Source organism: Kosakonia sp. MUSA4, from assembly GCF_013085925.1.
Lineage (GTDB): Bacteria > Pseudomonadota > Gammaproteobacteria > Enterobacterales > Enterobacteriaceae > Kosakonia > Kosakonia sacchari_B.
The window spans coordinates 3,970,021-4,431,393 of record NZ_CP025697.1; the positions used below are offsets into that span (position 1 = coordinate 3,970,021).

Sequence of the window (461,373 nt, forward strand, 5' to 3'; positions counted from 1 at the left end):
CTCGTCACCCGAGAGCAAGCTCTCTGTGCTACCGTCCGACTTGCATGTGTTAGGCCTGCCGCCAGCGTTCAATCTGAGCCATGATCAAACTCTTCAATTTAAAGTTTGATGCTCATCGAATTAAACTTCGTAATGAATTACGTGTTCACCCGTGAGACTTGGTATTCATTTTTTGTCCGAAGACATCAAGAATCCATGTCACCTGAGTGCCCACACAGATTGTCTGATAAATTGTTAAAGAGCAGTGCCGCTGTGTTTTCGCCGCGGCGCGGGGTGTGCATATTACGCCTTCCCGCCGTGAAGTCAACTGATTATTTTCAGATTTCTTCACCTGACAGGCCGGTGTGTTTGCCGTTGTGTCGTGTCAGTGGAGGCGCATTATAGGGAGTTAATTCTGGCTGACAAGCATAAAATTCAAAAAAGTTATCGTTTGATTACTTTCCAGGCAAACCGACCTTTGAATGGTAATTTTTGCCTGGTTTTTATACAAAACGAGCCCCTGAGGGCTCGTTTTCTTTATTTTGTGACTTACTGCACTGCCACAATACGATCGTCTTTTACGACAAGCTGTACCGTTTTGCCTGGAATCAGCTCACCAGACAATATCTGCTGCGCCAGCGGGTTTTCGATCTGCTGTTGGATAGCGCGTTTCAACGGACGCGCGCCATACACCGGATCGTAACCATTCGCGCTCAACAGCTTCAGGGCTTCATCAGAGATAGTCACCGCATAGCCACGCTCTTCCAGACGTTTGTACAGGCGCTGCAACTGGATCTGCGCAATAGAAGCAATATGCTTTTCACCAAGCGGATGGAAGACCACCACTTCATCAATACGGTTAATAAACTCCGGACGGAAGTTCTGGCTCACCACGCCCAATACCAGTTCCTTCATATGACCATAATCCAGATCGCCAAAACGTTCCTGGATCAGATCAGAACCGAGGTTCGACGTCATGATGACAACAGTATTACGGAAATCCACCGTCCTGCCCTGACCATCCGTCAGACGACCATCGTCAAGCACCTGCAACAGGATGTTGAATACATCCGGATGCGCTTTTTCCACTTCATCCAGCAGGATGACGGAATAGGGGCGACGACGAACCGCTTCTGTCAGATAGCCGCCTTCTTCATAACCGACATATCCCGGAGGTGCGCCCACCAGCCGAGAAACGGAGTGTTTTTCCATAAACTCAGACATGTCGATACGCACCATTGCATCGTCGCTATCGAACATAAAGTTCGCCAGCGCTTTACACAGCTCGGTTTTCCCTACCCCGGTTGGCCCAAGGAACAGGAACGAACCGATCGGGCGATTCGGATCCGACAGCCCCGCACGGCTGCGGCGAATGGCGTTAGATACCGCTTCTACCGCTTCGTCCTGGCCAATCACGCGATGATGCAGGTCATGCTCCATACGCAGCAGTTTTTCACGTTCACCTTCCATCATCCGCGACACCGGAATACCGGTCCAGCGCGCCAGCACTTCGGCAATCTCAATATCCGTCACGCGGTTACGCAACAGACGCATCGTTTTGCCTTCAGCCTGGGTTGCCGCTTCCAGTTGTTTTTCCAGTTCAGGGATTTTCCCGTACTGCAACTCCGACATCCGTCCAAGATCGCCATTACGCCGCGCCTGTTCCATCGCGATTTTCGCCTGTTCCAGTTCAGCCTTAATGGTCTGGGTGCCGGAAAGAGAAGCTTTCTCCGCTTTCCACTCTTCTTCTAATGTCGAATACTGGCGCTCTTTATCTTCCAGCTCTTCGTTAAGCATTTCGAGGCGTTTTTTACTCGCTTCGTCAGACTCTTTCATCAGCGCGCGCTGTTCCAGCTTGAGCTGGATAATGCGGCGATCGAGACGGTCAAGTTCTTCCGGTTTAGAGTCAATCTGCATACGAATGCTGGATGCAGCTTCATCGATCAGGTCGATAGCTTTATCCGGCAACTGGCGATCGGAAATATAGCGATGCGACAACGTTGCCGCCGCAACGATCGCCGGGTCGGTAATCTGCACATGGTGGTGCAGCTCATAACGTTCTTTCAGGCCACGCAGAATCGCAATGGTGTCTTCCACTGTCGGCTCAGCAACAAACACTTTCTGGAAACGACGTTCCAGCGCAGCGTCTTTCTCTATATATTGACGATACTCATCCAACGTAGTGGCACCGACACAGTGCAGTTCGCCACGCGCCAGCGCTGGCTTCAGCATATTACCCGCATCCATCGCGCCATCGGCTTTCCCGGCGCCCACCATGGTATGCAGCTCGTCGATAAACAGAATGACATTGCCTTCCTGTTTAGAGAGATCGTTCAGCACACCTTTCAGACGCTCTTCAAACTCGCCGCGGTATTTCGCCCCGGCCACCAGCGCGCCCATGTCCAGCGCCAGAACGCGCCGACCTTTCAGCCCTTCCGGCACTTCACCATTAACAATGCGCTGCGCCAGTCCTTCAACGATAGCGGTTTTACCCACCCCCGGTTCACCAATCAGCACCGGGTTGTTTTTAGTCCGGCGTTGCAGTACCTGAATGGTACGACGGATCTCTTCGTCACGACCGATAACCGGATCGAGCTTGCCTTGCTCGGCACGCTCGGTCAGATCGACGGTGAATTTCTTCAAGGCCTGACGTTGATCTTCAGCCCCTTGATCGTTCACGTTTTCACCCCCACGCATTTGTTCAATAGCCTGAGTCACCTTCGCGGTGGTTGCGCCCGCCGATTTCAGTAAATCGGTTAGCGTACCGTGAGACTCCAGCGCTGCCAGAACGAAAAGTTCTGACGAAATAAAGTTGTCACCCCGTTTTTGCGCCAGCTTGTCGCAAAGATTGAGCACACGCACTAAATCCTGAGAAGGCTGCACATCGCCGCCGGTGCCTTCCACCTGCGGTAAACGGCTCAATGCCTGTTCAACGGCTGTACGTAGCGAGCCAGCGTTAACGCCGGCAGAGGTTAATAAAGGAAAAACCGAACCGCCTTCCTGCTTCAGCAGGGCGCTCATTAAATGAAGAGGTTCGATAAATTGGTTGTCGTGCCCCAGTGCGAGCGACTGGGCATCGGCAAGAGCAAGCTGGAATTTATTGGTAAGACGATCCAGACGCATAACTCCTCCCATAACAGGTCAAAATTGCTACTGGAGATTAAATGAGGTCATCCCTCAATTATTCAAGGTGAATGACCTGAATTATGCAAAAGAAAGTATATGCGAACTGGATCGTCTTGATTCTTTAGGTTATATCAGCCAAATAAAACTTGCCATACGGCCGGTTATCTTGTCCCGGCGGTATGAGAAAAAATCATCCTTTTGACTGAAGGTGCAGTGCTCACCGCCGAAGACTTGCTGGACGCCCACCGACGCCAGACGCTGGCGCGCGAGCTGGTAGATATCAGCGAAATATTTCTCGCCGTGCGGACGAAAAGCCCGATCGGCCTCAACATCATGCGCCATAAATGCCTCGCGCACTTCTGCGCCAACTTCAAACGCCTGCTGCCCGATCGCCGGCCCTAACCAGGCGAGCAGGTTTTCCGGCTTATCGGTAAAACAGGCAACCGTCTTTTCCAGCACACCCGCACACAACCCTCGCCAACCAGCATGAGCAGCAGCGACTTCGGTTCCATCACGATTGCAAAACAGCACCGGCAGGCAGTCGGCGGTCATCACTGCGCAAACCGTACCGGGCGTGTTGCTGTATGACGCATCCGCCCGTTTAGAGGTATAAGGCCCGCCGTCGAGCAGCAGCACGTCGGTACCGTGTACCTGCTCAAGCCATACCGGTTTTGAAGGCAGCCCTCCCTCGGCAAACATACGTTTGCGATTCTCTTCCACATGCTCAGCATCGTCGCCACAGTGGGCACCGAGGTTTAGCGAGTGATAGGGCGACAAGCTCACACCGCCGATACGGGTTGAACTGCATGACGCCACACCTTTCGGCTGCGGCCACTCAGGGAGGATCAGTTTGGTCATAACCAGGCGACATCGTCCTTATGGGTTTCAAAATCCGCGCGCATGGCAGCAATCAAATCCACCATATCCTGCGGAATAGGCGCGTGCCACTCCATCTCAATGCCGCTAATGGGGTGGTAAAGACGCAACATCGTGGCGTGCAGAGCCTGACGATCAAACTTGCGCAGCGCATCGATAAATTCGTCGGAAGCGCCTTTTGGCGGACGCGGACGGCCACCATACAGCTGATCGCCCACCAGCGGATGAGTGATATGCGCCATATGCACGCGGATCTGGTGGGTGCGGCCGGTTTCCAGACGCAGACGCAGACGCGTGTGCACACGGAAGTGCTCCATGATGCGGTAGTGCGTTACCGCCGGTTTACCCATCGGGTGCACCGACATATGAGTACGCTTGGTCGGGTGGCGGCTGATGGGTTCTTCAACCGTACCACCGGACGTCATATGCCCAATCGCTACCGCTTCGTATTCACGCGTAATTTCGCGCAGCTGCAACGACTCGACCAGCCGCGTTTGCGCCGGGATCGTTTTCGCTACCACCATCAAGCCGGTGGTATCTTTGTCCAGACGGTGCACAATCCCCGCGCGCGGAACATCGGCAATCGGCGGATAATAGTGCAGCAATGCATTCAGCACCGTACCGTCCGGGTTGCCTGCGCCCGGGTGAACGACGAGGTCACGCGGTTTATTGATCACGATAATGTCATCATCTTCGTAGACGATGTTTAGCGGGATGTCCTGCGGTTCGAAGCGCGCTTCTTCTTCAATTTCCACATCAATAGTGATGCGTTCTCCACCCAACACTTTCTCTTTCGGTTTGTCGCAAATACTGCCGTTGACCTGCACGTGCTGGTCGAGGATCCATTCTTTTATTCGCGAACGTGAATAATCCGGGAACAATTCGGCCAAAGCCTGATCTAAGCGTTGACCGAGTTGTTTTTCGGACACCGTTGCGGTGAGTTGTACTCGTTGTGCCATATACAGCTTCTTCGTTAACGTTGGGTTTTACGGCTTCGCCGTTTAATATAGTGTGCTATTGTAGCTGGTCTTAGTCGGGAGCAGGAATAAAGAATCTCCCGCATAAACATTCTGAGGAAAGTCTAAACGTCATGACGCGCTTGAAATATCTGGTGGCAGCCGCCACGTTGAGTCTGGCTTTGGCGGGTTGCTCCGGTTCAAAGGAAGAGGTGCCTGATAATCCACCAAATGAAATCTACGCGACTGCCCAGCAAAAACTGCAAGACGGTAACTGGAAGGCGGCAATAACGCAACTGGAAGCACTGGATAACCGTTATCCGTTTGGTCCGTACTCACAGCAAGTACAGCTGGATCTGATTTACGCCTACTACAAAAACGCCGATTTACCGCTGGCGCAAGCCGCGATTGACCGTTTTATTCGTCTGAACCCAACCCATCCGAACATCGATTATGTGATGTATATGCGTGGGTTGACCAACATGGCGCTGGACGATAGCGCTCTGCAAGGGTTCTTTGGCGTGGATCGCAGCGATCGTGACCCGGCTCATGCGCGTGAGGCGTTCAATGACTTCAGTAAACTGGTACGCGGCTATCCGCAGAGCCAGTACATCACCGATGCCACCAAACGTCTGGTGTTCCTGAAAGATCGTCTGTCGAAATATGAGCTGTCGGTAGTGGACTACTACACCGATCGCGGTGCCTGGGTTGCGGTTGTCAACCGCGTAGAAGGCATGCTGCGTGATTATCCGGATACGCAGGCGACGCGTGATGCGCTGCCGAAAATGGAGAAAGCCTACCGCGAGATGCAAATGAACGCGCAGGCAGACAAGGTTGCGAAAATTATCGCGGCCAACAGCAGCAATACATAAGTCTCTGAAACACAAAACGGCAGCCAGTGGCTGCCGTTTTTTTATTCATTTTACCAATAGCTGAAGCGGTTTAGCCACAATGCATCCTATCAACTATGACCGTTAATGGAGAGTTCCACAAGGTAATTTTCCCCTCTTCCTGTCCTGCCTCACAAAACCTTTCCTTTGACAAAAACCGACAAAATAATGTGATTTAAATCACGCTTTTTGACATTAGGCACGGTATGCTGAAATCACCAAGACGGAAAGACAAGAGGTAAAATTTATGACAATGAACATTACCAGTAAACAAATGGAAATTACTCCGGCAATCCGCCAGCATGTCGCAGACCGTCTCGCCAAACTGGATAAATGGCAAACACATCTGATTAATCCACATATCATTCTCTCCAAAGAGCCGCAGGGCTTTATCGCTGATGCCACTATCAACACACCGAATGGACATCTGGTGGCCAGCGCACGGCATGAAGATATGTACACCGCTATCAACGAATTGATTAACAAGCTGGAACGGCAGCTCAATAAAGTGCAGCACAAAGGTGAAGCACGTCGCGCCGCAACATCGGTGAAAGACACAAGCTTCGTTGAGGAAGAAGAAGAGTAGTCTCTACATTGAGTCCCTATCCAACGCGCCTGCGGGCGCGTTTTTTATTGACAGAGCGAAAACAGTGCGGGTACTGTACTTCGGTCGCTCAAAGGAAATTTACATGAAACTTGTGCCGTTCTTCTTCGCATTCTTTTTTACCTTCCCCAAATAGGGAGGCGATTCGTTTTGTGATAAAGAATGCGAAGACGAACAATAAGGCCTCCCGCTCCGGGAGGCTTTTTTTTTAATAATAAAAGGCAACAACATGACGGCTGAAAACCCCTTACTGGATTTACGCGTAAAGATCAGTGCACTGGATGAGCAGTTGCTGACCCTGCTGGCCGAGCGCCGCCAGCTCTCCGTTGAGGTCGGCAAAGCCAAGCTCGACTCACACCGCCCGGTGCGCGATATCGACCGCGAGCGGGATTTACTGGAGCGCCTGATCCAACTGGGCAAAGCGCATCACCTCGATGCATATTACATCACCCGCCTGTTCCAGCTGATCATTGAAGATTCCGTCCTGACTCAGCAAGCCCTGCTCCAGCAGCACCTCAACAAGATCAATCCGCACTCCGCGCGCATCGCTTTTCTGGGGCCAAAAGGCTCTTACTCGCACCTCGCGGCGCGTCAGTACGCCGCGCGCCATTTTGAGCAATTTATCGAGAGCGGTTGCCTGAAGTTTCACGATATTTTTAACCAGGTCGAAACCGGCCAGGCGGATTACGCCGTGGTACCGCTGGAAAATACCAGCTCTGGTGCTATCAACGACGTGTACGATTTACTTCAGCACACCAGCTTATCGATTGTTGGCGAGCTGACGGTGCCGATCGATCACTGTGTGCTAGTTTCCGGCTCGACGGATCTGGAGCAGATCCAGACGGTTTACAGCCACCCGCAACCTTTCCAGCAGTGCAGCCAGTTCCTGAACCGCTACCCGCAGTGGAAAATCGAATATTGCGAAAGCACCTCAGCCGCGATGGAGAAAGTGGCGCAGGCGAACTCACCGCATGCTGCTGCGCTGGGCAGCGAAGCGGGCGGCGCACTGTACGGTTTACAGGTGCTGGAACGTAACCTGGCGAACCAGACGCAGAATATCACCCGTTTTATCGTACTGGCGCGTAAAGCCATTGATGTATCAGAGCAGGTTCCGGCGAAAACCACGCTACTGATAGCGACAGGCCAACAGGCCGGTGCGCTGGTTGAAGCGCTGCTGGTGCTGCGCAATCACAATCTGATCATGACCAAACTGGAGTCGCGCCCGATCCACGGCAATCCGTGGGAAGAGATGTTCTACCTTGATGTGCAGGCCAATCTCCACTCGGCAGAAATGCAAAAAGCGCTGCGCGAACTGGGCGATATCACCCGTTCGCTGAAAGTGCTTGGCTGCTATCCCAGCGAAAACGTGGTGCCGGTCGATCCGGTTTAACACTCTCTGAACAGCGGTTTCTTCATCCCTGCCACGCTCACTGGCAGGGTGAAGATAGCGCCAGAAAGCGGATAACGCGCCAGCTCTTCCTCTTCCATATTTTCCCGCGTGGTGGTGATAAACAGCGTTTTCATGTCATCGCCGCCAAAGCAGACCATCGTCGGGCAACGTACCGGTAGACGGTACTCCGCAAGCTGTTCGCCCTGCGGTGAGAAACGTGCCACACGCCAACCGTCGAACATCGCGCTCCAGTAGCAGCCTTCCACATCCATTGCCGCACCATCCGGGATCCCATCCCCGGCAGTAAACCGGCGGAACACTTCCCGACGCCCCGGTTCGCCCTGCGCATCCAGCGGCGTACGATAAATCACACCGTTGGGCGTGTCGGAGGTAAACATCCATTGCTGATCCTGGCTGAACGCCAGACCATTCGCACCGTGAATATCGCACTGCACCACTTTTGGCATCAGATCGTTATCCACGCGCAGCAACAAAGCGCCGTTGTAATCGCCCGGCCCCCAGAACGTCCCGGCGTAAAAGCGTCCCCGGTGATCGGTGCCACCATCGTTAAAGCGCGCCAGTTGCGGGTTCGATGGGTTATCGCATACTTTCTGTCGCAGCAGGCCGCGCGCATCCGTCAGCCAGATGGCGTTACGCATTGCCACGATAAATCCGCCTTTCTCGCGCAGCGCAAAACAGCCGACCTCTTCCGGGAAGGAGAGCACCCGGTGTTCGCCAGATGCCAGATGGTAACGATGAATTTCACCTTCCAGAATATCCGCCCAGTAAAGCGCCTGTTCAGCTTCGCTCCAGGTCGGACATTCCGGCAGGTGGCCGGTGTAATCAAACAGCTGCTGTAACTCCGCCATTGCGCGTCCCTTAAATGAAAAAAGCCAGCGGTAAGCACTGGCTTTTCAGTATAAACGGCTTTTCTTTTACTGGCGGCTGTCGTTCGCCTGGCGCAGTAATACGCGGCTTTCGTTCTGAAAACGCTGCGCGTAATCGCCAAACCAGTGCTCCACTTTGCGGAAGCTGTCGATAAAGGCCTGCTTGTCGCCCTGCTCCAGTAAACCGATAGCTTCGCCAAAACGCTGGTAGTAACGCTTGATCAGCGCCAGGTTGTTCGACGACGACATAATAATGTCTGCGTAAAGCTGCGGATCCTGGGCAAACAGGCGCCCAACCATTGCCAGCTCCAGACGATAAATCGGCGATGAGAGCGCCAGCAACTGCTCAAGCTGCACATTCTCTTCGGCCAGATGCAGCCCGTAAGCGAACGTTGCGAAGTGGCGCAGTGCCTGAATAAACGCCATATTCTGGTCGTGTTCGACAGCGCTGATGCGATGCAAACGCGCGCCCCAGACCTGAATCTGTTCAAGGAACCACTGGTAAGCCTCTGGCTGACGTCCGTCGCACCAGACCACCACCTGCTTGGCAAGGCTGCCGCTGTCCGGCCCAAACATGGGATGCAGACCAAGCACCGGGCCTTTATGCGCCGACAACATCGCCTGCAACGGACCGCTTTTCACCGACGCCAGATCGACCAGAATACAGTCATCCGGTAGCGGCGGCAGTTGGCCTATCACCTGTTCGGTCACGTGGATCGGCACACTGACAATCACCATACCGGCATCGGCCAGCAGCTCGCCCGCCTGCGCCCAGTCTTCTTTTTCCAGAATGCGCACCTGATAACCCGACAGCGTCAACATTTTGGCAAACAGTTGCCCCATCTGGCCCGCGCCGCCGACAATCACCACCGGCCGCATTTCAGGACACAGGGTTTTAAAACCTTTGTCATTTTCGCTGGAGTAGGATTCGCGCATCACGCGGCGCAGCACATCTTCAATCAGATCCGGCGGAACGCCGAGCAGTTCGGCCTCTTTGCGGCGGGAAGCCAGCATTGTGGCTTCACGTTCCGGCACGTAGATCGGCAAGCCATATTTGCTTTTTACTTCACCAACTTCGGCTACCAGCTCCAGACGGCGCGCCAGCAGCCCCAGCAGCGCCTTATCCACTTCATCAATTTGATCGCGCAGCGCGGTCAATTCAGCAACCATAACAACCTCTTAAGCGAAACGCGCCGCCAGACTATTGCGCAGATCTTTATCGATCTCACGCAGCAGCGCTTCGGTCGATTCCCAGCTAATGCAAGCATCCGTCACGGAAACACCGTACTTCATGGCGCTGCGCGGCTGCTCAGAAGATTGATTGCCTTCATGAATATTGCTTTCAATCATCAGACCGGTAATCGAGCGGTTGCCATCTTTGATCTGTGCCACCACAGATTCGGCAACGGCAGGCTGGCGACGGTAATCTTTGTTGGAATTACCATGGCTGCAATCTACCATCAGCGACGGTTTCAGTCCCGCCTGTTCCATCTCTTTTTCACACTGCGCGACATCCGCCGGGCTGTAGTTCGGCGCTTTGCCGCCGCGCAGGATCACATGCCCGTCCGGGTTACCCTGGGTTTGCAGCAGGCAAACCTGACCGGCCTGGTTGATACCGACAAAGCGATGCGGCATTGCCGCCGCGCGCATGGCATTGATTGCCGTAGCCAGACTGCCGTCGGTGCCGTTTTTGAAACCGACCGGCATCGACAGGCCGGACGCCATTTCGCGGTGCGTCTGGGATTCGGTGGTGCGCGCACCAATTGCCGACCAGCTAAACAAGTCGCCAAGGAACTGCGGGCTGTTCGGATCCAGCGCTTCGGTCGCCAGCGGCAGGCCCATACTCACCAGTTCCACCAGCAGACGACGCGCAATCTTCAGGCCAGCTTCCACATCAAACGAGCCATCCATGTGCGGATCGTTAATCAGCCCCTTCCAGCCAACGGTGGTACGGGGTTTTTCAAAATAGACGCGCATCACCAGATAGAGGCTATCGCTGACCTCTGCGGCAAGGGCTTTAAATCGACGAGCATATTCAATCGCGGCTTCAGGATCGTGAATCGAGCAAGGGCCACACACCACCAGCAGGCGCGGATCTTTTCCGGCAATGATGTTGGAGATGGTCTGGCGGGACTGCGCGATTTGCGCTTCCTGCTCAATGGTCAGCGGGAAAGCCGCTTTCAATTGTTCCGGGGTGATCAAAACCTGTTCGTCGGTGATATGTACGTTGTTCAGCGCGTCTTTTTGCATGATGGCGATCCTGTATGACTCGTTTTGCGATAAGGGTTCCTCCGTAGAGGATGGCGTAACCATACCATATACGGTAAAGATTTCAATCCACAAAACGTACCGATTTCTTTACATATGCAATTTATTCCGCCTGATTATGGCGCTGGGTGTAATTATAAATTTACACTCAGCGCATTTTGCTTATGCCTGCGCGCTGGCTGAACGCTGCGCGGCACGTTTCCAGCGCAGTGCATCAATCAGTATAAACAGCAGCAGGCTGCCGCCCATCACCGGCAACATGAGCCCCAGCAACAGCGCGATGACCAGCGTGCCAAAACGCCCTGCCCGGCTTAAACTCAGCCAGCAAGAAAGCAAGGTTGCAGCCGGATTCACCGCAGCGCCTGCCGGTCGGCGAATCCACCACAAGCGGTAGCCAACCACGATCATCACGCACAGCGCAGCGCCAAAGAGGATCAGTAATAACTGGTTTGCAAGGCCGAACAACACGCCCATATGAAAATCGACGCCCCAGCGCGTCAGTTTCGCCATCAGCGGGAAGTCGGCAAACCGCGTGCGGTCAACCACCGCCAGCGTGCTGCCATTAATCGCTACCGCATCGACCTGCGTTGGCCAGCCGCGATCGATTTCTGTCACCGTCCACGCTTTATCCATGCTGCGCGGCGGGCGGATCTCCAGCTTGCTGGCAGCAATTCCGGCCCGCCGGGCAGCCCGCAACACATCATCGAATTGCACCCAATCCAGCGCCATTTCCGGCATGTTCATGCCCGCATGATGTTGATGATGTTCCGCATGCGGATCGGTCGCCATCGCTGCGCCATCAAGCTGCGTGTTGACCTGCGGCGTCATCCAGCCGAAAGCCGCCCGCAGGCTATCGACATTGCCGCCCGCCCACTGCGACCACGTCAGGCCGGTGGCGGAAAACAGCAGCATACCGGCCAGCAGGCTCCAGCCGAGCAGCACATGCAGGCGGCGATGATTTTGCACCGCGTTATTTATCCGCCGTTTCGGGCGCGTGAAAAACCACAGTGCAATACCGCCCAGTGCCGCCACCCACATCCATGAAGCGGCAAGCTCGCTGTAGAGGCGGCCTGCATCGCCCAACAGCAGCGAGCGGTGAAAATAGTCGATCCACTGGCGCAGCGGCAAAATACCGCTGGTGCCGTACACCGTCATATCGCCCTTCACCTGTAAGGTCACGGGATCGATAAAGATGGCGCGGTTTTCCGACACGCCAAGTTGCGGATCGGCAAACATCACGCGCGTAGTGGCGTTGTCGGCAAGGCCTGGCCGCACAGCATGCAGACGCAGGTGGCCGCCGCTCACCTGCTCAGCAACAGCAATCTGCTCAGCCAGCGGCTGGCGCGTACCGGAGGACACACCGTACAGCGCATCGCTGTAGAGAACATTTTCCAGTTGTGGCGTCGCCACATACAGCGTGCCGCTCAGGGCCGCAATGAAGATAAAAGGCCCGACAAACAGGCCAATATAAAAGTGCAGGCGTCGCAGCAAATTCAGCCACGCCGCACGCGGGGTGCAGGAAGTCATACTTTTCCTCAGGAATAGTCAACGCGTGCCGTTACGCAGGGGCGAACGGCCTTTTATACATGTCAGGAAAAGCAGAAAAGCGGCGGCGCGCGGGTGTCAGGGTACAGCCAGGGGAAGAAGTGCCACTGTCTGATCAGCGGGCGAGCGGGCTTCAGGCGAATGCGCAATGCACGCCCCATCAGCAGCAGCGCAACCAGCAGGATCAAGCCAGGCACATGTGCCAGCAAGACGCAGTAGCCACAGGCTTCAGCGTGATCAACAGGCAGGGAAGTTGGCGGGTGCGTTTCCGGCTGAGATGACATCTCATGATGCATCGGCATGCTCATCTCGTGATGCATACCCGGCATAGCACTCATCGGATCTTGTTGCAGGGAGACGGAAATCAGCGGGGCGACGACAATCAGCAGGATCGCAAACAGCGCCAGCCATGTGGCTGAGCATTTTGCTGCCCATTGATGAAAAGCGTTCTTCACCGCATCTCCTCCCGATCGAGGCGGCATTGTAAATTAATCATCACCGGCAGGTTAAATTATTTCGAAAAAGAAAAGGTAAAGGCAGCAAAAAAGTTAGTTAAACCGCTTTTGCCGCCACTCGCCGCATTCAACGATTTACCCTTCTTTATCAGCGTGTAAAACCCTTTTTCATGCAGCGAATTGCAGCGTTATGCAACATCCGCCGCCATTTTGCCGCCATTAAGCTGCGACAGCGGGTTGAGCATCACCGCCTCTTCAAGATGATCGGGCGCAAAGTGGGCGTAGCGCATGGTTTCACGGATATTGGCATGGCCAAGAATACGTTGCAGCACGAGAATATTGCCGCCATTGGTCATAAAGTGTGCGGCGAAAGTGTGGCGCAATACGTGGGTTTTCTGCCCTTCGGCCAGCGCGATATCAGTGGTGGCCAGCATTTTGCTGAATTCCCCGTAGCACGGCTGGAACATCTGCCCCTGCAGCGGCGACAGCTCGTCAAAAAGCCACGGCGGGATCGGCACCGTCCGGTTGCGCCCGCCTTTGGTTTTGATAAAGGTGATTTTATTCGCCACAAGCTGCGCACGATTGAGGTTTTCCGCCTCGCGCCAGCGCGCGCCGGTGGCGAGGCAAATTTTCACCACCCGCGTTAAATCGGCATGCCCGTAGCGTTCGCAGGCCGCCAGCAGGGTGATGATTTGCGGCTGCGTCAGCCATGTCATTTCCCGCTCTTTTTCGCGAAAAATACGCACGTTTTCAATCGGGTTCGGCAGCGACCATTCACCCAGCCGCCGCAGTTCGTTAAACACCGCGCTCAGATATTGCTGCTCGCGGTTGACCGTGACCGGTTTCACCTTCCACTTTGCTTTGTCCGGCGTGTAACCGTTATCGATTTCGCCGCTCAGACGCTGGTCGCGATAGTGCGCCCAGGCTTTGGCGGTCAGGCGCGAAGCGACCGGATCGCCCAGCCCGCGACAGACAATCTCCAGCTTCGCCATCCGCGACTTGCCCGCCGCCAGCGACTGGCCATGCAGCTTAAACCACAGCGCAACCAGCTCGCTTAAACGCCGGCGATCCTCTTTCTCGCCCAGCCACGGCTTCTCCTGCGCCTCCTGTTTCGCCCAGGATTCAAACGCTTCGGCCTCGCCTTTGGTATTAAACTGCCGACGAATGCGCCGCCCTTCCCGCCCCTGCGGGTAGAGTTCACACAGCCACTTGCCGTTTTTCTGTTTGCTGACCGTCATTGCCGCTTACACATGTTTTTCCAGCGTAAAAACCACCACGCCGAACGGCGCAATCTCTGTCACGCCGCACTCGAAATCGACCGCGTTATTCGTCAGGCGGACTTTGCCGCCCGGCAGACGCACCACATCAAACACATCCAGCGCATCGTCGATACTGATAAACCAGCGCCCGTTGCCAATTTTCTGCGCCGAGGTATCCACCAGCCAGGCCGCATTCAGCCCCTCGACAAAATTCAGCCCCTCTGTCGATGACGGCGCAAGGCTGCGATCCAGCGCCCAGACGCCCGCCTCTTTCAGCTCGCCGGATTCCAGACGGAATTTCGGAATGCTCAGCACCGCATCGCTTTGCGCTGCAGGAGCGGGAGCCGGGTACATTTCGCCTTTCCCGGTCGCCAGCCAGTTCAGCGAGACGCCGGTATCCAGCGCGCAGGTCACCACCACGTCGCCGGGAAAAAACTCACGCCGCACCCAGGTGCTGATGGTCCCGGAGGAGATATCGAGCAGGTCGCCGAGATCTTTTTGCATCTGGAAACCATACGCATCGAGGATGCGACGCAGCACCGGGCGCCCGCCGGTCGATAAAATCTCATCGTACAGCGCCTTGCCTTTCGGCAGCGGCTTATCCGCTGATTTTGCATTTGCAAATTCACCGTTTACCAGCCAGTGCAAATCTGCGCCGGTATCCAGCGCGCATTTGACCACCGCCTTATAGGGCACGCTGTCGCGCTGGATCCAGCTACTGATATTGTTCGCCGGGACATCCAGTGCTTCGGCGAGCGCTTTCTGGCTGGAGACAGAATAGGACGCAGCAATACGCTCGATCACATCCTGAACACTCATTTTGTTATCACTCATGTTCACCAACATCAAAAAAGCGATTTACACAATCGCATTTGCGATTTATATTGCTATGCATCGACCAAAATGCACAGCAGTGCAGTACATTTCAAACAACAGGAGATAATGCGATATGTCAGATGCAAAATCAACGCCGTCGCATCCGTTATCTGGCTCTCAAATACAATCCAGGAATTTCACCCATGGGCAGATGGATGAACTGGTCTGCGCCCTTCTCCCGACATTGCAAACCCTGATCCGCTCGGCGATGTCCGATGCCATGACAGTGCGGGATTTCGCCGCCATGCGCGGTATCAGCGAGCGTCTGGTCTGGCAATGGCTCGACGAAGGCATTCTGCTGAAGGCTCCGACCCGCGACTATTCGAGCGCGGAAAACGCCGGTAAACGCAGCCGCACGCTGATCAATGTGCAGGCCTGGCGCGACAAATTAACCCAGCAGGCGATCGACTGTCGTTATCTCGACCGTCGTTCCGGCACCTCGTTTAGCTGAATTTGCTTTTGCAAACTCAGAATCAAACAGGAGGCAATATGGCGATCACCTCACCCACCGCAACGCTTCCGCTCAACGCCGGAGAACGCCTGAGCGGGCTGAACCATATCGCGGAAATCCGCGGCCGCTACTGGGGCGATAGCTGGCGCGAGGTGGCGCGCTTTATCGACGAGCTGCGCGACAAGCGGGATGAACACTTTGAAGAGAACAGCCGGGCGCTGGCGGCGATCTTCTTTCTCGCCAGAGTACCCACGGCGCGTCAGGCGCTTCATCCGGATGCGCTGACGCTCGAGGAGAAGCGGGCGCTGATTGCCGCAATGAACCATTTCCGCGCGGTAGTAAGCCTGTTTCCGAAACGGCTCACCATGCCGCTGTAACCCCTTTTTTCATACCTATGACGTCAACCCGTCGGGCCTCCCTTTGCCCGAATTTCAGGAGAAATACCATGCGAAAAAATATTAACCCCCCTGCAGAACGCAGCCATGAAGAGATCGCGCTGCTGCTGTCAGAAGCCCGCAACAACGAACGTCTGCGCTGCGCAGGCGTTATTTCCGGGCGGCTGGAGGCGCTGGCAGCGTTTATCGCCACTCAGCGTCTTGAGTGGTGCGACGCCGCCGAGCTGCTGCGCCAGGAAGCCAGCCATATCGATAACCAGGCACAGGAGCTGCACTGATGGCCGATGAAATGGATCTCGTTCAGCAGCGTGAGCTGGACGATCGCGAGCGCTATATCCGCCAGGCGCGTAACCGCCTGCTGTTGCCCTCACGCCTCACCTGCGAATGCTGCGATGCGCCGATTCCCCAGGCCCGGCGGATGGCATTGCCCGGCGTGACCTGCTGCGTCAGTTGCCAGCAACTCGCCGAACTGAAAGATAAACATTACCGGAGGCGCTAATTGGCGATCTCGTGGGCTTATCCGTGGAACGCGCCGCGTTCAGCGATCGCCAGCCCGTATCCCACCCACGCGGAACTGCACCGCCGCAACCGACATTTTGCGGCGGTGCAGCAGGCGCGCCACGCGCTGGCGCTGCAACCGGAGTGCATCCGCTTTCCGGTCACCCGCCGTATCGATGCGCTGGAACAGGCGCACGGCGCGGCGCGGGCCAACGCCTTTCTCTGCCACTTCTTTCACCGCGCTATCCCACGGCTAAACGCGGTGGCGCAGCGCTACCAACACAAACCGTTTAGCCCGCGCCTCTCCAGAGCCGTGTTCAATGGCCATTTTGATACCGCCATCCAGCAGGATCTGGCGAGCCGTCTGCTGGCGCTGCTGGCCCGCTACAACCAATTGCCGGACCTGGCGAAAAGCGCGATTGACCGGCTGGCGACCGATATAGCGCATTTTATTCGCGGCGAACTGGCAAACATCGACAGCGCGGACGCGGCAGAGCTGAAAACCCTGCACCGCTGGTATCTGCACGCCGGAATGATTGCGCTGCAATTTAACGTCACGCCGCCGCACTGGCAGCGGGTTACCCGTAAAGTGGCCTGCGCTGATGAGATTGCCCCGGCGGTGATCCGTCTGTTCAGCGAAGTCTGGTGGCGCGGCCATCTGCGTCGCATCGCCGCTCAGTGGCGCGAACATTTACAGATTGCGCTCGGTAACGTCAGCAAGAAAAAACGGCCCTACGCCAGCGATGATTGCGTCAGCGCCTGGCGCGAGCAGAAGCGCCGTAACCGCGAGTTTCTCAGCAGCATGGAACTGGAAGATGAAGAAGGGAACCGCATCAGCCTGATTGATAAGCATGACGGCTCGGTCGCCAACCCGGCGATTCGCCGCTGCGAGCTGATGACGCGCATTCGCGGCTTTGAAACGATTTGTCAGTCGCTCGGTTATGTCGGCGAATTTTATACCCTGACCGCGCCGTCAGCCTTTCACGCCACCACCCGCGCCGGTTACCGCAATCATAAGTGGAACGGCGCCAGCCCGGCGCAGACGCAGGGCTATTTCACCCGGCTGTGGGCGCGGATCCGTGCCAGGCTGCATCGTAACGGACTGCGCATTTTCGGCATTCGCGTGGCTGAACCGCATCACGATGGCACGCCGCACTGGCATCTGCTGCTGTTTATGCAACCGCAGGATGTCCGCCACGTGCGCGAAATTCTCGGCGACTATGCCCGCGAAGAGGACAACCACGAGTTGCGCAGCGATAAGGCGAAGCGCGCGCGCTTTCACGCCGAGGCGATCGATGCGCAAAAAGGCAGCGCCACCGGCTATGTGGCGAAGTATATCGCCAAGAATATCGACGGTTATGCGCTGGAAGGCGAGCGCGATAACGAGAGCGGTTCACCGTTACAGGAGACGGCCTGCGCCGTTTCCGCCTGGGCGGCGCGCTGGCGTATCCGCCAGTTTCAGTTTGTTGGCGGCGCGCCGGTGACGGTGTATCGCGAGCTGAGAAAAATGGCCGATGGCGAAACAGCACGCGGCTTAAGCGTGGAATTCGCACTGGTTCACGATGCCGCCGATGCCGGGGACTGGGCTGGTTACGTCAATGCGCAGGGCGGGCCGTTTGTTCGTCGCGATGATTTGCAGGTGCGCACGCTGTATGCGCCGGATGAAGAATTTAACCGGTACGGCGAAACCACAGTACGTATTCGCGGGGTGTATGACACGCAGGTCGGTGCCGGTTCGCCGGTGCTGACGCGGCTGAAAAAATGGAAAATTGTGCCGAAGCGAACGGAGGTTGACCTTCAGGGCGCGCCTGCGCCCTCTTGGAGTTCTGTCAATAACTGTACGCGCTGGCCCGCCAGCCGCTGTAGCGATCCACCGCCCGACAACCCGGCATTGCCAGGAAAACCCGTGCCCAACGCGTGGGTGAAGCAGAATAATGGTTTTCTTTTTCAGCAACATAGTGATGCGGTGAAATAATTTTCGCTTCCCATTAATAAACGGCCTATGATACTGTACAAATATACAGTAAAGAACTCATGAGGGGATTCATGGTGTCTGAACGGAATGAACGCGCTCAGCGGAAATGGGCGTGTGTAAGGTTTATTGCCGAGTTGTCTCTGCTCCACCATTGCAAAAAGGAAGAGCTGGAAATGGCGCTGTGGCTGATTGCTGACATGGCGGAAAGCGAAAGCGCGACCGCGCAGGAAAGAGACATCTTTTACCAGGCAGAATAGCGGCCGGAAACTCGCCGGTAACGGCGGCCTGCGCGCCAGATCATACCTGCACTGTTTCAGGCCGCCCCCTCCCCACTTCACACTGCTTTCGCCCTGTTGTGCCAGCGTGCAGCCAGCGGCGACAGATAGCGTCCGCCTGCTCCGGTCTGGAGACTTAACGGTGGGAAAAATCCTTCCCGACGGTAAGAGACGCGAAAACGATGAATGTAATCACACAACAGGGCGACACGCTCGATCTCCTTTGCCTGCGCTATTACGGCTACACCCAGGGTGTGGTTGAAACGGTGCTGGCGGCCAATCCCGGCCTTGCCGATCTGGGCGTGATTTTGCCTTACGGTACTGCGGTAAACCTGCCGGAAGTGCAGGCGCCGACGCAGACAGAAACGGTGAATCTATGGGCCTGACTATCGAAAAAGTCACCTCGTCGCTGGCCTACTGGATAAGCGTCGCGCTGACCTTTTTCGGCGCGATGACGCCGCAGGATTTCGCCGCCTGGTTCGGCGCGCTGGGCGTTGCCGTCACCGTCGCCGTGAACTGGTATTACCGCCGCAAAAGCTATCTGTTCCTGAAATCCTGCGCCGTGAGCCAGGAGGTGATGAATGGGCTTACCCGTTAAACGTTGTAGCGCTGCGGCGGTGCTGGCGCTGGCGGTGCTGGTGCCGGATTTTCGTTTGCTGCATACCTCACAGCAGGGGCTGGCGCTGATTGCCGATCTGGAAGGCTGTCGTCTGCGCCCGTACCAGTGCAGTGCTGGCGTCTGGACATCCGGCATTGGCCACACCGCTGGCGTTGCGCCAACGCGGGATATCAGCGAAAAAGAGGCGGCGGTGAATCTGGTCGCCGATGTACTGCACGTTGAACGACGGCTGGCAGCCTGCGCGCCGGTCGCCATGCAGTCACAGGTCTATGACGCGGTAGTCAGTTTCGCCTTTAACGTTGGCGCCGCTGCCGCCTGCCGTTCGACGCTGGTGTGGTTTATCAACCACAAACAGTGGCAACAGGCCTGCGATCAGCTGCCGCGCTGGGTGTTTATCAACGGCGCTCGCAATCGCGGGCTGGAAAACCGCCGCGAGCGCGAGCGCACCTGGTGCCTGAAGGGGGTGAAATGACCGCCCGGCTGATTGCCCTGCTGCTCGCCGTGCTAGGCGTAATATGGCTGGTGCAGCAAAACCACGCGCTACGTAGCGCGCTTTCGCAATCCACCTGGCTTACGCACGAGCAGAGCAACACCATCGCGCAACTGAAAGCGCAGCGCGACGCCGCTGATGCGCTGGCGGCCAATAACGAGCAGGCGCAGGTGGCACTGCGTCAGCAGCTCAATGTCGCCAGCGAACAGGCCGTGCGCCGCGAACAAACCATCACAAGGTTACTCCATGAAAATGACGCCTTTCGCCGCTGGTATAACACTCAGTTGCCTGATGCTGTGCGCCGGGTGCACCAGCGCCCCGCCTGCCCCTCTGCCGGTCACTGTTTACAACCGTTGCCCGCAGGTCAGCCTGTGTCCGATGCCGGGCAGCGATCCGCAAACTAATGGCGATTTAAGCGCCGATATCCGTCAACTTGAGCGCGCACTGGAGAATTGCGCGCTGCAAGTTGAAACCGTTAAACACTGCCAGGATGAGATAAATGCTAAAACCCGACACGCTGCGCAAAGCCCTGACTGATGCTGTCCCGGCGCTGCACGACAACCCCGATACGCTGCGGCTGTGGGTGGACAAAGGCAGCAATACCGCCACGTTCGCCTCTTCGCTGTCGTTTGAAAAACAGTTCAACCTCAATGTCGCCGTCAGCGCTTTTTCCGGCGATATCGATACGATTTTTGTGCCGATCATGGCCTGGCTGCGCGACAACCAGCCGGACATTCTCACCGTCGACGCGGGCCAGCGCGGCTGCTTTAGCTGGTCACTGACGACCAACAGCGACGGTACGCAGGATCTGCTGATTATCCTGCAACTGACCGAGCGCACCAAAGTGACGGAAGTCGATGGCGCGCTGCACGCTGAGACGCTGCCGGAGCCGCTGCCGCCGGCGCTGGTTACCCGCCCGGTTGAGCTTTATATCAACGGCGAACTGGTGAGCCGCTGGGCTTCATAACGCCCGCAAATGCGCCCCGCGTTGTGCCAAAAGCCGGACAGCCTTGTCCGTTTTTCAAAGCCGGGGCCGCATAGCATCATTTCCGCTATGAACACACAACTCTCGCTCCAGGAAATGGCCCGCGCGCTGCGCAATATGATCCGTACCGGGATTATCGTCGACATCGACCTGACTTCCGGGCGTTGTCGAGTGCAGACAGGCGGCATCGTCACTCAGTGGTTGCAGTGGTTAACCCACCGCGCCGGACATTCACGTACGTGGTGGGCGCCCTCGGTCGGCGAGCAGGTTTTACTGCTGGCGGTCGGCGGCGAGCTCGACACCGCCTTTGTGCTACCGGGCATTTTTTCTGACGACAACCCGGCGCCTTCCGCTTCGGCGGACGCCTGGCATGTCGCCTTCCCCGATGGCGCGGTGTTCGAATACGAACCACAAAACAGCGCGTTGAAAGTCAGCGGCATTAAAACCGCCGATATCACCGCCTCCCAATCCGTAACCGTCAGTGTGCCGGAAGTGAAGGTTGTCGCCTCCACCCGCATCACCCTTGATACCCCGGAAGTGGTCTGTACCAACAAGCTCATCACCAGCACGCTGGAGGTGCAAAAAGGCGGCACGATGAGCGGCAATATCTCGCACAGCGGCGGTTCGTTGTCCTCTAACGGCAAAGTACTGCATACCCATCAACACCCCGGCGACAGCGGCGGTACCACAGGAGCGCCTCTATGACAGTGCAATACAGCGGTTTTGACCGCACCACCGGCCAGCGCCTGACCGACACCGAACATATCCGCCAGAGCATCAGCGATATTCTGCGCACGCCTGTTGGCTCACGGGTCATGCGCCGCGATTACGGTTCACTGCTGTTTGAGATGATCGACCAGCCGCAAACCCCGGCGCTGGCGCTGCAAATTCAGGCCGCCTGCTATATGGCGCTGCTGAAATGGGAACCGCGCATCACGCTGAACGCAGTGACAACCGAACGGCAGTTCGACGGTAAGATGATTGTCAATCTGACCGGCCAGCTCGCCAGCACCGGCGAATCCCTTTCGTTAACCCTTCCAGTGAGTTAAAACCATGCCGATTATCGATCTGAGCCAGTTGCCCGCGCCCAATGTGGTTGAGGAACTTGATTACGAGGGTCTTCTTGCCGAACGCAAGGCGACGCTCATTTCCCTGTTTCCTGCCGACGAGCAGGAGGCCATCGCCCGTACGCTGGCGCTGGAATCCGAGCCGCTGACCAAGTTTCTTGAAGAGAACGCTTACCGCGAAGTGCTGTGGCGCCAGCGCGTTAATGAAGCCGCCCGCGCGGTGATGCTGGCGTACGCCGCCGGTAACGATCTTGATGTGATTGCCGCTAACAGCAATACCGCGCGGCTGGTGATCACCCCTGCCGATGACAGCACCATCCCACCGACGGCTGCGGTGATGGAGTCTGATAAAGACCTGCGACTACGAGCGCAACAGGCCTTTGAAGGCTTAAGCGTGGCCGGGCCGGAAGGCGCTTATGAATATCACGGCCGCAGCGCCGATGGCCGGGTTGCCGATATCTCGGTGATCAGCCCGAACCCGGCGTATATCACCATCTCTGTGCTCTCACGCGAAGGCGACGGCAGTGCCAGCGACGAACTGATCACCATCGTTGAAAAGGCGCTGAACGCAGAAGATGTCCGCCCGGTTGGCGACCGCGTAACGGTACAAAGCGCGGAAATTGTGCCGTACCAGATTGACGCCACGCTCTATTTTTACCCGGGGCCGGAATCGGAACCGATTCGTCAGGCCGCCGAACAGCAACTCAAGACCTATATCTCCGCACAGCGCCGACTGGGCCGCGATATCCGCCAGTCGGCCATTTACGCTGCGCTGCACGTTGAAGGTGTACAACGCGTGGAGCTGAGCGCGCCGCAAAGCGATCTGGTGCTGGAGAAAAACCAGGCCTCGTACTGCACCGCCTGGAGCATTAATACAGGAGGCACCGATGAGTGATGACCGCCTGTTGCCCGTTGGCTCCTCGGTTCTGGAGGTGGCAACGGCAGAGGCAGCGGCACAAATCGAACGCGTACCGGTGCCGCTGCGCACATTATGGGATCCACAAACCTGCCCGGCAGAGCTGCTGCCTTACCTGGCGTGGGCGCTCTCCGTCGATCGCTGGGATTACAGTTGGCCTGAAGCCACCAAACGTAAAATTATCGCCTCCGCTTTTTTTGTTCATCAACACAAGGGAACCATTAGCTCATTACGGCGCGTGGTTGAACCGCTCGGCTACCTGATTGAGCTACGTGAATGGTGGCAGGAGAACGCCGAACCCGGCACGTTCCGGCTGGTGATTGGCGTGCAGGATAATGGCATTACCGAGCAGATGTACCAGGAGCTGGAGCGGCTGATCAACGATGCCAAACCAGCGAGCCGCCATCTGTCGGAACTGAACATTAGCCTGAGCACCAGCGGCGAGTTTTATGTTGGCGCCGGTTGTTACCTCGGCGAAGAGCTGACGGTTTATCCTTACATGCCGGAAGAGATTGTGGTCGGCGGCGAGTATTACCCCGCTTCTGCCATCCATCTTATTGATGATGTTTATATCTCATAACCCGCCACACTGCTGAAACGGGCTGCGGCCCGTTTTATTTTATCTCCCTCGTTGTATCAGCAGACCAACAACGCCGCTGATTAGCGTCTGCCTGTGGCTGAACGGAAAATAATCCCACCGTTCACCCTTCAACAACCAGAGAGCATACGCATGACTGCCAAATATTTTGCCATTCTGACCAATCAGGGCGCTGCGAGGCTGGCAAACGCCGCGTCGCTCGGCACAAAACTTAATCTCACGCAGATGGCGGTTGGCGATGCCAACGGCGTACTACCGATGCCAGACCCGGCGCAAACAAAACTGATTAACCAGCAGCGTATTGCGCCGCTGAACCGACTGTCGGTCGATCCTAATAACACCAGCCAGATTATTGCCGAGCAGGTTATTCCGGAGACGGAAGGCGGTTTCTGGATCCGCGAAATTGGCCTCTATGATGACGAGGGCGTACTGATTGCGCTCGCCAACTGCCCGGAAACGTACAAACCGCAAATGCAGGAAGGGAGCGGGCGCACGCAGACCATCCGCATGGTGCTCACCGTCTCATCAACGGCTGCCGTCACGTTGAAAATCGACCCGTCGGTGGTGCTGGCGACGCGGCAGTACGCCGATGACCTGATGAACAATCATGTTAAAGCCGCTAACCCGCATGCGCAGTACGCACCGCTGGCCAGCCCGGTGTTTATCGGCACGCCGACGGTGCCGGATACGCATATCGGCAACTACGGACAGCAGATCGCCAACACCAAATATGTGCGCGATGTTATTGCTGACTACGACGGCATTTTGCCGGTGGGTTCACCTGTCGCCTGGCCGCAAGCAACCCCGCCTGGCGGCTGGTTTAAATGCAACGGCGCGTCTTTTGATAAAACCCAGTTTCCGCGGCTGGCAGCCGCCTACCCGGCTGGCGTTCTGCCGGATCTGCGCGGTGAGTTTATTCGCGGTCTGGATGATGGGCGCGGGCTGGACGCCGGGCGAGCGCTGCTTTCAGCGCAGTCTGATGAGTTGAGATCGCATAACCACCGATTTATTAATGAATACGGCACGCCCACCGGGAAAATTATCGCCTTTACCGATGAAAACAGTGAAAAAGTGGATCTCACCGGGCAAACAGGTAACCGCTGCCATACCTATATCTACATGGAAAACACCGGTGGCGCGGAAACCCGTCCACATAACATTGCATTTAACTACATCGTGAGGGCTCAATAATGTTGACCGCAATTCTGGATGAAAACCGCTTAGCCACCAGCGCCGGGGAAGTGACCGTTTACAATTATGACGCGACCAGCCGCGAATACCTCTCCACATCCGTTGAGTATCTCGCGGTGGGTGTCGGTATCCCGGCGAACGCAGCGCTTGATGCGCCGCTTTCGGCGAAAACGGGGTTTGCCGTATGCCGCAACGCTGCCGGGCAGGCGTGGGAATATATTCACGACGCACGTGGTGAAACGGTATATGACACCGCCAGCGGCGAACAAAAACAGATAACCGAACTGGGCAATTACCCGGCGACTGCCACCACGCTTGCTCCGGCTACGCCTTATGACGTCTGGAATGGTAGCGCGTGGGTCATCGATGAAAGTGCGCAAAAAACAGCGCTGATAGCGGAAGCTGAACAGAACAAAACGCAGCGGCTGAAGACCGCGAAAGAGAGCATCAGCGTGTGGCAGACCGAACTGCAGCTCGGTATTATCAGCGACGACGACAAAGCGAGCCTGGTGAAATGGCTGGAGTACATCAAGCGCGTGCAGGCTGTCGATACCGCAAACGCACCGGATATCAGCTGGCCTGAACAGCCGCAATAAGACCAACGGGCCGCGGCCCGTTTTTTGTCGGGTAACGCTGCGTTTACCCGACTTACCATTCCCCCCGGCCAACCTCCAGCAGACCATTAGGGTTGTATCGCCCGGCAACCAACCCTAACTAATAGGCCCCGCCCCGATGTGCCCCGGACAATACCGTTTACTCAATCGATAACCTGAGAGTGAACGCATGACTGTAAAATATTTTGCCATCCTGACCAATCAGGGCGCGGCGAAGCTGGCGAACGCCACCGCGCTGGGCACCCAAATCCATATTACGCAAATGGCCGTTGGCGATGGCAACGGCAGCCTGCCCACGCCCGACCCGGCACAAACCCGGCTGGTTAACCAAAAACGCATCGGCGCAGTAAACACACTGACTGTCGATGCAGAGGATGCCAATCAAATTATCGCCGAGCAGGTGATCCCGGAAAACGAAGGGGGATACTGGATCCGCGAACTAGGTCTCTTCGATGACGATGGCGTACTGGTTGCCGTCGCCAACTGCCCGGAAACCTACAAACCGCTGTTAGGCGAAGGCAGCGGGCGCACGCAGACGATTCGTATGGCGCTGATTGTTTCCTCTACCGCAGCTGTCACGCTAAAAATTGATCCGTCAGTGGTGCTGGCGACGCGCAAGTATGTCGATGACAAGGTTATCGAGGTAAAGGCCTGGGCCGATAACCTGCTGAGCCAGCATATTGCAGCCAGCAACCCGCATACTCAGTATGCGCCGATTGCCAGTCCCACATTGACCGGAACACCAAAAGCCCCCACCGCGGGACAAACGGCAAATGATACGCAACTGGCCACCACCGAATTTGTTAAAACGGCAATATCAGCGCTGAACCTGGGTGACGGTTCGGCGTTGCCGGTTGGCGTGCCCATTCCCTGGTCATCGGCGACACCGCCGACAGGTTGGCTGAAATGTAACGGCGCGGCGTTCACCGCAGCGCAATACCCGAAACTGGCTGTGGCTTATCCAAACCTTGTATTACCTGATTTACGAGGGGAATTTATTCGTGGCTGGGATGATGGACGCGGGGTTGATGCAAGCAGAACTTTACTTAGCGCACAGAGCGATGCTATTCGAAACATCACAGGCCAGATAAACGATATCTACGGCGGCGGTCTCATGCCGGGCTCAAAAGCAGGAGCTTTATCGACCTCGAGCGTATCTGTTCCTGCCGCGTATTACTTAACAAGCAGCTCATCTGGATTCGAGCGAACCGTGCTAGGACTGGTATTTAACGCCTCCAGTATGGTACCAACAGCATCAGAAAACCGTCCCGTGAACATCGCCTTTAACTACATTGTGAGGGCTGCATAATGACATCAGCAGTATTGGATAAAGCAAAAATCGCCACCACCGCAGGAAATATCACTGTTTACGGCTTTTCTGCGCAAACCGGCGAATTTACCGGTTCCAGCGAAGAGTTTTTAGCGATCGGCGTCGGTCTTCCCGCCGGTTCAACAGACGTTGCTCCCGGTGCCGTTGCTGAGGGGTATGTGGTTGTCTTTACGGGAAGCGCGTGGGAGCAGAAAGAAGATCATCGCGGGCAAACCGTCTATTCCACGGCCGATCTTAGCGCCTCAACGGTGGATTATATCGGCCCGCTTAAAGACGGATTTGTTGCCATTGAGCCCGCAACGCCCTATGACAAGTGGAATGGAAGTGCATGGATTACGGACGCCGAAGCGCAACACGTCGCTGCGGTTAAGGATGCGCAGGCGCTTCGCCAACAACATATCGATACGGCAATGTCATCCATCAGCGTTATCCAGCTTAAGTTGCAGGCGGGCAGGACGCTGAATGACGAGGAAAAAAACCGGCTCGATCAGGTTCTGGATTATATCGATACCATCAACGCCATTGACCTCTCCAGCGCGCCCAACATCACCTGGCCCACTCAGCCAGCATAATGCAACGGGCTACGGCCCGTTTTTTGCCGCCCGCCTGTTGTTTCATCCTCGCCCCAACCCCGATAAATAGCGCTGCGCCGCTGCGGCCTGGAGAATAGCACTCACCCCAACACCACGGAGTTAAACGGATGAGTGACTATCATCATGGCGTTCAGGTCGTCGAAATCAACGACGGCACGCGCGTCATTTCCACTGTCTCGACCGCCATTGTCGGCATGGTATGTACTGCCAGCGATGCCGATGCGGCAACCTTTCCACTGAATGAACCGGTGCTTGTCACCAGCGTGCAAAGCGCCATCGCCAAAGCGGGCACCAAAGGTACGCTGGCCTCTTCGCTGCAAGCCATTGCCGACCAGGCGAAACCGGTTATCGTCGTTGTGCGCGTCGCTGAAGGCAGCGGCGATGATGCGCAGGCGCAGACGATTTCCAACATCATCGGCACCACCGACGAAAACGGCAAATACACCGGCCTGAAAGCGCTGCTGACCGCCGAAGCCGTCACCGGCGTGAAACCGCGTATTCTGGGCGTTCCGGGTTATGACACCCTGGAAGTCGCCACCGCGCTGGCGCCAGTCTGCCAGAAGCTGCGCGCCTTCGGTTATGTCAGCGCCTGGGGCTGCAAAACCATTTCCGATGCGATTAAGTATCGCGAGAACTTCAGCCAGCGCGAGCTGATGGTGATTTGGCCGGATTTTCTCGCCTGGGATACCGTGGCGAACGCGACGGCAACCGCCTACGCTACCGCCCGCGCACTTGGCCTGCGTGCGTATATCGACCAGTCCGTCGGCTGGCACAAAACGCTGTCCAACGTTGGCGTGAATGGCGTCACCGGCATCAGCACCCCGGTTTTCTGGGATTTGCAGGAATCCGGCACTGATGCCGACCTGCTGAACGAAGCGGGTGTGACCACGCTGATTCGCAAAGATGGCTTCCGCTTCTGGGGCAACCGTACCTGCTCCGACGATCCGCTGTTCCTGTTTGAAAACTACACCCGCACCGCGCAGGTTATCGCCGACACCATGGCCGACGCGCATATGTGGGCGGTCGACAAACCGATTACCGCAACGCTTATCCGCGACATCATCGACGGTATCAACGCCAAGTTCCGCGAACTGAAAAGCAACGGTTACATCGTTGATGCCACCTGCTGGTTCGACGAGAGCGCCAATGACGCCGAGACCCTGAAAGCCGGGAAACTGTATATCGATTACGACTATACGCCGGTGCCGCCACTGGAAAACCTGACCTTACGCCAGCGCATCACCGATAAATATCTGGCGAATCTGGTCTCCTCGGTCAACAGCAATTAAGGAGCCTGATAAATGGCAATGCCGCGAAAACTGAAATATATGAACGTGTTCCTCAATGGCTATAGCTATCAGGGGATCGCAAAATCCATCACGCTGCCGAAACTGACCCGCAAGCTGGAGAACTACCGTGGCGCAGGCATGAACGGTATCGCGCCGATTGATATGGGTCTTGATGACGACGCCATGGCAATGGAGTGGTCGCTGGGCGGCTTCCCGGATGAGGCTATCTGGGAACTGTATGGCGCAACCAGCGCCGATGCGGTGCCGATCCGCTTTGCCGGTTCCTACCAGCGCGATGACACCGGCGAAACGGTCGCCGTTGAAGTGGTGATGCGCGGTCGTCAGAAAGAGATCGACACCGGCGAGAACAAGCCGGGCGAAGACACCGAGTCCAAAATCTCCGTCGTCTGTACTTATTTCAAACTGACGATGGACGGCAAGGAACTGGTGGAAATCGACACCATCAACATGATCGAAAAAGTGAACGGCGTCGATCGTCTCGAACAGCACCGCCGCAATATCGGCCTGTAACCCCTGCCCGGTCAGCCTGGCTGGCCGGGACTTCCCTCCGCTAACGCAATCACGAGGATTTTATGAGCAACGAAACTGATAACGTCGTTACCCTGGAAACGCCGATCAAACGCGGCGAACAGCTTATCAACGCCGTTACCCTGATGAAACCGAACGCCGGCAGCCTGCGCGGTCTGAGCCTGGCGGCAGTAGCGAATGCTGAAGTGGATACGCTGATTAAAGTGCTGCCGCGTATCACCTCGCCTTCCCTGACCGAACAGGAAGTGGCGGCGCTGGATCTGGCGGATATGGTCGCGCTGGCAGGCAAGGTGGTCGGTTTTTTGTCGCCGGTTTCGGCACAGTAAGTTTTCCGGCCAACCTGTCGGTTGACGATTTGATGGCGGATATCGCGGTGATTTTTCACTGGCCGCCATCAGAACTCTACCCCCTGAGTCTGACCGAACTCATCACATGGCGCGAAAAGGCGCTTCAGCGAAGCGGGAACACACATGAGTAACAGCACAAATATTGACGCACTGCTCACGGCTGTTGACCAGGCGACGCGCCCGTTTAAAAACCTGCAAACGGCGAATGTTTCGCTTGCTGCCGGTATCAAAGAGACGGAGAAAACTCTGCGTGGGTTGTATGACCAGGTTGCGCAGATTGACGGGTTAACCCGGACGCAAAACGCGCTCACGGAGGTCAGCCAGCAACTGAAAGTGGCGAAAGAGAGCACGCGTGCACTGGCTTCCGAGCTGAAAAAAATCGATCAGCCAACCCAGCGACAGATAACCGCGCTGGATAAAGCCCGCGACAGCGTAAGCGCCTTACAGCAAAAACATGACAACCTGCGCCAGTCGGTAAAAGGCCAGCGACAGGTTCTGCAGCAGGCGGGAATCAGTACGCACGCACCCGCAACGGCAAAACAACGCCTGCAAAGCAGCATTAGCGACAATACCGGGCAACTCAACGCGCAGCGGGCTGCGTTGGCGCAGGAGAACCGGCAAAAACGCGCAGAAAAAATCCAGGCGAGCCAGCAAACGATTCAGGGCATCGCCGGGAAAGTCTCTGCGGTGGGCAAAACCGGGATGTCCGTCGCCACTTCTGGCTTCAACATCGGCAAAAAACTGCTGCAGCCGGGCTATGAACAATCGCTGAAAAATAGCGTGCCGGCTCAGTCTGGCAGCGAAGTGAGTCACCCGGCAAGTGCGCAGGCGGGCAATCTCGGTACCGATTTACAGGCGCTGCAAAGTGCTTATCAGTCGCTGAGTGTGGATATTTTCAGTACGCAAGAATCCTCCCTGCGTCAGCTGGTGCAAACCGCAACGGTTTATCTGGGGCAACTGCAACAGTGGGTGCAGAACAACCAGGGGCTGGTGCAAACCTTCGGCCTGATTGCCACCGTCGTGGTCGGCGTCGCCGGCGCAATTGGCACCGTGGCGGGCGTTATCGCGCCGGTCTTTACGGGCATCAGCACGCTGATCACCATTGCAACCACTTTTGGCAGCGTCTTTACCACCGTCTGCGGCGGGATTATGGCGGTGCTCGGTTCGCTCACGCTGCCGATTGTCGGCGTGATTGCCATTGTTGCCGCCGCTGCGCTGGCCATTTACACCTGGTGGGAGCCAATCAGCGCTTTCTTTAGTGGTGTAATGGCCGGGATTAGCGCCGCATTCGCCCCGCTCGCCGGACTGTTTGCGCCGCTGCAACCGCTGTTCGATGTCATCAGCAGCAGCTTACAAAACATCAAACAGCTGTTCAGCGACCTGATTACCCCCGTTCAGGCCAGCCAGGAAACGCTGAACCAGTGCGCAACAGCGGGTTTCTATTTCGGCCAGATGCTCTCTGGCTCCATCGCGCTGGTGATTGAGGGCGTAAAAATATTGGGCAGCAGCCTGAGTTGGGTACTGGAAAAGCTCGGGATTATCGATAAAAAACCGGTGCTCGAAGTACCGAAACCGCCGACAGATGCCAGCGGCAGCCAGAGCTACATTCAGCCAACCAGCGCCATGCCAGGCTTTAACAATTATCAGGCGGCGAAACCCGCAGGCGGCGGCTCCTACGTTGACCAGAGCAGAACGGATATCAACGTGACGCTACAGGGTGATGTGTCACCGGGCAGCGATAACAGCCGCCACCTGATGGAACTACTCGAGCAGCACGAAAGCAATAAGCGCGACAATGCGCTCTCGCAATTCAACGCGTTAGGAGGTTATGCACCATGATGCTGGCGCTGGGACTTTTTGTATTTATGCGGCAGACACTGCCCTATACCGCCATGAACCGCACGTCCGGATATAACTGGGCCTCCAATAGCCGCGTCGGTAAACGCGCGGCATTTCAGTACCTTGGCCCAGGCGAAGAGACCATCGATCTTGGCGGTGAACTCTATCCGGAGCTGACCGGCGGCCCGCAGTCGCTGGAGGTCGTGCGCGCGATGGCCGAACAGGGGAAAGCGTGGCCGCTGATTGACGGAACGGGAACCATTTACGGCATGTTTGTTATCGAAAGCCTGAAAGACAACGGCTCCGAGTACTACAGCGACGGTTCGCCACGCAAAATCGGCTTCACCCTGAGCTTAAAGCGGGTGGATGAGTCGCTGGCCGCCATGTTTGGCGATATTCGCCAGCAGGGCGAAACGCTCTATTCCGAGGCAAGAAAAACGCTGGGGATCGCCTTATGATCGATGCGCTGACCAATGGGCTGGCGCAGGTCAGCAGCCCTGCTTATTCACTGACGCTGGACGGTAAAGATATCACCGAAAATATCGCTCCCCGGCTTATCAGCCTGACAGTCGAAGATAACCGTGGTTTCACCGCTGATACGCTGACACTGGTGCTGGATGATGCCGATGGCGATATTCAGTTGCCGCAGCGCAAAACAAAAATCCGCGTGTTTATCGGCGAAAAAGGCTATGCGCTGGTCGGGCTGGGTGAGTTTGTTATCGATCAGGTTAAGCATGATGGTGCACCGGATAAGGTGACGGTGATCGGACGCAGTGCGGATTTCAACGGCAAACTCAACAAAGAACATGAGCAGTCGTGGCATGACACCACGCTGGGCGCCATTGTCGAGGAGATTGCTAAACGCTGTGATCTCGAAGCCAGTATCGCCGAATCGCTGAAGGGGATTAAGATTGCGCATATTGACCAGTCGATGGAATCTGACGCCAGTTTCCTGCACCGCCTGGCGCTGCGTAACGGCGCCGAACTGACGGTGAAATGGAGCAAACTGATGCTGATTAAACCGGGACGGGGGTTAAATGCAAAGGGCGAAGCGTTCCCGCAGGTCGTCATTCAGCGCAGCGACGGTGATAAACACAGTTTTAATATTGCCGACCGCTCAAGCTACACCGGCGTGACGGCGCGCTGGCTTGATACCAAAACGCCAAAAAATCAGACGCAAAAGGTGCTGTTACAGCGTAAAACCACTACGCAAACCACTGCCAGCACAGGACATCCCCAGGCGACGACAGCCCCGACAGCGCAAAGCAAAGAGCAGGTTTACGTCGCGGGGAGTGCCGATAACGTCTATGGCATGTTGACCGTCTATGCCAGCGAAGAGGAAGCGAAAAGGGCTGCCGATGGGCTGTGGAATAACATTCAGCGCAATACGGCCACCTTTTCCCTCACTCTGGCGCGGGGACGTACCGACATCACCCCGGAAACGCCTGTGCGGGTTTCCGGCTTTAAGCAGGTCATTGACGATACGACATGGACGATTAAAAAAGTGACGCACAGCCTGGATAACAGTGGGTTTGTCAGCAAGCTTGATCTGGAAGTCAAAATCGAGGAAGGACAATATGATGTGCAGAACAAATAGCAAATGCGATTTATAATTTGCATTTGCAAGTTATAAGTTTATTATTGCAGCATGTTAACGAGGGAGAACCCACCATGATGCATTGCCCGGTATGCCAGCAAGCGGCGCATGCGCGCTCAAGCCGCTACCTGAGTTCCGAAACCAAAGAGCGCTACCATCAGTGTCAGAATATCCAGTGTGGCTGCACATTTGTCACCCACGAGTCGCTGGCGCGTTACATTGTCCGACCGCCGCTGACAGAAGCCGCTCCCCATTCAACACGATAATTGCTTTCCCTCAGCCTGCGCCAGCAGGCTTTTTTTTGCCTGCCACCACGGCAATCCGCTGCCGCCATTCTGCCGCCATCACCAATAAAAAAGGGGTTAGCATTACGCTAACCCCTTGTTCTATAACACGCTTTGGATGTAGCGTGTGCGTTTTATCAGTTAAGACGCTCTTTAATACGAGCAGACTTACCGGTACGCTCACGCAGGTAGTACAGTTTAGCTTTACGTACAGCACCACGACGTTTAACAGCAATGCTGTCAACTACCGGAGAGTGAGTCTGGAAGACACGCTCAACGCCTTCGCCGTTGGAAATTTTACGAACAGTGAATGCAGAGTGCAGACCGCGGTTACGAATAGCGATAACCACGCCCTCGAATGCCTGCAGACGTTTTTTGGAACCTTCAACAACCCATACTTTCACTTCCACGGTATCACCCGGACGGAAGGAAGGTACGTCCTGCTTCATCTGCTCTTGTTCAAGTTGCTTAATAATGTTGCTCATAATTTAATCTCTTATCCTGGGTAAACTGATATTCGGGGGTGTGTTACACCAGCCCATCATGTTTGTGTTGCTGTTGCGCGTGCTCTCGTTGGAACTCCGCCAGCAACCTTGCTTGCTCTTCAGTCAGAGCCAGGTTTTCCAGAAGTTCAGGTCTTCTAAGCCAGGTACGGCCCAGCGACTGCTTCAAACGCCAGCGACGTATCTCAGCATGGTTCCCCGACAGTAATACCGCCGGTACTTCCATCCCTTCTAACACTTCAGGTCGGGTGTAGTGTGGACAATCCAGCAACCCGTCAGCAAAGGAATCTTCCGTTGCCGATGCTTCGTGCCCCAGTACCCCCGGAATAAACCGGGAAACCGAGTCAATCAGCGTCATTGCTGGTAGCTCACCACCGCTGAGAACGTAATCGCCGATAGACCATTCTTCGTCAATCTCGGTTTGAATTACGCGCTCATCTATCCCTTCGTAGCGACCACACACCAGAATCAACTTCTGATTGGTAGCCAGCTCGCTAACGCCCGCTTGATCAAGCTTGCGTCCCTGAGGCGACAGATAAATCACTTTGGCGCCTTCGCCCGCCGCGGCTTTTGCTGCATGAATGGCGTCCCGCAACGGGTTCACCATCATTAACATCCCCGGTCCGCCGCCGTAAGGACGATCGTCCACGGTACGGTGCCGGTCATGAGCGAAATCACGCGGACTCCAGCTCTGGATGCTCAGCAGGCCATTTTTTACTGCCCGGCCAGTTACCCCGTAGTCGGTAATCGCGCGGAACATTTCAGGAAACAGGCTAATTATGCCAATCCACATAGCGCCGTCTTTTACCGTATATCCGGAGGTTTAAAAACCAGGATCCCAATCTACTTCAATGGTTTGAGTAGCGAGATCGACTTTCTTGATAACCTGCCCATCGAGGAACGGAACCAACCGCTCCTTGATACCAAATGCATCTTTCAGGTTTGCCTTGATGACGAGAACGTCATTAGACCCGGTTTCCATCATATCGACGACTTTACCGAGGCTGTAACCTTCAGTAGTCACTACCTGGCAGCCCATCAGGTCTTTCCAGTAGTAGTCACCCTCTTCCAGTTCCGGCAACTGCGAGGAATCCACGACGATTTCGCAATTCGTCAGCAGATTCGCTGCATCTCTGTCATCAATACCTTTCAGTTTGATGACGATGTCCTGATTGTGGTAGCGCCAGCTTTCCAGCTCAATGCTCTGCCACTGACCCGCCTTCTGGATAAACCAGGGCTGATAGTCAAAAATGCTTTCGGCGTCTTCGGTAGAGGAAAACACTCTGAGCCAACCACGAATTCCGTAAGAAGACCCCAGTTTGCCGACAGTAATTGGCTCAGCAGGGACCGCTGCGGTTTGTTGCTTGCTCATCATGACCACCGTGACAGATTAAGCTGCTTTCTGTGCTTCTTTGATCAGCGCGGAAACGCGATCGGAAACGGTAGCGCCCTGGCCAACCCAGTGCTGAATACGATCCAGATCCAGGCGGGTGCCTTCTTCTTTCTCGGAAGCGAGTGGGTTGAAGAAGCCAACGCGCTCGATGAAGCGACCGTTGCGTGCATTACGGCTGTCAGTCACAACAACCTGGTAGAACGGACGCTTTTTAGCGCCGTGACGTGCTAAACGAATAGTTACCATAACATCCTCTTGTGTGAATAAAACACCAGGCCCCATCGAGGAACGGAGCCCGGCGTCATATTAAAAGCCCGAAAATTTTACTCATTTTTTGCTAAAAAGCAATCGACACGTGCGAATCTGTGAGGTGTGAGGCCGTCGGCGTTGCCGTCAGTTTGGTGCCGGCGTGCGCGCAGTCACCGGAGCGTACACGCAGTACGTGAGGATGACGAGCACACCCCGGTGCCAAAATGGCAAAAAAGCCAGGCCGTTTATTCGCGTTATTAGCGCCCAGGGAAACCGGGCGGCATCATCCCCTTCATCCCGCGCATCATCTTCGCCATCCCGCCCTTCTTCATCTTCTTCATCATGCGCTGCATGTCGTCGAATTGTTTAAGCAGACGGTTCACATCCTGCACCTGCATACCACAGCCTGCTGCGATGCGGCGTTTACGGGAGCCTTTGATAATGTCCGGGTTGGCGCGCTCTTTCAGCGTCATCGAGTTAATGATCGCCTCCATCCGCACCAGCACTTTGTCATCCATTTGCGCTTTGACGTTGTCCGGGATCTGCCCCATGCCCGGCAGCTTGCCCATCAGGCTTGCCATACCGCCCATGTTTTTCATCTGGCGCAGTTGTTCAAGGAAATCGGTCAGATCGAAGCCGTCGCCTTTTTTCAGCTTGTTCGCCAGCTTCTCGGCCTGTGCGCGGTCAACCTTGCTCTCGATATCTTCAATCAGCGACAGCACATCGCCCATACCGAGAATGCGCGAGGCAATACGATCCGGATGGAACGGCTCCAGCGCTTCGGTTTTCTCGCCGACGCCGAGGAACTTAATCGGTTTGCCGGTGATGTGACGAATCGACAGCGCCGCACCGCCGCGGGCGTCGCCGTCCACTTTGGTCAGCACGACGCCGGTAAGCGGCAGCGCTTCATTAAAGGCTTTCGCCGTGTTCGCCGCATCCTGGCCGGTCATAGCATCGACAACAAACAGCGTTTCCACCGGGTTAATCGCGGCATGAACCTGTTTGATTTCGTCCATCATCGCTTCATCAACGTGCAGACGACCAGCGGTATCCACCAGCAGCACGTCGTAGAATTTCAGCTTCGCGTCTTTCAGCGCCGCGTTAACGATATCGACCGGTTTTTGCGCGACGTCAGAGGGGAAGAAATCGACTTCAACCTGCTGCGCCAGCGTTTCCAGCTGTTTGATCGCCGCCGGGCGATAAACGTCCGCAGAAACGACCAGCACTTTCTTCTTGTGCTTTTCGCGCAGGAACTTACCAAGCTTACCGACGCTGGTGGTTTTACCCGCCCCCTGCAAACCCGCCATCAGCACCACCGCTGGCGGCTGCGCGGCGAGGTTCAGGCTCTGGTTCTCTTCACCCATCGCCGCAACCAGTTCGTTACGGACGATTTTGACGAATTCCTGGCCCGGCGTCAGGCTTTTGTTAACTTCATGACCAACCGCCTTCTCTTTTACGCGGTTGATAAAGTCACGCACTACCGGCAGCGCAACGTCCGCTTCCAGCAGCGCCATACGCACTTCGCGCAGGGTATCTTTGATGTTGTCTTCGGTGAGGCGTCCACGGCCACTGATATTGCGCAGCGTGCGCGACAAACGATCGGTTAAATTATCAAACATTGTCTCTCGCCTGAGGTGATACGGTTGGCCGCCAGGGCGACGCATTACAGAAATTTGCCGGAGTATAACATGAAGACATTGCTCCTGTATGTGATGCAACTGTTGGAGCCAACGTCGCCTGACGTTATACTGCTTTTCTTTCTTCTTCAGTCAACTGCCGACATCCCTATGCCCGTTTTTGCTCTGATCGCTCTTGTTGCCTACTCAATCAGCATCGCGCTGATCGTTCCCGGTTTGCTGCAGAAAAACAGCGGCTGGCGGAAAATGGCTATTCTTTCGGCGGTGATCGCGCTTATTTTCCACGGTTTCGGCCTGAAAGAACGGCTGTTTCCGGACGACGGCGGGCAAAACCTCAGCTTGCTGAATGTCGGTTCGCTGGTCAGTCTGATGATCTGTACGGTGATGACGATTGTCGCCTCGAAAAATCGCGGCTGGCTGCTGCTGCCGATTGTCTATACCTTCGCGCTGATCAACCTCGCCTTCGCGATTTTCGTGCCGAACGAGTACATCACACACCTGGAAGCGACGCCCGGCATGCTGGTGCATATCGGCCTGTCGCTCTTCTCTTATGCCACACTGATTATTGCAGCAATGTATGCCCTGCAACTGGCCTGGATCGACTATCAGTTGAAAAACAAACGGCTGGCTTTCAGTAGTGAAATGCCACCGTTGATGGTCATTGAGCGCAAGATGTTCCACATCACCCAGGTCGGCGTGGTGCTGCTGACGCTGACGCTCTGTACCGGCCTGTTCTATATGAAGAACCTGTTCAGCATGGAGAATATCGACAAAGCCGTGCTCTCTATTATTGCCTGGTTTGTCTATATCGTCCTGCTGTGGGGCCATTACCATGAAGGCTGGCGCGGTCGCCGGGTTGTCTGGTTCAACGTTGCGGGCGCGGGTATTTTAACGCTGGCCTACTTTGGCAGCCGCATCCTGCAGCAGTTTGTGAGTTAACGCCAAAAGGAGTTCCCCCTGGAACACATCTCTACCACGACGCTGATCGTTACCCTGATTATCATGGTCGTGGTTTCAGCCTATTTCTCCGGTTCTGAAACCGGGATGATGACGCTGAACCGCTATCGTCTGCGTCACCTGGCCAAGCAGGGCAACCGCGCGGCCAGACGCGTCGAAAAACTGCTGCGCAAGCCCGATCGCCTGATTAGCCTGGTGCTGATCGGCAACAACCTCGTCAATATTCTCGCCTCGGCGATAGGTACTATCGTCGGGATGCGCCTGTACGGTAACGCCGGTGTGGCGATTGCCACCGGCGTACTAACATTTGTGGTACTGGTGTTCGCCGAAGTCTTGCCGAAAACCATTGCCGCACTCTACCCGGAAAAAGTCGCCTTCCCCAGCAGCTTTCTGCTGGCGCCATTGCAGGTGATCATGCTGCCGCTGGTGTGGCTGCTTAACGGCGTCACCCGCGTGTTGATGCGCATGATTGGCATCAAAGCCGATGTGGTAGTCAGCGGCGCGCTCAGCAAAGATGAATTACGCACTATTGTTAACGAATCGCGCTCGAAAATCTCGCGCCGTAACCAGGACATGCTGCTGTCGATTCTCGATCTGGAAAAGGTGAGCGTTGATGACATCATGGTGCCGCGCAACGAAATTGTCGGTATCGATATCAACGACGACTGGAAAGCGATTGTTCGCCAGCTCACTCACTCACCGCACGGCCGCATTGTGCTGTACCGCGATTCGCTGGATGACGCCATCAGCATGTTGCGCGTGCGCGAAGCCTACCGCCTGATGACCGAAAAGAACGAGTTCACCAAAGAGGTGATGCTGCGCGCTGCCGATGAAATCTACTATGTGCCTGAAGGAACGCCGCTCAGCGTTCAACTGGTGAAATTCCAGCGCAATAAAAAGAAAGTCGGGCTGGTAGTCGATGAGTATGGCGATATTCAGGGGCTGGTGACGGTAGAAGATATTCTTGAAGAGATTGTTGGCGATTTCACCACCTCCATGTCGCCTGCGCTGGCCGATGAAGCCACGCCGCAAAACGACGGTTCAGTGATAATCGACGGCAGCGCCAATGTGCGCGAACTGAATAAAGCCTTTAACTGGCACTTGCCGGAAGATGAAGCCCGCACCATTAACGGTATGCTGCTGGAAGAGCTGGAAGAGATCCCGGCCGTTGGCACGCGCGTGCGCATTGAGCAGTACGACATCGATATTCTCGATGTGCAGGACAACATGATTAAGCAGGTAAAAGTGATCCCGGTGAAAACGCTGCGGGAAAGCGTGGCCGAATAAAATGAAAAACCCTCTCCGGGCGGAGAGGGTTTCAGACCGGGATTAACCCTTCGCTTTGGCGACGGTAACCATGGCTGCGCGAATAGTACGACCGTTTAAGGTATACCCTTTCTGCATCACGCCCAGCACGTTGCCAGCGGCGATCTCGTCGGATTCCACCATCGCAATCGCCTGATGGACGTTCGGATCCAGCGGAACGCCGGTATCAGCAATCACTTCAACGCCGAATTTCTTCACCACATCCAGCATGGATTTCAGCGTCAGTTCGATACCCTCAACCATCGGCGCCATTTCGGCATTGTTTCTGTCTGCGACTTCGAGCGCGCGATCCAGGCTATCCACCACCGGCAGCAGTTCGTTGATGAATTTTTCCAGCGCGAACTTATGCGCTTTTTCAACGTCCTGTTCGGTGCGGCGACGCAGGTTTTCCATTTCCGCTTTCATACGCAGGACAGTTTCACGCTCGCGGTTTTGCGCTTCGGTTAACTGCGCTTCAAGGTTCGCAATTTTCTCATCGCGCGGATCCACCTGCTCAGCAGAATCGTCAGACTCAACAACTGCCTCAACTTCGTCGTGCTGTTCCATGATAATTTCTTCCGGGGCTTGCCCGTCAGGCGTTTTCTGTTCTTTACTACTCATGAATTTCTCCGCGTTTTTTTGCATTCATCTCGCTAACCTGGCTTATTATGGGGATCAGTTTCCGGGATTCAAGGGAACGTGACAGATTGTCATCATTCATTCGCCACAAGGACCACCAGAACATGACCCTCCATTTCAAGTGTATTGGTATTGTCGGGCATCCACGGCACCCTACCGCGCTGACCACACATGAAATGCTCTACCGCTGGCTTCACGAAAAAGGTTATGACGTCATTGTCGAACAACAGATTGCCCAGGAATTGCAGCTCACGAATGTGAGGACCGGCACACTGGCGGACATTGGTCAGCAGGCCGACCTGGCGGTGGTGGTCGGCGGCGACGGCAACATGCTGGGCGCGGCGCGTACGCTGGCGCGCTATGATATTCAGGTGATCGGCATCAACCGCGGCAATCTCGGTTTTCTTACCGATCTCGATCCGGACAACGCCCAACAGCAGTTGGCCGATGTACTGGAAGGGCATTATATCGCCGAAAAACGCTTCTTGCTGGAAGTTCAGGTCTGCCAGCAGAGTTCCCTGCCAGAGTGCCAAAAACGGATCAGCACCGCCATCAACGAAGTGGTACTGCACCCGGGCAAAGTTGCGCATATGATTGAATTCGAAGTGTATATTGATGAAGTCTTCGCGTTCTCTCAGCGTTCCGACGGGCTAATCATCTCCACCCCCACCGGATCGACCGCTTATTCGCTCTCTGCCGGCGGGCCGATTCTGACGCCGTCGCTGGATGCGATTACGCTGGTGCCCATGTTCCCGCATACCTTGTCGGCCCGTCCGCTGGTGATTAACAGCAGCAGTACCATCCGCTTGCGCTTTTCCAACCGTCGCAGCGACCTGGAGATCAGTTGCGACAGCCAAATTGCGCTGCCGATCCAGGATGGCGAAGATGTGCTGATCCGCCGCAGCGACTATTACCTGAATCTGGTTCACCCTAAAGATTACAGTTATTTCAATACATTAAGCTCAAAACTTGGCTGGTCGAAAAAATTGTTCTGAAATTCGCCGTCAGGGCTTTACTGTATATAAAACCAGTTTATACTGTATGAAAACACAGTTATGGTTTTTCATACAGGAAAGCAACCATGTTGGCACAACTGACCATCAGTAATTTTGCTATCGTTCGTGAGCTTGAGATCGATTTTCACAGCGGGATGACGGCTATTACCGGCGAAACCGGGGCGGGTAAATCCATTGCCATTGACGCGCTCGGGCTGTGCCTCGGCGGCCGTGCTGAAGCCGACATGGTGCGCGCAGGCGCTCCGCGCGCCGACCTGTGCGCCCGCTTCGCGCTGAAAGACACGCCCGCCGCGCAGCGCTGGCTGGAAGAGAATCAACTGGAAGATGGACGTGAGTGTTTACTTCGCCGCGTCATCAGCAGCGACGGGCGCTCCCGTGGTTTTATCAACGGAACGGCGGTGCCGCTTTCTCAACTCCGCGAGCTTGGCCAACTGCTCATCCAGATTCACGGTCAGCACGCGCACCAGTTGTTAACCAAATCAGAACACCAGAAAAGCCTGCTCGACGGTTATGCCGGTGAGTATGCACTCACTCAGCAAATGGCCGAACACTACCGTACCTGGCACCAGAGCTGCCGTGAACTGGCTCAGCACCAGCAACAAAGTCAGGAACGCGCCGCCCGCGCCGAACTGCTGCACTACCAGTTGAAAGAGCTGAACGAATTCCACCCGCAGCCGGGTGAATTTGAGCAGATCGACGAAGAATACAAACGTCTCGCCAACAGCGGTCAACTGCTTTCCACCAGCCAGCATGCGCTGAACGTGCTGGCCGATGGCGAAGAGGTCAACCTGCAAAGTCAGCTCTATACCGCCCGCCAGCTTTTAACGGAGCTGGCAGGTATGGATTCGCGCCTTTCCGGCGTGCTGGATATGCTGGAAGAAGCGGCCATTCAAATCAGTGAGGCCAGCGATGAGCTGCGCCATTACTGCGACCGCTTAGATCTCGATCCCAATCGTCTGTACGAGCTGGAACAGCGCATCTCCCGGCAGATCTCGCTGGCGCGCAAGCACCATATCTCCCCGGAAGAGCTGCCGCAGTTCCACCAGTCTCTGCTTGATGAACAACAGTTACTGGACGATCAGGCTGACTCCCAGGAGACGCTGGCGATGGCGGTAACGCAGCACCATCAACTGGCGCTGTCCAGTGCGCAGGCGTTGCATACCCAGCGCGTGAAATATGCGCAGGAACTGAGCGAGCTGATCACCGAGAGCATGCACGCACTTTCCATGCCGCACGGCGTGTTTGTCATTGATGTCGATTTTGACGATCGTTCGCTGACGGCGGAAGGCGCAGATCGTATTGAATTTCGCGTCACGACTAACCCCGGCCAGCCGCTGCAGCCAATCGCTAAAGTCGCCTCCGGCGGCGAGCTGTCGCGCATTGCGTTGGCGATTCAGGTGATCACCGCACGGAAAATGGAAACCCCGGCGCTGATCTTCGATGAAGTGGATGTCGGTATCAGCGGACCAACGGCGGCCGTGGTCGGCAAGCTGTTGCGTCAACTGGGCGAATCGACTCAGGTGATGTGCGTTACGCACCTGCCGCAGGTTGCCGGTTGCGGCCATCATCACTTCTTTGTCAGCAAAGAAACCGACGGCGCGATGACCGAAACACATATGCAACCGCTGGATAAACGCGCTCGTCTGCAAGAACTGGCCCGTCTGCTCGGCGGCAGCGAAGTGACGCGCAATGCGCTGGCAAATGCCAAAGAGCTGCTGGCGGCGTAAACTTTTCGGTAATATGACGGTCTCAGTTCTCGACAAAATCGACAACAGACCAGCCCGCAGAGGTTTTAAACTGGCTAAAGGTCTATTATCATCGGCATATTACATATGAGCCACGTATTGTTCGGGCCCGAAAAGGAATCAAATCACTATGCGCTGTAAAATGCTGACTGCTGCCGCAGCGGTTCTCCTGATGTTGACCGCTGGTTGCTCTACCTTAGAACGCGTGGTTTACCGCCCTGATATCAATCAGGGGAACTACCTGACACCAAACGATGTTTCCAAAATCCGCGTAGGTATGACGCAACAGCAGGTTGCTTATGCACTGGGTACGCCAATGATGAAAGACCCGTTTGGCACCAATACCTGGTTCTATGTGTTCCGCCAGCAGCCGGGCCACGAAGATGTCACGCAGCAGACGCTGACGCTGACCTTCAACAGCAATGGCGTGTTAACCAATATGGATAACAAACCTGCTCTGACCAAAAGTTAAGGTAGCAGAAACGCAAAAAGGTGCTCAGTGAGCACTTTTTTGTTTCCGCTAACAGCGCATTACGACTTGTTCGCCGCTTTTTCTGCCCTCTGGCGACGCAGCTCTTTTGGATCGGCAATCAGTGGACGGTAAATCTCCACGCGGTCGCCCTCATGCACCACATCATGCAGTTTTGCCGGACGGCTGTAGATGCCGACTTTATTGACCTTCAGATCGATATCGCTGCGTAACTCCAGCAGACCCGATTGGCGAATCGCCTGCTCAACGGTCGCGCCCTCTTCCAGCATCACCCGTTGCAGATACTGCTTTTCTGGCAGTGCATAAGCCACTTCGACGGCAATTTTACCCGACACGGTAAACCTCTTTCGCGCGAAGAGTAAACGCCTGCACCATATTGGCCGCCAGCTCTTTAAAGATGCGGCCAAACGCCAGCTCAATCAGCTTATTGGTAAATTCAAAATCAAGCTGAAACTCAATGCGACAGGCATCGGCGCTGAGCGGCGTAAATTTCCAACCCCCCATCAACGATTTAAAAGGTCCATCGACCAGATGCATCAAAATGCTTTGGTTAGCAGCCAGCGTATTGCGCGTGGTAAACGTTTTGCTGATCCCGGCTTTGGAAACATCGACCGCCGCCGTCATCTGCGTCGGCCCGGCTTCCAGCACCCGGCTGCCGGTGCAGCCAGGCAAAAACTGAGGATAGGACTTCACATCGTTCACTAACTGATACATCTGCTCCGCGCTGTAAGGCACCAGCGCAGTACGGCTAATCTGAGGCATAAGGTTTTCCGCATTCACACAATCGTCAAATAATACCATTTCCGTCGGATGAAAGGAAAACGCTAAGCCGGAACTCATGCTAAGATAACGCGTTAAACCTCACAGGACGCAATGAGGTCAGTTTCAGATATCAGATTACCGGATGGCTTCACGACATTATGACGAAGAAAAAAGCACATAAACCAGGTTCAGCCACCATTGCGCTGAATAAGCGCGCCCGCCATGAATACTTTATCGAAGAAGAATTTGAGGCCGGGCTGTCACTGCAAGGCTGGGAAGTAAAATCCTTACGCGCAGGTAAAGCGAACATTGGCGACAGCTACGTTATTCTGAAAGACGGCGAGGCGTTTCTGTTTGGCGCGAACTTCACGCCATTAACCGTTGCCTCCAGCCACTATGTTTGCGACCCCACGCGTACCCGTAAGTTACTGCTGAATCAGCGCGAACTGGATTCCCTCTACGGCCGCATCAATCGCGAAGGCTACACCGTCGTCGCGCTGTCGTTGTACTGGAAAAACGCCTGGTGCAAAGTAAAAATTGGCGTAGCGAAAGGTAAAAAACAGCACGATAAACGCTCCGATCTGAAAGAGCGCGAATGGCAGTTGGATAAAGCCCGCATCATGAAAAACGCCGGGCGCTAACCACACAGCCCTCTCACACAGGGAGAGGGCAACGCGCTTTCCGGCTTCCCTCCTTTACCCCGCAAAAGTTTTGTTCACAAATGACGCTTCGATAGAACAAATGCCGCTCAGAATATCCTCAACTCGCATTATCAGGCCGTTTGCCGCGATATGGACTGGTATGCTGCGTCATAAATCTGTTATACTCAGCGAACACTTTTGGGGCTGATTCTGGATTCGACGGGATTTGCGAAACCCAAGGTGCATGCCGAGGGGCGGTTGGCCTCGTAAAAAGCCGCAAAAAATAGTCGCAAACGACGAAAACTACGCTTTAGCAGCTTAATAACCTGCTGAGAGCCCTCTCTCCCTAGCCTCCGCTCTTAGGACGGGGATCAAGAGAGGTCAAACCCAAAAGAGATCGCGTGGATGCCCTGCCTGGGGTTGAAGCGTTAAATCTAATCAGGCTAGTTTGTTAGTGGCGTGTCCGTCCGCAGCTGGCAAGCGAATGTAAAGACTGGACTAAGCATGTAGTACCGAGGATGTAGGAATTTCGGACGCGGGTTCAACTCCCGCCAGCTCCACCAAAATTCTCCATCGGTGATTACCAGAGTCATCCGATGAAGTCCTAAGAGCCCGCACGGCGCAAGCCCTGCGGGCTTTTTTGTGCCTTGAATTTGTCCCGCAATGTCTGATGCCAACTAATTAAATCTGAACCTCTTAGGCACCTCATAAAGCTTTATTGTTTTTGAGGTACCTAAACTATGGAAACCCGGCAATGGCAATGACCTGCTCCCCGTTGATTAATACACCCACAATTAGTAATGTCGATTTGTTTACTGTTTAATTGTCCGTTTCGCCACCGCGCTGCAAACTCTGATGGCATCTAATAATCCAGTGCTGAATGTGGACGACACTCGTTATAATCCAGCCGCCAGTCATTAATGATTTTCCTGGCATGAAAGATATCGCTGAACCAATGCTCATTCAGACATTCATCGCAAAAGCGACCGTTAAAGTTCTCAATAAATCCGTTCTGTGTTGGCTTGCCCGGTTGGATTAAGCACAATTCCACACCAGCGTGGCGGCGATTGTCGAACGCGCAGGGCTGACAGCGAGCGCATTCTTGCGCTACTTCGCCGACAAACGCGAGGTGCTTTTCAAGGGTGCCGAACACCTTCAGGCAACGATGCTTGCCGCGCTGAACCAGGCCGACCGCCTTGAGCCGTGCCGGAGAGGGATTCAATGACGACCGCCGCCTGTTCGCAAGGCGGCGCTGCATGGTGATCGCGGCCAGGTGACCGCTTTATTCGCTGTACCGCCTTAGGCGGGCATGTGGGGCTGGCTATGCCACGGCTTGCTGCGGAGGGAGGCAGAAAAGCAGTACGGGCAAGGCCGTTTTGCCCAAGCCAGGCTGACGAGGCGGGCTTCCGTTATCAGCCATGCCTTGTTCCTGCGCAGTAATCCATCACCAGGATTTCCCCCGCAGCCCATCAGGCAATGGAGCGCAACACGCCGCCATCCACGCGCAAGGCCGCGCCAGTCGTCGCCGAGGCTTGTTCCGAAGCGACATAGACCACCATGTTGGCGACTTCCTCTGTGGTGGCGAAGCGCTGGATCAGCGTGGTCGGGCGCATCGTTTTCAGGAAGTTCTGCTCGGCCTGCGCTGGCGTGATGCCTTGTTCCTGCGCGGTGGACTTCATCCAGTTGGACAGGATTTCCGAATCGGTCGGGCCGGGCAGTATCGCGTTGACGGTGATGCCGCTGCCGGCGACGAGTTCGGCCAGCCCGCGCGACACCGCGAGCAACGCGGCTTTGGTTACGCCGTAGTCGATCATTTCCCTGGGAATGTTCAGCGCCGACTCGCTGCTGATGAACACCACGCGACCCCAGCCACGCGTTGTCATCTCAGGAATGTAGTGGCGCGCCAGGCGCACGCCGCTCAACACGTTGAGCTGGAGCAGGTCCAGCCATTCAGAATCGACCTGATCGAAGAAATTGTTCGGGCGCGCGGTGCCGGCGTTGTTGACCAGGATGTCGGCGCCCGGCGCATGCGCGATCAACGCCGCGCAACCATCCGGCGTGGCGACGTCGGCGGCGATGCCGTCCAGTTCGGCGAGCGGCAACAGCGCGCGCATTTCGCGCAGCACGGCGTCCACGCGCGCCTGCGTGCGGCCATTAATCACCACCGCCGCGCCGGAGCGCGCCAGTCCTTCAGCAATCGCGCGACCAATACCGGCGGTGGAGCCGGTGACGATGGCCTTGCGGCCCTTCAGTCCGATGTGCATGGATTTTTCTCCGTTCGAATGTTGAAAATGTCAGTCTGCTTTCTTCGCCACTTCGGCTTCAGCCGCATGTGCGAGGCGTTCGACCCAATCCTGGTGATAGCGATACAGCGCGCCGGGATATTGGCGGCCAATCACATCGAGGAAGAATTCGCCTTGCTGTGTCTCTTCGGTCAGCACATGGCAGCCTTCGGCCGTCGGCGTGATGACCCAGCCGTGGTAAGCGCTGGAATCCGTTTCGTCACCATCGACGGTGGTCGCCCATGCCAGCCGACGGTTCGGCACGCACTCGGTCACCGTCAGTGACATCGGGTAGCCGACCGTCACCCGGTGGTAGCGCGTGCCCAACTGCAATTCCGGTTCGCCGGACAGGATCTCCACCTGGTCTTCGGCAGGGAAATAGCGTGACCAATGCGTGGCATCAACCAGCAGTTTCCACACCGCTTCCGGCGGGGCCTTCACGTCGATATCGTTGAGCGCGTAAAGGGATGAAACGCCCGGGTGATAGCCTTCGGGCCAGATGACTTTGTCGATCATGCGTAATCCTCGATGTTGTCGGAAGGCTCAGGCGAACTTGACCAGGTCCTGGAAAATCAGTGGTGCCCATGTATTGCCTCGCGCCTGTACCAGCGCGCCGCCTTCGGCGAGCTTGCCCAGCCATACCGGCGCGAAGCCGAGGCGTTCGGCCAGCGCCGCGACCGGTGGCACCGCGTTATCGTCGTCGCTGGACAGGAACACCACGCGGTGCCCGCCTTCGATATTCGGATCGGCGGCCAGTAAACCGGCGGGCAGATGATTGAAGCCCTTCACGACATTCGCACCGGCAAACGCCCTGGCGATGACGCTGGAAGAGGGCAGGCCGCCGAGTTCTTCGACGGGCACGCCGTACGCATTGGTCACGTCGATGATCGTCTTGCCTTGCCAGTTCGCCAGCGACCTGGCGACGGTCGCGTGTTCCGCGAATGGCACGGCGAGGAAGATGACGTCTGCCTGCGAGGCGTCCTGCAACGTCCTGGGTAAAACGGCCGAACCGATTGCGTGTGCCTGCGGTGCCAGTACTTCAGGTGCGCGTCGGCTGGCGACGGTGACTTCAATGTTCTGACGGGCGAAGGCGCGGGCAAGTGCCTGCCCCACAGCGCCAAAACCGATGATCGAATACGACATGAAATTTCTCCTGACACGAATGTTTGTGTGAAGAGGATGCTAATTTAATTTCTTTTTGATGATAATATGCACATTCTTCATAAAACTTATTCCGGAAAAGAATGGATAGATTTCAGGAATTAACTGCCTTCATCGCCGTTGTCGAGACCGGCGGCTTCTCTGCGGCAGCACGTAAGACGGGTGATTCGCAATCGGGGATCAGCAAGGCGGTGAATGCGCTGGAGAAACGTCTTGGCGTGGCGCTGCTCCATCGCAGTACGCGCAAGGTGACGCTGACCGAGCAGGGGCAGAAGTACTACGAACGCACCAAGCCGTTGCTCGACGAAATCCAGGTGGCCGATGGCGAATTGACCAGTAGCGTGCAGACCGTGTCCGGCCTGATTCGCATTGCCGCGCCTTCAACGTTCGGACGGCTGCATGTGCTGCCGCTGATCCCCGAACTGCTGTCACAGCATCCCGGCTTGCGCGTCGATCTGGTGCTGTCCGATGCGTTGCGCGACATGATCGAAGACCGGATCGATCTGGCCATCCGCGTCAGCCAGATCAATGATCCGGATTCCGTGGTGCGACGCGTGACGGGCACTTCACTGGTTTGCGCCGGCTCCCGCCGCTACTTCGAGCAGCACGGCATTCCCGGGACACCCGCCGATCTGACCGATCACAACTGCCTGATCTACGGCGAAATGACCGAATGGCCGTTCACCGGGCCGGAAGGGCGTTTCAGTGTTCCGGTACGCGGCAATCTCTCGTCCAACAGTGTCGAAACCATCCTGGCTGGCGTGGTGGCTGGCGTCGGTATCGGCCTGTTCCATCGCGCATCGCTGGTCGGCGAGTTCCAGCATTCGGATGTCATCACCGTGCTGGATGAATTCATGCACGAGCCACGCGACGTCAGCCTTGTCTGGCCGAAGCGTCGGTTTGTGCCAACGCGCGTGCGCCGTGCGACGGACTTTCTTGCTTCGGCGCTCTCGAAACGTATCCTGGCGGTGGTCTGATCCGGACCTGTTCGCAGCCCGGATCAGACCACCGCCACAAAAGAGAAAAGCGCCCGGGTATAATATTGCTTTACTGTCATCATAAAATAAGCCAAACAACAACGGGATCGCTGAAAAATTGCGTACTAAAAAACAGGCGCATACTTAAAAAACAACGAATATATTTCGTTTACTTTAGCGTTACCTTATAAAATTGACTTTCGCCACCGTAGTCATTAACGATTTTCCACCCGACGGTTTTAGGTATTTCCGTTGAAGGCAGCGAAAATTCCCGCAATGAAAAAGGTGAAACATATTTGACATCATGTATTGCGTAGCCATTAATATTTAGTGCGCTAATATCGATATAAAATGGAGAAGCATTAATAGCGACCAGCCTATTTCCTTTGCGTTGCCATTTCAGATGGCTATCCGAATCGTCAGGCTGTTTTTTGATACCGTCAGGCCGAATAAGCAATTTGATACAGTTATTAATCGATAACTGAAGATTCAGGGAAACCGATCCTCCCTTTCCACCTTTTTTCGCCCACTGGTCGCCTGCTTTTGGCGGAATGCCTTTGACGCATAACCATTGCAACGTCTCACGATCATTACTGAAATTGCCGCCGGTACGGACAATACGTAATCGGCTGGATTGCTGCCCGTCCAGGCGCATCAGCGGCGGCGTAACAACAAATGGCGCGTTATCCTTCCTGTTTTCCGCCAGCACCTGAGACTGAATTAAAATAGGGTAATTCTGCGGGTTGGTTACCGTCAGGGTTGCGCCATGAGAATCAGGATCATAAATCAGGCGAGGAGCGCCCAGCCTGACTGAAAACATCCGGCTGGAGGTTTCAGGACTGGAAGGCATTGCTAAAACACTATCTGTAAAAAAATAAACAGATGCGATAATGAGTGAAAATGCTGAAATCCTTTTCTTCACGTGACACCCTGTATAAAAATCGAAGAGAAAACGCTAAATCATTGCTTCCGGCACGCTCTCAACCTGAGGGGGATTACCGGTTTAATTTCCAGGCAGAAAAAGTGAGCCCATCGAAATGAACAATACCGATCACCACCGTCATTATTTATGCAGCAATAGCATCATATTATAAATAACGGCAACCCATGCTCTGGCACACGATAACAACAACGCCAACAAGAAGAATTTTTTCCATGTAGTTATTTAGCGATTTTATAAAATACAAAAACGTTATTTTTGAACTACAACCATCATTACATTAAAATCGCGCCCAGCAATAATGGATGTAAAAAAGCATGACATAAATAATAACAAAAGAAAATCAGTCAAATTCATTGGGGGGAATTTAATAAAAGTAAAAACTTATTCACATTAAGATTAATTATTGATGATAGGATTTTTAAAATCATTACAATACAAACACCTAACAGGTTGCACCAATAAATATGACACCTCACTTTTCTGTCAGGGGAAAAGAAAAGTCGTCACCCTCAGCCAGCCCATTCTTAATTTAGAAAAATATTCCAGATTATTCTTTTCCCCAGGCCGGATAAACCTGGCCCACATTTTACGCGTTTGTTCATCGCCTAACCGAAGTCCGTCTGGCGCCATAAAATAAAAACCCCGACAGACCTGAACCCGCCGGGGTTTGCATCCAACCTGTGCCCGCTAAATGACAGAGCGCAGCAGTTTCTACTTCACGCTACTTTCGCGCCATTCACCCCCATAAACTGGCGGATGCGCTGCAGCGCCGGTGTCGCTTCGCCGTGGCGGATATTTTCCGGCGTGGTATCGGCCTGAATAGTGCCGTTATCCATCAGCACCACGCGGTCGGAAATCGCCAGCGCAAAATCCATTTCGTGGGTCACAATCACCATTGTCATCCCTTCCCGCGCGAGGTCGCTTATCACTTTCAGTACTTCGCCGACGCGTTCCGGATCCAGTGCCGAGGTCGGTTCGTCGAACAGCATAATGTCCGGCGACAGCGCCAGCGCGCGGGCAATTGCCACCCGCTGCTGCTGCCCGCCGGAAAGCTGGTGCGGATATTTATTCATATGCGCCAGCAGGCCGACTTTATCCAGCAGCCACAGCGCCTGCGCACGCCGTGCGGACTCCTGCTCCGGCTGCTGGTGATAACGCTGCGCCAGCATCACGTTCTGCAAAATGGTGTAATGCGGGAACAGATTAAAACCCTGAAAAACCATGCCGATGCGGCGAATGCCCTGCTTACGTAAGCGGGAGTGGCGGTTGTCGCCAGCCTGAATAAAACTCTCACCGAACAGCACAATCTCACCGCTGTCCAGCGTTTCCAGACCGTTGATACTGCGAATAAGCGTGGTTTTCCCGGAACCGGAAGGCCCGATCACGCTGACCACTTCGCCGGGCGCAACCCGCAAATCAATATCCTTAAACACCGGGTTTTGCCCCCAGGTTTTCTGGATCTGTTTCATCAACAGCGCGTCGGGTGCGCCGTGCTGTTCTCCGGCCTGACGTTTGGTCAGCGGCACGGCCTGCTGGCGCAGCGCGTCAAGCTGGTTATCATGCAGGGTTTGCGGGGTTTTCACCTGCACGTTCGCCCAGCGCTCCAGCACCTGGAACAGCAAACTGAAGACGGAAACGATCAGCACGTAATAGACCGCCACGGCCGCCAGCGTCTCCATCACCAGAAAGTTTTCCGCGTAGAGCCGCTGCCCGGTCATCAGCAGCTCCGGCAGAGAAATTACCGACACCAGCGAAGTCTGTTTAACAATGGTAATAAACTCATTCACCAGCGCCGGTAACGCAATGCGCAGCGCCTGCGGGATCACCACCTTGCGCTGAATGCCGAGGTAGCTGAAACCCAGCGCATGACCAGCCTCATGCTGGCCTTTCGCCACCGAGATCAGGCCGCCACGGTGGATCTCCGCCATATAAGCCACTTCAACCAGAATGGTGGCGAGAAGCCCGGCAAAAAAAGCATTGCCGAGCACCGCACCGCTGGCCGGAAACATCTGCGGCAGGTTATAAACAAACACCACCAGCACCAGCAACGGCACGCTGCGAAACAACCAGATGTAGACCTGGCAAACGCTTTTCAGCCAGAGAGGGCCGGATAACCTGGCGCTGGCGACCACAAACCCCAGCACCAGTCCCGCGCACCAGGCAAGCACGCTGAGTTCCACTACGGTGACGCTGGCTTGCCAGAATGCCGCCATCGAAAACAGTGAAAAGAAGTAGTCCCAGTTAAATGTCATGCGTGCCGCTCCCTTATCTGGTGAGGCCAGGCGCTATCAGCGCGCCTGGGTTTCGGTGATGCCATAACGGGCGTATTTCTGCAGCAGCGCAGCGTATTTGCCGTTTTCACGCAGGGCGTTCAGCGCGGCGGTGATTTCGGTTTTCAGCGCGGTGTTGCCTTTCTTCACATAAATCCCCAGCGTCTGCGGATAAATGGTCTGCGGCGAGGTGATTTTGACGCGGCCATTGCTGCGCTCGGCGAACATACTCACCGCCCCGGCAATATCCACCTGCGCCTGCACATTGCCGGAAAGCAGAGCCTGCAACGTTTCCGGCGCGGTGGGGAACTCTTTCACGGTGATACGTTCTTTGCCGTTTGCTTTGCAGTAACTTTCCGACAGGTCACGCAGCTTGGTCACCCATGAAGTGCCCTGCTGCAAACCGACGGTTAAGCCGCACAGATCCTGTTCGGTTTTTGGCGCGACCTTGCTGTCGCTGCGCACCATAATGTAGGCCCCGGTATCGGCATAAGGAATGGCGTCGGCCTGCGCGGTGCGCCCTTCGGTGATGTACAGCGCAGAAATCACCGTGTCGTGACGATTGGCGTTCAGCCCGAGGATCAACCCGGCGAATTTGGTGTCGGCCAGTTGCAGTTTCAGGCCCATTTGATCGCTAAGGAGCTGTGCAAGCTCAGCATCAAAACCAACAATTTTATTATCCTGCCAGGATTCAAACGGCGGATAGGCCACTTCCAGCCCGACTTTCAGCTCACCGGGCGTCAGAATGCCGTCTGCGGCGCTGGCCGCCGACATGCCCGCCATCAGCGCCGCTGCGGCGCAAAGCCCACGTAACATTTTCATTTTTTTCATTCCCCTGCTCCTGTAGAAAGCCGCCGCCGATGATGCGCATCCGCAAGCTGGCAAAGTAGTTCAAACATCATGGTGGCGCCGGTCAGGCTGGTCAGATGGCCCTGATCGAACGGCGGCGAGACTTCCACCACATCGGCCCCTACCAGATTTAACCCCTGTAATAAACGGATCCCTTGCTGCCCCTGTAGCGAGGTCAGCCCGCCGATTTCCGGCGTTCCGGTGCCCGGCGCGTACACCGGGTCCAGCACATCAATATCAAAACTCACATAGGTCGGCTGCTGGCCCACAATGGCTCTGGCCCGCGCCATGACAGCCGCCATGCCCTCTTCGGCCACCTGCTCCATGCGGATCACCGTGATGCCGTTGGCCTCAGCCCAACCATGATCTTTTTCACTGAACAACGCGCCGCGAATGCCAATCTGCACGGTGCGTTTCGGATCCAGCACGCCCTCTTCCACCGCGCGACGAAACGGTGTGCCGTGGGTAAAACGCTCGCCGCCGAAATAGGTGTCGTTGGTATCGGAATGTGCATCAAAATGGATCATTCCCAGCGGCTGCTCACGCCCTAACGCCCGCAAAATGGGTAACGTCGTCAGGTGATCGCCACCGGCAGTCAACGGCATCACCTTTTGCTCATGCAGCGCGCGATACCAGGCTTCGATCAGCGCCAGCGTGTCCTGTACATCCACCGGGTTGACCGGCACATCCCCCAAATCACCGACGCGGGCCAGGTCATACGGTGACTGAAAGGTCACCGGATGCACCCGCCGTACCAGGCTGGAGGCATTGCGTAATTCACGCGGGCCGTGCCGGGTTCCCGCCCGGTTGGTGGTGCCGCCGTCCCACGGCACGCCGACCACGCCAATATCGAGCGATGCAATTTGCGCGCCAAACGGCAGGCGAAAAAAGGTAGGCAGCCCGCTGTAGCGCGGAATTTCGCCGCTTTGCGGCTGCGGGTAATCCACTGGCGTTGAATGATTCACTGACGTTTTTCCCCCTGATAATGAACACCGGGCAACACACACAACATTTCATACAGCAGGTTGGCGCCAAGCTGCGCCGTGATGCCGCTGATATCGTAAGGCGGAGAGACCTCCACCAAATCGCCGCCAATCAGGTTCAACCCGCGGCAGCCACGCACAATCTCCAGCGCCTGAATCGCGCTCAGCCCGCCGACTTCCGGCGTGCCGGTGCCCGGCGCCCAGGCGGGATCGATGCTGTCAATGTCATAGGAGAGGTAGACCGGCCCGTCGCCGAGCATTTCGCGGATCTCCGCCATCAGCGGCGTCAGGCTTTTGTGCCAGCACGCTTCCACCGGGATCAGGCGAAATCCCTGATCCACGCCCCACTGAAAATCGCCGCTGGCATAGCCCTGCGCGCGTTGGCCAATCTGTATCACGCGTTTGCAGTCCAGCAGCCCCTCTTCCACCGCCCGGCGGAAGGTGGTGCCGTGGGCAATCTTCTCGCCAAACATCTCGTCATTGGTGTCGGTGTGGGCATCCACATGAATCAGCCCGACCGGGCCATGTTTTTTGGCAAGCGCGCGCAGGATCGGTAACGTCAGCGTGTGATCGCCGCCGAGCGTCAGCGGGATCACCGGCCACGCATTGAGTTCGCTATAAAACGCTTCGATAAGATCGACAGACTTCAGCAGGCTGTAGGTATTGATCGGCACATCGCCAATGTCGCCCACCTGCAATGACTCAAACGGCGCAGCGCCGGTCGCCATGTTGTACGGGCGAATCATCACCGATTCGCTGCGGATGTGGCGCGGGCCATAGCGGGTACCGGCTCGCTGCGACGTACCGACATCCAGCGGAATGCCGACAAACGCCACATCCAGCCCGGCCGGGCTATCGCAGTACGGCAAACGCATCATGGTGCTGCGCCCGGCGAAACGGGGCATGTCGTTACCGCTCTGCGGCTGGTGAAAAAGAGTTTCCATGCGGACTCGCTCCTCGCAATACAGGGTATGTTGCGAAGATAGTGCCCGGGGGGAAACGGCGAAAAAATAGCAAAATACAAAAAATTAGTTTAGAAAAGTGAAAACTAATAGAGCGCAAAAAAGAGGGCAATCGACTGTCATGGCTGCAAAATTTCCCAATCTGCGGTTAATGCATATTTTCGTCACCGTGGCGAAACATCAGGGCTTTGCCAGCGCGCAACAGGATCTCAACCTGACGGTATCAGCCATCAGTAATTACATGAGCGAGCTGGAAGAGAAGCTGGGTTTTGTGCTGTGCCGCCGGGGCCGGGGAGGTTTTGCGCTCACGCCGAAAGGCGAAGCGTATTTGCAGCAAAGCATGACGCTGCTGAATACGCTGGAAAACTTTGAGCGCTATACCGCCTCGCTGCGCGGCGAACAGGGCGGAACGCTCAACCTTGGCGTCATCGACTCGACCATTACCGACCCGATGCTGCCGATCACCGATGCGATTGGGCAGTTCAGCGATCTCTTTCCGCTTGTGCATCTGAATCTGCAAATCAAAAACCCGAACGCCCTGCTGCACGGCATTTTAAATAACGAGCTGGATATCGCTGTCGGCACCTTTTCATTACAGGGAAACAGCGTGGTTTCGCACCCGCTGTACCGCGAGCAGCACTGGTTATATTGCAGCGATCAGCACGAATTATTCGGCGTGCGCCATCCGACCGTCGCGCATATTTCGCAGATGCGCATGGTAACCCGCAGCTACTGGAGCGCGGCAGATTTGGGTAAAAAAGGTTTTAAACAGAGCGTGGCCAGCGTGGAGAGTATGGAAGCACAGTTGATGCTGATCCTGTCCGGGAAATACATTGGTTATTTACCGGAACACTACGCGCTGCCGTGGGTGCAGCAGCAACGCCTGCGCGCCCTGCTGCCGACCGATTACGGCTATCAGGCGCCGTTTTCCTTGATCTTCCGCCGCGGGCGCAGCAAAGAGATCCTGATCCGCACGCTGCGCGATTTGCTGCGCAGCGCATCAAAATCGTGGAAAACCCGGCGTTAACAATCGCAGTTTTACCGCAAGCTGCCGATAACGGGTCACCAGCAGTGAATTTCTGTGCTGGCGAAAGAGCCAGCCATAAACCATGTATTCAGAGTTCAATGGGTTATTGAGATAAAGGACCAACAATGATGAATGAAGAGACTAACCCACCACAAAACAACGCTATTGAAGATGATGCCGCCTACTACAAGCGAAATTACCATTTAGATATCAGGAACATTGCCACCGAATTGCATCGGACGGATAAATTCATTATCTATTTAAACCCCAGGGATGAATTATCATGGTTTATAAACCATATACCGGATCATGCAAAAAAATCGCATGCAGAGTTTTGTCGATTAAACAGTCTGATATCGATTAACCTGACCAAACACAATGCTATAAATGCTTACAGACTTATCGCCAGTGCCTTGAACAGTAGCCTAAGAGCGCAGGAAGAACAAAATATTGCTCAACTCTACAAAGATGCATATGAATATTACGAAAGAAACAAAGGCGAGATAAAAAGAATAGTTATAAGAAGCGCACAATATTGTATCTACATCACACGAAAAAACACCGTTACCTGGTGGCACTGTCGTACCCCCTCAGAAAATGTAAAACTCGCGCAGGCTGAATTGGAGAATACAAATTCCATGGCGGAACAATGCCTTAATGAAAACTACAGCGAAGCTATTGCCAGTAAGCTCGGGGCAGCATTGTCTATGGCCTTCTCAAAAGATAATCCACAGGAAATCAAAGCCTGTTTTGATGAGGTGAGAACCTTTGTCGCTGCGAAGGTACAATCACATCTGAAACTGTGGCTGTTTATCACCAATGCCAGCGTAAGCGCGATCTTTATCGCTACTGCTTTTTTCCTCTCCTGGTGGCTTCCGGAACTGACAAAATATTTTTTGTGTGCCGGCGCAGGCGTCGTTGGCTCAATGGTGTCGAGCTTACAACGGAATAAAACAGTAGAGACCGACGGCTATATCAGCAACTACGGCTTATATTGCGAAAGTATTTCTCGTTTAATTATTGGTGCCTCTTTCGGCGTACTGGTTTTACTTGGCGTAATGTCCGATCTTTTTCTTCCCTTAATTAAAGGAAATATACAGGCCATTATCTGCATGTCTTTTATCGCTGGTTTTTCTGAACGCTTTGTGCCGGACTTAATTGATAACGTGGCAAAAAAACAAAAAGAGTGATCTTTTAGCTTTACCATCCGTATCTCATCTAAAAAAGGCGCATCCTGCGCCTTTTGTTCGTTGATTACCGCATCCCCGGCCCCTGATACATACCACCACCACCGCCGTGACCGCCACCGCCAGGGCCACCACCGCCGGGTCCCCACGGTCCCCAGGGGCCAATACAACCGGTCAGCGCACAGGCGCTGGCTAACATCAGCACTGCAAAAACCACTTTTTTCATATCCACTCCTCAGGGACATCACGGGTAAAACAAAACATTATTCGGACGGGCTGGCATGCCAGCCGCCGCCGAGCGCGGCAATCAGTTCGACGCTCGCCACCCACTGCGTACTCTGTAGCGACAGCAGGCTCTGCTGCTCACTCAGGCTGCTGTTTTCGGTAGTGGCTACGTCGAGGTAATCAATCATCCCGGCTTCATACTGGTTGCGGGTCACGCGCGCGGATTCCTGCGCGGCATCGGAAGCGCGCTGCTGCGCGGCAATTTCCCCTTGCAGGGTATTCAGTTCCACCAGCTCGTCTTCCACTTCCTGCAACGCTTCCAGCACCGTTTGCCGGTAGGTCGCGACTTTGCTGTCATACGCCGCGCGCGCCTGATCAACTTCCGCAGACGTCGCGCCGAAATCGAGCAGCGTCCCGCTCAGCGACGGCCCCAACGACCAGACGCGGTTCGGCAGCGAGAACAGGTTCCGAATAGCAGAAGCGCTGACGCCGCCGCTGGCGCTTAAGCTCAGGTCCGGGTAGTAACCGGCCACCGCCACGCCAATCGCCGCATTGGCCGCGGCGACGTTACGCTCGGCTTCGGCAATGTCCGGTCGGCGCTGCAACAACCCGGCGGGCAAGGTTTGCGGAATGGCAGGCATCGTGGCGTTAAGTTTTGCCACCGGCAGGCTGAAATCGGCAGGCGCTTTACCCAGCAGAATGGCGATGGCGTGCTCCAGTTGCGCGCGTTGCCACTGGTAGTCCTGCGCGGTCGAGCGGGCGCTTTCCAGCTGCATTTGCGCCTGCGCCAGCGTGCCGCGCGATTCGCTTCCTGCCTGATATTTGTTGTTGATGACCGTCAGATAGCGTTCATAAGCGGCAACGCTGCGCTGGTAGAGGGCGATTTTTTCGTCCATCACCCGCAGTTCGAAATAGTCCTGCGCCAGTTCGGATTGCGCGCTCAGCGTCATGTTTGCCAGCTCAGCCGCGCTGGCTTCGGCGCTGGCGCGGTTCTCTTCCAGCGTACGCCGCTGTTTCCCCCACAGATCCAGTTCCCAGCTGGCGCTGAGCTCCGCCTGGTGCGCATTGCCGGTGCTGCGCTGCCCGTTGCTCTGGCTGCTGCTGCGGGTGGTGCTGGCGTCATAACTGACAGAAGGGAATAGCCCGGCGCGCGACTGCGCCGCCAGCGCTAACGCCTGGCGATACAGCGCGGCGTAACTGGCGACGTTCTGGTTGGAGAGGCTCACCTGGCGCAGCAGCGCGTCGAGTTGCGGATCGCGGTAAACCGCCCACCACTCGCCTTTACGGGCAGCATCCTGCGGCGTTGCCTGCTGCCAACCGCGCGCCTCTTTGTAGTGAACCGGCAGCGCCATTGACGGGCGCTGATAGTCCGGGCCGACGGTACAGCCGCCAAGCAGCAATAAGATGACCGGAGTCAAACGTAACGACATTTTCATCAATCAGGATCCTGCATGGCGCAGACGACGCCACTGACGGCGGGTCGCGCGGCTAAGCGTATCGAGCCAGAGGTAAACCACCGGCGTCGTAAACAGCGTCAGTAGCTGGCTGAGCGCCAGACCACCGGCAATTGCCAGCCCCAGCGGGCTGCGTAAATCGGCATCGCCGCCGCTGCCCAGCGCCAGCGGCAAGGCGCCAAAAAAGGCGGCAAGAGTGGTCATCATGATCGGGCGAAAGCGCATCAGGCAGGCCTGCACGATCGCCTGCTGCGGCGTCATTCCCAGCCGCCGTTCGGCATCCAGCGCGAAGTCGATCATCATGATGGCGTTCTTCTTGACGATGCCAATCAGCAGGATGATGCCGATCAGGGCGATCACCGTCAGTTGGGTATTGCTGAGCAGTAACAGCAGCAGCGCGCCAACGCCCGCCGATGGCAGCGTGGAGAGGATCGTCAGCGGGTGAATGTAGCTCTCATACAGCACGCCCAGCACGATATAGATCGCCGCCAGCGCAGCGACGATCAGCCACGGCATAGTGGCCGCCAGCTCCTCATAGGCTTTCGCCGTGCCCTGGAACCCGGCCTGAATCGACGCGGGTAAACCGATTTTCGCCATCGCGGTTTTAATCAGGCTCTGCGCCTGCTCCAGCGAGACGCCATCGTTGAGGTTAAAGGCGACCGTGCTGGTCGCCGACTGCCCCTGGTGCGCCACCGACAGCGGCGCGTTCCCGCTGACAATCGAGACAAACGCCGCCAGCGGCACGCGGTCGCCATCGTCATTAATCACAAACAGTTCCTGCAATATCGCCGGATCGCGGGTGTAGTTATCGGCGAGCGTCATCACCACGTGGTACTGGTTCAGCGTGTGATAGAGGGTGGCGATCTGCCGCTGGCTGAACGCATTATTCAGCAGGGTATCAAGCATGCTGACGTTGACGCCGAGGCGGCTGGCGCGATCGCGATCGATCTGCAACACCACTTCCTGGCCGCCGGTTTGCGAGTCGGAATCCACGCTGTTCAGTTGCGGGATCGCCGCCAGCGCCGCCTGAACTTTTGGCGTCCACTGGCGCAGCAAATCGAGATCGTCAGCTTGCAGGCTGTATTGATAACTGGCGTTGGCGCTGCGCCCGCCAATGTGCAGATCCTGCGCCGCCATCAGGAACATTTGCGCACCGGGCACGTGGCTGGTTTGCCTGCTCAGCCGGTTGGCAATTTCAGTCGCGGTGGCGTCGCGCTGGCTAAAATCCTTCAGCCGGACAAAGAAGTTAGCGCTGTTGCGCGAACCGAACATGCCGCTGCCCATCGATGACATCACGCTGTCCACCGCCGGATCGGCCTCGATCAGTTTGGTGAACATCTGCACTTTCGGCTCCATCGCCTGGAAGGAGATATTCTGATCGGCACGTACCGCGCCCATCAGCAGCCCGGTATCCTGATCGGGGAAGAAACCTTTCTGCACCACGCTGTAGAGAAACACGTTGAGAATGACGGTGAGCAGCAGGCTTAACATCACCACTTTCTGGTGCGCCATCACCCACGTCAGCCGCCGCGAGTAGGCCGCCAGCAGGCGGTTGAGCTGCTTTTCAATCCACTGGTACAGCGGATGACGGCGTTCACTAACGGCGGGTTTGGCTTTCAGCAGCCGCGAGCACAACATTGGCGTCAGGCTGAGGGAGACGAACATCGAAATCAGCAGCGCCACGCTAAGCGTCACGGCGAATTCGCGGAACAGCCTGCCGATAATGCCGCCCATCAGCAGGATAGGAATAAACACCGCCACCAGCGAAACGGTCATCGACAGTACGGTGAAACTGACCTCGCGCGCGCCGCGCAGGGCCGCGTGTAACGGGCTTAGCCCCTCTTCGATATGGCGGGCAATGTTCTCCAGCACCACAATCGCGTCATCAACAACAAAGCCGGTGGAGATAATCAGCGCCATCAACGAGAGGTTATCGAGGCTGTAACCGAGCAGATACATCACCGCGCAGGTGCCAATCAGCGACACCGGCAGCGCCAGCGCCGGGATCAGCACCGCCTGTGCATTGCGCAGAAAGACAAACACCACCGCGATCACCAGCAGCACGGCGATCAGCAATGTCTCTTCGGTGTCATACAGCGATTCGCGCACCGTACCTGAACGATCGACCACCACTTTGAGCTGCGTATCCGCTGGCAGCTCTTTCTCAAGCTGCGGAAGCTGCGCTTTCACCGCATCGATGGTCTCCAGCATATTGGCACCCGCCTGGCGCTTGATACCCAGCATCACTGACGGGCTGCCATTGAGGAAACCGGCCTGGTATTTATCTTCGATCGAGTCATAGACGTTGGCGACATCGCTCAGGCGCAGCGCTTTGCCATTCTGATAGGTAATGACAAGTGAGCGGTACTGCGCAGCTTTGTCGAGCTGGCCGTTGCCATCCACCACCCAGGATTGCGTGTCGCCCTGCAACATGCCTTTCGGCAGATTGGTGGTGCTGTTGGCGACAGCCTTGCGCACGGTGTCGAGTGAAATGCCGTACTGCGTCAGGCGCTGCGGTTGCAGATCGATACGCACCGCGGGCAAGGCGCTGCCCATCAATGACACTTCCCCAACACCTTTCACCTGCCCGATGGCCTGCTCAATTTTGCTTTCCGCCAGATCGTAGAGTTCACCCGGCGAGCGCGTCGAAGAGGTCAGCGCCAGCATCACGATCGGCGCATCGGACGGGTTGGCTTTGCGGTACGTCGGCAGCGACTCCATGCTGCTCGGCAGCAGGCTACGCGCGGCATTAATGGCCGCCTGCACGTCGCGGGCGGCGCCGTTGATGTCGCGGTCGAGATCGAACTGCAAAACAATGCTTGCCGATCCCTGTGAACTGCTGGAGGTCATCTCGGTAATACCGGCGATTTGCCCCAGCGAGCGCTCCAGCGGCGTGGCAACGGTGGCCGCCATGGTTTCCGGGCTGGCACCGGCAAGGCTGGCGCTGACCATAATGGTCGGGAAATCCACCTGCGGCAGCGGTGCGACCGGCAACAGCCGGTATCCGAGGCTACCCAGCAGCAGGATAGCCAGCGTGATCAGCAGCGTGGCAACCGGGCGGAAGATAAACAGACGCGTCAGGTTCATGATTTCGCCTGCTGCCGACGTTTTATCCAGCGGTTACCGCGCGTGGCGAGAGCGTCAAACCACAAATAAATCACCGGCGTGGTGAACAGCGTCAGCATCTGGCTGACCACCAGCCCGCCGACAATCACCAGCCCCAGCGGCTGGCGCAGTTCCGCGCCCGAACCGGAAGCCAGCATCAGCGGCAGCGCGCCAAGCAGCGCCGCCATCGTGGTCATCATGATCGGTCGAAAACGTAATAAACACGCCTGATGAATCGCCTCACGCGGGCTGAGCCGCTGCTTGTATTCGGCCTCCAGCGCAAAGTCGATCATCATAATGGCGTTCTTTTTCACGATGCCGATCAGCAGGATCACGCCGATCAGCGCAATCAGGCTGAAATCGGATCCGGCCAGCATCAGCGACAGCAAACCGCCCACCGCCGCCGATGGCAGCGTGGAGAGGATGGTCACCGGATGGATAAAACTTTCATACAGGATGCCGAGCACCACATACATGGTGAGCAGCGCCGCGAGGATCAGCCACAGCGTATTGCTGGTGGCGCTCTGGAAGGCGTCGGTTTCGCCCTGGTAGCGCAGGGTCATGCTGGACGGCAACGGCAACTGCTCGCTTACCGCAGCAATCGCTTTTTGCCCGTCCTCCAGCGAATAGCCATCGTTCAGGTTGAACGAGATCATCGCCGCCGGGAACTGATTCAGGCGCATATGCATCAGCGAACCGGTGCGCTGGTGGATGGTGGCAATCGAGGTCAGCCGGACCATGCCGCTGGTGCTGCTTGAGGTCGTACTGGTCGAACTGCTGCTGGTTGAGCTGGTGGACGACGAAGTACTGGTCGAGCTGCTGTCTGATGACGAAGAGGAACTGCTGGTTGACGGTTGCAGCCAGACATCATCAAAAGAGGCCGGTGATTGCTGATACTGCGGCGCGACTTCCAGCACCACGCGATACTGGTTCGACTGGGTAAAAATGGTCGAAACCAGCCGCTGACCAAAAGCGTTATACAGCGCCGTATCCACATCGGAAGCGGTAATGCCAAAGCGGGCGGCTTTATCGCGATCCAGCGAAACATACGCCACGCGCCCCTGCGATTGCAGGTTGCTGACCACGCCGTTAAATTCCGGGCGCTTTTGCAACGCTGCCACCATCTTCGGCGCCCAGGTGAGCAGATTTTCGCTGTCGGCATCATCAAGGGTGAACTGATACTGACTGGGCGTCACCTGGTCGTTGACCGTCAGATCCTGCGCCTGTTGCAGATAGAGCTGAATGCCCACCACCTGCTGCGCCGCCTGCTGCAACTGTTTGATCACCACCGGCGCTTTATCGCTGCGCTCAGCGAACGGTTTCAGGTTGATCTGCAACCGTCCGCTGTTGAGGCTGGTATTGTTGCCATCAATCCCGATGGTTGACGAGAGGCTCTCTACCGATGGATTCTGCAAAATCACTTTCGCCAGCGCCTGCTGACGCTTCGCCATTTCATTGAACGACACGTCCTGCGAGGCGATGGTCACCCCCTGAATCAGCCCGGTATCCTGCACCGGGAAGAAGCTTTTCGGAATGGCGATATAGAGCACGGCGGTCAGCGCAAAGGTTGCCAGCGCCACCAGCAACGTTAACGTGCGGTGGTTAAGCACCACCGTCAGCAGACGGTCATAGTAATGAATTAACCGGTCAAACAGTTCCCCGCCCTTGCGGGAAAAACGCGACTGCTGTTCCGGCGGAATATGCCGCAGCAGGTAAGCGCAGAGCATCGGCGTCAGAGTCAGCGACACCAGCATCGAAACAAGGATCGAGACCGCCAGCGTAATGGCGAATTCACGGAACAACCGCCCAACCACATCGCCCATAAACAGCAGCGGGATCAGCACCGCAATCAGCGAAAAAGTCAGCGAGATGATGGTAAAGCCAATCTGCTGCGAGCCTTTCAGCGCCGCCTGCATCGGCGTTTCGCCCTCCTCCAGCCGACGGGAAATGTTCTCCACCACCACAATCGCATCGTCAATAACGAAACCGGTGGCGATGGTCAGCGCCATCAGCGACAGGTTATTGAGGCTGAAACCGGCGAGGTACATCACGCCAAACGTGCCCACCAGCGACAGCGGCACCGCGATGCTCGGAATGAGCGTTGCCGCCACGCTGCGCAGGAACAGGAAGGTCACCATCACCACCAGCGCGATCGACAGCATCAACTCAAACTGCACATCGCTGATGGAGTCGCGAATGGTCTGCGTGCGATCCGAAAGAATGCTCATCTTCACGCCATCCGGCAGCGCCGCCTGAAGCTGCGGCAGCCGCGCTTTGATGCTGTCCACCACCTGAATCACATTCGCGCCGGGCTGGCGCTGCACACTGATGACAATCGCCGGGCTGTTATTGGCCCACGCCGACTGGAAGCTGTTTTCCGGCCCCTGCTCAATATGGGCAATGTCCTTCAGACGCAGCGCGGCACCGTTCTGATACGTCAGAATCAGATTGCCGTACTCCTGCGCCGTGCGCAGTTGGTCGTTGGCATCGATGGTGACCGAATGGGACTGGCCGTCAAAGCCGCCTTTCGAGCCGTTGACGTTGCTGTCTCCGATCAGCGTATTGACGTCTTCCAGCGTCAGGCCGTGCGCCGCCAGCGCTTTCGGGTCCATCTGCACGCGAATCGCCGGTTGATGGCCGCCCGCCAGCGTCACCATACCGACGCCGGAAATCTGTGACAGTTTCAGCGCCACGCGGGTGTTGACCAGATCCTGCACGCTGGTCAGCGGTAAAGTGTCCGAGCTGGCCGCCAGCGTAATGACGGCGTTATCCGCCGGGTTCACCTTTTTGTAGGTCGGCGGATTCGGCAGGTCGCTGGGCAGCAAATTGTTGGCGGCGTTGATGGCCGCCTGCACTTCCTGCTCGGCAACGTCCAGCGACAAATCAAGCGAGAATTTCAGGGTGATGATCGACGAACCGCCGGAACTGGAGGAGGTCATCTGGCTGAGCCCCGCCATCTGCCCAAGCTGGCGCTCCAGCGGCGAAGTGACGGACGAGGCCATCACATCCGGGCTGGCGCCAGGGTACAGCGTAGTTACCTGAATCGTCGGGTAATCAACCTGCGGCAGCGCCGAAGTCGAGAGAAAACGGTAAGCAAAAATGCCGCTGATCAGCACGCCGACCATCAGCAGAATGGTGGCGACCGGACGTTGAATAAACAGACGGGACGGGTTCATTTCGCGCTGGCCGTTGCCGTTTTCGCCGGGCTTTCATCCACGACCGACACTTTGCTGCCCGCGCTGAGACGATCGATCCCTTCGGTTACCAGCCTGTCGCCCGGCGCAACGCCTGTAAGCACCACCTGCTGGTTATCCTGCCAGGCCGGGCCGGTCGTCACCACTTTGCGGGTAACGGTGTTGTCTTTGTTGATCAGCCAGACAAAGGTGCCATCGCTGCTCAGTTGCAGCGCCTGCGACGGCACCACCGTGGCCTGTTTCAGCACGCGGGTCTGCAAGCGCAGATTGACAAACTGGTTGGCGTACAGCGCTTCATTCTGATTGGGGAACAGGGCTTTCAGGGTCACCGTACCGGTGCTGGTGTCGATCTGGTTGCTGATGAATTTCACCGCGCCCTCGTCCAGCACGCTGTTGTTGTCGGCATCGAAAGCGGTCGCCGGTAACGTCTGGCCGCCGTGCAGCGTTTTCGTCAGTTCAGGAATATAGCTTTGCGGCACGCTGAAGGTCACCGCCGCAGGCTGCATCTGGGTAATGATCACAAGCCCGGTGGTGCTGGAGCTTTGCACCATATTGCCCGGATCGACCAGCCGCAGGCCGACGCGCCCGCTGACCGGCGCGGTAATGCGCGCGTACTCAATGTTCAGTTGCGCGCTGGCGATCTGCGCCTCGTCGGACGCCACTGCACCGCGATACTGGCCAACGGTAGCGATTTGCGAATCGAGATCCTGGCGCGCCAGCGAGTCCTGCGCATACAGCTTGCGATAGCGCGCCAGCGTCAACTCTGCGCTTTGCAGCAACGCTTTGTTTTCGCTTAATTCGCCCTGGTACTGTTTCAGCGTCGCCTGGTAAGTGCGCGGATCGATCTGCGCCAGCAACTGCCCGGCTGCCACTTTTTGCCCTTCGGTGAAGAACACTTTTTCCAGTTGCCCGTCCACCCGGCTGGTGACGGTAACCGACGCGTTGGGGACCACGGTGCCAAGCGCATTCAGGTAGACCGGCACATCCGCCGCGCTTGCTGTACCGCTATGCACCAGCGTGGTTCCGCCCCCCCTTTTCGCCATCGGCCCGCCCGGACCTCCTGGACCGCCACCCGGAGGGAAATCGCCGCCCGGCCCTTTCCCCATCGGCAGCAGACGCCACACCACACCGGCTGCAATCAACACCAAAATCAACACTATTAGCCATTTGAGCCAGCGGGAGCCATTGCTCGGGGATATGTTCGTTTTCATTGAATTCTTCTGGTGGACGGGAAAAAAGTCGCTGCTATCCGGCCAGGGGAAAACCTGCCGCCGGTTATGCCCGGTTAAGCTCACATGAAATTATGAAGATAATTGCTTTGGCGATATTTCAATTTATTTCAATATAATTCAAATCAATAATATAAAGAAAATTAATCAACTTTAATAATATTAAACAGTTCTTTCCCTGCTGTAACAAAAATACAGAATGCTCTGACAGACAAATAAAAATATCTCAGCCGGGCCGCCAGTTTCTTTATCAGCAGCTCCATAACCCTACCATTATCGAAGCTATTTCCCATATTCAGGCGCTTATCCCCCCCGAATAATACTCCCGCATCGGGAAAACATAATTTATGGACAATTGAAACAATGAAAATTAAATCATTGGCGTTACTGATATGCGCAGTACTCCCCTCTTTCTCTGCGCTGGCGGAAAATATTCCGGTTATTCAGATCGCGTGGAAAGGCAATGCTTACCCGGCCATTATGGTCAAAATGAAGGCCGCCTCCGGCCTCACTCGTCAGCAACTGCCCGCGCTGTTAGCACTCGACGATTCGTCTCTTAGCGTTAACGCGGCATTTAAGCACGCCACCGCGCGCGGGACAGAAATAAGCGAGTTGCAGGCGCTGGATGCGAAGTACGGTTTTGACCGCTACCTGCGCATTGCTATTCCGGACGAACGCAAACGTGATATCGCCTATATCAACGGCATCGTCGAAGAGCTGAAACAAAATGCCAACGTCGAAGTGGTTTATCCGGAAGCGGAACTGGTGCCGCACGACACTGTAAAAACAGGGCGCAACGCGAAGCAACTGAAGGTTATCGATTATCGCTCGTTGCAGTATTACACCAAAGGGCCGCATGACTCTTCCCCCTCCTACAGCCTCGGCGGCGTGAACCGCGACAGCGTAAATCAGTTTGAAGGGCATGACGGTTCCAACGTCACGATTTTGTCCCATGAACTGGGCATGTGGAACCAGAACCATATCAACCTGCCCAAAGCGGCCTTTATTCTGGGTACACCGCCTGACAACCTGAATATGACAGACCATGACACCGCTTCGGTGGGCATCATGGCGGCGACAGATATCGGTGCGGGCGTGAAGGGCCTGGCCTGGAATACGCGCATGGCATACGCCGCAGCGGGCAGCGACCAACTTTATAACGCTATTCCGCGTCTGCAAGCCGGGGACGTGGTGCAGATTGGCTTTGAGATCGCCGGTGGCCAGCAGGTCGGTTGTGTCGATGCATGTGCTCTGCCGCTCGAAAGCCAGCAGGCGTACTTCGATGTGCTGAAAGCGCTGACCGACAAAGGCGTACACGTGATTGAGGCCGCCGCCAACGGCAATGTTGACCTCGATAACAGCGCCTTCGGCGGCCTGTTCGATCTCAAAAAACGCGATTCCGGCGCCATTCTTGCGGGCGCAATCAACCCGGTAGACAGCATGCGCGCCAGCTTCAGTAACTACGGCAGCCGCGTCACCAGCGCAAGCTGGGGTTTATATGTCACCAGTACTGGCTATGGCGATCTCGCCAGACCGAATGCCAACGAAACTTACACCTGGCAGTTCAGCGGCACCTCGTCGGCAAACCCGATTATCGCCGGGGCCGTCGCCAGCCTCTCCAGTATCGCCAAAGCGCACGGCAAAACGGTTACGCCGCGCCAGATGCGCGACATCATTCATGACACGGGCACTCCGCTTGCGGGCACTACCTCCACGCTTATCGGCACCCAGCCGGATATGGGCAGAGCGGTAGAGAAGATCCTTGAGCTGGACGGCGAAGTCATCTCCGGTGAAGCGCCGGTTATCAGCGTCGATCGCCCCACCATCAATACCGTTGCCACCAGCACGAGCTGGAGCTATCCGGTGACCGCCAGCAGCGATCAGGCCAACGTCTCCTGGGAGTGGAAATTCATTTCCGGCGACAGCAGCATCCGCCTGAGCAATACCAGCAGCGACAGCACCACAATTATCGTCCCGGCCAACGTGGGCGATACCCAGGCGCGTTTCCAGGTGACGGCGACCAACGGCAGCGGTAAATCCTCCACCACCGACGTCGCGATCGTTGTTACGCAGCCGACGGTGGTTATCGTTGGCGTGGACAGCATGGACACCAACAGCCCGGCCAGAATGTTCGCTCAGGCAAACTTTGAGCAGGCGAGCTACGCCTGGCAGTTGCTGAAAAATGGCCAGCCGGTGACTGGCGGCATCGATCAGAACGGCCAGATCAAAGCCGGTCTGCCTGCGGGCAACTATGTGGCGGAAGTGACGGCCACCAATACCACGCAGGGCACGCGCACGGCCACTACCCGCCACAATATTAACGTGACCGGTGAAGCGGTACAGAACAACGATGCTGCCTTCATTCAGGCCTTGCAGATGGCGATTTCCGCCACCGATAACGAACGCAGCGTGACCTTCAACGGCAACGTCACTTCCGCACAAGCGGCGACCAGCACGCCGTCTTATCACTGGGCGCTGCCAGCGGGCGCACAGGGCAGCACTGATGGCCTGCCTTCCCAGCGTTTTACCATCAATAAAACCAGCCAGCCGCAAACGCTGACGGTGAACGTCACGGTAAACGCCGGTACTGAATCCCGCGTGCTGACCAGGACGCTTACCGTTCCGGCGTTGACCAGCAACGGCGGCGAAAACGACAAAGCACCGGTCCTTAACGTCGATCGTCGCATTATCAACACCGTTGCCAGCAATATGGCCTGGAGCTACCCGGTTGTTGCCAGCAGCGATCAGACCAACGTCGCCTGGGAATGGAAATTCATTTCCGGTAACAGCAACATTCGCCTCAGCGGCAGCACCAGCGACCGAACCCTCATCTCTGTACCGGCGAATGCGGGCGACACGCAGGCACGCTTCCAGGTAACGGCCACCAACAGCAATGGCAAAGCCACCTCCACCGAGGTTTCCATCGTGGTAGCGAAACCGACAGTTGTCATTGCCGGGGTGAATAGCATGGATACCGCCAGCCCGGCGAAACTGTATACCCAGGCGAACTTCGAGCAGGCAGGCTATGCCTGGCGTCTGCTGAAGGGCGGCCAGGTGGTCAGCAACGGCATCGACCAGAACGGCCAGATCCAGTCCGGTCTGACGGCCGGTGACTATGTGGCTGAAGTAACCGCCACCAACACTGCGCAGGGCACCCGTACCGCCACCGCGACACACGCGATCAAAGTGACCGGTGAAACCGTGCAGAATAACGACGCCGCGTTTATTAACGCGCTGCAAATGCCGTTCTCCACGACCGATAACGGCGACAGCGTGACCTTCAACGGCTACGTCACCTCCGCGACCGAGGCAACCAGCGCGCCGACCTTTAGCTGGGCGCTGCCAGCAGGCGCGCAGGGCGGCAGCAACGGCCAGGCGTCCCAGCGCTTTACCGTCGCCAAAACCAGCCAGCCGCAAACCCTGGCAGTGAATGTCACGGTGCAAGCCGGAACGCAATCCCGCGTGCTGACGAAAACCATCACCGTTCCGGCGAAAGAAGTGCTGAACACCGACGCCGCGTTTATCAACGCACTGAAAATGGCGCTCTCTTCCACCGACAACGGCAACAGCGTGACCTTCAATGGCAACGTCACTTCCGCACAGGCCGCAACCAGCGCACCGACCTACACCTGGTCGCTGCCTGCGGGCGCGCAGGGCGGCAGCAACGGCCAGGCGTCCCAGCGCTTTACCGTCGCCAAAACCAGCCAGCCGCAAACCCTGGCAGTGAATGTCACGGTACAAGCCGGAACGCAATCCCGCGTGCTGACGAAAACCATCACCGTTCCGGCGAAAGAAGTGCTGAACACCGACGCCGCGTTTATCAACGCGCTGCAAATGTCACTCTCTTCCACCGATAACGGCAACAGCGTGACCTTCAACGGCAACGTCACTTCCGCACAAGCCGCCACCAGCGCACCGACCTATACCTGGGTGCTGCCGGCAGGCGCACAGGGCAGCAACAGCGGGGTTGCTTCCCAGCACTTTACCATCGCCAAAACCAGCCAGTCGCAAACCCTGGCAGTGAATGTCACGGTGAAAGCCGGAACGCAATCCCGCGTACTGACAAAGACCATCACCGTTGCGGCGCAGGCCAGCAATGATGACGGCGGCTACCCGCAGTGGGCCTTCGGCACCACGTATAAAGCCGGTGATGTGGTAACGCACAAAGGCAAAAACTTTGAGTGCGTTGTTGCAGGCTGGTGTTCTCAGGCCGGTGAGTTTTCTCAGATGCATTACGAGCCGGGCGTCGGTCTGAACTGGAGCATGGCATGGAAAAACCATAACTGACCTGTTTTAACCCTGGGGCGGCGCATTTGCCGCCCCTTTTTTCCCCCGGACATCATTAAACGGAATTAACGCAATGAAAATGACATCCCTGGCGCTGATGATTTGCGCCAGCCTCTCCTCTTCTGTGGTATGTGCAGAAAACCAGCCGCAGAGGAATACCGCCTGGGAAGGCAATGCCTATCCCGCTATCGTGGTCAAAATGAAAGCCGCGTCGAGCCTTACCCGCCAGCAACTTCCCACGTTGCTGAACCTGAATGATGAGTCGCTTGATGTCAGCGCGCAATTCCAGCACAAAGCCACGCGTGGCGCGGAGCTGAGCGAATTGCAGGCGCTGGATGCGAAATACGGTTTTGACCGCTATCTGCGCATCGCCATTCCACAGGATAAAATGCGCAATGTGGCGTATATCAACGACATCGTGAATTCGCTGAAAGAGAACCCGCATGTTGAAGTGGCTTATGCCGAACCGGAACCTGTCGCCTTTGACGAAGGTACGGCAACGCGCAGCACCGCCGCCGCTGTAGGTGATTTTCGCGATCAGCAGTATTACGCGAAAGCGCCGAATGAGTTTGGCCCCAACCGCCGCCTGGGCGGCGTAAACCGCGACAGCGTCAATCAATATGCCGGGAACGACGGCGCGAACGTGACGCTGGTCTCCCATGAAATTGGTCTGTGGAATCAGAACCATATCAACCTGCCAAAAGCGGTCTTTACCGTAGGCTCTGCCACCACAACCGGCAGCGCGATGGATCATGACACCTCCTCCGCTGGGGTGATGGCAGCCACCGATATCGGCGCGGGCGTAAAAGGGCTGGCGTATAAGGTGCGGATGGCGCACGCCGCCTCCGGCAGCGGAAACCTCTACAGTGCGATCCCGAAATTACAGGCCGGGGACGTTGTGCAGGTCGGTATTCAAATCAGCGGCGGCGAAGTTACCGGCTGCCAGTACGAATGCTGGCTCCCGATGGAGTACTACCAGGATTACTTCGATGTGATCAAAGCGCTGACTGACAAAGGCGTACACGTTATCGAAGCGGCGGCGAATGGCACGATCAACCTCGATCACGGCGCGCTGGGCGGCAAGTTTAATCTGAATGTTCGCGACTCCGGCGCAATCCTGGTCGGCGCGGCCAACCCGGTTTATGCCACGCGCGCGAGTTACAGCGGATACGGCAGCCGCGTGGACAGCAATAGCTGGGGCTACTATGTCACCACCACCGGCTACGGCGACCTCGCTTACGCACCGAACGCGAACTATACCAATACCTACAGCGGCACCTCTTCCGCTAACCCGATTGTTGCCGGTGTCGTCGCCAGCCTGTCGAGCATTGCGAAAGCGCACGGCAAAACGGTTACCCCACGTCAAATGCGCCAGATCCTGCGCGAAACCGGTACTGAACTTGCGGGCGGTGCCGCCAACCAAATTGGCACCCAGCCGGATATGGGCAGATCGGTAGTGAAGATCCTCGAACTGGACGGTGAAAACAACGTCGAAACAGCGCCGACGATCACCCTCGATCACAGCACAATTAATACCGTTGGCAGCAGCCTGGCCTGGAGTTACCCGGTTGTCGCCACCAGCGATCAATCCGGTGTGAGCTGGGAGTGGAAATTCGTCTCCGGCAACAGCAATATCCGCCTGAGCAGCACCATCAGCGACCGCACCATTATTACGGTGCCGGGAAATCTCGGCGATACGCAGGCGACATTCCAGGTGACCGCCACCAACAGCAGCGGTAAATCCAGCCGCTCGAATGTCACCATCAACGTCGCGAAACCGAGCGTCACCGTCACTGGCGCAACCAGCATGCTCGCCCACCAGCCGGTGAAATTGCAGGCGCAGGCGAATTTTGAGCAGGCGAGCTACAACTGGCGGCTACTGAAGAGCGGTCAGGTTGTCAGCAATGGCATCGATCAGACGGGCATGATGAAAACCGGCCTGCCAGCAGGCGACTATGTTGCGGAAGTGACGGCGACCAGCTACGTGCAGGGTACACGCACGGCCACCACCGCTCATCACATTAAGGTGACCAGCGAAGCGCAAAACACCGATGCCGCGTTTATTAACGCGCTGCAAATGACGCTCTCCTCTACGGATAACGGCGACAGCGTAACCTTTAACGGCAGCGTGACCTCCGGCGCAGCGGCAACCAGCACGCCGTCTTACCACTGGCTGCTGCCAGCGGGCGCGCAGGGCAGCGGCAACGGCCTCTCTTCCCAGCGCTTTACCATCGCCAAAACCAGCCAGCCGCAAACGCTGTCTGTGAACGTCACGGTGCAAGCCGGAACGCAATCCCGCGTGCTGACGAAGAGCATCACCGTTGCGGCGCAGGCCAGCAATGATGACGGCGGCTACCCGCAGTGGGCGTTTGGTACTGCGTATAAAGCCGGAGATGTGGTGACGCATAAAGGCAAAAACTTTACCTGCGTTGTTGCAGGCTGGTGTTCTCAGGCCGGTGAGTTTTCTCAGCTGCATTATGAGCCGGGAGTCGGTCTGAATTGGGGCATGGCGTGGAAACTCGCTAATTAAGCCATCCAGTTATCAAAGGCGATGATATCAGTCATCGCCTTTTTTATGCATTTTGTTAATACCGCGCAACATCTGATTTTATATTCCGCTAATAAATAACAGCCTATTAAAACTCATTAACATTCTTCCTGTAACTTCATTTACGCAAACACATCAAATAGATAAGAATGTATTTCCTTATCATTTAGCGCCGCTAAATTAGTGATACCAGGAATATTCACCAAATAAATGCATCCCGTTGAAACAGCGGAGAAAACCGCCTCAACCCTCAATTTAAACTGACGAAATGCCTACTTTTTTACTTTCAATTGTATTGTTAGCCATCATTCTTTTGTGTATCCTTATTTTCGTCTTAAGAATACTCCCTTAAGAAACTACTCAATAAGCGCACTATGATGCGCCGTAGTATGAAGTTTATTTATTATTAAATTGTTATTTATTTTTTTATTATCGAAATAAGTGGTTGCTCGCTTTTATTAAATTAAGAAAAACATCGTTAACAGATTGTTGAGATGTTGTTCTCAGGAGCAAACACATGCACGAACAAAAAATGAATGAGCAAATGCAGTCTATTGAGGATCTGAACCTGTCCTATCTGTTACTGGCACAGCGTCTGATTCGCGAAGATAACATTGCGGCAGGTTTTCACCTCGGGTTGAACGAAACCACGATGGAAACCATCAAGGGCTTATCGCTTCCGCAGCTCATTAAATTGTCATCAACCGGTCAGTTGATTAGCCGACTGCGTATTGATGATGAAGCACTGATTGCGTGTTTGACAAAAGAATCCCGTATCGATGCGCTTCAGCGTTATCATACTGGCATTATTTTATCGAGCAATTTGCTTTCTGAAGACAACGAAAGTAAAGCCGCATGAGGGATGACATGATGTGTGATAAAAGCATTATGTCTGAAATCAGGGACGCGCAAATCGCCATTGAGTTAATTACTTTTGGCGCCAGAATGCAGGTTCTGGAGAGCGAAACTGGCCTCAGTCGTCGCAAGCTGTTGAAACTTTATAAAGAACTGAAAGGCTGTTCACCATCAAAAGGTATGTTGCCGTTCTCTGCGGACTGGTATATGGCCTGGGAACAGAATATTCATTCTTCTATTTTTTATAATATTTATTGTTTTATCAAAAAATCTGTTTCTGGTCGCCCGGTAGAACTGATGCTGAAAGCATACCGTATTTATCTGGCGCAAGGTTTAGCGGATGCAGAGGAAAAACCGGTACTGGATCTCACGCGGGCGTGGACACTCTTACGGTTTATTGATAACGGCATGATAAAACAGACCGAATGCAGCGAATGCAAAGGGAAATTTATCACCACGCCAGAACATATGTTTAACGGTTTTACCTGTAGCTTATGTGTCCCACCATCGCGGGCCATGAAAAAAAGCGACAGATTAAATCAGTCAGCTTCTGCGTGAGTTTGTCGGGATAGATATTAATACAGTGCTTGAAACGTTTTCGGCGGCCTCGCATATTCAGGAAGTTCCTGAAAATGCGAGGCCGTCGCGTTTTATGATTATTCGGTAAACATACCGCGATAATAGGTAGGACAAATATTCAGGCGCATCAGAATATCACGTCGGTGAACATAAGCCGTTTTCAGGCTGATCCCCAGAGAGTCCGAAACCTGCTGCGCGCTGGCGCCACAGGCCAGCATACGAAGCACTTCACGCTGACGCAGCGTAAGCAGCGGCGTAGTGGTTCGGCGCTGAGGAAGTCTGTTTTTTCTCGCCAGGTTGCTTGCCAGAAACTCAAAGATTTCCGTCATTGACGCATGCAGTCCCATTACCGGAATCTCCGGAAATAATGCGGACAAGAGTGAATTACCGCTATCGCCTAATAATACACAGGGTAAATCTGCATTTTCCTTGCGCATATTATCAAACAGATGCGACATATCCCCGACGTTGGTTGCATCTGTCGCAATCCCCACCACCAGCCGTAGTCTGTTATTTTTCACCTGGCGCATCTCCTCCGCGCGGCGAATATGGTAGACCTTCAAACTGGGTCGATAGAGTTTAATTAACTTGATTAGACCTGATGCAGCAAAAATATCCCCACTGTGAACCAACACATGTGCGGCTGCTAATGATAATTTTCCGTTCATAGCCCCCGGGCCTGTTTTTTACGTCACCTCATGTGAACGCAGGTTGTCAAAAAAACGCAGGGCTTATTGTCCCTGCGTGTGTTAACCGAACCCTTTCAGGATGATGAAAAGGGTGTCGAAAATGCCCGCCATCATGTTTTCAAAGAAGGGGGCAAGCGTGTACATCACCAGCGACATGGCGACCATGCCGACAGTCAGCGAGACGGGAAAACCGACGATAAAAATAGAAAGTTGCGGTGTCAGACGGTTCAGCAACCCCAGCGTGAGGTTGAGGCACAGCAGCAACGTAATGACCGGCAGACCGAGCATAAAACCGTACTGAAATATCATGCGGCCCGCGCGGACGATCTCCATCATCCCCGTGGCACCCATCGGCGCGGCGCTGACCGGGAAGGCGTTGAAGCTGCTCGCCACCACTTCCAGCAGATAAAGGTGACCATTAAAAACGAGGAACAGCAGCGTCACGCACAGGTTCAGCAGGCGGGCCACCACCGGCATATTGGTACCGCCGCTCGGGTCGTAGACCATCGCCATCGACAGCCCCATTTGCATGCCGACTAACTCACCGGCATGGCGTACCGCGACAAAAATTAACTGTACAGAGAGGCCAATCGCGATGCCGATGATCAGCTGCTGGCAACCAGCCATCAGGCCATCCAGCGACGCAATCGCAATGCCTGCGTCGGGTAACTGCGGCGCAATTAAGAAGGTTGAAACCAGCGCCAGCGCAATTTTGATGCGCGCATTGACCTGTTTTTCACTGAAAATCGGCGCGGTGCCCAGTAGCGCGAGAATGCGCAGGCACGGCCAAAAGTAATGATTTACATACGGATACAGGCTGGCCAGAGAGAGCGTAAGCATGGTTAACGAAGGCTGGCAAGCGAGCTAAACAAACCGTGCATATAATCCACCAGCGTCGCCAGCATCCACGGCCCACAGGCAATCAGCACCACAATAATCGTCAGGATCTTGGGGATAAACGACAGGGTCATTTCGTTGATCTGCGTTGACGCCTGCAAAATACTGACAATCAGGCCCGCAGCCAGTGCGGCTAACAATAAAGGCGCAGCAATCAGCAGCCCAACTTTGGTGGCCTGAAACGCCAACGACATTACACTTTCCGGAGTCATTCTCTTCTCTCACTTAGCGGAAAAAACTGTCTGCCAGCGAACCGATGATCAGTTGCCACCCATCCACCAGCACAAACAACATCAGCTTGAACGGCAGAGAAATTGTCGCCGGGGGAACCATCATCATCCCCAGCGCCATCAAAATACTTGCCACCACCAGATCGATAATCAGGAACGGGATGAACATTGTGAAACCAATCTGGAAGCCGGTTTTCAGTTCGCTGGTCACGAACGCGGGCACCAGAATGCTCATCGGAACATCCTCTGGCGTATTAAATTCAGCGGCTTTCGCAATACGGGAAAAGAGCGCTAAATCCTTTTCGCGGGTCTGTTTGAGCATAAAGGCGCGCAGCGGCTGCGATCCTTTCTGCAACGCCACTTCCATGGAGATTTTGTCCTGCGACAGCGGCAGCCAGGCTTCGTCATAGATGCGGTTAGCCACCGGCGACATGACGAAAAAAGTCAGGAACAGCGCCAGCCCCAGCAGCACCTGGTTAGGCGGCGTACTGGCAGTGCCGAGCGCGTTGCGCAGCAGACCGAGTACGATCACGATGCGGGTGAACCCGGTCATCATCAGCAGCGCCGCAGGCAAAAACGTCAGCGAGGTCATTAACACCAGCGTTTGCACCGGCAGCGACCAGCTTTCGCCATTCGCGGAATGGGTAAGCATGATGTCGTTATTTGCCGCCCAGGCGAAATGGGCTGGCAGCAGGATCCCTGCCAGCACCGCACCGAGGCCAATCACTCTGGATGTCAGACGAGAGGCGTTTTTCATGACTGGCTCCTGCTGGCGCGCTGTTTAAAACACCGAAGCAAAGAGGCCTGAAAGTCAGAAATCACCGGCATGGCCGTGCTGCTCTCTTGCTTTTCCATCGTCATCAGAGGCGTGATGCTTTGTTGCGTCACCCCCAGCAACAGCCATTTATCATCAACCTCAACCACCACCAGCCGCTCACGCGAACCGATGCTCTGGCTGTGTTTCACTGCCAGCAGGTTATGGCCTTTAGCGACGCGGGAAGCCACGCCTGTGCGACGGAGAACCCATGCAACCGCCACAATCATCACCAGCACCAGCGCCAGTGAACCAACGATATTTCCCATGGAAATCGGGAAGGTCGCCGCTTCTGTGGTATGCGGCGCAACAGTATTCAGCGTCTCAGTATTCATTAGCGGCTCAGGCGATGCATGCGCTCAGAAGGAGTAATAATGTCGGTAATACGAATTCCGAATTTATCGGAAACGACAACCACCTCGCCCTGAGCAATTAAATAACCATTAATCAAAATATCGAGCGGTTCGCCCGCCAGGCCTTCCAGAGAAACAACGGAACCTGGGCTAAGTCTTAACAGCTCTTTAATTGTCATTTTCGTGCGCCCGAGTTCCACGGTCATTTTCACCGGGATATCAAGCACCAGATTTAAATCGTCAGTAAAATTCACCACTACATCTTCTTTTTCTGCAGATTGCATGGCCGTACCGTTTTCGGCGGTCAACTGTTCACTCATCGCGTCGCCCCAAAGATCGTCAAGCGATGATTTTTTTGCACCAGCAGATTGTTCAATATCGCTCATGTGACGATCACTCCTTCTTAAACGCTGATAATGTTGAATCCATCAGAGTTTCGACCCGGATGGCATATTGATTATTGGCAAAGCCATATTTACCTGACATAACAGGGACATCATTAACAAAACCACCGACATCTTCTGGTTTATCCAGAGGAATAATATCTTGTGGTTTCAGACTCATAATCCTGGAAAGACGAGTCGAAATTTCGGCGAATTTAACCACCAGCTCCAGCTCGGTATCCCGCACCTGCGTAGCCAGCGAACTGCGCCACTGATTATTTTCCTGCTGCGAGTTTTCCAGCGGCGGGTTAGTTAATAATTCACGCAGCGGTTCAATAATGCTGAACGGCATACAAATTTGTAATTCACCGCTGTGCGAACCAATATCAACGTGGAAAGGCGTGGTAACGACAATATCGTTCGGTGAAGAGGTAATATTGGTAAACTTCACCTGCAATTCTGAACGCACATATTCCGTTTTGATTTTGTAAATCGAACGCCAGGCGTAATCGTACGCTTCCTGAGCCATCGCCAGCATGCGCTGGATAATGCGCTGTTCTGTCGGCGTAAACTCGCGGCCATCGGCTTTGGTCGGGAAACGGCCATCGCCACCAAACAGGTTATCCACCGCCATAAACACGAGGTTCGGCGAGAAGACAAACAGTGCCGTACCGCGCAGCGGATGCATGTTCATCAGATTCAGGTTGGTCATTACCGGTAAATTACGTGCAAACTCATGGTAAGGCTGAATCTTGATATTACCGACGGTGACATCCGGGCCACGACGGAGGATGTTAAATAACCCGATACGAAACTGGCGGGCAAATCGTTCGTTAATAATCTCTAATGAGTGCAGACGTTCACGAATAACGCGGCGCTGCGTATTAGGATCATAAGGTTTAATATTATCGGCTGTGGTTAATGATGACATAGCCTCGATGCTACTGTTGCCAGCATTAGGGCCACCATTCAGCAGGTTATCAATTTCATCCTGAGATAAAAGGCTATCAGACATAATCACTACCGTAAGATAAATGCATTAAACAATACGCTTTTTACCATCACGCGCTTTTTTCCTGACAGTGGTTCACTCACCACAGCCATTATTTTTTCAGAAAGTTTTTTCTTTGCGTCATCGCTAATAAGATCTTCGGCTGACTGCTGAGAAAAAAGCACCAGCAAACGACTACGTACATCCGGAAGATTTTCAACGAGAATGGCTTTCGATTTATCGTCCTGCAAGCGCAAGGTCAAACCAATATACAGAACCCGATCGTCGCCGTGGCTGTCTGGTTTCAGGCTGACGGTAAACGCTTCGAGATCTTCATAGACCGGAACAATATTCTCTTCGTGTACCGCTGATTCATTTGGGCCTTTTATATTGGCGATCTGTGAATTCAGCTTTTTAATTTCAAAATAAGAATATGTCGCAACCGCACAGATACCAACGGCAATTAATAAGATGAGCAAAGTCAGCAGCGGAGAACGCTTCCCGCTATTAGCAGATAATTTCTTTTTCGACATTTAATAATTAGCTCTGTAAAAAATAAATCAAGATTCAGCAAGTTGCCGGACTTGATGGGATGCGAATATAGTAATACAGCACCCACCAAGTACAATTCATTGATAAGCTGAAATTATTGCCAGTAACTTACTATTTAAGGCAATAATATCAGGCAAAAGTATTGATTCCGCTGGAATATATCAGCGTACGCGGTGTTGAAATGCGCTCTTCCGCCGCAGAAACGGCCATTTCGGACGACTCTTTCTCAGACTTTCCTTGCCCGGAACGCTCACCCGATGGCGCATCGCCGGTCGAGGAGAAGCTTTCGGCGCCAACGCTGCTCTGCCCAAGCTGGATGCCGGATTCCTGCAGTTGCGTGCGCAAATGCGGCATGGCGGACTCCAGCGCGGCGCGTACCTGATGATCACCGGTGACAAAGTGCAACTGCGCCTGATCGTTATTTAAACGCAGGCTAATCTGCAACGATCCCAGATCCTCAGGATGCAGGCGCAGCTCCGCATGATGAACACCATCACGGGTGAATACCGCAATCTGCTGGCCCAGCGATTGCTGCCAGGCGGGCGTTCCTACTTCGGCTTGCAGCGTGCCGGTGACCACTTTGTCACCCGGCACCGTCGTCACTGGCTGGCTGACAGGCGTACTGACGTGGGCGGGATGCGCGTACTGGATCGGCTCAGCCGTGATGGCAGCGTGCGGTTTCGCGGCGGTATTTTCGCTGGTGACAACCGGCTGTGCGGCAGCCTCAGCGGTTTTCGCCGCCTCTGTACTCTCCGCTGTGACCGGTTTCGCAATCGGCACCTCTGCCGTTTTGGCGGCTGCTGGTTTGGCGATGTGCAACGTCGTCGCCAGCGGCGACACGCCGCTATCCTGCGCCGGAAGTTTCGGCTGGGTGTCGTTCAGCAACGTAGCAGCGCTCTGCGGGATGCCCGCCGACATCTCGCCGCTCAGCTCACTGCCCGGTACGGCGGCGACCAGCGCAGCAGGATCCTGCACGTCTGAAATCGCCTGCTGGCCCGCTTGCAGGGCAGGCTCCTGAGGCAACAGTTCCTGCGGCAGCGTCATAGCTGGCGTTAACGGCAGCGCGTTATCCGGGGCGATCGCGGCCGGTAATGGGTTCAGTTGCGCGGCGTCGCCCTGCAAATCCGCCAGCTGCAACTCTTTTGTGCCGGGCTTCTTTTTGATCCCCTGCGGCAGAGGATCTTTTTCATCTATCTGCTGCGGTTTGTCAGCGGAGAGCTTCTTTTTCAGTTCCGTCGAAAAGCGATCATCCTGCGGGGCAGAAATCGACGCCGATTGTTGTCCGTTATTCCCGCTGGTTGAGGTAACAGGTTGTTGAATAATCATTTTATAACTGCCTCTGGCTGGCTGCCCGGCGAGCAAATTCATCCATCATTTTTTGCTCCAGCCGGTTCTCTTTTAATAATTGCTGCTCGTCGGCACGATCTTTCAGTGTCTGGAACGCATTCAAACGCCGCTTATCCTGTTTCCAGGCATCTTTCTCACTGTCGACCTTGTGCTGACTGACGGAAACGCGTCTCACCTGCTGCGCGACGACGCCATCCAGCGAAGCGAGAAAATTCTGCTGCGTCTGCAGGCTGAGAATCGAAACACTGCGGGTGCGGACAGAATCCTGCAACTGCTGACGGTACTCGTGCGCGTAGGTGTGAAGCTGCTCCAGGCGAGAGGTTTCCTGTACGAAGCTCTGCTGCGCGCTGCCCAGCCTGATTGCCGTGTCATTCAGCTTTTTTTCTGCTAACTCGCGAAGGTGATCCATCGGACCCGGTTTTGCCATTAGTTCCTGCCTTATTCCGGAAAGAGCGTAGAGAGCGCGTTATATGACGCCTCATATTCACTGGACTCATGTATCCCCTGGCAGAGGAAATCCTGCATTTTGGGGTACTGCACAATCGCCTGATCCAGCAGCGGATCGCTGCCTGCGGCATAAGCGCCCACGCTGATCAGATCGCGGTTGCGCTGATAAGCAGAGAGCATCTGTTTGAAACGTTGCACTTTTTTATAGTGTCCCGGTTCAATCAATTCGGTCATCGCACGGCTGATGGAGGCTTCAATATCAATCGCCGGATAGTGGCCCGATTCCGCCAGACGGCGCGACAGCACTACGTGGCCATCGAGGATCGCACGGGCAGAGTCGGCAATCGGATCCTGCTGATCGTCGCCTTCGGTTAATACTGTATAGAACGCGGTGATCGAGCCGCCGCCCTGCGTGCCGTTCCCGGCGCGTTCCACCAGCGCCGGTAATTTCGCAAAGACAGAAGGCGGATAACCTTTGGTGGCGGGCGGTTCACCGATGGCGAGGGCAATCTCACGCTGCGCCATCGCGTAGCGGGTGAGTGAATCCATAATCAGCAGCACATCCAGTCCGCGATCGCGAAAATCCTCCGCAATACGCGTTGCGTACACTGCGCCCTGCATACGCAGGATCGGCGAGACATCCGCTGGCGCAGCGATAACAACCGAGCGCTTAAGCCCCTCTTTACCAAGGATATTTTCGATGAAGTCTTTGACTTCGCGGCCACGCTCGCCAATCAGCCCGACCACAATGACATCCGCTTTGGTAAAGCGCGCCATCATGCCGAGCAGCACGCTCTTCCCTACCCCGGAACCGGCAAACAGCCCCATACGCTGGCCGCGACCAACGGTCAGCAGGCCGTTGATCGCCCGCACGCCGACATCCAGCACGGTTTTAATCGGATCGCGTTGCAGCGGGTTAAACGGCGCGGTAAACAGCGGGCCTCTTTCGGAAGAGCCCGGCGTGGGCAAGCCATCCAGCGGACGAGCGCTGGCATCCAGCACGCGGCCGAGCAGCTCCGGCCCCAGCGGTAAAAGCTTGCCTTTGGTATCGCCGCCGTGCGCATAGACGCGCGCGCCCGGCAGTACGCCTTCCACGTTTTCCAGCGGCATCAGATAGAGCACGTTGCCGCTAAAACCAACCACTTCACTCTCGACGCGCTGCACGCCCTCTTCGCTGTCACGTTCGACAATGCACAACGTACCGATGGGCAGCTTTAACCCAACCGCTTCCATCACCAGCCCGGTAGCCCGCGTCAGACGGCCATACTGGCGATACGGCGGCAGCGCTGACATTCGCTGTTCAGCGCGCGCAATGCCATCCAGCCACGTTTTCAGCCGCGCCGTCATAAGGAGAACTCCTCGCGGCTCAGGGTACAGAGCGTATTCCAGCGGGTTTCCACACTGGCATCGAGATCGCCGCTGTCGGTTGAAATCCGGCAGCCGCCAGGCAGCATCTGCGCATCGAGACAGAGTTCCCAGCCGCGCGGCTCAACGAGGGTTTTCAGTTGCTGCAACACGCTTTCCGGTTCTTTATCGCTGACCCACAGCTTCACACTGCCCTGCTGTAAGCTATCTGTATTCAGCAGTTGCTGAATACGCGTCATCAGCCACTGGTGCGCATTCGCCGTGAGCGCGCTTTCACCCAGCATGCTGCGCGTCGCCATTAAGGCCACCTGTACCAGCCGCGAGGTCATCACACTGTCGAGGCTATCGAGGGTAATATTAAAATTATCAATCAGTTGCGTAAGCTGCGCCAACTGCTCCTGCTGACGCTGTTGCTGTTCGACCAGCCCCTGCGCAATGCCCTCTTGCAGACCCTGCTGGAACCCTTCGTCATAGCCCTGCGCTTTGCCCTCTTCAATACCGCGCGTCTGGCCCTGGGCATACCCTTTCTTCTCGGCCTGCTGGCGAAGACGGGACAACTCAACCTGCATGGCGGCTTCTGTTGCCGGATCCGTTGCGGCGCTTGTCGGGCGGAATTCAGGCTCTACGCTGCTCTCATCGTGCAGGAGGTTTTCCGGTTTCCACGCCAGCCATTGCGTATTAGACATAGGCATCGTCGCCTCCACCGATCACGATCTCGCCACTCTCGGCAAGACGACGAACCACCAGCAGAATGTTTTTCTGTTCCGTTTCGACCTGCGACATACGCACCGGCCCGCGGGAAGCCAGATCGTCGCGCATGATATCGGCCTGACGTTTCGACATATTGCGGAAGAACTTGTCGCGCAGTTCATCGTCAACGCCTTTCAGCGCCACAATCAGCGATTCACCATCGATATCCTGCAAGATGCGCTGAATACTGCGGTCTTCCATCTCGACGAGATTTTCGAACAGGAACATTTCGTCGATAATTTTCTGCGCCAGCTCCTGGTCGAATTCGCGCACGGCGGCAATGGCCGCATCTTCCTGGTGCGATTTCATCAGGTTGAGGATCTCCGCCGCAGGACGAACACCACCCATCTTGTTGCGCTTGATATGCTGACCGTGCAGCAACGAGTTGAGCACTTCGGTCAGTTCCTGCAACGCAACCGGCTGTACGCCGCCAAACGTGGCGATACGCAGCATAATGTCGTTACGTTCACGCTCATCGAAGTTCGCCAGTACATCGGCAGCCTGGCCGCGTTTCAGATGAACAAGGATGGTGGCGATGATCTGCGGATGCTCATCACGGATGAGATCGAAGACCATCTGCGGTTCCATAAAGTTGAGCGTCTCAATCCCGTTGCTGCCATCTGACGAATCGAGCAGATCTTCCAGCAGCGCGTTGGCACGCTCCTCGCCCAGCGCTTTCACCAGCACGCTACGCAGATATTCATTGGTGTTGACATCCAGCGCAGCATACTCGCCGGAGTCGCGGCGGAAATCGCGCACCACGGACGAAAGCTGTTCATGCGTGAAGCTGCCCATGGAGACCATGGCGCTACTGATCATCGTCACTTCGTGGGTGTTAAGGTGCTTAAAGACTTCCGCAGCCCGCTCGTCACCGAGCGTTAGCATGAGGACAGCGCTTTTCTCGGCGGCATTCATGATGATTTCTTTTCCTTATTCAGCCACTGGCGAATAACCAGCGCGATAATCTGCGGCTCCTGCTCGGCGATCTTACGCAGGTGCTGGGTTTCCTGTTCGGTCTCCATGCGCTGCTGTGCTTTTGCAGTTTCGTGGTGCTGTTTCTGACGTTGCTGTGCCTCCATCTCCGCCTGACGGGCTTCTTTTTCCAGCTCCAGACGATGCAGCAGCAGCTCCTGATGCTTGATCCAGAACGGTTGAACCGCTTTGCGCCACAGGATCCAGGCAATCAGCGCCACGAAGAGGTAACGCGCGCCGGAGAACAGCAACTTAATGAAGTCAGGTTGTTTCCACAGCGGTACAGGGGCTTCCGTATCTGCATCGGTGAACGGGGTATTGACGACGTTGAGGGTATCGCCACGTTTGTCGGAGTAACCCATCACCTCTTTGACCAGACCATTCACCTGATCAAGCTGCGCTTTGGTCAACGCGGTCGTTTTACCTTTGCCATCCGCCACATAATTCACCACCACCGCGACAGAGAGGCGCTGCACCGTGCCGGTATTACGCTTGATGTGCGTCAGCGTTTTATCCAGCTCGTAGTTGGTGGTTTCATCGTTCTGCTTGTTGTAAGGCGTAGTGGTGGTCGTTGTCCCGCCCTGGCCATTGGCTGGCTGGTCAATCGGCGCGGTAACCGCCGCAGGCGGCTCGTTGCTTAACGCCCCCGGAACGCCGCCGACGCTGTTTTTACCGCCCTGCTCCGCGTTGCTGCTCTGACGGCTGCGGATGGCCATGTTCTCAGGCCGACTGTTAGGCTGGTACTGCTCGGCAGTTTGCTCATGCTGAGTAAAATCAATCTGCGCCGTGACCTGCGTTCTGACATTCTGCGCGCCGACAATCGGCGCAAGGATCGCCTGAATACGGTTCTCATATTCGGATTCCACTTTGCGGGTATATTTCAGCTGCGTGGTTTGCGTGGCCTGTTCGCCACTCTGCGTCATCAGATGTCCGCTTTGATCGACGATAGTGACGCGATCGGCGCTCAGCCCCGGCACCGCGCTGGAGATCATGAAGGTGATCGCGCTGACCTGTCCGGCATCCAGCTTACGGCCATTGAGCAGATTCAACGTTACGGACGCCGACGGCTGTTTTTTATCGTGCACAAACAGCGATGGCTTCGGCATGGCCAGATGAACGCGCGCGGTACGCACCGGACCTAACGTCTCGATAGTGCGTGACAGCTCGCCCTCCAGCGCGCGCTGGAAGTTAACCTGTTCGTTAAACTGGCTGATACCAAACTTTTCCTGATCCAGCAGTTCAAAGCCAACAGAACCGCCTTTCGGCAGCCCCTGCTGCGCCAGCTTCAGGCGCACCTCATAGACTTTGTCCGCCGGGATCTGAATAGAACCGTCATGCTCGGCAAAACGATAAGGTATCTGCATCTGCGTCAGTTGGGTGACGATCTCGCCGCCGTCCTGCTCGCTGATGTTGTTGTATAAGATGCGGAAGTCCGGCTCTTTCGCCCAGAACATCAATGCAATCACAACAGAAATAGCCGCCGCAGCAGCGATGAAAAAAATGATTCTGGGATTACGCCAGATATTTTCAAGCATCGTCTTAATATCATCGATGCCTTTCTTTTTATTACCGTTGTTAGTGGCAAGCATGCCAATTTCCTGTGACAGTGAAAGGAGGCTATATAAATGAAACCCTATAGCGGCTCAGCGTTTCGCGTATGTAATAAAGTCGTAAATCGTTATTCCGCAGGATATTTCCTGGTTGCGTATTATCTACAAAATGCGATGTTTCTTAAGTGGTGATAAGCTGAAACTTGTGTCGGCTTTTCACATTATGTTGTTGTCTGACCACATGTTAGGATTGCCGCAATTAATAGAAAGGTGTTTGTTATGTCAATAAATATGAGCAGCAGCATACTGGAGCAGATGCAGAGCCAGACCCGTCAAATTACCGGCGCGTCTTCGCTGAATCCATTTGCTTCTGCTAAATCCACTGAGAATAATCCATCCTTCTCAGATATTTTATTTAACAGCGTAAATTCAATTAGCCAGATGCAAAACCATGCCAAAACCCAGGCGGAAGGCTATCTGTCAGGCGTCGAAGGCATTGGTTTGAACGATGTCATGGTTTCCATGCAGGAATCTTCGCTGGCATTAAATATTGGGGTGCAGGCAAGAAATAAACTTGTTAATGCCTATCAGGAAATAATGAACATGCCGGTTTAATACCGGCCATTATCTTAATAACCACGAAATGAATTAACCATTTCGTTTCATCTTATTAATAACTGATTATTTTGCTGCGTACCTGAGCATCGCTGAAAACCCGGCAGGGGTACTACCGCTTATTATGATAAATAACTGGAACATTATGAACCCCGCAACCGAATCCAATCAGTCTGGTCAGAAACAACTTACGCACAATGAAATAGAAAGAATTAGCGCGCTGATATATCAACGTGCAGGCATTGTTCTTACTCCGCAAAAACGCGACATGGTTTATAACCGCCTGTCACGACGCATCCGCGTGCTGGAACTGAAGGGATTTACCGATTACATCAATCTGCTGGTCGCCAATCCGGAGAGCGATGAATGGCAAGTCTTTATTAATGCATTGACCACCAATCTGACCTCTTTTTTTCGCGAGGCTTACCACTTTCCGATCCTGGCGCGCCACGCGCAGGCCAGAGGCGGTATGTACAACGTATGGTGTGCGGCCGCCTCAACCGGTGAAGAACCGTGGTCCATCGCCATGACGCTGGAAGAGACGCTGGGCCGCAGCATTACCGGCCCGCGCGTGCTGGCAACCGACATTGATACCGATGTGCTGGAAAAGGCCGGCCAGGGCGTTTACCGCCTGGCGGATATCGACAGCCTCAGCGAACAGCAGAAGAAAACCCATTTCTTGCGCGGCACCGGCGCGCAGAAAGAGCTGGTGAAAATCAAAGATGGATTACGCCATGCCGTTCAGTTCCGCCAGCTAAACCTGATTGATCCGCAGTGGGACATCCAGGGCAATTTTGACGCCATTTTCTGCCGTAACGTGATGATTTATTTCGATCATAAAACGCAGGAAAAACTGGTCATGCGCTTCGCAAAAATGCTCAAACCCGATGGTTTGTTGTTTCTGGGGCACTCGGAACATGTTAACAGCGCTAACAGCCCATTCCGTCTGCTTGGGCAATCTGTCTACCGCATCGCAGAGTAAAAATTATGAACAAGATTAAGGTGTTGTGCATTGATGATTCGTCTCTGATGCGCAGGATACTGACGCAGATGGTCAATGAGCAACCGGATATGGAGATGGTCGCGGCTGCGCCGGACCCGATTATCGCCCGCGATCTGATCAAGCAACACAACCCGGATGTACTGACGCTGGATGTCGAAATGCCGCGCATGGACGGGCTGGAGTTTCTTGATCGTCTGATGCGCCTGCGTCCGATGCCGGTGGTGATGCTTTCATCATTAACCAGCAAAGGCTCCGATATTACGCTGAACGCGCTGGAACTGGGGGCGGTGGATTTTATTACCAAGCCGTCGATGGGGCTGCATGACGGAATGGGGCAATACAGCGAGATGATTGCCGACAAAATTCGTATGGCGGCCAAAGCGCAGGTTCGCCGCCGCGAAGGACAACCGACCGCACCGCGAGTGATTCAGGCGCCGCGCGCAGGCAATGATAAGATCATTGCGATTGGCTCATCAACCGGCGGAACCGAAGCGCTGCGCCAGATCCTGATGTCGATGCCGCAGGGTTGCCCGGGCATTGTTATCGCACAACACATGCCGCCGGGATTTACCCGCTCATTCGCCGATCGCCTGAATAACTTGTGCCAGATTTCCGTGAGTGAAGCGACCGAAGGCGAGCGCGTGCAGCCAGGCCATGCGTACATTGCGCCGGGCGGATTTCACATGGAGCTGAAGCGCAGCGGCGCAAGCTACCAGATTGCGCTGAACAACGGCCAGCCCATTAACCGCCACCGACCGTCGGTGGATGCGTTGTTCCACTCTGTCGCCCGCTGCGCCGGTAAAAATGCCCTTGGCGCCATCCTCACCGGTATGGGCCACGATGGCGCCGCAGGGTTACTGGCGATGCGCCAGACTGGCGCGTGGACCGTCGCCCAGAGCGAGCGAACCTGCGTGGTATTCGGCATGCCGCGAGAAGCGATTGCCCTCGGCGGCGCCTGCGATATCGCCGACCTCGACCAGATTAGCCAGCAACTTCTCAACCATGCTGTCTGTGTGGCTCGCAGAGTCTGAGCCCTGGTTTCTCTCACCGTTCAATGACTTAACCTGGAAATAAAAAATTATGGCAGATACCAATTTGCGCTTTTTAGTGGTCGATGATTTCTCCACGATGCGCCGTATTGTTCGCAACCTGTTGAAAGATTTGGGGTTCAATAATGTTGAAGAGGCAGAAGATGGCCTGGATGCGCTGAACAAACTGCGCGCCTCCACCTTCGATTTCGTCATCAGCGACTGGAATATGCCCAACATGGATGGCTTACAACTGCTGACGGAAATTCGTAACGATGCCGCTTTCAGCAAAATGCCGGTGTTAATGGTCACCGCTGAAGCCAAGAAAGAAAACATTATTGCCGCCGCCCAGGCGGGTGCCAGCGGCTATGTCGTGAAACCTTTCACGGCGGCGACGCTGGAAGAGAAGCTCAACAAAATTTTTGAAAAGCTTGGGTGGTAATCGATGGACAAGATGGCACAAACACAATCGACTGACGATTTTAAAAATCTCTTTTCGCGCGTTGGCCACCTGGCCCGTCTGTTACGCGACAGCCTGGTAGACCTTGGGCTGGATCGCACCATTGCCGATGCGGCAGAAGCTATCCCGGATGCGCGTGAACGTCTGGATTATGTCGTCGGTAAAACCGCCGAGGCCGCCGAGCGCGCACTGACCAGCGTCGAGCAGGCGCGTCCTTTACAGGACGAACTGGCCGAACGCGCGGAGCAGTTGTCCGCTCGCTGGGACGGCTGGTTTGCCGCGCCGGTAGAGTTAGCCGATGCGCGCGAACTGGTGGCGGATACCCGCAGCTTCCTCGCCAAAACGCCGGGTCTTGCGCGTAATACCAATGACCAACTGATGGAAATCATGATGGCGCAGGATTTCCAGGATCTTACCGGCCAGGTGATTCGCGGCATGATGTCGCTTATCGAAAGCGTCGAGAAAGAGCTGATTCTGGTGCTGCTGGAGTACCTCCCGGAGGAGGTCACCGGTCTGAAAGAGGTCGATACGACGCTGATGAACGGCCCGCAAATCGACCAGAACAAAACCGGCGTCGTCGCCAGCCAGGATCAGGTCGATGACCTGCTCGATAGTCTGGGTTTCTGATGACCGCCTCGCCCGCCGGGATGAGGCACTAACGGAGGCCAGCGGCAGAGAATATGTCCGAAGAAAGTGATGTAGAAAAAACCGAAGAACCCACACCCCACCGAAAACAAAAAGCGCGTGAAGAGGGGCAAATTCCGCGTTCGAAGGAGCTGAGTTCGCTGCTGATGTTGTTGGCCGGGTGGGCGCTGCTGTTATCCGGCGGGCAACATTTTGCCCATAACCTGATGCAGATCCTGCACAACGGTCTGATGCTGAACAGGCTGCCGGTGACGGATCCCCGCTCCATGCTTCAGCAGGCCAGTTACCTGTTCTCGATGATGGCCAGCGGGCTGCTGCCGATTTTGCTGGGGTTATTCATCACCGGGCTGCTCTCTCCCATGCTGCTGGGCGGCGTTAACTTCAGCGGCAAGTCGCTGAAAGTGGATCTTGCGCGCATGTCGCCGATGAAAGGGCTGCAACGCCTGTTCTCGGCGCAGGTGCTGTCAGAGATGTTGAAAGGTTGCCTGAAAGTGGCGCTGGCCGGTTGCGGGTTTACGTTGTATGTCTACAACAACCGACCGCACTTTATTCAACTGGTTAACGCCTCATTCCCGACCGCAGTGAGCGGCGCCATCGGCATGATTTTTGACTGCCTGCTGATGGTGATTTTCTTCCTGCTGCCGGTAATGGGTTACGACGTGTTTTACCAGATCACCAGCAACCTGAAAAAACTGCGCATGAGCCGTCAGGAGATCCGCGACGAGTTCAAACAGCAGGAAGGCGACCCGCACGTTAAGGGCCGCATTAAGCAGATGCAACGCGCTGCTGCCCGTAATCGCATGATGACGGACGTACCGAAAGCCGATGTCATCGTCAACAACCCGACGCACTACTCCGTCGCGCTCTCTTATAAAGAAGGCGGGATGAGTGCGCCAACGGTTCTGGCGAAAGGCGCGGGCGAAGTTGCACTGAAAATTCGTGAACTGGGCGCTGCGCATCGCATTCCGATGCTTGAAGCGCCGCCGCTTGCCCGCGCCCTGTATCGCCACTGTGAGATTGGCGAACAGATCCCCGGCGAGCTTTATAGCGCTGTCGCAGAAGTTCTCGCCTGGGTCTACGGCCTGCGGCGGTGGCGCGCCTCTGGCGGAGTTCCGCCTGTACAGCCCAGGGATCTTCCGGTTCCTGAGTCGATGGATTTTGCAAATGAGAGAAACTAATGGCCAGTATCGCCAGTAAATTACGTTTACCCGCATTTAAAGAGACACAGTGGCAAATTCTGGCCGGCCCGGTACTGATCATGCTGATTCTGGCGATGATGGTACTGCCGCTGCCGGCATTCCTGCTGGATACGCTGTTTACCTTCAATATCGTGCTGTCACTGATGATTTTGTTGGTGGCGATGTTTACGCAGAAAACCCTCGAATTTTCTGCGTTTCCGACCGTGTTGCTGTTCTCCACCCTGCTACGCCTGGCGCTGAACATCGCCTCCACGCGTATCATTTTGATGGAAGGACACACCGGCGCTGCCGCTGCCGGACGCGTGGTGGAAGCGTTCGGCCACTTCCTGGTGGGCGGTAACTTTGCCATCGGTATCGTGGTCTTCGCCATTCTGATCATCATTAACTTTATGGTTATCACCAAAGGTGCCGGGCGTATCGCCGAAGTGGGCGCGCGCTTTGTGCTGGATGGTATGCCGGGCAAACAGATGGCAATTGATGCCGATCTCAACGCCGGGCTGATTGGTGAAGCCGAAGCGAAGCGCCGTCGTAGCGAAGTGACGCAGGAGTCCGATTTCTACGGTTCAATGGACGGTGCCAGTAAATTCGTGCGCGGGGATGCCATCGCCGGGCTGCTGATTATGGCGATTAACGTCATCGGCGGGCTGGCTATCGGCGTGCTTCAGCATGGGTTGAGCGTCGGCGAAGCCGGTGAAACCTATACCCTGTTGACTATCGGTGACGGCCTTGTTGCCCAGATCCCGGCGCTGATTATCTCTACCGCCGCAGGCGTGATTGTTACCCGCGTGTCCAATGAGCAGGATATCGGCGAGCAGATGGTCGGGCAGTTGTTTAACAACCCGAAAGTGATGCTGCTTTCCGCTGCGGTGATTGGTCTGCTGGGGCTTATCCCGGGGATGCCGAACTTTGTCTTCCTGCTGTTTACCGCCGTTCTGCTGGGGCTGGCATGGTGGATGCGCGGTCGTCAGATGAAAGCGCCCGCCCGTAACGTCACGCGTGAAGATAATGATAAAGCCGCGCAGGCTGCCAACGATCAGGCCTCTGCGGAAGCCTCGTGGGCCGATGTGGAAATGGAAGATGTGCTGGGGCTGGAAGTCGGTTATCGCCTGATCCCGCTGGTGGACAGCGCGCAGGATGGTCAGTTGCTGATCCGCGTGCGCGGTATCCGTAAGAAATTTGCCCAGGATATGGGTTTCCTGCCGCCGCCGATCCATATTCGCGACAACCTCGATCTGGCGCCAGGCGAGTACCGTATCCTGCTGAAAGGCGTTGAGATTGGCCGCGGCGAGATCGAACCGGAACGCTGGATGGCGATTAACCCTGGCTACGCCGAAGGGGAATTGCCGGGTACGCCGTGCGAAGATCCGGCGTTTGGTCTGCCAGCGTGCTGGATCGACGAAGTCTTCCGCGAGCAGGCGCAGATTCAGGGATATACCGTGGTCGATCCGGGTTCCGTTATCGCCACGCATCTTAACCACGTGATCTCGCTGAATACGGAAGAGCTGTTCAGCCGCCAGGAGACGCAGCAACTGCTGGAGCGCATTAATAAAGAGATGCCGAAGCTGGTTGAAGATCTGATCCCGGGCGTGATCTCCCTGACGCTGTTCCACAAAGTGTTGCAGAATCTGCTGGCCGAGCGCGTCTCTATCCGCGATATGCGCACCATTATCGATACGCTGGCCGAATATGTTCCGCTACAAAACGATCCGGACGAACTGACTGCGCAGGTGCGCATCCGTTTGGGCCGCGCCATTACGGCACAGTGGTTCCGCACGGATAACGACATCAAGGTGATTGGTCTGGATACCACGCTGGAAAAACTGTTGATTCAGGCTCGCCAGAACGGCAGCGCGATCGAACCGGGTATTGCCGACAATCTGATGAAGCAGGCCGAACGCGCCATCACCGACCAGCAAGCGATGGGCATTTCGCCGGTACTGCTGGTGAATCCGGGGCTGCGCCTGATGGTTTCACGCTTCCTGCGCCGCGCTTTCCCGCAGCTGGCCGTGATGTCAACGCTGGAAATCAGCAGCAACAAAACGGTGCAAATGACCACTGTGATCGGTACGCATTCATGATACCTGCCGCTGCTATTTTGGGCATGGCGCTGGTATTGCCAGCGCATGCCGCACCTTCCGGCGGTGCCTGGAGCGATACGGCAGCGGGTGGCAGCACCCGCACCGGCAAGCAGATCGTACGCGGGCGAGCGTTAAGCTCGCCTTCTGCGATCCCGGCATCGGCAAAGGTTACCCGTGTTTCATGGCGTATTACGCTGCTGGCTCCGCCGCCGCCAGGGCTGGAAATCAAGCTGTGCCGTCGCGATCGCTGCTTACGGCTGCCTTCCCTGGCCGGGCAACGCAGCATCACTTTTCCGCTCTCCGCAACGGGTGAATTTCGCTTTATTTATACGGTGAATAAGCGCGGCCCGTTACGACCCGCTCTGAATGTTGTCAACCAACAGCTAATCGTTAACTACCGCTAAAAAAATAAGGCCATCAGTAAGTTAATTACTGGGCCTTATTTGTTTAATGTATTGAAGAGGTTTGCTGACTGGAGTAGAGCTTACTGAACGTGGTTCCACGATGTATTGAAGACAGATTCTGTTTTAGAACATGAAGACGCGCCTGCAATTTCCGGGTTATTTCCCCCTCGTTTTCCACCATCTGCTTTAATACCTTTTTCAGGTTTTCTCTTTCCGCAACAGATAGATCATCGGCGCTGACTTCCATAATGTCCTGCTTTTTCAGCATATAGCCAGCGGCCATTTCGACAAGCAGGTCCCATTCTTCTTTCGCTGCCATATCCAGCAGCGTTAAATTCATCTGGTATAATTCAACGATAATTTTTGGCAGCACCTCATCCATAATTCACCCGACGCTGTGTTGGTTCGATCTCTTTCCATGTCATGGCCAGTTTCATTAACAGCGCATCGATGTGCTTTAATTTCTCCGGCTCGTTACGCAGATTCGCCTCTAATAATGTCCGCGACATATATTCGTACATTTGCTCCAGTTCTGCGGCAATATGTACGCCTTTCTCGTGATCGAGCGCGGCGCGTAAACCATTATCAATAATATTGATCGCTTTAGAGATCATCTTGCCACGCTGGGCGACGTTGCCATTCTCAAAATAGATATTGGCTTGCAGAATGGCGCTGTGCGCGCCGTCGAACAGCATAGAAATTAACTGGTGCGGCGTGGCGCCAGAGAGCTTACTTTGAAGACCCACCTGCGCATACGCCTGGCTCCCCTGTGCTGCATACATGTTTGTCACTCCTGTTGGCAGGCCGCGACGGGCCTGCGCCATGAAAAATTAGAGGGTTGAAAGCAATGACGTTAACTGACTGCTCATGTTGTTCAGATTCGACATCATGGTGTCGAGGTTCTGGAACTGCACACGGTAACGTTCGACCTGTGCGTCAATCAGCTTCTGCGTCTTGTCGATCTGGGTTTGCGCAATTTTGGTTTGCGACTCCAGGCTGTCGGTGGTGGTTTTAATCAAACCGTCCGTTTTGGTCTTCGAATCGCCAACGTAGCTGGTGATGATGGAATCCAGCGTCGAGGAGAGCCCTTCGCTGTCGCCACGGCCGGAGAACATCAGGCTGATTTGTTCCGGATTATCGGCAATCGCTTCATCCAGCGTGTCTTCATCCAGCGTCATCTGGCCGGTTGCCGCATCAATCTTGATGCCTAAATCTGCCAGCGAGCCGTAATCTGCCCCGGCATCGCCGTATACGCCATTGACAGTGGAACGCACCTGGCTGACCAGGCTGCGCAGCGTGGAATCCCCCACCAGCGAGCCGCTGCCGGAGTTTTGCGTCGCCACTTCTTCATCGCCCAGGCTGGAGGTATCCGCCGCGACATATTTGCTGTCAGCGGTAGTCTCGGTAAGCAGCGCATTGTATTGCTTAACAAAATCCTGAAGGCTGGTTTTGATGGCCGAGGTATCCGAGGTCAGCGTCAACTGTTCAGCGTCGCCGTTTTCCGACACTTTTTTCAGGTTCAGCGTCACGCCGTCAATGATGTCGCTGATGTTGTTGCTGGAGCGCGTATAGTCAGAGCCATCGACGCGCAGTTTGGCGTCCAGGGCATCGGAAACGGCGATCATATTGTCGTTTGCGCCGCCATCGGGAGCGACGGAGCCGTCAGCATTGACATGCTGGCCGCCGCCGGAGGTGTTCAGCACGCCTGCCAGCGTATTATCACCGTCAACGCTGACGGTCATTTCGCCATCGGAACCGGTCTTTTTCGAACTCAGTACCAGCTGATAGCCGTCATCGGTACGCTGTACGGAAGCCGTCACATCGCCTTTCTGTTTATTGATCGCTTTGGCAATCTGGTTCAGCGAGGTTTCATCATCCGCCAGCTCCACTTCCATGGTCTTGCCGTCATTCTGCGTGATGGTCACGGTACGGCTGCCGCCGGTGGTTTCGCCCAACATGTCATCCGCGCTGGCTTCCGGCTGCGTTTTCAATTTATGTGCCGTCGCGAGCTGTGAAATGGTCACCGAATGGCTGTCCGCCTGCGCGCCGCTGCCTGCAACGGCAGTAAAGGCTTCATTGGCGCTGACGTTCATTTTATTAAATGCATCAGAGCCCATGGTGGTAACGCTTTTTTGCAGATTCGACAGCAGGCTGGAGATCTTACCCCATGCTGAAATCTGCGACTTATAGCTGTTCTGTAAATTGGTATAAGGTGTTAAACGTGATTGCTCGCCGGCCTTCAGCTGTTCCAGCATTGATGCCGTATCGATCCCGCCAGTACCTACACCTAATGATGATATTCCCATGTCGTCTCCGGTCGGAAAGGTCATTTTGTTGAGTGAATTCTATTAACCAATCGGCCTGGGAAATAAAAAGATGAATATTTAATAAAGGAACTATATAGAAGAAAGAAAAAACTCAGCGCTGCAGGGAAAATTCACTAAATCGAAAAGGGAATATAACGTCAGTTGTGCGCGCAATTCATATCTTCAATATCAGAATCGGCTTAAATAGCAGCTAAAAAATAGCTAAGTCATTGTTTCCTGAAATTCCACCCTGGTACTCAACAAATCTTTCCGCAGCAAAAAATTTCAGTCCTTTTTTAAAGGGCCGATTTATTTAGTATGCGAGACAACTTACGCATAACCATAATCCATGTGAACTATAGAGTATTAAGGAATAAACATGTCCCAGGTTATTAACACTAACGCCCTCAGCCTCGTTGCACAGAACAACCTGAATAAATCTCAGAGCTCTCTGGGTACCGCTATTGAGCGTCTGTCTTCTGGTCTGCGTATTAACAGCGCGAAAGACGATGCAGCAGGTCAGGCAATCTCTAACCGCTTCACCGCGAACATCAACGGTCTGAGCCAGGCTTCCCGTAACGCAAACGACGGTATCTCTATCGCACAGACGACTGAAGGCGCGCTGAACGAAATCAACGATAACCTGCAGAACATCCGTCGTCTGTCTGTACAGGCTCAGAACGGCACCAACTCTGATTCTGACCGTCAGTCCATCCAGGACGAAATCAACGCACGTCTGGACGAGATCAACCGTATCTCTGAACAGACTGAGTTCAACGGCGTGAAAGTACTGAGCAAAGATCAGAAACTGTCTATCCAGGTAGGTTCTAACGACGGCCAGAATATCGATATCCAGCTGAACCAGATGAACTCTGACACTCTGGGCATGGCAGGCTTCACCATTGCCAGCGGCGTGGATGCAAGCTCTCTGACCGATACCACCACTATCAGCGTTGACGTTGATGTTGCTGCTGACATGAGCAACGTGGCTGACACCAGCGGTACTCCGGCATCTGTTGATGATGTTGTTCAGGGTAACGACGGTAAAGTGTACGTTAAATCCGGTTCTAACTACTACGAAGCAAAAGCGAACACCGCTGGCGATGGCCTGGAGTTCGACTCTTCTACCCCTGCAACCACCGGTGTTAGCATGGGCGCAAGCTTAGCGGGCGAAAGCGCTTCCGTTGAGCAGACTGCAGACCTGGCTGGCGTGGCTGGTAGCACCCTGAAAACCGACGGTGAAGGTAACTACTACCTGGCCGACGCTAACGGTAACCTGACTGAAGCGACTGCTGATGCAGCAGGTGCTGTAACTTCCGGCGCGGCTGTTGATACCACTGTAGCAACTGCCGATCCGCTGACCAAAATCGACGAAGCGCTGTCTCAGGTTGACGAACTGCGTTCTGGTCTGGGTGCGGTACAGAACCGTTTCGATTCTGTTATCAGCAACCTGAACAACACCGTTAACAACCTGTCTGAATCTCGTTCACGTATCCTGGATGCTGACTTCGCTTCTGAAGTTTCTGAAATGAGCCGTGCGAACATTCTGCAGTCTGCAGGTACTTCTGTACTGGCACAGGCTAACCAGGTTCCGCAGAACGTACTGTCTCTGCTGCGTTAATTCGCGCTGTTCAGTGGGGCAACCCGCCGAATGCAAAGACCGCCCTCTCCGGGCGGTTTTTTTTTGCCCTTTCACATGCCCCTTTTGTTGATAAGAACAGGGGGAAATTCAAACTTGCGTTGCGTTATCGCTAAGCGTTTGATGGCGAACGCATCGCAACCGGATAAGCGCCCGCAATAACTGCGGGCCTGTGATTCAGACGAGCCAGCTTAATAACAAGGTGGCAAGAATGACCGTTGAAGCACCACCAATGCGGGTGGCGATTTGCGCGAAGGGCATCAATGCCATTCTGTTGGATGCCGAGAGGATCGCCACATCCCCCGTACCGCCCAGGCCGCTATGACAGCTGGTCACTATCGCGGCTTCCACCGGATACATATTCAGCCATGTGGCAATGAAATAACCACTTAACGCCATGGCAATCACCACTGAGCCACACACCACCACGTAGCCCATTGAGAACACCGCGACCACGCTTTCCAGCGGCACATAAAGCATGCCGAGGCCAATCATCAGCGGCCAGACAAGTGCTGCGGAAACAAACTTATAGCAACTGTGCGCGCCCTGCTCCATGGATTTTGGGATCACCTGTGCGTACTTGCACAGCACGGCAATCAGGATCATCAGCACCGGACCAGGAATATGCACCAGTTTTTCAAACAACCCGCCGACGATAAAAAAGGCGCATATCATCAACAGCCCACCGCCCATCAGTTGAAAATCGGTCTGCTGCGCCTCCTGCGTCTGCGCGAAAACGCGGTTATCCTCATCACTGCGGATCAACATACCGTTGCCGGTCAGGGAAGGACGGCGCATCCCTATCCGCGACAGCACGCCAGCGCAGATAATGGCAAAGATATTGCCCACCACTGCCGCGGGTGCCAGTTGAGCAACATACACATCCGGGGTTTGCCCGAGAATGGCGGAATAGGCCAGTGACAGCGGTAATATGCCTTCGCCGATGCCACCGCCGATAATGGGCACGATGATAAAGAAAAAGGTGTGATACGGCGTGTAGCCAAATACTGTTCCTACCAGCAGCCCGGAGAGCACCGCGACCACCGTACCGGCCACCAGCGGTACAAACATGCGGATCATCCCCTGGATCAGGATCACCCGGTTCATGCCGAGAATGCTGCCAACAACCAGACAGGCAATGACAAAATAAAGCAGGTTGGCTTCTTTCATCAGCAGATGGACGGTGGCTAAGGTATGCGCTTCAAACAGGCCAAAATAAACCAGTACCGAGGGCACCATCAGGCACAATATTGCTGGCCCACCGACGTCCTTCAGCACCGGCAACATCCGGCCTATTTTGGCAAAGGCAAAACCAAGCGTCATGATCACCGCCAGGCCGCCAATCATGTTTTTCGGCAATAAACCTGCGGTAGCTGAGATGGCGACAATCGAAGCGATACCGATAAAGAGCAGCAAGGGTACGGCGCCGACTTCAAGTCCATGCAGCCGCGAAAGTTGTGCACCCGCAGGGGATGCGTCAACAGAGGAAGAGAGAGGATTATCTTTCATTATTTTCACCTGATTCGCTATTAATAATTAACAGTGGGTCAGGAATAACCGCTGGGTTATTCGTAATAGGATAAAATGCTTGAAAAAATAAGGCCAACAAAATAAAGATTGCTACCAGGAAGTTATGATTGAATAAATAACATAATCTTCGGTCTGTAAAGTGAGCAACGGTTACTGCTTATTGAATTTGTGAGTGCCGTAGTAATTCACATTTAAATAACTTAAACAGGCCATTCGTAAATAAAATAATCGCGCGGATACATGCATTAGATACTTCTAATAAAAATATAAACTTAGCACCTCAACATTTTCATTTAATTAAAGTATTCTTTTTGAAACTAATTAAAACATACGAAGTGTGATTCTAATCACCTTTGGCAGTAAATACGATAGATAGAGTTCTGCCTGAAAACTATTTAATTAAAACAAAAACAGGACATTTTATGCCTTCACTACTCTTACAATCTTTATTTCCTTTAGTATTTATCATGTTACTAGGGTGGTTAAGCGGAAAATTAGGGTATACGCACCGTAAGGATGCCACTGTATTAGCAACAGTGGTGATTCGCTTTGCATTACCCTTTCATCTCTTTATCGGAGCACTGAACACCAACCCGGACAAAATCAAAAACTTCTCGTTTATGGCTGTGCTGGTGATTGGTCTGATGGGCTCTTATTTACTGACGCTGCTCCTGTCGCGTTACGTTTTTCGTCATGATATCAAGACCAGTGCAATACAGTCTTTGGTTTGCGCTTTTCCTGATATGGCCTATTTTGGCGCGCCGGTACTGGCCGTGCTGATTGGGCCGGAAGGCTTTTTAGGCGTGCTAATTGGCAACTTAGTCACCAGCGTATTAATGATTCCGTTGACCATTATCTTAATCCGCATGGGCGATAAAGATGCCGATATTGAAACGCTACATCCGGGCAAACTGATTATGCAGAATTTACTGCGGGCGGTGCGTAACCCGATTGTCTGGATCCCCGTCTCCGGTGTCGTGCTGAGCCTGGCCGGTGTGCAGTTACCGCATCTGTTGAGCGCGCCGATTGAGATGGTTGGCAAAATTGCCGGTGGTCTGTCGCTGTTTGCCCTCGGTCTGCTGTTTTACGGTGAGCGCCCGTCGCTGAATCTCCAGACCTTTACCAATATCAGCATCAAAAATCTGATCCAACCCGCCATGATGGCAGTAGCCGGGCTGGCATTTGGCCTGAGCCACACCTTAATGCAGCAGGTCGTGATTATTGGTGCAACACCTTCTGCTATCGCTGCGGGCATGTTCGCCCTGCGCAGCGACACTTATATCGAATCCGCATCCTCTTCCATTCTTATTGGCACTGCGATCGGCGTATTAACTGAGGGCGTGATGATCTATTTGATTTCTTGAGCCTCTTTTCTGTTATCCCCGAGACATCGGCAGCCGTGCCGTTATTATTTAGTCAGGAGCAGCAATAATGTTACGCAAAGAAACGCTTTATACGCCTTATAATGGCGCTGTGTTACTGGAAAACCCATTACTTAATAAAGGGCTGGCATTCACCGATGATGAACGTCTGGCCTTTAATCTGCATGGATTATTACCGCATAACGTCGAAACCATTGAAGAACAAACAGAACGCGCATGGAAACAATTTTGTCATTTTAAAAAAGACATCTCCCGCCATGTTTACTTACGCAATATTCAGGACACCAACGAGACGCTGTTTTATAACCTTCTGCGCTGTCATATGCAGGAAACGTTGCCGATTATTTACACCCCAACGGTGGGCGAAGCCTGTGAGCATTTTTCTGAGATTTATCGCCGCGCCAGGGGATTGTTTATCTCATGGCCGGACCGGCATCGCATCGATGAAATGCTGCAAAGTTTTTCACGGAATGATATTCGCGTGATTGTGGTTACCGATGGGGAACGCATTCTCGGTCTTGGCGATCAGGGCATCGGCGGAATGGGGATCCCGATTGGAAAACTCTCGTTATATACCGCTTGCGGCGGAATTGACCCGGCATCCACGCTGCCTATCATGCTGGATGTCGGCACCAATAACAGCCAGCATCTCGAAAACCCGCTGTATATGGGGTGGCGTCATCCGCGAATCAGTGACGAAGATTATATCGAATTTATGGATATGTTCATTGAGGCCATCAAAGCGCGCTGGCCAAATGTCCTCCTGCAATTTGAAGATTTTGCCCAGAAAAATGCGACCAAACTTCTGAACCGTTACAGCCACCAGTTGTGCTGTTTTAATGATGATATTCAGGGAACGGCAGCGGTCACCACCGGTACGCTGATTGCCGCTTCGCAGGCTGCGGGAATGCGCTTACGCGATCTGCGCGTGGTTTTCCTCGGCAGCGGCTCCGCCGGCTGCGGCATCGCGGAGAAAATCATTGCCTTAATGGTCGATGATGGCCTGACCCCGGATGAAGCCCGCAACAACATTTTCATGATCGATCGCTTTGGTCTGTTGACAGACGACATGCCTAATTTACTGGATTTCCAGCAAAAACTGGTCACGCCGCGTCGTCTTATTGCCGACTGGGATACCGATTCCGAGAATATGTCTCTGCTGGACGTGGTACGTAATGTCCATCCCAACGTATTGATTGGCGTTTCCGGGCAACCCGGTCTTTTCAGCGAAGAAATCGTGAAAGAGATGCATCGTCACTGTTCCCGTCCCATTATTATGCCGTTGTCAAATCCGACCTCGCGCGCTGAAGCACAGCCCCGGGACTTGATTGAATGGACGCAGGGGGCCGCGCTTATTGCAACGGGAAGCCCTTTCGAGCCGGTCTTTTATCAGGACGAATCGTACGAAATCGCCCAGTGCAACAATGCGTATATTTTCCCGGGGCTGGGTCTGGGCATACTGGCCGGTAAGTTAACTCGCGTCACCGACACCATGCTGAGCGTGGCCAGCAAAACCCTTTCCGCGTTCTCCCCATTGGCGAATACAGAGAAAGGGGGGCTTCTGCCGCCAGTCGAGATCATTGAAGCCGTATCGAAAGCTATCGCCCTCAAGGTGGCTCATGCGGGTCAGCAGGAGGGCGTCGGCCCAATGATGAGTGAAGAGGAATTAACAACACGCCTCGATAATATTTACTGGGATGCACGCTATAAGGCGTACAAACGCGCATCCTTCTGATAATCAGCACGGCAGAGCGAACAACACTCTGCCGTGCGTTACTCAGGAAGAGTTGTATTTAAAACAGATGCGTTGAGGAGAAAAAGCCATTACGCCCGGAATATTTTGCATGATAAAGCGCATCATCAGCGAATTCGATAAGCGTTGTCTCCTTGCCTTTCACTGCCGGACCGGGGCCAGAAGCAATACCAATACTGACGGTTACTATTCCGAATGGGCTATATTCATGAGGGATATTTTCCTGACAAATAGTTTGAATGATTTTTTTGGCTTTCTTTTCTGCCGCGATCAAATCTGTTGCCGGAAGAATAACGACAAACTCTTCTCCGCCGTAGCGGGCAACCAGCGCAGAGCTGCCTTTGATTGTTTTTTTCAGGGTTGTTGCAACCTGGCGTAAACAGTCATCGCCAGCTAAATGGCCGTAATTATCGTTATATTTCTTAAAGTGATCTATATCAATAAGCATCAAAGATATTGCATGATTATTTACGGCGCATTGTAATACTTCGCGGGGCAGCGCCTCATCGAATTTTCGACGGTTCGCCAGCCCGGTTAAACTGTCTTCAGCCGCCATAGCCTTTAATTTCTTGTTTGCAGTCATGAGTGATTCAGTGGTTTTTGACAGCTCACGACTGGTGCGTACCCGCCTGTGGATATCCCGCAGAAGAAAATAACCTGAAGTTATAACGCCGCCCATCAGGAAGATAACAACCACAATCAGAATTTCTGATTGTTTTTTCCAGGACAACATTCCTTCGTCGATACTCACGGCGACAGTGGTGACTAAACCATATCGTTTGTTTTTTTGAAATGCATACATCCGTTGTATATTGTCAAAACGAGAGACACTTCTTGCGGTGCCGGAATTACTGTTTTTCAGGTATGTGGTAAAAAGCGGCGAATCGGAAATAACCCGACCAATATATTTTTCATCAAAAGGGTAACGTATCAGCAATATTCCGGACTCGCTTGTTAATGCAATAGCGCCAGAATGGCCAATATCGATCTTGCCAAACGTTTCAAGGAAATTTTCAATATTAAGCGTGAGAACGGCGACACCGGCAAACAGGCCCTGGCGATCTTCCAGCCTGCGACTGAGGGTTATCACCCATTTCCCGTTCGTCCGGCTGACGACCGGAGGGCCAATAAAAACTTTTTTAGACGTATTGTTCTGATGGTAGACAAAGAAAAAACGGTCTGCGCTATTGATGCGGCCAGAAAACCTTTCGTGTAATGCCATGAACTTATTGCCAGTAGCATCATAAATAACGACATTATTGAGTTGTTCCAGTAATTCATCCTGACCCGCCAGAATTTTCTTTATATTGATAACCTGATTTTTATCTTTACCATAAATTTCCGTTATGTCCGAAAGATTCTCTATGAGCATCTCACCTTGCCGGATAACGCCCTCAGAATAAAGATTGAGAGTATGGCTTAAATTCGAAACATTGGTATTAAGATCGTTGATGGTCTGTGTACGGGTAATCCAGATATGGAAGGATAAAATTATCGACATCACGAAGAAGACAACAGCAAGAATTGTCAACCCAATAAAAAGCTCTCTCTTCATTATGATTTACCACCAGCCCAAATCACGTCTTAAATACCTGCATTACTGAGAACCTTTATCATTAAAAATATAAACCCTGGCTGAAATCGTTGTGATCAGCAGGCAAATACATTTTCTTATTCAACGTTAAAGATTAACACCTGCAGCATAGCTGTGCTTTGCTTATTAATAAAGTGTTATATGAAAGATTCATAAAGTTATCTTATTACTATTAAAGCAAGAATGAGCGTATTTTCTTACAGTCTGGAATTAGCACAGCAGCGCAATGGAAAAATATTCCGTTATGTGTCGTCTAATTTGCTGAATCGTAAGGTGATTAAAAGGATTCGCACCCGCCAGTCGGCATTAACGCTATAAACGGCGAAACGACATCGCCAATATACTTTCCTGTGCAAAACCAGCCCCTTCCAGCCCAACACCATGACGTTCGTCCCTTTGACCGCCACGGTGTTGAAGCAAGTTCATTGCCTGGCTTCACTCATCCACGTTTTCAGGGTAAGAGAGTAAAGCCGACCTGGGGCGCAGTACGTTACTTAAACAGTTTCTGCACAAACTCCGCATACGCCGGACGCCAGACATCCATTTCATGGTTCAGACCGGGGTACACTTTGTAATCAAACTTAATCCCCTGTTTCTCCAGCTCGCTCTTCAGCCCGGCGATGTCTTTCCCGGTGACAGAGTCCTTTTCACCGACAACAACGGTGAAATTATGCAGTTGCTGATTAATTAACGCCGGTTTACTGAACTGCGCACTAACGCCCGCGTCAGGTACCGTTGTGGTGGTGACACCGCTAAAAGTCGCCAGCCAGCCGAAGCTTTCAAGGTGGTTCATCCCGGAAACCAGCGCCTGATATCCCCCTTGCGACAAGCCTGCCAGCGCGCGTCCGCTTGCGTCTTTGCGGGCGTTAAACCGCGTATCGACCAGCGGAATAATATCGTGCATCAGTTCGCGATCTGCCGCTTTGGCATTGAGGGGATAAAATGTTTTGCGGCGATCTTTCGGCGGAAAATTCTCCGGGATCGCCTGCACAATGTCGGTTTCGGTATCCGGCACCACGACCAGCATCGGTTTGATTTTCCCTTCGGCCAGCAGGTTATCCATGATCTGCGGCAGACGTCCCTGATCGATTGCGGAAAGGCCGGTATCGCCAAAACCGTGGTAGAAATAGAGCACCGGCAGCGGTTCGCCTTTTCCGTTATAACCTGGCGGCGTCCAGATATAGACCCGCCGCTCGGAGCCCAACGCTTTCGAGTGGTAAGTCACCGTCAACAGATCGCCATGAGGAACAGCGCGATCGTCGAGAATACTGCCCGGCACCAGAATCAGACTGGTATTCACCTGGCGCTGCGGCTTCGGAAAACGGCTTCCCGTATCCACCGAGCGGAACCCATCGACATCGAAATAGTACTCATAGAGGTTCGGCGCCAGCGCCGCGCTTTTCCAGGACCAGACGCCGCTGGCGTCTTTGCTCATATCATGCGAAACATAGCTGTCCGGGGTGGCACCCGTGATCACCGAGACCCGTTTGGCGCCCGGCGCGAAAAGGCGAAAGGTGATGCTCTTATCCGCGTTAACCTGCGTCACATACTGGCTGACCGGCACCGACAAATCAGGCGTCACCGGAAAGGGTGCAGCAAAAGCCGGAACAGCCGCGCTGCCCAGCAGAGCGGTAATGGCCAGCGTCAGACAAGCGATGTTTCTTTTCATATCACTCCCTCGTTTTTCACATTTATGCAGATTTATCGACCAGGCATTACCACCAGACCTTAGCCTGAACACCTGCGGCAAATAGTTTGTTTTTCTCGAAAGCCGCCGTTGAGATTACCCTGTTCGCTGCCCGGTGAATAAATGGCGGTATCACAAAAAAGCATTTCCGTATGGAATTCAAGCATTCAGACGTTTCTTATCGACGTATTTGGCAAATTTTTTCAGGGAAGTGGAAATACGTACTCAAAGCGGGGTTATAACGAATGATCGCTGGAAGCCATAGCGAGACACGCTGCATTTTTTACTGCGCCTTTCAGACTCAGGCCCATTTTTACATCAATAAGCCTCCACAAAAAAAGCCTCTCCGTTGACCGGAAAGGCTTGTGAAATAAAAACGCAGAAAGAATTAATTGAAGCCGTTATCGGCCACTTTATCGATCAGTTCCATCTCATCACTGTTCAACAGTTTTTCGATATCCACCAGAATCAGCATCCGCTCGCCCATCGAACCAAGGCCCAGCAAATATTGCGTGGAAAGCGCCACAGTATATTCCGGCGCAGGTTTAATCTGCGCGGCGTCCAGCGACAGCACATCGGAAACACCATCAACGACAATACCCACCACGCGGCTGCTGTTCAGGCTGAGGACAATCACAATGGTATTGTCATCAAAATTGGCCGACTCAAGCGCGAATTTCACCCGTAGATCGACAATCGGCACAATCACGCCGCGCAGATTGGTCACGCCGGCGATAAAGTCCGGCGTATTAGCAATACGCGTCACGCGATCGTAGCCACGGATCTCCTGCACTTTCAGGATCTCAATGCCGTACTCTTCATTACCCAGACGGAAGGCGAGGAATTCATGCCCCGCGTCATCCTTCAATTGCTTTTCTGTATCAGTTAAGTTCATTTAATAACCTTCCAACCTGTAATTCAGGCACCATTGTCAGCGCATCTCTTTTTTTGGCTAATGTCGTTAACACAGCGACATCCAGTATTAACGCCACGCTGCCGTCCCCCAGAATGGTGGCGGCAGAAATGCCCGGTATTTTGCGGTAGTTCTGCTCAAGGTTTTTCACTACCACCTGATGCTGACCGATCAGTTGATCCACCAGCAGGGCATAACGATTGCCCGCGCTCTGTACAATCACGGCAATCCCCTCGCTGATGTCGTAATCCACTTCGTGAATGCCAAAGAGTTGTCCCAGTTCGACAAGCTGCAAATACTCATCGCGCACCTGCAACATCCGCTCGCCGCCGGTCATACGGTGCATCTTCGTTTCAGAAAGCATTAACGATTCCATCATGCTGCCGAGCGGCAACACATAGATCTCAGAACCAATGCGAACCGACATGCCATCAAGGATTGCCAGCGTCAGCGGCAAAATAATGCGGATGGTCGAGCCTTTACCCTGCTCAGAATGGAGGGTGATATGACCGCCCATCTCCTGGATATTACGGCGTACAACGTCCATACCCACGCCGCGACCGGAGATATCCGTCACTTTTTCTGCGGTGGAGAACCCGGCGGCGAAAATCAACATCCACACATCTTCATCGCTGATGTTTTCGCTGATCGACATGCCCTGAGCCTGCGCCCGCGCGAGAATTTTTTCGCGGTTCAACCCGGCGCCGTCATCGCTCACTTCAATAATAATGTTGCCACCATGATGTTCCGCAGAGAGCACCAGATTGCCCTTATCCGGCTTGCCGTTAGCGCGACGCACATCAACCGGTTCAATTCCGTGATCGAGGCTGTTACGCACCAGATGCGTCAGCGGATCGACGATCTGTTCGATCAGCCGTTTGTCCAGCTCAGCGGAGCCGCCTACCAGCGTCAGCTCTACCTCTTTATTCAGTTTCGCCGCCAGATCGTGAACCAGACGCGGGAAGCGGCTAAAGACGTAATCCATCGGCATCATGCGGATAGACATCACCGATTCCTGAAGGTCGCGGGCATTACGCTCAAGCTGAACAATGGTATTGAGCAGGGTATCGTGGCTTGATGCATCGAGGGTGCCGGAAAGCTGCGACAGCATCGCCTGCGTGATGATCAGTTCGCCAACCTGGTTGATGATCTGATCCACTTTTTCCACCGCGACGCGGATGCTGCTCGCTTCCGCCGCCTGCGGGCGGTTGCGTGAAGATTCCGGTCGCGAAGGACGCGGCTGTGCTGAGGCGCCAGTAACAGGCTGCGCAACCGCGCTGCTTTCTGCCACTTCCGGCACGGCAGCCTCCTCAACGGTAACCGGAGTGGCGGCTTTGGCCGGCGCCGGGGCGATGGTTATCTGCTCCGGTTCCAGAATAAAGCACAGCACCGCCTGGATATCGTCGGCGTTGGTGGTGGTTTGCAATACCAGTTGCAGAGCGCCGTTTTCGCGCTGCACATCGCTGATGCTCCCGAGATTCGCCAGCTCTTCCAGCAGCGGTTCCTGATCCTCATCTTTCACCTTTTGCAGCACGATAAGCAGGCGCGGTTCGCCCTCTTCGGCTTCCTCCGGCACCGCGACGGCCGCGGCCGTCACTGGCGCGACGATAGCCGCCGGGACAACCGCCGCAACGGGCGGCTGTGCTGCGTGGTCGCTAGCAATTTGCCGTAGCGCTTCGCAAATATACTGATAGGCCTCCTGATCCGGTTCAGAGGAGGATTTGTAGGCGTCCAGTTGATCCTGCATGATGTCCTTACCTTCCAAAAACAAACTTCGAATCTCTTCGGTAATCCGCAACTTGTCGCTACGAACATCGTCGAGGAGATTTTCCAGAATATGCATCGTTTGCTGTAGCGCAGAAAAACCAAACGTACCGGCTCCCCCTTTTATCGAGTGGGCGGCGCGAAAAATGGCATTCAATACTTCTCTGTCTGGCGACAGCAGATCGAGGTCAAGCAGGTGCTTTTCCATGTCGGCCAACAGCTCGTCAGCCTCATCAAAAAAAGCCTGATAAAAGTCGCTGATATCCACTTAGTTATTCTCCATGGCCGTTTTAACGGTTGATTCAGTTGCAGGCGCGGCTGCGCCCTGCTCCGCTTTTTTACTGTCATCCAACAGAGAGACAGGGTCACGTAGCAGCACATCTTCCTGCAGGATTTGTTTGGCGCGCTCCTGGCTGAGCACCAGGATACTGATACGCCGGTTGATCGGGTCATCAGCGCTCGTTCCTGACTGCGCCATAGTGTCGGCGGTACCAATCACCCGGATAAATTTGTTACTGCCAAGCCCGGCGCTGACCAGAATGCGACGCGATGCGTTGGCGCGATCGGAGGAGAGCTCCCAGTTGCTGTAACCCGCTTCACCGTTGGCATAGGGCAGCGCATCGGTATGACCGGTCATAATGATGCGGTTAGGCAATTCATTCAGCACCGGAACCAGAGCCTGGAGGATATTCACCATATAACTCTCCGGCACCGGGCTGCCGACTTTAAACATCGGGCGATCGGCGCTGTCGGTGATCTGAATGAGCAGACCATCATCGGTCAGCGAAAGCCGTAAATTCGAGGTGAAATTGTTCAGACGTGGATCGGTTTGAATCAGGCTTTGCAGCTTGTTTCTCGCGCGTTTCAGATTCGCTTCACGCTTTTTCTCATCAATTTTATTCAACGTCTTTTTGAAGACTTCCCCGTCGTTTTTCACGGGATCGTCCCCGCCGCCGGGGATCATACTGTCGCTCAGGCTGGCTTTATTGCCGTTCGCCAGCGTGTTTTTCAGCGGGACTTTGAAATATTCAGCGATCTGCATGCGCTGCTCCGGAGAAGAGGATGAGAGCAGCCACATCACCAGGAAAAAAGCCATCATCGCGGTCATAAAGTCCGCGTAGGCGATTTTCCATGAGCCGCCGTGCGACTCATGTTTTTTTCGGTTGAATTTGCGGACAACAATGGTTGCGGCTGACTTTTTCTTCACGTTGCCTCTCCCGTCGGTGCGGAAGATGAAGAGGAGCGGACTTCGCGAACGTGCTCATCAAGTTCAGCAAAACTCGGGCGCTCAGTCGAATAGAGCGTTTTACGGCCGAATTCGACGGCGATCTGCGGCGCATAACCATGAATGCTGCACAGCAGCGTGGTTTTAATGCACTCCAGCATTTTCAAATGTTCGGCGCTACGCTGACGCAACAACGTTGCCAGCGGCAGAACCATGCCGTAAGCAATCAGGATGCCGAGGAAGGTACCTACCATCGCATGGGCAATCAGTTCACCCAGCTCCGCTGCCGGGCGATCCGCCGCCGCCAGCGCATTGACCACGCCCATCACCGCCGCAACGATACCAAATGCAGGCAGCGCATCGCCCACAGCATTGATACTGTTCGCCGGAACGTCATGTTCGTGTTCGCAGGTTTCGATCTCCTCATCCATCAGCGCTTCCATTTCAAAGGCATTCATATTGCCGCTGATCATCAGACGCAGATAATCGACAAGGAAATTCATGATTTCGGAATCCGCCAGCAGGCGCGGATAGGCGGAAAAGATGGCGCTGTTTTGCGGATCTTCGATGTCGTTCTCCAGCGCAACAACCCCACTCTGACGGCTTTTGGACAACAGCAGATACATCAGCGCCATTAAATCCATGTATAACGCTTTGGTGTAATACGAACCCCGAAATAAACGAGGAAAAGATTTCATGGTCGCGCGGATCGCTTTGCCGTTATTCCCCACCAGAAAAGCACCCAGGCCGGCGCCACCGATGATTAATAATTCAGTCGGCTGAAAGAGTGCGCCGAGATTACCGCCACTGATAGCAAAGCCACCAAATACGGCTGCAAATACCACGACATAGCCAATAATGACTAACACGTTAACTCCTTAATAATCTAAACGTCCGTTTATCATCTTTATTCCATGCATATAAGCGCGTAGCCAGGCACGCATCGCTGCCATTATTCACGGGGTGGTGTGTACATAGCAGGAGACCGATATTTACCGGTACCGATCCATTAAAAAAACTTCCGGGCTGACACGTTTAATTGCTCGCGAAGGCGGAAAACACAAACTGCAAGTGTATATAGCATCGGGGTTCTCCTGTGTGGTAACAAACGAACCACCACAAGAGCAACATTCCGTATGCCTGATCATGCCGCAATCAACAAATCGTAATAACGTCCATGCGCGAGTAATACCGAGCACAGGTTTTTTATCTTTGCCGTTAAGACTATTCTCAAGATACAGACGATAACCTTTCAGCATTGTTTCAACAGGACGGCCACCTTCGGTTTTTTCCAGATAACGATAAATATTATAGAAAATCGATGAGTGAATATTCTGTTCCCAGGACATATACCAGTCAGCGGAAAACGGTAACATCCCCTTCGGTGGTGAACATCCTTTAATCTCTTTATAGAGTTTTAAAAGCCTGCGGCGACTTAAACTTGTTTCGTTCTCGAGGACTTGCATCCGTGCACCAAAGGAAATCAATTCCACGGCGATTTGCGCATCCTTTATTTCAGAGATGATGCTTTTTTCACACATAGATATTTCCCTGTCAGGCCGCCGGACGTTCTTCCTCGGCAAGAGAATTAAGTAACTCTGTAGACAAAATGATTCCGGTATGAATGTTTTGTAAAGCATCAATACGCGAATCTTTCGTCAGACAGTCGATAACCATATCGCTGTCAATGCGCAAACGGCATATTAGCTGGCCTGTTGATGAAAGTTTAATAAGCTGTGAAAGCGATAAATCTTTCAACATATCAATTGTTGATTCATTCAGCCCAAGGCGAAATGTAGCGGATAATTTGTCTTCCATAATTAACCGCTGCGCCAGCAGCAGGTAAGAAAGATTGATATCACGGATACATTGCAGTGGCTCGTCAAACGCTGTCACATTCATGGTAAACGTACCCTAATTATTCCCACCCGCGATCTTCCAGGCGGGCCCGTAACCGTTTAATGGTTTGGCTGTGCAGTTGGCTCACGCGTGTTTCCGTAATACCCAGCAGCACGCCAACCTCTTTCATATTCAAATCTTGTTGATAATAAAGATTCAGCAGAGTTTGCTCTCTTTCCGGCAACGCTTTGATCTCATTGCTGACTTGCTTTGTCAGATCGCCTAACAGCGCATCATGCAACGGGTCTAAGTGATCCTGTTCCATCTCTTCCAGTTCAAGACCATCTGCCAGCAACTCCTGGAGTTCATCCAGCGAGCAGAGCATGCTGGTGTTCGTATCTGCCAGCGTCTGCTGATACTCCTGCAGCGACATTCCCATTTCCACTGCAACATCCGCTTCCGAAGCCGCACCACCGGTGCTCTGTTCCACCCGCATAATCGCGGCAGAGACTTCGCGGGATTTACGGCGAACGCGGCGAGGAACCCAGTCATGTTCGCGTAATTCATCCATAAATGCCCAGCGAAGGCGTTGTGCAATATAGACACTCATCTTGACCCCTTTCGTCGGGTCAAACTGTTCTACTGCATCCAGAAGCGCAATGGCGCCAGCCTGAATTAAATCGTCAATATCAACGCTTGATGATAATTTGGATTGTAATTTCAGTGCTTCGTAGCGGACTAAATAACCATATTTAGGCCATAGTTGTTCTTTCTGAATTGTGCCGTCAGAGCTATAAATCCCATTCACTATAACCATTCCCGAAGTGCTATTAATATATTTAAATTATTATTAATAATCGCCAAATCAAATAGCCCGATAAGCGAACGGAAAGTGAAACATACTCCTTATTTACGCTGAGGCGGCACAACCGAAATTAAAAGGTTTCCCATTCACCTTCTGTTTTTTGCGCAGGTGTGAACTCCCGAATAGCCGGAGAATTAACCACGCGGGGAATTTCAACCTTATTTCGCTCACGGGCTACAGCCGAAACATGATGCTCATTCACCGTAAACTCCGCGACAATCTGATCGAGATTGCGGGCGTGCTGTTCGACATTCGTGGCCGTGCCTGCCGCCTGCTCAACCATCGTGGCGTTCTGCTGCGTGACGAGATCCATTTCATTTACCGCCTGGGCAATCTGGTTGATGCCGGTGCTTTGCTCTTCAGAAGCAGAAGCGATTTCCGCCATAATATCAGTCACCTGGATAACAGACTTCACGATCTCCTGCATTGATGTACCGGCCAGTTGCACTTCCTGCGAACCGGTATTCATATTCGCCACGCAAGTGTTGATCAGCTGACGGATCTCTTTGGCAGCATCGGCACTGCGTTTTGCCAGGTTACGTACTTCGCCTGCGACCACGGCAAAGCCACGACCCTGTTCCCCGGCGCGGGCCGCTTCCACTGCCGCGTTAAGCGCCAGGATGTTGGTCTGGTTAGCAATGCTGTCAATAACGCTGTTGATGTCGGCAATTTGACGGGAGTTAACCGTAATTTCTTCCATGATGCGCTCAAGATTGCCCATCACTTCACCACCACTTTGCGCGCTGCTGCTGGCGCTTTCTGCCAGTTGTTTCGCGCTGTGGGCGTTGTCGGCGTTCTGACGCACGGTGATTTTCAGCTCTTCCATGCTGGCTGCGGTTTGTTGCAGTGCGGAAGCCTGCTCTTCGGTACGTGAAGAGAGATCGTTGTTGCTGTTGGCGATTTCCTGCGCATTACCATAAATATGCTTCACGCCGTTACGAATGCCGTAGACGGTATCTGTCAGCGACAGGCGCATCTTTTCGACTTCAATCAGCATCTCGCCAATTTCATTTTTTGCACCAATATCAATCGTTTCGCTCAGGTTTCCGGTCGCAATCAACTGGAAAGAGTGCTTCACCTGCTCCAGACGGCGGAACAGCGTTCTCTTAAGCCACTGGCGAGAAAGGAAGGCACACAGCAGAGCCACAACCAGCGCGGCGACCGTGAAAATAATCATTTTCTGAATGTGCCCGTGCGAGGTTTCACCGTACTGCTTGAGCAGGCGATTCGAGTAATCTACGTATTCAGAAACGCGATCCTGCAAGGCAATACGTTGATTGGATTCCGCCAACAGGTTACCGTGATAGTTGCCTGGATTGGTGATAAATTCCTTTTTATTCAGTGTAGTAGCAATAACTGCTTCAAAGCTCTGCTGAATGCCATGGCCGATTTTTTTCTCGGTTTCATCATCGAAAGGCGTGGTGCCGAAGGTATTCACCTTTTTTTGTGCATTAGCCAGCGTGGCACCGATCTCAGTGATATCTTCTTGTTTTATTTCCTGATGAAGCATGACGGCCAGCATCATGGCATTCACACGGGAAACGCTACTGTTGACGCTGATTAATGCGTCATTAAGCGTATCAATTTTTTTATTCGCCGCGACAGTGGCATCGAAATTATCCGCCGCAGTCAGTGCATTACTCATTCCATAAGATGAAACAAAAATAATACAGACAACAATAACACCGAGAACAATGCTGATCCCGGTTGAAATTTTTAACTCTTTAAACATAGAGAGACCTTTGAAGTAAAGGAGCGCCACAAAATATCCTTTAACGATATTTTTTCCGTGTGGTTTTAATTTCGCTCCTGCCGATAAACGATAAAAAAAGTACCGCGAGGGTTAACCAACGATGTTGAAGATATTCAGTTGTTGCATCGACTGAAAAACTGTCATCGATGAATTCAGCGCGAACTCAGACATTTTTGACTGTGACAGCAGCGTGATCATCGAATCCCAGTCGGAACCTAACGTCTCTTGCAGATGACTTTGGGTGTCAATCCCCAGCGCATCCGCGCTGAAACCGAGCGTTTCCAGTTGCTGTAAGTTGGTGCCGACGACGGCGCGCACTTTACCGAGGTTATCGATGTTGCTCTTGATGCTGCGGTTGGTGCTGTCCAGCGTATCCTGCAATGCCTGACGATCGGCATCGTTAGTTACCGGCTGCTGTAACGCTGAAATGGCCGCATCCAGCGAGGCAAACAGATCATCCGCCGTACCGCTCATAAAGACATCGCTGCCGGTATGACCGACCTGCATTTCGGTGCTGTCGGAAACCACTTGCGTCATCGCCGTGTCGCCGCCAACGTAAGTGCCATCATCCTGGAAAGGCGCGGAACCGGTTTTGTAACCGCCGAAGATATAGCGGCCATCGCTGTTTTTGGTATTCGCCAGATCCAGTAAGTTGTCGCGGATCCCCTGCAATTCTGTCGCCAGCGCCTGACGATCTTCATCAGAATAAGCGCCATTCCCTGCGGCGACGATTTTTTCGCTCAGATCTTCAGACAGCAGATTGGAAATCGAGCCGAGAGTATTATCTTCCTGGCCCAGCGCGTCCTGCGCGTAGGTACGCGCCATATCGAACTGGCTCATTCTCGACAGCGCGCTTTGCAGCGTTACCGCCTGTGAAGCGCCGGTCGGATCGTCAGACGGCGTCAACAGCGTTTGCCCGGCAGACAAGCGGCTGGAGAGATCGTTATAACCGGTCATCGCCTTCGACAGGCTGTCAATCCGGCTCTGAAACATAAACTGTGTGCTAAGACGCATCATTTATCCCTGTAGAGTGGATAGCGTGGGCCAGCCAGGCTGGCCGCATGCTTAACGGATACTTAAAATGGTGTCGAAAATGGTGGTCGCCGTTTGTAATACCTGCGCATTCGCCTGGTAGTACTGAGAGAACATCTGCATATTGACGTACTCTTCATTCATATCGACGCCGGAGACCGACTGCTGCTGCAGCGACCACTGATCGTAGACTTTGGCGGAGGTGGTAATGTCGCCCTTCAGCGCGCTCACCGATGAACCGACGGAGCTGACCAGGCTGGCATACGCGCCCGACAACGTCATCTCACCTACCACTTTTTCATCTTTAATGCCGATTAACGCGAGGATGTTTTCGTTGTTACTTTCCTCTGTCGGATCCGCTGACGAAGAGGCCGCAATTTCATCGCCATCGGTAATGGCAACGGCGATGCGGTCGGCGGCGCCATCGGTCGGGTTAAGCGTAAAGCTGTCGCCCGGCTGCGGCGTACCGCCTGGCATAATGGAAATACCCTCGAATTCCAGTTCGCCATTGCCGCCAATGGTCGGCGTGATGGTGCGTCCGTCACGGGTGGTTACCGTCCAGTCAGTGCTGCCCGGCCCGTTATAGACCAGCTGGTAATCTTGCGATTCCACTGCTGTGATATCGGTAAAAGAGACATCCAGCGAGCCGCTGCCCGCATTGTCGGTATTGCCTACCGCCTGCGGGTTGCCGATGGAGAAAATATCGCCGCCCGCGTTGCCGTTCAGATCGTAACCGTTACCGTTCACTTCGTTGAACTTGTTCGCCATTTGCAGCGCCAGCTGGTTTAACTGATCGCGCGCGGAAACCAGATCTTCATTACGGAATTTAAACAGCCCACCCAGCTTGCCGGAGGTCGCATTTTCATCCAGCGCCAGCGCATTGCCGGAAGCATCGACATAGGAGACCACCGTCTGTGCCGGGTTTTCTGCGGAAGTGCTGGCCTGCAACTGGTACGACTTACCGCCGCTGACCAGCGCCATCCCGTTCCCCATCGAAACATCGACGGTACCGGTCTCTTTATTCTCGCTGACTTTAATACCGATATTCTGGCTCAACTGGTTTAATAACTGGTCGCGCTGATCGAGTAAATCGGATGGCATACCACCGGTCTGCCCATGAATCTTCTCAATCTGTTGATTCAGTTCGGCGAGTTGTTTGGTATAGGCATTAATATCCGTCACGGTCTGATCAATTTGTGTATTCGTACTTTTCTCAAGACCGTTTAATGTTGAGCTGTTTGAACGATATTGGTTAGCAATGGCATTAAATTGCGCCAGTACGCCCTGACGTGCCGCGGGATCAACCGGATCTTTACTCACGGATTCCATGGCTTCAAACAGACCATCCATGCTGGTTGAAATATTATTGGTACTGTCGCCCAACATATTATCAATTTGGCTAACTTGTTCGTAACGACCCGTTAATGACATATATTGGGTGGCTGCGCCGCGTACCTGATTGCTAATAAAACCATCATAGGCGCGCTGCACGTCGCCTGTTTTTACGCCGTAGCCGAAGAAGCCGTAATTTGTGGATTTACCACCCGCTTCTCCCAGAATAATATTCTGTCGGCTATAGCCTGATGTCGTCGCATTGCTCAGGTTATTACCGACGACATTCAATGCGTTTTGCGCAGCACTCAGCCCACTTTGGGCAAGATTGAATAAATTCATAAATTATCGACCATGATCGGAAGAGGAGATCCATTATCTCCGGTAAAAATAGGCTCTATATATTTAATCGGCCCGCTAAGAATTCACTAAAGCCCGTGACTTAAAATAACGAAGAAAAATCTGACGACCACGCATCTACCGCCTGATTCACATGCTGCCTGACCTGCTGAACAATATTAATGAGTTTATTCGCATACGCCGGATCGGTCGCGTAACCTGCGGATTGCAGTGCTTTCGCGGCTATTTCCGGAGAATCTGAATTAACAACATTTCTATAACGCGGATTACTACTTATTAACGATGTATAATCGGCCAGCGCGTCAGCATAAGAGTCATAAACTTTAAATTTCGCTTTTACTTTTTGCGCGACGCCATTTTCATATTCTGTGGTGGTAATTTCCGTGGTTTCCCCCTGCCAGTTACTTGTCGCTTTGACACCAAACAGGTTATGGCTGGGTTTACCGTCATTGGTCATAATTTCCCGGCGTCCCCAGCCCGATTCCAGCGCGGCCTGCGCAATAATCAACTGGTGTGGGATCCCGCTCATCCGCGCCACTTTCATCGCTGGTGCCATCAGGCGTGAAATAAACCCTTCCCCGGAAACGGCTGCCGTTTTAGGCGGTACCTCTGCTTCCGGTTCTGGCGTATTTTCCACGTCGGCGTTCACCGCAGGTAGCCCAGAATGCAGCGGCGCGACAAGCATTTGCGCCGGGCTGATACTCAGCGGCACTTCCTGCGTTGTCGTCACGTTGCCCGCACTCGCGGCTTTACCGGTCATCTGCTGGACCATCAGATCCGCAAAGCCCATTCGCCCTTTATCAGCGATGTTCTGCGCCACCTGTTGATCGTACATCGAGGTGAACATCTCAGACTGCTGGGTGTTGAACAGGCCATCTTTGAACGAGGCCTGGCGCATGCTTTTCAGCATCATCTGCACAAACAGCCCTTCCATCTGTTTCGCCGCCGCTTTAAGTCCGTCTGGCGAGTCATCCTTGACCGCCAGTTTCAGCTTATCAAGCGTACGCGCATCAAATGCCGCCCCCTGCGAGACGCTTGCGCTATTCATTAGTTGATCTCCAGACGCGCCCGCAAGCAGCCTGCGGCTTTCATCGATTGCAGAATCGCCATCAAATCGTTCGGCGTCGCGCCCAGACTGTTCAGCGCTCTGACCACATTGTTCAGATCGGTGCTGGTGTTAACCCGTTGCAGGGAGCCATTTTGCTCGCGCACCGACAACTGCGTATTCGGCGTCACCACGGTTTGTCCACCCGCCAGCGGCGTGTTCGGCTGGTTGACCTGGTTGGTTCGGTTCACTTCTACCGCCAGATCGCCCTGCGCAACGGCACAGGAATCCAGCGCCACGCGACCGTTGATCACCACCGAACCGGTACGAGAGTTGATAATGATCCGCGCATCGCCTGCATCAACACGCAGTGGAATGTCCTGCACTTCGGCAAGAAAACGTACGCGTGACGCGCTGTCAGACGGCGCACGCAGGCTCACCGTACGGGAATCCTGCGCGCTGGCGCTGCCAGGGTAGCGTCGGTTGATAGCGTCGCTGATCTGCTGCGCGACGGTAAAATCTTCATTATTCAGTTGCAGCATCAACGTGTTCTGCCCGGCAAAACCTGACGGGACGCTACGCTCTACCGTCGCACCGCCGCTGATGCGGGCGCCGTTAAGCTGATTGACCTGCACCCGGCTGCCGCCTGCCTGCGCACCCGCGCCGGAGACCAGCAGGTTCCCCTGCGCCAGCGCATAAATCTGGCTGTCGGCCCCTTTCAGCGGCGTCATCAGCAGCGTGCCGCCGCGCAGGCTTTTCGCGTTACCCATCGAGGAAACCACGACGTCAATTTTCGCGCCTGGCTGGGCAAAAGGCGGCAATTCGGCAGTCACCATCACCGCCGCCACGTTTTTCAACTGCATGTTGACGCCTGCGGGCACCGTAATGCCCAGTTGCGACAGCATGTTGTTCAGGCTTTGCGTGGTGAAAGGCGTTTGCATGGTCTGGTCGCCGGTACCGTCCAGCCCAACCACCAGGCCGTAGCCCATCAGTGAGTTACTGCGAACGCCTTCTACCGTCGTCAGATCGCGGATACGTTCTGCGCTGGCTGTTGCCGGCAACAGCAGGCAAAGCAGCGCCATAAAGCAGGTTAAAAAAGCAGTTTTCATCATCAATTACATCGGAGAAAGGTTAAGGAACAGCCGCTGCAACCAGCCCATTTGTTGTGCTTCGTTGATGTAGCCATTGCCCACATATTCAATGCGCGCATCAGCCACCTGGGTGGAAACAACCGTATTGCTGCCGCTGATGGTGCGTGGGTTCACGATGCCGGAAAAACGTATAAATTCAGTACCCTGGTTGATGGCGATCTGTTTTTCGCCCACCACCGCCAGGTTGCCGTTTTCCAGCACCTGTTTCACCGTGACGGTGATGGTGCCGCTGAAGGTATTTTTCGCCGCCGCGCCGCCTTTACCGGCAAAATCGTTGCTACCGCTGAACGAGGCGTCCGCCTTCCCGCGCCCGACCAGCCCGGACATAAAGCCAGGCACAGCCGTAACGCCGACATCCGTCGAGCCATCACGCGAAGCATTGGCGGAAGAGCTCTTGCTGGCGCTGACATTCTCTTGCAGCACGATGGTCAGCGTGTCGCCGATGTTTCGCGGACGGCGGTCTTCAAACAGCGGTTGATACCCATAGTTCATCGCCTGCCCCGACTGGAAAATCGAGCCATTGACCGCCGCCGCCGCAACGGGTGCGGGTGCCGCGCTGGTTTCGCCATCCACCAGCGGCTTTTGCGGGATATACGCGCAGCCCGCGATCACAAACGGCAGAATGAGGGTCGTTGCCAGACGACGGAGCACAGGCAGAGAGCAAAGGTGATAAGTCATCTCAGTCACTAAAAGAAAAGCAGCCGCGAGTGGATCCCGCGGCTAAAGATCAAAGTTGAGTCAGGCGTTGCAGCATCTGATCAGAGGTTGAAACCGCTTTACTGTTGATTTCGTAAGCGCGCTGGGTCTGGATCATGTTGACCAGCTCTTCCGCGACGTTAACGTTGGAGGTTTCCACGTAGCCCTGTTTCAGGGTGCCGGCACCGTTCAGACCTGGGGTCGATTCATTCGGTGCGCCGGAGGATTGCGTCTCGCGGTATAAGTTTTCGCCAATGCTTTCCAGGCCGGAATCATTGATAAATGACGACAGCGTCAGCTGCCCTACCTGCTGCGGCGCAGTCTGCCCGGCGACCGTGACGCTGACCGTGCCATCGCTGCCGATAGTCAGGCTTTGCGCTTCCTGCGGAATGGTGATGGCAGGCTGCACCTGATAGCCGCTGGAAGTCACCAGTTGACCATTCTGATCGAACTGGAACGAGCCATCGCGGGTGTAGGCGGTAGTACCGTCCGGCAACAGCACCTGGAAGAAACCGCTGCCTTCAATCGCCACGTCCTTGGTGTTATTGGTCTGCGTCAGGCTGCCCTGGCTGTGAATACGCTCGGTCGCCACCGGACGAACACCGGTCCCTAACTGCAAACCAGAAGGAATGGTGGTCTGTTCGGAAGACTGCGCCCCCGGCTGGCGCAATGTCTGGTAAATCAAATCTTCAAACACAGCGCGCTGGCGTTTAAAGCCGTTGGTGCTGACGTTCGCCAGGTTGTTGGAAATTACATCCATATTGGTTTGCTGAGCTTCAAGGCCCGTTTTTGCAATCCACAGGGAACGGATCATTCTTTTTCTCCTCGCCGGGGTTAACCGGCGCTCAGTAACTGGTTGGCGCTTTTTTCGTTGTCATCCACGGTGGTAATGACTTTCATGTTCATGTCAAAACCACGGGCCGTTGCGATCATCTCCACCATTGATTTCATCGGGCTGGCGTTGCTGCCTTCCAGCATGCCGGGCATCAATTTGAGATTCGCGTCGGCGGGAAGCGTCGCCGGGGTAGTCGGATCGGCAACGTGAAACAGACCGTCATCGCCGTTTTTCAGCAGCGCCGGAGAGGCATTCACCATCTTCAGCCGCCCAACCTGCGCAACCGCTGTCGGTTCATCGCCCGCACCCAGCGCGGTGATCGTGCCGTCCGGCGCAATGGTCAATTTGGCTTGCGGCGGCACGGCTACCGGGCCGCCATCGCCCATCAGCGGCATACCGCGAACCCGCAGCGTGCCTTCAGCATCCACTTCAATGTTGCCGTCTTTGGTATAGCCTTCGCTGCCATCCGGCAGTTGTACCGCCAGCCAGCCGTTCTGCGGCAGCGCAACATCCAGATCGCGCCCGGTCGGATTAATGGCCCCCATGGTGTCATCGCTCCACGGCGTGGAGGCCGCCACCATCGTGCGGGTTTCAACCGACGGGCCGTGCACCGGAATAGCGCGATAAGCCGCTATCTGGGCGCGAAAGCCGTTGGTTGAGGTGTTGGCCATATTGTTTGCGGTTACCGCCTGGCGATTAAGCGCCGCATTTGCGGCGCCCATCGCGGTATATATCGCGCGATCCATAAGACGTTACCCTTAACCCAGGTTAACCAGCGTTTGCAGGATGTCAGACTGGGTTTTGATGGTCTGAGAGTTGGACTGATAGTTGCGCTGGTAGACGATCAGGTTGACCATCTCCTGGCTCAGATCCACGTTGGAGGCTTCCAGCATGTTGCCGTTCAGCGAACCCAGGTTGCCCGTATCGGCGATACCGATCACCGGCTGGCCCGACTCCGGCGTTTCCGCCCAGCAGTTGTTACCCTGAGAAGAGAGACCGCCCGGGTTAGTGAAGTTGGAGAGCACCACCTGGCCCAGCAACTGGTTCTTACCGTTGCTGTAGGTTGCAATGATCTGGCCGTTATCACCCACGGTATAACCGTTCATCATCCCCGGCTCATAACCGGTAGTACTTGGCGGATCCATGGAGTTTTCGGAAGCCTGCTGAGTAAGGCCCGAGAGATCGATGTCGAAGTTCAGCGCCTCGCCGCCCTTATAGGCCGCGCCCTGCACGTTCAGATCCGCCGGGTTAGTCACCAGCTTGCCGGAGGTATCAAATTCCAGATCAACCTGGCCCGGCGTCGCGCCCGGTGCGGTAGAGTCAACGGAGTAAGCCGTCCACTTGTTATCAGCGGTTTTAACGTAATAGACGTTAATGGCATGCTCGTTGCCCAGGCTGTCGTAAGCGTTAACCTGGGTGGAATAGGTGTAGCTATCGCCATCTTCCGGATCGAACGGCGTGGTGGTTACAACGTCGTTGCCGGAGTCGAGGTTACCGCTGATCGAGCCAGCATCAGAGGCGCGAGCCGGCATCTGACCGGTAGGGATCTGAATCGGCCCGACCGGTGAACCCTGCTGAATTGCAGGCGGGGTGCCAGTGGCCATATATCCCGTCAGACGCATGCCCTGGCTATTAACAACATAACCATTCTGGTCGGTTTCAAACTGACCGTTACGGCTGTAAAACACGTTGCCCGCCTCGGTGACCATGCGGAAGAAACCGTTGCCCTGGATACCCATATCCAACTGGCTGCTGCCTGCGCCCAGAACACCATCGCTGAAGTTCTGGTTGACACCGGCAACCTGAACGCCCATGCCGATCTGCGAGCCGGCAAAAACGTCTGCAAACGCAATCGCGCCTGATTTAAACCCTACGGTTTGGGAGTTAGCAATGTTGTTACCAACAACATCGAGTGCCTGCGAAGCGGCATTCAGGCCACTAAGACCTTGAGAAAAACCCATTTGATAAATTCCCTGTACAGTGATTGCACAAAACTAGAGGTGAAAATTATTCGATGAGGAACACATCGCTCAGTGAGGCTGTACCATCGATACCCAATTGCAGTTCCGCACCGCTGGCGGTGAACGCAACGCTCTGCACTTTTGCAGGCTTCAGCGCTTCAACTTCAGGCGTATTTCCATCGGCATTCGTCGCGGAGAAAGAGACGGTGAACGTGGTATCGCTCAGCGCGCGCGGATCGGCAGGCTGGAAATCGCCCAAATCGTCCAGCGTGTACTGATGAACACCCGCTTTCACGTCCTGCATTGTGGTGGTGTACGCATTACCGGCGGAGTCGGTCAGCGTGACGGTGATTTCATCCGCATCGCTGCCAAGGTTGAGGCCCATTTTCTGGTTGCCGCCCTCGGCAGTGGAGACCACCGGGTCACCTTTGATCATGATGTCGCGCCCAACCCAGTCCGCTGAGTTCATCTGCTGCATACCGGCAACCAGCACGCCCATGTTGTTCATGGTGCTGTTGAGCTGCTCGACGCCTGCGGCTGTGTTGAACTGCGCCAACTGCGAGGTCAACTGGTTGTTGTCCATTGGCGATGTCGGATCCTGGTTCTGCATCTGCGCGACCAGCAACGTCATAAAGTTATCCAGCAGCTCATTGGCGGTGGAGTTGGTGCTGACGCCGCCAGAGCCGGACGACTCAGAGGCAGCGCGAGTTTTCGCGGTCGTCGCGGTCGTTGTGCTCTGGTTATTCATTACGGGTGAAACAGACATAACAATCCTTATTGGCCTAAGGTCAGCGTTTTCAGCATTAACGTTTTTGCCGAATTCATGACTTCAACGTTCGCCTGATAACTGCGGGAAGCCGAAATGGTATTCACCATTTCACCAACGACATCGACGTTCGGCATATGTACGTAACCTTTGTCATCCGCTAATGGATTCGCAGGTTCATACACCAGACGATCCGGATCGTTAGACTCGGTAATACCGCTAACTTTTACGCCGCCAATATTCTGACCGACAGCATTATCGACATTAAATACAACCTGTTTGGCGCGGTAAGGTTTACCATCCGGCCCGGCTATACTGTCGGCATTCGCCATATTACTGGCACTTACGTTAAGTCTTTTTGACTGAGCGGACATGGCTGAGCCAGAGATATTGAAAATACTAAACAGCGACATGAGAATGATTAACCCTGATTAATGACACTCATCATATTTTTAATCTGAGTGCTGAGAATGGTTAAACTCGACTGATATTTCACATTATTATCAGCAAAATTAACGCGTTCACGATCCATATCCACCGTATTACCATCCGCGCTTGGCTGATCAGGAATACGGTAGAGCAGTTGCCGATCGTCCATTTTCGGCACAGCGCCAGGAATATGTTTCCCGGACGTTAATGATAATGACAATGGGCCATTATGTTGTGTTTCCTGACGCATCGCATTTTTCAATTGCTTAGAGAAATCAATATCTCGCGCCTGATATCCTGGCGTATCGGCATTCGCAATATTAGAAGCCAGAATATCTTGCCGACGGGACATCAAACTCAATGCCTGCTGCTGGAAACGTAATTCATTATCAAGTTTGTCAAACATGAAACGACTCGCCCTCGTTCGGGAAATGATTATGGGCATAGTCTAAGAGACAAGCAGATAATTCTAAACTTTAAAAACCCGTCAGAAGTAAGCGCATTTGGATACTTCAAAAAAAGAAGGATGACAAAAAGATAACGTAGATATAGGCGGCAACATTAATAGCGGGAATTGCCAGCAAAAGTGTCAGCATTTTACTCAGCAATAAAAGACGGACTCCATTACAATCAAATAACTATATCCGACATTATTCATATTATCACCAGGGCCGTGTTTGTTATGCCTATTTCATTAAGTAAACTCTCATGCACTTTATTAATGTGCTGGGGGTTATCTCTGTCCCCGGCGCAGGCAGCGACCAGCGAACTGCAAAACCGAATCGCCAGTCTGTTGGCTGCTAATAATGAAGGGCAAAGCCAGCCGACGTTTCATATCACCATTTTGACGCCCGAAACGAGACTCGCGAAGCTATGCCCTGAGCCGGATTTGCGCCTTATCGGGCATCCGGCGCGGCTGACCGGAAACCGCAGCGTGGCGGCCCGCTGCGGGAATAAGCAGCAATTTATTCAGATAAAGGTAAATGCCATCGGCAAATACTGGGTCGTTGCACGCCCGCTCACCGCCGGCCAGGTCATCACTGCGCAGGATATTCGCCCGATGGAGGGTGAACTGGCCAACTTACCCGCCGGTCTGTTGTTCGACGCAGAAAAAATTATCGGCTCCACCCCTACGCGAACGCTGCATCCGGGGCAACCGCTGGCGGCCAACCAGTTGCGCCATCGCTGGGCGGTACTGGCGACCCAGGAAGTGGATATCACCGCGCCGGGTGAGGGTTTTATGATCCACGCCAGGGGGAAAGCGCTGAATAACGGCGGGCTGGACGATCGCGTCCGGGTACAGATGCGTAATGGGCAGATTGTGACTGCCGTTGTCACTGGCGACGAGAGGGTAAGTATGAACATGGACAATTGATTTCAGTTTTATTGCCTGCGTGCCGACTTATGTATTAAAGGCCCACGCAACGCATTAAAACCAGGAACAGTATGAACATAGAACGCACCCGGCAGGCGAAGCCTGTCCAGGCAACCAGCATGCAATCTCATTCTGAGATACGCGACAAAAACGCTCAGGCTTCTCAAGCGCGTAAAGACGCCGCCGGAGAATCCAGCACCCAGGTCAAACTCAGTCAACTGACCCAACAGTTCAAATCGGATACCAGCCGGGATATCGATACCGCACGCGTTGCTGAGATCAAGGCCAAAATGGATGCCGGTGAACTGACCCTCGACAGCGACAAAATCGCCAGCGCGCTGGTGCGCGACATCTTCAATTTCTCTTAATACAGAGTCTGATGTAACGATGGAAAATTTTACCGTTATTTTGCACAACATGGTGAAGCGGCTGGACGAACTGGACAGCACGCTCGCCGAAGAGAACCGCCAGTTAAGTCAGGCGCAAATCAATCCGGTCTCGCTCCAGGTGATCTCGGATAACAAGAGCCGACTGTTAGCGGCGATCAACTTTTATGATGAACAACGCCGTCAGGAAGAGACGCAGTTGCGGATCGCACCTCCCTTTATGCGTCATCGCGAACCTGCCGCTCTGTGGGAGCGTATTACCCGCGTGGTGAAAAAGTGTAATGAGCAGAACCAGCAGAGCTATCAACTGCTGGAGATGCACATGAAACGGGTGAGCGACGTGAAGAAGCTGGTAAGCCAGGTAGCCTCTTCACCGATGTACGGCGCAAGCGGCGGCAGCGGCCAGCAGGATGCAGGCACGATGTACCGCATTTCGGTGTGATGCGCTGTCTCTATTGATGGTACAAACAGCGGGAAAGTGTTTCCAGATGTTTCAACCGGTTTGATAACCTTACGACACCGGGTCGCATTAAAGCGCAAAACCGCTTTTTTTGATCCTTTTTTTCCGGTTAAAAATTCTGATTCAGCATAATTGAGCAACATTAAATAAAAAGGCACGGTAAATAAGGGGATATTCTGTGCTTTTTAACGCTCTTTGCAGAGAGAAGTTGCTTAAAAATAATGTTTACGCGCAGCATAAAAATAGCGAAAATATCCCTGTCGCGAAAATTCTGATACCGCGCCCGCGTATTAGTTTAGTAGTAGTTGCGATTATCCATTCTTATCATGCGATATAAACCACTTCTTTCGATTTGCCACCATTTGGTGGCAATTTTTTTGCCTATCAATAGCTTACGATAGAAAACAAAAACACATCATTATAAAGTCGAATAAAAACAGCGGTATTTATTTAATTACAAACGAGGGAGGAAATGACAGGATATATATAAAAATGCAAACACCAAAAGATGCCATTAAGGCACCCATTTGTTTGTCATAGAATATATTTATGAGAACGTGAAAATTGGTTAATTTAATAATTAACAGAACACGTGGCACGTATTTTATGTGCAGAATGCGTTGCCGTCCACTCGAACTTATAGCGATTCAATACAGCGTAACGCATTGTTTTAATACAACATAAAAGCAAAAATGCACATTACAACTCCAAACCAGTAGCGGAAAGTATCGCTGAGCAGCGATCTCCCGCCAAATAACCGATTTTAAAAACCACAAGAAAGCATATCAGCGAGATATAACACTATCATGGCGCGTCTGTAGCAACATCTTCCTCTGTATCAGGTTCATCGGTCCACAGGCGAGTAAAATCCGGCCAGCTCTGTGAGTAACAGCTAATCCCCTGAATTGAGGGCGGCGCCATCAGCCGGTAACGTTGCAGGAACTGGGGCACGATCAGGCTACGGCGAATCATAAAACGTAGCAGGCGCTGAATGCGCTGGTGATAAGCCGCCGCAGGCCCGGCATTGAGCATATCCAGCGTGCCGATCGCACGCTGCCACTGTTCCGTTCCCCAGAACCAGCGCCAAATCACGCTGTGACGAAAGCGCTCCTCCATTGAAAACTCCGGGTAGTGGCCAAAGCGCATAAACGCGAAGCAGATATCCTGCTCTTCCCAGATATTATCCTGCAACAACCAGTGAGTGACGTTCACCGGTGTGACGTTGAGCCGACACCCGCGATAGCTCAGGCTCTTCTCCAGCGCACCGACCAGCCTCGTCATTTTCGGCGAACGGAAATAGATCAGATTAAGGGTGGCAGGGAGCTTCGTTTCGACGTAGCTCTCCTCTTCTTCTCGCATCCACTCCGGCAGCGGGGCTGCATTTTTCTCATTCTCGATAAAGGCTGCGCTAATCGAACGCGTGAGAACACGGATCGTCTTCTGCTGCTCCGGGCTCAACCTGGCACGCAGCATATTAAAGAAGAGATAGTAAAAAGCATCGGCGCTCTGCTGGCAGGTCACGGCGTCCGGCGTCAGCAGCGAGCGGGGAGTATCCAGATGAACTTCGAACGGCAGCGGCAGGCTGTTCAGCGGCGTATTGAATGTCACTTCCGCCGCCTGCGGTGTTTCGCCGTACCAGTTGGCGGCGCGCAAGAGAACCATCCGGGTATTGTTGTGCTCACTAACACGAAACGGCCCCAGCCCTATCGAGCCATTCTCAGGGTGCGGCAAAGCATAAACCGGGTTAGCCAGCCGCCAGGGCAGCATGATATCCGGCTGGCGCAGCGTCAGCGTCAGTACATGACCGCGCAGCGTCGCCGACACCACATGCGGCAGACCCGGCCCACCGACATAGCGCTGCAGCACAGCTAACAGTTGCTCCGGGGCAACCGGCTCGCCGTTATGCCACACCAGCCCGCGCCGCAGCATAAAACGCCAGCACAAACCATCGTCACTGACGCGTACCGTATGCGCCAGCCCGGGAACCGGCTCGCGCTGTTCTGGCAGGTGGCGCATTAATCCATCGTGCACCATCTGCAAAACATGACGTCCGGCCCTGTCGACATGCACCGAAGGAACCGGCGTCAGCAGCGGGCGATAAAAAGAGATGACATAACGGTAACCATCTTCAGAAGCCCGCGTTTCAACCGTCGCAGGGGCATTTTTCGTCTCCGCCGCCGGATACTCTCCGGCGAGCAAAGTTTGCAGCGCCGCCGTGTTCATCCGGCACTGCAAAACGCCCAGCGCGCCGCGTCCCGGCCGGGAACTCCAGGCAAGCCAGCCCTCTTCCTGCATCTCATTCAGCAGCGAGCGCGCATAACGTGACGTGCAGGCCAGGGTTTCAGCAATCTGCGCCAGTGATAATTCGTTAGGATAAGTGCTGTACTTATTAAGCAGACGGTTATATCGGCGCAGCAAACTACCTTTTTTGGCGGCGGAATTAAAAATCATTGACTTTTACCATAATGACGCGACACAACCAGAGGAAATCAGCGCTTCTGAAAGGAAACAATTTTAATTATAGCCTATTTTTCGCACATTAAGACTATTCTCAATTGAAGCAATGAATAGCTTCCATATTAATTATTCATAATAGCCAACAGCATGAATTAAAGGCATTTTTTAACAAAGTAATTTTCAGTACAAGAAAAGGATTTTAACGCAAGCGGAACACCTTAACGAGCGGGATTACTGACAGCATAGCGTTTTTCTTTTTTGCCGGTTAATTGATTAGGAATTATCACATCATAAATGCCTTACTTATATTTAGCAGCCATGAAATACACTCGATGAATAAATGAAAGCCCGTGCGGCACAACCAGGATGGAGAAAATTTTCTGCCCGGCGAAACCTTTCCCTCTGTACCGACGAACTGTCTATGAGCGTTAACGTTCTTCACACTTATGGAGCGCAACATGACCCCGATAAAAAAACTCGTGCTTAGCTTTACTGCCGCAGCCCTGCTTAACATCGCCAATGCCCACGCCGCCCTGCCCGCCGGAGCACAAGCGCCGGATTTTCAACTGCAAGGTGCGCTGGCCGGGAAACCACTGACCTTCTCCTTGCAGCAGGCGCTGAAAAAAGGGCCGGTGGTGCTCTACTTCTTCCCGGCGGCGTTCAGTAAAGGCTGTACCATTGAAGCGCATGACTTTGCCGAAGCCACTGACGATTTCAAAAAGCTCGGCGCCACGGTAATTGGCGTTACCGCCGGAAATACCGATCAGGTGGACGAGTTCTCGAAGCTGGAGTGCCGCAATAAATTCGCCGTCACCGCCGATCCGGGAGCGAAAGTGGCCGCCCAGTACGAGACGCTGATGCAGATGAACGGCAAAACCCTTTCCGATCGCACCTCGTTTGTCATCGCCCCGGATGGCAAGATCCTGCTGAGCTACACTGACAGAAATCCGGAAACGCATATTCAGAAAACAATGGAAGCGGTGAAACAGTACGCCAATGCGCATTCCTGATGCGCTGTAACCCTCCGACTTGCAGAGAATCGCTATGTTGACCGCTATGCTCGCCGCCTTCGCAGGCGGCATTATTCTCAACTTTATGCCCTGCGTGTTTCCGATAATCTCACTGAAAGCGCTGGGCCTAATTCGTCACACCGGAGGCCCGGCACAAACCCGTCAGGAAGGTTTCGGCTTTCTGCTCGGCACCGTGGTGACGATGATGATACTGGCCGGGGTTTTGCTGGCATTACGCGCGGGCGGCACGGCGGTCGGCTGGGGTTTTCAGCTCCAGTCGCCGCTGGTGATCGCCTTCCTGGCACTGGTGATCCTCGGCGCGGCGCTGAATTTGCTCGGCGTATTTGAGGTGGGCCTCAGCCTGCAACGCGCCGGAGAGATTGAGGTTGAACGCGGTGCATTTATCCGCGCGGCGCTGACCGGGGCACTGGCGATCATTGTCGCGACGCCTTGCGCCGCGCCGTTTATGGCGGGCGCGATTGGTTATGCGTTAGTGCAGCCGCCCGCCGTTGCGCTGGCGGTATTTTTCGCGCTGGCGCTCGGGTTTGCCGCGCCGTTCAGCCTGATTTCGCTGTTTCCGTCGCTCGGCAAATGGCTGCCGCGCCCCGGCGCGTGGATGAATACACTCAAACGCGGGCTGGCGTTTCCGATGTTCGGCGCTTTCGGCTGGTTGGTGTGGGTGCTGGCGCAGCAGGCGGGGACGACCGCGCTGGCGGCGATTCTTGCCGCATCTGTGGTGGCGAGTTTTGCCGCCTGGCTGTACGGTATGGCGCAACAGCGCCGCTTTGCCGGACGCGGGCATAAAGTGTTGTATGCCACCACGGCGGTGCTGCTGCTTGCCGCGATTGTGCCGCTGCCATCGGTGGTGAAAAGCGGTAGCGCGCTGCCCGCAGCGCAAGTTGCCGAGGTGAAATGGTCACCGCAAACGGTGGCGGAGAACCGCGGGCATGGCAAAGCCATCTTTGTCAATTTCACCGCCTCGTGGTGCATTACCTGCCAGGTGAATGAGCGCACGTCGCTCTCCACTCAGGCAGTGAAAACCGCGCTGGCGCAGACCGGTACGCTCTATATGGTGGCCGACTCCACGAAATTTAATGCGGATATTGATGACGCGCTTAACGACCTGGGCCAGGGCAGCCTGCCGCTCTATGTGGTCTACCCGGCAGACGGCAGCGCGCCGAAGATCCTGCCGCAAGTGCTGACGCCCTCGATCGTGGTGAATGCGCTGAATCAGGCGAGCGGGAAAAAAACCTAAAGGCGGATTATGCAAAAAAGTGAAGCCGCGCGTGACGAATGGCCACGCCTGATGGCGCTTGCGCAGGCAGGCGACCAGCAGGCTTACACGCGGCTGCTGAAAGCGCTGGTGCCGGTGATCCGCACGCTTGCCCGCAGGCAGATTGCCGACGAGGTGCTGGTGGATGATGTCATTCAGGATGTGCTGCTCACCGTGCACCGGGTGCGTCATACCTACGATCCCGGCGCCCCTTTCCTGCCGTGGCTGATGGCGATTGCCCATGCCCGCACCGTTGATGCACTGCGCAAGCGCGGTCGCCACTGGCAGCGGGAAGTGGAAAGCGAGGACGATTCACTGCTGATTGCCAGCAGCGAGCCGTCGCAGGCACCGGAAGAGCTATCGGCGCTGCTGAATCAGCTACCGGACCGCCAGCGGCAAGTGATTGAGCATGTTCATCTGCGGGAGATGAGCCTTGCGGAAACCGCGACGCGCAATAACCTGACGGTCTCCGCCGTGAAGTCATTGCTGCATCGCGCCCTGAATAATCTTCGTCGGTTGGGAGCACATCATGGCCGATCATGACCTGTTAATTGAGAAGTTAAGCCGCTCTATCGCGCCGGTAAAACGCCCCTGGCAACCCGGCTGGCGCGTGATGGCCTGGCTGGCGACGGCGTTACCGTGCGGTATTGCCGCCAGCTTATTGCTGAACAGAACCCTGACCGACTGGTCGCAGAGCGACGCGGCGTGGGTTATCGTGCAGTTGCTGTTGACCTTTGTCGCCGGAACGCTGGCGATTCGTAATGCTTTTTTGCTGAGCATTGCCGGGCAGCAGCCGCTTGGCTGGAAGTGGTTTGCGCCGCTGTTCAGCATCTGGTTCGCCAGCACGCTGAGGAATCTGTATTTGCACTACTCGTCGCTGGCGCCCACCGGTAGCGTTGAAGGGCCGAATTGCTATCTGTTTATGCTGGTGGTCAGCGCGCCGATGATGGCGATTGTGATTGGTTATCTGCACCGCACCCGATCGCTGTTCCCGGCACAAAGTCTGGCGGCGGCGGGCGCGGGCGTGGCCTGTATGGCGCTGACGCTGCTGGCGTTTTGCCATCCGGCGCACATCAGCGCGCCGGATCTGTTAATGCATTTTGCCGCCATTTTCACCATTATCGCCGGCACCATTGCGCTGGGTTACCGCTGGGTGGCGTTACCCTGGTGAACCGCTTTTCGGGAAGATCCATAGCTGTTCGGCGGGCAGCACCAGGCGGTAATTTTGCTCGCTGCGCGGCTGAGTACCGTAAACGCGCAGCACAAAATCATCCCCCTGCGTGCGGAACAGATATTCCCAGCGGTCGCCAAGGTACATGCTGGTGAGCATCGGCAGCTCCATCGAGTTGTCCTGCGGTTGATCGCTTAACCGCAGGCTTTCCACGCGGATCACTGCCGTCGCTGGTTGGCCCACCTCGACGCCCGGACCGGCCACGCCCCACAGCGCCCAGCGCGCGCCTTCAATTCGCGCCTTGCCGTTCACCACCTCGGTAACGTTGCCATGCAGGCGGTTATTGCTGCCCATAAATTCAGCGGTAAACAGCGTCGATGGCGTGCTGTACATCTCTTGCGGTGTGCCCTGCTGTTCGATAACGCCATTGTTCAGCAGCAGGATGCGGTCAGAAATCGCCATCGCTTCATTCTGATCGTGCGTCACCATCAGCGCCGATAAACCGAGTTTGACGATCAGCTCGCGCAGGAATACCCGCGCCTCTTCGCGCAGCTTGGCGTCAAGGTTTGACAGCGGCTCATCCAGCAAAATGACCGGCGGGTTATAGACCAGCGCCCGGCCAATCGCCACGCGCTGCTGCTGGCCGCCGGAGAGTTGATGCGGATGGCGTTTGCCAAGCGTTCCCAGCCCGAGTTGATCCAGCACCGTTTGCACCCGCTGGGCGATCTCCGCCGACGCTACTTTGCGCAGTTTCAGCGGATAAGCCACATTCTCGAATACCGTTTTATGCGGCCACAAGGCGTAGGACTGGAACACCAGCCCCAGATTGCGCTCCTCGGCAGGCACTTCACTGCGCGGATTGCCGTCGTACACCACATTGCTGCCAATGGTGATGCGCCCCTGGCTCGGTTTTTCCAGCCCGGCGACGGCGCGCAGCAGCGTGGTTTTACCGCTGCCGGAAGGGCCAAGCAGTGAAACGACTTCGCCCCGTTTCAGTTGCATGGAGACGCCTTTCAGTACCGGATTGTCGCCATAGGTCAGATGCAGATTATCTACAGCCAGCTCAATCATGTAATTTCACTCCAAAGCGCAGGGCCACGCCAAGACCGATGACCACCAGCAGAATATTGATAAACGACAGGGCAGCGACGATATCAATCGCGCCCGCCGCCCACAGCGACACCAGCATCGAGCCGATGGTTTCCGTCCCCGGAGAAAGCAGGTAAACGCCGGTTGAGTATTCACGCTCAAAAATCAGGAACATCAGTAGCCAGGAGCCGATCAAACCGTAGCGCGACAGCGGCACCGTAACGTGACGGGTTACCTGCCCGCGCGACGCGCCGGTACTGCGCGCCGCCTCTTCCAGTTCCGGCCCAACCTGCAACAGCGTGGAGGAGATCAAGCGCAGACCGTAGGCCATCCACACCACGGTATAAGCCAGCCAGACGCTGAAGATGGTGGTGCGCAATGAACGCAGCCAGACGATCAGGTTGTCGCGCAGCCACTGCGCCACCGGCAGCCCGGAGAGCCAGCCGTTTTTCAGCGACTGATCCAGCCACATCGGCAGGAAAAGGAACACCCATAAGAACGCCAGACCGGCCAGCAGCCCAGGTACGGCGCGCGGCACCAGCACGCTATAGTCGAGAAAGCGCGTGACGTTATCCTGCTTGCGGTGCATCGCAATGCCGACGAACAGATAGCAGACCACCGCCAGCGCACCGCCAATTACGCCAATGGCCATCGAGTTGACGATGGCGCGCAACAGGTTCGGCTGCTGCCAGATACTGCGGAAGGTATCGAGCGACAACTCATCCCACAGCGACACGCCGACGCCCCAGTTGGCGATAAACGCCCGCAGCACCACGCCTATCAATGGCACGCCAATGGTCACGGTAAGCCACGCCACCACCACCATTCCCGCCACCCAGCGCCATTTGCCGAGCGGCAGTGCGCGCGCCTGCGAGGCTTTGCCTTTCATGGTGACGAAACGGCTGGCGGTACGCATCAACCTGCGCTGCAACATCACCAGCGGAATGGTGATACAAATCAGCACCACCGCCACCGCCGCCATCAGGTGATACGACGGCGTACCCAGTTTGTTGGTCAACTTATACAGATACGTTGCCAGCACCATGTTGCCTTCGGGATCGCCAAGCACCAGCATCAGGCCGAACACTTCCAGACCGAGGAAAAAGAGCAGCACGCAGGCATACAGAATCGAGGGGCGAACCATCGGCAGGCTGACGGAAGTCATCACCTGCAGCGGCGATGCGCCGACGGTACGCGCCGCCTCTTCGACATCCGAGCCGACGCTGCGCAATGCCGACGAAATATAGAGATAAGCGTGCGGCACATGGGTTAAACCGGCAATCACCACAATGCTGAACATCGAGTAGATGTTCCACGGCACAAAACCGATGAGCTCCTCCGCCCAGCGCGAGAAAAAGCCCACCGGCCCGGCGGCGACCACATAGCCAAAGCCGAGCACCATCGGTGAGACAAAAATCGGCACCAGAATCAACGGCTCGATAAACCGGCGGCCCGGCAAATCAGTGCGCACCATCAAAAAGGCGAGAATGCCGCCGAGTGGAATCGCAATAATCACCAGCCCGAAAGCCAGAATAAAGCCGGATTTCAGCGCCAGATAAAAATCAGGATCGGTAAAAATAAAGGCAAAGGATTCAAGGCTGAACTCTTTGCTGCGGGCGAAAAAGGGTGCGGAGAGGAAGCTCTGCACCACAATAAATAACAGCGGGATATAAATAACCAGTGCGGTAATTAATACGGTTACGCCACGCGGCAACCCCTGCCATTTTCTGCGCACGATATTCATAAATCATCCCTTTACGCTCTGCTACGCAAAGCAAAACGTTGTGCATCGCAGCGACGCACAACGGTGATGGAGGTTATTTGGCGGCGGCTTCGCGCCACTGTTTAATAAATTCCAGACGTTTTTTCGGCTCCAGATATTCCAGCAATGATTCATCCACCGGGATCGGCTTCAGCGCCTGCCCCAGCAGTTTGGTCATGCCATCAATATCGTTTTTGCCTTCAATATCCTGGCGCAGGGAAGGAATATCCGCCTGGTTGGCGAGAATGCTCTGCCCTTTTTCCGACAGCACATAGTCAAACCACAGTTTCGCCGCGTTGCTGTGTTCCGCTTCCGCACTGATAAACGACACGCGCGACAGCACCAGCACATAATCTTTCGGGTAAGAGATACCGAGCGATTTATCCCCTTTGATGCGCGCTTCGGCGTACGAGCCAAGAATGTTGTAACCAATCAGGTTTTCACCCGACGAGACGCGCTCCATCATGGTGCCGGTGGAGGATTGCACCGTCAGGCCGCCTTTGGCGATATCACCCAAATGCGCGAAATAATCTTTGTCGCTTTTCTTGTCCTGCACGGCGAGCATAAAACCGAGGCCGGACTTTTCAATATCGTAGGTGGTGACTTTATTTTTGAATTTATCGCTCTGTGCGGCGATTAATTTCGCCAGCGCGCTGTGGGAATCGGGAACATCGCCTGCGGGGATCAGCCGTTTATTATAAATAAACACCACCGGTTCATAGGTGGTGCCATAGGCTTTTTGCTGCCACACCGCCCACTTGGGTAATTTCTCTTTTTCCGGGGAAGCATATTCGGCGGCATAATCCGTCGCCAGCTTCAGGGCGGTATCCATCGATGAACTCCAGACCACATCGCCGCTGCCGCTGCCGGAGGCCTGCTCGCTGAGATAGCGGTTATACAGCTCGGTGCTGTTCATATCGTTATATTCGACTTTAATTCCCGGATATTGCTCCTCAAAGCCTTTAATCAGCGGGCCTGCGGCTTTGGTATCCGTTGTCGAATAGATAACGACTTTGCCCTCTTTCGTCCCGGCATCGACGATTTTCTGATACTCCGCCGGATAGCCCGCAGGCACCGCCGCCAGCGCAGAGCCAGCAAATACGGTGGCCAGAACGGCGGCCAGCGTTGCAATCTTCCCTTCCATACAACCCCCAGGTATTGTTTTTGAAACACAAAATTAACATATAGACCGTGCACCAACCGATGCAATAAAGTTGCTTGTTTTTTCTGACTTTTGTGACGGTGGCGTGATTTAAATATATGCTGTTTCCGCGCGGAAAATAGCAGGCAGAGAAACGGTAAATATCCGCGTAATATCATGCTGTGGCCGCCTTCCCGCGCAGGAAAATAGCCAAACGATGTCGGGCGAAATATCGCAAAAAAGCGCCTGTTTCCGTTGTTTATTCTGTTTATCTTTCCCGGCAGGATGAATCGCTTGTGCTGTCCGATTACTGCAAACTCAGCCTGCACTCACCGCCCTGACCCTAAGCGAAACCTTCGCGTTCATTATTTGTTCGCCTGTTCGTCATAAAACGATCATCTGTTGTGCCGTTAATGGTCGCCAGTTGAATGACAAAAACCGGAAGACTTATGAACAGCGCGTTGGCAGAACTTTCTGAACACCCCTATTCGCCTCTGCATCAATTAAACACCGTGCCGAAACAAAAGGTGCTGAGCGTCAGGAACTTGCGCAAATCGTATAACCAGCACCAGACCGTGCTGGACGATATCAGTTTCGATCTGCACAGCGGCGAAATGGTCGGCGTGATTGGCCGTTCCGGCGCGGGTAAATCAACGCTATTACATGTACTGAATGGCACGCACAGCGCCAGCGCGGGCGAGATCTTAAGTTTCTCCGATGATGAGGGCGAGCCGCGTGATGTCTCGCGTCTGAAAGGCCGTGCGCTCAATCAGTGGCGCAGCCAGTGCGGCATGATTTTCCAGGATTTTTGCCTCGTTCCGCGCCTGGATGTGCTCACCAACGTGCTGCTTGGCCGTCTGAGCCAGACCTCAACGCTAAAATCGCTGTTTAAAGTTTTCACCGATGAAGACCGCGCGAAAGCCATCGCCCTGCTCGAATGGCTGAATATGCTGCCGCATGCGTTACAGCGTGCAGAGACGCTCTCCGGCGGGCAGATGCAGCGCGTGGCGATTTGCCGGGCGCTGATCCAAAATCCTTCGTTATTACTGGCGGACGAACCTGTCGCTTCGCTGGACCCGAAAAATACCCAGCGCATCATGGACGTGCTGCGCGAAGTGAGCCAGCAGGGCATCAGCGTAATGGTCAACCTGCACTCTGTTGAGCTGGTGAAAGAGTACTGCACGCGGGTTATCGGCGTGGCGCAGGGACGCATTATTTTCGATGACCACCCTTCCCGGCTGACACAGGATGTTCTGCAGGTGCTGTACGGCGATGAAATCAGCCAATTGCATTAATTATTCCTTCCAATGAGACAACACAGGCAATGACAATGAAAAACACTATTTCTGGTGCATTACGTTTATCTGCATTGATGACAGCTCTTCTGTTGGCATGGCAGGCTTCTGCCGCTGAGCAGCCGAAGGAATTGAATCTGGGGATTCTGGGCGGGCAGAACGCGACCCAGCAAATCGGCGATAACCAGTGTGTGAAAGAGTTTCTCGATAAAGAGCTGAACGTCGATACCAAACTGCGCAACTCCTCTGACTACTCCGGCGTGATCCAGGGGCTGCTGGGCGGGAAAGTTGACGTGGTACTGAGCATGTCGCCTTCCTCTTACGCCTCGGTGTATATCAACAACCCGAAAGCAGTCGATATCGTGGGTATCGCCGTTGACGATAAAGATCAATCGCGCGGTTACCACTCCGTGGTGATCGTGAAAGCCGACAGCCCGTACAAAAAGCTGGAAGATCTGAAAGGCAAAGCGTTCGGCTTTGCGGACCCGGATTCCACCTCCGGCTACCTGATCCCGAACTACGCGTTCAAACAGAAGTTCGGCGGCAATGCCGACAACAAATACAACAACTACTTCTCCAGCGTCACCTTCTCTGGCGGTCATGAGCAGGACATTCTCGGCGTGCTGAACGGCCAGTTCGCGGGCGCGGTCACCTGGACGTCAATGGTGGGTGATTACAATACTGGCTACAGTACGGGCGCCTTTAACCGCCTGATCCGTATGGATCACCCGAATCTGATGAAAGAGATCCGCATCATCTGGGAATCGACGCTGATCCCGAACGGCCCGATCCTGGTGAGCAACAGCCTGCCGGCGGATTTCAAAGCCAAAGTCATTACCGCCGTGAAGAAACTGGATACCGATAATCACGCCTGCTTCGTGAAAGCAATGGGCGGTACACAGCATATCGGCCCGGGCAGCGTGGATGATTTCAAACAGATTATCGAGATGAAACGCGAGCTGGTGACTGCACGCTAATCGGCACGCCATGAAATAAGCCCCTGCGTCGAACCAGGGGCTTTTATTCGATTGTCATACAGGACGCGATTGCAACGCATGAACACGTCGAATACGCAGTTTGAGCACTATTACCAGCAGGTCAGAGCGCGCCAGAAGCGCGACACGGTGGCCGGGTCGTTACTGCTGCTGGCGCTCTGGCTTGCCGCCGGGAACGCCGCCGAATTTAATATTTTTACCATCTGGCACTCGCTGCCCAACTTCCTCGATTACATGCTGGAAACCGTGCCGACGCTGCACTGGTCTGTGCTTTTTGCCGACAACCACACCAAAGGCTCGCTGGCGTATTGGGGTTATCGCCTGCCGATTCAGTTACCGCTGATTTGGGAAACCCTGCAACTGGCGCTGGCCTCAACGCTATTCTCTTTTGTCATCGCTGGCGTGCTGGCTTTTCTGGCGGCGGGCAACACCTGGTCGCCGCCGCCGCTACGTTTTGCCATTCGCGCGCTGGTGGCGTTTTTGCGCACCATGCCGGAGCTGGCGTGGGCGGTCATTTTCGTGATGGCGTTTGGCATTGGCGCGATTCCCGGTTTCCTCGCGCTGGCGCTGCACACCGTCGGCAGCCTGACCAAGCTGTTTTATGAAGCGGTGGAAAGCACGCAGGATCGCCCGGTACGCGGGCTGGCCGCCTGCGGCGCCACGCATCTGCAACGCATCCGCTTCGCGCTGTGGCCGCAGGTCAAACCGATTTTTCTCTCCTACGGCTTTATGCGCCTGGAGATTAACTTCCGCTCCTCCACCATTCTCGGTCTGGTTGGCGCAGGCGGCATCGGCCAGGAGCTGATGACCAATATCAAACTCGACCGCTACGATCAGGTCAGCATTACGCTGCTGCTGATCATCATTGTGGTTTCGGCGCTCGATACCCTCTCTGGCCGTTTGCGCCAGTGGGTGCTGGAGGGGAAAAAATGACAAGCTGGCAAGCCGTACCGAATGTGACCTTAAGCCGTAAACTGCACAGTGATTTGTTCAAAGCGCAGGGGCGCTATCTGCGCCGTCTCGGCCTGATCGCGCTGGCCGCTGCGCTCTACTACCTGTGGTTTTTTATGCAGTTCGGCATTCCGCTCGATCAGGCGCTTAACGGCATACAGCAGATTGGCCGCTATCTGCTGCGCATGTTTGTCTGGCACGATTTCCTCAACTGGCCGTTTGGCTACTACTTCTCGCAGATTGGCATCACGCTGGCGATTGTTTTTGCCGGTACGCTCACCGCCACTATGCTGGCGCTGCTGCTCTCCTTCCTTGCCGCACGCAACATCATGCGCGGCGGGTTTCTCGGCGCGGTGGCGTTTTGTATGCGTCGCCTGTTCGACATTCTGCGCGGCATCGATATGGCGATCTGGGGGCTGATTTTTGTGCGCGCCGTTGGCCTCGGGCCGCTGGCCGGGGTACTGGCGATCATCATGCAGGATACCGGCCTGCTTGGCCGTCTGTATGCGGAAAGCCATGAAGCGGTGGATCGTTCGCCGGGGCGCGGTATGACTGCCGTCGGCGCGAGCGGCCTGCAAAAGCACCGTTTCAGCACCTTTACCCAGTCATTCCCGACCTTCCTCGCGCTGAGCCTCTATCAGATCGAGTCCAACACCCGTTCGGCGGCGGTGCTGGGGTTTGTCGGCGCGGGCGGTATCGGCCTGATTTATGCCGAAAACATGCGGCTGTGGAACTGGGATGTGGTGATGTTTATCACGGTGATTCTGGTCGCGGTGGTCATGCTGATGGATATGGCATCGGCCTGGCTGCGCCGACGCTATATCATCGGTAAAGCGGTGCCACTGTTTAAGCCAGAGTAAGCTGCCAGTTAAGTTGCGGCCAGCGGCGCAGTTCTCCTTGCGCCGCCAGCTGCGGGCAGGGATTCACCATAAACACGTGGTTGGCGTATTCACAAAGCGGCAAATCGTTAATCGAGTCGGTATAAAACGTCACCGCCCCACGATGTTGCGGGTGATGAACAAGGAAGTTTTCAAGGCAGGTAATTTTGCCCTGCTGATAGCTCGGCGTCCCGTCGATGACCCCCGTGTAGCGCCCGTTATCGGTTTTCACTTCTACGCCAATCGCGTGCGCAATGCCCAGCACCGGCGCAATCGCCTTCACCAGTAAACTGACCGACGCAGAGATAATCAGCATCGGCTGGTTGCTGGCCTGCAATTCCCTGATTAACGCCCGCGCCTGCGGGTAGATGCGCGGCACAATCTCCGTTTCCACACACAGCGCCACCATGCGCTCCACCTGCGCCACCGGGAAATCGCGCAACGGCGACATGGTCAGCGCCACATACTCGTGCAGATTCATTTCGCCGCGCGCGTAATCCTGCATCATCCGCTCTTCATGGCGCAAATAGTCCACGCCATCGGCAAACCCTTCGCGCACCAGGTAGCGGCTCCACAGCGTACTACTGTCACCGGAAATCAAGGTGTTATCGAGATCGAAAACGTACAGCGGTTGCGGCATTGTCGCGTCCAGAGTAAGGAAACCCGCCCTGCACCTTAGCAAAAAAAGATGACAACTTAACGATGCAGTTGATTTGCTAAACCGGTTTAGTTAAGTTTTATCGATTATTTTAAAGCGGGAGAGAGTTATGTCAGCACGAGTCTGGTGTCTGGGCGATGCCGTGGTGGATTTACTGCCGGAAGGCGCGGGGCGCTTGTTGCAGTGCCCCGGCGGCGCACCCGCGAATGTGGCGGTCGGCATTGCGCGTTTGCAGGGAAACAGCGGTTTTATCGGCCGCGTCGGTGACGATCCTTTTGGCCGCTTTATGCGTCAAACCCTCGACGCCGAACAGGTGAATACCGCGTTTATGTCCGCTGACCCGGCGCAGCGCACCTCCACGGTGGTGGTTGCGCTCGATGAAGTGGGTGAGCGCTCATTTACCTTTATGGTACGACCGAGCGCCGATCTGTTTCTTGCGGAGGATGACTTACCGCCCTTTCAGCGCGGCGAATGGCTGCACTGCTGCTCGATTGCGCTCTCTGCTGAACCGTCGCGCAGCACCACGTTTACGGCGATGACGCGCATCCGCAGCGCCGGGGGATTTGTCAGCTTCGACCCGAATATCCGCCACGATTTGTGGGCCGATCCAGAGCAGTTACATGATGCGCTGAGCCAGGCCTTCACGCTGGCCGACGTGGTGAAACTCTCGGAAGAAGAGCTGGCCTTTTTTAGCGGCCAGGCGGATATCGACGCCAGCATGCAGCAATTGGCCGAACGTTTCGCCATCCCGCTGTTGCTGGTGACGCAGGGTAAAGCGGGCGTCAAAGCCTGCCTGCGCGGCGCGCTCAGCGCCTGGTCAACGCAGCCGGTTATCAGCGTCGATACCACCGGCGCGGGAGATGCGTTTGTTGCCGGGTTGCTGTGGGAACTGGCGCAGCACGGGCTACCGGATAACCAGGCGCAACTTGGCGTACGTCTTGCCACCGCGCAGCGCTGCGGGGCGCTCGCCACCACGGCGAAAGGCGCGATGACCGCCTTGCCCTATCGTCATCAACTGGAGGAATAACCCGCCTGAGTGCCGCTTCGTTTTGCGAGCTGTCTCACAATCACTAAACCGGTTTAGCAAATTTGATTGCGTGAAGAAATTAGCCGTGCGTATGATTCATCACCTAAACCGGTTTAGCAAAAAAACAATCCTGTGATGATAGCTCTTCCTTAGGGATGCAAAATGATGAAAAAAAGCACGCTTGCCGTAACCCTTGGTTTGATATTCAGCTCTGGCTCTGCACTGGCTGCCGATCCCAGCATGAGCAGCATAGAAGCCCGTCTTGCCGCGCTGGAACAGCGTTTACAGGCGGCAGAACAACGCGCAAATGCCGCAGAAACCCGCGCCAAAGTGGCGGAAAAACAGGCGCAACAACTGGCCGCCGCGCAGCAGCAGACGCAAACCACCACCAGCCAGGTTGAGCAGCGCACCGCCAAACTGGAGCAAAAAGCCACCGATGAAGGCGGGTTTGAATTCCACGGCTACGCCCGTTCCGGGCTGCTGATGAATAACTCCGCCGCCAAAACGCAGGGCGGGCCAACGGTGACCCCGGCGGGTGAAACCGGCGGTCATGTTGGTCGCCTCGGTAACGAACCGGATACCTATGTCGAGATGAACCTCGAACATAAACAGACGCTGGCAAACGGCGCGACCACGCGCTTTAAGGTGATGCTGGCCGACGGGCAAAAAACCTATAACGACTGGACCGCCTCCAGCAGCGATCTCAACCTGCGCCAGGCGTTTAGCGAAATCGGCCATCTGCCGAGCTTCACCGGCGCATTTAAAGACTCCACCGTCTGGGCCGGTAAACGTTTCGACCGCGATAACTTCGATATCCACTGGATCGACTCCGATGTGGTGTTCCTCGCCGGGACCGGCGCCGGGATCTACGACATGAAGTGGAACGATGACACACACAGCAACCTTTCAATTTACGGCCGCACCTTCGGCGACATTGAGAACAGTGAAAACACGGCGCAGAACTATATTCTGTCGCTGAACAACTTCTACGGCCCGCTGCAACTGATGGTCAGCGGCATGCGCGCCAAAGATAACGACGATCGTGTCGATCTCGACGGCAATAAAGTGAAGGGCGATGCCGCGAATACCGGCGTGCATGCGCTTCTTGGCCTGCATAACGACAGCTTCTATGGGCTGCGGGAAGGCTCAGCGAAAACCGCCCTGCTCTACGGCCACGGGCTGGGCGCAGAGGTGAAATCGATCGGTTCCGACGGCGCGCTGCTGCCGGAAGCGAACACCTGGCGCCTCGCCAGCTACGGCATTACGCCGCTGGGCGGCGGCTGGCATATTGCACCGGCCGTACTGGCGCAAAGCAGTAAAGATCGCTACGTCAAAGGCGACAGCTACCAGTGGGCGACCGCCAACTTGCGCCTGATTCAGGGGATCACCGAAAACTTCGAAATGCAGTACGAAGGCAGCTACCAGTACATGGATCTGCGCCCGGAAGGCTACAACAGCCGTAACGCGGTGAGCGGTAGCTTCTATAAACTGACCGTCGCCCCGACGCTGAAAGCCAGCGACGTCGGCGAATTCCTCAAACGCCCGGAAATCCGCCTGTTCGCCACCTGGATGGACTGGGATCACCGACTGGATAACTACGCCAGCGATGATGCCTTTGGCAGCAACGGCTTTAAATCCGGCGGCGAGTGGAACTTCGGCGTCCAAATGGAGACCTGGTTCTAATGAGTTCGGCCCCTGCGGGGTGCGGGGGTCGTCTCAACCGGGTTAACACCACAATAACGAGAACACAGAGGTTGCTATGGATTTTGCACAAATTGCCCGCGCGCTGCTGCCGCTGCTGGGCGGTAAGGATAATATCGCCAGCGCCGCGCACTGCGCCACGCGCCTGCGCTTAGTGCTGGTGGAAGACGCGAAAGCCGATACCGCAGCGATCGGTAAAATTGACGGCGTGAAAGGCTGTTTTCGTAACGCCGGGCAGTTGCAGATTATTTTCGGTACCGGCGTGGTGAATAAAGTCTACGCCGCGTTTATCGCCGAGGCCGGGATCAACGAATCGAGCAAGTCAGAAGCCGCCGATATTGCCGCGCGCAAGCTCAATCCGTTCCAGCGCATTGCCCGCCTGCTGTCGAACATTTTCGTGCCGATTATCCCGGCGATTGTCGCCTCCGGCTTGCTGATGGGGCTGCTGGGAATGGTGAAAACCTACGGCTGGGTGAACCCGGACAACGCCCTGTACATCATGCTCGACATGTTCAGTTCAGCGGCATTTATCATTCTGCCAATCCTGATTGGCTTTACCGCCGCCCGCGAGTTTGGCGGTAACCCCTATCTTGGCGCGACGCTCGGCGGCATTCTGACGCACCCGGCACTGACCAACGCCTGGGGCGTGGCGGCGGGCTTCCATACCATGAACTTTTTCGGTATCGAAGTGGCAATGATCGGCTACCAGGGCACCGTTTTCCCGGTGCTGCTGGCGGTATGGTTTATGAGCCTGCTGGAGAAGCAACTGCGCCGGGTGATCCCGGATGCGCTGGATCTGATCCTGACGCCGTTCCTGACGGTGATTATCTCTGGTTTTATCGCCATGCTGGTTATCGGCCCGGCGGGTCGCGCACTCGGCGACGGCATCTCTTTTGTCCTCAGCACCTTGATTAGCCATGCAGGCTGGCTGGCCGGTATGCTGTTCGGCGGGTTCTATTCAGTGATTGTGATTACCGGCGTGCATCACAGTTTTCACGCGATTGAAGCCGGGCTGCTGGGCAATCCGTCGATCGGCGTCAACTTCCTGCTGCCGATCTGGGCGATGGCGAACGTTGCGCAGGGCGGTGCCTGTCTGGCGGTGTGGTTTAAAACGAAAGATGCGAAGATCAAAGCCATTGCCCTGCCTTCGGCGTTCTCGGCGCTGCTCGGCATTACCGAGGCGGCGATTTTCGGTATCAACCTGCGCTTTGTAAAACCCTTTATCGCCGCGCTTATCGGCGGCGCGGCAGGCGGCGCATGGGTGGTTTCGGTGCATGTTTATATGACGGCGGTCGGCCTGACGGGCATCCCGGGTATGGCGATTGTGCAGGCCAGCTCGCTGCTCAACTATGTTATCGGAATGGTGATTGCATTTAGCGCCGCGTTTGTTATCTCTTACCTGCTGAAATACAAAACGGACTCCGAATAATGGCTTCAACAACCCTGCTGCCTGCCATGTTGCAGGCAGTGATGAAAGGCCAGCCGAAAGCGCTGGCCGACCCGCACTACCCCGCCTGGCATCTTGCGCCGGTGACCGGGCTGCTTAACGATCCGAACGGTTTTATCCAGTTCGCCGGGCGTTATCATCTGTTCTACCAGTGGAATGCGCTGGGGTGTCAGCACCTGCACAAATGCTGGGCACACTGGAGTTCGGCGGATTTAGTCCACTGGCAGCATGAACCCATCGCGCTGATGCCCGACGAAGAGTATGACCGCAACGGGTGCTACTCCGGCAGCGCCATCGATAACAATGGCGAGCTGACGCTGTGCTACACCGGCAACGTGAAGTTTGACGACGGTTCCCGCACCGCGTGGCAGTGCCTGGCGGTACAAAACAGCGACGGCGGTTTCGACAAACTCGGCCCGGCCATTCCTTTGCCGCACGGCTACACCGGCCATGTGCGCGACCCGAAAGTGTGGCGGCACGACGGGCAGTGGTACATGGTGCTGGGCGCGCAGGATTTACAGTTGCAGGGCAAGGTGCTGCTGCTGCGCTCAGAGAATTTGTGGAACTGGCAAAACCTCGGTGAAATCGCCGGTAGCGGCCTGAACGGGCTGGGCGATGCGGGCTATATGTGGGAGTGCCCCGACATGTTCACCCTTGGCGAATGCACCTTTCTGATCTGCTGCCCGCAGGGGGTGGCGCGCGAGGAGAAACGCTACCTCAATACCTACCCAAGCGCCTATCTCAGCGGCACGCTGGACTACGCCAGCGCGCAGTATCAGCACGGCGAGTTTGCCGAACTGGATGCCGGGTTTGAGTTTTACGCCCCGCAAACCACCCTCGCCGATGATGGCCGCCGCCTGCTGGTCGGCTGGATGGGCGTACCGGACGGCGAAGAGATGTTGCAGCCAACCGTGGCGAATGGCTGGATCCACCAGATGACCTGCCTGCGGGAACTGACTGAACATAACGGTAAGCTGTATCAGCAGCCGGTGGCTGAGCTACAGGCGCTGCGCGGTGAAGAACAGCGCTATAAAGGTGTGGCAGAAGCAATGCCAGCGCTGGAGGCAGAGCAACTTGAGCTGGTGCTGGAAAGCGCGGGCGAGGTCACGCTGAATTTCGCCGATACGCTGATTCTGGAGTGGCACAACGATGAACTGCGTCTTGCTCGCCGCAGCCTGCAAACCGGCGAATGGCTGTACCGTTACTGGCGCGGCAGTGCGCAGAAGTTGCAGATCCTCTGCGATCGCTCAAGCGTGGAGATCTTTATCAACGCGGGCGAAGGGGTGATGAGCAGCCGCTATTTCCCGACGCATCCGGCGCAATTAACCCTGCGCGGAGGCGCAGAAGTACAGGCCCACTACTGGTCGTTACGTTCTTGCATGGTAGAATAAGTGCTTGTTTCCTTAAACGATGCAAAACCGTGCGAAAAACAAAACGCGTTACCATCAGTGATATCGCTGCGCTGGCGGGGGTGTCGAAAGCCACTGCCAGCCTGGTGCTTAACGGCCGCGGCAAAGAGCTGCGCGTGGCGCAGGAGACGCGCGAACGCGTGCTGGCGATCGCCCAACAGCATCATTACCAGCCAAGCATTTATGCCCGTCTGCTGCGCGAAAACCGCAGCCACACGCTGGGGCTGGTGGTGCCGGAAATCACCAACTACGGTTTTGCTGTTTTTTCCCATGAGCTGGAAAACCTCTGCCGCGAAGCCGGTCTGCAACTGCTGATCGCCTGTACCGACGAAAATGCCAGCCAGGAGACCGTGGTAGTCAATAACCTGGTCGCGCGCCAGGTGGATGGCCTGATTGTCGCTTCCAGCATGCAGAGCGACAGCGACTACGTGAAGCTCAGCGAGCAGTTGCCGGTGGTGCTGTTTGACCGCCACATCAATGACACCCGGTTGCCGCTGGTGATCACCGATTCGCTGACGCCGACGGCGGATTTAGTCGAACGCCTGGCGCGGGCAAACCCCGATGAAATCTATTTTCTTGGCGGCCAGCCACGGCTTTCGCCCACCAAAGATCGGCTCGCCGGATTTATGCAGGGTCTGGAGCGTGCGGGCGTAACGCCGCGCCCGGAGTGGATTATTCACGGTAATTATCACCCGAGCAGCGGTTACGAGATGTTCGCCGCGCTGTGCGCCAGGCTGGGTCGCCCGCCGAAAGCGCTGTTTACCGCCGCCTGCGGGCTGCTTGAAGGGGTACTGCGCTATATGAGCCAGCATCACTTGCTGGAAAGCGAAATCCATATCGCCAGCTTTGACGACCATTACCTGTATGATTCGCTGTCGCTGCACATCGACACCGTCGAGCAGAACGTGCCGCGTCTGGCGCAGGATTGCTTCGAGATAATCACCCAAATGATTGAGGGCAACGAACCGGCAATGCCGCAGCGCGTACTGCCCGCGACACTGCGCTGGCGTCATGCACAGTAATGGCGGCCCGGAATTCAGATAGTTGGCCCGGTAACAGAACAAAAGCCCCGATGGGGCTGTTGTTTAATGGGCGGCAAGTTCACGAAAGAAATCGGGATTTGCCTGAATTGTTGCCAATACTTTGGCTGCCAGGCCTGTCGGGTTACGCCGTTTGGATTCCCAACTTTTAATGGTATCAACGCTGGTTCCCAGTGCCTTCGCCATCTCACTTTGTGAAACGTTGAGTTGCTCTCTAATCGCTTTTACATCAGCGATTTCATAGCGGGTGACATTTGCCGGCGCTTTAACCCCATTTTTGATGTCTACAGCCTCTTCCAGAGAGGTTTTTAGCTCGTCAAAAAAATGCATGTCACACCTCATCTTTCAGTAATTTTGCTTTATCTGCCGGGTAAACATCGACGTCTCAATAAACTCCAGTGCATGATCCAATAGCACACCTCCCTGTTCAGGTACATAGTACACCAGAAAGAGGTACTATGTACACCCACATGGGAAGAAGCTATCACGCTCATAACCTTGTGCGACTAATTAAACGCCACGCCCTTCGTGGGCTGCTGTAATTTCCCAGGCGGCTGCAACGAACCGCAGCTATTGGGCTGCGGGGCGTTTTCCATCACGCCGCGGACAAACTTCAGTTCATCGGCGAAAGCGACGTTGACGGTGCCGTTATGGGTAATGCCGGGATAGGTTTTCCACTCCACCGCATTGCCGCCTGCGCACAGCGCGGCCACTGCGGCGTATTGATGGTGCGGCGATAAGGTATGATCGGCGAGACCGGTGGCGGCAAACAGCGGCGCCGGGAAGGCTTTGACCGGCATATCGGTTACCGGCAGCAGCGCATGAGTAACCTGCGCGGAACCACCGATAAATGCCGCGCTACCGTCGAGTTTTTCGCGGCGCTCATAGCGGCCCAGCTCGCTCATACAGGCGGTTTTCGCCAAGGCCAGCAGCTTCGCCCCCTTTTCTGTTACCCATTTCTCAGCGCGCGGCGCGCCATCCGGCAGTGAGCCGCCAATCAATCGTAACATCGTAAAGCGTGACGGATCGCGATTGCCCGGACGCGCATTGCCGGGTTTCACCGGCCCATCCGGAAACGTGGCCACCACACCCGTGGCAAGGGTGGCGCGCAGTTTCAATTCCGGGGCATAATCCGGCGCAATCAGGCTGGCGCCAAGCGACGCGCCCGATCCCTGCGACTGGCCGCTGATCACCAGGTTATTCGCGAGCTGCTGCGGATACGCCTGTCGCGCCGCGCGTACGCTGTCGAGTACCGAACGTCCTTCCGCTTCCCAGTTCATATACGGATGAGGCCCCGGCCCGCCGAGCCCCTGATAATCGGTGGCGACAACCGCAAAGCCCTGCTGGAGCCACTGGTTAATATAGTGCGCATCCCGCGCTGTCGGGTTAGTCCACGACGGCGCACAACTATCGGCAACGCCCAGCGTACCGTGCGCCCAGGCGAGAACCGGCCAGCCTCCGGCCGGTGGATTGCCTTTCGGGAACCAAAGCGCGCCGCTGACCGGCACAATTCCGGCATTCCAGCGCTTATCGCGCGAGGTATACAGAATGCGTTGCGCCTTGCTGGCTGCGGTGATTTCCGGCTGTGCGGGCAGCGGCTCTTCACGCAGCATCATGCCAGGGTTTGCAGGCAAAGATCCGTCCCAGATATAAAAAGGTGAAAGCGATTGATCGCCTGCCGCAGACCCGACGGGCAAGACATTACTCCAGGCGCTCGCGCCATTAACCCAGACGCTGACAGCGCAGAGCGCATATTTCAAAACCTTCACATTCTTCTCCGGAAACATTGCCACACACTGCCCTCAGTAAACGAAGGTGTTGAGGAGAATTCAAACCAAAAGTGTTAAGGATTTATTCAGTGCTTGAATTCTTCCGCCCTTTATTTTAGATTTATCTAAATTTAGAAAAAACTAAACAGCCATGACCAAACCCGATATTCCGTTACTTCAGAAACAGGCAGAGCAGGCATCCGGCTTGCTGAAAGCGATGAGCAACCCGCACCGGCTGCTGATCCTCTGCATGCTGTGCGACGCGCCGGGCACCTCTGCGGGTGAACTGAGCGCCATTACTGGCCTTAGCCCTTCAGCGACGTCGCAACATCTGGCGCGGATGAAAGAGGAAGGTCTGGTTGAAAGCCTGCGCCAGGCGCAGCGGGTCAACTACTTCATTAAAGATGAAGCGGTTGGCAAAATTATCAGCACACTCAAGGGGCTGTACTGCCCACAGGAGTAACTATGTCTTATACCCGGATCTCTGCGGCTGACGCCCACGCACAGCAAGCGGCAGGCGCACTGCTTATCGATATTCGCCAGCCTGATGAGTTTCGCCGCGAACACCTGCCCGGTGCTATCTCACTGCCGCTGGAAGCGTTGCTGAAGGGTGCGCCGATTGCCACCGACTCGCCCACACAAACGGTGATTTTTCATTGCCAGTCCGGCAGACGTACGCAGGAAAATGCCGATGCGCTGGTACGTGCCGCAGGGCAAGCGCCGGTGGCCATTCTCGAAGGCGGGCTAAGTGCCTGGAAGCAGGCGCACCTGCCGACGGTGGAAGATAAACGCCAGCCGCGTCCGCTGATGCAGCAGGTGCAAATGGTGGCGGGCAGCCTGATCCTGCTCGGCGTGATACTCGGTTACGCGGCGCATCCGGGCTTTTTCCTGCTCTCCGGTTTCGTCGGCGCAGGCTTACTGTTCGCCGGAATCAGCGGCTGGTGCGGCATGGCGCTGCTGCTGGCGAAAATGCCATGGAACAAAGCGTGAAAATATGCGCATTTATCTGCCGATGAGGCGACGGTCAGCGCACGGCAAACCGGTGGTGCTCATCGTTGAAGCAGGACGGATGTACGCGCAAGGCTTTGTTTTCTATCAGGCCGATAACGGCGTGTGGTTGACGGAAAGCGTACCGGTTGCGTTTATCCGTCAATAACGGCTTGCCTGGCGTTTCTCCTCTGGGTCAAATGAGTGATATATTTCAGAGCGTCAATCCAAGGAGACGCCATGGCGGAATTTGATTCACTTGCGCAGGAACTGCTGGCGCAGGCAGAGACTGAACAACAGCGACAGCAGGAACGCGACCGGGCATTACTCGATCAGGTGCTTGAAATCTACGGACAAAAGTATGTGGCCGAGCAGTTGAAAAAGGCGGGCAAAGCGGAATGGAGCCGTGAATCGCTCAACCGTTGGATAAACGGTAAAGGCAGCGTAAAAACGCTGACCGCCGCCGAAGAGGCGCAACTGCGTGCGCTGCTCCCCTCGCCCCCCGCTCATCACCCCAACTATCGTTTCCGTTTTATCGATCTCTTTGCCGGTATTGGCGGTATTCGCAGCGGGTTTGAAGCTATCGGCGGGCAGTGCGTGTTCACCAGCGAATGGAACAAAAACGCGGTGCGCACCTATAAAGCCAATTGGTACAACGATAAGTCCACGCACACCTTTAATCAGGATATCCGCGAAGTGACGCTGAGCGGCAATCCTGCCATCTCTGAAGCCCAGGCTTACGCCCATATCAAACAGCAGATCCCCGAGCACGACGTGCTGCTGGCGGGCTTTCCCTGCCAGCCTTTTAGCCTCGCCGGGGTAAGTAAAAAGAATGCTCTTGGTCGCGCCCACGGTTTTGAGTGCGAAGCGCAGGGAACGCTGTTTTTCGACGTTGCGCGCATTATCAAAGCCCGCCGTCCGGCGATCTTCGTGCTGGAGAACGTCAAAAACCTTAAAAGCCACGACAAAGGCAAAACCTTCAGCGTGATCATGAATACGCTGGATGAACTGGGCTATGACGTGGCCGATGCCGATGCTTCCGGCAAAGACGATCCGAAAATCATTGATGGCCGCCACTTTTTACCGCAGCACCGCGAACGCATTGTGCTGGTCGGTTTTCGCCGCGATTTACAGCTCAGTGAAGGCTTCACCCTGCGCGATATCGACCGCTTCTACCCCACACAGCGCCCGACCTTCGGCCAACTGCTCGACCCGACGGTCGACAGCAAATATGTGCTGTCGCCAAAGCTCTGGGAGTACCTCTATCGCTATGCGCAAAAACATGCGGCAAAAGGGAATGGCTTCGGTTTCGGGCTGGTGGATCCTACCCATGCCGCAAGCGTGGCCCGCACGCTGTCGGCGCGCTATCACAAAGACGGTTCAGAGATCCTTGTCGATCGCGGCTGGGATAAAGCGCTGGGTGAAGCTGATTTCGGCAATGCAGAAAACCAGGCGCGCCGTCCGCGTCGCCTGACGCCGCGTGAATGCGCGCGTCTGATGGGGTTTGAAAAAGTCGGCGAACAGCCGTTTCGCATCCCGGTTTCCGACACGCAGGCTTACCGCCAGTTTGGCAACTCGGTAGTGGTGCCGGTATTCGCCGCCGTGGCGAAATTGCTGGAGCCGCGCATTGCGCTGGCAGTAAAAAAACACCGCAACAACCTGTAACGCACTTCCCGGCATGTGATATGCCGGGCACTTATTTAAGTCTTATTTAAGCGTTTAAAAAGCGATTATAAAGTTACCTTTGGCCAGGCCGATATTAACAGAGCAATCCCGACTCTCTCACGGACTATGGCCATGCTCAAAAATATACGGGTTATTACCGGCATCATTATTGCTCTTTCGGTATTTTGTCTTCTCCAGTTGGTCACCGGGGGACTTTTCTACTCTGCGGTCAATAATGACAGGCTGAACTTCCAGAACACCGGAGTTCTTAACGCGCAGCAAGAAAACTTAGGCGACAGTGTTAACACGCTGATCAAAACGCGCGTCACCGTCACTCGCGTGGCGATTCGCTTTTTGAAAAACCAACGCGATCCGGCCTCCCTTGCCAGCATCGATAAGCTCCTCACCACCGCAACCGACTCGCTCGGCAAAGCCGAAGGTTATTTTAATAACTACAAAAATACGCCGCGCGTGGCGGGCCAGGACAGCGCATTAGCCGACGAAGTTTCGCAGAACATCAGCAAAATGCATGACGTTTTGCAGCAGTCGATCACCTTCCTGCGGGCCAATAATTACGAGGCTTACGGCAACCTGGATGCGCAACAGGCGCAGGATGATATGGACGCCAGCTATACGAAGTGGCGGGCGGAAAACAACACCTTCCTGCAAGCGGCGGCACAGCAAAACCAGAACAGCTTCACCAGTATGCAATGGACGCTGGGCGTCATTTTGCTGGTGGTGATTGCGGTAATGGTCATGATTTGGCTGGGTCTGCAACATCTGCTGCTGCGACCGCTGCACAGCATTATGGGACATATTCGCGCCATTGCCGGGGGCGATCTGACGCAATCGATCGCTGCCGAAGGCCGCAACGAGATGAGCCAACTGGCAACCGGACTGCATGAGATGCAATCAGCGCTGGTGCAAACCGTCAGCGCGGTGCGTAACAGTTCTGATTCGATCTACACCGGCGCCAGCGAGATCTNCACCGGCAACAACGATCTCTCCTCCCGCACCGAGCAGCAGGCGGCTTCGCTGGAAGAGACCGCGGCCAGCATGGAACAACTCACCGCTACCGTGAAGCAAAACACCGATAACGCCCGCCAGGCATCGCTGCTGGCGAAAAATGCCTCCGATACGGCGGCTCGTGGCGGTGAAGTGGTCAGCAATGTGGTGCGTACCATGAGCGAGATCTCCGACAGCTCCCAGCAAATCGCGCATATCACCAGTGTGATTGACAGTATCGCCTTCCAGACCAATATTCTGGCGCTGAACGCTGCGGTGGAAGCCGCCCGCGCAGGCGAACAGGGACGCGGCTTTGCCGTGGTGGCCGGTGAGGTGCGTACGCTGGCAAGCCGCAGCGCACAGGCGGCAAAAGAGATTAAGACGCTGATTGAAAACTCGGTGAACCGCGTAAATTCTGGCACCACGCTGGTTGCCGAAGCGGGCGATACCATGAAGGAGATCGTCAACGCGGTGACGCGCGTGACCGACATTATGGGTGAAATCGCCTCCGCTTCCGATGAGCAGAGCAAAGGGATTGAGCAGGTCAGCCTTGCGGTATCACAGATGGACAGCGTTACGCAGCAGAACGCCTCGCTGGTGCAGGAATCCGCTGCGGCATCTGCGGCGCTGGAAGAGCAGGCCGAGCAGTTGCGTCAGGCAGTGGCGGTGTTCCGCGTGAAGGGTCACAGCGCGCTGCTGAGCAAAAAATCCGGTACGCCAAAACCGACAGCGCTGCGCCCGGCCACGCCGACGGCAGCCTCCGGGGACAGCAACTGGGAAACGTTCTGATAACCTCGAAAAGGCGCGATACTGGTTATCGCGCCGCTGCATTAATCGCGGGTCTGCACCCAGAAAGCGTGAATCAGGCCAGGAACGTAGCCCAGCAGGGTGAGCAGGATATTGATAATAAATGCCCAGCCAAAGCCTTTGCCAAGCAGCACGCCGAGCGGCGGAAGAATAATCGTCAGGACAATGCGCCAGAAACCCATGTTGCCTCCCGTGCAGAAAAATTTCAGGTAATTGAAATAAAAGACTTTCTCTTTAAGAGTAGACACTCTGCACTGTACCGCCACTTCCGCCACGCGCTTTTACCCTCTTTTACGCTGTACCCCCTACGGCCTCCAGGCTAAGGTTAGAGACACAACAAATGAGAAAGGAGGAAGCTATGTTTTCTGTTGGTGATATTGTGCAACCGCGCGTTGGCGGGCCAAAACTTAAAGTGCTTGAAGTTCATCAGGATCAAATCGTTGCGGTTCCCGTCCACGACGAGACGGCAGACAAAATTACGCTGAAAGCGGAAGATGTCTCGCCGTATAAAGAAGACGGCGATTTCGGCGTCTGCTAATCCCTCAGCGGTGGGCGTCCCCCCGCCGCTCCGGCTATCATTTATGCAAAATATAAGCATAAATAATCACACTTCATATCAGAACTAAACTCCACAAAAACACCTTTATCAGCATAAAAAATGCTGCTGGTTATTTTATCCGCACGCCGGAAGCAGAGTACGCTAAAACGCACCGTGTCTTTCCCCCTCAGCGTGCTGCATTTCTTCTCACATCATCCATAAGCGTTTGATATTTAATAAATTTAACAACCACTCCAGTTAAAATAATGAAATGAGCATAAAACGCGCAAACACAGAGCACTTTATCCAACAAAGAAAAGAAAATAAAAATTTATCGCTAGTTGTTAGTTTCAAACCAGATGGATACTCTATCCGCATTAATTCAGCCACTTCAAAACGCTAAAAGACCCATTCATTCGCCTTTTCGTTGATTCTCAAGGAGCAGCACCATGTTCTCTTCGCAGTCTCGCCTGCGTCACGCAGCAGCAGACACCTTTGCGATGGTTGTCTATTGTTCGGTAGTGAACATGCTGATTGAAATATTTCTCTCCGGAATGAGCTTCGAACAGTCACTTTCATCGCGCCTGGTCGCCATCCCGGTGAACATTATTATTGCCTGGCCTTATGGTTTGTACCGCGATGCTTTTATGCGTTATGCACGCCGTATTAGCCCTTCAGGCTGGATGAAAAATCTGGCGGATGTGCTGGCCTATGTCACCTTCCAGTCGCCGGTTTACGTGGCGATCCTCTGGTCGGTGGGTGCGGACTGGCATCAGATTGTTGCTGCGGTCAGTTCCAATATCGTGCTGTCGATGATGATGGGCGCCGTTTACGGCTACTTCCTCGATTACTGCCGCCGTCTGTTCCGGGTGAGCAGTTACCACCAGGCCAAAGCCTGATAGCGGATGGCAGGCAATGCCTGCCATCGTTTAGTGCTGTTCGCCAAATAATCCTTTCAGAAAACGTTCCAGCGCCACGCGCGAACTGAATCCGTGCGGAATGCCGTAATGCTCCTGGGAATCGCCGCCAAAATAGAGCGGGAAATTCTGGTAGTGATCGCACAACTTGATGTCCGAGGCGGGCTCCGCGAGCGACGAACTGCGTTCTTTCAGCGTGGGGTGGATCACCAGCGCCGTACGGCCCATTCGCGCTTCGCGATTCACATAAACATAATTTTCACCGCGGCGATAACCATAGGTTTTTGGCGTCGCCACATCCATTGTAAATCCCACGTTTTCCAGAACGCGTGCCACTTCATCGGGTCTTAAGTACATAGATTTTCCTCGTCATCTCTTTACAGCCTCGCCACCTTACATGACTCAGCATTGACCGTGATTCAGAAAATTCCACAAACGGGCGTGAAAGAGGTGATTGCCGCAAGGCCTGAAAAATTATGGTCTAAACTAAAATTCACATCAAAAACGAGGGAGGATCCTATGTTTAACAGACCGAATCGCCGTGATGTTGATGAAGGCGTCGAGGATATCAACAACGATGTCAGCCAATTAGCCGATAGCCTTGAAGAGGTGCTTAAATCATGGGGCAGCGACGCCAAAGATGAAGCGGAAAGCGCGCGTCGTAAAGCGCAGGCGCTGTTAAAAGAGACCCGCGCACGTCTGCATGGCCGCAACCGTGTGCAACAAGCTGCGAGCGACGTCGTGAGTTGCGCAGATACCTTTGTGAAAGACAAACCCTGGTGCAGCGTTGGTGCTGCCGCCGCCATCGGTATTTTCGTCGGCGCGCTACTCAGTTTGCGTCGCTAAACCCGCTCTTTTCGCAAAAACCCCTGCCCGGCTAGCCCGCGCAGGGGTTTTTATTTGCCCTCGCATCGCTGTATCCCTGTGTAAAATGTGTACAAATCACCCTTACCCATTGTGTCCATCCTTTGGGCAAAGCCTATGATAATTTCCTATATATTGTGTGGTTGCATCTTTCAATAACTACATCTAGTATTCTTCTCAGTAGCACACACACTAACTGACGCGAACCTTCGCGCCGTTCTTCCATTTTAAACGGAAACACGAATTATGCGCATTACCATTTACACTCGAAATGATTGTGTTCAGTGCCACGCCACGAAACGTGCCATGGAAAGCCGTGGCCTGGCGTTCGAAATGGTGAACGTTGACCATGTGCCCGAAGCAGCCGATGAGCTTCGCGCGATGGGCTTTCGTCAGTTACCGGTGGTTGTCGCCGGGGAAACGCGCTGGTCCGGCTTTCGCCCGGATATGATCAACCGCCTGCACAGCGCCCCCAATGTGGCCAGCGCATGAGTACCCTCGTCTACTTCTCCAGCAGCTCCGAAAATACGCAGCGCTTTATTACGCGTCTTGGGCTGCCGGCGGTACGCATTCCGCTCAATGAGCGGGAGCGCATCCAGGTAGACGAACCTTATATCCTTGTGGTGCCCAGTTATGGCGGCGGCGGAACGGCAGGCGCGGTTCCCCGCCAGGTGATCCGCTTTTTAAACGATCCGCACAACCGGTCGTTGATTCGCGGCGTGATCGCCTCCGGTAACCGGAATTTTGGCGAAGCGTACGGTCGTGCAGGCGATGTGGTCTCGCAGAAATGCGGCGTACCGTATCTCTACCGTTTTGAGCTGATGGGTACGCAGCAGGACATCGACAATGTGCGTAAAGGAGTGAGCGAATTTTGGCAACGACAACCGCAGAGCGCGTGAAACACGAAACGCTGGATTACCATGCGCTGAATGCGATGCTGAATCTTTATGATAAAGATGGCCGCATTCAGTTTGATAAAGACCGCGAGGCGGTTGACGCCTTTATGGCGAATCACGTGCGCCCCAATACGGTTACCTTCAGCAGCCAGGATGAACGGCTGAACTGGCTGGTGAGCGAAGGTTATTACGATGATACCGTGCTGGCGCGCTACGATCGTGCTTTCGTCGTCGATCTGATTGCGCACGCACACGCCAGCGGTTTTCGTTTTCAGACCTTCCTTGGCGCATGGAAGTTTTACACCAGCTACACGCTAAAAACCTTCGACGGCAAACGCTATCTTGAGCACTTTGAAGATCGCGCCTGCCTGGTCGCGCTGACGCTGGCGCAGGGCGACGAAGCGCTGGCGCGGCAGCTGGCGGAAGAGATCCTCTCCGGCCGTTTCCAGCCCGCAACGCCAACCTTCCTTAACTGCGGTAAACAGCAGCGCGGCGAACTGGTTTCCTGCTTCCTGCTACGCATTGAAGACAATATGGAATCGATTGGCCGCGCGGTGAACTCGGCGTTGCAGCTTTCCAAACGCGGCGGCGGCGTGGCGTTCCTGCTCTCCAACCTGCGCGAAGCCGGCGCGCCAATCAAGCGTATTGAAAACCAGTCTTCCGGCGTGATCCCGGTAATGAAGATGCTGGAAGATGCCTTTTCCTACGCCAACCAGCTTGGCGCGCGTCAGGGCGCGGGCGCGGTTTATCTGCATGCGCATCACCCGGACATTCTGCGTTTCCTCGATACCAAACGTGAAAACGCCGACGAGAAGATCCGCATCAAAACCCTGTCGCTGGGCGTGGTGATCCCGGATGTCACCTTCCGGCTGGCCAAAGAGAACGCGCAGATGGCGCTGTTCTCGCCTTATGATGTCGAGCGCCTGTACGGCAAACCGTTTGGCGATGTGGCGATTAGCGAGCTGTATGATGAACTGCTGGCCGACGATCGCGTGCGCAAAAGCTACATTAACGCCCGCGACTTCTTCCAGACGCTGGCGGAGATCCAGTTTGAGTCCGGCTATCCGTACATTATGTTTGAAGACACGGTCAACCGCGCGAACCCGATTGCCGGGCGCATCAATATGAGCAACCTGTGCTCGGAGATTTTGCAGGTCAACAGCGCTTCGACGTTTGATGAAAACCTCGATTACACCGCGACCGGCCACGATATCTCCTGCAACCTGGGTTCACTGAATATCGCGCACACCATGGATTCGCCGGACTTTGGCCGCACGGTGGAAACCGCCATTCGCGGGCTGACGGCAGTGTCCGATATGAGCCATATCCGCTCTGTACCGTCTGTTGAGACCGGCAATGCCGCCTCGCACGCCATTGGGCTGGGCCAGATGAACCTGCACGGTTATCTGGCGCGCGAAGGCATCGCCTATGGCAGCCCGGAAGGGCTCGATTTCACCAACTTCTATTTCTACACCATCACCTGGCATGCGCTGCATACCTCGATGATGATCGCCCGCGAGCGCGGCCAGCATTTTGCCGGTTTCCCGGCGTCGCGCTACGCCAGCGGCGAATACTTCAACCAGTACCTGGAAGGCGACTGGCAACCGAAAACGGAGAAAGTCCGTGCGCTGTTTGCCCATTCCGGCATCACCCTGCCCACGCGCGAGATGTGGCAGCAACTGCGTGAAGATGTGATGCGTTACGGCATTTATAACCAGAACTTACAGGCGGTTCCGCCGACCGGCTCCATCTCGTACATCAACCATGCGACATCGAGTATTCACCCGATTGTGTCGAAAATTGAGATCCGCAAGGAAGGCAAAACCGGGCGCGTTTACTACCCGGCGCCGTTTATGACCAATGAAAATCTGGCGCTGTACGAAGATGCGTATGAGATTGGCCCGGAGAAGATCATTGATACCTATGCCGAAGCCACGCGCCATGTCGATCAGGGGCTGTCGCTGACGCTGTTCTTCAAAGACACCGCCACCACGCGCGATATCAACAAAGCGCAGATCTACGCCTGGAAGAAAGGCATCAAGACGCTGTACTACATTCGCCTGCGCCAGCTTGCGCTGGAAGGCACTGAGATCCAGGGCTGCGTGTCCTGCGCGTTATAAGGAGAAAAGGATGAGCCAACTAACACGTATCAGCGCGGTGAACTGGAACAAAATCCAGGACGATAAAGATCTGGAAGTGTGGAACCGGCTGACCAGCAATTTTTGGCTGCCGGAAAAGGTGCCGCTGTCGAACGATATTCCCGCCTGGCAGACGTTAAGCCCGGCAGAGCAACAGCTTACCATCCGCGTTTTTACCGGCCTGACGCTGCTTGACACCATTCAGAATACCGTTGGCGCACCGGCGTTAATAAGCGACGCGCTGACACCGCATGAAGAGGCAGTTTTGTCGAACGTTAGCTTTATGGAAGCGGTACATGCCCGCTCCTACAGTTCGATTTTCTCCACGCTATGCCAGACCAAAGATGTCGATGCCGCGTATAGCTGGAGCGAAGAAAACCCGGCGTTGCAGCGCAAGGCGCAGATCATCCTGCAGCACTATCGCGCCGATGAGCCGCTGAAGAAGAAGATCGCCAGCGTGTTTCTGGAATCTTTCCTCTTCTATTCCGGTTTCTGGCTGCCGATGTACTGGTCAAGCCGCGGCAAACTGACCAACACCGCAGACCTGATTCGGTTGATCATTCGCGACGAAGCGGTACACGGTTATTACATTGGTTATAAGTATCAGAAAGGGCTGGAGAAAGTCAGCGCAGAAAAGCGCGAGGCGTTGAAGAATTTCGCGCTGGATCTGCTGATGGATCTCTACGATAACGAGCTGCAATACACTGAAGATGTGTACGCGGAGAGCGGCTGGACAGAAGAGGTGAAAGCGTTCCTCTGCTATAACGCCAACAAAGCGCTGATGAACCTCGGTTATGAAGCGCTCTTCCCGGCAGAAATGGCGGACGTGAACCCGGCAATTCTTGCCGCGCTTTCGCCGAATGCCGACGAAAACCACGACTTTTTCTCCGGCTCCGGCTCCTCATATGTGATGGGGAAAGCCGTCGAAACCGAAGACGAAGACTGGAATTTTTAACCGCCCGCGCCTCTCCCTTTCCGGGAGAGGAATATTCCCGCCAATATTCTTTTTAAAAAACCCGCCAGCGAAAAAGGTTATTGCTATTACGCGAATATCTGCGTATTTCTTCGGCATAATAATCAAACAGGCACTACACTGTAATGTCCTTGTCATTTTCACCTGAAGCACGCCATTTCAGGTGCGATTTCGTGATGAATACGAAAAAATTATCATCCGCCATCAGCCCTTATCTCATGGGAAATAGAGACGATTCTGCAAACGTCAAATTCCGCAGGCCCGGCAATTGAGGGTTGTCTCAGATTCTGAGTATGTTAGGGTATAGCCAGTCAATTATTCTCATCAGGTATTATATCGACAATAAATAACAGGAACTCTTTTATTGCATGGCAATTAAATTAGAAGTGAAGAATCTTTATAAAATATTTGGCGAGCATCCGCAGCGGGCTTTCAAATATATTGAGAAAGGACTTTCAAAAGAAACGATTCTGGAAAAAACGGGTCTGTCGCTTGGCGTTAAAGACGCCAGTCTGGCCATTGAAGAAGGCGAGATATTTGTCATCATGGGGTTATCCGGATCGGGTAAATCCACTATGGTACGCCTTCTCAATCGCCTGATTGAACCCACCCGCGGACAGGTGCTGATTGATGGCGTGGATATCGCCAGAATATCAGACGCCGAGTTACGCGAGGTGCGCAGGAAAAAGATTGCGATGGTCTTCCAGTCGTTTGCGTTAATGCCCCATATGACGGTGCTGGATAATACCGCATTTGGTATGGAATTAGCGGGAATGGCACCGCAGGCGCGACAGGAAAAAGCGCTCGACGCCCTGCGTCAGGTCGGGCTGGAAAATTATGCGCACGCGTATCCGGATGAACTCTCCGGCGGTATGCGCCAGCGTGTTGGTCTGGCGCGCGCATTAGCGATTAATCCGGACATTCTATTAATGGATGAAGCCTTCTCGGCGCTCGATCCATTAATTCGTACGGAAATGCAGGATGAGCTGGTAAAACTGCAAGCGAAACATCAGCGCACCATCGTATTTATTTCCCACGATCTGGATGAAGCCATGCGTATTGGCGACCGGATTGCCATTATGCAAAATGGCGAAGTGGTACAGGTCGGTACGCCGGATGAAATATTGAATAATCCGGCCAATGATTATGTGCGCACCTTCTTCCGCGGCGTGGATATTAGCCAGGTGTTTAGCGCGAAAGATATTGCGCGTCGAACACCGGTGGGTTTGATCCGTAAAACGCCAGGTTTTGGCCCGCGCTCAGCGCTGAAACTGTTGCAGGATGAAGACCGTGAATACGGTTATGTGATTGAACGCGGCAATAAATTTGTCGGCATTGTCTCCATCGACTCCCTGAAGGCGGCGCTCAGCCAGAACGCGGGGATCGAGGCGGCGTTAATTGACTCCCCGCTTGCGGTGGAGGCGGAAACGCCGCTCAGCGAATTGCTCTCCCATGTCGGACAGGCGCCCTGCGCCGTGCCGGTCGTCGGTGAAGAACAGCAATACGTGGGCATCATCTCGAAACGGATGCTGCTGCAGGCTTTAGATCGCGAGGGGGCAAACAATGGCTGATCAAAATAACCCGTGGGATAGCGCGCCAGCAACCGATAGCGCGGCGCAGTCCGCAGATGCCTGGGGCGGCGGTTCTGCCGCACCTGCCGACGGCAGCGGCGCCGACTGGCTGCACAGCGCGCCAGCACCCGCGCCGGAACATTTCAACATTATGGATCCGTTCCATAAAACGCTGATCCCGCTGGATAGCTGGGTAACGCAGGGGATCGACTGGGTAGTGATGCACTTCCGCCCGGTATTCCAGGGGATCCGCATCCCTATCGACTATATCCTCAGCACTTTCCAGCAACTGCTGCTGGGGATGCCCGCGCCGGTCGCGATTATCGTGTTCTCGCTGATCGCCTGGCAGATGAGTAGCGCCGGAATGGGGATTGCCACGCTGGTATCGCTGATTGCCATTGGCGCGATTGGTGCCTGGTCGCAGGCGATGGTCACGCTGGCGCTGGTGCTGACTGCGCTGCTGTTCTGCGTGGCGATCGGTTTGCCGCTGGGGATCTGGCTGGCGCGTAGCCCACGGGCGTCGAAAATCATTCGCCCGCTGCTGGATGCCATGCAGACCACGCCAGCGTTTGTTTACCTGGTACCGATTGTCATGCTGTTTGGTATCGGCAACGTGCCGGGCGTGGTGGTGACGATTATCTTCGCCCTGCCGCCGGTGGTGCGTCTGACCATCCTCGGTATTAACCAGGTTCCGGCGGATTTGATTGAAGCTTCACGCTCATTTGGCGCCAGCCCGCGTCAGATGTTGTTCAAAGTACAGTTACCACTGGCCATGCCTACCATTATGGCGGGAATTAACCAGACGCTGATGCTTGCCCTCTCCATGGTAGTGATCGCCTCGATGATCGCCGTTGGCGGGCTTGGCCAGATGGTACTGCGCGGTATTGGCCGCCTCGATATGGGGCTGGCGACCGTCGGCGGCGTTGGGATCGTAATCCTCGCCATCATCCTCGACCGCCTGACGCAGGCTGTCGGCCGCGATTCCCGCAGCCGTGGAAATCGTCGCTGGTATCAAACCGGCCCGCTGGGTCTGCTGACCCGTCCATTCGCAAAATAGACCTGTTTCCCGGCGCCCGGCGCCGGGTTAGCACGTCCCACCTGAACAATAAGGAACAACGATGCGACATAGCGTACTTTTTGCCACAGCGTTTGCCACCCTTGTCTCTACCGGCACATTTGCTGCAGACCTGCCTGGCAAAGGCATCACCGTACAGCCCTTCCAGAGCACCATTTCTGAAGAAACCTTCCAGACGCTGCTGGTCAGCCGCGGGCTGGAAAAACTCGGTTATACGGTGAATAAACCGAGCGAAGTGGATTACAACGTCGGTTACACCTCTCTTGCCGCTGGCGACGTCACCTTTACCGCCGTTAACTGGCAGCCGCTGCACGACGACATGTATGCCGCTGCGGGCGGTGACAGCAAATTCTATCGTTCCGGGGTGTTTGTCACCGGCGCGGCGCAGGGTTACCTGATCGATAAGAAAACCGCCGAGCAGTACCACATTAAAAGCATCGATCAGCTTAAAGATCCGAAAATCGCCAAACTGTTCGACACCAATGGCGACGGCAAAGCCGATCTGACCGGCTGCACGCCCGGCTGGGGCTGTGAAGCAGTAATCAATCACCAGATCGATGCTTACGGCCTGAGCAACACCGTGGTGCATAATCAGGGCAACTATGCGGCGATGATGGCGGACACCATTACCCGCTTCAAAGAGGGCAAACCGGTGCTCTATTACACCTGGACTCCCTACTGGGTGAGCGATGTGCTGAAACCGGGTAAAGATGTGGTCTGGTTGCAGGTACCGTTCTCTTCCCTGCCGGGCAAGCAGAAAGATATCGACACCAAACTGCCGAACGGCATGAATTATGGCTTCCCGGTGAACACCATGCACATTGTCGCCAACAAAGCCTGGGCGGAGAAAAACCCGGCCGCGGCGAAATTGTTCTCGGTGATGAAGTTGCCTATCGCCGACATCAATGCGCAGAACGCGATGATGCATGAAGGCAAAGCCTCTGAAGCGGATATTCAGGGTCATGTTGACGGCTGGATCAAAGCCCACCAGCAGCAGTTTGACGGCTGGATAAAAGACGCGCTGGCAGCGCAGAAGTAATCCCTCCTGATAAAGCGCCATTCGGTTTATGCCGGATGGCGCTTTCGCTTATCCGGCCTACGCGCCATATACCGCCAGAGGTGCAAATTCGGGCACATCCCGTAGGCCGGATAAGGCTGTGCCGCCATCCGGCAATCAAAGCGCCGTATGCCGCCTGAGGTGCAAATCCGGGCACATCCCGTAGGCCGGATAAGGCTGTGCCGCCATCCGGCAATCAAAGGCGCCATCGGCTTTTCCCCCGATAACTGCACAGATAACAACACGCCCTCTCAAGCAATTGACTATGATAGGTTGCTGAAAAAAACCTTACCTGACTACGCATTCCTATGACACAAGCAAACCACGGTCTTAGCCCGGCGCTGATTGCGCTGATGTCCGTCGCCACCGGCCTTGCGGTCGCCAGCAATTACTATGCGCAACCGCTGCTCGACACCATCGCTCATGCCTTTTCGCTGTCGCCTAATCAGGCGGGCTTTATTGTCACCGCCGCCCAGCTTGGCTATGCCGCTGGTCTGCTGTTTCTGGTGCCGCTCGGCGATATGTTTGAGCGGCGCACGCTCATTGTGGTGATGACGCTGCTGTCGGCGGGCGGCATGTTGATTACCGCCAGCAGTTCGTCGCTGAGCGTTATGATCCTCGGCACCGCGCTGACCGGGCTATTTTCCGTCGTCGCACAGATCCTCGTGCCGCTGGCCGCAACATTAGCCACGCCGGATAAACGCGGCAAAGTGGTCGGCACCATCATGAGCGGGCTGCTGCTGGGGATTTTACTGGCGCGCACCGTTGCCGGATTGCTCGCCAGTCTCGGCGGCTGGCGCACGGTGTATTGGGTCGCCAGCGTGCTGATGGTGCTGATGGCGCTGGCGCTGTGGCGCGGTCTGCCGAAGCTCAAACAGGAAACGCACCTCAATTACCCGCAACTACTCGGCTCTGTTTTTACGCTGTTCGCCGGTGATAAAGTGCTGCGCACTCGCGCCCTGCTCGGCTGTCTGAGTTTCGCCAACTTCAGTATTCTCTGGACGTCGATGGCGTTCCTGCTGGCCTCACCGCCGTTCAACTTCTCCGAAGCGGTCATCGGTTTATTCGGCCTGGTCGGCGCGGCGGGCGCATTAGGCGCGCGTCAGGCTGGCGGTCTGGCGGATCGCGGCAAATCGCACCTCACCACCACGGGCGGTCTGATATTACTGCTGCTTTCATGGCTGGCCATTTGGCTCGGTCACAGCTCGGTTATCGCGCTGATTGTTGGCATTATTGTGCTCGATCTCACCGTGCAGGGCGTGCATATCACCAACCAGACAGTGATTTACCGCATCAAACCGGATGCGCGTAATCGCCTGACCGCCGGTTACATGACCAGCTACTTTATTGGCGGCGCGGCAGGTTCGTTGATCTCGGCCTCCGCCTGGCAGCATGCGGGCTGGGCGGGCGTCTGCGCGGCGGGCAGTACGCTGGCGCTGTTGAATCTGCTGGTCTGGTGGCGAGGGTTTCACCGCCAGCAAGTGGCGAGGTAAGCAAGCGCTCACATTTACATCATTCCACTAAAAACCGGGTGTTAACGAGTCCCTCAGTCTGTTAAGGTTATAGGACTTGTTTATCCCGGTTATATTAACGTGGGTGATATATAACAAACACTATGGATAGTTTAGCAATACCTCCAGACGCCGAGCCAGTGAGAGTAGCCACGCTACAGGAAGGCATCAAAGACAGTCTTCCTATCGTTTTAAGCTACATCCCCGTTGCATTTGCCTTTGGTATGAATGCCAGCAAACTCGGTTTTTCTCCTCTCGAAAGCCTCTTCTTCTCCTGCATTATCTACGCAGGCGCCAGCCAGTTTGTGATTACCACCCTGCTTGCTGCGGGCAGCACCTTATGGGTTGCCGCGCTGACCGTCATGGCAATGGATGTTCGCCACGTGCTGTATGGCCCGTCGTTACGCAGCCGTATTCTGCAACCGCTTAAAAATCCGAAAACCGCGATCTGGGCCTTTGGCCTGACGGACGAAGTGTTTGCCGCCGCGACCGCCAAACTGGTGCGCGATAACCGTCGCTGGAGCGAAAACTGGATGATCGGCATCGCGTTATTCTCGTGGCTCTCCTGGGTTGCGGGGACGGTGCTGGGCGCATTTTCCGGCAGCGGCCTGCTGGAGGGATATCCGGCGGTAGAATCGGCGTTAGGTTTTATGTTGCCCGCCCTGTTTATGAGCTTCCTGCTGGCATCGTTCCAGCGTCGCCAGACGCCGAGCGTCACCGCCGCGCTGCTTGGCGCGCTGGCCGGTTTAACGCTGTTCTCTATCCCTGCGGCGATCCTCGCCGGGATCGGTTCTGGCTGCGTCGCCGCGCTGGTGCAGGCGTTTTATCAGGGTGTTCCCGATGAGGCATGAAATTTTATTGCTCGGTCTGCTGGTGGGCTGCGTTAACTTTTTATTTCGCTATCTTCCCCTGCGCGTTCGCGTCGGGCGGCCAAATCTGACAAAACGCGGGGTCGCTGGCATCCTGTTGGACACCATCGGCATCGCCTCTATTTGTTCATTGCTGGTGGTGTCATGCGTACCAGAAATTATTCATGACGGCCGCCGCCTGTTGCCAACGCTGATTGGCTTCGCGGTACTGGGCCTGAGTTTCTGGAAAACACGCAGCATTATTCTCCCCACGCTACTGAGCGCGCTTGCGTACGGAATCGCATGGAAACTGCTGACGGATGCATAGATGAGGCAAATTTATTAGCAGCAATAATACATTTACTTTATTTGTCACTGTCGTTACTATATCGACTGCAATTAATGAGGTCATACACAAATGGATAGTTCGTTTACGCCCATAGAGCAAATGCTTAAGTTTCGCGCCAGCCGCTATGAGGATTTCCCGTTTCAGGAGATTTTGCTCACCCGTCTTTGCATGCACATGCAGGGTAAGCTGCTGGAAAACCGCAACAAAATGCTGAAAGCGCAGGGTATTAACGAGACGTTGTTTATGGCATTGATCACGCTGGAGTCGCAGGAAAACCACAGCATTCAGCCGTCTGAATTGAGCAGCGCGCTGGGTTCTTCACGTACCAATGCCACACGTATTGCCGATGAACTGGAAAAACGCGGCTGGATCGAGCGTCGCGAAAGCGATAACGATCGCCGCTGCCTGCATCTGCAACTGACCGATAAAGGTCATGAATTCCTGCGTCAGGTTCTGCCCCCGCAGCACAACTGTCTGCATCAACTGTGGTCTTCCCTGAGCGAAGCGGAGAAGGACCAGCTTGAGCAGATCACACGCAAGTTACTTACGCGTCTCGACCAGATGGACGAAGACGGCGTCATTCTTGAGGCGCTGCGCTAACGCGACAAGCCGCTCGAATATCCAGGATATAAGAATATAAGGGCCAGCCTGATGCTGGCCTTTCTAACGGAAGGTCGGCTGTGCCGACATCAAAAAATAAGATCGTGGAGAAAAGCATGAGCGCAAATGCGGAGAGTCAAACCCCGCAGCAACCGGTCAAAAAGAAAGGCAAACGTAAAGGCGCCCTTCTGCTGCTGACCTTGCTCTTTGTTGTTATTGCCGTGGCATATGGGATTTATTGGTTTTTGGTACTGCGTCATTATGAAGAAACCGATGACGCTTATGTAGCAGGAAACCAGGTGCAAATCATGGCGCAGGTATCCGGCAGCGTGACGAAAGTCTGGGCTGACAATACCGATTTTGTAAAACAGGGAGATGTGCTGGTTACGCTGGATGCCACCGATGCGCAGCAGGCGTTTGAAAAAGCGCAGACAGCACTGGCAAGCAGCGTTCGTCAAACCCGCCAGTCGATGATCAACAGCAAGCAGTTGCTGGCGAGCATCGACGTGAAAAAAACCGCCCTCGCCCAGGCACAGAGCGATTTAAACCGTCGTATTCCACTCGGTACTGCCAATTTGATCGGCCGCGAAGAGCTGCAACACGCCCGTGATGCCGTGACCAGCGCGCAGGCCGATCTGGACGTTGCCATTCAGCAATACAACGCCAACCAGGCGATCGTGCTGGATACGCCGCTGGAAGATCAGCCAGCCGTTAAGCAGGCCGCGACGGAAGTCCGCAATAGCTGGCTGGCGCTGCAACGTACGAAAATCGTCAGCCCCATCACCGGCTACGTGTCGCGTCGCGCAGTACAGCCTGGCGCACAAATCAGCCCAACCACCGCATTAATGGCCGTCGTTCCGGCCACCAATTTGTGGGTGGACGCGAACTTCAAAGAGACGCAGCTTGCACATATGCGTATTGGCCAGACGGTAACCGTGGTCAGCGACATCTATGGTGATGAAGTGACCTACAGCGGGAAAGTGGTCGGCCTCGATATGGGCACCGGCAGCGCGTTCTCACTGTTGCCTGCGCAAAACGCGACCGGTAACTGGATCAAAGTAGTTCAGCGCCTGCCGGTTCGTATTGAGCTGGACGCCAAACAACTTGCCGATCATCCGCTGCGTATCGGTCTCTCTACGCTGGTGAAGGTCGATACCGCCGATCGTGAAGGTCAGGTACTGGCAAGCCAGGTGCGTAGCAGCCCGGCGTATGAAAGCAACGCCCGTGAGATTAGCCTTGAGCCGGTCAACACGCTGATCGAAAACATCGTGAAAGCCAACGCCGGTTAATCTGAGGTGAGTGCAATGCAACAGAAACCGCTGGAAGGCGCGCAGCTGGTCATTATGACCATTGCGCTGTCGCTTGCGACCTTCATGCAGGTGCTGGACTCCACCATCGCTAACGTGGCTATTCCCACGATTGCCGGTAACCTTGGTTCGTCGCTGAGCCAGGGGACATGGGTGATCACCTCTTTCGGGGTAGCGAATGCTATCTCGATTCCGATCACCGGCTGGCTGGCAAAGCGCGTCGGGGAAGTAAAGCTGTTCCTCTGGTCAACGGTGGCCTTCGCTATCGCCTCCTGGGCGTGCGGCGTCTCCAGCAGCCTGACGATGCTGATCTTCTTTCGCGTGATCCAGGGGATTGTCGCCGGGCCGTTGATCCCGCTCTCCCAGAGTTTGTTGCTGAGCAACTACCCGCCCGCCAAACGCTCCATCGCGCTGGCGCTGTGGTCAATGACGGTGATCGTCGCGCCGATTTGCGGGCCGATCCTCGGCGGTTATATCAGCGATAACTACCACTGGGGCTGGATCTTCTTTATCAACGTGCCGATCGGCGCGCTGGTGGTGGTGCTGACGCTGCAAAGCCTGCGCGGCCGTGAGACGCGAACCGAACAACGACGCATTGACGGTATTGGTCTGGCGCTGCTGATTATCGGTATCGGCAGTTTGCAGGTGATGCTCGATCAGGGCAAAGAGCTGGACTGGTTTAACTCGACGGAGATCATCGTGCTGACGATTGTCGCTGTGGTGTCGATCAGCTTCCTGGTGGTCTGGGAGTTGACCGATGAAAACCCGATAGTCGATCTGTCGCTGTTTAAGTCGCGCAACTTTACCATCGGCTGCCTCTGCATCAGCCTCGCCTATATGCTCTATTTCGGCGCGATTGTTTTGCTGCCGCAGCTGTTGCAGGAAGTCTATGGCTATACGGCAACGTGGGCGGGCCTGGCCTCCGCGCCTGTCGGAGTGATCCCGGTACTGCTGTCACCAATTATTGGCCGCTTCGCCCATAAGCTGGATATGCGCCGTCTGGTGACCTTCAGTTTTATTATGTATGCGGTGTGCTTCTACTGGCGTGCGTATACCTTCGAACCGGGAATGGATTTTGGCGCTTCTGCGTGGCCGCAGTTTATTCAGGGTTTCGCCGTGGCCTGTTTCTTTATGCCGCTCACCACCATTACGCTCTCCGGCCTGCCGCCTGAGCGACTGGCGGCGGCGTCGAGCCTGTCGAACTTTACTCGTACGCTGGCCGGTTCGATTGGGACATCGATCACCACCACGCTGTGGACTAACCGGGAATCGCTGCACCACGCGCAGCTCACCGAGTCGGTCAACCCGTACAACCCCAACGCGCAGGAGATGTATAACCAACTGCAAGGCATGGGGATGTCGCAACAGCAGGCGTCCGGCTGGATAGCGCAGCAGATCACCAATCAGGGGCTGATCATTTCCGCCAATGAGATTTTCTGGTTCTCGGCGGGCATATTCCTGATCCTGCTCAGTCTGGTGTGGTTTGCCAAACCCCCTTTCGGCGCCGGTGGCGGCGGAGGTGGCGCGCACTGATTTTTGCCGCGCCTTGTCCAGAACGCGACAGTGGTTGTCAGTCCCGATAAAGCAGCGCTCCTGAAATCGCTTCACGATGGTGAAAAGACAACAGGAGCGCATCACATGCTTAAAAATCCCGCAGAAAAATATTCCCCTTTCGTCCCCTTAACGTTGCCCGATCGCCGCTGGCCGGAACAGCGCATTAGCCATGCGCCGCGCTGGCTTTCCACCGATCTGCGCGATGGCAACCAGGCGCTGGCAGAACCGATGGACAGCGCACGCAAACTGCAATTCTGGGACCTGCTGCTGGCGTGCGGCTTTAAAGAGATTGAGGTGGCTTTCCCTTCGGCCTCGCAAACGGATTTCAACTTTGTTCGCCAGTTGATTGAAGAGCAGCGCATTCCCGACGATGTGACGATTCAGGTATTAACCCAGGCGCGGGAAGATTTAATTCACCGCACCTTTGCTTCACTGCACGGCGCCAGGCAGGCGACAATTCATTTGTACAACGCCACAGCGCCGTTGTTTCGCCGCCTGGTATTTGGCATGGAGAAAGCGCAGATTGTTGAGCTGGCGACGCGCTCCACGCAACTGATTCGCCAGCTGTGTGAAGAGAATCCGCAAACGCGCTGGCAGTATGAGTATTCGCCGGAGACGTTTTGCTTTACCGAAGCCGACTTCGCGCTGGAGATTTGCGAAGCGGTGGCCGATGTCTGGCAACCGTGCGCCGAACGCCCGATGATCATTAACCTGCCGGCGACCGTTGAAGTCAGTACGCCGAATGTGTATGCCGATCAGATTGAACATTTCTGCCGCCACTTCAGCCGCCGTAGCGAGGTGTGCATTAGCGTGCATCCGCATAACGATCGCGGCACCGGTGTTGCCTGCGCAGAGCTGGCGGTAATGGCCGGGGCCGATCGCGTTGAAGGCTGCCTGTTTGGTAACGGTGAGCGCACCGGTAATGTCTGCCTGGTAACGCTGGCGATGAATCTCTACAGCCAGGGGATCAGCCCGCAACTCGATTTCAGCGATATACAGCGCGTAGTGGAAGTGGTGGAAAGCTGTAACCAACTGCCGGTACACCCGCGTCATCCGTGGGCTGGCAGCCTGGCCTATACCGCGTTTTCCGGCTCGCACCAGGATGCGATCAAAAAAGGGTTCGATGCCCGTAAAGCTGGTAGCCGCTGGGAGATGCCCTACCTGCCGGTCGATCCGCAGGATATTGGCTGTAGTTATGAAGCGGTGATCCGTGTGAACAGCCAGTCCGGGAAAAGCGGTAGCGCCTGGCTGATTGAACAAAACCATGGCCTGAAACTGCCACGCGCCCTGCAACAGGATTTTAGCCAGCATGTGCAGCAGGAGACGGATAAACACGGCAAAGAGATGACGCAAAATGCGCTGTGGCAGCTGTTCCGCAATCGTTACGGTCTTATACCTTCGCCGCCGCTGGCACTGCAACGCTATCGCAGCGACAGCCAGCAGGATGGTCAGTTACGCCTGACGGCGACGGTTATGCGCGAAGGTAAAACGCGCGAACTGACCGGCAGCGGCAATGGCCTGCTTTCGGCGGCCGCCAACGCCATCACGCCGTGGCTGGGCAAACCGTTTGTCATCAAGGATTACCACGAGCATACGCTTGGCGCGCGCAGCGACAGCCGCTCGGTGGCGTATATTCGCTGCCTGTACCAGGATGGCAGCAGCCGCTGGGGCGTGGGGATTGATAATGATGTCGCGCGCGCCTCATTACAGGCGTTGCTGAACGCGGTGGGCTAAAGGGAAGGTTCGCGGAAGTAATCGCTGGGTGAGACGCCCATCACCCGGCGAAACATCGCCGTAAAGGCGCTGTGGCTGCCATATCCCAGATCCAGCGCCACGCGCAGTACCGATTGCCCTTGCGCCAGGCGCAGCAGCGCCGCCAATAAACGGGCGCGTCGCACCCATTCGCCATAACTTAGCCCTGTTTGCTGCTGAAAATGCCGGTTCAGCGTGCGCTCGCTCATGTTCGTCAGGCTGGCGGACTGCGCGCTGCTCCAGCTTACTCCCGGTTCGGCGCGGATCTGTTCGCAGAGCTGGCGCAACGCTGCGCTTTGCGGCTCCGGCAGGTGAAACGGCAGCACCGGCATGGCGCGGATTTCATCCAGAATCAGTTCATAGATGCGTTCATCGCGGCTGCCGGGCGCATACTCCGGGGCCAGATCGAACGCAGCGACGATGAGTTCGCGCAGCAGCGGCGTGATCTGCACGATTTGGCAGGACGCAGGCAGATCGGCGCGGGCCAGCGGATCGATAAACAGCGTGCGGGCTGCAACGCTGCCGGTAATGCGGATAGCATGCTGTGTTCCGGCGGGTAACCACACGCCGCGACCAGGCGGAACCACCCAACACCCGGCAGCGGTATCCACGCGCACCACGCCGCTCAGGCTATGCAATAGCTGCGCGCAATCGTGCTGATGCCACGGTTCGCTGTCGCCGTGCTGATAATCATGGGCGAAGGGATGCAGAGGACGGTGCGTAAAGGAGAAGGTTAAGGTGGTGGTCATCGGGTTGCCGCTGGGTGGCGAGAAAGCAGGCCCGGTAAGCGAGCTACCGGGCGCTACAATGACAGCACTAGATGTGCAGTTCCTGCAATTTTTCTTTCGGCAGGGCCAGCTCTTCGTTGCTGTTAACGCGGACATCGCGGTCGAGAATGTGACGGGCGATTTCCTGCGCTTCTTCCAGCGAGTGCATGGTATAGGTGCCGCACTGGTAGACGTTAAGTTCCGGGATCTGGCTCTGTTCTTTCACCTTCAGCACATCGGCCATCGCCGCTTTCCACGCATCCGCCACGCGCTGCTCATCCGGCGTGCCAATCAGGCTCATGTAGAAGCCCGTGCGACAACCCATCGGCGAAATATCGATGATCTCAACGCCGTTGCCGTTGAGGTGGTTACGCATGAAACCCGCAAACAGATGCTCAAGCGTGTGGATCCCTTTTTCCGGCATGACTTCTTTGTTAGGCACGCAGAAACGCAGGTCGAATACGGTGATGGTATCGCCATGCGGCGTGTCCATGGTCTTGGCTACACGGACAGCAGGGGCTTCCATACGGGTATGATCGACAGTGAAGCTATCCAACAATGGCATTTAGTCACCTCCGACAGTGATTTTTTTTAAATAAAAATGAACTCTTCTTTTTCATGCGAGTCTGAGTATATGAAAGACGCGCATTTGTTATCATCATCCCTGACTTTCAGAGATGAAATTTTGGCCACAGCAATGTGGCCTTTTTCTTTTCTGTCAGGCGTGACGCGCGAGCAACGCTTCAAATGACTCGGTATCCCCGGCTTCAATCTCTGCCTGACGCGCCAGCGATGCTTTGCACTCGGCGATAAAATCTTCCTCATGCAGGATTTCCAGCGGCTCTTCGCGAAGCTGTGAACGATACTGATCGCCCAGCGCTTTGCCGGTGCCGCCAATGCCGTTATCGATCATCGAACGCAGGATGCGCGCCGAGAAAGTGAGCTCCGGATCGTCGAAGCTGGCGACCAATTGTTCACACACCTGCTCGTATTCGTTGCCACCGTACACGCCATCGAGCGTCTGCGCCACTCGTTTCAAATCCCGGAACAGATCTTTGCCGACCTTCGCCAGCGGGAATTGCGCGGTTTCACAGCCAATACCCAGCGTCAGGCCCGGTTTACGCCCTTCCAGAATCACGCGATTCCAGTTTGTACGCGTACACAGCAGTTCGTCACTGCTCATCTCCGGCGCATCGGCCAGCACGCACCAGACCATAAACAGATCGAGGAAGCGAATCTGCTGCTCGTCAACACCAATCGCCGTGAAGGGGTTGATGTCCAGCGAGCGCACTTCAATATATTCAATGCCGCCGCGCAGCAGCGCATCCGACGGCGTTTCACCTCTGCGGGTCACGCGTTTCGGGCGAATCGGCGCATACAGCTCATTCTCGATCTGCAAAATATTGGTATTGATTTGCAGATACTTATCGTCTTTCTTCAGACCAATTTTAGCGTACTCTTCCGAAGGCGTTTTTATCGCCCGCTTCAGCGCCACCACATAATCGTGCAGATTATTAAAGGTGATGCCCAGGTTGTTCTGCGATTTATTGGTATAGCCCAGATCGCTTAAGCGCAGCGATGTGGCATACGGCAGGTAATACATACCGTTCGGCGTTTTCTCAAACGGCAGCGTGGTCGGTTTCCCTTGCAGGAACGACGGGCAGATCGCCGGAGACGCACCAAACAGATACGGGATCACCCAGCCAAAACGGTAATAGTTACGGATCAGGCGGAAATAGCCGTCGGATACCGTTTCTTTATCGGTACCGCCGCTTTTCGCTTCCCAGAATGCCATCGGCAACGAGAAGTTGTAATGCACGCCGGAAATGGTTTGCATCAGCGCGCCATAGCGGTTTTTCAACCCTTCGCGATAGAGCGTTTTCAGGCGACCAATGTTGGAGGTGCCGTACTGCGCCAGCTCAATCTGCTGGCCGTCTTTGATATAGCACGGCATACTCAGCGGCCACATCCGCTCGTCGCCAATCTGGCGCGCGGTGTAGCGATGAATATCGCGCATGATCGTCAACATATGGTCGATATCGCCATCGACCGGCGTAATAAACTCCAGAAGCGCTTCCGCAAAATCAGTAGTGATCCACTGATGAGTTAAGGCAGAGCCGAGCGTCGCCGCATGACCGGTGGTCGCCAGCGAGCCATCTGCGTTTACGCGCAGCGTCTCACGTTCAAGACCGCGTTGGATCCCCTTTACTGCCTGAGGATGTTTTTCCAGCCAGGACAACGCCTGTGATACGTCCGGGATCAAGTTGACCTCCCGCCTGTAATAATCATTTTATTAAGCATAATTGTAATGGTTGACGATTAAAGGTCACTCACTCAGTCCAATTAGTGCCACCACGTCATACCCTGTAGCGTTACCAGGGCTATCGCCACATAGCGTAACGCCTTGCCAAGGCATAAAAAAAACAGCACTGGTCCCCATGAAAGGCGCATCCAGCCCGCCAGCAGACACAGCACATCGCCTATAACAGGCATCCAGCTCAGAAGCAGCGCTGCCGCGCCGTAACGTCTGAGCCAGCGAGTCGCTTTTTCCTGCCAGCGCGATGTTTTACGCTGCGGAAAGAAACGCCCAAGAATAACGTTAGTCAGCCCTCCAAGGCTATTACCCATTGTTGCTATTACGACGAGCAGCCAGGGCTGACTGACACCAGAAAGCAGCATCGCAATCAGCACGACCTCAGAATTGCCGGGTAACAGCGTGGCGCTAAGGAAGCTACTGGCAAACAATGACAGGAGCGACAGGCTGTCACTCACAATAAGCGTACATCAACTGCATCCATACCGGCGGCCTGCGCGGCCTGGATACCGAAATCTGCATCTTCAAATACCACGCATTGCGCCGGTTCCACGCCCATTTGTTGGGCGCAAAGCAGGAAAGTATCCGGTGCAGGTTTGTGATTTTTAACATGATCGGCGGCAACAACCGCATTGAAATAGTGACGCAGTCCAAGGTGCGCCAACAGCGCTTCCGCAATAGCGCTTTCACTGCCGGTTCCCACCGACATGGGGCGACGGCCGTGCCACTCTTTTACAACGTCGATTAATGGCAAAGGGCGCACTGAATCCAGCAGCATCGCTTTAACCGCTGCGGTTTTCTCCTGCGCCAGCGCATGCGGATCGAGATCGCCCTGATTCGCTTCAATGATGAACTGCGCGATACGCCAGGTCGGTAAGCCATTTAGCCCGACCATGGACTGCTCGTCAAAACGCATCCCGTAACGCCCCAGCACTTCATGCCAGGCTTTACGGTGGGTCGGCTCGGTGTCCAGGATGGTGCCATCCATATCAAAAATCAGACCAGCGTAACGTTCGTACATCATGTTCTCACAAAGCGGATAACAAACAGTTACTTTAACGTAAACAACGTTTTTTGTCGCTGCTGGTAAGAGAAAGCTGAGATGCCTTTACTGGAAGAGGGTTCGCAGAATATGTTTTTGCAGAAGAGGTGGAGTTTGTAGAACATGAAGTGGAGATTTTGCAGAGATGGTGCATCCGGGAGGACGACTCGTCTTTCGACTCGCCCTGCGGGCCGTTGCTGATGCAACGTCATCCCCCTGGTGCAAGCGGTTTTATCCGCTGTCCCGGAAACGACAAACTTGCTGTCATTTCCTCAAAATATGGTGCATCCGGGAGGATTCGAACCTCCGACCGCTCGGTTCGTAGCCGAGTACTCTATCCAGCTGAGCTACGGATGCATCGGGATTACTGCTTTGACAATGAAACAACAGACTTGCTGTTATTCCATCGAAATATGGTGCATCCGGGAGGATGACTCGTCTTTCGACTCGCCCTGCGGGCCGTTGCTGATGCAACGTTATCCCCCCTGGTGCAAGCGGTTTTATCCGCCGTCCCGGAAACGACAAACTTGCTGTCATTTCCTCAAAATATGGTGCATCCGGGAGGATTCGAACCTCCGACCGCTCGGTTCGTAGCCGAGTACTCTATCCAGCTGAGCTACGGATGCATCGGGATTACTGCTTTGACAATGAAACAACAGACTTGCTGTTATTACATCGAAATATGGTGCATCCGGGAGGATTCGAACCTCCGACCGCTCGGTTCGTAGCCGAGTACTCTATCCAGCTGAGCTACGGATGCAAAATGGCGGTGAGGCGGGGATTCGAACCCCGGATGCAGCTTTTGACCGCATACTCCCTTAGCAGGGGAGCGCCTTCAGCCTCTCGGCCACCTCACCACACGCCTCTTTCGAGTGCTTTGAAGAACTTGTTGAGAGCTCATCGTCGCTGCGTGGCGCACATATTACTTTCTGGGACTTATAAGTCAAACAATTTTTCCAGCCCCTGAATCGTTTGCACACTTCGCAGTCAATTAGCCTGTAAAAAGGCCAAAAAGGATGTTTTCTCAGCAGAATTTCCGCCGCTTCGCTGAAGAAAGACAAAAACAAGCCTGCCACGAAAACAGGAGTCTGATACAAAAAATCAGCGGGGCTGAAATAAAAAGGAAACCTGGAGAGGAGAAAATCTGGAGGAGGTGTTGCGTCTCGCCGTACAACCGCGAGACGCATAATAGCATCAGTAGTTGGACTGCTGTGATTTTTCAGCCTGGATACGCTGGTAGATCTCTTCACGGTGAACAGATACTTCTTTCGGGGCATTAACGCCAATGCGTACCTGGTTACCCTTAACCCCTAAGACAGTCACAGTGACCTCATCCCCAATCATGAGGGTTTCACCAACTCGACGAGTCAGAATCAGCATTCTTTGCTCCTTGAAAGATTAAAAGAGTCGGGTCTCTCTGTATCCCGGCATTATCCATCATATAACGCCAAAAAGTAAGCGATGACAAACACGTAAAGTGTAAGCAGTCACGGCATCACATTCTGTTAAACGTAAGTTTAGCCGATATACACAACTTCAACCTGACTTTCTTGTTATCAACAGCGTAGTGGCAACAAGGCCATAATCGGTAAGATTATGGCCTGTGCATTCGCTTTGTAGTTATGACAGTTTTGCGCTTACCCAGTCTTTAACACTGGCAAGAGCAGCAGGAAGCGCAGCCGCATCGGTACCACCGGCTTGCGCCATGTCCGGACGTCCGCCCCCTTTGCCCCCAACCTGCTGGGCAACCATACCAACCAGATCCCCTGCTTTCACACGGTCAGTCACATCCTTCGAGACGCCCGCAATCAGAGAAACTTTCCCTTCAGCCACAGTGGCGAGAACAATAACAGAAGCGCCCAACTGGTTCTTCAGATCGTCCACCATGGTACGCAGCATCTTCGGCTCGACGCCTGCCAGTTCGCTGACCAGCAGTTTCACGCCGTTAAGGTCAATCGCTTTGCCGGACAGGTTAGCGCTCTCCTGCGCTGCCGCCTGCTCTTTAAGCTGCTGCAACTCTTTTTCCAGCTGACGCGTACGATCGATAACAGTACGCACTTTGTCACCGAGGTTCTGGCTATCGCCTTTCAGCAACTGTGCGATATCGTGCAGTTGGTCGCTCTGCGCATGCAGGCTGGCAAGCGCACCTTCACCGGTAACCGCTTCGATACGACGCACGCCAGCGGCAGTGCCGGATTCAGACACAATGCGGAACAGACCGATATCACCAGTGCGGGAAGCATGCGTACCGCCGCACAGTTCGGTAGAGAAATCGCCCATGCTCAGTACCCGCACGCGCTCATCGTATTTCTCGCCAAACAGCGCCATCGCGCCATTCGCTTTCGCGGCTTCCAGATCCATGATGTTGGTTTCGATCGGCAGGTTACGGCGAATCTGCGCGTTCACCAGATCTTCCACTGCACGGATCTCAGACGGCTTCATGGCTTCGAAATGAGAGAAGTCAAAGCGCAGCGCTTTGTCATTCACCAGCGAGCCTTTCTGCGCGACGTGGGTGCCAAGAACGGTACGCAACGCAGCGTGCATCAGGTGCGTTGCAGAGTGGTTCAGGCGGATGCGCGCGCGACGCGCTTCGTCGACTTCCGCTTTCACGCCGTCACCCACTTTCAGAGTCCCGGTTACCAGCTTGCCGATGTGGCCAATCGCCTGACCATATTTCTGCGTATCCTGCACGGCAAACGCAAAACCGTTGCCTTTCAGTTCACCTTTATCACCAACCTGACCGCCGGATTCTGCATAGAATGGCGTTTCATCAAGCACGACAACCGCTTCCTGGCCTGCAGCAATCGCGTTCACCGGTTTGCCATCGACAAACAGTGCAGTCACTTTACCGTTCAGTTCCAGGTGATCGTAGCCTTTAAATTCTGAGGCGCTATCCACGCGGATCATCGCGTTGTAGTCCGCGCCAAATCCGCTGGATTCGCGGGCGCGGCGGCGCTGCTCTTCCATGGCGGCTTCAAAACCGGCTTCATCAATTTTCAGGTTACGCTCGCGGCAAACGTCCGCTGTCAGATCCATCGGGAAACCGTAGGTATCGTACAGACGGAAGACCGTTTCGCCGTCCAGCGTATCTCCTTTCAGTTTTGCCAGCTCTTCGTCCAGCAGCGCCAGACCGCGCTCCAGAGTACGGGCAAACTGCTCTTCTTCGGTTTTCAGAACCTGTTCAACCTGCGCCTGCTGGCGTTGCAGATCTTCACCGGCAGAGCCCATCACAGCGATCAGCGGCGCAACCAGTTTATAGAAGAAGGTGTCCTTCGCGCCCAGCATGTTACCGTGGCGAATAGCACGACGGATGATACGACGCAGCACGTAGCCGCGGTTTTCGTTTGATGGGATTACGCCGTCAGCAATAAGGAATGCACAGGAGCGAATGTGGTCCGCGATAACGCGCAGGGATTTGTTGCTCAAATCCGTCGCGCCGGTCACTTTCGCTACGGCTTCGATCAGCTTAACGAACAGATCGATTTCATAGTTGGAATTCACATGTTGCAGTACGGCTGCCACACGCTCCAGGCCCATACCGGTGTCCACTGACGGTTTCGGCAGCGGTTCCATGGTGCCATCGGCCTGGCGGTTAAACTGCATAAAGACGATGTTCCAGATTTCGATGTAACGGTCGCCATCTTCTTCCGGACTGCCCGGAGGGCCGCCCCAGATATGGTCGCCGTGATCGTAGAAAATCTCGGTACACGGGCCGCACGGACCGGTATCGCCCATCTGCCAGAAGTTATCAGACGCGTAAGCGGCGCCTTTGTTATCACCGATGCGAATAATACGCTCACGCGGGATACCAACTTCTTTTTCCCAAATTTCGTAGGCTTCATCATCCGTTTCGTACACCGTCACCCACAGACGCTCTTTCGGCAGGTTGAACCAGTTTTCACCGGTCAGCAGTTCCCATGCATACTGAATAGCATCATGTTTGAAGTAATCGCCGAAGCTGAAGTTGCCCAGCATTTCAAAAAAGGTGTGATGACGTGCAGTGTAACCGACGTTTTCCAGGTCATTGTGTTTACCACCGGCACGGACACAACGCTGTGCCGTGGTGGCGCGGGAATAATTACGTTTGTCGAGCCCAAGGAACACATCCTTGAACTGGTTCATCCCTGCATTGGTAAACAGCAAAGTCGGGTCGTTATTTGGCACAAGGGAGCTGCTGGCAACTACCTGATGTCCTTTGCTATGGAAAAAATCGAGAAACGCCTGACGGATCTCAGCGGTGCTCTTGCTCATAATTATCCTGAAATCAAGCTAACGAAATATGGTAACCAGCCGCCGCCATGACATAGCAGACGCGCCAGTTACTGGAAAAAGTGGGAATAAGATAAGTTTTCTTTAGTGCGAAGTAAAATCCCGTATGCGCTCAGTCGGCAAAATTTCGCCATATCTCCTGAATATCTTCCTGCAAAAAGCCACGATAGAGTAAAAAGCGTTGCACCTTTACTTTCGCGACAAACTCCGTCGGCAGTGGTTCTCCATACTTGCGCAACGCCTGATCGCGGGCGCTGGCGACCCAGTCGACATCGCATTCACGCATCGTCTGCTCCGTCGTTTCCCGCGCGATCCCTTTTTGATTCAGTTCCTGGCGAATACGAACCGGCCCATAGCCTTTGCGCGCCCGGCTGGCGATAAACTGACGCACGAAACGGACATCATCGAGAAAATGGTGCTCAAGGCACCACTCCACAATCTGTTCCACCTCTTCTTCCGTACAGTCGAGCTCCTCCGGGCCGTTTTTTCCCATTACCGGCGCCGTCAGTTTGCGGCGAAACTCTTTTTCGCTGTGATCGCGCATCGCCAGAATCCGCATCGCCCGATCGCGCAAACGGGGAAGAGCAGAACGGCGGGGAGTATCATCAGACATGGCTCATTCCTGTGGTCGCAGAAAAGCAAAAGGGCTGCATCAGCAGCCCTCGATTGCGGTTCAGATTATCAGAAATCTTCGTTGGTTTCTTCAACGTCTTCGCCGTTGCTATCCACCGAGAATTCCGCAGCGGAATTCTGATTACTGAGCAGAATCTCGCGCACTTTTTTCTCGATCTCTTTCGCCGTTGCCGGGTTCTCTTTCAGCCAGGTTGTTGCATTCGCTTTACCCTGTCCGATTTTTTCACCGTTGTAGCTGTACCAGGCACCCGCTTTTTCGATCAGCTTCTCTTTCACGCCGAGGTCAACCAGCTCGCCGTAGAAGTTGATACCTTCACCATAAAGGATCTGGAATTCAGCCTGTTTGAACGGCGCAGCGATTTTGTTTTTCACCACTTTCACGCGGGTTTCGCTGCCGATAACGTTGTCACCCTCTTTTACCGCACCGATGCGACGGATATCCAGGCGCACAGAAGCGTAAAACTTCAGCGCGTTACCGCCGGTGGTGGTTTCCGGGTTACCGAACATCACGCCAATTTTCATACGGATCTGGTTGATAAAGATCAGCAGCGTGTTGGATTGTTTCAGGTTACCGGCCAGCTTACGCATCGCCTGGCTCATCATACGTGCCGCGAGGCCCATGTGAGAGTCGCCGATTTCGCCTTCGATTTCCGCTTTCGGCGTCAATGCCGCAACGGAGTCGACAACCAGCACGTCAACTGCGCCAGAACGCGCCAGCGCATCGCAGATCTCCAGCGCCTGCTCACCGGTGTCCGGCTGGGAGCACAGCAGGTTGTCGATATCAACGCCCAGCTTACGGGCATAGATAGGATCCAACGCGTGCTCCGCATCGATAAACGCACAGGTTTTACCTTCGCGCTGCGCTGCGGCAATCACCTGCAATGTCAGCGTGGTTTTACCGGATGATTCCGGCCCGTAGATTTCGACGATACGCCCCATCGGCAGACCGCCTGCGCCCAGCGCGATATCCAGCGAGAGCGAACCGGTGGAGATAGTTTCCACATCCATGGAGCGGTCTTCACCCAGACGCATGATGGAGCCTTTACCGAATTGCTTTTCGATCTGACCCAGTGCAGCTGCAAGCGCCTTTTGTTTGTTTTCGTCGATAGCCATTATTACTCCTGTCATGCAGAGTGAAGCGCGTTACGCCCCGCTGTGAATTACTGTTCTGTTGTCGCAATTATACTGTATGGTCATACAGTATCAAGTCTTTTGTAGAAAATGTTGCCAGAGGGTTTGCAGCGCATAAGCCGTCGCCTGCCTGCGTACGGATTCGCGGTCGCCAGGAAAGCATTCGCGCCGTGTAATCCCTTCCCCGCTGACGCTGGCAATACCAAACCAGACGGTGCCGACCGGCTTCTCCTCACTGCCGCCGTCCGGGCCAGCGATACCGCTGATCGAAATAGCATAATCGGCACGCGCGGCTTTCAGTGCACCAATCGCCATTTCCACCACCACCGGCTCGCTCACCGCGCCGTGCGCATCCAGCGTGTCGGGCTGCACGCCAATCATTTGCGCTTTTGCTTCATTACTGTAGGTAACAAAGCCACGTTCAAACCAGGCGGAACTGCCGGCAATGTCGGTGATGACCTTTGCAACCCAGCCGCCGGTGCAAGATTCCGCCGTCGTTAGCGTTGCGCTGCGCGCTTTTAACGCCTGTCCGATACGCTCACTCAGCTGCATTAATTCAGTGTCCGTCATGATGGCTCCCGTGCACAAAAAATCGTGGCGGAAAAGATACCACTTTCCGGACAAATGTGGGGATGGCTTAATGAATTTACGAGGAGGCTTCCGAAAAAAGCGCGGTAGAGGAAATGGCGGCCCGAAGCACAGGCCCGGCCGCCGGGTAATTCGCCGGATGGCGCTTGGCTTATCCGGCCTACTGGAGGTTATTTCATGCTGTTCGCGATAGTGTCAACGTTATGGCGAAACGCTTTCTGATAAGTATCCGCCACGCCGCCTTTCGCGCTCAGCGCTTCCGGATAGAGTTCACCGCCCGGCTGCGCGCCGGTCGCACTGGCAATCTGTTTCACCAGACGCGGATCGAGCTGGTTCTCCATAAACCAGACGTGAACACCATCGGCTTTGATCTGCTTAATCAGCGACGCCACCTGCGCTGCGCTGGCTTCGCTCTCCGAGGAGATCCCCTGCGGCGCCATAAACTCAACGTTGTAGGCACGAGCGAAATAGCCGAAGGCATCATGGCTGGTCAGCACTTTGCGTTTCGCCTGCGGGATAGCGCTGAAGCGCTCTTTCGCCCAGCTATCCATTTGTTTTAATTCGGCGATATAGCGCTGGCCGGACGCATTGAGCGCGGCTTCATCTTCCGGATCGGCTTTCACCAGCGCGGCCAGAATATTTTGTGCATACAGCGCACCATTGGCGGCGCTGTTCCAGGCGTGGGGATCGGTCACGGTTTTACCATCCTCTTCCAGCGTATGCGTGGATACGCCGGTTGAAGCCACTACCAGTTGGCCTTTAAAACCGGAAGCCTTCACCAGCCTGTCGAGCCAGCCTTCCAGCCCTAAACCATTCACCACCACCACATCGGCTTTATTCAGCAGCGCGCTGTCTTTCGCCGAAGGTTCAAAGGTGTGCGGATCGCCATCCGGCCCGACCAGCGTCGTCACCTTTACATGCTCGCCGCCCACTTCTTGTGTAATGTCGCCCAGAATCGAAAAACTGGTGACCACATTTAACGTTTTTGCCATCGCGCCCTGCGCCATCAAGCCCAGCGCAAGCGCCAGCATCACCCCTGTACGTTTCATCATTTCCCCTTGCTACGTTAAAAGCGCGCGCAGGCTTTGAGCCAGCCCGCTGCGCGTGCCAAATAAAACGGAAAAAAAGAACACCGCGCTGGCGGTCAGCACGATGGCAGGGCCAGCAGGCAGGCCCGCCATCCACGATAAACTTAAGCCCAGCCAGGCACAGAGCGCGCCGGTCACCGCCGCCAGCAACAGTAAGGCCGGTAGCGTGCGCACCCAACAGCGCGCCGCCACTGCGGGCAACATCATGACGCCCACCGCCATCAGCGTGCCGAGAACCTGAAACCCGGCGACCAGGTTTAATACCAGCAGCGCCAGAAACAGCCCGTGCAGCAACCCCGGCAAGCGGGATGCATTCACCTGCAAAAACGCACTGTCGAACGCTTCGCTGACCAGCCCGCGATAACCCACCGCCAGCACGATCAGCGTCAGGCTGGCGACACCCGCGACAAACAGCGCCGCATCACTATCCACCGCCAGAATCGAACCAAACAGCAGGTGCAACAGATCGACGTTCGAGCCACGTAACGATACCAGCGTGACGCCCAGCGCCAATGAGCCGAGATAAAAACCGGCAAAGCTGGCGTCCTCTTTCAGCGGCGTACGTCGGCTGACCCAGCCGGCGACCAGCGCCACGGTGATGCCCGCAACGAAGCCACCAATACTCATCGCCAGCAGCGACATGCCATTCAGCAAGTAACCGACCGCCACACCCGGCAGAATGGCGTGCGAGAGCGCATCGCCCATCAGGCTCATACGACGCAGCAGCAAAAAGACGCCCAGCGCAGTGGTGCTGACCGAAAGCGCCATGCAAACCACCAGCGCGCGGCGCATAAAACCAAATTCAATAAACGGCTGGAAAAAGAGATGCCAAATCATGCGCTACACACCTCAGCCGTCGCCTGAGACTGCGCGGATGCGCCCCACTGCGCGGCTTTTTCGCCAAGGCGCAGGGTTTGCGGAAAGTAACGTGCTACGCGTTCACTATCATGCAACACCGCCAGGATGGTCTGCCCTTCGCGATGCATATCAACGATTTGTTCCATCAATACCTGCGAAGTAATTTCATCAATGCCGGTGAAGGGTTCATCCAGCATGACCAGCGGCGCGTTTTGTACCCAGACGCGGGCAAATAACATGCGCTGGAATTGCCCGCCGGAGAGCGTATCAATGGTTTCACGCGCCATGGCCGTTAAGCCCACGCGTTCCAGCCCCTGCGCAACCCGTTTACGCGCGTCACGATTCAGGCCGCGAAACAGGGAGATACGCGGCCAACAGCCCATGCAAACCACATCCTGAACGGTGAGCGGAAACTGTGATTCCAGCGCGTGACGCTGCGCCAGCCAGCCAATTGTCGGGCGTGACGGTTGCCAGCGCAGCACGCCGCTCACCGGAGGTAAAAATCCGGCCAGCGTTTTTAATAATGTCGATTTGCCGCAGCCGTTAGCGCCGACAATAGCGGTCATACTTCCGCGCTCCAGCGTGCCGCAGAGTGCAGGGGTAATGGCCAGCCGGTCATATCCCGCCACTAAATGGTCAAGTTCAATCATGGCAACGTGACCGCCCAATCAGTCAGGAGCCAGAGCACCAGCAATAACGCGACGGCCAGCAGCAACCGGGTCGCACCAGACAGAGAAAACAGAGTTACGGGGATCATCGACATGCCTCAAATATGTTATAACGTAACAATAAACATTCACGGCGTTGATGTAAATGCAGAGGCGAAACGGGAGTGCGTCGAAATGTTTCAGATTCCTCTCCCGCAGGCTATCTCTTGATCAAATCTTCGCAAGAGCCATTGACGCTCATGTTTTTCCCATGGATGGGAAAAAGGTTCAAAAAAATCCCCGACGACCACATCAGGGATTTGAGTATCAGAAACAGAAAAGGGAAAGGGGGAAAAACGCGCTGTCCACATAAGATACCGTTCGTGTCACGTCACATTCAAACGATCATATTCTTTGCATAACAACCACTTCACGGGGACATCCTCCTCAATGGTCGGAAAACGCCCGCCAGGTTCGAGGAAATAGTTATCGCGCTTATCGTCATTCACCATCGAAATCTCCCAACCGAGAACAAGCGTTTTCTCGGCCCAGAAACGGTGATACAAACGCGGCGGCAGACACACCCCCTGCCCCGGTTTTAACACCAGCGTCTCGCCGGGCTTAAACGTACGTTGCCGCCCGTCCACGCTCACTTCAACCGTGCGCCGCTCGTCAAACAGCGCCTCATCCGTCGCCCAGCCGAGCTGCATACACAAATCGCCGCGGCCCTGGTTCAGAATGTCTTTCATCTTATGGGTATGAAAATGCCACGGCGTCTGCTGCTCCTGCTGAATTTGCAGCATCTTTTCGGCATACGGCTTTGGGTACGCTCTCGAATTCAGCGCGCCGTTACGCAACGTCAGCAGCGTCAGGCCAATCTTGCCGAAATCACTCCGGCCAAAATCGGTGATATCCCAGCCCAACTGCAGATCCAGCACTTCGCCCCACTCCCCCAGCGGCTGCTTGCGCCAGGCATCGGCGGTAAAAAATGCAAACTCCGGCAGGCACACCCCGAACGTCTCGGCGATGGCATGAGCTTTATCAATGGCATAGTTAATCTGTGAACGTTTCATTCTGTTCTCCTGGTTCGAATGGCAAGCCAGGCAGCGCCACGCATGCCGCTGCTGTCGCCGTGATGGGCTTTCACGATGGGGGTGGAGAAATGATCGGTAAAAACGAAGTGGGCCACTTCGGTGTCCAGGTTCGCGATAAGCAACGCCGCATTCGACAGCCCGCCGCCAATCACAATCACACCTGGATCGAGAAGATTCACTACCGTCGCCAGAGTGCGGGCAAGCTGCTGGCGAAACCGCGCTACCTGCCGCACGGCATCGGGCTCCCCCTGCTGCGCCAGCGCCATAATCGCATCGCCCGTAAGATGCTGCCCGTTAAGCCATTGATAGCGTTCGCTCAACCCCGTCCCGGAGACAAACGACTCCACGCAGTTATCTTTACCGCAGTAACAGCGCACTGGCGGCCCATCGAGTTGCTCGCTGTAGCCAGGCAGGGTGATATGTCCGCACTCGGCGGCATTCCCCCACGCGCCAACAAACGGCTGGCGGTGAATGGCTATCCCGCCACCGCAGCCGGTACCGAGCGTGATACCGAACACGACTTCATGCTGCTGCCCCGCACCGTCACAGGCTTCCGACAAAGCGAAACAGTTTCCGTCGTTTGCCATCACCATTGTCTGCCCCAGCAACTGCTGGAGATCCGTCTGCAACGCGCGACCATTAATCACCTGGATATTAGAGTTCTTAATCAGACCGCTCAGCGGCGAGACGCTGCCCGGCAGGGCAATCCCCGTCATCATCGGCAGTTGTATGTCATCGCTAATCTGGTCGATAAAGGCGACCACCGATTCCACAAACTGCGGATAACTCGCTTTCTGCGTCGGGCAACGGTAACGGGCTATTTCCTGCCCCTGTGCGTCCATCACCACCGCCGCAATCTTCGTGCCGCCGATATCCAGCCCCAGGTAGTACATATCTCTTTCCTTATTGCGAAAAAGGCGGGCGAACCCGCCTCAATGGCCTTAGTAGAGTGACGCTTTCCCGGTTGATCCAAACAGCTTCATTTTGTGGCGGATCACATCTCGCGCAGCGTTGATCGCATCCGGATAGATCACGTTTGGATCCCACCAGGTTTCTCTGGCAAGGATCTCACGCACTTTCTGGAAGTAGGCGTACTTCATGTCGCTGGAGATATTGATTTTGCCCACCCCCAAGGTCACGGACTCGGCGATTTCTACATCCGGGTTGGCCGAACCTCCGTGTAGCACCAGCGGAATATCCAGACGCCCGGCAATGTCGCGCAGAATGTTCATTTGCAGCTTCGGCTGCATCCCTTTCGGATAGATACCATGTGCCGTCCCGATCGCCACCGCCAGAGTATCTGCCCCGGTGCGGGCAATAAAATCCTCTGCCTGTGCCGGGTCGGTATAGGTCACTTCCGACACGCCGCCTTCCACAGACGTGCCCGTCTGGCCGATGGTGCCCAGTTCCCCTTCCACCGAAACGCCCACCGCATGCGCCAGACGCACCACTTCTTTGGTCAACGCCACGTTCTCCTCATAGGGCAGCAGCGAGCCGTCGATCATTACCGAGGTGAACCCGCACTGGATTGCCCGAAGCACATGCTCGACCGATGCGCCATGATCCAGGTGCAGGGTGAACGGCACCGGGCTGCGCATGGTGATATCGCGGACATAGGCGAAAAAGCTATCCCCGACAAAATCGTGTTCGCTGGGGTGGATAGAGATAATTGCAGGCGTGTTGGTGGCTTCCGCTTCTTCCACCACCGCGCGAATGAAGCAGCTGTCCGCCACGTTGAACGCACCAATGGCGAAACCGTGTTGGCGGGTGGGTTTCAGTAACTCTTTCATCGAAATTAACATGTTAATTCTCCAGTTTCAGGGTGTAGCAAGCCCTGCCGGTGCATCGTTGCAGAGGCATAGAAGGCGTGACAGAAAAATGAATCAGGCTTTGCCGATGGCGCCGCTGGCCTGCAGATACGGGATAATGGCTTCCTCACTGGCCTGCTCCATGGCCATCAGCACATCCACCAGTTCGCGAGAATTGTCATGACACAGGGTATGCAGCAGCGCGGCTTTCCCGGCTTCGAACACCGCAGCGCCGACGTTGATCTTGGCGACGCCAAAGGACGGACAGCGCTGCATCTGGTCAAACGGGGTTCCGCTGCCGCCGTGCAATGCCAGCGGCACCGTCGATTTGCGAGCCACCTCTTCCAGGCGCTGAAAATCGATGGCGGGCGTGATGCCGGGGGCGTACATGCCGTGCGCGGTTCCGACTGACACTGCCAGAAGGTCAATCCCAGTCTGCTGGATAAACGGCTCGACGTCGGCGGCCTGGGTCATCAGATCCGCATTGGTGGCGTGGTCGTAGCGCGGAGCATCGGCCAGATGGCCTAACTCCCCCTCCACACACAGCCCGACGCTGGCGGCCAGTTCAACCACCGCGCGGGTCTGACGGACGTTCTCTTCCAGCGGGAAGGCGGACGCATCAATCATCAGCCCGCTAAACCCGGCGCGAAACGCCTGGCGAATGCGCGCGGGATCTTTCCCGTGGTCCAGCGCCAGTGTGACCGGCACCGTGGCCTCCTCGGCCAACGCTTTTACCACCGCCACGGCAACCGGTGCCGGGAAATGGGCAAGATGCTCCTGATACAGGTTCAGGATGATCGGTGCGCGGTGTTTCTCGGCAACCCGAACCGCCGCACGGGCGCTTTCCAGGTTCATACAGTTGATAGCGAGCAGCGCATAGTGTTCACACCAGGCTTTGGTCACCATGCTTTTCATATCGGCAAACATAGGGTCTCCGTTTATTCCAGGGTGAAGGTGATCTCTTCGTCTTTCAGTTTCTTATCGCTGAGCTCGTCAAACTCTTCGTCGCGTTCGGTCACCGGTTTCTTCCACAGCGACAGCATCACGCCGCAGATAACCGTGCCGATCCCCAGCGCCAGGCAGAACAGCAGCGGATGGGTAAACAGCGGGACCACGAACATGCCACCGTGCGGCACCGGGCTTTCCACGCCCCACACCATGATCAGACCACCCGCAATAGCCGAGGCCACCACACAGGAGCCGACCACGCGCAGCAGGTCACGCGCCGCAATCGGAATAACCCCTTCGGTAATCATGCAGATCCCCATCGGGAAGGCGGCTTTCAGCGCTTCACGTTCAGCGCGGGTGTATTTGTGGCGTGTCAGCAGGAACGAGAGGGTGATGCCGAACGGCGGAATAATAGAGCCGACAAACTTCACCGCTTCCGGCCCGTACACACCACTCACCAGCAGCCCATCGGCGAACAGCGACATGGTTTTGTTCACCGGGCCGCCGAAGTCGAACGTCGCCATTGCACCGAGGATGGCCCCCATCAGGAAGCGTGAACCGCCCTGCATCGACTCCAGCATGTGGATCAGCGCTTCCTGCAGCCAGGCGATGGGTTTGCCGATCAGCGTCATCATCAGCAGGCCGCCGATAATGGTGCTCAGCACTGGCAGCACCATGATGGGCATCAGACCCTGCATTGATTTCGGCAGGCGAATATAGTGTTTAAGCAGCAGGACGGTGTAACCCACCAGGAAACCACCCAGCATCCCGCCAATAAACCCGGTATGAATCTGCCCGCAGACAAAGCCAACAATCAGGCCCGGCGCGAATCCGGGACGGTCAGCAATGGAGTAGGCAATGGCGGCGCTGATCAGGGGGACAATCAACCCCATTCCCCAGCCGCCAATCTGATTGAGCATCCAGGGGATGGTGCCCGTTTTTTCTCCAACGTTTGTGCCGCCGAGTACCTGGCCGAGGGCAATACAAATGCCCGCTGCCACAATTAACGGAATCATCCACGAGATGCCCGTCAAAAGATGTCTTTTTATTTCCTGCGAAACAGGAACTTTATTTTCACTCATGTGACCTCCAGATAAGGATCACGCATTAGCTAATGATTTCTCGACCTTTTCAAGAAACTGAACGGGTGATTTAATGACAATTTCGGTTTTAACTCGCACGATGCGTTTATTAATGAAGCGCTCTTCTCCTTTTATTTTGACATCGACCGCAAGAATAACGACGTCGGCTGCGGAAATATCTTCCGCCAGCAACTCATTTTCAGTACCGATAGTGCCCTGAGTTTCAACTTTAATATTATGCCCAAGCGCTTTCGCGCCTTTAATTAACTTCTCGCGGGCAATATACGTATGTGCAATTCCTGCCGTACAGGCAGCGACACAAACAATATTCATAACATACCCCACTTTTTATTTAGCAAACATCGGATTCAGCATATTGACTAAACAAGTCAATAATCTTTTGTGGACTGCTCTCTTCAAGTAATTGCTCGATGATGTCTTCATCCGCCAGTGCACCTGCCACCTGAGAAAGCAGGCGAATATGCGTCGTATTTTGATCTTCAAGCCGTACAGCAAATAAAATAATGCAGCGCACGTTACTGCCATCCAGTGTTTCCCAGGGAATATCGTGGTGTGTGCGTCCAATCGCCAGGGTGGTATTAACTACCGCCGAGGATTTACCATGGGGTATCGCGATATGATTTTCGAAGCCGGTCGACCCTTCTGATTCACGTTGCCAGACATCCTGAATAAACGTTTCCCGGCAACTAATCGCGCCATCTTTTTGTAAAAGATCGGTTAATTCCTCAATCGCCTCCGTTTTATTCGTAGCTTTCATATTTAAAATAACGCGATTCGTATTCAGGATTTTTGTTATGTCCATTAAACATACCTCATGGATTCAGATATTAATGTTCGACGACCAGAGACGTCGCACGATGCAATTTTTCCGTAATAACCGTTTCCGTCACGCGCTTAATATCGGCGTCATTAAAAAAAGCGGTGACGTATACCACTGGCAGAGCAATGGTCGGCAGATTGATCGTCGAGACAACCAGTTCAATATCTTCCGTTAGTACCGACGGCAAGCTCCCCGCAGAGACCACGCCAACGATGGTCCAGTCCGGGAAGGCGCGCAGAATGCGGCTTTTCAGCAGATGCGAGGTGCCGACACCCGTCGAACAGACCAGCAGTACGCGCTTACGGGCAATCTGTCGCTCCATCGCCGCCTGGAAATGCACGGTTAAATAGCCGACTTCATCTTCCGATACCGCCTGCTCGCCCCAGCCGCTGAACACCCGGTTCACCGCACACTGGGTCAGCCGCCAGACGTCCTGTAACTCGCCTTTGATATCGTCCAGCAGCGGGTTACGAATGCAAATCTGATAATTGAGACGGTTAATCAATGGTTTAATGTGAATCAGCAGTCCGTCGTACAGCGCGATATCCTGGCTAAAATCGCTGTCGACCATATCGGCAAAGGTTGCGATAAGCCGGCAGGTAATCAGCCGGGCCTCATCGCTGGAGTGCATATGGCCAATCACGCTGACGTCGTTATGCTCTTCGATGACCACGCCGGAAGAGATAATATATTGATAAATAAACCAGACTTCGTCTTCCGGCAGCGGATGGGCAATGCGTGTTTCGATACGCTGAATCATGCGGCTGGCAACGGAAAAGATGTTTTCATCGAAGACGCTGGCGTTATCGTCCTTTTTCGGCAGCGCATTGCCGCGCGTAATGCGGTACATCATGATCAGGATATGAGTAAAAATATTGACGTAATACGGCTCGCCCAGCGACCAGCAGAGATCGTTTTCCATCTCCTGTAATAATGACTGAACGAATAAAACGTCTTCTTCGCCAAAATAATTGACCAGCGCGTTATAACTTCCCGGGTCGAGGCGGGAATAGATCACGCTGCCCGGTTCGTTATGGTTAATGATGCCATTAATCAGCGATGCCATTGCCTGACGCACACTACTTTCGCTGCCTTCGATATGCGTTCCGCTCTGGCTACGAATCAACGTCAATCCCAGCGGAGTAATCCAGGATTCAATCACTTTCAGATCGTTAACGATTGAAGCATTGCTGATAAAATAACGTTCCGACAATTTGCTGATGGAGGTTTCATGTGGCGTTTCGCTTAATAATTGTGAGGCTATTTTCACTCGCCGGGAATTGTTCATCATGCCATCGGTATCGTCACCTTCCACACTAAGCAACTGCTCGAGATGCAACAGGTCCGTTATATTATCTGCGCTTAACATGACCCCGGCACCGGCACGTTTATTTATGCCAATACTCCACTCTGCTAGCCACGGCTCCAGTATTCGTAAATCGCGTTGAATGGTTTTTTCCGAAACATTTAAGTATTCAGCGATTTTTAACAAGGTAATAAATTCCCTTCGTGGAAGAAGGAATTTCAATAATCTGTTTTGTCGCGAGGTAATCATTTGCATTATTTACCCTTACGCAGATTAAAAATAATTAAGAAGCTCTGGACAGATAAGCTCCACTTGCAATCCGTGATGATAAATATAAAAGGGCATTGAAATAACGACAATACTAAATCGTGTCCTGCCTTCCGGACAGAGAATAAGACAAGAAGGGAAATCCAGGAGATATTTCCAGCGCAGATCACACTTTTCACGCTAATTAACGTGATAGCGCTCGCAAATATGGGGAGGATAAAAATTTTAAATCAGATAATTCTTTTGCGGATGTCCGGCGTTGCCCGTGTCAGGTTCAAAAAAATCCCCGACGACCACATCAGGGATTTGTGCATAAGAGACAGCCCGCAGGAGGGGAAAGGATCAGCGCACGCGCGCTAACGATACAGCCTGGCCGAGCTGCCAGACCGCCATCGCGTAGTGGGTGCTGTGGTTATAGCGGGTGATGGTGTAGAAGTTCGGCAACCCGTACCAGTATTCATAACCAGTACCAATATCCAGGCGCAGCAGGCTGGCCTGTTGATGATCGCCCAGCGGCTGCTGCGGTGTTAAACCTGCCGCTGCCAGTTGTCCGACGCTGTAGTTGGTTTTAAAGCCATTCTCCAGCCCCGGCGCCTGGCCGTTGGCCGGAACGGCCACCAGATCGCCTTTCACCCAGCCGTGCTGTTTGAAGTAGTTCGCCACGCTGCCGATGGCATCGACCGGATCCCACAGGTTGATGTGACCATCACCATTGAAATCAACGGCAAACTCTTTATAGGAGGAAGGCATAAACTGGCCGTAGCCCATCGCACCGGCGAAAGAGCCTTTCAGATCGAGCGGATCATCGCTCTCATCGCGCGCCATCAGCAGGAAGGTTTCCAGTTCGCTGGCAAAGTATTGCGCGCGGCGCGGATAAGCAAAGGCCAGCGTCGCCAGGCCATCCAGAATACGGGTTTTGCCCATCACACGGCCCCAGCGCGTTTCCACGCCAATAATACCGACGATGATTTCCGGCGGTACGCCATAGACCATCCACGCGCGGTTGAGCGCATCTTCATACTGGTTCCAGAACGCCACGCCGTTTTGCACGTTATCCGGGGTAATGAACTGTTTGCGATAGCGCAGCCAGGCGCCATTCGGCCCCGTCGGCCCGGTGTATATCGGCGCCTGTTTATCCATCAGGCGCAGCACGTAGTCCAGACGTTTCGCCTGCGACAGAATTTCGTGCAGTTGCTGGCGGTCAAAACCGTGTTTGCTCACCATCATATCGATGAACTGTTCAGCGGCCGGATTATTGGCGAAGTCGCCGCCGGTCATCACTACCGAATGCTGCGGCTCCAGCAGAAAACCGCCGGAAGGCTTAGGTGATACGGTTTGAGGGGTTTCGGCAAGCTGGGGTTTACTGCTACAGGCACAGAGCACAACAAACGCAGGCAGCAACGCTGCGTAATAACGCTTCAACATGGGACGTCCATTTTAAACGAATTCAGCCAGGAGCAAGTATGGTAAAGCATCTGGCTACCGACAAGGAAGCGACATCAAGCCTGCGCGCACGATCGCACCCCACTTTTTCTCTTCTCATTGCGCGTTCATTTAAAAGCGGCGCTCTTCGCATAATCTTTCACAATGATCATTTTTTCTTTCATAACGAGATCTAAATAACACATTTCAACCTTTCATCATGATTATGATAGCGCACAGTTAAACAACAAAACGACAACCCTACAGGAGAGAACAATGGAAACCATCACGCATGGTGCCGAATGGTTCATCGGGCTGTTTCAGAAAGGCGGAGAAGTTTTTACCGGCATGGTGACCGGTATTCTGCCGCTGCTGATAAGCCTGCTGGTGATCATGAATGCGCTGATTAACTTTATTGGTCAGCAGCGAATTGAAAAGCTCGCGCAGCGCTGCGCGGGCAATCCGCTGACCCGTTACCTGCTGCTGCCGTGCGTCGGCACTTTTGTCTTCTGCAACCCGATGACATTAAGCCTCGGGCGCTTTATGCCGGAGCGCTACAAACCCAGTTATTACGCTGCGGCGTCTTACAGTTGCCACTCAATGAACGGCCTGTTTCCGCACATTAACCCCGGCGAGCTGTTTGTCTATCTCGGCATCGCCAACGGCCTGACCACGCTCGGTTTACCGTTAGGCCCGCTGGCAGTGAGCTATCTGCTGGTTGGCCTGGTCACCAACTTCTTCCGTGGCTGGATTACCGATCTCACAACGGCCATTTTCGAGAAGAAAATGGGTATTCAACTTGAACAGGATGTCCAACTCGCCGGAGCAGCATCATGACCCGCATTGTGATTGAAAAAGGCGCTGGCGGCTGGGGCGGCCCGCTGGAAATCGACGCCAGCGTTGAGAAGAAAATCGTCTATATCACCGCCGGAACGCGTCCGGCCATCGTTGACAAGCTGGCGCAACTTACCGGCTGGCAGGCAGTGGACGGTTTTAAAGAGGGCGAACCGCCGGAAACGGAGATCGGCGTAGCGGTGATTGACTGCGGCGGCACGCTGCGCTGCGGCATCTACCCGAAACGGCGCATCCCGACGGTGAACATCCACGCAACGGGGAAATCCGGGCCGCTGGCGCAATACATCCTTGAAGATATCTATGTCTCTGGCGTGAAAGAGGAAAACATTCATCTGCAGGGCGAAGCGGCCACGGCCAAACCGGCCGCCCGGCGGGATTACGACAGCAGCAAAAAAATCACCGAGCAGAGCGACGGGCTGCTGGCAAAAGTCGGGATGGGCATGGGCTCGGCTGTGGCGGTGCTGTTCCAGGCCGGGCGCGACACCATCGATACGGTGCTGAAAACCATCCTGCCGTTTATGGCCTTCGTCTCGGCGTTAATCGGCATCATTATCGCCTCCGGCCTCGGCGACGGAATCGCCCACGGTCTGGCGCCGCTGGCCAGCCATCCGCTGGGTCTGGTGACGCTGGCGCTGATCTGCTCTTTCCCGCTGCTGTCACCGTTTCTCGGCCCTGGCGCCGTAATCGCGCAGGTGATTGGCGTGCTGATCGGCGTACAAATTGGTCAGGGGAATATTCCACCGCATCTCGCCCTGCCCGCGCTGTTTGCCATTAACGCGCAGGCGGCCTGCGACTTTATCCCGGTCGGTTTGTCGCTGGCGGAAGCCCGCCAGGACACGGTTCGCGTCGGTGTGCCCTCGGTGCTGGTCAGCCGCTTTTTGACCGGCGCGCCAACGGTGCTGATTGCCTGGTTTGTTTCCGGTTTCATTTATCAGTAAGGAGGTGACATGAGCGTTATTTATCAAACCACCATTACCCGCATTGGTGACAGCGCAGTGGATGCGCTCAGCGACAACATGCTGATTACCTTCAGGGAAGGCGCGCCCGCCGATGTCGCCGAGTTCTGTTTTATCCATAACCACGGTGCGCTGAGCGGCGCACTGTTACCCGGCGCGCAATTCGAGCTTGGCGAGCAACATTATCCGGTCACCGCCGTTGGCGATGTCGCCGAACAGAATTTGCGCGAGCTGGGCCATATCACCCTGCGTTTTGATGGGCAAACGCAGGCGGAATACCCCGGAACGGTACATGTCGCAGGCCCGGTGCCGGACACTATCGCCCCCGGCTGCATTTTGAAATTTGTCGCTTAAGTCGTAAGGAGAAGAGTATGAAACAGGTTGCCGTAGTCATTGGCGGAGGACAAACCCTTGGGGCGTTCCTGTGCCGTGGGCTTGCCGCAGAAGGATACCGCGTGGCGGTAGTGGATATTCAGAGTGATAAAGCGGCGAATGTCGCCCAGGAGATCAACAGCGAGTTTGGCGAAGGGATGGCCTATGGCTTTGGCGCGGACGCCACCAGCGAGCATAGCGTGCTGGCGCTGGCGCGCGGCGTGGACGAAATTTTTGGCCGAGCGGATCTGCTGGTCTACAGCGCCGGCATCGCCAAGGCTGCGTTCATCAGCGATTTTGCGCTGGGGGATTTTGACCGCTCGCTACAGGTCAACCTGGTCGGCTATTTCCTCTGCGCGCGCGAGTTCGCCAAATTGATGATTCGCGACGGTATTCAGGGGCGCATTATCCAGATCAACTCAAAGTCCGGCAAAGTGGGCAGCAAACATAATTCCGGCTACAGCGCGGCAAAATTCGGCGGCGTCGGCTTAACCCAGTCGCTGGCGCTGGATCTGGCGGAATATGGCATTACGGTGCATTCGCTGATGCTGGGCAACCTGTTGAAATCACCGATGTTCCAGTCGCTTATCCCGCAATACGCCAGCAAACTGGGCATTGCGGCTGGCGAGGTCGAGCAGTACTACATCGACAAAGTGCCGCTGAAACGCGGCTGCGATTACCAGGACGTGTTGAATGTGTTGATGTTTTACGCCAGCCCGAAAGCGTCTTATTGCACCGGGCAGTCGATTAATGTGACCGGCGGCCAGGTGATGTTCTGATAGTGCATGCGCCATCTATTGCCTGATGGCGCTTCGCTTATCAGGCCTACGCATACTGTCTGAGGACGGAATACCGCAGGCCGGATAAGGCGTTAGCCGCCATCCGGTGGCGTTCATTGCCTGAGGACGGAATACCGTAGGCCGGATAAGGCGTTAGCCGCCATCCGGCAATCACACTGACCTGGAGCAGCAACAAAGGAGAATAGGATGGTTTCAGCCCTGATCACCGTCGCCGCTATCGCCTGGCTCAGCCAGTTGGCGCTTGGCGGCTGGCAAATCCGCCAGTTCAACCGGGCGTTCGACGCACTATGCCAGCGCGGGCGCGTCGGCGTTGGCCGCTCCGGCGGGCGCTTTAAACCCCGCGTCGTTCTCGCCGTCGCGTTTGATAAACAGGACTGTGTTTGCGATACCCTGTTAATGCGCGGCATTACGGTTTTCGCCCGTCCGGCAAAAATCGACCATTTAATCGGTGTGAAAAGAGAGGAATTAGAGCCTGATGTGATCTTTCCCCATGATCCCGCCTGTCAGAATGCTCTATCATTAGCGCTTAAAATGAAACATTGATAATTTCGTTGTGAACGCTATTAGCTTGCGAAATTATCATTTCGCAACGTAACGCAGGATATCAGCGCCAATGAAACCACGTCAGCGTCAGGCGGCTATTCTTGAGCATCTGCAAAAGCAGGGAAAGTGTTCTCTTGAAGAGCTGGCAGCATACTTCGACACCACAGGGACGACCATACGTAAGGATTTGGTCGCGCTGGAGCATTCCGGCGCGGTGATCCGCACCTATGGCGGCGTGGTGCTAAATAAAGACGAAGCCGATCCCCCTATCGATCACAAAACGCTGATCAACACCGTACAAAAGGGGCTGATAGCCGAAAAAGCCGTCACCTATATTCATGACGGCGACTCGATCATCCTCGACGCGGGCAGCACCGTATTGCAGATGGTGCCGCTGCTCAGCCACTTCAATAACATCACGGTGATGACCAACAGCCTGCACATCGTCAATGCGTTATCGGAACTGGATAACGAGCAGACCATCCTGATGCCCGGCGGTACCTTCCGCAAAAAATCCGCCTCGTTTCACGGCCAACTGGCGGAAAACGCCTTTGACCATTTCAGCTTCGACAAGCTGTTTATGGGCACGGACGGTATCGATCTGAACGCAGGCGTCACCACGTTCAACGAGGTGTTCACCGTCAGCAAAGCGATGTGCAACGCCGCGCGGGAAGTGATTCTGATGGCCGACTCATCCAAGTTTGGCCGCAAAAGCCCGAACGTGGTGTGTAGTCTGGAAAGCGTCAATAAACTGATCACCGACGCCGGGATCCCGGCGGACGTTCGCGCCGCGCTGGAAGCCAAAGGCGTCGAGGTGATCATTGCCGGAGAAGATCATGAGTGAGTCGTTAATTAATGCCGGGCGTCAGACCCTGTTACTGGAACTTCAGGAAGCCAGCCGTCTGCCGGACAGGCTCGGCGAGGCTTTCGTCCGCGCCGCCGAAACGGTGCTGAAGTGCGAAGGTAAAGTGATTGTTTCCGGCATCGGCAAATCGGGGCATATCGGCAAAAAAATCGCCGCCACCTTTGCCAGCACCGGCACTCCAGCCTTTTTCGTGCATCCGGCGGAAGCGCTGCACGGCGATCTGGGCATGATTGAAAGCCGCGACGTGATGCTGTTTATCTCCTACTCCGGTTCGGCAAAAGAGTTGGATCTGATCCTGCCGCGGCTGGCGGAGAAATCCGTCGCCCTGCTGGCGATGACCGGCAAACCGCGCTCGCCGCTGGCGCTGGCCGCCGACGCAGTGCTGGATATCTCCGTTGAGCGTGAAGCCTGCCCGATGCATCTGGCACCGACCTCCAGTACCGTCACAACGCTGATGATGGGCGATGCGCTGGCGATGTCGGTGATGCAGGCGCGCGGCTTTGACGAAGAGGATTTTGCCCGCTCCCATCCGGCAGGCGCGCTTGGTGCGCGGCTGCTGAATAAAGTGCATCATCTGATGCGCAAAGAGGAGCAGATCCCGCAGGTACAACTGACGACCAGCGTGATGGAGGCGATGCTGGAGCTAAGCCGCACCGGTTTAGGTCTGGTGGCCGTTTGCGATGCGCAACGTCAGGTTAAAGGCGTCTTTACCGACGGCGATCTGCGCCGCTGGCTGGTGGCAGGCGGCGCATTAACCACCGCCGTCAGCGAAGCGATGACGCGCGGCGGCATCACCTTAGACGCCAACAGCCGCGCGGTGGATGCCAAAGAGCGCCTGATGCAGCGTAAAATCGCCGCCGCCCCGGTGGTGGATGACGCGGGAATTCTGGTGGGCGCCATCAACCTGCAGGATTTTTATCAGGCAGGCATTCTTTAACGCTTCAGCCCCAGACGTTTCGCCAGCCGGTGCAGGTTGGCGACGTCCAGTTCCAGCGCCCGGGCGCAGGCCGCCCAGTTCCCGCCGCGCTCTTCCAGCGTCCGGGCAATCATCGCCCGCTGGAAATCCTCCGTGGCATCGCGCAGATTCTGCCCTGCCAATAACACAGGCGCGGTGTGTACCACCGGCGTCTGTTCATCGCTGAGGGCAAAATGTCGCGCCTCCAGCACCACATCATCGCTGTTGCGCGTCCCGCGCGCCAGAATCACCGCACGGTGAATGGCATGTTCCAGCTCGCGCACATTGCCCGGCCAGCCGTAGCTGAGTAAATGCGCACGCGCGCCGGGGCTGAGCGCCACTCTGCCAAGCCCCAGACGCAAACGGCACTGTTCGCAGAAGTAACCCGCCAGCAGCACCACATCGTCGCCCCGTTCACGCAGCGGCGGCACCGATAACGGGAACACGCTGAGTCGATGATAGAGATCGGCGCGAAAACGCCCGGCCAGCACCTCTTCACGCAGATCGCGGTTGGTCGCCGCCAGCACGCGCACATCCACGCGCAAGCTGCGATCGTCGCCGACACGTTGCAGATCGCCATACTGCAATACCCGCAGCAGCTTGGCCTGCAATGAGAGGGACAATTCACCGATCTCATCAAGAAACAGCGTGCCGTTATCCGCCATCTCAAACTTGCCGCTGCGATTGCTGATGGCCCCGGTAAAGGCGCCTTTCACGTGGCCGAACAGTTCACTCTCGGCCACGCTTTCCGGCAACGCCGCGCAGTTGAGGTAAACCAGCGGGCTGGCTGCCCGCGCGGAACCTTCATGAATCGCCTTAGCCACCAGCTCTTTCCCGGTGCCGGTTTCGCCGCTGATCAGCACGTTAAGATCGGACGCGGCAACAATATCGATCTCTTTTTTCAACGCCACCATGCCCGGCGATAAGCCGATCATTTCGCTGCGCGCCACCGGCTCAAACGCGGCGGGTGCGCCGGGCAGCATATTCTGGCTCTCCAGTTGCTCAATCAGCAGCGCATTGTTCAACGCCCCTGCCGCCAGCGCCGCAATCAGCCGCAGCTCTTCGTCGCTAAAGCTGTCGAACTGATCCGGTGACATACCATCCAGCGTCAGCGCGCCAATCAGGTTCTGCCCGGCAAACAGCGGCAGCCCGACGCAGGCATGCACTTTCAGGCTCTCCTGGCCGGGGATCAGCCCGTCATAAGGATCGGGCAAACCGCTGTCGGCCGGAAAACGCACCACATCCCCCGCGCGGGCAATCGCCTCCAGCCGTGGGTGCCCCTCCAGCGTAAAACGCCTGCCGAGTACGTCCTGCGCCAGCCCGTCGATAGCCAGCGGAATAAATTGCCGTGCTTCATAACGCAGTAGCGCAGAGGCATCGCAGGCCAGCACCTGGCGCAGCGTGGCAATCAGCCGCTGGAAGCGATCCGCATGGCCGATACCGCTCTGCAATTCAATGGCGATTCCCGCCAGCACATTCAGCGAAAAACTCATGCTTACCTCACTGTCTTTTTGACAACGCATAGTGTCATATTGACTGTAAATATCATAGTCATAATGACATCTATTTTCTCATTAAAAACAATAAAAATATTAAAAATCAATAAAATAAAAAGTTGGCACGGCCTTTGATATTAGCCATACATCGAACTGAAAAAGTACAGGACATTTGATATGGCTATTCATGTAAAAAACAACATTCATTGGGTTGGGCAACGTGACTGGGAAGTGCGCGATTTTCACGGTACTGAATACAAAACGCTGAAAGGCAGCAGCTACAACAGCTATTTGATCCGCGAAGGCAAAAACGTGCTGATCGATACCGTCGATCACAAATTCAGCCGCGAGTTTGTGCAGAACCTGAGCGCGGAGATCGATCTGCAACGCATCGACTACATTGTGATTAACCACGCCGAAGAAGATCACGCCGGTGCGCTGACCGAGCTGATGTCGCACATCCCGCATACGCCGATCTACTGCACGGCGAATGCGATCGACTCGATCACCGGCCATCACCATCACCCGGAGTGGAACTTTAACGTCGTGAAAACCGGCGACACGCTGGACATCGGCAACGGCAAACAGTTGATCTTCGTTGAAACCCCAATGCTGCACTGGCCGGACAGCATGATGACCTACATGACCGGCGACGCCGTACTGTTCAGCAATGACGCTTTCGGCCAGCACTACTGCGACGAACGCCTGTTTAATGATGAAGTGGATCAGGCGGAACTGTTCGAACAGTGCCAGCGCTACTACGCAAATATCCTGACGCCGTTCAGCCGCCTGGTGACGCCGAAAATCACCGAAATCCTCGGCTTTAATCTGCCGGTAGATATGATTGCCACCTCGCACGGCGTGGTATGGCGCGATAACCCGACGCAAATTGTCGAGCTGTACCTGAAATGGGCGGCCGATTATCAGGAAGATCGCATCACCCTTTTCTACGACACCATGTCCAACAACACCCGCATGATGGCCGACGCCATTGCACAGGGCATTAACGAAGTTGACCCGCGCGTGGCGGTGAAAATCTTTAATGTCGCCCGCAGCGATAAAAACGATATTTTGACCAATGTGTTCCGCTCGAAAGGCGTGCTGGTTGGCACCTCGACCATGAATAACGTGATGATGCCGAAAATCGCCGGGCTGGTCGAAGAGATCACCGGCCTGCGTTTTCGCAACAAACGCGCCAGCGCCTTTGGCTCCCATGGCTGGAGCGGCGGCGCGGTAGATCGTCTCTCCACCCGCTTACAGGATGCCGGGTTTGAAATGTCCGTCAGCCTGAAAGCCAAATGGCGACCGGACATCGACGCGCTGGAAGTATGCCGCCAGCACGGGCGCGATATCGCCCGCCAGTGGGCGCTCTCTCCTTTGCCGGAAGCGGTAAAACCGGCCTCCACAACGGCTCAGGAAGCCTGCGCCTGTGCCGCAGCCGCCGCTGCGGAACTCGGCCCGCGCATGCAGTGCAGCGTCTGCCAGTGGATCTACGATCCAGCAAAAGGCGAGCCAATGCAGGATGTTGCGCCAGGTACGCCGTGGAGCGAGGTTCCGGATAATTTCCTCTGCCCGGAATGTTCCTTAGGCAAAGAGGTATTTGACGAACTGGCAACGGAGGCAAAATGAGCGCAGGTATTGTGATTATCGGATCGGGCTTCGCCGCCCGGTCGCTGGTGAAAAACATCCGTAAACTCGACAGCGCCGTACCGCTGACGTTAATTGCCGCCGACAGCATCGATGAGTACAACAAACCGGATCTCAGCCATGTCATCAGCGAAGCGCAAAGTGCCGATGATTTGCTGCGCCAACCGGCGGGAGAATTTGCCGAGCAGTTTAACCTGCGGCTGTTCCCGCACACGATCATCACCGCCATTGATGCTGAGGCGCAGGTGGTGAAAAGCGTCGATAAACAGTGGCAGTACGACAAACTGGTGCTGGCGACGGGGGCAAAAGCCTTCGTTCCGCCGCTGCCGGGGCGCGAGCACATGCTGACGCTCAACAGCCTGCAAGAGTATCGCGCCTGCGAAAACAGGCTGCGCGATGCCGCCAGCGTGCTGATTGTCGGTGCCGGGTTGATTGGCTGCGAGCTGGCAATGGATTTTCGCCGCACCGGGAAAACCGTCACCCTGCTGGATAACGCCGCCAGTATTCTGCCTTCGCTGATGCCGCCAGAAGTCAGCAGCCGTCTGCAACATAGCCTGACGTCGCTGGGCGTGCGCCTGCTGCTCTCCTCCCGTTTGCAACAACTGACGGCAAGCGCAAATGGCATTTGCGCACAGCTTGAGGACGAACGCTGCGTAGAAGCCGACGTGGTGATTGCCGCCACAGGCCTGTCGCCGGAAGTGTCGCTGGCACAAGCCGCCGGGGTGGAAACCCGCCGAGGCATCGTGGTTAATGCGGCGCTGCAAACCAGCAACCCGCAGATCTATGCGCTTGGCGACTGCGCCGAGATCAACGGCAGGGTGCTGCCTTTCCTGCAACCCGCCCAGCTCAGCGCCATTACGCTGGCGAAAAACCTGCTCGGCAACAGCGCGCAACTGGCGCTGCCTGCCATGCTGGTGAAGGTAAAAACGCCACTGATGCCGTTGCACCTGGCCGGAGAAACCGCCCGCCGCGACCTGAACTGGCAGATTACGACTCACCCCCAGGGCATGGTGGCGAAAGGGCTTGATGCTGATGAGAAACTGCGCGCCTTTGTGGTCAGCGAAGAGCGCATGAAAGAGGCTTTCGCGCTGCTTAAAGCGCTGGCGCTATAGTCCGCGCAGCGGCAACCAGCCCCTGGCCGAAGGCAATTCCGCCATCTCCGGCCGGGAGCTGGTGCGGGAAGAGCAAGGTGAAATCAGCAAGCCAGGCTTGCAGGCGCGCCTTCAGCAGGCGGTTATGCAGTACGCCGCCGCTGAATGCCAGCGTCTGAATACCGCGTCGCTCTGCCTGTTCGCGGGCAAGGCTTGCCAGCCCCTCCGCCAGCGCGTCGTGAAACGCCCACGCACGCTGCGCGGGTGATGCCTGCCAGCCCAGCCACTGCCGCCAGAAGGTGGCAAGATCAAACTGATTTCCGCATAGCGGCAGCGTGACGGGATGCTCAACCGCAGAGACGGACGCCGCCAGCGCTTCAAGCCGACAGGCGGCTTCGCCTTCATAACTCAGGTGCAGCGGCGCGCAGCCCAGCGCGCAGGCCACCGCATCAAATAAACGTCCGCAAGAAGAGGCCAGCGGCGCGTTGATGCCGCGCTCAATGGCGCGCGCCAGCAGCGGCCAGTTTTGCTGTCGGAGCACAGCGGTTTCCGGGTAATGTTGCCACTCAGGTACAAACGCCAGCATCTGCGCCAGCAGGTTGCGCCACGGCTGCCGCGCGGCCAGATCGCCGCCCGGTAAAGCCACCGCCGGTAAGCCGCCAAGGCGCTCGCATTCGCGATAATTGACGCGCAAACATTCGCCGCCCCACAGCGCGCCGCCCTCCCCCATGCCAATACCGTCCAGCGTCAGCGCAATCACATCGCCGCCATCAAGCGGCCAGCCATGTTCGCCGAGACACGCTGCGGCATGCGCATGGTGATGCAGCACCGTTTGCAGTGGCAATCCGCTGCAATGCGCCCACTGGCTGGTGCGATAAGCGGGATGCGCATCGATGACCAGTTGCTGCGGAGTGAAGTCGTAAATCGTCTGCATCAGGCGCAGCGCGTTGCGCCACTGCGTTTCCACACCTTCATCGCTGAGATCGCCAAAGTGCTGACCCGGCACTGCGGCTTCACCGCGCAGCAGACAAAAGGTGTTTTTCATATCCGCGCCAAGGCACAGCAGCGGCGGTATGGCGTTGAACCCTTCCGGCAGGCTCAGCGCATCCGGCACGTAGCCGCGCGAACGGCGCAGCATCTCGCCGTTTGCCCGCAACACGGAGTCATCCATGCGCTGCACAATGTCGCGATTGTGCAGTAAAAACCCACCGGCAATTCCCGCCAGATCAACCAGCGCCTGTTCATTCGTGAGGGCGGGCGGTTTGCCGCTGAGGTTGCCGGAAGTCATCACCAGCGGACGCTGCAAACCCTGCGCCAGCAGATGCTGCAACGGATTGGACGGCAGCATAACGCCCACTTCATCCAGGCCCGGCGCCACGGCATCGCATAAACCATCAACGGTGGATTTCGCCACCAGCACAATCGGCGCGGCTGGCGTGGCGAGTAAACGCTGTGCATCGGCGGGTAACCCAGCCGCATCCGGCAGCATCACCGCCAGCGGTTTTGCCGGGCGATGTTTACAGGCGCGCAGATGCTGCACCGCCGCCTGGTTATGGGCATCGCAGGCGAGGTGAAAACCGCCCACACCTTTGACAGCCACCACGCCACCGCTTTTCAGCAATGAAATCGCGGCCTGCAATGCCGCTTCGCCGGTGGTTTGCCAGACATCGCTGCGCCACTCAAGCTGCGGGCCGCACTGTGGGCAGGCGACAGGCTGAGCGTGGAAACGGCGATCGAAGGGACTGCGATACTCCGCTTCGCAGTCCGCACAGAGCGGGAACGCCGCCATCACCGTATAAGGCCGGTCATAAGGCATGGCGTTGATAATGGTAAAGCGCGGCCCGCAATGGGTGCAGTTGATAAACGGGTAACGGTAGCGGCGCTCGCGGGGATCGTTCATCTCCGCCAGGCAGGCGGGACACGTCGCCGCATCGGGAACAATTTGCGTATTCATGGCACCACCCGCGCTCTGGCGGATGGTGAAATCTTGTGGTGGCGATGGCCAGTGGAACGGGGCGCTGACGACGCGATCGATGCGCGCCAGCGGCGGGCAATGTTGCTGCAACAGGATGACGAAATCACCGGCATCGCCGAGCAGGCGAACTTCGACACCCTGTGCATCATTACAGACATCACCTTTGCAACGGTGCTGCTGCGCCAGTTGCCAGACAAAGGGGCGAAAACCCACCCCCTGAACTTTACCGTATACGCGTAAGCAAACACCGTTGCTGGTTGTCATCGCATCATTGCATCGCCGCGTTAAGCAAGCGATTCTTCATCTGTTGATAAGAGCTCTGAGTGTACTCCTCGGCCCAGCGCTGATCGTTGATCGCACTCACCCGAACGGCGCAGTATTTGGTTTCCGGCGTTTTGGAAATCGGATCCAGATTATCCTGCGTTAGTTCGTTACAGGCGCCAATCCACCACTGATACGTCATATAAACGCTGCCGTTGTTGATGCGTTCGTTGACATCCGCGCGGGTGATCACTTTGCCACGGCGTGATTCCACCCACACCAGTTGCCTGTCTTTCACGCCCAGCGCTTCGGCGTCGGCCGGGTTGATCTGCACAAAGCCCGGTTCGTCGGCAAGGGTTTGCAACGCGGCACAGTTGCCGGTCATCGAACGGCAAGAGTAGTGACCCACTTCACGCACGGTACAGAGCACCAGCGGGAATTCAGCATCCGGGCGCTCTGCCGGCGCGCGCCACGGCGCGGCAAAAAGATGGCCTTTGCCGTCCGGAGTATCGAACTTGTTGTTCTGATACAGGTACGGCGTACCCGGATGATCGAGGGTCGGACACGGCCACTGAACGTGTCCCATGTCGCCCATTTTCTCGTAGGTGACGCCGTAGAACAGCGGGCATAACTCGCGCAGTTCATCCCAGATCTGCTGGTTGTTGTCATAGTGCATCGGGTAGCCCATCTCGGTGGCGATCAGGCTGATGATCTCCCAGTCACGTTTGACGTTGTACTTCGGTTCAATGGCTTTTTCGAAACGCTGGAAGCCGCGATCGGCGCAGGTAAAGACGCCGCCGTGCTCGCCCCAGGAAGTGGCGGGCAGCAGCACATCGGCTTGTTCGGCGGTTTTGGTCATAAAGATATCCTGCACCACCACAAAATCGAGTGCTTCAAAACCTTTACGCACCAGCCCCAGATCCGCTTCGGTCTGCAACGGATCTTCGCCCATGATGTAATAGGCTTTCACCTTGCCTTCCAGCGCCAGATGCGGCACTTCGGTAATGCGGACGCCGACTTTGTCATCCATCACGGCCGGATCGATACCCCAGGCTTTGGCAAATTTGGCCCGCACCTCCGGGTTCACCACATCCTGATAGCCAGGGAACTGGTTGGGGATCACGCCCATATCGCACGCGCCCTGCACGTTGTTCTGGCCGCGCACCGGGCCGACGCCGACATTTTCACGCCCAAGATTCCCGGTCAGCAGCGCCAGGCTGGAGAGCCCTTTCACCACATCCACCGCCTGGCCGAACTGCGTCACGCCCATGCCCCACATAATGGTGGCGGACGGCGCTGCTGCGTAAGTGCGCATCGCCTGGCGAACCTGTTTCGCCGGTACGCCGGTCAGATGCTCCACCGCTTCCGGCGCATAGTCTTTGACCGTTTCACGATAGACATCCAGCCCGGTCGTAAAGCTGGCGACATAATCTTTGTCGTACAACTCTTCTTCCAGCAGCACGTAGCCGAAAGCGTTGACCAGCGCCATATTGCAGCCATTTTTGAGTTGCAGATGCTGATCGGCGATACGCGCGGTCTCAATGCGGCGCGGATCGCAAACAATAATTTTGGCCCCTTTCTGTTTGGCTTTGATCACCCGGCGCGCGACGATCGGGTGCGAATCGGCGCAGTTATAGCCAAATACCAGCAGACAACTGGAGTTTTCGATATCGCCGATAGAGTTACTCATCGCACCGTTGCCAAGCGTTTCCTGCAAACCGGCCACCGACGGGCCGTGGCAAACGCGGGCGCAACAGTCGACGTTATTGGTGTTGATCACGCCACGGGCGAATTTCTGCATCACATAGTTGGTTTCATTGCCCGTACCGCGTGATGAACCGGTGGTCATAATGGCGCGCGGGCCATATTTGGCTTTGATTTCACTGAGGCGCTTCGCGGTATAACGGATCGCTTCATCCCAACTGACGGGGGTCAATTTGCCGCCTTTTTCATAACGGATCATCGGCTGAGTAAGACGCGGCGTCAGCAGTTTGGTGTCGTTAAGGAAATCCCAGCCGTAGTAGCCTTTCAGGCAGAGTTCATTCTGGTTGGTGTGGCCATTGGCCGCTTCTGCGCGGATGATTTTTCCGTCGTCGACAACCAGTTTCAGTTTGCAGCCCGCGCCGCAGTATGGGCATACACTTGTGATTTTTTTCATCAGTAACAGACCTGTTAAAAGTGAAAGTCAGAGGGTTTAGAACACCAGAGAAACAGCGCTGTCCAGCGCGGCGCGACGACGTTTCTCCGCGCTCATCTGTTCCAGTAAATTACGATCGACACAGACCAGCGCTTTCGTCGGACACGCCTGCATACAGGCGGGACCGCTTTCGCTGTGGTGGCACAAATCGCATTTGTTGGCTTCGGCTTTTTCGGCGCGAACATTCAGCCCAGCGCCGCTATGGCGAATAACCGGACGCACAACCACTTCCATCGCGCCGTACGGGCAGGCCACGACGCAGGTTTTGCAGCCAATACAGCGTTCCTGCATCACATGCACAAACCCTTCGTCACGGCTGATGGCACCGTTCGGGCAGACGTTGGCGCACGGCGCGTCTTCGCACTGACGACAGAGTGTCGCTGTCGAGACGTTCACGCCTTTGACGACATGGATACGCGGTAAAAAGCTCTCAGGGGTGAGCGCCGCGCAGTCCTGGTTTTCCTGATGAGACACCACGCAGGCGACCTCGCAGGTGCGGCAGCCAATGCATTTTGCAGCGTCCGCCATGATAAATCGGTTCATTATCTTCTCCGGCAATGTGCTTTATCCCGCCGGAATATTCATAAAACGTGCCAGTTTTTAATTTACTGTTATTTAAGGAAATTTAAGGAAGCATTCGGTAAGAATGGCTGTCATCGACACTTCTGTCGATGACAGATGTCGAGGTCAGGCGTGCGGGCCGGAAATCAGTGAGTCACGTAACATTAATTCGCCGGGAAAGGTTTGCTGATAAGTAAAGTCGCCGCCATCAAGCATAAAGATTAAGCGGTTAATCGTCTCTTTGATCATTTCGGTGACCGGTATTTTCACGCTGGAAAGCGCCGGAACGGTAAATGGCGCCATCGCAATATCATCGAAGCCAATCACCGAGACCTGCTGTGGCACCGTTATTTTGCTGTCGTGTAACTGTTTAATTGCGCCAATCGCCATGTCGTCATTACTGGCCACCAGCGCGCTAAATTCAACGTTTCGCGATAAGAGTGTCTGTACGCCCTGCGCGCCACTAGCTGGCGTCCATTTCCCTTCAACAATCAATTCATTACGCAGCGCAATGCCCTGCTGTGCAAGCGCATCTTTATAACCGGATAAACGTTCAATACCGGTAGGAGAATCGAGCGAACCGGTAATAAATGCAATATCACGATGACCATGCGAAATTAATTGCGACACCGCGCTAAAACTTGAGGCTTTTTGATCGGAATAAACACAGTGGCTGCTGTTTTTACGTAAACGGCGGTTAAGCACCATTATTGGCTGCGAATGACTGTCGATAATTTTATCCATTTCATCGACGCTTAAAAAACGCGGATAAATAATGATCGCATCACAGCGTAAATCGAGCAGATATTGAATCGCCTGACGCTCTTCTTCCGCGCTGTGTTTTCCGTCGGCCAGCAGTAACTGGCGGCCTTTATCTTCGGTCATTCGGGCGGCGTGGAACAGCAATTCGCTAAAATAGACGCCGTGGTAGAGGGTGTTAGTAACCACCAGTCCCAGCGTCTGAGTTTTACTGCTCGCCAGGCTACGGGCCAGTAAATTCGGGCGATAGCCGCTCTCGGCAATGGCCTGAAACACGCGGTCTTTCGTCTCTTCGCTGACATATCCTTTGCCCGTCAGGACACGCGAAACGGTCGCTTTCGACACGCCTGCCCGCTTCGCCACCTCCAGCATTGTCGCCATCTTTTCCCCCTGAAAATGTTATGAGCCGAAGTGTACTTCAGGCGTTGCGTTTAATGGAACTCTTTACGCCGCACAACGATTTCACACCCCGCAATCTTATAAGTGATCGTTATCACGATTTCAAAAATTGACGCTTTTTAGGCCTTGTTAACCACAAATAAACTCTTCATGATTTTGTGGAACCGGTTACCTATTTCATGTTTCACAGCCGCCAAACGCGACTGTGAGCCAGTACCTTATTGATAAAACAGGATAATACCTCCATGGCAAAGAATTATGCGGCGCTGGCCCACTCGGTGGTCGATGCGCTGGGCGGCGCGGAAAATATCGCGGCCGTCACGCACTGCATGACGCGCCTGCGCTTTGTGGTGAAAGATGAGACGCGCGTGGACAGCCCGACGCTGAAAAACATCAGCGGCGTGATGGGCGTGGTGCGTAACGACAAACAGTGCCAGGTGATTATCGGCAATACTGTCTCCCAGGCCTTCCGCGAAGTGGTCAGCCTGCTGCCGCAAGACATGCAGCCAGCGGAAGAACCCTCCACGCAAAAACTGACGCTGAAGCGCATTGGCGCGGGCATTCTCGATGCGCTGATCGGTACTATGTCGCCGCTTATTCCGGCGATCATCGGCGGCTCGATGGTGAAACTGCTGGCCATGGTGCTGGAGATGACCGGCGCGCTGCCGAAAGGCTCCTCCACGTTGACCATTTTGACGGTGATCGGCGATGGCGCTTTCTTCTTCCTGCCGCTGATGGTTGCGGCCTCTGCGGCGGTGAAATTCAAAACCAATATGTCGCTGGCGATTGCCATTGCGGGCGTGCTGGTGCATCCGAGTTTTATTGAACTGATGGCGAAAGCCGCACAGGGCGAGCACGTTGAGTTCGCGCTGGTGCCGGTGACGGCGGTGAAATACACCTACACGGTGATTCCGGCGCTGGTGATGACCTGGTGCCTGTCGTATATCGAGCGCTGGGTCGATCGCATCACCCCGGCGGTAACGAAAAACTTCCTGAAACCGATGCTGATTGTGCTGATTGCCGCGCCGCTGGCGATTGTGCTGATTGGCCCACTGGGCATCTGGATCGGTAGTGCTATCTCCGCGCTGGTATACACCATTCACGGTTACCTCGGCTGGCTCTCCGTCGCCATCATGGGCGCGCTGTGGCCGCTGCTGGTGATGACCGGGATGCACCGCGTCTTTACGCCGACCATCATTCAGACCATTGCCGAAACCGGCAAAGAGGGCATGGTCATGCCGTCTGAAATTGGCGCGAACCTGTCGCTTGGCGGCTCTTCGCTCGCTGTGGCGTGGAAAACGAAAAACCCGGAACTGCGCCAGACTGCAATGGCGGCAGCGGCTTCCGCCATTCTGGCGGGGATTTCCGAACCGGCGCTCTATGGTGTCGCCGTTCGCCTGAAACGTCCGTTGATCGCCAGCCTGATTAGCGGCTTTATCTGCGGCGCGGTTGCCGGTATTGCCGGGCTGGCCAGCCACTCGATGGCCGCGCCGGGCTTATTTACCAGTGTGCAGTTCTTCGACCCGGCCAATCCAATGTCCATCGTCTGGGTGTTTGGGGTGATGGCGCTGGCCGTGGTGCTGTCGTTCGTGCTGACCTTACTGTTGGGTTTTGAAGATATTCCGGTGGAAACCGCGAGCAAACCGCAGGCAGCACAGCCAGTCAATGTTGAAGAAGCACGCGCCTGATTAACAAAAAAGAGGTTACGCATGTCAGTATTTCCGCAAGGATTTTTATGGGGCGGCGCACTTGCCGCCAACCAGTCGGAAGGGGGTTATCTGGAGGGCGGTAAGGGGCTGACCACCGTCGATATGATCCCGCACGGCGTCAACCGCCTGCCAGTGAAACTGGGCCAGGAAAAGCGCTTTCAGTTGCGTGACGATGAGTATTACCCGAGCCACCAGGCGATCGATTTTTACCATCGTTATAAAGAAGATATCGCGCTGATGGCAGAGATGGGCTTTACGGTATTCCGCACCTCTATCGCGTGGAGCCGTTTATACCCGAAAGGGGATGAACTGACGCCCAACCCGGAAGGCATCGCCTTCTATCGCGCGGTGTTTGAAGAGTGCAAAAAGTACAATATCGAGCCGCTGGTGACGCTTTGCCACTTTGATGTACCGATGCATCTGGTGATTGAGTATGGCTCCTGGCGCAACCGTAAAATGGTGGAGTTTTTCGCTCGCTACGCGCGCACCTGTTTTGAGGCGTTCGACGGGCTGGTGAAATACTGGCTGACCTTCAACGAGATCAACATTATGCTGCACAGCCCATTCTCCGGCGCGGGCCTGGTGTTCGAAGAGGGTGAAAATCAGGATCAGGTGAAGTATCAGGCCGCGCATCATGAGCTGATTGCCAGCGCGCTGGCGACCAAAATCGCTCATGAAGTGAACCCACAAAACCAGGTGGGCTGCATGCTGGCGGGCGGTAATTTCTACCCTTACTCCTGTAAACCGGCCGATGTGTGGACCGCGCTGGAAAAAGATCGCGAAAACCTGTTCTTTATTGATGTACAGGCGCGCGGCAGCTACCCGGCCTACTCTGCGCGTGTGTTCCGCGAAAAAGGCGTCAGCATTGTCAAAGAAGCGGGCGATGACGAAATTCTGAAGAATACCGTCGATTTCGTCTCCTTCAGCTACTACGCCTCACGCTGCGCCTCGGCGGATATGAATGCCAACAACACCAGCGCCGCCAATATCGTGAAATCCCTGCGTAACCCGCATATTGAAGTGAGCGAATGGGGTTGGGGTATCGATCCGCTGGGTCTGCGCATCACCATGAACATGATGTACGACCGTTATCAAAAACCGCTGTTCCTGGTGGAAAACGGCCTCGGCGCGAAAGATGAGTTTAATGCCGACGGCGAAATCGCCGACGATTACCGCATCAGCTATCTGCGCGAGCATATCCGCGCAATGGGCGACGCTATTGAAGACGGCATTCCGGTTATCGGTTACACCACCTGGGGTTGTATCGATCTGGTGGCGGCTTCCACCGGCGAGATGAGCAAGCGCTACGGTTTTGTCTATGTCGATCGTGACGATACAGGCAACGGCACGCTGGCGCGCAGCCGGAAAAAATCGTTCTGGTGGTATAAAAAAGTGATCGCCAGCAACGGCGAAGATCTCGATTAAAGGTGTGGCACTGATCTGGCCCACGTGGAGCAAAGTTTTATAGGCCAGTATAAGGCGTAGCCGCCATCCGGCAAAACTACCGGGGTGGCGTATGTTGAAGGGTTCCGTTCACCAGACGTTTGGCGGACACATAAGCGCCGTGGCACGTGAACGGGAGAAGGGAGGCTGCCGCGCCCCCCTTCTCAATCCCCGCGGCCCCGCGGGAAATCGGTGCTGCGCACTGCGCTCACCTCCCGCACATCTGCCTGCGGTCGGCTCGACTCGCCGTCGTGGCTCGTTTCGCCTCTGGCCGCCTTCCCTGGCGTCCAGACCTTGTCATCTGTGCTTTGGCTCGCCGATTTCGAGCGGGGACACAACCCCTCGCTGCAAGCCTGGCGTTACCAAAAACTATCTCATGGCTGAAATGCACGAGTGACTTCCTTATATCCCTGCGACGACTTCTCATGAGCGATCAGCCACGCTTTACGCGCAATGCCGCCGCCGTAGCCCGTCATTGAACCGTCTTTACCGATGATCCGGTGACAAGGGATCACGATCGCCACCCGGTTCGCGCCATTGGCCGCCGCGACGGCACGCACCGCGCCCGGTTTATCGATCTGTTCCGCCAGCGCCTGATAATGCGTGGTCTCGCCATACGGTACGGCCTGCAAACCTTGCCAGACGCGCTGCTGAAAATCACTGCCTGGCAGATCCAGCGCCAGCGAAAACTGCCGACGCTGCCCGGCAAAGTATTCGCTAATCTCTTTTTCCGCCTGCCGCGTGTGCGCATTTTCTCCGGTCATAATCCGCGCCTTCAGCAAACGCTGTAAGTCGCTGAATTCAGTCTCCAGCATGCGCCGATCGACAAACTCCAGCAGGCAGACGCCGCGCCCGGTAGCGCAGACAAACATCGGGCCTATCGGCGTGGTGAAACGGTGGATCATGATCACCTGCTGCCCGGCGCTCGGCGCGGCGCCGGTGAGTTTTTTACAGGTATAGCCAAAGCCGCTTAATGACTCATAACCGCTGTCAAACGCGACATCGGTGGCGCTGCGCCCGCCTTTTAACTCCTGCAACGCCACATTCACCCGCAGCATGCGCTGGAATGCCTGAAAGGTGATGCCGTGATGCTGTAAAAACCAGCGCCGCACGCGTTCCGGGCTGATGGTGCGCTCACGCAGTTGCGTGTCGCTGATGCGCGTTTTCAGGTTGCCGCGAACCAGTGAGACCGCCTGTTCGATAAAATCGGGAGCGGAACAGGCATTTTCCGTGGGGCGGCAGACTTTACAGGGGCGAAAACCGGCGTCCAGCGCCGATTTGAAATCGCGGTAAAACTCCACATTTTCCCGTTTCGGTTTGCGTGCCCGGCAGACAGAAATACAAAACACGCCCGTGGTTTTCACGCCGACATAAAACAGGCCGGTGTAGCCGGAATCACGATCGAGCAGCGCCTGATACCAGATGTCGCACTGGGCATTGTCAGTCACGTTCAGCACGGAAAACACCTCCAAAGGATTGTTGTGTCTGCACCGCCAACAGTAAATCGTTTAACCGGGTTTGTAACGCAGCATGGACAAAGTTGCCCATCGAAATGCGCCGCACACCCAGTTGCGCCAGATCTGCAAACGCCGCAAGTTCCGGCATACACATGACATTGAGCGGTAACGGAATTTGCCGGACGATGGCGGCAATATCCGCGCTATTCACCACGCAGGGCACAAACAGACCATTCGCCCCCTGTTCTGCGTATAACTGCCCGCGGAACAGCGTTTCCGCCAGTGCGTTTTCCACCTTCAGTAAGAACGTATCGGTGCGGATATTCAGAAACAACGCCTCGGGAACATTTGCGCGGATATCCCTCAGCCGTTCGGCAAATAGCCGGGCATCCTGCAATTGCCTTTCCCCTTTCACCACGCGGCTGTCTTCCAGATTGACACCGACGACGCCAAGCTGCGCCAGTTGCTGAAGGTTCGCGGTAATCTGCTGCGCCGTTTCACCGTATCCCGCTTCCATATCAACGCTCAGCGGTAAAGGGCAAACGGCGCGAATGCGCTTAACCACGAACAGCAGTTCGGCAAAGGTCATCTGTTCGCCGTCGTCGTAGCCAAGCATTGCAGCAATCGCCGCGCTGGAGGTGCCAAGCGCCTGATATCCCGCTTGCTGTGCCGCCCGCGCGCTGGCGGCATCCCAGACATTGGCCAGTAATAGCGGGGTGGATTGATGGTGAAGTGTTGTGAAATCCATGGTCGTCTCCGGTTGTGTTGTGCGATGAGTGTGGCGTTTGCCGCCTCTCCCTCACAACCGAAAATCGGACGACCATTTTTTACAGCCAAAGGCAGCATTACAGCCCGACAGCAAACAATCTTAAAAACGCCGCCTTGCCTTCCGCGGTAATGGTCACTTCACGGTAGCCGGGCGTTCTGCGCAGCCAGCCCTGCTGTTCGAAGGCGATAAGCAGCGCGGCACCCGCATCGCCGCCAAGATGGAAACGCCGCTCGCTCCAGTCCAGGCACGCGCTACAGGGTTTGCGGCGAGTATGCGGATCGAGCGTTACGCCGATCTTTTCCAGTTGCCGTTTACCGACATTCGTTACCGCGCTGCCATCGTCAGTGATCCAGCCTTCACGCTGCAAAAACGCGTAGATGTCCACCGCGATTTCACCGGCAAGATGATCGTAACAGGTGCGTGCCTGCCGCAGTTCCGGCGGCGTGCGGCTGGTCAGCGTGCGCCCTGCACGCATCGACACGCCCATCATATTTTCCAGCAGCGCAGCGACATCGCTGCCTGCCAGCCGGTAGTAGCGGTGTCGCCCCTGCGAAACGCAGACCAGCAGACCATGATTTAACAGCCGGTTCAGGTGAGCGCTGGCGGTCGAAGGGGCAATATCCGCCACGGTGCTCAGCTCCGTCGCCGTCCACGCACGCCCGTCCATCAGTGCGCAAAGCATCCGCGAGCGCGAAGGATCGGCCATCGCACTGGCGATACCGGCAAGCGCCTCTTCCAGCGCCAGCGTGTTGCCGTGCGCCGCAGGTAAACCGGGTAAACTCATGTCGCCATCTTCCAGGGTTGCGTGACCTCACGGGTCAGCGGATCGTTGTCGGTTAGCAGAATCAGGCGATTATCATGATCGCTGTACTGCACAAGAATAGTGATGCCATGTTGCGCGATCGTGCGGGCAATAGCGCCTAACTCACCGGGCTTTTCCTGCTTCAGTTTGCGGATCACCGGCTGCGCTACATTGCGCACGGTAAATCCGGCAGCCTCCAGAACCTGACGGGCACGTTCGCCGTCGGCCACCAGAAAATGGGCATGGCTTTCATTTCCTGTGCTAAAAACACCGCCACCTTCCAGACCAATGCCGTTTTTACCCAGCGTTTCACCCAGTTCTGCCAGCCCGCCGGGCGCGTTATTAAGCATAACGTGAATATCATACATGGTCGGTCTTCCCGGCTGCGGATGAATAGTCGCGAAAAACCTGTGCGACACGGATACGGTAATACGAGAAAATCGAGCGCTGCCCTTCCGCCTGCGCCGCCCGATGCAGGACGTTGCCCTTCCATGCCAGTACCGCCTCTTCATCTCGCCACCAGGATAATGACAAAATCTTCCCTTCCGTGCTCAGGCTCTGAAAGCGTTCAATGGCGATAAAACCCTCGATTTCTGCCAGTTGCGGCTTGAGTTCCGCCGCTAATTGCAGGTAGCGATCCTGCTTGCCAGCGGCGACATCGGCTTCAAACAGTACAGCGATCATAAGCGCTCTCCATCAGTGAATGTGCCGCCAGTTTACGCAGTGCGACACACCATGCTTCGACCTGCAACGAAATATGCGTGACGGAAGAGGAACGGATCAGTACGAAACGACGATGAGCGTGATGATGCCAGCCTGCGGATTTTGCAGACTGGCGCATCGAAATTGACGAAAGAGGGTTTGTTCAGATTTGAAACGCGATCTTTTTACCGCCCGGCAAAGTGACATCAATGCTCAGTTCGCCGCCTAAGGCCGCGACATAACGTTTAAGCGTCGATAAGCGCGGATCGTTGCCCGGTTGCTCAATTTTGGCAAGCGTAGGTTGCTTTACGCCCATTGCCGCTGCCAGTTCGGTCTGAGACAGATTCAATGCTTCGCGTAACTGGCTTAATACGATATCGCGGCGAAGTTCATCGACACGAGATTCAATGCGCGCAAGGCTCTCCGGGCTTCGTTTGGCTAGCATCTCATCTAAGGTTGCCATGTTAACTCCTTTTTCTTCAGGTGATGACTTAACTCGGTTTCGGCAAGTTTGATCATATATTGGTAAAACCGCTTCTGATTTTTTCCTGTTTTATCGCCTGCACATAACACAATGGCCTGGCGGTCTGGATCAAACGCAAAAAATGCGCGAACAGGATGGCCAGCAAATTGAATGCGTAATTCCTTTAAATTCAAATATGTTGATCCCTTCACCGTATCCACATACGGCCGGCCGAGATGGGGACCGTATTCACTCAATATTTTGAGAATCGCCAGGACTTCATCCTGTAAAGGTTCAGTTTGTTTGTTAAACCATGCATCAAAACGCTCCGTCGTTATTACGTTCCACATTGCCGTTCCCTCATAGCCTAAATGCTATGACACAATTTTATAGCCTTAAGGCTATGACCGCAAGAACGTATGCTTACTATCCAATGGGCCGCATCTTAATAGTTCTTTTTAATCCCGGCCTGTTAAGCCTCCTGCCCAATATTATGGCGTGATTTCCCTCCCAGTTTTCTATGAAACCGGTTGCGCGGCGACCTGACCAGGCTAGCATGAAACCGGTTTCACCCAGTTACACCTACTCAGTCACCGATAATAAAAGGTAAATAAAAATGGCCGTTATCAGGGATTACAATAAGTTAGCGAGTGATATTCTGCGGGAGGTGGGTGGCGAAGAGAACATCAGCAACTTCTCCCGCTGCGCGACCCGCCTGCGTCTGGTATTAAACGACACGCCCGCCACGGCGAAAGCCAGCATCCAGAGTCTGCCCGGCGTTATCGCCGTGGTGGAGAGCGGCGGTCAGTTCCAGGTGGTCATCGGCACCCATGTCGCCGGTGTGTTTAACGCTTTGAGCGGCATGGTGAAAGAGAAAGAGGGCGGTGCCGCGCAGCCGAAAACACGCTGGCTGGATGCGGTCATCGCCACCATGTCGGCGGTGTTTGCCCCGATTGTCTATATTCTTGCCGCCGCCGGGATTTTGCAGGGGCTACTGATTCTGCTGGGCCTCGCGGACGCGGATATCAAAACCACCGGCACCTTCGCCATTCTTAACTTTATGTCCTGGACGCCGTTTGCCTTTCTGCCGGTGTTTATCGCCATTACCGCGGCGCGCCATTTTAAATGTAATCCGTTTATTGCCGTGCTCTGCTGCTGTGCGCTGATCAACCCGGAGTGGACGGCACTGGCCGGGAAAATCGCCGCCGGTAGCGAAGTGAAGTTCCTCTTCTTCCCGCTGGCGGAAACGGTTTATACCTCATCGGTGCTGCCGCCGCTGTTCCTTGTCTGGGCGCTGTCCTGGTTTGAACGCCGCGTCGAAAAATGGCTGCCGGAAGTGATAAGCCCGCTGTTTACCCCGCTTCTCTGCTTTGTGGTGATCGTGCCGCTGACGCTGGTGGTGATTGGGCCGATCACCAGTTGGGCCGCGCTGGGCGTTGCTCATGGCTATAACACGCTGTTCCATGCCGCTCCGGCCGTTGCCGCTGCGATCATTGGCGGTGTGTGGCAGGTGATCGTCATTTTTGGCGTTCACTGGGGGATCACGCCGGTGATCATGGCGAACTTCGATACCCAGGGTTATGACTCATTCCAGGCTTATCAGACCATCGCGGTGATTGGTCAGATGGCTGCGGTGTTTGGCGTGTTTATCAAAAGCCGTAATAAAGCGCTCAAAGCCACCTCGCTTTCGGCGGGCGTTACCGCCATTTTCGGCATCACTGAACCCGCCATTTACGGCGTGACGCTGCGCTTTAAAAAACCGTTTATCTGCGGCTGTATCGGCGGAGCGATTGGCGCGGTGGTCGCCAGCCTGTTTGGCAGCCTCTACTACGCTTATGCGGCACTGCCCGGCCTGTTCACGCTGGTGAACGCAATTAGCCCGGATGCGCCAATGTCGTTTATTGGCGAACTGGTTGGCGCAGGCACCGCGATTGTGCTGACCATTGTGATGGTGCAGTTTGTCGGTTTTGAAGATCCGCAGGAAAGCGCTGAACCCGCGCCGCTGAAGGTCGGTTCATTACAGATGCTCAGCCCGATTAAAGGCGAAGTGATTGCACTGGAAAACGTGCCCGATGAAGCCTTCGCCGGAAAAGTGCTCGGCGACGGCGTGGCGATCGTTCCTCACGAAGGCAAGGTTGTCGCCCCGTGTGACGCGCAGGTTGCCACATTAATTGACACGCATCACGCTATCGGCCTGATATGTGATAATGGCGCAGAATTACTGATCCATGTTGGTCTGAATACCGTTAACCTTCAAGGTCAATACTTTACGCCGCTGGTGAAAGAGGGCGACAGAGTCACCGCTGGCACGCCGCTGCTGGAGTTCGATAAAGCGCGCATTGAGCAGGCGGGTTACGATCTGACCACGCCGGTGCTGGTGGTGAACAGTGATGAATTTACGCTGACTCGCCATCAGTCGCAGGGCGCCGTCAGCCCCGGCATGCCGCTGATGTCGCTGGAGACAGGAGCGCAGCCAGCATAATAACAAGAGTGAGGTCGAAAAATGGTAACGATACTGGATGTCGCCAGGCTGGCTGGCGTGTCGAAAGCGACGGTATCGCGCGCGCTAAATGGCAAAGTTTTTGTCCGTGAGGAAGTGAAGGAACGCATTTTCCAGGCCATTGCCGAGACGGGCTATCGCCCCAACCAGCTGGCGCGCAATCTTGCCAATAATAAGACCAACTCGGTGGGGCTGGTGATCACCAATGGGCTGTATAACGGCCCGTTTTTCGCCAGCCTGACTTACCACGCGGCGACGAATAGTGAAATGCATGGCCGACAACTGGTGCTGGCAGACGGTAAACACAGCGCGCAGGAAGAGCGCGACGCCATCGATCTGCTGATGTCGTTGCGCTGTGAAGCGATCATGATTTACCCCAAATACCTGACGGTCGATGAGCTGGACGCAATTATCGATAACAGCCAGACGCCCATCGTCGTCATCAACCGTGAACTCTCCCGCCACCGCAATCAGTGCGTGTTTGTCGATCATCAACAAAGCTGTGAAACGATGATGGCCCACCTGCTAGCGCAGGGGCATACGCGTATTGCTTTTGTTACCGGTGTTGAAGGTTCGCCAACCGGAGAAAAACGCCTGGCGGGCTACCAGCAGGCGCTGCGCCGCGCCGGTATTGAGCCAGACCCGCAACTGCTGGTACATGGCACATGGTCTACCGACAGCGGTTATGCCGCAGGGCGTGAACTGCTAGCGCGCAAGGTGCCGTTTACCTGCATCCTCGCGGGCAATGATGATATGGCGATTGGCGTGGCGAAAGCCTGTCTGGAAGCGGGGCTGCGCCTGCCGCAGGATGTGTCGCTGGCCGGGTTTGACGATTCGGTGCTCGGCAAGTATTACAACCCGTCACTCACCACCATTCATGTGCCGATGGAGGCGATGATCCGTCACGCCATCGACATCCTGTTGTCGCCAGGCGAGCACGTGGCCTGTTCACACGAAGGTGAACTGGTGCGCCGCGAGTCGGTGGCGCCCCCCAAATAATTGCTCTGTGGTGGCTGATTGCCGGATGGCGGCGATGCCTTATCCGGCCTACAAACCGATGACTTACCTGGCCTACCGGCGCGATCCCGTAGGCCTGATAAGCGCAGCGCCATCAGGCAGCCCATCCGGCGCAGAAGTTACGCGCCAATACCGTTAAGTTTTTCCAGCGCTTCCGGCGGCAGTACGAGGTTCGCGCTCGCCAGGTTTTCCTGTAAATGCTGCGGCGACGACGTGCCGGGGATCAGCAGGATATTCGGCGAACGCTGCAACAGCCACGCCAGCGCCACCTGCATCGGCGTTGCGTTAAGCGATTGCGCCACCTCGTTCAGCTCATCGGATTGCAACGGCGTGAAACCGCCCAGCGGGAAGAACGGCACGAACGCAATGCCCTGCGCGTTCAGGCTATCCACCAGCGCATCGTCGTGACGGTTAGCGACGTTATACAGATTCTGCACGCAGACAATCGGCGTCATTTTCTGCGCGTCGGCCACCTGCTTCGCCGTAACGTTGCTCAGCCCGATATGGCGGATCAGCCCGCGCTCTTTCAGTTTGATCAACGCCTCCAGCGGTGCTTCCAGCGGCCCCTCTTCCGGCCCGTGTACGCCAAACATCGAACGCAGGTTGACGACTTCTATCGTCTCCAGACCGAGATGACGCAGGTTATCTTCCACCGCACTGGTCAGCTCCTCGGCGCTGAATGCGGGCAGCCAGTTGGCTTTATCATCACGACGCGCGCCGACTTTGGTGACGATGCATAAGTCGTCCGGATAAGGATGCAGCGCCTGTTTAATCAATTTATTGGTGACATGCGGGCCATAAAAATCACTGGTGTCGATATGATTCACCCCGGCAGCAATGGCATCGCGCAATACCGCCAGCGCCTTTGCTTCGTCCGCAGGCGGACCAAACACGCCAGGACCAGCCAGTTGCATCGCACCGTAACCCAGACGACCAACCTGACGATCGCCAAGACGATAAGTAAGCGTGGATTGAGACATGGAAAACCTCCTGTGCGTTAAGTAACCCGATTGTAGGAGCTGTACGGCTGTGCAACAATCCAGCAAAATTAATACACACTGTACGGTTAACCGAACAATGAAGCTGGATTTCGCCCTGTTAAATGCCATTGTCGCGGTCGCCAACGCCGGAGGCTTCCGTGAAGCCGCGCGCGTGACCGGTTCAAACCCCTCCCGCCTGAGCGACGCAGTGCGCCGCGCCGAGCAGCAACTCGGCGTACGGCTGTTTAACCGCACCACCCGTACCGTGGCGCTGACTGAGGCAGGCAGAGCGCTGATGGAGCGCCTGCAACCGGCAATGAGCGAAGTGGATGCCGCGCTGGACGCCATCAACCGCTATCGCACCACGCCGAGCGGCACGCTGCGTTTGAATGTCCCGGTCAGCGCGGCGCGGCTGGTACTGCCCGCCATTGTCCCCCCTTTTCTGGCGCAATACCCGGATATTCGGCTGGAGATCGTCGCTGAGAGCAACGTGCAGGATGTGTTTCGCGAAAATTGCGATGCGGGGATCCGTTACGACGAAAGCCTGGAACAGGATATGGTGGCACTGCCCATCGGCCCGCGCCGTCAGCGTTTTGCCGCTGCGGCGGCACCGGCCTATTTGCAGCGTTACGGCCTGCCGCAGCACCCGCGCGATCTGATTAACCACAACTGCATTCGCGGGCGCTACGCCAGCGGCGTGATGCCGGAGTGGGAATTTATCCGTGAGGGTGAAACCCTGCGCATTCAGGTGAATGGTTCGCTGGTGGTCAGCGTCGGCAGCGCGGTGGATCTGGCGGTACAGGCGGCAATTGCCGGTAGTGGCATCATCTATCTGTTTGAAGAGTGGCTGCGCCCGTCGTTCGAAAGCGGCGCACTGACGCCGTTGCTGGAGCCCTGGTGGCAATCATTTAGCGGCCCGTGGCTCTATTACAATTCACGGCGCTTAATCCCTGCGCCATTACAGGCGTTTATCAATTTTATCCGCGCGCAGGAGCAAGCCACGGATATATAACGCAATGATGGGAAGATCTGTCTACACTTGAGAAAACAAAGAAAATCGAGGATGCCCTATGATCTTCCCGGCCATGCCAGTCAATGAAAGAGAGCGGCTTAAGTCTTTGTACATGATGGATCTTTTGGATAAAAAGGATGATGAACGTTTTGACCGGCTCACCCGCACGGCAAAGACTACCTTTGATGTCCCCATCGCGGTGATAAGCCTGCTCGATCGCGATCGTCAGTGGTTGCTGTCGCGCAGCGGCATCGATACCCACGAAACGCCGCGCAATCTGTCGTTCTGTGCGCATGCGATCCTCGAAGAGGGCGTATTTATTGTCAAAGATACCCTTGCCGATCCGCGTTTTGCCGAAAACCCGTTTGTTGTTGGCGAACCGTGGGTACGCTTTTACGCGGGTTGCCCGGTGCGGCTGCCGGACGGCGCAATTGCCGGAACCATCTGCATCATCGATACCTATCCGCGCCCGTTTTCCAGTGCGGAAATCAACACCCTGCTCGATTTCGCCGCCATTGTGGAAGATGAGTTTCTGATCCTCAGCATGGCAATGACCGATTTGCTGACCAGCATGCCCAACAGCCGTGGCTTTTACCGCTCTGGCGAGAAACGTTTTGCCTGGCTCAAAGAGCATAAAAAAGATCTCACCCTGCTCTATTTCAGCATCGACAACCTGAAATCGATCAATGAATTGCTGGGGAATAAAGAGGGCGACGAGGTGGTAAAAACCTTCGCCAGCAATCTGACCAAATGCCTGAAAGATCAGGATATTGCCGCCCGGCTTGGCGGCGGTGAGTTTGCGGTGCTACTGGTGAACACACCGACACACAACGCTGATGCGTTTCTCTTCGATCTGCAATCACGCATCGATGCCATCGACCGTCTTTCCGGCAAGAATTATCACATCAACTACTCGCACGGCATTATTGAAAACGGCGGCGATAAGTACACCACGCTGCACGGCATGCTGGAAGATTGCGATAAGGTGATGTACTCGGAAAAACGCCGTCGTTAATGCAGCGCCGGAAGCCCGGCGCTGTTTATAGCGGCTCGAACCCGCCGTTGCCTTCCCAGCCAGCCAGCCGCTGGTAAATTGTTTCTACCGCCGCTTTCACCGGCGGCGTCATCGGGTAGTAAAAACCGACAATATCGGGCTGAATGCCGAGAAAAATCACCTCGCCAATATCCTCTTTCAACTGATCGATCAGATAGTTGAGCGGCATATTGTGGGTGGTCATCAGGAACATTTCCGCAATGTCATCGGGATCGACAATGCGCATCTCGCCGGGGTTCAGCCCCATATCGGTAGCATCCACAATCAGCAGCCGCGTCGGTCGCAGCTCGCGGATCGCCACCACATCGTTTTCCGGTGCGCTGCCGCCGTCGATCACTTGCCAGTTTCCCTGCGGGTTTTCCGCGCACATCTGCGCCAGCAACGGGCCTGCGCCATCATCGCCCATCATGCTGTTGCCCACGCACAGCAGTACATCAGTCACGTAATCTCCTTACCATCAAATAGATAGCGCTTTCCTGGTGGATGTCGTGCAGCATCAACAGTAGCGCCCTGCTCCAGGCCTGCTGCTGTTCATTTTGCCCGACCAACGCCCGGTCAAATGCGTTGGCCAGCATCATTACGTGCGTGCTGTCGATAACAATCTCGCCGTAACGCGGCACGCCTTCCATTTTTCGCCGCGCTTCACTGCCGCTCTCCAGCGTGCCGATCCACGCCAGATAAGCCTCCCACGGGCAGGAAAGCGCCGTTTCCAGGCAATCGATCACGCCAAGATGGTGACCAATAGCCAGAGAGTAATAGACCACCTGTTGCGCCTGCGGCGGCGTGGCATCGTTCTCATCGACAAATTTCCGCCGCAGCTGGCTAAAGGCCACCGTCTCGCTCATCAGATTTTCGCCTCCTGCACCACCTGAGTCAGGTGGCTGACAATTTCGGTCAGGCGCGGATCGTTCTCCTGCGCTAACCAGCGCACCACTTCATGTTCGCCGATGCTGCGCAAACGCAGGTAATCATCGGCAATCTGGCGGCCATAGCGGTAACCCGCGAGGCGACGCGCGGTGCGATCCACTTTCACCCGCAGCGGTTGCACCATGGCCGGATGCAGGATCTCTGCCGGTTGATCGTCCTGCTCGCCAGGCAGACGGGCGTGAATTTTCTGCTCCAGCAGCCCCAGCGCCATGGCAAAACCATACAGCGTGGCGGCAGGCGTTGGCGGGCAGCCGGGAATATACACATCCACCGGAACGATCTTATCCGTGCCGCCCCAGACGCAGTACAGGTCGTGGAAGATACCACCGCTGTTACCGCACGCGCCGTAGGAGATACAGATTTTGGGATCCGGCGCAGATTGCCAGGCGCGCAGCGCCGGTGAACGCATCGCGCGGGTGACAGCGCCGGTAAACAGCAGAATGTCGGCATGGCGCGGCGAAGGCACGACTTTAATACCGAAGCGTTCAGCATCGAACAGCGGCGAAAGCGTAGCGAAAATCTCGATTTCGCAGCCGTTGCAGCCGCCACAATCCACACGATAAACGTAAGCGGAGCGTTTGATTTTATTCAGCAGCGAGGCTTTCATGCTGGCGATGGATTCCTCCACCGTCATCGGTAGCGGAATACCGTCCGCATCACGCGGACCTAATAGCTGGCTCATTAGCTGGCCTCTCTCATATGGCGGGTCAATTCGACGCGGTCGGACGACACCAGGCATTTCTGGCGTTTGCAATCCGGGCAGGTCTCAAAGCTGGCGCGGTGTTGCTCGGCGCGGGTATCACCGTTATGCGCCAGCAGCGCAATGGCGTAATCGATCTCCTTCTGCACCGCGAAAGGCCGTGCGCACTCGCGGCACTGGCACAGCTCATAGCGCGACTGTTGCAGGAAATCGGCTTTGCTCCACACCGCCAGTTCGTACTCCTGAGAGAGCTTAATTGCTGCCGTCGGGCACACTTCTTCGCAGCGGGCGCAGAAAATGCAGCGCCCGAGATTAAACTGCCAGGCCAGTTCGCCGGTCGCCAGATCGGTTTCTACCGTCAGCGCGTTCGACGGGCAGGCATTGACGCACGCCGCGCAGCCAATGCACTGCTGCGGATTGTGCTCTGGTTTGCCGCGGAAGTTTTTATCCACCGGCATCGGCGCAAGCGGATATGCGCTGGTTGCCGTCCCGGTTTTGATCACTTTTTTGATAAAGGTAAACATCGCTAGCGTTCTCCCACTATTTCAACGGCGAATTTTTACGCTCGATCCCGTAACGCTCCAGCTCTTTGTACGGCACGACCTTGCTTTTCTTCTTGCGCACATCCACCACCGTCATGCGGTCGGTGCAGGAGTAGCAAGGATCAAGGCTGCCAATAATCAGCGGCGCATCGGAAACGGTGTTGCCGCGTAGCATATAGCGCAGCGTTGGCCAGTTGGCGTAGGTCGCCGCACGGCAGCGCCAGCGATAGAGCTTCTGGTTGTCGCCGGTCATACTCCAGTGGATATCATCCCCGCGCGGCGCTTCGGCAAAACCAAGGGCAAAACGGTGCGGAATGTAGGTAAAGCCTTCAACCATCAGCGGGCCGCCGGGCAGGTTATCCAGACCGAAATCGATCATGTTCAGTGCGGTCAGCACTTCGTTGATTCGCACTTTCAGGCGGGAAATCACATCGCAGCCCTGCTCGCTGTGCACGGTCATCGGCAGCAGGCCGTAACCGGCAAACGGATGATCGGCGCGGGTATCGCGGGCGTGGCCGCTGGCGCGCACCATCGGGCCGACGTTACTGAAATCACGGGCGATTTGCGGATCAAGACGACCAATGCCGACGGTGCGCTGCTCAATATTCGGCGTGCTCATCAGCACCTCAACCAGCTCCATCACATCGCGGCGCATCTGCTGCGCCAGCGCGCGCGTCTGCACCATATCGTCTTTCAGCATGTCGCGGCGAATGCCGCCAATCAGGTTCAGACCGTAGGTTTTACGCGCCCCGGTGAGAATTTCCGCCATCTTCATTGACGTTTCACGCACGCGGAAAAACTGCATAAACCCGGAGTCAAAACCGACAAAGTGGCAAGCCAGACCGAGGTTTAACAGGTGCGAGTGCAGGCGTTCCACTTCCAGCAGAATGGCGCGGATCATCTGCGCGCGTTCCGGTACCACGATGCCCATCGCGTTCTCTACCGAGGTGGTGTAGGCGGTGCTGTGGGCAAACCCACAGATGCCGCACACGCGATCCGAGAGAAAGGTGACTTCGTTGTAACCCATGCGGGTTTCCGCCAGCTTCTCCATTCCGCGATGCACATAGAACATGCGATAGTCGGCATCGACAATGTTCTCGCCATCCACAAACAGGCGAAAGTGGCCCGGTTCATCCGACGTAACGTGCAGCGGGCCAATCGGCACCACGTTGTTTTTCTTATCGCCGAGTTCGTTGATGAATTCATAAGTTTCCGCGTCGGTGGTCGGCGCGGGACGCTGGCGATAATCCATGCTGTCTTTACGCAGCGGATAGAGTTCATCCGGCCAGTCATCCGGCAGCACCAGGCGGCGTTCATCCGGTAAACCGACCGGCACCAGGCCATACATATCGCGCACTTCGCGCTCGCCCCACACGGCCGCAGGCACGCGCGGCGTCACCGACGGATACTCCGGTTTCAGGGCATCGACTTCAACGCGCACCGTTATCCAGCACTTGACGCCCTGCTCCATCGACAGCACGTAGTAAACGGCAAAGTGGCCGTTCAGCTTGCGTTCGTCGTTACCAAACAGCACCGACAGCCAGCCGCCCTGCTGATAGTAGAGAAACTCCACCACTTCCGGCAGGTAGTTCACTTTCACGGTAATAGTGATTTGGTCTTTGGTCTGCCACGCTTCATCCAGCACCACGCCGGGAAATTTCTCGTGCAGGGCAGCCAGATAGTGTTGACCGATTTTTTCTTCAGACATGCATAAACTCTCTTAATACGTCGCCAGTAAGGAGACGAACGCTAAAAAGGCAACGCCGAACCCGGCCCAGGTGACGCGTGACGTGGCGGCAAAACGCAGGCGCGCCATGCTGTTTTCAAACAGGGCAATCACCAGTACGCCAACGATTAATTTCACTACCGCCACCACCAACGCCAGCAGCAGACCCGCCGTGCTGAAGCTGCTCATCTGCCCCCACGGCAGAAAGACGCCGACAAACATTTGCAGCACCACCAGCTGTTTTAAGCTGATGCCCCACTTCAGCAGCGCAAAGCCGCTGCCGCTGTACTCCGACAGTGGCCCTTCCTGCAACTCCTGCTCCGCTTCCGCAAGGTCAAACGGCAGTTTGCCCATCTCGATAAAGGTGGCGAACGCGCAGGCGCAGAGCGCCAGGAACAGCGGGATTGAGGCCGCGCGCGGCCAGTGGTAAACGGTGTCGGTGATATGGCTGATATGGGTGGAACCCGCCACCAGCGCCGCCACCCACAAACCGAGCAGCAAAATCGGCTCGACCAGCACGCCCAGCATCGCTTCACGGCTGGCGCCTATACCGGTAAACGGGCTGCCGGTATCCAGCCCGGCAATGGCAAAGAAGAAGCGGGCAATGGCGAACAGATAGATCAGGGTTATCAAATCGCCCAGCAGCGGCAGCGGCGAGTTAATGGTGACCACCGGCAAAGCCGTCGCAATGGTCAGCATCACGCCCACCATCACAAACGGCATCAGGCGAAACACCCAGCCGGATGCCGCAGGCGCAATACTCTGGCGGCCCAGCAATTTGAACAGATCGCGGTACTCTTGCAGCACGCCAGGCCCGCGGCGATTGTGCAGCCGGGCGCGCGCCACGCGGCTAATACCGGACAGCAGCGGCGCACAGGCAAACAGCACCAGCGCCTGCAATAACGCATACAGAAAACTCATCATCAGGCTCCTCGGGAAATCACCACAACCACCAGCACCGCCAGCTCAATCAGCGCCAGCCGACGAAACAGCAGCGGAGCCGCGTCGGTACGCCAGCCGGGCAGAATCAGCGTAGGTTCCAGCCATTTGCGCAGCTTCAACACCGGGGCAAATGCGGCTTTTACCGGCATGGCAAAACCGTGGGCGGTGATCACCATTGAACCTTCATGATCGTAGCCGCACACCCAGGCGCTTCCACGGCTGCGGGACGGCAGACGATCGCCTTTAAACAGCACCATCAGCAGCAACGGCAGTATCGGCATGGCAATCAGCAGCAGCGCGATCATCGGTTGCGACACCACCGTGTTCGCGGTGTGCAGCGGCAGCGGTACGGCGGCATACAGACGCGGCAGCAGCCACGGCGCAGCAACGCCGCCAATAACGCAGCAGAGCGCCAGCACCGCCACGCTTGCGGTCATCAGCCAGGGAATGGATTGCGGGTTTTCCGCCTGCGGGGTGCGCGGCGCGCCAAGGAAGGTGACGCCATAGACTTTCGCCATACACATCACCGCCAGCGCACCGGTTATCGCCAGGCCAACGGCCAGCAGCGGCCCAATCAGTTGCAGGACAAAGTGGCCGCTACCGCTCAGGCTGAAGAAGGATTGATAAATCACCCACTCACCGGCAAAGCCATTGAGCGGCGGCAGCGCCGCCATCGCCATCAGCCCGACCAGCATCGCCAGCGAAATAAGCGGCATTTTTTTGCCGATGCCGCCCAGTTTTTCGATATCGCGATAGCCAGTACCAAACCACAGCGCGCCCGCGCCAAGAAACAACGTGCTCTTAAACAGGCTGTGATTGAAAAGGTGATACAGACCACCAACCAGCCCCAGCGCCATCAGCGCCGGTTGCTGCAATGCCAGCCCGGTTACGCCCGCGCCAAGGCCGAGCAAAATGATGCCGATGTTTTCCAGCGTGTGATAAGCCAGCAGGCGCTGAATATTGTGCTCCATCAGCGCATACAAACCGCCGACAAAGGCGGTGATCATGCCGAATACCAGCAGCACAACTCCCCACCACAGCGGCGGCTGGCCGCCCAGCAAGGAGAAACTGAGAATGCCGAACAGCCCGACTTTCATCACCACGGTAGAAAAGAGCGCGGCGGCTGGTGCTTGCGCGCTGGCATGCGCCTGCGGCGCCCAGGCGTGTAGCGGAATAATCCCCGCCAGCAGACCAAAGCCAATCACCCCCAGCAGCCAGACGCCGCTGCTGAGCGGTTGCCCGCTAAGCTGAACAAAATCGAGCGTGTGATAACGCTGCCAGATAAACCAGCAGGCCAGCGCAAGCAGCACGGTGCCCAGTCGCCCCATGGCGAACCACAGTTTGCCAGAAGCGCTGCAACCGGTAAGAAACACCGCGCTCAGCGCCATGATTTCGCTCATCACGACCAGCTCACCCAGGTTCGCGGCGCAGACGGCGCACAGCGCGGCGGCCAGCAGCAAATTGATCAACAACCCGTTGGCTTTCACCGCGTCATGGCGGTGCCAGTGGATGTTATAGAGGCTAATAAGCAGGCCGCAGAGGCCGAAGGTGATCACCCACACGGCACGCAGCGGCGTGACCAGTAACGGGTACTGCAACAGCGTCAGGTTGCCGGAAACGGCATCGGCGCCCAGCAGTGACAACAACCCGGCTGCGGTCGCCATAGCGCTACCGATTGCGCCGCCAAGCCCGGCCAGCCAGCCGCTGAGAATTTTCGCCCGCGTAAACAGGTACGCCAGCGCAGCAGCGCAGATAAACACCGCCACCGCGCCGTTGAGCAAAGAGAGGATTGTCATTTTGCACTCCGGTTAAGCTGGGTAAACAGCGACAAATCGCCGTAGTCCGTATTCAGGGTCTGCTCGCGTTTGCGACGGCTGGCGCGGGCGATGTCGAGGTTATTGACCAGATGCAGCGCCTTGGTCGGACACATCCGCACGCAGGCCGGGCCTTGATCATCGAAATGGCAGAGATCGCACTTCACGGCGATAGCCCGCACGCCGGGCACCCAGTCCAGCAGCGTACTGACGCGGGCAGGTGCAGGCGGCGCGGCGGGCGCGAGCGGCGAGTTAACGTTGGCCGGAATATCCAGCGGGCGGCTACCGGCAAATTCGATAGCGCCAAACGGGCAGGCAATCGCGCACAGTTTGCAGCTTACGCACAGGCTTTCATTTAACTGCACCGCGCCATCGACGCGATTAATGGCGTTTACCGGACACACACCCGCACAGGGCGCGTCTTCGCAGTGGTGGCACTGCTGCGGCGCGGATTCATGTTCATTACGCATTACGCGCAGCCGCGGCATCGACTGCAAGCCATACGCGCGATGCGTCTCCGCGCAGGCCGCCTCGCAGGTGTGGCAGCCGATACAGAGCGCCGAGTCGGCAATTACAAAACGGTTCACCAGCTAATCCTCAGGTGATTCACCCAGTCCGGGCGGTCATTTTTGACGAAATCAGTCGCACGACGTGTCACTTCGACACATCTCGACACCCAAACTCAGGCCAGCGCAGACGCGTGCGCGCTGCTGGCAAGAAGAGAGAGGTTGATGGGGGTATCGTTTTCCACCGCCGCGTACAGGCTGTCGTAAACCGTGGCGATTTTTTCCAGATAGTGCTCCAGCACTTTTTCGCGATCGTGGGTGCTGATAACGCCGTCCACTTTGCCATCGCAGGTGAGCTGCGCCTGTGCAATCAAGCGCTTATCGCTGCCATCTTTATTGGCAATCGCGTATTCGAGGGTATGGCCGTTAAAGCCGCCGGTCAGCGAGACGGTGACTATGAAATGGCCGAACAGCTCAAAACAGAGCTGCTGCTCTGGCGCACAACTTATTGCATGGTGCAGGCGCGCTTTTGACAGCGTGATCCCCTGAACCAGCGCGTTACAGTAACTGCGCCACTCCTCCTGCAGGAGATGGTGTCGCCCGGCAATGTAATCTGCCTTTTCGCTAATTTCCCAAATCGTCATGTCTGCTTACCTGATTAATTGAAACAACGGCGGTAAAGCATCATCCATGCCAAAATTTAATTTATTGATTAATAAAGGAATAAATAAAAATATTCGTTAATTTCGACGTGTCATCTCGACAGGTTCGACATCGTCACGGTGTCAAAATCACTCATGGCACTCTTATTGCATTAACGCGGCAACTCATAAGGAGGGATTATGCATGAGATCACTTTGTGCCAGCGGGCGCTGGAAATTATTGAACAACAGGCTTCAGCGAACGGCGCGCGTCGGGTCACCGGCGTCTGGTTAAAAGTGGGCGCATTTTCCTGTGTCGAAACCGAAGCTTTAACGTTTTGTTTTGATCTGGTGTGCCGTGGCAGCCTGGCTGAAGGTTGTACACTGCACATCGAACAACAACAAGCGGAGTGCTGGTGCGAGTCTTGTCGGCAGTACGTCACGCTGCTTACCCAGCGAGTTCGCCGCTGCCCACAATGCCACAGCGACCAGTTGCAGATCGTTGCCGACGATGGAATGCAAATTCAGCGCCTGGAAATTGAGGAGTAAACAATGTGTACAACATGTGGTTGTCAGGACGGTAACCTTTATATCGAGGGTGACGAACATAACCCGCACTCTGCATTTCGCAGCGCACCGTTCGCCCCTGCTGCGCGCCCTGCGCTAACTATAACCCGCATCAATACCGGTGAGTTCGCCCCAACCCAATCGGATAACGGCGATTTGCATTACGGTCATGGCGAAGCCGGCACCCACGCGCCGGGCATGAGCCAGCGCCGGATGCTGGAAGTGGAGATCGACGTCCTGGATAAAAATAACCAGATCGCCGCCCGCAACCGCGCCCGCTTTGCCGCCCGCCAGCAACTGGTGCTGAACCTGGTCTCCAGCCCTGGCTCCGGCAAAACCACTCTGCTCACCGAAACCCTGCAGCGCCTGAATGCGCGCGTACCCTGCGCGGTGATCGAAGGGGATCAGCAAACCGTCAACGACGCTGCGCGTATTCGCGCCACCGGTACTCCGGCGATTCAGGTGAATACCGGCAAGGGTTGCCACCTGGATGCGCAGATGATTGCCGATGCTGCGCCGCGTCTGCCGCTCGACGATCGCGGCATTCTGTTTATTGAAAACGTCGGCAACCTGGTGTGCCCGGCGGGCTTCGATCTGGGCGAACGCCATAAAGTGGCGGTGTTGTCGGTGACCGAAGGGGAAGACAAGCCGCTGAAATATCCGCACATGTTCGCCGCCGCCTCGCTGATGCTGCTCAATAAAGTGGATCTGCTGCCGTACCTCAATTTTGACGTCGAGCGCTGCATCGCTTATGCCCGTGAAGTGAACCCGCAGATTGAGATCCTGCTGGTTTCCGCCACCAAAGGCGACGGGATGGACGCCTGGCTCGACTGGCTGGAGACGCAACGATGTGCATAGGCGTACCGGGGCAAATTTGCGCCATTGACGGCCTGCAAGCCAGAGTGGATGTCTGCGGCATTCAGCGCGACGTCGATTTAACCCTGGTCGGCAGCCACGATGAACACGGCCAGCCGCGTCTCGGCCAGTGGGTGCTGGTGCACGTCGGTTTTGCCATGAGCGTGATTAACGAAGCCGAAGCGCTCGATACTCTGGCGGCGCTGCAAAATATGTTCGATGTCGAGCCGGATGTCGGCGCGCTGCTCTACGGCGAGGAGAAATAATGCGTTTTGTCGACGAATATCGCGCCCCGGGACAGGTGATGCAGCTGATTGCCCATCTGCGCGAACGGGCGTCTCATCTCAGCTATACCGCCGCGCGTCCGCTGCGCATTATGGAAGTGTGCGGCGGTCATACGCACGCCATCTTTAAATTTGGCCTTGACCAGTTACTGCCGGAAAACATCGAGTTTATCCACGGGCCGGGCTGCCCGGTGTGCGTGTTACCGATGGGGCGCATCGATACCTGCGTAGAGATCGCCAGCCATCCGGAAGTAATCTTCTGTACTTTCGGCGACGCCATTCGCGTGCCGGGGAAAAAAGGCTCGCTGTTACAGGCGAAAGCGCGCGGTGCCGATGTGCGCATCGTCTATTCACCGATGGATGCGCTGGCGCTGGCGGAAAAAAATCCGCAGCGCAAAGTGGTGTTCTTCGGCCTCGGTTTCGAAACCACCATGCCCGCCACGGCTATTACGCTTCAGCAGGCGAAAGCCCGCAACATCAACAACTTCTGGTTTTTCTGCCAGCACATTACGCTGATCCCGACGCTGCGCAGCCTGCTGGAACAGCCGGACAACGGCATCGACGCTTTCCTTGCGCCCGGCCATGTCAGCATGGTGATCGGCACCGACGCCTACACCTTTATTGCCGAAGAATTTCGCCGCCCGCTGGTGGTGGCCGGGTTTGAACCGCTGGATCTGTTGCAGGGCGTGGTAATGCTGGTGGAACAGAAAATCGCCGCGCAAAGCCGGGTGGAAAACCAGTACCGCCGCGTCGTGCCGGATGAAGGCAACCGGCTGGCGCAGGCCGCGATTGCCGATGTGTTTGCCGTCAGCGGCGACAGCGAGTGGCGCGGGCTGGGGGTGATCGGCGAGTCCGGCGTACATCTGACGCAGGCTTATCAGCAGTTCGACGCCGAAGCGCACTTTCACCCGGCTGCACAGCAGGTGTATGACGATCCGCGCGCCCGCTGCGGCGATGTGCTGACCGGCCGCTGCAAACCGCACCAGTGCCCGCTGTTTGGCAATACCTGTAATCCGCAAAGCGCCTTTGGCGCGCTGATGGTCTCCTCAGAAGGAGCCTGCGCGGCCTGGTATCAGTATCGCGCTCAGGAGTGTGAAGTATGAATGAAGTCCAACTCGCCCACGGTAGCGGCGGCCAGGCGATGCAGCAGCTTATCAGCCAGCTCTTTATGGAGGCGTTCGCCAATCCGTGGCTGGCGGAACAAGAAGATCAGGCGCGGCTGGATCTGGCCGCGCTGGCTGCCAGCGGCGACAGGCTGGCGTTCTCCACCGACAGCTATGTGATCGATCCGCTGTTCTTCCCCGGCGGCAATATTGGCAAGCTGGCGGTATGCGGCACCGCCAACGACATCGCCGTCAGCGGCGCGACTCCGCGTTATCTCTCCTGCGGCTTTATCCTTGAAGAAGGTCTGCCGATGGCGACGCTGAAAACCGTCGTCGACAGCATGGCCGCCACCGCCCGCGCGGCCGATATCGCGATTGTGACCGGCGATACCAAAGTGGTGCAGCGCGGCGCGGCGGATAAGCTATTTATCAATACTGCCGGGATTGGCGCGATTCCGCGCTCGATTCGCTGGGCGGCGCAGTCGCTGCAACCAGGCGACGTACTGCTGGCAAGCGGCACGCTGGGCGATCATGGCGCCACGATTCTTAATTTGCGCGAAGGGCTGGGGCTGGACGGGGAGTTGTCCAGCGATTGCGCGGTGCTGACGCCGCTTATCGCCACCCTGCACGATCTTCCCGGCGTGAAAGCGCTGCGCGATGCCACGCGCGGCGGCGTGAATGCGGTGGTACATGAGTTTGCCGCTGCCTGCGGCTTCGGTATCGAACTCAACGAAGCCGCGTTACCGGTAAAACCGGCAGTGCGTGGCGTTTGCGAGTTACTGGGGCTGGAAGCGCTGAACTTTGCCAACGAAGGCAAACTGGTGATTGCCGTACAGCGCGAGGCCGCAGAGCAGGCGCTGTCACGTTTACGCGCCCACCCGCTTGGCGCGGATGCCGCTATCATTGGTGAAGTTGTTGAACGTCAGGGCGTACGCCTGGCGGGGCTGTACGGCGTTAAACGCCTGTTAGATTTACCCCACGCGGAACCGTTGCCGCGTATTTGCTAATTTTTTGTTTTTTATTATTTTTTTCACACCTGCGAGTGTGTTCCTGGATGAGTAATATGTCGTATACACCGATGAGCGATCTCGGACAACAAGGGTTGTTCGATATCACCCGTGTTTTGTTACAACAGCCGGATATGGCGTCACTCAGCGAAACGCTGGCCCGGCTGACCCGCCAGGCGGCACTCGCGGATAGCGCGGCGATTGTGCTGTGGCATGCAGACAGCCACAGCGCCAGCCGCTACGCCGTCAACGCCCCTGCAAACAATGCAACTTATGAGGATCATTTACTGCTGGCGGGTGGGCCGGTCAGGCACATTCTTTCCCACCCGCAGGCGCTCTATTGTAGCGCGACCACGTTTGCGGAAACCTGGCCTGCGCTGACGCAGAACCGGCTCTATCCGCCGTTTGCGCACTACTGCCTGCTGCCGCTGGCGGCGGAGGGGCAAATTTTCGGCGGCTGCGAATTTTTTCGCCGCGACGGGCAACCGTGGAGCGATAAAGAGAGCGAACGCCTGCACACCCTGGCGCAAATCGTCGCCGTGGTCGCCGAGCAGCTCCAGAGCCGCGACAACCAGACGCCGGATTACCAGTTATTGTGCCAGGAGCGGGACGATTTTCGCATTCTGGTGGCCATCACCAATGCGGTGCTCTCGCGGCTGCATATGGACGAGCTGGTCAGCGAAGTGGCGAAAGAGATCCACTACTATTTCGGCATCGACGCCATCAGCCTGGTGCTGCGCGGCAGCCGCAAAGGCAAGCTGACTATCTATTCGACGCACTACAAAGATGAAGTGAATCCGAAGCATGAGATTCAGGAAGCCGACGAAGAGGGAACGCTGACCGAGCGGGTGTTCCGCAGCAAAGAGATGCTGCTGCTCAATCTGCACGAGCGCGACAAACTCGCGCCCTACGAGCGGATGCTGTTTGAAACCTGGGGCAATGAGATCCAGACGCTGTGCCTGCTGCCGCTGATGTCCGGCAAGAATCTGCTCGGCGTGCTGAAACTGGCGCAGTGCCAGAAAGAGGTGTTTACCCAGGCGAATCTCAAGCTGCTGCGCCAGATTGCCGAGCGCATCGCCATCGCCGTGGATAACGCGCTGGCGTACCAGGAAATTCACCGCCTGAAGGAGCGGCTGGTGGATGAAAACCTGGCGCTGACCGAGCAGCTAAATAATGTTGATAGCGAGTTTGGCGAGATCATCGGCCGCAGCCAGGCGATGTTCAGCGTGCTGAAACAGGTTGAGATGGTGGCGCAAAGTAACAGCACGGTGCTGATCCTCGGCGAAACCGGTACCGGCAAGGAGCTGATTGCCCGCGCGATCCATAACCTCAGCGATCGCAACAGCCGCAGAATGGTGAAGATGAACTGCGCCGCCATGCCCGCCGGGCTGCTGGAAAGCGATCTCTTTGGTCATGAACGCGGCGCGTTTACCGGTGCCAGCACCCAGCGGATTGGCCGCTTCGAGCTGGCGGATAAAAGCTCGCTGTTTCTTGATGAAGTGGGCGATATGCCGCTGGAGCTGCAACCGAAGCTGTTGCGCGTGTTGCAGGAGCAGGAGTTCGAGCGGCTCGGCAGCAATAAGCTGATCCAGACCGATGTGCGGCTGATCGCCGCCACCAACCGCGATCTGAAACAGATGGTCGCCGATCGCGAGTTCCGTAGCGATCTTTACTACCGGCTCAATGTCTTTCCGATTCATCTGCCGCCGCTGCGCGAACGGCCGGAAGACATTCCGCTGCTGGTGAAAGCTTTCACCTTCAAGATTGCCCGCAAAATGGGCCGCTGCATCGACAGTATTCCAGCGGAAACGTTACGCGTGCTGAGTTCCATGGAGTGGCCGGGCAACGTGCGCGAGCTGGAGAACGTCATCGAACGGGCGGTGCTGCTGACGCACGGCAATGTGCTGCAACTTTCGCTGCCGGAAATCACCGTTCCACCTCAGCCGGTAGCGGAGCCTGCTGAAGTGGCTCGCGAAGGCGAAGATGAGTACCAGCTGATTGTTCGCGTGCTGCGCGAAACCAACGGCGTGGTCGCCGGGCCAAAAGGCGCAGCGCAGCGGCTGGGGCTTAAACGCACCACCCTGCTTTCGCGCATGAAACGTTTAGGTATCAATAAAGACGCACTATGTTAAGCTGGAAAAACATTCAACATATCCATACATAATGGAGGCCTTATGGCAGTTTCAGCGCGTAATCAGTTAGTGGGCAAGGTCAGTGCTACCTCTCACGGTGCCGTTAATGATGAAGTGGAACTTACCCTCGACGGCGGTGCAAAACTGGTGGCGATTGTCACCAGCAGCAGCCAGGCGGCACTGGGGCTGACGCCGGGTAAAGAGGCTATCGCGCTGATCAAAGCGCCGTGGGTGACGCTGGCGACCGAAGATTGCGGGCTGAAGTTCTCCGCCCGCAATCAGTTCGCCGGGAAAGTCACTTCGGTGACCGAAGGCGCGGTCAACGCCACGGTGCATGTGCAGACCGACGCCGGGTTTGAGCTGGTGGCAGTGGTGACCAATGAAAGCGTGCAAGATTTGCAACTGGGCAGCGGTAAACGCGTGATTGCGCTGATTAAGGCTTCGGCGATTTTGATCGCAACGCGCGCCTGAGTGCTGCCGCAGTTGTAGGCCGGATAAGGCAAAGCCGCCATCCGGCGTTTTTGGAAGATAGTGGAAGGGTTCCGTTCACCAGAAGAGCGGCGGACACTTAAGCTTTGTATCTCGTGAACGGGATAAGGGGAGCTTACCGCGCTCCCCTTATCAATCCCCGCGGCCCCGCGGGAAATCGGTGCTACGCACTACGCTCATCTCCCGAGTGCCTGACTGCGGTCGGCTCAACTCGCCGTCCATGGCTCGGTTCGCCTCTGGCCGCCATCCCTGTCGTCCAGACCTTGTCATTCACTCTTCGATTCGCCGATTTCAGCGGGGACTCAAACCGTCGCTTCCGTATCTGTGCTTATAAAACTACGGCGTCGCTGTAAGGAAACATCTGCCAGAGCATAATGGTAGGCCCGGTAAGCGCAGCGCCACCGGGCACGGTCTCAGAGCTCGATGATTATGTCACCCTGTTTTAACCAGCGCGGTGCTTTCATCATATCGGCAAAAAAATCGACCAGTCTGTACAGCAAATCCCGGAGAACGCTTTCGGGTTCAGGCGCGAGCGTGCCGCTCATCAGCAGTTGTGTCAGGGTCTGACAGTAGCCACACAGTTGGTCGGCTTCTGGCTCAAATAGCGGGAGGTGGCCAGGGAAATGTTCAACGGTCAGACTGGCTTTTAAATGTTCCGGAACAGGATCGAGCAACGTGGGTTGCAGCAGGTTAAGACAGGCAGAAAGCCTGCCGCAGAGTGCCATTTTCTGTTGCGGATCGTCGCATTCCGCCAGCACTTCGGCAAAACGCTCGCAGTTATCCGCAAGCTCAGTGAAATCCGTGCTGTGGCTGAACGGCGAGGTAAATAAGGCGTGAGTCAGGGTTGGTGTCGTGTTCATAAAAATATCTCAAGTGAGTGATGATGCTAACCGCCACCAGAGGTTCCAATCTCATTGGTGGCAGAACCGAACAGGGTTGGAACTACCGGACTCACAGACCGGCGCGTCTCTCGACGCCCCCATTCGGCCCGCCATTGAGGTGTGACCAAACGCACGACATACAAATATGTCGCCTGTGAGTGAGCAGGGTTCCAATCCCGACGCCTGATTTTGCAGGCGCGGAGAGAACATAGGACTAACACGTACAGGCGGCAAGGGATTATAACTAACCTGATGAAGGGATTACCATTCCCGGAAGCAGCTTCGCAAAATTCCTGCATAAAAGCATTCAAATACAAGATGCCTGAGAGCCAGGCACGATTGCCGGATGGCGGCTTTGCCTTATCCGGCCTACGTAATCCAGCAATATCCCGCCATACTGTAGGCCCGGCAAGTGTTAGCGCCACCGGGCATTTCCCGGCAGCGACACCGTTTCCTCCGACGAATAAAAAGGCTGAAGCGAGGGGGTTGAGTCCCCGCTGAAATCGGCGAGCCGGAGGGCAGATGACAAGGTCTGGACGCCATGGATGGCGGCCAGGCGAACCGAGACACGACAAAATTGCCGGGAGCAATTTTGAACAGCGCTTGCGCTGGCCCCGAAGGGGCGAGTCCCAGGGATGGGACGAGTAATGGCGAGTTGAGCCGACCGCAGGCAGATGACCGGGAGGTGAGCGCAGTGCGCAGCACCGATTTCCCGCGGGGCCGCGGGGATTGATAAGGGGTGCGCGGTAAGCGCCCCTTATCCCGTTCACCGCATAACGGTTTACAGGAACTCCCGCTCTTATAGTGAACGGAACCCTTCCACAATATTCCCAAAATGCCGGATGGCGGCTCCGCCTTATCCGGCCTACGCAATCCAGCAATATCCCGCCATACCGTAGGCCCGGTAAGCGTTAGCGCCACCGGGCAACATGCCGGAAAATCGATTTATTTCCGCCGATACTTCTCCGGCAAATCCGGCACCGGGCGCTTATCATCAATCAAATGGCGCACCGTCAACAGCGGATGCCGCCATAACATACGCGGCCCCGCCCAGCGCATAATCTGCTTCATCTCTTCGCGCTTTGCCGGCTGGTAACAGTGCACCGGGCACTGCTTGCAGGCCGGTTTCTCTTCGCCGAACACGCACTTATCCAGCCGTTTTTCCGCATAAGCGTACAAATTCGCATAGTGCGATTCACTGCTGACCGCATCCGGGCAGGCACGCTGATAGAGCGCGATCATTTTGCGGATTGTCAGTTTCTCCCGCAGGATCCGTGGACCAGACATACACAATACCCATCAATTAAGATGCATTCATAATACATCTTAATATTACTCCGTTGCACCTCATTAGTGCGCTTTCTGCGCAATCATGGGGGCTTCTTCCCCTACTCTGCGTCGCAGCGCGCGTGAGCGCCCGCCTGCAAGAGTGGCGCGTTTCTTGCCTAACTGACTGTTTACCCGAGGAGACGTTTTCCCATTCATTTCACAAGGTATCGCTATGGAATTGAAATGGTTCGAAGATTTTCTCAGTGTTGCCCGCAGTCTTAGCTTCACGCGCGCCGCCGATGAGCGGCACATCACCCAATCCGCCCTGAGCCGTCGTATCCGCCAACTGGAAGAGTGGCTTGGCGTCCCGCTGTTCGATCGCAAAACCTACCCGGTGGCGCTGACGCCGGAGGGCGAAGCCTTTCACGCCACCGCCAGCGAAACCGTGTTCGCCATGACCCATCTGCGTAACGATCTGAACCAGCGCTTTCGCTCGCGCACAGCGGTGTTGCGCTTTGCTATGCTCAATACCCTGTCGCTGACCTTTTTCCCGGACTGGATCCAGCGCCTGAATCTGCAACAGCAGCTTGGGTATATCCGCATGTGCAACTCCAAGCCGAGCTTTGTCGAGCACATCGCCACGCTGCACAGCGGCGAAACCGATTTTCTGCTCACCTACGCCCACGACGCGGTATCGCTGATCCGCCAGCTTGCGCCTTACCCGATGATCCATTTAGGCCGCGAATGGGCGATTCCGGTCTGCCGACCGGACAGCGGCGGGCAGCCGCTCTACCCCATCAACCCCAACGGACGCCCGATCCCGTGGCTGAGCTACGGCAGCCACTCCTTTTTCGCCCATGCGCTGGCGCAAATGCTGAGCGAGCGCCCGTTGCCGCTGGAAGCCGTGTATGAAAACGGCATGTCGGCCAACCTGAAAGCGATGACGCTGGCGGGCGGCGGCGTCGCCTGGCTGCCGCTAAGCCTTGTCCACGAGGAGTTGTCGAACGGCACGCTGGTACGCGCCGGAAGCAGTGACTGGGAAATCAAACTGGCGATCCGCCTCTATCGCCAGCCGGTACTGCGTAACCCGCAAGCGGAACAACTTTGGCAGTTGATCCAGCAGAGCGAAACCGCCCATGCCGCCTGATGGCGGCAGACTATGCAAGAACGGAATAGCCAGTGTGAATTGCTCATTGGCCTTTTGCGAACAGTTGCCCTCATTCTGGTGGTACAGCGACGTTAACGCGTGCGCATTATGCCGACCAACCAAACTGGGGAGTATCATGGAAAACAAAGCGTTAGTCTGGAAGTGGGTAGAGAACTATCAGCACGATTTCTGCGATCTCAGCGATCGTGTATGGGGTACGCCGGAGATCTGCTACACCGAATATCGCTCGGTGGCCGAACATACCGCGATGCTAAAAACGCAAGGTTTCCGCGTCACCGAAAACGTCGCCGGTATTCCTACCGCGGTGATGGGTGAAGCGGGAAGCGACGGGCCGATCATCGCTTTCCTCGGTGAATACGATGCGCTGCCCGGCCTGAGCCAGGCCTCCGGCGTCGCGCACTACTCGCCGCTGCCGGGCAACGGTCATGGCCACGGTTGCGGGCATAACCTGCTCGGCTCCGGCGCCATGCTGGCGGCCACCGCGCTGAAAGCCTGGCTGGAAGAGACCGGCACGCCAGGCCGCGTGCGTTACTACGGTTGTCCGGCGGAAGAAGGCGGCGCGGCGAAATCCTTTATGGCGCGCGCGGGAGCTTTCGATGGTGTTGATGTGGCGATAACCTGGCACCCCAGCGCACATCATGAAGTGGCGAAACCGCTGTCGCTGGCCAATACCCGCATGGATTTCTTCTTTACCGGCCGCTCCTCCCACGCCGCCGCTTCCCCGCATTTAGGCCGCAGCGCACTCGACGCCGCAGAGTTGATGAACGTGGGCGTCCAGTTTCTGCGTGAGCACGTACCGCAGGATTCCCGCATCCATTACGCGATGCTTGATTCCGGCGGCATTGCGCCGAACGTGGTGCAGGCGAAAGCCGCAGTGCGTTATGCCATTCGCGCGCGCGATGTCCACGCCATGTTTGATCTGAACGAACGCGTAAAACGCGTGGCGCAGGGCGCGGCGCTGATGACCGACACCAAAGTGGAGATCAGCATCATGAGCGCCGTCTCTAACCTGCTCGGCAACCGTCCGCTGGAAGAGGCGATGCAGCGCAATCTGGAAAGCCTGGGTACGGTGCCGTTCGACGACGCCGACATGGCCTTTGCCGCCGAAATCCAGGACACGCTCTCCACAGAGGAGATTGCCAGTTGCTACCGCAAAACCGGAATTAAACCGGCAAACCCGAAGCCGCTCAGCGACTACATCATCCCACTGGATACCCACGGCGAAGTGATGATCGGTTCCACCGACGTCGGCGATGTGAGCTGGGTGCTACCGACCGTGCAGGCGCATATTCCCACCATGGCGATTGGCACGCCGGGCCACTCCTGGCAACTCACCGCACAGGGCAAAATGCCAGCCGCCCACAAAGGCCTTGCCCATGTGGCGAAAGTGATGGCCGCCACCGCCGTCGATGTGTTGACCGACAAAGTGCTACTGGCGCAGGTGAAAAAAGCGCACTTCGAGCAGGTGAGCGAAAAACCGTATCACTGCCCCATCCCGGAAGAAGTGATGCCGCCCATCCAGCCACGCCCGGCCACGTTATAAGGATATCCGACATGAAATTCACCCCGATTGCCGTAGCCGTGGCACTGACCAGCGCCGTCAGCCTTAATGCTCAGGCCGCCACGCCGCCGGATTCACTGGTGATGGCATGGAATATTGACGCCATCAGCACCTGGGATCCGGCGCAGATTGGCGAAGTGGTAACCAGCGAAATCTACGCCAACACCTGCGACGCGCTGGTCGATTTTGATGTGAAAGATGAGAAGAAACTGACCCCAGCAATGGCGAAAAGCTGGGATGTGTCGCCGGATCGCAAAACCATTACCTTCCATTTGCAGGACAACCTGAAGTTCCCGGACGGCACACCCGCCAGCGCAGGCGATCTGGCGTGGTCCATGCAGCGGGTGGTGAAACTCGGTTACGGTAACGCCGCACAGATCACCGAATATGGCTTTAACAAAGAGAATGTCGACAGCCGCATTACCGCGCCGGATGACAAAACGCTGGTGATGACGCTGGATAAACCCTACCCCACCAGCCTCGTTTTACAGGCAATCGCGGCCAATAACGTCTCGTCGCTGCTCAACCGCAAAGTGGTGGAAAAAGAGGCCGTGGAGGGCGATTTCGGCCACAAATACCTCACCACGCACACCGCCTGCGTTGGCCCGTATCAACTGGTGCGCTGGAACGCCGGTGAAGGCGTGATGTTGCAGGCCACCGATAACTACTGGGGCAAAGCACCGGTACTGAAACGTGTACTGATCCGCCACGTTGCCGAAACCGGCACTCAGCGCCTGCTGCTGACGCAGGGCGATGTGGATATTGCCCGCGATCTGTCGGCTGACGATCTGAAAACCCTGGATGAAGGCGGCAAAGTAAGGGTGGACAAGGTCCTGAAACCGCAGCTCTTTTTCTGGACCTTCAACAATGAAGATCCGATCTTCAAAAATGAAAAAGTGCGCCTCGCCATGCGCTATCTGATCGACTACGACGGCTTAGGCAAAAGCGTGATGCCTTACCTCGGCGTACCGCGCGCGAGCTTTGTGCAGCTTGGCGCGTTCGGCGCGCTGGACGAAAAGGAAGGCCAGCCGTTCAAACTCGATCTGGCAAAAGCCAAACAGTTACTCACCGAAGCCGGTTACCCGAATGGTTTTAGCGCCTCGGTGATTTTCGGCACCCTTGCCCACTCGGCGCCCATCGCGCAAAGCATTCAGCAGAATGCCTCGAAAATCGGCGTCAAGCTGACGCTGGAGCGCATGGCGAACGCCCAGTTGTTTAGCCGGGCGCGCGGACGCGAATTCCAGAGCGCGATGATGGCGTGGCAAACCTCCGTGCCAGATGCCTACGGTAATGCCTCAAGGCTGGTATTTAACCCGGATAACCGCAAAGAGGCGCGCGCCACGCAATATCCGAGCTGGCGCGCTGCTTACTACGACGCACAGATGAACCAGAAAGTGGAAGCCGCCCTGCTGGAGCCGGATGACGCCAAACGCAGCGAGATGTATGCCGCATTGCAGAAAGAGGTGATGGAGAAAGGGCCGATGGCGATCATGTTCCAGATGTACAACAGCGCGGGCATTAGCCCGGCGGTGAAGAACTGGACGTGGAACGGTTTTCGCGTCTGGTACGGTGACGCAAGTAAGTAATGGAGGTTGCTGATGTCTCAGGTTATTGCACCGACCACAACCGATAACACTCCGCCGCCGTGGATGCGCCTGGCAGGCCGTCTCTTTCGGGGAGCCCTTTCCATCTGCTGTACGCTGCTGGGGCTGGCGGCGCTGACCTTCTTTATCGGTCGGCTGCTGCCTATCGACCCGGTAGTGGCGGTGATTGGCGATAACGCCAGCCACGAAGCCTACGAGAAGATGTATGAACAACTCGGGCTGAATCAGCCGCTGTGGAAACAGTTTGTCGATTATGTCTGGCAGCTGCTGCACCTGGATTTCGGCACCGCGCTGACCACCAGCCAGCCCGTGGCGCAGGATATCGCCCGCGTCTTTCCGGCGACGCTGGAACTGGCCACGGTGGCGGCGATAATTGGCGTCGGCCTCGGCATTCCCGCCGGGGTCTTCGCTGCGATGTACCGCAACTCATGGTTTGATCATCTGATCCGTTTTGTCGGTTTGCTGAGTTACTCCACGCCGCATTTCTGGCTGGGATTGATGGGGCTGCTACTGTTTTACGCCACCCTTGGCTGGATCGGCGGGCCGGGGCGCATCGACTTTATCTACGAATTCGAGCTGCACCCGGTCACCGGATTCTGGCTGCTGGATAGCGCCCTGAACGGCAACTGGGCGGTATTCAAAAATGTCTTCAGCCACATCATTCTGCCCGCCTCGATCCTTGGGCTGAGCGCACTGGCGTATATCAGCCGTATGACCCGCAGCTTTATGATCGAGCAACTCTCCCAGGAGTACATCATCACCGCCCGCGTCAAAGGCTTGTCCTGGGCGCGCTGCGTCTGGGTACACGCGTTTCGCAATGTTGCTGTCCCGGTGCTGACCGTGGTGGCGCTCTCCTGGGCGTGGCTGCTGGAAGGGGCGGTATTGACGGAAACCGTCTTCGCCTGGCCCGGTTTTGGCCGCTACCTGACCAACGCTCTGCTGGCGGGCGACATGAACGCCGTGGTCGGCTGCACTCTACTGACCGGTGCGATTTTTGTCGCCCTTAATCTGCTGTGCGATCTGCTGTACCGCATCTTCGATCCGCGCACGCGACGGGAGGACCAATGACCGATTCGAGCAAATACCTGCGCGCCCATCCGCGCCAGGGGCTGCGCGCGTGGCTGCGCGATCCGGCGCCGCAAACCCCGTTACAGGCCAGAGTTCAGCTTGCCTGGATCCAGTGGCGACGTTTTTGCGCCAACCACTCCGCGCTGTTTGGTCTGCTGGTGTTGCTGATCATCGTTGCCGCCGCGCTGTTTGCACCGTGGCTGGCAAACCACGATATCTACGCGCAAAACCTGGCACTGCGCCTGCAACCAGCGAGTACAGAACACTGGCTCGGCACCGATGAACTGGGGCGTGACATCTTCAGCCGCCTGCTGTATGGCGCGCGCATCACGCTCTATATCACCGGGTTGACGGCGCTGATTATCACCCCGCTCGGGCTGGTGATTGGCGCCACGGCGGGCTATCTCGGCGGGCGCGTCGATACGCTGCTGATGCGGCTGGTGGATATCTTTCTTGCCTTCCCCAGCCTGATCCTCGCACTGGCGTTTGTCGCCGCCCTCGGCCCCGGCATTGAGAACGCGATTATCGCCATTTCCCTCTCCGCCTGGCCGCCGATTGCCCGTCTGGCGCGCGCTGAAACGCTGGCCATCCGCAAGATGGATTACATCGCGGCGGTGCGCTTACAGGGCGCATCGGCGTGGCACATCATTTCGCGCCACGTGATGCCAATGTGCCTGCCGTCAGTGGTGGTGCGCGTCACGCTCAATATGGCGGCGATTATTCTCACTGCCGCCGGGCTTGGCTTTCTTGGCCTTGGCGCGCAGGCACCCAGCCCGGAATGGGGCGCGATGCTGGCCTCCGGGCGCGAATTTATGCTGAACAATGGCTGGATTGCCGCCATTCCCGGTTTAGCGATTTTGTTTACCAGCCTGGCCTTTAACCTGCTCGGCGACGGCCTGCGCGATGTAATGGATATCCGCCATGAATAATCCACTGCTGGAAGTAGAAAACCTGAGCATCCTGTTTAAAGGGGCGCACGAAGATAACCTCGCGGTGCGCGACGTGAGCTTTCAGGTCGGGCGGGAAAAGGTCGCGATTGTCGGCGAATCTGGTTCGGGGAAATCGCAGACCTGCCGCGCCCTGCTGAAACTGACGCCGAAAATCGGCCATGTGCGGGCCGCCAAAATGCGTTTCGGCGAGATCGATCTGCTGAACGCCAGCGAACGGCAGATGCGCACCATTCGCGGCAACCGCATCTCGATGATCCTGCAAGACCCGCGCTTTTCGCTGAACCCGTTAATGCGCATCGGCGATCAGGTGGCGGAAGCCTGGCGTTTACACCGTCGCGTCAGCAAAGAGGAAGCCCGCGCCCGCGCGCTGGAAATGCTGGAATCGGTACATATTCGCGATGTGGCGAAAGTCGCCCGCCTCTACCCGCACGAAATCTCCGGCGGTATGGGGCAGCGGGTGATGATCGCCATGATGCTGATCCCGGAACCGGATCTGATCATCGCCGACGAACCGACCTCCGCGCTGGATGTAACAGTGCGCCGCCAGGTGCTCAGCATCCTTGATGAGCAACTGCAACGCCGCCAGACCGGGCTGCTGTTTATCACTCACGATTTAAACCTGGTGTCGCGTTTCTGCGACCGGGTGCTGGTGATGTACGCCGGACGCATTGTCGAAGAGATCCGCGCCAGTGAACTTGACCAGGCCTGCCATCCCTATACCCAGGCGCTGCTCGCCAGCCAGCCCCGGCTGCGCGAACCGGTAGAAACGCTGCGTGTGCCGACGCGCGATCCCGCCTGGTTAAACGGCCCCAGTTACCGCGATGGAGTAGCCCAATGAACCCGATCCCGACAACAGAACGCGCCATTGAAATGGTTAATCTGGCCATCGCTTTTGGTCAGGGTAACCAGCGCCGCCAGGTGGTGAACGATGTCAGCCTGATGCTGGCGCGCGGTGAAAGTTACGGCCTGATTGGCGAATCCGGCTGTGGCAAATCCACCGTGCTGCGCGCGCTGGCCGGGCTGAACCCGGATTATCACGGCCATATTTTGTTTAATAACCGCGAACAGCAACCGCGCCGCGATAAAGCCTTTTACCGTCAGGTGCAGATGGTTTTTCAGGATCCGTATGCCTCGCTGCACCCGCGAAAAATGGTGTGGGCCAGCCTGCGCGAACCGCTAAAACTGCACGATATGGATCGGCATGAAGCGCGGATCAGCGATGTGCTGCATGCGGTCGGCCTCTCTGATGCTTTTCGCTACCGCTATCCGCACCAGCTCTCCGGCGGCCAGCGCCAGCGCATGGCGATCGCCCGTGCGCTGATCCTCGAACCGTCGGTTCTGCTACTTGATGAGCCCACTTCCGCGCTGGATGTTTCCGTACAGGCGGAGATCCTCAACTTACTCAGCCGCATGCGCCAGCAGCGCAACCTGACCTACCTGCTGGTCACCCACGATTTGGCAGTGGTTACCCACCTTTGCGAACGCGTTGGCGTGATGTATCAGGGGAAATTGCTGGAAGAGGTCAGTGCGGCGCGTTTACGAAAGGGCGATGCGCAAGAAACCTATACCCGTGAGTTTCTCGCGGCAAGTGAAGCGTGAGCATAAACGCCATCTGGCGTCTGAAGGAGTGGGCATCATGACACTGATCGAAAAGCTGGCGCACTGGTGCGCCGCACCGCAGCCCTTTAGCGAGCGGGCAAAAATGCTGGCGCGCGAAGCCATTACCGATACGCTGGCCTGCATGGTCGCCGGGCAGAATGACTTTTCCACCCGCGCGGTGAGCGAGGCGTGGCGCGATTCGCCGCGCAGTGCCGCACAGGCGGCGCTGGTGAACGCTACCGCTGCGCACGCCATCGACTATGACGATAATTTTACGCCGGGAATGAGCCACGCTTCCGCCGTGCTGATCCCGGCGCTGTTACCGGTGGCGCTGGCGCAGAACAGCAGCGGCGCGGAGCTGATTGCCGCTTATCTGGTGGGTTTACAGGCGCAGGCGTTTATTGGTGAAGCGACCGGTTACGGCCATTACACCGCCGGATGGCACGGCACATCGACAATTGGCTGTATTGGCAGCGCCGCAGGCGTGGCGGCGCTGATGGGGCAAGATGCGCCAGGCATTGCCCGCACATTGAGTATAGCGGTCAGCATGGCCAGCGGCGTAAAAGGGCAGTTCGGCACGCCACTCAAACCGTTTCATGCTGGTATGGCCGCACGTAACGCAGTTGAAGCCGCAACCCTTGCCCGCACCGGGATGCACGGCAGACTGGATATTTTTGAATGCCCGCAGGGTTTTGCCGAACTCTATGCCGGAACGCTGAGCCTGCCCGGCTGGCTTAACGACCGCCAGCATGTGATTGAACGCGTCGGCGTCATGCCGAAAAAACACCCCTGTTGCGGCTCAACGCACCGCATTCTGGATGCGATTGCCGATTTGCAGGCGCAACGGCTCTTCCATACCGATGAGGTTGAACAGGTGCACTGCCAGGTGGGCATTGCCAACTGGCGCAACCTGGCATATCCGCAGCCCGTTGACGAGATGCAGGCGCGGTTTTCCATGCCTTACTGCGTGGCGGTGATGCTGGAAAAAGGGGCGCTCAGCGTTTCAGATTTCACGCCAGAAGCCGTTACTGCGCAGGCCGATGCGCAGAAACTGGCGCGTATTACCATGAGCCACTGGACGGCAGAGCAGGAAAATGAAAACGCCGCGCTGCCACATACGCTGACGGTAACGCTCAAGGATGGCCGCACGCTTCGCCATTCGCGCTGGCAGGCAAAAGGCGTGCTGGAGGAACCGTTCAGCGAAGCGGAACGGCAGGCGAAGTTCCTCGATTGCTGCGCGCATCTGCCCGATGCGCAGGCGCTTTACGAGCAATTAGCGAATCTGGAACAAACGCGCGATATCGGTTTTCTGCGCCGGATGATGGTCACCAGCGTCTCTTCGCTACAGGGTGATGCATAAGCACAGCATCGCGCACGGGGAGATGGCGCATCACGCTATCTCCCCGTCGCTGAGCCTTGCCAGACCGCCGGAGATGACAAGCCGAAAACCGCTAATAAACATCCCGCAGGTAGCGTTTCTCGCGCGCCAGTGCCGCTACCCAGTCGCTGGCCTCATCGGCGCGCATGCCGCCAAAGGTTTGCGCCACCTGCTTTAGCGCCGTATCGACATCTTTCGCCATCTGGCTGGCATCACCACAGACATAAAAACAGGCACCGTCGCACAGCCAGCGCCACAGCTCCGCGCCCTCTTCCACCATGCGATGCTGCACGTAGATTTTTTCCGCCTGATCGCGGGAAAACGCCGTGCTCAGTCGGTGCAGAACGCCGTCGCGCTGCCAGGCTTCCAGCTCTTCCTGATACCAGAAATCCGTTGCCGCATGCTGCTCGCCAAAAAATAACCAGTTGCGGCCTGCGGCAGCGGTGGCCTGCCGTTCCTGTAAGAAGCCGCGAAACGGCGCGATACCGGTGCCTGCGCCGACCATAATCACCGGCGTTTGCGGGTTGGCAGGCAGACGGAAGTGCGGCGACGAGTGAATAAATACCGCCGCGCTGGTCGCCCGGTCGGCGAGAAACGTCGAGCAGACGCCGCCGCGCTGATTCCCTTCGCCATAACGCACCGTCGCGACCGTCAGCGCCACCTGCTGCGGCGAAACCTGCGGGCTGGAAGAGATAGAGTAAAAGCGCGGCTGTAAACGGCGCAGCACCGACAACCATGTCTGCGCCGGGGCGCGAACCGGGGACATCTGTAACAGATCGCTAAGCTGGCGTCCCCACAGCCACTGCGATAATTCCTCGGGGTTGTCGAGCCGCGTTTTTAGCGCCGCGTTGCCGCTCTGTTCACAGACAAACCGCATGATTTCCGGGGTGATGCGCGTGATATCCATCTCGTTGGTCAGCGCTTCATGCAACGTCATTTCGCCTTTATCGCTCAGTTGCACCGGCGTTTGCGCGTCCAGTTCCAGCAGGCGCAGTATCTGATCAACCTGCTGCGGGCAGTTGATCGGCCAGACGCCGAGCGCATCGCCCGCCTCGTAGTGCATGCCGCTGCCTTGCAGATCAAAAACCAACTGGCGGATCTCTTTTTGCGCCAGCGGCGCATTCAGCCGTTGGTTGACCACCAGCGGAACGGTTAATGGTTGATGGCGGCTAAAGCCGGGCTTTGGTTGCGTTTCGCTGGCTTCAGCGATGACCTCACCGAGCAGCGCGCGCTGCACCGCTTCCAGCCACTGCTGCGCGGGTGCATTATTGCCCGCATCGCATTCATGACGCGCCACCAGCCGCTGCGCGCCCAGCGCTGCCAGCCGGGCATCAAGCTTGCGGCCAAAGCCGCAAAACCGATCGTAGCTGGCGTCGCCAAAGGCCAGCACGGAAAAGGCGGTAGCGGTGAGTTCAGGCGCGCTGTCGCTTTCCAGCGCGGCCCAGAGCGCCGCGCCGTTGTCCGGCGGATCGCCATCGCCAAAGGTACTGGCAACCAGTAATACGTGCGAGGCAGCGGCAATATCAGCCACGCCGACGCTCTCCATCCCGCGCAGTTTTACCGCCTGTCCGGCATCAAGAAAATGCCCGGCGCAGCGGCGGGCAAAGGCCTGCGCATTGCCGGTCATCGACGCCCACAGCACCAGCAGCACGCCTGGCGTGGCTGGTGCTGTTACAGCGTTTTTTTCGCTCACCACCGGCTGCTGCGCGCTGCGCGTCAGCGCGACAGCGGCGTGTTTCAGTTCCGGTTGCAGTGAAATGGGATCGACGGCGTCGCTGGTCACCGCGTTGATCGCCAGCCTGTCGCCAAACAGATCGTTCCAGTGAAACGGCGCGAAACAGGTACCAGGGCTGACCCGATCGGTGATCACCGCAGGCAGCGTCGCCAGCCCGCGCCGGGAGCGAATATCCACCTGCTCGCCCGCGCGGATGTTAAGCCGTTCGGCATCCTGCGGGGCGATTTCAACAAACGGACCGGGGTTGAGCTGGTTGAGCATCGGGATCTTCCCTGTTTTCGTCAGGGTATGCCACTGGTGCTGGACGCGCCCGGTATTCAGCACCAGCGGAAATTCGTCATCCGGCATCTCCACAGGCGCCAAATCCGGGCGGGCGAAGAATTGCGCCTTGCCGCTGGCGGTGGCGAAACGCACCCGCGCCGTGGCGCAGTGCTGAAGATAGCGAATCGGGTGGCGTTGCGCTGTGTCACCCGGCGGGCATGGCCATTGCAGCGGCATGTCGCGCAGCCGCGCATGGCTGGCACCGCGAATGTCATAGCCGGTATCCGGGTTATACGACTGGCGGATCTCGTCAAACACCTCGGCGGCACTGGCGTAGGTAAAACCCTCGGCATAGCCCATTTCACAGGCCACGCGGGCGATGATTTGCCAGTCGGCCAGCGCTTCGCCCGGCGGTAAAACCGCCTGCTGCATCAGCGTCATGGTGCGTTCGGAGTTGATCATCACCCCTTCGGCTTCCGCCCACAGCGCGCCCGGCAGCAGAATATCGGCATAGCGGTTGGTTTCGGTATCAAGGAATACATCCTGGGTGATAACCAGTTCCGCCTGTTGCAGCGCGGCAATCACCTTCTGGCGGTTGGGCACCGTGGCGACCGGGTTGGTGCAGATTATCCAGCAGGCTTTAATTTTCCCGGCACGCATCTCGTCGAACATCGACACCGTGCCGTGGCCGCTATCGCTGCGCAGTGAACCCGGCGGGCGCTGCCAGAGCTGCTCGACAAAGGCCCGGTCTTTTTCCACCAGCAGCGAGCGCTGGCCAGGCAGTCCGGCGCCCATATAGCCCACTTCGCGCCCGCCCATCGCGTTTGGCTGCCCGGTGAGCGAGAACGGGCCACTGCCGGGGCGGCAAATCGCCCCGGTCGCCAGATGCAGATTGCACAGCGCGTTGGTGCTCCAGGTGCCGTGGGTGCTCTGGTTTAGCCCCATCGTCCAGCAACTCATCCACTCGGTGGCTTCGCCAATCCACTGCGCCGCCTGGCGAATATCGGCCTCTGCCAGCCCGGTACGTTCGGCCACCTGCTGTGGTAAATAGTCCTGCAAGAAATCCGGCATTGCCTGCCAGCCTTCGGTGCACTGTTCAATAAACGTCTCGTCGATCTGGCCGTTCTGCACCAGCAACCCGAGCAGGCCGTTCAGCAAGGCGAGGTCCGTTCCGGGTTTAATCTGCAAAAACAGCGAGGCTTTCTCCGCCGTGGCGGTGCGGCGGGGATCGACGACAATCAGCTTTGCCCCGGCTTTGACCCTGTCCATCATGCGCAGGAACAGGATCGGGTGGCAGTCGGCCATGTTTGCACCAATCACCAGAAAAAGATCGGCGCGATCGAAATCATCATAAGATCCCGGCGGCCCGTCAGCCCCCAGCGACAGCTTATAACCGCTGGCGGCGCTGGCCATGCACAGGCGCGAGTTGGACTCGATATGTTGCGTACCGATAAACCCCTTTGCCAGCTTGTTCGCCAGATATTGCGCTTCCAGCGACATCTGCCCGGACACATACAGCGCCAGCGCATCAGGGCCGTGATTATCGATAATGGCGCGCAGCCGCCGGGCAGTTTGCGTGATGGCGCTGTCGATACCGACCGGCACCGGCTCCTGCTGGCGCGAAGTGCGCAGCCATGCGCGATCCAGCCTGCCCGCCGCAGTAATCGCCTGCGCGCAGCTTTTGCCTTTGGTGCATAAACGCCCCTGATTGGTGGGGTGCGTTTTATCCCCCACCACGTTGATAATGCGTTGGTTTTCTACTTCCATAACCAGCCCGCAGCCTACCCCGCAATAAGGGCATACACTTTTTAGATCCATTTTTGCCCCCGTTGCGGCTTATGACGCTTCGGCAATCGCCGGGAAAGTGCTCGTGCTCAGCGGCTGATGATGAACCCAGATATGCCCGTCGATAATGTTGACCGGCCAGACGCGCACCCGCAGCGTGGCATCGTCGAGGCTGACGCCGTCGCACAGCCGGAAACGCTGTTTGTAGAGCGGCGAAATCACCATCGGCTCGCCCTCTTTATCACCCACCAGACCGCGCGCCAGCACATTGGCTTCGCTGCCCGGCTCGCGGTTGTCCAGCGCGAAAATCTGCGCCTCGCTTGCAGGCAGATGGAACAGCGCAATCTGCTGCTGCCCAAGACGCGCAGCCACCCCGCTGTTGGCCGGAATATCCGCCACCGCGCCAACATGAACCCATTCGGCTTCGGCCAGCGGCAGCGTTGTCGCTTGTGCGGTTTTTTCCTCGTTTCTGGCCGGGCGGATCTGCCCGCGCTCCGGCACCATCACCACCGCTTCATCCGGGCGATCGCTGTTGAGGAAGCCGCGGAACAGCAGACGGTTTTCCGCGCTATCGAGCGTGGTTTTCCACTCGCACTGGTAAGCGTCCACTACCTGCTGCATTTCACGCTCCAGCTCCGCGCCAATCTCCAGGCTGTCGTGCAGGATCACCTGTTGTAAGTACGCAAGCCCGCCTTCCATATTGTCGAGCCAGGTGCTGGTACGTTGCAGGCGATCGGCGGTGCGGATATAGAACATCAACACGCGATCGATGGTGCGGATCAGCGCCTCGCTGTCGAGATCGCTGGCGAACAAGTCCGCATGGCGCGGCTTCATGCCGCCATTGCCGCAGACATACAGGTTCCAGCCTTTATCGGTGGCGATCACGCCAATGTCTTTGCCCTGCGCTTCGGCGCATTCGCGGGTGCAGCCGGAAACGGCCATTTTGATTTTGTGCGGCGAGCGCAGCCCCTTGTAGCGGTTCTCAAGGGTGATCGCCATGCCGGTCGAGTCCTGCACGCCGTAGCGGCACCAGGTTGAACCGACGCAGGATTTCACCGTGCGCAGGGATTTGCCGTAGGCGTGGCCGGTTTCAAACCCGGCGGCGATCAGCCTCTCCCAGATCGCCGGCAGTTGCTCCAGCCGCGCGCCAAACAGATCCACCCGCTGGCCGCCGGTGATTTTGGTGTAGAGGTTGTAACGCTGTGCCACTTCGCCAATAGCGATCAAACCTTGCGGCGTGATTTCGCCCGCCGGAATGCGCGGCACCACCGAGTAAGTGCCATCTTTCTGGATATTGGCGAAGAAGCGGTCGTTGGTATCCTGCAACGGCAGATGCTGCGGTTTGAGCAGGTAATCATTCCAGCAGGAAGCCAGCAAAGAGCCGACCAGCGGTTTGCACACTTCACAACCGTGTCCCTTGCCAAAGCGGCTAATCAGTTCATCGAAGCTGCGAATTTCATGCAGGCGGATCAGGTGATACAGCTCCTGGCGCGACCAGGCAAAGTGCTCGCAGAGATCTTTTTTCACCTCGACGCCAAGCTGTTGCAGCTCGTGCTCCATCACCTGTTTCAGCAACGGTACGCAGCCGCCGCAGCCGGTTCCGGCTTTGGTGCAGCTTTTTATCGCCCCCAGTTCGCTGCAGCCGCTGGCGACCGCCGCCGCAATATCGCCTTTGCTGACATTGTGACAGGAGCAGATTTGCGCGCTGGCCGCCAGCGCCGCCACGCCGAGGCCTTTCGGCGCATCGCCGGAACGGGCGGGTAAAATCAGCGTTTCCGGCTGCGCGGGCAGCGCCATACCGTTGAGCATCATTTGCAGCAGCATGCTGTAATCCGCGCTGTCGCCAATCAATACCGCGCCGAGCAGCCGTTTGCCGTCAGCGGAGACGACAATTTTCTTGTAGATTTCACGCGGGCCATCGGTCCACTGATAGCTCTGGCAGCCTTCCGTTCTACCGTGCGCATCGCCGAGCGACGCCACTTCAACGCCGAGCAGCTTCAGTTTGGTGCTCATGTCCGCACCGGTAAATGGCGTGTCGCGCGCCGCCAGCGTGTCCGCCACGCTGCGCGCCATCTGGTAACCGGGCGCCACAAGGCCGAAAATCTGCCCGTTCCACAATGCGCACTCGCCAATGGCGAAAATCGCCTCGTCGGAAGTGCGACACTGGTCATCAATCACAATGCCGCCGCGCGGCCCTTTTTGCAGTTGCGCGCTTTCCGCCAGCTCATCGCGCGGGCGAATACCGGCCGAGAAGAGCAGCAGATCGGTCTCCAGCCAGCTACCGTCGGCAAAGCAGAGACGATGCAGCGCCTGCTCGCCATCAACGATTTCCCGTGTCTCTTTGCGGGTGTGCACCTGCACGCCAAGGGCTTCGATCTTGCGTTGCAGCATCATCGCGCCGCCTTCATCAAGCTGTACCGCCATCAGGCGCGGGGCAAACTCCACCACGTGGGTTTCCAGCCCTAACTGACGCAGCGCGTTGGCCGCTTCCAGCCCCAACAATCCGCCGCCGATCACCACGCCGCGTTTGGCATTTTTCGCCTGCGCGGCGATAGCGTCCAGATCGTCCAGCGTGCGGTAAACCAGGCAGCCAGGTCGGTTATTGCCGCTGATCGGCGGCACGAAGGCGTAAGAACCGGTGGCGAGCACCAGCGTGTCGTAATGCGTTTCTGCGCCCTGTTCGTCGCGCAAACAGCGACGTTCGCGGTCGATAGCGACAATTTTGCAGCCGCTGCGCAGAGTGATGCCACTGTCGGCAAAAAAACCGTCGCTGACCAGCGAGAGCGATTCGGCGCTGCGCCCGGCAAAGTATTCCGATAGGTGGACGCGGTCATAAGCAGGCAGGCGCTCTTCGCCGAACACCACGATGTCGTAGTGCTGATGCAGCTCGCGTTCCACCAACTGTTGCAGAAAATAGTGGCTGACCATGCCGTGCCCAATGACGGCTAAAACCGGCTTTTTCATCATCTGAATCCTTATCGAACGAGTGACGGAGATCAGGCCGCTTTCGGCTGTTTCTCGTACAAAAATTGCAGAACCTGCTGGCGGTAGCGCTGATACTGCGCGTCATCCGCCAGCGCCACGCGCGAACGTGGGCGCTCCAGTGCCACGTCCATGATTTCGCCGACCGTTGCCGCCGGGCCGTTGGTCATCATCATCACCCGATCGGAGAGCAGCACCGCTTCGTCAACGTCATGGGTGATCAGCACAATGGTGGTGCGCAGGCGCTGCTGGATCTCCATCACCGCATCCTGCAAATGGGCGCGGGTTAAGGCGTCCAGCGCGCCAAAGGGTTCGTCCATCAGCAACACGGCGGGTTTCATCGACAGCGCGCGGGCAATGCCGACGCGCTGCTTCATGCCGCCGGAGATTTCGTGCGGGCGCTTGTTCCAGGCGTGGCTCATCTGCACCAGGTCGAGATTGTGCATAATCCACTCGTGCATTTCGGCTTTGCTCATTTCACCGCGAAAAACCTGGCGAACGGCCAGCGCCACGTTGTCATAGGTGGTGAGCCACGGCAGCAGCGAGTGGTTCTGAAACACCACGCCGCGCTCCGGCCCTGGGCCGTCGATTTCGCGGTTATTACACAGCAGGCCGCCGCTGGTCGGCCGTGTCAGACCGGCAATCAGGTTTAACAGCGTTGATTTCCCGCAGCCGGAGTGGCCAATCAGGCTCAGGGTTTCACCGGCGTGGATATCAAAGCTGACGTTATCCAGCGCGAGAAACTCGCCGCTGCGGGTGTTGAAGCGCTGGCTGACCTGCTGAATCTGAATAATCGGATGGGTACGCATCATGGCCTCCTTAGCGGCTGGTGTAGTTAAAACGGCTGGCAATCCACATCAGCCCCTGCTCCAGCAGCAGGCCGATCACGCCAATCACCACGATGGCGATAATGATGTTTTGCACATTGAGGTTGTTCCACTCGTTCCAGATCCAGAAGCCAATACCGATGCCGCCGGTCAGCATTTCTGCCGCCACAATCACCAGCCAGGCAATGCCAATGGATAAACGCATGCCGGTGAGAATGCCGGGCAGCGCGGCGGGCAGCAGGATTTTGCGCATGATGGCGAACTCCGAAAGCTTCAGCACCCGCGCCACGTTCAGGTAATCCTGCGGGATCTGCCGCACGCCTTCGGCGGTGTTGAGGATCATCGGCCAGATCGAGCAGATAAAAATCGTCCAGCTGGAGGCCGGTTCAGCGCGCTGAAACAGCAGCAAACCAATCGGCAGCCAGGCCAACGGGCTGACCGGGCGCAGCAGCGAGATCAGCGGGTTGAGCATATTGGCGACAAACCGGAAGCGGCCAATCAAAAAACCCGCCGGAATGCCGACCAGCGCCGCGAGGCCAAAACCGACCGCCACGCGCTGCAACGAGGCCAGCACGTTCCAGCCAATGCCCTGATCGTTCGGCCCGGCGATATAAAACGGGTCGGCAAAGATCGCCAGCGCCGCCTGCCAGGTTTGCCACGGCGTGGGGAAGTTTTTACTGTTGAGCGCCGCCACCTGCCACAGGCAGACCAGCAGGCCAATCCCGAGCAGCCCCGGCAGTACGCGTTCCATCAGCGGGCGTAACAGCGGTGAACGGCGCGCCACCGGCTTGGTGGGCAGCGTTACGATCTCGGCTGCCACACGCGGCTGCGCCGTCTCTTCGCGAGGAAGGGGGATAATCTGCGCCTGGTTTTTCATAAGCGACCTCCTATTTCTTTACGCTAAAGCCGCTGGCATAGGCGGCAGGGTTGCTGCCATCCCAGCGAATGCCATCGATCAGGACGCTGCTGCGCATGTCGCTGCCCGGCAGCGGGACGTTACCGACCGCCGCAGCAGCCTGTTTGTAGATGTCGATGCGGTTAACCTTGCGGGCGACGCCGAGGTAATCCGGATCGCTGGTGAGCAGCCCCCAGCGTTTATGCTGGGTGAGGAACCACATGCCGTCGGAGAGCCACGGATAGTTGACGGAGCCGTCGTGGAAGAAGCGCATTGCGTGCTCATCCTTCCAGCTTTTGCCCAGGCCGTTTTCGTACTGGCCGAGCATGCGCCCAAGAATGGTTTCCTCTTTGGTGTTGAGGTAAGCGCGCCCGGCGATGACCCGCGCCGTTTCGCGGCGGTTATCGTCGGAGGCGTCAATCCAGCGCGAAGCCTCAAGAATGGCGGCGGTCAGCGCGCGGGCGCTGTTGGGGTTTTTGGCTACCCAGTCCGCGCGGGTACCGAGCACTTTTTCCGGATGATCCGGCCAGATATCCTGGGTGGTGGCAGCGGTAAAACCGATGCCATCGCTGATGGCGCGCTGGTTCCACGGTTCGCCCACGCAGTAGCCGACCATGTTGCCAATCTTCATGTTCATCACCATTTGCGGCGGCGGCACGACTACGCTGCGAATGTCAGTGAGTGGATTGATGCCTGCGCTTGCCAGCCAGTAGTTGAGCCACATGGCGTGCGTGCCGGTGGGAAAGGTCTGGGCGAAGGTGTAGGTACCGGCCGGGCTGGCGGCGATATGTTTTTGCAGCGTGGCCAAGTCATTAACGCCCGCCTCATGCAGCTGGTTCGCCAGCGTGATCCCCTGCCCGTTCTGGTTGATGGTCATCAGCGCCGCCATCTCGGTTTGCGGCCCGGAAAGCCCCATTTGCAGGCCGTAAAGCTGGCCATAGAGAATGTGCGAGGCGTTCAGTTCGCCGGAAACCAGCTTGTCGCGTACCGCCGCCCAACTGGCTTCTTTGCTCGGTACAATGGTGATGCCATATTTTTTGTCGAAGCCTTTAACGGCGGCCATCACCACCGAGGCGCAATCCGTCAGCGGGATAAAACCGACCCGGATTTCGCTCAGTTCCGGCGCATCCGAGCCTGCGGCCCATGCGCGATTGAGTGCCCCCGGCAGTAGCAGGCTGCTGCCCAGCGCCGCGCTGCCCAGTAAAAACTGCCGACGGGAAACCGTCATACTTTTGTTGCCATCGCTCATTGCCACCCTCTTGCTCACCGTTGCGGATGCAAAAAAAAACGGCGTCCATAAGCCTGTGCAAAGCTGCACGCTTATGGACGCCGTTGTCCGGTTGACGCGGCACCGACCGCCGTTGGCCGATAGTGCGTCTTAATTAATTTCTCAATGGATAAAGCAAGGGCTGTGCCAGAATGCGTAATCACGCTTCAACCGGCGGAATTTAACGCTTTGCGCAAAATTCGCCCGTTTGTCAGGCTCGTTTTCGCACTGCCGGAGAGCACCTTTCGCACCCCGGATGTGCATCTACTCCTTAGGGGGTAGAGGAAAAACATCCGCGACCGCCAGCATTGCACCGGCTATCTCCACCAGCTTTTTGTTCTGATTCATTGCCATGCTGCGCAGGGTTTTATAGGCCTCTTCTTCGCTGAGCTGGCGGTGCTGCATCAGCAGGCTTTTGGCACGCTCAATCTGTTTGCGTTCGTTGAGCGTTTCCCGCAACGCCGCCAGTTCGGTATCCAGCGCCTGTAAGCGGCGCGACTGCTGCTGCACCAGCGTTAACAGTGAACGCCCGAGCTGTGGGCGCACGCTACCGCTCTCCAGCCAGCCGTGATTGTCGATAAACACCGAATAGCGGCTCTCTTCCTCTTCCGGCTGCGGCATCAGGCTTTCGATATCGGCCTGTTGCTGATGGCTGGCCTGTTCAGCGGCGGCAATGCGCGCGCGGCAGTGCGCCATCAGCGTTTGTGCCAGTGCATCTTCCTCAATTTTCATCGCATCAATGCGTTGCGTGGCAAGCGCAAACCAGCGTAAACCGCTGTCCGCGGCAAATCCTTCACGCCCGGTACAGGCAATGCGCCGCAGGCGCTCAAACTGGCTGTCGGTCTGCATCTGCTGCCAGCGCAGCCGGTGCTGCTCATCGGCAAAATCGGTAAAGGTGGAGAAGCAGCGCTCCTGGCGCTCAATCAGATCGAGCAGCTTTTGCCGGGTTTCTTCGCTGAATTGCCCGGCGGCAAAGGCGGCAGCGGCAATGGCCCGCTCCTGCCCGGCAAACTCTTTCCCCTGCATAAAGCTGAACATGGCGATCAGCGCGCGGGAGATGTCCGGTTCGGCGGCGGTATCGGTGAGTTCAAACACCAGCGACAGCAAATGGCGAATGATGTCGTTAAAGAAGCTCATCGCCTGCGGCAGCGGCAGTTTGCGCTGGCGGATTTGCTGGCGCAGCGCGGGCAGCAAGCTGAGCGCGTAGATCACGCTGGCAACATGGCTGAACAGGCGGCTGGCCTGCGGGCTGGCGGCAATCTGGCTCTCCAGCGTGTCGAGTTGCGCCAGCAGCGGTGCCTGCGCCCCGGCAACGTCGCGCTCGCGCAGGGAAAGCTCATCGGCAAACTGCCCTTCGGCCGCGCAAAGAAACATATTCGAGGTGCCGCGCTCGCGTTGCAGCATATGCACCAGTTGGCTGATTTTGCCTACCAGCTCACCGCGTTGCAGCAGATAACGCAGGCTGTTCAGCTCACACTGGCGTGATGCCAGTAAAAAACGGATGGTGGTTGATGAGTTGGCAATCATGCGCGTGCTCCCCGGAAGTCATGCCGGGTTAATGCAAGCAACGCGCCAGGACGAAAAGCCCGCCTTATACGCTGGCCTGCACCATCGTCATAGTCACCGCTTTCAGCTCCTCTTTAGCTTGCGCTTCGGTGATTGCACCCTGCACCGCCGCCCATGACACCCCTTCCGCCGCACCGAGCATCGCCCACAAGGCAGCATCGCGTAACGGCTGTGCAACAGGCAAGGGAGATTGGGCGCAGCGTCTTTAACCGCTGAGTGTCCTGAGCGGTATCGGTGCGTTATCGATACCGCTGTCTGAAAATGAAATATTCACGCTACTAAACAATTTCTTGACATTATTCATTCATCTCCACAATACTAAACCGTACAGTTTAGTTTAGTATTAACAAAACCATGCGTTTCCATTATTAACGTGAATAAAGGGTTGATGTGATGAAAAGAATCTCCAGAGGAATACCGCCAGCGCTGCTGGTACTGACAACGTTAATGGTGGGCTGTTCCGGCAGCGAGCCGCTACGCTACGCCGGGCTGCGCTCTGCGGCACAATTGACGCCGAACACCGGCGATAACGCGGCGCGTATTCCGTACCGCTACAGCAAAGCGGTGGACTGGAGCAAATACAGCAGCGTGATGATTGATCCGGTGACGATCTACAGCGGCCCGGATAGCCAGTTTGATGATATGCCGCAGCCCGATAAACAGGCGCTGGCAACCTATATGCAGCAAAAATTCCAGCAGGCATTGCAGCCGCGTTTTCATCAGGTGAATACTCCCGCCGCAGACACGCTGCGCCTGAAACTGACGCTGACCGGGGCCGATACCACGCCGCAGGTTGTCGGCACTGTCACCAAGTTCGATCTGGCCGGTGGCCCCTACAACATTGTGCAGTCGATTCGCGGCGGACAAGGCATGATGAGCGGCTACGTCAATTACGCGGTTGAGCTTTACGATGCGACAACCGATCAGTTACTGCTGGCTTACGTCGCCAAACAGTATCCCAACGCCATGAACGTCTCTGCGACCATCGGTTCGCTCAGCGCGGCCGAAGTGGGAATTGATAAAGGCGCCGATGAACTGGCGGACATGCTTAAGTAGCCGGAAGTGCCAGATGAACACAGAACCCCATCTGATAACCTGTCCGGTGTGCGGGCATCTTGCCCGGAACCCGGCGAATCAGACCGTTATTTGCCCGCGCTGCCGCTGCGTTGTCTGGCGCAGCAGCCTGGTGCCGTACCGGCTGCTGCTGCCACTGACGCTGACCGCGTTAATCACCCTGGTCGCGGCCTGTTTTAGCCCGGTGATGAGTATCAATGCTTACGGCATGCACAATGCCGTTTCGCTGTGGCAAACCGTGAGCGATATCGCCGGCAAGAGTGGCATGCCGGGGCTGGCGATCGGCGTGGCATGCCTGCTGATCGCTCTGCCGCTGATCCAGCTTCTGCTGCTGGTGCGGATCTTACTGCCAGGCCGGGAAAGGATCCCCGGCCCGCAGTTCATCACCGCGATGACGATCCTGCGCTGGATCCGCCCGTGGTGCATGACGGACGTGGCGCTACTGGGGTTTGCGGTCTCGGCGGTAAAACTGTCGGATCAGTTTACGGTGTCAGCTGGCCCTGGCGGCTGGGCGCTGGCAGTCACCGTGCTTATCTGCCTCGTGCTGACACACCAGGATCCGCGCCGCTACTGGCAGCGTTTTCCTCTCAGTGAACCCGGAGCGCAAAATGGCTGAACCTCTGCACGGCTGCCGCCGTTGTGGGCTGGTTTGCCGCAGCGCCATCGTGCGTTGCCCGCGCTGCCAGACAGCGTTAACAGAGGACATCGCGCCGTCTACGTCCGCCTGCCGGGCCTTACTGCTGGCGGCGATGATGTTATACATTCCGGCCAACCTGCTGCCCGTCACCCGCACACACATTGTCGGCTACAACATGGAGAACACGCTGTTTTCGGGGATTCTTGCATTCTGGAATAACGGCGCGCCGGGCATTGCGGCGATCATTTTTATCGCCAGCGTCGCCATCCCGGCAATGAAATTTGTCGTCATGATCTTCCTGCTGCTCAGCACCCGTCGCGGCGTTTTGCAAAGCCGCCGCCAGCGCACGCTGCTCTATCATCTGCTGGAATGGACCGGTTACTGGTCCATGCTGGATGTCGTGGTGGTCGTGGTGGTAAGCGGGCTGGTGCAATTTCACGATCTTGCCAGTATCGAACCGCGCGTCGGGATCCTGTTTTTCGCGCTGGTGGTCGTGCTGACAATGCTGTCGGTACTGAGTTTTGATCCCCGTTTGATCTGGAAAACCGCGCAATGATGCGATTCTTCAACGCGAAAATGCTGCAACTGTTCTGGCGTAACGCCCTGATATGGCTGATCCCCGGCCTCGCGCTGGCGATTACTATCACCGTATTGCTGCAAAGCCGCCTTGATGCCGGGCCGGAGCTGACGCTCTCGTTTCGCAGTGCCGCCAGCCTCGAAGCCGGGAAAACAGTGGTGAAATTTAAAGATGTCACCATCGGCACGGTCAGCGATATCACCCTCAGCCCCGGCGACGATCGGGTGCTGGTGCATGTGAAACTCAACCGCAGCGCTGCCGATCTCGCCCGCGTTGATTCCCGCTTTTGGGTGGTGCGCCCACGCGTCGGTATGAGCGGCGTCAGCGGGATTGATACGCTGATTTCCGGCGCTTATATCGATGTCGATAAAGGTAAAAACCCTCAGCCGCGCAGTGAATTTGTTGGTCTGGAAAACCCGCCGCCGGTGATCAGCGATACGCCCGGCAGCCAGTTTATTGTCGATGCGGAGGATTTAGGTTCGCTGGATAGCGGCTCGCCCGTTTACTACCGCAAAGTGCAGGTCGGGAAAGTGACCTCCTGGTATCTGCGCGGCGATGGCCAAGGCGTGCGGCTCAGCGTGTTTATTGAAGCGCCCTACGATCATCTGGTGACGGCAAACACCCGCTTCTGGAATGCCAGCGGCATTGATTTATCTGCCGGAACCGACGGCATTCGCCTGCGCACCGGCACCGTGGCGACAATTCTCAGCGGCGGCATCGCTTTTTCGACGCCGGAGAGTTTGCAGTCAGATGTGCGTCACACACCGGCGACCTACACGCTTGCCGCCGATGAAACCTCAGCAATGGCGCCTGCCGATGGCGATCCAGTTGCTTTCCGCCTGCGTTTTGAGCACTCGCTGCACGGGCTGGCTGTCGGCGCGCCGGTAACATTTTCCAGCGTGGTGATTGGCCGCGTGAAGGCCATTAATCTTGATTACGATACCAATCAGCACTTTTTTCCGACGATGGTGGATATCAATGTCTACCCGTCGCGGCTCGGCAATGTGCTGGATAAACTGCCGCGCCATAACGGGGATCTGCAACAGGCAACGGCGCTGTTTACCCGTGAACTGGTGGCGCGCGGGCTGCGGGCGCAAGCTTCTACCGGCAATCTGCTCACCGGCCAGCTCTTTATTTCGATCGATTTCGTCCCCGATGCGCCCGCCGCGCCTTTTGATATTCATGCGCAGCCGCTGCGCATTCCCACGATTAATGGCGGTATGGATGAGATACAGCAGCAGGTTGCCAGCATTGTCGGCAAAGTGGATAAGCTGCCGCTCGAATCTCTTGGTAACAACCTGAACACGACGCTGCTGGAACTGAATGCCGCGTTGCGTAGCGTCAACGGGCAAACCCTGCCTGCGGCAAATCGTTTACTGGCGCAGACAACGGTGACGACCCGCACGATCCAGGATCTGCTGGCCGACGATTCTCCGCTGGTGATCAACCTTCTCGGCGCGTTAACGCAGGCCAGCCGCACGCTGAAATCGTTGCGCGGCCTTTCAGATCAACTGGAGCGCAACCCGCAATCCCTGCTCACCGGCAAGCCCGCCGAGCCGGATCTTTTACAGGCGACAGACAAATGATGTTACGCAGCTACGCGCTGGTGTTGATGGCGCTCACCTTAAGCGGCTGTACGCCGCCGCAGGTTCGCTATCACACCCTGCTCTCTTCCGCGCCGGTGATGACAGCGCCGCATGCCGCGCCGTATTTGATTGATATGGTGCCGGTGGGCGTTCCGCAATCACTGGATTTGCAACAGATCGTGGTCCGTCAGGGGGAAAGCAGCATGGCGCGGCTGGAAAACGATCGCTGGCTCAGCCCGCTGGATGAGGAGTTGCGTAGCGCGTTGTCGGCAGGCATTACCGCGCGGCTGAACACACAGGATGTCGCCGGGCTGCCCGGCGGGGAAAACCAGCCGGTGGTGCGGATAGCCGTGCAGATTCGCCGCTTTGATACCTGGCCGGGGCAGCGTCTTACGCTGGAGGCCGACTGGCGTTTAGCGACAAAAGCGCGCGGCGAACGCGTGAGCATGGTGTGTAAAAGTGTGCTGACGGCGAAACCGCCAGCGGATAGCCAACAGCTTTTCCTTCGCTGGCAGACGCTGGTGGCGCAGCTCGCCGGGGAGATTGCCGATACGCAGTCGGCATGGGCGAATGCCGGTTACCCGTCATCCGCCGCATGTCGTCAGGCAGCGGCAGCGCCGTAAAGGAACAGACGGACGGCGCGGGTCACCATCGCGCCGATCTGTTCGCGGCTAAACAGCGGGATTTCACGCTTCAGCAGCAGCGCATCGGTTTCCGCTTTTACCAGCGCGGTAAACTGGCTGGCAAGCAGCATGGGTTCGGCATCGCGCAGTTCGCCTTTTTGCACGGCGTCGCCCATTACCCGCGCCAGCGTTTCCATACTTTCACGGATACCGGATTCACGGAATAAGGTGCCGATATCCGAATGCCCCGCTTCCCCCACCACAATGCGGTAGAGTTGCAGCGCCGGGTTGCTGCCAGTAAGCACCTGCAACATGCTGGTGCCAAACCGCGTAAGCTTTTCTTCCAGCGACAAGGGCTGGCTTTCAGTGCTGGCGAGTTCCGCCGCGGCCTGGGTGAGAAATTGCGTGCTGAAGGTTCTGACCACCGCCGCAAAGAGTTCTTCTTTTGACGCAAAATAGTTATACAGCGTGGCTTTAGAGCCGCCGACGCGGCGCGCGACTTCGTTCATTGACGTGCGCTCGTACCCCTGCTCCTGAAAAACTTCCACGGCTGCCTGGATAATAGCCTGACGCCGCTCTTCGGTGAGTGTTCGCAATATAACCTCGATAATTAACTGAACGGTTTAGTATTAATTTACCATTTATTGCTCGTCCAGGCCACGCAAGCCAACGCTCCGGCTTCACGTTTTTAAAACGTAAAGTTAAGCGCTTTGCCGGAGAAATTTAACGTTATCAATAAACAGGAATAATAAAATATGGGCAAAGCGAAAAATCGTCCGTTCCGTGAAGTCAATTATTCAGGCAAAAAAAAACCGAACATGACTGTTCGGTAAGATATTTCAAGCGCGTTAGTACTACCGGATCTCATTATTGTCCGCACGTTTTACTCTCAGTCAGGAGCAAAACGCTTAACAATCTGTGCCTTTTCGTATGGGCGTATATCATTATTAGCAAAACGAGCTTTTTTGCTTTAAAGCGAGAAAAATTACCGCCAGACATGTATTCAGACAAATATAAAAAACAGAAACCAGGCGTTACGTTTATATACATTTAAATAAATTAAGCGCACAAATCTCTAATTCTGGAAACAGAACTGTCATATTTGGAAATTACTATGCCCGCGCTAGTAGTGAGTAGCGTTCCCGAGGAAAAAATAAATGAATACTAAATTAAAAATGCTGACAGCCTCGATCGGTGCAGCAGTGGCATTGATGTCTTTCGCAGCGCAGGCAGAAATTACTCTCCTGAAACAGGATCCGCAGGCCGACGACCCGCTGAGCCGTCTGAACTTTACCGTCGGGGGGTCTATCCGCCCGCAGTTCGATAACGCCATGGGCAACAGCGACAAAGGCTCGTACAAACGTAACGGCTATGATGGCGGTACCCGTTTTCGTTTCGCTTCCGATTATTATCTTTTCGATGATATTAGCTGGATTAACTATTACGAACTCGGCGTGAACATTCCGGCGCTTTTTGACTGGGATAATCACTATGCCGAAGGCACGCGGAATACCACCCGCCGTATGCTTTACACCGGGCTGAAAAGTAAAACCTGGGGCACGCTCACCTACGGTCAGCAGAACAGTATTTATTACGATGTCGTAGGTGCGAAAACCGATATCTGGGATTATGACATGAAGGCCCAGGCGCCGGGCAACGGTATCAACGGCGACTACGACGGCTCTTATCGCTCACGTAATATGCTAAAATATAAGAAAACCGTTGGCGACGCGGATATTTATGCCTCTTACCTGTTTGATGATTCCGACTATCTGCCGGGCAACGGCACGCGTTACAAACGTAAAGGCGGCGGTTCGCTGGGCCTCGATTATCACCTGACCGACACCCTGACATGGGGTACAGCGTGGAACTACACCCGTGCGGAAATGCGCCTGCCGTCAACGGACGACAGCAAAACCTACGATCAGAACATCCTCGGTACCGCGCTGAGCTGGACGCCGGATAACTGGACCTTCTCCTTCGGCGGCGGCTGGTATCAGAACTTCCTGCTGACCAAAAAATCCGACGTGCAAAACTACTTCGCGGGCGATGCGTGGGGGATTGAATACTTTGCCGGTTATAAAATCCCGGTGGGCCAGTACGCGCTTAAATATGTTCAGCCGTACGTGATGGGCGACCGTTTGCAATACACCACTGGCCGCGATTATCAGCGTATTGATAACGGCGTCGGTGTGACTTTCCAGCTGGATTATGGTTTCCGTGTCGATTACGAACACGTATTCACCTCCAGCACCGACAACCTGAGCGATATGAATATCGTGCGTCTGCGCTACGACTTCTGATCCTCGCCCCCGCGCGCCGGTGCGGGGGTTTTTCCCCATCAACATGTTTCCGCGGGTATTGAATTTCTTTCCTGCACTTCCCCTGTCGCAAATTTCCCACCCGCTAATTCCTCAAACTGTGAAGATGAACATAGCGCCAGGTCAACCACAGACAATTTTGGCAAGTTGAGAAATATCCTAAGCCAGACGCGTGCCGTATACTTGTTTTGGATACAGAAAAAAGTCCTCCCGCTTCGCGGGGCAGCCATTGCAGGAAGCCTTAACGCAGCCTGCATCGGATCTGGCCGACAGAGAATCGCACATTGAGGGGCGCATGATGGAAAAAAAACGTATTTATCTGTTTTGTTCAGCGGGTATGTCAACGTCGCTGCTGGTGTCAAAGATGCGTGCGCAGGCGGAAAAATATGAAGTACCGGTCATTATTGAAGCATTTTCTGAGTCTCTGGCCGCAGAAAAAGGGCCGCAGGCGGATGTGGTATTGCTCGGCCCGCAAATTGCGTGGAAGTTAGCGGACATTCAACAGTTGCTGCCGAATAAACCGGTCGAAGTGATCGACTCGCTGCTGTACGGCAAAGTCGATGGTCTGGGCGTGCTGAAAGCGGCCGTCGCCGCCATTAAACAAGCCGCCGCCAATCATTAAATTCTCTTATTACTGAGTTATTCCCTCACACTGCGCCGCAATAATCTATTGCGGTATTTAAGGGTATTTTTCTATGAGTAATGCGATTGCTTCACTTGAAAAGATACTTCTGCCTTTTGCGGTTAAATTAGGAAAGCAGCCTCACGTTAATGCGATTAAAAATGGCTTTATTCGTTTAATGCCATTAACGCTCGCGGGCGCGATGTTTGTATTAATTAATAACGTATTTTTAAGTTTTGGCGAAGGATCGTTTTTCTATTCGTTAGGCATTCGCCTGGATGCCTCGACCATTGAAACGCTCAACGGTTTAAAAGGCATTGGCGGCAACGTCTATAACGGCACGCTGGGCATTATGTCGTTAATGGCGCCGTTCTTTATTGGTATGGCGCTGGCGGAAGAACGCAAAGTCGATGCGCTGGCCGCCGGATTATTATCCATTGCCGCTTTTATGACCGTCACACCTTATAGCGTCGGTGAAGCGTATGCCGTTGGCGCAAACTGGTTAGGCGGGGCGAATATTATTTCCGGGATGATTATTGGCCTGGTGGTCGCCGAATTGTTTACCTTTATTGTGCGGCGCAACTGGGTGATTACCTTGCCGGAGAGCGTGCCCGCTTCGGTGTCGCGTTCGTTTTCCGCGCTGATCCCCGGCTTTATTATTCTGTCGCTGATGGGCATTGTCGCCTGGGCGCTGACGCATTTCGGCACCAACTTCCACCAACTGATTATGGATACCATCTCCACGCCGCTGGCGTCGCTCGGCAGTATTGTCGGCTGGGTGTACGTGCTGTTTGTGCCGCTGCTGTGGTTCTTTGGTATTCACGGTTCGCTGGCGCTGACCGCGCTGGACAGCGGCATTATGACGCCGTGGGCGCTGGAAAATATCGCTGTTTACCAGCAGTACGGCTCCGTCGATGCGGCGCTGGCCGCTGGCAAGACGTTCCATGTCTGGGCCAAACCGATGCTGGATTCCTACATCTTTCTGGGCGGCAGCGGCGCGACGCTCGGGTTGATTATCGCCATCTTCTTCGCCTCCCGGCGGGCGGATTACCGCCAGGTGGCAAAACTGGCGCTGCCTTCCGGCCTGTTCCAGATTAACGAACCGATTCTGTTCGGCCTGCCGATTATCATGAACCCGGTGATGTTTATCCCGTTTATTCTGGTGCAGCCGATCCTCGCTGCCATCACCCTGCTGGCCTATTACAGCGGCATTATTCCACCCATTACCAACATCGCACCGTGGACGATGCCAACCGGGCTGGGTGCTTTTTTCAATACCAACGGCAGTATCGCCGCGCTACTGCTCGCACTCTTCAACTTAGTGATTGCCACGCTGGTGTATCTGCCTTTTGTGGTGGTCGCCAACAAAGCGCAGAACGTGATTGATCAGGAAGAGAGCGAAGAAGATATCGCCGCGGCGCTGAAGTTCTGAAGCCTGGGCGGTGGCTTGAGGTAAGTGCGCTTATCCTTAAGCCACCGCCCGATGTAAAACGCGTAAGGAGTTAACCATGCAGCCACAGATCAACACGCAGGGAATTAAAACGGTTCGCGAGCAGCAGCTCTTCAACGGTAAAAATTTCCACGTGTTTATCTATAACAAAACCGAGAGTGCGAGCGGGTTGCATCAGCATGATTACTATGAATTTACGCTGGTTCTCACCGGCCGTTACTACCAGGTGATCAACGGGAAACGCGTGCTGCTGGAGCGCGGCGATTTTGTGTTTATCCCGCTCGGCTCGCACCACCAGAGTTTTTACGCGTTCGGCGCGACGCGCATTCTGAATGTCGGCATCAGCAAGCCGTTCTTTGAACAGCACTATCTGGCGCTGCTGCCCTTCTGCTTTGTCGCTTCGCAGGCCTATCGCACCAGCCATGCTTTCATGGCCTATGTCGAAACGGTTATCGCCTCGCTGAATTTTCGCGAAAACGGGCTGGATGAATTTATCGAAGCCGTCACCTTCTACGTGATTAACCGGCTGCGCCACTACCGTGAAGAGCCGGTCATGGATGACGTTCCGCAGTGGCTGAAAAGCACCGTCGAAACGATGCATGATAAAACGCAGTTTGGCGAAAATGCGCTGGAAAATATGATCCAGTTGGCGGGCAAATCCCAGGAGTATCTGACCCGCGCCACCCGCCGCTATTACCGCAAAACACCGATGCAGATTATTAATGAAATCCGCATCGATTTTGCGAAAAAGCAGCTGGAAATGACCAACTATTCGGTGACGGATATTGCCTGGGAGGCCGGCTACAGCAGCCCCAGCTTGTTTATTAAAACCTTCAAAAAAATGACCTCATTTACGCCCAATAACTATCGCAAGCGATTAACGGAAATCAATCAGTAACGGTGACGGGTGTTTTTTATTGCCCGCCGTCATTCATGACCGAATTCAAGGGAGAATTTATGAGCCAGAAATTAAAAGTCGTCACTATTGGCGGCGGGAGCAGTTACACCCCGGAATTACTGGAAGGTTTTATTAAGCGCTACCATGAATTACCGGTTTCTGAATTATGGCTGGTTGATGTCGAAGAGGGGCAAGAAAAGCTGGATATTATTTTTGCTCTCTGCCAGCGCATGGTGGAAAAAGCGGGTGTACCGCTGAAAGTCTATAAAACACTGAACCGCCGGGAAGCATTGCAGGGCGCGGATTTTGTCACCACACAATTGCGCGTCGGCCAGTTGAAAGCGCGCGAACTTGATGAGCGCATTCCGCTCAGCCACGGTTATCTGGGGCAGGAGACTAACGGCGCGGGCGGTTTGTTTAAAGGGCTACGCACCATTCCGGTGATTTTCGACATTATTAACGATGTGGAAGCGATTTGCCCGAACGCGTGGGTTATCAATTTCACCAATCCGGCCGGAATGGTCACCGAAGCCGTTTATCGCCATACCGGTTTTAAACGTTTTATTGGCGTATGCAATATTCCCATCGGCATGAAAATGTTTATCCGCGATGTGCTGAACCTTGCCGACAGCGACGCGCTGGCGATCGATCTGTTTGGCCTCAACCATATGGTGTTTATCAAAGATGTGCTGGTCAACGGCACCTCGCGCTTTGCCGAACTGCTCGACGGCGTCGCGTCCGGCAGGCTGAAAGCCTCGACGGTGAAGAACATTTTCGACCTGCCGTTTAGCGAAGGGTTAATCCGCGCGCTCAATCTGCTGCCCTGCTCTTACCTGCTCTACTACTTCAAGCAGAAAGAGATGCTGGCAATTGAGATGGGCGAATATTACAAAGGCGGCGCGCGGGCGCAGGTGGTGCAGCAGGTTGAGAAGCAACTGTTTGAGCTTTATAAAGATCCGGCGCTCAAAGAGAAGCCGAAGGAGCTGGAGCAGCGCGGCGGCGCGTACTACTCCGATGCCGCCTGTGAAGTGATCAACGCCATCTATAACGATAAGCAGGCCGAACACTATGTGAACATCCCGCATCGCGGGCACATAAAAAATATCCCGCCGGAGTGGGCGGTCGAGATGACCTGCATTCTCGGGCGCAACGGCGCGACGCCCCATCCGCGCGTGACGCAGTTTGACGAAAAAGTGCTTGGGCTGATTCACACCATTAAAGGTTTCGAAGTGGCGGCCAGCAAGGCGGCGCTGAGCGGTGAGTTTAACGATGTGCTGCTGGCGCTCAATCTCAGCCCGCTGGTGCATTCGGATAGCGATGCGGAACGGCTGGCGCGTGAAATGCTGCTGGCGCATGAAAAGTGGCTGCCCAACTTTGCAGGCTGCATCGGCAAACTGAAAGCGTCACAGCATTAAGGGATGGCTATGGAGCGCTTATTAATTGTTAACGCGGATGATTTTGGCCTCAGCAAAGGGCAAAACTACGGCATTGTCGAGAGCTTTCGTCACGGCGTGGTGACATCCACGACCGCGCTGGTCAACGGCGCACCGATTGCGCATGCGGCGCAGCTGAGCCGTGAATGGCCCGCTCTTGCGGTAGGCATGCACTTTGTACTGACGCTGGGCCAGCCTTTAACGCCAATGCCCTCCCTTGCCCGGCAGGGCGAACTGGGGAAATGGCTCTGGCAAATGGCCGAAGCCGATACGCTACCGCGCGCAGAAATCGCCGAAGAACTTGAAAGCCAGTACCAGCGTTTTGTCGCGCTTTTTGGCCGCCAACCGACGCATCTGGACAGCCATCATCATGTGCATATGATCCCGCAGATCTTGCCGATTGTGGCGCAGTTTGCCGCCGCGCGCGGGCTGCCGTTGCGACTCGATTGCCCGGCGCGATTACCCGCCAGCGATTTGCCGGTTGGGCTTCGCAGTACAGAGGGTTTCAGCAGCGGTTTTTATGGAGAGGCGATTTCTGACGCACTCTTTTTGCAGGAGCTGGATGCTTCAACCGCGCGCGGCGAGGATTCGCTGGAGATGATGTGCCACCCGGCGTTTATCGATAACATCATCCGCCAGAGCAGCTATTGCTACCCGCGTTTAACCGAGCTGGAGGTGCTGACCTCGCTATCGCTGAAATACGCGATTGCCGAACGCGGCTACCGGCTCGGCAACTTCCGCGATCTCGAATAACGCCCTTTGCGGCGTGCGCTGCGCCGCATTTTCTCGCTGGCCGCTGAACGCGGCTTCGCCTTTCATTCGAAATTTCACGCACTATTTTCATGGGTTTAGCACCTTAAACGTATCCGCCTGTAAGAAAATATCCTTTATATCTTCACTTTTCCTCGTATATTTTTTCGCCTTCTGTTTGCTATCCTCCGGCATGAGAATGAACGTTCATTACTGAGGTTTGCAAATGGCATTGAAAAGAATAATGGTGGCCGTGCTGGCATGTCTGATTGTCGCCTGCGACCAAAAACCGGAAACGAATGCAGGTGCGATGACAACCCAGGTTGGCGTGGTCACGCTGAAGGCCGAACCGGTAACACTATTCAGTGACCTGACAGGGCGCGTCACTGGTACCATGGTTTCTGATGTTCGCCCACAAGTCGAAGGCATCATCAAGAAACGGTTATTTAAAGAAGGAGACGATGTTGTCGCGGGCCAGGTGTTATACGAGATTGACCCGGCAACCTACCAGGCAAGCTACGATGAAGCCGTCGCCCAGTTGCAGAATGCCATGGCGATTGTTAACAGCAGCAAACTGAAAGCCGAGCGTTATGCCGCGCTGGTGAAAGAGAATGGCGTATCACGTCAGGATGCGGACGACGCCATGGCCACCTACAAACAAAACGTAGCTTCCGTCGCGCAGTATCGCGCCGCCGTGGAAAGCGCCAAAATCAACCTCGGTTACACCAAAGTCAGAGCACCGATTTCCGGGCGCATTGGTATTTCCTCCGTTACGCCTGGCGCGCTGGTCACCGCCAGCCAGACCACGGCGCTGGCAACCATCCGCACGCTTGATCCGATTTACGTCGATTTGACGCAATCGAGCACGCAACTGCTGAAACTGAAAAAACAGCAGTTGCAGAGCAGCGACAATACGGTTCCCGTTACCGTGACGCTGGAAGACGGCAGCCAGTATCAGCATCCCGGTAAACTGGAGCTGACCGAAGTCTCGGTTGATGAGTCCACCGGCAGCGTAACGCTGCGCGCCGTCTTCCCGAACCCGGAACACGATTTACTGCCGGGCATGTTTGTGCGCGCCACCGTCAGTAACGGCGTGCGCAGCGAAGCGATCCTTGCGCCGCAGCAAGGGATCACACGCGATGCCAAAGGCAACGGCTCTGCGCTGGTGGTGAATAAAGAGAATAAAGTGGAAAGCCGCGAGGTGGTTACCGACCGGGTGATCGGCAATAAATGGCTGATCACCAACGGGCTACAAAGCGGCGACCGGTTAATTACCGAAGGCACCAGCAAAGTGCAGGCGGGCATGACAGTGAAAGCGGTGGAAGTCGGCGCTACCGAATCCAGTGATGGAAACGGAGGGAAGTAATCATGCTGTCTCAGTTTTTCATCCGTCGCCCGGTCTTTGCCTGGGTCATCTCGATCGTCATTATGCTGCTTGGCATTATCAGCATTAATAACCTGCCGATTGCGCAGTACCCCGATGTTGCGCCGCCGCAGGTCAGGATCTCGGCCACCTATACCGGTGCGTCTGCGGCAACCCTGGAAAGCAGCGTAACGCAGGTGATTGAACAGCAGCTGACCGGTCTGGACGGCATGCTCTATTTCTCCTCCTCCAGTACCGCGTCCACGGGCCAGGTCAGAATCACCGTCACCTTCCAGCAGGGTACTGACCCGGATATTGCGCAGGTGCAGGTGCAGAATAAAGTCCAGCAGGCGGAAAGCCGCTTACCGGATGCGGTCACCTCGCAAGGCGTGACCGTGGAGAAAGCGCAAAGCGACTTCCTGCTGGTCATGGCGCTGTATGACAAGACCAACAAAAGTACCTCTTCGGATGTCTCTGACTACCTGGTCAGTAACATGGAAGATGTGCTGGCGCGCGTTAATGGCGTGGGTCGCGTGCAGGTGTTTGGTTCGGAATATGCCATGCGTATCTGGATGGACCCGAACAAGCTGGCCGCTTACTCGCTGATGCCTTCCGATGTGGAAACCGCGCTGGAAAACCAGAACACCCAGGTCTCATCCGGGCAGTTAGGCGCGCAACCGGCCAGCGGTGAGCAACAGTTGGTCGCCACCGTGCGTTCACGTTCGCGTCTGCAAACGCCGGAACAGTTCCGCAATATTGTGGTGAAAACCAAAACCGACGGTTCCGTTGTCCGCTTAAGCGATGTCGCCCGGGTTGAAATGGGCAGCGAAGATTACAGTTCCAACGTGCTGGCCAACGGTCACCCGGCTGCGGGTATCGCCATTCAGTTGGCCTCCGGCGCGAATGCGTTATCCACGGCAGAACGGGTAAAAAGCACCATCAATGAATTCCGCAGCAGCATGCCTGCCGGTTACGCCATTGACTATCCGCTCGACAGTACCGACTTCGTCAAAATTTCCATTGAGGAAGTGGTGAAAACCCTCGCCGAAGCGATCGCCCTTGTGGTGGTGGTGATGTTCCTGTTCCTGCAAAACCTGCGCACTACCTTGATCCCGGCGATTGCCGTGCCGGTGGTGCTGCTGGGGACTTTCGGCGTGCTGGCGGCCTTCGGCTACTCCATCAACACCCTGACGATGTTCGGGATAGTGCTCGCCATCGGCTTGTTGGTCGATGACGCCATCGTGGTGGTGGAAAACGTCGAGCGCGTAATGCGGGTGGAAGGGCTGCCGCCGCGGCAAGCGACAGAAAAATCGATGAAGGAGATCACGGCGGCGCTGATCGGTATCGCCATGGTGCTCTCCGCCGTGTTCCTGCCGATGACCTTCTTCAGCGGTTCCACGGGGGTGATTTACCGCCAGTTCTCCATCACCATCGTCTCGTCAATGGTGCTGTCGGTGATCATCGCGTTAACGCTCACCCCTGCCCTGTGCGCCACGCTGCTGAAACCGCACAATCATGAAAATGCCGGTAAAGGTTTCTTCGGCTGGTTCAACCGCAGCTACGAGAAAATACAGGAGCGTTACCACCAGCGCGTGGCGAAAGTCCTGCATGGTCCGGGCCGTTATCTGGCGCTGTACGGCGTGCTGTTGATCGGCTGCGCGGTGATGTATATGCGTCTGCCGACCGGCTTCCTGCCGACCGAAGACCAGGGCTACATCATGGTGCAGTACACGCTGGCGCCCGGTGCGACGGAAAACCGCACCCTCGAAGTGCGTAAAGAGATCCAGAAATACTTCCAGACCAAAGAGAAAGATAACGTCAACGTCAGCATGCTGGTCGATGGCTTCAGCTTTGCGGGTAGCGGGCAGAACGCCGGGGTGGGCTTTATCGCGCTGAAAAACTGGGATCTGCGTAAAGGCGCAGAGAACAGCGCCGATACGATCGCGAAGCGGGCGATGATGAACCTCTCCTCGATCCGTGATGCGCAGATCTTCGTGCTGACGCCACCGTCAGTAAGCGGCCTGGGCCAGTCGAACGGCTTCACCTTTGAGTTGCAGGCGCGCGGCGGCACCGACCGCGATACACTGCTGAAACTGCGTAACCAGTTGCTGGCCGAAGCAGCGAAGGATCCGACGCTCTCCAGCGTGCGCCCGAACTCACTGCCAGACTTACCGCAAGTGCAGGTCGATGTGGATGACGTAAAAGCGCAGTCGCTGGGGGTCTCCGTCAGCGATATCAACAGCACCCTCGGTTCGGCCATCGGCGGAACGTATGTGAATGACTTCTCGGATCGTGGACGGGTGAAAAAAGTCTACATCCAGGGGGATTCCGCCTTCCGCAGTAAACCGGAGGATATCGATAGCTGGTTCGTTCGCGGCACCGACAGCGATGGCAACAGCACCATGGTGCCGTTCTCGTCGTTTGCTTCTGCGCACTGGATTTATGGGGCGGATGCACTCTCCCGCTATAACGGCCTCTCTTCCTATGAGATTCAGGGGCAATCCGCGCCTGGCAGCAGTTCAGGGGAAGCGATGAACACGATGGAAAAACTGGCAAAAGCCCTGCCAGCCGGTGCCACCACCTATGCGTGGAGCGACCTCTCCTACCAGGAACGGCTGTCCGGGAACCAGGCGATGTCGCTGTATGGCATTTCGCTGATTGTCGTCTTCCTCTGTCTGGCGGCGCTGTATGAAAGCTGGTCAGTGCCCTTCTCCGTCATGATGGTGGTTCCGCTCGGGGTATTTGGTTCCCTGTTAGCCATCACGCTGCGCGGGCTGGAGAACGATGTCTACTTCCAGGTGGCGCTGCTGACCATCATCGGCCTGTCGGCGAAGAACGCGATCCTGATCGTGGAATTCGCCGAGGAAAACTACCGGCGAGGCGAGAACCTGGTGGCGGCGGCGATTCACGCGGCCACCACGCGTTTACGCCCGATCATCATGACATCGCTGGCGTTCACCGCCGGTGTACTGCCGCTGGCTATCTCAACTGGCGCTGGCGCTAACAGCCGAATCGCCATCGGGACGGGGATTATCGGGGGGACAATCACCGCCACCTTGTTGGCCATTTTCCTTGTTCCTATGTTCTTCGTGCTGGTCAGACGCGTATTCCCATCCGTGCCGGAGGAGTACAAAGCAGTGCGCGAAACGACAGAAAAATCAGGAGAATAAGATGTCAGCAAGACTTTTGGCAGCATGCGTACCGTTTCTGTTAGCGGGCTGTATTTCGCTGGATCCCCACTATGACAGGCCAACCGCGCCGGTCAGCGGCCAGCTTCCTGCCGGGGAGGCCTATGCTTCCCTGAAAGGCACCCAGGGGAATAACTATCGCGATATCGACTGGCAGCAGTACATTCTCGATGCCCGCCTGCGCCAGGTAGTGGCGATGGCGCTCGACAGCAGCCGTGACCTGCGGGAAGCGGTTGCCAGCGTGAAATCCGCGCGGGCGCAGTATGGCGAAGAGCGTTCTAATCTCTTCCCGACCATTAATGCCGGGCTGAGCGGCACCCGTTCCCGCTCGCTCAGCAGCACTGGCACCGGGAATCAGACCGCTCTCACTTCCAGCTATGAAGGCGATGCCAGCACCAGCTCGTTTGAGCTGGATCTGTTTGGCAAAAACCAGAGCCTGACGCGCGAGCAGTATGAAACCTGGCTGGGTACCGTCGAAGGGGCGCGCAGCACGCGCCTGACGGTGCTCTACAACACGGTGGATTACTGGCTGACGTTGGCGGCAGATAAAAGCAATCTGGCGATTGCGAAAGAGACTGCCGAAAGCGCGCGGCAATCGATGGAAGTCACCCAGACCCAACTTCGTCACGGCACGGCGTCAATGGTGGATGTCTCTTCCGCTGCCACGACGTACCATTCGGCGCTCGCCGATGTGGCGAAATACCAGACCAGCGTGGCGCAGGATAAAAACGCCCTCGATCTGGTGGTTGGGCGGGCCGTGCCGGATAACCTGATCCCGGAAAACATCGATGCGGTGGCGAATGCGTTCAAAGAGATCCCGGCGGGCATCTCTTCCGACGTGCTGCTTAATCGTCCGGACGTGCTGGAAGCCGAGCATAATCTGAAATCGGCCAATGCCAGTATTGGCGCAGCGCGGGCGAATTTCTTCCCGAGCATCTCGCTGACCGCCAGCGGCGGCGCGGCAAGCAGCGATCTGTCGTCGCTGTTTAAACGCGGTGCCGGAGTGTGGTCCTTCTCGCCGAGTATTTCGCTGCCCATCTTTACCGGCGGCTATAACATTTCGCAGTTGAACTACACCAAAGCGCAGAAGGAGTACTACGTAGCGGCCTATGAGAAATCGGTGCAGACGGCCTTCCAGGAAGTGGCCGATGCGCTGGCGCGTCGCGGTACGATTAACGATCAACTCACCGCGCAGAAAAATAATACCAAAGCGTCCGAAGAGTATTACCGGCTGGCGGATCTGCGCTACCGCAATGGCGTGGACACCTGGCTGAACGTACTTGATGCCCAGCGCACGCTATACACGGCCAGAACCTCGCTGGTCAGCGTGCAGCAGGAGTATTTCAACAACCTGATTACGCTGTACAAAGTGATGGGTGGCGGCACAGCGCTGGAAGAGAAAACGGCAGCACTACAACAGCGTTAAGACACTGGTAAGCACCCGGCAGAAGAATGCTCTGCCGGGTGTAAAGAGAGTCTGTTCGATACTTGTAACACACCGGGAAAGGCAACCATGAAAAAACACACCTGCACCTTATTTGTCTTACTGAGTCTTTCATTCAGTACAATAGCGGCACCTTTTGGCGATCCGCACCGCCCAGGCCCCGCGTTGCCGCGCGATAATGCGCCTCTGACCATCTTACCGCCTACGGCGGAACTGATCGTGATTGGTGGATTAACCTACTACCTGCTGAATGGTCTCTATTATCAAAAACAGGATGGCCGTTATGTGGTGGTCGACCGACCTTCTGGCGGCGCGATGTCGGTGCTGGACTACAACGGCAAACGCTATTACGTAAAAGATGGTCACTATTACCAGCGCAATATCGATGATGAGTACATTGAAGTGCCACGGCCGGCCGGCCTTTAATCTTAATGCTCCTGTGGACAGGCAAAGCGGCCACAGGAGCAATATTTACCCGTACGCAGGTAACTTATTTTGGCGACAAACAAACAAGAGCAACGCGTAAATGAACGCCGACAACTCATCATTGAAGCGGCAAAGACGTGTTTCAGCGAGCACGGCTTTCACGGGTGCAGTATGGCTGAGTTGTTCAACCGGTCAGGTTATGGCGCTGGCCAGCTTTATCGTGATTTTCACAGTAAAGAGGCACTGATTAATGAGGTGGTGAAAAGTGTCGCGGCACAATGGCGAGCGTTTTTATTTCGCCAGCTACGGTCTGATACGACGCTGAGCGATCTTCTTAATATTGAATCCGCTTTCTGGTCCGGCTGGAGTCAGCGCGAACACGCGTTATTGCTGGAAAGTTATTCGGAAGCATCAAGAAATGAACAGGTGCGAAAAATATTAACTGACGAAGAAGAACAGACCATTAATTATCTGGCCGGAAACAGCGGGATCCTGAATAGCGAAACGCAGCAACCGTTTAGCCGGGCGCAAATTCGTCTGTTGCTGGCGATTATCGATGGCTTTATTTGTCGGGTCGTTTATGACCAGCAACTCAATGAAAATGAGCTGCGGCGTCTTAATACGCTGATTTTTAGCAACCCACCGAACGCCTGAAGGAAACTGAATTATTTCGCATGTACCAGCTTATGCAAAATCGCATTAATCATCTGGCGTAATTCGTTATCGATGACATAGCCTTTTCTGCCGCACTGCACAATGACGCCATCCAGCAGCATGCTGGTGACATAATGGCGGGTACGAATAATCGACTCATCCACCGTCGGATGTTGCTGTTTTTCGCGCTGGACAATATCATCCTGTAACGCGTTATGCGCCTCCGCCACCAGCTTTTTGTAGCGTGCGCTGCGGGTCGCAACGGAGGCGATATCCATCAGCATAAAGATATTATCCTGCAAATCCGCCCAGAAAGCCGATTCCTGGAATATATCTAACGGCTGATTCTCATCATGCCCGGGTTTGTCATTTATGTGGCTTCGCATATTATTAACAATATCGGTCACCAGCGCTTCAATGATGCTGTCTTTATTTTCAAAATAGCGATAGATAAGCCCGGCACTGACATTAGCACAGGCCGCGATATTTTTAATGGAGGCATTATGAAAGCCTTTTTCTATCATGCAGGTTCTGGCGGCGCGGAGTATAAGTTCGTGACGATTCATTGTCTGGCTCCGAAAATAAATACCATCATATAATGAAATGTTAATAGCGCCAAGTCAGCCAAAAACAGAATAAAGAATTTACGACCGCCATCACGCAAATAATCGGAAGCGGGAAAATGAATTAACGAAGCGCAACGCGCTCCGTATCATTATTCAAAATCAGCGTGCCGTTTAAACATACTGTTGCTGGATTCGCCAAGCTGCGCCATCAGTTCAAGAATCATCGCGTCACAGGTAATGAAACAGAGCTGCTCGAAAGCGGAACCCATCGGCTGGGAAAACGCGCCTTCAGCGCGCGCATTATCTGTCTTTGCCGTGCCTGGCAATACCAGTACGCAGGTTGCCAGGCGGCCAATGGAAGAGTCGGCGTTCAGGGTGATCAGCGCCACATCCACCCCGCTTTCCACCGCTTTTTGCGCCAGGCTTTTCAGGCTGCCAGTTTCGCCGCTGCCGGAACCGATAATCAATAAATCCCCCGGTTTGCTGTGCGGCGAAGAAATTTCCCCCACCACGCTGACGGAAAAACCAAGATGCAAAAGCCGGTTGGCGAAACCACGGATAGCAATGCCGCTCCGCCCGGCGCCCTGCAAAAAGATATGGCCCGCTTTTCTGATATGCGCAATAAGCTGCCCGGCCTGCGCGTTATCAATGCTCTGCGCGTTTTGCGCCAGCTCATTTAAAATACTGCGGATGTTTTGCTGCACGCCCATTTTCTTTTCTCCTGAAGCCGTTGCGATACCTCAACCCGACACAAGAGCATACCGGGATCTGCGCAGAAGATAAGCAGCAGAGCATAAAATCTTCCGCTACCGTGATGCCGCCGCGGTTATCTTTCTGCCTCTGCCCAATGAAACAGAGAGGGAAATATCTTCATTAAAAATAGAAAACACGCTTAATCTTTAAAAAAACACGCACACAAAAATACAAAAAACCTCTTCAAGAAAAGCCATCACCCATATTTCTGACATCAGACAAGAAACACATATAATAATTTATCGTGATAACACCAGCTTATTTTCCACCGATCCTCACCATTTTTAGGATTCTATCTTCTTAATTCAATCCAGAGATCGTGTAAATTCCAGAGTCGTTAGAAAAATAACCGAAAATAGTGTGCAAACTGGATGATTACTGCACCTGTTACTACCGGGATGAATAATTATTTCTTAGGGATACCTGCCGCAAGGAATGGAATCATTATTGATGGATATCAAAAAAACAACCTCGGGATTGCTGATCCTGACGCAGCTATTACCCGTCTGGCATCCGCTGGCAAACGCTGCTCTTCCCACCCCCTCTTTCACCACTGACAGCCAAAACAATGCGGAAAACCGTTTTTCTGCTGCAACGATGGCCACCGGCGCAGCGTTGCAAGCGGATGACCAGTCCGGGGCTTTGAAAAACCTGGCGCTGGGCCATGTTTCCGGCGCAGCCAACAGTGAAGTGCAGGCCTGGCTCTCGCAGTTCGGCACCGCTCGCGTGCAACTGAACGTCGATACCAAAGGGAACTGGGGCGATAGCGCGTTAGATTTTTTGCTGCCGCTCTATGACGGCCCGAAGAATATCCTGTTTGCGCAGCTCGGATATCGTGCGCCGGAGGGGCGACAGACCGGCAACCTGGGGCTCGGATGGCGAACGCTCTACGGCAACTGGATGTATGGCGCTAACCTGTTCCTCGATAACGACTTCACCGGCAGCAACCGCCGCGCAGGTTTCGGAGCTGAAGCCTGGACCGACCATCTGCGACTGAGCGCAAATACCTATTTCGGCCTCACGGGCTGGCATCAGTCGCGGGATTTCGCCAACTACGATGAACGCCCGGCGGACGGCTGGGACATTCGCGCCGAAGCCTGGCTGCCTGATTATCCGCAACTGGGCGGCCGTCTGGTGTATGAACAGTATCGGGGAAATCACGTGGCGCTGGTTGATAAGAACAACCGGCAAAATAACCCGCGCGCGATTACGGCAGGGCTGAGCTGGACGCCCGTGCCACTGTTGACGACGGGAGTGGATTATCAGACAGGCAGCGGCATCAACGATACCCGCTTCTCGCTGATGTTACGTTATCAGCCGGGCGTTTCGCTGCGCGAACAACTTAACCCGGACGCAGTTCGTATCATGCGTAGCCTGGCCGGAAGCCGTCACGATCTGGTCGAGCGTAACAATGCGATTGTGCTCGATTACCGTAAACAGGAGATGATTACGCTGGCGTTACCGGCCAGACAAAGCGGCAACGCCGGTGAAACGATCGCGCTGGACGCCATCGTCACCGCAAAACACGGGGTGAAACGCGTCGAGTGGGATGCGCCGGATCTGCTGGCCGCTGGCGGTAAAATTAACGTGACGGGCACCACCACGGCCACCGTTGTTCTGCCACCGTGGCAGAGCGGCAACAACACCTGGCCCATTCGCGCCGTGGCCTGGGATAACCAGGACAACAAATCAAACCGTGCCAGCACAGAGGTGACGGTGAACCCGCCTGTCGCCACCATTCAGGGCAGCGATCTTATCGTTACCAGTGATAATGCGCTGGCCGATGGCACCGCCACCAACGCCGTGAAGGCAAAAGTGACCGATGGTAACGGTAACCCGCTCGCCGGGCAGACCGTCACGTTTAGCGCCAGTAATGGGGCGAAAATCGTCACGCTCAGCGGAACAACTAACGCAGACGGGGTTGTAGAGACAACGCTGACCAGCACCCAGCCGGGAAGCGCTATTGTCACGGCCTCCCTGGCAAGCGGTGCGGCAACGTCAGTCAAAACCACCTTCACGTCGTCGACCAGCGCGGTGCTGAACAACATGACGGTCACGCGCAATAATGCGCTGGCCGATGGTAACTCTGCCAACGCTGTGCAGGTGGAAGTGACCGACGGGAACGGCAATACCCTGGCCGGAGAAAACGTAACCTTTACCGCCAGCAATGGTGCGCAGGTCACAACGGTGAATGGAACAACGGGGGCGGACGGGCTGGCCTGGGCTACGCTGACCAATACCACTGCGGGCACCACGACGGTAACGGCGGCGTTAAGCAACGGCACCACATCGTCGGTGGATACCAACTTTAGGCCAGTGATCAGCTATATCGTCAGCGACATGACCGTAACGCGCAATAATGCGCTGGCCGATGGCAGCGACAAAAACAGCGTGCGGATAGTGGTTACCGACAACAACGGTAAGCCGCAGGCTGGCCAGACCGTTACCGTAACGGCGAATCACGGTGCAATGGTTTCAGCATCAACCGCGACCACCGACAGCAATGGCGTTGTCACTGTCGATCTGACCAGCCTGCAGGATGGCACCAGTACGGTAACGGCAACGCTGGACAACGGCACCCGCCGCCAGGTCGATGTGGAGTTCGAATCCCGTATAACGCGGGCGCAGGTTAACCTGATGACCACCAAAAACAATGCGTTGAGAGACGGCGTTGATAAGGACGAAGTGGAAGCCACGGTGCTGGATATCAGAGGAAATCCAATCGCTGGCGTTAACGTCGACTTTAAAACCCAGGACACGCTCAGCCAGGTGTTGACCTCCCAGGCGACGACCGATGCCAATGGCACAGCCAGAACGGAAGTGGTCTCGCTTTCGGCGATAAAAAATACGGTCATCGCTTCACTGGATAACGGCAACGAAGCGACAAGCCAGGTGAATTTCCTCATGCTGCAAAGCATTTTCAGTATGATAACGGATTATTCTCCGGCTAACGGCGTGGCTCAAAACGTCTTCGCAGTGAAGCTGGTTCGCCCCGATAACGGGCAACCCGTCGCCGGTCAGACGCTCACCCTGAGCACCACGGATCCGATGATCCTGTCAACGACACATACCGTAACGGATGCCAACGGAACGGCAACCATCAGCGCGACCAGCGCCGTACCTTCCGGTACAGCAGGCTTCAGCGTCCGGGTAAGCAATGTTGCCTGTTGCAGCATCACTTATGACGGTATTCACTTCAACTAACCGCAGCGCATCCGGTAAGGGCGGAAAACGCCCTACCGGTTAACGCTCCCCCAGGTGACGGACAACATGGCGTTTGCCCGTCACTTTTTTTGCGCCTGATGCTGTCATTCTGACCGGATATGAACGCCAATTGACTGGATGTGTTGCTGTCTGAAATCTGCAGCGGGTTACCCTATTGCTTTCCCGCGACGTGAGATAAGGATGCAGAGATGAAACTGTTCAGCCAGAACTTCAGTAATGGTGATGTTATTCCCGGAAAAAACGCCTTCGCCGTGCCCGCCAGTGAGGGGCATATTACGCTGTCGCAGAATGCCAGCCCGCATCTTGCCTGGGATCCGATCCCGCCTGGCACGAAATCACTGGCATTGCTATGCCACGATCCGGATGTTCCTTCCCGCGGCGATGACGTTAATCAGGAGGGGCGCGTGGTTTCCAGCACGCTGCCACGCATTGATTTTTATCACTGGATTTTGCTGGATATTCCCGTCACGCAGCAGGAACTGGCAGAATCCGCTTTCTCTTCCGGCGTGACGCCAAAAGGAAAAACGCTCGCCAGCTTGCCAGCAGGTTATCGCCACGGCATAAACGACTATTCGCTGTGGTTTGCCAGCGATGCGCAGATGAGCGGCGACTATCATGGCTACGACGGCCCGTGCCCGCCGTGGAATGATGAAATCGTCCATCGTTACGTGTTTACGCTGTATGCGCTGGATGTGGCCAGCCTGCCGGTGGATGGCGCATTGACAGGACAAAATGTCCGTAAAGCCATAGAATCGGTGAATGTCCTGGCGCAAGCTGAATTGACCGGACTCTACTCGCTTAACCCGACAGTTCGTTAATCAAGGTTCCGCTATGCTTCAGCCCCCGATGGTAGAAAAAGAAACGCATGAGCTGCTGAATATCCAGCCCGTCGGGGGCCGCTCCTTTTCTGCACCACGTTTAATCAATCGGGACAATCTCTGCTCACTCTCCCGCCCGCTGCTGCGCAATAGCCAGAGCACAAAGGATTTTTATTTTCCGCAGGCCACCCTGATTATTATTTTGTCGGGTTCGCTGGTTCTGCATACCGGTCATTCAACGCAAATTCTGACGCCGTCAACGAGCGCATGTCTTATTGCACAAGATACCTGTATCGATATTGAAAAATATCCTGACAGTGACGGCCAGCCTTTCCAGTCATTATTTCTGACGATCTCGGAAAACGTTATTCGCGAGTTTGCCAGACGCTATACCGACGTTATTTCCCGCGCCAGTACCGTTACTGACATCGCCGTTATTCCGTTGAAGAAAGCGCTTATCGATTCGCTTTTTACTTTACAGACGAGCCTTAACCAGTCGGAACTTGATGATAACCGCCTGGCGTTACGGCTACTGGATCTGCTGTTGGTGCTGGTGGAGTACGGCTACTGTTTTTTACCGCTGACAAAACGATCTGTCACCCTGCGACTGCGGGAATTATTGCAAAAAGCGCCGGAGCAACACTGGACGGCGAAAGAGGCGGGAAAACGGCTGGCAATGAGTGAGTCAACATTAAGACGCCGACTGTCGGGTGAACATTCCCGCTTCGAAACACTGCTGCTGGAAACACGAATGATGCATGCAATGTTCCTGCTGCAAACCACCTCCTTCACCCTGCAATGGGTCGCAGAACAGTGCGGCTATCTCTCTTATGCAAGATTTGCGGAGCAGTTTAAAAAACGCTTTTCGACGCCGCCTTCCCGGGTCCGCTAACGTTTTTTCAACCTTTTCATATTATTTTTTAAATGATATATCGGGCAGAAATGCGCTTTATTCCTCTTTTTTCGTTTCCGGGCTGAGGGTTATTTCGACAAGGCTATTTCGGCAAGGCTTGTGGAAAGTCATTCACTAAAAATCGCAAATGAAAATAATGTAAAGCTAATTTTGTGCTGATGATCATATTTTTTAAACAAGATAATTTTTCTCGCACAAATTTATAAAACGAAAAATACACAGTTATTACACTCAAAATTCCGAATAACCCCCTTGCCTAAGAATAAACATTATGAAACATATAAAAACAGTGGTGAAACAACCTGTAATATCTGCATTATCCGGAGTCTTATTCCTTTGTATGCAACCCAGCCTTGCCCATGCGGCGGACGCCTTCAGCGCCGATTCCCCGTGGATGTTTGGTGACTGGGGCGGAACCCGTACCGAGCTACAGAAAGAGGGTGTCGATTTCCAGGTGAATTACACCATGGAAGCCGCATCAAACCTGGCTGGCGGCTATAACACCTCAACGACGGCGCGCTACAGCGATCAGCAGGTGTTCGGCGTTAATCTCGATCTGCAAAAACTGCTCAACTGGCAGGATGCCGAGTTCCAGTTAACCATCACCAACCGTGACGGGCAGAATGTCGCCGATCAGGTGGCCGATCCGCGCACCGGCATGCTCTCTTCCCCGCAGGAAGTGTACGGGCGCGGGCAGACCTGGCGTCTGACACAGTTCTGGCTACGCAAAGGCTTCTTTGACGATGTGCTGGATGTGAAAGCCGGGCGCGTGACCGTTGGCGAAGATTTCGATAATTTCGACAGTAAGTTCCAGAACCTGGCGTTCGGCAGTGGCCAGGCGGGTAACTGGCGCGGCGATCACTGGTACAACTGGCCGGTTTCCCAGTGGGGCGGTCGCGTGCGTATTAATTTCACGCCGGAAGTCTTTATGCAGGTCGGTTTCTACAACCAGAACCCGTATAACTACGATCGCGGCGACGGTTTCCGTTTTGAATTCAACCCGACCGAAGGTAACCTGGTTCCGGTAGAACTGGGCTGGAAACCGCTACTCGGCGCGGATAAATTGCCGGGGAATTACCGCATTGGTTACTACTACTCCTCGACCAACGACAATGTTTACGGCTCATGGCGCGATGGCAGTTATCAGGATACCGCCCACTCTTACGGCGGCTATATCCTCGCCCAGCAACAACTGACCGCGCAGGGCGGCTCCAGCGATCGCGGTATTACGCTGACCGTTCAGGCGGTGATGAACGACCACAAAACGTCAAAAACCGACAATTATCAGTCGATTGCGCTGACGTGGAAAGGGCCGTTTGACGCGCGTCCGCAGGATGAAATTGGTATCGGCGCAGGCCGTATCCATATCAACTCCTCCTACACCCGCCTGCTGGGCGACGAGAACCGCTTCAACGGCGAGACGGACTACAACAGTCTGGCTTATCTGCCGATTCAGGACGGTTCCGAGTACAACTACGAAATCTATTACAACATTCAGGCGACGAAATGGCTGCAAATTCGCCCGAACCTGCAATACATTTCCGCACCGGGCGCTGTCAGCCAGGTTGATGACGCCTTTGTTGGCGGCGTGACAGCGAACATTAACTTCTGATCCCCCTAAAGCAAAATCCACGCTACGGCGTGGATTTTTTTGCGCTTAAGACAGAGAAGGCGACTGGCCCAACTGCATAAACAGCCCGAACCAGTCTTCCATATGCCAGGTTTTTGTCACGCGCTCACCGTTAAGTTCGTGCATCTCATGCAAACGGATGCGCACAAATTTCCCCGTCGCTTCCATCCCCATAAACGTCCCCTGATGCGTTCCGGTAATCTCCGCGCGAACGGCAATCTTACCGGGAAGCTGCATCAGATCCTGAACGACAATCTGCACATCAGGAAAAGCCGCGATAAAGCTTCTGATGATGGGCTTTAGCCCTTGCGGCCCGGCAGCCTGGCCGGGAGCCAGCGGAATATCCTGCCAGTCTGGCGTCACCGCTTCATCGAGCAGATCGGGGTTTTGCAGGCTAAACGCCTGATAAATTTTTTCGACAGCCTCGCGTTCACGCGCAAGACGATTCGCCGTTTCATTATGGTCTGACATCACTACCTACCTCGCAGGCTGACGGTTTTGCATTGGCTTATTTGCCCTACGCCGCTAGTATCACATTCGCGATATCAATAAATAAAACAAATATAAGATATAGAGGAGTATTCGTTTTATGGATTTTAGAGGGCTTGATCTGAATCTTCTCGTCGCCTTTAACGCGCTGATGGAGGAGCAGAATGTCACCCGCGCCGCCGGTAAAGCCTCGGTCAGCCAGCCGGCAATGAGCGCCGCGCTTGCGCGTCTGCGCACCCATTTTGCCGATCCGCTGTTTATTCGCAGCGCCAGCGGATTACTGCCCACGGCGAGAGCGAAAGAGATCCATCTGCATGTCGGCCGCGCGCTGGACGAAATTACCCATCTGCTGGCGCCGGAAGAGGCGTTCAGCCCGCATAATCGAAGCATGGCCTTCACGCTTGGCATGTCGGAATACCCGCTGATGGTGTTAATGCCGACGATTATGCGCACGGTCAGCCAGCAGGCGCCGGACGTAACGATCCATGTGCGCACGTTTGTCGATCGCGATCGGTCCGTGGCAATGCTGGATAGCGGCGAGGTCGATCTGGTCATCGGTATCGTGCCAACCCAGGCGGAAAAACGCATTCTGTCGCAGCCATTGATCAGCGATGAGTTTGTCACTCTCGTACGTCGCGACAGTGACGCCGCCCGTGACGGCATGACGCTGGAACGCTATCTCGCCATGAAGCACATTCTGGTCTCGCCCGAAGGCAATCACTACGGTCTGGTGGATGAGCAGCTCCGCAAGCAGGGGCTCAGCAGAATGGTACGCCTGACGCTGCCCACGATGTCGGCTGTCTCGCGGATTATTGCGCGGACCAGCTATGTCGCGACGGTACTTCGCCGTAGCGTGCTGGTGGATGAAGCCCATGACGATATTGTGCTGCTCAAGCCGCCGCTGGCGCTGCCGGAGATTGCGTTTCACCTGCTGTGGCACCGCCGTTCGGATGGCGGTAACGCGCACCAATGGCTGCGGAAATTAATCCATGCGCAATTCAGTGAAAGCAGCTCGCATGCTGAATGAATCACCGCCGGTCACAACAAATCGCAGAGTTTAATCGTCTGCGCCTCCGGGCACGCTCTGGCGCTGTGAAGCAAATTGGCGTTCTTGCGCGCGATGCGCACCCCGCCCGTCCGGCGCGTACGCACATCCGTCAGCATTTCGACATACTGTGCGACGAGCGGACCAAACTCAGACTCGATAACCTGCGGCGAAATATCCGTATCTTCCACCACATCATGCAGCCAGGCGGCGGCAATCATCTCTGCGGAAGGGGCAATGGACATTAATATCTGTACGACGGACGCCGGATGCACAATATAAGGTTCACCGGTGAATTTCCGTGTCTGTCCCGCGCGTTCATGCGCCTGGGTAGCAAAGCGTTGTGCTTTACGCGTTAATTCCATTATTCCTCCTGAGCGAGGATCCATTATTGAGGATTTAACGCGCTGCGCCAGCTTAAAACGTTATAAGGTAGAATTAAAACGCACTCTGACTCCGCCAGTTTACCTCTGCGGTGATTCCACAATAAATAGAATGAAATTAGCGGCTGAATATCAGCAAATAAAATCGCCCATTAAAAAATTTGCATTGCTTATGCAAAACAAACATAACAACACGCTGTTTTCCCTGCGCGGTTTAGTGTGAATATATCCATTAATAGCGCAGGAGGAAAAATGAGCGTGGATTCAGGTTCCATTGAGAAAGAAAATTCGCCGACCGTCGAGAAACCGCAGAGCCGTAAAGTGCTGGGTGCAACCGGCCTTGCTCACCTTTTTCATGACGGCGCGACGGATATGCACTATGTGCTTTTTGCCCTCTGGCAGCAGCAATTTGGGCTTTCAATGGCGCAGATCGGGTTACTGAAGATGTTATTTTCTGGGGCGATGTCGGCGTTTCAGATCCCATCAGGAGAACTGGGCAGAAAATACGGCGAGCGGAAAGTGTTAATCGGCGGCACGCTGCTTTTAACCGTCGCGCTGCTGCTGTATGGAACCTCAGAAACGCTAATACAGCTCATGATATTGATTGTGATCGGCGGCCTTGGTGCCAGCGTTCAGCATCCGCTCTCCTCCAGCTTTATTACGCGGTTTTATCCCGCTCCGCGCGCCCGTATTGCGCTCAGCACCTACAACTTTTTCGGCGATGTGGGTAAAGGGATCATCCCCAGCACGCTTTCTGCCTGCCTGTTGGTTATCACGTGGGGAACGGCACTACAGTTGATTGCGCTTTTGGGTTTCCTCGTTACTCTCGGTCTCTATGTGTTACTGCCCGCGGATGGCAAAAAACCGCCTCAGGTGGCTACGCTGGCGGGCAAAGAGGCGACACAGCAAAAGCAGCCTGCCTCCAGCGCAAAACTCCCCGAACCGCTTCGCAAACGTGCTTTCACTGCGCTGTGCGTGATTGGCAGTATCGATAACGCCACGCGTACCGGCACGCTGACCTTCCTTCCCTTTTTAATGGCCGCAAGGGGCGCTTCCGCAACGCAAATTGGCTTTGCGCTGACCTTAATTTTTATTGGCGGAGCATTTGGCAAACTGGTTTGCGGGGTGCTGGCGACAAAACTCGGCGTTATCAAAACCGTCGCGGCCAGTGAGATCATTACGTCAGCCATTGTACTGGGAATGACAGTTGCCCCTTTACAGCTAAGCTGGCTGCTGTTGGTTCCGCTGGGTATCGCGCTGAACGGAACGTCGTCCATTCTGTATGGCAGCGTAGCCGAACTTGCCAGAGCGCATCAGCAAACCCGCGCATTTGCTATTTTCTATACCGCATCGCTGGGATGTGGCGCGCTTATGCCGCTTATCTATGGCCTGGCGGGCGATGCGATTGGGGTGAAACAGACATTGATCGTTGTCGCGCTGCTGGTACTTTGCATCTTGCCGTTGCTCATTCCCATCCGAAGCGCGACAAAAAATGCCGGACATCTGCCGCGCTAATGAAAGCCGGGACTCATAGCAGGAAGGACGCGCGCTCGGGTATAGAAAAGATGGCTCAATATACCCGTTGCATAGCAACCCGGCGCTGCGGTGCCAGCCCGGAGTTCGTCTCTGCTGCCAGTAACGCTTTTAGCCGTGGCGGGAGAGCCTCTTCTTGCAGAATGTCGAACCCCAAAGAGGCATAAAAAGGCGCGTTAAAGGGAGCATAACGATCGGTCGTCAACGAGGCGCCGGTTAAACCGCGAGCCTTACCCTCAGCCAGAAGCGCATTTATCAGCCGCCGACCAATTCCCTGCCGCTGCCAGTTCGGATGCACATCTGCTTCCACTATATGCAGCCAGTTCTCCGCAATATAAGCCCCGGCGAAACCAACAGGGATATCCTCTGCTGCGAATGCCGCGAAGAGAATGCCTTCCTCGCTCAGCCTGCTGAAATCGTCCAGACTGGTCGCAACCGGCGCACCTGTTACCGCGCCGGTGCCACGCAATGTTTCAAACGAGGCGAGTTCAATTGCCCTTAATGCCGCCAGATGCTCGCTCTGTGCCGGTTTGATAGTGATATCGGTCATCGGGTTACCCTTATAAACATGGCCGGTAATGTCGCCCTCTCCTTTCAGCGATAGAGCCTTAAGCATCGCCACGCAGCATCTTGCGCCATTTCAGGATTAACTGGCAGGCTAGCGATAAAAATAAAGTAGCGCTGCCGCACGAGCCTGGTTCATCACTCGGGAAATACAAATGAATTGAGGACGTGATCCTGCCAGACACCGTTTATTTTCAAATAGGATTCAGCATATCCCTCTTTTACAAAACCCAAACGTAAATTTTTTCGCATGACGTTCAGTATTACCGCGAAAAGTGCCAGTGAATATAATCAGCAAGTGGACTCATTAATTTTGTACATAAACGTTGTGCCGTGTAAGGTATTTTCGATCGACTTCGCATAGCAAGGTATTCCCCCGGCTATCTGCCACCCCAGGGAAAGATATAAGTCGCTGGCCACATCTCCAGTGCGTGTATCCAGTACGAGTAAAGAGAGGCCTTTTTTCCAGGCCATATCTTCCGCACGATTCATTAATTCTCTGGCAATCCCCTGACGACGAGCCTGTGGATGAACGAGGAGTTTGGATATTTCAGCGCGATGACGGCCATTAGGAATACCACAATAGTTAATGATAACGGTTGCGGCTAAAAAGCCATTATCGCGGGCTACTAATAACTCGCAATCGTGGCTGGCAAGACTGTAAATCTTATCTTTCCAGAAACGGTCAATAGCCTGGCGATCATCGGGATCGGTAAAACCGACGCTGGCCCCATCTTTTACACAAGACTGCAACACGTCACCTAATTCTGGTAAGCATTGATGCGCCTGTATAGCACTGAGAAGTTCATATTCAATCATGATTTACATATCACCAAAATATAACGTGCGCCGAGGCTCTGATGAGCGCGGAATGATGAAGAACCTGATAAATGAAAACGCAAACTGTCGCCTTCTTTTAAACTCCATTTTTCAGTGTTCATCGTAATAGTTAATTCACCTGCATATAACCATAAATATTGTTCAAGCCCCTGAACGGGAGGGCTTGAATATTCAATGAAAGCGCCAGGGCGCAATTTTCCCTCGATCATCTCGCATCTGAACTGATTAGAAGGCGGTAATAACATGCGTCGCTCAAATCCATTAAGCTCATCCTGCCACAGGGGTTGTTGCTCTGCCCTGAACAGATTATCTGCTGCCTGTTCAATCTCGCTTATCAGCCGGGACATCGTCATTCCGTAGACAATACAGAGCTGGTTGAGAACCTCCGCAGTCGGGCTGACTTCACCCCGTTCAATGCGTGATAAGGATGCCCGGCTGATGCCTGACGCAGTGGAAAGCTCGTCAAGCGACCAATTGTGTTGTAAGCGCAGCGCAGCCAGACGTGCGGCTAATCTTGCTCTGTAATCCTGGTTGTTCATGTCCTTTCTCTTATTTGAGATATAATTCCCATAAAAGAGAGATTACTGATTACTCAAACCCTGTCAAGCGCTATTGCAAATAGTGAGCGCGAATGCCGCTGGCTTCCACACCGACCGTGAGCGGAAACGAAATATCTTCGAATGCTTGATACTGGCCTTCTCTTCGTTTCCAGTCTGAGGGGTTCACACCCGCGCAATGCACCGTAATACGGATCTCTCCGGGTCCGGGATGTGGATCCGTTATGTCCTCGACTTTCAACGCATCAGGCCCGCCGAAAGCGTGATAACGAATTGCCTTCATCTTGTTACTGTCGCCGGGGCGCAAAGGATGAGAAAAACCTGGAAGTGAACTGACGGCTAAAGAGGGGTTAGAACTTGAGTTTGACACAGATACGCTCCGTTTATCATCGCTACGCAAGGGTAACGATATGCGCTCCCGCCATGTCATGGCAGTAAAGCCGTTGATTTCGAAGACGCTAGTCAAACTGTGAGGACACAGACTCGACGTATGCGCGATCACTCCACAAGCAGAAATGATCGTTTTTCGCGACGTTGCGTAAGCCTAAGAAGGCCTCATCGTGTCAGTAGTAATGTCTACCGTATTGGTGATTCTCTACACGTGAGGCCGGAGGGGGTATCTAATCCAGCGGTTTTTGTTTTTGTGAGAGCAAGACAAAAACGCAGGCTGCTGCAAGTAATGTCATTATCGTCAATACGTACAGCAATGTATCGAAACCATCATTATAGACCTGCCTAAGAGAGGTTGATGTTGCTATATTCAGAACATGTCCTGCACTATTAAGATTCCCGGTTGCCAGCAGGCGAGCCGCATCGGCAATCTGGTTTTCAGAATGTGCAGATTGCCGTAGTGTATTCAAAATAAATGTTGCCAATAGAGCATTAACAATTGCTAATGTGATGCCTTCACAGGCGACTTTGGTGGTATTAAAAATACCACTTGCCATTCCAGCTTTATCTCTTGGAACCACTGTAACTGATAATCCATCCATTAATCCCCATGGGAAGCCGGCGCCAAAACCTATTAACACCAGTGGTGCAATCAAGTATGTTACAGGGCTGTCAGATGGAATATGTATTAACCAGTAGATACCAGTCGCAGCTAATATCAATCCACCGCCCGCCAGAATATTTGCCCGGATATATTTGGCAAGAAAAGCGGCGAGGGATGGTATAAACAGAACAGGCCCTGAGAGTGCCAACATTATAATCCCTGTCTGTACCTCGCTATAACCTTCTATACCTACAAATCGCAACGGTAGCAAAACTAGCAGGACGACCCAACAGTAACAGGTTGACAATGGAAGAATTTGTACTCCCAAAAAACGGCCATATTTAAATAGCGACAAATCAAGAAGCGGATAACTGGTATGTTTTTCCAGCCAGCCAAAAGAGATAAAAGCGCCAAGAGAAAGCAAAAAAAGGCTGATTACGACCACAGATTGCCATCCGTACACTGGTCCGGTATTGAGCGCCAGGGTCAGAGACGCAATAGCAATAACAAAAGCCAGGGCACCTGGCCAGTCAAAACGAATGAAAGCCAATATCCTCGTTTCACGCATTTTTTTTAACGCCAGTATCAATGCAAAGCAATCAATGACCACTCCCAGCAAGAAGATTGAACGCCAGCCAAAATGGGCAATTAATACCCCGGAAATGACGGGCCCCGCAGCAAGGCCAATACCAAACGTTGTCCCTATCATACCAAATGCCCATGTTTGAGCATGCCCGGAGAATTCCTGTGCCAAAGCGGCAGATCCCCCCGAAAGTGCTGCAGCCGCACCAACGCCCTGTAGTGCACGCATAAGATTAAAAAATCCAATCCCATGAGAAAAATTCAACATCAGTGATGCCAGGGCAAAAAGCACGACACCGCTAATAAATAAACGTTTGCGCCCATAAACATCAGCCAGTACACCGCATGGCAGCATTAAACTACCAAATGTCAGCATAAAACTATTGGTTATCCAGTTTAATTGTGCCGGAGAAGCGCTAAATTCCAGACCAATGATGTGAGTCGCCAGCGCTCCGCCAGTAAAGCTTAGCGGTAAAGCCAGTGCCGCCAGACAAACAGCAAGCAGCACCCAGCGTGCGTCATGCGCGAAAGATGAGTTATCCTGAAACATGGTAATTTCTCTGGTGTTGGGCGCTGCAGGTGAAGGCAGCGCAATATACAATCAGGCAGACAACAGTGAGCGGTGGTGGGTAACAATATCCATTTCATCTTGCAATGCCTGCTGTACTGCCGGGTGCATATCCATTCGTTTTTTCCACGATTGAATATGTTGCAAGTGGTAAATGTCTACGCCTGAGCGTTCGCTCCAGAAGGTCGCCCATAAATAGGCATCTGCAACCGTCAATTGCTCACCGGTTAAATATGAGCGACCATCAGCCAGACGGCTGTCCAGTAACTGATAGGCGGCAATTATTTTCCCACTCATCCAGGCTTTGCCTTCCTCGGTCATAAGCTTACGCATTAGCGGAACATGCCTTTGCTGAATTTCTGTCGCGATAAATGTCATAAGTTGATCGTGATTGACGCGAGCCATCGTTCCGGGGACAGGAGCCAGTCCTGCCTCTGGGTACCGGTCAGCAAGCCAGTTCAGAATGACCAGTCCTTCTGTTAGTGTTTCTCGTTCGTCTGTTACCAGCGCGGGAACGTAAAACAAAGGATTAACTGAGCGAAAATCCTCTCCATTCGATGTTGTATTACTGGCAAAATCGACATGAATAAGTTCAAGTTTTAACGCCAGTTGATGAGCAACAATCTGGATGGCTTCAGAACATGTTTTATCAGCGATATAAAGTTTCATCGTATTATTACCTTTGCGTCTTGAATTAACAGAACTCATCATATCGTTGACAAAAAAAATATAAATAACTGAACCAGAGACTGTTTGTGTCGATAATGGATACAATAAAAATAAAAAAAACCGCCACATTTGGCGGTTATCAGGAATTAATAATATGTTAGTGGCGAATGTTATTAAAAGCTGCTCGTATTTCACTGACAAAAATCTCTGGCTGTTCAAATGCGGCAAAATGTCCGCCATGTGCAGCTTTATTCCAGTACATCAACCGTGGATAGGTTTGCTCTGCCCATTTTCGTGGAGGGGTCCATATCTCCCCCGGAAATACTGAAACCCCCACAGGAATCGAAACCGGCATCGCATAAAAATTGAGGTCAGGATGCTCTGCATATAATCGTGCCGACGACGTAGCCGAATTAGTCACCCAGTAGAGCGTAACATCATCCAGAATCTTGTCATATCCAAGCGTGGATAGCGGGTCTCCATTGCTGTCGGACCATGATTCGAATTTTTCAAAAATCCAGGCTAAAAGCCCCGTCGGTGAATCTGATAAGGCATAGCCAATCGTCTGTGAACGCGTAAGCATTTGCTGGTAATAGGATGAACCTTCTGAGGCGAACCGCTCCAACTGCTCAAACGCCAGCTGTTCTTCTGGCGAGGGGTTTTCTGGTCTAACCTCAGGCGTTACCAGTGGTAAATTAGTATGAATCGCCAGTAGCCCGACAGGGCATTGTTGCCCCATTGCAAGAGTGACATGGCTTCCCCAGTCTCCTCCCTGAGCTACATATTGCTTGTATCCAAGCCGCATCATCAGTGTATGCCAGGCTCTCGCAATCCGTTCCCGGTTCCACCCCCTGGTTATAGGTTTTCCAGAAAAACCATATCCGGGTAAAGAGGGTATGATCAGATGAAAGGCATCTTCTGCATGCCCCCCATGGGCTGTGGGGTTGGTCAGTGGTTCAATGACGTCGAGAAACTCGATGATTGACCCAGGCCAGCCATGCGTCATTATAAGCGGTAAAGCATTTTCATGTTTGGATCTGATGTGCATGAAGTGTATTTCAACATCATCGATGGTCGTAACAAATTGCGGATAACTATTGAGGCGATCCTCCAGATGCCGCCAGTCATAATAGTCCCTCCAGTAATCGACAAGTCTTCTGATGGTGTCCAGACGTGGCCCTTGTGAAGCGTTATCAACGATCTCTTTTCCTGGTAATTGCACATCAACCAGACGCCGGTGAAGGTTATCAAGAATATGTTGGGGAACCTGCACGCGAAAAGGAATGATCGCATCGCTAATGGGATTTTGAGGGGCAGACATTATTTTACTCCTGTTTATCGGGTAACCTTTGGTCACCTCCGTGTGTTTTAGCCTATTAGGTCGTAAAATGTTTATAAATAGCCCAAATGGCGACACACTGTAGCCTTTTAGTAAATTAATTAACGAAATGGCAGGAGACAGAATTGAAGAAAAATGCACCGTCAATACAGGATATCCTGGCATTTATTGCCGTTGCCCAGTACGCCAGCTTTACTCGCGCTGCGGAATTTTTTGGAACAGGAAAAGCGGGTATGGGTAAAGCGGTTCAGAGACTGGAGGAACATCTTGGAACACGTCTCTTTCAGCGAACAACCCGTGCAGTTACTCTGACCGAAGATGGTGAAACATATCTTGAGGCCGCCCGGGCTGCTATGGAGCAACTCAATAATGCAGAGAGTATTCTGGCTGCCAGAAAAGACAAACCTAATGGCAGGGTGCGTCTCGATATTCCGGTAGGATTTGGGTGTTTTATTATTCCTGAGCTCCCCCGGTTTCAGAAACAGTTCCCTGAGGTATTATTGGAATTATCGCTTTCAGACAAGGCTTCTGATGCGGTTGGTGAAGGTTGGGATATAGTTTTGCGTGTGGGTGAATTACCTGCTGATGGTGAGATGATTGTTCGTAAAATGTGCGATCTATCATTAGGTTTTTTTGCATCGCCAATATGGTTAAAGAGTTTACCTCCAATACTTAATATCAGTGATATGCTGGATCAGCACGCTATTGTCTTTCGTGCTGCATCTGGAGTACTGCGTCCATGGATTATTACTGACGGTGGAGTACTAAAAGAGATTATCCCTTCGAGAAAAACAGTTATACGCGATGGCCGAAGTATTGTAGATGCAGTCAGAGCTGGCATGGGGATTGCGCAGATATTTACTTTGGTCGGCGATGTATACACGGAAAATAGTGAGTTGGTTCGTATATTTCCAGATCAGAATATTCCCGGCCCGCCAGTTTACGCGCTGATCCCTGTAGGGACAAAAATGCCATTGAAGACCCGTGTAGTATTGAATTTCCTCGCTGAGCTACTGCAAAAATAACCAGGTTGATCGAACTCTGAGCGATATTGGTAGAATAGCTTTAAGCGGCGAACAGAAAAGTTATGAATAATTAAATTTTAGGTTGGGTGCAAATAATTTACAGGGCAAAAATCAAAGTAATTATTTAGAGCTTTGACAGCCATGACCACTCTCCTTGCAGACACCTTCGTACCAGCAGCGGATGTTACCTGCACTTGGGGGCGTTAATCACAGCACGTTATTCGCAGTTTTCTTTGTTCCTGTATTTTTTATCGTAGTAACAACTTTTTTTGCCAGGCGTTTAAGGTTGTTAAAGGGACAAAAAGAGTAACGTATAACCCCAACCCAATCTGGTAAGTGTTTGTTTAAAAGCCCCGGAAAGGGGCTGAACAAACGTTAACTATGGTGCCGGGGGAACTGGCGGCGTGGGCACGGGCGGCAGTTCCCTCACTTCCAGCCGGACTTCATAACGCTTCCCATTTTCCAGCGCCGGAAGATTTTTAACCACATTGTTTAACGCATCGACCGGGGTGGTGGTTTGCTGGACGACACCATACACGAGTGGTGCTGGGCCCTGTATGGGCGGGCTATCCCTTTGTAAAGGAGGCGGTTTTATATCACCCTCCGTTGCCGCATTAACGGAAAAAGTGCAAACCATAAAGGCAGTGGCAAAGAATATCTTCGTTAATTCTCTCATGCTGCTCTCCACGTTTTGGTTAAAAAAGCTTCACCAGAGGTGAAAATAGCCCGCCAACAAGAAGGGAATGTGAACGCGTTTCGCAAGAAAGGAAAATAGCCAGACAACATCGCGATGTAATTGCCAAAAGCGGCGTCGTGGCGGGCGTTTCGCGCCGACCGCCATGTACCATCTGCGTCACGCTTTTAGCTTCCAGAACGGTGGTGAGCGTCGCATATAGACCGTAGTTGCTTGTATCCGATGCGTTAATCGTAATCAACGGAGAGCATGTCACAAGCCTGTGAAATTACCTTTTAGCCACAATCCGCATTTCCACCAGTGCATTTTCTGGAATGAATTCTGATACGCCAATGGCGGACCATGCCGGGTAGGGAGCTTTTATATACTCATCTTTTACTTTGGAAAAAACGTCTATATGTTTTTTTAGATCAACGTGAAAAGTGGTCATCTCAAGTATATTTTCATAGTCCAAACCGGCGGCTTTCAAATAAACACCCAGCTTATAAAATGCGTCATGAAATTGTTCTTCAGGATGCTTACTTATCGGTTTGTCCTTGCGTGCTGCAGTAACACCTGAAAGATAGACTGTGCCATCAGCTTCGATGGCGGGGGAGAAGTGCCAGTCATTGAAATAATGCTGAAACTCTTCAGGAACTATCGATTTTTTCATGGTTTTTCTCACGTTGATGACTTAATAAATGCCAGCCTGTATCAAACCATTATGCCTGGCCAGGACCACAGACTTACCCGATATTTTTGCCATAATAACGTGCCTTAAATTCTATCTGCAGTCAGGATGTTCTTATCTGTGCGCTTATCGCTCAAGCCCTTTACGCCGACCGCTTTGTGCCAAAGCGGATGGGGAAATTTATGCTGTGCAGAATGCAACAGAGCCTGGTTTATCGACCATCAGCACATTTCGGTTATCTGCGGCAGTAATGTAAGCATACCCGTTTTAGTCTCACGCAGATGTATAGTCCCCTTCTCCAGTTCAACATCTTTCCACGCCATGTTGCAGACCTCTCCGGTACGGCAACCTGTCCACAAGGTCAGACGAAGCACGTTTTTGATTGTCGGTGAAAAAGCAGAGCCCGGAAGCCACTGGAGAAACTTTTTCAGCTCAGCTTCACTCAGCACACGCGTACCGCGATTATTGATAAGCTTGATTCGAGTCTGGCGTAGGCTGGATTTTGCCGGTAGAGCGGGGTTGGCAAAACTGGCATCAAAACGACTTAAACCAATAGCGAACTCATACGCTAATGACAGCTCGCGTAGAACGTTACCGGCCTGTACTTTTACTCCTCTGGCAACGATGCCATTGGTAAGCGTAATCACGTCATTGTGCGTGATTTCAGCGGCATTACGATTACCAGTTTATCTACCGCATCGGCATACAGTATTCCGCGCACTTCATCATGGTCCTTCTTCTTCCACGCCCCCGGAATGATTTTGCGGTCTTCAATACACTCAGTCAGGTAGAGCTCTACTAACCCCTGAACTGTCAATTCAGGCACTTTGGCCTGCTCAGCCTCGATTGCACGCAATTGCTTTTCTTGCTTGAGTTCAGTAGCAGGGTATCTTCCGTCCTGACGAAGGAGCTTTAATTTGCTGACTTTAAGACGTGCAGCGGCGAGAGAAGTCTGCGGAAAGTTGCCAATTTTAACCTGAGCAAGTTCGCCAGTCAGAGGACTCGTGTAACGGTAGAAAAAAGACTTAACCCCGGTTGCACCGCATGAGACGCGTAAGCCCCGATTTTCGCCAATATCAGCTTTATCTTTGTCACTCAGCTTTATCATTTCTACCGCTTTAAACCTCAGTAGCTTTGCCTGTTGTTTTCCTGCCATAAAGACTCCGTTATCATGCTTACTCCGCATTCCTGGGAAAACCTTCAGAATGCTTGTAAATGAGGCAAGGCGATACGCAACAAGAATGATAAAAATCGCCGGCTCGTTAAAATTTAAGCACATGGACATCATAAACTGATGAGTACACTAGAGAATTTCGACGCGCATACGCCAATGATGCATTGGTGTTTTATCATTGATTAATATAGATATTTATATATATTTAATTTAAAACTACAATTCAACCTATATTATATGTAAATAGTGAATACCAGATGCTTATAGCTTTAGGAATTTTTGTTTATTGAGCGTAGCTTGATTCTAACAAGCCATGCAGGCCCCCCTTCCCACTTAATGCCCTACAAAAAATCTTTCTGTGTACAGCATGTAAGCTCTACGAACGTCTGCTGAGTGCCAGGAGCAGACATTGTATGAACGTTAGTGATTTAGCAGACTCATCCCCTTTATCTAATTTCTTGCATACCGTCTTGCATATCTCCTTAGCAGTACCTGAAAGGGACGACAAGGGTTGAATGATTGTCCTTAAGGGACATAAATCCAGCCTGGCCGTCACGTCACTGATACGGCATACCTTAAAGATGCCTGCGTCGCTCGTTTCATTCACGTCAGCGTCTTAAGCCTGAACCGTGAGAATGACGCTTCCTGTTGTATGACCCGCCTCCAGAATCCGGTGTGCTTCTGCTGCGGCGGTAAGGGGAAATTCAGCGCCAATGTGATTTTCAAGCCCAGCCGACAACGCTGACATAAGGTCGGCCGCGCCCTTTCTGTAAAGCGCAGCATCATCTGCATAGGCGAGTGAACTGGGTCGCATCAGTGCTATAGATCGGGCAAATCCCAGTTCTTCCACCCGCACCGGAGGTATGGGGCCGGCAGGCTGTCCAAGACTGGCGACAGTGCCAAAAGGGCGGACCACGCTGAGCGTTCTGGAGAGCATTGTTCCTCCAATACCGTCGATGGCCAGATGCACGCCATACCCTTCCGTGATATCGCGGACTTTCTCCGGCCATGCAGCGTCTGTATGGAGCAAAACTTCACTCGCGCCAGCAAGGCGGGCCGTTGCCACTTTTTCCGGTGAGCCCGTTGTACCGATAACCCTGGCACCCTTCATCGTTGCCCAGCGGGTCACTATCTGCCCCAGCCCCCCGGCAGCAGAATGAACCAGTATCCAGTCGCCAGCCCTGACTTCTCTTACTTTGTTGAGCAACATATGCGCGGTAAGGCCCCGAAGCATCGTACTACCGGCTGTACGGGTGTCCACACCATCCGGAATCCTGATGAGGCGGCTGGCAGGTATATTGCGGGATTCAGCATAAGCACCCATCGGATTTCCCGTATAGGCAACGCGGTCTCCTGCAGCAAAGGCGCTGACGTTACTGCCTGTTGCTGTGACTACTCCGGCCCCTTCAAAACCAGGCACCGCCTGGGGATATGGCTGAGGGTAGAGTCCTGAGCGAAAATAGATGTCAACAAAATTCACGCCGATTATTTCGTGTCTGATACGGACTTCATCGGGACCGGGACTGACTGACTCTCTTTCCACCGCTTTAAGAACCTCAGGGCTACCCGGCTGGCTGATAATCATTGCTAACGACATTATTTTTTCCTCACTTATAAAGTGAGAAAACTATAAATGAGTTTATTACAGGAAGAATACAGGTATAAAAGCACCATACATGTGTAAAAATGCACAAGAGGTAAGGTATGGACTGGCAGGATTTACATTTTTTTTTCGCCCTTGCCCGGTGTGGTTCCCTGTCTGCCGCGGCCAGGGAGCTTGGCGTGGACCACGCCACTGTGAGCCGCCGGATTACAGCCCTTGAAAGTTCGCTGGGCCTCAGGCTCACAGAGCGCCTGCCACGCCGTACCATGCTTACCGGACATGGGCGGATTATCGCCTCCGGCGCTGACGAAATGTACCGCATTGCAGACCGTATTCGAATCCAGGCGAGGTCATTGTGTGCCGAACCAGCCGTGCCTATAAATATCAGCGCGTCACCTGCCGTTGCAGCACACCTCATTGCGCCGGCTATAGCAGGCTTCACCCGGAAAAATCCGGGTATCACGTTGTCATTATCCGGCGTTTCGCACCATGTTCTTCTGAATAAAAGTGAGGCTGACATTGCGGTTCGCCTTGAAAGGCCTGACGATCCAGACCTGATGACAAGGCGTATAGGTACCATGCGCTTTGGTCTTTATGCTTCTCAGTTCTGGCAGCAGATTCCTCAGGAAGACTGGGTTTTTATTGCTTATGACAGCACGCTTGCACATGTCACGCAGCAGCAATGGCTGGAATCACTGCTGAACGGGCGGCGTGTTATCTTTCGGGCAAGCGATCTGATGGCGCAGCAACAGGCTGCCCGGAAAGGATTGGGCATCGTTACTTTACCCTGCTTTATGGGTGATAATGACAGCGAACTGGTAAGGCTGCAGGAAAATCTGCCTTCGCCCGTGAGGAACATCTGGCTGGTTGCCTACCCTGAAATTAAGCGTAATCACTCTGCTGTCGTGGTGATGGATTTCCTTGCTGAAATCATTGACCAGTCCTGCCCGCCTGACAAGAATATCTGAGTTTTTTCTTGTTAATTTCTCATGTTATATGGCTGACAGGGCTTCCCGTTAATTAATATCGGTACGATTTGAGTTTTATCTCCGCCAGGTATGATTCAAACTCACCTGTTCGCTTTTCACTCTTGGCGGGCATTATCTGATGCAAACGTCTGCTTTGCGTTAATCGCGACCATGAAACCGTCACGCGATAAACGCTCCGCGATTGCGGCACCTATTCCCCGAGACGCACCAGTCACGACTGCGACCTTTCGGGTTTCATTATTCATGCGTATCTCCACACAATAACGTGCATTTATGTCGGGCGAGACGAATGCAGGACTAATTCTTCAATATACCCCGGCGGTCTCAATATTCAAGCGCAACACCTGATTTGAAGGCCGGGGGTTCTTTTTCCATCGTCGCAGCTGGCGTGGTCCATCTCAGACGTCCGTTTATCAGTTTGCTGGTCGTAGGTTCCATAAACTGCGCCGACAGGAGACGTGCCGACATGGATTTTCCAGACGGTGACCACCAGGCAGACACCGGCAGCGCTGACCAGCCAGAAAATCATATTCTGATCAATGGCATAGAGCTTACTGACAGCAAACGTACCAATAGAGGCATAAATCCCGCCGAACATACACGCCCGACCAAACTCAAACCCGGAGGCACGGCTGACCTTATCAATATAGGCTTCGCAAATGCCACAGCCAGCGCCATAGGCCATTCCGATATAGACTCCGCCCGCCAGCACGCCAAGTATCACGTTGTACTTGAGCAACGGAGCGAAAATATAAATCCAGTAAGGGGCAAACAACGTGATTATGATGGCGAGCATCCACATCAGATGCTTGCGATAGACAAGTTTATCGGAAATAAAGCCAAAAAAGCGGCTGCACGCAAACCGCGATGATAGCAGTAAATGAATAGACCAGGCCGACATCGGTATAGCTGATGCCAATGGCTTCCGTTAGCCAAAGTGACAGATAGGGTTAACAGCATTCCCAGCCGATGAAGAAGAACAGGAAAAACAGGCAACTGATAGAGAAATTTTTATTCATGATTACCCTCGTTTCCTCACAGAGGAAGCTTGATGATGTAGAGACGCGAGCAACGTTACCGTTTTTGTAGTAGGGGTAGTCATAAACGTTTCGCTACCAACCAGTCATAATCTGCTATGGCAAGACGAGCGTGAGCGAATTCACACTCTGCGAAGAAGGATGGGCTTTCTGGCGACAAACGCTGATCGGCCAAGACGTGTAAGGTGTTATATGATAAATCCGGGTTAGTGGCAGGCAAAAAAAGCCCCGCAGGGCTTTGAGTTACAGACTTATTTATTTGAGGATTTACTGGGTTTCAGTTTATCCGTATTTCCCGGAGTTTTTTTATTGTCGCGCTGGCGCTTATCCGGTTCCCCTGTTGATTCGGCAATACGTTTTGGACCTGGCTTAAGACTCATGGTCGTTCTCCTTTGGAAATTTAAGAGATAATTGCTCTGCCTGAATTGTGTACTTTTCTACTCTCATTCCCGCACTCTTTCAATGAGTGTTTTCGTCCGAAAATGACCGGTTTCGTACATCACGCTGCGGACCTGTCCGGAAGTAAGTATTTTATTTTCGTACATACGTTATGATTCGTACGTCTATTTCGTACAGGAAATAACTCTATGTCAGGCTTTTTTGCCTACTGCCGGGTATCCACTCTGGAGCAGACCACTGAAAACCAGCATCGGGAAATTGAAGCTGCCGGTTTCAGCATCAAACCCCGGCGACTGATTGAGGAGCAAATCAGCGGTTCGGTGGCCGCCAGCGAGCGCCCCATTTTTTCCCGGTTGCTTGACCGCATGGGAAATGGCGACGTACTGATTGTCACCAAACTGGATCGCCTGGGACGCGATGCAATGGATGTGAGAAAGATAGTGGAGCAACTGGCTGCTTCAGATATCCGGGTTCATTGTCTGGCATTGGGCGGTGTTGACCTCACCAGCCCGGCAGGAAAGATAACCATGCAGGTGATCTCAGCAGTAGCGGAGTTTGAACGGGATCTGTTACTGGAACGAACTCACTCAGGCATCGTTCGCGCCAGAGCTGCCGGTAAACGCTTTGGGCGTCCGCCTGTACTGAATGCAGGACAAAAACAGGCAGTACTTGAACGAATTAAGTCAGGGGCAAGTATAAGTGCCATTGCGCGGGAGTTCTGCACGACACAATCCTGAGGGTCAAAGCAACACAACAAAAATCTACTGTTTAAATATTAGTTGAAAAGGCCGCTGAGAAAATATCTTACACAGCGGCCTCGCAGGCATCATGTATCATGATACGCGACACGATTAGCGGTCAGGCGAGTGCTTCGATTGCACCAAAGAAAATTTCTTCGGTAAGCAACTTCGCATGGTGAATCGGCATATGCTCAATCTTAATCATCCAGCCTTCTTCCGGCTGATTTTTAATATTCATATACAACTTAAATGTTGTCTTACTTGGTGCCCGGTAGGGGTTAGTAATAATGAGCGACACACAACCGAGACCCGCACCATAAAGACACTCGGCTTTCAGTTCAGCGACTTTTTCCCCGTTTTTTAAGTTGACCTGAGGTGTTTTGTAGGTGCCATCTGTACCGTTTCCGGGAAACTGTTTGACGGAATCATCATTCAGCAATGTTTCTGTCCGCGTTATCTCAATGCCGGAACCCTGAAGCCATTGCGTTATTTGTTCTGCCAGTTCAGACAGTCTGGAGCGAAATAGGGTTATATCCTGCCTTACGCGCTCTGCATGTTCCTCACCTGAATTTCTGTTTTCTTTAACCTTTTTAAAAAAATCGTCTTTTGCTGACATGTATATGTCTCCGACTGTGCTGTGTAAAATTATTATGATGTTACGCTCTATATTACGCGCGGCAAGATCCTGAAAATGACTGTTTCATCTTGCTTACTGTGTCCAGGCGATCGTTCGGGGATAAAGCGAAACTGAGAACCGCTGATGTAGTGCAGTTAAGGTGTTATATGTTAAACAGAGTCCATTTTCGGGCGATTTTGGCCGGATTAGAGGTTTTTTTTGGGGAATTGTGAAAATTCCTAAAAACTGTAATCTTCCGGCAACGTTATGTGAAAATGGGCCGGACACATACGTAAAGCATACGTCAGAGCGCCATCACCGTATGCTGCCATCAGAACCGCAACCGGCAGCGGCGGGCAGGGGGACAGTATCCACCAGTCTGGTGGATAGTGGGCATAACAGAGGAATGATATCTGTCGCACATTCTGGCGGTAGCATGCAGGGAATCACCTTGCTTATATCTGTCCTGGATAATCGCTTTCTGTTCAGCCGCGTAGTGAATACGCGTTCTTCGTTTCATGGCAACATCCCCTTCGATTAAGGATTACGTTGTATCGACGCGCTGAACTCACCGCGAAAAGCGGACGTCGAAATCATTTTTCAGACTGTCCACGCGTTTACTGTCGTACGTCTTTTTCGCTTTTTTCATTGTCGACTCCCGGCTTGTTTAAGCCAGCAACGGGCAATAGCAGTCCCCCCGGTATATACGGGATCTCACTGCTATTACCTCTGATTATTTAGTTACCACTTATATTCGGTGGGTTGGGGACTATATGAGGCTTATAGATGCGCTAATTTATTTCACGCGTTCACGGTTGCTTATCCAGTTGTCGATTTCAGAAGAGAGCCAGCCAACGGCGCAACCTTCCTGACCAGTCAGCTCTATACCCGTGGGGAACAGACCTCTTTCAATCAGGCGGTACAGAGATGCGTTCGAGAGCCCGATGCGTTGCAGTACTGAATCCTCTGGTATCACTGTTTCACAGGGAAAATGGTAAAAGCAGAAACCAGTTTACTAAGTGAAACAGCCTGCTCTTTCAGTGATAATGAGGAAGCCGACGCCTCTTCAACAAGTGCCGCATTCTGCTGTGTGGCCTCGTCCATTTGATTCACAGCAATATGAATCTGACTGATACCCTGAGACTGTTCCCGGGCAGCAATGGCAATCTCATCAACCAGATCGTTGACCTGTCGAGCAGCGTCATTCATACGGATTATATTCTGCCCGACACTTTCAGCCTGCTCAGAACCGATTTGTATAAATGAAAGTGAGGACTCTATCAGTTCCCTGATTTCCCGGGCAGAAGAAGATGAGCGCTGCGCAAGATTACGTACCTCACCAGCTACCACGGCAAAACCGCGTCCCTGTTCACCGGCGCGTGCAGCCTCAACGGCTGCGTTAAGGGCAAGGATATTCGTCTGGAAAGCAATCCCTTCAATGAGTGTGATGATACTGGTTATTTTTGACGAGCTTTCACGAATATCGCTCATGGTAGCCAGCATCGTGCGTATTTGAGCCGTACTGTCTTCCGTGATTTCGTGTGCATTTTTTGCCAGCAGGCCGGCCTGACGAGTATTCTCTGCTGTCTGGCGTACGGTTTCACTCAGTTCAGACATGCTGGCAGCAGTCTGTTCGAGAGAGGATGCCTGCGCCTCTGTTCGGGAGGATAATTCCTCGTTTCCGGTAGAAATCTGAGCCGATGTAGTACCGACTGACTGAGCCGAAGCCCCCACCGCTACCAGCGAGACAGACACTTTTTCAATGAGATGATTGAACGCGGAGGCTGTCAGGCCTATTTCGTCATAACGCAGAACATCAGCCCGTAATGTCAGATCAAGATTCTCGCTGGCAGTTTCCATCGTATGGCGCATGCCGTTCAGTTGCTTTCTGATAAGCAGAATAGTCCGGAGTGTAAAAAAGCCCAGTAGCAGAATAATTGCGGCGGATACGCTAATCAAAACACTACGGGTCTGGTGATAAATTCGATCGTTATACTTTCTGTAATCTGCGGCAACTTTCAGATTCAGTTGCCGCAGCCCGTCGTATGTGGCCTGTAAATCGAGTATGGATGCACCTATACCATCGCTGCCCTGAAGAGCTGCCATTGCGATCGCATTGCTGTGCGCACGTGAAGCAGCAAGATATTCTGGAAGGCGGGAGCGAATTTCTTTGAGTATACGAAATGCATTTTCAGTCAGCGCTTTGTCTTCTTTACTGACAACATAATTCTTCTCATAACGACTGTTCAGGTCATTCAGGAGGTTGAGTCTGCCATCAATAGTGTTTTCAATTGATGAAAGCCCGCCAACGCCTCCTGCATTGTAATGCCGATATAACCAGATAGTAAGACCTTTACTATTGGCTATCAGCTCATCCAGAGCAATAATTGAAGGCACTGATTTTTCCTGAACATACTGAAACCGGCTCTGAAAACCGGACAGCACAACCCCCATAACTATTACTAGTGCTACCAGCGACGCTGACAGCAAAGAAAATGTGAGTAAAAGCCGCTGTGTGACTGTCATTAAAAAGTTCCTCTGGAAAATAGAGTTAAATTTAATATTCGGCTGATTATTCGTTACCGGCACCAGCCTGCCCGTGGATATTTTTAATTGGTAACTGATTGCAACTTTGTTTTTAAGTGAAGATAAGACATATCACTTACAAAGTAATGCTAACCTGCCCCTTACAAACCACGCATTTCTTATCACGTCACCATTTCTAACAGCACCAGCATGTATTCCATATCACGTAACAAGTTAGCTGTGCTTATTTTTTAAAATATTGAGCGCTTACAACCTTGAAAGAAAAGCTTTGATAATCGCACATGCCAGATCAACATCCGTAGCCAGCGGCGTAGAATCTGAATGACCTGACCAGCTAATTTTCAGAGCATAGTTGAATATATTTACCCTGTCGCGTAAAAATGATATTCAGCCAACATCTTCGCAGTGTCAATGAGCAGACATTACTTATATTTTGGTGTTAAAAAGAGCATTCTGATTAAATGCCAGAGGAAATCAAAGAATAAACCATACATCTCCAGAAAAGAGTGATTAAGGAGCAGACTAATAAGTTACATCTGCTCCTCTATGGCGGTATCGAAAATCCTTAGTTCCTTTTAAAACCGCAAAAGTATCTGACTCCCCAGAACCCAGGCATTTTTGATTTCTTTATCTCCACCGGGATGAATAAGCAACTGGACATTCGGACGGAGCGTAAACCACGGCGTCAACCCCAGGCTGTAATGCAATTCTGCGGCATACTCAGCACTGCGGACAGGGGTCCAGGCTGGGTTATCCGCGTCATCAATTCCTTTTTTCTCATTGAGTAATCTGGCTCGTTCAGCAACTTTACTGTTAACATGCATTTTGCTTAACCCCAGCCCAATGAAATCCTGGGGACGTTTGTCAAACAGACCTTTATAGACAGCGCCAAGCTGCGTCTGGTAATCCATTGTTGCGGTATCGCGATCATTAAAGGCAAGATGCCAGAAAAGTGAAAGTCCGCGCTGTCTGTCGCCCCCCTGAGTCGTGACCTGCTGCTGCATATAGAGCCAGCCACCATAACGGCCATCATGAACGCGTGGGGCATGTTTACTTAATACGTAGTCATTGCCCTCGCTGTCTTTCAGGACATCATTGGCATCAGCGGTATTGCGCCAGACACCTATTTTCCACGTTCCCGGAAGTTTATTTTGCCCAAATTCAGGCGTAAAACCCAGTTCAGCTAAATACATACTTCCGGTCCGCCCCGTATTATCAAGCTGAAAACTTCCGTTACGGGTCGCATAACTGGGGTTGTACATAAATGCCCCCGCCTGCAGGTACACCTGCGATGTCATATTGTAGCGAACCCGTGTTCCCCATTGCCCCACAGGTGTGTTATACCAGACGCCGGAACCGTGTCCGGCAAGGGAACCACATAATGCCAGATTCTGAAAGTAGCAACCGTTATTATCAAAATCCTCACCCACTGGCATGAGCCCCAGCTTGATATCCAGCGCTTTATTCCACCATGACTGGCGATACCAGAACTGAGTTGCATGCCATGTCTGCCCACGGCCATAGTTACTGTTCACCGTCGAGCCAATAGTTGGTGCCCGGGGATCCTGAATCCGATCAACGGTTAAATCCCTGCCATTACGGTCAATCAGCGACATTTTAAATTCGCCATCCTGAATACCGAGTATTTTTTCCAGGTTAAAATCAGCGCCTACGATATATTGGTCACTGTAGCGAACAGTTTTATTCCGGTTATACCCTCCGGAAATATTTGACGTGACCATAGAGCCATATTCCAGCGTAAAATCATAACCCTTGTTTTTTAAGTCGGTTCGTAGGCCGCCCCAGTCACCGGTCATATATTTACCGTCACTGGAAAAGGGTTGTTCGCTGGCGTGCAGCATGAAAGGGAAGAATAAGATAGCCAGCCAGTGTACTGCAACCTGTTCTGAAGATTTCATATCATACACCCTCAGTATTTGCCCGGAAGTATATTCAGGTCAGACAACAGAAAAACACAAAGTGCCGACCTTATTCAGGGCGAATACAGAATATAAATAATGTTAATAGTAAATTCGGATATTAAAATGAGAGAGAAATAACCGGGCCAGCATCGGCAGACCCGGACCAGGCTAAGGGGATAATTCTTCCAGTGATTTTCCTTTAGTCTCAACCGCAAACAACCAGGTTACCAGCCCACCGATAAGGGCAATAACGGCAAAGGCGATAAAAACAAACCGCACGCCAAAACCGGACATGATAAACCCGACGAGTAAAGGCCCGATGGATGAGCCAGCCCGTAGCCAGGCACTGGAGAAAGCCGTTCCAATTGCGCGTAAGCGGGTCGGGTACAGCTCTGCAGAATAAAGATAAAGTGAAAAAGCGACTGTCTGTAATATGGCATAGGTCATACTACCGAGAATTAATATTTCAACAGCGGATTTTGCGCCTAACGTACACAACGTAATTAAGGGAATAATCGCCAGCATAAATGCCCAGGTGTACCAGCGTTTGCGCCCCACTTTATCGATGAGCAATGCACAGATGACAGAAGCGACAACGCCACACGACGAAGTAAGCCATCCGTAAGCCAGACTGGTTTCCAGAGGCAGATGGAACCAGGTTTTATACAGTGTCGGGAACCAGGTAATCATGCCGTTATTGACGGTATATACCGTCAGCCAGAGTCCCCAGAGCATAAAGGTTCTGGGTTTATACATCTCCGAGAAAAGTTCCTTAACCCCTCCAGCCGAGGCCGATTGCGCAATAATTGGTTTGATAATCGGTTCCGCCAGTGTCATTCCCCGACGCACAGCCTCGGCTTCAAACGTAGCGACGACTTTTTCAGCTTCCTGCTGACGCCCTTTTGATGTCAGCCAGCGGGGGGATTCCGGCATTAACCAGCGCAAAGGGACTGTAATTGCAGAAGGAATAAGGCCAATAAGAAACATGACCTTCCAGCCGTACAAGGGCACAAGGAAATATCCGACAAGCCCGGCAAACATCATCCCTATCGGGAAAATGACTTCGTAGAGCAGAAAGAAACGCCCGCGTTTTTTCGCACCGACAAATTCATTGATATAGGCGCTGGCGACAGGCACTTCCGCACCAATACCCAGCCCCTGCAGGAAGCGAATGACCAGAATTGACCAGCCGTTCCATGCAAACAGGCAGGCTGCATCCATCACCACAAACATAATGATGGTGATCCTCAGCACACCAATGCGGCCAATCTTCTCTGCCAGGGAACCAAAAAAGAGCGCACCGCAGAGCTGTCCCACATAACTGGCGGCAATAATGAGCCCAACAAATGTCGGCGTCAGCCCCCATTCCTGGGTGAGTTGCGGTAACGCGAAAGCAATCGCGATAATGGTATAAGCATCAAAGAAGGTTGAGAGGCCGACCACCACCCGGATCGCAAGCAATCGTCGGGTTATAGGGAGCCTCTCAAGTCTCGCAAGCAACGTTGCTGCTTGTGCCTCAGAGTGACCGGTTACAACACGTTCGGAGGTAATAACCTGAGTTGACATAGTGTTACCCTGTTGAATGTTTTATCGGGGCATACACGCAAGACCACGAATCACCACAGCACGCATACTGTTGATATTCACTTGCGGTCATTAATTATGTTTTTAAATGATACAAAAATAGCTTAGAATGAAAACGTTTCTGCAAACGATTTCACGCGAATAATCGTTGTCTCAATGACAAATGAAGTCAATCATGCAGAATGAGCAATTGATAAGCGGCTCACACTCCAGGTCAGGGAAGCGGAAAAAAATGTGACCGACGTTCGAAAGTCAAAAAACACAGGTTCAGGCACTGAGCACCAGGATGGTTGCCCGTCCGAAATCACCATAAACTGCGTCAGTTCAGGCTGTTGCAGAATAGTCACTGACCATTTCTTGGCTGCGCGGGGAAATTGGCTGTATTTTTTCTCGGGTCGTGACAGACGTGACGGGTTTGTTGCAGACAGTGCCTTTCTGGCAATAACACTATCTGGGGCTGAATATGGATCGGGAAAGCGAAAGTAAGGACCAGGGAGAGAAAAAGTTGATAACCATGCGTGATGTGGCGCAGGCCGCAGGCGTCAGTGTGTCAACCGTCTCACGGATACTGGATGAAAGACTTCCGGTATCCCGAAGCGAGTCGGCCGAAAAAGTACGCCAGATCGCCCGCGAAATGGGTTACCGGCGCGATTATGTCGCCTCCAGCCTGCGCCGCGGTGGCACGGGCACGCTCGGCGTGCTGGTGCCCCGGCTGACGGATGCAGTGACCGCAATGCTGTTTGAAGAAATCGCCAAAGCGGCTGCCAGACGTGGTTATTTTGCCGTGGTGGCCACCTGTGGCGACAGCCAGCAACAGGAGCGAATTTCCGTTGAATCCCTGCTGGACAGACGCGTTGATGGCCTGATTATGTCTACCTGTCGGTTGGATGACCCGCTCCCCCAGGAGCTTCGTGAGCGGGATGTTCCCCATGTACTGGTATTACGTACCGATGGCATCAGTTTGTCTTCGGTCGGTGATGACGAACTGGGGGGGTATCTGGCGACCCGACATCTGATTGATTTAGGGCATAAAGATATCGGTCTGATTGCCGGGCCCGATTTTGCGTCAAATGCGATAAACCGGCGTAAGGGATTTGAACGGGCGATGAAAGAAGCCGACCTGGATATCAAATCAGCATGGTGTTGCTCTTCTGATTTTAATATCCAGGCCGGTGAAGAAACGGGGATGAAGATACTGAGCATGTCGCCGCGCCCCACGGCTATTTTTGCCGTCAATGATGAAATCGCTATCGGCGTTGTTGCCGCAGCGCATCACCTTGGGATTACTATCGGCCAGGATCTCTCTCTGGTTGGTTATAACGATATCCCGCTGGTAAGCCGGCTTCCGGTATCTCTGACCTCTGTGCGCTCGCCGCTGGAGCACATAGCCAGTAATGCTGTTGATATGTTGATTAATGGTGATGACACCCCAACTCTGCGTACCGTTATACCCACACTCATCCCTCGCAAGTCCACCTGTGCGCCACAAAAATAACTGCTCCTGATGATTGCTGCCCCTGCATGGGGTAGCGGTCTGAATTTGCGATCCCGATCGCTCTCCTCCCGTTTTTATCCTCTGGTTTTGTGATTCCTGCTGCATTTGTAACCTTCCGTCAGTTGACTTACTTATTTCTCAGGTTCAAATTTAATCACGTGAAAACGATTGCAGAAACGATTTCACGATCGTTTCAGACATTTATAACCAATGTAAAAATCTGTTTACCATCAAGGATATAATTATGATTAACATCGATCTCAGAGGTTTAACTCCGGCTCCGGTTACTCCCTTCAACCGCGATGGCAGCATCGATTTTGATGCTATCCAGCGCCTGGGCAGTTGGCTGGGCAGCATTGATGGCGTGAAAGGTCTTGTCGTACTGGGCCACGCAGGAGAAGGGACATTTCTGACCCAGGATGAACAGGCTGCCGTTATTCGCGCCTTTGTGAAATCCGTTGACGGCAAATTGCCTATCATTGCAGGTATCACTGGCGAAGGGACTGAGGTCGCCGCACTGGAAGCTAAACGCGCTGTAGAAGCGGGTGCTTCTGCAGGCCTGCTTTATCCATCACATGGCTGGCTGCGTTTCGGCTATCAGGATGGTGCTCCGCAGGATCGTTATCGCGTAGTTTACGAAGAAAGCGGCCTGCCGCTAATTCTGTTCCAGTATCCGGATGTGACAAAAGCGACATATAACCTGAAAACGCTGCTTGATATCTCTGCTCAGCCGGGTGTATTCGCAATGAAAAACGGTGTACGTAATATGCGCCGCTGGGATACCGAAATTCCGGTCATCCGCCGCGAACGTCCGGATTTACAGATCCTCAGCTGCCACGATGAATACCTGCTGCATACCGCTTTTGACATTGATGGTTTCCTGGTGGGTTACGGCAACATTGCTCCTGAACCCCTCATTGAGATGATCAACGCCGGTAAAGCAGGTGACTATAAAAAAGCCCGCGAAGTCCATGACCGTCTGTTGCCTGTGACCAAAAGCGTCTACCATCGCGGCTCACATATGGAAGGCACTGTTGCACTGAAGCATGCCCTGGTAGCGCGCGGTATTCTGGAGCACGCGACAGTTCGCTCCCCATTGCTGCCGCTGGAACACGGTGCCGAAGACGAAATCCATGCCGCAATGCGAGCTGCCGAGCTGGGACGTGTAGCCAGCAAATAAAAAACGGCTATGAACACGACGTCATCATTCACCATGAGGATGCTGTGTTCATAACTAAAGGCCATCACCGGGGTATTTCGCTCTCTGTCTGCCACCTTTTTTCAGGAATGGATGGGGTGGCAACTTTTACTGGAATACCGGCTTCAATATAAAAAATCAGACGACACTCTGTATATCCGGGAAAAAACAGACAGCACTGTTTTTTTCCGGTCATTCAGGAAGGTAAACCATGTCTACACTGGTCTTGAATACCAGTCGCTCTGTCGCCGATACTGCGACAAGCTCTGACGAACTGGTTGCACGCATAGAACGCATCCCTGTTACCCGAAAACTCGTATTTATCCGTATCGTTACCGGTATCTCAACGTTCTTCGACTCCTATACCGTCCTGGCTATCGCATTTGCGATGCCGGAACTGATCAGTGACTGGAGTCTGACACCCTTTTTTGTCGGTATGATTATTGCCGCGAGTTATGCCGGACAATTAGTCGGGGCCATTTTTTTTGGTTCACTGGCAGAAAAAATAGGGCGGCTGGGTGTACTGAAGATCACCATCATTATGTTTGTCGCCATGAGTGCGGCATGTTTATTTGCCTGGAGTGGATGGTCCCTGCTGATTATTCGCTTCCTGCAGGGAATCGGCATTGGTGCGGAAGTACCTGTCGCCAGCGCCTATATCAACGAGTTTATTGGTTCCCAAAAGCGCGGACGTTTTTTCCTGCTCTACGAAGTGATTTTCCCGGTCGGGCTGATGTTCGCGGGCATTATTGGTTATTTTCTGGTTCCTTTGTACGGCTGGAAAGCCATGTTCTGGGTGGGGCTCATTCCCCCGATGATTGCGGCGCCCTTACGCTGGCTGATGCCGGAATCCCCCCGCTGGCTTATTGGAAAAGGACGTCTTGAGGAAGCTTCACTGATCGTCAGCAATCTCGAAAATGAAGTTATCAGCCGTGGCGGCACGCTGGATGAGCCGGTTATCCGCAAGTTTCAACAAGCCTCCGCACATAAAAAAGGCTGGCGTGAATTATTTTCGGGCATATATCTGAAAAGGACACTGATGCTCTGGGGGCTGTGGGTCAGTGCCTACCTGGTCAACAATGGCATGATCACCTGGTTACCCACACTGTACCGCAGTGCGTTTCATCTCTCGATCCCGCGCAGCCTTGCTTATGGCTGGGTGACATCAGCTGCTGGCGTAGCCGCTTCACTGGCCTGCGCATTACTCATTGATAAAACAGGAAGAAAGCACTGGTACAGCTCTGCCTTCTTTCTTTGTGCCTTGTCACTCCTGATCCTCGGACTCAGTGGGGCCAGTACCGCAACACAGGTACTCATTTTTGCCAGTATCGCCTATGCGATTATGCAGACCATCACGTTCTCTTTGTACCTTTATTCTGCCGAGCTGTATCCCACACGCCTGAGGGCCATCGGGACCGGATTTGGCAGTGCCTGGCTTCGGGCAGGCTCTTCACTGGGAACACTTCTTGTGGGGCTCATTGTGGCTGGCTCGGGCGTTCAGTATGTGTTCTTTTTATTTTCAGTTGTCGCCCTGATCGGTTGTGGCATTACCGTGATGTTCGGTATTGAAACCCGGGGTGCAATCCTTGAGGAACTGTCCCCTTAGTATTTTCACAGTGAAACTGAATAATAAGGAAAACCTCCTTCCTTATACCGTGAAAACAGGTATTAACCTTTAAGCAAGGTGCATCATGAAATTACTGAGTTTTATTGCTAACGGCCGTGAAAAATATGGTCTGGCGGTACAGGATGGAATTATTGATTTACAACCTTTCTTTCCTCAGCACTCCGACTTGCGTTCCTTTTTATCCAGCATAAATCAACTGGATAACCGGACATTCATCGGAAAAAAAACAGACTATCGTTTTGATGAAGTCACTTTTTTACCTGTCATTACGTATCCTAATAAAATAATTTGTGCGGGAATGAATTACAGTGAAAAACGAGCCGAATTTAATGAAGTGGATCCAGACCCGACCCTCTTTATTCGCTTTGCTGATTCCCAGACAGGACATCTTTGTGGGTTAAGAAAGCCTTCCCGCAGCAACGAATTTGATTACGAGGGCGAACTTGCATTGATCATCGGGCGTCATGGCTCCCACATTCCGAAGGAAGATGCTTACAGATACATTGCCGGATACAGCTGTTATATGGATGGTTCGGTAAGAGACTGGCAACACACCTGGTTTACTGCCGGAAAAAACTGGCCGGCAACAGGGGGTTTTGGTCCCTGGCTGGTAACACCGGATGAAATACCCGATCCCCAGGATCTGGCGATCATTACCCGACTCAATGGCCGGGAGGTGCAGCGCGATAATACCCGCAGCATGATCCATCCAATAGATGAACTGATTGCCTATATCAGCACCTTTAGTGCGTTGTCTCCGGGTGACGTCATCCTGACGGGCTCACCTGGCGGTGTTGGTAAAAAGCGAACACCACCTCTGTTCATGCAGCCGGGCGATGTCGTTGAGGTGGAGATCTCTCATATCGGCAACCTTATAAATCCAGTCATCAGTGATGAAAGTGACGAGCAATACTCCGGGCTCACAGCTTTTTCGCGTGTTTCCTGACGGCTATTGAGACAGAGCTACCTGCGTAGGTGTAAGTGACTCAATGGTGCCTTAGACGACGCGCAGATATTGGCCATAAAAATGGAGGACAATGTAATGATCCTGGTGCAATTTCTTATCGTGCTTGTCTTTCTTTTTTTTGGGATGCGGATCGGCGGTATTGGCGTGGGATTTGCCGGTGGCGCTGGCGTTATGGTGTTAAGTGCTCTGGGAGCAACGCCTGGTGAGCTGCCGATGCTGGTCATCGTCTTTATTATGGTCGTGATAGTCGCCATCGCGGCCATGCAGGAAGCTGGTGGTATCGAATATCTGGTGAACCTGACAGAGCGTATGCTCAGACGCTATCCACGCTTATTAATCATTACAGCCCCTATTTCCACATGGTTGTTGACGATGATGGCCAGTACGGGTCAGGTTTCTTTTGCCTGTATGCCCGTCATTGTCGGTGTTGCCAAAGAAAATCAGATCCGCCCCACCCGGGTACTGTCAATCTCCGTAGCGGCATCACTTTTGGGTATTGTGGCTTCACCCATTTCGGCCGCCGTTATTTTCTTTTCCGGTATTCTGGAAAAAAACCATCAGGGCTGGGGTTATATTGAATTGATTGCTGTCTCCATCCCCTCAACATTTTTGGCTTTATTATGCACATCCGTTTTTTATCTCATATGGGATCGACTGCGTCAGAATGACCGGCTTGAATCTCCCGGCAATTATCAATCTTCCCGCTCTGCAGAAATTCGTAAAGGAGCAAGACTTTCCGTGTTTTTCTTCATCACTGGTCTGGTCATCGTTCTGGTATATGCCATTGTGGTTAGCCCCAAACTGGGACTGATCGCACATCCTGTTCTGGATAGTGGACAGGCCCGGATTTCAGTCATGATGGCCGTCGCGCTCTGTATTACGGCATTTTGTCAGGTCAATGTGGACAAAATACCAGCAACAACGGTTTTCAAAACCGGTATGACTTCCTGTATCTGTATTCTTGGTGTGGCATGGCTGGGCTCGACATTTATGGACAGCAATCAGGTCTGGTTACAACATTTTGCCTCAGAGTGGTTGTTGGACTCACCAGTACTGATGGCGGTGATAATTATGCTTGCTTCTTCGTTTTTATATTCACAGGCTGCCGCCACAAAAATTTTGTTCCCGGTGGCACTGGCATTAGGTGTGGCCCCAGCGACACTGGTGGCCTGTTTTCCGGCAACCGCAACATTATTCATTCTGCCAAATTATCCGACATTGCTTGCTGCTGTAACGATGGACGACACTGGCTCTACACGTCTGGGTACCCGTATCATTGATCATCCTTTTTTACTGCCAGGACTTATTGCGACAATATTATCTATATTATTCGCCGCAGGATTATCATGGCTTATTAACTGAATAACTTATCGAATTAATGGAAGAAATTGCTAATCGATATACCAGGGGAAACATCCGCCAATAACGCAGGAAAAATTACCCGGGGTATTTTAGATAAGACGCCCCATAAACATCCAATAAAATAAGAGTAAGAATGTGTTTATATGTAGATTACAGCATCCAAAGATATTAGATATCCAACACACAAAAATGGCATTCAGGAAACACGAATGCCCGGCATTATCCATGCCCATTTTTCTTACAACTTTCAGTTAATACCTGGCGGTTAATAATGAAATCACATGAATCATTCCGCAGGATGTCTCTTTAAAAAATCACCAAGGATAAACAACTGTGGATAATTCATTTACTCCGCTGGATAGACTTTTGAAGTTGCGTGAAGCGATGGATCAGGATTTTCCTTATAAGGAAATCCTCCTGACCCGGCTGTGCATTCATATGCAGGAGAAGCTACACGAAAAGCGTAATAAAACGTTGATGTCGGATGGTCTTAATGAGGAGCTGTTTATGGCACTGATAATCATTGAAAGTCAGGGAAATTACGCATTACAGCCTTCAGAGCTCAGTGATGCGTTGGGTGTGACCCGTACCAGGGTCACACGTATCGTCGATGTTCTGGAAAAACGCGGCTGGACGGAACGTAAACAGGACGGAACCGATCGCCGTTGCATTCATTTATGTCTGACAAATAAAGGACTCTCATTTCTTGGTGATTTATTACCACCACAGTATCACAAGTTAAAAAAATTCTGGTCGGCACTCAGCAACGAAGAAAAAGAACAGTATGAAAAGATCACACGTAAACTTATTACACAACTTGATGAGGAAACGCAATAATGTTGAAATCACCACCGAGTCTGTGATCATAGAAATCAACATCATATCGCGTTCAACTCTGACACTGCCGAAATAACCTGCCTGCGAATAACCAGCAGGATAAATCCTGGGCGTTCGCTTGCAGCAATCAACCCGCAGATATAGCCAAGTGTGTGAACGATACCGTGGTGGATTTCCCGAAAGTATAATACTTTACAAAAAAGAACACCGTGTTCTTGATGATCTCCTCCCTGAAAAAAGGGTGTGGAACTAATACGAGTATACTTACACTGTCTTCACTGCGAGACGTAACATCCGCGCATCTTCCTGTACCGGCAACTCCTTCAATGGTCCGGTGAAAATTCGTTCTGATGAGTACTATATTGAACGGGGCATTTTCCATCGAGCATCTTATGCGGACGTACCTCATTAAACTCCTGACGCCAGCTACCCAGCCAGACCTGCTACTCCTCAACAAAGGGTGAACATTGGGTGCCTTTTAAATGCGTCCTTCATAGTCCGGTGCGTTCGCTCATGTCGGAAGATCTCTAAAAGTGAATGGTTCGTTTTAGCGGGATACTTACATTACCCCGTTGATGGGTGGTGGAAATACCTAGCTGCACAGGATCGCTATGCTAATCGGGTTAGATATAGTTTATTAGTTAGTATTGATGTTCCTGATGAAAATATTGACATTTACAATGAGGTTGAAAATATAGTAAATATTGAAAATCAGATTGATATTGAAATTTAATATTTGAACAGGAGATGGTTTGACAAAGAAATAATGAGGGCAGCATAAAAATACCACCCTCATTGTTCTTATTCTACTAATAGCTGAAACAAGCCACTTTCGCGGAGACAATACCGACGACCGACTGATTTACCTTTATAAGTAATTGCACGTGTAGACTTTGGTTTATTGCTCTCAGAAATTAGCACTCCTGAATTTTCAAGTACATTAAGAACCATATTACTATCATATCCATGCACTATGTTTAGTTTCAGAAACTCACCATCAATGGCAAGTACATTTTCACCGTTAACCTGTGTTGATAGCACAGGTTCATTTTTTAACTTTGAAGTATATATTTTACACTCATGCAGTTTTATCACCTTATTTTTAAGTGCCTGCTTAAATGTATTATTAAAAAACGCATTCAGTTCTAGTGATTGTTGCGCCCCTGTTGCCTTACGATAGCAACTGGAGATCCCGCTCATTACATCCGACACAGTGAACGGGAGAATCCCAAGTTTAACTGCAAGTACACCGCTGGCATACAGTAACGCAAAACGTGTTGCAATGCGTTTTTCAATGCCATTAAGGCCAGAAATATTATGATATATCAGGAAATCATCCATGTATTTTTTTAACTGCTTTTTAATATATTTAGTTCCTTTCGCCAGCATCTTCTCTACAAACTCCGACCCGGCTACCCCATAGTGCTTGCGGCAGGCAGATTTAATATTCTCAGCATACTCGCTGGGTGTTAAACCGTCTGGTACAGTTTCAAAAATCCCCATATTGCTTTCACAGTCAACGGGGATGTCAATAAAACGTACTTTTTCCCCATTATTACGCTGTATTTTACCGTTAGCAGCCTGCTCATTAAGCCCCAGTTCACCATTACTTAACACATTCAGGCGCCATATTGCTTTACGGAGTTGATAAAAGCTTGAGCGTTGTTTCCCTCCTTCTGCTCCCAGCATATAGACAATCTTCTGCATCTTTTGTGCCGCATCTTTCCCGCTTTTATCCAGTAGCGATACTTCATCAAGGATAAGAAGCCCGTGATTTCGGGACTCTGCAAGTTCTTCTAACGCAGCCTCCGTGATATTCCAGTCACTAATATAATCCTTACTACCGTATATTGACGCTGCAACCAGAAGTGCGGTGCTTTTCCCTTTAGAACTTTCCCCGAAAAGGTGAAAGCCGCCAGTTTCAACATCAGTAAAATAAATGCAATACCCTGCAAAAGCACTGCATATTGCCAACATGATATAGGGGCTATTCAGGGAAGATGAAGCAATCTGTGTTTGCCAGTCTGAAAGGATACCCTTATTACTTTTACCTTTATAAAAAGCTTTAGACTCAGGATATGGCATCGGAGCTATTCCATCATGTTTCCCCTGTATTTTTCCATTATGGGTCAGATAACACAACTTCTTATTTATATGAACATATCCCGGACGCTCACACAGCTTAACTCTTTCTTCCGGAGTTTTTTTGAGAGGTGCTATGATTTTCTTAATCGCTTTGTCAGACGCAGAAAATTGAAGCCCCTGATCAATAAGTTGAGCGTATACTTTACGTGGCTCAAGAAAATCGGAAGAAAGGATAAGCATCTTCCTGAACTTACCCACATTGCAATCATAAAATTCAATTAAACGGTATGAACGCTGATTCGCTGGCTTTTCAGATAACGCCCGCAGTTCGACCAATGGTTTTTTACTTTTCATTTCATTCTCCTGACTGGATTTTTTATTCAGGTGACAAATCACCAAATCACTCAAATCACCAATTACGTGATACTAGTTTTCATGGCATTAAGTGGTGGTGGGGGAAACTAATCAGTGTTCCCCCCACATATGCTCAACTCATGCTCCCGATGCGTCTAACCAGCGAGTTAATGGTATCAACTTCATATCTTCTTCCGCATAGCCTGGACATTTACCCCAAGCGTGAGTTGTCCATCGCTCATGCGATCAAGCTTCACAAGTGATTTTGCAAACACTCGTTCATCGCGTATACGCCCGGGTTTACGGCGTTTCTTCACCACATCTTTTTCGTTACGAAACCATACGTGCTCCATCCACATTCCTGATATGCAGTAACTCAATGCCCGAACGGGATCATCAATGCGACCCACCTTTAAAGGACGATTCTTGCGTCCATCCCGTGCGTGCAGATTCTTGTCCCTCAGCATGTACTGACGTAGCTGCTCAATTTTTTCTGGCTCATTGGGAACCAATAAATGGAAATGTGGCATCCAGTGGCTTACGTCTGGATCGTGGGTATAGTTGTGGTAGTCCATTTCGAAGCCGCCAATAACTGGCCCACTGAACCCGATACGGGAAAAAGCCTTGCGCACGCGTTCTTTCAGGGCATCAAAAACCCACCCAAATAGTTTATTATTCGGTAACATCTCAACGTAAAAAATAAGCGTTGCCGCAACATACTCATCCTGATTTTCCTTAATATAAGGCAGCCATATACGTATATAATTAATCCGACGAATACGCTGGCATAAGTTACAGGCCATACTTCCGCAAGGTGATTCTGGTGTGCATCCTTCAATCTTCTGGGCCAGTGACAGATATTTAATACCTTTATCTGAAGACCCTAATTTCATCCCCACCTTATATAGAGTATCGACACGTATTTTATTCTCCCCAATGCTGTCATCAATACTTTCGAATTTAGGCATATGCTTCTTAATCTCCTTCACGAACTTTTTTAGTTCATCAGACTCTTGTAGTTTCTTCATGCTTATCCCCTTATTGTGATATTAGTCCAGATGGATATGTGCATTTTGGGCACAAATATCCCCATCAGAATTACTCTGATATATTTAGCGAAATAAGTTATCTTGTTGAATTAGTTATTCGGCGCGATGGCGACTTTCAATCCAGTCATTTACCTCATGCTCATAGAACCCTATGGCGCGGCTGGACAATTGTACCTGCCGGGGGAATTTCCCCTCTGAGATTAGTCGGTATAAAGTAGCTCGACTTATTGCACACTTATATAACACCTCTTTTATTCTTATTATCTGGTAGTTCATATTTAATTCCCCTTTCTCATCACAGTTAGACCTGACAAGGGAGAATTATCCAGATGTGTTTTTCCTATTTTTTTAGTCGGGAAGTTAGAGATCTTGATATCCGAATGCACGCAATCGTTTGCTTAAGCAGAGGCAAAAAACACTGAGGATTCAAACAGGTATATTAAGTGAAAATTAATTGATATAAATCACAAAAAAGACATCCTAAGCGCTCCTGAGCCCTATTGGAACCTGTATGTCACGCATGAGATAGGTTCAAAATCGGAATAAAATACTGCAATTCATATGAATGGAGGGCTGGTCATGAATTCTTTATCCATAATGGCTAAATTAGGCAGTGATACACACTCAAAACTGGCAATTCTTTTGCAGCAAAATCATCTCTTATCCAGCGATAAGATACCTAAAAGTGGGGCAATTATCGACGCAACGATCAGTTACTGCATTGAGCTTGCCTACAACGCCCTAATGGAGCGAGTAGGCACAGATGGGATGCCAAATTGTATTCTCCCGCCCGAAACGAAAAAAGCCGAGAGGTTGTATGCCATTTATCAGCGAGCCAGAACCCTAAAAGATGGGGGGATGAAATTGACCGGAGTTGCAGCCTGTATGACCCAAGAGCGATATCCAACGGCAGATGACCTGTACGCGTCTAGTGCTATAAAACATATGAAAGTCACTCGGTGGACAGCAAATGATGTTAAATACGTACTAAATACAGATGAACTCAACTCACTTATGAGGGTACTGAATGGGAGGCGGCAGAGGAAACCGTCCCGGAAATGCGAGAGTACAACCAGTTGATTCGGATCTTTCCGGACTTATTCAGAACCTCAATGCTGACGAAGCGTGGGTCAGTGTCGCTGCTGAACGCCGATCATAGAGCGCAGTCGTGCTGATATCACTGTGTCCGGCAAGCTGGCGCACGATGTTCAGATCAACGCCCTGTTCCAGTAACCGGGTGATAAACGTGCGTCGCAGATCATGGGGCGTGAACGGACTGAGTTGTGCGGATTCCTGTAGCTGACGCAGTATGCCCGTCAGTCCGGCGGTGGTGAGTGGCTGGCCTGTCACGCTCCCGCTGCGGTGAATGCGACAGAACAGGCTGGCGTGGTCAGCGCTGACCTTTATCCATGCCACCAGCGCTCTGCCAACGACCGGGGCCACCACGACAACCCGTTTTTTGCGTCCCTTGCCCTGCCGGATGGTCAGTGTCCGGGTGGCAACGTCATAATCGCGGCTCTCCAGCGTCACCAGTTCCCCTGCCCGCAGCCCGGCTCCGCACAACGTCAACAGTATCGCCCGGTCCCGTTTCTGGCGGGCTTTGTGGGGATGGACCATTGTCGTATCCAGTAACAGCCTGACCTCTTCCCTGCTCAGGGCGCGCCCCACCGCTTCACTGTCACCCCGGACGCCTTTAACTGCTTTCATACGCGCCAGCGCGTCCGCATCCATCTGCCCGAGATTAAATGCCGTCTGCGCCACGCCTTTCAGTGCCGCCAGTACCATATTGACTGTCGCCACGGCATAGCCCTGCTCCGCCAGCGTGGCGCGGAGAGTTGCCACATGGACATAACGCAGCGCTGACCAGTCATAGCTGTCTGCAGTGGCGTTGTGCCGGAGTATGGCGGCGCTGAGGTTCAGCAGGGAGCGCATACTGCGCCGTCCGGTCGGGGCCAGCCCGTCCAGCCAGACGCTGGCGGGGTTGATGGCGGTGTGTGATGATACTTTTTTATGTTGCTGCGGCATACAGCCTCCATTAATGCACATTAACTAAAGTCAGCGTGTGCCCTACAGCAGCCCGCGCTCCGCCATCGAGACCGTATGGTCCCCGGCGACAATGAAGTGGTCCGGGATACGGACATCAATCAGCGCCATCGCCTGCTGTAAGCGCCGGGTCAGCGCAATATCCGCCTCACTGGCTTCCGTATGTCCTGACGGGTGGTTGTGAACCAGAATCACGGCGGCGGCGTTGTGTTGCAGCGCCAGTTTCACCACTTCGCGGGGGTAAACGGCGGTCTGGTTCAGCGTGCCGTAAAACAGCTCTCGCCACAGCAGTACCCGGTTGCGGTTATCCAGCAGCAGTACGCCAAACACCTCCTGCTCGCGCAATGCCAGTGTGAACAGCAGAAAGTCGCGTACTTCATCCGGGGATGTCAGTGTCCTGCCTCGTCTGACGGTGGCGCTGAGCAGCTTCCGCGCCTGTTCAATCAGCAAACGCTCACCCGTGGTCATGGTCTGATGCTCCCCGTTCGATGAAGTAGATGGCCTGACGATAAAGCTGATGTTTGCCGCGCTCCCCGCGCAGGGACCAGCGGCTGTGATGAATGCGTCTGTAGGTGTGGCTGTCGAAAAAGTACAGCCACTCGCTGTCCATATGGCTGACCACGGTCCAGTGGTACTGGTCTCCCAGCAGCACCACCCTGTCGGGGCGCTGGTCGAGCCACTTCTGGCACTGCGTGAGGATATGGCGGGTGCTGAGTTTCGGGATATCCGTGAAGGGCTTACTGAATGTGAAGGGCCAGCGTTGCTGGCAGCGGGTCCGGAGGAAGCCCAGCAGCGCGTCAAGCTGGTCAGGTTCGGTGCCGGTGGTGAGGCAGACGGTAATGTCATATTCCTGGCTGAACCAGTGCACCATTGCCCGGAACAGGGGCTTTCGTCTGAGGCGCGGGTGGAGCCAGCTCAGGGCATTCACCACACTGTACAACCCGCAAAGGGTGTCGAGGTCTCCCTGCACGGCAGGCCGCAGGGTGTTACTGTCTTGCTGTTTCATATACTGAGCCATTTATTGTTGATGGTTAACGGCCCATGACGTCATGAGTACTTTTATTACTGCGCGCGTGGTCTGACTGCTGTGATTACGAGCGTTCCTGCTGGACGGTGACCGTGTAAATCTTCATCCGGCAGTAGCGGATAAAGTTGCGCTGCCACAGCTCAAACAGCGCCCCGCCTTCTTCTGTGTCCGTGTCACCCATCAAGTAATGCCATATGTAGCGCTGGCTCCAGCAGACATCGAATTCCTTCTCCAGCTCCGGCCACGGGTGGCCCATATAGCTGAAATCGGTCACGTAGTCGAAATACCAGCCATCAGCATAATGCGTGAGACGGATTTCCACCGGGTGGAAGCCACCGGATTCTGCGGAGTATTTCGGGTCACGGAAATTCAGGGTAACGGCAGGAGGAATAAGCGGTGACGGGGGTAAGTATTCAGTTATTATTTTTATAAAGGCCCGGCTGACGGGTAAGTGCAGCCCTGACTGATGAACAGTCATATTCTCTTTCATGATGAACTCCGTTTATTGATGACGGATATATGGTACCGGATGATGCATATTTACGTTGAAAAATGCTCGCCTTTTGTATGGCAATATTTTCTGACTGAGCTGCCATGATAGCTACAGAAATAACGTCATTTCCCGGCCGATAAATATATACAACCGTTATTCATTCTGTAATGACTTACTGATAGTGATGAATCGTGGACATCAGCAATCCTCCCGAAAAAAGGATAATAAGGACAGTGGGTAATATATGGCGTCATGCCATGAATGCTGACACACACAAAACATACGCGTGTCAGCACAGTCAGTATAGCAAAATGGCATACGCAAAGCAATGCCATTTTGAAAATAAAGTGTTTATATTCAGTACCTTATGCTGAGATGGCTATTTTTGCGTGGCGGATGGCTTCCCCTGCCCGAGGTCTTCTGCCACCTGCTCCAGCGCCAGTTTCAGCATCCGGTCGCGTGAAGCCGGGGACATGGTACGGAACAGCTGTATCCACAGACTGAGTTTGTCATCAGACGGCAGCTTTACGGCCTCCCTTTCACTTTTCAGGGCCATCCCTGCCGCACTGATATGATAGACAAACCCTTTCCCGTGCGTGCGTTTGCGTCTGATTTCAGGATGCAGTTCAGCCAGCTTTTCCAGACGCAGGCGTACCCCCTTCGCCGTGCCGGGCATCCCTTCCATATTGGCTTCGACGAACTGTTGGGCCGTCAGCCAGTCGTTATCGTCTTCACTTCCGGTACGCGCCCTTCCGGAAGGTTTTTGTACATCGTTGACCATAAAATATTTCACCAGATATCAGAGAGTTATAAGAAAGCTCATCAAATTCATAAAAAGGAACTTGATAACTACCTTTTATTCCCTTTTAATATCTACGTACTAAGTATGTGGAATGACTACCATGACTAACTCATCAGCTTCGCAGAAAAAACGAAGTAAGGGAAGTGCGCAGGACTGGCACCGGGCTGACATCGTGGCCGCCCTGCACAAGCGCGGCATCACGCTGGCCGGGTTGTCCCGTGCCCACGGACTCGCTGCACGAACCCTCAGCAATGCCATGGAGCGTCACTATCCACGGGCAGAACGGCTGATAGCACAGGCGCTGGATATGCGCCCGCAGGACATCTGGCCGCAGCGTTACCGGAACAAAAAAACAGACGGGGAAAAGGAATGAGTGTAAGCGTCAGCGAGGTGGTGAACAGTTTCAGTTATCTCTATGCATCGCTGTGGCGAAAGGAATTCACCAAAACATTGCGCCCCGGCGAATACAGCGAAAGAGAACTCTTACCCCTGCTCAGATTCTACCTTTTAGGCTGGTTCGGGGATAAGGTTTCGCCAGAGGTTCGGGGGATATTACCGGGTGCCCTGCGGGGTTCCGGGCGGGTGGATTTTTTGATTGGTGACGTGGCGGTGGAGTTTGCTGTCAGACGACGATATGAGCGGGCCTGCACACTGCGTCCGGAATATCAGGCAACAGAAGTCAAAAAACTGCTGAAATACGACGGGAAAGGGGTTCTGATACTTTTCGACTTATCATATTCTCCGCTGACGCTTTCTGTTATCAGGGAGTACAGGTCTTTACCTGCTATGGGGAATCACATCAAAACCTCGTTTCATGTCGCCTATTTTTACCGTAACGAAAACGGCGGAACAGACCACATTCGCCGCCACGTGCGTATATTCAGAAAATAAAGCGGGGCTGACAATGAATACCATGCAGTTCGAAGGGCAATGCGTTTTTAACGAAGGTGATTCTTTCATATTTAATACATTCCGCATCACTGAACGCGGAGACATTCTGGTTGAGATATCCGGTGACAGTATTACTGACCGTTACTCACTGAGCTGTCGGCTGCAAAAAGAAAACGGCAGATACAGTGGTTGTGGGGTAATTGAATATTCAGGAAATAAAAGTATACGGACAGACACGGTCTTTATGTCGATACAGGAATGTGACATATCGTTCAGTGACGATATCTGCATGATTAAACGAGGCCAGTGGGAATTAAATACCCCGGACGGAAGTGAGATATATTATTTCAGCGGCGAACTTGAGCGGATAATGGCTGACTGATACCGGTAAAAATCGCAACAGGAACACATTACCGTACATACTGAGATACTGTTTACAGGGGAATATATGAAGGTCCTTATCCCGGCTGTTCTTTTTGTTTCCACGGCTGTATCAGCAAAATGTTTAAATCATGACCCGGCATTTCCGGGTTCCTATCTCGGGGGGATGCAAAACACGATGGTTGTGGCCCCGACTGAAAGCGGGTATGTGGGGATGCCGATGACAGATTATGTCTGTAGCCAGTATTATATACTCAACAACCCGGTTGTTCGCATCAATGTGCGTGGCGGAAATACCAGACTGCGTAATCAGGTAGTAACCATCGATATCATGGGCAGGTATATGAATTCAGGAAACCCTGCTTTTATCAGACTCGCGCGCATCAGTCCGACACAATTTCAGCCATTACAGAGTGACAGTGAGAATTTCACACCGGCCTCTGACCTAGAGAGAGTGAAGGAGCTGGTTTCTGACCTGCAGGCATCCGGGTACAGTTACGTGGATTCCACATTTATGAATCCCGGCAACACCTGGTAATCTGCTCTGCATTATCATGCCAGAAATCATATCCGTCACTGTAAGTACAGGATTATGCGCGTAATTCTGTAATGATGATATTTTATTGCTTTAGCCGTGAACGGATTCATTCGCTCATTAAACAATATACGTTACTGATTTACAGTCCGGCCAATAAAAAGACGCCAGCACCGGGGTTATCATGCATAACAAGAAAAGAAAATATAAACACCAGTCTTCTTTCTGGATGTATTTAAAAAGCTGTGGGTGTTACCGTATTAAACGCGGTAAGTTTACCGATGTATATGGTGATATAAGTTTCAACACAGAAGCAGGCAGAAGGCTGCGAATTCCTGCCAGTGTTAATTTTCATGGACAGGTCAGAATCACGCAGGCTAACAAATTATCGCCGAACATCACCTTCTTCAATGAATTTCACATTTTACCTCTCGCCATTGGTACAATTGATACCCACAAAGCTCCTCGTCTCTGTATTCCGGAAAGTACACGATTCATGTCCGGTGTTTTTCTCAATACGTTTCACGGAAGATGGCCGGAAAGCATCCATACCATTAAAGGCCATTTTTTCTGGACATACTCGTATATCAGGAAACTGCCGGAAGTATTTTCTGTTCATGAGGATATGAACCTCAGTGGTTCGGAAATTAAACAGTTTCCGAAAGAACTGACAGTGCGGCGTGATGCCATCATGCCCGGAATACAAACCAGAGGACTGCCTGACAGAATGAATCTGAGCCAGTCCCTGAGACTGTCATTTTCAACACCGGAAGTATTGCCTGCGGGACTGCGCATTCCGGGTGACCTCAGTATTAAAAATACCCGAATCAACCAGCTTCCTGATGGTCTCTGCGTTGGCGGAAACCTGAACATTGCAGGGACATCAATCAGCCTTATTCCTGAAACAGAATTTATCGGTGGTGAAATCTTTCGTGATTAACAATCACCAGTGGTGTTTATTTAAAACTAAGGAGAAATCAATGAAGAAAATGACTGCGGCTCTGATACTGATGCTAATGACGACAACCGTTAATGCTGCTGAATATGTTAAACCTGATGCCGGACTCAGCCTGACACCTCAGGGTGAAAATATGGCATTCAGCATTAACTCATCTTATGGAGATGCATCCGGGGTCTGTAATCTGGAAGGTGTTGCACAGCCACTCCCCGCCGGCAAAGGGCAGAAACACCGCTGGGGCTGGAAGGACAGCAACAGTCAGTGTGTTGCCGTTATCAGTGAAGACAAGAATGGTAAAATGAATGTCTCGACAAAAGGATGCGACGGTTACTGTGGTATGAATGCTGTGGGCTCTATGGATGGGCTCTATCACCGATAACCACTGACCTGCTCCCCGTTTATCAATATACCGTGATGTTAGTAATGTCTTCATCATGAAGGCAGGTCAATTACCATGAAGAAGCATTTTTCCGACAAACAGATCATCAGTATTTTTCACGAAGCTGAAGCCGGAGCCCCCGCCCATTAACTCTGTCGTAACTACGCCACCTCCATGGTATGGAGGTGGCAGAAATTAAGCGCCTTAAGGCACCCAAAGACGAGAATGCCAGGCTCAAGAAGTTGCTCGCTGAGTCGATGCTTGGCGGGGAGGACTTTCACGTAACCCCGGGCCGAAGGTACTGACGGCAGAGCAGAAACACGAAGCCGTAGTATTCATGTGTAAAGCGACGGGTTGATCGCAGCGCTGTGTCTGCAGGCTGACAGATTTGTCCCTGTCGGCCTGTAGTTATGAGGTGCAACGCGCCGTTGCTGATGCTCACCTAGCCGGACACATCACTGAACTGGCTCTGGAACGCAGGCGATTCGGTTAACTGATAGAATATCAATCACTTGCTGACATGACGTTCTGGATTTATTTCAATTAGCTACCTGGTCTAAAATACGACTCACCTCTGAAAGTAATGCACATGTATCTTCTTTTGTTGCTCCTATTCGAGTTTCAAACTCAATCATAGATATACCATTACAAATTTCATTTAAAGCTGAATTAAGGATCAATAAATCTTTTTCATCAATCGTCAATTGGACTTGTTTCCCGGAAATAGATATTACGTTCATTCATCACCTTAAATTATCAAAATATGCTCTACCATTGACTGGTCTAAAAGCCGTTCCACCATCAGACGCTTTCGGGTTACGTATTACAACAGTGTTTGTAGATTCATCCCAGTAAGCTGAACGTCCATTACTCAACATTTTACTGGATGTGGGGTTATTAACAACATTTTCAATATGTTGTGCAAATTGAGCCCTTGTTCTGATCCCCAACCCACTAAACTCTCCCTGCTGTAGAACATGCTTTTCAAAAGCATGCCCTCCCGCAATTTCTTTACCTATTAATTCAGAGTTTAAATTTTTTCCATTTGCAGAACTATGAGCTTCATTATTCCGTGCATCATCCTCATCCTCTGGCCCCCAGCCTCCAGGTGTTCCAGAACCAGCCCCACCATATTCAGCTTTTTCCTCATCCGTCAGGTTTCCTGCGACATTCGGTTTCGACTCCTGCTCCTCATTATCCGACGAGCACGCACGCCCAAATGTGCACTGGGTGGCTTTATCGATGGCCTGACCCAGTTCATTCAGTTTCTTCGTTAACCCCGATGCAGCGTCTTCTTTCGCTTTTGCTATCGCCACATCGCCTGGAGTGACACCATACGGAACAGGCCGCTCCTCATCACTCATCGCGTTGTTTTCAACCGTCGTTTTCCCGGCCTGTGCTGCTGCAACCGCATTTGCACCACTGTCTCCCGCCAGTGCACCCGCCAGCCCGGACGCCAAAGTCGCCAGCGCCGAAACGGTCTGTTTCTGTTCCTCACTCAGTTGACTGGTATCTTTTATGCCCCACGCTTCCAGGGCTATTATCCCGGTCAGTTCCCCCGTAGCCGCCCCGGCTGCCGCGCTGGCTGCATCTTTTCCGCTGGCTGCGGCCAGCGCGGCATTGACCACCGCGTGCGCCAGAACCCGCCCGGCAGGATCGGTTTCCGGGATTTTCGCAGCAATTTCGTTTGCAATATACGGCGCAGCAGCCCCGGCCAGCGCAGATTTGATATCGCCGCCCGCCAGTGCCTGTATCGCGGCGGTGGCTGCGGTGATGGCACGCTGGAGTGTGCTTCCCGTCCCAAAGTTTGCTTCTGCTGTCCGGCCCTCCTGATCGCTAATTTCCTCTGGCGTAGGATTGAGATTCCCNTTNCCGATCAGCGTTTCTTTTGCCGCCGCCAGTGCCGCCGGATCGCTCACAGCTTTCGCTTTAGCTATATCACCTTCCGTNCGGGCAATATCCGCCACCTGCGTGCCNATCTCGCTAATCATCTGCGCGGTTTGCAGGCGGCGTTGTTCTTTCTCCTTGTCGAAAATCTGATCGATGCTACCGTTGGCGTGCGCGGTGTCGCGGCTCAGCGTGNTCACATCCTGCTGCTGGNTGGCCTGGTCGCGGATCACAATCGCGCCGTCAGCCACCGCCGACTGCGTGGTGCCCTCCGCATGCCCCTTGCCGCCCGCACCGGCCAGCAGGGCATTCGCCATATTCCCGAGAACGTTACCCGGCACGCTGCCGCCGGTGCTGAACCCGGCACCCTGATGTTCCGTTTTGTAGTCGGCTTTGTTGTTGATATCGGAGAAGCCCAGCGTTCCGGTATCCAGCTTGTTTTTATCAGCATCCGCCTGACTGGCAATCACCGCGCCATCAAGCTGCGTATGATTACCGACGGTAATATCGAAGCCACCTTTGCCCGCGTAAATCCCGGTCTGCTCCTGCACCGAGTCGTAATTGCTGTCCATTTTGTCGCGGCTGTAGCTGAAACTGCCGCCCAGGCCGCCGCCACCAAAGGTATAACTCAGCCCGGCGCTGATGCTCTGCTGTTTGCTGTTGTAGTTATTGCTGTCCTGCTGGCTGCTCAGCGTCAGGTTGCGCCCAATATCCGCCGTCACCTTATCGCCATTCACCTGCGCACCCTGCAACAGGGTGTCGCGGCCGCTTGTCAGATCGACATTCTGTCCGGCATCCAGCGTGGTCTCATTCCATGAGGTACCGTTGCCTTTCTCGTTCCCCTTCGAGGCGTTTCCGCTGGCCGACACCATAAACCCGGCACCGTTTTTCCCGGCGACAATCCCGACACCAATCGAGCCACCTTTGCTGGAGTTGCTGCCGCTGGTTTGTTGCGTGCTGGCCGCGCCGCCAAGAGAGATATCCATGGCCGCCGCCAGCGTGATGTCTTTCCCGGCTTTTAGCTGGCTACCTGATATCGCAATATCGCCGCTGTTGGTCGCATTTCCTTTGCCGTTAGCGGTTACGCTCAGGCTATCTCCTGCATTCAGCGAGCTGCCAAATGCCGTGTCCTGCTCTGAATGGGAAGTGGATTTCGACGACTGCCCGCCGATAGAAACCATCACACCAAATGAGCCGTTCTTCGTGGCATCATCCGTGCCGGCTTTCGCCGCTGCCAGCCGTGAAGCCTGCGAGGCCTGAATACCGGAGAGCACAGCTTTGGTGCCCTGCAATGCCGCAAGGCGACCATCACTCTGATCTTTTGCCGCCATCGCCGTGGATGCTGCGGTGTTCACCACATCGCCCACCGCGCCGGAGAGCGCCAGTGTCAGACCGCTGCTTTTCTGCTCGAAGGTCTGGTCGGTGGTGCGTTTGTCATGGCCGGGATCGATAACCACACTGTCGCCGCTCAGGGCGAGATCTTTTTTGGCGATCACGTCAGAACCACCAATATGCAGCGCGTCGCCTGCCGAGATCGTCACATCCCCGCCATTGCTGCCGACAGTACTCATGCTCTGGCTCTGGGTGGTGCCTTTCTCTTTCAGATCCTGTTTAGTTTTACTGCTGCCGATGGTAAAACCGATGCCGCCGGAGCCCATCAGGCCGCTCTTTTTCTTCTCTTTAAACTGCCAGTTCGAGTCGGTGTTGGTGGCGGCTGTGATGTCCACGTTATGCGCCGCACTGAGCGTCACATCGCCATCGCCCACCACGGAGGAGCCTTTCACCAGCAGGTCATTACCGGATTTCACCGTCACGTTATCACCGCTCAGCAACGTGCCGGATTCGCGCGTGGCACTCTGCTCGGAGATGGTGTGAGTGGTGGTTTTTTTCAGGAAACCTTTTTTGGTTTTGGTCTCTTCCTTGTAGTGGTAATCGCTCTCGGTGGCGGTCGTCAGGTTCACATCGCGCCCGGCCTGTACGCCAATATCGCCTTGCGCCGTCACCTGCGCCGCTTCGGCATTCATATCGCGTCCGGCGATAATAGTGGTGTCGGTGCCGCTGGCAATCTCGGTGCCCTGCTGGCGGACCTGCTCGTTAATGACCGTTTTCTTGCTGGCTTTGTAGCTGTCGCCCTGGGTGGTGGCTTCCGCCAGCAGATTGACATCGCGTCCTGCCTGCATGCCGACCTGCTGCTCTGCCGCCAGCCCGGCGGCCTGCGAATTGATGTCCCGGCCTGCCGTCAACAACAGATTGTCGCCGGCACTGACCGTGGTGCGATCAACACCGGTACTGTGGTTTTCACTTTTGCCGCTGCGGCTGGCGTTGCTGGTCTGCTGCGCATCGAGGTTCAGATCGTTGCCTGCCGACAACTTTGCCGATTTCCCGGCGCTGACATTGCTGGCGCTGAGCGTCAGATCGTTGCCCGCCTGCATCGCCAGATTGCCGCCTGCGGTGATGCTGCTGCCCTGGTAACCGACGGTGGAGCGGCTGGTATCCGTGAGATTGCGGAAACCGGACTGGCTGTAAGCCTCATTTTTCTGGATGGCATTAACGGCGAGATTGCCGCCAGCGTCCATCAACAGAGCGCCGCCCGCTGAGGCCGTCGCGCCGGTAAAAGTGATGTCCTTGCCCGCCACCAGCGACAAGCCATCCGTCGCGGTAATGCTGGCGATGCTGCCGAGCGTGGTGTCCCTGATGCTGACCGAACCCGGTTTACTCTGCGTGTTAAGCGCAAATTGATCGGCCAGCGTCAGGTTATTGATGCTGCCGTCCACGCTCTCCAGCGCCACGGTTTTACCGCTGATGGTGGAACTGATGTTGCTGATATCGCCAATGGCGCTGAGATCAACATTGCCGCCCGCTTTCAGCAGCGCATCATTGCTGTTGGTTATCTGCCCGCTACTGTTGACGCTGAGATCGTTACGCGCCAGCAGCGTGCTGCCGCTGTTAGTAACATTGCCGCCGTCAAGGCTGACATTGTTCCCGGCGATCACGCTGCCGTTGTTCACCGCGACGTCTTTCGGCGACAGGTAGAGTTTGGGGATCATCACCGTCTCACCGTTAATCGTCGCACTCTCCCACCACAAAATACTGTGGTCGAGGGAAGCGATTTGCTCAGCGGTGAGCGCCACGCCGAACGACAGCCCAAGCGACTGCTGTGCGCTGGCGGCGTTATCCATCAGATACTGCATTTGCGCGAGATCGGAACCCATACCGTTCAGGTAGCGGCTGCCGGTCTGGTTCAGCAGCGCATTGCTGACATAGCGCGTGTCGAACGCCGCATCGCCGAGGAACCGGTAGTCATAATCGGGGTTCAGGTTGAGGCGGCCTGACATATACGACGAACCGAGGAACTGTGTCTCACTGGTATACGTCGGACTGGTTTCGCGCGGCGCGGCGGCCGGGGTGATGCCAAGTAGCTTATTCAGATCGCCAAACAGTGCCGGATCAAGCTGCCCCAGGCCGTCGAGTTTCGGGTTCACGGTGATGAGATAGGGGCTTTTCGGGTTATCCGTAACCACAAAATAACCGTTATTGCCGGTCGGCAGCGGGTAAGCGCTGGTGTCGACGGTTTTGCCCTGTTGCGGTGTCGTGCCGGTGTTTTTCAGCGCTGCCGTGGTCACGCCTGCGCTGGCCAGACTGCCGGTATTGCCCAGGCTGGCATTGCCTTTCTGCTGGCTGCCCGGCGTTGCCAGCGCCGCGCCGGATGCCGCGCCGTTATCAAGCCCGCTGCCGCCGTTAATCTGTTGCAGCGCATTTTGCAGTTGATCCTGCCACTGCGGGGAGTTCACCGCGACCGGCCCTGCGGCCAGCGCCTGTTTCGCCACGCTACCGCCGATACCCTGATTGCTCAGGGTATTCAGTGACGGGGCAGTGATGGTACCTGTAACACCACCAGTGTGCGCCGTGGTGTTTGTATTACTGATATTGTTGCTGAAACTGGCAGCGACATTGCCGCCCGCCTGAATGACAGCGCGGTAAATTTCTCCGGCTGTAAATGCTGATTCATGCCCCACCAACTGGAAAGGAATATTATTATCTTTGACGGTGGGATGCAGTGAGCTGTTCGCCGGGTCAATCGTTGCTGTTGTCGGTTTATTACTAGTACCATATTGATAAACAACGTAATCATAGCTCGTCCCTGCCTGCCAGCTCTGGTTATTCAACTGGCTGCCAGACAGCGCAATATTGCCACTGGCAAGAATGTTGCTGGCCTGATTGTCGAGGTTGTTTGCCTGTAATTGCAGATTCCTTGCTGAAGAGATACGTGCTGCACCGCCGTTTGCCACAACATTCACATCCGTTTGTGAAAGTGCAAACTTCTGCGTGGTGTACTCCTTGAAGGGAGCGTAATGGTAAGTTGTAACATGGTTGTAGTTACATGCGCCGTGTCCATTACATGAACCGACCTGAATGACAGCCTCTGTAGTGTAATAACCCCATGTCCCGTCAGGCATCATCGTGTAAGGAACATCCAGTGTTGCATTACCCAATCCTGCCAGGGTCGTATTCGGAGTCGTTGTTTGCGTAACGTTCAGCCCATCACGGGTATTCAGCAGATGCCCGGTCTTAATGGTGATATCGCCGTTTCGCGTTTCGATACTGCCGGAGGTGTTGATCACCTCGCTGTTGGCATTCCCCGCCGCGTCGCGTTGCAGCACCAGATTGTTACCCGCCAGCATATCGCCGCGCTGGTTGGTGATGCTGCTGGCATACAGCGCCAGGTTGTTCGCCGCATACAGCAGCGCGGTGTTGATGATGGCACCCGGTGCGTTCAGCGTCAGGCTGCCGGGCGTCCCGGCAAAGCCGTTCGCCGTAATGTTGCCCCGGCTCACCAGCGCCACATCGCCGCCGCCCTGAATCGCACTGTTGCCGTTCAGCACGATATTGCTGCCACTTAAGGTGCTGGCCCCGCTACCGGTGGCGATTTGCCCGTTGTTGGTCAACTGGCCGCCCGCGCTGAGATTCACCGCCTGGCCCTGCATCACGCTCTGGTTATCGATCGCCCCGTTGCTGGAAACAGTCAGGGTTTTGCCCGCCGCCAGCGTGGTTTTGCCGGTAAAGGCACTGGCCAGTTGCAGCGTCAGGTTACCGAGCGCCACCACCTGCCCCAGCGCATTCAGCCCGCCCGCGCCGACAAACAGATCGCCGCCGCTGAACAGCTTGCCGCTGGCGGACTGATCCACCTGCGAGGCATTCAGCGTCAGCTGGTTTGTGCCGAGCAGTGTGCCGTTGTTGGTGAGCTGGCGATAATTCAGCGTCAGGTTATCCGCCTGCGTCATCCCCTGGTTGGTGAAGGTGTCACCGGTGAGGGTCATCTGCCCGGCCAGCAGCGTGCCGCTGCCGTTGTTGTTTGTCGCATTCAGTATCAGGTTGCTGGCCTGTAACCAGCCCGCGCCGCTGTATTGTGGCGTGGTGAGCGTCAGTTGCCCGCCGGAGAGCAGCTTGCCCTCGTTGAGCGCCTGCGCGGTCGCATCGACACGGGTTTCACCCGCCCCCTGCAGCAGCCCATAGTTAAGCAGTTGCGGCGTGGTCAGGGTCAGCGTGCCCGCGCTTACCGTCTGCGCACCGCTGCGGTTGGTCAGCGTCGCGGCGGCAAGCGTGACATCACCGCCCTGCACGTTACCGGCGTTATCGAGTGAAGCCGCCGACAGGTTCAGCGCCCCGTTACTGGCAAGCGTCGCGCTGCTCTGCTGGGTGATATCTCCGCTCAGCGTGGCGGTCAGGCCGTCGCTACCGCTGATGGCTCCNCTGTTATTCAGCGTCCCGCCGCTGAGCGTCAGGTTTTTCGCCGCCCACTGCCCGTTGTTGGTCAGCGATAAGGCCTGCAGTGCGGCCGTGCCCATGGCGGTGATTTTGCTGCCTGCGGCGGAATTCAGGTCGCCGGTAAGCCGGAAGTTCAGCGCCCCGGCGCTCTGCACGGCGCCGCTGTTATCCAGCGACTGCGCTGCCAGCAGGATGCTGTTGCCCTGCCAGGTACCCGCGTTATTCACCGTACCGGCGGTGATATCCAGCGCACCCTGCGTCAGTAACGAACCGGTGTTAATCAGCGCCAGTTGCGGCGTTGCCATCGCCATCCGCGCCTGCAATGCCGCGGTTGCCTGGCGGTTATCCAGCGTCAGGCTGTTAAGCCCGGTGAGCGCACCACGGTTAGTGATGCCCGCTTCGTGCGCCGTCAGCGTGTTGCCCTGTACGGTGCCGTTATTGGTGAGTTGCTGTCCGCGCAGGGTGATATCCCCGGCGCTTAACAGCTGGCCGTCATTGTTCAGCGTCTGCGCGGCGAGCGTCATCGCCCCCTGGCTTTGCAGCGCGCCCGGCAGATTCAGGGTGTTGCCGACAGTGGCCGTTAAATCGCCCTGGCTCAGCAACGTGCCGCCAAGCGTCCAGTTATCCGCTGTCACGCTGACCTGCCCGCCCTGTAAGGTGCCCTGCGTGGACAGTTGTCCGGCGTTCAGTGTGAAATCGCCGCCGCTCAGCGTGCGCGAACCGCTGGCGGTGGTGAGGGTGTCCGCATGCAGCGTCAGGCCGTGCGTGCCCTGCCACAGCCCGCCATTGCTGAGCGTGGTGGCATCGAGCGCCAGCGTATCGCCGCTGATGCGCCCGCTGCCGGAGAGGCTGTCAGCGTGGATATCTGTCACGCCGCCGCTGACCAGTTGACCGTTGTTAGTCACCGCGCCGCTGTGGATGCCGGTCAGGCCATGCAGGCCGTTGACGATCCCGGTGTTATCCAGCGTGTCGCCGCGCAGCGTGATCGTATCGCCCTGCACTGTTCCGTCGTTGTTCAGGTTACCGTTGAGCGTCAGCGCGCCGCCGGACAGCCAGCGGCCGCCCGCCGTGTTCGCAATATTATCCGCCGTGGCCTGCATCTGCTGCGTGCCCTGCATCAGCCCGTTGTTGGTGATGCGGGTGCCCGTCAGCGCCAGCGTATCGGCAACGAGGTTACCGCTGTTGGCAAGCTGGTCCGCCTGTAACGTGGCATGGTTATGCGCCATCAGCGTGCCGCTGTTGTCGAAGCTGCCGGTGGTGACATCCAGCGCGCCGGTTTCCAGGTTGCCGCCGTTGATCAGCGTATTGCCGGTCAGCGTCAGGCCATCCTGTACATACAGCAGCCCCTGATTGTTGAAGCTATCAAGATTCAGGTTCAGCCCGCTGCCGCTCACTACCTGGCCGTTGCCGCCATTAAGCAAATGTTGCGTGGTGATGGTCAGGCTGTCGTTACCCTGCAGAATGCCGTTGCTGGCGATATCCGGCGCAGTCACAGTGAGATCTTTTGCTGCCAGTTTACCGTCGTTGGTCAGTTGCGCGGTGCTGATGGCGGCCCCGCCCTGGCTCAGCATCTGCCCCTGGTTATCAAACGAATGGCCAAGCGTGACGTTCAGGGAATCCTGCGCCTGCACCGTACCGCCGTTGCGCCAGCTGTCGGCTGTAGCGGTCAGGTTGCGCCCCTGCATCCGCCCCTGATTGTCGAGCGTGGTGCCCTGTAATGTCAGGCTGCCGCCGCTGAGCATTTGTCCGTCTGCCGTGCCGGTAAAGGAGGTGCCCTGCCAGTTCAGCCCGTCCGTCCCCTGAATCAGGCCGCTGTTACGTAAATCACCGTGCAGCGCCAGCACTTTCGCCATCAGCGTGCCGCTGATGTTGCTGTTATCTGCGACCAGCGTCATCGCCTGTTGGCTGACCACGCTGCCCTGATTATTCAGCGAGCCGCTGACCGTGGCATTCAGCCCGTTTTGCCCGAGCGCCGTGCCGCTGTTCAGCCATTCGCCGGTCGCCAGATCGAGCGTGCCGCCCTGCATCTGTCCGGCGTTGCTGAGACGATCGTTTTTCAGCGTGACCGCGCCGTTACTCAGCAGCAGGCCATTCTGCTGGTTGGTCAGTGTGCTGCCCGTGGCGGTCAGCAGGCTGGTGCCCTGCAGCGTGCCGCTGTTGGTGATGTCAGTGCTGTTGAGCGTCAGGTTTTTCGCAGCCAGCAGGCCGCTGTTGATCAGCGCCTGCCCGCTGAGATCCAGTGAATTCCCGCCCGCCAGCGTTCCACTGTTGTTGGTGTTCTGTGTCTGCAGCGTCAGGGCATCATTACCCTGTAGGGTTCCTGCGTTATCGAGGTTATCAGCCGTCACGCCGGTGGTGTTGGCTGCCACCAGCCCATTGTTGCGAATGCTGCCTGCTGCGAGGGTTAACTGCCCGTCCGCCAGCAGACGGCCGTTGTTACCCAGGCTGTGGTAATCGCTGAACAGGTTAACGCCATTCAGTTCGCCATCGCTGGTCAGCGCATCGCCGTGCAGATACAGATCACCATCGGTGGTGATCAGGCCGCCGTTGTTCAATTGCGGGATGGTAAGCGTCAGGTCTTTCGCAGAGTAGAGTGTGCCGCCAGCGAGGTTATCAAGCAGCCCGGTGCGCAGGTTCAGCGCCTGCGTGCCCTGCAACAGGCCGCTGTTGCTGATGTGGCTACTGTCGAGATCCAGCGTATCCGCCACCAGCGTACCGCTGTTGGTGAGGCTTTCCGGCGCGGTGAGCGTAATACGGCTCGCCGCTGATTTACCGCCGTGGTTCAGCGTTTTCGCCGTCACACTCAGCGTACCTTTTGCTGCCTGAGTACCGTTCAGCGTGGCGTCACTGGCCGCCAGTGTCATATCGCCGCCGCTTTGCAGTTGCGCATTCTGCCAGGTCTGCATGCTGCCTGCGGTAACCGTCAGTGCGCCATCGGCATTCACCTGCCCGGAAAAATCCGCCGCGCCCTGTGCCGTCAGCGTGACATCACCTTTGCCGGTAATGACAGAATTTGCCCCGCCGGTCAGCGTTCCGGCATCCACGCTCAGTGCGCCACTGGCGGCCAGCGTACCGTTGTTCTGCACGTTATCGCCGGTAATTCCCAGCGTCTGCCCCTGCAACGTGCCGCTGTTATTCACTGTGCTGGCGCTGGCAGTCAGCCCGCCTTTTGCCGCCACCGTTCCCCGGTTATCCAGTTGAACAGCGGCGATCTGCGCGTCGCCGCCAGTGGTCAGTTGCCCCTGCTGGGTGAGGGTCTGCGCCTTCAGCGTGGCATTGCCTGCTGCATTGGCCTGGGTGGAAGCATCGCTGGTGAGCTGTTTCCCGCCAAGCGACATGTCGCCGCCGCTGGTGAGCGAACTGCCTGCAAGGGTGGTGTTGCCCGCGCCGCCAAGCGTCAGTTTGCCGTCGGCGGCCAGCGTGGCGTGATTCAGCGCTACATCCTGCGCGGCGGTGACTGCGATATCGCCGCCCGCTTTGTGGCTGCCGCTCAGGGTGACGCTGTCGCCTTTCGCCGTCAGCGAGCCGCTGGCAATACTTTCTTTCACCACCATTTTGCCGTTCGCATCAAGCGTGATATCGCCCTGGCGTGCCGTCAGGTTGCCAAGGTTAACGCCGACGCCTTTCTCGGTGGACACCAGGTGAATGCGGTTGGCATACATGCCGCCGAGCGCGCCGGTATCGACTGCCACCACCGGGGCTGCGCCCTCGCCGGCAATCGCTGTCGCTTTTCCGCTGGCATCCACCCGGTTGGCCCCGGTGGTCACGGTTAAGTCCTTCGCATGAATGGCGGCGTTCACTTCGGTGGCGCGGGAAATCAGCGCCAGCGCATCGCTGCCGCTGGCGTTCAGCCCCTGCCCTTCCACGGTGATGGTGCCTCTGGTCACTTCCAGTGCGGAGAGATTGCCCGCCGCATCGAATTGCGGTTTACCGGTCGTCAGGGTGGCGTTCGGCGTGTTGATAAACCCACAGCCGTTACAGGTGATGCCGTACGGGTTGGCGACCATCACATTCGCCGCTTTACCCGCCACTTCGGTATAACCCTGCAACTGCGATCGGCTGCCGCCGGTCACTTCGTTGATAATGCCCTTCGCTTCCTGCCCGGCCTTCAGGTTCGGGTTGTTCTGGATAAGCCCGCCAAGCTGCGTCTGCGTCAGTTGCCCGGTGGCGTTATTAAGGATCAGCCCCTCGCTGCCGACGTTGTAGTCATGAAACTGATTGTGTGAGATGCCCGCCCCGTTCGGCGTGGCGATATTGACCACCGGCACGCCGTTGCCCGCTTTATCCATGCTGGCGCCACCTGTCGGCGTGATGGCCGCAGCAAACGCGGGGGCTACCGGCTGCCAGACCAGCAGGCTGATAATCAACCAGCTGACAGCACGCTGGGAAAAACGAACCGGTTTGTCAGTCTTCATCGTCCTGATCCTTAAAACGTGACAGCAACGCGCCAGTTAACACTGACGTGATCGGGGGCGAGCCAGTCGGGGTAATGCAGCGGCGTGCCAACGGAGATCTGGCTGGCGAACCAGCGTCCGGCGCTGCCAAGCCCAGCTGACGCACCCCACAGCGTGCCGGAGGCGTAGCGATCGAGCCGGTCTTTTTCCAGCCAGCCGCCATCCACCGCCGCCGTGGCGCTGATCTGTCCGAACAGTGGCACAGTGAACAGCACGTAGTTGAGTTCGTTGCGCCAGTAACCGCCGTTGTCGCCGGAGAGGTATTGCTCTTTAAAACCGCGCACGGAGCTTTCGCCGCCGAGCGTCAGGCGTTCGCTGCCGTAGAGCCTGTCCGGCGACCACTGCGCATACAGGCTGGTGAGCCAGACGATGTCGGCGCTGAACGGGCGCTGGAAGCTGGCGCTCAGGCTCCCTTTGCGGAACTGCGCGCGGGGTTCATCGCCACTTTTGCCTTCGTCGGTTTCCGCGTTAAACCACGGCATACCGTGGCTGAATGTCGGGTTGAAGGTCGCCACGCCGCCCACTATTTTCTGCGTATGGCTGATGCCCAGTTGCAGGCTGGAGAGATTGCGCGTGCTGCTGACCAGCGGCGCGTCGTTGAGCCAGTTGCGCGAGGAACGCTGTGTGATTCCGGCGGTAAATGCGGTTTTGATATTGCCGTTGCGGAACACCACCCACGAACCGTTCAGGCGGTGCGTTCGGGTGTCGCCGGTGGAGATCCACGGAAAGCCCTGATTGATGAGGGTGGTACGGTAGTTGCTCCATGCATAGCTGTAATCGAGCAGGCCGTAACCGTACGGTATGCTGAACCCGGCCTGAAAATTTTGCGCGTCATAGCCGGTGGCAAAATCGCTGCTGCGCCCGCCGCTTACCCGCCACTGTTCCGCCAGCCCCAGCAAATTACTGGCGGTCAGCGAACCATTTAATTGATCGTCACCGGTACTTTTCTGCCCGCTGTTATCCAGCGAAACCGAAGCACTTAACGGAAATTCCGGCGTGGCGGTTAAATTCACGCTGGAATAACCCGGTTCACTGTCGGGGACGATATCGATCTGCACCGGTTCGCGCCGCAGACGATTTATTTGCTCCATCCCCTGTTCGATATCCCGCAGATTAAGGATTTTCCCTTCCAGACCGGGGAAAACCATTTTCAGCATGCGCGGGGAACCGCCCTCCAGGTGGATATGGCGTAATTTTCCTTCCAGCACAACAATACGCAATTCACCGTGTGATAAATCCTGTTCGGTAAGAAACGCGCGGCTGGTAATATATCCCCGGCTGATATACCAGTCAGAAATGGCGGCGGTGAGTTGCGTTATTTTCGCCATATCCAGACAGCGGTTCAGCCACGGCGCAGTTAATGTCTGCTGTGCACCAGCGCTGATAAGTGTGGTACCGGAAAGGGTGATGGTATGAATGGTGAAACAGGGGCCGGCCGGCGGAGAGGCAGGCGTGCTCTGGCCTGCGCGCGGCAGCGGGGTGCTGCGGTCCAGCTCGTCGCGCTGCTGCTGGCTCTGGCGCAGCAGCTGTTCCTGTTGCTGGCGAACGGCGTCACGATCCGCCGGAGATAATGGCGCCGCCTGTGCCGTAAACGCCAGCAATAATAAAAAGGCCGAATTACGAATATAATTCAACGATGAAATAATCCCTGTCATAAATTAATGATGACTGATGAAATTTATTTTTAATTTGTATTATTGATAATGTTACGCAGTACAGAAAATAACAACAATTAAAACAATTTAAAAATAGTTATTACATTCAAAAGTTTCACTTTAGGGGATGATTTTATATTTCGCTTATCTCATTTTTTGAAAATCAGTCTTGGCGAGATGTGCTATTTTCCTGCCAGAATAATAATTAACAGCGTGAAAACGCACCGGGAAGCGTTACCATTTTCTGCTGTTGAAATTGTGTCTTACCGGCAGCCATAAGCAGGAAGGGGGCGTAGCGAGACAACCCGTTGCCCGGCACCGGGCAAAACAGCCTGCCAACAGAAGCCACGTGCAAAGCTCACGCGTGCAGAAAAATCCACGACGTATATATACGCATTCAGACAGCGGTATTTTCACCACACAGCAACAGACCTCACAGCCAGTTCCCTGCCCTTCATTCCATCACGATCTGTAAAAACGATCGGTTATCGTATTTTAATAGGTAAAACAAATTAATCGTATTTTATTGATCGTTTTTATTGATTGATAATAACGATCAATAGCCAGTGATTGATCTGCATTAACGATTTTACAGCGATGTCTGTTCCTGAAAGGATCCCCTGTATCCGGACGATGTGGGGCTGCACATTCAATATTTTCGGGCGTGTACAACGCCTGAACTTTCGCTGCTTTTACGCCTTGTAAACCGCGGACTGAAAGGGCTGAAGAACAGGGACCGGATGATAAAGGATGAAGGGAACTCCGGTTAAAGATGCACGGGAAGGTTTGCCTGACAACCGCGATGAAAGCCCCCGGAACAACGATTATCTGCGGGCTAAAGGAAGCCAGGAACTTTTTCCTGGGTAAAGCCTCATGCCCCCTGATATTTCGGGGCGTTAATAATAAAAAGATGACACTATGAAAAATGATCCTGTAAACCCGGTACCATCCGGACCCGCATCTGTCGATGAGACAGATGCCTGGCAACGGTTATTATCCTGTCTGCTTGAACAGCACTTTGGGCTGAAGCTCGCCGATACGCCCTTCACTGATCGCGAAGTGATCAGGGAATATATCGAAGCCGGCATACCGCTTACAGATGCTGTAAATTTTATGGTGGATCGCTTAGGGCTGGTCCGGATTAGTGGTACCCCTTATCACTGGCAGGAACAGACATCGTATATCAGTGCCATGGATATACTGGAGGCGATGAGGGCTATGGATATGTAAGCTGAATTTTCTTTTCAGATCTCCGGGCTGCCGTTCATACGTAAGCGCTCCGTGAAGGACGTGGAGTAAACATTAGTTTACAGAGAGAGTGACGTTCCAGGGCAACAGCTCTTTCACGCGGTTGGCAGGCCTGGTATTGATGACGCTGATCACGTGACGCAACCAGGCTTCCGGCTCGATGTCGTTGAGTTTACAGCTGCCGAGCAGGCTGTACATCACCGCTGCGCTGTCGCCACCACCATCAGAGCCGAAGAACATGTAGTTACGGCGTCCCGGCGCCACCACCCGGAGAGCGTTTTCGCACAGGTTATTGTCGATCTCCACCCAGCCATTGCGACAGTATTCGTTCAGGGCATCCCGTTGTTTCAGCAGGTATGCGAACGCTTTCGCCGTATCTGAGTGACGCGACAGCGTGCACATCTGCTGTTGTATCCAGTCGTACAGCGACTGCATCAGCGGAACGCTTCTGGCTTTTCTGGCAGTCAGTCGCTCTTCTGCCGGACTGCCGCGGATCTCCGATTCGATGGCGTATAGCGCCCCGATACGACTGAGCGCTTCTGTTGTTACTGTCGTTGGATGGCGGACATGTACATCGTGGATCTTGCGCCGGGCATGCGCCATACAGGCCGCTTCGGTTACCCGCCCACTTTCATAGAGGGCGTTATAACCCGCGTACGCATCGGCCTGCAGGATACCGCTGTAGTCCGCCAGATGTCGCTGCGGGTGGATACCTTTGCGGTCGGGTGAGTATGAGAACCATACTGCTGCCGGCATAGTTGAGCCGGCGTTGCGATCGTCACGAACATAGACCCACAGCCGCCGGTTCGGGTTTTACCCTGACCGTGCTTCAGTACGTTCACCGGCGTATCGTCTGCATGCACTTTATGCGCTTTTCTGCCTGCGAGATCTTCTTTTCTATCTTCTCGCGGTGTTTCTCGCTGCTGCGGCCGAACAACATTCTTTGCAGTTTAGAGACCAGCGCCCTGAGTGAGTCGATCTCGCGGGCAACCGACCTTACTAACTGATTATTGTGTTTAATACTGGGGGCAGGTCAGTACGCCTTGGTTTAAGTAACCCAACGCTAGTAACAACAACGCCTCCAGTCTTTTCCCATGATGATATTATTGCTGCAACAACATTTTCGACATGGGAAAATGTTTTTCTGGAAGCCTTACATACAGATAATAACTCGGAAAAAAACAATTATCTCTGGCCAAATTCACTTCCAAAAGCCTTGAGAAGACTAAGTGAAATTGACCATAAGCCCATAGAAGCTCGCCGAACGCTGCTGAATTTGCTCAAGGAAATTCGTGATTACCGCAATAGGCTTTTTCACCATGACTGTATATGGATCAAAATTAAAACCGTCGACAAACAGACCGCAATTGAATCTATTCGTGAGAAAATCAACTTAATAGAGAAGATTATTACCTCAATCAGCCCGGTAACTAATCGTGCGTTGAATGCATGGGGAATGTATGCAAATGCACGCCGGGTCTGTTCTATTGCAGAACTTTCCGTTTACACAAATCTAAACTACCAGGTTCCAAATATCACCACCCCAGGGCTTCTTGGCCAACTACTGCATCAGACTAATGGTGGAAAAGAATTTGTGCCGATTATGGTACAGAATGAGGCCTGTATTTTTTATAAGTTGAGATGACGGTTAATAAAGTGTCGTCTGTAGGGCTTCTGCATCTCATATTTCACTCCCTGCAAACCATCAAGATTTGTGGGGCAGGGAGGCATCCTGTGCTGACTCTGCCTGCCAGCCATCAGCTCACTTCTCAAGAGGTGTGATCACAACAGGTAAGCCATCCACATCCTCTGAGTTCACTGGTACCGGGGGCAACCACTTTAATTTTGGTTTACGCTCATGGGCCAGTTCCGGCTTTCTGCTTCCCGTCCAGTATGTGTGCCAGTGTCCCCGGCGTATATGAGGACGTTTGCTGCTCGTTGTTGCTGGTCGGGTTTCTCCAGCCGTTTCTGACTGGCGAAATTGTCGTATGGCCTGCCCCATACGGATACCCACATCCCATTCCCTGATGACTGTTGCCGGCGATTCATGATCCAGCTGAACCAGCCTTTTATTCTTCTGCGGACGTTTGAGTGGACTGATTTCCCTGATGTCATTTATCTGTGAACAGATATAAAGCACCATTGATAGCTGCGCGTTAAGAAGATTAAATTCTCTCTCCCTGAAATCCTTGATTTCTTCGTTAACAGTCACAACAACTTCACCGTCGATGCATTCCATCGTCCGTGAATCGATAAGCCCTTCACGAGAGTCCTTTATTCGGATGATATTGCCGACGACATCAACGTCTTTTTCTTTCAGGCCAGAAATTCCCTGGCCTTGTTTCAGATCATCAATAATGAAAAGGCGGATAATATTCCCGTCATTATTATAAAGCGGATAAAAGAAGAAGCCATTTATTGGATAGGAAGTGGGTAGTTCAGTATGCAGATCTTCGGCAGAAACATAAATACTCCATGCGGGGAGCTCCTTGAGAACCTGAGCCGGGATGTTATCAACATAGGTACTGGCCACATCGCTGATAATATCATCGCTCAGTCGGTAAATTTTCTTTGTATAGCGCCAGTATATAAAACTCAGAATACTGTATGGTGATAATTTGTTTTTCTGAAAAAGACATTCTATTTTTGCGGCCTGTTTTTCATCTTTATACTGACGCTGAAGGAGATTCATTAGTATTCTTTCTTCATCCTTCCTGTCGATGAATACTAATGGGTTATCACTACGCCTTTTCTTTCGGCATGAAAAAAGTTGGTCTTCAAGGCCAGGGATCGCGCTGATAGCGTTCTCTATCTTTTTCAGAAAACCTGGTTGTTTTAACTGCGGCATATCCCTCTCCTTATGGTGTCCTTTAAATACTTGAAATAATAATATCGGGGTTCTGTACCGGAACCACCGAAATTTCCGGCACTACGAATTAGTCGATTTTTGAAGCACGTTTGGTATGTGCTGACGTGTACATTCAGAGTACTCACCATCAGCTCAGTGCCTTTAACTCTTCGGCTAACGCATATTTCCAGTCGTCATCAATGCTGATGTAAAGAACACCATCCAGGTCACTGGGTGCTGCTACCTCCGGATCCTTCAGTGCCATGACTTTTTCCTGACCGAGTGTGGCCAGCAGAAAACCATGTTCAAAAACTACGTTCTGTCGGGCACGTGGCTGGTCTACATTTTCGGACCGGGATTTTCCAGTATCACAGGCTGTATACAGCACCACCGCAAAATCCACATCTTTCGTTAGCGTCACCAGTTTATCGATGATCGTGCGGGTTCCCCCGATACGTTGCTCATGGAAGATGATGGATTCAAACCCTTGTTGATCAACCAGTCTGGCAACTTTTAATTTAAGTTCGTCATCATGGCCATGCACGATGAAAACTTTTTTCTTTCTCTCAGGGGACGGAAGTACTGGCTGGTAATGCGACGGATCCGGCGTCTGATTATTGTCCGGAGATCTGACAACAGAAGAGCCCTCTGTCTGTCGTTCTGCCTGAGGAGAAAATGCCCCTGATGGCTGGATAAACCAGGGTGAAAGTTCCGACGTCCGCACAGATTTTTCTTCGTGTGCAGGGGGGGAGGATAAGCAGGAGAGAATTTTCATTTTTTCCTGCTGAAAAAAGTCCCGCCGAAGTTTCCATGTTCCAGTCCCGCTTCCTCGTTCCATTTTCACGTGCGCCAGCACACTGGCCGGTGTGTTGGAGGCGGTGATCCAAAGCGGGAGCTGGAGACCGTCAGTATTCATCAGCTGGCTGCGCAATTCCTGGTATTCAAATTGGTAACTATCCGGCTTACTGGCACCGTTGGTAGTAATTGCTGAGCAAAGAGCCATGAAAGCGGTAACATGTTCAATGACTGTATCTTTATTTTCCATCAGATTGATCCCGAAGAGGTTTAATCAATGCTGTTACTATCCTTCACAGCCCAATTATTTGCAATTTGTTACATGATTCAATGTCCATTTTTAGGGGGTAGTTTGGACAAGGGAAATTTCCTACGCTACGGCTATTTTTAACCAGGGATTTGGCAGCAGAAACCTGGATTTAAATGCAGCCAGTAATGGCAGGGTTTATCACACAAACGACAGGTTGCCTGTCAGGTAGGCAAGTCGCTTACCGTTGTGTGTCAACTCTGTATAGGGGGCAGCGGCAGACTTGGTACCGTCTGGAAAGCGTGGCTGTGAGCTGAGGCGCTTTGCCGAGCGACGGCTCAATAATGATCGCCTCTCTTGTATTTTTTTCTGTGGGGAATGAGGTATGCGTCATAAAACAGGGATCTGGAAACGGATTGCGACTGAGGGCAAAGCGACAGGCAACAGCCGCGCCCTGCGCGCCCTCTGCCGGGAAATGGGGGTGGAAGCGTTAAAACAGGCCCCGGTGGTGGGGACGATTTTCGAATCCGGCGTTAAGCTCATCCGGCTTCTGGCTGACGTAGAACAGGAGGCGTGCCAAGAGAGGATTGAACAGTACATCCAGGGGATCCTTAAAGCTACCCGGGGAGAAATGGACGATGACCTGACGCGAATGCGGAACAACATGCTGGCCATTATGCGTAAAATGCTGCAGGACGATGATGCCACCAAAACCCGGTTTTACGTTCGCCTCACCGTCAGTCTGGCGGAAAGTGAGCTCGATCATGATACACGACTGCACTTCATCCGGATGGTCAGTGCCCTGACACACTATCAGATCAGGTATGCCCGCGAGTTTGTATTGCGTACAACGAAGCATCTTTGCGGCTATGTCTCGCAGGAGGAGGCCGAACTGGCGCTGACCACCCGCGACGACGGTCAGTCTCTCCAGGCCCTGAACACGCTCATCAGCTGGGGACTGCTGAAAACGGTACGGGAGACTCCCGTGGCCGGGCCACCACCCCCGAGCCGCTTTGAATCCACGGCCGACATGGAAACGCTGCTGCGGTTTATGTATGACGAGGACGACATGTTGCCTGAAAATATCGACTGTACGGCAAAGACGCACGTGGATGTGCTCATCACCCCCGATCTTTGTGCAATGAACCATCTGTATGCCACCTTTCTGCCAAAGCTCCTGGAGGAAAAGGGACTGACCGTATACGTCGCGGGTAAAGCAGAGGAGTTTCGCACAACGCATACGGCCCGACGGTATATCCGGCTCCAGGCCAGTAATGACAACGACAGGAAAGAGTTTATCAATATCTATATCCTGAGGTTACCCGACTGGAAAGTGCCGGTGGGCAATCCCGACCGCACGGTACGAGTAGAGAAAAACCTTTTCTATCTGGACGAAAAGCCTTTCAGCCCCAAACCGGACCCGAAAAAATTACGCCAGGTGCTGACCGAGGTCGCTGGTATCGTTTCTGTCATGATTGCCCAGAGCGTCTGAAGGCGACGCAAGAGTATCGGAAACCGAACGGATCAGAATGGCGTGTCATCCCAGTCATAGGGGCTAGCGTCGCTCAGGTCGTCCGGCCTCTTTTGCCGGGCTGAACCGTAAGAGAACTGACGCCTTGTCACCGTTTCAGATCCATACTTAAAGCGGACCCTCTGGATGTCGTGGACGGTGACCGGAACACAGGTAAGTCAGGGTTCTCCTCTGTTGACTGTTATTGATTCAGAGCGTCTCCAGGTACTGACCCAGGTGGATGAATCCGATCTTTACCTGTTGCGTGAAGGCATGCCGGTATTGATCACCGGGGAAGGTTTCAGCGGACAAATTTTGTCCGGGAAAATAAGCACAGTGGCAGTACAGAGTAATACTGTCAGTTCACCGGATTCCTCCTCCCGTTATGATGTGGTGGTTTCTGTTAACTTCCGCCAGTATCAAAACACGCAAATGATACGGCTGGGGATGAGCGCCCGTGTTGCGGTTATACTTTACAAAAATGAGCACGGAATTGCGGTGCCCCCCAATCCCTGCATTCGCGTGAAAATGGCACCGTCTGGGTTAACTACCGCCCTGTACTGGATAAGCCTGTCACCAGGGTTAATGTTGTTCCCGGGCCGGCTGTGACGCAGGGGATTGATGTTCAGGGGCTGAAGGAAGGTTTTGTTCAGGTTTCCGACCGATAGATCAAGAATACAGAGACGGAGGTTCACACGTGGTCAGTCCAAAGATGGCATGTGAGGTGTCTGTTAAGCCCGCAGCGATTCAAACCATTTAAAAACTATCTATATAATCTGCCCAAACTTGCAACCACTTCTTACACTCATCATCATACTTATAAAGGTTATAAATTCCTTCCACACCACCTTTTGTATGCCCCAGAATCGCCTCTGCCACTTCGTTAGGACATTGCAGCCGTGACAGTCCAGTACGCACTGTCCGCCGTAAATCATGTGGCGTCCAGCTCGGTATATCTAACATCTGGCCGGATTCACGTAAGCGCCAGGCATTCTCTGTCAGATACTTTTGCTGGATTGGTCGTCTTGTTCGTGTAGACGGAAATAGGTAGGTATCCGAGTTGAGGCGGAGCACTTTAAGAAAGTCTACGGCCTGAGTGGATAACTGGACGTAACGCTCAACACCCGTTTTAGTCTCACGCAGGTGTATCGTGCCCTTATCAAGATCAACATCCTTCCACGCCATGTTACAGACCTCACCGGTGCGGCAACCTGTCCACAAGGTCAGACGAAGCACGTTTTTGATTGTCGGTGAAAAAGCGGATCCCGGCAGCCACTGAAGAAACTTTTTCAGCTCAGCTTCACTTAGAACGCGCGTCCCGCGATTATTGGTTAGCTTGATTCGAGTCTGACGGAGGCTGGATTTTGCTAGTAGCGCAGGATTGGCAAAACTGGCATCAAAACGCCCCAAACCAATAGCGAACTCGTAGGCTAACGTGAGCTCCCGCAGAACGTTACCGGCTTGCACTTTTGCTCCTCTGGCAACAATGCCATTGATAAGCGTAATCACGTCATTGCGTGTGATTTCAGCGGCATTACGATCACCCAGTTTATCTACCGCATCGGCATACAATGTTCTACGAACTTCATCCTGCCCTTTCTTCTTCCGCGCCCCCAGAATGATTTTGCCATCCTTAGTTTTGCGGTCCTCAATGCGCTCAATCAGGTAGAGTTCAACTAATCCCTGCACTGTCAATTCAGATACCTTGGCCTGTTGAGCCTCGATTGCACGAAGCTGCTTTTCCTGCTTGAGTTCTGATGCTGGACACCGACCTTCCTGACGGAGGAGCTTTAATTCACTGAGTTTGAGACGGGCAGCAGCGAGAGAAGTCTGCGGAAAGTTGCCAATTTTGACCTGAGCAAGTTTGCCAGTCACAGGGCTCGTGTAGCGGTAAAAAAAAGACTTAACTCCGGTTGCACCACTGGAGACACGTAAACCACGGTTTTCGCCAATATCAGCTTTATCTTTGTCACCTGGCTTCATCATTTCTATCGCTTTAAACGACAGTGGCTTTGCCTCTTGTTTTCCTGCCATAAAGACTCCGTTATTATGCTCTCTACGCATTTATGAAACGAAATGTAGGTTGTGCTGTAAGTAGCCATATTTTACCAGGCTATAGGTTGACAAGCTACATTTTAACCTACATTTAAATGTAGGATTTCATGAGATCCAATGAGACAAAGTGAAACTCAACGAGAACAAAAAATATTACTAACTCATTAAAATTCAAGAAAATGGACATCATAAACTGATGAGTACACTAGAGAATTTCGACTCCCACACGCCAATGATGCAGCAGTACCTGAAGCTGAAAGCACAGCATCCGGACATTCTGCTGTTCTACCGGATGGGCGACTTTTACGAACTGTTTTATGACGATGCGAAACGCGCTTCGCAGCTTATGGATATCTCGCTGACCAAACGCGGCGCATCGGCAGGCGAGCCGATCCCGATGGCCGGTGTTCCGCATCATGCGGTGGAAAACTATCTGGCGAAGCTGGTGAGTCTTGGCGAATCCGTGGCGATTTGCGAGCAAATCGGCGATCCGGCAACCAGCAAAGGTCCGGTTGAGCGCAAAGTGGTGCGCATCGTTACGCCTGGCACCATCAGCGATGAAGCGCTGTTGCAGGAGCGTCAGGACAATCTGCTGGCCGCCATCTGGCAGGACAGCAAAGGGTTTGGCTACGCCACGCTGGATATCAGCTCCGGGCGTTTTCGCGTCAGCGAACCGGCCGATCGCGACACCATGGCCGCCGAGTTGCAGCGCACCAATCCCGCCGAGTTACTCTATGCCGAAGACTTTGCCGAAACGGCGCTGATTGAAGGCCGCCGCGGCCTGCGCCGCCGTCCGCTGTGGGAATTCGAAATTGATACCGCCCGCCAGCAACTGAACCTGCAATTTGGCACCCGCGATCTGGTCGGTTTTGGGGTGGAAAACGCGCCGCGCGGCCTGTGCGCAGCCGGTTGCCTGCTGCAGTATGTCAAAGACACTCAGCGCACTGCCCTGCCGCATATTCGTTCCATCACCATGGAGCGCCAGCAGGACACCATCATTATGGATGCCGCGACGCGCCGTAATCTGGAGATCACGCAGAACCTGGCGGGCGGCGTGGAAAATACGCTGGCCTCGGTACTTGATTGCACCGTAACGCCAATGGGCAGCCGCATGCTGAAACGCTGGCTGCATATGCCGGTTCGCGATACAAAAGTGCTGACGGAACGCCAGCAAACCATCGGCGCGCTGCAGGATCACTGCGGCGAGCTGCAACCGGTGCTGCGTCAGGTGGGCGATCTGGAGCGTATTCTGGCACGCCTGGCGCTGCGCACTGCGCGTCCGCGCGACCTGGCGCGTATGCGTCACGCTTTCCAGCAACTGCCGGAACTGCGCGCGCAACTGGCGGAAGTGAAAAGCGCGCCGGTGCAGGCGCTGCGCGAAAAGATGGGTGAGTTCAACGAATTGCGCGAGCTGCTGGAGCACGCGATTATCGATGCGCCGCCGGTACTGGTACGCGATGGCGGCGTGATTGCGCCGGGTTATAACGCCGAGCTGGACGAATGGCGCGCTCTGGCGGATGGCGCGACCGACTATCTTGACCAGCTGGAGCTCCGCGAACGCGAACGCCTCGGGCTGGATACGCTGAAAGTGGGTTATAACGCGGTACACGGTTACTACATCCAGATTAGCCGCGGGCAAAGCCATCTGGCGCCGATCCATTACGTGCGCCGCCAGACGCTGAAAAATGCCGAACGCTACATTATTCCGGAACTGAAAGAGTACGAAGACAAAGTTCTGACCTCGAAAGGCAAAGCGCTGGCGCTGGAAAAACAGCTTTATGACGAGCTGTTCGATCTGCTGATGCCGCATCTGGCCGATCTGCAACAGAGCGCCTCTGCGCTGGCGGAACTGGATGTGCTGGTGAACCTGGCCGAGCGCGCTTATACCCTGAATTACAGCTGCCCAACCTTTATTGATAAGCCGGGCATCCGCATTACCGAAGGGCGTCATCCGGTGGTCGAGCAGGTGCTGAAAGAGCCGTTTATTGCTAACCCGCTGAATTTATCGCCGCAGCGCCGGATGTTGATCATCACCGGGCCGAACATGGGCGGTAAAAGTACCTATATGCGCCAGACTGCGTTGATTGCGCTGCTGGCCTATATCGGCAGCTATGTGCCCGCGCAAAAAGTCGAGATCGGCCCAATCGACCGCATCTTTACCCGCGTCGGCGCGGCAGACGATCTGGCCAGCGGACGTTCGACCTTTATGGTGGAGATGACCGAAACCGCCAACATCCTGCATAACGCCACGGAAAACAGCCTGGTGCTGATGGATGAAATTGGTCGCGGGACATCGACCTATGATGGTCTGTCGCTGGCATGGGCGTGTGCGGAGAATCTGGCGAATAAAATCAAAGCATTGACGCTGTTCGCGACGCACTACTTTGAGCTGACGCAACTGCCGGAAAAAATGGAAGGTGTGGCAAACGTGCATCTCGACGCGCTGGAGCATGGCGATACCATCGCTTTTATGCACAGCGTGCAGGACGGCGCGGCCAGTAAGAGTTACGGCCTGGCGGTCGCGGCGCTGGCGGGCGTGCCGAAAGAGGTGATTAAACGCGCGCGCGGCAAATTGCGCGAGCTGGAAAGCCTGTCGCCGAATGCGGCGGCCACGCAAATAGACGGCACGCAGATGTCGCTGCTGGCTCCGGCAGAAGAGACCAACCCGGCGGTGGAAGCGCTGGAAAACCTCGATCCGGACAGCTTAACGCCGCGTCAGGCGCTGGAATGGATTTACCGCCTGAAGAGCCTGGTGTAAGGCGCAGATTGCCGGATGGCGCTGACGCTTATCCGGCCTACAGATCGTAATCGACCTCGCGAAACGTAGGCCGGGTAAGGCGAAGCCGCCACCCGGCAACAACTCCGGACACGCGGCAACAACCCCAGGCATGCTGCAATTGCCGGATGGCGCTTATCCAGCCTGGAAGTTTTCACGCTGTGATCGAATCCGGCCTGTCATTCTGTGCAGGTCGGACTTTCATGCGGTTACCTTTGATTTTCTGCCAGCAGCGGCGGAATCGTCGGCACCTGCGGCGCATCATCCATATCTTTTTGCGTTATACGAAACGCCTGTGGATAGTGCTCGCGGCTGGTACGGCGCAGCGGCTCGGTATCACGCCAGGTGTATAAACAGTGCTGGCACTGGTACACCGTCCAGACCCCTTTTACCGGCGATGTCGCCATGATTTCAATGTGCTCATCGGCACAACGTGGACAGATCATTTTTCGCTCCTTATTGTTGGCGGCTCGCCAGCATGGCGGTCAGTTTTTCAGCCCATTCTTTGGTTTCCGGCAAATCGCGTACCGGCTGGCTGTAGTGGCCACGGTTATCCGGCGCAACCGGCGTGGTGGCGTCGATAATCAGTTTGTCGGTGATCCCGGCCGGGCTTGAACCCGGATCGAGTTCCAGGACCGACATATTTGGCAACTGCACCAGATCGCCTGCCGGGTTGACTTTCGACGACAGCGCCCACATCACCTGCGGCAAGTTAAACGGATCGACATCTTCATCAACCATGATCACCATCTTCACGTAACCGAGTCCGTGCGGCGTGGTCATGGCGCGCAACCCCACCGCGCGGGCAAAGCCGCCGTAACGTTTTTTGGTAGAGATAATCGCCAGCAGACCGTGGGTATACATGGCGTTTACCGCCTGCACTTCCGGGAACTCGGCTTTCAACTGCTGATACAGCGGCACACAGGTTGCTGGCCCTATCAGATAATCGATTTCCGTCCACGGCATGCCAAGGTAGAGGGATTCAAAAATCGGTTTCGTGCGATAAGAGACTTTATCGATGCGCACTACTGTCATGTTACGCCCGCCGGAATAGTGGCCGGTGAACTCACCGAACGGCCCTTCGATCTCGCGCTTACGCCCTTCGATCACCCCTTCAAGGATCACTTCCGATCCCCACGGCACATCGAAACCGGTCAGCGGCGCGGTGGCAATCGGGTACGGGCTTTCGCGCAATGCGCCCGCCATCTCATATTCCGACTGATCGTATTTCAGCGGCGTGGCGCCCATCAGGGTAATAATCGGATCGTTGCCGAGCGTAATTGCGATGGGCAGATCCTCGCCGCGCTCTTCCGCTTTGTGCAGATGCAGCGCGATATCGTGCATCGGCACCGGTTGCAGGCCAAGCTTGCGTTTGCCCTTCACTTCCATGCGGTAGATGCCGACGTTCTGTTTGCCAAAATGATCGGGATCGAGCGGATCGCGAGAAACAACGCAGGCTTTATCAAGGTAAAAACCGCCATCGCCGTCGTTCAGGCGGAACAGCGGCAAAATATCGAACAGATTGATGTCATCGCCATCGACGCTGTTCTCCGCCCACGGCGGATTGTTGCGACGTTCCGGGGCGACCGGGAACTTATCCCAGCGACGGATAAATTCGTCAATCTGCTGCTTAACCGGCGTGTTCGGCGGTAATCCCAGCGAAATCGCATGGTTCTGCCACGAACCGATAGTGTTCATCGTGACGCGGGCATCAACAAAGCCGCGGATATTATCGAACCACAATGCGGGGGCACCTTCGCCAATGCGGCCGGTCGCGTTTGCGGCAGCGGCCAAATCCGGCTCGGCATTCACCTCTTCACTGATTTTCAGCAACTGTCCTTGCTTGTCCAGCGCCTGTAAAAAACTGCGTAAATCATCAAAAGCCATTATGTATTCTCCTGTGAATAATTCTGTGCCGCCTGCAAACCACCCCAGCGCTTCGCCTGCGGCAGCGAAAGACCGAACTGATCCAGCACGCGGGCGACAATATGCAGCGTGACGTCGTCAATCGTTTGTGGGTGGTTGTAATAAGCGGGCATTGGCGGAATCATGGCGACACCCAGGCGAGATAATGCGAGCATATTTTCCAGATGGATGGCGCTCAATGGCGTTTCACGCGGCACCAGCACCAGCTTGCGCCCCTCTTTCAGCACCACATCGGCGGCGCGGCCCACCAGCCCTTCGGCATAACCTGCACGAATACCCGCAAGCGTTTTCATACTGCATGGAATGATGATCATGCCGTCGGTATGAAACGATCCGGAGGAGATTGTCGCCGCTTGATCCGCCGGGTTATGGCAATGATCCGCCAGCGCAGCAACCTCACGCGGGCTAAAAGGGGTTTCCAGTTCAATGGTCGTTTTTGCCCATTTCGACATCACCAGATGCGTTTCTACCTGCGGCATCTGCTGCAATGCCTGCAACAGTGCAACCGCCAATGGCGCGCCCGTCGCACCGGTCATTCCGATAATCAGCTTCATTCACCACCTCAATATTGTTCGTATACGAACATTACAAAATACACTACGCCTGCAAAACGATCCTGACAAGGCATCCCAAAACGTTGCGGCACGAAACGTGAAATTGACGATCGTTATAAAGCAGTGCAGAAGTCGCTATGATAAGAAGAGGATCATGATGGAGAGCGCCTATGAAATTAAGGAACGAAGCATTTCACCTGCTGCGCCAGCTTTTTCAACAGCATACCTCGCAGTGGCAGCAGGCCCTGCCCGAGTTGACTAAGCCGCAATACGCGGTGATGCGCTCAATTGCAGAAAACCCGGGCATTGAGCAGGTTGCGTTAACGGAGGTGGCTGTCAGCACCAAGGCGACGCTGGCGGAGATGCTGAGCCGTATGGAGAGCCGGGGATTAGTGCGGCGGGAAAATGATCCGGCGGATAAGCGTCGGCGGTTTATCTATCTGACGCCGGAAGGGGAAAGGCTGCTGGCAAGCAGTATTCCCGTCGGCAACGGCGTGGATCAGGCGTTTCTTGGCCGTCTGAGCGCCGAAGAGCAAACCGCTTTTTCAGCGCTTATCAGAAAGATGATGGATAAAGCATAACCGCAGAAAAGAAAAAGGCCGCGTCATCTGCGACCGGCCTTTTTGGCTTGAAAGGATGCTTATTCGCGGAACAGCGCTTCGATATTCAGCCCTTGCGTTTGCAGGATTTCGCGCAAACGACGCAGACCTTCAACCTGAATCTGACGAACACGTTCACGGGTGAGGCCAATTTCACGGCCCACATCTTCCAGTGTCGCAGCTTCATAGCCCAGCAGACCGAAACGACGCGCCAGCACTTCACGCTGTTTGGCGTTCAGTTCGAACAGCCATTTGACGATGCTTTGTTTCATATCATCATCTTGCGTGGTGTCTTCCGGACCGTTGTCTTTTTCATCGGCCAGGATATCCAGCAGCGCTTTTTCAGAATCGCCGCCTAATGGCGTATCAACTGAGGTAATGCGCTCGTTGAGACGCAGCATACGGCTTACGTCGTCAACCGGTTTGTCCAGCCGTTCAGCTATCTCTTCCGCACTCGGTTCGTGGTCCAGCTTATGGGACAACTCACGCGCGGTACGCAGATAGACGTTCAGCTCTTTAACAATGTGAATTGGCAGACGAATGGTGCGGGTTTGATTCATAATCGCCCGCTCAATGGTCTGACGAATCCACCAGGTTGCATAAGTTGAAAAACGGAACCCACGTTCAGGGTCAAATTTCTCAACGGCACGGATCAGCCCCAGGTTACCCTCTTCAATCAGATCCAGCAGCGCCAGACCACGATTACTGTAACGACGGGCAATCTTAACCACCAGACGCAGGTTACTTTCGATCATGCGACGGCGGGAAGCAACGTCACCGCGTAGTGCGCGGCGTGCAAAATAGACCTCTTCTTCGGCCGTTAATAGTGGGGAGTACCCAATTTCCCCAAGGTACAGCTGAGTAGCATCTAATACACGCTGGGTGGCACCCTGCGATAACAGCTCCTCTTCAGCCAGGTCGTTATCACTGGGTTCCTCTTCTACTAAGGCTTTTTCGTCAAAAACCTCTGCTCCGTTTTCATCAAATTCCGCATCTTCATTTAAATCATGAACTTTCAGCGTATTCTGATTCATAAGGTGGCTCCTACCCGTGATCCCTGGGCAACGCTCCTGAAAACGCCTCATTGCGCCCGTTGCAGCGGCATCTGCGCGCACTGCAACGGCTCAAATAGGGGGTCTTCAACAACCTTGCACCGATTTATCGCTGCGGCAAATAGCGCAGCGGGTTTACGGATTTCCCCTTGTAACGAATTTCAAAATGCAAGCGTGTAGAACTGGTTCCGGTGCTACCCATGGTAGCTATTTTTTGCCCCGCCTTAACTTCTTGTTGTTCCCGGACCAGCATTGTGTCGTTATGGGCGTAGGCACTCAGGTAATCATCGTTATGTTTTATGATGATCAGATTACCGTAACCACGCAGCGCGTTACCGGCATATACAACGCGCCCATCTGCGGTCGCGACAATAGCCTGTCCTTTGCTGCCGGAGATATCGACGCCTTTATTGCCACCTTCGGTAGCAGAGAAATTGTCGATAACTTTGCCCTCAGTCGGCCAGCGCCATGAAGCAATCGGCGAGCTGGTAGATGTACTGCTGGCAGTCGGTTCGGTTGAGCTTACAGAAGGTGCCGTAACAGGCGCTGTGATGGTTGTCGCAGGCTTGTTGTTTGGCAACATTTTGTTAGCACTTTGTTCACCTGAATCCTCAGAATACGTAATTGTCGGTTTCGAAGCAACCACTACGCTGGAATTTTGTGCAGGTTTTGAGACTATTCCTTGTGCTGATGCATCAGCCTGAGTAATGGCATTTCCACCCGTAATTGGCGTACCGGATGCATTACCTACCTGCAACGTTTGCCCGACTTCAAGGTTATAAGGCGCGGCGACATTATTACGCTGCGCCAGATCACGGAAATCGTTCCCGGTAATCCACGCGATATAAAATAGTGTATCGCCACGCTTCACCGTATAAGTACTGCCGCCGGTATAGCTGCCTTTGGGAATATTGCCGTACTGGCGGTTATAGACGATGCGCCCGTTAACGGTTTCAACTGGCGTCTGCGCCACCGGCTGAATCTGCGTTGGCTGCGCGCTCGGGCGCTGCACAGGCTGAATTTGCTGCTGCGATGATGTGCCAAGTTTTGGCGGTGGCGTGATCAACATTCCGGAATTGCCGGAACTGGAATTTGAACTGGCGTTGCCGCCAACAGAACTGACCGGGGCCGGAGCATTAGTGGAATTTGAACACCCTGCCAGCCACAGCGAAACCAGTGACAATGCCGCAATACGGCTTACGGTGAATTTCGGGCTTCCCGCGCTCATTTATCCCCCAACAATATATAGATAACCAATGACTTAAAAATAACCGCGACGCCTGGCGGCAAATGTGCCCACCATACGCTGTTACGGCCTGAAAATCCCAGGGAAAACTCTGTAACTCAGGCCAGTTCGCCTCTTATCAGCGGAACAAAGCGCACCGCTTCCACAGTATCAATAATAAATTCACTTCCCCGCCGACGAACGCGCTTCAACTGCTGCATTTCGTCGCCTACGGGTAAAACAAGAAGGCCGCCATCATCCAGCTGCGACATCAATGCGGCAGGGATCTCCGGCGGTGCGGCGGTCACAATAATGGCGTCAAACGGAGCGCGAGCCTGCCACCCCTGCCAGCCATCACCGTGACGAGTAGAAACATTGTGTAGATCGAGCTGTTTCAGGCGGCGGCGCGCCTGCCATTGCAGGCTTTTGATGCGTTCAACAGAACAGACATGGTGTACCAGACGCGCCAGAATCGCCGTTTGATAGCCGGAGCCGGTGCCGATTTCCAGCACCCGCGACGCGGGTGTCAGATCCAGCAGTTCGGTCATTCGCGCCACCATATACGGCTGCGAAATGGTTTGCCCCTGACCAATAGGCAACGCGACGTTATCCCACGCTTTGTGTTCAAACGCCTCATCGATAAATTTCTCGCGCGGCACTTGCGATAACGCCTCAAGCACCCGCTCATTTTTAATGCCCTGCGCGCGTAATTGATTGAGAAGATCCTGTACGCGTTTACTCACCATTGCGAATTCACCCCGACACGATCCAGCCAGCCCGACACCACATCATGCGCGCTGTATGCTGTTAAATCTACATGCAACGGCGTGACAGAGACGTAGCCTTCATCCACGGCTGCAAAATCCGTATCCGGCCCGGCATCGCATTTTTCCCCGGGCGGACCAATCCAGTACAGCGTGTTACCGCGCGGATCCTGCTGCGGAATAACCTGATCGGCCGGGTGACGGCTACCGCAACGGGTAACGCGAATACCTTTGATCTGATCGAGCGGCAGATCCGGCACGTTGATATTGAGGATCCGCCCGGTACGCAGCGGCTCGCGACTGAGCGCACGCAGAAGAGAGCAGGTAACGGCGGCTGCCGTTTCATAATGGGTATGCCCGTTGAGCGAGACGGCCAGCGCCGGAAAACCGAGATGACGCCCTTCCATCGCGGCCGCAACGGTGCCGGAGTAGATCACATCGTCGCCGAGATTCGGCCCGGCATTAATGCCGGAAACCACCACATCCGGGCGCGGACGCATCAGCGTGTTCACCCCAAGGAAAACGCAGTCGGTCGGGGTGCCCATCTGTACGGCAATATCGCCGTTTTCAAAGGTAAAAGTACGGAGCGAAGATTCGAGCGTCAGTGAATTAGACGCACCGCTGCGGTTACGATCGGGCGCGACCACCTGAACATCGGCAAACTCGCGCAGCGCTTTTGCCAGCGTCTGGATTCCCGGCGCGTGGATCCCGTCATCGTTACTCAGCAATATTCGCATAATCACCCGATGTGTTAATAAGTTCCCTGACCACGCTGGTGGCAAAACTTCCCGCCGGGAGCCAGAAACGTAACTCGACGGTGACATCATCCCACCAGTTCCAGCAAAGCTTCTGCGGATAGAGCAGCATCGCGCGGCGCGCGGCTTCGACTTTCTCCCGCACCAGCAGCGCCTGTAACTCCGGCGCATCGGCAACCGCCTGTTGCTCAAACGCCAATGCTGCGCGCTGCGCGCCCCAATCGCCGCTGCCCGGCAGCGCGGCGGTAATCATTAAGGTTTGCGCATCGACGCGCGCCTGCAATTCCGCGCGCTCTTCCTCGCTGGCGACAAACCAGCTACCGCGCCCCGCTAATTGTAGCGCATCGCCGTCAACAACTTGATTAAAGTCTGTTTTTTTCAATCGTTCGTTGACGATTTGATTAAACAACGCGCTGCGCGCCGCCGACAGCCAGAAACTGCGTTTATTACGGTCGCGCACTGGCGCAGTGCTCTGCGCCCAGCGCAACGCACCCTGCAAATTGCTGCCGCCAATGCCAAAACGCTGCGCGCCGAAATAATTCGGCACACCTTTTTCACCGATGGCCTGCAAACGGGTTTCCACATCCGCCCGATCGCTCACTTCACGCAGCACCAGCGTAAACGCGTTGCCCTGCAATGCGCCCAGCCGCAGCTTGCGCTTGTGGCGGGCATACTCCAGCACTTTACAGCCTTCAAGTGCAAACGCGCTGAGATCCGGCATCGTATTGCCCGGCACGCGGGCGCACAGCCACTGCTCGGTCACCGCATGTTTATCTTTTTGCCCGGCGAAGCTCACTTCACGTGCATGAATTTTTAAGAATTTTGCCAGCGCATCGGCCACAAAACGGGTGTTGCAGCCGTTTTTCAGAATACGCACCAGAATATGTTCGCCTTCGCCGTCCGGTTCAAAGCCGAGATCCTCCACAACGACGAAATCTTCCGGGTTGGCTTTGAGGATCCCGCTGCCCGCCGGTTTGCCATGCAGCCAGGTCAGGTTATCGAATTCTGTCATTTTGCCGCCTTCACCAGCAGCGCGACCGCTTCACAGGCAATGCCTTCGCCACGCCCGGTAAAACCGAGTTTCTCGGTGGTGGTGGCTTTGACGTTGACATCATCCATATGGCAACCGAGATCTTCGGCGATGAAGACGCGCATCTGCGGAATGTGCGGCAGCATTTTCGGCGCCTGGGCAATAATGGTCACATCAACGTTACCCAGCGAATAGCCCTTCGCCTGAATGCGTCGCCAGGCCTCGCGCAGCAGCGCGCGGCTATCGGCGCCTTTAAATGCCGGATCGGTATCCGGGAACAGTTTGCCGATGTCGCCCAGCGCTGCCGCGCCCAACAGCGCATCGGTCAGCGCGTGCAGCGCCACATCGCCATCAGAGTGCGCCAGCAGCCCTTTCTCGTAAGGAATGCGTACGCCGCCGATAATAATCGGGCCTTCGCCGCCAAAGGCGTGTACGTCAAAACCGTGTCCAATACGCATTATGCTTTCTCCTGAAGGTCTGAAAGGGTCAGATAGAATTCTGCCAGCCGTAAATCTTCCGGTCGGGTCACTTTAATATTGTCTGCGCGTCCGGCAACCAACTCCGGGTGGAATCCGCAATACTCCAGCGCCGACGCTTCGTCGGTGATCGTCGCGCCTTCATTCAGGGCACGGGTCAGGCAATCGTGCAACAGTTGCAGCGGGAAAAATTGCGGCGTCAGCGCATGCCATAAATCATTGCGCTCGACGGTATGGGCAATCGCCGTTTTTCCCGGCTCCGCGCGTTTCATGGTGTCGCGCACCGGCGCGGCGAGGATGCCGCCGACGCGGCTGGTTTCGCTGAGCTGTAATAGCCGGTTTAAATCGTCCTGGTGCAGACAAGGACGCGCGGCATCATGCACCAGCACCCACTGCGCGTCGCCAGCGGCCTTTAAGCCCGCCAGCACCGAATCGGCGCGTTCTGCGCCGCCGTTCACCACGGTAATCTGCGGATGCTGCGCCAGCGGCAGACGGGCAAAGCGCTCGTCGCCTGGACTGACGGCAATAATCACCCGGCTAACGCGCGGGTGGGCAAGCAGCGCATCTACGGCGTGCTCAAGAATGGTTTTGTGGCCAATGGAGAGATACTGCTTAGGACATTCCGTTTGCATGCGGCGGCCGAATCCGGCGGCCGGCACCACGGCACAGACGTCCGGAATTAGTGCTGACATGTCGTAAACCCGGGACTGTTTATCGATTATTTTGTGTGTTTTGATTCTGATTCTGGTTTTGCGCTGACCCCGGAGTACGCTTTGACGAATCCGGCACCAGACGATAAAACGTTTCGCCCGGCTTAGTCATGGTTAATTCATTGCGTGCGCGTTCCTCAATCGCTTCCTGACCGCCATTGAGGTCGTCAATTTCGGCGAAAAGCTGATCGTTGCGCGATTTTAATTTGGCGTTCGTCGCCTGCTGTGTCGCCACATCTTCGCTGACGCGGCCGTAGTCATGCAGACCATTCTTGCCGAACCACAGCGAATACTGTAGCCAGACCAGTAAAGCCAGCAATAGCAGCGTTAGTTTACCCATCCTGCCCCCTGAAAAACGGCACCATCATCCCATAACTTTTCGTCAGACTCCACTCCGGGGCCGGGCGATGCCGCGCAAGCGCCAGACTTTATCATAAATGTCTTCCGAACCGTAGCCGGACACATTGCCTTAATGAGGGTTACGCTTTGACGTATGGCCGCTAGCCCAGCAACCACATAAACAGCACGCCAAACATGGCGGCGACCGTCAACAGCGTCGCCACGCTGCTGTAGAGCAACCGGCCACCGAGCAGCGAATGCAACGCAATGCCGACCACCACAGAAACGGGCATCAGCGCGAGGAAAAACGGCCAAGTGTAGAGAAAGAAAAATAGCGTGTTGGAACCGTAAATCATAAACGGGATCGCCAGCGCCAGCAGCCATGCAACGAACCCCACCACGGCCCCGGGAAAAGACCATGTGGTTTCGTCGGCGGTCGCAGGGAGTGATGGCGACCGTGTGAGGGTGATGTTCTGACTGTTACGCATATCGGATCCTGTTGCCTGTACGACCGGTAAACAGGAGATACGCGCGCAAATTCAGGAAGCGCAAAATCCACGCCGGGATGCCTGAAGAGGGCGCGTATCGCCAGTACCGTCTCAGGATCTGATAATATCGCTCTCCCGGAGGAGGTCTAATAATTGGCTGACCAAATTTGTTACCAATTGTTCACCCTGCAGGTGAACTTCCGGCGATTCGGGCGCTTCGTAAACTGAATCAATGCCGGTGAAATTACGCAGTTCCCCGGCGCGCGCTTTCTTGTATAACCCTTTAGGATCGCGCGCTTCGCAAATCGCCAGCGGCGTATCGACAAACACTTCGATAAAACGCCCTTCCCCCAGGCGTTCACGCACCATCTGACGCTCAGCGCGATGCGGCGAAATAAATGCCGTCAGCACCACCAGCCCGGATTCCACCATCAGTTTGGCCACTTCGCCGACGCGGCGGATATTCTCTTTGCGATCGTCATCGCTAAAACCGAGATCGCTGCACAAACCGTGGCGCACATTGTCGCCATCCAGCAGATAAGTGCTGACGCCCGCCTTATGCAGCGCCTCTTCCAGCGCGCCAGCGACCGTCGATTTGCCGGAGCCGGAGAGCCCGGTAAACCACAGCACAACCCCACGGTGACCGTGGAGTTGCTCGCGCTGTTCAGGCGTTACCGGATGGGCATGCCAGACGACATTTTCGTCATGCAGAGCCATTATTTGCCTCCCAGCAGATCGCGCGCGCCCCAGTGCGGGAAGTGCTTACGGATAAGCTGGTTCAGCTCCAGTTCAAACGCGCTGAACTCCGAAGCGCTGGTCGTCTGTTCAATATGAACATCACGCACCATACCCGCGCCCACGGTCACGTTGCTCAGCCGATCGATAAAGATAATACCGCCGGTGACCGGGTTTTGCTGATACGCGTCCAGCGTCAGCGGTTCATCAAAGGTCAAATCAACCAGGCCAATGCCGTTCAGCGGCAGGCTCTCAACCTGGCGCTGCGTCAGATTGTTGATGTCCACCTGATACTGAATGGCATCGACGCGTGCGCGCGTCTTTTTGCCCGCCACTTTGATGTCAAAGCTCTGGCCCGGCTGCAACGGCTGTTCAGCCATCCACACCACGTCAAGCGACGCGCGCTGCACGGCAGGCAGGGTTTCCTGCGCATCCAGGATGAGATCGCCGCGGCTGATGTCGATCTCATCTTTCAGCACCAGCGTAATGGCTTCACCCGCGGCCGCTTCCTGTAAATCGCCATCAAACGTGACGATACGGGTAATGGTCGATTCCACGCCCGACGGCAGCACTTTGATACGCTGACCAACGCTCACCACGCCGGATGCCAGCGTACCGGAGAAACCACGGAAATCGAGGTTCGGACGGTTAACATACTGCACCGGGAAACGCATCGGCTGAGTATCCACCACGCGCTGGATCTCGACGGTTTCCAGCACTTCCAGCAGCGTCGGACCGCTGTACCACGGCATTTTTTCGCTCTGGCTGGCAACGTTATCGCCTTCCAGCGCCGACAGCGGCACGAAGCGGATATCCAGGTTGCCCGGCAGTTGTTCGGCAAAGGTCAGGTAGTCCTGACGGATGTTTTCGAAGGTCTCTTCGCTAAACTCCACCAGATCCATTTTATTCACCGCCACCACCAGGTGCTTAATGCCCAGCAGCGTGGAGATAAAGCTGTGGCGACGGGTTTGATCCAGCACGCCTTTACGCGCATCGATCAACAAAATCGCCAGATCGCAGGTGGACGCGCCGGTGGCCATATTGCGGGTGTACTGCTCGTGCCCTGGCGTATCGGCGATGATAAATTTGCGCTTCTCGGTGGAGAAATAGCGATAGGCCACATCAATAGTGATGCCCTGCTCACGCTCCGCTTGCAGGCCGTCCACCAGCAGCGCCAGGTCGAGTTTTTCGCCCTGCGTGCCGTGGCGTTTGCTGTCGTTATGCAGGGTAGAGAGCTGATCTTCATAGATCTGGCGGGTATCGTGCAGCAAACGACCGATCAGGGTACTTTTCCCGTCATCGACGCTACCGCAGGTCAGAAAGCGCAGCAGGCTTTTGTGCTGCTGGGCGTGCAGATACGCTTCGACGCCGCCTTCATTGGCAATTTGTTGGGCAATAGTGGTATTCATGGCGGCTCCTTAGAAGTATCCCTGACGTTTTTTCAGCTCCATCGAGCCGGCCTGGTCGCGGTCAATCACGCGGCCCTGACGTTCACTGGTGGTGGAAACCAGCATCTCTTCGATGATCTCCGGCAGCGTTTGCGCGGAAGATTCCACCGCGCCGGTCAGCGGCCAGCAGCCAAGCGTACGGAAACGCACCATCCGTTGCTCGATCACTTCGCCAGGTTGCAGATCGATACGGTCGTCATCGATCATCATCAGCATGCCGTCGCGCTCCAGCACCGGGCGCTCTGCCGCCAGGTACAGCGGAACGATGTCGATATTTTCCAGGAAGATGTACTGCCAGATATCCAGCTCGGTCCAGTTCGAAAGCGGGAACACGCGGATGCTTTCGCCCTTGTTGATCTGGCCGTTGTAGTTGTGCCACAACTCCGGGCGCTGGTTCTTCGGATCCCAGCGGTGGAAACGGTCACGGAAGGAGTAAATACGCTCTTTGGCGCGTGATTTCTCTTCGTCGCGACGCGCGCCACCGAACGCAGCGTCAAAACCGTATTTGTTCAGCGCCTGCTTCAGCCCTTCGGTTTTCATAATGTCGGTATGTTTCGCGCTGCCATGCACGAACGGGTTAATCCCCATCGCCACCCCTTCCGGGTTTTTGTGCACCAGCAGTTCACAGCCATATGCTTTGGCGGTACGGTCGCGGAATTCATACATCTCACGGAATTTCCAGCCGGTATCGACGTGCAGCAGCGGGAACGGCAGCGTGCCCGGATAGAAGGCTTTACGCGCCAGATGCAGCATCACGCTGGAATCTTTGCCGATGGAGTACATCATCACCGGGTTGGAAAATTCGGCGGCCACTTCGCGGATGATATGGATGCTTTCCGCCTCCAGTTGTCGCAGGTGAGTGAGTCGTTTTTGATCCATAACCATTCCTTAAGCCAGTTTAATCACGGAGGCGTCAAAGGCGTCCGTTGCTGTCGTATGCCGGAACCAGGCGAGCTCGCGATGCAACTGCACCACTTCGCCCACCACCAGCAGGGCGGGCATCGGCGCAGCATGCGCCAGTTCCTCGAGTTGTTCTAGTGTGCCGGTAGCAACCTGTTGCTCCGCGCGCGTACCGCGAGAGATCACCGCCACCGGCGTGGTTTTATCGCGCCCGTGAGCAATCAGTTGTTCGCTGATCTCTGCCGCTTTCATGGTGCCCATATAAATCGCCAGCGTCTGGCGGCTTTGCGCCAGTTGCGACCAGTCGAACGGTACGCTGTCGGCTTTATAGTGGCCGGTGACAAATGTTACCGACTGGGCAAAATCCCGGTGCGTCAGGGGAATACCTGCATAAGCCGTCGCGCCGGATGCCGCCGTGACGCCCGGCACCACCTGAAAAGGAATGCCGGCTTCTGCCGCCGCCTGTAACTCTTCGCCGCCGCGGCCAAAAATAAACGGGTCGCCGCCTTTCAGCCGCACCACCGTTTTACCTTCGCGCGCCGCATCCACCAACATGCGGTTGGTCTCATGCTGCGCTACCGCATGGGAACCGGCACGTTTACCGACGCAGATTTTCTCTGCATCGCGACGGGTCAGCTCCAGCACTTCATCGCTGACCAGATGATCGTAAAACACCACGTCGGCCTGCTGGATCACCTGCAAACCGCGCAGTGTCAGCAATCCCGCATCGCCCGGCCCGGCACCTACAAGGATAATCTCTCCGCTACCCGAACCCGGTTGAGCCAGTTCGGCTTCGAGCGCTTTTTCGGCGGCGGGTTCATCTCCGGCGGCCATCAGGCTGGCAAAACGCCCGCGAAAAGCGCTTTCCCAGAAGCGGCGACGTTCATCTGTGGTGCGACGAAAGGTTTTAATCCGCGAACGCCAGCGCCCGGCCACTTCCGCCATGCGGCCCAGATTGCCCGGCAGCAGCGCTTCAATCTTTTCACGCAGCAGACGCGCCAGCACCGGCGCGGTTCCACCAGAGGAGATCGCCACCAGCAGCGGCGAGCGATCGACAATCGACGGGAAAATAAAGGAGCACAGCGGCTGGTTATCCACCACGTTGACCAGTTTGAGGCGCGCATTCGCCGCCGCAAAGACGCGTTGATTCAGCGCCGAGTCATCGGTTGCCGCAATCACCAGCAAAACGGCATCCAGCTGCGCCTCGTCAAATTCGGTCGCCAGCCAGTGAATCGTCTGGCTGTCGGCAAGCTGTTGCAGTTGCGGTTCCAGCCGTTGCGCGACAACCTGCACGCGTGCACCAGCACGACGCAAAAAGGTGATTTTGCGCGCGGCGATTTCGCCGCCGCCAATCACCAGTACGGGGCGGTCTTTTACTTCAGCAAATATCGGCAGGTAATCCACAAAGCAACTCACTTACAGCCAGCAATAGTGCGACTATAGGTGGCGGTTCCGGGCGAATGAAATTACGAATTGGAATGAGTAGTTCCGCAAAGGAATAACGCAGTGGCAATACAAATATCAAAAAGTGCTTAAGGCGAGCATTTTCGGCAGGTTAAGAACAAATGAAATTGTGTAAAGCCGGTCACAGTTTCATACTAAGCGCGTCAAAAAAATTGCTGCATAAAGGACTTTCTATGTTTTCCGCATTGCGCCTCCGTACCGCTGCCCTGGCGCTCGGCGTATGCTTTATCCTTCCGGCTCATGCCCGTACGTCCCAACCCGGTGAATTTGCAAACGAGCAGGCTCGCCACATTGCCACCCTCTTTCCCGGACGCATGACCGGCACACCGGCTGAAATGCTCTCCGCAGACTATTTGCAGCAGCAGTTTGCGCAGATGGGCTACCAGAGCGATATCCGCAAGTTCAAAACCCGCTACCGCTACACCACCAAAGATAACCGGCAGAACTGGCAAAATGTCACCGGCAGTACGGTGATCGCCGCCCATGAAGGCACGCTGCCGCAGCAGATCATGATTATGGCGCATCTTGATACGTATGCGCCGCGCAGCGATGCCGATGTCGATAACAATCTGGGCGGCCTGACACTTCAGGGCCTGGATGACAACGCGGCCGCGCTGGGTGTAATGCTGGAACTGGCGCAGGTGCTGAAATCCGTACCGACGCAGTACAGCATCCGCTTTGTCGCCACCAGCGGCGACGAAGAGGGCCACCTTGGCGCAGCAAACGTGCTCGCGCGGATGAGCGAGCAAGAGAAGAAAAATACGCTGCTGGTGATCAATCTCAATAACCTGATTGTCGGCGACAAGCTCTACTTTAATAGCGGTAAAAATACGCCAGCATCGGTCCGTAAACTGACGCGGGATCGTGCGCTGGCTATTGCCCGCACCCACGGTATCAACGCGATGATAAACCCCGGTCTTAACCCGGATTATCCGAAAGGCACCAGCTGCTGTAACGATGCCGAGGTGTTTGATAAAGCGGGGATCCCGGTGCTGTCGGTGGAAGCCACCAACTGGTCGCTCGGTAAGAAAGACGGCATGCAACAGCGGGCGAAATCGAAGAGTTTCCCTGATGGCGTTAGCTACCACAACGCGCGTATCGATAACCAACAGTTCCTCGATCAAGCCCTGCCCGGCCGTATTGCGCACCGTAGCCGCGACGTAATGCGGATTATGTTGCCGTTAACCAAAGAGCTGGCCAAAGCCGGTAACCCGTAAGCGCTCAGGCGTCCTGAAATCAGGGCGCCTGTTCTTCTGCGGCAAAATCGCGCCCGTTTCTTTCGCAAAAAGCCTTTGCGAGCGTTATCACAGGAGAGTGCGCTAAGCAGGGAATGCTCTTTTAAAGAAAGAAGTTACGCCGTAAGCTTCTGTCCGGAACGCCCGTATGAGGCGGGACTCCATCGGATGACGGAAGAAGAGCAGATGAAAGCGGCACGCCAACAAACCATCATCGATCTGTTGAGGCATCACCAGAGCCTGACAACCGAAGCATTGTCAGCGCAGCTCAACGTCAGTAAAGAGACGATTCGCCGCGATCTCAGTGAATTGCAGGCGCAGGGAAAAGTGCTGCGCAATCACGGGCGCGCCAGGACGCTCCACCGGGAAAACCAGGACAGCGGCGATCCCTTTCATATCCGCCTGAAAAGCCATTACGCCCACAAGGCCGATATCGCCCGCGAAGCGCTCGGCTGGATAGAGGAAGGCATGGTGATCGCGCTCGACGCCAGCACCACCTGCTGGTATCTCGCCCGCCAGTTGCCGGATTGCCATCTCCATGTCTTTACCAACAGCCACCCAATCTGCCAGGAGCTGGGCAAGCGTGAACATCTGCAACTGATCAGTTCCGGCGGCACGCTGGAGCGCAAATATGGCTGCTACGTCAATCCGTCGCTCATCTCCCAGCTCAAAGCGCTCGATATCGACCTGTTTATTTTTTCCTGCGAAGGGATAGACAGCAGCGGCGCGCTCTGGGATTCAAACACCTACAATGCCGGGTTCAAGTCCATTCTGCTGAAACGCGCGGCGCAGTCGTTACTGCTGATCGATAAGAGTAAATTCAATCGTTCGGGAGAGGCGCGGATTGGGCACCTGGATGATGTGACGCATATTATCTCTGACAGCAAACTCGCCTGAGCCGGACATTGCCCGGCTCCGTTGCTTTTAACGCTCGTCGCGACGACCGCCGACGGCCGCCCACATACGGCGCACATGTACCGTGACTTCTTCGCGATCGTGGTACAGCTGGCGCGCCTGAATTTGCGCCGCGATATTATGTTCATCCAGCTGCTGCTGGATATAGGCGAGGTTATTTGACACCTCTTCATAGCGTTTTTTCATCGGCAGCTTCAGGTTGAAAATGGTTTCGCGGCACCAGCCCTGAACCAGCCACTGCGCCATCAGCGCGGCGACTTTCGCCGGTTTCTCCACCATATCGCACACCATCCACGAGATGTTACTGCGGTTCGGCCGGTAGCGGAAACCATCTTCCCGCAGCCAGGTGACCTGCCCGGTATCCATCAGGCTTTGCGCCATCGGGCCGTTATCCACAGAAGCCACCCACATATTGCGTTTCACCAGTTGATACGTCCAGCCGCCCGGACAGGCGCCGAGATCCACCGCGTACATGCCGTTGGCCAGGCGCTCATCCCACTCGTCCGCCGGAATAAAGACGTGGAACGCCTCTTCCAGTTTGAGGGTTGAACGGCTCGGCGCATCCGACGGGAACTTCAGGCGCGGGATGCCCATATAGAACGGCGAATTGTTATACGAATACGAATAACCGGTATAGCAGCAGCCTGGCGCAATAAAGAAGATATGCACCACCGGGCGTTTCGGCGAATCACTGCGCGCCAGCACGCCCGCTTCACGCAGCGCACCGCGCAGCGGCACGGTGAACTTGCGGCAGAACTTCATCAGCTCTTTGCTTTCGTTGGTATCGGCCACCTCGACGCGCAAATCCCCGGCTTTCTCCACCACGCCCTGCAACATACCGACGATCGGCGTAATGCGATCTTCCGGCGGCAGATCGCGCAGCAGCTCGCCCACGACAAACATCTGACGGGCGAAAATCAGCGAACTGAACGGCAGCTCGCGCGCTACTTTGTCCGCGTCGTTTTCCTGATAGCATTCGAACACGACATAGCCCGAATTCTCTTTCACCCGCGCAAAACCAAACACCTCAAGGCGGCCGGCTTTATCGGTAATTTCGGCTGCACACTCTTTCTCAAAACCCGGGCGGCACAGCAATACCACTTTATTCATGAACAACGCCCCTACGTTTCAGACGAATTGCGCCAATCAACATCAATGCCCAGCCGATTAAGAAACAAACCCCACCGACTGGCGTAACAAACGCCCACAGGCGTAAATGCGAAAGCGCCAGGCAATAGAGGCTGCCGCTAAACAGCACGGTGCCCAGCGCAAGAAAAACACTGCTCCAGTAAAACCAGATGCTGATGCGACGCTGCATCGCCACCGCCAGGCCCAGCACGGCCAGCGTGTGGAATGCCTGATATTCGAGGCCGGTCTGGATCCAGCTCATCTCCGGCACACCCAAAGTTTTACGTAAAACATGCGCGCCGAACGCGCCGAGCGCGACAAACACAAAACCGCTCACCGCGGCGAAAATCAACATAAAACGGCTGGTCATGTGAGTACCCTAAAAAGTCATACGCGCCACGCGCGCATTAATGTTCATAACGGAAACGGAATTTTTCCTGTTCGCTTGCCGCTTTGGCCAGGATCCACTGACGAAAGGCGGCTATTTTACCCAGTTCTGCCTGACTGTCATGACAAACCAGATAAAACGCATTCTTACTGACCAGAACATCATTAAACGGGCAGACCAGCCGGCCTGCCTCGATTTCGGACTGCGCCATTACGTTGTTGGCCAGTGCGATCCCCTGTCCGTGGATGGCCGCCTGAAGCACCATAGAGCTGTGGCTGAAGATGGGTCCCTGCTGAACGTTGAGGTTAAGACCTAATTGCCGCGTATAAGTTTGCCAGTCGCGACGCGATGCGTCGTGCAATAACGTGTGGTGCACTAAATCTTGCGGCGTTTTCAGCGCCTTATCGCCCGTCAGTAACAGCGGCGAACAGACCGGCAGCAAATATTCGGCGTACAATTTTTCGACACGCATTCCCGGCCAGTTACCGCGCCCGTAAAAAATCGCCACGTCGACATCGTCCGCCAGTTTATCTTCCTGACGGTCAACGGCCTGGATACGAACGTCAATTCCCGGATAAGTTGAGTTAAAGTCGGAGAGCCTTGGCACCATCCACTGGATGGCAAAACTGGGGAGCAAACTGACGGTGAGCGCGCCTTTCGCACTGCGCGCCTGCAACTTGCGGGTGGCTTCCGTCAGTTGGGAAAATATCTCTTTGATATCCTGAAAATAGCTCTGCCCCTCTTCGGTCAGCAGCAGCGAACGGTTGCGTCGGCGAAAGAGCTTGAGCCCGAGAAAATCCTCGAGAGACTTGATTTGGTGACTTACTGCGGCCTGCGTCACAAAAAGCTCATCGGCTGCGCGCGTGAAACTTAAATGGCGTGCGGCGGCATCAAAAACGCGTAATGCATTCAGTGGTGGTAATCGCTTGGACATGGTCTTCAGGCTTAGATGTAAAGGCAATTTAACAAACAGGAAACAGTGTTTAACCTATTAGTTTTTTTTATCTGAGCCATTATAAATTGTCCGTTGAGCTTATACCAGCAAATACCTATAGTGGCGGCACTTCCTGAGCCGGAACGAAGAGCTTTTTTGGAATGCGTGTTCTGAAGGGCTTTTGGCTTACGGTTGTGATGTTGTGTTGTTGTGTTTGCAATTGGTCTGCGATTCAGACCCTGGTAGCGACGCTACCCCTTTTTCACTTCCTGTACATTTACCCTGTCTGTCCATAGTGATTAATGTAGCACCGCAAGATTGCGGTGCTTTTTTTTACCCCACGTTTAGCGCTTACTTATCCAGCGCGACCATCTCTTTCACGTCGGTACGGTTGATCTGCTGTTCGTTGCCGTTAGCGTCTTTATACGAAATCAGGCCGGTCTGATCGTCCGTTTTCGGTTTCCCTTCCGAGACGATCGTGCGTCCATCATTGGTATGTAACGCGTAATTCGGACCGGAACAGGCGCTCAGGGCAAAAGTAAACATACATGCAGAAATAATTGCGGCAGTCTTCTTCATCTTCTTCTCCTTCTGGCAATTAATGCTGTGAAACACTCTTAGTGGAAGAGTCTTAAACATTTACCTAACACTATTTAGCATAACCTGCTTACATCTCCCTGCCAGGACAAACAGACAATTCCGATGGAGCGCAACGTTCTTGCTCCGACAGAAAAATTGCGCGACGATCGCGTTATTGATACGAGGAATCGCATGAACGCATTTAACCCATCGCACTTTCGCGCGCAGTTCCCGGCGCTGGCCGACGCGGGCGTCTATCTGGATAGCGCCGCCACCGCCCTGAAACCACAGGCGGTAATCGATGCCACACAACAGTTTTACAGCCTCAGTGCCGGTAATGTGCACCGCAGCCAGTTTGCCCAGGCGCAGCAGTTAACCGCACGCTACGAAGCCGCGCGTGACCAGGTCGCCGCGCTGCTCAATGCGCCTTCCGGCAAAAACATCGTCTGGACGCGCGGCACCACCGAAGCCATCAATATGGTCGCGCAATGCTACGCGCGCCCGCGCCTGCAAGCGGGCGATGAAATCATTGTCAGCGAGGCGGAACATCACGCCAATCTGGTGCCGTGGCTGATGGTGGCGCAACAAACCGGCGCGCGGGTGGTGAAACTGCCGCTCGGCGCCGATCACCTGCCGGATATCAACCAACTGCCGTCGCTTATCACCTCACGCAGCCGCATCCTGGCGCTGGGACAGATGTCCAACGTCACCGGCGGTTGCCCGGATCTGGCGCAGGCAATTACGCTGGCGCATGCGGCAGGCATGGTGGTGATGGTCGATGGCGCGCAAGGTGTGGTGCATTTCCCGGCCAACGTGCAGCGGCTGGATATCGATTTCTATGCATTTTCCGGCCATAAACTCTACGGCCCCAACGGTATCGGCGCGCTGTATGGTAAAGCGGAATTGCTGGATGAGATGACGCCGTGGCTGGGCGGCGGCAAGATGATCAGCGAAGTGACATTTGACGGCTTCACCACTCAGCCAGTGCCGTACAAGCTGGAAGCCGGTACGCCAAACGTGGCGGGGGTGATTGGCCTCAGCGCGGCGCTGGCGTGGCTGAAAACGCTGGATATCGCCCAGGCGGAGAGCTACAGCCGCGGGCTGGCGACACTGGCAGAAGATCAACTGGCTAAACGCCCGGGTTTCCGCTCTTTTCGCTGCCAGGACTCAAGCCTGCTGGCCTTCGATTTTGACGGCGTACATCACGGCGATATGGTGACACTGCTTGCGGGCTACGGTATTGCGCTGCGCGCCGGTCAGCACTGCGCCCAGCCGCTGCTGGCCGCACTTGGCGTCAGCGGCACCCTGCGCGCCTCATTTGCACCCTATAATACACAACAGGATGTAGACGCGCTGGTGCAGGCTGTGGACCGCGCCCTGGAAATATTGGTGGATTAATGACAAGCCCGACTTTCGCCGGACACCCGTTCGGCACGACCGTGACCGAAGAGACACTGCGCCAGACGTTTGGCGCACTGAACCAATGGGAAGATAAATACCGTCAGTTGATCATGCTCGGTAAGCAACTACCTGCGGCATCGGAAGCGCTGAAAGCGCAGGCGCGGGAAATTCCCGGCTGCGAAAATCGCGTCTGGCTCGGTTCAACGCTGAGCGCGGAGGGAACGATGCATTTCTTCGGCGAGAGCGAAGGCCGGATTGTACGCGGATTGCTGGCCGTGCTGTTGACGGCGGTAGAAGGCAAGCGCCCGGACGATCTCATTCATCACGATCCGCTGGCGCTGTTCGATGAACTGGGGTTACGCGCCCAGCTGAGTGCGTCGCGTAGCCAGGGGCTGGCGGCGCTGGCCGCCGCCGTGCAGGATGCGGCCCGTCAGGCGCTGGCCTGACGCTCCGCTTTTGCCATCAGTTTTTTCAGCGCATGGGAGACCGCGATAAAACCAAAGGTCGCGGTCACCATCGTTGCAGCACCAAAACCGGCTGCGCAATCCATACGTTTCGGCCCTTCCGCCGTGCTTTTCATCGCACAGACTGAACCGTCCGCCTGCGGGTAAACCAGCGCTTCGGTGGAGAATACACAGTCGACGCCGAGCTTCCCCTTGCTGTTCTTCACCACGCCAAAATCACTTTTCAGGCGCTCGCGCAATTTTGCCGCCAGCGGATCCTGAATGGTTTTCGCCAGATCGCTGACCTGGATCTGCGTCGGATCGATCTGCCCCCCGGCACCGCCCGTGGTCACCAGCGGGATCTTATTGCGACGGCACCAGGCAATCAGCGCAGCTTTCGGGCGTACGCTGTCGATCGCATCGATCACATAGCTGTAGCCCTGGCTCATCAGCTGCGCAACGTTGTCGGCAGTCACAAAGTCATCCACCACCGTCACCCGGCACTCCGGGTTGATCTGACGAATACGATCGGCCATCACTTCCGCTTTTGCGAGGCCAACGTTATCGCGCAGGGCATGGATCTGCCGGTTGGTGTTGGTGACGCAAACGTCGTCCATATCGATCAGCGTGATCGCGCCGATGCCCGTTCGCGCCAGCGCTTCAGCCGCCCAGGAACCCACGCCGCCAATGCCGACCACGCAGATATGCGCATCGGCAAACCACTGCAACGCTTTCTCGCCATATAAACGCGCCGTGCCGCCAAAACGCTGACGCCAGGCATCGCTGATTACTGCTGACATAAAACAGACCTCAAAGAAAACAGAAAACCCTCTTCCGCAGGCGAAAGAGGGTTGCAGAGTGTATCACACTCAGCCGCTGAACACGCCGCCGCTGGTGCCCGCGCCCGGGGCGTTTTTCAGCACCCAAACCCGACCATAGTGGTTATACCAACCTGCGCGGTGACCGGCATCCGGGCCAATGCCCTGATAGATATCAAAGTGCTGTCCTTTGATAGCGCCGCCGACATCCAGCGCCACCATCAGACGCAATTCATACTGACCGTTGAATTTGCCTTTATTGTCCAGTTGCGGCACTTCCGCCAGCAATGTGGTGCCCGGAGGAATAATGCTGCGATCGGACGCAACAGAAGCACGGCCAATCAGCGGCACCGCGCTGGCGCCTTTCACCGGCGCCCAGGATTGCGGTTTAAAGAAGACAAACGACGCATTCTCTTCCAGCAGCGCGCGCACTTCCGCTTCACTGTGTTTTTCACCCCATTCGCGGATGGCCTGCATCGACATATCTTCTTTCTTCACTTCGCCGCGATCGATCAACACTTTGCCGATACTGCGGTAAGCATGGCCATTTTTTCCGGCGTAACTGAAGAAGTTAAGCGGGCTGCCATCGCCAAAATCGATATAGCCGCTGCCCTGCACATCCATAATAAAGTTGTCCATCAGCGAATTGCTGTATGCCAGCACATAGTTGTCGCTGAGCGCGCCGGCATAGATTTCCGCGCGCGATGGCAAGCGGCCGCGTTTGGGCGGCATGCGATAAATGGGGTACTGGAACTCGCCCTGGCGCGTGTGGCGCGCCTGCACTACCGGCGTGTAGTAGCCGGTAAATTGCACGTTTCCGTAGTTATCCGTGCCTTCCATCTGCCACGCATCAAGGCCGTACTGGCGCAGAGTGCGCGTATCGCCGCCCGACATCAGCCAGGACTGGATCGCATTATAAAGGCCGCTCTGGCTGCTATAGAGGCGCGGAGAAGCGGAACGGATTTGATTAACCTGCTCGGAGAAATCTCCGGCGTTGATTGGCGCACCGACGGCGTCAGGTTGATTGACCAGGGAAAAAGGCTGGGAAAACTTTCCGTCTTTATACTGTTGACCGCGATCGGTCGGTTTGGAGGAACAAGCGGCAAGGATTGCGACCATGGCGCCTGTGAGTACGAACTTAGCCCAACGTCCTTTCATTATATCTCGTCTTCTGATTAACCTGCAGCGGGGTGAAGATAACAAACCCTATTCACTAAAGAAATGCGTCAGCACAACCCATGGCCAATTTCGCATAAAAAACAAGCTGATTGTATTGTTTTTACACATAACCCCGGTAATTCGTCGAATTAGTCAAAAAAAAGGTTGCATCAATAAGTTTGCAGAGTATAGTGCGCATCCACGGACGCGGGGTGGAGCAGCCTGGTAGCTCGTCGGGCTCATAACCCGAAGGTCGTCGGTTCAAATCCGGCCCCCGCAACCAATTAAAATGTGAAGAAAAAAGTTTACATGATGGAAGTGTAAACAGACGGACGCGGGGTGGAGCAGCCTGGTAGCTCGTCGGGCTCATAACCCGAAGGTCGTCGGTTCAAATCCGGCCCCCGCAACCAACACAATAAACACCTTAACGGGTGTTTTTTTGTTTCTGCGGTCCGTAAAAAAATGGCACCTTTCAGCGCCACTCTGTTATCCCCTTCTCGCCAGCGTCGCGCCATCCGCGAAGTAGGCTTTAATCCCCGCCAGAATCGACTCCGCCACTTCTTGCTGGAATTTGGCCGTCTTCAGCTTGCGTTCCTCTTCCACATTACTGATAAATGCGGTCTCGACCAGAATCGACGGAATATCCGGCGCCTTCAGCACCGCAAAACCGGCCTGTTCCACCTGATTTTTATGCAGATTGTTAACGCTGCCGAGCTTGTTGAGCACGGCTTTGCCGAACTTCAGGCTGTCATTGATGGTCAGCGACTGCACCATATCAAACATGGTGTGATCAAGATAACGGTCGCCGCTTTTACTGACGCCGCCAATAAGGTCGGAGGCGTTCTGCGTCTCCGCCAGATACTTCGCCGCCGTACTGGTCGCCCCTTTGGTCGAAAGAGCAAATACCGAAGAACCGCTCGGCTGACGGCTGGTGAAGGCATCGGCGTGAATCGACACAAACAGATCCGCACGCTGTTTTTGTGCTTTGGCAACGCGCACTTTCAACGGGATAAAGACATCCTCGTTACGCGTCATGTAGGCCTTCATATTGCCTTCTTTCTCGATCAGCGCATACAGACGGCGGGCGATTTGCAGCACCACGTCTTTCTCGCGGGTACGGTATTTCCCCATCGCCCCCGGATCTTCGCCGCCATGACCGGGATCCAGCATAATAACGATCGGCCGATCGCGCCCCGCTTTCCCCGGCTGCGGGCCGCTATCCTGCTTCGGCATCTGCTGTTCAAGATCGCCTTTGTTGTACTCTTCCAGCAACGCCAACAGCGGATCCTGCACATCTTTCGCATTCACCGGATAGAGATCCATCACCAGCCGCTCTTTGAAGCCAGCAACCGGTGCCAGCGCGAACAGTTGCGGCGCAACATCCTGTTTCAGCTCAAACACCATGCGCACGGTTTGCGGATCAAACTGACCTACGCGCGCAGATTTGATGAAGGGATCGTCGCCACGAATCTGCATCCCCATGCCTTTCAGCACGGAGTTAAGGTGTACGCCTTCGAGATCCACCACCAGCCGGTCAGGGTTACTCAACGTGAACTGCTTGTATTTGATGACCTGATTCGATTCCACCGTCACGCGCGTATAGGTAGACGCCGGCCAGACGCGCACCGCCACCACCTGGCTTACCGCTGCCAGGCCAATCTGGCTTACGCTTAATAACCACATGGCCCCCGCCCCTTTTAATAACCTGCGGCGGCTCACCGATGATTGACTTCCCGACATGCCTCTCCCGAGCAATTTTTCGCTAAATAATGCTATTCGTCAGAATTGACCGAAAACTTTAACGAATGATGCATAAACTGTCATCTATTAAAGGGTAAACATATGTCTGCTCAATGGCTTCGCCGGGGCAACTTTATTGAAAGACGACAAAATTTGCACTTGCACCGGGCGGCAGAAAAGAATAAAAATACACAATTTACGAATAATCATGCATTGAGGACAGGCCGTGGTAAGAGAGCGCAGAACCGAACTGGTACAAGGATTCCGCCATTCTGTTCCCTATATTAATGCCCATCGGGGAAAGACATTTGTCATTATGCTCGGCGGCGAAGCCATTGCGCACGAGAATTTTTCCAGTATTGTCAATGACATCGGCCTGTTACACAGCCTCGGCATCCGGCTGGTGGTGGTGTATGGCGCGCGTCCACAAATCGACGCCAACCTTGCCGAACATCATCATGAACCGATTTACCACAAACACACCCGCGTGACCGATGCAAAAACCCTTGAACTGGTTAAGCAAGCGGCAGGCCTGTTGCAGCTCGACATCACGGCGCGGCTGTCGATGAGCCTCAACAATACGCCATTGCAGGGCGCGCACATTAACGTGGTCAGCGGCAACTTTATTATTTCCCAGCCGCTGGGCGTCGATGACGGCGTGGATTATTGCCATAGCGGACGTATTCGCCGTATTGATGAAGAAGCGATCCATCGCCAGCTCGACAGCGGTGCGATTGTGCTGATGGGGCCGGTCGCGGTGTCAGTCACTGGCGAAAGTTTTAACCTCACCTCCGAAGAGATCGCCACCCAGCTTGCCATCAAGCTGAAAGCCGAAAAAATGATCGGTTTTTGCTCGTCGCAAGGGGTAATGAACGACGAGGGCGATATTGTTTCCGAGCTGTTCCCGAACGAAGCGCAGGCGCGCGTCGAGGCGCTGGAAGCAAAAGGAGATTACCACTCCGGCACGGTGCGTTTCCTGCGTGGCGCGGTCAAAGCCTGTCGCAGCGGCGTGCGGCGCAGCCACTTGATCAGCTATCAGGAAGACGGCGCGCTGTTGCAGGAGCTGTTCTCCCGCGACGGTATCGGTACGCAGATTGTGATGGAGAGCGCCGAGCAGATCCGCCGCGCCACCATCAACGATATTGGCGGCATTCTCGAACTTATCCGCCCGCTTGAACAACAGGGCATTCTGGTGCGCCGCTCCCGCGAGCAGCTGGAGATGGAGATCGATAAATTCACCATTATTGAACGCGATAATCTGACCATTGCCTGTGCGGCGCTTTATCCCTTCCCGGAAGAGAAAATCGGCGAGATGGCCTGCGTGGCGGTACACCCGGACTATCGCAGCTCGTCGCGCGGTGAAGTCCTGCTGGAGCGTATTGCCGCGCAAGCGAGACAGATTGGCCTGAGCAAACTGTTTGTGCTGACCACGCGCAGCATTCACTGGTTCCAGGAGCGCGGCTTTACCCCGGTGGATATTGATTCGCTGCCGGAGACCAAAAAGCAGATGTACAACTATCAGCGCCGTTCCAAAGTGCTGATGGCCGACCTTACCTGAAAGCTTGCCCCCGCGCGCTGCGGGGGCGTTACTCTACTTCACTGAATAACGCATCCAGCCCGCTGCGCCGCTCGGTACGAGTGGCAATAGCCTGCGCCAGTACGCGCTCGTCCGCATAGAGTGACAGCCGCCTGCGCGCACGGGTGATGGCGGTATAAACCAGCTCACGCGTGACGACCGGTACAAACTGCCCCGGCAGGATCAGCGCCGTATGATCAAACTCCGAACCCTGCGATTTATGCACGGTCATTGCCCACGCCGTTTCATGCTCCGGCAGGCGGCTGGGCTGCACGGATTTGATGCTGCCATCCGGCAGCGGAAACCAGACGCGGATCCCCTGCCCCCGCTCCAGCGCTATACCGATATCGCCATTAAATAAGCCCAGCGCCGAATCATTACGTGAGATCATGACCGGACGGCCGTGATACCAACGCGAATGCGCCGGGCGTGAAATCTGCCGTTTACGCAGCAGCGCCAGTTCCAGACGCTCATTCAGCCCGCTGACCCCAAACGGCCCTTCGCGTAATGCGCACAGCAACTGGTATTCGCTAAACGCCGCGATAATCTCCTCCGGCGCAGCGTTGTCATGCACCCGCGACAGATAATGGCCATAGCCGGCGAGCGCGTCGTCGATCATTGCCTGATACTCTTCTGCGCTCTGCAGCGGTTTACGCTCGATATCGCCAAAGCTCTGGCTGAATACCGCTCTGGTGGCATTTTTATCGCCCCGATTGACTGCCGCCGCCAGTTGGCCAATGCCGGAATCACTGCCAAAACGATAGCTTTTTTGTAGCAAACACAGGCTGTCACGCAGCGTGCTGGCGCAGTGCCCTTCCCCGGCAGGAACCGTTGAGCCGGTTAAACGCGAAAGCTGCGCCGCGCGCTCCGGGGTATAGCCAGCGTTCACCCACGCGCAGATATCACCCAGCACCGCTCCGGCCTCTACCGAGGCCAGTTGATCGCGATCGCCAAGCAAGATCACCCGGGCCTGCGGCGGCAGCGCATCGATCAGGCGCGACATCATCGGCAAATCGATCATTGAGGCTTCATCGACCACCAGCACATCAAGATGCAGCGGGTTATCCGCATGATGGCGCAGACGCTGGCTACCCGGCTGCGCGCCAAGCAGACGGTGCAGCGTGCTGGCTTCGTCCGGCAGCATCGCTTTCTGTTGTTCTGTCAGATCCAACTGACGCAGCGCATTGCCCAGCGACTCGGTCAACCGCGCGGCAGCTTTGCCGGTCGGCGCGGCCAGACAAATGCGGCATTTGCCGCCGTCCACCATCTGTACCAGTGCCGCAAGCAGTTTTGCCACAGTCGTGGTTTTCCCGGTTCCCGGCCCGCCGGAAATCACCGAAATACGCCGGGTGAGCGCCACGGCTGCCGCTACTTTCTGCCAGTTTATTTCGCCCGTTGTCGGGAAAAAGGTCTCCAGTACCTGCGTCAGCCGGGTTTCATCCACATCGGGCTGGCTCTGCCGTTCGGCAAAAAATGCCGCCACCTGTCGTTCGTTTTGCCACATGCGGTTCAGGTAGAGGCGATCCCCCCTCAGCACCAGCGGCGCTGGCGTTTCACCGTCGCTGACTGCATGCGATGCCAGCAGCGTTTGCCGCCAGTCGTCAGGGTTTCCCGCCTGCTCAAAAAGTTGGCTAAAGATCGCTCCAGCGCTGGCATACGCTTCAGGCGTCAGGCGCGAAAGCGGTAAACAGACGTGTCCTTCACCGGCGTCGTGGCTGAGCAGCGCCGCTGCCAGCATCACCGCAGGTTCCTCTTCTGTGGCCACCGTCAGAGCGAACTGCACATCCAGCGGGCGTAACAGTTTCAGCTCTGCCGCTTCACGTAATTGTGTTGTCATACTCATGGCGCCGCCTCCTGCGTCTCTCCGGCAAATAACGCATCCATCTGTTCGATCAGTGCCGCGTCAGGGCGCGTGGTGAAGATACCCTGCTGCGGGTTTGGCGCCTCAACGCCGCGCAAAAAGAGGTAGATCACGCCGCCGAAATGCTGTTCATAGCGGTAATCCGCGATGCGGTGGCGCAGGTAACGATGCAGCGCCAGGCTATATAACTGATACTGCAAGTCGTAGCGGTGCGCCTGCATTGCCATCGCCATCGCCGCCTGCGTATAGGCCTCCGCGCTTTCGCCCAGCCAGTTGGATTTGTAATCCAGCAGGTAGTAGCGCCCGTCGTGGCGAAAGACGAGATCGATAAAGCCTTTCAGCATGCCGCGCACATCGCGGAAATCGAGCGGCGGGCACCCTGCCGACAGCGGATCGTAGCGCCGGATTAGCGCATCCAGCGCCTGAGCGCTCATCGTCTGCGTCACAGGCAAGTAGAACTCCATCTCGACCTGTTTCTCCTTCGCCGTAAGCTGGCTTAGCGAAATGCCCGTTCCGGCCAGCGGCGTATGCAGCACGCTCTCCAGCCAGCGGCTCAGTACCGGTTCCCAGTGTTCTTCATATCCCCCCGCCAGTACTCTTTCCGCCACCCATTGCGACGAGATTGGTTGGGTAAAATCCAGATCTTCAAACAGGCTGTGCAAAAAGGTTCCCGGCGCGGCACCACGCGGAAACTGATGCGGCGTCAGCATCGGTTCAGCCACAACCTCACGCTCACCGGCCGCATCGGTATCCAGACGCGGCAACAGATCCTGGGCGATGCCGTGAGCACGCTGCTGCAAGCCGGAATAGCTGGTCACGCGCCAGTCGTCGGCAATTTTCCGCGTCACTTCCCGCGCGCTCAGTGCGGGCAGCGCCGTTTGCGGTAACTGCCAGCGGGCGCTATCGGCAACGGGCGGCGTGCAAAGGGCGATATCGTCATTGCACAGCGCCTGCAATGCACGCTGCAAACCGGCAGCATCGAGCGCTTCACCTTTCTGAATCAGCCGCCCAAGTGCGCTCTGGTGGAAATCAGTTTCGCCCGTTTTGCCGCCGCGACGGCGAATCAGCGGCGCAATCCCCAGGCTGCAATGCCAGACCGAACGCGTTAAAGCTACATAGAGCAGGCGCAAATCTTCCGCGAGGCGCTCGGTTTCCGCCAGTTCGACGCTCTCGTCACCATGGCTTAAATCGAGCATCGCCGCGAACGATTCGCGGTCATGATAGAAACCCTGATCCTGGACGCGGAAATTCGCAATAAACGGCAGCCAGACCAGCGGGTACTCAAGGCCTTTGGATTTGTGGATGGTGACAATCTGCACCAGATGTTTGTCGCTCTCCAGACGCAACTGCTCGCTGGAGGCATTGGCATTCGGTTCAGCGATGCGCTGCGCCAGCCAGCGTGTAAGTGCATGCTCACTTTCAAGCTGCGTTCCGGCTTCCTGCAACAACTCGCTGATATGCAGAATATCGGTTAACCGCCGCTCACCACCTGGCGTCGCCAGTAAATTCTCTGCCACATTGCGCGCGCTCATCAACGTGCGCAGCATCGGCATCACACCGCGTTTTTGCCACAGCTCGCGGTAGTGAGAGAACTCTTCAACTTTCTCATCCCACGCCTGTTCGTCGAGATTCAGAGCTTCAATATCCTGCGCGGTCAGCCCCAGCATGGAGGTAGCTAACGCGCTACGCAACGTGCTCTCCCGCTCCGGCGCCAATACGGCATGCAACAGCCACAACAGCTCCTGCGCCTCCGGCGTGTCGAACACGCTGTCGCGGTTAGAGAGATAGACGGAGGGAATATCCAGCAGCATCAGGGCATCGCGAATAAGCGACGCTTCGTGGCGGCTACGCACCAGCACGGTGATATCCGAGGCTCTGACCGGGCGCACTTTCTCATGCTCGCCCTCACCTTCGTACAGCAGCGCCTCGCCCTGCTGGCCAGCGCTCAGCCAGTCGCGGATCTGCGAGGCGCAGAGCTGCGCCATAAAACCCTGGTAATCGCCGACGCCAACACCTTCGCCCTCCATCAGCCACATGTTCATGGCCGGCTGCATTTCCCCATGAAAGGTAAAGCGCAGACCCGCATTTTTAGTGGCGGATTTAACCGGCAGGAAGGGGATCTGGCGAAACATAAAGGCGTCTTCCATCTGCATAAACAGGCGGTTAACGCTGGCGATCATTCCTGGCGACGAGCGCCAGTTGGTATCAAGGGTATAGCGAGCGCTCACTTCATCGCGCGCTTTCATATAGGTAAAAATATCGGCGCCGCGAAATGCGTAGATAGCCTGCTTCGGGTCGCCAATCAACAACAGGCCGCACTCTGGCTGCCCATGCCAGATACGGCTGAAAATACGGTATTGCTGCGGATCGGTATCCTGAAATTCATCGATCATCGCCACCGGGAAGCGTCCGCGGATCGCAGCGGCCAGCGCCTCACCGTTCGGGCTGCGCAATGCGCTATCCAGACGGCTGAGCATATCGTCAAAACCCAGCTCGCCGCGACGACGTTTCTCTTTCGCCACCGCCTCGCGAATTTCACGCATTGCGCTGGTCAGCACCAGATCGTCAAGCGTTAACGGCTGAGCCAGCAGTTCCTCGATAGCGACAAAAAGCGGATGTTCCGGCACCGCGCCATCGGCTTTAGTGCGCTCGGCAAGGAAAGACTGGGCAAACTTCTCCAGTGCCTCCGGCAGGAGGTAACTACGCGTCTCCTCCTGCGCCCAGGCGGACACACGCTCAATATACTTTGCCTGGTTGCCGCGGTTGAATTTGCGCCGGTCGATACCGGACGCTTCAATCACCGGCTCCACTTCGGCAACCGCGGCGTTCCACTGCTGCTTGATGGCCTCAATCCTGGCGATAATGCGCTGATGGCGGGAAACCAGTGTTTCATCCGCCGACGGTGGGGATTTGATTTGCGGCGCTTCGCCCTGCAGGTAGCGCTCGATCGCCTTCAGCAGTTCCTGCGGCCCTTTCCACGAGGCATGGATCGCCTGGGCAATCTCACGCGGCAGCGGGTAGCAGTGACGCCGCCAGAAATCCGCGCAGGCCTGATAGCGCAGCAGGGATTCATCTTCCACCAGTTGCTGTTCAAACAGCATGCCGGATTCGAACGCGTTCAGGCTGAGCATGCGCTGGCAAAAGCCATGAATGGTAAAGACTGCCGCTTCATCCATTTGCCGCTCGGCCAGCATCAGCCAGTACGCCGCCTGCTGCTTATCGGCAATCTCCTCCAGCAAACGGGCATATAGGGGGTTGCTGCTGCTTTCCCGCAGGCAGGCAATGCGTAGCTCATGGATATTACTGCGGATACGGCCACGCAGCTCTTCGGTCGCGGCCTCGGTGAAAGTCACCACCAGCAGCTCTTCAACGCTGAGTGGTCGCGGGAAGGCGGCGTTGCCGCCCAACCCTAATAGCAGCCGCAAATAGAGTGCGGCGATGGTGAATGTCTTGCCGGTGCCCGCCGAGGCTTCAATCAGGCGCTCGCCGGTAAGCGGCAAGCGCAGGGGATCAAGGGTCTCAGCAGTGGTTTCACTCATCTTTCTCGGTCATCTTCGGTAAGGATTGCTGCAGGGCGCTGACGCTGTCCCAGACCTTCCAGCCTTGCGGTTGAGCATATTCCGCTTTCCCGCTCTGGCTACCGGAGATCTGCGACAAAATCGCCATGCCTTGCGGCTCTACCACCGCCTGATGGAAGAAGTCGGCAAGTTTCTGCGGCGTCAGCAGTTTTATCTGAGCGACTACTTTATCACGTGAATCGAAGCGCATATTGCCGCGATCGAAATCTTTGCTGAGTTTGGAAGCCTCTTCACCTAACGTTTGCGGCGCTTGCACGATTTGCGCAATCACCCCCTGCTGAATTTGGGCAAACTCTTCCGGTTTCATCGCCCGCAGCTTCGCTTCCGCTGTCGGGAAGAAAGCCTTGTAGCGCTCCCAGAGATACGCCGGTTGCTTATCATTGCTCTGTAACAGGAAACCCATGCCCCACTGACGGCCAACGCTCATCGGGAAAGCAAACACAGCGTAACCAAGCTGTTCCTCGGTGCGTAACTGGTTATAGAACCACGGTTGTACAATTTGCCCCAGCATAGCACTGTAGGCCGAGCTGCTGTACTCATCAAAACCCGGAGGTACGAACACCGCGGCCAGCGCGGAATCCGTACTGTTGCCCGCTTTTTCAAAGCTCACATTCTGCTGTTTATCAACCACGACGTCCTGGTTGCGGCACCACACGGTGCCATTGGCACCCAGCTGTTTTTGTACCGCATGAGCAAGGTCTTTCGCCTGCTGTTCACCGAGGTTGCCGACCACGAGGAATTCCGGACGCGCATTGCTTTTCAGCGCATCGCGATAGTGCAAAATGTCCTGCAGAGAGATCGATGGCAGCAGCGCACGACGATCTTCACGCAGGAAGTACGGCACCTGCGACAGCATCTGCACCGGCATAATCGCCTGATCGAAGGCTTTACCTTTCTCTGCCGAATCCATCATTTGCGCGTACCAGGATTTGGCCTGCGCAAGCTGTTCTTCCGTCGGCGTATAGCTGAAATAACCGCTCAGCAACGCCTGGAAAAGCTGCGGCAGGCGCTGGGTGTAACCATTGGCGTTAAGCATCAAGCCATTGTTGGCATTAGTGGAGAAGGTGATCCCGCCGACAGCCGCCTGGTTGCTCAGTTGATCGAGCGCCAGCCCCGCCAGATAGTCATTCAGTGCGAACATCACCTGGCTTTTCGCGGTATCCATCGCCTGTGGATTACGCAGTACCACGCTGACATCCGCCTTCGGTTCGCTGGCAAAATAGCGGCTCGGCATATACACCACGCGTAGCGTCGGCTCATCGACAATCAGTTCGGGATGCTCGTACTGTTTCTGCGGTTTGATCAGCGTGAAATCATCCGGAATATAGGGGTTCAGCTCGGGGAATTTCAGCGTAATGTCGCTCTCCCGCTTCTGCCAGTCGGCAAAGGTTTCCGGGGAAATTTTATCGACCTGATAAGGCGCATCGACAAAATAGGCCGTTTTGTTGTGCGGCTCATCCGGGCTGATATACCAGATGCGGGCATTTTGCGGCGTCATTTCGTCAAGACGCGCCTGCACCGCTTTGGCATCAAACTGGTCAGCGATATTTACCGAATCCAGCGTATGCGCAACCGGTACGCGGATCATGGTATCCGCCAGCCACTCAACATAATCCATATCGCGGGTAATGGAGGGGTAGCGAAAATCAAGGTCAAGAATATGGGAAAGCTCGTCGAAATAGCGCTTATCGATACCTTTTTCACGCAGCAGTTGCAGGTAGCTGAAAATCGCCGCTACCACCTGATCGCGATTCGCCTGACCTTTGTCTGTCAACGTCGCGGAAATCGCCAGCACGCCGCTGTTGCCGTTGACCACTGGATCGGAATCGCCACGGATCCCTTCAACCAGCCCCTGGCTTTGTAGCCAGTCAGAGAGCGTGCCCGGACTACGATTGCCAATCAGGTAAGTGATCAACTCGTCCGTTTTACTGCGAAACGCAGCGGTGTTGTTATCGATACGGAACTCAACGCGCAGCACTTTGCGCGGCACCGCGGGAACATAGTGAATGATGACACCTTTCTGCGCGTCGGTGACGACAGGCACGGTGATTTCCGGCTTCGTGATGTTTTTATTCGGCACGCGGCCATAGGTCTGCACCGCAAGCGTCGCCAGTTCGCTCAGCGGACGATTGCTGTAGATGACCGCTTTCATTAGGTTCGCTGAGTAGAATTTATCGCGAAACGCCAGCAGCGCCTGGTGTACCGGGCTGCCCGGTTTGTCGCTCAGCGTTTCAAGGTTACCGCCGGAGAAGCGCGCTCCCGGGTGCGCCGGGTTAATGGTCTCCGCACTGACCTGCGCCATCCGCATCCCGTCACGGGTACGCGCCATGGTCAGCTCGGCGTTGACCGCGTTGCGTTCGCGTTCGCCATATTTTTTATCCAGCATCGGAGCAGCAATCGCATCCGCCAGACGATCAACGGCGCCGTCCAGCGCGTTATTTTCCACTTCCAGGTAGTAAGCGGTGCGGTAAGGCGCAGTACTGGCATTATGGCTGCCGCCATGCAGCTTGAGGTATTCGGCAAGGCTGTCCGGCTGCGGGTATTTTTTGGAACCCATCAGGGTCATGTGTTCCAGGTAATGCGCAAGGCCAGGATGGGAATCAGGATCCTCCAGCGAACCGATCGGCACAACCAGCGCGGAGAGAGACTTCACCGCCTGCGGGTCGGACACCAACAGCACAACCATGCCATTATCAAGACGGATCGCCTGATACTGACGGGTATCTTTATCGCTCTTGCGGATAGTTTCCTGAACCGGTTGCCAACCATTGTCGGCCTGACTGAATGGCGCCCAGAGGGCAAAAAACAGGACGAAAACTTTTAACCAGGTGCTGCGGGGCATTCACGAACCTCATCATTAACGTTTCCGGCGGCTCCAGTAACTGTGGAACTGCCAGATATACTCGCGCTGGCTTTGCCAGCACTCTTGTTATATCAGTCCGTGACCGTCGCGCATAATAATGGATGCTTACGACTTGCGCAATTTTTATACAGTTAGTCGGACTGATTATGTCGATAAAGCGGTAACAGGAAACGGCGCGCCTGTTCGGTGATTTCAGCGTAACACTCTGGCTCAAGGGTACGCCACAACCGCTGATACCATATATCTTCACCTTCACCGCGAACCATCATATTGCCCTCCCAGGCTTGCAGAAATTTGCTTTGCGCTTTCTGTAGCGTTTCCTCGTCCATTAACATGGCATCATTTGCGGCGTCATAACAGGCTTTTATCCACGCGCCGCCGCTTTCCGGCACCAGCAGCAACGGTTTCGTCATCCCTTCCCGGTAACCGTCGATCATCAGCGCCAGAGAGTCCATCGCCTGCTCTGGCTTCAGTGGCGGGAATCGCCACTCGCCTTCTTTACGCACAAACAACCGGCTTTCGCCGGTGCCACCGCTGGCACAGTAGACAAGATGCTCAAGCCAAAGTTGCAGCCCCTGAGAAACGCTCAATAAAGAGGGACGCCAACGTAGCAAGCCATCCGGCTGCACACGTGACAACCAGCCCGTCAAATGAACACCCGCACAGTGAAGATCGATCTCCTGGCTTACGGCGGGTTGACGATGCTCGATGACACGACCGGCAAGTTCCTGCATCTCCTGGCACTGTGTTTCCCAGATGATTTCGCCAAAGGCGCCATAAGGCAGCAGGCCCGCAGCGCGATAACGGCGGAATAATTTATCTTCGTCCTGCTGCTCCACTAATGTGTTGAGCAGTTCAAGATTCAACTGATACCGGTCTAAACCATCAAGGATAAACGGCTCGGCATCAGGGATCTCACTCTCTTCCGGACGGAAATTGACCCGTAAACGCATCTGGAAAAAAGCCCTTACCGGATGCGCCCAGAAACGCTGCAGCTGATCAAAGGAGAGCGTCTCCAGCGGCTGACTTTCCAGCGTCTGGATAAACGGTGAATGCGCTTCGCCCTGCGAACTCGCCGCAGGCAGCCATTCGCGGGCATAACTCTGCCACTCGTCAGCAGTAAAGTTCGCTGGATCGAATGGCATACGGGTATGTAAATGCGTGATATGCACTTTCACCCGACGTTCGCTGTCATCGCAGTTCAGCGCTTCGTCCCCCGCAAGACAGTGGCTTTGGCCAATGTAATCAATCAGTTCCTGCACCAGCACGGAAGGGAAACGCTCTTTGTTATCCTGGATAGAACGGCCGATATAGCTGATATAGAGCTGCTGCTGCGCCGAAATCAGCGCTTCCAGGAAGAGATAGCGGTCATCGTCGCGTCGGCTGCGATCGCCGCGCTGCGGCTTCTGGCTCATCAGATCAAACCCCAACGGCGGGAGCGTGCGCGGGTAAACGCCGTCATTCATGCCTAACAGGCAAACCACCTTAAAGGGAATGGAACGCATCGGCATCAGAGTACAGATATTGACCGGCCCGGCGAGAAAGCGCTGGCTAATACGCTCCTGATCCAGGCGCTGGGCCAGCTCATCACGGAGTAAAGAAAGCGGGATCGCTTCGCCATATTTCGCGCCAACGCCCTGAGCGATGATCGCCTGCCACTCCTGCTCGATCAGCGCCAGCGCCGCTTCGGTATCCTGATCGGGCAGGAAAAAGTCGTTGAGCATGTCGCGGCAAACCGGAAGCCACTCCTCCAGCGGACGCGCTTCAGAAAGCCCGCGACGCCAGATATTCAATTGCATCAGTAGCGTTGCCAGATGCCCTACCAGTTCAGCAATCAGTCCACTCGATTCATCATATGGCAGAACGGATTGCCATTCGCCGTGGCGGCTCTCCATGGCGTAACCGATGAGCATACGCGTGAGGCCAAACTGCCAGGTGTGTTGCCCGGTCGGCGGTAGCTCAAGCTCGCGCACGTTGTCATCGTCCATGCCCCAGCGAATACCGGACTCATTAACCCACAGTCGCAGGTAACGCAGCCCCTCTTCATCGATGTTAAAACGCGCAGCCAGAACCGGAACATCCAGTAGCGCCAGCACATCTTCAGAAACAAAGCGGCTGTCCGGCAGCGATAGCAGGCTAATAAAAGCCTGCAGCGCCGGATGCGCCTGCCGGGCGCGGCGGTCGGAAATGGCATAAGGAAGATAGCGCTCGCCGCTGGCGCTGCCGAAAACGGCCTGGATGTAGGGGCTATAGCTGTCGATATCCGCCACCATCACTACAATATCGCGCGGCGTCAGTTCCGGATCGGCTTCCAGCATCGCCAGTAAACGATCGTGCAGGATCTCTACTTCACGCTGCGGGCTATGGCAAACATGTACCGTCACGCTGCGATCGTCGGGCGCGAGCGTTCGCTTTTTGTCGCTGTGGGCAAACTCTTCCGCAGTCACGCCCGCCACGGCGCTGTTTTGCAACTCAAGGATGTCGTACTTCAGGTTTTGCAGCAGAGAACCGGGCGTGATATCGACAAAAGCATCCAGTTCCTCGTAACGATCCATGCCTGCCAGCAGAAAAATGTTATCGCGCCCCAGTTTTCCCCACGAGGCCAGCAGCGGGTTGCCTACATCCTGTTCACCGTCGTCATTAAACAGACCACCTGCGTTTTGCGTATCGCGAAACAGCGGAAACAGGCGATCTTCCCGGTGATGGCGGCGCTGGCGGGTAACCAGCCTTGCCAGAAATGCGGGATCTTTAATATCCCCCCAGTAGTAGCGGCAGGGATTGGTAAACAGAAGATGAACATCAATGTGCTTACCCAGCGCCTGTAAAGCCTGTAAATAGACTGGCGGCAGCGCAGAAATACCGCAGATGAAGACGCGGGACGGCAGACCTGCGGGCGGCGTCTGTGCCGATTCGAGTGTGTTGATAAAACGTTGATAGAGATTGGCGCGATGCCAGTGAGGCTGGCCGAGCGCAGCGGTATGTTCCACCAGGGCATGCCAGAGCGGAGCCTGCCACTGTTGCGCCTCGCCCAGCCCCTCAACGGCTTCGCCCGCTTCCCAGCGGGTCAGCCATTCCGGACGATAGACAAGGTACTGGTCGTAGAGATCCGCCACGCGCGACGAAAGCTGAAACAGTTTGCGCTTGTCGTCATCATCATTCAGATAGTGACGCAGCATGGAGAACTCTTCACGCTCCAGCATATCCGGCAGCAGCGACATGAGCTTCCAGCTCATGCTCTGCTTGCTAAAAGCGCTCTCTTTAGGAATGTCATCGAGCACGCTGACAAACATGTCCCAGATGAAACTCGCCGGGAGCGGAAAGGTGATGTTGGCAGCGATGCCAAACTTTTGCGCCAGCGTCATCTGAAGCCATTGCGCCATACCGGTGCTTTGCACCAGAACCACTTCCGGTTCAAAGGGATCGTCGAGCCTGTCTCGCTCAACGATAAACTCCATCAATGCTTCCAGCACATCCAGGCGATTGGAGTGGTAAACCCTTAACATAAGCGCTCCTGACTACTGACTGTTCGGACAAAATAATCGCGTCATCTGCCCCTGCCTGCCCACTGGCGAGGTAACGGTGACGTTGATGCTGACACATCCCTCTGTCATTGTCTGCCCCCGGTTTACCTGCCAGCCGGGCGGCAAAGGCGGTGCATCAGGTTGTGCCTGTTGCCATGCATATCGCCACAACTGACGCCACTGGCTGGCGGACCAGAACCCTGACGCCAGCGCCCGATGATAACCGCCTAGTGCGGTAACCACCATCACCATCAGCAGCATCGCCAGCAGTACTTCCGTCAGGCTGAAACCCCGCTGCTTGTTCAGGGAAGCAGACATAGCGCCACCTCGTTTAGAGGACAAAAATCACTCCAGCCATGCGGCAAAAAGCGGATATTACTACCGCTTACTGCCCCCAGATGCCACAGTGCATCCTCTTCGTTCGCAACAATCAGCAACGCAGAATCATCGCTGAAAATGCGCAGGCAACTGCGCCAACCCGCGCCGGCAGGTTGGCGGCACTGTAACAAGGGTTGTGATGGCCATACCTGATGTTGCGCCCACGCCATCGCCGAATGGATTTCAGCAATATTGCGTAATCCGTGAATCTCACGATTTACGCGCCACAAATGGCTGGAAAGCTGCTGATTCAGGCCATTCAACATCAGGCTTCCGAGCAGCAGTAGCAGCAATACCAGCGCCAGCGATGACATTCCCCGTTGACGATTCATAAGTTATATCCGGTGACGTCCAGTACAGCGTTCACCTCCGCTCCGGCATCGCCGGGAAGAGAGGCGGCGAGCGCGACAGTAAGCTGCGGGGCGTATCCTGTTGTCTGGCGCATAGTCACGTTAAAACGCGAGACGGACATCTGGGCAGGATCGGTCGTTTTTTCCCAGCCCCGTCCGGTACAGGACGTTGCGCCACGCAATGTCTCCAGTGCGCCATTTTGCAGGCGAAACCCCGTTTGCTCCGGTTCGCTGCTCGCAGAAGATTCCCAGCGTCCGTTACTGTTGGCATCCCACTGCATTATCACGCACTCTCCGCTACTGCTGATAACCAGCGGCTGACCAGCGCAGTTGCCGTTACAGTAGCCCGCCCGCTGTAACTGTTTTGCTACCGCCCAGAGCCGCTGCCAGAGATCGTCCTCCAGCGTCTGGACACGAGTCTGTTGCAAAACGGCGGCTTGCAGCGCCGGTAAAAAACGGGCCGAAGCCAGCAGCAATATGCTACCGATAGCCATTGCCAGTACGGTTTCCAGCAGTGAAAACCCCCGTTGACGGTTCAACATTGATCGTCCTTCGCGTTCTGACACATTCTGATGCGCCCCCAGGCTGAGACCACTATCCGCCACTCTCCGGCGCTGCTGCGCACGCGAATATGCCCCGGCCATGCGGTGTTGCGTAAACCAAAGAAGCCGAGCGACGGCGTCACTTCCAGCAGCGTCACCTCAGGCCAGTCAGGCATAACAGCGAGCGGGCCAGCCGTGGCGCAGCCCGTTGAGGGCGCATTGAGCAGGCACCAGCTATCACCTTCCTGTGCCGAATAAACCCGTTGCGCCTGGTTATGCCAGTTAGCCTCTTCGCGTAACCGTTCCAGAAAGTGGCGAACGTGTAGCGCGGTCTGCCATAGCCGCTGTTGCGCCTGCCAGTGCTGCCAGCCCGAAAGCCCCATACCGCTCAGGATTGCGATCAGCGCAACGGCGATAAGTGTTTCAATCAGGGTAAAACCCGCTTCGTTTTTCATGGCGGCAGTGTGCAAGCGGTGGATGTTCAGGTCGAGGCAGAAAAGGGAAAATTACGAGGCGTTACGAGAGAAAAAAGTGCGTTTGCAGTGGCTTGCACAGCGGTTGCGAACAGCGCCGAAAAACCGTTTTTTGATGAAAAAAAACCGGCGCATTACTGCACCGGTTGTGTCATGTTCAGCCAGGTCAGACAGCGACCGGCGCTTTAATTGCCGGGTGCGGATCGTAACCTTCAATGTCGAAATCTTCGAAGCGGTAATCAAACAGCGACTCAGGCTTACGTTTGATCACCAGTTTCGGCAGCGCGCGGGGTTCGCGGCTGAGTTGCAGATGCGTCTGCTCAAGGTGGTTGCTGTAGAGGTGCGTATCGCCTCCCGTCCAGACAAAATCACCCGGCTCCAGATCGCACTGCTGCGCCATCATATGTACCAGCAATGCATAGCTGGCGATATTGAACGGCAGCCCAAGGAACACATCGCAGGAACGCTGATAGAGCTGGCAGGAGAGCTTGCCGTCCGCCACATAGAACTGGAAGAACGCATGACAAGGCGCCAGCGCCATTTTATCCAGTTCGCCGACGTTCCAGGCCGAAACGATAATGCGGCGGGAGTCCGGATCGTTTTTCAACTGGTTGATAACCGTTGAAATCTGATCGATATGGCGGCCATCCGGCGCTGGCCACGCGCGCCACTGTTTACCGTAAACCGGGCCGAGATCGCCCTGCTCGTTGGCCCATTCATCCCAGATGGTGACGTTGTTTTCACGCAGATAAGCGATATTGGTATCGCCCTGCAGGAACCACAGCAGTTCATGGATAATTGAACGCAAATGGCAGCGCTTGGTGGTCACCAGCGGGAAGCCGTCCTGCAGATTAAAACGCATCTGATGGCCAAAAATAGACAGCGTGCCTGTCCCGGTGCGGTCGTTTTTCGGGGTGCCTTCGGTCAGCACCTTTTGCATCAATTCTAAATACTGTTTCATGGTTCCTCAGGAAACGTGTTGCGGCGAACGATGGCGGTACGCCCAAATCATCATAATAGCGCCTGCGACAATCATTGGAATGGAGAGGATCTGCCCCATACTGATGTACTGCACCCATTCGCCGGTAAACTGCGCGTCGGGCTGGCGGAAAAATTCAACAATGATACGGAACGCGCCGTAGCCAATCAGGAACAAGCCGGAGACCGCGCCGGTCGGGCGAGGTTTGCGGATAAACAGGTTAAGGATGATAAACAGGACAACGCCTTCCAGCGCCAGCTCATAAAGCTGTGACATATGGCGTGGCAGCACGCCGTAGGTATCAAAAATCGATTGCCATTCCGGATGCGCTGGCAGCAACGCAATATCTTCCGCACGCGAGCCGGGGAACAACATAGTAAACGGGAATGAGGGATCAACGCGGCCCCATAATTCACCATTGATAAAGTTTCCCAGGCGTCCGGCACCCAGGCCAAATGGGATCAGCGGCGCAATAAAATCAGAGACCTGGAAGAAGCTGCGTTTTGTACGACGCGCGAAAATCACCATCACGACAATGACGCCAATCAGGCCGCCGTGGAAGGACATACCGCCATCCCACACGCGGAACAGATAGAGCGGATCGGCCAGGAATAGCGGGAAATTATAGAACAACACGTAGCCGAGGCGGCCACCCAGAAATACCCCAAGGAAACCTGCATAGAGCAGATTTTCCACTTCGTTTTTCGTCCAGCCGCTGCCCGGACGGTTCGCCCGACGCGTAGCCAGCCACATTGCAAAAACGAACCCTACGAGGTACATCAACCCGTACCAGTGCAGGGAGACGGGTCCAATGGAAAAAATCACCGGATCAAAATCGGGAAAACGCAGATAGCCACTGTTCATCTGTCACCACAACTTGTTGTTCTTCCGCCGAAAGTGGACAGCGGTTTACATACGCGGCCGCAACCGGCGGCCGCTCCAAAGGGGCGAATCATAGCATAAGGGGGACGCATGAGTTGCGCCGAAGTTGTAAAAGATATGTATAGTCAAACAGCCACGCACTTATTTTACATCTGAATAAGCAAACGCTTAAATCCCGCCGCGGATCAGGCCACCCAGCCCGCGACGCTCCATAAAAGCGGCAATCTGATGGCGAACTTCGGCGGTTAACTGCGCCTCAAGCGTGCGATTTGCCAGCATCTGCGCCTCTTCAGCATCAATGCGCCGCAGCAAATATTTGATGCGCGCGACCGAACGCCCGTTCATCGACAGATGGCGATAACCAAGGCCTATCAGCACGGCGACACACATCGGATCCCCGGCCATTTCACCGCACAAGCAAAGGTCGATACCTAACCGTTCTGCCTCAGTTGCCACCATCGACAACGCACGCAGCACGGCCGGATGCAGGCTGTCATACATTGTCGCTACGCGGGTATTGTTGCGATCCACCGCCAGAATATACTGCGTCAGATCGTTGGTGCCGATGGAGATAAAATCAACGCGGCTTGCCAGATGCGACAACATAAACACCATTGAAGGCACTTCCAGCATCACGCCAATACGCGGGCGTGGAATGGCGTAGCCGATCATCTCTTCAACTTCGCGCCCAGCGCGTTCAATGAGCCGTTTGGCTTCATCCACCTCGTCAATACTGGTGATCATCGGCAGCAGAATACTGAGATTGCCGGTCGCCGCATTAGCGCGCAGCATGGCGCGCACCTGCACGAGGAAAATTTCCGGCTGATCGAGCGTAATACGAATGCCTCGCCAGCCAAGACAGGGGTTTTCCTCGCTGATGGGCATATAGGGCAATTGTTTATCGGCGCCAATATCCAGCGTACGCAACGTCACCGGCTTGTCGTTGAACATTTGCAGCATGCCCTGATATTGCGCCACCTGCTCCTCTTCCGACGGGAAGCCGCTTTGCAGCATAAAGGGAATTTCAGTGCGGTACAGCCCGATACCGTCGATGCGGCTGCCGAGTTTCTCTTCATGCTCCGGGCTTAAACCAGCATTGAGCATCACTTTCACCCGCTCGCCGCTTTTAAGCTGCGCCGCCAGATTGACATCATCTTCAGCGAGACGGCTGAGCTCATTCTCCTCAGTGATAAGACGCTGGTATTCCTGTAGCAGAACCGGTTCTGGATCCACCAGCAATTCGCCACGGTAACCATCGACAATCAGCGTACGGCGATGCAGCGCTGAAGGCTGAATATCCGCACCCATCACCGTCGGAATGCCGAACGCGCGCACCATAATCGCGGCATGGGAGTTGGCCGCACCGTCGCGCACCACCACGCCAACCAGCCGATCGTGCGGCAACTCTGCCAGCGTGGTTGCCGAAAGCTCATCGGCGACCAGCACAAAGCGCTCCGGCCAGGTATTCGGCCCCTGAATATTGTCATCAAGGTGGAACAGCAGACGCTGGCCGAGGGTCCGGAGATCGCCGGCGCGTTCTTTCAGATAACCATCGCTGAGCGCGGCGAACTGTTCGGCGAAACTTTCAATCACCGTTTTGACCGCCCATTCGGCCACCACGCCTCTGTCCACTTCTTCGAAGAGCTCTCGGCGCAAACGCGCATCGGAGAGCAGGTGGGAATAGAGATCGAAAATCGCCGCCGTCTCTTTCTGCGCCCCAGCGGAAAAACGCTTGCTGTAACGGCGGAATTCGTTGGCAGCCTCTTCCAGCGCGCTGGTCAGCCTTTCGCGCTCAAGCGAGGTATCAAGAGTCGATGCCGGATAAACCTGCTCCATCAGCGGCAGGGTTTGATCCATCCAGCCTTCGGCAATGGCAACCCCCGGCGAAGCAGGCAGCGCACGAATACGAGTCTGCCGATACTGACCAAACAAGGCATTTAATTGTGACTGGGAAAGGATCGCGGCGACCTGGGTAGCCAGGGTGACCAGAAAGGACTCTTCGCTTTCATTGTACTGGCGCAGCTCACGCTGCTGCACAACCAGTACGCCAAGCAACTGGCGGCGCTGGATAATCGGTACGCCGAGAAACGCGCGAAAACGCTCCTCTTTTACCGCAGGAATATATTTAAAGCTGGGATGTTTCTGCGCATCGGCAAGGTTGATAGGTTCCGCCAGTCGGCCAACCAGGCCTACGATCCCCTGATCGAATGCGAGCGTGACAGTGCGGCCACGCGGCTTTTTTAAGCCGCGCGTCGCCATCAGATAAAAACAGCGCCTGTCGTGATCTGCAAGATAGACCGAGCATACTTCGGTTTCCATCGCCAGACACACGTCGGTAACCAGTATCTCCAGCGCTTCGTTAAGACGCGGCGCGCTGGCAACTTTCTCAACTATTTCTCGCAGTCGGGTGAGCATAATGTGGGTGGCTTAACCTCGTTTACGTCGCCAGGCAGGTGCGTTCTGTAGCTTAGGAGGCGTTTCCTGAAGCGCTAACACCGCACTTGCAAACTCTTTCATCACCCGCCGGTAGACGTCGCGTTTAAACGAGACTACCTGACGAACAGGATACCAGTAGCTTACCCAACGCCAGCCATCAAACTCAGGGGTGCTACTGGTTTGCATATTGATTTCTGCATCATTACCAATCAACTGCAAAAGAAACCATTTTTGTTTCTGGCCGATACAAACCGGCTTTGTGTCCCAACGCACCAAACGTTTCGGTAACTTGTAACGCAACCAGTTACGGGTAGAAGCAAGGATACGAACATCTTTACGACTTAAGCCCACTTCCTCGAACAGCTCCCGGTACATCGCCTGTTCCGGGGTCTCGCCTGGGTTGATTCCCCCCTGGGGAAATTGCCATGAGTGCTGCCCGAAACGTCTGGCCCACATCACCTGGCCCTGTCGATTGCAGATTACGATTCCCACATTTGGGCGGTAGCCATCGTCATCAATCACCGGACTACCTCAAAATAAACCTGAATGACGAGATTGTTTCACACTCCCGGAAAACGGTAAACCACTCTATGACAGGGATACGAACGGATAACGATTGAATAACTCACAGTTTGCATAAGAGTTATAAACACCATCCCCTGCCTCAGATGGGTTTTATTCACCTTTTCTGTGGATAGAGTTGTGAAAAAGTATGGAATTACCCAGGGAAAACCCAGAACAGTCTGAATAACCCATTTATCGGGTACAAAAATAAAACCCAGTGATTCATTTAGTTAAGTGACTTATCACCGGATTTTTGCAGCATAATGTGACGATCATCACTCTCAGGATCCTGACGCTGATGAAAGATCGAACAGAGTCGTTTTTATCCACAGATTATGCCAATAAGTTAGACGTATTTTGTGCAGAAATTCGATTTTCATCGCACGTCAAGGCTGTAAATGGAAACAGTAGTAAGAGTTTTCACCAGTTATCCCATTTTTCTGTGGATAACATGGTGTAAGATCCTGTTCATTGCCAGTGACCAGATTTGGAAAACCTGACGGGCTGTTGCGCAACACATTGCAGACATAAATAAATTATCTTTTAAATCATTGCGTTGCCTATATTCCACTGAAAACGGTAAACTGGCAGACTACAGTGGAAAACTACTGTCTGTTTTTTAATCAAAAGGTTAGTGACATGCTCGCGTTATCTCCCTTCACTTCGCCACCAGAATCCGAAGCGCAGTTACTGGCTCAGGCACAGCGTCTGGCAGGCTATTCGCTTGGCGAACTGGCGGCGTTAGCGGGGTTGCCGGTGCCGCGCGATCTGAAACGGGATAAAGGCTGGATTGGAGTGTTGCTTGAGCTATGGCTGGGTGCCAGCGCCGGAAGCAAACCCGAGCAGGACTTCGCCGCGCTGGGCGTCGAGTTAAAAACCATTCCGGTGGATAACCAGGGCCGCCCGCTGGAAACCACCTTTGTCTGTGTCGCGCCACTCACCGGGAATAGCGGCGTGGTGTGGGAAACCAGCCATGTCCGGCACAAGCTGAAACGCGTGTTATGGATCCCGATTGAGGGTTCGCGCGAGATCCCGGTAGCCGATCGCCGGGTCGGATCGCCGCTGCTCTGGAGCCCCAATGAGGAAGAAGAGCAGCAGTTACGCCAGGACTGGGAAGAGTTGATGGATCTGATTGTGTTGGGCCAGGTCACGCGTATTACCGCCCGTCACGGCGAAGTACTGCAATTACGTCCCAAGGCCGCCAACAGCAAAGCGCTGACGGAAGCGATTGGCGAACACGGGGAGCCTATCCTCACACTGCCACGCGGTTTCTACCTGAAAAAGAACTTCACCAGCGCGCTGCTGGCTCGCCACTTTTTACTCTCCGGATATTAATTTTTTGCCACAGCCTCACCGACGCTTATAATTAGCGCTTCTTTTTTTGTAGGACTTTTATTGATGTTATTTGCATGGATCACCGATCCTAACGCCTGGCTTGCGCTCGGTACGCTGACGCTGCTGGAGATCGTATTAGGGATCGATAATATTATTTTCCTCTCTCTGGTTGTTGCAAAGTTACCTACCGCACAACGTAGTCACGCCCGTCGGCTTGGGCTGGCCGCGGCAATGGTGATGCGGCTGTTGCTGCTGGCCTCTATTGCCTGGGTAACAAGGCTGACGCATCCGTTATTCACCCTTTTTGATCACAGCGTTTCGGCGCGTGACATGATCCTTTTTCTCGGCGGATTGTTCCTGATCTGGAAAGCGAGCAAAGAGATCCACGAGTCGATCGAAGGTGAAGAAGAAGGGCTGAAAACTAACGTTCACTCCTTCCTCGGCGCTATCGTGCAGATCATGCTGCTGGATATCATTTTCAGTCTCGATTCGGTGATTACCGCAGTGGGCCTCTCCGATCATCTGTTCATCATGATGGCCGCCGTCGTGATCGCTGTTGGCGTGATGATGTTTGCCGCACGTCCGATTGGCGAATTTGTCGATCGCCATCCGTCGGTCAAAATGCTGGCGCTGTCGTTTTTGATTCTGGTCGGCTTTACGCTGATCCTCGAAAGTGTTTCGATTCATGTGCCGAAAGGTTACATCTACTTCGCGATGTTCTTCTCTATCGCCGTCGAGTGGCTTAACCTGTTGCGTAACAAGAAAAATCCGCTGTAAGCAAAGCGCTTCCCCGGCCGGGGAAGCACTTTTCATTTCTTTACCTGCTCTAACCGCTATTTTCAGAAAATCTCCCTTTTCCAACGCGAAACAGCGGGTTATTACTAGACTGTGTGTGACGCATGCAATGAGAGGGTCTGAGCGATGAAAAAATGGGCGGTGATTATTTCTGCAGTAGGTTTAGCTTTTGCGGTTTCCGGATGCAGCAGCGATTACGTAATGGCAACAAAAGACGGCAGAATGATCCTGACGGATGGTAAGCCGGAAATTGATGATGATACCGGGCTGGTCAGCTATCGCGATCAGCAAGGCAACAAAATGCAGATTAACCGTGATGATGTCTCCCAGATTATCGAACGCTAAGAAATACCTTTAAAGGTCAGTGACCTGCTGACCTTTTTGTGAATTTTCCCTTTCACTTTTGCTTCCCCTCTGCCATGTTTATAGTCCTTTGTCAGGACTACTGACGTTGTATTTTTGAGGAAGCCGGCTATGCCGTATCACCGTATCCCCCACAGTTCGCTGGAAATCAGCACCCTGGGGCTGGGCACAATGACGTTTGGTGAACAAAACAGCGAAGCCGACGCCCATGCACAGCTCGATTACGCCGTCAGCCAGGGAATCAACCTGATTGATGTCGCAGAGATGTACCCTGTTCCGCCACGCCCGGAAACGCAGGGTTTAACCGAAACCTATGTCGGCAACTGGCTGGCAAAACGCGGCAACCGCGAGAAGCTGGTTATCGCCTCCAAAGTCAGCGGCCCAAGCCGCAACAATGACAGCGGGATCCGTCCGGATCAGGCGCTCGATCGTAAAAACATCCGCAGCGCGCTGGATGAAAGTTTAAAACGTCTGCAAACCGATTATCTCGATCTCTACCAGGTTCACTGGCCGCAGCGCGCCACGAACTGCTTCGGCAAGCTGGGTTATAGCTGGGTTGAGAGCGCGCCGGTCGTGACGCTGCTGGAGACGCTGGAAGCGCTGACTGAGTTTCAGCGCGCGGGCAAAATTCGTTATATCGGCGTCTCGAACGAAACCGCCTTTGGCGTGATGCGCTATCTGCATCTGGCGGAAAAGCATGAGCTGCCGCGCATTGTCACCATCCAGAACCCGTACAGCCTGCTAAACCGCAGCTTTGAAGTGGGCCTTGCGGAAGTGAGCCAGTATGAAGGTGTAGAACTGCTGGCCTACTCTTGCCTCGCCTTCGGCACGCTGACCGGGAAATACCTCAACGGGGCGAAACCCGCAGGCGCGCGCAACACGCTATTCAGCCGCTTTACGCGTTACAGCGGCGAGCAGGCGCAAAAAGCGGTGGCAGCCTATGTGGATATTGCGAAGCGACACAATCTCGATCCGGCGCAGATGGCGCTGGCGTTTGTCCGTCGCCAGCCCTTCGTCGCCAGCACCCTGCTGGGCGCGACGACGATGGAACAGCTGAAAACCAATGTGGAAAGCCTGCATCTGGATCTGAGCCAGGATGTGCTGGCAGAGATTGAAGCGGTGCACCAGGTATATACCTACCCTGCGCCGTAAACTTACCGGCGGCGCTGCCAGAACCACAGCGCCGCTATCGCCAGCGCAAAAATCACGCCGAAGCCGACGCCCGTCGCCACTACCGGCGCGCCGGCTTTTACCGCCAGCGAGTACAACCCCAGCATTATTAGCATTGCCATGTTTTCGCCGAGATTCTGCACGGCAATCGCATTGCCCGCCCCGACCGACGCTTTACCAATCGCCTGTAGCAGCGCATTCAGCGGCACAACAAAAAAACCGCCCAGCATGCCGATCAGCATCAGAACGCCATAAGCAGGCAGTAAAGCATGTTGTAACGAAAACAGTACCACCGCAACGCCAATCAAAACCCCCGCCGGCATACAGCGCGCAACAGTTTCCAGGGTGACCAGCTTCGCCGCCAGCCCGGCACCGACCACAATCCCGACAGCCACCATCGCGTTCAGATAGGTCGGCGTGGCGTTGTCCGTAATCCCCAGCGCCACCGGCACCCACAGCACCAGCAGGAAGCGCAGCGTCACACCCGCGCCCCAGAACAGGCTGGTGCCAACCAGCGAAAAGCGGGTTTCACCATTGCGCCACAAACTTTTGCAGGCGCTAAAGAAGCTGTGCGTCATCGGCGTAAAACGCCAGGACTGCCCCGGCCGCGCAGCGGGCAGCTTCGGGATCAGCAAATTGGCGACGACCGCGCCCGCATAAACCAGTGCGCAAACGCCCAGCGCAGCAAGCACATGCCAGTCGGCCAGCACGCCGCCCGCCACCGAACCGAGCAGAATGGCGGCAATAGTTGATGACTCCATCAGCCCATTGGCTTTAACCAGCTTATCCCCGGAGGTGATCTCGCCGAGAATTCCATATTTCGCCGGAGAGTAAGCCGCCGCGCCAATGCCCACCAGCAGATAGCCGACAAACGGATTCACGCCAAAGCAAATGCTCGCGGCGCCCAGCAGCTTTAAGCCATTCGCCATCATCATTACCCGGCCTTTAGCGAAACTGTCCGCCACCTGACCAACAAATGGGGCAAACAGGATGTAAGCACCCACAAACACCATTTGCAGGATCGGCTGGCTCCAGTCCGGATAAAACTCGGCCTTCAGCAGCGCCAGCGTGGCAAACAGCAGCGCATTGTCGCCAAATGCCGAAAGGAACTGGGCGGCGATCACCGCCATCATTCCGCGCGACCACAGCGAGGCGTTGATCTCAGGTTTAAGCATGTTGGGTTTCCGCCTCATCAACCATCGTTTTGAGCGTGACAAAATCAGGCTTACCGCTGCCCAGCACCGGCAGTTGCTTGAGATAACGAATGTCGCGCGGTACCGCCAGCTCAGGAATGCCCTGCGCACGCGCATACTGCAGAAGAGTGTCGCGCGTCAGCGATTCATCGCTCGTAAACATCACCAGCGCTTCACCTTTGCTGGCATCACTTTTAATCACCGTGGCATGCATTTTCTCCGGCGATACCGCCAGCGCCAGTTGTTCCACCGTCTCCAGCGAGATCATCTCACCGGCGATTTTGGCAAAACGCTTCGCGCGCCCCTGAATCTGCACAAACCCCTGCTCATCAAAACGCACAATATCGCCAGTGTCGTACCAGCCAGCTTCCTGCTCGCCGTGAATATTCTCCGCCGACGGCGCTTCCAGCACGCCGGGGTTTTCTACCCGCAGATAGCCGGTCATCACGTTCGGCCCTTTCAGTTGCAGGCGTCCGCCCTCTTCAATGCCTGGCACCGCCATCAGACGCGCATCCATTCCCGGCAGAATACGGCCAACCGTGCCCGGTTTCGCCGCCATCGGCACGTTAATCGACACCACCGGCGCACATTCGGTCACGCCATAACCTTCCAGAATGCGCAGGCCGAACTTGTCCTGCCACAACTGGCGCGTGCTCTCCTGTAACTTCTCCGCGCCAGCCACGACATACCGCAGGCGGAAAAAATCGTAAGGATTGGCGAAACGCGCATAGTTGCCGAGAAAGGTTGAGGTGCCAAACAGCACGGTACAGTTGCGGTCATAGACCAGTTCCGGCACCACGCGATAGTGCAGCGGGCTGGGATAGAGAAACACTTCCGCCCCGGTCAAAAGCGGCGTAAACAAGCCTACCGTCAGGCCAAACGAATGGAACAGCGGCAGTGCCGACATAAAGCGGTCGTTGGCGGTAAAGTCAGCGATGGTTTTGATCTGCTCAACGTTAGCCAGAATGCTCTTGTGACTATGCACCACGCCTTTCGGGTTGCCTTCAGAACCGGAGGTAAAGAGCACCAGCGCCGGATCCTCCGGTTTCTGCGCCACCTGTGCTTTTAACGGCGTCAGCAAGTGGCGGAAAATCCACACTTTATCTTGCAGCGTAACATCGCCCTTCAGATCTTCCAGATAGACCCAGCGCACCTGGGTAAGCTGCTCCGGCAGATGCCAGAGCTTGCCTTTATCCATAAAGGTTCGCGAGGTGAAGATGGTGTTGATTTGCGCTGCCGTGATGGCGCTGCCAAGCCCTTTCACCCCGGCAGTGTAGTTCATCATCGCCGGAATTCGGCCACGGGCAATCGCACCGAAAATGACCGCCGCGCTGATGCCTGCGTTAGGCAGCATCAGGCCAATTTTCTCCCCCTGCGCACTGTATTTTTCCAGGATGCGCGCAACGAACAGCGTCTTGGTGAGCAGCTTGCGGTAGCTGTCGGGAGTAAAGTTGATGTCTTCGACGCAGGGCTTGTTGGCACCGAAACGGTACTGCGCGGCGAGGAACGCTTCAAACAGCGTTTCGCGCGGGCGCACGGCCATACGCGCTTCCATCATGATTTGGTGCAGCATCTCACCGGCGATTTTGCGGCGATCGCGGGCGCGCGGAGCCTCCGGCATCGGTAAAGATGTTGGCGGCAAAATATGCAGCGTAATACGCGGGAACAGACGCTGTTTAACCAACCCTTTCAGGCGGCTGAAATACGTCAGCTCTGCGCCATCAATACGCAGCGGTATAACCGTTGCGCCCGATTTGGCGGCGACAAAACCCGCGCCGTCATAGATTTTCATCAGTGAACCCGAGAGCGAAATGCGCCCTTCCGGGAAAATCACCACCGGGCGACCCTGCTCGATCAGGCGTACCAGATATTTAATCGACATCGGTTTGGTGGGATCGAGAGGAACAAAGTCAACAATGGGGCGGATCCAGCGCATATACCACTGGCTGCTGATCGAGGAATAAACCGCAAAAACCGGGCGTACGGGCAGGAACAGCGCCAGCAGAATGCCATCAATAAAGGAGACATGGTTAGGGGTAATCAACACACGTTCGCCGTGTAGTGCTTCAGTGCTGCCGGTCAACTGCACCCGGAACAAAACGCGAAACAGTCCGCGAAAAAAGCCCAGTAGCATCTCAACTCCTTTTGCCAGAGAAATAAGTAAGTTTGCAAATTGTGGCAGATTACACGAGAAGTGCCGGAGGAGAAATTCAGGGCAAAAAAAAACCTGCGCGTCCGCGCAGGTTGGTGCAAGAAATGAGTACGAAGAGCGTACCGAATAAATCACCAATCAATACCTCTGGGATCTTGATTGTGGCGTTGGCGCGGGCCTATCGCCAGCGGGAAAAAGCAAGGGAATGAGCCGAAGTGAAACGAGGTGTGTCGATTCGCTCTGCTTGTTACAACGCAGGCAAAAAAAAACCTGCGCATCTGCGCAGGTTGGTGTAATTCGAGTATGCAACCCGGGGGCTGCTCTCACCTATCAATACCTCTGGGATAACCACTCTGTCATGAGGGAGAACGCGCCACCAGCAGACAATCGAAACAGCTTTGCGCAAAGTGTAACTAAAGGTTTTACCTGTATTAATCGGCAAAACTTTTTTGTGTAACGGTTCCACGGCTTTCCACCGCGTCAGTTCACGTTTGCACACCGCCATCGGGTAGCTGCCTTGATTAGCCCTCTCTTTTCCGTAACACTACGCTGTGTGTAAACGTTTACCCCTAAGGAAGGTGCGCCATGGCGACCATTAAAGATGTAGCACGGCTGGCAGGCGTCTCCGTTGCTACGGTTTCCCGTGTGATTAACAACTCGCCAAAAGCGAGCGAATCCTCACGGCTGGCGGTACAGAGTGCAATGGATGCGCTGAATTATCACCCGAACGCCAACGCCCGCGCGCTGGCGCAGCAATCGACGGAAACCGTCGGTCTGGTGGTCGGCGATGTTTCAGACCCCTTTTTCGGCGCGATGGTGAAAGCCGTTGAGCAAGTCGCTTCCGCCACCGGTAATTTTCTGCTGATTGGCAACGGCTACCATAACGAAGAGAAAGAGCGCAAAGCCATTGAGCAGTTGATCCGCCATCGCTGCGGCGCGCTGGTGGTACACGCCAAAACCATCCCCGATGAAGAACTGGCTTCGCTGATGAAGCAAATTCCGGGCATGGTACTGATCAACCGTATTCTGCCGGGTTTTGAACAGCGCTGCGTGGCGCTCGACGACCGCTACGGCGCGTGGCTGGCAACCCGCCACCTGATCCAGCAAGGCCATACGCGCATTGGCTACCTCTGCTCAAACCACGCCATTTCCGACGCGGAAGATCGTTTGCAGGGTTATTACGATGCGCTGAAAGAGAATGGCCTGCCGTGCAATGACCGGCTGGTGACCTTTGCCGAGCCGGATGAAAGCGGCGGCGAACAGGCGATGACTGAACTGCTAGGTCGCGGCAGAAACTTTACCGCCGTTGCCTGTTACAACGATTCGATGGCGGCGGGCGCAATGGGCGTACTGAATGATAATGGCATTGATGTGCCGGGCGAGATTTCGCTGATTGGCTTCGACGATGTGCTGGTGTCGCGCTATGTGCGTCCCCGGCTGACCACCGTTCGTTACCCGATTGTCACCATGGCGACACAGGCCGCCGAACTGGCGCTGGCGCTGGCGGAAAACCGTCCGCTGCCGGAGATAACGCATCTGTTTAACCCGACGCTGGTGCGCCGCCATTCGGTGATTGCGCCGCAGGAGAGTTAACGCGGGTTGCCCGGAGTTTTATTGCTTGCCGGAAGGCGCTAACGCTTATCCGGCCAGCACACTCTTCTGCGTTGAGCCAAAAAACTCACAGCGCAATGCGATACAAATGCACATGCGTGTTCGGATAATCCAGCCCGTCGCCAATATACTCCCAGCCGTAGCGCTCATAAAAATCGCGGCAGGCGGAATAGAGATGTAACTGACTAAATCCCATTGCTTTTGCCTGCGCCATCACATGCTGCTGTAGCTGCCCGGCCAGCCCCTGCCCGCGCGCGCTTTCTTTTACATACAGCGCGGCCAGCCACGGGAAGAGATCCTGACGGCTGATCAAATCGCAACGCCACAGCCCCACGGTCGCCAGCAGTTCATCGCCGTCAACCAGCACAAACGTCAGCGGTAACGCACCCGGCGTCTGGCTGTGATCAATAATGCTGGCAAAAAAATCGCGCGGCAGAGAATCGCCAAACTCATGCCACAGCCACTCGATAACCTGCGGCGCAAAGTGCGGCACTTCGTAGAGAGGAAGAATTTTCACATCAATTTTCCCTGGAAGATGGGAACGGATTCAAACAGATAGCCGTCGAAGTCTGGCGCATCTTCATCAGAGAGCTCCAGCAGACTTTTTTTGACATTTTCCAGATGCTGCCACATCGACTGCCAGGCGCCCATCACATCGCGGCGACGCACCGCGGCCAGCAGCGTTTGCCGGTCGCCCAGCCATTTCAGGCGATACGGACGGCTGGCGATATGCACATTAAACTGTTGCCACAGCGGGCTACTGTCCATGTGGTGCCAGATGCTCTCTACCGTTGCCAGCAGCATCTGGTTTTGCGAGGCCCCGGCCAACACCAGATGAAACATTTTGCTGTTGTCCTGGGTGGTGTCATTCAGGGCGATGGCGCGCTGCTCCTGTTCGAGAATGCGCCGCAGATTGTCAACATCCGCCCGCGTCGCCATGGTCGCCGCAAAGGCAGCAATATTGCTCTCCAGTAGCTGGCGCGCTTGCAGGATCTCGAACGGGCCGACATCGCTACTGAGAAAGCGCTCTTCCTCGTTTTCATGGGCCTGCGGGATACGCATCACATAGACGCCCGACCCCTGGCGAATATCCACCGTGCCCTGCAATTCCAGCATCAGCAGTGCTTCGCGCACAATGGTGCGGCTGACGCCGTATTTTTCGGCGATATTGCGCTCCGGCGGCAGGCGAGAGCCAACGGGATAATGCCCCTGGATGATTTGCTCGCGTAAATCCTCGCCAATCTCCTGGTACTGTTTTTTTTCCGGCGGAACGACGGCCTTCTCCACAATATCACCTGCACTTATCAGTTATTGCGCGCTATCTTACTTCATCATCAAGGGTAAGGGTCAACCGGCGCTCATCGCTCAGCGCGCGGAACCAGCGCAGCGATTTTTTCGCCCGCCGATCGCGGTTGTGTTGCAGATCGATCTCCACCAGCCCATAGCGGTTTTTAAAGGCGTTCATCGGCGAAACATTGTCGGTAAACGCCCACAGCATATAGCCGTGGCAGTTCGCGCCCGCTTCCCGCGCCCGCAGCGTCTGATACAGATGCGCGGCGATGAACTCAATGCGGTAATCATCCTCGATGGTTCCTTCGGCATTGCGAAACTGCCCTTCGCTCTCCACGCCCATACCGCTTTCCGCAACAAACCACGGAATGTTGCCGTACTCGTTTTTGATGCGCATCGCCATGTCGTAGATGATCTCCGGCAGGATCTCCCAGCCGCGCGATTTGTTCATCTTTCTGCCCGGCAGTTCAAACGGCTCATAGTAATACGCCGGATGGAACGGTGTCTCCGGGTGCCAGGCGCGCGACGGCGCTTTCACACGGTGCGGATAGTAAAGATTGATGCCCAGTTCATCGACGGTGTTGTCGCGGATGATCGCCAGTTCCTCTGCGCTGTAATCCCATTTCACGTTGTGTTTTTCCAGCAGATCCACCAGTTCCTGCGGATAGTGGCCTTTCACCAGCGGATCGAGGAACACGCGGTTATAGAACAGATCGTAACGCTGTGCCGCCAGTACATCGTGCGGGGCGCTGGAACGCGGGTAAGTCACTTCCGGGTTGAGAATGCAACCGACGGTTCCGGCGTAGCCCTTCTCGCGAAACAGCTTCACCACTTTTGCCGTCGCCAGGTTTTTGTGGTGATTCCACTGCATCCAGGTGCTGGTGTTCTGCTCATACGGCCAGCGCAGCGCATCAAGGTAGACGCGGGTTTGCACCACAATCGGCTCATTAAAGGTAAACCAGCGCGTCACTTTATGGTGGAAGCGTTCAAACACTTTCTCAACGTACAGCAGATAGAGTTCGACCACTCTCTTCGACGCCCAACCGCCGTACGTTTCCAGCAGATAACCTGGCAGCTCGTAGTGCTCCAGACAAATCATCGGCGTAATGCCGTGGCGCTGCATCTCATCAAAAAGCTGGTCGTAATAGCTGGCGTAACTCTCATCCACCACGCCCTGTTCGTAATCGGTAAGAAAGCGCGACCAGTTGATCGAGGTGCGGTAGTGGCTCAGCCCCGCCTGCTTCATCAGTTGCACATCTTCGCGAAAACGCTGGTAGAAATTCGTTGCCACCGCCGGGCCATAACCTTCATGCCAGACGTGGCGATCGTTTTTGTACCAGAGATCGGGCCACGAATCCTGGCCCGCTTTTTTCCCTTCCCAGCCTTCGGTTTGCCAGGCCGATGCCGCCGCACCCAGAATAAACGACGGCGGGATGGTGATGGTTTTTGTACTCATAACATCCTCAGGCATTGTTGGCGGCTTGCGCCTGTAATTGCGCCTGCTCCGCGCGGCGGGAGGCGATCTTCACAAACGGCAGATAGATAACGACAGCGGTCACAATGCAGATTAACTGGGTCACCACCGCGCCCATCGAACCGGCGGTGGAGAGCCAGGCATTGATCAACGGCGGCGTCGTCCAGGGCACCATCACCACCGCTTTTCCGGCAAAACCGGTGACCGTCGCGAAGTAGCCGATCGAGCCGGTCACCAGCGGAGTGATAATGAACGGAATGGCGAGGATCGGGTTCAGCATGATCGGCATGCCGAAGATCACCGGCTCGTTAATATTGAAGATCCCCGGCCCTATCGACAGCTTGGCGATCTCTTTCATCTCTTTGCGTTTCGTGGCGATCATGACTGCAATCAGCAGGCCGATGGTCAGGCCGGAACCGCCGATACTCATGTACACATCCCAGAACGGCATGGTGATAATGTTCGGCACCTCTTTCCCCTGCTCAAAGGCGCTCATATTGACGGTGATCGCCCCCAGCAGTAGCGGCTCGCGGATCGGTTTGATCATCTGGTTGCCGTGAATACCGATCACCCAGAACAGCTGCGCAACAAACATCAGCAGCAGAATGCCAGGCAGGCTTTGTACCACGCGCTCCAGCGGTTGCTGCACCACCTGATACACGGCGTCATACAGATACATGCCGGTTACCTGATGGAAGACGAAGCCGAAAGTGGCGATAAGCGTAGTGGTAATGATCGCCGGGATCAGCGCCGAGAACGAGGCGGAAACGTTCGGCGGCACGGTATCCGGCATTTTGATCTTCAGGCTCTCGCGGTTTTCCAGCCAGCAGTAAACTTCCACCGACAAAATGGCGATAAACATGCCGAGGAACAGGCTGCGGGTATCGGAGAACTGGCGCAGCAGCACATCTTTCACCACGTGCATCTGGCCATCCACCAGCATCTCGACGGTGGTGGGCGTCACGCAGATAAAGCAGATCACCGCCAGCAGGCCGGGAAACAGCGACTTGATGCCGTTAATGCGCCCCAGTTCAATACCAATTAAAAACACCGCGCCAATGTTGAGGAAGTTCAGCGTGGCATAGTTAAGGGCGCTGGTGATCGGTTTTAGCGCGGCGAGAAACGACAGCGCCTGGAAGCTGGCGAGCCCGTTTTTCGGGTCCAGCACCATATTGGAAATCAGCACTGAGAACGCACCGACAATAATGACCGGCATCAGCGTAATAAACGACGATTTGATCGCCATGATATAGCGATAGCTATTGAACTTAGTGGCGAAACTACCCAGAGAATCGATGAGTTTTTCTTGTAGGGCCATAGGGTCACACCTCAGTTAAGGGGGGCTTTTTTTATCGGTACAGGTATACAGCCGGATTCCATTTGGCATACCAAAAATAGCGACAGCATGGGAAAAGTTCTGTGACCCGGCTCGCAAGCCCTCTACTGGTATTCCAAAACGAAGCGATTAGCCACATTGGCATACCACCTTAGCGTTTTCAGGGATATTTCCGCACTTAAGCCAAACCCGCCCGCCACGCCTTAACCCGTTAAATGAGTGTGTTAAACTGCCTCTCATTAATGCGGAGAGCTTGTCATGGTCACAATGCTGGATGTTTCACTGCGCGCAGGCGTGTCGAAAGCGACGGTTTCCCGGGTGCTCAACAAGACGGGGCAAGTCAAAGAGAGCACCCGCGCTCAGGTTTTTAAAGCGATGGAAGAGCTGGGGTATCGCCCCAATTTTCTGGCGCAATCGCTGGCGAATCGCACCAGTAATAGCATTGGCCTGGTGGTCTCCAGCTTTGACGGTTTCTATTTTGGCCGCCTGCTACAGCAGGCTTCGCGCCGGACGGAATTCCACGGTAAGCAACTGATTGTTACCGACGGTCACGACACGCCGGAGCGGGAAACGCTGGCGGTGCAAATGCTGGCGGACCGGCGCTGCGACGCCATTATTCTCTATACCCGTTTTATGAGTGAAAAGAGCATCCTGCGGTTGATCGATGAAACGCCAATGCCGCTGATCGTTATTAACCGCGAATTAGCCCAGGCGCATGACAAATGTGTCTTCTTCGAGCAGCAGGATGCCGCCTTCCAGGTGGTGGATTATCTGGCGAACCTTGGTCACCGCGAGATCGCCTGCATCACCGTGCCGATTCATACCCCCACCGGCAAAGCGCGACTAATGGGATATCGCAAGGCGCTGGAAAAACACGGAATTAACTGGGATGCGGGAAGAGTAAAATACGGCGACGCCACCATGACGCGCGGCTATGAATTGTGCCGTGAGATGTTGCAGGAAGGGGCGCATTTCAGTGCCTTATTCACCTGTAACGATGACATGGCGCTCGGCGCGTCGAAGGCGCTATACCAGGCTGGTTTGCGCATTCCGCAGGATATTTCGCTGTTTGGTTTTGATGATGCGCCCAGCGCCCGCTGGCTGGAGCCGGGGCTGTCAACGGTCTATCTGCCCATCGATACCATGATTACCACCGCTATCGATCAGGCGATCAAACTGGCGAATGCCGACGAAATTGAACCGATCCCCCCGTTTACCGGCACGCTGGTATTGCGCGATTCAGTGGCGGCGGGACCGTATCAGGATTAGAACTGCTCCAGCGCCAGCAGCTCGTCGATGGTCTGACGGCGGCGGATCAGCCGCGCAACGCCATGATCAAACAGCACTTCCGGCAGCAGCGGGCGGCTGTTGTAGTTTGACGACATCGATGCGCCGTACGCGCCGGTATCGTGCAGCACCAGATAATCCCCCGCTTTTACCGCAGGCAGCGCGCGGGTTTCCACTTTCCCGCCCTCTTGTTGGGTAAAGACATCGCCGGATTCACACAGCGGCCCCGCAACCACAGTGTCGATAAGTTCAGCCTGACGCAGATCGCGGCCATCGCCAGCCAGCGCGGTAATGTGGTGATAGCTGCCGTACATCGCCGGGCGCATCAGATCGTTAAAACCGGCGTCGATCAGCACAAAGTGGCGGCTGCCCATATTTTTCACGCTGCGCACCTGCGATACCAGCACGCCGGATTCCGCCACCAGGAAGCGTCCCGGCTCGATCTCCAGTTTCACCGCATGGCCGAGATGCTTCGCGATTTGCTCGCGCGCGGCATTCCACAAACCAAAATAGTGCGCCGTATCAACCTGATCTTCCCCTTCATGATAAGGAATGGAAAGCCCGCCACCGGCGGAGATAGCTGGCAGATCCTGGCCGAAATCCACCACCTGGCGTACCATCGCGCCGCACACTTGCTCAAGATGGCCGTAATCAACGCCAGAACCGATGTGCATATGAATGCCCGCCAGTTTTAGCTGATAGCGCTGCATCACCGCCAGCGCCGCATTGAGATCGCTGTACCAGATACCGTGTTTGCTGTTTTCCCCGCCGGTATTGGTTTTCTGGCTGTGGCCGTGACCAAAGCCCGGGTTGACGCGCAGCCAGACGCGATGGCCCGGCGACACGGCGCCGAGCTGTTCCAGCATATCGACGGAACCGGCGTTCACCGCAATGCCCAGCTCGCTGACGCGCGCCAGCGTGGCGTCATCAATCACATCGGCAGTAAAAACAATATCGTCCGGATGCGTTTGCGGATCGTAACCCGCCGCTAATGCCCGCTCGATCTCGCCCAGCGACACCGAATCGACTTTCACCCCCTGCTCGCGCATCAGGCGCAGAATATGAATGTTTGAGCACGCCTTTTGCGCAAAACGCACCACATCAAACGCGCTGAGTTTGGCGATTTGCGCGCGAATAATTTGCGCATCATAAACCCACACCGGGCAGCCAAATTCAGCAGGCAGCCGCAGCAGGTTTTCGGCATTCAGGTCGGTATCGGTCTGGTGTAGTGAGCGTGGCATGGTGAACTCCGTCAGCAATTTTTACTGATTACGCCACACCACGAAGGGAATAAAAAATATCGTTTTATCGCCACTCTATGCAAAAATGATATGGATAACCCACAGCAACGGAATTCCGCGATGCCAGCCGTTAACTTGCGACATATCGAAATTTTTCACGCGGTGATGACCACCGGCAATCTGACCGAAGCCGCAGCATTGCTGCATACCTCGCAGCCGACGGTCAGCCGCGAGTTGGCGCGCTGTGAAAAGGTGCTGGGGCTGAAGCTGTTTGAACGTTCGCGCGGGCGTTTGCATCCTACGGTGCAAGGGTTGCGGCTGTTTGAAGAGGTGCAACGCTCATGGTACGGGCTGGACCGCATTGTCAGCGTCGCCGAAAGCCTGCGCGAGTTTCGCCAAGGGGAACTCTCCGTCGCCTGTCTGCCCGTCTTCTCGCAATCATTTTTACCGCTGCTGTTACAACCTTTTCTCGCCCGCTATCCGGATGTCAGCCTGAACATTGTGCCGCAGGAGTCGCCGCTGCTGGAGGAGTGGCTGTCGGCGCAGCGCCATGATTTAGGCCTGACCGAAACGCTAAGCACGCCAGCGGGCACCGAACGCACGCCGCTACTGACCTGTAATGAAGTGTGCGTAATGCCGCAGGATCACCCGCTGGCCAGCAAAACGGTGCTGACGCCAGCTGATTTTCAGGGGGAGAATTACATCAGCCTGTCGCGTACCGACAGTTACCGGCAATTGCTGGATGCGCTGTTTACGGAACATCAGGTGAAGCGGCGAATGGTGCTGGAAACCCATAGCGCCGCCTCGGTTTGTGCGATGGTGCGCGCGGGCGTTGGGCTTTCGGTGGTTAACCCGCTGACGGCGCTGGATTACGCCGCCAGCGGTATCGCCGTGCGCCGTTTCAGCATTGACGTGCCCTTTACCGTCAGCCTGATCCGCCCGCTGCATCGCCCGGCGTCGGCGCTGGTGGATGCTTTCGCGCGCCATTTACAGGCAGCCATGCCGCTGATCGCCCAGCCGCTGGCCGCCATGCTGGGCGACGCTTAAGAGAGCATAAAATTCACCGCATCGGCTGCGTGCAGCGTGGCGGTGTCAAACACCTTAATCGGGCTGCTCTTTTCCGGTATCAGCAGGCCAATCTCGGTACAGCCGAAAATCACCCCTTCGGCGCCTTCACTCGCCATCTGTTTGATCAGGTTAATAAAATAGTAACGTGACTCATCGCTGAATGTGCCAAGGCACAGCTCTTCAAAGATGATTTCATTCACGCGTTCGCGATCTTCCGGGCCGGGTACGCAGGTTTCGATACCAAACTGTCTTTCCAGCCGCCCGCGATAAAAATCCTGCTCCATGGTGTAACGCGTGCCCAGCAGCGCAACGTTGCGCATGCCCGCGCTTTCAATGGCGCGCCCGGTGGCGTCGGCAATATGCAGGAACGGAATATGGCAACGCTCTTCAATTTGCCCGGCCACTTTGTGCATGGTGTTGGTACAAAGCACAATGGCCTGCGCGCCAGCTTGCTCCAGACCCGCAGCGGCCTGCGCGAGGATTTCGCCCGCTTTGTGCCACTGCGCCGTTGCCTGGCAGGCTTCGATTTCGTGAAAATCCAGGCTGTGCAGCAACAAACTGGCGGAGTGCAGACCTCCCATCCGGGCCTTCACACCCTCGTTAATCAGGCGATAGTAAGGGATGGTTGATTCCCAGCTCATCCCACCCAGCAGCCCTATCGTTTTCATAGCGTTTCTCCGTCAGGTTTTGCAATCAGTCAATCAAAGTTGTGATCGACTTTCAACTTCTCTGGTCTCGCGTTTATTTTTGCGCAACGCTGAGATAAATTATTTTGAAACAACGTTTCACTAACTTTTTTCTTCACTACAGGACAGCCCGATGTTTATCTTCCATAAAGACACTCAGCTTGACGATCTGGGCAACGGCGTAACGCGTCGTATCCTCGCCCATGGCGGCAAAATGATGGCGGTCGAAGTCATGTTCGAACAAGGTGCCATCGGCCCGATGCACAACCATCCTCACGAACAGCTCACGTATGTCTTATCCGGTGAGTTCGAATTTACCATCGGTGATAAGAAACATATCGTCACCGCAGGCGATACTCTTTATAAGCAACCGCACATTATGCACGGCTGCGTCTGCCTGAAGGCGGGAACCCTGCTCGATACCTTCACTCCGGTGCGCGAAGATTTCTTAAAATAATGATAGTAAGCACCCTAATTAACGCCCCTATTATTAGGGGCGTTTTTTATTTCCCACAGCCAGTAAAATAATTCGCCAGATAATCGTTTTCATTTTGAATGGTTTCATTCTGCGATACTTAATCCGCGACAATATTACGCGTTTATTTCCCCTGGATGATTCTGTAAACCCGGTGTTTTTCGGGCGAAAAACGCTACCACCTCACTTTATTGAAACATCGTTTCGACTTTGATCACATTTCGCGAATTAATCGAATGACGCGAATTTAAAACCCAATAAAATATTTAAAACGATGTTTTACAAATCAAGAATGCATGTTCAGACGTTATTAAAACCAGGGGTTTTACCAATAATTTCTGTGAGTTAGACCTCCATAGCGCCCGCCACGGCAAATATTGTGAGCGAGCGCACATACAGACGCTGTTTTTATCCCCGCGGCTACGGCGGCGGGAGAAAGTAACTCTCCGAATCCGTATTACACATTGTTCGCCAGGTAGGTATGTATGAATGAAAACAGACTACTGGGATTGGCCTGGATATCGCCCTACATTATTGGGTTGATAGTCTTTACGGCTTTCCCATTCATTTCATCATTCTTTCTCAGTTTTACTGAGTACGATTTGATGAGCCCGCCGGTATTTAACGGCATCGAAAACTATCGCTACATGTTTACGGAAGATACCCTCTTCTGGAAATCGATGGGCGTGACTTTTGCCTATGTCTTTTTGACCATCCCGCTGAAGCTGGCCTTTGCGCTGGGTATTGCCTTTGTGCTGAATTTTAAACTTCGCGGCATCGGCTTTTTCCGTACGGCTTACTACATTCCGTCAATTCTTGGCAGCTCCGTCGCCATCGCCGTGCTGTGGCGCGCACTGTTTGCCATTGATGGCCTGTTGAACAACTTTATCGGCGTGTTCGGCCTGGATCCGGTGAACTGGCTGGGTGAACCGTCGCTGGCGCTGATGTCGGTGACGCTGCTGCGCGTGTGGCAGTTTGGCTCGGCGATGGTGATCTTCCTTGCCGCGCTGCAAAACGTCCCGCAATCCCAGTACGAAGCGGCAATGATCGACGGCGCCAGCAAGTGGCAGATGTTCATGAAAGTGACCGTACCGCTGATTACGCCAGTGATTTTCTTCAACTTTATTATGCAGACCACGCAGGCGTTCCAGGAGTTTACCGGCCCGTATGTCATCACCGGCGGCGGCCCGACCTATTACACCTATCTGTTCTCACTCTACATCTACGATACCGCCTTCAAATATTTCGATATGGGTTACGGTGCGGCGCTGGCCTGGGTTCTGTTCCTTGTTGTGGCGGTCTTTGCCTCCATCGCCTTTAAATCCTCGAAATATTGGGTGTTCTACTCTGCCGATAAGGGAGGCAAAAATGGCTGATATCCAACATCTCACGCCGGGCATGAAGGAAGCCGAACGTGAAGTGGCGCGCACCCTGCGCCGCGAGAAAATCAGCGCCTGGATCCGCTATACGATCCTGCTCTTTGTCGGCCTGTTAATGCTTTACCCGCTGGCGTGGATGTTCTCGGCGTCGTTCAAACCGAACCACGAAATCTTCACCACGCTGGGGCTGTGGCCGACGCACGCAACGTGGGACGGTTTTATCAACGGCTGGAAAACCGGGACAGAGTACACCTTCGGCCATTACATGCTGAATACCTTCAAGTATGTGATCCCGAAAGTGATCCTGACGATCATCTCTTCAACGGTGGTGGCTTACGGTTTCGCCCGCTTTGAGATCCCGTGGAAGAACTTCTGGTTCGGTACGTTGATCGCCACCATGCTGCTGCCGAGCACCGTGTTGCTGATCCCGCAGTACCTGATGTTCCGTGAAATGGGCATGCTCAACAGCTATATGCCGCTCTATCTGCCGCTGGCTTTCGCCACGCAAGGTTTCTTCGTCTTTATGCTGATTCAGTTCTTACGCGGCGTGCCGCGCGACATGGAAGAAGCGGCACAGATCGACGGGTGTAACTCCTGGCAGGTGCTGTGGTACGTGGTAGTGCCGATCCTGAAACCGGCCATTATCTCCGTCGCGCTGTTCCAGTTCATGTGGTCAATGAACGACTTTATCGGGCCGCTGATTTACGTCTACAGCGTGGATAAATACCCGATCGCACTGGCGCTGAAAATGTCCATCGACGTGACCGAAGGTGCGCCGTGGAACGAAATTCTGGCAATGGCGAGTATCTCCATTCTGCCGTCCATCATTGTCTTCTTCCTGGCACAACGCTACTTCGTACAGGGCGTAACCAGCAGTGGAATTAAAGGTTAAGGGGTTATCATGGCTGAAGTGATTTTCAACAAACTGGAAAAGGTCTACTCCAACGGCTTCAAAGCGGTACATGGTATCGACCTGAAAATTGCCGACGGTGAATTTATGGTGATTGTCGGCCCAAGCGGCTGCGCTAAATCCACCACCCTGCGCATGCTGGCAGGCCTTGAAACCATCAGCGGCGGCGAAGTGCGCATCGGCGAGAAGATCGTCAATAACCTCGCACCGAAGGCGCGCGGTATTGCCATGGTGTTCCAGAACTACGCGCTCTACCCGCATATGACCGTGCGGGAAAACCTCGCCTTCGGCCTGAAGCTGAGCAAGCTGCCGAAAGATGAGATCACCAAACAGGTGGATGAAGCGGCGAAAATCCTCGAACTGGAAGAGCTGATGGACCGGCTGCCGCGTCAGCTTTCCGGCGGCCAGGCGCAGCGTGTGGCGGTCGGCCGCGCGATTGTGAAAAAGCCGGATGTGTTCCTGTTCGACGAACCGCTGTCGAACCTCGACGCCAAACTGCGCGCGTCCATGCGCATCCGTATTTCCGACCTGCACAAGCAGTTGAAGAAATCCGGTAAACCGGCAACCACCGTGTATGTCACCCACGATCAGACCGAAGCGATGACCATGGGCGATCGCATCTGCGTGATGAAGCTCGGCCATATCATGCAGGTCGACACCCCGGACAACCTCTATCACTACCCGAAAAACATGTTCGTGGCGGGCTTTATCGGCGCGCCGGAAATGAACATCAAACCGGCAAAGATTGTGAAGAAGGGAGATCAACTGCATATCACCCTCGGCCACGAAACGCTGGCGCTGAATGCGCGTCAACAGGAGAAAGTGGCGGGCTATGCCGACAAAGAGGTGTTCTTCGGCGTGCGTCCGGAATTTGTCTCCGTTGCCGATGAGCCGTTCGATGAAGATTGCGGCAGCGGCGATCTGGTGCGTGTCGAAAACATGGGGCACGAGTTCTTTATTTACCTGAAAGTCGCTGACTACGAGTTAACGGCACGAATTCCTTCCGATGAAGCTAAGCCAATGATTGCAAAGGGACTTCATCGTAAGGTGTATTTTAAGTTTGATATGAATAAGTGTCATATTTTTGACGCAAAAACAGAACAGAACATTTCCCTATAAAAACGAAATTCTTCGGGACGCGTCGAGGCGGCAAGTCAGTGCATCCCCACCGGGGTGCGCAGGCGCCGTCAACAACGCGGCAGCCCGAAGAATAACGTTTAAACAAACTCTGGAGTATAAAAATGAAAAAAGTGCTTATAGGCGCCGTTATCTCCGCAACTCTGGGCATGTGCGCTGTACCCGCAACTGCTGCTGATAATGTTGACCTGCGTATGTCCTGGTGGGGGGGCAACGGCCGTCATCAGGTCACATTAAAAGCGCTGGAAGAGTTTCACAAACAGCATCCGAACATTAACGTTAAATCCGAATACACCGGCTGGGACGGCCACCTCTCCCGTCTGACCACGCAAATCGCTGGCGGCACCGAGCCGGATGTGATGCAAACCAACTGGAACTGGCTGCCGATTTTCTCGAAAAACGGCGAAGGCTTTTACGATCTGAATCAGGTGAAAGACATCATCGATTTGAGCCAGTTCGACGCCAAAGAGCTGCAATCCACCACCGTTGACGGCAAGCTGAACGGCATTCCGATCTCCGTTACCGCGCGCGTCTTCTACTTTAATGACGAGCAGTGGAAAAAAGCGGGCGTCGCTTTCCCAAAAACCTGGGATGAGCTGTTAGCCGCAGGCAAAACTTTCGAAAGCAAACTTGGCAAACAGTATTACCCGGTAGTGCTGGAGCACCAGGATACGCTGGCGCTGCTGAACTCTTACATGGTGCAGAAGTACAACATTCCGGCCGTTGACGAAAAAGCGAAGAAATTCAGCTACAGCAGCGAGCAGTGGGTGGAATTCTTCCAGATGTATAAAAAACTGGTCGATAGCCATGTGATGCCGGACACCAAATATTATGCGTCGTTCGGTAAGAGCAACATGTATGAGATGAAGCCGTGGATCGAAGGTGAATGGGCCGGTACTTATATGTGGAACTCCACCATCACCAAATACTCCGACAACCTGAAGCCGCCAGCCAAACTGGTACTGGGTGATTACCCGATGCTGCCAGGCGCAACGGATGCGGGTCTGTTCTTCAAACCGGCGCAGATGCTGTCGATTGGTAAATCCACCAAACATCCGAAAGAAGCGGCAGAAGTGATCAACTTCCTGCTCAACAGCAAAGAGGGTGTGGAAACGCTGGGTCTGGAGCGTGGCGTGCCGCTGAGCAAAGCCGCAGTACAAACGCTGACCGCCAACGGTGCGATCAAAGAGAACGATCCCTCGGTGGCGGGTCTGCGCCTGGCGCAGTCTCTGCCGACCAAACTCTCTGTGTCGCCGTACTTTGACGATCCGCAAATTGTTGCCCAGTTCGGCACGGCGATTCAGTACATCGATTATGGTCAGAAATCCGTGGAAGAAACGGCCGCTGATTTCCAGCGCCAGGCTGAACGTATCCTGAAACGCGCGATGCGCTAACGTTTTTCCGTCACGACATACCCTGCCCGCCCGCGGCAGGGTATTTTTTTATCTAAGGAGCCGCAGATGGCAAAGGGGAAAATTGTTCAACTCACCTTCCGTCGCCAGCACGATGAAGAAACGGGGCATGAGGTTATCCGTCTGACGCCGCCGCACATTATTTGTCACCGCAATTACTTCTACCAAAAATGCTTTACCCGCGACGGCGGGAAACTCCTCTTCGGCGGCGCGTTTGAAGGCCACTGGAATTACTATTTGCTGGATCTTGCCCGTCACGAAGCAACACAGTTAACCGAAGGCGCCGGGGATAATACTTTCGGCGGTTTTTTATCGGCGGACGATCGTTCGCTGTGGTATGTGAAAAACAGCCGCGAATTGCGGCGTGTTGATCTGCACACACTGGAAGAGCACATCGTTTATCAGGTGGATGACGACTGGGTGGCTTACGGCACCTGGGTGGCGAATTCCGACTGCACAAAACTGGTGGCTATCGAAATCAAGAAAAGCGACTGGCAACCGCTGACCGACTGGCAAAAATTCCGCGACTTCTACTTTACGCAGCCGGAATGCCGGTTGATCCGCATCGATTTACACAGCGGCGAACGCGACACGTTGTTGCAGGAAAAACGCTGGCTCGGGCATCCGATCTACCGTCCGTTTGATGATTCAACCGTGGCATTTTGTCATGAAGGGCCGCGCGATGTGATTGATGCGCGCATGTGGCTGATTAATGAAGATGGCAGCAACCTGCGCAAAGTGCGCCAGCATCAGCCGGGAGAGAGCTTTACCCATGAATTCTGGGTACCGGACGGTTCCGCGCTCTATTACGTGGCGCATCAGGAGAACGATCCGCAGCGCTACCTGTTCAGCGCCGATCCGCAGACGCTGGAAAACCGTCAGTTAATGGCGATCCCGCCCTGCTCACACTTGATGAGTAACGAGGATGGCAGCTTAGTGGTGGGCGATGGCGCGCCACACCATACCGGCGATATTCATCTTAACGATCCGTTTATCTGGGTTTTCAATATCAACAGCGGCGAGCAGACCGCGATTTGCCAGCATAACAGTAGCTGGAAAGTGCTGGACGGCGACCGCCAGGTGACGCATCCGCATCCGTCGTTTACGCCGGATAATCAATGGGTGCTCTACACCTCGGATGCCGAAGGAATGCCCGCGCTCTATCTGGCGCGGGTGTAATGGTTATTGCGGGTGCGATCGTTATTGCCCGGTGGCATCGTTATTGCCCGGTGGCATCGTTATTGCCCGGTAGCATCGTTATTGCCCGGTGGCGCTGCGCTTACCGGGCCTACGAGTTTGGTTTCGGATTCGGATTCGGGTTCGGGTTCGGGTTCGGGTTTGTAGGCCGGATAAGCGCAGCGCCATCCGGCAATTTCAAACCGTTAAACCCCAATATCCCGCAGCTTCTCGCCGGACATCAGACGACGCTCGATATGCTCCAGCGTGACGTTTTTGGTTTCCGGCACCAGCCAGAACGTGACGCCGACAAACGCCAGATTCAGCGCCGTATAGAGCCAGAACGTCCCGGCCGCGCCAATCGCATCCAGCAATGTCAGGAAACTCGCGCCAATAATCATGTTCGACACCCAGTTAGTGGTGGTGGAACAGGTAATACCAAAGTCGCGGCATTTCAGCGGCTGGATCTCCGAGCAAAGGATCCACACGACCGGCGCCGCGCTCATCGCATATCCGGCAATGCACATCATCGTCATGCCGACCGACAGCCAGGATAAGCCGCTGGACGCCGTGCCGTTATCAAACTGCATCAGGCAGTAACCGAGGATCAGCGTGCCAATCGCCATCACGCTGAAACCAATTTTCAGCGCCGGTTTACGCCCCGCTTTATCCACCGTAAACACCGCGATAAAGGTGGCGAACATAAAGGTCAGCCCGACCACCAGCGTGGCGATCATCTGCTCCTCAGTGGTGGTAAAACCGGCCATTTTAAAGATGCGCGGCGCGTAATACATGATGATGTTCATCCCGGTAAACTGCTGCATCGCCTGCAACAACATGCCAAGGAACACCGCGCGGCGCACATTGCGGTTGGTTTTAAACAACTGAAAACCGCCCTGTTTCAGTTTCAGGCTTTCGCGGATCTCGTTCAGTTCCTCGCGCGCTTTTTCCGAGGTATCGCGCAGCATCCGCAGCACTTCTTCCGCTTCGATATGACGCCCTTTTTGCGCCAGCCAGCGCGGGCTGTTGGGAAGGAAAATCACCAGAATAATCAAAAGCACCGCTGGCAACGCCAGCACGCCGAGCATCGCCCGCCAGTTGCCGCTGTAGCTGAACGCCGTATCGGAGAGGAACGCCAGCACAATCCCCAGCGTGACCATCAACTGGTACATGCTGATCATCTTGCCGCGCACGTTTTCGCTTGCCATTTCAGAGAGATAGAGCGGCGCAGTGTAAGAGGCAATCCCCACCGCAATGCCCAACAGCACGCGAGAAAGGAGCAGCATTTCCACACTACCGGCAAACGCCGAACCGAGTGAACCGGCCACAAACAGCACCGCACCGACCATCAGGCTGTATTTACGCCCCAGGCGGAACGAGAGCCAGCCGTTAAACAGCGCGCCCAGCGCCGCACCGAGCATCATGCTGCTCACCACCCACTCTTGCAGGCGGCTGCTCAACGTAAAATGATCGGTAATAAACGGCAGCGCACCGGCGATTACGCCGATATCAAGGCCAAACAACAGCCCGGCGACCGCTGCCGAAACAGAAACAAACAGGTTCATCCGCCGGGTATCACGCAACGCGCGCGGAAGTATTACAGAGTCATTACTGATAGAAGCCATTTTTTCCCTGCCTGCACAAAGTAAGGTGTTCTATGAAAGTAAGCCAGCAATCGCAGGTAGCGTCAGTGAGGAACTCGCGAAGATATGGACAAAATAGCTGTGACACTGCGTTTTGTGATGGAGTTTACAATTTTGAAAATATAGTTTAAGCACTAAACTAATTTTAACAATATGATTTATATGTAATTTATAAACAAGAGTGTGATTTCAGTAGAAATAGATATGGATTTTTCAATTAGACACATATGGACAAACTTTATGCAGATATAAAAAAACCTGCCCGCAGGCAGGTTTTATCAGGCTCCGGCAGGTGAATTAACGAGCCAGCCAGCCGCCATCAACAGCCACGGTGTAACCATTGATATAGTCAGATGCTTTTGACGCGAGGAACACCACCGGCCCTTTCAGATCGCTCGGCAGACCCCAACGCGCCGCCGGGATACGATCGAGGATCTCGGCGCTGCGCTGCTCGTCGGCACGCAGTTGCTGGGTGTTATTGGTCGCCATGTAGCCCGGCGCAATCGCGTTGACGTTGATATTGTGCTTCGCCCATTCGTTAGCCAGCAGACGGGTGATGCCCATCACGCCGCTTTTTGACGCAGTGTAAGACGGAACGCGGATGCCGCCCTGGAAGGAGAGCATGGAAGCGATGTTGATGATCTTGCCGCCGTTACCCTGAGCGATAAAGTGTTTCGCCGCCGCCTGAGACATAAAGAATACGCTCTTGATGTTCAGGTTCATGACGTCGTCCCAGTCCCGCTCGCTGAAGTTGATCGCGTCTTCACGGCGGATCAAACCGGCGTTATTCACCAGAATGTCGATCTTGCCGAATTCAGCGACCGCACGTTCCAGCAACGCCGGAATGCCGTCGATCTTACGCAGATCGGCGGTCAGGCTGAGAAAACGACGGCCCAGCGCGGTTACGCGCTCGATGGTTTCTGTCGGTTCAACGATGTTGATGCCAACGATGTCGCAGCCTGCTTCCGCCAGACCCAGCGCCATCCCCTGACCGAGACCGGTATCGCAACCGCTCACCACCGCAACCTTACCTTGAAGAGAAAATGCATCCAGAATCATGTTAGTTCCTTAATCTATCAGCGCCTGTACCGGACAGGCATGGTTTTATGCTGCCCGCAATTAGCGCAGATCTTTTACAGCGACGTGATCCATGTCATCAAAGACCTGGTTCTCACCCACCATTCCCCAGATGAAGGTGTACGCACGCGTACCAACACCCGAGTGAATGGACCAGCTTGGAGAAATGACGGCTTGCTCGTTGTGCATCACGATATGACGCGTTTGCTGCGGTTCTCCCATCATGTGGAAGACGCAGGCATCTTCTTCCATGTTGAAGTAGAAATAGACTTCCATGCGGCGTTCATGGGTATGGCACGGCATGGTGTTCCACAGGTTGCCCGGCGCAAGCTCGGTCAGCCCCATGCTTAACTGGCAGGTTTCCAGCACGTCCGGCACGAAATATTTATTGATGGTGCGGCGGTTACTGGTGAGCGGATCGCCAAGGGTGACCGGCGCAACATCCGCAGGGGTCACTTTTTTCGTTGGGAAGGTCATGTGCGCAGGCGCGCAGTTGTAGTAAAACCTGGCTGGTTTTGCGCTATCGACGCTGGCGAACACCACCTCTTTCGCGCCTTTGCCAACGTATAGCGCATCGCGGTGACCAATTTCATGGCACTGGCCGTCAACGGTAATCGTACCCGGACCGCCAATGTTGATGACGCCCAGCTCGCGGCGTTCGAGGAAATAGGTCACGCCGAGTTGCTTGCCCACTTCGCCGCCGACAGAGACGCTTTTCTGTACCGGCTTAATACCGCCAACAATGATGCGGTCGATGTGGCTGTAGACCATGGTGTATTCGTCATCAACGAACACTTTTTCAACTAAAAACTCATTGCGCAGGCCCTGGGTATCCAGCGTTTTGGCGTGCGCACTGTGGATGCTTTGTCTGACTTCCACAATAACCTCCGACGTAAATTTTGACCGAAACGGCATCAAACGGAACTGGAAACGTCGTTCCGTTTCTTCTTTAGATGCATCTTATCCCGGCTAAAACATGTTTTCAATTATGAATAAAACAACGTTTCAATTTTTCTGCCAGTTATTATGAAATCTGTAAGTGCGATCACGATTGTTTGGCGTTGACAGCACCAGCGGAGGGTTTTCTTTACATCTTTAACTTGAAATTAATAATACCAAACAATAGGTTAAGCTGACCTTTGAATTCCGGCAGCCGATTGGCACTTTTCCTGTTTAAAATCAAAGTTCGCCTTCGCCCGGCTTTTTCTTGTCTCCCTGGCCTGCGCAAGAGCTGGAGTTTTCTTATAAAGTGCGTCAGTAATCACACATATTGAAACAATGTTTTGATAATTTAATACCCTGTTTTTAAACTTATGAGAATCAGTGGTCATCATTGGGACGCACGCTTTCCCAGCAGACCCGAAAAAGGAGCGAAATAATGGCGAAAGGCATGCGGGTAAAACTCAATTATGCAGTCAGCCGCGATCCGGATACCGGCGCGGAAGTCACCCGCTTAACCCCACCGGAAGTGACCTGTCACCGGAATTACTTTTATCAAAAGTGTTTCTTTAATGATGGCAGCCATCTGCTATTCGCCGGTGAATTTGACGGACACTGGAACTATTACCTGCTGGATATCGCCAAAGCCGAAGCCATTCAGTTAACGGAAGGCGCGGGCGACAACACCTTCGGTGGTTTTCTCTCTCCGGATGACAGCGCGCTCTACTATGTGAAAAACGATCGTACCCTGCGCGAAGTGAATTTGCAGACGCTGGCGGAGCGTGAAGTTTATCGCGTGCCGGATGAGTGGGTCGGTTACGGCACCTGGGTTGCCAATAGCGATTGCAGCAAACTGGTGGGGATCGAGATTGCCGCCAGCGACTGGACGCCGCTGAATGACTGGAAACTGTTCCATGATTTCTTCCATAAAGGGCCGCACTGCCGCCTGCTGCGTGTCGATCTGCAAAGCGGTGCAAGCAGCGTGATCCATGAAGAGAAAAGCTGGCTCGGTCATCCCATCTACCGTCCGTTCGACGACAATACCGTCGCGTTCTGCCATGAAGGCCCGCACGATCTGGTGGACGCGCGGATGTGGCTGGTGAACGAAGACGGCAGCAACGTGCGCAAAGTGAAAGATCACGCGGAAGGCGAAAGCTGCACGCACGAATTCTGGGTGCCGAACGGTTCCGCGCTGGTGTATGTCTCGTATCTGAAGGGAGAACAGGGCCGCATGATTTACCGTTTCAACCCGGATACCGGCGTCAATGAAGCTGTCATGCCGATGCCTGCCTGCTCGCATCTGATGAGTAATTTCGACGGCACGCTGCTGGTTGGCGATGGTTCCGGTACGCCGGTGGATGTAAAAGATACCAGCGGTTACACCATCGACAACGATCCTTATTTGTACGTTTTCGACGTGGCGCAAAAAGGCTATTTCCGCGTGGCGCGCCACGACACCTCATGGGCGACCTTTGCCAACAGCCGCCAGGTGACTCATCCACATCCGTCGTTCACACCGGACGACAGCGCGATTTTGTTTAGTTCAGATAAAGACGGCAAACCGGCGCTCTATATCGCGAAACTTCCGGAACAACGCACTTTATTGCAAGCATAGATTTTGAGTAAGTGTTTCTGTAACTGGCCTTGCCCTCTTCGGAGGGCTTTTTTTTATGCCTGTAACATCGAACCTGAGCTTCTCCGTAGGCCGGATAAGGCGCAGCCGCCATCCGGCAAATCCCCTTCCGTGCGCATTACACGCCGGATGGCGCTAACGCTTATCCGGCCTACAACAAGGCGGTATTTTTATGCTCTTGTGAATGTATGCCCTAAATAATTCGTGTTGCAGGAAGGCGGCGACGCAGCGAATCCCCAGGAGCTTACTGAAGTAAGTGACTGGGGTTCGCGAGGAAAGCCAACGCACCTGCGGCGCGAAGTATAACGGGCATATGACGAACATAAAAATCCCCGGCCAAAAGCTCCGGGGAATGTATTGAGGGTAATGCAGACAATCAGAAAGAGTACGCTACACCGACGCGGAAACGGGTCTGGCGTTCGTCAGTGGTTTTCACGCCGACGTTGCCGACTTCCACATACGGAGACCAGTTTTTATCCAGTTTATAGGCCACTTTGGCATTGTATTCGTTGGAATAGGTTTTGTTGTTCTCGCGAATAACATCTTCGGTGCTCTTAGCGTAGACATAGTTCAGCTCAACGCGATAATCGCCCATCGCCCAGCCGATCCATGCATCGAATTTGTTGACCTTGTTATCAACGGTGCTGGAATCCGGGTTACGTGTGTATTCATAGCGGTAACGGCCAGCAATATAAACGCCGTTATCGAAGCTGTACTGCGCGTGAATATAGGGTTTATAGATAGAGTTGGTATCTTTACTTTCGATATTAAAACCTGGTGTTAACGCAATATTCTTGGTCGCTGCCCAGCGCCAGTTAATGGATTCTTCGTGACCGTTACCGACGATTTCCGTTAGCGGTTTATCCGCATCGTCGCCGCCCGATTTCCATTTCGCTTCGACACCAAAACCGACGCCATTTTCAAAGCGATGAGAAACCGCAACGCGATCGGCGTTTGAACCGCTATCGATGTATTCATGACGTAAGTCTACAGTGACCGCTTGTGAAGCGAAGGATGCGCCAAGGAGTGAAGCAAGAGCCAGAGATTTTTTAAACATGAGTTACCCCAAGAAATTAAAATTGTGTTCCATTTTTATGGAATTCTATTTTATTTTTACGGGAACTTTATTTTAGTGATCGCGATCGTAAATATTAACCTGCGACTGAACTCTGTATAACGGCGTGATGAATATCAATAAATTCCAGTTAAAAACAGCAACAAACAAGGTCAAGATCACACCATTTTTCTATTAACGGTTGTCTTACATAGTTAAATACAAATAAAAAACACAATGCAAAACATAGATCTACAACTAAAACCCGCTAATAATAAGCCAGCTTATCTTGATCATTTCAAATTGTAACGTAGGGGATAATATAGATATAGATATTTAAATAAATGCTTTAATTAAATCGAGCGCGTTATTAGTACGAAAAAGAGAGGTTTTATTTTAATTGAAACAACTCATGCGATGAGCGTCACAAACAATAAAGCCTTCCGGGCGGAAGGCTTTATTCGCAATAAGGAAGAGATTAATCGCGTTCAACGGCCAACGCCACGCCCTGACCGCCGCCGATACAGAGTGTCGCCAGCCCTTTGCGGGCATTGCGCTTTTGCATCTCATGCACTAACGACACCAGGATTCGGCAACCGGAAGCGCCAATCGGATGGCCCAGCGCAATAGCGCCGCCGTTGACGTTTACGCGCTTCTCATCCCATTCGAGGATTTTCCCCACCGACAGCGCCTGCGCGGCATACGCTTCGTTGGCTTCGATCAGATCGACATCGTCAAGCTGCCAGCCAGCGCGCTCCAGACAGCGGCGCATGGCATAAACCGGCGCGATCCCCATCAGCGCCGGATCGACGCCAACGCTGGCAAAGGCGCGAATACGCGCCAGCACCGGTAAATTCAGTTCGGCCGCTTTGCCTTCGCTCATCATCAGTACGGCAGCAGCGCCATCGTTCAGCGGCGAGGCATTTCCGGCAGTGACTGAACCCGCCTGTTCAAAGGCGGGCGTCAGTTTCGCCAGCGCTTCCGCAGTAGGATCGGTGCGCGGCTGCTCATCGGTTTCCACCAGCAAGGGCTGCCCGTCCGCGCTCTGCGTCTTCACCGGGACAATTTCATCACGAAAACGACCAGCATCAATCGCCGCACGCGCTTTATGCTGCGAGCTTAACGCCCACTCATCCTGCCGCTCGCGGCTGATGCCATATTCGCGCGCCAGGTTCTCGGCGGTAACGCCCATATGATAATCATTGAACGCATCCCACAGGCCGTCATGCACCAGGCTGTCAATCAACTGGCTGTTACCCAGTCGCGCCCCGGTACGGCTGTCGGTCAGAACATGCGGCGCGCGGCTCATATTTTCCTGACCGCCCGCGATCACCACATCCGCCTCGCCGCACTGAATCGCTTGCGATGCCAGATGCAGCGCTTTCAGCCCGGAACCGCATACGTCGTTAATGGTAATGGCGGAAACGGTGTTTGGCAGGCCGCCTTTGATGGCCGACTGGCGGGCAGGGTTTTGCCCGGCCCCGGCGGTCAACACCTGGCCTAAAATCACTTCATCAATATCCTGTGGCTGTACGCCGCTGCGTTCCACCAGCGCCTGCACCACCAGGCTACCCAGTTCTACGGCAGAATGGCGCGACAGCGCTCCCTGAAAACAGCCGATCGGCGTACGCACCGCCGCCACAATCACGACATCTTTCATTGCTGGCTCCCGCAGTCACTGAACCCGGCAATAGTAGTGCATTGTTAATGAGTGTTAACGCAGATGTTTAAAATTGGTGAGATTAATCACAAGGAATAAGAGAAGGGGCAGAAGGAAATGGCGCGCGGCCAGGCAAAACCGCGCGCGAAGGGGATCAGTTGTTAACCGGGATCACCGCACCTTTATATTTGGTACGGATCCAGTCCTGAATCTCTTTGGAGTGCAGCACGTTCACCAGCGCCACGATATCTTTTTTCTTCTCGTCACCGCGGTGTACGGTAATGATGTTGGCATACGGGTTGTTTTCACCGCTCTCAACGGCGATCGGATCGTGTACCGGATCCAGACCCGCATCGATGGCGTAGTTGGCGTTGATCACCACCGCATCGCCTTCATCGTTGTTATACATCTGCGGCAGCAGCGCCGCTTCCACGTTCGGCAGGAACTTCAGTTTTTTCGGGTTCTCAACGATATCGTCGATACGCGCCGTCACTTTATCCACGCCCGGTTTCAGCTTGATCACGCCCGCTTTTTCGAAGATCGAGAGAATACGCCCCTCTTCAGAAACGGCATCACGCATGATCACTTTGCCGCCTTCCGGCAGGTCTTTCAGCGATTTGTATTTTTTGGAGTAGATACCAATCGGCTCGATATGGATCGCACCGGCGCTGACGAAATCATAAGATTTGTCGCCCGCATGATCTTTGATAACGCTGTTCAGGTACGGAATATGCTGGAAGTAGTTGGCATCCAGTTCGCGGCTGGCCAGCGCGGTGTTCGGCAGAATGTAATCCTGGAACGGTTTGATCTCAAGATCGATGCCCTGCTTCGCCAGAATCGGTTTCGCCTGCTCCAGAATTTCCGCGTGCGGCACGTTGGATGCGCCGACGGTCAGTGTATCCGCCCAGGAGGAGAAGCTCAGAACGCTAAGGGTTGCTGCGGCAATCAGTGTCAGTGTTTTTTTCATGATGGTGGTTTCCAATAATTATCGTTTATCTAACAGAGAAGTGATCACGTCGCCGCAGAACTGAATAATGAAGACGATGATAAGAATCGTCACCGTCGCCACCAGCGTGACGTCGTTGTGGTTGCGCTGGAATCCTTCCAGATAAGCAAGATTGCCCAACCCGCCCGCGCCGATAACCCCGGCCATGGCGCTGTAGCTCACCAGCGCAATCAGCGTCACGGTAATACCGGACACCAGCGCAGGTGATGATTCAGGCAGTAATACCCGAAAGACCAGTGTGCTCAGCCGCGCGCCCATTGAACGCGTCGCCTCAATCACCCCTTTATCCACCTCGCGCAGCGCAATCTCGACTAAGCGCGCGTAAAACGGCGCTGCACCGACAATCAGCGCGGGCAGCGCGGCATTCGCGCCGAGAATGGTCCCGACGATGGTTTTAGTAAAAGGAATCAACAGCACAATCAAAATGATGAACGGGATAGAGCGGAAAACGTTCACCAGAATCGAAATCACGCTATACAGCGTGCGGTTCTGGAACAGCCCGCCGCGCGCCGTCAGAAACAGCGCCAGCCCCAGCAAAATACCCAGTACGAACGTTGCCGCGCCGGAGAGCGTCGTCATATATAACGTCTCTTGCGTCGCCGCCCAGAGTTGTTCCCATTTCAGATGCGGGAAGAAAGAGTCAGCCATGTGTTACGACCTCGCTTGCAATATCGCTGTTGCGCAAATCCGCAAGGATATTGTCCAGTTGTTCCGGGGTCGCCTTCACGTGCACCCATAATTGTCCAAAAACACCGTGCGCCGTCTGCGACATCTTGCCGTGCAGAATATTAAACGGCAGACCGTAACGCAGCGTCAGTTCACCGACGATCGGCTGGTGCGTACTGTGGCCGGTAAACGTCAGCTTAATGACCGTACCGTCGAGCTCGCTGTTCAACTCCGGGTTGAACGTCTCTTCTTCTTTATACTGGCTTACCTGGCGCACAAACTGGCGGGTAATCGGCTGCTGCGGATGGGTAAAGACGTTCAGCACGTCGCCCTCTTCCACCACTTTGCCGTTCTCCATTACCGCGACCCGATCGCAGATCTTGCGCACCACGTGCATTTCATGGGTGATCAGCACGATGGTCAGTTTGAAGCGGCGATTAATATCCAGCAGCAGATCGAGGATCTGATCGGTGGTTTGCGGATCCAGCGCCGAGGTCGCCTCATCGCACAGCAGCACATCGGGGTTATTCGCCAGCGCACGCGCTATGCCAACGCGCTGTTTCTGCCCGCCGCTAAGCTGCGACGGATAGGCATTCTCGCGGCCTTTCAGCCCCACCAGCTCGATCAGCTCCGCCACGCGGGCCTGAATTTTCGCTTTTGGCGCACCGGCAATCTGCATAGAAAAGGCGATGTTTTCGCTGACCGTGCGCGACCACAATAAATTGAAGTGCTGGAAGACCATGCTGATCTTCAGACGCGCCTGGCGCAGGGCTTCGCCCTTTGCCTGCGCAATGTCCTGACCGTTAATCACCACGCTGCCGCTGGTCGGCTTTTCCAGCCCGTTCAGCAAACGGATCAGCGTACTTTTCCCGGCGCCGCTGTAGCCGATAATTCCGTAAATTTGCCCCTGCTCAACCGTCAGATTGACGCTGTCGACGGCGGTAATCGATGCCTTTCCCTGGTCGAAAATTTTGGAAATATTCCTTAGCACGATCATTCGTTGGTGTTTCCGTTTGGCGGTTTAGCAGTATGGATGTCCAGGTGATAATAATCAGCCACAGTTATATTTCAAATAACTAAATATCACTCACTTATAACCAAAAGCGCTAAAAGCGGCGGAATGCGCAATTTGGCCATAAGGATTTTTTTCGCAATCTATTACCGAAAAACGCATAACTCCGGCAAAGAAGCGACAAAAAGTGCATGAAATCAGCGCAAAACGACGTTTTTTAGCTATTAACACGTCCGGACGACTATACGGCTCTCCTTCCTGATGGCTAAACAGAGCTTTATATTTCCGTTTGTTCTAAACACCGAATAAAGATTCTTTAAAAGCGAAAAATGACAGACCTATCATCCGTGCATCAGTTTTTTCCACGGGTGAATACACAATGTCTGTCTTCCATTCAGTAACCGAATTGATCGGCCACACGCCGCTGTTGCAGTTGCATAAACTGGCAAGCGGCCCCTGCGAATTATTTCTCAAACTGGAAAACCAGAACCCCGGCGGTTCGATTAAAGACCGCGTGGCGCTGTCGATGATCAATGAAGCCGAACGGCTGGGTTTGCTGGCGCCTGGCGGCACGATTATTGAAGCCACCGCCGGAAATACCGGGCTGGGGCTGGCGCTGATCGCCGCGCAAAAAGGCTATTCGCTGATCCTGGTGGTGCCGGACAAAATGAGCCGTGAGAAGATTTTCCACCTGCGCGCGCTGGGGGCAAAAGTGGTATTGACGCGCTCCGACGTCAACAAAGGCCATCCGGCCTATTACCAGGATTACGCCCGCCGTCTGGCGCAAGAAACGCCGGGCGCGTTTTACATCGATCAGTTCAATAACGAAGCCAACCCTCTGGCGCACGCGACCACCACCGCACCGGAAATTTTTGCCCAGCTCGACGGCCGAATTGACGCCATCGTTGTCGGTGTCGGTTCCGGCGGCACGCTTGGCGGTTTACAGGCCTGGTTCGCGCAACACTCGCCGCACACCGAGTTCGTCCTGGCGGATCCAGCAGGATCGATCCTCGCCGATCAGGTTGAAACTGGCCGTTATGGTGAGCCGGGTTCCTGGTTGGTTGAAGGTATCGGTGAGGATTTTATTCCGCCGCTGGCGCAGATCGACGGTGTGCATAAAGCCTTCCGCGTCACCGATCGTGAAGCCTTTGCCACCGCACGCGAATTGCTGCAACAGGAGGGTATTCTGGCGGGATCGTCTACCGGCACCCTGCTCAGCGCCGCACTGCGTTACTGCCAGGCGCAAACCTCGCCAAAACGGGTGGTCACTTTCGCCTGCGATAGCGGCAACAAATACTTGTCGAAAATGTTTAATGACGACTGGATGCGCCAGCAAGGTCTGCTGTCGCGCCCGTCGAATGGCGATCTCACGGATTTTATCGCCCTGCGTCACGACGAAGGCGCCACCGTGACCGCCGCGCCGGAAGATAGTCTCGCCGCCGTGCTGGCGCGCATGCGGCTGTATGACATTTCGCAACTGCCGGTGCTGGAAAACGGCCAACTGGTCGGCATCGTCGACGAGTGGGATTTGATAAGCCACGTGCAGGGCGACAGCCAGCGCTTCTCCCTGCCGGTTCGCCAGGCGATGACGCGTAACGTAGAAATTCTTGATAAGCATGCGCCGGAAAGCGCACTGCGCAACATTTTCGATCGCGGCCTGGTGGCGGTGATCGCCGATAACGGCCGCTTTGTCGGCCTGATAACCCGCAGCGATGTGCTGACAACCTGGCGCAACCGTCTTGAACAATAAGGAAAACCAAATGAAAAATCTGGCAACGCAAAGCGTCCACAGCGGCGTCTTCAATGACCAACACGGCGCGGTAATGCCGCCGATTTATGCCACCTCCACTTTTGCGCAGCCTGCGCCGGGCCAGCACACCGGCTATGAATATTCGCGCAGCGGCAATCCGACGCGCCACGCGCTGGAAACGGCTATCGCCGAACTGGAAGGCGGCACACGCGGTTATGCTTTTGCCTCCGGTCTCGCCAGTATCTCCACGGTGCTTGAACTGCTGGATAAAGACAGCCATCTGGTGGCGATTGATGATGTCTATGGCGGCACATATCGCCTGATTGAAAACGTGCGCCGCCGCAGCGCCGGCTTGCAGGTAAGCTGGGTGAAACCCGACGATCTGGCCGGGCTGGAAGCCGCCATTCGTCCGGAGACCAAAATGATCTGGGTGGAAACGCCCACCAACCCGCTGTTGAAGCTGGCGGATCTGGCCGCTATCGCCGCCATCGCCAAACGTCACAACGTGCTGAGCGTGGCGGATAACACCTTCGCATCGCCGGTGATCCATCGCCCGCTGGAGCTGGGTTTCGATATTGTGGTGCACTCCGCTACCAAATACCTGAACGGCCATTCGGATGTGGTTGCCGGTCTGGCGGTCGTCGGTGATAACCCGCAACTGGCGGAAAAACTCGGTTACCTGCAAAACGCCGTCGGCGGCGTGCTTGATCCCTTCAGCAGTTTCCTGACGCTGCGCGGTATCCGCACGCTTTCCCTGCGCGTGGAGCGCCACAGCAGCAACGCGCTGGCGCTTGCCCGCTGGCTGGAGCAGCAACCGCAGGTGGAAAAAGTGTGGTTTCCGTGGCTGGAATCCCACCCGCAGTATCAACTGGCCCGCACGCAGATGGCGCTGCCGGGCGGCATGATTTCCGTGGTGGTGAAAGGCGACGATGCGCGGGCAACGGAGATCATCAACAAATTAACACTGTTTACGCTGGCCGAGAGCCTCGGTGGCGTTGAAAGCCTGGTCAGCCAGCCATTCAGCATGACGCACGCCTCAATCCCGCTGGAACAGCGGTTGGCGAACGGCATTACGCCACAGTTGATTCGCCTGTCGGTGGGTATTGAAGATGAAAAAGATCTGATTGCCGACTGGAAACAGGCGCTGGCCTGAGACGTTAAAAGGGAGCCTGATAGCTCCCTTTTAGCTGGAAGAGGTATCCCGCGCGGAAACGACCTGGTTGCGTCCCTGTCTTTTCGCCGCATAGAGCGCGGTATCAGCCCGATGGATCAGGCCGCTGGCAATCATATGCAGCGGTTTATCCTCACACTCCGGCTGCCCGGCCTGCAATGTCGCCACGCCAATGCTGAGGGTAATAAAGCCGATGGGGCTGGCGTCATGCGGCATCTGTAGCGCGCTGACACGACTGCGCACGCCTTCAGCCATTCCCATCGCCTGCGCCAAATCGGTGCCAGGTAAGATAATCAGAAACTCTTCGCCGCCATAGCGGCTGACATTATTGTCGCTGCGCAGTTGCGATGAGGTCAGGGTTCTGGCAACGATGCGCAGGCAGTCATCTCCGGCCTGATGTCCCTGGCTATCGTTATAGTTTTTGAAGTAATCGATATCCGCCAGACAAACCGACAGCGGAAAATCCTCCTGCAACGCGCGGGCGATCTCCGCCAGCAGACACTCATCCATATAGCGACGGTTAAACAAGCCAGTCAGATGGTCGATCTGGGCGTATTGTTGCAGCACTTTATTCGCGCTGGCGAGCTTATGCTCTGCATGACGACGCTCAGTGATATCCACCCAGGTCACCGATAAACCGACAACCGCATCCATCGCATCGCGTACCGGAACCGACTGAATATCGTAGCAGCGATCGCGCCAGCCGAGTTCGCGCGAAGGCAGCTCTTCGCCCTGGTCCGCAAGGGTAAAATCGGTGAGAAAAAAGGGCCAGTAATCAGGCATCAACTGCTGAACATGGCTTTCAAAACCCTGCGGCACAGTGTCCCCCAACAGCTTCGCCATCGCTTTGTTGGACATCACCATTCGCCCCTGGCGATCGATCATGCACAGCGCCACCGGCGTGGTTTCGTAGATAGTTTCCAGTTGCAGAACCCGCTCGCCAAGGTTGGAGATATTGCGATCGATGCCGCGATAACCGCGCAGTTCGCCCTGCTCATCAAACAGCGGAACGCCGCTGGTCTCAAGCACCACAATGCTGCCATCAGCACGCTGGTTACGGTTTACCAGGCCGGAAAAAGCCCGCTTTTCCATTACAATCGCGCCAAACGCGCCTGCCACGCGTTCGGCTTCCCCCGGCGGCATAAAATCGAAGGGCGTTTTGCCAATGACCTCTTTCGGCGACACGCCAAGCAGCTCCGTGACCACCTCGGAAGACCAGGTATAACGTCCCTGCGCATCCACTTCCCAAACCCAGTCTGAATTATTGTTCAGCAGTTCGAAGAGGTGCCCGGTATCTTCATCCTGGTGATCAACTTTTTTTTCATTATTCATGATCTTGTTCCGCATGACCCGCTATGCGCTTAACGACTCTTTGGTGAGCGAGATAGCGTTTCTCGCCGATCCCTGCGTCCTGATATTCACCCTGCCAGAATGCGCACAGGTCGCAAGAGAGCCACCATAATATAACTACCTGTAATACATAAACTGCCGACTATGCATAAGAAAGTGAATCAGATTCGCACGTATTTGCGTAATGGCTGGCGGCGCACCCCGATCCTGCGGGTCTATTGTGACCGTACCTGCGCTGCCATCCATCAAGAGCAGCCATCATAGCTTCGTTGCGCAACATTGCGTCAGGCTTTTTCGTTATCGCCGCTCCGTATTCGCCGCTGGCGGTATTTATTTATGCAATCACCGTTATTAACGCTGAATAATAGAAAGTAGCTATCACGATAAATTAATTATCCCAAAGCTAAATTTACACGTGGAATTTTCATTTTTTACAGGTAAGATAATTTTTCTTCACTTATTAAGTATAGTCGCCAAAGAAATATCAGTGAATGGTATTTCTATATATATAAGTGAATTAATAAACATCATCTATAAAACAAAAAATGACGCCCAGCCTGCTGGCGCGCCATCGTTCATCGTTTTTCATACATGCCCGCCCGGCAAGGGCTGGCATCGGTTTATTATCGGCCTGGGTAATATTTCATTATGGACATCGACACGAGCAAAAATAAAACCACCAGCACCAATCCCGCACGGCAAGCGCATCGTCAAATGTCGTGGGGAATGTTATTTTTCTGCTTATTTTTGGTGGCACTGAAATTCTTCAGTTAGGCGGCAGGATAATATTATTAAAAAATAAATAAAATAATCCCCCGGCACTGGACGCGCACCGGGGGTTATTCCGGACTGATATTCCTTTCAGGCCTGGGCCACTGCTACCTTGCGATTTCACTCATAACGCATTTCGGGCTGTAACCGGCTTTGCACCCATCCTGCCAGCGCAGAAGCATTCAGGGCGCGGGAGTAGAGATAGCCCTGGGCAATGTCGCACTGCAAATCGCGCAGTTGATTACGCTGCTGCTCGGTTTCCACCCCTTCGGCAACCACGGTCTGATGCAGACTTTGGCCGATTTTCACCACCGTAGTGGCGATGGCTTTCATTTTGCTGCCTTCGCTGAGATCGCGCATAAAGCTCTGGTCGATTTTCAGCTCCGTCATCGGTAAATGCGCCAGACGCGACAGGCAGGAGAAGCCGGTGCCAAAATCGTCCATCGACAGCCCGACACCCAGCTCGCGCACCGCGCAGATCACCTCCATCGTTTCCGGGCGTTTGTCCATCATCACCCCTTCGGTGATCTCAATGGTCAGGCAGCTTGACGGAATGCGGTATTGCCGCAGCAGATAAGAGATGTAATGCGGCAGACTGCTGTTATAAAAGTTGATCGGTGAAAGATTTACCGATACCACCGGCACATGAATGCCGTTACTGCGCCATTCCGCCATCTGGCGGCAAGCTTCATGGAGTGTCCAGCGACCAATGGCTTCAATCTCGCCGGTCTCTTCGGCCAGGGTGATGAATTTTCCTGGGGGAACATCACCCAGTACCGGATCGGTCCAGCGCGCCAGCGCTTCCACACCATAAAGCTCACCATTCTTCAGCCATATTTGCGGTTGATAGTGCAAATGCAGCAAATTGCTGGCGATGGCGAGCTTCAGTGCCGCCGCCAGTTTTAAACGTTCCTGATCGACCTGATTCATCTCGGTGCTGAAGAACAGGTAACCGCCGGACGCCGCCGCCTTCGCCAGATGTGAGGCGTGGTTGGCATGTTTGATCAAGCCATCGCGCGAAACGCCGTGATCCGGGTACAGGCTGATACCGGTGCTGACCGTCACATTCAGCGCCAGATCGGCAACATTAAACGGCATACGGAACAGCGCCTGGATCTTCTGCGCAATGCTGGTGGCGCGGGTGTAATCGCAATCCGGGATCACCAGCACAAATGCATCGCTGTCGGCGTGGCTGACAAACCCCTGGCGGGAGAACTCCGTCATCAGGCGTTGCGCAATCGCCACCAGCACGTTATCCCCTGCGGCGTAGCCCAGCGCATCATTGACGTCTTTAAAATGATCGAGATCGAGAAAGAAAAACGCCGCGCGATCGCACACGCTGCTGGCCAGCGTCTGATCAATATACTGGTGCAGCGCGCCACGATTCGGCAGCCCGGTAAGCCGGTCAAAGGTCGAGAGCTTTGTGACGCGTTCCTGATCGATGTGCACGACAATGCGGCAGGGAGAACCGATGTTGCCGCTACCTTCATAACTAATGGTCGCGGCCAGCGATGTCTCTTCACCGGTAGCGGAGATCACCGTTAACGCACGCTCACTTTCGGTGCCCGTCGGCATCACATCGAGTGAGCTGAACAACGGAATCGCGGAGGCTTTACACCCCAGCACAGAAATTCGCGGATAGCCCCATAATTTCTCCGCCGCACGATTAAAGAAAAACACGGTTTCCATACTATCCAGTAGTACGACAGCATCGTGAACATTTTCGAGTGCGGCAAGCATATTATCAGAGCCGAAAATATCATTTTCAGAATGCATAATCTTTTTTCTTAAAGAAGAGTTCGTCGACATCCTAATTGAAAAAATAACCAGGTTCAATATCAACCAACCGCAATATTAATAGAGAACGTTATTTATAGACAAACTCAATATATACAATGCAATTTATCGTTAAAGAAAAAACGTATACGGACGATAAATAACAAATGATTAAAAAAAGGAGGATTATGGATAAATAATGAAGATTGCAACTTTTCGTAATTATTAATTAAAAGACTGACTCTCCGCACAGCGATAATTTTTTCCTCTATGCTGGCGATAATGCCCATGCAGACTGGGTTTGCTTCACGATGCAGTTATAAATAAAGGTGTTATTTATAGATGCATTAAATAAGTTCATTGCCATTTATCGATAACGTCACTTGACCTTAACTGACCGCCGCCGACAGTATATAAGGAAATTCTCATTTAAAGCGCAAGACGGGAGTTTTTATTGACGCCGTCTATTTAGCTTTAGCGCCCTGCACAATCGCACGGTAATAGAGAAGGCGTATTGCTTATTATAGTTCGTATTCAACACATCGGGGTCAGGCAAACACTATGTACGATGATTTAGGTTCTTTGGCTGAAAAACTGAAAATGTCCGGTGTTTCTTTCCAGGAAATGACTGAAGATGGTGAAACAATGCAAGCAGTAACCACAACAGCAGTAGCACCCGGCATCAGCAATGAAGTACAGGAACCGACGGTTGCCGTCAACCCGGCAGCAAACCGTAAGGATACCAGCCATGTCAGCGCTCCGGCGGGCATTCCGGCTAACACCCTCTCCTGGCCGAAAAGCAAACCGGTACCCGTTGCCGCGCCGGAAGCTTTCGCGACACCGGCTGGCGGTATTCTGGACAGCGTTGCGGCCATCAGTCGCCCGGCTGAAGTTGAAATTCGCGAACGCAATCCTGTTCGTCTGGATATGTTATTTACGGTCATTGGTAAATAAATGCCAACGGGTGAAATCGCCGTGTGGCAATAATAAAGCACGATTTATCATCGTCCTGCCAGCCAATAATGGCGCTATTTTTCGCGCAACAAAGGTGAGTCGGCCAGGTTGTGAATTTTAACAGGTCACCGGAACAGTTTTGTGCCGGTCTGCCTTTATTCTATTCTGTGCAAGATTATAAACATGAAAAAAATCATCAGATTTATTTTCACGCTGGTACTACTTTTATTATCGCTGCTGGTGGTCATCACACCGATGAACAGCGATAAACAATACCTCTTTGGCCTGAGCGTGATGGCTGCCGTATTAATTCTTGGGCGGGTGAAAGGAAAAAAAGCAGTGTTAGCGATGCTGACACTCTCGGTACTGATGTCCACGCGCTATATCTGGTGGCGCGCCACCACAACATTGCATTTCGATTCAACACTGGAAATGCTGCTCGGCAGCTTGCTGTTCGCGGCAGAAATATATTCGTGGACGATTCTGTTGCTCGGTTATATTCAAATGGCCTGGCCATTAGAACGCCCTATTGCGCCATTACCGCCGGATAAATCGACCTGGCCGACGGTCGATATTTATGTGCCGTCATATAATGAAAGCCTCGATGTCGTGCGCGATACCGTGCTGGCGGCGCAGTGTATTGAATATCCGCAGGACAAAGTCAAAGTCTATATTCTTGACGATGGCAAACGCGATGAATTCCGCGATTTCGCCGCCGAAGCGGGCGTCCATTACATCATCCGCCCGGATAACAGCCACGCGAAGGCGGGCAACCTGAACCACGCCATGACCCTCACCCAGGGTGAGCTGATTTGCGTGTTCGACTGCGACCACGTTGCCACCCGCGTCTTTTTGCAGGCCACCGTCGGCGAGTTTTTCCGCGATGAAAAACTGGCGCTAATCCAGACGCCGCACCACTTCTACTCACTCGATCCGTTTGAACGCAACCTGACGGCAGCAAAACGCGTTCCGCACGAAGGCGCGCTGTTCTACGGCCCGGTACAACAAGGGAATGACAACTGGAATGCCACCTTCTTCTGCGGCTCCTGCGCGGTGATCCGTCGCAGCGCGTTGAATGAAGTGGGCGGTTTCGCGGTAGAAACGGTGACCGAAGATGCCCACACCGCGCTGAAATTACAGCGTCGCGGCTGGAACACGGCATTCCTTGATATTCCTCTGGCGGCCGGGCTGGCAACCGAACGGCTGGCGCTGCATGTGAACCAGCGTATTCGCTGGGCGCGCGGCATGACGCAGATTTTCCGTATTGATAACCCGCTGCTCGGGCGCGGCCTGAAGCTGACCCAGCGCATTTGTTATCTCAATGCGATGCTGCACTTCCAGTATGGCCTGCCGCGCGTGGTGTTCCTCACCTCGCCGCTGGTGTTTATGTTGTTCAACCTCAACATTATCTCGTCATCTGCGACGCTGATTTTCGCCTACGTGCTGCCGCACCTGGTGCTCTCCACGATGGTGAACTCGCGCATCACCGGGCGTTATCGTTATGCGTTCTGGGGCGAAATCTACGAAACGGTGATGGCATTCCACCTGATCCTGCCGACGCTGCTGAGCCTGATTTCACCGCGGCTGGGGAAATTCAACGTAACCGACAAAGGCGATCTGACGGACCGCGACTACTTCGACGCGCACACCGTGCGCCCGCTGATCATCACCACGCTGCTGATGGTCGGCAGCATGATCTGGGTAGGCGTGCGCTACTTTATGCACGACTACGCCGGGATCGACCCGCGCGTCATTCTGTTCAATATCGCGTGGGGCACTTTCAGTACCATCATTTTGCTGGCCTCGATTGCCGTGGCGAAAGAGACCAAGCAGATCCGCAAAACCATCCGTATTTACGCCCGCCTGCCGGTGACCGTGCTCTTTTCCGACGGCTCGCAAATGCAGACCCGCACCTTTGATATCTCGATGGGCGGCGCGCGCGTGGCGCTGGTGAAAGGGGAAGATCTGAGCAGCAAAACCCCGGTCCATATCGAACTGGGTCTGGGCGGTGAGATTGCCCATGTGCCTATTCTCTCAGCGGGCACCGGCGTCGGCGATATTCGTCTGGAGTTTGACACGCTGCCGCTGAGCGAACGCCGCAAGCTGGTACGCGTGGTGCTGTCCCGCGCCGATGCCTGGTATCGTCCGCCGCATGCGCCGGATCGCCCACTCGCTTCCTTTCTGGGGATTTTGCAGTGCGTGTTTGAGCTGTTTTTCGGCCGCAAAAAAATGGCGGGCGGTTTTAACAGCCAGATGAAGGTCGTCGCGAAAAAGCAGGAAGAGGTTAACAATGCGTTGTAAGCCTATCGCACTTGCCACCCTGCTTGCCTGTTCGGTGAATACCCCGGCGTTTGCGCTTTCAAGCGATAACGACGCGCCGCCAACACTGCCGACACCGCTTTCGCTGCAAGGAACAACGCCTGCGCAACCGCAGCAGATGGCTGTGGCGAATACCAGCAACCAGAATATCGCCAGCACCCTGAGCTTTGGCGATATGGGGGCAACCGGCGGGCTGACGCTCTCCGGCCAGCAGTTGCAAAACGGCGTGTCGTTCAACCTGCCGGGCGATCTGGTGATCACTGACGCACACATCAGCCTGAATGTGCAGGTCAACCGCAGCGATGTCAGCGGCGAAAACCTGCAACTGATGCTGAATGGTCAGCCGCTGGGATCGATCCCGCTCGATCAGTTGCAGCAGGATAAAGGCTACTGGCAACTGGATGTCCCGGCCTCGATGGTCGCCTCCAGCAACAACCTCAGTTTCCAGCTGAAAACCGGCGACGACATTATTAATAATGTCTGGAGCTGCCAGCGCCCGCTGCCCGCCGATTATAAAGTGACGTTACAACCGGAATCGTCGCTGAACTATCAGGGATTGTGGCTGAACGTCCGCAAAACGCTGGGCACATTCCCGCGCCCCTTCGTCGACATCAAACAGACCAAAGATCAGGCGATCAGCATTGCTTACCCGGCGACGCCGGATGCGGATGTGCTGACCGCGTCAGCGATTGTCGCCTCGCAGTTTGGCGCATTAAGCAACGGCAAACCCAGCCGCTTTGACGTGCAGTACGATGCCCTGCCCGTCGGCAACGGCATTCTGATTGGCAAACCGGGCCAGACCATTGGCGGCGTCACCCTGCCGGAAACCAACGGCGCGGCGTTGCAGGTGATTGATAACCCGCAAAACCCGGCCTGGAAACTGCTGATCATCAGCGGCCACAACGAAATGCAGCTACGCCAGGCGGCGTGGCGTCTGACATTACCGGCGCTGCCGGACAGCGACACGCTGGATGTGCCGACGCTGAAAATCCCCCAGCGAGCCGCCTATGATGCGCCGCGCTGGATCAACACTGAACACCCGGTTGCCGTGCGCTCGCTGCTGACGGATGAAGGCGCGCTGATTGCCCACGGCGTCTGGCACGGCGAGAATCGTCTGCCGTTTCGTACCGCGCCGGATCTGTTCCTGTGGGATGGCTCCTCCGTACCGCTGCACCTCAACTACAGCTTTGCGCAGAAAAACTGGATTGACGATCAGGACTCCTTCCTCAACGTCAGCCTGAACGGCGAGTTCCTGAAACGTCTGCCGGTCAGCAAAGAGGGGATGCTGGCGCCGGTGCTGTCGATGCTCGGTTTATCGCAGCGCCAGCAGAGCGCGGTGGTCAACATCGATCCGCGCGCCATTCTCGGCAGCAATCAACTCGGTTTCTGGTTCGGGCTGAAAGCGCAGAAAAACGCCCCCTGCAACGCCATGGCGGATGAGAACATCCAGAGTCGGATTGACGGTGATTCAACCCTCGATTTCAGCCGCGCCTGGCACTTTGGCAAGTTGCCGAACCTGGCGTGGTTCAGCGGCGCGATGTTCCCGTTCACGCGCCAGGCTGACCTCGCGCAAACCACAGTGCTGATGTCTGCGCATCCCACGGTTGATGACGCCACCGTACTGCTCAACCTGATGGCGCAATCCGGGCGCGACACGGGCGTTACCGCCAACTATCTGCACCTCTATACCGGCCTGCCCGCTCAGGAAGAGGCGCAACAGCAGTTGGCCGACAGCGATGTGCTGGCGATTGGCAGCCTGAGCAACGGCGAGATGCTGAATCCGCTGCTGCAAAACAGCGCCTTTGCGTTGAACGAAAATACGCTGGAAGTGAAAACCGCCAGTGCCGTAAGCCGCGTGTTATCGCTGCTGCGCGGCGACCAGCCGCGCACGGATATGGATGCGGCTGAGTACCTCAGCGACAACAATCAGTGGCGCGGCCTGCTGAGCATGCGCTCGCCGTGGAACGCGCAGCGCGTGGTGGTGGTCGCGACAGCAACCGACAACCACCAGCTGGCGCAACTGACGGAAGACATGAACAAACCGGCCTTTCTCTCCGCCGCCGGGGGTGATTTCACCGCCGTCAACAGTGCCGGGGAGATCAAAAGCTGGCGGGTAGGCGAGCAGTTCACCAGCGGCAACCTGCCCGGTTATATGAAAATTTTGTGGTTCGCCAGCGAGCATATTTTCTGGCTGGTCGCCCTTGCCTGCCTGATTGCTGCGGTTTCCGGCCCGATGCTGTTCAACCTACTTCAGCGCCACGCCCAACAACGCCTGCAGGATAAGACGAAACAATGAAGACGCGTAAACAACTGACGCAGGCTTTTTACCTGCTGTGCCTGGTGGGCGCCAGCCATCCTGCCGTCGCTGCCGATACCGCTGACGCCAGCGCGAATGCGGCCGCAGTGAAAAAACTGCTGGCGCAGGCCAGCTACTGGCACAGCAAAGCGCACGACGATATGGCCATCGATGCGCTGCAAAAAGTGCTGGCTGCGGATGATAAGAATATCGACGCCATGTATCTGATGGCGCTCTATCAACTGCAACAAGGCAACGTGCAGCAATCGGAAGTGTGGCGCAAAAAAATCGCCGATATCTCGCCGCAGGATCCGCGTCTGAGCGCGCTGACCAGCGCCAACACCCTGCGCAATATCCCGCAGGATAAACTCAACGCGGCGCGCCAGCTGGCGAGCCGTGGGCAGATTAAAGAGTCCATTGCCGCCTGGCGTGCGCTGTTTAACGGCAATCCGCCGCCGGATGACGTGGCGCTGGAGTATTACCAGACCATGGCCGGTGACAGCGCCAGTTGGGGCGAGGCGGTCGCCGCCATGCGTCAGCGTGCCAGCGTGATGCCGGACGATGAACCCACGAAAAAGGCGCTAGCGATGGCACTCACTTATCAGGAATCCACGCGCCGGGAAGGGATCGCCCTGCTCAGCACGCTGGCTGCCGATGATAAAAGCGCCGACAAAGCCTTGCAGCAGGCGCTGCTATGGCTGGATGCCAAAGCCAGCGATCTGCCAGCGTATACCGCCTGGGCACAGCGCCATCCGGAAGACAGCGCGCCGATGGATCACTACCGTAAAAGCGTGGAAGGCGATGCCACGAAAGCGGGCTTTGATGCATTGAACGGCGGCGATCTCGGCAACGCCAAAGATCGCTTCTCCGAAGCGCTGCAAACCCGCGCCAATAATGGCAACGCGCTGGCCGGGATGGGCTATGTCGCGCTGCGGCAGAACAACTTTGCCGATGCCGAGAAATTCCTGCGTCGCGCGGCGCAAGAAGATGCCAGCAACCAGAACAGCGCGCAGTGGATAAAAGATGCCGATAACGCCCGTTTCTACGCCGCGCTGGGCCAGGCCCGTAGCCTGAGCCAGAAAGGCAGCTACGACCAGGCGCTGGCAAGTTTGCAAAGCGGTGACAGCAGCGATGAAAACCAGCAGCAGGCGGCGAGCATGCTGCGGGCCGATATCCTGCGGCGTCAGGGCAAGCTGTCGCAATCCGAAGAGGTATACCGCCAGTTGCTGGCGCAGCGTCCACAGAATACCGATATCCGTACCGGTTTATGGTGGGTGCTGAAACAGCAGAATAAACAGGCAGAAGCAGACGCCATGCTGCAAACCCTGCCCGCCAATCTGCGTACCCGTTACGCCGCCGTGGGCGATAACGGCGACAACGAACGCAAAGCCGCGCAGGCCGCATTGCAGGCCGGGAACAGCTCACGGGCGATGCAGATCCTGCAAAACGCCTCCGGCAAATACCCGCGCAATGTCTGGCTGCAACTCGATTACGCCCGCGCACTGCGCAAAGCGGGCCAGAAACAGCAGGCCTCGGCGTTGATGTCTGGCGTGGCGCAACGCGACAGCAGCAACAAAGAAGCGCTGTATGCCGCTGCGGTCTATGCCGCCGAAGAGAGCGACTGGTCGCGCGCGCAAAGCCTGCTCGCCCGCGTACCGCGCAGCAGTTACAGCGCCGATATGAGTGCACTGAACACGCGCGTGCAAATCAATCAACAACTGGATATTGCCCGCAACTATCTGCGACTGGGCAATGCGACAGCGGCGCGCAATTCGTTACTGGCGTTGCAACGTAATCCGCCGCAATCGCCGGTCGATGCGGGCCGTCTTGCTGAGTTACTGATGCAGAGCGGCGACAGCGCTGGCGCGCTGCAACTGGTACGCGATAACCAGGCGCAGGGGTTACACGGATCGGTAGTGGATTATGCCGGGCAGATCCGCGTCCTGAACCAGGCCGGGCAGTTTGCCGAAGCCGAAAGCATCCTCAACGCGCCCGCCCTGCAAAACGGTGCCAGCGAGCAGGAGATGAGCGCGATCCGCTTAGGCGGCTTGATCGTTCGCGCCGATCGTCTGCGGGAAAAGGGGCAAATCGGCAAAGCCTGGTCGCTGTTGATGCCGGAACTGCAAAACAATCCGACCAATACCGATCTGCTGCTGGCCGTGGCGCGCGTCTACCAGGCCGATCATATGGATGACAAAGCCACGGAAATCTATCAGTACGTGCTGCGTAAGTCGCCACGAGATAAACAGGCGCTGACCGGAATGGTGAATATGGCGCTGGCCCGCGGCGATAACGACGAAGCGCGGCGAACCTTTGCCGGGCTGGAGCCGAGCCAGGATGCCGATTATATGCTGCTGGCCGCGCGCGTGGCAGCGGCCAACGGTGAAAACCAGCGCGCGATGTCGTTGCTGCGCACTGCCCAGTGGCGTCTGCAACAGGGCGGTGATGACGATAGTGATGAACTGAGTTCGGTGATGTCGCTGCCGTCGCCAACGCGCCAGGCGCAGCTCACGGCAATGAGCGGTATCAACACCATGATGCGCGATCTGCAAGAAAAGAGCGCCACCTGGACCAGCGGCGGTATTTCATTGCGTAGCCGTAATGGCGAATCGGGTCTTGGCGCGCTGGATGAAGTACAGGCGCCGCTGATCCTCTCGGGCGCGGTGGGCGACAGCACGCGCCTGAGCCTGAACGTCACGCCAACAGCGCTTAACGCTGGCGAGATGTCCGGTGAGGCGGCGAACCGCTTCGGTTCCGGGGCGCTGGAACATGCGGAGAAACTGGCGGAAGCGGCGGCCAGCACCAGCACAACGACCACCTCGACCAATGCCTCCAGCCAGGGGTCGCAGCAGGCAAACGGTGTGGCGGCAAGCCTCAGCCTGAGCGGCGACAGCTACAAACTGGATGTCGGCAGCACACCGACCGGTGGCGAGTTCACCCGGCTGGTGGGCGGCGTGGAGTGGAACCCGAAACTGACGCAGAACAGTTCGCTGAACCTGAAAGCAGAACGCCGCGCCGTCACCGACAGCCTGCTGTCATATGTTGGGGTGAAGGATAAGAGCACCGGCGAAAGCTGGGGCGGCATCACCCGTAACGGCGTTTCGGCGCAGTACGCCTGGGATAACGACCTGATCGGTCTTTATACCCGCCTGGGTTTCGATACCTACGTGGGGACAAACGTGCCGACCAACCACGCGGTCACCGCACAGGCAGGCAGCTATCTGCGGCCCTGGAAAACCAGCAACAGCGAGCTGAAAGTGGGGGTGAACGTCAACTATATGAACTTTGACCGCAACCTGAGCTACTACACCCTCGGCCAGGGCGGTTACTTCAGCCCGCAAGATTTTATGGCGGTATCGCTGCCGGTGACGCTGACGCGCCACATTAACGACTGGGATCTGACGCTCAATGGCGCGGTGGGTTATCAATCTTATAAGCAGGATAAGAGCGATTACTTCCCGGGCCACAGCAGCCTGCAATCGCAATTAAACAGTTACGCCAGCGACGATGACGATGTGGACGCTGTCTACAAAGCCACGTCGAAAAACGGCATTGGCTATACGCTGGGTGTGGATGCGCGTTACCACCTCAGCGACAACCTGGCTCTCGGTGCGAACTTAGGGTACGACACCTTCGGCAGTTATAACGAAGGCAAGGCGTTGGTGTATTTCAAATATTACGTCGATCAAGACAAATAACCCGTGGGATAGATGATGTTTAGCAATCAGGACACTTATTTACAACGCAATTATCAGGCTGGCTGGCATGACCTGGTGTATCTGTTTTTTAACGAATACACCGAAGGCCGGGGTGATAAAGATCCCGATGCCCTGAGACGTATCGGCCAGATGATGGCCCAGTGGTATCCCATCGATGGCGCCTCCACGGTGAACGAGCTGGAAGCGAGCATTAACCGGGTGCTGGAGCTGTTCAACTGGGGCTTTGTCAAAATGGCGCCCGCCCAGCGTGAACTGATCCTGCTGCACTGCGCGTGGCCGCATGCACCGGAATACCGTGACGAAGCGGGCTGGCGTCGCGCCAGCGCCTATGTGCTGGAAGGCGCGTATTCGCAGTGGCTGGTGTCCCAGGGCGCGGGCAATCAGGTGCCGGTGCGCTGGAAGGATAACGCCACCGAAGACGTGCTGATTTTCCGTTACGCCATTAACGAATGACGTCGCAAAGGCATATCCACCCTATATCAACGATCAGGTGACCATCATGTTTAATGAAATCATGGTTTCAGGCAGGAAACTTGAAATCGAAGCAGTTAATTATATGGAGGATAATGCCTTTGTTTCGCTGGTTCTCGATACCTCCGGCCAGCTTATTCACGCCAGCCCGTTTTTCTATCAATTAACGGGTTTCAGTCGTGATGAGGTGCTGGGCAAAGTATTGTTCCCGTCGACGGATGAAACGGTGGCTATTTCACTGGCGATGGCGATTGGTATGGCGAAAAAAACCGGCGATAACTGGCAGGGCGAAATATCGCAGCCGAAAAAAAACGGCGAGATGCTTTGGCTTGATACCCGCTTAATGCCGCGGCGCGATGAAAAGGGTGAAATATTTGCCTTTATCCTGCTGGGATTTGATATTACCCGGCATATGGCGATCCGCGAGAAATTACATTTTCGCGCGCACAATGATGCATTAACCAAAACCCTGAATCGCCAGGGTTACTATATTCGCAGCCGCAAAAAAATCCGTGCCGCTAACGCGCGCGGCGCGCAGATTGTGGTGGCGATACTGGATCTCGATAACTTTAAAAATATTAACGACGATCTGGGGCATGCGGCAGGCGATGAAGTGCTGCGCTGCTTTATCAGCCGGGTAAAACAGTGTATTTCCCGCACCACACTGCTCGGCCGGCTCGGCGGTGACGAATTCGCCCTCACCTATATTGATGGCGTTGACGAACCGGCCGGTCGCGGCGTGCTGCAATTAATTGTCGAAGCCACGCGCCAACCGATGTATTTGCATTACCTGCAACAAACCGTGGAATTATCGGTGAGTATTGGTGTTGCCAGTTATCCGGAACACGGGCCGAATTTTTCCTCTATTTTAAAAGCCGCTGATACCGCCCTTTATAAAGTGAAGGCGCAAGGCGGTGATGATTTTATTAACTACCAGGTTCCAGGCGTAAATGAATCGGGTGGCATCATCAACAGCGTTGTGTGTTGATTTTTAAACAGCAAAATAAATAACAGGAAACAATTATGTTAAAGGCTGTAATCCCAGTGGCGGGGCTCGGTACGCGTATGCTTCCGGCAACTAAGGCTATCCCGAAAGAGATGTTACCGATCGTGGATAAGCCGCTTATTCAGTATATCGTGCAGGAGTGCTACGCCTGTGGGATCCGGGAAATCGTACTGGTGACGCACTCGTCCAAAAACGCCATCGAAAACCATTTCGATACCTCCTTTGAGCTGGAGTCGCTGCTGGAATCGCGCGTGAAAAATCAGCTGCTGGAAGAGGTGCGTACTATCTGCCCGGCGGGCATGAACATTATGCATGTGCGCCAGGGCCACTCGAAAGGTCTGGGCCATGCGGTGCTGTGCGCAGAACCGCTGATTGGCGATAACGACTTCGTGGTGGTGCTGCCGGATGTGTTGATCGACGACAGCCATTGCGATCTGTCGCAGGATAACCTGGCTGCGATGATCGATCGCTTCACCACGACGGGCGCCAGCCAGTTAATGATTGAAACCGTTAACCACGAAGATGTTTCCCGCTACGGCGTGGTGGATTGCGGCGGCATGAACCTCCCGGCGGGTGGTTTTGGTCTGGTAAAAGGCATGGTGGAAAAACCGGCCGTTGACGAAGCGCCGTCCGACATGGCGGTAGTTGGCCGCTATGTGCTGTCGAAAGCAATTTGGCCGCTGCTGCGTAAAACGCCGATCGGCGCAGGCGGCGAGATCCAGTTGACCGATGCCATCGCCATGCTGCTGGAGAACGCGCCGGTGGAGGCTTACGCCCTGACCGGCAAATCTCACGACTGCGGCGACAAGATTGGCTATATGAAAGCCTTTGTGGAGTACGGCTTACGTCACGGCGCGACCGGCCCGGCATTCCGCCAGTGGTTGCAGCATGAATTGACGTTAAAACCCGTGGCTGACGCCGTTGAACGCATCGCCGAAGCGGTATAACGACTGAGCCGGTAACTGCCCTATTTTCACCACAGGATGTCTCATGTTAAGAACCACCTGGCTCATGCCGTGCCTGCTATTGTCGCTGGCTATGACCGCTTTTTCAGCCCGCTGTCAGGACAGCAACTGGGGGCTGTTTAAACAGAACTACCTGAGTCAGGATGGCCGCATTATCGACCATGAAAATGGCGATATCAGCCATTCGGAAGGTCAGGGATATGGCATGTTACTGGCCGTCGTTAACGACGATCCCGCCACATTTGAAAAAGTGTGGCGCTGGACGCGCAACACCTTATTACGTCCGTCGCTGTGGCTGTTTGCCTGGCGCTACGATCCGCACGAACGCAAAGTGACGGACGATAATAACGCCAGCGACGGCGACACATTGATCGCCTGGGCGTTATTACTGGCTGGCAATAAATGGCACGATGAGAGTTATCTCACCGCCTCGGAAAATATCCAGGATGCAATTATCAACTGCCTGGTGATTGAACAGGATTCCCGGACATTACTCCTGCCGGGCCTCACTGGGTTTACCAAAGACGACGGGTATATTATCAACCCGTCCTATTTTGTCTTTCCTGCCTGGGAGAGTTTCTGGCGGCAACGGCATAACAATATTTGGTTAAAACTGAAGAAATCGAGCCTCGAATTACTCACTAAAGCCCGTTTTGGTAAGAGCCAACTGCCCAGCGACTGGATTTTTGTTAAGAATAGTGGTGAAGTCATGCCTGCCGCGAACTGGCCGGCAAGATTCAGTTACGATGCGATTCGCATTCCGCTTTATTTAAGCCTCAGCGATGCGCAGCAGCATTCGATGGAGAATTTTCGCCATTTTTGGGCGGGCTACACTCGCAATGACACGCCCGCGTGGGTGGATGTCTCAGACAACGAACGGGCAAGTTATCCGATGTCTGGCGGCATTCTGGCGGTGCGTGATTTAACCATGGGCGACTATCCACAAATGGAAACGTCTTTGCGTTCGGGTGAAGGTTATTATTTGTCCGCATTACATATGTTGTCGTTATTTGCGGCTTCGTTAAAGACGCATTAGTGGTATTACACGCAATATCCGGCGCGGGAATGCGCCGGAGTCGGGCAGGATGCCGCTGAAAGTGAAAGCAATAATAAAAACCATCAAATCTCATGTACAGGCATGAGGGGGAAACCTGATGACAGAGTTGAAAATAATAAGAAGTCATTTACACAGCACGTTGCTACAGGTGGGCTCTCAACGACGCGGAAATTTGCGCCCCGGGGACCATAATGAACATCCGTAATCTTGAGTATCTTGTCGCGCTGGCGAAGCACCGACATTTTCAGCGCGCCGCTGAAGCCTGCAACGTCAGCCAACCGACGTTAAGCGCTCAGTTGCGTAAACTGGAAAACGAACTCGGTTTACAACTGCTGGAACGTACGACGCGCAAGATCCGCTTTACGCAAACCGGGTTGCGGCTGGTTGAGCAAACCCAGGTGGTGCTGCGGGAGATTGAAGCGCTGAAAAATATGGCCAGCAGCAGCCACTATCAGAGCCTGATGCAGACGCTGGATGTCGGCATTATTCCGACGCTGGCACCCTATATTTTTTCCCATCTGAATGCCGTTTGTCGCGAGAATTTCCCGGAAATTGAGCTGGAGATCCACGAAGCGCAGACCAACCAGTTGCTGCATATGCTGGAGTCCGACACCATCAAATGCGCAATCATGACCTCCAATAAAGACACCAGTAAATACGTTGAACTGCCGCTGTTCGACGAACCGCTGGTACTGGGCGTCAGTCATCAACACCCCTACTCGCGCATGAACGAAATCGATATGGGGCATTTGAAAAATAATAAGATTCTGATGATTGATGACGGTAACTGTTTGCACAGCCAGGTGCTGCGCTACTGCTATCAGTTTGAGTTGGAGCCAGATTCACGTTTTGTGGCGATGCACCTGGAAACCCTGCGGCGCGGCGTGGCGTTTAATCGCGGTGTATCATTCTTCCCGCTGCTTTCCACCCAGCAAGGGAGTAACGAAAATATTCGTTATATCCGCTGTGTCAGCCCGGAACCGAAACGTAAAGTGGTGTTGATATTTCATCGCAGCGATCCGATGCGGAAGAAATATGAAATTCTGCGTAACGCGATCGCGCGCTATATGGAGCGCTACCTGGTCGACTATAACGCGATGGCGTAATGCTAACGACGCGGCGCTGAAGCTGCGGCGGAATCATGATTATGACGGCAATCTTGCGCCTGCGAGGTTGCCGATTTTTTTATCAGCCCCTGCAATAATTCTTCCGGTAATAACGTGCCCCGGTGGTACATCTCTTCGATATTCAGCCACAGGCTCACCAGCATAATGGTGTAATCCGCCACCGAGGCGGGCGCATGCAGAGGGGCCATAAAAGGAAAATGAACCAGCAGCTGCTGTTTATCCTCTTCCGTCACCACGCCGTGATGCCAGGGCGCAGAGAGTTGGCGATAGACGTCTGCTTCCTCCAGCGAACAGGCCCAGCTCAGGCGCACGGCAATGGTTTTCACGAACGGTGGGATCAAGGCGTTTTGCTCCGCAAGCGGAGCCAGACCCGGCGTAAGACCGTGGCAGTGCGATTCAGCGTTCATTTTTTTCCTCAATGCCTGGCGGGTAGCAAACTATATTCATCGACCCGTGCGGAAAATACTTTAGGCTTATTATTTAAAATAGAGAATAAAATGAAAATGATCCATACGGATTGTCTGAAATCTTAAAAAAAGATCATATAAAGCAATGGGTTATTTTACAACCAATTATTGATGGCATCGATCTAAAATAGCCTTTTTGATTTATTCTATAAATTAAACCACACCATTAATCGATTCATCCTCAGGATTATTGCGCTTATTTCATTATTTACGTGAAAATCTTTCCCCTGCCATCTGCAGGTTTAATGACGTTATCGGTGAACGGATTCCGCACGAGGCGTTTTTTACCGACAAATACCGCGCTTTATTCCATCTATTTGCTGCATCAATGGATGAGATCCTGTGCTCTGATAACCTGATATTTTTCCCTTTGCCGCTCACAACAGGAACAGTGACTCATGGATCCGTTTCAGAAAATTTTGCAGTCTACGCTCGCCCGCACAGAGAGCGTGCCGCAGACCACCACGCCGCCGACGTTGCCGGAAACGGAGCGCGCTCCCTGGACTGCCACCGTCACGGCGGAAGATTTTCTGGCGCTGGCTAAAGCACGGCGCACCATTTATACGCTGGGCAAAGATCTGCCGGTCGCCGAAGAGACGGTGATCGATACCATTAAAGAGGCGATTCGCCACGCGCCATCGGCGTTCAATTCACAAAGTTCGCGCGCGCTGATCCTGTTAGGCAAAGAGCACGATCGCTTCTGGGGGCTGGTGCGCGAACAGTTGCGTAAAGTGATCCCGGCAGAAAGTTTTCACGCCACTTCCGACAAACTCGACGGCTTTACCGCCGCTGCCGGTTCGGTGTTGTTTTTTGAAGATCAGGAAGTGGTGACCGCGCTGCAACGCCAGTACATCGCCTATGCGGATAACTTCCCGATCTGGTCAGAACAGAGCAGCGGTATTGCCCAGTATGCTGTCTGGCTGGCGCTGACAGAGAAAAGCATTGGCGCGAACCTGCAACACTACAACCCGCTGATCGATCAGGACGTGCGCGAGACATGGAATATTCCGCCGAGCTGGAAACTGCGCGCGGAGATGAACTTCGGCAGCATTACTGCACCTGCCGATGAGAAAACCTGGATTGATGATGACCGGCGTTTTATCGTCGCCAGATCATGCACTGTAAATAGCTGACTGCGGGCAGCTATTTGTTTTTAGGGGAAATCTGTCGCGCAAAGGAGATGGCCTTTTTCCTGCGTGAAGATCTGGAGATGTACCACATCAAGAACGACCATCTGGTCTGCTCCGGCGAAAGCGCCTGACAGGAAACCCTCCGCGGCATTGCGCGGCGCGGAGGGCGGAGCTTATTCGTCGAAGAACCAGTAGCCCTGATTTACCAGCCAGGCCAACTCTTCGGCAAAGTCCGGGTTGTCCAGCGCGTTACCCAGTTCTTTCTGCCCGATCACCGTATAACGGCACAGCGCGTCGGCGGCCTGCGGCTCGGTCGTTTCCAGGCATTCGCTGTTCACAAAGAAGCTGTCGCCGATGTGCAGCACGCGCAGCCCGCTCAGGCGAGTCAGTACCTGCCCTTCCTGCAACGCCGCAACAATCTCTTCGCCGCTGTAGTCGTCCGGCTCCGGCGATACATCCAGTTCGTGGCGCGGCGTGGTAATAAAGCTGCCAAACCACTGCTTGAAATGTACCGGATCGTTGATCATGTCGATCATCATGCCGCGCAGGCGCTCGAGTTCATACTCTTCCACCCGTCCCGGATGTTCACGACAGGTTAAATCCGGATCGCTGTAGTGCTCGTTACCGAGATCGTTTTCCAGCGCGTAGTCGGCAAAGCTGCTGATCAGATCGCGACCGTTCGGCCCACGAAAACCGATCGAGTAGTTGAACGCCGTTTCGTGAGTGAAACCATCGTGCGGGAATCCAGGCGGAATGTAGAGGATATCGCCCGGCTCCAGATCTTCATCAATGATCGGTTCGAAAGGATCGACGTGCAACAGCGCCGGATGCGGGCAGAACTGACGCATCGGCAGCTTATCGCCCACGCGCCAGCGGCGGCTGCCCATCCCCTGAATAATAAACACATCGTACTGGTCGATATGCGGCCCAACGCCGCCGCCCGGTACGGAATAAGAGATCATCAGATCGTCAAAACGCCACTCCGGCAATACGCGAAACGGCTTCACCAGTTCGGCGGACGGCGCGTGCCAGTGGTTTACCGCCTGCGCCAGCAGCGACCAGTCGGTTTCGCCCAGATGATCAAACGCCTCGAAAGGGCCATGCCACGCCTGCCATTGCCCATTTTTGTGACTGACAATGCGGCTGTCGATTTCCGGTTCCATCGCCAGACCAGCCAGTTCATCAGGCGTGATCGGGTCAACGAAGTCCGGAAAGGCGCGCTTCAGAACGACAGGTTTCTTTTGCCAGTATTTTTCAAGAAATTCCGGCCAGTTCAGGTTGAGTTGGTAAGCCATGGATTCACACCAGTAAGAATGGACACCGGCAGATTATAAAGAGCGCGACGGGTTGCCCGCCTTGTCATTGGTCAAGCGCATGCAGAACTCATGACGGCGCAATATCCAGCAGGCTCAATACTGCAAGCAAGGCATCCACCTTCGGTAATAGCTGTTTGCGTCGCGGCCACACCAGAGTCAGCGCCAGCCCTTCCGGTTGATGCTGGGGCAAAATCGCCACCAGTTCGCCGCGCTGCAATTGCGTATGCACCAGCCAGGTGGGCAACTGACCGACGCCCAGCCCGGCACAAATTGCCTGTACTTGCGCATCGACATCACCCAACGCCATGCGCCAGGGCACCGTGCGCCACTCCGGGTAACCATCGGCGGTGGTGAAGATCCAGGGTTTGCTGCTGCCATCGACCCGCTCGTACAGGATCGCTTTATGTCGCAACAGTTGCGCCTCATCCTGCGGCGTACCTTCACGTTGCAGGTAATCGGGCGATGCGCAAAACACCATCTTTTCGCGCCCAATGTGCCGGCAACCCAGCGAGGCGGGCAGTTCAGAGGTTTGGCCAATACGCACGGCAACGTCGATTCCCTCTTCAAACAGATCGACGAAGCGATCGGAAAAGGTCAGGCTGAGTTCAATCTCCGGATGTTGCTGGCAAAAAGGGATCAGCAGTGGCATCACGCCCAGCCGTCCATAAGTGTTCGGTACCGCCAGCCGCAAACGGCCGGAAGGGATGGTGCGGTGCGCCGCCAGCACCGATTCGGCTTCCGCCAGATCGTCCAGAATGCGCAGGCAAGTCTGGTAATAAGCCTGCCCGGCGTCGGTTAACTCCAGACGCCGGGTGGTGCGCTCCAGCAGCCGCGAACCCAGCCGGGCCTCCAGACGAGCGACGCTTTTACTGATTGCCGACCCCGTCAGATGCAGCCGTTCGGCGGCGGCGGTAAAGCTTCCTGCTTCGACGCAGGCGACAAAGGGGATGATATCTTTAAGACGTTGGTCGCGCATGGATTCGTGAATTCAGGTCAGTAATAGCGTGAATTAATACCAGAGATAAGAAATAAATTCTTCATTAGTCTGTACTCATCACTATAGAGGAGAACATGCATATGCAGAAGAAAGCATTAATTGTCGGCATCAGCGGCGTTATTGGCCGCGCTCTGGCCGAACAACTGCTCGGCGAAGGGTGGCAGGTTTCCGGATTGTCACGCGGGCGCGGCGCTGTCCCCGCTGGTTGCACCAGCCTGACAGCGGATCTGACCGACGCGGCAGCCGTGGTTGCGGCGCTGCAAACGCAGCAACCGGATGCGCTGTTTTTCAGTGTCTGGGCGCGCCAGGAAAACGAAAAAGCCAATATTCGCGTCAATGGCGCAATGGTGAAAAATGTTATTGAAGCGCTGGGTGAACGGCTGGCCGGGAAACACGTGGCGCTGGTCACCGGCATGAAGCACTACCTTGGCCCGTTCGAGGCCTATGGCAAGGGCAATGTTCCGGTCACGCCGTTTCGCGAGGAACAGGGCCGCCAGGAGGTGGAGAATTTCTATTATGCCCAGGAGGATGAAGTGTTCGCCGGGGCGCAAAAATATGGCTATCGCTGGAGTGTTCATCGCCCGCACAGCATCATTGGCTATGCCGTCGGCAATGCCATGAATATGGGGTTGACGCTGGCGGTTTACGCCACGCTTTGCCGGGAAAAAGGCTGGCCGTTTATCTTCCCCGGCTCGCCGGAACAGTGGAACGGCGTGTCGGACGTGACGGATGCAGGCCTGCTGGCTGAACAACTGAGCTGGGCGGCGCAAAGCGAAAATGCGGCAAATAAAGACTTTAACGCCGTCAACGGCGATGTTTTCCGCTGGAACTGGCTCTGGCCACGGCTGGCTGCTTATTTTGCCATTGAAGCTGCGCCCTACCCGGAAAGCATGCAACCGCTGGAAGGAAGAATGCAGGATGCGCAAGCGGCGTGGACAGAGATTGCGGCGAAGCACCATTTGCGCGAGGCGGATATCAGCAAACTTGCCTCCTGGTGGCATACCGACGCCGATTTGGGTCGTCCAATGGAAGCGTTCGCCGATATGAGCAAAAGCCGCAAAGCGGGCTTTACCGGCTATCGCAGCACGCTGGATGCGTTCACCGCACTGTTCGATCGCCTGAAAGCGGAAAATATTATTCCGCGCTAAGACAGAATGCCCGGAGGGCGCTCCGGGCGCAGTGTCAGGAAGTCGGATTGTTGATGCGGACCGCGCATACCTCAATATCAGCGCGGTTGCGGATCACAATTGCTGATGAAAAATTTTCCGGCTGGCGCTCAGCTTTTAGCGCGAAAACGGGCTACTTTCGCTCGATTACCGCACAGCGCCATGCTGCACCAGCGGCGGCGATGCGCCTTGGTGCGGTCGTAAAACCAGAGTATGCACTCCGGATGCTCACACTGGCGAACATACTCAAATTGCCCGTGGGCAAGTAACTCTGCCGCCTGCTCGGCCACCGGCACCAGCGCCCGCAGCGGCGTATCCCGTTGATACAGACGCTGGATCTGTAACGCGCCTTCAGCGTCTGTATTTACCTGCAAATAGCTCTGCGCCTGCGCCAGGTAATCATTAAGCTGCGCCAGCGACGGCGTATGGCCGCTTTTTTTCTCTGCTACCAGTTGCAGGATCAACGCGCGCAACTTACGCGCTTCAGCCAGCAGCTCTCCCGGTTTAGCGACAAAGCTCTCTGGCAGTTTTCCCTGCCCGCTCTGTTGCAGCCAGTTTTTGACATCCTCATCGGACTGCCAAAAGTCGTGCGTGCCTTGCTCCGCCCAGGCCTGCGTATTGATAAAATCCAGCGCGCCTTGCTCGGCGATAAACCACGGGCCTTCGGCGCCTGTTGTCGAGGGTGCTGCCATTTTGCGACTCCGGTGAGGTATTCATCTCATCATTGTAACCGATAAAATTAATTTTACACAGTTACATTAATCCACCATACTCAATCCCGGCGTAACCACTTAAATATTACTTTAACGGTTTCAAGCGAGGTATTGATATGGCTGGCAACACGCATTTCCCTGTTCGTTATCAGTTCATTGACGCCGATGGCGTCCGGGTTTTCTACCGTGAAGCAGGTACGCCGGGTAACCCGGTGCTTTTGCTGCTGCATGGTTTTCCCAGCTCATCACACCAGTATCGAGAGCTGATCCCGCTGCTGGCGGATCGGTTCCACATCATCGCTCCGGATCTGCCAGGTTTCGGTTTTACGGAAGTGCCCGCTGAACGGAATTATGTTTACCGTTTTGATGCGCTGGCGGCGACGATGGTGGCTTTTGTCGATGCGCTGGATCTGCAACGTTTTGCGATGTATGTCTTTGATTACGGCGCGCCGACCGGTCTGCGCCTGGCGCTGCATTACCCTGAACGCATCAGCGGGCTCATTTCGCAAAACGGTAACGCTTATCTGGAAGGATTAGGGGATGCATGGGCGCCAGTACGCGCTTACTGGGATGCGCCCAGCGCCGAAAACCGCCAGGCGGTGAATGATGCGATTTTGCATTTAGAAGGCACGAAATGGCAGTATCTG

Annotated in this window: 425 protein-coding genes, 6 tRNA genes, 1 other RNA gene, 11 pseudogenes and 1 other annotated feature (1 of these 444 only partly in view); of the genes and pseudogenes, 207 read left to right on the plus strand and 236 right to left on the minus strand. The window is 54.9% G+C overall.

Going from position 1 to position 461,373, the window contains the following annotated elements:
- Window positions 1–528: 528 nt before the first annotated feature.
- The 3 genes from clpB to rluD form a co-directional block, all read right to left on the minus strand.
- Window positions 529–3,102, minus strand: a complete 2,574-nt coding sequence (gene clpB / locus C0557_RS18680) for an ATP-dependent chaperone ClpB (protein ID WP_208660146.1) — start codon at window positions 3,100–3,102, stop codon at window positions 529–531.
- Between the two features lie 129 nt (window positions 3,103–3,231).
- The gene (gene yfiH / locus C0557_RS18685) at window positions 3,232–3,963 is read right to left on the minus strand and encodes a purine nucleoside phosphorylase YfiH (protein WP_208660148.1); all 732 of its coding nucleotides are present in this window, start codon (window positions 3,961–3,963) and stop codon (window positions 3,232–3,234) included.
- A complete protein-coding gene (rluD, locus tag C0557_RS18690) occupies window positions 3,960–4,940 on the minus strand; it encodes a 23S rRNA pseudouridine(1911/1915/1917) synthase RluD (RefSeq protein ID WP_208660150.1) in 981 nt (326 codons plus the stop codon). Before rluD ends, yfiH begins: the two co-directional genes overlap by 4 nt.
- 131 nt (window positions 4,941–5,071) lie before the next feature.
- Here rluD and bamD point away from each other — a divergent pair, with 131 nt between their 5' ends.
- The 4 genes from bamD to pheA all read left to right on the plus strand — a co-directional run bounded on the left by bamD (window position 5,072) and on the right by pheA (window position 7,821).
- Entirely contained in the window at window positions 5,072–5,809 is a 738-nt protein-coding gene (gene bamD / locus C0557_RS18695) for an outer membrane protein assembly factor BamD (protein WP_208660152.1), read from the plus strand.
- A 265-nt stretch (window positions 5,810–6,074) separates the two neighbouring features.
- Window positions 6,075–6,413, plus strand: a complete 339-nt coding sequence (gene raiA / locus C0557_RS18700) for a ribosome-associated translation inhibitor RaiA (protein WP_007370750.1) — start codon at window positions 6,075–6,077, stop codon at window positions 6,411–6,413.
- A 102-nt stretch (window positions 6,414–6,515) separates the two neighbouring features.
- Window positions 6,516–6,641: a sequence feature (Phe leader region), on the plus strand.
- On the plus strand, window positions 6,517–6,567 hold the full coding sequence (gene pheL / locus C0557_RS27295) for a pheA operon leader peptide PheL (RefSeq protein WP_194138581.1): 51 nt from the start codon (window positions 6,517–6,519) through the stop codon (window positions 6,565–6,567). It overlaps the preceding feature by 51 nt.
- A 19-nt stretch (window positions 6,642–6,660) precedes the next feature.
- Window positions 6,661–7,821: a bifunctional chorismate mutase/prephenate dehydratase gene (gene pheA / locus C0557_RS18705; protein WP_208660155.1), complete on the plus strand. Its 1,161-nt coding sequence runs from the start codon at window positions 6,661–6,663 to the stop codon at window positions 7,819–7,821.
- On the opposite strand, the gene C0557_RS18710 is transcribed toward pheA, so the two are convergent.
- The 7 genes from C0557_RS18710 to C0557_RS18740 all read right to left on the minus strand — a co-directional run bounded on the left by C0557_RS18710 (window position 7,818) and on the right by C0557_RS18740 (window position 15,069).
- Complete coding sequence (locus C0557_RS18710; RefSeq protein WP_208660157.1) at window positions 7,818–8,690, minus strand: SMP-30/gluconolactonase/LRE family protein; 873 nt, start codon at window positions 8,688–8,690, stop codon at window positions 7,818–7,820. The two genes, pheA and C0557_RS18710, sit on opposite strands and share 4 nt — an antisense overlap.
- A gap of 66 nt (window positions 8,691–8,756) precedes the next feature.
- Window positions 8,757–9,878: a bifunctional chorismate mutase/prephenate dehydrogenase gene (tyrA, locus tag C0557_RS18715; RefSeq protein WP_064564442.1), complete on the minus strand. Its 1,122-nt coding sequence runs from the start codon at window positions 9,876–9,878 to the stop codon at window positions 8,757–8,759.
- A 9-nt stretch (window positions 9,879–9,887) separates the two neighbouring features.
- Entirely contained in the window at window positions 9,888–10,958 is a 1,071-nt protein-coding gene (gene aroF / locus C0557_RS18720; protein WP_007370746.1) for a 3-deoxy-7-phosphoheptulonate synthase AroF, read from the minus strand.
- 180 nt (window positions 10,959–11,138) lie between these two features.
- Entirely contained in the window at window positions 11,139–12,503 is a 1,365-nt protein-coding gene (locus tag C0557_RS18725; protein ID WP_208660159.1) for a PepSY domain-containing protein, read from the minus strand.
- 62 nt (window positions 12,504–12,565) lie between these two features.
- A complete protein-coding gene (locus C0557_RS18730) occupies window positions 12,566–13,003 on the minus strand; it encodes a DUF2946 domain-containing protein (RefSeq protein ID WP_371813202.1) in 438 nt (145 codons plus the stop codon).
- Between the two features lie 161 nt (window positions 13,004–13,164).
- On the minus strand, window positions 13,165–14,214 hold the full coding sequence (locus C0557_RS18735; RefSeq protein WP_208660163.1) for a site-specific integrase: 1,050 nt from the start codon (window positions 14,212–14,214) through the stop codon (window positions 13,165–13,167).
- A 6-nt stretch (window positions 14,215–14,220) separates the two neighbouring features.
- Window positions 14,221–15,069: a phage repressor protein CI gene (locus C0557_RS18740; RefSeq protein ID WP_208660165.1), complete on the minus strand. Its 849-nt coding sequence runs from the start codon at window positions 15,067–15,069 to the stop codon at window positions 14,221–14,223.
- Between the two features lie 115 nt (window positions 15,070–15,184).
- Between C0557_RS18740 and C0557_RS18745 the strand changes: the two genes are divergently transcribed.
- From C0557_RS18745 to C0557_RS18875, 28 genes are all read left to right on the plus strand, one after another.
- Window positions 15,185–15,562, plus strand: coding sequence for a Cro/Cl family transcriptional regulator (locus tag C0557_RS18745; RefSeq protein WP_208660167.1), 378 nt, complete (start codon window positions 15,185–15,187; stop codon window positions 15,560–15,562).
- A gap of 38 nt (window positions 15,563–15,600) precedes the next feature.
- Window positions 15,601–15,939 carry a DUF5347 domain-containing protein gene (locus C0557_RS18750; RefSeq protein ID WP_074774023.1) on the plus strand — a complete coding sequence of 113 codons (339 nt, stop codon included), beginning with the start codon at window positions 15,601–15,603 and terminating at the stop codon, window positions 15,937–15,939.
- A 68-nt stretch (window positions 15,940–16,007) separates the two neighbouring features.
- Window positions 16,008–16,235: a DUF2732 family protein gene (locus C0557_RS18755; protein WP_208660169.1), complete on the plus strand. Its 228-nt coding sequence runs from the start codon at window positions 16,008–16,010 to the stop codon at window positions 16,233–16,235.
- The gene (locus C0557_RS18760) at window positions 16,235–16,456 is read left to right on the plus strand and encodes a TraR/DksA family transcriptional regulator (protein ID WP_007370737.1); all 222 of its coding nucleotides are present in this window, start codon (window positions 16,235–16,237) and stop codon (window positions 16,454–16,456) included. Before C0557_RS18755 ends, C0557_RS18760 begins: the two co-directional genes overlap by 1 nt.
- Window positions 16,457–18,430: a replication endonuclease gene (locus C0557_RS18765; protein WP_208660171.1), complete on the plus strand. Its 1,974-nt coding sequence runs from the start codon at window positions 16,457–16,459 to the stop codon at window positions 18,428–18,430. It begins immediately after the preceding gene.
- 71 nt (window positions 18,431–18,501) lie between these two features.
- Window positions 18,502–18,687, plus strand: coding sequence for a hypothetical protein (locus tag C0557_RS18770; protein WP_035888419.1), 186 nt, complete (start codon window positions 18,502–18,504; stop codon window positions 18,685–18,687).
- Between the two features lie 200 nt (window positions 18,688–18,887).
- On the plus strand, window positions 18,888–19,091 hold the full coding sequence (locus C0557_RS18775; RefSeq protein WP_208660173.1) for a tail protein X: 204 nt from the start codon (window positions 18,888–18,890) through the stop codon (window positions 19,089–19,091).
- Window positions 19,082–19,303 carry an HP1 family phage holin gene (locus C0557_RS18780; RefSeq protein ID WP_074774014.1) on the plus strand — a complete coding sequence of 74 codons (222 nt, stop codon included), beginning with the start codon at window positions 19,082–19,084 and terminating at the stop codon, window positions 19,301–19,303. Before C0557_RS18775 ends, C0557_RS18780 begins: the two co-directional genes overlap by 10 nt.
- Window positions 19,287–19,796: a lysozyme gene (locus C0557_RS18785; protein ID WP_208660175.1), complete on the plus strand. Its 510-nt coding sequence runs from the start codon at window positions 19,287–19,289 to the stop codon at window positions 19,794–19,796. Before C0557_RS18780 ends, C0557_RS18785 begins: the two co-directional genes overlap by 17 nt.
- The gene (lysB, locus tag C0557_RS27500; protein ID WP_208660178.1) at window positions 19,793–20,218 is read left to right on the plus strand and encodes an Rz-like lysis system protein LysB; all 426 of its coding nucleotides are present in this window, start codon (window positions 19,793–19,795) and stop codon (window positions 20,216–20,218) included. The genes C0557_RS18785 and lysB overlap by 4 nt, the downstream gene beginning before the upstream one ends.
- Window positions 20,106–20,351, plus strand: coding sequence for an Rz1-like lysis system protein LysC (lysC, locus tag C0557_RS27300; RefSeq protein ID WP_253073738.1), 246 nt, complete (start codon window positions 20,106–20,108; stop codon window positions 20,349–20,351). Before lysB ends, lysC begins: the two co-directional genes overlap by 113 nt.
- Window positions 20,314–20,781 carry a phage tail protein gene (locus tag C0557_RS18795; protein ID WP_208660180.1) on the plus strand — a complete coding sequence of 156 codons (468 nt, stop codon included), beginning with the start codon at window positions 20,314–20,316 and terminating at the stop codon, window positions 20,779–20,781. The genes lysC and C0557_RS18795 overlap by 38 nt, the downstream gene beginning before the upstream one ends.
- 87 nt (window positions 20,782–20,868) lie before the next feature.
- Window positions 20,869–21,504 carry a phage baseplate assembly protein V gene (locus C0557_RS18800; RefSeq protein WP_074774002.1) on the plus strand — a complete coding sequence of 212 codons (636 nt, stop codon included), beginning with the start codon at window positions 20,869–20,871 and terminating at the stop codon, window positions 21,502–21,504.
- Window positions 21,501–21,848 carry a GPW/gp25 family protein gene (locus tag C0557_RS18805; protein ID WP_208660182.1) on the plus strand — a complete coding sequence of 116 codons (348 nt, stop codon included), beginning with the start codon at window positions 21,501–21,503 and terminating at the stop codon, window positions 21,846–21,848. Before C0557_RS18800 ends, C0557_RS18805 begins: the two co-directional genes overlap by 4 nt.
- Before the next feature lie 4 nt (window positions 21,849–21,852).
- Entirely contained in the window at window positions 21,853–22,761 is a 909-nt protein-coding gene (locus C0557_RS18810; protein ID WP_208660184.1) for a baseplate assembly protein, read from the plus strand.
- A complete protein-coding gene (locus C0557_RS18815) occupies window positions 22,754–23,362 on the plus strand; it encodes a phage tail protein I (protein ID WP_208660186.1) in 609 nt (202 codons plus the stop codon). Before C0557_RS18810 ends, C0557_RS18815 begins: the two co-directional genes overlap by 8 nt.
- Window positions 23,363–23,512: 150 nt before the next feature.
- Complete coding sequence (locus C0557_RS18820; protein WP_208660187.1) at window positions 23,513–24,571, plus strand: phage tail protein; 1,059 nt, start codon at window positions 23,513–23,515, stop codon at window positions 24,569–24,571.
- Window positions 24,571–25,167, plus strand: a complete 597-nt coding sequence (locus C0557_RS18825) for a tail fiber assembly protein (RefSeq protein ID WP_208660189.1) — start codon at window positions 24,571–24,573, stop codon at window positions 25,165–25,167. The genes C0557_RS18820 and C0557_RS18825 overlap by 1 nt, the downstream gene beginning before the upstream one ends.
- A 187-nt stretch (window positions 25,168–25,354) precedes the next feature.
- Window positions 25,355–26,494 carry a phage tail protein gene (locus tag C0557_RS18830; protein ID WP_208660192.1) on the plus strand — a complete coding sequence of 380 codons (1,140 nt, stop codon included), beginning with the start codon at window positions 25,355–25,357 and terminating at the stop codon, window positions 26,492–26,494.
- Window positions 26,494–27,087 carry a tail fiber assembly protein gene (locus tag C0557_RS18835; RefSeq protein WP_208660194.1) on the plus strand — a complete coding sequence of 198 codons (594 nt, stop codon included), beginning with the start codon at window positions 26,494–26,496 and terminating at the stop codon, window positions 27,085–27,087. The genes C0557_RS18830 and C0557_RS18835 overlap by 1 nt, the downstream gene beginning before the upstream one ends.
- A gap of 128 nt (window positions 27,088–27,215) precedes the next feature.
- Window positions 27,216–28,397: a phage tail sheath protein gene (locus C0557_RS18840; RefSeq protein WP_074773984.1), complete on the plus strand. Its 1,182-nt coding sequence runs from the start codon at window positions 27,216–27,218 to the stop codon at window positions 28,395–28,397.
- A gap of 12 nt (window positions 28,398–28,409) precedes the next feature.
- Entirely contained in the window at window positions 28,410–28,928 is a 519-nt protein-coding gene (locus tag C0557_RS18845; RefSeq protein WP_007370716.1) for a phage major tail tube protein, read from the plus strand.
- Window positions 28,929–28,990: 62 nt separating this feature from the next.
- On the plus strand, window positions 28,991–29,272 hold the full coding sequence (locus C0557_RS18850; protein WP_208660196.1) for a phage tail assembly protein: 282 nt from the start codon (window positions 28,991–28,993) through the stop codon (window positions 29,270–29,272).
- Window positions 29,273–29,304: 32 nt separating this feature from the next.
- On the plus strand, window positions 29,305–29,424 hold the full coding sequence (locus C0557_RS18855; protein WP_071777697.1) for a GpE family phage tail protein: 120 nt from the start codon (window positions 29,305–29,307) through the stop codon (window positions 29,422–29,424).
- Window positions 29,417–31,132, plus strand: coding sequence for a phage tail tape measure protein (locus tag C0557_RS18860; RefSeq protein ID WP_208660198.1), 1,716 nt, complete (start codon window positions 29,417–29,419; stop codon window positions 31,130–31,132). Before C0557_RS18855 ends, C0557_RS18860 begins: the two co-directional genes overlap by 8 nt.
- The gene (locus tag C0557_RS18865) at window positions 31,129–31,590 is read left to right on the plus strand and encodes a phage tail protein (protein ID WP_208660200.1); all 462 of its coding nucleotides are present in this window, start codon (window positions 31,129–31,131) and stop codon (window positions 31,588–31,590) included. The genes C0557_RS18860 and C0557_RS18865 overlap by 4 nt, the downstream gene beginning before the upstream one ends.
- Window positions 31,587–32,729 (plus strand): contractile injection system protein, VgrG/Pvc8 family, encoded by a 1,143-nt coding sequence (locus C0557_RS18870; RefSeq protein WP_208660202.1) that lies wholly within the window; start codon window positions 31,587–31,589, stop codon window positions 32,727–32,729. The genes C0557_RS18865 and C0557_RS18870 overlap by 4 nt, the downstream gene beginning before the upstream one ends.
- Window positions 32,730–32,803: 74 nt before the next feature.
- On the plus strand, window positions 32,804–32,995 hold the full coding sequence (locus C0557_RS18875) for an ogr/Delta-like zinc finger family protein (protein WP_208660204.1): 192 nt from the start codon (window positions 32,804–32,806) through the stop codon (window positions 32,993–32,995).
- A gap of 155 nt (window positions 32,996–33,150) precedes the next feature.
- On the opposite strand, the gene rplS is transcribed toward C0557_RS18875, so the two are convergent.
- The 5 genes from rplS to ffh form a co-directional block, all read right to left on the minus strand.
- Window positions 33,151–33,498, minus strand: coding sequence for a 50S ribosomal protein L19 (rplS, locus tag C0557_RS18880; RefSeq protein WP_002914145.1), 348 nt, complete (start codon window positions 33,496–33,498; stop codon window positions 33,151–33,153).
- Window positions 33,499–33,541: 43 nt separating this feature from the next.
- Entirely contained in the window at window positions 33,542–34,309 is a 768-nt protein-coding gene (gene trmD / locus C0557_RS18885) for a tRNA (guanosine(37)-N1)-methyltransferase TrmD (RefSeq protein ID WP_007370710.1), read from the minus strand.
- 30 nt (window positions 34,310–34,339) lie between these two features.
- The gene (gene rimM, locus C0557_RS18890; RefSeq protein WP_208663026.1) at window positions 34,340–34,888 is read right to left on the minus strand and encodes a ribosome maturation factor RimM; all 549 of its coding nucleotides are present in this window, start codon (window positions 34,886–34,888) and stop codon (window positions 34,340–34,342) included.
- 18 nt (window positions 34,889–34,906) lie between these two features.
- Window positions 34,907–35,155, minus strand: coding sequence for a 30S ribosomal protein S16 (gene rpsP / locus C0557_RS18895; RefSeq protein WP_074773966.1), 249 nt, complete (start codon window positions 35,153–35,155; stop codon window positions 34,907–34,909).
- Between the two features lie 260 nt (window positions 35,156–35,415).
- Entirely contained in the window at window positions 35,416–36,777 is a 1,362-nt protein-coding gene (ffh, locus tag C0557_RS18900) for a signal recognition particle protein (RefSeq protein ID WP_208660206.1), read from the minus strand.
- Window positions 36,778–36,945: 168 nt separating this feature from the next.
- Here ffh and C0557_RS18905 point away from each other — a divergent pair, with 168 nt between their 5' ends.
- On the plus strand, window positions 36,946–37,734 hold the full coding sequence (locus C0557_RS18905) for an inner membrane protein YpjD (RefSeq protein WP_074773963.1): 789 nt from the start codon (window positions 36,946–36,948) through the stop codon (window positions 37,732–37,734).
- A gap of 18 nt (window positions 37,735–37,752) precedes the next feature.
- Window positions 37,753–39,039: an HlyC/CorC family transporter gene (locus C0557_RS18910; protein ID WP_208663028.1), complete on the plus strand. Its 1,287-nt coding sequence runs from the start codon at window positions 37,753–37,755 to the stop codon at window positions 39,037–39,039.
- 42 nt (window positions 39,040–39,081) lie between these two features.
- Here C0557_RS18910 and grpE read toward each other — a convergent pair whose 3' ends face one another.
- The gene (gene grpE, locus C0557_RS18915) at window positions 39,082–39,678 is read right to left on the minus strand and encodes a nucleotide exchange factor GrpE (RefSeq protein WP_139227921.1); all 597 of its coding nucleotides are present in this window, start codon (window positions 39,676–39,678) and stop codon (window positions 39,082–39,084) included.
- 122 nt (window positions 39,679–39,800) lie between these two features.
- Here grpE and nadK point away from each other — a divergent pair, with 122 nt between their 5' ends.
- The 3 genes from nadK to bamE all read left to right on the plus strand — a co-directional run bounded on the left by nadK (window position 39,801) and on the right by bamE (window position 42,929).
- Entirely contained in the window at window positions 39,801–40,691 is an 891-nt protein-coding gene (gene nadK, locus C0557_RS18920) for an NAD(+) kinase (RefSeq protein WP_074773957.1), read from the plus strand.
- A gap of 86 nt (window positions 40,692–40,777) precedes the next feature.
- The gene (recN, locus tag C0557_RS18925; RefSeq protein ID WP_208660208.1) at window positions 40,778–42,439 is read left to right on the plus strand and encodes a DNA repair protein RecN; all 1,662 of its coding nucleotides are present in this window, start codon (window positions 40,778–40,780) and stop codon (window positions 42,437–42,439) included.
- 148 nt (window positions 42,440–42,587) lie between these two features.
- Entirely contained in the window at window positions 42,588–42,929 is a 342-nt protein-coding gene (gene bamE, locus C0557_RS18930; RefSeq protein ID WP_007370700.1) for an outer membrane protein assembly factor BamE, read from the plus strand.
- Between the two features lie 59 nt (window positions 42,930–42,988).
- Here the strand turns inward: bamE and C0557_RS18935 are convergent, their stop codons facing one another.
- Window positions 42,989–43,282: an RnfH family protein gene (locus C0557_RS18935; protein WP_208660210.1), complete on the minus strand. Its 294-nt coding sequence runs from the start codon at window positions 43,280–43,282 to the stop codon at window positions 42,989–42,991.
- Window positions 43,272–43,709, minus strand: coding sequence for a type II toxin-antitoxin system RatA family toxin (locus C0557_RS18940; protein ID WP_007370698.1), 438 nt, complete (start codon window positions 43,707–43,709; stop codon window positions 43,272–43,274). The genes C0557_RS18935 and C0557_RS18940 overlap by 11 nt, the downstream gene beginning before the upstream one ends.
- A 158-nt stretch (window positions 43,710–43,867) precedes the next feature.
- On the opposite strand from C0557_RS18940, the gene smpB reads away from it, so the two are divergent.
- Together smpB and ssrA are read left to right on the plus strand one after the other, a co-directional pair.
- A complete protein-coding gene (smpB, locus tag C0557_RS18945) occupies window positions 43,868–44,350 on the plus strand; it encodes an SsrA-binding protein SmpB (protein WP_007370697.1) in 483 nt (160 codons plus the stop codon).
- Window positions 44,351–44,550: 200 nt separating this feature from the next.
- Window positions 44,551–44,913: a transfer-messenger RNA gene (gene ssrA / locus C0557_RS18950) on the plus strand.
- Between the two features lie 170 nt (window positions 44,914–45,083).
- Here the strand turns inward: ssrA and C0557_RS18955 are convergent.
- Window positions 45,084–45,404: pseudogene (locus C0557_RS18955) on the minus strand (transposase); the annotation flags it as partial.
- Window positions 45,405–45,407: 3 nt separating this feature from the next.
- On the opposite strand from C0557_RS18955, the gene C0557_RS27695 reads away from it, so the two are divergent.
- Entirely contained in the window at window positions 45,408–45,575 is a 168-nt protein-coding gene (locus C0557_RS27695) for a TetR family transcriptional regulator (protein ID WP_217273269.1), read from the plus strand.
- A 244-nt stretch (window positions 45,576–45,819) separates the two neighbouring features.
- Here C0557_RS27695 and C0557_RS18965 read toward each other — a convergent pair whose 3' ends face one another.
- From C0557_RS18965 to C0557_RS18975, 3 genes are read right to left on the minus strand one after another with little or no spacing between them, the layout of a single operon-like run.
- A complete protein-coding gene (locus C0557_RS18965; RefSeq protein ID WP_208660212.1) occupies window positions 45,820–46,614 on the minus strand; it encodes an SDR family NAD(P)-dependent oxidoreductase in 795 nt (264 codons plus the stop codon).
- A 30-nt stretch (window positions 46,615–46,644) separates the two neighbouring features.
- Window positions 46,645–47,148, minus strand: a complete 504-nt coding sequence (locus tag C0557_RS18970; RefSeq protein ID WP_208660214.1) for an SRPBCC domain-containing protein — start codon at window positions 47,146–47,148, stop codon at window positions 46,645–46,647.
- A gap of 27 nt (window positions 47,149–47,175) precedes the next feature.
- A complete protein-coding gene (locus tag C0557_RS18975) occupies window positions 47,176–47,796 on the minus strand; it encodes an NADPH-dependent F420 reductase (RefSeq protein WP_371813269.1) in 621 nt (206 codons plus the stop codon).
- 80 nt (window positions 47,797–47,876) lie between these two features.
- On the opposite strand from C0557_RS18975, the gene C0557_RS18980 reads away from it, so the two are divergent.
- Window positions 47,877–48,770, plus strand: a complete 894-nt coding sequence (locus C0557_RS18980) for a LysR family transcriptional regulator (RefSeq protein WP_208660218.1) — start codon at window positions 47,877–47,879, stop codon at window positions 48,768–48,770.
- A 169-nt stretch (window positions 48,771–48,939) separates the two neighbouring features.
- Here C0557_RS18980 and C0557_RS18985 read toward each other — a convergent pair whose 3' ends face one another.
- From C0557_RS18985 to speB (C0557_RS19005), 5 genes are all read right to left on the minus strand, one after another.
- The gene (locus C0557_RS18985) at window positions 48,940–49,692 is read right to left on the minus strand and encodes a fimbria/pilus periplasmic chaperone (protein WP_253073739.1); all 753 of its coding nucleotides are present in this window, start codon (window positions 49,690–49,692) and stop codon (window positions 48,940–48,942) included.
- Between the two features lie 737 nt (window positions 49,693–50,429).
- The gene (locus C0557_RS18990; RefSeq protein ID WP_208660220.1) at window positions 50,430–51,965 is read right to left on the minus strand and encodes an amino acid ABC transporter permease/ATP-binding protein; all 1,536 of its coding nucleotides are present in this window, start codon (window positions 51,963–51,965) and stop codon (window positions 50,430–50,432) included.
- Between the two features lie 36 nt (window positions 51,966–52,001).
- Window positions 52,002–52,814 carry an ABC transporter substrate-binding protein gene (locus C0557_RS18995; RefSeq protein WP_208660222.1) on the minus strand — a complete coding sequence of 271 codons (813 nt, stop codon included), beginning with the start codon at window positions 52,812–52,814 and terminating at the stop codon, window positions 52,002–52,004.
- A complete protein-coding gene (gene speB, locus C0557_RS19000; protein ID WP_208660225.1) occupies window positions 52,811–53,797 on the minus strand; it encodes an agmatinase in 987 nt (328 codons plus the stop codon). The genes C0557_RS18995 and speB (C0557_RS19000) overlap by 4 nt, the downstream gene beginning before the upstream one ends.
- Window positions 53,794–54,759, minus strand: coding sequence for an agmatinase (speB, locus tag C0557_RS19005; RefSeq protein WP_208660228.1), 966 nt, complete (start codon window positions 54,757–54,759; stop codon window positions 53,794–53,796). The genes speB (C0557_RS19000) and speB (C0557_RS19005) overlap by 4 nt, the downstream gene beginning before the upstream one ends.
- Window positions 54,760–54,898: 139 nt before the next feature.
- Between speB (C0557_RS19005) and C0557_RS19010 the strand changes: the two genes are divergently transcribed.
- On the plus strand, window positions 54,899–55,804 hold the full coding sequence (locus tag C0557_RS19010; protein ID WP_007370686.1) for a LysR family transcriptional regulator: 906 nt from the start codon (window positions 54,899–54,901) through the stop codon (window positions 55,802–55,804).
- Window positions 55,805–55,929: 125 nt separating this feature from the next.
- A complete protein-coding gene (locus C0557_RS19015; protein WP_208660230.1) occupies window positions 55,930–56,994 on the plus strand; it encodes a hypothetical protein in 1,065 nt (354 codons plus the stop codon).
- A gap of 64 nt (window positions 56,995–57,058) precedes the next feature.
- On the opposite strand, the gene C0557_RS19020 is transcribed toward C0557_RS19015, so the two are convergent.
- The 5 genes from C0557_RS19020 to C0557_RS19040 are packed head-to-tail and all read right to left on the minus strand — an operon-like array spanning window position 57,059 to window position 66,180.
- Entirely contained in the window at window positions 57,059–57,217 is a 159-nt protein-coding gene (locus C0557_RS19020; protein ID WP_007370685.1) for a hypothetical protein, read from the minus strand.
- A 37-nt stretch (window positions 57,218–57,254) separates the two neighbouring features.
- Window positions 57,255–58,646: an efflux transporter outer membrane subunit gene (locus C0557_RS19025; protein ID WP_371813270.1), complete on the minus strand. Its 1,392-nt coding sequence runs from the start codon at window positions 58,644–58,646 to the stop codon at window positions 57,255–57,257.
- 9 nt (window positions 58,647–58,655) lie between these two features.
- Entirely contained in the window at window positions 58,656–61,757 is a 3,102-nt protein-coding gene (locus tag C0557_RS19030; protein WP_208660234.1) for a multidrug efflux RND transporter permease subunit, read from the minus strand.
- Complete coding sequence (locus C0557_RS19035; protein WP_208660236.1) at window positions 61,754–64,951, minus strand: efflux RND transporter permease subunit; 3,198 nt, start codon at window positions 64,949–64,951, stop codon at window positions 61,754–61,756. Before C0557_RS19035 ends, C0557_RS19030 begins: the two co-directional genes overlap by 4 nt.
- Entirely contained in the window at window positions 64,948–66,180 is a 1,233-nt protein-coding gene (locus C0557_RS19040; protein ID WP_208660238.1) for an efflux RND transporter periplasmic adaptor subunit, read from the minus strand. The genes C0557_RS19035 and C0557_RS19040 overlap by 4 nt, the downstream gene beginning before the upstream one ends.
- A gap of 381 nt (window positions 66,181–66,561) precedes the next feature.
- Here C0557_RS19040 and C0557_RS19045 point away from each other — a divergent pair, with 381 nt between their 5' ends.
- The 4 genes from C0557_RS19045 (at window position 66,562) to flhC (C0557_RS19060) (ending at window position 74,446) form a co-directional block, all read left to right on the plus strand.
- Window positions 66,562–70,485, plus strand: coding sequence for a carbohydrate-binding protein (locus C0557_RS19045; protein WP_208660240.1), 3,924 nt, complete (start codon window positions 66,562–66,564; stop codon window positions 70,483–70,485).
- 73 nt (window positions 70,486–70,558) lie between these two features.
- Entirely contained in the window at window positions 70,559–73,015 is a 2,457-nt protein-coding gene (locus C0557_RS19050; RefSeq protein WP_208660242.1) for a carbohydrate-binding protein, read from the plus strand.
- A gap of 535 nt (window positions 73,016–73,550) precedes the next feature.
- Window positions 73,551–73,892 carry a flagellar transcriptional regulator FlhD gene (gene flhD / locus C0557_RS19055; protein WP_074773734.1) on the plus strand — a complete coding sequence of 114 codons (342 nt, stop codon included), beginning with the start codon at window positions 73,551–73,553 and terminating at the stop codon, window positions 73,890–73,892.
- An 11-nt stretch (window positions 73,893–73,903) separates the two neighbouring features.
- Complete coding sequence (gene flhC, locus C0557_RS19060) at window positions 73,904–74,446, plus strand: flagellar transcriptional regulator FlhC (protein ID WP_035888464.1); 543 nt, start codon at window positions 73,904–73,906, stop codon at window positions 74,444–74,446.
- 98 nt (window positions 74,447–74,544) lie between these two features.
- Here the strand turns inward: flhC (C0557_RS19060) and C0557_RS19065 are convergent, their stop codons facing one another.
- The 14 genes from C0557_RS19065 to fliF all read right to left on the minus strand — a co-directional run bounded on the left by C0557_RS19065 (window position 74,545) and on the right by fliF (window position 85,846).
- Window positions 74,545–75,135 (minus strand): helix-turn-helix transcriptional regulator, encoded by a 591-nt coding sequence (locus tag C0557_RS19065; RefSeq protein ID WP_208660244.1) that lies wholly within the window; start codon window positions 75,133–75,135, stop codon window positions 74,545–74,547.
- 81 nt (window positions 75,136–75,216) lie between these two features.
- Window positions 75,217–75,996, minus strand: coding sequence for a flagellar biosynthetic protein FliR (gene fliR, locus C0557_RS19070; protein ID WP_074773728.1), 780 nt, complete (start codon window positions 75,994–75,996; stop codon window positions 75,217–75,219).
- 2 nt (window positions 75,997–75,998) lie between these two features.
- Window positions 75,999–76,265: a flagellar biosynthesis protein FliQ gene (fliQ, locus tag C0557_RS19075; RefSeq protein ID WP_071921241.1), complete on the minus strand. Its 267-nt coding sequence runs from the start codon at window positions 76,263–76,265 to the stop codon at window positions 75,999–76,001.
- Between the two features lie 13 nt (window positions 76,266–76,278).
- On the minus strand, window positions 76,279–76,935 hold the full coding sequence (fliP, locus tag C0557_RS19080; protein WP_305798053.1) for a flagellar type III secretion system pore protein FliP: 657 nt from the start codon (window positions 76,933–76,935) through the stop codon (window positions 76,279–76,281).
- A 101-nt stretch (window positions 76,936–77,036) separates the two neighbouring features.
- Window positions 77,037–77,432, minus strand: a complete 396-nt coding sequence (gene fliO / locus C0557_RS19085; protein WP_208660246.1) for a flagellar biosynthetic protein FliO — start codon at window positions 77,430–77,432, stop codon at window positions 77,037–77,039.
- Window positions 77,432–77,836 (minus strand): flagellar motor switch protein FliN, encoded by a 405-nt coding sequence (fliN, locus tag C0557_RS19090; protein WP_074773718.1) that lies wholly within the window; start codon window positions 77,834–77,836, stop codon window positions 77,432–77,434. The genes fliO and fliN overlap by 1 nt, the downstream gene beginning before the upstream one ends.
- 7 nt (window positions 77,837–77,843) lie before the next feature.
- Entirely contained in the window at window positions 77,844–78,848 is a 1,005-nt protein-coding gene (fliM, locus tag C0557_RS19095; protein WP_208660248.1) for a flagellar motor switch protein FliM, read from the minus strand.
- Between the two features lie 5 nt (window positions 78,849–78,853).
- On the minus strand, window positions 78,854–79,357 hold the full coding sequence (gene fliL / locus C0557_RS19100) for a flagellar basal body-associated protein FliL (RefSeq protein ID WP_208660250.1): 504 nt from the start codon (window positions 79,355–79,357) through the stop codon (window positions 78,854–78,856).
- A 148-nt stretch (window positions 79,358–79,505) separates the two neighbouring features.
- Window positions 79,506–80,702, minus strand: coding sequence for a flagellar hook-length control protein FliK (locus C0557_RS19105; RefSeq protein WP_253073740.1), 1,197 nt, complete (start codon window positions 80,700–80,702; stop codon window positions 79,506–79,508).
- 1 nt (window position 80,703) lies between these two features.
- A complete protein-coding gene (fliJ, locus tag C0557_RS19110; protein WP_074773705.1) occupies window positions 80,704–81,150 on the minus strand; it encodes a flagellar export protein FliJ in 447 nt (148 codons plus the stop codon).
- A gap of 11 nt (window positions 81,151–81,161) precedes the next feature.
- Window positions 81,162–82,517, minus strand: coding sequence for a flagellar protein export ATPase FliI (gene fliI, locus C0557_RS19115; RefSeq protein ID WP_208660252.1), 1,356 nt, complete (start codon window positions 82,515–82,517; stop codon window positions 81,162–81,164).
- Window positions 82,514–83,227 (minus strand): flagellar assembly protein FliH, encoded by a 714-nt coding sequence (locus tag C0557_RS19120; RefSeq protein ID WP_253073741.1) that lies wholly within the window; start codon window positions 83,225–83,227, stop codon window positions 82,514–82,516. The genes fliI and C0557_RS19120 overlap by 4 nt, the downstream gene beginning before the upstream one ends.
- Window positions 83,214–84,200: a flagellar motor switch protein FliG gene (gene fliG / locus C0557_RS19125; RefSeq protein WP_208660254.1), complete on the minus strand. Its 987-nt coding sequence runs from the start codon at window positions 84,198–84,200 to the stop codon at window positions 83,214–83,216. The genes C0557_RS19120 and fliG overlap by 14 nt, the downstream gene beginning before the upstream one ends.
- Window positions 84,197–85,846, minus strand: coding sequence for a flagellar basal-body MS-ring/collar protein FliF (gene fliF / locus C0557_RS19130; protein ID WP_074773695.1), 1,650 nt, complete (start codon window positions 85,844–85,846; stop codon window positions 84,197–84,199). Before fliF ends, fliG begins: the two co-directional genes overlap by 4 nt.
- Before the next feature lie 240 nt (window positions 85,847–86,086).
- On the opposite strand from fliF, the gene fliE reads away from it, so the two are divergent.
- The 8 genes from fliE (at window position 86,087) to C0557_RS19170 (ending at window position 93,239) form a co-directional block, all read left to right on the plus strand.
- The gene (fliE, locus tag C0557_RS19135; protein WP_083416249.1) at window positions 86,087–86,422 is read left to right on the plus strand and encodes a flagellar hook-basal body complex protein FliE; all 336 of its coding nucleotides are present in this window, start codon (window positions 86,087–86,089) and stop codon (window positions 86,420–86,422) included.
- A gap of 145 nt (window positions 86,423–86,567) precedes the next feature.
- Window positions 86,568–87,404, plus strand: coding sequence for a CheR family methyltransferase (locus C0557_RS19140; protein ID WP_074774118.1), 837 nt, complete (start codon window positions 86,568–86,570; stop codon window positions 87,402–87,404).
- Window positions 87,405–87,409: 5 nt separating this feature from the next.
- Window positions 87,410–88,456 (plus strand): chemotaxis response regulator protein-glutamate methylesterase, encoded by a 1,047-nt coding sequence (locus tag C0557_RS19145; RefSeq protein WP_074773693.1) that lies wholly within the window; start codon window positions 87,410–87,412, stop codon window positions 88,454–88,456.
- A 49-nt stretch (window positions 88,457–88,505) separates the two neighbouring features.
- The gene (cheY, locus tag C0557_RS19150; RefSeq protein ID WP_064564331.1) at window positions 88,506–88,895 is read left to right on the plus strand and encodes a chemotaxis response regulator CheY; all 390 of its coding nucleotides are present in this window, start codon (window positions 88,506–88,508) and stop codon (window positions 88,893–88,895) included.
- 3 nt (window positions 88,896–88,898) lie between these two features.
- Window positions 88,899–89,540: a protein phosphatase CheZ gene (gene cheZ / locus C0557_RS19155; protein ID WP_208660256.1), complete on the plus strand. Its 642-nt coding sequence runs from the start codon at window positions 88,899–88,901 to the stop codon at window positions 89,538–89,540.
- A 53-nt stretch (window positions 89,541–89,593) separates the two neighbouring features.
- Window positions 89,594–90,736: a flagellar biosynthesis protein FlhB gene (flhB, locus tag C0557_RS19160; RefSeq protein WP_208660258.1), complete on the plus strand. Its 1,143-nt coding sequence runs from the start codon at window positions 89,594–89,596 to the stop codon at window positions 90,734–90,736.
- Window positions 90,736–92,835, plus strand: a complete 2,100-nt coding sequence (gene flhA, locus C0557_RS19165) for a flagellar biosynthesis protein FlhA (protein ID WP_208660260.1) — start codon at window positions 90,736–90,738, stop codon at window positions 92,833–92,835. Before flhB ends, flhA (C0557_RS19165) begins: the two co-directional genes overlap by 1 nt.
- A complete protein-coding gene (locus tag C0557_RS19170) occupies window positions 92,832–93,239 on the plus strand; it encodes a flagellar protein FlhE (RefSeq protein WP_208660263.1) in 408 nt (135 codons plus the stop codon). Before flhA (C0557_RS19165) ends, C0557_RS19170 begins: the two co-directional genes overlap by 4 nt.
- A gap of 43 nt (window positions 93,240–93,282) precedes the next feature.
- On the opposite strand, the gene fliT is transcribed toward C0557_RS19170, so the two are convergent.
- The 3 genes from fliT to fliD are packed head-to-tail and all read right to left on the minus strand — an operon-like array spanning window position 93,283 to window position 95,545.
- A complete protein-coding gene (gene fliT, locus C0557_RS19175) occupies window positions 93,283–93,621 on the minus strand; it encodes a flagellar protein FliT (RefSeq protein WP_208660265.1) in 339 nt (112 codons plus the stop codon).
- Window positions 93,614–94,021 (minus strand): flagellar export chaperone FliS, encoded by a 408-nt coding sequence (gene fliS / locus C0557_RS19180; RefSeq protein ID WP_007370650.1) that lies wholly within the window; start codon window positions 94,019–94,021, stop codon window positions 93,614–93,616. The genes fliT and fliS overlap by 8 nt, the downstream gene beginning before the upstream one ends.
- A gap of 48 nt (window positions 94,022–94,069) precedes the next feature.
- Window positions 94,070–95,545 carry a flagellar filament capping protein FliD gene (gene fliD / locus C0557_RS19185; RefSeq protein ID WP_208660267.1) on the minus strand — a complete coding sequence of 492 codons (1,476 nt, stop codon included), beginning with the start codon at window positions 95,543–95,545 and terminating at the stop codon, window positions 94,070–94,072.
- Window positions 95,546–95,924: 379 nt separating this feature from the next.
- Here fliD and C0557_RS19190 point away from each other — a divergent pair, with 379 nt between their 5' ends.
- On the plus strand, window positions 95,925–97,166 hold the full coding sequence (locus C0557_RS19190; RefSeq protein WP_208660268.1) for a FliC/FljB family flagellin: 1,242 nt from the start codon (window positions 95,925–95,927) through the stop codon (window positions 97,164–97,166).
- 195 nt (window positions 97,167–97,361) lie between these two features.
- On the opposite strand, the gene C0557_RS19195 is transcribed toward C0557_RS19190, so the two are convergent.
- Window positions 97,362–98,693, minus strand: a complete 1,332-nt coding sequence (locus C0557_RS19195; protein WP_208660270.1) for a 2-hydroxycarboxylate transporter family protein — start codon at window positions 98,691–98,693, stop codon at window positions 97,362–97,364.
- Window positions 98,694–99,136: 443 nt separating this feature from the next.
- On the opposite strand from C0557_RS19195, the gene C0557_RS19200 reads away from it, so the two are divergent.
- On the plus strand, window positions 99,137–100,078 hold the full coding sequence (locus tag C0557_RS19200; RefSeq protein WP_208660272.1) for an AEC family transporter: 942 nt from the start codon (window positions 99,137–99,139) through the stop codon (window positions 100,076–100,078).
- Between the two features lie 67 nt (window positions 100,079–100,145).
- Window positions 100,146–101,831, plus strand: a complete 1,686-nt coding sequence (locus C0557_RS19205; protein ID WP_208660274.1) for an NAD-dependent malic enzyme — start codon at window positions 100,146–100,148, stop codon at window positions 101,829–101,831.
- A gap of 58 nt (window positions 101,832–101,889) precedes the next feature.
- On the opposite strand, the gene C0557_RS19210 is transcribed toward C0557_RS19205, so the two are convergent.
- From C0557_RS19210 to flgB, 21 genes are all read right to left on the minus strand, one after another.
- Window positions 101,890–103,404 carry a sensor domain-containing diguanylate cyclase gene (locus C0557_RS19210; RefSeq protein WP_208660276.1) on the minus strand — a complete coding sequence of 505 codons (1,515 nt, stop codon included), beginning with the start codon at window positions 103,402–103,404 and terminating at the stop codon, window positions 101,890–101,892.
- A 529-nt stretch (window positions 103,405–103,933) separates the two neighbouring features.
- Entirely contained in the window at window positions 103,934–105,112 is a 1,179-nt protein-coding gene (locus C0557_RS19215) for an alpha/beta hydrolase-fold protein (RefSeq protein WP_253073742.1), read from the minus strand.
- A gap of 406 nt (window positions 105,113–105,518) precedes the next feature.
- Window positions 105,519–106,025, minus strand: coding sequence for a chemotaxis protein CheW (gene cheW / locus C0557_RS19220; protein WP_007370639.1), 507 nt, complete (start codon window positions 106,023–106,025; stop codon window positions 105,519–105,521).
- Complete coding sequence (cheA, locus tag C0557_RS19225; RefSeq protein WP_208660278.1) at window positions 106,012–108,075, minus strand: chemotaxis protein CheA; 2,064 nt, start codon at window positions 108,073–108,075, stop codon at window positions 106,012–106,014. The genes cheW and cheA overlap by 14 nt, the downstream gene beginning before the upstream one ends.
- Window positions 108,076–109,014 (minus strand): flagellar motor protein MotB, encoded by a 939-nt coding sequence (gene motB / locus C0557_RS19230; RefSeq protein ID WP_208660280.1) that lies wholly within the window; start codon window positions 109,012–109,014, stop codon window positions 108,076–108,078. It lies immediately after the preceding gene.
- Entirely contained in the window at window positions 109,011–109,901 is an 891-nt protein-coding gene (gene motA, locus C0557_RS19235) for a flagellar motor stator protein MotA (RefSeq protein WP_074773655.1), read from the minus strand. The genes motB and motA overlap by 4 nt, the downstream gene beginning before the upstream one ends.
- Window positions 109,902–110,024: 123 nt before the next feature.
- Entirely contained in the window at window positions 110,025–110,573 is a 549-nt protein-coding gene (flhC, locus tag C0557_RS19240; protein ID WP_208660282.1) for a flagellar transcriptional regulator FlhC, read from the minus strand.
- A 13-nt stretch (window positions 110,574–110,586) separates the two neighbouring features.
- Complete coding sequence (gene flhD, locus C0557_RS19245) at window positions 110,587–110,934, minus strand: flagellar transcriptional regulator FlhD (RefSeq protein ID WP_074773650.1); 348 nt, start codon at window positions 110,932–110,934, stop codon at window positions 110,587–110,589.
- Window positions 110,935–110,950: 16 nt separating this feature from the next.
- A complete protein-coding gene (locus C0557_RS19250; protein WP_208660284.1) occupies window positions 110,951–111,679 on the minus strand; it encodes an RNA polymerase sigma factor FliA in 729 nt (242 codons plus the stop codon).
- A 127-nt stretch (window positions 111,680–111,806) separates the two neighbouring features.
- A complete protein-coding gene (locus C0557_RS19255; RefSeq protein ID WP_208660286.1) occupies window positions 111,807–113,468 on the minus strand; it encodes a methyl-accepting chemotaxis protein in 1,662 nt (553 codons plus the stop codon).
- 111 nt (window positions 113,469–113,579) lie between these two features.
- Window positions 113,580–114,506: a flagellar hook-associated protein FlgL gene (gene flgL / locus C0557_RS19260; RefSeq protein WP_253073743.1), complete on the minus strand. Its 927-nt coding sequence runs from the start codon at window positions 114,504–114,506 to the stop codon at window positions 113,580–113,582.
- A 48-nt stretch (window positions 114,507–114,554) separates the two neighbouring features.
- Window positions 114,555–116,195 carry a flagellar hook-associated protein FlgK gene (gene flgK / locus C0557_RS19265; protein WP_208660288.1) on the minus strand — a complete coding sequence of 547 codons (1,641 nt, stop codon included), beginning with the start codon at window positions 116,193–116,195 and terminating at the stop codon, window positions 114,555–114,557.
- Between the two features lie 100 nt (window positions 116,196–116,295).
- Complete coding sequence (gene flgJ / locus C0557_RS19270; RefSeq protein WP_208660290.1) at window positions 116,296–117,261, minus strand: flagellar assembly peptidoglycan hydrolase FlgJ; 966 nt, start codon at window positions 117,259–117,261, stop codon at window positions 116,296–116,298.
- Window positions 117,261–118,370, minus strand: coding sequence for a flagellar basal body P-ring protein FlgI (locus C0557_RS19275; protein ID WP_074773638.1), 1,110 nt, complete (start codon window positions 118,368–118,370; stop codon window positions 117,261–117,263). Before C0557_RS19275 ends, flgJ begins: the two co-directional genes overlap by 1 nt.
- Window positions 118,371–118,373: 3 nt before the next feature.
- Window positions 118,374–119,087 (minus strand): flagellar basal body L-ring protein FlgH, encoded by a 714-nt coding sequence (locus C0557_RS19280; protein ID WP_074773635.1) that lies wholly within the window; start codon window positions 119,085–119,087, stop codon window positions 118,374–118,376.
- 49 nt (window positions 119,088–119,136) lie between these two features.
- Window positions 119,137–119,919 carry a flagellar basal-body rod protein FlgG gene (flgG, locus tag C0557_RS19285; RefSeq protein WP_074773633.1) on the minus strand — a complete coding sequence of 261 codons (783 nt, stop codon included), beginning with the start codon at window positions 119,917–119,919 and terminating at the stop codon, window positions 119,137–119,139.
- 20 nt (window positions 119,920–119,939) lie between these two features.
- Window positions 119,940–120,686: a flagellar basal body rod protein FlgF gene (locus tag C0557_RS19290; RefSeq protein ID WP_074773630.1), complete on the minus strand. Its 747-nt coding sequence runs from the start codon at window positions 120,684–120,686 to the stop codon at window positions 119,940–119,942.
- Window positions 120,687–120,698: 12 nt separating this feature from the next.
- Window positions 120,699–121,901 (minus strand): flagellar hook protein FlgE, encoded by a 1,203-nt coding sequence (gene flgE / locus C0557_RS19295; protein WP_208660292.1) that lies wholly within the window; start codon window positions 121,899–121,901, stop codon window positions 120,699–120,701.
- A gap of 46 nt (window positions 121,902–121,947) precedes the next feature.
- Window positions 121,948–122,667: a flagellar hook assembly protein FlgD gene (locus C0557_RS19300; protein ID WP_208660293.1), complete on the minus strand. Its 720-nt coding sequence runs from the start codon at window positions 122,665–122,667 to the stop codon at window positions 121,948–121,950.
- An 8-nt stretch (window positions 122,668–122,675) separates the two neighbouring features.
- Window positions 122,676–123,080 carry a flagellar basal body rod protein FlgC gene (gene flgC / locus C0557_RS19305; protein ID WP_043952555.1) on the minus strand — a complete coding sequence of 135 codons (405 nt, stop codon included), beginning with the start codon at window positions 123,078–123,080 and terminating at the stop codon, window positions 122,676–122,678.
- An 8-nt stretch (window positions 123,081–123,088) separates the two neighbouring features.
- The gene (flgB, locus tag C0557_RS19310; protein ID WP_208660295.1) at window positions 123,089–123,502 is read right to left on the minus strand and encodes a flagellar basal body rod protein FlgB; all 414 of its coding nucleotides are present in this window, start codon (window positions 123,500–123,502) and stop codon (window positions 123,089–123,091) included.
- A 276-nt stretch (window positions 123,503–123,778) separates the two neighbouring features.
- Between flgB and flgA the strand changes: the two genes are divergently transcribed.
- From flgA to C0557_RS19325, 3 genes are all read left to right on the plus strand, one after another.
- Window positions 123,779–124,471, plus strand: a complete 693-nt coding sequence (gene flgA / locus C0557_RS19315) for a flagellar basal body P-ring formation chaperone FlgA (protein WP_253073744.1) — start codon at window positions 123,779–123,781, stop codon at window positions 124,469–124,471.
- A gap of 71 nt (window positions 124,472–124,542) precedes the next feature.
- A complete protein-coding gene (flgM, locus tag C0557_RS19320) occupies window positions 124,543–124,839 on the plus strand; it encodes a flagellar biosynthesis anti-sigma factor FlgM (RefSeq protein ID WP_074773614.1) in 297 nt (98 codons plus the stop codon).
- 19 nt (window positions 124,840–124,858) lie between these two features.
- Complete coding sequence (locus C0557_RS19325) at window positions 124,859–125,299, plus strand: flagella synthesis protein FlgN (RefSeq protein ID WP_072439194.1); 441 nt, start codon at window positions 124,859–124,861, stop codon at window positions 125,297–125,299.
- A gap of 822 nt (window positions 125,300–126,121) precedes the next feature.
- Here C0557_RS19325 and C0557_RS19330 read toward each other — a convergent pair.
- Window positions 126,122–127,768: an SgrR family transcriptional regulator gene (locus C0557_RS19330; protein WP_208660298.1), complete on the minus strand. Its 1,647-nt coding sequence runs from the start codon at window positions 127,766–127,768 to the stop codon at window positions 126,122–126,124.
- Between the two features lie 464 nt (window positions 127,769–128,232).
- Between C0557_RS19330 and C0557_RS19335 the strand changes: the two genes are divergently transcribed.
- From C0557_RS19335 to C0557_RS19350, 4 genes are read left to right on the plus strand one after another with little or no spacing between them, the layout of a single operon-like run.
- Window positions 128,233–128,784: a peroxiredoxin gene (locus C0557_RS19335; RefSeq protein ID WP_208660300.1), complete on the plus strand. Its 552-nt coding sequence runs from the start codon at window positions 128,233–128,235 to the stop codon at window positions 128,782–128,784.
- A 34-nt stretch (window positions 128,785–128,818) separates the two neighbouring features.
- A complete protein-coding gene (locus tag C0557_RS19340) occupies window positions 128,819–130,039 on the plus strand; it encodes a protein-disulfide reductase DsbD (protein ID WP_208660302.1) in 1,221 nt (406 codons plus the stop codon).
- 9 nt (window positions 130,040–130,048) lie between these two features.
- A complete protein-coding gene (locus C0557_RS19345; protein WP_074773603.1) occupies window positions 130,049–130,600 on the plus strand; it encodes a sigma-70 family RNA polymerase sigma factor in 552 nt (183 codons plus the stop codon).
- Entirely contained in the window at window positions 130,587–131,228 is a 642-nt protein-coding gene (locus C0557_RS19350; RefSeq protein ID WP_208660304.1) for a DUF1109 domain-containing protein, read from the plus strand. The genes C0557_RS19345 and C0557_RS19350 overlap by 14 nt, the downstream gene beginning before the upstream one ends.
- Here C0557_RS19350 and C0557_RS19355 read toward each other — a convergent pair.
- The 3 genes from C0557_RS19355 to C0557_RS19365 form a co-directional block, all read right to left on the minus strand.
- On the minus strand, window positions 131,217–132,299 hold the full coding sequence (locus tag C0557_RS19355; RefSeq protein ID WP_208660306.1) for an ABC transporter ATP-binding protein: 1,083 nt from the start codon (window positions 132,297–132,299) through the stop codon (window positions 131,217–131,219). The genes C0557_RS19350 and C0557_RS19355 overlap by 12 nt on opposite strands.
- Window positions 132,292–134,061 (minus strand): iron ABC transporter permease, encoded by a 1,770-nt coding sequence (locus C0557_RS19360; RefSeq protein ID WP_208660308.1) that lies wholly within the window; start codon window positions 134,059–134,061, stop codon window positions 132,292–132,294. The genes C0557_RS19355 and C0557_RS19360 overlap by 8 nt, the downstream gene beginning before the upstream one ends.
- A gap of 73 nt (window positions 134,062–134,134) precedes the next feature.
- Window positions 134,135–135,223, minus strand: coding sequence for an ABC transporter substrate-binding protein (locus C0557_RS19365; protein ID WP_208660310.1), 1,089 nt, complete (start codon window positions 135,221–135,223; stop codon window positions 134,135–134,137).
- A 446-nt stretch (window positions 135,224–135,669) separates the two neighbouring features.
- Here C0557_RS19365 and phnC point away from each other — a divergent pair, with 446 nt between their 5' ends.
- From phnC to phnE (C0557_RS19385), 4 genes are all read left to right on the plus strand, one after another.
- Window positions 135,670–136,515 (plus strand): phosphonate ABC transporter ATP-binding protein, encoded by an 846-nt coding sequence (gene phnC, locus C0557_RS19370; RefSeq protein ID WP_074773590.1) that lies wholly within the window; start codon window positions 135,670–135,672, stop codon window positions 136,513–136,515.
- 35 nt (window positions 136,516–136,550) lie between these two features.
- Window positions 136,551–137,492 carry a phosphonate ABC transporter substrate-binding protein gene (gene phnD / locus C0557_RS19375; RefSeq protein WP_074773587.1) on the plus strand — a complete coding sequence of 314 codons (942 nt, stop codon included), beginning with the start codon at window positions 136,551–136,553 and terminating at the stop codon, window positions 137,490–137,492.
- Window positions 137,493–137,570: 78 nt separating this feature from the next.
- Window positions 137,571–138,443, plus strand: coding sequence for a phosphonate ABC transporter, permease protein PhnE (phnE, locus tag C0557_RS19380; protein ID WP_208660312.1), 873 nt, complete (start codon window positions 137,571–137,573; stop codon window positions 138,441–138,443).
- Window positions 138,440–139,321 carry a phosphonate ABC transporter, permease protein PhnE gene (gene phnE / locus C0557_RS19385; RefSeq protein WP_208660314.1) on the plus strand — a complete coding sequence of 294 codons (882 nt, stop codon included), beginning with the start codon at window positions 138,440–138,442 and terminating at the stop codon, window positions 139,319–139,321. Before phnE (C0557_RS19380) ends, phnE (C0557_RS19385) begins: the two co-directional genes overlap by 4 nt.
- Here the strand turns inward: phnE (C0557_RS19385) and C0557_RS19390 are convergent.
- Window positions 139,308–139,979: an HAD family phosphatase gene (locus tag C0557_RS19390; protein ID WP_208660316.1), complete on the minus strand. Its 672-nt coding sequence runs from the start codon at window positions 139,977–139,979 to the stop codon at window positions 139,308–139,310. The two genes, phnE (C0557_RS19385) and C0557_RS19390, sit on opposite strands and share 14 nt — an antisense overlap.
- Window positions 139,980–140,106: 127 nt before the next feature.
- On the opposite strand from C0557_RS19390, the gene C0557_RS19395 reads away from it, so the two are divergent.
- From C0557_RS19395 to C0557_RS19415, 5 genes are all read left to right on the plus strand, one after another.
- Window positions 140,107–141,024 (plus strand): aminoimidazole riboside kinase, encoded by a 918-nt coding sequence (locus C0557_RS19395; RefSeq protein ID WP_208660318.1) that lies wholly within the window; start codon window positions 140,107–140,109, stop codon window positions 141,022–141,024.
- Window positions 141,025–141,189: 165 nt separating this feature from the next.
- Complete coding sequence (locus C0557_RS19400; RefSeq protein ID WP_074774116.1) at window positions 141,190–142,707, plus strand: carbohydrate porin; 1,518 nt, start codon at window positions 141,190–141,192, stop codon at window positions 142,705–142,707.
- 76 nt (window positions 142,708–142,783) lie between these two features.
- On the plus strand, window positions 142,784–144,154 hold the full coding sequence (locus tag C0557_RS19405) for a sucrose-specific PTS transporter subunit IIBC (RefSeq protein ID WP_208660320.1): 1,371 nt from the start codon (window positions 142,784–142,786) through the stop codon (window positions 144,152–144,154).
- Window positions 144,154–145,563 (plus strand): sucrose-6-phosphate hydrolase, encoded by a 1,410-nt coding sequence (locus C0557_RS19410; protein WP_208660322.1) that lies wholly within the window; start codon window positions 144,154–144,156, stop codon window positions 145,561–145,563. The genes C0557_RS19405 and C0557_RS19410 overlap by 1 nt, the downstream gene beginning before the upstream one ends.
- 29 nt (window positions 145,564–145,592) lie before the next feature.
- The gene (locus C0557_RS19415) at window positions 145,593–146,603 is read left to right on the plus strand and encodes a substrate-binding domain-containing protein (protein WP_074773566.1); all 1,011 of its coding nucleotides are present in this window, start codon (window positions 145,593–145,595) and stop codon (window positions 146,601–146,603) included.
- A gap of 63 nt (window positions 146,604–146,666) precedes the next feature.
- Here the strand turns inward: C0557_RS19415 and nadS are convergent, their stop codons facing one another.
- Window positions 146,667–146,951: a NadS family protein gene (nadS, locus tag C0557_RS19420; RefSeq protein WP_043952532.1), complete on the minus strand. Its 285-nt coding sequence runs from the start codon at window positions 146,949–146,951 to the stop codon at window positions 146,667–146,669.
- A gap of 176 nt (window positions 146,952–147,127) precedes the next feature.
- Window positions 147,128–148,390 (minus strand): lipase family protein, encoded by a 1,263-nt coding sequence (locus C0557_RS19425; protein ID WP_253073746.1) that lies wholly within the window; start codon window positions 148,388–148,390, stop codon window positions 147,128–147,130.
- 151 nt (window positions 148,391–148,541) lie between these two features.
- Between C0557_RS19425 and C0557_RS19430 the strand changes: the two genes are divergently transcribed.
- From C0557_RS19430 to C0557_RS19450, 5 genes and pseudogenes are all read left to right on the plus strand, one after another.
- Window positions 148,542–148,853 carry a helix-turn-helix transcriptional regulator gene (locus tag C0557_RS19430; RefSeq protein ID WP_007370592.1) on the plus strand — a complete coding sequence of 104 codons (312 nt, stop codon included), beginning with the start codon at window positions 148,542–148,544 and terminating at the stop codon, window positions 148,851–148,853.
- Between the two features lie 2 nt (window positions 148,854–148,855).
- Window positions 148,856–149,380: a rhodanese family protein gene (locus tag C0557_RS19435; RefSeq protein WP_208660324.1), complete on the plus strand. Its 525-nt coding sequence runs from the start codon at window positions 148,856–148,858 to the stop codon at window positions 149,378–149,380.
- Window positions 149,381–149,546: pseudogene (locus tag C0557_RS19440) on the plus strand (RNA 2'-phosphotransferase); the annotation flags it as partial.
- Between the two features lie 71 nt (window positions 149,547–149,617).
- Window positions 149,618–151,042, plus strand: a complete 1,425-nt coding sequence (locus tag C0557_RS19445) for a DNA cytosine methyltransferase (protein ID WP_253073747.1) — start codon at window positions 149,618–149,620, stop codon at window positions 151,040–151,042.
- A gap of 132 nt (window positions 151,043–151,174) precedes the next feature.
- Window positions 151,175–152,836 (plus strand): methyl-accepting chemotaxis protein, encoded by a 1,662-nt coding sequence (locus C0557_RS19450; protein WP_208660325.1) that lies wholly within the window; start codon window positions 151,175–151,177, stop codon window positions 152,834–152,836.
- A gap of 41 nt (window positions 152,837–152,877) precedes the next feature.
- Here C0557_RS19450 and C0557_RS19455 read toward each other — a convergent pair whose 3' ends face one another.
- Complete coding sequence (locus C0557_RS19455) at window positions 152,878–153,036, minus strand: YqaE/Pmp3 family membrane protein (RefSeq protein ID WP_035890145.1); 159 nt, start codon at window positions 153,034–153,036, stop codon at window positions 152,878–152,880.
- Between the two features lie 176 nt (window positions 153,037–153,212).
- Here C0557_RS19455 and C0557_RS19460 point away from each other — a divergent pair, with 176 nt between their 5' ends.
- Both C0557_RS19460 and alaE read left to right on the plus strand, forming a co-directional pair.
- The gene (locus C0557_RS19460) at window positions 153,213–153,392 is read left to right on the plus strand and encodes a hypothetical protein (protein ID WP_007370586.1); all 180 of its coding nucleotides are present in this window, start codon (window positions 153,213–153,215) and stop codon (window positions 153,390–153,392) included.
- A gap of 449 nt (window positions 153,393–153,841) precedes the next feature.
- The gene (alaE, locus tag C0557_RS19465; protein ID WP_007370584.1) at window positions 153,842–154,291 is read left to right on the plus strand and encodes an L-alanine exporter AlaE; all 450 of its coding nucleotides are present in this window, start codon (window positions 153,842–153,844) and stop codon (window positions 154,289–154,291) included.
- 30 nt (window positions 154,292–154,321) lie between these two features.
- On the opposite strand, the gene C0557_RS19470 is transcribed toward alaE, so the two are convergent.
- Window positions 154,322–154,666, minus strand: a complete 345-nt coding sequence (locus C0557_RS19470; protein WP_043952526.1) for a DUF2002 family protein — start codon at window positions 154,664–154,666, stop codon at window positions 154,322–154,324.
- A 162-nt stretch (window positions 154,667–154,828) separates the two neighbouring features.
- On the opposite strand from C0557_RS19470, the gene C0557_RS19475 reads away from it, so the two are divergent.
- The 15 genes from C0557_RS19475 to leuA all read left to right on the plus strand — a co-directional run bounded on the left by C0557_RS19475 (window position 154,829) and on the right by leuA (window position 170,786).
- Window positions 154,829–155,155 (plus strand): DUF883 domain-containing protein, encoded by a 327-nt coding sequence (locus C0557_RS19475; protein ID WP_043952525.1) that lies wholly within the window; start codon window positions 154,829–154,831, stop codon window positions 155,153–155,155.
- A gap of 264 nt (window positions 155,156–155,419) precedes the next feature.
- Entirely contained in the window at window positions 155,420–155,665 is a 246-nt protein-coding gene (gene nrdH, locus C0557_RS19480) for a glutaredoxin-like protein NrdH (protein ID WP_035890130.1), read from the plus strand.
- A complete protein-coding gene (nrdI, locus tag C0557_RS19485) occupies window positions 155,662–156,072 on the plus strand; it encodes a class Ib ribonucleoside-diphosphate reductase assembly flavoprotein NrdI (protein WP_043952524.1) in 411 nt (136 codons plus the stop codon). The genes nrdH and nrdI overlap by 4 nt, the downstream gene beginning before the upstream one ends.
- On the plus strand, window positions 156,045–158,189 hold the full coding sequence (gene nrdE, locus C0557_RS19490) for a class 1b ribonucleoside-diphosphate reductase subunit alpha (protein WP_208660327.1): 2,145 nt from the start codon (window positions 156,045–156,047) through the stop codon (window positions 158,187–158,189). The genes nrdI and nrdE overlap by 28 nt, the downstream gene beginning before the upstream one ends.
- A 10-nt stretch (window positions 158,190–158,199) precedes the next feature.
- Window positions 158,200–159,162, plus strand: a complete 963-nt coding sequence (nrdF, locus tag C0557_RS19495) for a class 1b ribonucleoside-diphosphate reductase subunit beta (RefSeq protein ID WP_208660329.1) — start codon at window positions 158,200–158,202, stop codon at window positions 159,160–159,162.
- 386 nt (window positions 159,163–159,548) lie between these two features.
- Window positions 159,549–160,751, plus strand: a complete 1,203-nt coding sequence (proV, locus tag C0557_RS19500) for a glycine betaine/L-proline ABC transporter ATP-binding protein ProV (RefSeq protein WP_208660331.1) — start codon at window positions 159,549–159,551, stop codon at window positions 160,749–160,751.
- Window positions 160,744–161,808, plus strand: coding sequence for a glycine betaine/L-proline ABC transporter permease ProW (gene proW, locus C0557_RS19505; RefSeq protein ID WP_208660333.1), 1,065 nt, complete (start codon window positions 160,744–160,746; stop codon window positions 161,806–161,808). The genes proV and proW overlap by 8 nt, the downstream gene beginning before the upstream one ends.
- Window positions 161,809–161,869: 61 nt before the next feature.
- Window positions 161,870–162,865: a glycine betaine/L-proline ABC transporter substrate-binding protein ProX gene (gene proX / locus C0557_RS19510; RefSeq protein WP_208660335.1), complete on the plus strand. Its 996-nt coding sequence runs from the start codon at window positions 161,870–161,872 to the stop codon at window positions 162,863–162,865.
- Window positions 162,866–163,191: 326 nt separating this feature from the next.
- Complete coding sequence (locus tag C0557_RS19515) at window positions 163,192–164,376, plus strand: MFS transporter (protein WP_208660337.1); 1,185 nt, start codon at window positions 163,192–163,194, stop codon at window positions 164,374–164,376.
- A 122-nt stretch (window positions 164,377–164,498) separates the two neighbouring features.
- Complete coding sequence (locus C0557_RS19520; RefSeq protein WP_074773533.1) at window positions 164,499–165,245, plus strand: AzlC family ABC transporter permease; 747 nt, start codon at window positions 164,499–164,501, stop codon at window positions 165,243–165,245.
- Entirely contained in the window at window positions 165,235–165,570 is a 336-nt protein-coding gene (ygaH, locus tag C0557_RS19525) for an L-valine transporter subunit YgaH (RefSeq protein ID WP_208660339.1), read from the plus strand. Before C0557_RS19520 ends, ygaH begins: the two co-directional genes overlap by 11 nt.
- Window positions 165,571–165,660: 90 nt before the next feature.
- Window positions 165,661–166,191, plus strand: a complete 531-nt coding sequence (gene mprA, locus C0557_RS19530; RefSeq protein ID WP_043952517.1) for a transcriptional repressor MprA — start codon at window positions 165,661–165,663, stop codon at window positions 166,189–166,191.
- 116 nt (window positions 166,192–166,307) lie between these two features.
- The gene (emrA, locus tag C0557_RS19535; RefSeq protein ID WP_208660341.1) at window positions 166,308–167,480 is read left to right on the plus strand and encodes a multidrug efflux MFS transporter periplasmic adaptor subunit EmrA; all 1,173 of its coding nucleotides are present in this window, start codon (window positions 166,308–166,310) and stop codon (window positions 167,478–167,480) included.
- Between the two features lie 15 nt (window positions 167,481–167,495).
- Window positions 167,496–169,031, plus strand: coding sequence for a multidrug efflux MFS transporter permease subunit EmrB (gene emrB / locus C0557_RS19540; protein ID WP_208660343.1), 1,536 nt, complete (start codon window positions 167,496–167,498; stop codon window positions 169,029–169,031).
- 105 nt (window positions 169,032–169,136) lie between these two features.
- The gene (gene leuA, locus C0557_RS19545) at window positions 169,137–170,786 is read left to right on the plus strand and encodes a 2-isopropylmalate synthase (protein ID WP_208660345.1); all 1,650 of its coding nucleotides are present in this window, start codon (window positions 169,137–169,139) and stop codon (window positions 170,784–170,786) included.
- On the opposite strand, the gene C0557_RS19550 is transcribed toward leuA, so the two are convergent.
- From C0557_RS19550 to mltB, 26 genes are all read right to left on the minus strand, one after another.
- Window positions 170,783–171,553 (minus strand): helix-turn-helix domain-containing protein, encoded by a 771-nt coding sequence (locus tag C0557_RS19550; protein ID WP_208660347.1) that lies wholly within the window; start codon window positions 171,551–171,553, stop codon window positions 170,783–170,785. The two genes, leuA and C0557_RS19550, sit on opposite strands and share 4 nt — an antisense overlap.
- 67 nt (window positions 171,554–171,620) lie before the next feature.
- Window positions 171,621–172,136, minus strand: a complete 516-nt coding sequence (gene luxS / locus C0557_RS19555; protein WP_007370566.1) for an S-ribosylhomocysteine lyase — start codon at window positions 172,134–172,136, stop codon at window positions 171,621–171,623.
- 153 nt (window positions 172,137–172,289) lie between these two features.
- Window positions 172,290–173,834 (minus strand): glutamate--cysteine ligase, encoded by a 1,545-nt coding sequence (gshA, locus tag C0557_RS19560; protein WP_208660349.1) that lies wholly within the window; start codon window positions 173,832–173,834, stop codon window positions 172,290–172,292.
- Window positions 173,835–173,914: 80 nt separating this feature from the next.
- Entirely contained in the window at window positions 173,915–174,343 is a 429-nt protein-coding gene (locus C0557_RS19565; protein ID WP_208660351.1) for a YqaA family protein, read from the minus strand.
- A complete protein-coding gene (gene yqaB, locus C0557_RS19570; RefSeq protein ID WP_208663048.1) occupies window positions 174,340–174,906 on the minus strand; it encodes a fructose-1-phosphate/6-phosphogluconate phosphatase in 567 nt (188 codons plus the stop codon). Before yqaB ends, C0557_RS19565 begins: the two co-directional genes overlap by 4 nt.
- Window positions 174,907–175,207: 301 nt before the next feature.
- Window positions 175,208–175,284, minus strand: a tRNA-Arg gene (locus tag C0557_RS19575).
- Window positions 175,285–175,476: 192 nt separating this feature from the next.
- Window positions 175,477–175,553 (minus strand) — tRNA-Arg (locus C0557_RS19580).
- Window positions 175,554–175,610: 57 nt separating this feature from the next.
- Window positions 175,611–175,687, minus strand: a tRNA-Arg gene (locus C0557_RS19585).
- Window positions 175,688–175,691: 4 nt separating this feature from the next.
- Window positions 175,692–175,784 (minus strand) — tRNA-Ser (locus C0557_RS19590).
- Between the two features lie 337 nt (window positions 175,785–176,121).
- The gene (gene csrA / locus C0557_RS19595; RefSeq protein WP_007370562.1) at window positions 176,122–176,307 is read right to left on the minus strand and encodes a carbon storage regulator CsrA; all 186 of its coding nucleotides are present in this window, start codon (window positions 176,305–176,307) and stop codon (window positions 176,122–176,124) included.
- 240 nt (window positions 176,308–176,547) lie between these two features.
- Window positions 176,548–179,178, minus strand: a complete 2,631-nt coding sequence (alaS, locus tag C0557_RS19600; protein WP_208660353.1) for an alanine--tRNA ligase — start codon at window positions 179,176–179,178, stop codon at window positions 176,548–176,550.
- A gap of 130 nt (window positions 179,179–179,308) precedes the next feature.
- Complete coding sequence (recX, locus tag C0557_RS19605; protein ID WP_208660355.1) at window positions 179,309–179,809, minus strand: recombination regulator RecX; 501 nt, start codon at window positions 179,807–179,809, stop codon at window positions 179,309–179,311.
- Window positions 179,810–179,877: 68 nt separating this feature from the next.
- Entirely contained in the window at window positions 179,878–180,942 is a 1,065-nt protein-coding gene (recA, locus tag C0557_RS19610; RefSeq protein ID WP_007370558.1) for a recombinase RecA, read from the minus strand.
- Between the two features lie 90 nt (window positions 180,943–181,032).
- Window positions 181,033–181,530, minus strand: coding sequence for a nicotinamide-nucleotide amidase (gene pncC, locus C0557_RS19615; RefSeq protein WP_208660357.1), 498 nt, complete (start codon window positions 181,528–181,530; stop codon window positions 181,033–181,035).
- Window positions 181,531–181,718: 188 nt separating this feature from the next.
- Window positions 181,719–182,597, minus strand: a complete 879-nt coding sequence (locus C0557_RS19620; protein WP_208663050.1) for a metal ABC transporter substrate-binding protein — start codon at window positions 182,595–182,597, stop codon at window positions 181,719–181,721.
- 12 nt (window positions 182,598–182,609) lie between these two features.
- Window positions 182,610–183,473, minus strand: a complete 864-nt coding sequence (locus C0557_RS19625) for a metal ABC transporter permease (RefSeq protein WP_074773499.1) — start codon at window positions 183,471–183,473, stop codon at window positions 182,610–182,612.
- A complete protein-coding gene (locus C0557_RS19630) occupies window positions 183,470–184,144 on the minus strand; it encodes a metal ABC transporter ATP-binding protein (RefSeq protein ID WP_074773496.1) in 675 nt (224 codons plus the stop codon). The genes C0557_RS19625 and C0557_RS19630 overlap by 4 nt, the downstream gene beginning before the upstream one ends.
- A gap of 383 nt (window positions 184,145–184,527) precedes the next feature.
- Window positions 184,528–185,214, minus strand: a complete 687-nt coding sequence (locus tag C0557_RS19635) for a D-lyxose/D-mannose family sugar isomerase (protein ID WP_208660359.1) — start codon at window positions 185,212–185,214, stop codon at window positions 184,528–184,530.
- Window positions 185,211–186,128, minus strand: coding sequence for an ROK family protein (locus C0557_RS19640; protein ID WP_208660361.1), 918 nt, complete (start codon window positions 186,126–186,128; stop codon window positions 185,211–185,213). Before C0557_RS19640 ends, C0557_RS19635 begins: the two co-directional genes overlap by 4 nt.
- A 48-nt stretch (window positions 186,129–186,176) precedes the next feature.
- Complete coding sequence (locus tag C0557_RS19645) at window positions 186,177–187,037, minus strand: ketose-bisphosphate aldolase (RefSeq protein ID WP_208660363.1); 861 nt, start codon at window positions 187,035–187,037, stop codon at window positions 186,177–186,179.
- Window positions 187,038–187,118: 81 nt separating this feature from the next.
- The gene (locus C0557_RS19650; protein ID WP_208660365.1) at window positions 187,119–187,970 is read right to left on the minus strand and encodes a class II fructose-bisphosphate aldolase; all 852 of its coding nucleotides are present in this window, start codon (window positions 187,968–187,970) and stop codon (window positions 187,119–187,121) included.
- Window positions 187,971–187,981: 11 nt separating this feature from the next.
- Window positions 187,982–189,073 (minus strand): PTS fructose transporter subunit IIC, encoded by a 1,092-nt coding sequence (locus tag C0557_RS19655; protein ID WP_039080097.1) that lies wholly within the window; start codon window positions 189,071–189,073, stop codon window positions 187,982–187,984.
- Window positions 189,074–189,091: 18 nt separating this feature from the next.
- On the minus strand, window positions 189,092–189,406 hold the full coding sequence (locus tag C0557_RS19660) for a PTS fructose transporter subunit IIB (protein WP_039080096.1): 315 nt from the start codon (window positions 189,404–189,406) through the stop codon (window positions 189,092–189,094).
- A gap of 19 nt (window positions 189,407–189,425) precedes the next feature.
- Complete coding sequence (locus C0557_RS19665) at window positions 189,426–189,896, minus strand: PTS sugar transporter subunit IIA (RefSeq protein WP_007370547.1); 471 nt, start codon at window positions 189,894–189,896, stop codon at window positions 189,426–189,428.
- 25 nt (window positions 189,897–189,921) lie between these two features.
- Entirely contained in the window at window positions 189,922–191,475 is a 1,554-nt protein-coding gene (locus C0557_RS19670) for a transcription antiterminator (protein ID WP_074773473.1), read from the minus strand.
- Window positions 191,476–191,829: 354 nt separating this feature from the next.
- Window positions 191,830–192,912 carry a lytic murein transglycosylase B gene (gene mltB, locus C0557_RS19675; protein WP_208660367.1) on the minus strand — a complete coding sequence of 361 codons (1,083 nt, stop codon included), beginning with the start codon at window positions 192,910–192,912 and terminating at the stop codon, window positions 191,830–191,832.
- A 38-nt stretch (window positions 192,913–192,950) separates the two neighbouring features.
- Here mltB and C0557_RS19680 point away from each other — a divergent pair, with 38 nt between their 5' ends.
- The 8 genes from C0557_RS19680 to gutQ all read left to right on the plus strand — a co-directional run bounded on the left by C0557_RS19680 (window position 192,951) and on the right by gutQ (window position 198,237).
- Window positions 192,951–193,106 (plus strand): hypothetical protein, encoded by a 156-nt coding sequence (locus C0557_RS19680; RefSeq protein ID WP_208660370.1) that lies wholly within the window; start codon window positions 192,951–192,953, stop codon window positions 193,104–193,106.
- A gap of 79 nt (window positions 193,107–193,185) precedes the next feature.
- A complete protein-coding gene (locus C0557_RS19685) occupies window positions 193,186–193,746 on the plus strand; it encodes a PTS glucitol/sorbitol transporter subunit IIC (protein ID WP_043952498.1) in 561 nt (186 codons plus the stop codon).
- A complete protein-coding gene (locus C0557_RS19690; protein ID WP_208660372.1) occupies window positions 193,743–194,702 on the plus strand; it encodes a PTS glucitol/sorbitol transporter subunit IIB in 960 nt (319 codons plus the stop codon). The genes C0557_RS19685 and C0557_RS19690 overlap by 4 nt, the downstream gene beginning before the upstream one ends.
- A gap of 9 nt (window positions 194,703–194,711) precedes the next feature.
- Window positions 194,712–195,074, plus strand: a complete 363-nt coding sequence (gene srlB / locus C0557_RS19695) for a PTS glucitol/sorbitol transporter subunit IIA (protein WP_208660374.1) — start codon at window positions 194,712–194,714, stop codon at window positions 195,072–195,074.
- A gap of 17 nt (window positions 195,075–195,091) precedes the next feature.
- The gene (gene srlD / locus C0557_RS19700) at window positions 195,092–195,871 is read left to right on the plus strand and encodes a sorbitol-6-phosphate dehydrogenase (RefSeq protein ID WP_208660376.1); all 780 of its coding nucleotides are present in this window, start codon (window positions 195,092–195,094) and stop codon (window positions 195,869–195,871) included.
- Between the two features lie 207 nt (window positions 195,872–196,078).
- Entirely contained in the window at window positions 196,079–196,435 is a 357-nt protein-coding gene (gene gutM, locus C0557_RS19705) for a transcriptional regulator GutM (RefSeq protein WP_208660378.1), read from the plus strand.
- A gap of 70 nt (window positions 196,436–196,505) precedes the next feature.
- Window positions 196,506–197,279: a DNA-binding transcriptional repressor gene (locus C0557_RS19710; protein WP_208660380.1), complete on the plus strand. Its 774-nt coding sequence runs from the start codon at window positions 196,506–196,508 to the stop codon at window positions 197,277–197,279.
- Window positions 197,272–198,237, plus strand: coding sequence for an arabinose-5-phosphate isomerase GutQ (gutQ, locus tag C0557_RS19715; RefSeq protein WP_208660382.1), 966 nt, complete (start codon window positions 197,272–197,274; stop codon window positions 198,235–198,237). Before C0557_RS19710 ends, gutQ begins: the two co-directional genes overlap by 8 nt.
- On the opposite strand, the gene norR is transcribed toward gutQ, so the two are convergent.
- The gene (gene norR / locus C0557_RS19720) at window positions 198,234–199,748 is read right to left on the minus strand and encodes a nitric oxide reductase transcriptional regulator NorR (RefSeq protein WP_208660384.1); all 1,515 of its coding nucleotides are present in this window, start codon (window positions 199,746–199,748) and stop codon (window positions 198,234–198,236) included. The two genes, gutQ and norR, sit on opposite strands and share 4 nt — an antisense overlap.
- A 180-nt stretch (window positions 199,749–199,928) precedes the next feature.
- Here norR and norV point away from each other — a divergent pair, with 180 nt between their 5' ends.
- The gene (gene norV, locus C0557_RS19725; protein ID WP_208660386.1) at window positions 199,929–201,380 is read left to right on the plus strand and encodes an anaerobic nitric oxide reductase flavorubredoxin; all 1,452 of its coding nucleotides are present in this window, start codon (window positions 199,929–199,931) and stop codon (window positions 201,378–201,380) included.
- Window positions 201,377–202,510, plus strand: coding sequence for an NADH:flavorubredoxin reductase NorW (gene norW / locus C0557_RS19730; RefSeq protein ID WP_208660389.1), 1,134 nt, complete (start codon window positions 201,377–201,379; stop codon window positions 202,508–202,510). The genes norV and norW overlap by 4 nt, the downstream gene beginning before the upstream one ends.
- Here the strand turns inward: norW and hypF are convergent.
- The 4 genes from hypF to C0557_RS19750 form a co-directional block, all read right to left on the minus strand.
- Window positions 202,491–204,728: a carbamoyltransferase HypF gene (hypF, locus tag C0557_RS19735; protein ID WP_208660391.1), complete on the minus strand. Its 2,238-nt coding sequence runs from the start codon at window positions 204,726–204,728 to the stop codon at window positions 202,491–202,493. The two genes, norW and hypF, sit on opposite strands and share 20 nt — an antisense overlap.
- A 4-nt stretch (window positions 204,729–204,732) precedes the next feature.
- The gene (fdhF, locus tag C0557_RS19740; RefSeq protein ID WP_208660393.1) at window positions 204,733–206,883 is read right to left on the minus strand and encodes a formate dehydrogenase subunit alpha; all 2,151 of its coding nucleotides are present in this window, start codon (window positions 206,881–206,883) and stop codon (window positions 204,733–204,735) included.
- A 36-nt stretch (window positions 206,884–206,919) separates the two neighbouring features.
- Window positions 206,920–207,465, minus strand: a complete 546-nt coding sequence (gene hydN / locus C0557_RS19745) for an electron transport protein HydN (RefSeq protein ID WP_007370532.1) — start codon at window positions 207,463–207,465, stop codon at window positions 206,920–206,922.
- 144 nt (window positions 207,466–207,609) lie between these two features.
- Window positions 207,610–208,623, minus strand: a complete 1,014-nt coding sequence (locus C0557_RS19750; protein WP_064564174.1) for a LacI family DNA-binding transcriptional regulator — start codon at window positions 208,621–208,623, stop codon at window positions 207,610–207,612.
- A 263-nt stretch (window positions 208,624–208,886) separates the two neighbouring features.
- On the opposite strand from C0557_RS19750, the gene ascF reads away from it, so the two are divergent.
- Window positions 208,887–210,329, plus strand: coding sequence for a PTS cellobiose/arbutin/salicin transporter subunit IIBC (gene ascF, locus C0557_RS19755; RefSeq protein ID WP_208660395.1), 1,443 nt, complete (start codon window positions 208,887–208,889; stop codon window positions 210,327–210,329).
- A gap of 21 nt (window positions 210,330–210,350) precedes the next feature.
- On the plus strand, window positions 210,351–211,775 hold the full coding sequence (locus C0557_RS19760) for a 6-phospho-beta-glucosidase (protein ID WP_208660397.1): 1,425 nt from the start codon (window positions 210,351–210,353) through the stop codon (window positions 211,773–211,775).
- A gap of 392 nt (window positions 211,776–212,167) precedes the next feature.
- On the opposite strand, the gene C0557_RS19765 is transcribed toward C0557_RS19760, so the two are convergent.
- The 8 genes from C0557_RS19765 to C0557_RS19800 all read right to left on the minus strand — a co-directional run bounded on the left by C0557_RS19765 (window position 212,168) and on the right by C0557_RS19800 (window position 216,336).
- The gene (locus C0557_RS19765; RefSeq protein WP_208663052.1) at window positions 212,168–213,247 is read right to left on the minus strand and encodes a bifunctional transcriptional activator/DNA repair enzyme AdaA; all 1,080 of its coding nucleotides are present in this window, start codon (window positions 213,245–213,247) and stop codon (window positions 212,168–212,170) included.
- The gene (locus tag C0557_RS19770; protein WP_208660399.1) at window positions 213,234–213,998 is read right to left on the minus strand and encodes an isocitrate lyase/phosphoenolpyruvate mutase family protein; all 765 of its coding nucleotides are present in this window, start codon (window positions 213,996–213,998) and stop codon (window positions 213,234–213,236) included. Before C0557_RS19770 ends, C0557_RS19765 begins: the two co-directional genes overlap by 14 nt.
- A gap of 97 nt (window positions 213,999–214,095) precedes the next feature.
- Window positions 214,096–214,803 carry a helix-turn-helix transcriptional regulator gene (locus C0557_RS19775; RefSeq protein WP_208660401.1) on the minus strand — a complete coding sequence of 236 codons (708 nt, stop codon included), beginning with the start codon at window positions 214,801–214,803 and terminating at the stop codon, window positions 214,096–214,098.
- On the minus strand, window positions 214,800–215,189 hold the full coding sequence (locus C0557_RS19780; protein ID WP_208660403.1) for an amino acid-binding protein: 390 nt from the start codon (window positions 215,187–215,189) through the stop codon (window positions 214,800–214,802). The genes C0557_RS19775 and C0557_RS19780 overlap by 4 nt, the downstream gene beginning before the upstream one ends.
- Window positions 215,182–215,505, minus strand: coding sequence for an antibiotic biosynthesis monooxygenase (locus C0557_RS19785; RefSeq protein WP_208660405.1), 324 nt, complete (start codon window positions 215,503–215,505; stop codon window positions 215,182–215,184). The genes C0557_RS19780 and C0557_RS19785 overlap by 8 nt, the downstream gene beginning before the upstream one ends.
- The gene (locus tag C0557_RS19790; RefSeq protein WP_208660407.1) at window positions 215,486–215,662 is read right to left on the minus strand and encodes a hypothetical protein; all 177 of its coding nucleotides are present in this window, start codon (window positions 215,660–215,662) and stop codon (window positions 215,486–215,488) included. Before C0557_RS19790 ends, C0557_RS19785 begins: the two co-directional genes overlap by 20 nt.
- Window positions 215,663–215,686: 24 nt before the next feature.
- Entirely contained in the window at window positions 215,687–215,986 is a 300-nt protein-coding gene (locus C0557_RS19795; RefSeq protein WP_064564162.1) for a helix-turn-helix domain-containing protein, read from the minus strand.
- Window positions 215,974–216,336, minus strand: coding sequence for a type II toxin-antitoxin system RelE/ParE family toxin (locus C0557_RS19800; RefSeq protein ID WP_208660409.1), 363 nt, complete (start codon window positions 216,334–216,336; stop codon window positions 215,974–215,976). Before C0557_RS19800 ends, C0557_RS19795 begins: the two co-directional genes overlap by 13 nt.
- Window positions 216,337–216,602: 266 nt before the next feature.
- Here C0557_RS19800 and C0557_RS19805 point away from each other — a divergent pair, with 266 nt between their 5' ends.
- Together C0557_RS19805 and C0557_RS19810 are read left to right on the plus strand one after the other, a co-directional pair.
- On the plus strand, window positions 216,603–218,468 hold the full coding sequence (locus C0557_RS19805; protein ID WP_208660411.1) for a beta-glucoside-specific PTS transporter subunit IIABC: 1,866 nt from the start codon (window positions 216,603–216,605) through the stop codon (window positions 218,466–218,468).
- Window positions 218,469–218,489: 21 nt separating this feature from the next.
- Entirely contained in the window at window positions 218,490–219,485 is a 996-nt protein-coding gene (locus tag C0557_RS19810; RefSeq protein WP_208660413.1) for a LacI family DNA-binding transcriptional regulator, read from the plus strand.
- 137 nt (window positions 219,486–219,622) lie between these two features.
- On the opposite strand, the gene C0557_RS19815 is transcribed toward C0557_RS19810, so the two are convergent.
- Window positions 219,623–220,483, minus strand: a complete 861-nt coding sequence (locus tag C0557_RS19815) for an aldo/keto reductase family oxidoreductase (RefSeq protein WP_208660415.1) — start codon at window positions 220,481–220,483, stop codon at window positions 219,623–219,625.
- 97 nt (window positions 220,484–220,580) lie between these two features.
- Between C0557_RS19815 and C0557_RS19820 the strand changes: the two genes are divergently transcribed.
- Window positions 220,581–221,495, plus strand: a complete 915-nt coding sequence (locus tag C0557_RS19820; protein WP_208660417.1) for a LysR substrate-binding domain-containing protein — start codon at window positions 220,581–220,583, stop codon at window positions 221,493–221,495.
- Between the two features lie 58 nt (window positions 221,496–221,553).
- Window positions 221,554–222,510 carry a sensor domain-containing diguanylate cyclase gene (locus C0557_RS19825; protein ID WP_208660419.1) on the plus strand — a complete coding sequence of 319 codons (957 nt, stop codon included), beginning with the start codon at window positions 221,554–221,556 and terminating at the stop codon, window positions 222,508–222,510.
- 25 nt (window positions 222,511–222,535) lie between these two features.
- On the opposite strand, the gene hycI is transcribed toward C0557_RS19825, so the two are convergent.
- From hycI to hycA, 9 genes are all read right to left on the minus strand, one after another.
- On the minus strand, window positions 222,536–222,991 hold the full coding sequence (hycI, locus tag C0557_RS19830; protein ID WP_074773409.1) for a hydrogenase maturation peptidase HycI: 456 nt from the start codon (window positions 222,989–222,991) through the stop codon (window positions 222,536–222,538).
- Entirely contained in the window at window positions 222,984–223,394 is a 411-nt protein-coding gene (locus C0557_RS19835; protein ID WP_208660422.1) for a formate hydrogenlyase maturation HycH family protein, read from the minus strand. The genes hycI and C0557_RS19835 overlap by 8 nt, the downstream gene beginning before the upstream one ends.
- On the minus strand, window positions 223,394–224,158 hold the full coding sequence (locus tag C0557_RS19840; RefSeq protein ID WP_208660424.1) for an NADH-quinone oxidoreductase subunit B family protein: 765 nt from the start codon (window positions 224,156–224,158) through the stop codon (window positions 223,394–223,396). Before C0557_RS19840 ends, C0557_RS19835 begins: the two co-directional genes overlap by 1 nt.
- Window positions 224,158–224,700: a formate hydrogenlyase complex iron-sulfur subunit gene (locus C0557_RS19845; protein WP_074773401.1), complete on the minus strand. Its 543-nt coding sequence runs from the start codon at window positions 224,698–224,700 to the stop codon at window positions 224,158–224,160. Before C0557_RS19845 ends, C0557_RS19840 begins: the two co-directional genes overlap by 1 nt.
- Window positions 224,701–224,716: 16 nt before the next feature.
- Window positions 224,717–226,426 (minus strand): NADH-quinone oxidoreductase subunit C, encoded by a 1,710-nt coding sequence (gene hycE / locus C0557_RS19850; RefSeq protein ID WP_208660426.1) that lies wholly within the window; start codon window positions 226,424–226,426, stop codon window positions 224,717–224,719.
- 12 nt (window positions 226,427–226,438) lie between these two features.
- Window positions 226,439–227,365, minus strand: coding sequence for a respiratory chain complex I subunit 1 family protein (locus C0557_RS19855; RefSeq protein WP_208663054.1), 927 nt, complete (start codon window positions 227,363–227,365; stop codon window positions 226,439–226,441).
- Between the two features lie 2 nt (window positions 227,366–227,367).
- A complete protein-coding gene (gene hycC, locus C0557_RS19860) occupies window positions 227,368–229,182 on the minus strand; it encodes a formate hydrogenlyase subunit 3 (RefSeq protein WP_208660428.1) in 1,815 nt (604 codons plus the stop codon).
- Complete coding sequence (locus C0557_RS19865; protein ID WP_074773389.1) at window positions 229,179–229,787, minus strand: 4Fe-4S dicluster domain-containing protein; 609 nt, start codon at window positions 229,785–229,787, stop codon at window positions 229,179–229,181. Before C0557_RS19865 ends, hycC begins: the two co-directional genes overlap by 4 nt.
- 95 nt (window positions 229,788–229,882) lie before the next feature.
- Window positions 229,883–230,350 (minus strand): formate hydrogenlyase regulator HycA, encoded by a 468-nt coding sequence (gene hycA, locus C0557_RS19870; protein WP_074773386.1) that lies wholly within the window; start codon window positions 230,348–230,350, stop codon window positions 229,883–229,885.
- Window positions 230,351–230,548: 198 nt separating this feature from the next.
- Here hycA and hypA point away from each other — a divergent pair, with 198 nt between their 5' ends.
- From hypA to C0557_RS19905, 7 genes are read left to right on the plus strand one after another with little or no spacing between them, the layout of a single operon-like run.
- Entirely contained in the window at window positions 230,549–230,896 is a 348-nt protein-coding gene (hypA, locus tag C0557_RS19875; protein ID WP_074773383.1) for a hydrogenase maturation nickel metallochaperone HypA, read from the plus strand.
- A 3-nt stretch (window positions 230,897–230,899) separates the two neighbouring features.
- Window positions 230,900–231,772 carry a hydrogenase nickel incorporation protein HypB gene (gene hypB / locus C0557_RS19880; protein WP_074773380.1) on the plus strand — a complete coding sequence of 291 codons (873 nt, stop codon included), beginning with the start codon at window positions 230,900–230,902 and terminating at the stop codon, window positions 231,770–231,772.
- The gene (locus C0557_RS19885; protein ID WP_208660430.1) at window positions 231,763–232,035 is read left to right on the plus strand and encodes a HypC/HybG/HupF family hydrogenase formation chaperone; all 273 of its coding nucleotides are present in this window, start codon (window positions 231,763–231,765) and stop codon (window positions 232,033–232,035) included. Before hypB ends, C0557_RS19885 begins: the two co-directional genes overlap by 10 nt.
- On the plus strand, window positions 232,035–233,156 hold the full coding sequence (hypD, locus tag C0557_RS19890; RefSeq protein WP_208660432.1) for a hydrogenase formation protein HypD: 1,122 nt from the start codon (window positions 232,035–232,037) through the stop codon (window positions 233,154–233,156). The genes C0557_RS19885 and hypD overlap by 1 nt, the downstream gene beginning before the upstream one ends.
- Window positions 233,153–234,163 carry a hydrogenase expression/formation protein HypE gene (gene hypE / locus C0557_RS19895; protein WP_007370504.1) on the plus strand — a complete coding sequence of 337 codons (1,011 nt, stop codon included), beginning with the start codon at window positions 233,153–233,155 and terminating at the stop codon, window positions 234,161–234,163. Before hypD ends, hypE begins: the two co-directional genes overlap by 4 nt.
- A 56-nt stretch (window positions 234,164–234,219) precedes the next feature.
- Window positions 234,220–236,295, plus strand: coding sequence for a formate hydrogenlyase transcriptional activator FlhA (flhA, locus tag C0557_RS19900; RefSeq protein ID WP_208660434.1), 2,076 nt, complete (start codon window positions 234,220–234,222; stop codon window positions 236,293–236,295).
- A 42-nt stretch (window positions 236,296–236,337) separates the two neighbouring features.
- Entirely contained in the window at window positions 236,338–236,766 is a 429-nt protein-coding gene (locus C0557_RS19905; RefSeq protein WP_043952460.1) for a molybdopterin-binding protein, read from the plus strand.
- A gap of 431 nt (window positions 236,767–237,197) precedes the next feature.
- Here C0557_RS19905 and C0557_RS19910 read toward each other — a convergent pair whose 3' ends face one another.
- Window positions 237,198–237,644, minus strand: a complete 447-nt coding sequence (locus C0557_RS19910) for a hypothetical protein (RefSeq protein WP_074773366.1) — start codon at window positions 237,642–237,644, stop codon at window positions 237,198–237,200.
- Window positions 237,645–238,610: 966 nt separating this feature from the next.
- Window positions 238,611–238,952 (minus strand): nitrous oxide-stimulated promoter family protein, encoded by a 342-nt coding sequence (locus C0557_RS19915; RefSeq protein WP_074773363.1) that lies wholly within the window; start codon window positions 238,950–238,952, stop codon window positions 238,611–238,613.
- Between the two features lie 214 nt (window positions 238,953–239,166).
- On the opposite strand from C0557_RS19915, the gene C0557_RS19920 reads away from it, so the two are divergent.
- From C0557_RS19920 to C0557_RS19955, 8 genes are all read left to right on the plus strand, one after another.
- Window positions 239,167–240,081: a LysR family transcriptional regulator gene (locus C0557_RS19920; RefSeq protein WP_208660437.1), complete on the plus strand. Its 915-nt coding sequence runs from the start codon at window positions 239,167–239,169 to the stop codon at window positions 240,079–240,081.
- A gap of 136 nt (window positions 240,082–240,217) precedes the next feature.
- On the plus strand, window positions 240,218–241,645 hold the full coding sequence (locus C0557_RS19925) for a M20 family metallopeptidase (protein WP_208660440.1): 1,428 nt from the start codon (window positions 240,218–240,220) through the stop codon (window positions 241,643–241,645).
- Between the two features lie 11 nt (window positions 241,646–241,656).
- Window positions 241,657–243,249, plus strand: coding sequence for an ABC transporter substrate-binding protein (locus C0557_RS19930; protein ID WP_208660442.1), 1,593 nt, complete (start codon window positions 241,657–241,659; stop codon window positions 243,247–243,249).
- Window positions 243,250–243,261: 12 nt separating this feature from the next.
- Entirely contained in the window at window positions 243,262–244,335 is a 1,074-nt protein-coding gene (locus C0557_RS19935) for an ABC transporter permease (protein ID WP_208660444.1), read from the plus strand.
- On the plus strand, window positions 244,332–245,264 hold the full coding sequence (locus C0557_RS19940; RefSeq protein ID WP_208660446.1) for an ABC transporter permease: 933 nt from the start codon (window positions 244,332–244,334) through the stop codon (window positions 245,262–245,264). Before C0557_RS19935 ends, C0557_RS19940 begins: the two co-directional genes overlap by 4 nt.
- Window positions 245,257–246,123 (plus strand): ABC transporter ATP-binding protein, encoded by an 867-nt coding sequence (locus tag C0557_RS19945; RefSeq protein WP_074773346.1) that lies wholly within the window; start codon window positions 245,257–245,259, stop codon window positions 246,121–246,123. The genes C0557_RS19940 and C0557_RS19945 overlap by 8 nt, the downstream gene beginning before the upstream one ends.
- Window positions 246,120–246,884 (plus strand): ABC transporter ATP-binding protein, encoded by a 765-nt coding sequence (locus C0557_RS19950; RefSeq protein ID WP_208660448.1) that lies wholly within the window; start codon window positions 246,120–246,122, stop codon window positions 246,882–246,884. The genes C0557_RS19945 and C0557_RS19950 overlap by 4 nt, the downstream gene beginning before the upstream one ends.
- Window positions 246,885–246,921: 37 nt before the next feature.
- Entirely contained in the window at window positions 246,922–248,244 is a 1,323-nt protein-coding gene (locus C0557_RS19955) for an MmgE/PrpD family protein (RefSeq protein WP_208660450.1), read from the plus strand.
- A 91-nt stretch (window positions 248,245–248,335) separates the two neighbouring features.
- On the opposite strand, the gene C0557_RS19960 is transcribed toward C0557_RS19955, so the two are convergent.
- The 7 genes from C0557_RS19960 to C0557_RS19990 all read right to left on the minus strand — a co-directional run bounded on the left by C0557_RS19960 (window position 248,336) and on the right by C0557_RS19990 (window position 259,764).
- A complete protein-coding gene (locus C0557_RS19960) occupies window positions 248,336–252,076 on the minus strand; it encodes a bifunctional nitrate reductase/sulfite reductase flavoprotein subunit alpha (RefSeq protein ID WP_208660452.1) in 3,741 nt (1,246 codons plus the stop codon).
- An 18-nt stretch (window positions 252,077–252,094) separates the two neighbouring features.
- A complete protein-coding gene (gene nirB, locus C0557_RS19965; protein WP_208663056.1) occupies window positions 252,095–255,007 on the minus strand; it encodes a nitrite reductase large subunit NirB in 2,913 nt (970 codons plus the stop codon).
- A 32-nt stretch (window positions 255,008–255,039) separates the two neighbouring features.
- Window positions 255,040–255,834 carry an ABC transporter ATP-binding protein gene (locus tag C0557_RS19970; protein ID WP_208663058.1) on the minus strand — a complete coding sequence of 265 codons (795 nt, stop codon included), beginning with the start codon at window positions 255,832–255,834 and terminating at the stop codon, window positions 255,040–255,042.
- Between the two features lie 10 nt (window positions 255,835–255,844).
- On the minus strand, window positions 255,845–256,729 hold the full coding sequence (ntrB, locus tag C0557_RS19975; RefSeq protein WP_074773329.1) for a nitrate ABC transporter permease: 885 nt from the start codon (window positions 256,727–256,729) through the stop codon (window positions 255,845–255,847).
- Window positions 256,730–256,739: 10 nt separating this feature from the next.
- On the minus strand, window positions 256,740–257,996 hold the full coding sequence (locus tag C0557_RS19980; protein ID WP_074773326.1) for a CmpA/NrtA family ABC transporter substrate-binding protein: 1,257 nt from the start codon (window positions 257,994–257,996) through the stop codon (window positions 256,740–256,742).
- A gap of 282 nt (window positions 257,997–258,278) precedes the next feature.
- Window positions 258,279–259,541: a nitrate regulatory protein gene (locus tag C0557_RS19985; RefSeq protein WP_208660455.1), complete on the minus strand. Its 1,263-nt coding sequence runs from the start codon at window positions 259,539–259,541 to the stop codon at window positions 258,279–258,281.
- A gap of 64 nt (window positions 259,542–259,605) precedes the next feature.
- Window positions 259,606–259,764: a hypothetical protein gene (locus tag C0557_RS19990; protein WP_371813213.1), complete on the minus strand. Its 159-nt coding sequence runs from the start codon at window positions 259,762–259,764 to the stop codon at window positions 259,606–259,608.
- A 209-nt stretch (window positions 259,765–259,973) separates the two neighbouring features.
- On the opposite strand from C0557_RS19990, the gene C0557_RS19995 reads away from it, so the two are divergent.
- The 5 genes from C0557_RS19995 to C0557_RS20015 are packed head-to-tail and all read left to right on the plus strand — an operon-like array spanning window position 259,974 to window position 264,077.
- A complete protein-coding gene (locus tag C0557_RS19995) occupies window positions 259,974–260,636 on the plus strand; it encodes a DUF3313 domain-containing protein (protein WP_208660457.1) in 663 nt (220 codons plus the stop codon).
- 13 nt (window positions 260,637–260,649) lie between these two features.
- Window positions 260,650–261,270 carry a paraquat-inducible protein A gene (locus tag C0557_RS20000; protein ID WP_208660459.1) on the plus strand — a complete coding sequence of 207 codons (621 nt, stop codon included), beginning with the start codon at window positions 260,650–260,652 and terminating at the stop codon, window positions 261,268–261,270.
- Window positions 261,263–261,847 (plus strand): paraquat-inducible protein A, encoded by a 585-nt coding sequence (locus C0557_RS20005; protein ID WP_208660461.1) that lies wholly within the window; start codon window positions 261,263–261,265, stop codon window positions 261,845–261,847. Before C0557_RS20000 ends, C0557_RS20005 begins: the two co-directional genes overlap by 8 nt.
- On the plus strand, window positions 261,844–263,454 hold the full coding sequence (locus C0557_RS20010; protein ID WP_208660464.1) for an intermembrane transport protein PqiB: 1,611 nt from the start codon (window positions 261,844–261,846) through the stop codon (window positions 263,452–263,454). The genes C0557_RS20005 and C0557_RS20010 overlap by 4 nt, the downstream gene beginning before the upstream one ends.
- A complete protein-coding gene (locus C0557_RS20015) occupies window positions 263,451–264,077 on the plus strand; it encodes a membrane integrity-associated transporter subunit PqiC (RefSeq protein ID WP_208660466.1) in 627 nt (208 codons plus the stop codon). Before C0557_RS20010 ends, C0557_RS20015 begins: the two co-directional genes overlap by 4 nt.
- Here the strand turns inward: C0557_RS20015 and C0557_RS20020 are convergent.
- Window positions 264,056–264,673, minus strand: a complete 618-nt coding sequence (locus C0557_RS20020) for a TetR/AcrR family transcriptional regulator (RefSeq protein ID WP_208660468.1) — start codon at window positions 264,671–264,673, stop codon at window positions 264,056–264,058. The genes C0557_RS20015 and C0557_RS20020 overlap by 22 nt on opposite strands.
- A 561-nt stretch (window positions 264,674–265,234) precedes the next feature.
- Between C0557_RS20020 and C0557_RS20025 the strand changes: the two genes are divergently transcribed.
- The 11 genes from C0557_RS20025 to C0557_RS20075 all read left to right on the plus strand — a co-directional run bounded on the left by C0557_RS20025 (window position 265,235) and on the right by C0557_RS20075 (window position 278,626).
- Entirely contained in the window at window positions 265,235–266,380 is a 1,146-nt protein-coding gene (locus C0557_RS20025; protein WP_208660470.1) for a porin, read from the plus strand.
- A 316-nt stretch (window positions 266,381–266,696) separates the two neighbouring features.
- Window positions 266,697–267,020: a PTS sugar transporter subunit IIB gene (locus tag C0557_RS20030; RefSeq protein ID WP_074773312.1), complete on the plus strand. Its 324-nt coding sequence runs from the start codon at window positions 266,697–266,699 to the stop codon at window positions 267,018–267,020.
- 73 nt (window positions 267,021–267,093) lie between these two features.
- Window positions 267,094–268,452, plus strand: a complete 1,359-nt coding sequence (gene chbC / locus C0557_RS20035) for a PTS N,N'-diacetylchitobiose transporter subunit IIC (protein WP_208660472.1) — start codon at window positions 267,094–267,096, stop codon at window positions 268,450–268,452.
- Between the two features lie 76 nt (window positions 268,453–268,528).
- Window positions 268,529–269,368, plus strand: a complete 840-nt coding sequence (chbR, locus tag C0557_RS20040; RefSeq protein ID WP_074773306.1) for a transcriptional regulator ChbR — start codon at window positions 268,529–268,531, stop codon at window positions 269,366–269,368.
- 59 nt (window positions 269,369–269,427) lie between these two features.
- The gene (locus C0557_RS20045) at window positions 269,428–270,783 is read left to right on the plus strand and encodes a 6-phospho-beta-glucosidase (protein ID WP_208660474.1); all 1,356 of its coding nucleotides are present in this window, start codon (window positions 269,428–269,430) and stop codon (window positions 270,781–270,783) included.
- 9 nt (window positions 270,784–270,792) lie between these two features.
- Window positions 270,793–271,554, plus strand: coding sequence for a chitin disaccharide deacetylase (gene chbG, locus C0557_RS20050; RefSeq protein WP_208660476.1), 762 nt, complete (start codon window positions 270,793–270,795; stop codon window positions 271,552–271,554).
- A 223-nt stretch (window positions 271,555–271,777) separates the two neighbouring features.
- Entirely contained in the window at window positions 271,778–272,917 is a 1,140-nt protein-coding gene (locus C0557_RS20055) for an efflux RND transporter periplasmic adaptor subunit (protein ID WP_208660479.1), read from the plus strand.
- A gap of 2 nt (window positions 272,918–272,919) precedes the next feature.
- Window positions 272,920–276,084, plus strand: coding sequence for an efflux RND transporter permease subunit (locus C0557_RS20060; RefSeq protein WP_208660481.1), 3,165 nt, complete (start codon window positions 272,920–272,922; stop codon window positions 276,082–276,084).
- 1 nt (window position 276,085) lies between these two features.
- Window positions 276,086–277,528, plus strand: coding sequence for an efflux transporter outer membrane subunit (locus C0557_RS20065; protein WP_208660483.1), 1,443 nt, complete (start codon window positions 276,086–276,088; stop codon window positions 277,526–277,528).
- An 87-nt stretch (window positions 277,529–277,615) separates the two neighbouring features.
- The gene (locus tag C0557_RS20070; protein ID WP_208660485.1) at window positions 277,616–277,972 is read left to right on the plus strand and encodes a DUF6515 family protein; all 357 of its coding nucleotides are present in this window, start codon (window positions 277,616–277,618) and stop codon (window positions 277,970–277,972) included.
- A 69-nt stretch (window positions 277,973–278,041) separates the two neighbouring features.
- Window positions 278,042–278,626, plus strand: coding sequence for a TetR/AcrR family transcriptional regulator (locus tag C0557_RS20075; RefSeq protein WP_208660487.1), 585 nt, complete (start codon window positions 278,042–278,044; stop codon window positions 278,624–278,626).
- 11 nt (window positions 278,627–278,637) lie between these two features.
- On the opposite strand, the gene C0557_RS20080 is transcribed toward C0557_RS20075, so the two are convergent.
- Window positions 278,638–279,192 carry a TetR/AcrR family transcriptional regulator gene (locus C0557_RS20080; RefSeq protein ID WP_208660489.1) on the minus strand — a complete coding sequence of 185 codons (555 nt, stop codon included), beginning with the start codon at window positions 279,190–279,192 and terminating at the stop codon, window positions 278,638–278,640.
- Window positions 279,193–279,341: 149 nt separating this feature from the next.
- Window positions 279,342–279,902, minus strand: a complete 561-nt coding sequence (gene hxlB, locus C0557_RS20085) for a 6-phospho-3-hexuloisomerase (RefSeq protein WP_208660491.1) — start codon at window positions 279,900–279,902, stop codon at window positions 279,342–279,344.
- A gap of 493 nt (window positions 279,903–280,395) precedes the next feature.
- Here hxlB and C0557_RS20090 point away from each other — a divergent pair, with 493 nt between their 5' ends.
- The 4 genes from C0557_RS20090 (at window position 280,396) to C0557_RS20105 (ending at window position 286,513) form a co-directional block, all read left to right on the plus strand.
- A complete protein-coding gene (locus C0557_RS20090) occupies window positions 280,396–283,149 on the plus strand; it encodes an inverse autotransporter beta domain-containing protein (RefSeq protein WP_208660493.1) in 2,754 nt (917 codons plus the stop codon).
- A gap of 209 nt (window positions 283,150–283,358) precedes the next feature.
- The gene (locus C0557_RS20095; RefSeq protein ID WP_208660495.1) at window positions 283,359–283,988 is read left to right on the plus strand and encodes a YbhB/YbcL family Raf kinase inhibitor-like protein; all 630 of its coding nucleotides are present in this window, start codon (window positions 283,359–283,361) and stop codon (window positions 283,986–283,988) included.
- 13 nt (window positions 283,989–284,001) lie between these two features.
- Entirely contained in the window at window positions 284,002–284,880 is an 879-nt protein-coding gene (locus tag C0557_RS20100) for a helix-turn-helix domain-containing protein (protein ID WP_208660497.1), read from the plus strand.
- Window positions 284,881–285,241: 361 nt separating this feature from the next.
- Window positions 285,242–286,513 carry a carbohydrate porin gene (locus C0557_RS20105; protein WP_253073749.1) on the plus strand — a complete coding sequence of 424 codons (1,272 nt, stop codon included), beginning with the start codon at window positions 285,242–285,244 and terminating at the stop codon, window positions 286,511–286,513.
- Window positions 286,514–286,558: 45 nt separating this feature from the next.
- Here C0557_RS20105 and C0557_RS20110 read toward each other — a convergent pair whose 3' ends face one another.
- Window positions 286,559–287,002 carry an ester cyclase gene (locus C0557_RS20110; protein ID WP_208660501.1) on the minus strand — a complete coding sequence of 148 codons (444 nt, stop codon included), beginning with the start codon at window positions 287,000–287,002 and terminating at the stop codon, window positions 286,559–286,561.
- A 118-nt stretch (window positions 287,003–287,120) separates the two neighbouring features.
- Here C0557_RS20110 and C0557_RS20115 point away from each other — a divergent pair, with 118 nt between their 5' ends.
- On the plus strand, window positions 287,121–288,047 hold the full coding sequence (locus C0557_RS20115) for a LysR family transcriptional regulator (RefSeq protein ID WP_208660503.1): 927 nt from the start codon (window positions 287,121–287,123) through the stop codon (window positions 288,045–288,047).
- Window positions 288,048–288,061: 14 nt separating this feature from the next.
- Here C0557_RS20115 and C0557_RS20120 read toward each other — a convergent pair.
- Window positions 288,062–288,430: pseudogene (locus tag C0557_RS20120) on the minus strand (HD domain-containing protein); the annotation flags it as partial.
- 270 nt (window positions 288,431–288,700) lie between these two features.
- Here C0557_RS20120 and C0557_RS20125 point away from each other — a divergent pair.
- On the plus strand, window positions 288,701–289,963 hold the full coding sequence (locus tag C0557_RS20125; protein WP_208660507.1) for an MFS transporter: 1,263 nt from the start codon (window positions 288,701–288,703) through the stop codon (window positions 289,961–289,963).
- Window positions 289,964–290,018: 55 nt separating this feature from the next.
- On the opposite strand, the gene C0557_RS20130 is transcribed toward C0557_RS20125, so the two are convergent.
- The 8 genes and pseudogenes from C0557_RS20130 to C0557_RS20160 form a co-directional block, all read right to left on the minus strand.
- On the minus strand, window positions 290,019–290,597 hold the full coding sequence (locus tag C0557_RS20130; RefSeq protein ID WP_253073750.1) for a GNAT family N-acetyltransferase: 579 nt from the start codon (window positions 290,595–290,597) through the stop codon (window positions 290,019–290,021).
- Between the two features lie 86 nt (window positions 290,598–290,683).
- A pseudogene (locus tag C0557_RS27505) lies at window positions 290,684–290,782 on the minus strand (GNAT family N-acetyltransferase); the annotation flags it as partial.
- 54 nt (window positions 290,783–290,836) lie between these two features.
- A complete protein-coding gene (locus C0557_RS20135) occupies window positions 290,837–291,364 on the minus strand; it encodes a GNAT family N-acetyltransferase (protein ID WP_208660509.1) in 528 nt (175 codons plus the stop codon).
- Entirely contained in the window at window positions 291,361–291,924 is a 564-nt protein-coding gene (locus C0557_RS20140; RefSeq protein WP_208660511.1) for a helix-turn-helix domain-containing protein, read from the minus strand. The genes C0557_RS20135 and C0557_RS20140 overlap by 4 nt, the downstream gene beginning before the upstream one ends.
- A gap of 91 nt (window positions 291,925–292,015) precedes the next feature.
- A pseudogene (locus C0557_RS20145) lies at window positions 292,016–292,225 on the minus strand (alcohol dehydrogenase catalytic domain-containing protein); the annotation flags it as partial.
- 337 nt (window positions 292,226–292,562) lie between these two features.
- Window positions 292,563–294,068: an MFS transporter gene (locus C0557_RS20150; RefSeq protein ID WP_208660513.1), complete on the minus strand. Its 1,506-nt coding sequence runs from the start codon at window positions 294,066–294,068 to the stop codon at window positions 292,563–292,565.
- 51 nt (window positions 294,069–294,119) lie between these two features.
- Window positions 294,120–294,995 (minus strand): glutathione S-transferase C-terminal domain-containing protein, encoded by an 876-nt coding sequence (locus C0557_RS20155; protein WP_217273271.1) that lies wholly within the window; start codon window positions 294,993–294,995, stop codon window positions 294,120–294,122.
- Window positions 294,913–296,076, minus strand: coding sequence for an epoxide hydrolase family protein (locus tag C0557_RS20160; RefSeq protein WP_208660515.1), 1,164 nt, complete (start codon window positions 296,074–296,076; stop codon window positions 294,913–294,915). The genes C0557_RS20155 and C0557_RS20160 overlap by 83 nt, the downstream gene beginning before the upstream one ends.
- 143 nt (window positions 296,077–296,219) lie before the next feature.
- Between C0557_RS20160 and C0557_RS20165 the strand changes: the two genes are divergently transcribed.
- Complete coding sequence (locus tag C0557_RS20165; protein WP_208660517.1) at window positions 296,220–297,119, plus strand: LysR family transcriptional regulator; 900 nt, start codon at window positions 296,220–296,222, stop codon at window positions 297,117–297,119.
- Between the two features lie 379 nt (window positions 297,120–297,498).
- Here C0557_RS20165 and C0557_RS20170 read toward each other — a convergent pair whose 3' ends face one another.
- From C0557_RS20170 to C0557_RS20185, 4 genes and pseudogenes are all read right to left on the minus strand, one after another.
- A complete protein-coding gene (locus C0557_RS20170) occupies window positions 297,499–297,795 on the minus strand; it encodes a hypothetical protein (protein WP_208660519.1) in 297 nt (98 codons plus the stop codon).
- 286 nt (window positions 297,796–298,081) lie between these two features.
- Window positions 298,082–298,465: a RidA family protein gene (locus C0557_RS20175; protein ID WP_208660521.1), complete on the minus strand. Its 384-nt coding sequence runs from the start codon at window positions 298,463–298,465 to the stop codon at window positions 298,082–298,084.
- 275 nt (window positions 298,466–298,740) lie between these two features.
- Window positions 298,741–299,639: pseudogene (locus C0557_RS20180) on the minus strand (tyrosine-type recombinase/integrase); the annotation flags it as partial.
- 634 nt (window positions 299,640–300,273) lie between these two features.
- Entirely contained in the window at window positions 300,274–301,254 is a 981-nt protein-coding gene (locus C0557_RS20185) for a quinone oxidoreductase (RefSeq protein WP_208660523.1), read from the minus strand.
- Window positions 301,255–301,361: 107 nt separating this feature from the next.
- Between C0557_RS20185 and C0557_RS20190 the strand changes: the two genes are divergently transcribed.
- Window positions 301,362–302,228 carry a LysR family transcriptional regulator gene (locus C0557_RS20190; RefSeq protein ID WP_208660525.1) on the plus strand — a complete coding sequence of 289 codons (867 nt, stop codon included), beginning with the start codon at window positions 301,362–301,364 and terminating at the stop codon, window positions 302,226–302,228.
- A gap of 137 nt (window positions 302,229–302,365) precedes the next feature.
- Here the strand turns inward: C0557_RS20190 and C0557_RS20195 are convergent.
- Both C0557_RS20195 and C0557_RS20200 read right to left on the minus strand, forming a co-directional pair.
- A pseudogene (locus C0557_RS20195) lies at window positions 302,366–302,494 on the minus strand (SDR family NAD(P)-dependent oxidoreductase); the annotation flags it as partial.
- 223 nt (window positions 302,495–302,717) lie between these two features.
- Window positions 302,718–303,268: pseudogene (locus C0557_RS20200) on the minus strand (MFS transporter); the annotation flags it as partial.
- 605 nt (window positions 303,269–303,873) lie between these two features.
- Between C0557_RS20200 and C0557_RS20205 the strand changes: the two are divergent.
- Window positions 303,874–304,422, plus strand: a complete 549-nt coding sequence (locus tag C0557_RS20205; RefSeq protein WP_208660529.1) for a recombinase family protein — start codon at window positions 303,874–303,876, stop codon at window positions 304,420–304,422.
- Between the two features lie 121 nt (window positions 304,423–304,543).
- On the opposite strand, the gene C0557_RS20210 is transcribed toward C0557_RS20205, so the two are convergent.
- From C0557_RS20210 to C0557_RS20235, 6 genes and pseudogenes are all read right to left on the minus strand, one after another.
- Entirely contained in the window at window positions 304,544–305,041 is a 498-nt protein-coding gene (locus tag C0557_RS20210) for a hypothetical protein (RefSeq protein ID WP_208660531.1), read from the minus strand.
- A gap of 349 nt (window positions 305,042–305,390) precedes the next feature.
- Window positions 305,391–305,561: pseudogene (locus C0557_RS20215) on the minus strand (IS30 family transposase); the annotation flags it as partial.
- Window positions 305,562–305,837: 276 nt separating this feature from the next.
- Complete coding sequence (locus C0557_RS20220; protein WP_208660532.1) at window positions 305,838–306,017, minus strand: AlpA family transcriptional regulator; 180 nt, start codon at window positions 306,015–306,017, stop codon at window positions 305,838–305,840.
- A complete protein-coding gene (locus tag C0557_RS20225) occupies window positions 306,014–307,567 on the minus strand; it encodes a methyl-accepting chemotaxis protein (protein ID WP_208660534.1) in 1,554 nt (517 codons plus the stop codon). The genes C0557_RS20220 and C0557_RS20225 overlap by 4 nt, the downstream gene beginning before the upstream one ends.
- A 596-nt stretch (window positions 307,568–308,163) precedes the next feature.
- On the minus strand, window positions 308,164–309,507 hold the full coding sequence (locus C0557_RS20230; RefSeq protein WP_208660536.1) for a carbohydrate porin: 1,344 nt from the start codon (window positions 309,505–309,507) through the stop codon (window positions 308,164–308,166).
- A gap of 171 nt (window positions 309,508–309,678) precedes the next feature.
- Complete coding sequence (locus C0557_RS20235; protein ID WP_208660538.1) at window positions 309,679–311,076, minus strand: MFS transporter; 1,398 nt, start codon at window positions 311,074–311,076, stop codon at window positions 309,679–309,681.
- 481 nt (window positions 311,077–311,557) lie between these two features.
- Between C0557_RS20235 and C0557_RS20240 the strand changes: the two genes are divergently transcribed.
- The 6 genes from C0557_RS20240 to mprA (C0557_RS20265) all read left to right on the plus strand — a co-directional run bounded on the left by C0557_RS20240 (window position 311,558) and on the right by mprA (C0557_RS20265) (window position 318,580).
- Entirely contained in the window at window positions 311,558–312,589 is a 1,032-nt protein-coding gene (locus C0557_RS20240) for a LacI family DNA-binding transcriptional regulator (protein WP_149288313.1), read from the plus strand.
- A gap of 244 nt (window positions 312,590–312,833) precedes the next feature.
- On the plus strand, window positions 312,834–313,769 hold the full coding sequence (locus tag C0557_RS20245; protein WP_035888497.1) for a dihydrodipicolinate synthase family protein: 936 nt from the start codon (window positions 312,834–312,836) through the stop codon (window positions 313,767–313,769).
- A 229-nt stretch (window positions 313,770–313,998) separates the two neighbouring features.
- Complete coding sequence (locus tag C0557_RS20250) at window positions 313,999–315,393, plus strand: MFS transporter (RefSeq protein ID WP_035888498.1); 1,395 nt, start codon at window positions 313,999–314,001, stop codon at window positions 315,391–315,393.
- Between the two features lie 85 nt (window positions 315,394–315,478).
- Entirely contained in the window at window positions 315,479–316,360 is an 882-nt protein-coding gene (locus tag C0557_RS20255) for a fumarylacetoacetate hydrolase family protein (protein ID WP_208660540.1), read from the plus strand.
- A gap of 96 nt (window positions 316,361–316,456) precedes the next feature.
- On the plus strand, window positions 316,457–317,743 hold the full coding sequence (locus tag C0557_RS20260) for an anaerobic C4-dicarboxylate transporter family protein (RefSeq protein WP_208660542.1): 1,287 nt from the start codon (window positions 316,457–316,459) through the stop codon (window positions 317,741–317,743).
- A 333-nt stretch (window positions 317,744–318,076) separates the two neighbouring features.
- Window positions 318,077–318,580, plus strand: coding sequence for a transcriptional repressor MprA (mprA, locus tag C0557_RS20265; RefSeq protein ID WP_208660544.1), 504 nt, complete (start codon window positions 318,077–318,079; stop codon window positions 318,578–318,580).
- 801 nt (window positions 318,581–319,381) lie between these two features.
- On the opposite strand, the gene C0557_RS20270 is transcribed toward mprA (C0557_RS20265), so the two are convergent.
- The 8 genes from C0557_RS20270 to C0557_RS20305 all read right to left on the minus strand — a co-directional run bounded on the left by C0557_RS20270 (window position 319,382) and on the right by C0557_RS20305 (window position 326,412).
- Window positions 319,382–321,061: a DUF927 domain-containing protein gene (locus tag C0557_RS20270; RefSeq protein WP_256371269.1), complete on the minus strand. Its 1,680-nt coding sequence runs from the start codon at window positions 321,059–321,061 to the stop codon at window positions 319,382–319,384.
- A gap of 140 nt (window positions 321,062–321,201) precedes the next feature.
- On the minus strand, window positions 321,202–322,047 hold the full coding sequence (locus C0557_RS20275; protein WP_208660548.1) for a hypothetical protein: 846 nt from the start codon (window positions 322,045–322,047) through the stop codon (window positions 321,202–321,204).
- 114 nt (window positions 322,048–322,161) lie between these two features.
- A complete protein-coding gene (locus tag C0557_RS20280) occupies window positions 322,162–322,344 on the minus strand; it encodes an AlpA family transcriptional regulator (protein ID WP_208660550.1) in 183 nt (60 codons plus the stop codon).
- Window positions 322,345–323,169: 825 nt separating this feature from the next.
- Window positions 323,170–324,093: a site-specific integrase gene (locus tag C0557_RS20285; protein ID WP_208660552.1), complete on the minus strand. Its 924-nt coding sequence runs from the start codon at window positions 324,091–324,093 to the stop codon at window positions 323,170–323,172.
- A 42-nt stretch (window positions 324,094–324,135) separates the two neighbouring features.
- Window positions 324,136–324,579 carry a DNA repair protein RadC gene (gene radC, locus C0557_RS20290; RefSeq protein WP_035889866.1) on the minus strand — a complete coding sequence of 148 codons (444 nt, stop codon included), beginning with the start codon at window positions 324,577–324,579 and terminating at the stop codon, window positions 324,136–324,138.
- On the minus strand, window positions 324,566–325,117 hold the full coding sequence (locus tag C0557_RS20295; RefSeq protein ID WP_208660553.1) for a hypothetical protein: 552 nt from the start codon (window positions 325,115–325,117) through the stop codon (window positions 324,566–324,568). The genes radC and C0557_RS20295 overlap by 14 nt, the downstream gene beginning before the upstream one ends.
- A gap of 85 nt (window positions 325,118–325,202) precedes the next feature.
- Window positions 325,203–325,628: a DUF2787 family protein gene (locus C0557_RS20300; protein WP_208660555.1), complete on the minus strand. Its 426-nt coding sequence runs from the start codon at window positions 325,626–325,628 to the stop codon at window positions 325,203–325,205.
- Window positions 325,629–326,010: 382 nt separating this feature from the next.
- Window positions 326,011–326,412 carry a hypothetical protein gene (locus C0557_RS20305; RefSeq protein WP_208660557.1) on the minus strand — a complete coding sequence of 134 codons (402 nt, stop codon included), beginning with the start codon at window positions 326,410–326,412 and terminating at the stop codon, window positions 326,011–326,013.
- A 121-nt stretch (window positions 326,413–326,533) separates the two neighbouring features.
- Between C0557_RS20305 and C0557_RS20310 the strand changes: the two genes are divergently transcribed.
- The 7 genes and pseudogenes from C0557_RS20310 to C0557_RS27510 all read left to right on the plus strand — a co-directional run.
- Entirely contained in the window at window positions 326,534–326,806 is a 273-nt protein-coding gene (locus C0557_RS20310; RefSeq protein WP_208660559.1) for a helix-turn-helix transcriptional regulator, read from the plus strand.
- Window positions 326,803–327,324 carry a hypothetical protein gene (locus C0557_RS20315; RefSeq protein WP_208660561.1) on the plus strand — a complete coding sequence of 174 codons (522 nt, stop codon included), beginning with the start codon at window positions 326,803–326,805 and terminating at the stop codon, window positions 327,322–327,324. The genes C0557_RS20310 and C0557_RS20315 overlap by 4 nt, the downstream gene beginning before the upstream one ends.
- Before the next feature lie 13 nt (window positions 327,325–327,337).
- Complete coding sequence (locus C0557_RS20320) at window positions 327,338–327,706, plus strand: hypothetical protein (protein ID WP_208660563.1); 369 nt, start codon at window positions 327,338–327,340, stop codon at window positions 327,704–327,706.
- Window positions 327,707–327,772: 66 nt separating this feature from the next.
- Entirely contained in the window at window positions 327,773–328,243 is a 471-nt protein-coding gene (locus C0557_RS20325; RefSeq protein ID WP_253073752.1) for a hypothetical protein, read from the plus strand.
- Between the two features lie 181 nt (window positions 328,244–328,424).
- Complete coding sequence (locus C0557_RS20330) at window positions 328,425–329,180, plus strand: hypothetical protein (RefSeq protein WP_208660566.1); 756 nt, start codon at window positions 328,425–328,427, stop codon at window positions 329,178–329,180.
- 40 nt (window positions 329,181–329,220) lie between these two features.
- Complete coding sequence (locus C0557_RS20335) at window positions 329,221–329,577, plus strand: acyl-CoA dehydrogenase (protein ID WP_208660568.1); 357 nt, start codon at window positions 329,221–329,223, stop codon at window positions 329,575–329,577.
- Between the two features lie 75 nt (window positions 329,578–329,652).
- A pseudogene (locus tag C0557_RS27510) lies at window positions 329,653–330,067 on the plus strand (IS3 family transposase); the annotation flags it as partial.
- Window positions 330,068–330,116: 49 nt separating this feature from the next.
- Here the strand turns inward: C0557_RS27510 and C0557_RS20340 are convergent.
- The 3 genes from C0557_RS20340 to C0557_RS20350 all read right to left on the minus strand — a co-directional run bounded on the left by C0557_RS20340 (window position 330,117) and on the right by C0557_RS20350 (window position 343,339).
- Window positions 330,117–330,317 (minus strand): hypothetical protein, encoded by a 201-nt coding sequence (locus C0557_RS20340; RefSeq protein WP_208660570.1) that lies wholly within the window; start codon window positions 330,315–330,317, stop codon window positions 330,117–330,119.
- Between the two features lie 3 nt (window positions 330,318–330,320).
- Window positions 330,321–341,645 (minus strand): hemagglutinin repeat-containing protein, encoded by an 11,325-nt coding sequence (locus tag C0557_RS20345; RefSeq protein ID WP_217273272.1) that lies wholly within the window; start codon window positions 341,643–341,645, stop codon window positions 330,321–330,323.
- 11 nt (window positions 341,646–341,656) lie between these two features.
- Window positions 341,657–343,339 (minus strand): ShlB/FhaC/HecB family hemolysin secretion/activation protein, encoded by a 1,683-nt coding sequence (locus C0557_RS20350; RefSeq protein WP_208660572.1) that lies wholly within the window; start codon window positions 343,337–343,339, stop codon window positions 341,657–341,659.
- A gap of 918 nt (window positions 343,340–344,257) precedes the next feature.
- Here C0557_RS20350 and C0557_RS20355 point away from each other — a divergent pair.
- Window positions 344,258–344,569: a TA system toxin CbtA family protein gene (locus tag C0557_RS20355; protein WP_208660574.1), complete on the plus strand. Its 312-nt coding sequence runs from the start codon at window positions 344,258–344,260 to the stop codon at window positions 344,567–344,569.
- Between the two features lie 72 nt (window positions 344,570–344,641).
- Here C0557_RS20355 and C0557_RS20360 read toward each other — a convergent pair.
- A pseudogene (locus C0557_RS20360) lies at window positions 344,642–345,453 on the minus strand (IS66 family transposase); the annotation flags it as partial.
- Entirely contained in the window at window positions 345,426–345,608 is a 183-nt protein-coding gene (locus tag C0557_RS27700; RefSeq protein ID WP_371813271.1) for a hypothetical protein, read from the minus strand. The pseudogene C0557_RS20360 and the gene C0557_RS27700, both read right to left, overlap by 28 nt.
- Between C0557_RS27700 and C0557_RS20370 the strand changes: the two genes are divergently transcribed.
- Window positions 345,600–346,232, plus strand: coding sequence for a hypothetical protein (locus tag C0557_RS20370; RefSeq protein WP_253073753.1), 633 nt, complete (start codon window positions 345,600–345,602; stop codon window positions 346,230–346,232). The genes C0557_RS27700 and C0557_RS20370 overlap by 9 nt on opposite strands.
- A 117-nt stretch (window positions 346,233–346,349) precedes the next feature.
- Here C0557_RS20370 and C0557_RS20375 read toward each other — a convergent pair whose 3' ends face one another.
- Complete coding sequence (locus tag C0557_RS20375; RefSeq protein ID WP_208660579.1) at window positions 346,350–347,435, minus strand: protein finQ; 1,086 nt, start codon at window positions 347,433–347,435, stop codon at window positions 346,350–346,352.
- Between the two features lie 148 nt (window positions 347,436–347,583).
- A complete protein-coding gene (locus C0557_RS20380; RefSeq protein ID WP_208660581.1) occupies window positions 347,584–348,480 on the minus strand; it encodes a TIR domain-containing protein in 897 nt (298 codons plus the stop codon).
- Window positions 348,481–348,862: 382 nt separating this feature from the next.
- Between C0557_RS20380 and C0557_RS20385 the strand changes: the two genes are divergently transcribed.
- A complete protein-coding gene (locus C0557_RS20385) occupies window positions 348,863–349,969 on the plus strand; it encodes a hypothetical protein (protein WP_208660583.1) in 1,107 nt (368 codons plus the stop codon).
- A gap of 165 nt (window positions 349,970–350,134) precedes the next feature.
- Window positions 350,135–350,596 carry an HlyD family efflux transporter periplasmic adaptor subunit gene (locus C0557_RS20390; RefSeq protein WP_208660585.1) on the plus strand — a complete coding sequence of 154 codons (462 nt, stop codon included), beginning with the start codon at window positions 350,135–350,137 and terminating at the stop codon, window positions 350,594–350,596.
- 147 nt (window positions 350,597–350,743) lie between these two features.
- Here C0557_RS20390 and C0557_RS20395 read toward each other — a convergent pair whose 3' ends face one another.
- The gene (locus C0557_RS20395) at window positions 350,744–352,021 is read right to left on the minus strand and encodes a site-specific integrase (RefSeq protein WP_208660587.1); all 1,278 of its coding nucleotides are present in this window, start codon (window positions 352,019–352,021) and stop codon (window positions 350,744–350,746) included.
- Between the two features lie 217 nt (window positions 352,022–352,238).
- Between C0557_RS20395 and mutS the strand changes: the two genes are divergently transcribed.
- Window positions 352,239–354,800 carry a DNA mismatch repair protein MutS gene (gene mutS / locus C0557_RS20400; RefSeq protein WP_208660591.1) on the plus strand — a complete coding sequence of 854 codons (2,562 nt, stop codon included), beginning with the start codon at window positions 352,239–352,241 and terminating at the stop codon, window positions 354,798–354,800.
- A 227-nt stretch (window positions 354,801–355,027) separates the two neighbouring features.
- Here the strand turns inward: mutS and C0557_RS20405 are convergent, their stop codons facing one another.
- The 3 genes from C0557_RS20405 to C0557_RS20415 are packed head-to-tail and all read right to left on the minus strand — an operon-like array spanning window position 355,028 to window position 357,298.
- Window positions 355,028–355,264: a non-oxidative hydroxyarylic acid decarboxylases subunit D gene (locus C0557_RS20405; protein ID WP_208660593.1), complete on the minus strand. Its 237-nt coding sequence runs from the start codon at window positions 355,262–355,264 to the stop codon at window positions 355,028–355,030.
- 10 nt (window positions 355,265–355,274) lie between these two features.
- The gene (locus C0557_RS20410; protein ID WP_208660595.1) at window positions 355,275–356,705 is read right to left on the minus strand and encodes a non-oxidative hydroxyarylic acid decarboxylases subunit C; all 1,431 of its coding nucleotides are present in this window, start codon (window positions 356,703–356,705) and stop codon (window positions 355,275–355,277) included.
- Window positions 356,705–357,298: a non-oxidative hydroxyarylic acid decarboxylases subunit B gene (locus C0557_RS20415; RefSeq protein ID WP_208660598.1), complete on the minus strand. Its 594-nt coding sequence runs from the start codon at window positions 357,296–357,298 to the stop codon at window positions 356,705–356,707. The genes C0557_RS20410 and C0557_RS20415 overlap by 1 nt, the downstream gene beginning before the upstream one ends.
- 170 nt (window positions 357,299–357,468) lie before the next feature.
- Between C0557_RS20415 and C0557_RS20420 the strand changes: the two genes are divergently transcribed.
- Window positions 357,469–357,879 carry a MarR family winged helix-turn-helix transcriptional regulator gene (locus C0557_RS20420; RefSeq protein ID WP_007370394.1) on the plus strand — a complete coding sequence of 137 codons (411 nt, stop codon included), beginning with the start codon at window positions 357,469–357,471 and terminating at the stop codon, window positions 357,877–357,879.
- A 59-nt stretch (window positions 357,880–357,938) separates the two neighbouring features.
- Here C0557_RS20420 and rpoS read toward each other — a convergent pair whose 3' ends face one another.
- From rpoS to cysG, 13 genes are all read right to left on the minus strand, one after another.
- A complete protein-coding gene (gene rpoS, locus C0557_RS20425; protein WP_007370393.1) occupies window positions 357,939–358,931 on the minus strand; it encodes an RNA polymerase sigma factor RpoS in 993 nt (330 codons plus the stop codon).
- 124 nt (window positions 358,932–359,055) lie between these two features.
- Window positions 359,056–360,117, minus strand: coding sequence for a murein hydrolase activator NlpD (gene nlpD, locus C0557_RS20430; RefSeq protein ID WP_253073840.1), 1,062 nt, complete (start codon window positions 360,115–360,117; stop codon window positions 359,056–359,058).
- Window positions 360,118–360,293: 176 nt separating this feature from the next.
- Complete coding sequence (locus C0557_RS20435; RefSeq protein WP_007370391.1) at window positions 360,294–360,920, minus strand: protein-L-isoaspartate(D-aspartate) O-methyltransferase; 627 nt, start codon at window positions 360,918–360,920, stop codon at window positions 360,294–360,296.
- Window positions 360,914–361,675: a 5'/3'-nucleotidase SurE gene (gene surE, locus C0557_RS20440; RefSeq protein ID WP_208660600.1), complete on the minus strand. Its 762-nt coding sequence runs from the start codon at window positions 361,673–361,675 to the stop codon at window positions 360,914–360,916. The genes C0557_RS20435 and surE overlap by 7 nt, the downstream gene beginning before the upstream one ends.
- Window positions 361,656–362,705, minus strand: coding sequence for a tRNA pseudouridine(13) synthase TruD (gene truD, locus C0557_RS20445; protein ID WP_208660602.1), 1,050 nt, complete (start codon window positions 362,703–362,705; stop codon window positions 361,656–361,658). Before truD ends, surE begins: the two co-directional genes overlap by 20 nt.
- On the minus strand, window positions 362,702–363,181 hold the full coding sequence (gene ispF, locus C0557_RS20450; protein ID WP_074773161.1) for a 2-C-methyl-D-erythritol 2,4-cyclodiphosphate synthase: 480 nt from the start codon (window positions 363,179–363,181) through the stop codon (window positions 362,702–362,704). Before ispF ends, truD begins: the two co-directional genes overlap by 4 nt.
- Entirely contained in the window at window positions 363,181–363,891 is a 711-nt protein-coding gene (gene ispD, locus C0557_RS20455; protein ID WP_074773158.1) for a 2-C-methyl-D-erythritol 4-phosphate cytidylyltransferase, read from the minus strand. The genes ispF and ispD overlap by 1 nt, the downstream gene beginning before the upstream one ends.
- A 19-nt stretch (window positions 363,892–363,910) precedes the next feature.
- Window positions 363,911–364,249, minus strand: a complete 339-nt coding sequence (ftsB, locus tag C0557_RS20460) for a cell division protein FtsB (RefSeq protein WP_007370386.1) — start codon at window positions 364,247–364,249, stop codon at window positions 363,911–363,913.
- A 160-nt stretch (window positions 364,250–364,409) separates the two neighbouring features.
- Window positions 364,410–364,736, minus strand: coding sequence for a DUF3561 family protein (locus C0557_RS20465; protein ID WP_074773156.1), 327 nt, complete (start codon window positions 364,734–364,736; stop codon window positions 364,410–364,412).
- Between the two features lie 111 nt (window positions 364,737–364,847).
- Window positions 364,848–365,453 (minus strand): adenylyl-sulfate kinase, encoded by a 606-nt coding sequence (cysC, locus tag C0557_RS20470; protein WP_043956764.1) that lies wholly within the window; start codon window positions 365,451–365,453, stop codon window positions 364,848–364,850.
- Complete coding sequence (gene cysN, locus C0557_RS20475) at window positions 365,453–366,880, minus strand: sulfate adenylyltransferase subunit CysN (RefSeq protein ID WP_208660605.1); 1,428 nt, start codon at window positions 366,878–366,880, stop codon at window positions 365,453–365,455. The genes cysC and cysN overlap by 1 nt, the downstream gene beginning before the upstream one ends.
- Before the next feature lie 9 nt (window positions 366,881–366,889).
- Complete coding sequence (gene cysD / locus C0557_RS20480) at window positions 366,890–367,798, minus strand: sulfate adenylyltransferase subunit CysD (RefSeq protein WP_074773150.1); 909 nt, start codon at window positions 367,796–367,798, stop codon at window positions 366,890–366,892.
- A 9-nt stretch (window positions 367,799–367,807) separates the two neighbouring features.
- Window positions 367,808–369,214 carry a siroheme synthase CysG gene (cysG, locus tag C0557_RS20485; RefSeq protein ID WP_208663066.1) on the minus strand — a complete coding sequence of 469 codons (1,407 nt, stop codon included), beginning with the start codon at window positions 369,212–369,214 and terminating at the stop codon, window positions 367,808–367,810.
- A gap of 242 nt (window positions 369,215–369,456) precedes the next feature.
- On the opposite strand from cysG, the gene C0557_RS20490 reads away from it, so the two are divergent.
- A complete protein-coding gene (locus C0557_RS20490; RefSeq protein ID WP_208660607.1) occupies window positions 369,457–370,500 on the plus strand; it encodes an aminopeptidase in 1,044 nt (347 codons plus the stop codon).
- 204 nt (window positions 370,501–370,704) lie between these two features.
- On the plus strand, window positions 370,705–371,415 hold the full coding sequence (fucR, locus tag C0557_RS20495) for an L-fucose operon activator (RefSeq protein ID WP_208663068.1): 711 nt from the start codon (window positions 370,705–370,707) through the stop codon (window positions 371,413–371,415).
- 27 nt (window positions 371,416–371,442) lie between these two features.
- Here fucR and rlmM read toward each other — a convergent pair whose 3' ends face one another.
- The 4 genes from rlmM to C0557_RS20515 all read right to left on the minus strand — a co-directional run bounded on the left by rlmM (window position 371,443) and on the right by C0557_RS20515 (window position 374,462).
- Complete coding sequence (gene rlmM, locus C0557_RS20500; RefSeq protein ID WP_074773139.1) at window positions 371,443–372,543, minus strand: 23S rRNA (cytidine(2498)-2'-O)-methyltransferase RlmM; 1,101 nt, start codon at window positions 372,541–372,543, stop codon at window positions 371,443–371,445.
- Window positions 372,536–372,931: a DUF423 domain-containing protein gene (locus C0557_RS20505; protein WP_007370377.1), complete on the minus strand. Its 396-nt coding sequence runs from the start codon at window positions 372,929–372,931 to the stop codon at window positions 372,536–372,538. Before C0557_RS20505 ends, rlmM begins: the two co-directional genes overlap by 8 nt.
- Window positions 372,932–372,968: 37 nt before the next feature.
- Window positions 372,969–373,883: a transcriptional regulator GcvA gene (gcvA, locus tag C0557_RS20510; protein ID WP_208660609.1), complete on the minus strand. Its 915-nt coding sequence runs from the start codon at window positions 373,881–373,883 to the stop codon at window positions 372,969–372,971.
- Window positions 373,884–374,234: 351 nt separating this feature from the next.
- Window positions 374,235–374,462, minus strand: a complete 228-nt coding sequence (locus C0557_RS20515; RefSeq protein ID WP_043956759.1) for a YgdI/YgdR family lipoprotein — start codon at window positions 374,460–374,462, stop codon at window positions 374,235–374,237.
- Window positions 374,463–374,654: 192 nt separating this feature from the next.
- Here C0557_RS20515 and csdA point away from each other — a divergent pair, with 192 nt between their 5' ends.
- Both csdA and csdE read left to right on the plus strand, forming a co-directional pair.
- The gene (gene csdA, locus C0557_RS20520) at window positions 374,655–375,860 is read left to right on the plus strand and encodes a cysteine desulfurase CsdA (protein ID WP_208660611.1); all 1,206 of its coding nucleotides are present in this window, start codon (window positions 374,655–374,657) and stop codon (window positions 375,858–375,860) included.
- A complete protein-coding gene (gene csdE, locus C0557_RS20525; RefSeq protein ID WP_043956757.1) occupies window positions 375,860–376,309 on the plus strand; it encodes a cysteine desulfurase sulfur acceptor subunit CsdE in 450 nt (149 codons plus the stop codon). The genes csdA and csdE overlap by 1 nt, the downstream gene beginning before the upstream one ends.
- Here csdE and tcdA read toward each other — a convergent pair.
- Window positions 376,294–377,106, minus strand: a complete 813-nt coding sequence (gene tcdA, locus C0557_RS20530; RefSeq protein ID WP_208660613.1) for a tRNA cyclic N6-threonylcarbamoyladenosine(37) synthase TcdA — start codon at window positions 377,104–377,106, stop codon at window positions 376,294–376,296. The two genes, csdE and tcdA, sit on opposite strands and share 16 nt — an antisense overlap.
- 69 nt (window positions 377,107–377,175) lie before the next feature.
- Complete coding sequence (gene mltA / locus C0557_RS20535; protein ID WP_208660614.1) at window positions 377,176–378,282, minus strand: murein transglycosylase A; 1,107 nt, start codon at window positions 378,280–378,282, stop codon at window positions 377,176–377,178.
- Between the two features lie 206 nt (window positions 378,283–378,488).
- Between mltA and C0557_RS20540 the strand changes: the two genes are divergently transcribed.
- Together C0557_RS20540 and C0557_RS20545 are read left to right on the plus strand one after the other, a co-directional pair.
- A tRNA-Met gene (locus C0557_RS20540) sits at window positions 378,489–378,565 on the plus strand.
- Between the two features lie 50 nt (window positions 378,566–378,615).
- Window positions 378,616–378,692, plus strand: a tRNA-Met gene (locus C0557_RS20545).
- A 76-nt stretch (window positions 378,693–378,768) separates the two neighbouring features.
- On the opposite strand, the gene amiC is transcribed toward C0557_RS20545, so the two are convergent.
- Window positions 378,769–380,022 (minus strand): N-acetylmuramoyl-L-alanine amidase AmiC, encoded by a 1,254-nt coding sequence (amiC, locus tag C0557_RS20550; RefSeq protein ID WP_208660616.1) that lies wholly within the window; start codon window positions 380,020–380,022, stop codon window positions 378,769–378,771.
- Window positions 380,023–380,248: 226 nt separating this feature from the next.
- Between amiC and argA the strand changes: the two genes are divergently transcribed.
- Entirely contained in the window at window positions 380,249–381,580 is a 1,332-nt protein-coding gene (argA, locus tag C0557_RS20555) for an amino-acid N-acetyltransferase (RefSeq protein WP_074773116.1), read from the plus strand.
- 28 nt (window positions 381,581–381,608) lie between these two features.
- On the opposite strand, the gene recD is transcribed toward argA, so the two are convergent.
- The 12 genes from recD to rppH all read right to left on the minus strand — a co-directional run bounded on the left by recD (window position 381,609) and on the right by rppH (window position 399,983).
- Window positions 381,609–383,441: an exodeoxyribonuclease V subunit alpha gene (recD, locus tag C0557_RS20560; RefSeq protein ID WP_208660618.1), complete on the minus strand. Its 1,833-nt coding sequence runs from the start codon at window positions 383,439–383,441 to the stop codon at window positions 381,609–381,611.
- On the minus strand, window positions 383,438–386,998 hold the full coding sequence (recB, locus tag C0557_RS20565) for an exodeoxyribonuclease V subunit beta (protein ID WP_208660620.1): 3,561 nt from the start codon (window positions 386,996–386,998) through the stop codon (window positions 383,438–383,440). Before recB ends, recD begins: the two co-directional genes overlap by 4 nt.
- Window positions 386,991–389,879: a pitrilysin gene (gene ptrA / locus C0557_RS20570; protein ID WP_074773108.1), complete on the minus strand. Its 2,889-nt coding sequence runs from the start codon at window positions 389,877–389,879 to the stop codon at window positions 386,991–386,993. Before ptrA ends, recB begins: the two co-directional genes overlap by 8 nt.
- Window positions 389,880–390,031: 152 nt before the next feature.
- A complete protein-coding gene (gene recC / locus C0557_RS20575) occupies window positions 390,032–393,403 on the minus strand; it encodes an exodeoxyribonuclease V subunit gamma (protein WP_208660622.1) in 3,372 nt (1,123 codons plus the stop codon).
- Window positions 393,404–393,415: 12 nt separating this feature from the next.
- On the minus strand, window positions 393,416–393,739 hold the full coding sequence (locus C0557_RS20580) for a prepilin-type N-terminal cleavage/methylation domain-containing protein (protein WP_208660624.1): 324 nt from the start codon (window positions 393,737–393,739) through the stop codon (window positions 393,416–393,418).
- Window positions 393,724–394,131: a DUF2509 family protein gene (locus C0557_RS20585; RefSeq protein ID WP_074773100.1), complete on the minus strand. Its 408-nt coding sequence runs from the start codon at window positions 394,129–394,131 to the stop codon at window positions 393,724–393,726. Before C0557_RS20585 ends, C0557_RS20580 begins: the two co-directional genes overlap by 16 nt.
- On the minus strand, window positions 394,128–394,691 hold the full coding sequence (locus C0557_RS20590; protein WP_208660626.1) for a prepilin peptidase-dependent protein: 564 nt from the start codon (window positions 394,689–394,691) through the stop codon (window positions 394,128–394,130). The genes C0557_RS20585 and C0557_RS20590 overlap by 4 nt, the downstream gene beginning before the upstream one ends.
- The gene (locus tag C0557_RS20595; protein WP_208660628.1) at window positions 394,685–395,146 is read right to left on the minus strand and encodes a prepilin peptidase-dependent protein; all 462 of its coding nucleotides are present in this window, start codon (window positions 395,144–395,146) and stop codon (window positions 394,685–394,687) included. Before C0557_RS20595 ends, C0557_RS20590 begins: the two co-directional genes overlap by 7 nt.
- 184 nt (window positions 395,147–395,330) lie before the next feature.
- Window positions 395,331–396,125 carry a thymidylate synthase gene (gene thyA / locus C0557_RS20600; RefSeq protein ID WP_208660630.1) on the minus strand — a complete coding sequence of 265 codons (795 nt, stop codon included), beginning with the start codon at window positions 396,123–396,125 and terminating at the stop codon, window positions 395,331–395,333.
- Window positions 396,126–396,131: 6 nt separating this feature from the next.
- On the minus strand, window positions 396,132–397,007 hold the full coding sequence (gene lgt, locus C0557_RS20605; protein WP_208660632.1) for a prolipoprotein diacylglyceryl transferase: 876 nt from the start codon (window positions 397,005–397,007) through the stop codon (window positions 396,132–396,134).
- Between the two features lie 186 nt (window positions 397,008–397,193).
- A complete protein-coding gene (gene ptsP / locus C0557_RS20610) occupies window positions 397,194–399,440 on the minus strand; it encodes a phosphoenolpyruvate--protein phosphotransferase (RefSeq protein WP_208660634.1) in 2,247 nt (748 codons plus the stop codon).
- Window positions 399,441–399,452: 12 nt separating this feature from the next.
- Window positions 399,453–399,983: an RNA pyrophosphohydrolase gene (gene rppH, locus C0557_RS20615; protein WP_208660636.1), complete on the minus strand. Its 531-nt coding sequence runs from the start codon at window positions 399,981–399,983 to the stop codon at window positions 399,453–399,455.
- A gap of 681 nt (window positions 399,984–400,664) precedes the next feature.
- Here rppH and mutH point away from each other — a divergent pair.
- The 4 genes from mutH to C0557_RS20635 all read left to right on the plus strand — a co-directional run bounded on the left by mutH (window position 400,665) and on the right by C0557_RS20635 (window position 403,670).
- On the plus strand, window positions 400,665–401,360 hold the full coding sequence (gene mutH / locus C0557_RS20620; protein ID WP_208660638.1) for a DNA mismatch repair endonuclease MutH: 696 nt from the start codon (window positions 400,665–400,667) through the stop codon (window positions 401,358–401,360).
- Window positions 401,361–401,423: 63 nt separating this feature from the next.
- Entirely contained in the window at window positions 401,424–402,137 is a 714-nt protein-coding gene (locus C0557_RS20625) for a TerC family protein (protein WP_074773075.1), read from the plus strand.
- A gap of 144 nt (window positions 402,138–402,281) precedes the next feature.
- On the plus strand, window positions 402,282–402,500 hold the full coding sequence (ygdR, locus tag C0557_RS20630) for a lipoprotein YgdR (protein WP_007370351.1): 219 nt from the start codon (window positions 402,282–402,284) through the stop codon (window positions 402,498–402,500).
- Between the two features lie 129 nt (window positions 402,501–402,629).
- Window positions 402,630–403,670 carry an NADP(H)-dependent aldo-keto reductase gene (locus tag C0557_RS20635; protein ID WP_208660640.1) on the plus strand — a complete coding sequence of 347 codons (1,041 nt, stop codon included), beginning with the start codon at window positions 402,630–402,632 and terminating at the stop codon, window positions 403,668–403,670.
- 2 nt (window positions 403,671–403,672) lie between these two features.
- Here C0557_RS20635 and lplT read toward each other — a convergent pair whose 3' ends face one another.
- Together lplT and aas are read right to left on the minus strand one after the other, a co-directional pair.
- Complete coding sequence (gene lplT, locus C0557_RS20640) at window positions 403,673–404,863, minus strand: lysophospholipid transporter LplT (RefSeq protein WP_208660642.1); 1,191 nt, start codon at window positions 404,861–404,863, stop codon at window positions 403,673–403,675.
- The gene (aas, locus tag C0557_RS20645) at window positions 404,856–407,015 is read right to left on the minus strand and encodes a bifunctional acyl-ACP--phospholipid O-acyltransferase/long-chain-fatty-acid--ACP ligase (protein ID WP_208660645.1); all 2,160 of its coding nucleotides are present in this window, start codon (window positions 407,013–407,015) and stop codon (window positions 404,856–404,858) included. The genes lplT and aas overlap by 8 nt, the downstream gene beginning before the upstream one ends.
- A gap of 603 nt (window positions 407,016–407,618) precedes the next feature.
- Here aas and galR point away from each other — a divergent pair.
- Complete coding sequence (galR, locus tag C0557_RS20650) at window positions 407,619–408,626, plus strand: HTH-type transcriptional regulator GalR (protein WP_074773064.1); 1,008 nt, start codon at window positions 407,619–407,621, stop codon at window positions 408,624–408,626.
- 85 nt (window positions 408,627–408,711) lie between these two features.
- Here galR and C0557_RS20655 read toward each other — a convergent pair whose 3' ends face one another.
- From C0557_RS20655 to C0557_RS20670, 4 genes are read right to left on the minus strand one after another with little or no spacing between them, the layout of a single operon-like run.
- Window positions 408,712–409,161, minus strand: a complete 450-nt coding sequence (locus C0557_RS20655) for a GNAT family N-acetyltransferase (protein WP_208660647.1) — start codon at window positions 409,159–409,161, stop codon at window positions 408,712–408,714.
- The gene (locus tag C0557_RS20660) at window positions 409,158–409,931 is read right to left on the minus strand and encodes a GntR family transcriptional regulator (RefSeq protein ID WP_074773058.1); all 774 of its coding nucleotides are present in this window, start codon (window positions 409,929–409,931) and stop codon (window positions 409,158–409,160) included. The genes C0557_RS20655 and C0557_RS20660 overlap by 4 nt, the downstream gene beginning before the upstream one ends.
- Window positions 409,932–409,962: 31 nt before the next feature.
- A complete protein-coding gene (locus C0557_RS20665) occupies window positions 409,963–411,390 on the minus strand; it encodes a glycoside hydrolase family 1 protein (protein WP_208660649.1) in 1,428 nt (475 codons plus the stop codon).
- A 7-nt stretch (window positions 411,391–411,397) separates the two neighbouring features.
- On the minus strand, window positions 411,398–412,726 hold the full coding sequence (locus C0557_RS20670) for a PTS sugar transporter subunit IIC (protein WP_208660651.1): 1,329 nt from the start codon (window positions 412,724–412,726) through the stop codon (window positions 411,398–411,400).
- 276 nt (window positions 412,727–413,002) lie between these two features.
- On the opposite strand from C0557_RS20670, the gene C0557_RS20675 reads away from it, so the two are divergent.
- On the plus strand, window positions 413,003–414,013 hold the full coding sequence (locus tag C0557_RS20675; protein WP_208660653.1) for a LacI family DNA-binding transcriptional regulator: 1,011 nt from the start codon (window positions 413,003–413,005) through the stop codon (window positions 414,011–414,013).
- Here the strand turns inward: C0557_RS20675 and lysA are convergent.
- A complete protein-coding gene (lysA, locus tag C0557_RS20680) occupies window positions 414,010–415,272 on the minus strand; it encodes a diaminopimelate decarboxylase (RefSeq protein WP_107147122.1) in 1,263 nt (420 codons plus the stop codon). The two genes, C0557_RS20675 and lysA, sit on opposite strands and share 4 nt — an antisense overlap.
- Window positions 415,273–415,392: 120 nt before the next feature.
- Here lysA and C0557_RS20685 point away from each other — a divergent pair, with 120 nt between their 5' ends.
- Window positions 415,393–416,319 (plus strand): LysR family transcriptional regulator, encoded by a 927-nt coding sequence (locus C0557_RS20685; RefSeq protein ID WP_208660655.1) that lies wholly within the window; start codon window positions 415,393–415,395, stop codon window positions 416,317–416,319.
- Here the strand turns inward: C0557_RS20685 and C0557_RS20690 are convergent.
- Window positions 416,316–417,008, minus strand: a complete 693-nt coding sequence (locus C0557_RS20690; protein WP_043956731.1) for an aspartate/glutamate racemase — start codon at window positions 417,006–417,008, stop codon at window positions 416,316–416,318. The genes C0557_RS20685 and C0557_RS20690 overlap by 4 nt on opposite strands.
- Before the next feature lie 151 nt (window positions 417,009–417,159).
- On the opposite strand from C0557_RS20690, the gene C0557_RS20695 reads away from it, so the two are divergent.
- From C0557_RS20695 to C0557_RS20720, 6 genes are all read left to right on the plus strand, one after another.
- Window positions 417,160–417,483, plus strand: a complete 324-nt coding sequence (locus C0557_RS20695; protein WP_090133595.1) for a cupin domain-containing protein — start codon at window positions 417,160–417,162, stop codon at window positions 417,481–417,483.
- Window positions 417,484–417,986: 503 nt separating this feature from the next.
- Window positions 417,987–418,877, plus strand: a complete 891-nt coding sequence (locus tag C0557_RS20700) for a carbohydrate ABC transporter permease (RefSeq protein WP_074773040.1) — start codon at window positions 417,987–417,989, stop codon at window positions 418,875–418,877.
- Entirely contained in the window at window positions 418,870–419,772 is a 903-nt protein-coding gene (locus tag C0557_RS20705) for a carbohydrate ABC transporter permease (protein WP_007370335.1), read from the plus strand. The genes C0557_RS20700 and C0557_RS20705 overlap by 8 nt, the downstream gene beginning before the upstream one ends.
- 9 nt (window positions 419,773–419,781) lie before the next feature.
- On the plus strand, window positions 419,782–420,909 hold the full coding sequence (locus C0557_RS20710; RefSeq protein WP_074773037.1) for an ABC transporter ATP-binding protein: 1,128 nt from the start codon (window positions 419,782–419,784) through the stop codon (window positions 420,907–420,909).
- Between the two features lie 122 nt (window positions 420,910–421,031).
- On the plus strand, window positions 421,032–422,321 hold the full coding sequence (locus tag C0557_RS20715) for an ABC transporter substrate-binding protein (protein WP_208660657.1): 1,290 nt from the start codon (window positions 421,032–421,034) through the stop codon (window positions 422,319–422,321).
- A 66-nt stretch (window positions 422,322–422,387) separates the two neighbouring features.
- On the plus strand, window positions 422,388–423,518 hold the full coding sequence (locus C0557_RS20720; protein WP_208660659.1) for an oligogalacturonate lyase family protein: 1,131 nt from the start codon (window positions 422,388–422,390) through the stop codon (window positions 423,516–423,518).
- Between the two features lie 203 nt (window positions 423,519–423,721).
- On the opposite strand, the gene C0557_RS20725 is transcribed toward C0557_RS20720, so the two are convergent.
- The 3 genes from C0557_RS20725 to kduI all read right to left on the minus strand — a co-directional run bounded on the left by C0557_RS20725 (window position 423,722) and on the right by kduI (window position 427,114).
- On the minus strand, window positions 423,722–425,140 hold the full coding sequence (locus C0557_RS20725; RefSeq protein ID WP_208660661.1) for a sugar porter family MFS transporter: 1,419 nt from the start codon (window positions 425,138–425,140) through the stop codon (window positions 423,722–423,724).
- A gap of 315 nt (window positions 425,141–425,455) precedes the next feature.
- On the minus strand, window positions 425,456–426,217 hold the full coding sequence (gene kduD, locus C0557_RS20730) for a 2-dehydro-3-deoxy-D-gluconate 5-dehydrogenase KduD (RefSeq protein ID WP_007370330.1): 762 nt from the start codon (window positions 426,215–426,217) through the stop codon (window positions 425,456–425,458).
- Between the two features lie 60 nt (window positions 426,218–426,277).
- Window positions 426,278–427,114 carry a 5-dehydro-4-deoxy-D-glucuronate isomerase gene (kduI, locus tag C0557_RS20735; protein ID WP_208660663.1) on the minus strand — a complete coding sequence of 279 codons (837 nt, stop codon included), beginning with the start codon at window positions 427,112–427,114 and terminating at the stop codon, window positions 426,278–426,280.
- A 499-nt stretch (window positions 427,115–427,613) separates the two neighbouring features.
- On the opposite strand from kduI, the gene C0557_RS20740 reads away from it, so the two are divergent.
- A complete protein-coding gene (locus C0557_RS20740; protein ID WP_208660666.1) occupies window positions 427,614–428,789 on the plus strand; it encodes an oligogalacturonate lyase family protein in 1,176 nt (391 codons plus the stop codon).
- 394 nt (window positions 428,790–429,183) lie between these two features.
- Here the strand turns inward: C0557_RS20740 and C0557_RS20745 are convergent, their stop codons facing one another.
- The 5 genes from C0557_RS20745 to C0557_RS20765 all read right to left on the minus strand — a co-directional run bounded on the left by C0557_RS20745 (window position 429,184) and on the right by C0557_RS20765 (window position 434,190).
- Window positions 429,184–429,864 carry an oligogalacturonate-specific porin KdgM family protein gene (locus tag C0557_RS20745; protein WP_074773017.1) on the minus strand — a complete coding sequence of 227 codons (681 nt, stop codon included), beginning with the start codon at window positions 429,862–429,864 and terminating at the stop codon, window positions 429,184–429,186.
- Between the two features lie 475 nt (window positions 429,865–430,339).
- The gene (locus tag C0557_RS20750; protein WP_208660668.1) at window positions 430,340–431,521 is read right to left on the minus strand and encodes an acetyl-CoA C-acetyltransferase; all 1,182 of its coding nucleotides are present in this window, start codon (window positions 431,519–431,521) and stop codon (window positions 430,340–430,342) included.
- Between the two features lie 154 nt (window positions 431,522–431,675).
- On the minus strand, window positions 431,676–432,488 hold the full coding sequence (locus C0557_RS20755; RefSeq protein ID WP_208660670.1) for a MetQ/NlpA family ABC transporter substrate-binding protein: 813 nt from the start codon (window positions 432,486–432,488) through the stop codon (window positions 431,676–431,678).
- 18 nt (window positions 432,489–432,506) lie between these two features.
- Entirely contained in the window at window positions 432,507–433,175 is a 669-nt protein-coding gene (locus C0557_RS20760) for a methionine ABC transporter permease (RefSeq protein ID WP_090133573.1), read from the minus strand.
- The gene (locus tag C0557_RS20765) at window positions 433,168–434,190 is read right to left on the minus strand and encodes a methionine ABC transporter ATP-binding protein (protein WP_208660672.1); all 1,023 of its coding nucleotides are present in this window, start codon (window positions 434,188–434,190) and stop codon (window positions 433,168–433,170) included. Before C0557_RS20765 ends, C0557_RS20760 begins: the two co-directional genes overlap by 8 nt.
- Window positions 434,191–434,584: 394 nt before the next feature.
- Between C0557_RS20765 and C0557_RS20770 the strand changes: the two genes are divergently transcribed.
- Together C0557_RS20770 and C0557_RS20775 are read left to right on the plus strand one after the other, a co-directional pair.
- Window positions 434,585–435,955, plus strand: a complete 1,371-nt coding sequence (locus C0557_RS20770) for a cystathionine beta-synthase (protein WP_208660674.1) — start codon at window positions 434,585–434,587, stop codon at window positions 435,953–435,955.
- A gap of 10 nt (window positions 435,956–435,965) precedes the next feature.
- Entirely contained in the window at window positions 435,966–437,108 is a 1,143-nt protein-coding gene (locus C0557_RS20775) for a PLP-dependent aspartate aminotransferase family protein (RefSeq protein ID WP_043956718.1), read from the plus strand.
- A gap of 30 nt (window positions 437,109–437,138) precedes the next feature.
- On the opposite strand, the gene C0557_RS20780 is transcribed toward C0557_RS20775, so the two are convergent.
- Entirely contained in the window at window positions 437,139–438,458 is a 1,320-nt protein-coding gene (locus C0557_RS20780; protein ID WP_208660676.1) for a sensor domain-containing diguanylate cyclase, read from the minus strand.
- A gap of 505 nt (window positions 438,459–438,963) precedes the next feature.
- Between C0557_RS20780 and C0557_RS20785 the strand changes: the two genes are divergently transcribed.
- A complete protein-coding gene (locus C0557_RS20785; RefSeq protein WP_208660678.1) occupies window positions 438,964–439,236 on the plus strand; it encodes a hypothetical protein in 273 nt (90 codons plus the stop codon).
- A 131-nt stretch (window positions 439,237–439,367) separates the two neighbouring features.
- Here C0557_RS20785 and C0557_RS20790 read toward each other — a convergent pair whose 3' ends face one another.
- Window positions 439,368–441,023: an EAL domain-containing protein gene (locus tag C0557_RS20790; protein WP_208660680.1), complete on the minus strand. Its 1,656-nt coding sequence runs from the start codon at window positions 441,021–441,023 to the stop codon at window positions 439,368–439,370.
- Window positions 441,024–441,584: 561 nt separating this feature from the next.
- Between C0557_RS20790 and C0557_RS20795 the strand changes: the two genes are divergently transcribed.
- The 9 genes from C0557_RS20795 to oxyR all read left to right on the plus strand — a co-directional run bounded on the left by C0557_RS20795 (window position 441,585) and on the right by oxyR (window position 454,916).
- The gene (locus C0557_RS20795; protein WP_208660682.1) at window positions 441,585–441,977 is read left to right on the plus strand and encodes a hypothetical protein; all 393 of its coding nucleotides are present in this window, start codon (window positions 441,585–441,587) and stop codon (window positions 441,975–441,977) included.
- A gap of 183 nt (window positions 441,978–442,160) precedes the next feature.
- A complete protein-coding gene (bcsA, locus tag C0557_RS20800; protein WP_074774105.1) occupies window positions 442,161–444,278 on the plus strand; it encodes a UDP-forming cellulose synthase catalytic subunit in 2,118 nt (705 codons plus the stop codon).
- Window positions 444,268–446,592: a cellulose biosynthesis cyclic di-GMP-binding regulatory protein BcsB gene (gene bcsB / locus C0557_RS20805; RefSeq protein WP_208660684.1), complete on the plus strand. Its 2,325-nt coding sequence runs from the start codon at window positions 444,268–444,270 to the stop codon at window positions 446,590–446,592. The genes bcsA and bcsB overlap by 11 nt, the downstream gene beginning before the upstream one ends.
- Window positions 446,589–450,290, plus strand: coding sequence for a cellulose biosynthesis protein BcsC (locus tag C0557_RS20810; protein WP_208660686.1), 3,702 nt, complete (start codon window positions 446,589–446,591; stop codon window positions 450,288–450,290). The genes bcsB and C0557_RS20810 overlap by 4 nt, the downstream gene beginning before the upstream one ends.
- Window positions 450,291–450,302: 12 nt before the next feature.
- Window positions 450,303–450,764: a cellulose biosynthesis protein BcsD gene (gene bcsD / locus C0557_RS20815; protein WP_074772988.1), complete on the plus strand. Its 462-nt coding sequence runs from the start codon at window positions 450,303–450,305 to the stop codon at window positions 450,762–450,764.
- Between the two features lie 46 nt (window positions 450,765–450,810).
- Window positions 450,811–451,770 (plus strand): sensor domain-containing diguanylate cyclase, encoded by a 960-nt coding sequence (locus C0557_RS20820; RefSeq protein WP_208660689.1) that lies wholly within the window; start codon window positions 450,811–450,813, stop codon window positions 451,768–451,770.
- A gap of 35 nt (window positions 451,771–451,805) precedes the next feature.
- On the plus strand, window positions 451,806–452,735 hold the full coding sequence (gene galU, locus C0557_RS20825; protein WP_208660691.1) for a UTP--glucose-1-phosphate uridylyltransferase GalU: 930 nt from the start codon (window positions 451,806–451,808) through the stop codon (window positions 452,733–452,735).
- A 43-nt stretch (window positions 452,736–452,778) separates the two neighbouring features.
- Complete coding sequence (locus tag C0557_RS20830; protein ID WP_208660692.1) at window positions 452,779–453,789, plus strand: glycosyl hydrolase family 8; 1,011 nt, start codon at window positions 452,779–452,781, stop codon at window positions 453,787–453,789.
- Window positions 453,790–454,001: 212 nt separating this feature from the next.
- Window positions 454,002–454,916 (plus strand): DNA-binding transcriptional regulator OxyR, encoded by a 915-nt coding sequence (oxyR, locus tag C0557_RS20835; RefSeq protein WP_208660694.1) that lies wholly within the window; start codon window positions 454,002–454,004, stop codon window positions 454,914–454,916.
- A gap of 2 nt (window positions 454,917–454,918) precedes the next feature.
- Here oxyR and C0557_RS20840 read toward each other — a convergent pair whose 3' ends face one another.
- Window positions 454,919–455,344 (minus strand): hypothetical protein, encoded by a 426-nt coding sequence (locus C0557_RS20840; RefSeq protein ID WP_074772976.1) that lies wholly within the window; start codon window positions 455,342–455,344, stop codon window positions 454,919–454,921.
- 458 nt (window positions 455,345–455,802) lie between these two features.
- Here C0557_RS20840 and C0557_RS20845 point away from each other — a divergent pair, with 458 nt between their 5' ends.
- On the plus strand, window positions 455,803–456,537 hold the full coding sequence (locus tag C0557_RS20845; RefSeq protein ID WP_253073754.1) for a nitroreductase family protein: 735 nt from the start codon (window positions 455,803–455,805) through the stop codon (window positions 456,535–456,537).
- A gap of 170 nt (window positions 456,538–456,707) precedes the next feature.
- Here C0557_RS20845 and C0557_RS20850 read toward each other — a convergent pair whose 3' ends face one another.
- Together C0557_RS20850 and C0557_RS20855 are read right to left on the minus strand one after the other, a co-directional pair.
- Complete coding sequence (locus tag C0557_RS20850; RefSeq protein ID WP_208660696.1) at window positions 456,708–457,829, minus strand: cupin domain-containing protein; 1,122 nt, start codon at window positions 457,827–457,829, stop codon at window positions 456,708–456,710.
- Window positions 457,830–457,917: 88 nt separating this feature from the next.
- Window positions 457,918–458,826 carry a LysR family transcriptional regulator gene (locus C0557_RS20855; protein WP_208660697.1) on the minus strand — a complete coding sequence of 303 codons (909 nt, stop codon included), beginning with the start codon at window positions 458,824–458,826 and terminating at the stop codon, window positions 457,918–457,920.
- A 101-nt stretch (window positions 458,827–458,927) separates the two neighbouring features.
- Here C0557_RS20855 and C0557_RS20860 point away from each other — a divergent pair, with 101 nt between their 5' ends.
- Complete coding sequence (locus C0557_RS20860) at window positions 458,928–459,995, plus strand: SDR family oxidoreductase (protein ID WP_208660699.1); 1,068 nt, start codon at window positions 458,928–458,930, stop codon at window positions 459,993–459,995.
- Window positions 459,996–460,123: 128 nt separating this feature from the next.
- On the opposite strand, the gene C0557_RS20865 is transcribed toward C0557_RS20860, so the two are convergent.
- Entirely contained in the window at window positions 460,124–460,705 is a 582-nt protein-coding gene (locus tag C0557_RS20865) for a CGNR zinc finger domain-containing protein (protein WP_208660700.1), read from the minus strand.
- Window positions 460,706–460,842: 137 nt separating this feature from the next.
- On the opposite strand from C0557_RS20865, the gene C0557_RS20870 reads away from it, so the two are divergent.
- On the plus strand, window positions 460,843–461,373 hold the 5' portion of the coding sequence (locus C0557_RS20870) for an alpha/beta fold hydrolase (RefSeq protein ID WP_208660702.1). 351 nt of this gene lie beyond the right edge of the window; only the first 531 of its 882 coding nucleotides appear in the window; its start codon is at window positions 460,843–460,845; its stop codon lies beyond the right edge, outside the window.

Coding starts and splice junctions, on each gene's coding strand:
- mltA (WP_208660614.1), bottom strand. CDS start 378,282: ATGAAAGGACGTTGGGCTAAGTTCGTACTCACAGGCGCCATGGTCGCA.
- pheA (WP_208660155.1), top strand. CDS start 6,661: ATGACGGCTGAAAACCCCTTACTGGATTTACGCGTAAAGATCAGTGCA.
- flhD (WP_074773734.1), top strand. CDS start 73,551: ATGCACGAACAAAAAATGAATGAGCAAATGCAGTCTATTGAGGATCTG.
- C0557_RS20250 (WP_035888498.1), top strand. CDS start 313,999: ATGTCTACACTGGTCTTGAATACCAGTCGCTCTGTCGCCGATACTGCG.
- C0557_RS20350 (WP_208660572.1), bottom strand. CDS start 343,339: ATGACAGGGATTATTTCATCGTTGAATTATATTCGTAATTCGGCCTTT.
- bcsB (WP_208660684.1), top strand. CDS start 444,268: ATGCGTTGTAAGCCTATCGCACTTGCCACCCTGCTTGCCTGTTCGGTG.
- C0557_RS19390 (WP_208660316.1), bottom strand. CDS start 139,979: ATGCCGCAACCGCTGTACGTTTTCGATCTCGATAACACCTTGATTTCC.
- rluD (WP_208660150.1), bottom strand. CDS start 4,940: ATGGCACAACGAGTACAACTCACCGCAACGGTGTCCGAAAAACAACTC.
- C0557_RS20295 (WP_208660553.1), bottom strand. CDS start 325,117: ATGAAACAGCAAGACAGTAACACCCTGCGGCCTGCCGTGCAGGGAGAC.
- C0557_RS19995 (WP_208660457.1), top strand. CDS start 259,974: ATGAAAAGAATCTCCAGAGGAATACCGCCAGCGCTGCTGGTACTGACA.
- C0557_RS19410 (WP_208660322.1), top strand. CDS start 144,154: ATGGCTTCAACAACCCTGCTGCCTGCCATGTTGCAGGCAGTGATGAAA.
- C0557_RS18725 (WP_208660159.1), bottom strand. CDS start 12,503: ATGACTTCCTGCACCCCGCGTGCGGCGTGGCTGAATTTGCTGCGACGC.
- C0557_RS20845 (WP_253073754.1), top strand. CDS start 455,803: ATGGATCCGTTTCAGAAAATTTTGCAGTCTACGCTCGCCCGCACAGAG.
- ygaH (WP_208660339.1), top strand. CDS start 165,235: ATGAGGCATGAAATTTTATTGCTCGGTCTGCTGGTGGGCTGCGTTAAC.
- C0557_RS19035 (WP_208660236.1), bottom strand. CDS start 64,951: ATGAACCCGTCCCGTCTGTTTATTCAACGTCCGGTCGCCACCATTCTG.
- C0557_RS19940 (WP_208660446.1), top strand. CDS start 244,332: ATGACCGATTCGAGCAAATACCTGCGCGCCCATCCGCGCCAGGGGCTG.
- hypE (WP_007370504.1), top strand. CDS start 233,153: ATGAATGAAGTCCAACTCGCCCACGGTAGCGGCGGCCAGGCGATGCAG.
- C0557_RS20710 (WP_074773037.1), top strand. CDS start 419,782: ATGGCTGAAGTGATTTTCAACAAACTGGAAAAGGTCTACTCCAACGGC.
- C0557_RS18775 (WP_208660173.1), top strand. CDS start 18,888: ATGAATGTAATCACACAACAGGGCGACACGCTCGATCTCCTTTGCCTG.
- C0557_RS20415 (WP_208660598.1), bottom strand. CDS start 357,298: ATGAAGCTGATTATCGGAATGACCGGTGCGACGGGCGCGCCATTGGCG.
- C0557_RS19365 (WP_208660310.1), bottom strand. CDS start 135,223: ATGGAAGGGAAGATTGCAACGCTGGCCGCCGTTCTGGCCACCGTATTT.
- emrB (WP_208660343.1), top strand. CDS start 167,496: ATGCAACAGAAACCGCTGGAAGGCGCGCAGCTGGTCATTATGACCATT.
- C0557_RS18735 (WP_208660163.1), bottom strand. CDS start 14,214: ATGACGGTCAGCAAACAGAAAAACGGCAAGTGGCTGTGTGAACTCTAC.
- C0557_RS19845 (WP_074773401.1), bottom strand. CDS start 224,700: ATGTTTACCTTTATCAAAAAAGTGATCAAAACCGGGACGGCAACCAGC.
- C0557_RS20725 (WP_208660661.1), bottom strand. CDS start 425,140: ATGGCTTCTATCAGTAATGACTCTGTAATACTTCCGCGCGCGTTGCGT.
- truD (WP_208660602.1), bottom strand. CDS start 362,705: ATGACAGAATTCGATAACCTGACCTGGCTGCATGGCAAACCGGCGGGC.
- rpsP (WP_074773966.1), bottom strand. CDS start 35,155: ATGGTAACTATTCGTTTAGCACGTCACGGCGCTAAAAAGCGTCCGTTC.
- C0557_RS20000 (WP_208660459.1), top strand. CDS start 260,650: ATGAACACAGAACCCCATCTGATAACCTGTCCGGTGTGCGGGCATCTT.
- C0557_RS20740 (WP_208660666.1), top strand. CDS start 427,614: ATGGCGAAAGGCATGCGGGTAAAACTCAATTATGCAGTCAGCCGCGAT.
- C0557_RS18990 (WP_208660220.1), bottom strand. CDS start 51,965: ATGACATTTAACTGGGACTACTTCTTTTCACTGTTTTCGATGGCGGCA.
- C0557_RS20100 (WP_208660497.1), top strand. CDS start 284,002: ATGCTTCAGCCCCCGATGGTAGAAAAAGAAACGCATGAGCTGCTGAAT.
- phnC (WP_074773590.1), top strand. CDS start 135,670: ATGAACAGCGCGTTGGCAGAACTTTCTGAACACCCCTATTCGCCTCTG.
- C0557_RS20125 (WP_208660507.1), top strand. CDS start 288,701: ATGAGCGTGGATTCAGGTTCCATTGAGAAAGAAAATTCGCCGACCGTC.
- nrdH (WP_035890130.1), top strand. CDS start 155,420: ATGCGCATTACCATTTACACTCGAAATGATTGTGTTCAGTGCCACGCC.
- C0557_RS18875 (WP_208660204.1), top strand. CDS start 32,804: ATGATGCATTGCCCGGTATGCCAGCAAGCGGCGCATGCGCGCTCAAGC.
- proV (WP_208660331.1), top strand. CDS start 159,549: ATGGCAATTAAATTAGAAGTGAAGAATCTTTATAAAATATTTGGCGAG.
- fliQ (WP_071921241.1), bottom strand. CDS start 76,265: ATGACTCCGGAAAGTGTAATGTCGTTGGCGTTTCAGGCCACCAAAGTT.
- C0557_RS19640 (WP_208660361.1), bottom strand. CDS start 186,128: ATGTACTACCTGGGGCTGGATATCGGCGGCACGAAGATTGCGGCGGTG.
- hypB (WP_074773380.1), top strand. CDS start 230,900: ATGTGTACAACATGTGGTTGTCAGGACGGTAACCTTTATATCGAGGGT.
- C0557_RS20665 (WP_208660649.1), bottom strand. CDS start 411,390: ATGAGTACAAAAACCATCACCATCCCGCCGTCGTTTATTCTGGGTGCG.
- C0557_RS19210 (WP_208660276.1), bottom strand. CDS start 103,404: ATGAAGAGAGAGCTTTTTATTGGGTTGACAATTCTTGCTGTTGTCTTC.
- C0557_RS20390 (WP_208660585.1), top strand. CDS start 350,135: ATGTCGTGGACGGTGACCGGAACACAGGTAAGTCAGGGTTCTCCTCTG.
- C0557_RS19780 (WP_208660403.1), bottom strand. CDS start 215,189: ATGTATGATATTCACGTTATGCTTAATAACGCGCCCGGCGGGCTGGCA.
- fliI (WP_208660252.1), bottom strand. CDS start 82,517: ATGACGGCGCGGCTGAAAACGTGGCTGGATGGCATTGCGCGCGCTGAA.
- C0557_RS18780 (WP_074774014.1), top strand. CDS start 19,082: ATGGGCCTGACTATCGAAAAAGTCACCTCGTCGCTGGCCTACTGGATA.
- fdhF (WP_208660393.1), bottom strand. CDS start 206,883: ATGAAAAAAATCACAAGTGTATGCCCATACTGCGGCGCGGGCTGCAAA.
- C0557_RS18770 (WP_035888419.1), top strand. CDS start 18,502: ATGGTGTCTGAACGGAATGAACGCGCTCAGCGGAAATGGGCGTGTGTA.
- lysB (WP_208660178.1), top strand. CDS start 19,793: ATGACCGCCCGGCTGATTGCCCTGCTGCTCGCCGTGCTAGGCGTAATA.
- flhA (WP_208660434.1), top strand. CDS start 234,220: ATGTCGTATACACCGATGAGCGATCTCGGACAACAAGGGTTGTTCGAT.
- surE (WP_208660600.1), bottom strand. CDS start 361,675: ATGCGAATATTGCTGAGTAACGATGACGGGATCCACGCGCCGGGAATC.
- proX (WP_208660335.1), top strand. CDS start 161,870: ATGCGACATAGCGTACTTTTTGCCACAGCGTTTGCCACCCTTGTCTCT.
- srlD (WP_208660376.1), top strand. CDS start 195,092: ATGAAACAGGTTGCCGTAGTCATTGGCGGAGGACAAACCCTTGGGGCG.
- hxlB (WP_208660491.1), bottom strand. CDS start 279,902: ATGGGCGTGCAGCAAAACATCCGCAGTATTTTAAATGAGCTGGCGCAA.
- C0557_RS19455 (WP_035890145.1), bottom strand. CDS start 153,036: ATGGGTTTCTGGCGCATTGTCCTGACGATTATTCTTCCGCCGCTCGGC.
- cheW (WP_007370639.1), bottom strand. CDS start 106,025: ATGAACTTAACTGATACAGAAAAGCAATTGAAGGATGACGCGGGGCAT.
- fliP (WP_305798053.1), bottom strand. CDS start 76,935: ATGCTTACCCATTCCGCGAATGGCGAAAGCTGGTCGCTGCCGGTGCAA.
- C0557_RS20395 (WP_208660587.1), bottom strand. CDS start 352,021: ATGGCAGGAAAACAAGAGGCAAAGCCACTGTCGTTTAAAGCGATAGAA.
- C0557_RS20675 (WP_208660653.1), top strand. CDS start 413,003: ATGGTCACAATGCTGGATGTTTCACTGCGCGCAGGCGTGTCGAAAGCG.
- C0557_RS19840 (WP_208660424.1), bottom strand. CDS start 224,158: ATGAGCCAGCTATTAGGTCCGCGTGATGCGGACGGTATTCCGCTACCG.
- ptrA (WP_074773108.1), bottom strand. CDS start 389,879: ATGCCCCGCAGCACCTGGTTAAAAGTTTTCGTCCTGTTTTTTGCCCTC.
- phnE (WP_208660314.1), top strand. CDS start 138,440: ATGACAAGCTGGCAAGCCGTACCGAATGTGACCTTAAGCCGTAAACTG.
- C0557_RS19980 (WP_074773326.1), bottom strand. CDS start 257,996: ATGAGCGATGGCAACAAAAGTATGACGGTTTCCCGTCGGCAGTTTTTA.
- C0557_RS20170 (WP_208660519.1), bottom strand. CDS start 297,795: ATGAGAGAATTAACGAAGATATTCTTTGCCACTGCCTTTATGGTTTGC.
- rlmM (WP_074773139.1), bottom strand. CDS start 372,543: ATGAATAAAGTGGTATTGCTGTGCCGCCCGGGTTTTGAGAAAGAGTGT.
- C0557_RS19770 (WP_208660399.1), bottom strand. CDS start 213,998: ATGGATTTCACAACACTTCACCATCAATCCACCCCGCTATTACTGGCC.
- C0557_RS20375 (WP_208660579.1), bottom strand. CDS start 347,435: ATGCCGCAGTTAAAACAACCAGGTTTTCTGAAAAAGATAGAGAACGCT.
- flgE (WP_208660292.1), bottom strand. CDS start 121,901: ATGGGTTTTTCTCAAGGTCTTAGTGGCCTGAATGCCGCTTCGCAGGCA.
- phnE (WP_208660312.1), top strand. CDS start 137,571: ATGAACACGTCGAATACGCAGTTTGAGCACTATTACCAGCAGGTCAGA.
- C0557_RS19550 (WP_208660347.1), bottom strand. CDS start 171,553: ATGACCACCACCTTAACCTTCTCCTTTACGCACCGTCCTCTGCATCCC.
- hypF (WP_208660391.1), bottom strand. CDS start 204,728: ATGACAACCAGCAACGGTGTTTGCTTACGCGTATACGGTAAAGTTCAG.
- csdE (WP_043956757.1), top strand. CDS start 375,860: ATGACAAGCCCGACTTTCGCCGGACACCCGTTCGGCACGACCGTGACC.
- C0557_RS18845 (WP_007370716.1), top strand. CDS start 28,410: ATGGCAATGCCGCGAAAACTGAAATATATGAACGTGTTCCTCAATGGC.
- C0557_RS18785 (WP_208660175.1), top strand. CDS start 19,287: ATGGGCTTACCCGTTAAACGTTGTAGCGCTGCGGCGGTGCTGGCGCTG.
- chbC (WP_208660472.1), top strand. CDS start 267,094: ATGAGTAATGCGATTGCTTCACTTGAAAAGATACTTCTGCCTTTTGCG.
- smpB (WP_007370697.1), top strand. CDS start 43,868: ATGACGAAGAAAAAAGCACATAAACCAGGTTCAGCCACCATTGCGCTG.
- C0557_RS18970 (WP_208660214.1), bottom strand. CDS start 47,148: ATGATCGACAAAGTCATCTGGCCCGAAGGCTATCACCCGGGCGTTTCA.
- cysC (WP_043956764.1), bottom strand. CDS start 365,453: ATGGCTCTGCATGACGAAAATGTCGTCTGGCATGCCCATCCGGTAACG.
- C0557_RS20225 (WP_208660534.1), bottom strand. CDS start 307,567: ATGACAGTCACACAGCGGCTTTTACTCACATTTTCTTTGCTGTCAGCG.
- C0557_RS20135 (WP_208660509.1), bottom strand. CDS start 291,364: ATGATTGAATATGAACTTCTCAGTGCTATACAGGCGCATCAATGCTTA.
- ispF (WP_074773161.1), bottom strand. CDS start 363,181: ATGCGTATTGGACACGGTTTTGACGTACACGCCTTTGGCGGCGAAGGC.
- C0557_RS20315 (WP_208660561.1), top strand. CDS start 326,803: ATGAGTGTAAGCGTCAGCGAGGTGGTGAACAGTTTCAGTTATCTCTAT.
- C0557_RS18800 (WP_074774002.1), top strand. CDS start 20,869: ATGAACACACAACTCTCGCTCCAGGAAATGGCCCGCGCGCTGCGCAAT.
- C0557_RS19690 (WP_208660372.1), top strand. CDS start 193,743: ATGACCCGCATTGTGATTGAAAAAGGCGCTGGCGGCTGGGGCGGCCCG.
- csrA (WP_007370562.1), bottom strand. CDS start 176,307: ATGCTGATTCTGACTCGTCGAGTTGGTGAAACCCTCATGATTGGGGAT.
- C0557_RS18795 (WP_208660180.1), top strand. CDS start 20,314: ATGCTAAAACCCGACACGCTGCGCAAAGCCCTGACTGATGCTGTCCCG.
- C0557_RS20380 (WP_208660581.1), bottom strand. CDS start 348,480: ATGGAAAATAAAGATACAGTCATTGAACATGTTACCGCTTTCATGGCT.
- C0557_RS19960 (WP_208660452.1), bottom strand. CDS start 252,076: ATGGATCTAAAAAGTGTATGCCCTTATTGCGGGGTAGGCTGCGGGCTG.
- C0557_RS19630 (WP_074773496.1), bottom strand. CDS start 184,144: ATGATTGAACTTGACCATTTAGTGGCGGGATATGACCGGCTGGCCATT.
- flgL (WP_253073743.1), bottom strand. CDS start 114,506: ATGATGCGTCTTAGCACACAGTTTATGTTTCAGAGCCGGATTGACAGC.
- C0557_RS20625 (WP_074773075.1), top strand. CDS start 401,424: ATGTTATTTGCATGGATCACCGATCCTAACGCCTGGCTTGCGCTCGGT.
- C0557_RS19815 (WP_208660415.1), bottom strand. CDS start 220,483: ATGTCTCAATCCACGCTTACTTATCGTCTTGGCGATCGTCAGGTTGGT.
- galU (WP_208660691.1), top strand. CDS start 451,806: ATGTTAAAGGCTGTAATCCCAGTGGCGGGGCTCGGTACGCGTATGCTT.
- flhC (WP_035888464.1), top strand. CDS start 73,904: ATGTGTGATAAAAGCATTATGTCTGAAATCAGGGACGCGCAAATCGCC.
- nirB (WP_208663056.1), bottom strand. CDS start 255,007: ATGAAAAAGCCGGTTTTAGCCGTCATTGGGCACGGCATGGTCAGCCAC.
- bamE (WP_007370700.1), top strand. CDS start 42,588: ATGCGCTGTAAAATGCTGACTGCTGCCGCAGCGGTTCTCCTGATGTTG.
- C0557_RS20060 (WP_208660481.1), top strand. CDS start 272,920: ATGCTGTCTCAGTTTTTCATCCGTCGCCCGGTCTTTGCCTGGGTCATC.
- C0557_RS20320 (WP_208660563.1), top strand. CDS start 327,338: ATGAATACCATGCAGTTCGAAGGGCAATGCGTTTTTAACGAAGGTGAT.
- hydN (WP_007370532.1), bottom strand. CDS start 207,465: ATGAACCGATTTATCATGGCGGACGCTGCAAAATGCATTGGCTGCCGC.
- alaS (WP_208660353.1), bottom strand. CDS start 179,178: ATGAGCAAGAGCACCGCTGAGATCCGTCAGGCGTTTCTCGATTTTTTC.
- C0557_RS19920 (WP_208660437.1), top strand. CDS start 239,167: ATGGAATTGAAATGGTTCGAAGATTTTCTCAGTGTTGCCCGCAGTCTT.
- C0557_RS19020 (WP_007370685.1), bottom strand. CDS start 57,217: ATGAAAAAAGTGGTTTTTGCAGTGCTGATGTTAGCCAGCGCCTGTGCG.
- C0557_RS20420 (WP_007370394.1), top strand. CDS start 357,469: ATGAAATTAAGGAACGAAGCATTTCACCTGCTGCGCCAGCTTTTTCAA.
- C0557_RS19195 (WP_208660270.1), bottom strand. CDS start 98,693: ATGAAAGATAATCCTCTCTCTTCCTCTGTTGACGCATCCCCTGCGGGT.
- recX (WP_208660355.1), bottom strand. CDS start 179,809: ATGTCTGATGATACTCCCCGCCGTTCTGCTCTTCCCCGTTTGCGCGAT.
- lplT (WP_208660642.1), bottom strand. CDS start 404,863: ATGCTTAAACCTGAGATCAACGCCTCGCTGTGGTCGCGCGGAATGATG.
- ntrB (WP_074773329.1), bottom strand. CDS start 256,729: ATGAAAAACCAGGCGCAGATTATCCCCCTTCCTCGCGAAGAGACGGCG.
- C0557_RS18905 (WP_074773963.1), top strand. CDS start 36,946: ATGCCCGTTTTTGCTCTGATCGCTCTTGTTGCCTACTCAATCAGCATC.
- gcvA (WP_208660609.1), bottom strand. CDS start 373,883: ATGTCCAAGCGATTACCACCACTGAATGCATTACGCGTTTTTGATGCC.
- fliT (WP_208660265.1), bottom strand. CDS start 93,621: ATGGATGAGGTGCTGCCAAAAATTATCGTTGAATTATACCAGATGAAT.
- proW (WP_208660333.1), top strand. CDS start 160,744: ATGGCTGATCAAAATAACCCGTGGGATAGCGCGCCAGCAACCGATAGC.
- C0557_RS19910 (WP_074773366.1), bottom strand. CDS start 237,644: ATGAACACGACACCAACCCTGACTCACGCCTTATTTACCTCGCCGTTC.
- C0557_RS19300 (WP_208660293.1), bottom strand. CDS start 122,667: ATGTCTGTTTCACCCGTAATGAATAACCAGAGCACAACGACCGCGACG.
- C0557_RS19520 (WP_074773533.1), top strand. CDS start 164,499: ATGGATAGTTTAGCAATACCTCCAGACGCCGAGCCAGTGAGAGTAGCC.
- C0557_RS19750 (WP_064564174.1), bottom strand. CDS start 208,623: ATGGCGACAATGCTGGAGGTGGCGAAGCGGGCAGGCGTGTCGAAAGCG.
- C0557_RS19635 (WP_208660359.1), bottom strand. CDS start 185,214: ATGAAACGTTCACAGATTAACTATGCCATTGATAAAGCTCATGCCATC.
- luxS (WP_007370566.1), bottom strand. CDS start 172,136: ATGCCATTGTTGGATAGCTTCACTGTCGATCATACCCGTATGGAAGCC.
- C0557_RS20300 (WP_208660555.1), bottom strand. CDS start 325,628: ATGAAAGAGAATATGACTGTTCATCAGTCAGGGCTGCACTTACCCGTC.
- recB (WP_208660620.1), bottom strand. CDS start 386,998: ATGAGTGAAACCACTGCTGAGACCCTTGATCCCCTGCGCTTGCCGCTT.
- C0557_RS19760 (WP_208660397.1), top strand. CDS start 210,351: ATGTCAGTATTTCCGCAAGGATTTTTATGGGGCGGCGCACTTGCCGCC.
- C0557_RS20160 (WP_208660515.1), bottom strand. CDS start 296,076: ATGTCTGCCCCTCAAAATCCCATTAGCGATGCGATCATTCCTTTTCGC.
- C0557_RS20765 (WP_208660672.1), bottom strand. CDS start 434,190: ATGATCGTGCTAAGGAATATTTCCAAAATTTTCGACCAGGGAAAGGCA.
- fliF (WP_074773695.1), bottom strand. CDS start 85,846: ATGCTTGCCACTAACAACGGTAATAAAAAGAAAGGCATCGATGATATT.
- C0557_RS20385 (WP_208660583.1), top strand. CDS start 348,863: ATGCGTCATAAAACAGGGATCTGGAAACGGATTGCGACTGAGGGCAAA.
- C0557_RS20175 (WP_208660521.1), bottom strand. CDS start 298,465: ATGAAAAAATCGATAGTTCCTGAAGAGTTTCAGCATTATTTCAATGAC.
- fliM (WP_208660248.1), bottom strand. CDS start 78,848: ATGTCTGATAGCCTTTTATCTCAGGATGAAATTGATAACCTGCTGAAT.
- grpE (WP_139227921.1), bottom strand. CDS start 39,678: ATGAGTAGTAAAGAACAGAAAACGCCTGACGGGCAAGCCCCGGAAGAA.
- csdA (WP_208660611.1), top strand. CDS start 374,655: ATGAACGCATTTAACCCATCGCACTTTCGCGCGCAGTTCCCGGCGCTG.
- C0557_RS19930 (WP_208660442.1), top strand. CDS start 241,657: ATGAAATTCACCCCGATTGCCGTAGCCGTGGCACTGACCAGCGCCGTC.
- C0557_RS20695 (WP_090133595.1), top strand. CDS start 417,160: ATGTTTATCTTCCATAAAGACACTCAGCTTGACGATCTGGGCAACGGC.
- C0557_RS19215 (WP_253073742.1), bottom strand. CDS start 105,112: ATGAAAAGAAACATCGCTTGTCTGACGCTGGCCATTACCGCTCTGCTG.
- bcsD (WP_074772988.1), top strand. CDS start 450,303: ATGATGTTTAGCAATCAGGACACTTATTTACAACGCAATTATCAGGCT.
- C0557_RS19790 (WP_208660407.1), bottom strand. CDS start 215,662: ATGCGCCAGTCTGCAAAATCCGCAGGCTGGCATCATCACGCTCATCGT.
- yqaB (WP_208663048.1), bottom strand. CDS start 174,906: ATGTACGAACGTTACGCTGGTCTGATTTTTGATATGGATGGCACCATC.
- fliR (WP_074773728.1), bottom strand. CDS start 75,996: ATGCTTACGCTCTCTCTGGCCAGCCTGTATCCGTATGTAAATCATTAC.
- ispD (WP_074773158.1), bottom strand. CDS start 363,891: ATGTCAGCACTAATTCCGGACGTCTGTGCCGTGGTGCCGGCCGCCGGA.
- C0557_RS18830 (WP_208660192.1), top strand. CDS start 25,355: ATGACTGTAAAATATTTTGCCATCCTGACCAATCAGGGCGCGGCGAAG.
- C0557_RS19120 (WP_253073741.1), bottom strand. CDS start 83,227: ATGCCTATGTCTAATACGCAATGGCTGGCGTGGAAACCGGAAAACCTC.
- C0557_RS18860 (WP_208660198.1), top strand. CDS start 29,417: ATGAGTAACAGCACAAATATTGACGCACTGCTCACGGCTGTTGACCAG.
- C0557_RS20255 (WP_208660540.1), top strand. CDS start 315,479: ATGAAATTACTGAGTTTTATTGCTAACGGCCGTGAAAAATATGGTCTG.
- amiC (WP_208660616.1), bottom strand. CDS start 380,022: ATGTCGGGAAGTCAATCATCGGTGAGCCGCCGCAGGTTATTAAAAGGG.
- fliO (WP_208660246.1), bottom strand. CDS start 77,432: ATGAATACTGAGACGCTGAATACTGTTGCGCCGCATACCACAGAAGCG.
- C0557_RS19345 (WP_074773603.1), top strand. CDS start 130,049: ATGCAAAAAAGTGAAGCCGCGCGTGACGAATGGCCACGCCTGATGGCG.
- fliG (WP_208660254.1), bottom strand. CDS start 84,200: ATGAATGCCGCCGAGAAAAGCGCTGTCCTCATGCTAACGCTCGGTGAC.
- hycA (WP_074773386.1), bottom strand. CDS start 230,350: ATGACGATTTGGGAAATTAGCGAAAAGGCAGATTACATTGCCGGGCGA.
- C0557_RS20505 (WP_007370377.1), bottom strand. CDS start 372,931: ATGACCAGCCGTTTTATGTTGATTTTCGCCGCGGTGAGCGGTTTTGTG.
- C0557_RS19470 (WP_043952526.1), bottom strand. CDS start 154,666: ATGTACTTAAGACCCGATGAAGTGGCACGCGTTCTGGAAAACGTGGGA.
- flgG (WP_074773633.1), bottom strand. CDS start 119,919: ATGATCCGTTCCCTGTGGATTGCAAAAACGGGCCTTGAAGCTCAGCAA.
- C0557_RS20310 (WP_208660559.1), top strand. CDS start 326,534: ATGACTAACTCATCAGCTTCGCAGAAAAAACGAAGTAAGGGAAGTGCG.
- C0557_RS18835 (WP_208660194.1), top strand. CDS start 26,494: ATGACATCAGCAGTATTGGATAAAGCAAAAATCGCCACCACCGCAGGA.
- nadS (WP_043952532.1), bottom strand. CDS start 146,951: ATGCATTTTTTTGACGAGCTAAAAACCTCTCTGGAAGAGGCTGTAGAC.
- C0557_RS19710 (WP_208660380.1), top strand. CDS start 196,506: ATGAAACCACGTCAGCGTCAGGCGGCTATTCTTGAGCATCTGCAAAAG.
- rimM (WP_208663026.1), bottom strand. CDS start 34,888: ATGAGCAAGCAACAAACCGCAGCGGTCCCTGCTGAGCCAATTACTGTC.
- C0557_RS20465 (WP_074773156.1), bottom strand. CDS start 364,736: ATGCGTAACAGTCAGAACATCACCCTCACACGGTCGCCATCACTCCCT.
- recC (WP_208660622.1), bottom strand. CDS start 393,403: ATGTTAAGGGTTTACCACTCCAATCGCCTGGATGTGCTGGAAGCATTG.
- C0557_RS19915 (WP_074773363.1), bottom strand. CDS start 238,952: ATGTCTGGTCCACGGATCCTGCGGGAGAAACTGACAATCCGCAAAATG.
- C0557_RS19205 (WP_208660274.1), top strand. CDS start 100,146: ATGTTACGCAAAGAAACGCTTTATACGCCTTATAATGGCGCTGTGTTA.
- nrdF (WP_208660329.1), top strand. CDS start 158,200: ATGAGCCAACTAACACGTATCAGCGCGGTGAACTGGAACAAAATCCAG.
- C0557_RS20840 (WP_074772976.1), bottom strand. CDS start 455,344: ATGAACGCTGAATCGCACTGCCACGGTCTTACGCCGGGTCTGGCTCCG.
- C0557_RS19795 (WP_064564162.1), bottom strand. CDS start 215,986: ATGGCAACCTTAGATGAGATGCTAGCCAAACGAAGCCCGGAGAGCCTT.
- C0557_RS20830 (WP_208660692.1), top strand. CDS start 452,779: ATGTTAAGAACCACCTGGCTCATGCCGTGCCTGCTATTGTCGCTGGCT.
- fliS (WP_007370650.1), bottom strand. CDS start 94,021: ATGTATGCAGCACAGGGGAGCCAGGCGTATGCGCAGGTGGGTCTTCAA.
- C0557_RS20150 (WP_208660513.1), bottom strand. CDS start 294,068: ATGTTTCAGGATAACTCATCTTTCGCGCATGACGCACGCTGGGTGCTG.
- trmD (WP_007370710.1), bottom strand. CDS start 34,309: ATGTGGATTGGCATAATTAGCCTGTTTCCTGAAATGTTCCGCGCGATT.
- norW (WP_208660389.1), top strand. CDS start 201,377: ATGAGCGCAGGTATTGTGATTATCGGATCGGGCTTCGCCGCCCGGTCG.
- C0557_RS18755 (WP_208660169.1), top strand. CDS start 16,008: ATGCGAAAAAATATTAACCCCCCTGCAGAACGCAGCCATGAAGAGATC.
- hypA (WP_074773383.1), top strand. CDS start 230,549: ATGCATGAGATCACTTTGTGCCAGCGGGCGCTGGAAATTATTGAACAA.
- C0557_RS20010 (WP_208660464.1), top strand. CDS start 261,844: ATGATGCGATTCTTCAACGCGAAAATGCTGCAACTGTTCTGGCGTAAC.
- C0557_RS19825 (WP_208660419.1), top strand. CDS start 221,554: ATGATCTTCCCGGCCATGCCAGTCAATGAAAGAGAGCGGCTTAAGTCT.
- C0557_RS18855 (WP_071777697.1), top strand. CDS start 29,305: ATGGCGGATATCGCGGTGATTTTTCACTGGCCGCCATCAGAACTCTAC.
- C0557_RS20245 (WP_035888497.1), top strand. CDS start 312,834: ATGATTAACATCGATCTCAGAGGTTTAACTCCGGCTCCGGTTACTCCC.
- C0557_RS20745 (WP_074773017.1), bottom strand. CDS start 429,864: ATGTTTAAAAAATCTCTGGCTCTTGCTTCACTCCTTGGCGCATCCTTC.
- C0557_RS19800 (WP_208660409.1), bottom strand. CDS start 216,336: ATGTGGAACGTAATAACGACGGAGCGTTTTGATGCATGGTTTAACAAA.
- flgJ (WP_208660290.1), bottom strand. CDS start 117,261: ATGAATAGCGCAAGCGTCTCGCAGGGGGCGGCATTTGATGCGCGTACG.
- C0557_RS19290 (WP_074773630.1), bottom strand. CDS start 120,686: ATGGATCGCGCGATATATACCGCGATGGGCGCCGCAAATGCGGCGCTT.
- fliD (WP_208660267.1), bottom strand. CDS start 95,545: ATGGGAATATCATCATTAGGTGTAGGTACTGGCGGGATCGATACGGCA.
- C0557_RS19885 (WP_208660430.1), top strand. CDS start 231,763: ATGTGCATAGGCGTACCGGGGCAAATTTGCGCCATTGACGGCCTGCAA.
- C0557_RS20670 (WP_208660651.1), bottom strand. CDS start 412,726: ATGGCCCTACAAGAAAAACTCATCGATTCTCTGGGTAGTTTCGCCACT.
- C0557_RS19050 (WP_208660242.1), top strand. CDS start 70,559: ATGAAAATGACATCCCTGGCGCTGATGATTTGCGCCAGCCTCTCCTCT.
- C0557_RS20820 (WP_208660689.1), top strand. CDS start 450,811: ATGTTTAATGAAATCATGGTTTCAGGCAGGAAACTTGAAATCGAAGCA.
- C0557_RS20755 (WP_208660670.1), bottom strand. CDS start 432,488: ATGAAAAAAACACTGACACTGATTGCCGCAGCAACCCTTAGCGTTCTG.
- C0557_RS20115 (WP_208660503.1), top strand. CDS start 287,121: ATGGATTTTAGAGGGCTTGATCTGAATCTTCTCGTCGCCTTTAACGCG.
- emrA (WP_208660341.1), top strand. CDS start 166,308: ATGAGCGCAAATGCGGAGAGTCAAACCCCGCAGCAACCGGTCAAAAAG.
- C0557_RS19275 (WP_074773638.1), bottom strand. CDS start 118,370: ATGATGAAAACTGCTTTTTTAACCTGCTTTATGGCGCTGCTTTGCCTG.
- hycC (WP_208660428.1), bottom strand. CDS start 229,182: ATGACAATCCTCTCTTTGCTCAACGGCGCGGTGGCGGTGTTTATCTGC.
- C0557_RS19835 (WP_208660422.1), bottom strand. CDS start 223,394: ATGAGCGAGACGGTGGCCTTTAGCCAGCTGCGGCGGAAATTTGTCGAT.
- C0557_RS19145 (WP_074773693.1), top strand. CDS start 87,410: ATGAACAAGATTAAGGTGTTGTGCATTGATGATTCGTCTCTGATGCGC.
- C0557_RS19200 (WP_208660272.1), top strand. CDS start 99,137: ATGCCTTCACTACTCTTACAATCTTTATTTCCTTTAGTATTTATCATG.
- tcdA (WP_208660613.1), bottom strand. CDS start 377,106: ATGTCAGCAGTAATCAGCGATGCCTGGCGTCAGCGTTTTGGCGGCACG.
- C0557_RS18760 (WP_007370737.1), top strand. CDS start 16,235: ATGGCCGATGAAATGGATCTCGTTCAGCAGCGTGAGCTGGACGATCGC.
- ffh (WP_208660206.1), bottom strand. CDS start 36,777: ATGTTTGATAATTTAACCGATCGTTTGTCGCGCACGCTGCGCAATATC.
- C0557_RS19405 (WP_208660320.1), top strand. CDS start 142,784: ATGGATTTTGCACAAATTGCCCGCGCGCTGCTGCCGCTGCTGGGCGGT.
- C0557_RS18810 (WP_208660184.1), top strand. CDS start 21,853: ATGCCGATTATCGATCTGAGCCAGTTGCCCGCGCCCAATGTGGTTGAG.
- C0557_RS19810 (WP_208660413.1), top strand. CDS start 218,490: ATGGTAACGATACTGGATGTCGCCAGGCTGGCTGGCGTGTCGAAAGCG.
- C0557_RS19905 (WP_043952460.1), top strand. CDS start 236,338: ATGGCAGTTTCAGCGCGTAATCAGTTAGTGGGCAAGGTCAGTGCTACC.
- nrdI (WP_043952524.1), top strand. CDS start 155,662: ATGAGTACCCTCGTCTACTTCTCCAGCAGCTCCGAAAATACGCAGCGC.
- C0557_RS19325 (WP_072439194.1), top strand. CDS start 124,859: ATGGAAAATTTTACCGTTATTTTGCACAACATGGTGAAGCGGCTGGAC.
- C0557_RS20070 (WP_208660485.1), top strand. CDS start 277,616: ATGAAAAAACACACCTGCACCTTATTTGTCTTACTGAGTCTTTCATTC.
- rpoS (WP_007370393.1), bottom strand. CDS start 358,931: ATGAATCAGAATACGCTGAAAGTTCATGATTTAAATGAAGATGCGGAA.
- chbR (WP_074773306.1), top strand. CDS start 268,529: ATGCAGCCACAGATCAACACGCAGGGAATTAAAACGGTTCGCGAGCAG.
- C0557_RS20410 (WP_208660595.1), bottom strand. CDS start 356,705: ATGGCTTTTGATGATTTACGCAGTTTTTTACAGGCGCTGGACAAGCAA.
- C0557_RS19665 (WP_007370547.1), bottom strand. CDS start 189,896: ATGGACATAACAAAAATCCTGAATACGAATCGCGTTATTTTAAATATG.
- C0557_RS20780 (WP_208660676.1), bottom strand. CDS start 438,458: ATGAATAATGAAAAAAAAGTTGATCACCAGGATGAAGATACCGGGCAC.
- C0557_RS18980 (WP_208660218.1), top strand. CDS start 47,877: ATGGATAGATTTCAGGAATTAACTGCCTTCATCGCCGTTGTCGAGACC.
- flgA (WP_253073744.1), top strand. CDS start 123,779: ATGCCTATTTCATTAAGTAAACTCTCATGCACTTTATTAATGTGCTGG.
- fucR (WP_208663068.1), top strand. CDS start 370,705: ATGAAAGCGGCACGCCAACAAACCATCATCGATCTGTTGAGGCATCAC.
- oxyR (WP_208660694.1), top strand. CDS start 454,002: ATGAACATCCGTAATCTTGAGTATCTTGTCGCGCTGGCGAAGCACCGA.
- fliE (WP_083416249.1), top strand. CDS start 86,087: ATGTCAATAAATATGAGCAGCAGCATACTGGAGCAGATGCAGAGCCAG.
- srlB (WP_208660374.1), top strand. CDS start 194,712: ATGAGCGTTATTTATCAAACCACCATTACCCGCATTGGTGACAGCGCA.
- C0557_RS20720 (WP_208660659.1), top strand. CDS start 422,388: ATGGCAAAGGGGAAAATTGTTCAACTCACCTTCCGTCGCCAGCACGAT.
- C0557_RS20140 (WP_208660511.1), bottom strand. CDS start 291,924: ATGAACAACCAGGATTACAGAGCAAGATTAGCCGCACGTCTGGCTGCG.
- C0557_RS19970 (WP_208663058.1), bottom strand. CDS start 255,834: ATGCGTACCCATCCGATTATTCAGATTCAGCAGGTCAGCCAGCGCTTC.
- C0557_RS19670 (WP_074773473.1), bottom strand. CDS start 191,475: ATGCAAATGATTACCTCGCGACAAAACAGATTATTGAAATTCCTTCTT.
- fliJ (WP_074773705.1), bottom strand. CDS start 81,150: ATGGCAAAACCGGGTCCGATGGATCACCTTCGCGAGTTAGCAGAAAAA.
- C0557_RS19010 (WP_007370686.1), top strand. CDS start 54,899: ATGGCTGCAAAATTTCCCAATCTGCGGTTAATGCATATTTTCGTCACC.
- C0557_RS19650 (WP_208660365.1), bottom strand. CDS start 187,970: ATGTTTGCCGATATGAAAAGCATGGTGACCAAAGCCTGGTGTGAACAC.
- C0557_RS18995 (WP_208660222.1), bottom strand. CDS start 52,814: ATGAAAAAAATGAAAATGTTACGTGGGCTTTGCGCCGCAGCGGCGCTG.
- radC (WP_035889866.1), bottom strand. CDS start 324,579: ATGACCACGGGTGAGCGTTTGCTGATTGAACAGGCGCGGAAGCTGCTC.
- flhC (WP_208660282.1), bottom strand. CDS start 110,573: ATGTGTGAAAAAAGCATCATCTCTGAAATAAAGGATGCGCAAATCGCC.
- C0557_RS19935 (WP_208660444.1), top strand. CDS start 243,262: ATGTCTCAGGTTATTGCACCGACCACAACCGATAACACTCCGCCGCCG.
- C0557_RS19775 (WP_208660401.1), bottom strand. CDS start 214,803: ATGAGTTTACCCGGTTTACCTGCGGCGCACGGCAACACGCTGGCGCTG.
- hypD (WP_208660432.1), top strand. CDS start 232,035: ATGCGTTTTGTCGACGAATATCGCGCCCCGGGACAGGTGATGCAGCTG.
- C0557_RS19950 (WP_208660448.1), top strand. CDS start 246,120: ATGAACCCGATCCCGACAACAGAACGCGCCATTGAAATGGTTAATCTG.
- C0557_RS20260 (WP_208660542.1), top strand. CDS start 316,457: ATGATCCTGGTGCAATTTCTTATCGTGCTTGTCTTTCTTTTTTTTGGG.
- rplS (WP_002914145.1), bottom strand. CDS start 33,498: ATGAGCAACATTATTAAGCAACTTGAACAAGAGCAGATGAAGCAGGAC.
- phnD (WP_074773587.1), top strand. CDS start 136,551: ATGAAAAACACTATTTCTGGTGCATTACGTTTATCTGCATTGATGACA.
- C0557_RS20080 (WP_208660489.1), bottom strand. CDS start 279,192: ATGAATCGTCACGAACTTATACTCCGCGCCGCCAGAACCTGCATGATA.
- thyA (WP_208660630.1), bottom strand. CDS start 396,125: ATGAAACAGTATTTAGAATTGATGCAAAAGGTGCTGACCGAAGGCACC.
- C0557_RS19655 (WP_039080097.1), bottom strand. CDS start 189,073: ATGAGTGAAAATAAAGTTCCTGTTTCGCAGGAAATAAAAAGACATCTT.
- lysC (WP_253073738.1), top strand. CDS start 20,106: ATGCTGTGCGCCGGGTGCACCAGCGCCCCGCCTGCCCCTCTGCCGGTC.
- flgB (WP_208660295.1), bottom strand. CDS start 123,502: ATGTTTGACAAACTTGATAATGAATTACGTTTCCAGCAGCAGGCATTG.
- C0557_RS19820 (WP_208660417.1), top strand. CDS start 220,581: ATGAAGCTGGATTTCGCCCTGTTAAATGCCATTGTCGCGGTCGCCAAC.
- C0557_RS18965 (WP_208660212.1), bottom strand. CDS start 46,614: ATGCACATCGGACTGAAGGGCCGCAAGGCCATCGTCACCGGCTCCACC.
- C0557_RS20305 (WP_208660557.1), bottom strand. CDS start 326,412: ATGGTCAACGATGTACAAAAACCTTCCGGAAGGGCGCGTACCGGAAGT.
- C0557_RS20045 (WP_208660474.1), top strand. CDS start 269,428: ATGAGCCAGAAATTAAAAGTCGTCACTATTGGCGGCGGGAGCAGTTAC.
- C0557_RS20590 (WP_208660626.1), bottom strand. CDS start 394,691: ATGTTGAACCGTCAACGGGGGTTTTCACTGCTGGAAACCGTACTGGCA.
- C0557_RS20240 (WP_149288313.1), top strand. CDS start 311,558: ATGGATCGGGAAAGCGAAAGTAAGGACCAGGGAGAGAAAAAGTTGATA.
- C0557_RS19395 (WP_208660318.1), top strand. CDS start 140,107: ATGTCAGCACGAGTCTGGTGTCTGGGCGATGCCGTGGTGGATTTACTG.
- C0557_RS19360 (WP_208660308.1), bottom strand. CDS start 134,061: ATGAATATCGTGCGCAGAAAATGGCAGGGGTTGCCGCGTGGCGTAACC.
- nadK (WP_074773957.1), top strand. CDS start 39,801: ATGACCCTCCATTTCAAGTGTATTGGTATTGTCGGGCATCCACGGCAC.
- flhA (WP_208660260.1), top strand. CDS start 90,736: ATGGCCAGTATCGCCAGTAAATTACGTTTACCCGCATTTAAAGAGACA.
- C0557_RS20515 (WP_043956759.1), bottom strand. CDS start 374,462: ATGAAGAAGACTGCCGCAATTATTTCTGCATGTATGTTTACTTTTGCC.
- C0557_RS20685 (WP_208660655.1), top strand. CDS start 415,393: ATGCCAGCCGTTAACTTGCGACATATCGAAATTTTTCACGCGGTGATG.
- C0557_RS20185 (WP_208660523.1), bottom strand. CDS start 301,254: ATGTCGTTAGCAATGATTATCAGCCAGCCGGGTAGCCCTGAGGTTCTT.
- C0557_RS20855 (WP_208660697.1), bottom strand. CDS start 458,826: ATGCGCGACCAACGTCTTAAAGATATCATCCCCTTTGTCGCCTGCGTC.
- C0557_RS19660 (WP_039080096.1), bottom strand. CDS start 189,406: ATGAATATTGTTTGTGTCGCTGCCTGTACGGCAGGAATTGCACATACG.
- gutM (WP_208660378.1), top strand. CDS start 196,079: ATGGTTTCAGCCCTGATCACCGTCGCCGCTATCGCCTGGCTCAGCCAG.
- aroF (WP_007370746.1), bottom strand. CDS start 10,958: ATGCAAAAAGACGCGCTGAACAACGTACATATCACCGACGAACAGGTT.
- recA (WP_007370558.1), bottom strand. CDS start 180,942: ATGGCTATCGACGAAAACAAACAAAAGGCGCTTGCAGCTGCACTGGGT.
- C0557_RS18840 (WP_074773984.1), top strand. CDS start 27,216: ATGAGTGACTATCATCATGGCGTTCAGGTCGTCGAAATCAACGACGGC.
- C0557_RS19620 (WP_208663050.1), bottom strand. CDS start 182,597: ATGAAACGTACAGGGGTGATGCTGGCGCTTGCGCTGGGCTTGATGGCG.
- flgK (WP_208660288.1), bottom strand. CDS start 116,195: ATGAATTTATTCAATCTTGCCCAAAGTGGGCTGAGTGCTGCGCAAAAC.
- C0557_RS20490 (WP_208660607.1), top strand. CDS start 369,457: ATGTTTTCCGCATTGCGCCTCCGTACCGCTGCCCTGGCGCTCGGCGTA.
- C0557_RS20055 (WP_208660479.1), top strand. CDS start 271,778: ATGGCATTGAAAAGAATAATGGTGGCCGTGCTGGCATGTCTGATTGTC.
- clpB (WP_208660146.1), bottom strand. CDS start 3,102: ATGCGTCTGGATCGTCTTACCAATAAATTCCAGCTTGCTCTTGCCGAT.
- C0557_RS20105 (WP_253073749.1), top strand. CDS start 285,242: ATGCAACCCAGCCTTGCCCATGCGGCGGACGCCTTCAGCGCCGATTCC.
- C0557_RS20005 (WP_208660461.1), top strand. CDS start 261,263: ATGGCTGAACCTCTGCACGGCTGCCGCCGTTGTGGGCTGGTTTGCCGC.
- C0557_RS20205 (WP_208660529.1), top strand. CDS start 303,874: ATGTCAGGCTTTTTTGCCTACTGCCGGGTATCCACTCTGGAGCAGACC.
- C0557_RS20190 (WP_208660525.1), top strand. CDS start 301,362: ATGGACTGGCAGGATTTACATTTTTTTTTCGCCCTTGCCCGGTGTGGT.
- norV (WP_208660386.1), top strand. CDS start 199,929: ATGGCTATTCATGTAAAAAACAACATTCATTGGGTTGGGCAACGTGAC.
- C0557_RS19400 (WP_074774116.1), top strand. CDS start 141,190: ATGAAAAAAAGCACGCTTGCCGTAACCCTTGGTTTGATATTCAGCTCT.
- cheZ (WP_208660256.1), top strand. CDS start 88,899: ATGGACAAGATGGCACAAACACAATCGACTGACGATTTTAAAAATCTC.
- C0557_RS20705 (WP_007370335.1), top strand. CDS start 418,870: ATGGCTGATATCCAACATCTCACGCCGGGCATGAAGGAAGCCGAACGT.
- recN (WP_208660208.1), top strand. CDS start 40,778: ATGTTGGCACAACTGACCATCAGTAATTTTGCTATCGTTCGTGAGCTT.
- C0557_RS18745 (WP_208660167.1), top strand. CDS start 15,185: ATGTCAGATGCAAAATCAACGCCGTCGCATCCGTTATCTGGCTCTCAA.
- C0557_RS19985 (WP_208660455.1), bottom strand. CDS start 259,541: ATGATTGCCAACTCATCAACCACCATCCGTTTTTTACTGGCATCACGC.
- C0557_RS19065 (WP_208660244.1), bottom strand. CDS start 75,135: ATGAACGGAAAATTATCATTAGCAGCCGCACATGTGTTGGTTCACAGT.
- recD (WP_208660618.1), bottom strand. CDS start 383,441: ATGAGTATGACAACACAATTACGTGAAGCGGCAGAGCTGAAACTGTTA.
- C0557_RS18870 (WP_208660202.1), top strand. CDS start 31,587: ATGATCGATGCGCTGACCAATGGGCTGGCGCAGGTCAGCAGCCCTGCT.
- C0557_RS20030 (WP_074773312.1), top strand. CDS start 266,697: ATGGAAAAAAAACGTATTTATCTGTTTTGTTCAGCGGGTATGTCAACG.
- C0557_RS20015 (WP_208660466.1), top strand. CDS start 263,451: ATGATGTTACGCAGCTACGCGCTGGTGTTGATGGCGCTCACCTTAAGC.
- C0557_RS20585 (WP_074773100.1), bottom strand. CDS start 394,131: ATGAATCGTCAACGGGGAATGTCATCGCTGGCGCTGGTATTGCTGCTA.
- C0557_RS20775 (WP_043956718.1), top strand. CDS start 435,966: ATGAAAAATCTGGCAACGCAAAGCGTCCACAGCGGCGTCTTCAATGAC.
- C0557_RS20065 (WP_208660483.1), top strand. CDS start 276,086: ATGTCAGCAAGACTTTTGGCAGCATGCGTACCGTTTCTGTTAGCGGGC.
- C0557_RS20340 (WP_208660570.1), bottom strand. CDS start 330,317: ATGAACGTAATATCTATTTCCGGGAAACAAGTCCAATTGACGATTGAT.
- C0557_RS20435 (WP_007370391.1), bottom strand. CDS start 360,920: ATGGTGAGTAAACGCGTACAGGATCTTCTCAATCAATTACGCGCGCAG.
- C0557_RS20865 (WP_208660700.1), bottom strand. CDS start 460,705: ATGGCAGCACCCTCGACAACAGGCGCCGAAGGCCCGTGGTTTATCGCC.
- ygdR (WP_007370351.1), top strand. CDS start 402,282: ATGAAAAAATGGGCGGTGATTATTTCTGCAGTAGGTTTAGCTTTTGCG.
- C0557_RS19955 (WP_208660450.1), top strand. CDS start 246,922: ATGACACTGATCGAAAAGCTGGCGCACTGGTGCGCCGCACCGCAGCCC.
- C0557_RS20715 (WP_208660657.1), top strand. CDS start 421,032: ATGAAAAAAGTGCTTATAGGCGCCGTTATCTCCGCAACTCTGGGCATG.
- C0557_RS20700 (WP_074773040.1), top strand. CDS start 417,987: ATGAATGAAAACAGACTACTGGGATTGGCCTGGATATCGCCCTACATT.
- mutH (WP_208660638.1), top strand. CDS start 400,665: ATGCTCGCGTTATCTCCCTTCACTTCGCCACCAGAATCCGAAGCGCAG.
- C0557_RS19015 (WP_208660230.1), top strand. CDS start 55,930: ATGATGAATGAAGAGACTAACCCACCACAAAACAACGCTATTGAAGAT.
- C0557_RS19785 (WP_208660405.1), bottom strand. CDS start 215,505: ATGATCGCTGTACTGTTTGAAGCCGATGTCGCCGCTGGCAAGCAGGAT.
- C0557_RS18740 (WP_208660165.1), bottom strand. CDS start 15,069: ATGAGTGATAACAAAATGAGTGTTCAGGATGTGATCGAGCGTATTGCT.
- C0557_RS19140 (WP_074774118.1), top strand. CDS start 86,568: ATGAACCCCGCAACCGAATCCAATCAGTCTGGTCAGAAACAACTTACG.
- bamD (WP_208660152.1), top strand. CDS start 5,072: ATGACGCGCTTGAAATATCTGGTGGCAGCCGCCACGTTGAGTCTGGCT.
- C0557_RS19945 (WP_074773346.1), top strand. CDS start 245,257: ATGAATAATCCACTGCTGGAAGTAGAAAACCTGAGCATCCTGTTTAAA.
- C0557_RS20110 (WP_208660501.1), bottom strand. CDS start 287,002: ATGTCAGACCATAATGAAACGGCGAATCGTCTTGCGCGTGAACGCGAG.
- C0557_RS18820 (WP_208660187.1), top strand. CDS start 23,513: ATGACTGCCAAATATTTTGCCATTCTGACCAATCAGGGCGCTGCGAGG.
- C0557_RS20155 (WP_217273271.1), bottom strand. CDS start 294,995: ATGGCGGACATTTTGCCGCATTTGAACAGCCAGAGATTTTTGTCAGTG.
- C0557_RS19685 (WP_043952498.1), top strand. CDS start 193,186: ATGGAAACCATCACGCATGGTGCCGAATGGTTCATCGGGCTGTTTCAG.
- flhB (WP_208660258.1), top strand. CDS start 89,594: ATGTCCGAAGAAAGTGATGTAGAAAAAACCGAAGAACCCACACCCCAC.
- C0557_RS20690 (WP_043956731.1), bottom strand. CDS start 417,008: ATGAAAACGATAGGGCTGCTGGGTGGGATGAGCTGGGAATCAACCATC.
- cheY (WP_064564331.1), top strand. CDS start 88,506: ATGGCAGATACCAATTTGCGCTTTTTAGTGGTCGATGATTTCTCCACG.
- C0557_RS19280 (WP_074773635.1), bottom strand. CDS start 119,087: ATGACTTATCACCTTTGCTCTCTGCCTGTGCTCCGTCGTCTGGCAACG.
- C0557_RS20860 (WP_208660699.1), top strand. CDS start 458,928: ATGCAGAAGAAAGCATTAATTGTCGGCATCAGCGGCGTTATTGGCCGC.
- C0557_RS19340 (WP_208660302.1), top strand. CDS start 128,819: ATGTTGACCGCTATGCTCGCCGCCTTCGCAGGCGGCATTATTCTCAAC.
- C0557_RS20235 (WP_208660538.1), bottom strand. CDS start 311,076: ATGTCAACTCAGGTTATTACCTCCGAACGTGTTGTAACCGGTCACTCT.
- galR (WP_074773064.1), top strand. CDS start 407,619: ATGGCGACCATTAAAGATGTAGCACGGCTGGCAGGCGTCTCCGTTGCT.
- C0557_RS20325 (WP_253073752.1), top strand. CDS start 327,773: ATGAAGGTCCTTATCCCGGCTGTTCTTTTTGTTTCCACGGCTGTATCA.
- C0557_RS18730 (WP_371813202.1), bottom strand. CDS start 13,003: ATGCCGCCTCGATCGGGAGGAGATGCGGTGAAGAACGCTTTTCATCAA.
- C0557_RS19025 (WP_371813270.1), bottom strand. CDS start 58,646: ATGTCGTTACGTTTGACTCCGGTCATCTTATTGCTGCTTGGCGGCTGT.
- C0557_RS19350 (WP_208660304.1), top strand. CDS start 130,587: ATGGCCGATCATGACCTGTTAATTGAGAAGTTAAGCCGCTCTATCGCG.
- C0557_RS20790 (WP_208660680.1), bottom strand. CDS start 441,023: ATGCATTCTGAAAATGATATTTTCGGCTCTGATAATATGCTTGCCGCA.
- fliL (WP_208660250.1), bottom strand. CDS start 79,357: ATGTCGAAAAAGAAATTATCTGCTAATAGCGGGAAGCGTTCTCCGCTG.
- fliN (WP_074773718.1), bottom strand. CDS start 77,836: ATGAGCGATATTGAACAATCTGCTGGTGCAAAAAAATCATCGCTTGAC.
- C0557_RS20285 (WP_208660552.1), bottom strand. CDS start 324,093: ATGCCGCAGCAACATAAAAAAGTATCATCACACACCGCCATCAACCCC.
- C0557_RS19680 (WP_208660370.1), top strand. CDS start 192,951: ATGGTAAAGCATCTGGCTACCGACAAGGAAGCGACATCAAGCCTGCGC.
- C0557_RS20795 (WP_208660682.1), top strand. CDS start 441,585: ATGTACGATGATTTAGGTTCTTTGGCTGAAAAACTGAAAATGTCCGGT.
- bcsA (WP_074774105.1), top strand. CDS start 442,161: ATGAAAAAAATCATCAGATTTATTTTCACGCTGGTACTACTTTTATTA.
- C0557_RS20770 (WP_208660674.1), top strand. CDS start 434,585: ATGTCTGTCTTCCATTCAGTAACCGAATTGATCGGCCACACGCCGCTG.
- C0557_RS19355 (WP_208660306.1), bottom strand. CDS start 132,299: ATGATTGAGCTGGCTGTAGATAATCTGCATCTGACCTATGGCGACAAT.
- norR (WP_208660384.1), bottom strand. CDS start 199,748: ATGAGTTTTTCGCTGAATGTGCTGGCGGGAATCGCCATTGAATTGCAG.
- aas (WP_208660645.1), bottom strand. CDS start 407,015: ATGCTACTGGGCTTTTTTCGCGGACTGTTTCGCGTTTTGTTCCGGGTG.
- C0557_RS20850 (WP_208660696.1), bottom strand. CDS start 457,829: ATGGCTTACCAACTCAACCTGAACTGGCCGGAATTTCTTGAAAAATAC.
- C0557_RS19190 (WP_208660268.1), top strand. CDS start 95,925: ATGTCCCAGGTTATTAACACTAACGCCCTCAGCCTCGTTGCACAGAAC.
- C0557_RS19040 (WP_208660238.1), bottom strand. CDS start 66,180: ATGAAAACGAACATATCCCCGAGCAATGGCTCCCGCTGGCTCAAATGG.
- chbG (WP_208660476.1), top strand. CDS start 270,793: ATGGAGCGCTTATTAATTGTTAACGCGGATGATTTTGGCCTCAGCAAA.
- C0557_RS20280 (WP_208660550.1), bottom strand. CDS start 322,344: ATGAACTACCAGATAATAAGAATAAAAGAGGTGTTATATAAGTGTGCA.
- C0557_RS20130 (WP_253073750.1), bottom strand. CDS start 290,597: ATGCTTAAGGCTCTATCGCTGAAAGGAGAGGGCGACATTACCGGCCAT.
- leuA (WP_208660345.1), top strand. CDS start 169,137: ATGCTTAAAAATCCCGCAGAAAAATATTCCCCTTTCGTCCCCTTAACG.
- C0557_RS18865 (WP_208660200.1), top strand. CDS start 31,129: ATGATGCTGGCGCTGGGACTTTTTGTATTTATGCGGCAGACACTGCCC.
- raiA (WP_007370750.1), top strand. CDS start 6,075: ATGACAATGAACATTACCAGTAAACAAATGGAAATTACTCCGGCAATC.
- flgM (WP_074773614.1), top strand. CDS start 124,543: ATGAACATAGAACGCACCCGGCAGGCGAAGCCTGTCCAGGCAACCAGC.
- C0557_RS19460 (WP_007370586.1), top strand. CDS start 153,213: ATGTTTTCTGTTGGTGATATTGTGCAACCGCGCGTTGGCGGGCCAAAA.
- tyrA (WP_064564442.1), bottom strand. CDS start 9,878: ATGGTTGCTGAATTGACCGCGCTGCGCGATCAAATTGATGAAGTGGAT.
- C0557_RS19330 (WP_208660298.1), bottom strand. CDS start 127,768: ATGATTTTTAATTCCGCCGCCAAAAAAGGTAGTTTGCTGCGCCGATAT.
- cysD (WP_074773150.1), bottom strand. CDS start 367,798: ATGGATCAAAAACGACTCACTCACCTGCGACAACTGGAGGCGGAAAGC.
- C0557_RS18710 (WP_208660157.1), bottom strand. CDS start 8,690: ATGGCGGAGTTACAGCAGCTGTTTGATTACACCGGCCACCTGCCGGAA.
- ptsP (WP_208660634.1), bottom strand. CDS start 399,440: ATGCTCACCCGACTGCGAGAAATAGTTGAGAAAGTTGCCAGCGCGCCG.
- mltB (WP_208660367.1), bottom strand. CDS start 192,912: ATGTTGAAGCGTTATTACGCAGCGTTGCTGCCTGCGTTTGTTGTGCTC.
- C0557_RS18805 (WP_208660182.1), top strand. CDS start 21,501: ATGACAGTGCAATACAGCGGTTTTGACCGCACCACCGGCCAGCGCCTG.
- C0557_RS19925 (WP_208660440.1), top strand. CDS start 240,218: ATGGAAAACAAAGCGTTAGTCTGGAAGTGGGTAGAGAACTATCAGCAC.
- C0557_RS19645 (WP_208660363.1), bottom strand. CDS start 187,037: ATGTTAATTTCGATGAAAGAGTTACTGAAACCCACCCGCCAACACGGT.
- alaE (WP_007370584.1), top strand. CDS start 153,842: ATGTTCTCTTCGCAGTCTCGCCTGCGTCACGCAGCAGCAGACACCTTT.
- C0557_RS20405 (WP_208660593.1), bottom strand. CDS start 355,264: ATGATCTGTCCACGTTGTGCCGATGAGCACATTGAAATCATGGCGACA.
- cysN (WP_208660605.1), bottom strand. CDS start 366,880: ATGAATACCACTATTGCCCAACAAATTGCCAATGAAGGCGGCGTCGAA.
- C0557_RS19435 (WP_208660324.1), top strand. CDS start 148,856: ATGTCTTATACCCGGATCTCTGCGGCTGACGCCCACGCACAGCAAGCG.
- C0557_RS20230 (WP_208660536.1), bottom strand. CDS start 309,507: ATGAAATCTTCAGAACAGGTTGCAGTACACTGGCTGGCTATCTTATTC.
- C0557_RS20355 (WP_208660574.1), top strand. CDS start 344,258: ATGAAAAATGATCCTGTAAACCCGGTACCATCCGGACCCGCATCTGTC.
- C0557_RS18750 (WP_074774023.1), top strand. CDS start 15,601: ATGGCGATCACCTCACCCACCGCAACGCTTCCGCTCAACGCCGGAGAA.
- mprA (WP_043952517.1), top strand. CDS start 165,661: ATGGATAGTTCGTTTACGCCCATAGAGCAAATGCTTAAGTTTCGCGCC.
- kduD (WP_007370330.1), bottom strand. CDS start 426,217: ATGATTCTGGATGCATTTTCTCTTCAAGGTAAGGTTGCGGTGGTGAGC.
- C0557_RS20025 (WP_208660470.1), top strand. CDS start 265,235: ATGAATACTAAATTAAAAATGCTGACAGCCTCGATCGGTGCAGCAGTG.
- C0557_RS18815 (WP_208660186.1), top strand. CDS start 22,754: ATGAGTGATGACCGCCTGTTGCCCGTTGGCTCCTCGGTTCTGGAGGTG.
- lgt (WP_208660632.1), bottom strand. CDS start 397,007: ATGAACAGTGGCTATCTGCGTTTTCCCGATTTTGATCCGGTGATTTTT.
- C0557_RS19475 (WP_043952525.1), top strand. CDS start 154,829: ATGTTTAACAGACCGAATCGCCGTGATGTTGATGAAGGCGTCGAGGAT.
- speB (WP_208660228.1), bottom strand. CDS start 54,759: ATGGAAACTCTTTTTCACCAGCCGCAGAGCGGTAACGACATGCCCCGT.
- C0557_RS20810 (WP_208660686.1), top strand. CDS start 446,589: ATGAAGACGCGTAAACAACTGACGCAGGCTTTTTACCTGCTGTGCCTG.
- C0557_RS19625 (WP_074773499.1), bottom strand. CDS start 183,473: ATGATTTGGCATCTCTTTTTCCAGCCGTTTATTGAATTTGGTTTTATG.
- C0557_RS20595 (WP_208660628.1), bottom strand. CDS start 395,146: ATGAAAAACGAAGCGGGTTTTACCCTGATTGAAACACTTATCGCCGTT.
- C0557_RS20580 (WP_208660624.1), bottom strand. CDS start 393,739: ATGTCTGCTTCCCTGAACAAGCAGCGGGGTTTCAGCCTGACGGAAGTA.
- C0557_RS18825 (WP_208660189.1), top strand. CDS start 24,571: ATGTTGACCGCAATTCTGGATGAAAACCGCTTAGCCACCAGCGCCGGG.
- C0557_RS19255 (WP_208660286.1), bottom strand. CDS start 113,468: ATGTTTAAAGAGTTAAAAATTTCAACCGGGATCAGCATTGTTCTCGGT.
- C0557_RS19105 (WP_253073740.1), bottom strand. CDS start 80,702: ATGATTATTCAACAACCTGTTACCTCAACCAGCGGGAATAACGGACAA.
- gutQ (WP_208660382.1), top strand. CDS start 197,272: ATGAGTGAGTCGTTAATTAATGCCGGGCGTCAGACCCTGTTACTGGAA.
- C0557_RS20760 (WP_090133573.1), bottom strand. CDS start 433,175: ATGGCTGACTCTTTCTTCCCGCATCTGAAATGGGAACAACTCTGGGCG.
- mutS (WP_208660591.1), top strand. CDS start 352,239: ATGAGTACACTAGAGAATTTCGACTCCCACACGCCAATGATGCAGCAG.
- ftsB (WP_007370386.1), bottom strand. CDS start 364,249: ATGGGTAAACTAACGCTGCTATTGCTGGCTTTACTGGTCTGGCTACAG.
- lysA (WP_107147122.1), bottom strand. CDS start 415,272: ATGCCACGCTCACTACACCAGACCGATACCGACCTGAATGCCGAAAAC.
- C0557_RS19445 (WP_253073747.1), top strand. CDS start 149,618: ATGGCGGAATTTGATTCACTTGCGCAGGAACTGCTGGCGCAGGCAGAG.
- flgC (WP_043952555.1), bottom strand. CDS start 123,080: ATGTCGCTGTTTAGTATTTTCAATATCTCTGGCTCAGCCATGTCCGCT.
- C0557_RS20090 (WP_208660493.1), top strand. CDS start 280,396: ATGGATATCAAAAAAACAACCTCGGGATTGCTGATCCTGACGCAGCTA.
- C0557_RS19515 (WP_208660337.1), top strand. CDS start 163,192: ATGACACAAGCAAACCACGGTCTTAGCCCGGCGCTGATTGCGCTGATG.
- hycE (WP_208660426.1), bottom strand. CDS start 226,426: ATGTCTGAAGAAAAAATCGGTCAACACTATCTGGCTGCCCTGCACGAG.
- C0557_RS19855 (WP_208663054.1), bottom strand. CDS start 227,365: ATGAGTTTTCTGTATGCGTTATTGCAGGCGCTGGTGCTGTTTGCCTGT.
- C0557_RS20335 (WP_208660568.1), top strand. CDS start 329,221: ATGAAGAAAATGACTGCGGCTCTGATACTGATGCTAATGACGACAACC.
- yfiH (WP_208660148.1), bottom strand. CDS start 3,963: ATGACCAAACTGATCCTCCCTGAGTGGCCGCAGCCGAAAGGTGTGGCG.
- pncC (WP_208660357.1), bottom strand. CDS start 181,530: ATGACGGACACTGAATTAATGCAGCTGAGTGAGCGTATCGGACAGGCG.
- C0557_RS18850 (WP_208660196.1), top strand. CDS start 28,991: ATGAGCAACGAAACTGATAACGTCGTTACCCTGGAAACGCCGATCAAA.
- C0557_RS20275 (WP_208660548.1), bottom strand. CDS start 322,047: ATGAAGAAACTACAAGAGTCTGATGAACTAAAAAAGTTCGTGAAGGAG.
- flhD (WP_074773650.1), bottom strand. CDS start 110,934: ATGAATGTGACAGCGTTTGACGAGCCACTGCAATGTATCCGTGATATC.
- C0557_RS19030 (WP_208660234.1), bottom strand. CDS start 61,757: ATGAACCTGACGCGTCTGTTTATCTTCCGCCCGGTTGCCACGCTGCTG.
- ascF (WP_208660395.1), top strand. CDS start 208,887: ATGGCAAAGAATTATGCGGCGCTGGCCCACTCGGTGGTCGATGCGCTG.
- C0557_RS19335 (WP_208660300.1), top strand. CDS start 128,233: ATGACCCCGATAAAAAAACTCGTGCTTAGCTTTACTGCCGCAGCCCTG.
- C0557_RS19045 (WP_208660240.1), top strand. CDS start 66,562: ATGAAAATTAAATCATTGGCGTTACTGATATGCGCAGTACTCCCCTCT.
- C0557_RS20210 (WP_208660531.1), bottom strand. CDS start 305,041: ATGTCAGCAAAAGACGATTTTTTTAAAAAGGTTAAAGAAAACAGAAAT.
- C0557_RS20095 (WP_208660495.1), top strand. CDS start 283,359: ATGAAACTGTTCAGCCAGAACTTCAGTAATGGTGATGTTATTCCCGGA.
- C0557_RS19170 (WP_208660263.1), top strand. CDS start 92,832: ATGATACCTGCCGCTGCTATTTTGGGCATGGCGCTGGTATTGCCAGCG.
- C0557_RS19805 (WP_208660411.1), top strand. CDS start 216,603: ATGGCCGTTATCAGGGATTACAATAAGTTAGCGAGTGATATTCTGCGG.
- C0557_RS19430 (WP_007370592.1), top strand. CDS start 148,542: ATGACCAAACCCGATATTCCGTTACTTCAGAAACAGGCAGAGCAGGCA.
- C0557_RS20330 (WP_208660566.1), top strand. CDS start 328,425: ATGCATAACAAGAAAAGAAAATATAAACACCAGTCTTCTTTCTGGATG.
- C0557_RS20635 (WP_208660640.1), top strand. CDS start 402,630: ATGCCGTATCACCGTATCCCCCACAGTTCGCTGGAAATCAGCACCCTG.
- C0557_RS20750 (WP_208660668.1), bottom strand. CDS start 431,521: ATGAAAGATGTCGTGATTGTGGCGGCGGTGCGTACGCCGATCGGCTGT.
- C0557_RS18940 (WP_007370698.1), bottom strand. CDS start 43,709: ATGCCTCAGATTAGCCGTACTGCGCTGGTGCCTTACAGCGCGGAGCAG.